Source organism: Ruegeria sp. H6, assembly GCF_056532975.1.
In genome coordinates this window covers 457,558-912,608 of record NZ_JBQFOA010000001.1, presented here as the reverse complement: position 1 = coordinate 912,608, position 455,051 = coordinate 457,558, and the positions used below count along the sequence as shown (strand labels likewise).

Here is a 455,051-nt window from a genome sequence, read left to right as displayed (position 1 = left end):
GCGTTTCCGCCCGCGCATTGATCAGCAGCGGACCAGCTGTTTCCGTCTTGTACCAATGGGGCAGAAACCCCCAGCGCAGCGCGTCCAACCTGCGCTGCCCCGCATCCGATCGCACCACATGCACCGGATTGGTCGGGCAGACGTTATAGTTGGGAACAGGCGGCAGCGCATTCGCCGGTCGCGCAGCAAACAGCCGCGCCATTGCATCGTCAGGAAGAGTTATTGCAAACCGTCCGCACATGAGTAATGAACTCTCAACCACCGTTTCCACGAGGCACAAGGCCCCACGCAGTCATATGGCACAACAAACAGCGAATTCCCTCAAGAGCAAAGCGTTGAATGACCTCGATGCCGGCAAACTGCAACAGGCGCTGAAAAAGGCGCAGTTGGGGGCGAAAAAGTTCCCCAAGGATGTCGACTACCACGCCATCGCCGGATTTGTTCTGACCGAGATGAAGCGGTACAAGCAATCCATTCCGTTTTTTGTCGAAGCCTCGCGTCTGAAACCCGATGACCCGCAATTTGCCGAGAACCTCGCCAATGCGCTGATGCAGACCCAGCAGATCCCGCGCGCGCTGGCTTATGCGGAACAAAAACTCGAACAGTTCCCGAACAACAAGGAACTGGTGCGCGTCATCGATGAGATCGGGCTAAAGGGCAATAACTGGCGCAGTATTATCGAGCACGCGACGATGCGCCTTGAATCGGACCCCGACAATGCGGCCCTACTGTCGAGCCGCGCCCGCGCCTATGGTCAGATCGCCTATGTCGACAAAAGCGCAGCGGATATCCGGCGCGCCTATGAGCTTGAGCCGGAAGACGAAAAGATCGCCTTTCGAATGGCCGTTCACCTGCATCAGTCCGGCAACAAAGAGGGGTGCACCGAGATTCTGTGGCGCGTTCACGCAAAAAACGATGTCCATGCACCAACGCTTTTGCAACTGGCCACTTTGGCCAGCAAGGATCAGGTTTCCGATCTGCTGGCCAAGGTCGAGGCTGCGATGGCTGAAAGCGAACACAAGGTCATCGATCTGGAGTTCGCGCGCGCGCATCTGGTCTCCAAACGCGACGGGTTGGATGCGGCCCTGCCCTATTTCGCCATCGCCAACGAGGCGCAGCATGGCACCAACCCCTATAACGTTGAACACGAAGAGGAAAAACTGCGCCGCATCTGCGACATGTTCCCAGTGGACACGCCAACGCCCACGGCCGATATCACCGAAGGCCCACTGCCGATCTTTGTGATCGGGCAGCCCCGGTCCGGCACGACGCTGATGGAAATGATGCTGAGCTCGGCCCCCGACATTGCCGGGTGCGGAGAGCTGACACTGGCCGCGGATCTGTCTCAGCCCCTGGTCGAGGACGAAAAACCGTTCGACACCAAGGCTGCACAGAAATTTGCGCAGGATTTCCGCGACTTGATGCCACCGCTGCCCGAGGGATCGACCGCGTTTGTGGACAAGATGCCCCACAATTTTCAGCGCGCGGGTTTTCTGCTGACCGCGTTTCCCAATGCGCGGGTGATCAACATGCTGCGCGACCCGCGCGACGTCGGTCTGTCAAAATGGATCAGACGCTTTCCGGCCCCGGGCATGCGCTATGCTTCGAACCTGGGGTCCATCGCGCATTCCGCCAACCTGTACCGCCGCTACATGACCCATTGGCACACCGTTTTCGGCGAGCGCATCCTGACCGTGCCGTATGAGGCCCTGGTGGCGGACCCCGAAACCTATAGCCGGCAGGTGGCCGAGTTCTGCGGCATCGACTGGCACGAACGGATGATGCATCCCGAAGAGAACACCAAGCAGGTTCGAACCGCCAGCATCGATCAAGTCCGCAGCAAGATCTCGACCAAATCCATAGGCGGGTGGAGCAAGGTATCCGGCCACATCCAACCCATGCTGAAGGGCTTCGACCCGGCGCTCTGGCCGGAATATGACTTTGGCTAACGTATCAGGGCCATTGCGGGTCCCTGCCCGATCAGCAGCCCGCGGGTGAAAGCACACTTCCGACTATTGCGGTTCAGCACCGGTTTTTCTTTTCTTACCCCAATGACTTGAGTCATTCGGTTTCCGGTACTAAGTACGCGCTACGCCCGCGATCATCGAAGGGCGATGGAGAATTTATGTCGACGATTGCGGCCCGCCGCTAAGGTCCACTTGATTGGACCGCTTTGAACCAAAAGACTTCCGCGCGCGATGCCGGAAGCCTTTTCAGCTGGCATAATCTCACGAGACACTCCATTGAATATCTCAAAACGCGAACAGCGTGTTTTGCACGTTCTTGCACAGGGCGGAGAGATCCGCTTTGAGCGCATGACAAACGGCAAAGTGCGCGAAGTATCCTGTTTCACACGCGACGGCCATGTCCTGGCCGATTGCACGCTGCAGCTTTTTCAGCGGCTGAAGAAACGGCGATTTATCAAATCGGTGAACGGACGGCCCTACCGCGCGACACGGCTCGGTATCCGTTCGGTCAATCCACAATATGACAATCGATAAGGCCTTCAGAATGACCAATGCAACGATCAAACCCACCACTCAGGACGATGTCCGGGACCTTCAAATAGTGTTGGATGAAACCGGTCTTTTCCCCAGCGAATTGCTGCCAGATATGTTGGCGCCTTCGATTGCCGCAGAAACAGAAGCCTTCTGGCTTACATGTCACCGCAACGGCAAGGCAATTGGCCTGTGCTACACGGTTCCGGAGGAGCTTGCCGATGGCACATGGAACATGCTCGCGCTGGCTGTCCTTCCGGAATTGCAAGGCAAAAGGATGGGAGCGGCACTGGTCGCGGCGGCTGAACAGCACTTGTCGGACAGAAACCAACGCATGCTGATCGTCGAGACATCGGGCACTGATGAATTTGCTCTGACCCGGAAATTTTATGCTCGCAACGGGTATGAGGAAGAAGCGCGTATCCGTGATTTCTGGGCGGATGGCGATGATAAGGTGATCTTCAGGAAAGCACTTTGACTGAGGAGTCACAAAAAAAGGCCGCGCCCCACAAGGCGCGGCCCATTTCCATTTCTTACAAGCTTATTTCTGCTTGATGCGCCCATCCAGATACGGCTGGTATGGCGCGTTCTCGGCCAGATATTCCGCCGTGACATCCGCCAGATCGGGGCCGAAATCATAGGCGTTTTTGTCGTCGCCTTCGAACATGTTGTACCCATCACCGCCATTGCGGACATAGTTGTTGGTCACAACCAGATATGTGGCCGCCGGGTCAATCGGCGCGTACCCGCCATCCTTGGCGACCATGACTTCGACGATGCGGCCTTCGTTCGGGGCAACTGAGGGGTCCCAGGTGAAGGTCATGCCAGCCACCTGCGGGAAACGACCTTTGACCTCTTCGACCTGGCTGACACCGTTTTCCAGCGCATCGATGACGCCCTGGCCGCTGATCTCAAACGTGGACAGCGTGTTCTGGAACGGCAGAACCGTCAGCACTTCGCCCATTGTAACCTCGCCCGGATCGATCGAGGCGCGCAGACCGCCCGAGTTGGCAATGGCCAGTTGTGCGCCCTGATCGGCCACGCGGGCCAGCATGGCGTCAGCTACAAGGTTGCCCATCTCGCATTCCTGAACCCGGCAAACCGCGCGATCCCCTTGGATCACTGCCGCACTTTCTGCCACGACGCGCTTTTTCATCTCTTCGATGGGCGCGCCCATCTCGGCCACACGGGCGGCGATATCGGGATCGGGTGTGACGGAGGCGTCCAGCAGGATCGGTTCGCCTTCGGCGGAAACCAGATTGCCGTCATCGTCAAAGGTCAGCGTGACCTCGCCCAAGTATTTCGAATAGGCATAGGCTTGTACCACAGGCACGTCGCCCACCATCATGGGATACGACCCGGCGGCGCCCTCTTGGGTGTTGGACAGCAAGGTGTGCGAATGTCCGCCAATCACCAGGTCAAGGCCGGGCACCTGTTCGGCAATCTCGATATCCTTGGCCAGACCCACATGGTTCAGGGCAATGATGATATCAACGCCCTCACCTTGCAGCGTGGCAACATCGGCTTTCAGGCTTTCGATCTCATCCTTGAAGATCACGTCCTTGCCGGGGCTTGAGGTATCAACCGTGTCAGTCGCCAGCGCGGAAATGATCCCGACCTTCTGGCCACCCACATCCAGCACAACGTGGTTCTGCACCCGGTCTTTCAGCTCGGCAGAGGAAGACAGATCAAGGTTGCCCGAGATTACCGGAAAACTGACCGCGTCGATGAACGTGGCCAGCCCTTCGGGGCCGTCGTCAAATTCGTGGTTACCGACTGCCATGACGTCATAGCCGATGGCTTCCATGAACTCGGCCTCGGCTGCACCTTTGTAGGTGGTATAGAACAGCGATCCCTGAAACGGGTCGCCTGCGTCCAGCACCAGCACATTTTCATCCGCCAGGTCGCCGCGCCGGGTATCGACCATGGTTTTCAGACGCGCGACACCGCCAAAGCACTTGCCTTCGGCTTCATCCTCGGCGTTACAGGTGGAATCGTATTTGTTGATCGATTCAACTCGGCTGTGCAGATCGTTGGTGTGCAAAATGGTCAGCTTGTACTCGGCCGCAGCCATGCCAGCGGTCAACCCAAGTACGGCTGTGCAGGCCAGAAAACGGGTATACATTGAAAGACTCCCTGTTTGTGATTGCACAAATCGTGCGATGCGGAAGGCAAAGAGTCAAAGGGGAATTCCGACTTGATTCCCCACCCCTTGCAAGGCATCAGTGGGCCATGCTGATTTACAAGATTTTTCGGGCCGAAGAATGGGCTGCGCTGCAGACGCGAGGCGCAACAGATGGCGCCCCGATTGATGTGGCGGATGGCTATGTGCACTTCTCAACTGCCCGGCAAGCGGCGGAAACGGCCGCGAAACATTTTGCGGGTGTCGAAGGCCTGACGCTGCTGGCCTGTGACGCGGACGCGATGGGCGACGATCTGAAATGGGAGGTCTCGCGCGGCGATGCATTGTTCCCGCATCTCTACCGTCAGATTCGCCTGACAGACGTAGTCTGGTCAGAACCCCTTCCGTTTGACGGTCAGGCCCATGTTTTCCCGGAGGCGATGGAGTGAGCGGCCAATCTCGCAGCCCCGGCATCTGCGACAATGAGGGTGACAAATGAACATCACCGAACGGCTTGGTCTGGCAGCGCTGCACCGACTGGATCCTGAAACTGCGCATGGGCTTTCGATCAAGGCATTGAAAGCCGGCTTGGCACCCAGCCCAGGTTCGGTGACTTCTTCTCGTCTGAAAACACAAGTGGCGGGGTTGAGCCTGCCCAACCCTGTCGGATTGGCCGCGGGCTTCGACAAGAACGGAGAGGTCCTGACCCCTCTGTCCCGCTGCGGATTTGGGTTCATCGAAGTGGGCGCCGTCACCCCGCGCCCGCAACCGGGCAACCCAAAACCACGTCTGTTTCGCCTGACCGAAGATGCCGCCGCCATCAACCGCTTTGGTTTCAACAACGAAGGGATGGAGGTGATGGCCAAACGCCTCGCCCACCGTCCCAAGGACGCAGTGATCGGCCTGAACCTTGGGGCCAACAAGGACAGCACCGACCGGGCGGGCGACTTTGCCAAAGTGCTGGCCCATTGCGCCGCGCATCTGGATTTTGCCACTGTCAACGTCTCATCCCCGAACACCGAGAAACTGCGCGATTTGCAAGGCAAAGCCGCGCTGACTGCGTTGTTGACCGGGGTGATTGATACGCGCGATGCGTTGCCGCGTCGCTTGCCCGTGTTCCTCAAGATCGCCCCGGATTTGAGCGATACCGAGTTGCAGGACATCGCCGAGGTCGCGCTTGAAACGGGCGTGGATGCGGTGATTGCAACCAACACAACCTTGTCGCGGGACGGTTTGCAGAGCGCGCATAGGGAAGAGACAGGCGGGCTGTCCGGTGCGCCGCTGTTCGAAAAATCCACTCGCGTGCTGGCGCGACTCAGCCAGTTGACCGACGGGAACATTCCGCTGATCGGTGTGGGTGGCATCAGTTCCGCCAAACAGGCCTATGCCAAGATACAGGCCGGGGCGTCGGCGGTGCAGTTTTATACTGCCATGGTCTATGGCGGCATCTCACTGGCGGCGGAGATCGCCAAAGGTTTGGATGACTTGCTGCAACGCGACGGGTTCGAAACCGTGGCACAGGCCGTCGGCAGCAAACGAAAGGACTGGCTGTGATCGAATATTGGCACAACCCGCGCTGTTCAAAGTCGCGTCAGGGTTTGGCCCTGTTTCAGGACAAAAGCGCCGACCTGCGCGTGCGCAAATACCTTGAGGACGCTCCGTCCGTGGAAGAGTTGCAAAATGTGCTGGGGCTATTGGGCATTTCCGCAATCCAGATGATGCGGACCGGTGAGAAACGGTTCAAGGAACTGGGGCTGTCCAAAACCGCGCCGGATCAAGACCTGATCCGTGCTATGGCCGAAAACCCGATCCTAATTGAACGCCCGCTGGCGATTGCAGGCGACAAAGCCACTATTGGTCGACCGCCCGAGACCTTGCTAGGCCTGCTCTAGACGACTTGCGCTTCAAGCCGGGGATAGCGCCACCCCAAAGTGACGCCCCGCGCGATGTTCAGTACCATCAGCGCAGCCCACAGACCGTGATTTCCAAAGGTCGGGACCAGCAGAAACAATGCCACCACATAGATGGCAACGGATTGAAGCATGGCGTTGCGCATGGCCCGGGTCCATGTCGCGCCAATGTAGATACCGTCGAACATCCAACTGGCAACGCCAATGATCGGGGCCAGGGCCGCCCAGATCAGGAACTCACGCGCCGCGATGCGCACCTCCCAGGATGTAGACATCAGATCAATCAGAGCAGGGCCTGCCCAAAAGAAGACGCCACCCAGCACCAGCGCGCCGCCCACGCCCCATTGCGAGGCCATGATCGAGGCACGGCGCACCTGCGTCCGGTGGCCCGCCCCAACCGCGCTGCCCACCAGCGCCTCGGCTGAAAAGGCAAAACCGTCCAGCGCAAAGGCGGTGATCTCAAGGAATTGCAAAAGCACCTGATTTGCAGCCAGATTTACGTCGCCCAGATCGGAACCGATGAACAAAAAGGTGGTGAACGACCCGGTCAATAGCACGGATCGGATCATGATATCCGCGTTCACCTGCATCATCCGCCGCAACCGCGCCGCGTCGAAAATCCGCGGCCAGTCCCTCCATTGATTACCGGTAAAGGCCTGTCGGCACAGCCACAGGCCCAGCGCCAGGCCGGTCCACTCGGCAATGAGCGTGGCAACGGCCACGCCTTCGACACCCCAGCCCAGACCAAGGACGAACCACAAATCCAGTGCAATATTCAGGCCATTCATCCAGATCTGCAGCAGGAAAACGCCACGCGTGCGTTCGATGGCGATCAGCCAGCCGGTCACGGCATAAAGCGCAATCGTGGCCGGGGCACCCCAGATGCGGATCTCAAGATAACTTCGCGTCAGGGCTTCGACCTCGGGGCTGGCGGGCGAGAGGGCAAATGCGCCCCAAAAGACGCCGACCTGCGCCAGAATGAACACCAGCCCTGCGGTGCCCCCCAACAACAGACCGCGCATCAGCAGCGCCCCGGTTTCCGCCGTATCCCCTGCCCCGCGCGCCTGCGCCGCCAAGCCGGTGGTGCCCATCCGCAAAAAGCCGAAGATCCAGTAGATCGCCGACAGGATGACTGCGCCCATGCCAACCGCTCCGATCGGCGCCGCCTGCCCCATCTGCCCGACAACGCCCGTATCCACCGCACCCAGGATGGGCACCGTGGCGTTGGACAGCACGATAGGCACGGCAATCTTCAGCACCCGACGGTGCGTTATGGGCTCAGCCGCGACGGACATGATCAGGCGTCAGGGGATGGCGGCTGCGGCATCAGGAAATGCCCCGTGCCCTGCGCAAACAGTTTGGCATGGTTGTCCTGCCACGCCTCAACCCGTACAGAGGCATAGCGCCGCCCGGACCGGTTGACAAAAGCCCGCGCATAGGCATCGCGCGGCAGGCCTGACCGCAGATAATCGACCGTGAAGTCGATTGTCTTGGGGAACCTGATGTTCTCGTCGGTCAAAATCTCGGCTGCATTGATCTCGCCGCTTTCGATCCTTGGGAACAGGTTTTCCCAGCTCAGCGTGATCACCGCCGTGACTTCGAGGAATGCAGCCGTGACACCGCCGTGAATGGCAGGCAGAAACGGGTTGCCGATCAGCTTTTCGTCGAAATTGAGAACCCCAGTCAGCTCATCGCCGCGACGGTCGAACGTTATGTTGAGGAACTGGATATAGGGCACACCTTCGACCAGCGCCTTCAGGGCGGCATCGCGCCGGTGTTTGACCACTTGCATCGGTTCGGGACGTGGACGGGCCATTCAGCGCACCTCGACCGTGAAGGCGCCCGAAGCGGTGGCCACAGGGCGCTCGGCATCATCATCGGTCGCCGTTGCCTGAACAAAAGCCACGTTGCGCGTGATGTGATAGCAGGTCGCGTGCGTGCGAATGCTCTGCCCCGGTGTTGCCGCCCGCATATAGTCAATGCGCAAATCAATGGTCGCCGTGGCCCCCGGCGCTGACGGATGGCTCATTACAGCGGCCCCGCAGCACGTATCCAGTATGGCCGAGACGGCACCGCCATGGATCACCCCTGTTCTGGGATCGCCCACAAGCTGTTCGCTATAGGGCATGGTGATCTCGGCCTCGCCCTCGCCGATGCGGGTCAGGTTAAGCCCCAACGCCTTGGCATGCGGGATCGCCTCGATAAACTGGCGCGCTAAAACTGTTTTATCGACCATCGGGTTGGGTCCTGTCATTTCACTGGCCCTTTATGGGCCGCGCCTTTCGCAAAGGGCAAGCCCACCTGTTGCGCTTATTGGAATGACGGCCTAATTTGCTGCCGAGGAGACCAGGAATGCCCGGCAACCGTTTGTCACTGGACGAAATGTGCGCGACTTTTGACGTTACCAAGCGCACCGTACGTTACTACGAATATATCGAACTGCTGCAGTCCGAACGCGAAGGTCGGTCCCGGTTTTACGGCCCCCGCGAAGTCGCCCGGATGAAATTGATCCTGCGCGGGCGCAAAGTGGGCTTTGCCCTGGAAGAGATACGCCAGTGGCTGCTGATCTACGAAGATCAGGGCAACGAGGCGCAGATGAACACATTCATCGAAATGGCCGACCGCCAGATGCAAGAGCTGACCCAGCAACGCGAACAGCTGGACGAAGCGATGGAGATTTTGCTCAAGCTCCGCGAGCAGGCTGAGGGAATGCTGAAATAAGCTGGCCCGCCGCCCCTTCCCTTTGGCTTGTGTCTTCATCGACCGTTTACCCAAAGTAAGAATATTACCCTTGGTAACGATTTACGTGTTCGGAAGTTACGTCAACTTGGTTGTGACGCAGCGTCCGCATTACGTAAACGTCAATTGTGTGTTGTAAAACGTTCATCGACTGCGCAACTCCTTAAGCATGACGCCAGTGATGAGAGTTTGAGACATGACCGAAGATCTGATGACCATCCGCGAGATGTGCGGAACATACGATGTAACGCCACGCACGTTGCGCTTTTACGAAGCCAAAGAGCTGCTGTTCCCGATCCGGGAAGGCCAGAAACGCCTGTTCACCAAACGTGACCGGGCCCGCCTGAAACTGATCCTGCGCGGGAAACGCTTTGGGTTCAGCCTGGAAGAAATCCGCCAGCTTCTGGATCTGTACCATGTGGGCGACCAGCAACTGACCCAGATGACCCGCACCTATGAAATCGCGTGCGAACGTCTGGCCGACATGGAATCGCGCCGCGAAGAACTGACCCAGGCCATCGACGAATTGAAAGAGCAGTTGCGCTGGGGCGAGAAAGTCATCGCCTCGATGAAACAGGAAAAGAAGGCGGCCGAGTAACCCTCGCCCTGCCCTCCGGACATTTGAATAAAGGGAGCTTCACATGCCCGTCTACAACGCGCCAACCAAAGACACGCAATTCATCCTGCATGACGTTCTGAAAGTCTCGCAGTCGGATATTCCCGGCTATGATGAGCTGGAAGCCGAATTTACCGGCGCGGTTCTGGAAGAGGCCGGCAAAGTTGCCACAAACGTGCTGCATCCGCTGAATGTTGTCGGCGACACCGAAGGCTGCCGGTTGGAAAACGGCATCGTGTACACGCCAACCGGGTTCAAGGACGCGTTCGAGCAGATGAAAGAAGGCGGTTGGCCGGGTCTCGACATGCCCGAGGAATATGGTGGCCAGAACATGCCCTATGTCATGGGCACTGCGGTGGGCGAGATGTTCTCGGGCGCGAACCAGGCATTTGTGATGTATCAGGGCCTGACCCACGGCGCGGCCTCGGCCATTCTGGCGCATGGCTCGGACGAGCAGAAGAACAAATACCTTCCCAACATGGTCAGCTGCGAATGGACCGGTACTATGAACCTGACCGAACCGCATTGCGGCACCGATCTGGGCCTGATGCGCACCAAGGCGGAACCGCAGGGTGACGGCAGCTACAAGATTTCCGGCCAAAAGATCTTTATCTCGGCTGGCGATCACGACATGGCCAATAACATCATCCATCTGGTGCTGGCCAAAATCCCGGGCGGCCCCGAGGGGATCAAGGGCGTGTCGCTGTTCATCGTGCCCAAGTTCATTGTGAACGAGGATGGTACACCGGGTGAGCGTAACGGCGTTTCGGTCGGCAAGATCGAAGAGAAAATGGGCATCCACGGCAACTCGACCTGCGTCATGAACTATGACGAGGCCACAGGCTGGCTGCTGGGCGAGGAACACAAAGGCATGCGCGCCATGTTCACCATGATGAACGAAGCGCGCCTGGGTGTGGGCATGCAAGGCCTGTCTCAGGCCGAGGCCGCGTATCAGAATGCTTTGGAATACGCCAAGGACCGTCTGCAAGGTCGCGACGTCACCGGTGTGAAGAACCCGGATGGCCCCGCCGATCCGCTGATCGTGCACCCCGACATTCGCCGCAGCCTGATGGATCAGAAGAGCTTCACCGAAGGCGCGCGCGCGTTCATCCTGTGGGGCGCAACCATGATCGACAAGGCGCACCGTTCAGGCGACAAGGATGCGGATGGGCTGATCTCGCTGCTGACGCCGGTGATCAAGGGCTTTTTGACCGACGAAGGCTATGACATGACCGTTCAGGCGCAGCAGGTCTATGGCGGCCATGGCTACATCGAAGAATGGGGCATGTCGCAATACACCCGCGACGCCCGCATCGCCATGATCTACGAAGGGGCCAACGGCGTTCAGGCGCTAGACCTTGTTGGCCGCAAGCTGGCGCAGGATGGCGGCAAGCACGTCATGGCCTTCTTCGAGATGGTCAAATCCTTCTGCAAAGAGAATGGCGGCAAGGACGAAGCCTATGACAACTCGTTCATCGAACCGCTGAAAGCCGCCTCCAAAGACTTGCAGGCCGCTGGTATGTATTTCATGCAGGAAGGTATGAAGAACCCAAACAACGCGCTGTCCGGGTCTTATGACTTCATGCACATGTTTGGCCATGTGTGCCTGGGTCTGATGTGGGCGCAGATGGCCAAAGCCGCTCAGGACGCGCTTGACGGCGGTGCCTCGGATACAGAGTTCTATGAGACCAAGATCAACACAGGGCGCTATTACATGGCCCGCCGGCTGCCTGCGACGGCCATGCATCTGGCACGCATCCAATCCGGCGCAGACACGGTTATGGCCTTGGACGCTGCCAATTTCTAAGCAAGTGTTGGGCTCGGATAACGCCATCCGGGCCCGCACTTTCGAAAAGGAGCAAGAATGCCAAAACGCTTTCGCCTGACCCGCCGCTTCCCTGCCGCCATGACCGAAGATGGCTATCGGAAGCTGCGATCGTTTGCCCGAGAGGCCGGTTTGGACGAAGGCGAAGCCCTGTCGTTTCTGTTCGAGAACTTCAACAGCATTATCAATGAGGAGAACCTGGCCAGCCGATTGCGCCTCTTCAATTCGGAACTTGAGGCCCGCAAACGGTGAGCACTGAATGCAGAACAACCGCCACTACAAGCTTTAAGTACGGATGCCTCCGGCGGGAGTATTTTTGAAAAGATGAAGAGACGACGCGTCCCTGCCACCGGGCGCACTCGCCATCAGGACAGGGACGACTTCACCTTTTGCGGCCATCGGCTCTCCAGCCTGTACCGTAGAACCAAGAAGACAGAAGATCGTTAATTGAACATTACGAAAGCAACTTCATCTTTTAATAAATACTCAATTCCGACTTAACCACACGCGCCTTGGGAGGGGCGAAGACATGACCATCAAACTTCATTGTTTCGGAGAAAGCGGGAACAGCTACAAAGCCGCGCTGGCACTGGAGATGTCCGGGCTGAACTGGGAACCGGTTTTTGTCGATTTCTTCAACGGTCAGACCCGCACGCCCGAATACCGCGCCGAAGTCAATGAAATGGGCGAAGCGCCCGTGCTGATCGACGGAGAATTCCGCACCAGCCAATCGGGCGCCATTCAGGCTTATGTGACCGAGAAATCGGGAAAGTTCGGTGGCAAGGATCGGGATGAAAACTATGACATTTTTCGCTGGGTGCTGTGGGACAATCACAAGCTGAGTTCAAACGCCGGCATGACGCGTTTTCTGTGCAACTTCCTTCCCGAAGAACATCGCAATGCGGATGTGATTGCGTTCAACCAAGGCCGTTTGAAAGCCGCCTATCAGGTTCTCAACGCTCATCTTGAAGGCCGCGACTGGATTGTTGGGGATGGCGTGACAAATGCCGACCTCAGCTGCAGCGGCTATTTGTATTACCCAGAACCCTTCGGTTTTGATCGGGCCGATTGGCCCCATATCGATACCTGGCTGACGCGCCTTAGCGAGCAGCCCGGTTGGAAACCGCCCTATGACCTGATGCCCGGCAATCCGTCGGATCGAAGTTAAGGAGAAGACCCTATGACCGAAGCCTATATCTATGACGCCCTGCGCACCCCGCGCGGCAAGGGTCGCAAGGATGGCAGCCTGCACGAGGTGACCTCGGTGCGCCTGTCCGCCCTGACCCTGAACGCGATGAAAGAGCGTAACAATCTGGAAGGTCACGCCGTTGAGGACGTGATCTGGGGCAACGTCACGCAGGTGATGGAGCAAGGCGGCTGTCTGGCGCGCTCGGCCGTGTTGGCATCCGACCTTGATCAGTCGATCCCCGGTCTGGCGATCAACCGCTTTTGCGCAAGCGGAATGGAAGCCGTGAACCTTGCGGCCAATCAGGTCAAAGGCGGCGCAGGCGAAGCCTATATCGCGGGTGGTGTCGAGATGATGGGCCGCGTGGCCATGGGCAGCGATGGGGCAGCGATTGCGGTTGACCCGACGTTGGCGATGGAGACCTATTTTGTGCCGCAGGGTATCTCGGCCGATATCATCGCGACGGAATATGGGTTCAGCCGCGATGATGCGGATGCGCTGGCCGTTGAATCGCAAAAACGCGCGGCGGCGGCTTGGGAAGACAACCGGTTCGAAAAGTCGGTGATCTCGATCAAGGATCAGAACGGTCTGACCATTCTGGATCGGGACGAATACATGCGCCCCGGCACCGACATGCAGAGCCTCGGCGCGCTGAACCCGTCTTTCGCGATGATGGGCGAGCAGATGCCGGGTTTCGACAAGGTTGCAATGCTGAAATACCCGCATCTGGAGCGGATCAACCATATCCACCACGCGGGCAACAGCTCGGGCATCGTGGATGGGGCTGCGGCTGTGCTGATCGGCAACAAAGAGTTCGGCGAGAAATACGGTCTGAAACCCCGCGCGCGCATCAAGGCGACCGCCAAGATCGGCACCGATCCCACGATCATGCTGACCGGCCCTGTTCCAGTGACCGAGAAGATCCTCGCCGACAACGGTATGAAGATCAGCGATCTGGACCTGTTTGAGGTGAACGAAGCCTTCGCCTCAGTCGTGCTGCGGTTCCAGCAGGCGTTTGATGTCGACCCGGCGCTGGTCAACGTGAATGGCGGTTCGATTGCCATGGGCCACCCACTGGGTGCAACCGGCGCGATGATCATCGGCACCCTGCTGGATGAGCTGGAGCGTCAGGACAAGGAAATCGGTCTGGCCACGCTCTGCATTGCATCTGGCATGGGTGCTGCAACGATTATCGAGCGTGTCTGATGCCCAAGATTGATCTGTCCAAAATCCCGTTTCGCAACGGGTCCGGCTATCCCGGCAAACTGGCGCGCGCTGGCGATGACCGTTACGTGCAACCCTTGGGTGACGCCAACGGCCTTACCCAATTTGGGGTCAACATCGTGCGGTTGGAGCCCAACGGCCTGTCCTCACTGCGGCATTATCACATGGAGCAGGACGAGTTCGCGATCATGCTCAGCGGCGAATGCACGCTGATCGACGACGATGGCGAGCACCGGATGCTGCCCGGCGATTGTGCCGCCTGGCCTGCGGGTGAGGCCAATGGCCATCACCTTGTGAACAAGACCGATGCGCCCGCGACGTTCCTTGTGGTGGGCACGCGGACACCGACCGAGACCGGCTATTACAGCGATTTAGACATGATGGTGAAGTTCGATGCCGATGGTTTCGCCTTTACCCGCAAGGATGGCAGCCCGCTGACGGCTGACCAGATTGGAGAGGACAATGACTGATTTCACTCTGACCAAGGACGCAGACGGCGTCGCCGTAATCACCTGGGACGCGCAGGGCAAATCCATGAACGTCCTGACCCGCGAAGCCTTTGAACTGGTCAGCACCCTGATTGATCAGGCGCTGGAGGATGATGAGGTCAAAGGCATCGTCATCGCAAGCGGCAAGGAAGGCTCGTTTGCCGGTGGCATGGATCTGAACACGCTGGCGACGATCCGTCAGGAAGCGGGGGATGAACCGGCGCAGGCTCTGTTCGATTTTGTGATGAACGGCCACCACATTCTGCGCAAGCTGGAACTGGCAGGGATGGACCCCAAGACCAAGAAAGACGGCAAGCCTGTGGCCTGCGCCATCAACGGCACCTGCGCGGGCATCGGGACCGAGATCGCACTGGCCTGCCATCACCGCGTCATGACCCCCAACCCGAAATCCAAGATCGGGCTGCCGGAGATCATGGTCGGCATCTTCCCCGGCGGTGGCGGCACCATGCGCTACAGCCGAATGGTGGGTGCGATGGCGGCGGCCCCTGTCCTGCTGGAAGGCAAGATGATGGACCCGAAAAAGGCCAAGGGCGCGCAGTTGGTCGACGCTTTGGCGGATGATCCGGTCGCGGCGGCGAAAGAGTGGGTTCTGAACGCCACCGACGCCGATCTCGTCAAACCATGGGATGCGAAGGGCTACAAAATGCCCGGCGGTGCGCCGTATCATCCGGCTGGTTTCATGACCTTTGTGGGCGCCAGCGCCATGGTGACCGGCAAGACCCAAGGGGCATTCCCGGCCGCCAAGGCTCTGCTGAGCGCGATCTACGAAGGCGCGCTGGTCGATTTCGACACCGCCCTGCGGATCGAGGCGCGGTGGTTCACCAATGTGCTGATGAATCCGTCCTCGTCTGCGATGATCCGCTCGCTGTTCCTGAACAAGGAAGCGCTGGAAAAAGGCGCGGTGCGGCCCAAGGATGTGCCCGATCAGCGGGTCAAAAAGATCGGCGTTCTGGGCGCGGGCATGATGGGGGCCGGGATCGCTCTGGTCTCGGCGCAGGCCGGGATGGAGGTTGTTCTGATCGACCGTGATCAGGCCGCCGCCGACAAGGGCAAGGCCTATTCCGAGACCTACATGGACAAGGGCATCAAGCGCGGCAAAGCCACGGCTGAGAAGAAAGAGGCCCTGTTGGCGCAGATCACCGCCACCCCGGATCTGGAGCATCTGAAAGGCTGCGATCTGATCATCGAGGCGGTGTTCGAAGACCCCGGCGTCAAGGCCGAGATGACCAAAAAGGTCGAGGCAATCATCCCAGAGGATTGCATCTTTGCCTCGAACACCTCGACCCTGCCGATCACCGATCTGGCCAAGGCCAGCGTGCGGCCCGAGCAGTTCATCGGTATCCACTTCTTCTCACCCGTTGAGAAGATGTTCCTGGTCGAGATCATCAAGGGCAAGGAAACCGGAGATCGTGCGGTGGCCAAGGCGCTGGACTATGTGCGCCAGATCCGCAAGACGCCGATTGTGGTTAACGACGCGCGGTTCTTCTATGCCAACCGCTGCATCATCCCCTATATCAACGAAGGTCTGCGGATGATTACCGAGGGCGTCAGCCCCATGCTGATCGACAATGCCGCGCGTCAGTTGGGCTTCCCTGTCGGGCCGATCCAGTTGAATGACGAAACCTCGATTGATCTGGGGGCCAAGATCGCGCGGGCGACCAAGGCCGCGATGGGCAATGCCTATCCTGCAAGCCCCGCCGATGATCTGATCTTCTGGATGGAGAGCGAAGGCCGTTTGGGCCGCAAGGCCAATGCGGGCTTCTTTGACTATGACGACAAGGGCAAGCGTGTCGAATACTGGAAAGGTCTGGCCGACAAATACCCTCATGCCGAAGATCAGCCTGACCTGATCGAAGTGCAGGAACGCCTGATGTTCTCGCAGGTTCTGGAAGCGGTACGCGCGCTGGAGGAAGGTGTTCTGGAAGATATCCGCGAAGGCGATGTGGGCGCCATTCTGGGTTGGGGCTTTGCGCCGTGGTCCGGTGGCCCGCTGTCCTGGCTGGACATCATCGGCACGCCCTACGCGGCGGAACGGTGCGATCAACTGACCGCGCAATATGGCGAACGGTTCACATGCCCGCCTTTGCTGCGTGAGATGGCTGAAAAAGGTCAGAGCTTTTATGGCCGCTTCAGCCCCAAGGCCCAGGCGGCCTGACAACAGGCGTCGCTGGCGTTTGCCCCCAAACGCCAGCGACTTTCGCTCAGTGCTTGTTTAGGTCTGCCATTCTGGCCGCAGAAACAAGGCCGGAAGGCCGGGGCGACCCGGACGACCCGGACGCCGCGAAGATTTGGGCGGTCGGATCGGAAAGATCGGTTCCTGCGGAATGGGCGCCGGCAGAGCGCCCAATGAATCTGCGAATGCGGAAATATCCGCCTTTCGCGAAATGATATCGATCCAGCCCGAAGCGGTATCGTCGTTCAGGATCTCGTATGTCTTGCGACCTCCGACCGGCGTATTGAAACGACCGGCCGAGCAATAGGCCTGAAAACCACCTTCGATGAAAATCACTTCGTCTTCGTCAAAAAACAGACTGCTGACCTCGAACGAAGAGCCCGGAGAACGCGAGCGCAAGCGGCACGTGCCGCTGAGCATCCGGGCCGGCAGAACAGAAACACCGTCCGAGTTTTTGTCGATCTTGTTGTGATCCAGCGCCATCCCCTGTTCCGGCATCAGCCATACAGGACGGCCATTATAGGCCGCTTGCGCCGGAACCTGCACGGGCAGATTGTCGACGCGGGTTTCGCCTTTGGGAATGCTGACCAGATCCGTGGAAATCCGGCGCACCTTGCGGAACCCGTTATCCAGGGTCCGGACGCTGTCGCCAAGGCGCAGACGTTCCACCCGGGTCCAGCCACGGTCGGTCGCGATCTTTGTGCCATGCACAAACCCGCCACGCCGGGACGTTACCGCGGTCAGTCCAAAATTTGGTTTGATATCTTCGTCAAGATCAGACGTTTCTGAAAAACTAACTACCTGCAACACGTGCCAGTTCCCCCTTTGGGCACAACTCACTAAAACCGATAGATCAGTCCTATCAGAAATTTGGCACCGCGGCTTACTTTTGACACATTTGGGCCCAAATCGGGCCAATATTACGCATTTTCAGCCATAAGTTGTGAACAATTGACTGCTTTAAACCGTATCTTTCCCCGAATCAGAAACTTTTGACCACTTTTTCCACATATCTTCCTCGAATCTCTTTCGACCTTGGGAACGGCGGGAAACCGGCAGGCTTTTCAACGTGATTGCATCCGGTAACGGGTTTGCGCCAGCGGATTTCCGCGTGCTAAGGTAAAGAAAAATTGTTCCGAGCAGCATTACCTGATGACCGCACTCAAACAGTATCAGCGGATCGAAGCGACCGGTTTGTGGCGCGCTTCCCCTGACGAGCAACGGCGCGAAGTTGTTGTCTCGATTGGTGAAGCGACGCTGACCGTTTCCGATTTCAACGACCGGGCCCTGACCCATTGGTCACTCGCGGCTTTGGTGCGTCAAAACCCAGGGGCTTATCCGGCGATCTTCAACCCGGATGGCGACCCGGATGAAACCCTTGAGCTGGCGCAAACCGAAGAAACGATGATCGAAGCGATCGATCGGTTGCAGCGCGCGATCGACTGGTCGCGGCCGCACCCGGGCCGTTTGCGGTGGCTCAGTGTGGCCGGGGTGGCGCTGGCCGTGATTGCGGTGCTCATGCTGTGGCTGCCTCGTGCGCTGCAAAATCATGTCGTGTCAGTGGTGCCCGAGGTGAAGCGGCAAGAGATCGGTGCCACGATCCTGCAACGGATCGAGAGGGTCTCGGGCAAGGCCTGCGCGTCCCCGGATGCACAGGCTTCGCTGGATCGGTTGGCACGGCGCACCGGGGTACGGCAAGTGGTGATCCTGCCTGCGGGGCTGTCCGACAGCCTCAGCCTGCCCGGCGGAACGGTTTTGCTGAGCCGGTCCATGGTCGAAGATCACGAGGATCCGGCCATTGCCGCAGGCTATGTCATTGCCGCCCGTGCGCGCGCCGAAAATCAGGACCCGTTGGACGATCTGCTGGATCGTACCGGCCCGTCGGCTGCCTTTCGGTTGCTGACCACCGGGCAACTGACCGAATCCATTGTGGACACCTATACCGAGCAGGTTCTTTCGGACCCGCGCTCTGGCCTGACCGACGAACAGCTTTTGTCCAGTTTTGCGCAGGCCGCCCTGCCCTCAACCCCTTATGCGTATGCGGTGGATGTGACAGGGGAAAGCACCCTGGGACTGATCGAGGCCGATCCCATGGCCGGGCGAACGCTGGAACAGGTCTTGCCGGACCACGACTGGGTCCGGCTGCAGAATATTTGTGGCGAATGACCCGTTACTTGGTGCCGAACATCCTGTCCCCAGCATCGCCGAGCCCCGGCATGATGTAACCTTTCGAGTTCAGCTCTCGATCCAGCGACGCGGTCACGATCTTCACATCCGGATGCGCCTCTTTCATGCGGGCGACGCCTTCGGGCGCGGCCAGAAGGCACAAGAACCGGATATCGGTGGCCCCCGCCTCTTTCAGCAGGTCAATCGCCGCGGCCGAGCTGTTGCCGGTGGCCAGCATCGGATCAACCGCAATGACCAGACGATCTTTCAACCCTTCGGGAGCCTTGAAGTAATATTGCACCGGCTTGAGCGTTTCTTCGTCGCGATAGAGCCCGACAAAGCCGACGCGGGCCGAGGGGATCAGTTCCAGCACACCGTCCAGCATCCCGTTGCCCGCGCGCAGGATCGAAACCAGCGCCAGTTTTTTGCCCGCAAGAATGGGCGCGTCCATCTCCTCCATCGGGGTTTCGATGTGACGGGTGGTGAGCTTCAACTCGCGTGTGACCTCATAAGCCAGCAACAGCGTAATCTCGCGCAGCAGTTGCCGGAACACAGCAGTCGAGGTCCCCTTGTCCCGCATGAGCGTCAGTTTGTGCTGCACCAGCGGGTGATCGACGACGGTCAGGTGTTCGCTCATGTTCTCTCCAGTCTTTTCTTGACCCGCGTGCGGGTGTCTTCATCACAGAAAGCCGCGTTCAGCGCGGTTTCATTCAGTGCAGCAAAATCCTCTGCCGTCCAGCCGAAGGCTTGACCCAGCATCTCATATTCACGCCGCATCGTGGTATGGAAAAACGGCGGATCGTCGGTGGAAACGGTGACCTTCATGCCGGCATCGCGCAAGTCGCGGATCGGATGGGACCCGAAATCCGGAAACAGCCCAAGAACAACGTTCGAGCCCGGGCAAACTTCAAGCGTGACATCCCGGTCTTTCAACTCGTGCAGCAGGTCCGGGTCCTCAACAGCGCGCACGCCATGGCCGATGCGTTCGACGTCCAGATGACGGATGGCATCGCGCACACTGTCGGGGCCACCGAATTCACCCGCATGTGTGGTCAGGCGCAACCCGGCCTCGCGCGCGCAGTCAAAGGCCCATTTGAAATCACCTTGTGTGTGCATGGCTTCGTTGCCGCCCATACCAAAGCCGGTGATCCAGTCGCCCGCGGTTTCCGCGGCGCAAAAGGCGCTGCGCTTGGCTTGTTCGGGTCCGAAATGGCGCACGCATGTCACAACGCCGCGCATCGTGATGTCGAATTTCCGTTCAGCCTCGTCAGCCGCATCCTGAACCGCGCTCAGGTAATCGCGCCAGGCAGGCAGATCGCCACCTCCGCAGAAATCCGGGCTCAGGAAGGTTTCGGTGTAGACCACTCCGTTTGCGGCGCTTTCTTCAAGGATGGCCAGGGTCAAGCGGCGGAAATCCTCGGGCGATTTCAACACCTCGCAAGCGGCCTCATACACGCTGAGGAAATGCGCGAAATCGCGGAAATCATAAGACCCGTCGGGCTTGAAGATACCGCTGAGGTCGATCTTTTTCTCATGCGCCAGCTGCCGGATAAAGGCCGGCGGGGCCGCGCCCTCGTGGTGCAGGTGCAGCTCAATCTTTGGCAGGTCTGCGACGTTCATAGAAATGTCCTTCCCGGCCCGTGTGCCGGAACGTTGAGGTGATGTGCAACGCTGGCCGCGATGTCAGCGAAATCCACGCGCCCAATCTGCCCCTTCCCTTGCCCGGCGATCAGGACGGGCACTTGTTCCCGCGTGTGATCTGTTCCGGTCCAGCTTGGGTCATTGCCATGGTCTGCGGTCAGCAACAACAGGTCATCCGGGCGGAGTTTACCAAGGATCGCGCCAATTTCCCGGTCGAACCACTCCAGCGCGCGTGCGTATCCGCTGATATCGCGCCGGTGGCCATAGAGGCTGTCAAACTCGACAAAATTGGCGAATGTCAGACTGCCGGGTTCGGCCTGATCAACCAGAGCCGACAGATGGCCCATCAGCTCGGCATCCGAGCCTTTGCAAACGGTGTCGATCCCCTGCATCGAAAAGATGTCACCGATCTTGCCCACGGCATGAACCTTACGGCCTGCATCCTGCACCCAGTTGGTCAGAACCGGTCCGGGTGGCTGAATGGCATAGTCCTTACGGTTGGTGGTGCGCGTGAAACCCTGCTCGGGCGAGCCAATGAACGGGCGTGCGATCACCCGCCCGACCTTCATCGCGTGCAGTTGCGGGGCCAGAGCCTTGCACATCGCCAACAAGCGATCCAGGCCAAAGCTTTCCTCATGCGCGGCGATCTGAAACACGCTGTCGGCAGAGGTATAGCAGATGGGCCAACCGGTGCGCATATGCTGGGCCCCTAGCTGGGCAATGATGGTGGTGCCAGAGGCGTGACAATTCCCGAGAATGCCGTCTGTACCCGCGGCACGGGCAGCAGCCTGGGCCAGATCCGCGGGAAAGGCCGGCTGCGTGTCGGGGAAATAATGCCAATCCCACGGCACCGGCAATCCCGCCAATTCCCAATGCCCTGATGGCGTGTCCTTGCCCGGTGAATGCTCGCGCGTACAGCCCCATAGCCCAACTGGTTCTGCATCTAGTCCCGGCGTCTCTTGCCCAGAGGCCAAACGAACCGCAGCGCCCAGCCCCAAACGGTCAAGCGTCGGCAGGCGCAACGCCCCTGTGCGGCCATCCTCGGCCCGGCCCTCGGCGCAAGCCTGTGCGATATGGGCAAGGGTGTTGGCGCCCGTGTCGGGCACGTCGCCGTTGAAGAACTGATCCGCATCCGGCGCGCCGCCGATCCCGACCGAGTCCATCACGACAAGAAAGGCCCGGCTCACGGTGAAATCCTTTCATGGATCAGATCGGGCGCGGCTACCGGGTCTGCGCCAATGGTGATCGCGTTCAAAACGGTTTCCGTGACGCGATGGGCCGTATCCTCGCGAGAGGCATGGATCACCGTCAAAGGCTGACCCTTGGTGACTTCTGCCCCCAAACGCACCAGATCGGACAGGCCCACCGACGGATCGATCACATCGCTTTCCACCTGTCGACCGCCGCCCAGCGCGACCACGGCAAGGCCCAGCGCCTCACCGTCGATTGCAGTCACATAGCCGGTTTCGGGTGACGAGACCTCTTGAATGACATTGGCTTCGGGCAGAAAACGCGCCCAGTTGTCGACCAGCTGAACAGGCCCGCCCACAGCGGCCATCATGCGGCCAAACCGCTCGGCGGCGCGTCCGTCGCGCAGGGCAGCATCGACAAGCTGCCGCCCCTCTTCCACCGTGTCCGCCAACCCGGCATCGACCAGCAAAACCCCGCCCAGCTCTGTCGAGATTTCAGCCAGAGGCGTGTCATAATCGCCCGTCAGGGTCTTCATCACCTCGGCAATCTCCAAGGCATTGCCCAAAGACGCCGCCAAGGGCTGGTCCATATCGGTGATAACGGCCGAGGTCTTGCACCCGGCGGTATTTGCGGTCTCTGACAGGGCGACCGCCAGTTGTCGTGCCTCATCCAGTGTTTTCATGAACGCGCCACTGCCGACCTTGACGTCCAGAACCAGCGCATCGGGACTGGCTGCCAGTTTCTTGGACAGGATCGACGCGGTGATCAGGTCCAGGCTTTCAACGGTCGAGGTCACATCGCGTATTGCATAAAGCCGCTTGTCCGCCGGTGCGATCTGCGCTGTGGCCCCTACAATGGCGGCACCAACATCCTGCATGATCTGGACCAGCCGATCTTGTCCGATCTGCGTACTGACGCCGGGGATCGCCTCAAGCTTGTCCAGCGTGCCGCCGGTATGACCCAAGCCACGCCCCGAGATCATCGGCACATAAGCCCCGCATTCAGCCAGCGCAGGCGCCAGCACAAGGCTGACGCAATCGCCCACGCCACCGGTTGAGTGTTTGTCGACCACCGGCCCGTCCAGATCCCAATGCAGGACATCGCCGCTGTCGCGTTTAGCCAATGTCAGGGCCGCGCGTCCCTCAGCCCCCAGACCGACCATACATACGGCCATGGCAAAGGCACCGGCCTGCGCGTCGCTGACGCTGCCATCGGCCAGGCCCTGGGCGAACCAGGCCAGCTCAGCATGTGTCGGAACCTCTTTGCGGCGCAGTTTGGCGATGATCGAGCGTGCATCCATCAGGTCACGCGTCCTTCATGTGCGAGGCATCAAACGCACCCGGCAAAAGATCGGCAATAGTAGTGCGCAGCTCGGTTCCGTCGACCGTTGCCAAAGTGACCACAACATCGCCCTTACCGAACTCGGCCAGTTTCTGGCGGCAACCGCCGCAAGGGGGAACAGGTTGCGGGCTGCTGGCAACGACATAGACCTCGGTCAGGGTCTTTTCACCTGCGGCGACCATCGCAGCGATTGCGCCCGCTTCGGCACAGGTGCCCTCGGGGTAGGCGACGTTTTCGACATTACACCCTGAAAAGACGGTACCATTGGCGGACCGGATCGCCGCGCCGACCTTGAAATTCGAATATGGGGCGTGCGCGTTTTCACGAACTTTCAGTGCAGCGTCTTTCAGCGACATGTCGAATCCCCTGTTTTTTTGATCAATCGGTCAGAATTGCGCAATTTATACTGAAAACCGTGGCGACTTAAAGCCCCCGGCAGCCCTCATTCCGTATCCAGGGTGGTGCTGAACGTGCCAGGCAATGTGACCTCAAGCAGTTCAATATCATCGGACGGATCAGACAGGCAGGTGCGCATCCCCGGCGGGATCACAAACGCGTCCCCCTGTTCAAGGCGATAGGGCTCTCTCCCTTCGCCCTCCAGCGTCACTGTGCCATTCATGACGAATGTAAAGTGGATATCGGTGTCATGGCTGGACCAGACCGGATCGCCCTGCCCCCTGCGCACCACCTGAACGCCGGCAACACCTTTGGTGTTTTCGGCAATCGTCGTGTCGCGGCAGACATAGCCCGGAATACGGAACGGCACCCAACTGGCCTCGCTGGCTTTGTTGTACACAAACCGCTGACCCTGCCATTCGCGATCCGGCCGCAGATGCGGCGTCGGCAATGTCATCTCGTGGTCGATTTCGGTGACATGTTCAGCGGGCACGCCGATTTCAATGACCTGAACATTGTCCGATGCTTCAAGCACGCGGTGACGGATTTCGGGCGGTTGGATAAAGCAATCACCGGCCGTCAGGCGCATTTTCTCGCCCTGATCCTCGTACACAACGTCGACCCAGCCATGGATGCAAAAGATCAGTTGAAAGCCGACTTTGTGAAAATGCACCATGTCCGGCACCGGCCCGCCATCGGGGATGCGGATGTGGCTGGCAATGATCGACCCGCCCAGCCTGTCAGGCACAAGATCGCGGTAATGCATTCCGGCCCGCCCGATAATCCAGGGCGCCTGATCCTTGAGGCGCCGGACCACAAAGGAATGGACTGTCTCGGGCATCACCAACGGCGGATCACGATCCTCAATTTCGATCCGCGTTCCATTTGGGGCAACCAATACACGCTGACCTTCGGCAAACCCATCGGGATCTTCGGTCAGAATGCGCAGCGTTCCTGCCTTCTCGGGCGCGTCCTTTTCGATACGCAGCCGGAGCCCGTGCCCCGAAAATACGGCGGTCCGTGGATCGTCTGCGGGATAGATCATATCCATCCGCATCCCCAAGACCTTGGTGTAAAACGGGATGTCGTCCCTTAGCTCATTTGTTGGTAAGCGGAACTCGGCTATCGTCTGATTTGAAGGCGAAGGACGTGTCATGCAGTCTCTCTTGCAAACTGGATTTGCGCCATCCGATCAGAACCGAAGCGAAAATGCCAATCGAAAACAACATCTCAAGCGTTTCTTCCACCACGTAAAGCCGCATCAACGTCACTTTTGAAAAATCTGTATGCTTGGGCCTTGCGATCTCATCCACGAATTGCGCCACGACGACGGCCAGTACCGCCAGGGCAAATACCGAAAGAAATGGCGCGCGGGCTTTCCACGCTTTCCAAAGCGTGGGGATTCCGTGCCAGACAGTCCCGAATATCAGTATTCCGCCCAGCAGAAGCCGAACCCATGTTGGTTCAAGCATGCTGTCCAGGCTATCAAAAACCGCCACCAGCGGGTTATCTGCGGCAAAGATCCCCGTATCGATCTCTCTCTCCGCCAAAAGAAAACAGCCCAGCGCGATATAAATCCGCGGCAGGCCCCTAAGCGTGAGCAACGCCGCAAGCGCCGCCAAAAACAGCATCACGGCCGAGGTCACCTCGACAAATCCGCCCTCATCGACGTGCGAGATTGCCCAGGATGGCCATAAAACTCCGGCGGCGCAGAAAAGCAACGTTGCCAGCAAGACACAATGCGTTGCCGCAACGCGGGTTGCGGGCCCAAATCGTACAGGCAGATCCCAACGCTCTGCTTTGGTTTCGGTGTTGAATGCCATGCCTGTCTTTTTTCTGCCCGCTGTAAGGCCGGTAATGTAAAAAAAATATGAACCTAATCAAGTTAAAGATTAGTGAACTCAAAAAACCTCGCGTCACACAAGCGACATGGCCAAGGGCGGAGAAATGGATTAACCCTAAGACACTTTCTGGAAGGGAGCAGAATAGAAGATGTCCGACACACCCAGTTTGCGGCAAGCCGCGCTTGACTATCACGCTCATCCCAAACCCGGAAAACTTGAGATCAGGGCCACCAAGCCAATGGCCAATGGGCGCGATCTGGCGCGGGCCTATTCGCCGGGCGTGGCCGAAGCCAGCCTGGAAATCAAATCCGACGCCGCCAACGCGGAAAAATATACAGCGCGCGGCAACCTCGTGGCTGTTGTCTCGAACGGTACGGCCGTTCTGGGGCTTGGCAATATCGGTGCGCTCGCCTCAAAGCCGGTGATGGAGGGCAAGGCCGTCCTGTTCAAGAAATTTGCCGGTATCGACTGTTTTGACATCGAGGTCGACCAACCCGACCCCGAGAAACTGGCAGATATCGTTTGTGCGCTTGAACCGACCTTTGGCGCGATCAACCTAGAAGACATCAAAGCCCCGGATTGCTTTACGGTCGAAAAGATCTGCCGCGAGCGGATGAATATCCCGGTCTTTCATGACGACCAGCACGGCACCGCAATCGTCGTAGGCGCGGCAGCCAAGAACGCCCTGCATGTGGCCGGCAAAAAGTTCGAGGATATCAAGATCGTTTCGACCGGCGGGGGCGCGGCGGGCATCGCCTGCCTGAGCATGTTGGTTAAACTGGGGGTGAAACGCGAAAATATCTGGCTCTGCGATATTCATGGTTTGGTCTACGAAGGCCGGGCCGAGGATATGAACCCGCACAAGGATCAGTTCGCCCAGAAATCCGACCTGCGCACCCTGGATGATGTCATCGACGGGGCCGATTTGTTTCTGGGGCTCAGCGGGCCGAATGTGCTAAAACCGGAAATGGTCAAGCGCATGTCCAAAAGCCCTATCATATTCGCGCTGGCCAACCCGACGCCTGAAATCCTGCCGCAATTCGCGCGCGAGGTTGCGCCCGACGCGATCATCGCAACCGGCCGCAGCGATTTCCCCAACCAGGTCAACAACGTCCTGTGTTTTCCCTTCATCTTCCGCGGTGCGCTGGATGTGGGCGCGACCGAGATCAACGACGCCATGCAGATCGCCTGCGTCGATGGTATCGCGGAAATGGCCCGCGCCACCACCAGCGCCGAGGCGGCGGCCGCCTACAAGGGCGAGCAACTGACCTTTGGCCCCGACTATCTGATCCCGAAACCCTTTGATCCGCGCCTTGTGGGCGTGGTGTCTTCGGCTGTGGCCAAGGCCGCCATGGAAAGCGGGGTCGCCAAGCGTCCCATCGATGATATGGAAGCCTATAAAGAGCGCCTCAATCAGACCGTCTTCAAATCGGCCCTCATCATGCGACCGGTATTCGAGGCCGCCGCTGTAGCCTCTCGCCGCATCGTGTTTGCCGAAGGGGAAGACGAACGCGTGTTGCGCGCCGCGCAAGCCATTCTGGAAGAGACCACCGAAACGCCGATTTTGATCGGGCGGCCTGAGGTGATCGAAACCAGGTGCGAACGTCTGGGCCTAACAGTGCGTCCCGGTCAGGATTTCCAAATCGTGAACCCGGAAAACGATCCGCGATATTATGAGTACTGGAACTCCTACCACCAGGTCATGCAACGTCGCGGTGTCACCCCGGATTTGGCCAAGGCGATCATGCGCACCAACTCGACCGCTATTGCCGCCATCATGGTGCATCGCGGCGAGGCCGAAAGCATGATTTGCGGCACCTTCGGCGAATATCGCTGGCATCTGAACTACGTCGAACAAGTTCTCGACGACGGTGATCTGCGCCCACATGGGGCCTTGTCGCTGATGATCCTTGAAGACGGCCCTCTGTTCATCGCAGACACCCATGTCAGGCAATTGCCCACACCCGAGGAACTTGCCGAGACCACCATCGGCGCGGCCCGCCATGTGGGTCGCTTTGGGCTTGAACCCAAGATCGCCTTCTGTTCGCAATCTCAGTTTGGCAACCAATCCGAAGGGTCCGGCAAACGTTTGCGCGCGGCGTTGGAGATCCTGGATTCCGAGCCCCGCGATTTCACCTATGAAGGGGAAATGAACCTGGATGTGGCCTTGGATCCCGATCTGCGTGACAGAATTTTCCCCAATTCGCGGCTTCAGGGTCCGGCAAATGTGCTGATCTTTGCCCATGCGGACGCGGCCAGCGGTGTGCGCAATATCCTGAAAATGAAGGCGGGCGGGCTAGAGGTTGGGCCGATTTTGATGGGCATGGGCAACAAAGCCCATATCGTGACACCATCAATTACGGCACGCGGTTTGCTGAATATGGCCGCCATCGCCGGTACACCGGTTGCGCATTACGGTTAAATCGCAGGCCCAAGGCGTATGAGACGGCAGGCACCGGCTTTGGTGCCTGTTTTTCTATCTGTGCGCGCTAACGTTTTGCACCGAAAAATTTGCACATTTGCAAAACGAACTAAAAAGTCCGAGAAAAGCGCCTTTTGATGGTGAATTTGCAAAAATTTGCAGGAAAATTTGAGGATTTCTGCAAATTTTTTTGCGATAAACTGACGCGCCGTCATTTGACCGGCTTGTTCCATAGCACGCACGTCCTTAACAGAATACCAAGAGATTTCAGGGAGGAGGACCCCATGGCCTATAAGGATGTGTACGACAGCTGGAAATCCGATCCCGAGGCGTTTTGGATGGAGGCCGCAAAAGGCATCGACTGGGTCAGCCCCCCAAGCAAAGCATTGTTCGACGATAACGCACCCCTATACGAATGGTTCAATGACGCGCGTGTGAACACCTGCTGGAACGCGGTGGACCGCCACGTTGAAAACGGGCGCGGTGAACAGACGGCGATCATCTATGACAGTCCGATCACCCATACCAAGCGCGAGATTTCATATGTCGAACTGCGCAACCGGGTGGCCACGCTGGCCGGTGCTTTGCGCAAAAAGGGCGTCGAAAAAGGGGACCGGGTTATCATCTACATGCCAATGATCCCCGAAGCGCTTGAAGCGATGTTGGCCTGCGCGCGCCTGGGTGCCGTGCACAGCGTGGTCTTTGGCGGGTTTGCCAGCAACGAATTGGCGGTTCGCATCGATGACGCCAAACCCAAGGCGATCATCGCCGCCTCTTGCGGGATGGAACCGGGCCGCGTCGTCCACTACAAACCTCTGCTCGACGGCGCCATTGATCTTGCCAGTCACAAACCCGAGTTCTGCGTTATTTTCCAGCGCGAACAGGAAGTCGCCCAACTGGTCGAAGGCCGCGACTATAACTGGCACGGTTTCCAATACGGTGTTGAGCCAGCGGAATGTGTGCCCGTCGATGGAAATGACCCGGCCTATATCCTCTATACATCCGGCACCACCGGTTCGCCGAAAGGGGTCGTTCGTCCGACGGCGGGCCATCTGGTTGCGCTGAACTGGACCATGAAGAACATCTACAACGTCGATCCCGGCGATGTGTTCTGGGCCGCATCAGACGTGGGTTGGGTCGTTGGGCATTCCTATATCTGCTATGCGCCCTTGATCCACGGAAACACCACCATTGTGTTCGAGGGCAAACCCGTCGGCACACCCGACGCGGGCACCTTCTGGCGCGTCATTTCGGAACATAAGGTCAAAAGCTTTTTCACGGCCCCAACCGCCATTCGCGCCGTCAAACGCGAAGACCCCAAGGGCGAGTTGCTGGCCAATTACGACCTGTCCTGCCTGAACGCGCTGTATCTGGCCGGTGAGCGCGCAGACCCCGACACGATCCTCTGGGCCCAAGACGCTCTGGGCGTGCCGGTGATCGACCATTGGTGGCAGACCGAAACCGGTTGGACCATCGCGGGCAATCCGCTGGGGATCGAGGAATTGCCCATCAAGCTGGGCTCACCTGCCAAACCCATGCCTGGCTACGACGTGCAGATACTGGACGAAGGCGGCCATCCTATGAAAACCGGTGAGTTGGGCGCAATTGCGGTCAAGCTGCCCCTGCCCCCGGGCACGCTGCCGACACTGTGGAATGCCGAAGAACGGTTCAGGTCTTCCTACCTCAACCAATTCCCCGGCTACTACGAAACCGGGGATGCGGGCATGATTGATGAGGACGGTTACCTCTATATCATGGCGCGCACGGATGACGTGATCAACGTCGCCGGACACCGCCTGTCGACCGGCGGGATGGAGGAGGTTCTGGCCGCGCATCCTGACGTTGCCGAATGCGCCGTGATCGGCGTGTCCGATCAGCTCAAAGGTCAGATGCCGGTCGGCTTTCTATGCCTGAACGCAGGGTCCGACCGCAACCACGATGATGTCGTCGCGGATGTGGTCAAGCTGGTCCGTGACAAGATCGGCCCGGTTGCCGCTTTCAAAAAGGCCGTGGTGGTGGATCGATTGCCCAAGACCCGATCCGGCAAAATTCTGCGCGGCACTATGGTGTCGATTGCCGATGGCAAGGACTACAAAATGCCCGCCACCATCGATGACCCGACCATTCTGGACGAAATCACAGAGGCGCTGAAAACAATCGGTTACGCGCAGTAACCCTTAGCCGGGCGGCCTCTGCTCTGCCCGGTCGTCTTTCCCTTGCAACCCGTGATGGGGCGCCTACTGTCATCTTCAGACAGCGAGGGCCCCATGACACAAACCGACATCTGGCGACTGAGCGCCACCGAACTGACCGACTTGACGCGAAGCGGAGATCTGGCCGCCGAAGAGGTCGTTCAGGACGCGATCAAAAGGATGCATCAGGTCAACCCGGATCTGAACGCAGTCGTCGAGGACCTGGGCACCGAAGCTCTGGAACGTGCCCGCGAGTTGGACAAAGCGCGCGTCGGCGGCGCAGCAACAGGTCCGTTGCATGGTGTTCCGGTCACCATCAAGATCAACGTCGATCAAAAGGGGCATGCCACCTCAAACGGTGTTGTTGCGTTGAAGGATGTGATCGCGCCCGACGACGCGCCAGTGGTTTCCAATCTGCAAAATGCCGGGGCAATTGTGATCGGGCGCACAAACACGCCCGAATTTTCCTTTCGCGCAGATACAGACAACGTGCTGCACGGGCGCACGCATAATCCCTGGGGCCGACACATTTCGCCCGGCGGCTCTTCGGGTGGTGCCGGGGCTGCCGTGATGGCAGGTGTCGGAGCATTGGGCCATGGCAACGACATCGGTGGCAGCCTGCGATTTCCCGCGGCGGCCAATGGGGCCGTCACCGTCAAGCCCGGGCTTGGGCGAGTACCGGCGTGGAACCCTAGCCAGTCGGTGGAACGCGGTATTCTTGCACAGTCAATGTCGGTTCAGGGCCTGATCACCCGCTCTGCTGCGGACCTGCATCTGTCGATGCCCAGTCTGATCGCACCTGATCCGCGCGATCCGTTTCATGTGCCGTTGCCCTGGCGCGGCGAGGAACCCGAAGGTCCCATCCGCGTCGCATTTACCAAAAACACCTTTGGCTATGCCCTGCACCCCGAGGTCGAAAAGGCGCTGGATACCGCGCGCGAGGCGCTTGTCGACGCGGGCTATCGCGTGGAGGATGTCGAACCCCCGAACGTCTTTGAATGCGGCCGGATCGGGTATCGGACCCTGATGGGAGAAGTTCTGACGCTGATGAAAAGCGATATCGAGGCGGCTGGCTCACAGACGATCCGCAATATCTTTGACGTCTATTTTCAGGAATTCCCGCCCATCGTCGAAACCGAGATGGTGCGAATGCTGGCCAAACGCTCGGCATATGCGCGTGACTGGTCAGTGTTTTTGCAGGAGTATCCGCTGGTCTTGTCGCCGTTCCTGCCGCAGCCCTTCTTTAAGCCCGACCGCGACACCGAAGGTGCGGAAGGTGTGCACGAGGTTCTGGGCTGTGCGGTGTATTCCTATGCGATGAATTATTTGGGTCTGCCTGCCGCCTGTGTTCCCGCGCGACTGGCGCAGCTGCCAAACGGGCCGCAGCCCATCAACGTTCAGATTGCCGCCCGGCGCTGGCGCGAGGATTTGGCTGTGGATGCCGCTGCCGCAATCGAATCGCGGGTCGGCCAAATGGCACCGATTCTGTGGGAACAGATGGCCACCGCAGGATAAAAGCCGCGCACAGCACCCGAAAACAAAATAGACCCCGGGGTTTTGTGCCCGGGGTCCGCATACTAAAATATGCCCGGATTTCAGATAACAGGCGTGGCACCACCCACCCCTGCTAGCGCGAATAAAGCGCGGTAGTTCGAAAACACCTTGGGATGGCCACTCACTTCCACCCCGGCGTGTTCTCCGGGCACGGACAAGTTAACAAAGGGTTATTTCCGTGCCTGTGAACTGGTTCACACAAGCGAAAATTTTTTCCGACCCCGAACTCAGGTGAATTGTTCCGAGATCAACCTTTCCTCAAGACCGTGACCGGGATCGAAAAGGATCCGGTGGCGCACAGCCGGTTCGGATCGGATTTCGACCCAATCGATATCCGGGATGGAAATCGAATCCGCATCCGCCATCACCGGTCGTTTATCGGCGTCAATCACATCAAATCGCACCTGAGCGGTTTTGGGCAACAGCGCCCCCCGCCACCGCCGCGGACGAAACGCAGCGATCGCCGTCAGCGCCAGAACGTCGGAACCGATGGGCAAAATGGGGCCGTGCGCCGAATAGTTGTAGGCCGTCGAGCCGGCCGGTGTGGACAACAGCGCCCCGTCACAAACCAGTTCTTCCAGACGCTCGCGCCCGTCCACACTGATTTTCAAACGTGCAGCCTGCGGCCCTGCGCGCAGCAAGGACACTTCGTTGATCGCCAGTGCCTCATGCACCTGACCGGACTGGTCCATGGCTTTCATGACCAGCGGATTGATCACCTCTTCCTCGGCCTCGGTCAGACGATCCAGAAGATCAGCCTCGCTGTATTCGTTCATCAGAAACCCGATGGTGCCGCGGTTCATGCCATAGACCGGTGTGTTGAGGTGCTGCGTCCCGTGCAGCGTGCGCAACATAAAGCCATCGCCGCCCAGCGCCACCACGACATCCGCATCCCGCGGGGCGGCCTGTCCATATCGCTTGACCAACACGTCGCGGGCGCTTTGCGCCACATCCACGTCGCTGGCAAGAAAAGCGATTCTCTTTGTCATCGTTTCCGGTTTCCGGTGTTACTCATTTGGCTCCGAAACAAACATACCTTTCCCCAATAGGCCAGAGTTGACGCCTCTGCCGACCAATTCGTCGTTTTATAGCCTTTCTGGCATTCATGGTTTCCGATAGGAAATTCGCCAGATACACCCAGCCATGCGGAGCGCACATGAACGCCAACCTTCGTGATACCGGTTTTTTCACCCAGTCCCTGTCGGACCGTGACCCCGAACTTTTTGGTTCGATCACCTCTGAACTGGGCCGTCAGCGCGATGAGATCGAGCTGATCGCGTCCGAAAACATAGTCTCTGCCGCCGTGATGCAGGCGCAGGGATCGGTTCTGACCAACAAGTACGCCGAGGGCTATCCCGGTCGCCGTTACTATGGTGGCTGCCAGTTCGTCGACATCGCCGAAAACCTGGCCATCGACCGCGCCAAGGAATTGTTCGGCTGCGAATTCGCCAATGTTCAGCCGAACTCGGGCTCTCAGGCCAACCAGGGCGTGTTTCAGGCGCTGATCCAGCCTGGCGACACCATTCTGGGCATGAGCCTGGATGCCGGTGGCCACCTGACCCACGGTGCCCGCCCGAACCAGTCGGGCAAGTGGTTCAACGCCGTGCAATACGGTGTGCGCCAGCAGGACAACATGCTGGACTATGATCAGGTCGAGGCGCTGGCGAAAGAGCACCAGCCCAAGCTGATCATCGCAGGCGGTTCGGCCATCCCGCGCCAGATCGACTTTGCCCGGATGCGTCAGATCGCCGACATGGTAGGTGCCTATCTGCACGTGGACATGGCGCATTTCGCCGGTCTGGTGGCAGCAGGCGAACACCCCAGCCCCTTCCCGCATGCACATGTTGCGACCACCACCACGCACAAGACACTGCGCGGACCGCGTGGCGGCATGATCCTGACCAATGACGAGGCGATTGCCAAGAAAGTGAACTCGGCCATCTTCCCCGGCATTCAGGGCGGCCCGCTGATGCACGTGATCGCAGGCAAGGCGGCGGCCTTTGGCGAGGCACTTCAGCCCGCATTCAAGGACTACATCAAGCAGGTCATCACCAACGCGCAGGCGTTGAGCGATCAGCTGATCAAAGGCGGGCTTGATACCGTGACCCACGGCACCGACACCCATGTGGTGCTGGTCGACCTGCGCCCCAAGGGCGTCAAGGGCAACGCGACCGAAAAGGCACTGGGCCGCGCGCATATCACCTGCAACAAGAACGGCGTGCCGTTTGACCCCGAAAAACCGACGATCACCAGCGGTATCCGCCTGGGCTCTCCCGCCGGGACCACGCGCGGCTTTGGCGAGGCTGAGTTCCGCCAGATCGCAGACTGGATCATCGAGGTGGTCGACGGTCTGGCTGCCAATGGCGAAGACGGCAATGCCGAGGTCGAAGCCAAGGTCAAAGCCGAGGTTGCAGAGCTCTGCGCCCGCTTCCCGATCTACCCAAACCTCTGACCCGGGTCAGATGAGCAACGAAAACGGCGCCTCTTGCAGGCGCCGTTTTTGTGCGGTGACACGGGTGTCAGATGTATCCGCGCCAGCGTAGGATGAGTATTGCCAAGGCAAACAGGGCCAGCACCCCGAAGGCAAATGACCCCAACATACTCAGGAACAGGGCCATGCGACGGTCGGACAGATTGATCGCCTTCAGATGTGCCTGAACATTGTCCGAAGCCTGTTCAAGAACCGGAGTATCAAGGATCAATCGCAGTTTCGGGTGATCTGCCATGGTTTCGGCCTTTGCCAGAAACAGCGCCTGTTTATAGATCGGGCGCGGCAGCCTGCGCTTTGCCCGCTTGACCGACTCTGTCAAAGTCTTGTCCCGCACGCCCAGCTTGTCCCGCATTAGCGCGAGCGTTTCGGCTATTCGGGTCTGAATATCGGCATCTTGCGACATCGGCGCCTCCTGAGCGGGCAATGTAACCACCTGACCGGGCGGGGACAATGGGGGTGGTCGTTCTGGCGCACGGGCTGTATCACGTCGATATGCTGAACACGATCATCCATGGCGACCCGACCGAGCAACCTCCGTTATTGATTGCGCATGGGCTCTACGGCTCGGCCCGCAATTGGGGCGTGATCGCGCGCAGGCTGAGTGATGAACGTCAGGTGATTGCGGTCGATATGCGCAACCACGCCTACAGCTTTTGGGACCCGCATCACAATTACCCCGATCTGGCGCAAGATCTTGCCGAGGTCGTCGACAGTGTCGGCGGGCGCGCGGATGTCGTGGGGCATTCCATGGGCGGCAAAGCCGCGATGGTCCTTGCGTTGCAGCACAGTGATCTGGTGCGCAAACTGGTCGTGGCGGATATCGCCCCGGTCGCATACGGCCACAGTCAGATCCAGTATATCGAGGCCATGCGCGCCGTTGATCTGTCCCGTGTCTCTCGCCGGTCCGAGGCAGAAACGCAGCTGGCCGAACAGGGCGTGGAACAAGCATTGCAGAGCTTCTTTACCCAATCGCTGGACGTGGAGGGGCAGCGTTGGCGCCTGAATCTCGACGTTCTGGCAGATCAGATGCCGCAGATCATGGGGTTTCCCAACGTGGCCACGACATGGGGTGGACCCGCGCTGTTTTTGTCCGGCGCGGCGTCCGACTATGTACTGCCCGAGCATCGAGACACGATCCGAGCGCTGTTCCCCGGCGCGCGGTTTGCAAAGATACCCGGCGCGGGACACTGGCTGCACGCCGAAAAACCACGTGAGTTCGAAGCGGCGGTCAGAGCCTTCCTGAATGCCTGACACTCATTCATTGCCGCTTGGCGGTTACATTCGGACATTCAGCGTTGGTCAGCCCAATGCCACCCGGTTTGAATTCCCGCGCTAGTGCTCGCGGAACGCGCGGGACATGCTGTCGGTGACAGGCTTGGCGATATAGGCCGCAAAAGTGCGTTCTTCGGTCTGGATCATGATCTCGGCGGGCATGCCCGGGGTCGGGACAAAGCCCCGCACGCGCTCCATCTCATCCGGCGTCAGGGACACACGCGCCAGATACACCTCTTGCGGGATGCCAGCCGAATCCTCGACCAGCGAGTCGGCAGAGACATAAAAGACCTCTCCGCTCAGCACCGGAGTGGTGCGCTGGTTCAAGGCAACAAGGCGGACGGTCGCCGACTGGCCGGTCACCACGCTGTCGATCTCGGTTCTGGGAATCTGCGCCTCGATGATCAGCGGGGCATCGGCGGGCAGGATCTCGGCAATTGCCTCGCCTGTTTCGATAACGCCCCCTGGCGTGTGGTGATGCAGACGCACAACCGTGCCTGTGACCGGGGCACGCACAACAGCGCGGTCCAGAACGCTGCGGGCCTGACGGGCCTTTTCGCGGACACTTTCCAGATCGGCCTCGATCACGCCCAGCTCATCCAATGCCGCTTCGCGATAGGCCGACCGCGTGCGCGAAATCTGTTCTTCATATTTCAGAAGCATCTGATTCACTTCCGCCGTTTCCGCCTGAAGCCGGGCCAACTGACCCTCGGCCTCGGCCTGAACGCGGCGGATCGTGTTCAACTCTCCCTTGCGGACAAGGCCTTTTTCGAACAAAGAATTTTTGGTCTCATACTCTTCCTGCAATATGTCCGAGCGCCGCTCCATACTGGCCAGTTGCGCTTCAAAGCCAGCGGCGCGAATGCGCAGCGCTTCCATGTTGCGTTCCAATAGGGCGATGTCATTCATCAGGGTTTTGCGTGAGACATCAAAACTCAGCTTTTGGCTGTCCAAAATGGTCATCACTTCGACATCGTCCGAAGCCTTGATCAAAGCAGCCGAGAACGCCAGCTTCTCTTGCTCGCTGTGTTCAGCCAGCAGTCGTTCGGTCATAGCTTGCAGGCGGATTTTTCGGATGAACAACTCTCGCTCATTGGCTTCGGCCGAGGTTTGATCCAACGTCATCAAAACCTGCCCGGCCTGAACGGATTCGCCTTCGGTCACAAGAATCTCTTCGATGATCCCGCCCTCAAGGTGCTGCACGATCTTGTTGCGACCGGTGGCGACAAAGCTGCCTTGCGCGATCACCGCAGCCGCAAGGGGCGCGCGGAACGACCACAGACCAAAGCCGCCGAAACAAACCACAAGCAGGATCAAACCCAGCACTATCTGCTTGTGTATCGAACGGGGAACTTCCGAGTACCAGACCTGCGGCTCTTCTACTTTTACCAAGTCATTCATGATTTACCCCCCTGCCCCTGCAGCTCGGGGTTCGGGCGTGGCCCATTGAGCTGTTGAAGCACTTGCTCGCGCTGACCGAACAGCGCAACGCGCCCGTCGGTCAGCAGCATGATCTTGTCCACGACATTCAAAAGCGTGGGTTTCTGCGTGATCACCACAACGGTGATCTTGCTTTCCTTGGCCTGCGCGATCGCACGTGCCAGAGCCTTGTCGCCCGCAACGTCGAGGTTCGAGTTCGGCTCATCCAGAACCACCATTCTGGGGTTGCCAAAGAACGCGCGCGCCAGGGCGATACGTTGTTTCTGCCCACCCGACAGCGGCGCACCATCTGCGGCGACAACCGTCTCATACCCCTGCGGCAGGGTCGCGATCATGTTATGAACATCCGCCAGAACAGCAGCGTCGTGGATTTGTTCATCAGTCGCATCCGAACGCATCCGGCCAATATTGTCCTTGATGGTGCCAGGGAACAGCTGCACATCCTGCGGCAGGTATCCGATGCTTTCGCCAAACTGGCGCGGGTCCCAGTTGCGAATGTCCATCAGGTCAAGCCGCACGCTGCCGGATGTCGGCAGGATCGAGCCGACAAGCGTTTTGCCCAGCGTGGTCTTGCCCGCGCCAGAATTGCCGATGATGGCCAGCGTCTCGCCCGGGTTCAGGGAAAACGAGATGCCGTTCAGAACCACGCGCTTGGTTCCGCCGGGCACATAGAGCAGCCTTTCCACATCCACGCGACCTTCGGGGCGCGGCAGGCGCAGTTTTTCATATTGCAGCGCCGAACTGGACAGCAGCGCCTTGATCCGGCCAAAGGCGCCGCGCGTCAGAAGGAAGGTGTTCCATCCCTCGATGGACCCTTCGATCGGCGCAAACGCGCGGCCTGCGATGATCGAGGCTGCAATCACCATGCCGCCCGTGATCTCACCCTGCAGGGCCAGAAACGCACCCCAGCCCAAGATCGCGATCTGCGTCAGCAATCGCACGGCGCGGGAAATGGCGGCAAAGATCACGTTGCGGTCCTGCGCGCGCACCTGCCATGTCAGCGATTGCGCCGTATCGCGACCCCAAATGCGCACCGCCTCGGGGATCATGGCCAGCGCATTGATGATCTGGCTGTTGCGCGACATGGAGTCGAGGTGCTGGTTCGCCATCGACTGAGCCTGATTGGCCTTGGCAAATGGCTTGGCCGTCATCTTTTGGTTGATCAGCGCGATGGTCATCAACAGCAGGGCCGTGACAACCACGATCATGCCAAGCTGCGGATGCACGAGGAAAATCATCAGGATGAACAAAGGCGCGAAGGGCACATCCAGGAATGAGATCAGAGTGCTGGACACCAGAAATCCGCGCACCTGCTGCAAATCACCCAGCGTCTGGTACTCACGCCCGGTGCCATGCAACGACGCATGAGCCGCTGCGCTGAGGATCGGCGCGCCAAGCCGGGCTGCGACTTCGACCGCGGTCCGCATCAGCATGAACCGCCGCACCGCGTCGAAGGTCGATTGGAAAATCACCGCACCGGCGACAATGGCCGTCAACATGATCAACGTGTCCAGTGACCGGCTGGTCAGCACACGGTCGCTGATCTGGAACAGATAGATCGGAATGGCCAGGATCAGGATGTTGGTTGCGCATGTCAGCAGCAGCACGAAGGCCAGGTTCCGCCAGATCGCCCGCAACGAGGTGCGCAGTGTTTTCTGGAAGTCTTCAGGCGGGGTACGCTTGTGAAAGGTTTGGGGTGGCCCTTTGCCATTCCCTCCGCCCGAGGTGGAGCGGATAAGCGGCTCATTTGCCTTGGCTTCGATCGTGGTACCAACACTTTTCCCACCGCCCGTCGGCGCAGAGGGGGTCATGCGCGCAGTTGTTCGTTCAGCAGGTTCACGATCGGGGTTACTGGCATCGGCCACCCCAGCGTCGCGGCCCTTGGCATTTTGGTTCTGCCCGGGTTGCGACGGAGCGCGCCGAAGGGGAGAGCCGACGCGCGATGGTTCTGTCTGCTCTGCCGTGTTTTGTTTTTCTTGGCTGGTTTTTGCGGGACCTGACGTCCTCGCGGCGGGCGCGGTCTGCTGCCCCGCCTTGGTGTCCCGAGCGCCTGTGATCTCAGAGTCCTGCGAATTTCGCTGGGTGACTGGCACGCGCAACTCCTTGCTCAGACGAAACGGGCCGGGAACTTTGCCCGCTTTGCCGCAATCCGGCCCCACAACCCGATCACTGAGTTTCAGGGTGAGGACGCCCCCGCCCCCATGACGGTCCAACGGACTGGCGTATCGGGTGCGGCGCGACGAAAAAACGATCGACATGTAAAAAAACCCTTGGGTCACTCGTAACGGAAGGAAAGGTTAGGCCAGCATGCTCTGCAGGCCGTCAGAGGCATTGGTCATCTCGGCTGGCGTCAGATCGGCAGCGTTTGGTCCGAACGCGTCCTTGTCGCCCACTGCGCCGTTTTCCTCCAACATCAGAGCGATCGCCTCGTTCGCGATCTCTTCGATCTCTTCGTTTTCGGGAACGTCGATCAGACTGGCCTGATGGATCAGCAGTTCCGAATAAGACCCGTCTGCCGCCATGACGGTGGAATCGATCCCCGCCTTGGTGATCGTAGCTGCGTTCAGCAATGCGTTGCTGCCAGCTACGACTTCGGTCGCATCCGCAGCGCCGCCCTCAAGGTGGACATCGTCCTGATCAGCAAGGATGGTGACCTGTTCGACCACATTCACCTGCAAAAGCGAGCCGTCGATTTTCAGAACACGCAACTGCTCCATCCCCGCAAAGGTTGGATCGTTCAGCAGCGCATCCTCCAGCGCGTCCATGTCGGATTGCGTCAGGTCCAGCGCACCCGCGAGGTTGTCGCCCAGCGCTTCGTGTGTGTCCTGACCTTGGGTTTTGACCGTAGCCTGGTTCATCAACAGGTTCTCGTCGGATTGGTCATCCATGGCAGGCAATCCACCGGTCACCACGTCATCGTCCATCAGAACCAACGTCTGGTGCAAAAGATCAACCGAGATCATGTTGCCGCCGATCAGAATGACGTCATAGTAGGTGCCCAGCTGCACCAGATCCGAGACGTTCATCAACTGGTTGTCGCCCAGTGCGTAAAGCGAGGATGAGGCCGAGATTTCGGTTTGAATATGGTCGATATCCGTGGCGTCGATGATCTGCTGGACAAAGTTGGTGACCAGCAGGTCGCCATGGATCCAGTCGACCGTCACGAACACGGGTTGTTCACCCTCACCGGCGCCTTCGGGCAGCCAATGCGCCGATTTGGACTCAAACGCAATCTCGGTGCTTTGCACGACATTCGTACCAGATTCGTGCCCAACCGCACCCTTGTCCATGTCCGAAACCAGCGCCACCTGGCTGATCGCGGTCAGGCTGACAGCTTTACCACCCACAACGATGAACGGAGCGTCAATCCAGGCAATCGTGGCCGAAACCTGATTGATCGCCAGATTACCGCCGGTGATGACGCTGTGCCCATCCTCGGCTCCGGTGTCGTCGTCCTGGTCCCACTCAGCCGGGAGCGGGCTTGGCTCGGCGTCTTCATCCTCTTCGTCCGGCTGATGATAGGCGGGCAAGAGATCGGTCCAGACCGGTGCCTCGTCCACATATTCGCCGTTGACGATGATGCCCAACGCGGCGTCGCCCTGGAATTGATGGACGGTGACGCTCTCGATCTCGGGCATCTCGACCGATTGGAACTCTTGCGCCAGCGCTTCGACATATTCGACCGACAGATAGTCGGACACATCATAGGACACCGTGTTGATCGCGTGCAGCGAAGCGGCGGTTTCCGCGGCCTCGTCGGCCAGTGCCATCAGTGCCTCGGCATCCCGGAAATCCCCTACGCCGACGGTATCATTGTCGTTCAGATAGAGTTTCTGGAACGTGTAGGTCACGGCTGATCCGATCAACTCGGTCTCAACGGTGAACTCAAATTCAATCGGGGTCTCAATGTAAATGATCTTGGTTTCGATCCGCGTCCCGAACACGTCGGGCGCGGCAACATAGGGGCTGCCATCAAATGTCGGATCGAGTGCGATGAAGGTTTCCTGAATTGGAAAGCCCTTGATAAATGGCAATTCCGGTTGTTGTTCAGGGGGGTTAAAGCGATAGGATAAGGGGCCGTATTTGTCGGGGTCCAGTTCCAGATCAGCCTTGATCTTGATCTGCTGCGGTTCTTCCAGCTCTTCAAGTTCAGCCTTGCGGCGCTGCGCGGTGAACTCTTCGTATTGATCCCTCAGGCGGGCTTGCTCAATCGTCAGATCAAAAGTTCCAATAAAGTGTGCAATCTTTTCGGTAACGCTGTCGAACGACATCACTTCTTTCCTTTACCCCCTTACCGGCCAGAAATTTCCGGTTCGGGTTTGGTTGAGCCGAGGCCGCAACGCGCGGCCCCGGCGATTTCGCAAAACCGGGGGCCGAAAATGCGGCCCCCGAGAGGTCAGACTTAAACGTCGTTGTCGTCGCTGGAATAGGACGAGGTCATCGAACCACCAACCATGGTTGTGTCGACCGCGTTGCCAAGGACGTTGGCACCCATGACGATTGTCTGGTTGAACGCTTCGGTATCCACAACTGCTGCGGCCGAGGCATAGGATTCACCGTTGACGATACCGTCGCCACCGTTGTTCGAACCCCATGTGCCCGAATTACCGCCGGCTCCGCCGTCACCCGAGTTTGCACCCGATGCTTCGCCGCCGGTGTTCCACGCGCCATGGGTTTCCCCACCCGTCGCGGTTCCGTTGGCCGCACCGCTGGTGCCACCCAATGCGGAACCCGCACCGCCTGCACCGCCTGCGCCCGAGTAAGCTGTACCAGTTGCACTGCCTGATCCGGTCGAGGTTGCGTCATTGTCCGAGCTGGACGATCCGCCGTAACCGGCAATCGCATGCGCCAGACTGTCGGCAGAGCCATTTGTGTCGGCATCCGAGAAGACGCCAGCATGGCCACCGCCACCTGCGGTATTGGTTGCATCCGCCGATCCCGCACCGCTTGCGGCCGAGTTCGAGGTTGGCGTGGTTGTGCCACCGGCACCGCCTGCGCCATCGGCAGAGGACGTGCCCGAGCCTTGACCATTGGACAGGCCATAGGTCGCGTTCAGGCCACCATCACCACCGGATCCGTCAGGCATCTGCACGTTCGAGTTCGCGCCGTTGATGTCGCCGGGGCTTTGATCAACGTCCGGTCCACCGGTTGTCTGATCGCCCATGCCCTGCGCGCCAGAGATCGCGCCCGAATGGCCGCCTCCGTCTCCGCCAGCACCCGCGCCACCATTGCCAGCACCGCCGGTTCCGGTTCCGCCCGTACCAGTGCCACCCGTACCGGTTCCGCCGGTTCCCGGGTTATTTCCACTGGTATCGCTGCCGTTCTGAGCGTTCGAAGACCCGTGATTCAGGCCCAGACCCAGGTTCTGCTGACCCAGCGCGGACAGCGCTCCTTCGGCCTGACCCGAGTTTCCGCCCAGACCCGTGCCACCAAGACCGGTGCCACCAGGACCGTTACCGCCAGGACCATTGCCGCCGGGGCCATTACCACCGGGACCGTTGCCGCCATCCGCGTCATTCGCAGCGACTGCACCACTTCCTGCGATACCGGCACCATAGTTGTCACCAGCGGTCGCACCGTTCGCCTGGTTGCTACCAGAGGCGGTGTTGTTGGCGTTGCCATTTGAGCCGGACTGACCACTTGCACCATTTGCGCCCTGCGCGGATGCGTCGGTACCAGCCAGACCCAGACCTGCGCCCAGCGAACCAGAGGCGTTGTCGCCGCCGTTGGCGTTGCCATCCGCGTTCGAGCCGGACAGACCAACACCCAGGCCCAGACCGATCGAACCGGCGTTTCCGCCGCCACCGGCAGTTGCACTGCCGTTCGAGCTTGACGAGCCCGTGTTCGCAGCTGTCGATGTCGTGGTGGCAGCACCGCCTGCGCCACCAGCGCTTGTGCCGTTGGCATGCGCGCCGGACAGTCCCAGGCCCGCGCTTACATTATGCGCAGCACCCGAAGATGCGCCCTGGCCACCTTGCGCCGATGCACCCGCGTTGCCGGAATGTCCGCCAAACGCCAGAGCGCCGCCGCCATGGGTATCACCATAGGCCAAACCACCGTGGCTGGTTCCGCCCTGACCGGAATTGCCGCCATCCGAATTGGAGTCGATCCCCTCTTCGGCATAGGCATGACCACCATGGGCGCTGCCGTTTTGCGTAAATCCACCCGAGTTATCCAGCGATACACCGCTCAAGTGATCCGCATCATCCAGCTGCGCCAGCTGGTTGTTGATTGATGAGAAGTCGTTTCCGGCGCCATCAAGTGAGATATCAAGGTTCAGGTCATCGCCCGGATCATAGTCCAGATTGTTCCCGGCCGTGACCACATTGCCAACACTGCCAACATGCTGAACGTCGACGTCGACATTGTCGTCATCGCGAGGAATCCACTCGCCTTCGCCGAAGTCGATATGGATGTTGTTGCCATTATTGTTGGTGTTGTTGTCTTCACCACCATTGTGGTTGGCCTGCTGCTGACCCTGAGCCTGACCTTGCGCCTGACCTTGACCCTGGGCTTGGCCCTGATCCTGGTCATTGTTGTTTTCGTCGGTCTGTGACTGGGTCTGGTGATCAAACTGGACGTTCGAATTGTCTACGTCCTGGCCCTGTTGCTGCTGCTGTTGCTGCGCATCCAGTTCCAGTTCGATTTCGGTTTCTTCTTCGTGTTCGACGACGATCTGATCAATGTCGTCACGACCCTGGTTGCCATGACCCCAATCATAAAACGGTCTGCGGTTACTCATGATTTTCTCCAATATACCGATGCACCGGACCGCCATTCATCTACAAAGCGGCATGCAGTGCGCTTGAAACAGAATTCCGCACAGCAATCGCATTTGCAGACGCTTGTGCGGCAGTCACTCGTTCTGGTTTTTGATACCCCCTTTCTCGGCCAAGCCGATCAGGTACCCGCAGTTCCGCCGTAGAAATGCACGGCAATTGGGTACGTCAGGAACAGTCGCGCTTTTGGAATAAAAGCAGGGCTATCGTTGCAGCGGCCCGGGGGTCTGAATAGCTGGCCGAAAGCATTAAATTAGGCAAGATTATGTCCTAAAAAGGTTTTTTCTTGGGACCGCGCCTTAAAGTCTAAATTTCAGGCAATTTCGCTGACGCCATAGTAGATCACATTTTAATCTTATATTTTACAGAGGTTTAACGGGTAATTTTCAGAAATCACTTAATCGATAGTTCTATAACTCAATGACAAGAAAGAACATTCTATTGCCGCATTTCGCACTTTCCGCTAACATTAAGCCGTTAATTTTAGATTCCGTTATCGTTTCGTGTCGCTGCAAATACACCATTTCAAAATCATTTAGCGACGCAGGTATCAGTGGGGGGAAGTCAATGAGTGATTCATTGAATGACCGCGCGTGTGGTGAAATGGATTATTCCGAAGAGTTGGCGATTGTCTTCGTCGGAAAAGAATTATTCTATTCAAATCAAACTCTCAGAAGTGTTCAAAGTGAATTCGGGGTTGTCGCATTGCGGTTTGACAGCCTGGACGATCTGTTGGCGCAACATAGGGCAACTCCGGCAACCGCGCGGATCGTTGTTGTCGACCAGATGATGATCGAAGATCTTCTGGCCCGACCGAAAGACTATATGGCAGTTGCCAATTCGGGGTGCCTTGCCCTTGCCTATCGCAAGGAAAGCTCGGCGCGGATACTGTTCGAACACTGGGACCGGGCGCGGCATGGAGACATCGGATATCTTCCGATGAATGTGGCGCCTGATGTCTGGCGCGCGATCCTGCGACTTTTGATGCATGAGGAACTGCACCTGCCCAGCTTCCTTGCCGATTGTCTGCCCTCGGCCCCAATGCAAGGTCAGTCTGATCCGATAGCTGCCCGCCCGCGCGCACCAGCCGCGTCCGAGAAACTGCCGTTATTTTCCAAGCTGACGCGTCGGGAAAAGCAGGTTCTGCGGCTTGTTTCCCAGGGCAAAAGCAACAAAACCATCGCCTCGAACCTTGGTATCACCGAGCACACCGTGAAACTGCATATGCATAACGTGTCCGGCAAAATCGGCGTCAGCAATCGCACGGCCGCTGCCCATTTCTATTTCGAAGTCGCCCCGGATCAGGTTCGAAAGACCGCGCCTTGAGCGAAGATTTCGAAACCAAATTCGACCGTCTCATCCTGTTGGTTGGGCGGCTCAACTATATGTGGACCAATACCGAAAGCCTGCTGATCCACCTGATCGCCGGGCTTTCGGGTACCAACAAAGATGTGGCGGTGATCATCTTTCTGACCCTCAACACAACGCGCGCGCGCATCGACCTTGTCGAGCGTCTGGCCAAGATGGAGGGGCAAACGCCCGAAATTCGCGATCCAATCCTGGATCATACTCAGCGCTTGTCGCGCCTGTCGGCCATTCGCAACAAATACAACCATTGCATCTATTCCTTTGACCCCGAAAGCGGGAATCCAAAAACCATTTTGATGCGCATCGCGGACCGGAAGACGGATATTAAGCTGGGCCGCGAAGACACCGTTGACGAAGATGCGCTGAAAGAGATCGAAGATGTTGTCAAAAGACTGTCAGACGCCAATCGCGACATCTGGAACCTGATCCGGCGACTTGGATTTCCGACGTAGCGGGTGCATCGCCGGGCACAATTCTCAGGTTTAAAGGTTGGTACGGATGACGGGACTCGAACCCGTAAGCCAGTAACGGCGAGGGATTTTAAGTCCCTTGTGTATACCAATTCCACCACATCCGCGTGCAGGCTGTTTGTCTTCTGTGCCTACTTCTACCACCGGCATCCAAGAACGCGGCGACCTGGGCAAGTCTTATCGCCTACCCCGCCGATTGGAAAGAGCTCAAATGCCTCGCTGCGACGTCTCGGCGTGGCGGGTTTTTTCTGCCTCTGCCAAAAGCCAGTCTCGAAACGCCTGATTGCCAGGGTCCAGCTTTGCACCGCTGGCACAAGTCAGGTGATATTCCTCAACCCCGCCCAGCTCGAAGCCAGGTAGGCAGGGCACCAATCCGTATCTTCCGATCAAAATGTCCGTCGCCGGCGGCCGCGCCAGCGCAACCCCGCCTTGGGTCGACGCAATGGCAAAGGCCGAGAGCGTCGTGTCAACATATACAACGCGGCTGTCTGCGGGCAGGAAGTCGACGCCCAACACCTGTGCCCAGTTTCGCCTGTGGTCTGCGACCTCGATCAGGGTATGCGCAAACAGATCGTCCGCCGTTTCGATCCTGTCTGACAAAGCCGGATGCGCCACAGGAATAAGACGTTCCCCAAACAAGGGGATCGCCTCGGTCCCGGGCAGCGAGGGACCGAATGCGATCCACTGCAGCGCCTCGCGCGGCGGCAGTTCTGGCCGGCCGACCATTGAATTCATCTGCACGGTGATCTCGGGATAGGCTGTTAGAAACGCCGAAAGCCTTGGGGCCAACCAGCCGATTGAAAACATCAGCGATGCGCCGATCACGATCGGAGGGCGCGCAGGCCCGGACAAGGCCTCAGCCGCCATTTCCATCCGACCGAGCGCATCACCCACAACGGCCAACAGGCTGCGCCCGGCATCCGTCAGCGTGACACCCGCCGGCGCCCTGTCGAACAGAGCCCGGCCCAAATGCGTCTCAAGCGCGCGGATCTGTTGACTGACGGCAGGCGGCGACATGGCCAGACGCTCAGCGGCGCGCGCAAAGCTGCCCGTGCGCGCGGCGGCCTCGAATACGCGCAGCCAGTTCAGGGAGGGAATACGTCTTGCCATGAGGCAGGATAAGCTCAGCTTATCCTAGCGGGCAAGAGAGATATCTTTCCATCCCCACCCCGCAGTGTAGCGTTTCCATACGATCAGGAGCGTGCCATGGAAAATCTCACTCAGCCCTACGTCACCCGATATCGCGAAAATGGGTTTGTCGCCGGACTTCCTGTGTTTTCGGCGACGGAAATTGCCGATCTGCGGCAACAAATCGAACATTTAGAGCAGAATCATGCCGAAGGCGCCGGATCGCATGATCTGGGGCAGTTCTTTCGCGTCAACGGGCATGTCGTTATTCCCTTGCTGGCCGATCTCGCCCGGACACCGGCAATTCTGGATCTGGTCGAACCAATATTGGGCCCGAACCTGCTGGCCTGGTCTGTTGAACTTTTCATAAAGGAACCCGGCAGTGCCAAAACCGTGTCGTGGCATCAGGACCTGACCTATTGGGGCATGGGGGAAACCGATGATGAGGTCACCGCCTGGGTTGCCCTGTCTGACGTATCCGAACGCGCGGGCTGCATGCGGTTCATTCCCGGCAGCCATCACGGCAGTATCGCCGAACATGACGACACGTTTGATGCCGACAACCTGTTGTCGCGCGGCCAAGCCATTCCGGGCGTGGACGAGGCCAAGGCCGTGCACGGCCCGCTGCTCCCCGGTGAGATGTCGCTGCACCATGGGCGGTGTTTCCATGCGTCCGGCGCAAACCAGAGTGACGACCGAAGGATCGGGCTGGCCATCCGCTATGTCACACCCGAAGTGCGCGATCATGCCCCGGGTCGTGATTGGGCCATGTTGGTGCGTGGCGAGGCTCCTGCAGGTGGCTGGGACTGTATCGCAGGACCGCGCGCCTTGTTTCACCCGTCAGATGTTGCTCTATATGATCGAATATTGTCCGGTCAGGCCGGTACCCTGGCGGCAGGTGCAACCGAATCCGTAGGCCTATACGCAGCACAAGGAGCGACCCAATGAGCCAAACAGTCAGCTTCACCGCCATGAAGGACGGGACCAAAGAAGATTACGAGCTGCTGGAAAAGCTGGAAAAGCCATTCCTTGCCCTGACCGCCGACCGCGTGATCGACGAGCTGCGCCGGGCCGGTGACGCGACACTTGAGGGCTATAAGATCACCCGGCTGGATCATGGCCTGCAATCCGGCACCCGCGCCCTCCGGGACGGTGTCGATATCGACTGGGTCGTCGGCGCGCTGCTGCATGACATCGGCGACGGGTTGGCCCCACAGAACCATGACCGTATGTCCGCCGAAGTAATCCGCCCCTTTGTGCGCTGGGAAGTATCCTGGACGATCGAACATCACGGCATTTTCCAAACGCTTTATTATGGTCACCACTACGGCTGGGACCGCAATGCCCGTGATCGGTATCGCGACCACCCTTTGTTCGAAACCTGCGCGGCCTTCTGTGAACATTGGGACCAGTCCAGTTTCGATCCCGAATACACCAGCGAACCGCTGACGTTCTTTGAGCCCATGGTGCGCGAGGTGTTTTCACGCCAAGCCTATGATCCTGATGTGATCTGCGAAGGGAAAATAACCGATCTGCCGACCCAGCTCGGGGCCGCGCAAACCCTGACGCAGCAGGCAGTACCCAAATAAACTGCTCCACTACGGGAATGCCCCAATATCCGCCGAATTGTTCATGTGGTAGACCATAACTACGGGGCCGCCTCGCGGTCCTTTCCCCCTTGAGCGAGAGGCTGGACTCGACCCCCTCATCCAGCCTCTCAGTCCACCAATCACTTTCAATCATTCGTGAGACGATGGAGGTCTCCCCTCGCTGCATCCTTAGTCGCAGCCCTTCGATCCTACCACAAAACAGCGCCGAAGTCTGCATGCCGCACTCAAATGGGCGGGGTTAGGTCAATCAGTGTTTTTGGGCATTGTCTCGCGCTTCTCGTTTCCAAGCGCGTTTAGGTTTGGATCACGACGATACCCGCCAACCTAAAAATGGATTATCTTCGCTCCCCGGCGTTTGAGATCCGCGAGCGCGTTCTTCGTCAGACAATTCTCAGGTTGAACCGGTCCACGCCATGTTCCGCAGCGGGCACAATTTCGTTCCTTTTACAGTCGCCCTACCCGGCTGTGTGATCTACCTCAAAAATCGAATTTGCTTTTAAGCCGTTTCCAATGCGCGTCCACGCTCTTGTCGCGGGCGGTTCTTGATTTTAGCGCAATGACGTCCAGACAAAAGCTCGGCAGCAATTCGTCCATAACCTGCAATTCACCCGATGCGATTTCTGCGGTGATCATGGAACGCGGCAACCAGCCCACGCCAAATCCAGCGCGTACAAATTCAAACACGGCTGGCCCCAGACCCGCCTCGGCAACGGTTGTCAGGTTCAGCTCTTGCCTGAACGGCCGTGAGATAACCTTTTCCAGCATCTCTCCGAGGAAAAGAGAGCGGGGATAAATCACCAGCGGGATGTTCTTGGCCTTGATGGCAGCTTGCAGGTCTTCATTCTCTTTCAGCGCTGCAACGGGAACGAATTCTTCCGCGCCAAGCTGGAAACGATCAAACAGCTTGAAGCTTTCGTCAATCGGCTCGTTTGGATCATCATAGACAAGTGCGAGATCGGAATCGTTTTTCAGGACACTGAACCCACATTCGTCCCTTGATCCGGACCGAATGCGCAATCGCGGGCCGTCCTCTGCAAGCACGCGCGCGACGCTGGGGGCCCATGACACGGACAGAGTATGCTGACACACAAGCCGCATCACCCGCGCGCGGGTCGCCGAACCGCTCAGCTCGGCATGGATTTCGCGCATCTCTGCTGCGGTTTCGCGCAATCGGGGGATCAATTCAATGACATGGGGGCGTAGAACGACGGGCTTCTTGCTGCGGTCGAAAATATCGCCTCCTACCGCCTCTTCCAGGGTCTTGATCCGGCGGGTGAACGCGGACGCGGTCAGCAATCTCTTGGCCGCCGCTTCGCGCAACGACCCCGTGTCATATACGGCCAGTATATCTTCGATCCACTCAAGCCTCATATACGCCACTGCTCCTGCATGTTTCAGATGTGATCTAAGGGCGTCTCGACAATAAGCCCATCCGGCGATTCAGCGCACTCAGGTCGGTGATGGACATGCTTTGGTTCATTTACCCATAATCCTTTTCCGACGCTCTTGCATTTTTTCATTCGCCTCGACGGTGCCGTCGTGAAACGAGCCGAACCACTTGTCCCAGGGGATCTCCAGGCTGCCATAGTTACACTCGAAATACCGGTGGTGCATCTGGTGGTGGAAGGTTCCAAGCGCAAGCCGGTTCTTGTCACCGATCAGCAGCCCTTGAAAACCGGTATGCGTCGTCATCGCGGTCAGAAAATAGTATTGAAGGTGGAACAGGATATGGACCGGATGTGCACCGATGATCAGGTGCACAAAGACCGAGCCAAGAAAGATCATCTGCTCGATCGGGTGCTGCGACATGCCTGACCACGGACCGACATTGATATTGCGGTGATGCAAGTAGTGCACATGCTTGTACAGGAACGGGATATGGATCGCGCGGTGAATGATGTAGAAGTAAAAGCTCTCCCAGATCGGGATCAGAAAGAAGATTGCTATAAACCAGACGGGATGAGCCTCGAAGGTGATCAGGGGCATGTAGCCATTCGCCAACGCCCAAAGCAAAATCACCTCATAGGCGGTCCAGATGATGACGCCTGTGCCAAGCGTCCAGAACATGTTGTCCCGCACCTGCCCGCCCAGCGTGAACTGCTTGCCGTTCACCATCAACGGGCGTGGATCGTATTTCAGGGTCTTGCCCTGTGCAGAGTAGGTATAGAACCACGCGTGCAACGCCCCGCCAACCAAAAGCGCCAGCACCATGTTGCGCACATATGCCTGTGCCACCCAGCCGAACTCAAAGGTCTTCATCTGTTCCAATGGCGGCTGGAACCACAGATAGCAGGCAAAAGCTATGCCGACGATGATCAGCTTTTCACTGATCAGGAACCACGAGTTCCAGAACCATTTCGCTATTTCTTTCGGGTTGGGAGGCCATTGAAAAACCGGAGAAATCTTGATCGGAATTTCCGGCAGGTGGTTCCATCCCTTTAGCTTTTCATCAGACACTTGGGCCCCTCGTGCAGAATTTGCACGAGATTGACATTTTCCGGTTGGATTGAAAAACAGAAGATATCGATGAACTTCACCTGAAAAACAGAACTTGTATGACCATCTCGATCCGAGCCATGCGCTATTTCAACACTGCACTGTCTCACGGCAGCATTGCGCGTGCGGCTGACGAGTTGAATGTTGCCGCATCGGCTGTCTGGGCAGCCGTGGAACAGATCGAAACGGAATTTCAGCTCAAACTGGTTAATCGGTTTCGCTCAAAAGGTATTGTGGCCACGGCCAGTGGACGGGTCATGCAACGCAAGTTTGCCCGGATTCTGGACGAATACGACGCCCTGATGCTTGAGGGGTCAGAGCTGAAACAGGCGCTGAAAGGAACGTTGAAAATAGGGTATTATGCCCCGATTGCACCAGCGTTTCTGCCCAACATCCTAAAGCCGCTGGCGGGCGCGGACTTTCAGCCCGAATTTCATCTGGAGGAGTGTGACAACACCCGGGCGCAGGAAGGGTTCCTTGCAGGTGAGTTCGATGCCATCCTGTTCGTTTCCGACGATGCGGTTCCTCAAATCGAATTTGACGTTCTGGTCGAGGCGCCCGCATATTGCCTGGTGCCTGCCAAAGACCCCTTCGCCCGCAGGCGTGCAGTTGATCTGAATGAACTGGCAGAACGACAGTTGATCGTCCTGAACCGCCCCTTCGCGAATGACTACTATCACCGCATCCTGAGGCAAGCCGAGGCAGCTTTTCGCCCGCTGGTCTACGCCAACTCTACCGAGATGGTGCGCAGCATGGTTGGTGCGGGTCATGGCGTTACGGTGCTCAACATGTTGCCGCTGACAGCCACCAGCTATGCCGGAGATACGCTTGTGGCTGTGCCGATCTCAACCCCGTTGCCGCCGCTGACGCTTTCGCTGGGCTATGACAAGACGCGGCCAAGACGTATCGTCAGCCACCTTGCTGACCAGTGCAGGCGCTATTTCAACACGCTTCAACCGGGCGCCCATGTTGTGCGGCCGAAACACGAAACCTAGTTTCGGAACGCGCGCTGAGGATCAGGCGATTTCCTTGTATTAAAGGAACATCCCGAACGCTGCGGCCAAAGGCCATTGCAACGAGGGCGGTAAATCCACGCAACAGGTCAGGCGCAATTGCTATACCTCATCAAGCTTCAACTTTGCATGGCGTGGAATGCCGGAAGACCCGCTTTTCAGGCGAAGCTCAGCGGCTCGTGCGTGACCTTCCATACCCTCCATCCGGCTGATCCGCGCCGTGCGCTGCGCCAGTTCGTTGGACGCTTCGGCATTGCTGCGCTGCCAAGTGACGGTTTTCGTGAACTTGTGCACCGACAGACCACCCGTATAGCGCGCGGCACCACTTGTCGGCAGCACATGGTTCGGGCCCGAGGTTTTGTCCCCGAAGGAAACAGTGGTTTCCTTGCCCAGAAACAGCGACCCATAGGCGGATAACCGGTCCAGCCACCAATCCAGGTCTTCGGCCTGCACCTGCAGATGCTCGGGCGCGTATTGGTCGCTGGTCTGTGCCGCCTCTTCCCGGCTGTCGCACAAAACAATCTCGGCCCGGTCGACCCATGCCTGACGTGCTGCGGTCTGATTGGGTTCGGGCAATTCGCTGATCAGCGCATCCGCCCGCGCCATCACCCCCTGCGCCAGGTCCTGGCTGGTTGTCACCAGCCAGACCGGGCTGTCTGCGCCGTGTTCTGCCTGACTGACCAGATCCCAGGCGACGGTTTCCACCTCGGCTGTGTGGTCTGCGATGACCAGCGAATCCGTGGGGCCAGCGAACATGTCGATCCCCACTTCGCCAAACAGCATCCGCTTGGCTTCGGCGACGTAGGAATTGCCTGGCCCCACCAGGATATCAGCGGGCTTGCCCCCGAACAGGCCCTGCGCCATGGCGGCAATTCCCTGCACCCCGCCCAGGTTCAGGATCAGATCAGCACCGCACAGATCCATGGCATAGACAATTGCATCCGGGATACCGACATCGGGCCGGGTGGGCGAAACGGCGGTGATATGTTTGACACCGGCCACTTTGGCGGTGGTGATGGTCATCAGGGCACTGGCAATGTGGCTGTAACGGCCCCCTGGCACATAGCACCCGGCACTGGAGACCGGGATCTGTTTCTGACCCGCAATGAGGCCGGGGATGATTTCGACCTCGCATTCGCCCATTGTCGCCTTTTGCGCCTCGGCGAAACGACGGATATTTTTATAGGCGAACTGAATGTCGTCTTTCAGATCCTGCGGAACGCGCGCGCAGGCGGCGGCGCGGGCCTCGTCAGACAGCGCGATATCACCGGTCCAGCCATCCAGCTTTTTCGCATAATTGCGCACGGCTTCTTCGCCGTCGCGCTTGATATTGGCCAGCATGACCGAGACGATATCGCGGATGTCGTTGCTCTCTGTCGCAGGCCGGGGGGCGGCTTTCTTCAGGTAGGTTATTGCCATCGGGTCAGCTCGTGTTGTGTGTCATGTGGTCCCGGATCGCGGCCGCCAGCACATCCACTGTGTCGATGATCGGTACATCCGCAGCCAGGTCCCGTGTCATCAGGGAAAATTCGGAACAGGCGACAAACAGCAATTCAGCGCCATTCCGGGTCAGCTCATCCGCGGCATCCCGCAGAATGTCCAGCGCCTCTGGGGTTTGGTCGTTTGCCTTGATCATTCGGATCGACCTCAGCAGTTTGTCCGTGTCCTGAGGCCACAGTGCCGTCAGTCCAGCGGTCTGCAACGGGGCGTCGAACACCCCTGCCAGCTTCACCGCAGGTGAGGCGAGAAGACCCACGGTCGCGTTTTCGCGCAGCCTGTCCTGCGCCGTCGCAACCGAGAGCGTCACCATATCCAGAAACGGGACCGAGGCCGCTTGGGTGATGTAGGGCGCATAGTGGTGGGCGGTGTTGCAGGGCATGGCCAGAGCGGTGGCACCGGCCTTTTGCAACCCGCGCGCCATGTCGGCCAGAACCGGGCCGGGGTCTTCGCCCTGCCCTTCGATCAGATGCGCAATGCGGGACGGAACCTGTGGGTTCATATCGATCAGCAGCGGCAGGTGATCCGCGTCATCGCGCGCATCGACCTGTTGCAGAACACGCTGCTGAAGCAAAATCGTAGCCTCAGGGCCCATACCGCCCAAAACGCCCACAACACGACGGGTCATGGGGCGATCTCGCTTGCGGCGTCATCGGGCAACCGGTCACAGCGATGCGCGCGCCCACTTTGCAACGCCCACTGCGAGAATGCTCCGATAGTCATACGCGCCACGGCGCCCTCCTTGCCTACAGATTGACCCAGCGGTCGCTGTTGTCGAAGGCAAAGTCATACCCGCCAAGCGCCGCAGCACCGCCTGTGTGCAGGAACACGACCCGCTCACCTTCAAACTGGCCCATTCGCGCAAGGTCGATCAGACCGGCCGCACCTTTGGCGGAATAGCATGGGTCCAGCAGAATACCTTCGAGTTCAGCAAACATGCGGATCGCCTCGATACCGCTTTCGGTTGGCAGGCCATAGCCTTCGCCCACGTAATCGGTGTTGGCCATGACGTCTTCGCGCTTGACCACCCCCGGGCAGCCCAGCTTTTCTGCCGTCCTGCAGGCAAGATCATAGACCATCTGTTCCTGTTTCGGCTGCGGCGCGCGGGTGCCGATGCCCAGCACCGGAATCTGCGAATTCATGGCGCACATGCCTGTCACCAAACCGGCCTGCGTTCCTGAGGATCCGGTCGCATGCACGACGCGGTCGATCTTTAACCCGGTCCGGTTGGCCTGTTCCAACAGCTCAAACGCGCAGTTGACATATCCAAGCGCACCGGTCGGGTTCGACCCGCCCCCGGGAATGACATAGACCTTGTGGCCCTTTGCGCGCATCTTTTCGGCCGCCCGTTCCATTTCGCCGGGCATGTCGTGGCCACCGGGAAATTTCTCGGTGGTGGCGCCGTGCAGATGATCCAGCAAAACGTTGCCGTTGGTGTTGTAGTTGCCATCCTGATAACCGGTGCGGTCTTCCAGAAGGATATGGCATTTCAGGCCCAGCTTCGCGGCAAACGCAGCGGTCTGGCGGCCATGGTTTGTCTGGGTCGCGCCCTGTGTCATCACCATGTCGGCGCCCTGCTCCAGCGCCTCGGCCATCAGAAATTCCAGCTTGCGCGTCTTGTTGCCCCCGGTCGACATGCCAGTGCAATCATCGCGCTTGATCCAGAGATCAACGCCCAGCTCTTTGGACAAGCGCGCCATGGGTTCTAAGGGTGTCGACAAATGTGCGAGGTGCACCCGGGGGAAACGAGAAAGATGCATAGTTGGTCTTCCTATGATTAAGCCTACGCAAAGTCGATATCACTCTGTCGACCATCGACCTAGGTCGAAATCCACCGCGTAAGTTGCAGAACCTGCAACACCGGACGCTTGAACAGCAAATCTGACCGTTCAAGGGAATGCCATCTCTTTGGCTGAGCCCTGCCCCCCTGTCGGTTTCGCGCGCCCATCTTGGTCAGGGCCAAAATGCCCCGCCGGGGCGTACCACCTCGGTTTGGGTTCGTCACATTGGCGAGATAAACCGGCCCGCAGATGCCGCAATCTTTCCAAATGTCAGCATCAATGAAAATCGCGACTGGGAAAGAGGCGCTTTGCCTGGTCGCGGGGATGCATGGCGCGCGCGGGATAGCGCGATTGCTTGGGTGTGTCATCGGCACGGGGACCTTCGGTGGTCAGGGCTTCTGGTTCCGGGTGGCCCAGTTCGAAAAGCATGTGCGACATGTCCTGAATGTCCTGTGCAATCAGGTGCACAACGATCCCTTCGCGTTGCAGATAGCCTGTCACACGCAAGAGCCGCGCGCCCATCACAATGCGCCGAAAACGTTCATAGACATTCTGCCAGACCACAACATTGCTGACGCCCGTTTCATCCTCAAGCGTCAGGAAAATCACGCCAGATGCCGTTCCGGGCCGCTGCCGGGTGATGACAAGGCCGCAAACACTGTAGCGCCCCAAAGCAACATCTTTCAAAGACGCATGCGTGATGAGACCGGGAAGCGCAGGACGCAAAAGCTCCATCGGGTGAGCGCGCAGAGACAGACGAGTGGAAACGTAATCTTCCACCACTTCCTCACCCAGCTGCATGACCGGCAGGGCCACTTGTGGTTCCTGGATGTTTTCGCCGTCAATCGGATCATTGAACAAAGGCAAAGGCTTAGGGCTTTGGATGGCTTTGACCTTCCACAATGCGTCGCGCCGTTTGAGCCCCATATCCGAGAACGCATCCGCTTCGGCCAGACGCGTCAGAACATCCGGGCGCAGGCCCGCACGCAGCCACAGCGACTCGGGGTCAGGATAGCTATTGCCCCGGGCTGCGACGATCCAGCCTGCGTCCTCCTCTTTCAACCCTTTGATTTGGCGAAAGCCCAAGCGTAATGCCAGCGCGCCATCGGGGCGGCGTTCCAGCGTGTTATCCCAGTCCGAGTGGTTTACACAGATCGGGCGGATTTCAACCCCGTGTTCACGGACATCACGCACGATCTGTGCGGGGGCATAAAACCCCATGGGTTGAGAGTTCAGCAAGGCGCAGGCAAAAACCGCCGGGTGATGGCATTTCAACCAGGCCGAAACATAAGCCAGCATGGCAAAGGCTGCTGCGTGGCTTTCGGGAAAGCCATAATCTGCAAAGCCCTCGATCTGGCCAAAACACCGTTCGGCCACCTCGGGGGAATAGCCATTGTCCAGCATGCCCGCGATGAACTTATCTCGGTATTTGCCGATGGTCCCCATCCGGCGGAACGAGGCAAGAGACCGCCGCAGGTGGTCGGCCTCTTCGGCCGAGAACCCGGCGCCAACCACAGCAATTTGCAGGGCCTGTTCCTGAAATAACGGCACACCCAGCGTGCGCGCGGTGACTTTTTCCAGCGCAGGACCGAAAGGTTCCGCGATTTCCTGACCGTTTCGCCGCCGGATATAAGGCTGCACCATGTCGCCCTGGATAGGACCGGGGCGGACAATGGCAACCTCGATCACCAGGTCATAGAATTCACGCGGTCTCATACGGGGCAGAAAGTTCATCTGCGCCCGACTTTCCACCTGAAAGACACCAATCGCATCGGCCCGGCACAGCATGTCATAGGTGGCGGTGTCACCCTGGGGCACCGAGGCAATGTTGTGGCTGATATTTTCGTGTGCCTGCATCAACGCAAAGGACTTGCGAATACAGCTCAGCATACCCAGCCCCAGCACATCGACCTTGAGGATGCCCAGAGCGTCGATGTCGTCTTTGTCCCAGCAAATCACGGTGCGATCTTCCATCGCGGCATTCTCGATCGGGGCAAGCTCATCAAGCCGTCCACGGGTGATGACAAAGCCCCCTACATGCTGCGAGAGATGACGCGGAAAACCGATGATCTCACCAATCAGGTTGATGGTTTGCATCAGGCGCCTGTCGCTTGGGTCAAGGCCAAGTTCGCGGATGCGGTCCAGATCGACACCGCCATTGGTCATGCCCCATATCTGGCCGGACAGACCTGCGGTCACGTCCTGACTAAGCCCCATGACCTTACCCACCTCGCGGATGGCAGCGCGGGTGCGAAAGTGGATCACGGTGGCGCAAAGCCCGGCGCGGTGGCGCCCGTATTTCCTATAAATCCACTGGATCACCTCTTCGCGCCGTTCATGCTCGAAATCGACATCAATGTCCGGCGGCTCGCCCCGGTGCTTTGAGACAAAGCGCTCAAAGACCATTGCGATCATATCGGGGCTGACATCCGTGATGCCCAAGAGATAACAGAGGATGGAATTGGCCGCAGAGCCCCGCCCCTGACATAAAATGCCTTTGGATTTGGCGAATTGCACAATGTCATGCACGGTCAGAAAATAGGCGGGGAAATTCAGCTCTTTCACGACGGCCAGTTCTTTTTGCAAAAGCTCAAGTGCCCGTTGCGGTGGGCCATCCGGGTAGCGATGTTTCAGCCCCTCCTGGGCCAGCCGTTCCAGACGTGCCTGCGGGGTTTCCCCTGCCGTTTCCTCATGCGGGTATTCATAAGAGAGCTCACCCAGATCAAAACTGCACCTATCGGCGATTTCCAATGTGCGGCGCAGCGCCGCCGGGTGGTTGTAAAAAAGACGCGCCATGTCGACCCCGGCTTTCAGGCGACGTTCGCCATTGGGCAGCGCACGGGTGCCAATCTGATCAATGGTGATATGGTCGCGCATACAAGTCAGCACATCCGCCAACTGGCGGCGGCTGGCCCGGTGCATGAGTACATCGCCAACAGCGACCATCGGGGCCGAGACCCTTTGCGCCGTCTGCGCGCAGGCGTGCAGATAGGCCTGATCGCTGCCGTCGTAACGGGGTGCGGCCCCCAGGAAGACATGGTTGGGGAAATGCCGCACCAAACTGTGGATATCTGCTGCGGCTTCTGCCAAATCACCCTGCGGCAGAGCAATCAGGATCATGCCCTTGCAGGCTGGGAACAGATCTTTTCTGTAAAGAAGGCACTCCCCTTTTTCAGCCCGACGTTTTCCCAGGGTTAAAAGGCGGGTCAAACGTTGATAGGCGGCCCGGTCACGCGGCAGCGCGATCCAATCCACTGAACTGTCCTGCAAGACCAACCGGCACCCCACGATAAGCTTGGGCAACATGATCGTGTCAGGCTTGGTGAGGGGGCTACCCTGATCCCTGACCTGCCGGGACGAGCTGTCCATGCGCTGCTGAGATCGTATTTGCACAGTGTCCTGCGCTTCGCGTTTCAGCTCCTCAAGCGCAGACCAGGCCCGCACCACGCCAGCCAGGGAATTGCAGTCTGTAATGGCAATGGCAGACAGGCCAAGTTCGGCCGCACGCACCACCAATTCTTCGGGATGCGAGGCCCCGGTCAGAAAGGTGAAATTTGTGGTGACGCACAGCTCGGCGTAATCTTGTGCTGCCATGCGATTGTCCAGCATGTCCTGCCGGAAAGCCTTGACGGGGCGATGGGTGCGATTGACCTCGATCATGCGAACTCTCCTTGCACAAACCAGCCGGGGTTTTGCGGTGTATAGAACAACCACAACCTGCGCCCCTCACGCGTTTCCACCCGCCAGTAATCGCGCAGGCCCGAGCGCCAGTTATCGTCTTCCAGCCACCATTCCGGGGCAATGCGCTCGGGCCCGGTGGCCCAACCTGTGGTGAATGACATCCGCCGCCAGCGGAACCGCGCAGGGGGGCGCACGCCTGTTCCGGCAACCGGCTCTGGGGGAAACAGAACGAGCGGACGCAGATGTGCGGTGATCCAGCTGCCTGCCGGATCCGAATACGCCACGGGTGCAACGATAAAGCTGCGTTCGGGGATGTGGCTGTCAGCGGGCAGAAACCGCTGGATGTTCTCTAATCCGATCCGCGTGCCAAGCCGCGAGACCAGATCATCCAGCTTGCCCTTTCCACCACCTGCAACATGGCTGATCTGCTGCACCGGCAGGGTCTCTACCTGCGTCGCCTCCAGCCGCAGCTGATCAATGCCGAACCCCGCATCGATCTCGCTCAGCCCTCGCTCAAACAGCGGCAGGATACGCAGAGGGTCACGCAGGGCGCGCGCCAAGCGCAGTTCGACCTGCTGCTGGCCCTGATCCACCCGGCGCAGCGTCATGCACAAGTTCCGCGCGCCCACCTCCTGTGTTTTTAGTTTTGCACAAAGCTGAACCAAAAGCCGCTCGGTCCCGGCCATCACATCTGCAAGCAGGCCGATCGGCTCTGGCAGGGTCATTCGGACCGCGTAATGCACCGGATCGGCATAAGGAGAAATCTCTTCGGACTGTGCGCCCAGGGCCTGATCCAAACGCAGCAAAAGACCGGGGCCAAACCGGCGGGTCAGCGGTGCACGCGCGGTCTTTGCCAAATCGCCAATGCTGGGCAATCCCAGGCGCTGCAACGTGACTGACATACTGTCTTCGATCCGCAGGGCCGCAACCGGCAGGGCCGCCAGGGTGGCCAGTGTCTCGCCTCTGGGGGCAATCCCCTCACCATAATGCGCCAAAGCCCAAGCCGCCCCACGTGTATCTGCCAGACCGATCTGCGCCGAAATCCCGGCGCGCATCAGGCGCATGCGCATGTCAGCCAGCATGGCCGCCTCTCCGCCAAACAGATGCGCTGAACCGGTGACATCCAGCACCAACCCATCCCCACCCTCAATTCCAACCCACGGGCAGTATCGCGTCGCCCAGCGGCGGAGTGTCTGCAAGAACCGTTGGTCCTGCTCAGGCTGCGCCAACTGGCTTTGCAGGTCCGGGCAAAAGGCACGAGCATCTGCATACGGCATCCCCTGATGCAAGCCCTGTTGTGCCGCGGCAGAGTTCAGGCAGTAAATCCGGTTGGCGTTTTGCTGTTTCAGCGTCAGGGCAAAAGGCCCCTCAATCTGGCACTGGCGTAAAACCCGGTCACTCGCGAGCCGGGGAAACCACAATGAGACGACGCGCCGCTGTATCCCATCGAACATGCCAGATACCTAATGTTCACTATTTGTTCTTAATAAACTTCCACCTCAGCCGAGTCGAGTCTTTGGGGTCGCACACGAGGCTAAAACACCAACGCCTTTTCACCCCATTTCGACCCATGTCGTCCGAAACAATGGCCAACCCCGTTTCAGACGATTTTTCGACTTTCTCAAAGTAAAAGCGTTGGCGCTTTAAAATTACCACGCCCTATTCCCTCGGAGGTAAAAGCCCTACAGATGTTCCTACAAACAGGCTTGGAAACCCGTTATTTTCAACACTGCAAAGCTCTGAAAGGAAAATAGTGGTGCCCCCACACGGACTCGAACCGCGGACCTACTGATTACAAATCAGTTGCTCTACCAGCTGAGCTATAGGGGCCTGAGGGGTCGAGTACTTATTTTGGGGGCGGACTGCAAGCCCGAAATGTGTGCTTTGTTGAAACCGATGGCGATTTGTAATCGTCCTTGCGGGACAGCGTCGATTTGACTGTGCCAAAACCAACAGGTAACCCGGCTTGTAGGTCGCAAAGTGCAGGGTCACGGACAGTATGAAGATCGCCATTCACGCCGGTGCAGCGTTTACCGATGAAGGTCGGTTGATGAAACTGTTCAGAGCGAACGCGCCGACCATTGACAGTTACAACGGCGGGATCTGGGGCTTTCGGGCTTACAAGAGGGTCTTTCGCCCGGTTCTGAACGCCCCTCAGGATCAAGCCGCGATATCTACTGCGCGCTCAGAGTTTGACGAATTGACCGCAAACAAAATCGGGCTGGAACGCGCCATTTTGAGCGCAGTGGAGTATCTGGGCGAAACCCAGACCACGATCATGGACGGGCAATTCTATCCGATGGCGGGACAGCGCCTTGCAGCCCTTGATCGGTTTTTCGAAACAGACACGGTCGAGCTGTTTGTCGGCCTGTGCAATCCGGGCAGCTTTATCTCGCGTGTTCTGATGGCGATGCCCGAGGGGGATCGGCAGGAACTGCTGGAAACAACGGATCTGAGCGGTCTGACCTGGATGCACCTGATCGATGACATTCGCGATCTGGCACCGGATGTGAAACTTACTGTCTGGTGCAATGAGGATACGCCGCTGATCTGGGGCGACATCGCTCGGCTGATTGCGGGTCTTCCCGAGGACGCACCGCTGATCGAGGAATATGCGTTTCTGTCTTCGCTGGTCTCGGATCTCGGTAAACATGAGATCCAGCTATTGGCCAAAGAGTCTGCCCAGAACGGTGGCCCTGCTCAACGTGCGGCGCTGGCGGAGGTGTTCCGCAAGCACGCGCTTGCCAATGAAATCGAGCAAGAGCTGGACATGCCCGGTTGGAGTGCGGATGTCGCAGACGCCTTCACCGAACTCTATGAACAGGATGTTGCCCATTTGCGCGACATGCCGGGCATCCGCTTTCTCAGGCCGTAAGCTGGGGTGGCTTACATCCCCAACGCTTCTTTGTACATTTCCAGCACCGCCTCTTCTTCGGCGATGTCATCCTTGTCGCGCTTGCGCAATGCGACGACCTTGCGCATGACTTTGGTGTCATAACCGCGGGCTTTGGCCTCGGCCATGACCTCTTTCTGCTGATCCGCGATGTCTTTCTTTTCGGCTTCAAGACGCTCGAACCGTTCGATGAACTGACGCAGCTCGCCTGCGGTCACTCGGTAATTTGCGGCGGACTGATCTTCGGTGATGTCTTCCATCTGCGTCTCTCCGTAGGGCTGAAAAGTCAAAAGATGCCATCGGGCAATGTGGCGGATACATCGCCACCGCACGGGGCGCAAGCGAACAATCGGGCGACAAGGCTTGTCGGAACCCACCCGATCCGCTAAGCGCGCAGAAGGTTCAATTTTCAGGCTTGGAAAACAATGTTCGACATCATGGTTTGGAGCGGCGCCGCACTGTCATTTGCCGGGCTTCTTGGCCTGGTGTGGTGCATCCTGAAAGTGATGAAGGCGCGCAAGGCCGGGCTGTCGGATGACGAATTGCGCGCGCAGGTTCAAAGCGTTTTGCCCTGGAACCTGGCATCGCTGTTTTTGTCTGTCATCGGATTGATGCTGGTCATCCTCGGGATATCCTTTGGATGACCAACCCGGTCATACCGGCATATTGTCAAAACGGGCTTCAATAGCGTCTTCGCACAACGCCATGTCCAGCCGCCGCAGCCGCGACGGCACATGCATACCTTTTATCCGCATCGTATCGACAACCTTGCTGAAAGAGGGCTGCAAAGCCAAACGTGTGTCCAGACATGCACCCTGCAACTTTTGTTCAAGCATTTCCGCCTGAGAATAAAGGTCCTGAGCAGTCATAATACGTCCTCCCACGTTGCGGTATTGTGCCTGATATAGGTAACGAAATTAAGATCAGCCTGAGACTAAATGAACACCGCGCAGAAATTCGCCTTTTGCTGTAACATTTCGTCAGATCGGTATGGCACGGGTAAATCTTATGCACCTTTTCGGACGCTGCGCTTTGATATTCATCAATTCGTGAATTGGAAACCCTATCACATTCCGCTATCAATATGTGAGATCACTCAGACGGAGGATTCTATGACACCCAACGTGAAGGCTTTTTTTGATCAGGATACATTCACGGTTTCTTATGTCGTTCAGGAGCCTGAAGGCAGCGCCTGCGCGATTGTCGACAGCGTGCTGGATTTCGATCATGCCTCGGGCCGCACCAAGACCACCTCGGCCGATGAGATCATCGACTATGTGACCACGAATGGCCTCAAGGTCGAATGGATTTTGGAAAGCCACGTGCATGCGGATCATCTGTCGGCGGCCCCTTATCTGCAGGAAAAGCTGGGTGGCAAGATCGGCATCGGTGCCAATATCACCGTCATCCAGGACACGTTTGGAAAGGTCTTTAACGAAGGCACCGAGTTTCAACGCGATGGCAGTCAGTTCGATGCGCTGTTCAAAGAAGGTGACAGCTTTCACATCGGTCAGCTGCGCGGCGATGTTCTGCATACGCCTGGCCATACGCCCGCCTGCATGACCTATGTGATCGGCAACGCGGCCTTCGTGGGGGACACATTGTTCATGCCGGATTTCGGCACCGCGCGCTGCGACTTTCCCGGCGGATCATCATCGATGCTGTACAACTCGATTCAAAAAATATTGTCCCTGCCGGACGACACCCGCATTTTTGTCGGCCATGACTACAAGGCGCCGGGCCGGGACGAATACGCCTGGGAAACAACTGTTGGTGAACAGAAAGAGCTGAACATCCATATTGGCCAGGGCCGCAGCATCGAAGAGTTCGTCGAGATGCGCGACACCCGTGACGCAACCCTTGGGATGCCACGTCTGATCCTGCCATCGATTCAGGTGAACATGCGCGCAGGGCAGATGCCACCTGCGGACGAAAACGGCGACGTGTACCTTAAAGTCCCCGTCAACAAGCTTTGAACCAGGAAAGGCGCACGACATGCAGGGCGAATGGATTTTGGGCTTTGCCGGCGGTTTTCTGATCGGCCTCGGGGCGGCGTTGTATTTGCTGGGCAATGGCCGGATCATGGGGGCCAGCGGCATTCTGGGCGGGTTGTTTCAAAGCAGCACGCGCGACGCCAGGATCGAGCGGCTGGCCTTCCTCGCCGGGGTCGTGGGCATGCCTTTTTTGCTGCGCCCGCTGATTGCGCCTCAGGCGCAAACGCATCTGACCGGTGATATCTGGATCGTGATCGTGGCCGGGCTTTTGGTTGGTGTGGGCACACGGATCGCCAACGGATGCACATCGGGGCATGGGGTATGCGGGATCTCGCGTCTGTCTGTGCGCGGGATCGGGGCGACCCTCTGCTATATCCTTGCCGGCGCGGTCAGCCTGACTCTGTTCCGCCATGTCTGGGGGATCGTCTGATGCGCGGCGTGCTGGCTTTTGTCGCCGGGTCACTGTTTGGCACCGGCCTGTTGATCTCGGGTATGACCGACACAACCAAAGTGCAAGGATGGCTGGATATTTTTGGCAATTGGGACCCGACGCTGGCCTTTGTCATGGGCGGAGCGATCCTGCCAATGATTGTGGCCTGGCGCCTGACGCACGGACGCAGCCCCATGGTTGGCGGCACATTTCCGACACCCGCCAGGACCGAGCTGGACCGCAGGCTCATCGTTGGCTCTGTCCTGTTCGGGATGGGCTGGGGGCTGGCCGGTTTGTGCCCCGGTCCGGCCATGGCATCGCTGAGCTACGGTGGAGTTGGCGGAATTGTGTTCCTGATCGCGATGATCGCGGGCATGATCGCCGCACCCAAGCTGGGGGCGCAACTGGACAGAACCGCAAACGCGGCCTAAGCAATTGCCATGGAGATTCGCCCGATTACCCCCCGCTACGCCGTTTCGCCGCAAATCACGGTCGAGGACGTGCCCGCTATCGCCGAGGCCGGATTTGTCAAAGTGATCTGCAACCGCCCGAATTCCGAAGTCCCCATGGATATGCAATCCGATCCGATCGGACAAGCGGTGCGCGCGGCCGGCATGGAGTTCGAGGTTCTGGAACTGACCCATCAGACCATGACGCCCGAGAACGTGGCGCTGCAGAAAACACTGGCCAGCAATTGCGACGGCCCGGTGCTTGCTTATTGCGCCTCTGGCACCCGCTGCTCGGTTGTTTGGGCGTTGGGACAGTGCGACCAGATGGACGCGGATGCGATTTTGGATGCCACCGGTAAGGCCGGATACACATTGGAACAGCTACGCCCGACTTTGGAGCAACTGGCCGGGTCCAAGTCTTAATCCGGTTCCATCAGGTCATCCGGGCCAGTCAGCCCTGCCAGCTGTGAAATTTCATCCACAATCCGATCCGAAGGCAAGTCATCGGGATCGCGGTCAATCGTGTCGGGCAGATGATCCCTAGGAGGCGACAGCGTGTTGTCCAATTGCCCGGTGAGAGTCAGGTCCGCATCCGGGATCTGAAGATCGGGATCTGCGCCCGACGAAGTGGCCGCAGTGAATTCCGGTTGAACATTTGCGGTGATCGCCGGTGTCAGGCCTTGCTCATTGATCCGCACTGCCCGCATGCCACCACACTGGCCCAGACGGCCTATTCCGGCCCGCGTTCGATCAACAGCAGTCACTTCGGTCTGGTCCAACCGCGCGCCGGGCAGAGCAATGACGCCGCCCGGGTCCCAGTTCGACAAGTCGGACAGTGGCACATCCATCCTGCAAATGATCGCGTACAGATCCGCACGTATCACCCCCGCTGCGGCGCCCAATGTGGGGCCATTGGGCAGGCTGGGTTCGGCCTGCACCTGATCGGGAACAGCGGCCTCGGGCAAGGCCAGAAGAACCTGCCCCTGCCGCACGCCACCCGCAAGCTCAACCTTCAGGTCGAACACCCGATAGGTGTCTTCCGTCAGACCAAGGGCAAGCGCCCGCGCATCCTCGGCGCGAAAGGAAAACTCGACACCTGACAAAAGGTCGATGTCAGTTGGGGTTTCGACAAGCCCCTGCGCCCGGGCAAAGACGTTTTCGAACAAAGGGGCCGCCATGGCGGCGTCAGTGTCGGTAAACCCGCGTGGCTGCGGCGCGTCGGGCAACACCTGTGACAGGGTCTGCATCTGCACCAAAGCAGACACGCAGCCCGGATCCAGACACACTGCAGATGTACCGCTTTGGCCCGAAAACTGCAGCAGTAACCAATCCCTCGAAAGGATATCGGCCAACTCTTCAACGCTGCGCGTTGCCTGTTTCGCTCCGATGACGGTCAGGGGCAGCTTCATCTTTTCATCAGCCGAGCGTGCAAGCGACAGGCGCAAGGCGCGCATCACAGATCGGGGCGCACTGTTATGGGTCGTCGAACCCGAAGAGAGCTTGCGCATCAAGGCGGAGCGGTTGGTATCGGTCATAAAGCGGTTCTGCCACTTCCATTCTGATCGGACCTCCGGTTTAACCGCCCTACCCTTACCAATCCCTTTACGGGGCCATCACTGTGCGGCTTGCTGCGCGATCACCGGCAGGCTGACCCGGAACGCGGCGCCGCCCTGACCTGGCAGATATGAGACATCTCCGCCCAGCCGCTGCATGATCTCGCGGCAGATCGCCAGACCCAACCCAGCACCACCGGCTTTGTCGGATCCGACACGGGCAAATTTTTCGAACACGACGGAACGGGCGTCCTTTGGAATGCCAGAGCCGTTGTCGATAAAATCAATCACCGCCTGTCCGCCGACATCATGGACCGAGATGGTCAGCAGCGGATCAACCGCGTCGCAATATTTCTGCGCATTCGAGATAAGGTTGATGAAAACCTGCCCCAACCGATCAAGATCCGTTTGAATTTCAATACGTTCCGCTGCGCGAACACGGCGCACCTTTAGCTTGCGATCACTGCCCGCAAGGGCGCTGGAAACGGCACGGTCCAGAACCGACCCCAGCGTGCCCTCGCCCAGATTCAGACTGACCTGGCCGTTCTCAAGGACGCTCAGATCCAACAGGTCATCCAGCAAACGGGTCAACCGCAATGCTTCGTCATAGATAATCGCCGCATAGCGCGTGCGCTCCTCGGCGCTGAGGCCTTCGGTGTCGCGCATGATCTCGGAAAATGCACGGATCGACGTCATCGGCGTGCGTAGTTCGTGGCTCACCTGGCTCAGAAACGCGTCTTTTTGCATCGAGACCTGGGTCAGCTTGGTATTGGCTTCGCGCAATTGCCGCGCGGTGCGGCTCAGCTCGGCTGACTGAAGCTCTAGTTGACCGGAATACTCCAGCATCTGCGCGGATTCGTCCGCCACCGCCAACAGATCCTCGACCGAGATCGTCGACCCGCCGACAATCTGCGCGATCATCGCATGAGCGGTGGCCGCGCCGACGGATCCGCTGAGTTCACGTTCCAGCCGCTGCAGAAACCCCGGCGTCGGTTCCGGCAACCGCCCGGACCTGCCGTTTTGCCGCTGTGCCTCGGCCTGAAAGAATTCCTGCGCTGGCCCGGCGCCCAAAATGCGCTGCGTCATGATCATCAGGTCTTCGCTTTGCGCGATAGAGCCTGTCCAGCCACGCGGCGCGACGGTATGGTCAAAGACATTGACGAATTGCGCGCCCTGAAGCCGTTCCAGCGGGCTGGGAAAACTCATCAGCGAGACGACGCAAAATGCGATTGTGTTCAGCGAAAACGACCACATGACGCTGTGCACCAAAGGATCGATCCCATCGATACCAAACAGGGCCTGCGGTCGCAGCCAAGCGATGCCGAAAGGTCCGTTTTCGATTACCGACATTGGCAGAATCCCTCCGCCGATGCTGGGCAAAAGCAGCGTATAGATCCACAGGAAGAACCCCATGCTCAGCCCCGCCAAAGCCCCCGCCCGGGTTGCGCCACGCCAGAACAGCCCCCCAACCAAAGCGGGCAGAATCTGCGAAATCCCGGCAAAAGCCACAAGCCCGATCGAGGCCAGAGCTGCACCTCCGCCCGAGATGCGATAGTAGAAATAGCCCAGCGCCATGATCCCGGCGATCGACAGGCGTCGCGCCATCAGAACGATGGTCCGAACATCCCCTGAAACCGACACTGTACCTTCCTGCGTGTTCAACCAGATCGGCATCACCACATGGTTTGACACCATGGTCGACAAGGCCATCGCCGCGACAATGACCATGGACGTGGCCGAAGAGAACCCTCCAATAAAGGACAGCATCGCCAGCCAGTCGTTGCCTTGCGACAGCGGCACGGTCAGAACGAACAGGTCGGGATTGGCGCCTTCGGGCATCAGATCAAGGCCGATGACGGCGATGGGCACCACGAACAGGCTCATCAGCAACAGATACAAGGGAAAGGCCCAGGCGGCGGTCCTCAGATGGCTTTCGTCATCATTTTCGACCACCATGACCTGAAACATCCGGGGCAGGCATACAAAGGCCGCCGCGGACAGGAAGATAAACGTGGTCCAGCGGCTGGCATCGACATTCCACTGTCCGATCTCAGAGGCATCGATCCGCGCCATCATCGGCCCGACGCCCCCCGCTACCCCCCAGACGACAAAGATACCCACCGCCAAAAGGGCAACCAGTTTGACCACCGATTCCAAGGCGATGGCCGTGACAACGCCGTGGTGACGCTCGTTTGCGTCCAGGTTGCGGGTCCCGAACAGGATGGCAAAAACAGCAAGCCCGGCTGCGACCCAAAAAACACTCGACCCCTCGCGATAGGGTCCGCCGGGATCAAACTCTGCAAAGATCGAGAAGGACAGCGTGATCGACTGCAGTTGCAGCGCGATATAGGGCGTTCCACCCAGAACAGCCAGAATGGTCACACAAACGGCGAGCGTATTCGACTTGCCATAACGCGACGATACGAGGTCGGCGATCGAGGTCACGCGCTGACTGCGCCCGACGCGCACCAGTTTGCGCAGCCCCCACCACCAGCTGACCATGACCAGCGTGGGCCCCAGGTAAATCGTGACAAACTCCAACCCCGAACGCGCAGCGTTCCCGACCGCACCGTAAAAGGTCCAGGCGGTGCAATAGATAGACAGCGACAGGGTATAGATCAGCGGAGAGCGCAACCATTTGCCCTTGCCAGCCGCCGCCAAACGGTCAGCGGCAAATGCAACGCCAAACAGCAAAACGACATAGCCCAGACAAACGAGGATCAGAACGTTTAGCGTTGCCATTGTTTGGGCTCCGCCTCGGTCTGTTCGCCTGCGGACAATCGTCTGGCGGCAAATCCGAACACGACGCTTATTCCAATCAGGGCGAACCAGCAGGCAAAGACATATAAAATCGCTGCAGAAAGCGGGACCGCTTCGACTCCACTGCTTTCATCCGGCCAAAGCAACGGCAATGCGATCATCGCGGCCCCAAGAAACGGCAGCAGCCGAGCCGCATCCATCAGCCGGCGCCGGCGATAGCTTTGACGCTCGAGAAACAGCGATGGCCGCGCCGGAGGCAGCGCCTGATCGGTATCATCAGACTGTGTCATGCCTTTGACGCCTGCGCGTGCAGATCACGCACCGCGGTCAGAACCTCGACATTTGAAAAAGGTTTGGTCATGAAACGGCTTACGCCCGCTTGTTCAGCCATCTCGCGGTCGCGCGATTGGCCCCGTGCGGTCAGCATCAGAACGGGTAGCGCCTGAAACTCCTGACGCTCTCGCAGCTCTCGCAGAATGTCCATGCCGCTTTTGCCCGGCAACATGACATCCAGGATCACAAGGTCCGGCTGCGCCGCCGTAATCACGTCGATCGCATCTGTCCCTTCGGCATGGGTATCAACCTGCCACCCTTCACGGGTCAGCAGAAACCGGATGGCCTCGGTGATGTTAGGCTCATCCTCGATCAGCAGAACCTTTCGGCTCATATTTTCACGTCCTCCCAATGACGGGCCGCGCATTGGGGCAACCTGTCATGTGCAGGTTAATCCGTCTGTCAGGAAACTGTCAAAAACCTTCGCTCAAAATCGACGGTTCCCGGCGCGCGTTGCAATTCGGGTTGGGACAGATGCGGCAACTGGTTCCCGCCTGCGTCGAGATCTCCGCCGGATCTGTCGCGTCCGTCGGAAGAACGAGCATGACCGAGCGGTATGCAGGCTCTGCCCCGAAACTGGCGGAAGGTTGCGGCCAGGCAATGGCATAACATTCAAATTCGGCCGCAGATCGGCCCAACTGTACCACCCGTTTTCGGATCGGAACCAGCGGACGATTGAGCGCTGTGAACACCGGCCACAACGGGCACGCATCGCCGTGCCGCGGCAGCGCAAACCCGACGACAGGTTTGAAGAACAGAACACGGCCCGAGCCGTCGCAGATTACCAAACCCGCCGGTCGTCCCAGCACCTCCTCGGGCAGCGCCGCCAACCGGCGCAAGACTGTTGTCAAGTCCACCGAGAATGCGGCGGCCAGCGCCAGCGGATCAAGCATCGACCCCCCAAGCGCATCACCCAGCCGATCCAACGGCATCGCTTGCGCGTCCGCTGCGTAGGTCTCAAGAATTTCTGTCGCAACGGCCCGTGCGGCACTCGACCCCAAATCGTCCATATTGACTTGGCCCGCCGCCGCGCCCGCCTCGATCTGTGGAAAATGGTAGGATTGCGCCGTAAAGAACGCCTCGACCGCATCCAGCGGCACACCGGCCAGCTCGCCTTGCGCCGCGTTGTTGTCAAGAAAGGTCACCAACGCCTTGGAGCTTTCGGCCAACCGTTCCGCATCCTGGTGAAGGTTTCTATGAAACCGGTCGCGCCATTCGGCATCAATCTCTTCGGGCTCGGCCAGAATCGCTGCGGTGGACCGGATCGCCGCGGCGGTTGAAAGAACTTCGTGCATCGATTCAGCAAGATGCGGGTCATGGGTCAGGCGATCCGAAAGTGTCTCGACCGTCCGCTCAAGCGACACAACGCGGCGATGCATCTGCGCCAGGACGCCGGACCATCCTGGAAACCGGCCCGCGAATTCCTCAAGTGCTGCGACCTCGGCCTCTTGCCCCACCGCGTCTTCGGCGGCTTCGCGTAGTGCGGAAATCAGCGTCTCTTCAATACCTTGGGTCAGCACAGATGGCTCAACCGCCAAGGCCCCTGCGATGTCCACCAGCAGCTTGCCACCGATCCGGCGGCGATTGTGTTCGATCAGGTTCAGATATGAAGCCGAGATACCGACCTTCTGCGCCAACTCTGTCTGACGCATGCCTGAAATCTGCCGTCTCTCGCGTATCCGGCTGCCGGTCAGCGTGTCGCGCATCGGTATCCGCCTTTTCATTCACAGGTCCGACTGACGACCTGTCGAGTTTGGTTTTTTCAGAATAACCAATGTAAATCTATCAGTTACAGAAGTGTTTTCCTAGGCATTTTACATTGTTTACAGTTCGCACCCAGCGTTCCGAAACCGCTGAGCCCAAGCTTCCCCTTCTCTTTCGCCAAAATACCCGTCACCATACGTATATGAGCGATCCTGCCTTTGAATACGCGCCGATTGGACTGGTAGAATTGGAAAACCGGATCATCCGGCGCTGCAATCTGCAGTTTGCCCGCACCTTTGGTGGGGATGAGGCCGAGTATCGCAATATGCCCTTGCTGCATCTTTACCCGTCCGTGGCGGACTGGGAACGTATCGGCGCACGCAGTTTGCAAGTGATGCGCGACACCGGGTACTATACCGATGAGCGTGTCATGCGGCGGCGCGACGGGGATCTGTTCTGGTGCCGCGCTCGTGGGCGATCGCTGACACCCGACGACCCGTTTCGCCATGGAGTCTGGAGCTTTTCCGATATCTCGGAAGAACGCCCCCTGGTCCAACTGACCGCCCGCGAACGAGAAGTCGCAATCATGTCCTGCCGGGGTCTTTCAGCAAAAGAGATCGGCGCGGAACTGGGTCTGAGCTATCGCACGATCGAAGCCTATCGCGCCCGCCTTCTTGAGAAATTCGGTGCGCGCAAATTGCCGGAATTGGTAGCCAAATTGTCTGGAATGCCCCTTTGACTTGAAACACGGGCCAGAAATGGCATATCCACCCTGTTTATCGTGCTCAAACGGCGCTTTTCATGACCGTTTGCATAGCTTATAACGCTGCGTAATCAGATCAAAAGCCCGCGGGAAACAGACGGGCCCAAGGGGAACCTTCGAGGACACTCATGACAGATACCAAACACGAAGCGGATGTCGCGTTCATCAAGGCACTGGCCGAATTGCTGCGCGAAAACGACCTGACCGAGTTGCAGGTCAAGCGTGAATACGGCGAAGAAGACAGCTTGAACGTGCGCGTCAGCCGTGCCGCGCCGGTTGCGTCCGCTCCGGTTCAGGTGGCCGTTCCAGCCGCAGCACCGGTTGCCGCACCGGTCGCAGCCCCTGCCGCCGCTCCAGCCGCAGCCGAGGCACCTGCTGCCGTCGACGACCCGGCCAGCCATCCTGGCGCTGTAACCTCGCCCATGGTCGGCACGGTTTACATGCAGGCGGAACCCGGCGCGCCTGCCTTCATCTCGGTCGGCGCATCGGTGTCAGAAGGCGATACGCTTTTGATCGTCGAGGCGATGAAGACCATGAACCACATCCATGCACCCAAATCGGGCACCATCAAGCGCGTCCTCGTTGGCGATGGCGACGCCGTGGAATTCGGCACCCCTCTGGTCATCATCGAGTAAGGCGGGCCCATGTTCGACAAGATCCTGATTGCCAACCGAGGCGAGATTGCCCTTCGCGTGATCCGCGCCGCGCGTGAGATGGGGATTAAGACGGTTGCCGTGCATTCCACCGCCGACAGCGACGCCATGCATGTGCGCATGGCAGACGAGTCGGTCTGCATCGGCCCTCCGCCCAGCCCGCAAAGCTATCTGTCCGTGCCCGCGATCATCTCGGCCTGTGAAATCACCGGTGCGCAGGCGATCCATCCTGGCTATGGCTTTTTGTCCGAAAATGCCGAGTTTGTGCAGATCGTCGAAGACCACGGCATCACCTTTATCGGCCCCACCGCTGAACATATCCGCGTGATGGGCGACAAGATCACCGCCAAAGACACGATGAAGGCCTTGGGCGTGCCCTGCGTTCCCGGTTCGGACGGTGGTGTTCCGACACTGGCAGACGCCAAGCGCATCGGTGAGGAATTTGGCTATCCCGTGATCATCAAGGCCACAGCCGGCGGCGGCGGGCGTGGCATGAAGGTTGCCAACAGCGCCGACGAGATGGAAAGCGCGTTTATGACCGCGCGGGCCGAGGGTAAGGCCGCATTCGGCAATGATGAGGTCTATATCGAGAAATACCTGACCACGCCCCGCCATATCGAGATTCAGGTCTTTGGCGACGGTAAGGGCAAGGCGGTGCATCTGGGCGAACGCGATTGCTCGCTGCAGCGGCGCCACCAGAAGGTTTTCGAAGAGGCCCCCGGCCCCTCGATCACGCCGGAAGAACGCGCCAAGATCGGCAAGATCTGCGCCGACGCGGTCGCCAAGATCAACTATATCGGCGCGGGCACGATCGAGTTCCTCTATGAGAAGGGCGAGTTCTATTTCATTGAAATGAACACCCGCCTTCAGGTGGAACACCCGGTGACCGAGGGTATTTTTGGCGTCGATCTGGTGCGCGAACAAATCCGTGTTGCCGCAGGCGAAGACATGTCGTTCGGTCAGGGCGATCTGGAAATCAACGGCCACGCCATCGAGGTTCGGATCAACGCGGAAAAGCTGCCCAATTTCTCTCCTTGCCCCGGCAAGATTACGGCGTATCACGCGCCGGGCGGTCTGGGCGTGCGGATGGATTCTGCGCTTTATGACGGGTACTCGATTCCACCCTACTACGACTCGCTGATCGCCAAGCTGATCGTGCAAGGGCGCGACAGGGCCGAGGCACTGGCCCGTCTGGAGCGCGCATTGGGTGAGTTGATCGTGGACGGCATCGACACCACCGTGCCGTTGTTCCATGCCCTTCTGCAGGAACCTGATTTGCACAGTGGCGAGTATAATATCCACTGGCTGGAGCACTGGCTTGCGGAGAACATGGCACAATAACACAATGAGACCGGCAGGTGCGCACCTGCCGGTCTCAGCGCTGTCGGCATGAGCCTATCTTCCGAACTGCTGTTGCATGGGTATTCCATCGGTATTTTTCCGATGGCCGAACACCGCGACGACCCCGAGCTGTTTTGGGTAGACCCAAAGTTTCGCGGGGTCTTTCCGCTCGATGGATTTCACATCTCGCGCAGCCTGGCGCGACGTATCCGCAAATCCGGGTACGAGGTCACCATAAATCGGGATTTCGAAGGTGTCGTGGACGGTTGCGCAGATCGGCCCGATACCTGGATCAACCCCGAGCTTCGGCGTCTATACAGCGACCTTCACAGAACCGGACAGGCGCACTCGCTTGAGGTTCGCGACGGGCCGGTTCTGATCGGCGGGGTTTACGGCATTGTTCTGGGCGCGGCCTTCTTTGGCGAAAGCATGTTCTCGCGCCGCACGGATGCCTCGAAAATCGCGTTGGCCTATCTGGTGGATCGGCTGCGGCGCACAGGGTTTCATCTGTTCGATACCCAGTTTCTGACGGCACATCTGGCCTCGCTGGGTGCAATCGAGATACCGCGCGCGGAGTATCATGCCGAGTTAGAACAGGCCCTGGAACAGAGTGCCGATTTCACTGCCGAATTGACGCAGACGCCTCAGGGCGTGATACAGCGGATCACCCAAACATCGTAACGCGCATGATCCAGCGCGTTTAGGGCCGGAGAGGTTGCAATCATCCAACCGTCAAATAGCTGTTCGGCCTTGCCCTGTTCCCAGATGGTTAGATAGGCAAAAGCGTCACCTGTGGGGTTGTCTGCCGGATACCGGCAATCGCCCAGCGCGACGTCCAGACCAAAAACTGCAGCCGATTGACCATTGCGCATTTCAACATCAACCGTCTGGCCGCTGACCTTGTCGAGCCCGCGCAACATCGCTCCGGGGCCGGATTCGGTCTTTTGCTGCGCCGACACTGATGTGGCAAACAGCAACGGAAGCATCAGCGCCAGCTGTCTCATTCGTCGCCGTTCCCGGCCACAAACTTGACCAGCAGCGAGATCAGGCTGACCGCGCCTTGCGTGTCTTCGATCTCGTCACCTGCTTCGAAATAAAAGGGCGAACCACCGGGCATAACCTCGACAAAGTTACCGCCCAGCAGACCTTCGGAAGAAATGACAATGGCGCTGTCATCCGGGATCAGGATACCGTCCGCAACCGAGAACCTGGTGTCCGCGCGGTACGTGTCCGGGTTCAGCGAAACGCCGGTGACCGTGCCGATTTTCACCCCCGCAAGACGCACGTCAGTGCCGACGCTGACCCCTTCGAGGGATCGGAAGGACGCACCCAGCTCGTACCCGGCCTGTGATTGCGACAGACCCGTCGATTGGCTGGCGTAGACACCAAACGCAACGGCGCAGGCAAGAACGGCCCCGCCGACCAGAACCTCAGTCGTGTTGTAACCTGACATGATCGGCGCCTATTCCGGGGTCCACGCTTCGTAGTCTTTGCGCTCAACCGGGTCGGTCCGGCGCAGCGATCCGGCGGGCGCATAGGCCAAGGCCGTGCCCGTCAGGTTTTCCTGATGCGGCTTTTCCCAGTTTTTATGCGCCAATGGCCGGTCCGTCGGAGGCTCATCCCAGGTTCTGTGCAACCATCCATGCCAATCGGGATCAACGCGGCTGGCCTCGGCCTCACCGTTAAAGATCACCCATCGCTTGCTGTCATCGGCGTTGCGGTAGAACACGTTGCCTTCGTCATCCTCACCAACCTTGACGCCCTTGCGCGCGGTGTAAATCTGGGTGTTCAGGGTCGCCCCATTCCACCAGGTTACGGCCCGCAACAGAGTATTCAGGATTCCCATGGATGACCTCCGGTTCTTTGTACCTGCAGATATGGACCAATCCCTGCCCGAGGTCCAGTGCCGCAAGGGCCGCACCCGTTACTCTGGCAGGGCTGCGGTGACCTCGATCTCGATACGGTCTTCAGGGGTGATCAAATTGCACTCGATAACCGTTGCAGCGGGCGGATTGTCGCCAAAGGTGTCGGCCAGCATTGGCCAACACAATTCGAACTCGGACATGTCCGGCAGGTAGTAGTTCACGCGAACCACGTGTTCAAATCCGACCTCGGCCTCGGCCAAGGCCTTGCCGATGGCTTCCAGGGCTGACCGACACTGGCCAACAATATCCGAGGGTCTGTTGTCGCCTTGCGCGCATGTGCCCGCGACAAAGACGAAACCGTTCGCAACCACGGTTCGGCAATAGCCGACCTTGGCCTCGTATTCGCCACCTGATGAGATCCGTTTGATCTTCATGCTACCCCCTGAAATGAAAATGGCGCGACCAACGCCGCGCCATGGTGAGAAATAAGGTCTGGCTTTATCCTGCCGAGGCTGACTCGGCCGCGTCGGCATAGATGATCAAAGGCTGCGAGTCGGATGTGATCGCCTCTTCATTGACCACAACCTCGGTCACGTTTTTCATACCCGGCAATTCGAACATCGTATCCAGCAAGATATCTTCAAGGATCGACCGAAGACCCCGCGCACCGGTTTTGCGTTCAATCGCCTTTTTGGCAATGGCTTTCAGCGCGTCATCGGTAAAGTCCAGCTCGGCATCTTCCAACTCGAACAGGCGCTGGTACTGCTTGACCAAGGCGTTCTTGGGCTTGGTAAGGATCGTGACCAGCGCATCCTCGTCCAGATCTTCCAGCGTTGCCAGAACGGGCAGACGACCGACAAATTCCGGGATCAGGCCGAATTTCAGCAGATCCTCAGGCTCCAGATCCTTGAAGATCTCGCCCACGCCGCGGTCATCATTGTCGCGCACATCTGCGCCAAAGCCCATGGCCGAGCCCTTGCCCCGCTGCGCAATGATCTTGTCGAGACCCGCAAACGCGCCACCACAGATAAACAGGATGTTGGTGGTATCGACCTGCAGGAACTCTTGCTGAGGATGCTTGCGTCCGCCCTGCGGCGGCACGGATGCGACCGTACCTTCCATCAGCTTCAACAGCGCCTGCTGCACACCCTCACCCGACACGTCGCGCGTGATCGAGGGATTTTCGGACTTGCGCGTGATCTTGTCGACTTCGTCGATATAGACGATGCCACGCTGCGCACGCTCAACGTTGTATTCGCTGGCCTGCAGCAGTTTGAGGATAATGTTCTCGACATCCTCACCCACGTAACCTGCTTCGGTCAGCGTGGTCGCGTCCGCCATCGTGAACGGCACATCCAGAATCCGCGCCAGTGTCTGCGCCAGCAACGTCTTGCCGCAACCGGTCGGGCCGATCAGCAGGATGTTGGATTTGGCCAGCTCGATATCGCTGCCCGCCTTCTGGGCATGGTTCAGACGCTTGTAGTGGTTGTGCACCGCAACCGACAACACCCGCTTGGCGGTGGCCTGACCGATCACATAATCGTCCAGAACCTCACAAATATCCTTGGGTGTCGGCACACCATCCGAAGCTTTCAGGCCGCTGGCCTTGGTCTCTTCGCGGATGATATCCATACACAGTTCGACGCACTCATCACAGATGAACACAGTCGGGCCCGCAATCAGCTTTCGCACCTCATGCTGGCTTTTGCCACAGAAACTGCAATAGAGCGTGTTTTTACCGTCACCGCCTGAATTCGTCGCCATGTTTTACCTTTCAGACTTCGTCCAAGCGGCCCCAAGCCGGGCCGCCGATGCAGGAGTTGGGTGCAGCTTAGGCCAGCGTTCTGGCGGCTACAATGTCAAAATCGAACTTCACGGCGCAAGCGCGCCAATTTGAACTCAGGCCTCATCCCCGTCCATCTTTGCACGGTTTTCGACGATCTCGTCGATATGGCCCCATTCCTTGGCCTCTTCCGGGCTCATGAAATTGTCACGATCCAGCGCCTTTTCAACCGCCTTTTTGGTCTGACCCGTATGGCGCACATAGATGTCATAGAGGCGATCTTTCAGCTTTTGCGTCTCGGCAGCATGGATCATGATATCGCTGGCCTGGCCCTGATATCCGCCCGAGGGCTGGTGCACCATGATCCGGCTGTTGGGCAGAGAAAAGCGCATACCATTCTCACCCCCGGCCAGCAGAACCGACCCCATCGAGGCTGCCTGACCGATCACCAAAGTGGAACATTTCGGCTTGATATACTGCATTGTGTCGTAAATCGACAAACCGCTGGTCACCACGCCACCGGGCGAGTTGATGTAGATCGAGATCTCTTTGTTGGGATTTTCCGCCTCAAGATGCAGCAACTGAGCGACCACAAGGTGGCTCATCCCGTCATGGATCGGGCCATTGATGAAAATGATCCGCTCTTTCAGCAAGCGCGAGAAAATGTCGTAGGCGCGTTCCCCCCGGCTGGTCTGTTCGACGACCATCGGGACGAGCGTATTCATATATGTATCAACTGGATCGAACATGTGTGACCTGCCTGATTTGCTTTGGATCGGGACTTTACCCCAAGAGATATTACCCGAGTCTTAGTGCCGCCTTCGGGGGGCTGCAAGGGGTGCAGGTCATAGATATTCAGTCAGCGCCCCAGAACCTTTGTCTTCCCGGCAGAGGTTCCCTGAGCCGCGCGGCTGCCGCCCACGGGTCTGCTAAAGATATTAACTCATCACATCATTTTGATCTGTGCATGTAGCGAATGATGATTAAACCATGTAACAAAGCGCATTAACTTTTTGCGCGTACACTCACCACTCACCCGTACACCGGACAGGCAGAGGAAAATAGAAATGGGGCTTCCCAAAATCTCGACGGACATGTCGTCAGACAGTCTTGGTGAAATCGTTGAAAACGCAACCAAAGCATCGAACTTTTTGAAGGCAATCAGCCACGAGGGGCGACTGACCATCCTGTGTCACCTCGTTTCCGGCGAAAAATCGGTAACTGAGCTCGAAGAGCTCTTGTCAGCACGTCAGGCCGCAGTTTCCCAGCAGCTGTCCCGCCTGCGGCTGGAAGGCCTCGTCATCCCGCGGCGCGAAGGCAAAGCCATCTACTACCGGCTTGCCGATGATCGCCCGCGACGCATGTTGGAAGTTGTGCACGAGCTCTTCTGCGACAACTAAACCTCACACAGGCTTCGACCCACAAAAAACCGTGCGAAAACCGGTGGCTCCGTTCCAGGAAAGCTGCTAGTCAATCAGAAACACGCACTTATGGAGTACCCTATGACACGCGCTCTTCTGGTTGGTCTTGCCCTCTTTGCTCTGTCCGCCTGTGAAACGGCAAAAGGGGCCGGAAAAGACATCGAAAAAGCCGGCGATGCCATTCAGAACGCCGCAACGGACGTTCAGGAAAACATCTGATATCGCAAAGACGCCCTTCCGGCCCGCGAAAATCAGGGCCGGACGGCGCAAACGTGCCGCAGGTGACGTCGCGCTGAAGGACCGCGTGGATTTTCTGAACATCCTGCGGGCGGGGAACGCCGCGTTCCACCCCAAGATCGTCCGACCCAGTGTCACCCGCCGGCGCTCCGTCCGGCCCGTCCCCTCCCTGCGGGGACTGTCTTGATTATTTTGAGAAGCGCTCCGGCCCGGCCAGAGTAACCTATTAAATCCCGCCGATATCAACACGAACGGCGGTTTTTACCCCCTACAGCCCGACCGGGCCAGAGACGCTTCAGTTCACCTGTCGTTGCAGAACGGTGCTGTAGGTCGTTCCGCGACGCAGGCTACGAAAATCCGCATAGATTTTGCCGTCCTGATACCGGGCATCGATCAGGGAATTCACCCCGATCTCGGGATTGGTCGAGCTTTCAACGATGCTGATCCGGTTCGGATCATCCAGACTGATGGTTCCCGTGGCATCCAGCATCCGCCAGTCACCGTTCGGGGTGGAGCGCCACTTGCTGGGCCCCCAGATCAGGTTGTCCTGCTGTTTCTGGATATCCAGAACCCACTCGGCAGTGTTGAACCGCGGCGCATCTCCGGTCGTGGTCCGGTTCGGACCGACGGCCGTATAGCTGCCCGTCCACGTCCCACGCAGGTCCGGCACGGTGTCGGCCATCGAGGCCGTCGCAAGGGTGAGGCTCGTGGCCAGAGCGGCTGCTCCGGCAGTCATATATCTGGTCATGGTCTCTCCTCCCTGAGGGTGCGGCCGTCAGAGGCCGTGCTCAACAGATTGGGAGGGCGAGAACGGGTTACAACTTACCTAAAGGAAGCTTCATGAAGCGTTAACGTTGCGTCAGGCCCAGGCCAACGCGGTGCCGATCAGCACCAGCCCGATCCCAGCAACCTCGCGATACGAGAAATTCTCGCCAAACAGAAAGAACGAGGCCGTGGCGATCAGAATGACCTCGGCGCCCAGAATACCGGTATAGATGATGCCCAGCCGTTCCTCGCGCAGCGCGGCGAGTTCCAGCGTTGCCCCGGCCAGCAGGGTCGCGACGATCAGCAGGCCAAGCCCCACGCCGGGGAGTTTCCACCAGAACTTCATCGCGATCATGGCCACGGAATAGAGCCCCGCCGACCCGAGGGCGATGAGGGGGATCATGGATGTGGACATCTTCACCTCCTGCAGAGGGTTCCGTTGGGTCAAGTGTAGCAGGAGGGTGCGGTTGGAACTGTGAGGTGGGTCACAATACACGTGATGGGTTAAATACCCATCCTGCGTAGGGTGGGTTTTAACCCATCAATTCACCCTTAGGGCGGGCTTCAGCCCGCCATCCCCCTCCGCCCCATGCGCGTAGGATTTGGGCCAGGTGAATGGCGGGCTTAAGCCCGCCCTACGGATTATGAATACCGGTCGATCAAAAGAACCGCGGGCAGCACCGACCCGAAGGGAGGCGCAAACGCGCCGCCCGTTTTGCCGAAGGCAAACCTACGGTTTGACGGGGGCGGGTCGGCGCGGCCCGGCCGTGCCGCCGGGCACACCAAAAATACTCAGAATGGGTCGTCGTTGAGATCCGATTGGCGAAAACGTAGCCTTAGCCCCAAACGTTCTGAAATGTTCTTTAGGTTCTCAAACCGCCAAGAAGGCATTTCTGGTGAAACAATTACCTCTTCGATTAGGTCTTCTAAACTCACTTCAACTTTCATGAAAGGCCCAGCATCATCGTGATTGCGGATAAAATATCTGACCTCCTGCTCAGAAGAGAACGCCAACCTCTTATAAATAAAACTGAAATTCACGACTGCTGTGCTCCTGCGGAAGTCTATGTACTTTACTTGCGCAACACCCGATGATCGTTCGCGTGTACGGCCAGTAGAACTCCTCAGACGCCTCATAGTGGATTTGATACTAACACCATTGTCCAAACCACCAGTATAAACATTCCACATCAAAACAGACTCGTGAGCGGCGCGATGCCAGCAGTTGACGTATATCTCGCTTCGGTTTCTATCGAACATTTCCTTGTGGCTTTGAGCGTGTTGGGAAGACAGTTCTGTAAGTTCTTTCTCTGAAAAAGATGGAACTGTTCCATCAGGACGCGGCATAGTTAGGATTTCTGCATAAACGGCAGACATTCCTTCATCCCATACGTTCTCTTGTTCTTTGCTACCGATCCTACCTTCGAACTTATCGGCAAAGAAGCCAAGCTGAGTAAAATGAAGTTGTTTGCGCAGCAATAGATCAAAAAAGTGATCAACAGACATGTAACGCCAGAGGTGCTCGTCTGCATCTGGTTCGGTGTAACCGCCAAGCACCATTTCTTTTCTCTTTACGTCTACCTGTTCACTACATCTCGTGCAGGCAAAGTATGTTTGATCACTATCCATGAATTCATACTTGTAGGAATCAAACCGAAGTACCTTACCGCAAAGATTGCATCTTGTGTGATAGCAACCAAATTTGGCGATGGTGCTTTCGTTAGAATTCGGCATGTCTGCTCCTAGTTTCGAACGCAGATAAAAGATAGAGCGCAATCAAATAGTTCTTCAATGCCGATTTCTTAGTCACGCCGGAATACCCAAAACCCAACCCCGTAAGCACGCCGTTGGCTGTGCCAACCGCGTGCCCACCCGCCGTAAAAATGGCCAGCTACTAGCTGTCCATTTTTAAGGCGCTAATAAACGCCTCCTGCGGGATATCCACCTTCCCGAACTGGCGCATCTTCTTTTTCCCCGCCTTCTGCTTGTCCAGCAGTTTGCGTTTCCGCGTGGCGTCGCCTCCGTAGCACTTCGCGGTCACGTCCTTGCGCAGGGCCGAGAGGGTTTCGCGGGCGATGACCTTGCCTCCGATGGCGGCCTGGATCGGGATTTTGAACATGTGGCGCGGGATCAGGTCCTTGAGCTTTTCGCACATCGCCCGGCCCCGCATCTCGGCCCGGTCGCGGTGAACCATGGTCGACAGCGCATCGACCGGTTCGTCATTCACCAGCACCGACATCTTGACCAGATTATCCTCGGTATAACCGGTCATCTGATAGTCGAACGAGGCATAGCCCTTGGTCACCGATTTCAGGCGGTCGTAGAAGTCAAAGACAACCTCGTTCAGCGGCAGGTCATAGACGACCATCGCGCGGGTGCCCGCATAGGTCAGGTCCAGTTGGATGCCGCGGCGGTCCTGACAGAGCTTCAGCACGTCGCCGAGGTATTCGTCGGGCACCAGAATGGTCGCCTTGATGCGCGGTTCCTCGATATGATCGACCTTGGACGGGTCGGGCATGTCGGCGGGGTTGTGCAGCTCGATCATCTCGCCGTCTTTCATGTAGACGTGATAGATCACCGACGGCGCGGTGGTGATGAGCTCGATATCATATTCGCGTTCGATCCGGTCGCGGATGACTTCTAGGTGCAGCAGCCCGAGGAAGCCGCAGCGGAAGCCAAAGCCCAGCGCGGCCGAGGTTTCCATTTCGAACGAGAACGAGGCGTCGTTCAGGGCCAGTTTGTCGATCGCATCGCGCAGGTCTTCGAATTCGGAACTGTCCACGGGGAAGAGGCCACAGAACACCACCGGCTGCGCGGGTTTGAACCCGTCCAGCGCGTCTTCGGTGCCGTTGCGATCATTGGTTATGGTGTCACCAACGCGGGTGTCGCGGACCTGTTTGATCGAGGCGGTGAGAAAGCCGATTTCACCGGGGCCAAGCGAGTCCACCATCTCCATCTCGGGGCGGAAGACGCCGACGCGGTCCACATGGTGCAAGGTGTTGTTCGACATGAACTTGACCCGCATCCCCTTTTTCAGCGTGCCGTCCATGATGCGGACCAGAACGATCACGCCCAGATAGGCGTCGTACCACGAATCCACCAGCATCGCCTTGAGCGGTGCGTCCAGAGTGCCCTGCGGTGCGGGCAGCTGCTGTACGATGGCTTCCAGAGTTTCGTGGATGCCCTGCCCCGTCTTGGCGCTGACCTGAATGGCGTCGGTCGCGTCGATGCCGATCACATCCTCGATCTGTTCAGCCACACGATCACAGTCAGACGCAGGCAGGTCGATCTTGTTTAGCACCGGCACAATCTCATGATCGGCGTCGATGGCCTGATAGACGTTGGCCAGCGTCTGCGCCTCGACCCCTTGGGTCGAGTCCACGACCAGCAGCGAGCCCTCGACCGCACGCATGGACCGGCTGACCTCATAGGCAAAGTCCACGTGACCGGGCGTGTCGATCAGGTTCAGCACATATGCCTCGCCATTGTCGGCGGTATAGTCGATGCGAACCGTGTTGGCCTTGATGGTGATGCCACGCTCGCGCTCGATATCCATGCTGTCGAGCAACTGTTCCTTCATGTCGCGATCCTTGACCGTTCCGGTCTCTTGAATGAGCCGGTCAGCAAGGGTGGATTTGCCATGGTCGATATGCGCGACGATGGAGAAATTGCGGATATGAGCGAGGTCTGTCATGGGTTGGGGATATGTAGAGGAATCGTGGGTTGGTCAAGGTGGCACGTTTAGTGTGTTGGAACACCGATTTTTCATAATGGGGCAACCATGAATGAAAACGATATTTTTGAACGTCTCAATTCAGAATTCGAGCATCAAGCCGAAGAAAAATGCACGTCTGTAGCGTTACGTGCTGCTATTCGAGGATTTCCCCCACCAAACTTTAGTGGCAACGCAGACGCGAGTGAGAGCCATTTGATTCCTCGCGGGAAGCTACTTCTGCAGGCTCTTGTACATTTTAAGTTCGGGTGTGCGGCTTCGCGAGAAGCTTTAGTGAGGTCGCTTTCCAATCCAATGTGGAGAGACCCTTTCATAAATGAGTCCTCAGTTCATCTATCTGCTATTGCCACACTCGAAAGAAGTCGCAACAAGGCAATGGCAACAATTGAGAACGTGGCGGCTTCATTCGGAACCGCCGCTGACGAAGAGCAGTTCCTGTATGCAAAGTCTCGCGAAGATTGGTCAACAAGGCACGCATATGACTCGGCCTTCATAACTTTGACAAAAGCAAGCCTGACTGATTTTGCTTTTTCCAGTGCGGAAGTTTTCAACCAAGAACTTTGGGTAAAAAACGTAACATTCAAAGATCCACTAGATCAAAGAATCAATTTCAAAGATTTCTTCCAGAGCAATAGCTTCTCTTTTTGGCGAGAGTGGCACCAAGGCTTTTTAGAAGGAAATCCGCTAGACTGGGAGCTTCAACGTAAGATTGCGCTGATCGATGAGAGCATATGGAATTCTGGCGCTGACGCAATTGCCCGTAAGATCGAACACACCCGGGCCCGCTGGGAAGTTGAGAAAGCTCTATCGGACATACGTAATAGCTTAAATGAAAAGACCTCTGCGCGCCATGGCATCGGGGGAAACAACCCTCCTGAGACCATTCAAGACGAGCGGTTATCCGTCCCAATCACTCTAATCTGGGAGGCTACCGAAAAACTCTCGGCCGCTCTAGAACAAGAAAGTCCCGCTCACGAGTGGATAGAAGCGATACTGGGAAAATTGAAATCCGGGTTGGCGGGCCTTCTCAAATGGAGTGTGGGGAAAGTCAATTTGGCTGTTGGTACAGCGGTCGTGGTTGGCACCACCAAAGGCGCAACGGTTGTTGCGGATGCTTACATTGCGAAACATCCAGAGAAGATAGAAGCGTTGATTGAAGCCTTGGAGCGGTGGCTGCCGTTTTTGTCCTGACGGGTGCCGGGCTGAAGCCCGGCCTACGAGCTGTTGCCTTGAACCCATTCAATCACTTTTTCGAACCAACCGATTGATCCCGATTCCACTTTGATTCATACTCCGCCGCAGACTGAGAGGGGCGTAGATCCTTCCGGGCAGGCAAAAACGAGGCATGAGCATGAAAAAGTTCCTCCTAATCGCATTATGTGCGGCATCGCTGATGTCGGTGGCGAACGTTGCGGGTGCGGCCAAGATCAAGCAGGCGTGTCTGGCGTCGGATCGCTCAGCAGCGACGCGGGATCGGTGCAGTTGCATTCAGCGGGTGGCCAATCAGGCACTGACCCGCAGCGATCAGAACACAGTGGCCAAATGGTTCACTGATCCCCATCAGGCGCAGCAGTTGAAGATGTCGCAGACCGCGCGCGATGATGCGTTGTGGGATCGGTATCAGAACTTTGGCCAGATGGCGCAGGCGATCTGCAGCTAATCCTTGTCAATCCTTGACCTGATGTCCGCTGCGCCTCAGAAATGGCGCAGCGAAAGGTATGTTGCATGGTGATGAAAGGGCTGACATTGCGTGGCCTTGAGGTGTTCGAGGCGTTGGCGCGCACCGGATCGGTGGCGCAGGCAGCCGAGATCACGGGGCTCAGCCAGCCTTCGGTCAGCCAACAATTGCGTAATCTGGAAAATGCCTTGGGCACGGATCTGGTAGATCATGGGCGGCGCCCCATGCGCCTGACCCAGGCCGGGCGCAGTTTTCTGGCCCGGACCGAGGCGATCCTGACCGAATTGCAGATGGCGCAAAGCGAGCTTACGGTCATGGATCTGGGGCATCTGGCGACGCTTGCCATCGGATTGATCGACGATTTCGACAATGACCTGACCCCGCGTCTGGCGACATTGCTGGCCGACAGTCTGACCCGGTCGAATTTCAAGCTGATCACGCTGCCCAGTCTGGACCTGTTTGCCGAACTTGAGGCGCAGCGCCTGCATCTGGCCGTATCGGCCCATTCCGGCGAGGTTCTGGAAGGCGTTGTCGAATTTCCTCTGGTTCGCGATCCGTTCATACTGGTTGCACCCAAGAACGCGCAGCAGCCGACGCAGGACCTGCCGTTTCTGCGCTATGCGCGCGAGCAGTTGATCAGCCGCCAGATCGAAGGGCACCTGGCCCGGCAACAGCTGGAATTCGAGGAACGGTTCGAGATCGGTTCGCACCAGGCCCTGATGGCGATGGTCGCGCGCGGGCTGGGATGGACCATCACGACGCCGTTCGGCTTTATGCGCGCGGCGCGGTTCCATGATGCGATTGAGGCGCACCCTGCCCCGTTCGGCGATTTTTCCCGCACAATTTCATTGTTCACACGTACCGACTGGTCCGATCAGGTACCGCAAGAGGTCGCCGACATGATCAGGCGTTTGATGAAGAACCAGATTGTGGACCCGGCCATCGCACAATTGCCCTGGCTCAAGGACCGGCTCACCATCCTCGGCTAGCCATCGAGATGCGCGACCAGCCCGTCGACGGCTACTTCGATCAGATCAAGCGCCGCGTCGAAATCGCGGGTGTAATACGGATCGGGCACATGGTCTGCCCCGGTTTGTGGCGCGAAATCGGTCAGCAATCGGACCGGAGTTTCATCTCCCAAAGGTCGCAACGCCTCGATCTGCGCGATATTGTCGGCATCCATGCCGATGATCAGGTCGAACCGATCAAAATCATCCGCCATAAACTGCCGTGCGCGCAGGTCGTTCAGGCGAATGCCCCGCGCCTCGGCAGCGGATATCATCGGGCCGTAGGGCGGATCGCCAATATGCCAACCCGACGTACCGGCACTGTCCGCTTTATGATGCGGCGCACGGGCGCGAAAAACGCCCTCGGCCGAAGGGGACCTGCAGATGTTGCCCAAACAGACAAAGAGGATACGGTGTGTCATCGACGCAACCTATCGCCCGGGGGTCAAATGGGAAAGATCGTAATTCTGACAGGAGCCGGAATATCAGCAGAGAGCGGTCTTGGTACCTTCCGGGATGAGGGAGGTTTGTGGGCACAGCATCGGATCGAGGATGTGGCGACCCCGGAAGGGTTCGCCAAAAATCCGGCGTTGGTTCACGGATTCTACAATGCCCGCCGCGCCCAGGCCGCGCAGGCCCGCCCCAACGCCGCGCATAAGGCTCTGGCCCGGTTGCAACGCGATTGGGCCGGAGAGGTCGTCATCGTCACGCAAAACGTAGACAGCCTGCACGAAAACGCCGGGGTGCATGATGTCATCCATATGCACGGCACACTCGCGAGGGCGCTTTGCGGGTCTTGCGGGCATCGTTGGATGTCGCCGCTTGAGATGTCCGTTGCCGTGCAATGCCCAGCCTGCGCCCAGCCCACCGCGCGCCCGGACGTCGTCTGGTTTGGCGAAATGCCTTACTTCATGGAGGAGATTTATGATCACCTCGCCAGCGCCACGGTGTTTGCCGCAATAGGCACATCCGGTCAGGTCTACCCGGCAGCCGCCTTTGTACATGAGGCCCTGGCCGTCGGGGCCAAAACGGTCGAGCTTAGCCTTGAGCCTTCAGCCGGGGCCTCTCATTTCCATGAAACGCATCGCGGCCCTGCGACCGAGAGTGTTCCGGCCTGGGTGGATGGTCTGCTTGCAGGGCGTTGAAGCTTAAAGACAACAGCGCATCCTTTCGGCTATCATTGGCCTGGACGCAACTCGGAGAGATCAATGGCAGATCAAACCCCTAAAACCGGCGAAATCGTCGATGATGGCAGCATCGAAACGCGCGAAGCGGTAGATGCGCGCCTGGCCGAGCTGTGGTGGACCTTCCTGATCCGGGGCCTGTTGGCAGCGGCTGTTGGCATTGCAGCCCTGTTCTGGCCTTCGGGCAGTATTTCGCTACTCATGCGCCTTGTCGGCCTGCTGCTGATCCTCGACGGTGGCGTCACACTTTTGGGGTTCGGCAGGCGGGGGCTTGTGGGCGGCTTTGGGCTGGGTGCGATCATCATCGGCTTTGTTCTGATGGCCTGGCCCGAAGGGTTCGCGCGCCTTACATTCTTCCTGCTGGGTGCCTGGGCACTGATCGTTGGCATCGGCTCTCTGGCCACGTGGCGTCAGGTCGATGAACGCTCACCCGAGAAAAACACGCTGCGAAACTCTGGCTTTGCGGCGGTCGCGATTGGGCTGATCCTGATCTTCTGGCCCGGAACCGGCATTGTCGCATTGGGGTGGGCAATCGCATTTTCAGCGCTTGCCTTCGCAGGCGTGATGTTCTGGCTGGCCAAACGATTTAAGGCGGCCAGTGCCAAACTGGCCATGCGCACGATCAATCAATGACCTCGCCAAGCGTGCAGCAGACCGGGCCTGCCCGGGCTGCCGCATGGATGAGGGCCGCAACGCGGCCCGAAGACAGGCGCGTCAGTGCGAATGACCACTGTCCTTGCGGTCCAGATCGACCGGGATTTCCAATTCGACAGGACCTGCCTTTTCGAAAATCAGCGTTACAGGGACCGTGGCACCATTCTCGAAAGGCTGCGTCAGACCCATGAACATCACATGGTCGCCACCACGGGCCAGCATGTGCGTTTCACCAGCGGGAATGACAAAGCCCTCTTCCAGATGCACCATCTTGGCAACGCCATTCGCGTCCACTTCATGCGTATGCAACTCGATTCTGGCTGCGGCATCCGAATCCACTCCGATCAGACGATCATCCGTGTCACCGTTGTTGACGATCATCATGAAGGCCGCTCCGGCCTTGGCATGCTGACCGCTTGAGCGCGCATAAGCGTCGTCAATCTGGATTGTGCCCTCTGCCAGAGCGGATGTTGCGAAAGCGGCGGCAACCAAAGCGGTCGCCATTTTCAGTTTGAGGGACATCTTGCCTCTCCAAATTTGCAATGAGTTGTCAGGTTGCGTTGAGCTTCACGCAACAGAGGGCGGAGAACGCGCCGGACGGTTTGGAACCTCAGCCGCAATCAAATTGGTCTCAGCGCGCGGGGGGTGAAGCATCCGGGCGCTGGGCTCTCGCGGTAGTTCCGATGGGTTCAGAATAACCGCGCCCAGCAGTGACACAGCAAATTCGGGGCAATAATGCGGGGCCTGCGTCGGTTGGCCATCCTTGTCCATGTAGACAACCACCGGGCCCGAACCGGTGCACAGCACCATCTGACCCGCCACATGGTCGATCCCTCGCGACGACGCGACGCCCAGACCGGTCAGGACAACCATGACCGAAAGAACGATGGACAGGATTATTTGGCGGGCAGGTCTCATACTGAAGCCCGGTATAACCACCGGAAAAACCGGGCTTCAAGTGATAACGACACCCTGCGGCGTTGCGTCAGTGATCGGCCTCGGGACGTTTGACGACGTCTACCTTCAGGCTGTTGTGCTGCCGATTCACCCGGCGCTGCATCCGAAAGCAGGCGCCGAAGGTTTTGCCGATGACCGCAGGCAAAAGCGACATGATGTTAAAGGTTCTGATGCGCATTGGATCGCCTCCGCAGCTGAATATGCGCAAACATAACCTGCGCTGGCCGAGGCATCTGTGAACAACGTCACGCAATATTTGAATTTATCTTCATTTCGGGGACAATCCCTCAATTCTGCAAAACAAAAAACCCTGCACCGCCAGGTGCAGGGTCTTTGAAATCTGTCCGAAAGAAAGACTTAGGCCGAAGCTTGCGCTTTGGCGATTTCTTTCTTTACCTTCAGGGCGTTTGCCGACAGCTCATCGTCCTTGGCTTTGGCCAGGAACGCGTCCAGACCACCACGGTGGTCGACCGAGCGCAGCGCAGCAGCCGAAATGCGCAGCTTCACGCCACGGCCCAGAGTTTCGGACTGCAGGGTGACGTCGTTCAGGTTCGGCAAAAAACGACGACGAGTTCTGTTTTTGGCGTGGCTGACATTGTTGCCAGTCATCGGGCCTTTTCCGGTCAGTTCGCAACGGCGCGACATGGTTTCTTCCTTTGTTTCTGGTGGCCGGGTTTCAAACCCTGGGCCAAATCACAAGGGGCGCAACCCGAAGTCGCGCCCGAAAACTGGTTGGATGCGTGTAGTGGGAATCGCGGTAAGGGTCAAGACAGGCATCGCGAATTCTTTGACATTGGTCTGACGTGCCAAACGGCCCGGTCGGGCCGTGCCTTCGGCGAGAGTATTTTCGAAAAGATGAAGCATGCGGATCGCCGTTCAGGTCAGCAAAGACAACATCTGGTTGGCCGCCATCGACGGGTTCAGACGGCCCTGAGCAACTTCGTCATTCAAACGCTCCATTTCCGCACGCGCCTGGGGTGTGTCGAGCCGGGCAAGCAAGGCCTGGCGGACCTCGTGATCGAACCAATATCGTGCTTGCGCGGAACGGGTCTTTTGCCAAAACCCGTTTTCCCGGCGCCAGCCGATCAGGGATTGGATCTCTTCCCAGCTTTCCTGCAGCCCATGCTCTTCCACCGCGGAAACGGTCATGGCCTTGGGAAAGCCTGCCGGATCCTGTGGCCGTTTGCGCAGCAGACGCAAGGCACCGGCATAATCGGCGCATGTTCGGGTCGCCGTCGCCTTAAGGTCTCCATCCGCCTTGTTGACCAGGATCATATCGGCCATTTCCATGATGCCGCGCTTTACGCCCTGCAATTCGTCACCGCCTGCCGGGGCAAGCAGCAGCAAGAACAGGTCCGACAGCTCGGCCACCACGGTTTCGGATTGCCCGACACCCACTGTTTCGATCAGAACAACGTCAAATCCGGCCGCCTCGCACAGGGCAATGGCCTCTCGGGTCCGACGGGCGACACCGCCCAAATGGCTTTGGCTGGGCGATGGCCGGATAAATGCATTTTTCTCGCGACTCAGCCGCTCCATCCTAGTCTTGTCCCCCAGAATCGAGCCGCCCGACCGGGCTGAACTTGGATCGACGGCCAGAACCGCAACGCGCAGGCCCTGTCCTGTCAGCATCATACCGAAGCTTTCGATGAACGTGGATTTGCCCACACCCGGTGTACCCGAAAGCCCAATTCGCAACGCCTGCCGTTCCGCCTGCGCGAGATAGGTCAAAAGCGCGCTGGCTTGCAGGCGATGGTCCTCGCGCCCGCTTTCCACAAGCGTGATAGCGCGCGCCAATCCGCGGCGATCCCCGTTCAGAATGCTGTCACCCAGGCTTTCTATGTCCATACCGATCCCACTGTGTTGCGGCACGACTAATTGCCGCCGACGATGGGTGTTTGTCCAGACCAGAGTGTCATCCGGCGGGTTGGATGTATCCCACTGGTCCAGGTGAAATTCGATCAGACAGCGCAACTGGACCTTGGGCCCGTGTTGACGGATAAGGGCGCAATGATCACGCGCCTGTCCATAGATGACGCCATTCCCGAGTTGCTAAGCGCGCTGCGTGCGAACCGACGGGCCGTTCTGCAGGCACCACCGGGGGCGGGTAAAACAACCCGTATTCCGCTGGAGATGCGGCAGGCCAATCTGTGTGACGGTAAGATCCTCATGCTTGAACCTCGCCGTCTGGCTGCGCGTGCGGCGGCCGAGCGGATGGCTCAAACCTTGGGCCAAAAAGCCGGAGAAACCGTCGGATATCGCGTGCGCGGCGACACGAAGGTGTCAAACAGAACCCGGATCGAAGTCGTGACCGAGGGCATTCTGACCCGGATGCTTCAATCCGATCCCGACCTGCCCGGCGTGGGAGCTGTCATTTTTGATGAGTTTCACGAACGATCCCTGAACGCGGATCTGGGTCTTGCGCTGTGCCTTGAGGTTGCCGAGGCCTTGCGTGACGATCTGATCCTTGTGGCCATGTCTGCGACGCTTGACGCAGCCCCGGTTTCAGAGTTGATGGCAGCCCCTTTGGTGACATCAGAAGGGCGCAGTTTTCCAGTAGAAACCCGTTGGTTGAATCGACCTTTCGGCGCCAGTGCGCGCAGGTTGGACGCTTTGATCGACCTTGTCGTGGCTGCTGAGCGGGAAACGCGCGAAACCGGCGGCGGAATTCTGGTTTTCCTGCCCGGTGAGGGTGAGATACGGCGCGCCGAAGCGGCCCTGTCAGGTCGGCTGCCCAAACATTGTGAGGTCAGGCCACTGTTTGGCGCCCTGCCCTTTGCCGCTCAGCAGGCCGCGTTGGCGACCGCCAAATCCGGTCGCAAGGTTGTGCTGGCCACGTCGATTGCCGAGACGTCGCTGACCATACCCGACATTCGCGTGGTCGTTGATATGGGCCAGGCCCGGCGGGCGCGATTCGACCCGGGATCGGGCATGTCGAGACTGCTAACCGAAAGGGTCACGCGCGCCGAAGCAACGCAGCGCGCGGGCCGCGCCGGGCGTGTCGCCGAAGGCGTTTGCTATCGGCTTTGGACCAAAGGCGAAGAAGGCGCACTGCGGGCCTTCCCCCCCGCCGAGATCGAGGCGGCTGACCTGACTGGCCTGGCGCTGGAACTGGCCCTTTGGGGCGCTGAGCCTGCGGACCTTTCTTTCCTGACGGCCCCGCCCGAGGGGGCCTTGGCTGAGGCGCGCGCTTTGTTGACTCTGTTGGGCGCATTGGATGCGAAGGGGCGGATCACGACCCATGGGCGCGATCTGGCCTCGCTTCCCCTGCATCCAAGACTTGGGCACATGCTGGCAGTTGCGGGTCCACAGGCTGTACTGTCGGCGGCCTTGATGGCAGAACGTGACCCGCTAAAGGGCGCACCCAGCGACCTGACCTTCAGGCTTGAGGCCCTGAAAGACCGACGGACATACGCGCAAAACAGGCCATGGCCCGCCAATTCGGGCATTCTGGACCGCGTCCGGTCCGAGGCGAAAAGACTGCGCCCGCAAGCGCGGGACAATGCGCCGGACCTGTCTGCTGCGGCGATGGCGGCATTGGCCTACCCGGACCGGATCGGGCAACGCAGGAAAGGCGACACCCCGCGATACATTCTGTCGGGAGGCAAAGGCGTCGTGCTGCAAAGCGAAGACACGCTTGCGGCTGCGCCTTATATCGTTGCCATCGACACAGACGGGAACCCAAGAGAGGCCCGTGTTCGGATGGCCGCGCAGATTTCCGAGCGTGAGATTCGCGATCTTTTTCAGGATCAGATTGCGTGGACCGATACTTGCGAATGGTCAAAACGTGAGCGCCGCGTCGTGGCACGACGGCAGGAGCAATTGGGCGCAATTACCCTGGACGACCGCATCTGGAAGGACGTGCCCGATGACCGGATCGCCATTGCCATGCTGGACGGTGTCCGCGATCTTGGCATCCGACTGAAAGGCCCATCAGCGCGCCTCGCTGCGCGGGTCGAACTGGTGCGCAACGAGGGCGCGGATCTGCCCGATTTCTCGGCCACCGGCTTGGTGGACGCGGTCGAAGACTGGCTGCTTCCCATGCTGTCAGGGGTACGCAGCGCTGAAGATTGGAAGCGGTTCGACCTGCTTCCGGCCCTGATGGCGCGTCTGACATGGCAACAGACCCAGGAATTGGATCAAAGGGCACCGGGCGCATTTCGGACCCCGCTGGGACGCAAAGTACCCATAGACTACAGCGGTGCGGCGCCGGAGATCGCAGTGCGATTGCAAGAGGTATTCGGCGTCACCGAACATCCTGTCGTAGGGGGCGAGCCCCTGAAGATCACATTGCTTTCCCCGGCGCAGCGCCCGATACAGATCACCCGTGATTTGCCCGGCTTTTGGGCAGGCTCTTATGCCGATGTTCGCAAAGACATGCGCGCGCAGTACCCCAAGCACCCCTGGCCTGAAGACCCGACCCAGGCGGACCCGACCTTACGGGCGAAACGACGGCGCGACTGAAACCACGAATTAACTCGGCAAAAAAGCAACCAAAGCCACAAAATCGGTCAAAAATTAAAGATATCTCCATAATTTCTTCGTATTTAGGCGCAATATTCAGCAGTAACGTTGAGATACCGCTAACAAAGCGCTATCTTTGGGATCAACGAAGCAGAACAAAAACAACGTCAGGTCGAAATGGGAAAATGGCTGCGTGATATCTGGGAAGAGGTCGCAAGACCTCTGGTACTGCGCCCTAGGCGGGTGCAATGCGCAGCCCTGTGCACGCGCGAAACCAACGGCCAGGCCGAGGTTCTGTTGATCACCAGCCGTGACACTGGGCGTTGGATCATCCCCAAAGGCTGGCCCATTGATGGGTTGGACGGTGCCGGCACCGCCAAACAAGAGGCCTGGGAAGAGGCTGGTGTACATGCAGCATCGGTCGATCCGGAACCCGTTGGCCAATATCACTATGACAAAATCCTGAAGGATGGGTCAGCGCAGCCTGTGCGCACAAGCGTTTACCGTATCCATGTGGCAGATCTGGCCCAGGATTTTCCCGAAGCGCATCAACGGAAACGGTCCTGGGTTGCACCAGATGAGGCCGCCGATCGCGTCCGGGAACCCGAGTTGCGCGACATACTGCGAAAGATCACAACTCGGCGATCACCTCGGGCTCAACCCTTGTAGATGATTTGAATTCCGCGTAGCGAGCAGGGCCAACCACAAAGGTAGCGCCAAAAGCTATGTCCGACGCATTCCCCAAAAACCGCTGGCAAGGTCTTGATCGCGATCTTCAGCGCATCAGCAGCTTTGAACGCGCGACAGCTTTTGTCTCGCGCCCGCTGGTCGCCCCGGGTATTGCTTTGGCGTTCATTGTTGTCGCGGGATTGATAGCTGCGTTGTTTTTTGGCGTCGCCGATGGCGGTTTGATCGTCGTCGCAGCGGCGGTATTTGGTGCCTATATGGCGATCAACATCGGCGCAAATGATGTGGCCAACAACATGGGACCGGCGGTCGGCGCGAATGCGTTGCGCATGTCGGTCGCGATTGTCATTGCGGCGATCGCAGAAAGCGCCGGAGCGCTGCTTGCGGGCGGAGACGTCGTTTCGACCATTTCCAAGGGGATCATCGATCCCGCGTCGGTTCAGGACAGTTCTGTCTTTATCTGGGCCATGATGGCGGCGCTGATCTCATCTGCGGTCTGGGTCAATCTTGCCACCTGGGTGGGCGCGCCCGTCTCGACCACACATGCGGTTGTCGGGGGCGTGCTGGGGGCCGGAATAGTTGCCGGTGGCTTCACCGCGGTCAATTGGGCCACGATGGGCGCAATCTCGGCCAGCTGGGTGATATCCCCGGTTCTGGGGGGATCCATCGCGGCGCTGTTTCTGGCGCTTATCAAGTCCAAGATTCAATATCAGGACGACAAGATCGCAGCCGCGCGTCGTTGGGTTCCGATCCTTGTTGGCGTTATGGCCGGGGCATTCACCAGTTATCTGGCGCTCAAGGGCTTGAAGAAGATCATCGTCATCTCTCCGTCAGTTGCGTTGCTGATCGGTGTTGGCGTGGGTGTAGCCATTTGGGCTGCGACCGTGCCGTGGGTTCGCCGAAAGTCTGAGGGAATGGAAAACCGGACACGGTCTCTGAAAGCTTTGTTCAGCTTGCCCCTTGTTATCTCGGCGACCTTTCTCAGCTTTGCCCATGGCGCCAACGATGTGGCAAATGCGATCGGCCCGCTGGCAGGAATTGTCCATGCCGCACAGTTCGGAGATGTGGCGTCGAAGGTCACGATCCCGATCTGGATCATCGTTATCGGCGCTTTCGGCATCTCGTTCGGTTTGTTTCTGTTTGGGCCAAAGCTCATCCGCATGGTGGGCAATCAGATCACCAAACTGAATCCGATGCGCGCTTTTTGCGTGACCCTGTCCACAGCCATCACCGTCATTTTCGCCAGTTGGCTGGGACTGCCCGTCAGTTCAACCCATATTGCCGTCGGGGCCGTTTTCGGCGTGGGGTTCTATCGTGAGTGGAATTCGAACCGCAGATGGGCCCGCCAGACCGTGCCACACCCAACGGAAATGCGCATCGCTACCGAAGAACGCCAGCGACGGAAACTGGTGCGCCGGTCTCATTTCATGACAATTGTCGCGGCCTGGCTGGTGACTGTCCCCGCTGCGGCTACGCTTTCGGCACTGGTTTTCCTGTTGCTGACCAGCTTTGCGTGATCGGCGAAATCCGACACTCCAAACGCTCTTAGATTTGGTCCGGCTCCATCGGAACCTTCGGCTGATTGCAAATCAACGCCGCGACGCGTGTGTTGATCGGGGTGGGTACACTCAGCCGATCACCCATTCGAATGATCTGCCCCTGCAGGCTATCGATTTCAGTAACCCGCCCCGCCGCCAGGTCATAAGACATTGAGGTCCGCGCCTCGGGATCGATCGTCAGCATGCGCGCTGCAATTCTGGAAAACAAAGGCGTCGGCAGACGTAAAACGCTTGGGATCAACCAGGCTGGTAGAGGTGTCATGGAGGCTACCGGGATCCGGGCCGCTTTGAGCACGGCCAAGGCCTCATCCATCTGATCCGCCATTATCCGACGCCACCGACGATCCCTGAGTTGCTGCTGCAAGGGCAGGCCTGACAACGCGTTCAGCGCGTTGATCAGATTGACGACAAGTTTGCCCCATTGCACAGCCTCGATGCGGTCACTTTCCTGCACTGGCAGCGGTTTGGACGTCAGGATTTGCGCCAGATTTCCGGGACCGGCCTCGATCACGATGTCGCCGGAGGTGGCACGGTGAAAATGGGCCGGTGCCTTGGGCACAACGTTGAACGGCACCATGCCCGCGCGGACATCCCGGCCTGGCAAGACCGCGCGCAATTGCTGAATGTTGTCCATGCCGTTCTGCCAGGAAATGACCGGAACCTGGGGCTTTGCGTGATTGGCGATCAGTTGCCCCATCTCGGTGGTGGCACTGGATTTCACGGCCAAGATGACAAGATCGGCGGATGACAGGCAGGACGGTTGCTCGCTCAGCACCAATCGTTCTGCGGATACCGTCTGATCCAAACCCGAGAAATCAGTGAGCCGCAGGCCGCTACCGGCGATTGGATCAAGAACCTTGGGCCGTCCAAGCAGGGTAACCTCATGGCCCGCCAACGCCAGCAAACCACCGCAGAAACACCCGATACTTCCTGCGCCTGCGATGACAATTCTCATGCGTACCCCCCTGCCCTAAAGGCAGGATCACCTGTCCGTGCGGTGTTGGCAAGCGCGCTCAACGCGCCAGCCGCGGTTTGGTGCGCGCCAACTCATCGGGGATTTCAATGAACTCCTGTTCGTCGCCCGGGGGCAAGCGGAACGGCCCATTCGCCCAATCCGCAGACCGCCAATCCCGGGCTGCGGTTTCAATCTTGTCTTTCGACGAAGATACGAAATTCCACCAGATATACCGGTCTTCGTTCAGCGTGGCCCCGCCCAGCAACATCAGCCGCGCGCCCAAAGGCCCCGCTTTGGCAGACAGTTTATCACCGGGGCGGAACACCATCATGCGTCCGGCCTCGAAACTGTCGCCAGCAATCTCAATTGATCCTTCGGTGACATAGACACCGCGATCCTCGTGATCGTCAGGCAAAGGAAACGCGGCCCCCGGTGCCAGTTGGACATCCAGATAAAAGGTCTCGGACAGCATGTTGACGGGGCTGTTTTCTCCGTAAGCTGATCCTAAAATCAACCGCGCGCTGACACCCGTATCTTCGATATGAGGCAAAGCGCCCTGCTTGTGATGTTCAAAATCCGGCGCCATGTCCTCATGCGCTTCGGGCAGCGCGATCCAGGTCTGGATTCCGAACAGGCTGTGTTTCTTGCCGCGCGTGCTGTCGCTTGTGCGTTCAGAATGCGTCACGCCGCGCCCGGCCACCATCCAGTTCACCTCGCCCGGGTAAATCATCTGATGCGTGCCGAGACTGTCGCGATGTTCGAACTCGCCCTGATACAGGTAAGTCACAGTCCCCAACCCGATATGAGGGTGCGGCCGCACATCGATCCCGCCTTCGGTGATGAACTCGGCCGGTCCCATCTGGTCAAAGAAGATGAACGGGCCAACAAGCTGGCGTTCGACAGAGGGCAACGCGCGGCGTACTTCGAACCCGCCCAGATCCCGGGCCCGAGGGATGATCAGAGTTTCCAGCGCCGATGGCCCCGAAAGGCATTCGGGATTTTGGGTCGGGTTCCAGCTCATTCCTGTTCTCCCTAATTGGGTTGACGATCAACTTGTTCGTATTTGCAGGATATATTGCGTCCTCCCCCAAAGTAACGCGCAAGCGCGCACAGAACTCGTGCGGCAGCGATCACGCGGCTGTGAGCAGGTTTTGGCTATCTTGCCTGCGTGAACACTCGGCATCCTGAAGGATCGTGCTATCATCCTGCAACGGGCATAGGTCCGTTTCCAAACGGCGCCTCGCCCCCATGATCAACAGGAGAACCGGAATGACCCGCATTTTGATGAGCCGTCGATCCTTTGTCGCCACTGGGGCCGCAGGCGCCATTGCAGCCTCAGGTCTGTTCACCCCCGCCCGGTCAAGCGGACTGGCCGCGACGAAATCCATGCGGGGCGGGTCAAACAACTACCTCGCCGGGGCGCCAATCGTCGACCGCATCGGCGGCGGCGGGTTTTGGATGACCGGCACTGTACGCCGTGCGGGCGATGGCGCGCCACTGGCCAATCAGCGCATCCAGATCTGGGCCCATACGACAGAAGGCCACGAAAGAGACCCGCACAGCCATGGTGCGACCCTGACCGACGCAAATGGAGAGTTCCGGCTGGAGATGCCGCAGATCGTGCCAGCATTCGGTCAACCCCATGGCCATCTGGCCTATGACAGTGGGGATTTTCAGACCGTCTTTTTGCGTCCGGTCATGTCCAGCGCGCGTGACAAAACGCTCAGTGCGGATTTCGTTCTTCAACCGGTCTGAAGCGGGGGAAACGGCACGGATGAGGGCGGCCCGCGCCATTCTGATCTGGACGGCGCTGGTAATCGCCGTTTTTGTACCGCTTGCGGCAGCAGCAGCCAGCCCCCTGCTGGCGTGGCGCAGCCCGGTCTACATTGCGGCCGGGTTTGCTGGTGTAACAGCAATGGCGCTGCTGCTGATACAACCGTTGCTGGCGGGGCGAGATCTGCCGGGCCTGTCCCCCAAAACAAGTCGGTATCTACATCACCTGTCTGGCGCGGCCCTGGTTCTGGCAGTGATTGCGCATGTTGCGGGTCTGTGGATCACCAGTCCGCCGGATGTCATCGACGCGCTGCTCTTTGCCTCCCCGACCCCGTTTTCGGCCTGGGGCGTGGTCGCGATGTGGGCGGTGTTTGCAACCGCGATGTTGGCGGTGCTGCGCCGAAAAATTGGGCTTGGCTACGCGACCTGGCGTCTATGGCACACAGGATTGGCAGGCGTTACGGTCATCGGCAGCGTCGTTCATGCCATGCTGATCGAAGGAACCATGGAGATCATGACCAAAAGCGCCTTATGCATCCTTGTGGTGCTGGCGAGCGTTCGAACGCTCGCCCGGCTGCGGGTCTGGTCGATCCAGACACGCAGCCGACCCTGATCACAGGCCGAGACACCACCGCATGATCGCTTTTTGGGCGTGCAGCCGGTTTTCGGCCTCATCAAAAATGACCGAATTTGGCCCGTCCATGACCTCGGAGGTCGCCTCTTCTTCTCGGTGGGCCGGTAGGCAATGCATGAACAACGCGTCCGGTTTGGCGTGGGACATGAGGTCAGTGTTTACCTGATATGGGCGCAGCATGTTGTGACGGCGCTCCTTGGCGGATTGACTGTCATGCATAGAGACCCAGGTGTCGGCAACCACCAGATCGGCGCCCTCGACGGCTTTGAACGGGTCGCGTTCGATTGTGATGGTCGAGCCCTTTTTGCGGGCGAACCCCATGAACTCTTCCTCGGGGTCCAGCTGTGCCGGGCCGGTAAAGGTCAGATCGAACCCGAACTGGCCGGCGGCGTGCAGGAACGAAGCGCAGACATTGTTGCCGTCACCAGTCCAGACCACCCTTTTGCCCGCGATGGGGCCACGGTGTTCCTCGAACGTCTGGACGTCGGCCATGATCTGACAGGGATGGGTGCGGTCGGTCAGGCCATTGATCACAGGCACGTCCGAATATTCGGCCATCTCGGTCAGGATGGTTTCGTCAAAGGTGCGGATCATGATCATGTCGACATAACGCGACAGCACGCGGGCCGTGTCAGCAATCGTCTCGCCATGGCCCAGTTGCATGTCCTTGCCGGACAGCACCATGGTTTCTCCACCCATCTGTCGCACACCGACATCGAAGGAAACACGCGTCCGGGTAGAGGGTTTTTCGAATATCAGGGCAACCATGCGACCTGCCAGCGGCTGGTCGTCATCCGGCGCGGCCTTGGGACGGCCCAGACGCGCCTGTTTCATCGCGCCTGCCTGATCGATCATGGACCGCAAGGCGGTGGCGTCAGTTTTGTGAATGTCGAGAAAGTGGTTCATATCGTTTCGCTTTTGGCTGTCGATGGCCGGGGGCGCTGCCCCCGGACCCCCGGAGTACTTCTAAAAAGATGAAGGGTCAGGCGGTTTCGTGTTTGGATTCGATCTGCTTTGCTGCTTTGTCGAGGCGGATCAAGGCTTGGGCGATGTCATCCTCAGTCAGGGTCAGCGGAGGCAGCAGGCGGATCACGTTGTCGGCGGCGGGAACCGTAATAACTTCGTTATCGTAGCCTGCGTTGACCACGTCGATATTTGTGGGTTTGCATTTCAGGCCGAGCATCAGGCCCGCGCCGCGCACCTCTTCGAAGACGTCGGGGTGGTCGGCGATCAGGCCTTCCAGCTTTTGGCGCAAAAGGCCCGCCTTGCAGTTCACACCGTCGAGGAAAGCGGGTGTGGCGACCTGGTCGATGACGGCGCAACCAACGGCGCAGCCGAGCGGGTTGCCGCCATAGGTCGAGCCATGAGTGCCTGCGGTCATACCGCTTGCGGCCTCTTCGGTGGTCAGCACTGCGCCCAAGGGAAAGCCGCCGCCGATGCCCTTGGCGACCATCATGATATCGGGAATGATACCTGCCCATTCATGGGCAAAGAGCTTGCCGGTACGACCGACGCCGCATTGCACCTCATCAAGGATCAGCAGCAGGCCATTTTCATCGCAGATCTGGCGCAGAGCTTTGAGTTCAGCGTCGGGGACAGGGCGGATGCCGCCCTCGCCTTGCACCGGTTCGATCATTATCGCAGCCGTTTGATCGGTGATGGCGTTGGTGACGCCGTCGAGATCTCCGAATGTCAGGTGCACAAAACCGGGCAGCAAGGGACCAAAGCCTTTGGTCATCTTCTCGGACCCGGCGGCAGCGATGCCTGCGGAGGACCGGCCATGGAACGAGCCGTCGAAGGTGATGATCTCGACCCGCTCAGGCTGGCCTTTGTCATAGAAATACTTGCGGGCCATTTTTACGGCGAGTTCACATGACTCGGTGCCGGAATTGGTGAAGAACACGGTATCGGCAAAGGTATGTTCGACCAGCTTGTCTGCCAGTGCTTGCTGCTGGGGGATGTTGTAGAGGTTCGACACGTGCCACAGCGCGTGCGCCTGGTCGGTCAGCGCAGCAACCAGTGCAGGATGCGCGTGGCCCAGCGCATTCACAGCGATCCCTGCACCAAGGTCCAGAAAACGTCGGCCATCCGCCTCGGTCAGCCAGGCACCTTCGCCCTTTACGAATGTAAGGGGTGCACGATTATAGGTCGGCAGAACGGACGGGATCATCGGATCATCCTTTTTGGTATCTGGAACCTCGTGAGTGATACACTCGGCCCATGTTCGTCAACTGATTTGGTGGAGAACACGCCGATAAAGACGGCGCAAAGATCAAAGAAGCCGGTTACGCGGTCAGGCGTCGGCGTCGGAGGCGCAGGATATGTGCGTGTTTGATCATGCCGGGCCGTATAGCGGCATGCGTGGGTTCTGAAAACCCTGTTTTTGCAGATCCGCAAAAAATCACTCTGAGACAGGGATTTGCCGCTTGCCATTTGCCGGGCGGTGGCTCAGGGGTGAGCCATGACCCCGATCCGCCAGAACCCGGCCCTTGCGGCTTTGTTGATCTTCGGTGCCAGCGCCTTGATGGCAAGCACCACGTTGCTTGCCAAGGCATTGGGAACGGATGTTCTGGGCCCGGCGCTGCATCCGATGCAGATCAGCCATGGGCGGTTTCTGTTTGCGTTCCTGGTGATCGTCAGTGCCGTTGGCGTACTGCGTCCGCGCCTGCGCCGCCCGCATTGGGGGCTGCATATCGGGCGGACAAGCTTTGGCTGGCTGGGGATCACGTTGCTGTTTTCTTCGGTCGCGTTCATCCCGATTGCGGATGCCACGGCGATCTCATTCCTGAACCCGGTCTTTGCCATGGTTCTGGCGATCCCGCTGCTGAAAGAGGGCGTGGGTCCGTGGCGTTGGATGGCCGCCATCGTCGCACTGATAGGAGCGTTGGTGCTGCTGCGCCCGACACCCGCCAGTTTTCAACCCGCAGCCCTTCTGGCGTTGACCGCAGCGGCGGTAATCGGGATGGAGCTGATTTTCATCAAAAAGCTCTCGGGCCGGGAAATTCCGATCCAGATCCTGCTGATCAACAATGCGATGGGGCTGACGATCGCCTCGGTCGCGGTCAGCTTTGTGTTCCAGTCGCCTACGCCCCAGCAATGGGCCGCTCTGGCCGGGATCGGCGTGCTGATGGCCTGTGCCCAGGCCTGTTTCGTCAACGGCATGGCGCGCGCGGATGCGTCGTTTGTGGCGCCGATCAGCTATGCAACGCTGATTTTTGCCGGCTTCTATGATTTTGTCGTGTTTCGCGTCATCCCCGATGGAGTCAGCCTGATCGGATCGGCCATCATCCTGACGGGTGGGTTGATCCTGGTTTGGCGCGAAACCCGTCAGCGTCAGGCCTTGAGTCGGTAGCCGGTGCGCAACATCTGCCAGGTCAATGCGCCCACCACCAGCGTCGCACCGGAACAGATCACCATCCCGAGCCACGGAGAGCTGTCCGAAACGCCGATCATGCCAAAGCGCAGCCCGTCGATCAGATAGAAGACCGGGTTCACATGGCTGATCGCGTTCAGCACCGGGGGCAAGGCCTCGACCGAGTAGAAAGTGCCGGACAGAAACGCCAAGGGTGTCACGATGAAATTGGTGATCGCCGCCATCTGGTCGAACTTGTTGGCATAGATCGCAGCCAGAAGTCCCAGCGCGCCCATGAACGCGCCGCCCAACACAACAAAGATCAGCGCGATCAGCGGATGCTGCGGTGCAATGCTCAGAACAAACGCCAGCGCAGCAACCAGAACCAGCGCGATCATAACGCTGCGGGTTATGCCCCCGGCAAGATAGCCCAACAGAATTTCCAGTGGGGAAAGCGGTGGCATCAGCGTATCGACGATGTTGCCCTGCACCTTGGCCACCACCATCGAAGAGGACGTGTTGGCAAAGGCGTTTTGGATCACTGTCATCATCATGATGCCTGGGGCCAGAAAGATCAGGAACGGCACGCCCATCACGTCAGGACGGCTGGGGCCGATGGCAATGCTGAAGATCAGAAGAAACAGGCCCGCCGTGACCAGCGGGGCCAGCAGGGTTTGCGTCCAGACCGCCATGAAGCGCCGCGTTTCGCGCTGCGCCAGCGTATAAAGCCCAATCCAGTTGACCGCCCCAAAGCGGCGCGCGTCTTGATCCATGAGATTCTGCATGATCTGCCCCATACCTGATTCGAAGCCGCTTGTAACTCGGGCGGCAGTGTTTAGAATAGGGCGCTGAGACGAATTCCCAAGGCGGCCCGAATCCGGGGCCGCTTTCCGCTTTTGAAAGGCAAATCATGTCCTGGACAGACGAGCGTGTAGAGCTGCTGAAGAAAATGTGGGGCGAGGGCCAGTCGGCCAGCCAGATCGCCAAGGAACTGGGCGGCGTAACCCGCAATGCGGTGATCGGTAAGGTCCACCGTCTGGGCCTTTCCAACCGTGCCACCGGTGCCGGAACTACCAAAGCTGAGCCCAATGCAAAGCCGGCCCCCGCACCCAAGGCCGAGGCCAAGCCGAAACCCGCGCCAAAGACAGAACCGGCCCGCCCGGCCCCCGCGCCCGAGGCGAAACCGGCCACCCCGGCCCGCCGTCAGATCATCCCCGCCGGTCAGCCGCTGCCGCCGCAGCCTTCGGCGAATGAGATCAGCCCCGAGGCGCTGGCCAAGGTCAATGAGGTCGAGAAGAAAGCTAAGAAGCTGACGCTGATGGAACTGACCGAGAAAACCTGCAAATGGCCCGTCGGTGACCCTGCGACCGAAGATTTCTGGTTCTGCGGCCTACCGGTTGAGGCCGGAAAGCCCTATTGCGAGGCGCATGTAGGCGTGGCGTTCCAGCCCATGAGCTCACGCCGGGACCGTCGGCGGTAATAGCGCATACCATAACCTAAATCATTACAATTCAACCTGAAAGGGGCGAAGGCGTTTCGCCACGCCTCCTGCCGGAAGCGTCGCATAGTCAAGAGCGACGCAAGGCGTAATGAACTCCTACAGAGAACACTCCCTCGTTGAATGCTACGAGGGGGTTTTAGATTGGAGCCTCGGCTGTGCGGACAAAGTTGCCGTTGAAGGCACTGCCTGGCCACGACATAATACAACTTCCAAGCCCCGCTCAAATAAGATGAGTCGAACATGACAAAGAGGCCGTCGCGTGCAATTCAAATCGTTTCAGGTGTCGCATTTTGGGCTGTAGCCATAGCTCCAAATCTGTCTACGTCTGAAACATCAAGCGATACGAAGCTTCTTAGTTCGCTACAAAGTATGGGCTACTCCGATATTTATATCGATGGTTGTACAGTTTCCTTTTCAAGAGAGACCGTTCCTACGGAAGGCAACAATTACCTATTGAAATATAATCGGCACGTTAACCTACGAACACTGGACCTCAGCGAAGCTGATGAAGTACAGCAAAGGCCATCAGATCACGGGTATCTTTACATTGCCGAAGTGCCTCTAAATCACAGGTATTACCAATATAAGCCTCAAATAAACAACTTCAGGTACTGGGTTCTACGCAACTATCCAGAATCAAATTGGCCAGATACTTTTTCAAGCATTGAAGGTCATGAGGCTGCGAAAATTGAAGCTGAGTTATGGAACAGATTGCCGCAGATCAAATATTTGAACCGTTGGACCATTCACAGGAAGGCCGGCTCTTTGACATTGCTACCCCCTGTGTTTCGGATGACTTATAATGAGCGCAGCAACTTAGTTCGGTTTGAAGAGGCTCTTATAGACCATTCAGCAAACTATCATTGCTCAAACCCAAACGAAGCGAGAGACACATAGAAGCGTTACCTATTTGGATTTCTTTTTAACCCAAGCAGCAAGCGTTCCGCTAATTGACCGGACGTTTTGGACTCGAACCTGACATAGAGGTTTCAGTGATTGTGGAGCCGCTGGCACATGATCGCCCCTTACTGCGCCGGATGCGACGGCAAATCCGGCATCGGCACCCAGCCGGGCAGATCATCAGGCGCCACCGAGACGTGCAATCTTTCAGATGGGTCGCGTCCGACTTTTCGATGGCGGCGCAGCAGGAAGATCTTGCCCCAACCACGCCATGTACCGACAGAGGGCGCAGAGGCATCGGTTGGAAAGCGGTCACGCCAATCCGGGGGCAGCGGCAGCCCGTGCAATTCGGCCTTGTCCAGCATCCAGACCAACGAGATGTTGCTCAGCGGGCGCGCGTCGTCGAACCCGTTCAACTGACCGCCGACATCCCCGTGCGATCCGCGGAACCAGACCTGCTCGACATGGCCTGCGTGATCCGAGGTGCTGTTCCACAGAACGGGTTCATACACCTCGCGCGTTTCATCCAGCGCCATGGCGTGATAGCCGTGGCGCGTGGCGGGGCCAAGCTGGTGGTTGTGGAAGGCGTGGCGTTCCTCGGCCCAGCGCCACAGCAGCGGCAGGCGCAGGCCCAGCGCTTTGACCGTATCCCAGACGCCCACCATCTCGATCGCGATCTCATCGTGACAAAATTGCCGGCGAAACTCGGCAGCGGCGTCGCCATGGGCGTTACATTCGTAGTGACGATACGCCTGTTTGATATTGCGCTCGGTCGCGTGCTCGGCCTTGAGCAGACCGATCATGTCAATCACGCCAGCCAGGCTGCGCACCCCATAGGCACCCCGTGAATAGCCGATAAAGAATATCCGGTCGCCGGGTTTGTAGCGCGACGCCAGATAGCCATAGGCGCGCCTGATCTGTCGGTTGATGCCCCGGCCCATCATCACATCCAGCGAAGATTTCCAGCCGTCCCACTGAACGCCTGCCTCGTAGAACACGGACACCTTGCTGCCCATCTCGCAGCACAGGCGCAGGGTCTGGCCGGCATGCGTCTCAAACCCCGTCTCAAGGGTCGACATTGTGCCGTCCAGAATAATGACATGGCTGACAGGTTCGCGATGGCGCGCTTCGGCCGAGTGCTCGGACCGCAAAGGCCGTCCGAGCCATCCCAGTACCTTTTTACTCAGCCGCGACAGAACCATGTGTCAGCAATTCCCAAACCTTGTGGGGTGTGAACGGCATATCCGCCTGCCGCACCCCGTGATCCCAGAGCGCATCCTGAACCGCGTTTGCCACCGCGGCCAGCGCGCCCACGGTGCCTGCCTCGCCACAGCCTTTCATCCCCATCGGGTTGGCGGTTGACGGAACCGGCGCCGAGGTAAACTTAATCATGGGTACGTCCGCCGCGCGGGGCAAGGCGTAATCCATCAACGAAGCCGTGAGCAGTTGCCCGTATTCATCATGCACAACATGCTCGTTCAGGGCCTGTCCGATCCCCTGAACAACCCCACCATGCACTTGACCTTCAGCCAACATCGGATTGATAAGGTTACCAAAATCATCAACAACGGTGTAGCGGTCCACCCAAGTTTCGCCGGTGTAAGAATCGATCACGACCTCGGCAACATGTGCCCCGTTGGGAAAGCTACGCGCCTCAAGCTTGGCGCGTGCTTCGTGCTGCAACAGATCTGTACGCCCATCGGCCCGCGCCATGTTGGCCGCCTCAATCAACGTCGGCGTCATGTTGGACCCAGGCGCGCGGAAGGTTTCATGGTCAAAGTTCACGTCTGTTTCCTCGACCCCCATCTTATCCGCCAGATAGGGCGTGAATGCGGCAATCATCGTGTCGACCGTGACCAGTGTTGCGTTGCTTTGCACAGTAACGGACCGAGAGCCCCCGGTGCCGCCGCCCTGCGCCAGTTGATCGGTATCCCCCTGCACAACGTTAATTTGATCCGCCGGAATCCCCGTCTGATCCGCCAGAAACTGAGCATAAACCGTTTCATGGCCCTGCCCGTTCGACTGCGTTCCGACATAGAGGTTCACTGACCCATCCTCGCAAAACTCGACCTTTGCGCCTTCGGAAGGATCACCCAGAATACTTTCGATATAGTAACACAGGCCCTGCCCGCGGATCAGACCACGCGCAGAATCCGCTGCTTTGCGCACCTGAAACCCTTCGGTTTGTTGCCCGGCGCGGGTCAGAACCATGCCGAAATCGCCCACGTCATAGGTCTCACCCGTTGCGGACTTGTAAGGAAAGGCGTCGGGCCGAATGAAATTTCTGCGCCGCAGCTCCCAGGGGTCGATGCCCAACTCGCGCGCCGCCCGGTCCATGACGCGTTCCAGAACATAGATCGCCTCGGGGCGGCCCGCACCGCGATAGGCATCCACCTGCGTAGTGTTGGTATAAAAGCCCTCAACCCGCAGATAGGTGGTTTGCACGTCATAGACACCCATCAGAACGCGGCTGAACAATTGGGTCTGAATAGCCTGTGCGAAATGGCTGTTATACGCACCCATATTCATCCTGCTGTGCACCCGGTAGGCGGTGATCTTGTGATCGGCATCAAAGGCCAGCTCGGCCAGCGAGGTCAGGTCTCGGCCATGATGATCCGACAGCATCGCCTCGGACCGGTCGGACATCCAGTGCACCGGCTGACCCAGTTTCATTGTGGCAACCGCCACACAGAAGTATTCGGGGTAAGGCATTGCCTTCATGCCGAAACCGCCCCCCACATCAGGGGTCGTGACGCGAATGGCCTCGGGCTCAAGCTTCAGCTTTTGCGCCAATTGCGCCTTCATGCCCCAGACACCCTGACCGCCATAAGACAGGTGCAGCCTGCCCTCAGACCAGCCCGCCTGACACCCGCGCGGCTCAATCGAGTTCACGATGACCCGATTGTCATGCACATCCAGCGACACGGTGTGAACCGCTGCGTCAAATGCCGCCTGAGTGGCTGCCTCATCCCCAAGCCCCCAATCAAAGGCGCGGTTGTCCGGGGCCTCTGGGTGAAGCGTTTCACCACCGGCGGTTACATCGATCTTGGCAGGCAAATCGTCCATTTCAAACGCGATCATCTCAACCGCGTCGCGCGCTTGGGCAATACTGTCGGCGATAACGACCGCCACAGGCTCTCCCACATAGCGCACCCGGTCTTTGGCCAGCATATGCCGATCCGGGGCCGCCCCTTTCGATCCGTCACGATTGACCACCGTTGTTGCGCTCATAACCGTGTCGATACCGGCATCGGCCAGATCACTCAGCGACATGACCAGGCGCACCCCATCGGCGGCACGCGCGGCCTCAAGATCCAACGCGGTGATCTGGCCATGCGCGACCGTACTGCGCAGAAAGGCCGCAAACAGCGCATTTTCGGGCACCCGATCATCCATATACTGGCCCTGGCCGGTCAAAAACCGTTGATCTTCGGTCCGTTTCACCGGCTGACTTTTGCCGAACTTTTCCATGGGATGCTCCTGTCGCTGCCTTGGGCGCCACATTAGGGCGCGCCTCGGGGTTGTCCAGATCATCGGGCCGGTTTCCCTTGGCTCTTCCCCTTCCCGCACGCATTCGTTATTGCAGGCGCTGACCCAAGATTGATGACGCAGGACGCACCCCATGGCGATGGAAAAGACATTCAACGCGGCCGAGGCCGAGGCCCGCATTTACGAGGCCTGGGAACAGGCCGGAGCCTTCAAGGCAGGCGCGAACCGATCGCGCGATGAAAGCTTTACCATAATGATCCCGCCACCCAACGTGACGGGGGCCCTGCATGTGGGTCACGCGTTCAACAACACGCTACAGGATATCCTGATCCGCTGGCACCGCATGCGCGGGTTCGACACGCTGTGGCAGCCCGGCCAGGATCACGCAGGCATTGCCACACAGATGCAGGTGGAAAAGATGCTGATGCTGACCCAGCAGCCGGGCCGGCGTGAGTTGGGGCGCGAGAAATTCCTTGAGAAAGTCTGGGAGTGGAAGGGCGAATACGGCGGCACTATCATCGAACAGCTGAAGCGTCTGGGATCAAGCTGCGACTGGTCGCGCAATGCCTTTACCATGGCCGGTGCGGCGGGTGATCCGCGCACGGGGCATGAGAACTCGGCCAATTTCCACGACGCGGTGATCAAGGTGTTCGTCGATATGTACGAAAAGGGCCTGATCTATCGCGGCAAGCGGCTGGTCAACTGGGATCCGCATTTCGAGACGGCGATCTCGGATCTTGAGGTCGAGAATATCGAAACGCCGGGCCATATGTGGCACTTCAAGTACCCCTTGGCTGGCGGTGAGACATATGAGTATTTGGAAAAAGATGAAGATGGGAATGTGATATTCCGCGAAGAACGGGATTACATTTCTATTGCTACAACGCGCCCCGAAACCATGCTGGGTGACGGCGCGGTTGCGGTTCATCCATCGGATGAGCGGTATGCTCCAATCGTCGGAAAACTCTGTGAGATTCCGGTTGGGCCTAAAGAGCATCGCCGCCAAATTCCGATCATCACCGATGACTACCCCGATCCCGATTTCGGCTCGGGCGCGGTGAAGATCACCGGCGCGCATGACTTTAACGACAACATGGTCGCCAAGCGCGGCGGCATCCCGATGTACCGCCTGATGGACACCAAAGGCGCGATGCGGTCCGACGGTGCGCCTTACGCCGAGGAGGCCGACAAAGCGCAGGAATACGCACGCGGCAAGGATTTCACCGAGAACGAGATCGACGCGATCAACCTGATCCCCGATCACCTGCGCGGCCTCGACCGGTTCGAGGCCCGCGCGAGGGTGGTCGAGGAAATCACCGCCGATGGTCTAGCCGTCATGACCCGCGCGGATGACCCCCGTCTGGGCACCAAGCTGGGCGAGGATGATGATCCGGCGGCGCTGGTCCCGCTGGTCGAGAGCAAACCGATCATGCAACCCTTCGGCGACCGCTCCAAGGTGGTGATTGAGCCGATGTTCACCGACCAGTGGTTCGTGGACGCCGAAAAGGTCGTCGGCCCCGCGCTGGACGCGGTCAAGGACGGCACGGTCAAGATCATCCCCGAGTCGGGCGAGAAGACCTATTACCACTGGCTGGAAAACATCGAGCCCTGGTGCATCTCGCGCCAGCTGTGGTGGGGGCATCAGATTCCGGTTTGGTATGGGCCGAAGAAATCTGAAGACGGCAAATCAATTGATCTGCCAATATCTGACGATGAAAACCGCAGCAGATTGATAGAGTGGGAGCGCTTCTGCGCACCATCAGAAGAAGAAGCTATCCAATTGGCGCAGGCGTACTATCGTGCCGATGATTGGAACGGTGAAATCGTCATCGTCTCTGATGCAAAGGAAGCGTCATCCATCTACGACAATGCTGATTTTGACCCCTCTGCACCACCGCTTCCGCTATTTCGCGACCCCGACGTCCTCGACACGTGGTTCTCCTCCGGCCTCTGGCCCATTGGCACGCTGGGCTGGCCTGAGCAGACCGAGGAACTGGAGCGCTACTTCCCAACAGACGTCCTGATCACCGGCTTCGACATCCTGTTCTTCTGGGTCGCCCGGATGATGATGATGCAACTGGCCGTGGTCGATCAGATCCCGTTCCACACCGTCTACCTGCACCAACTCGTCCGCGACGAGAAGGGCAAGAAGATGTCCAAAACCACCGGCAACGTCATCGACCCGCTGGAGATCGTGGACGAATTCGGCGCCGACGCACTGCGCTTTACCAACGCCTCGATGGCGGCGATTGGCGGCGTGCTGAAACTGTCCCGCGAACGCATCACCGGCTACCGCAACTTCGGCACCAAACTGTGGAACGCCGTCCGCTTTGCCGAAATGAACGAGGTCTTCACCGACACCGTGCCGCAACTGGACGTGGCCGATCTGAAACCCAAAGCCGCCGTGAACCGCTGGATCATCGGCGAAACCGCCCGCGTTCGGGAAGAGGTCGACGCGGCGCTGGAAAGCTACCGTTTCAACGACGCGGCCAACGGGCTCTATGCCTTTGTCTGGGGCAAGGTCTGCGACTGGTACGTGGAGCTGTCCAAACCCCTGCTGCAAGGCGACGACGCCGAGGCTCAGGCCGAGACCCGCGCCACGATGCGTTGGGTGTTGGATCAGTGCATGGTTCTGCTGCACCCAATCATGCCCTTCATCACAGAAGAACTCTGGGGTCTGACCGGCACGCGGCCCAAGATGGTTGTACACGCCGACTGGCCCACCTATGGGACCGAACTGGTCGACGCTGAGGCCGACCGCGAAATGAACTGGGTGATCTCGGTGATCGAAAACACCCGCTCGGCCCGCGCGCAGATGCGGGTTCCGGCGGGTCTGTATGTACCGATGCTGGTGACAGAAATCGACGCGCATGGTCAAGCCGCCTGGGACCGCAACGAGGCGCTGATCAAACGCCTGGCGCGGATCGACAGCCTGACAAAAGCCGATGAACTGCCAAAAGGCACGATTTCCATCGCTGCCCCCGGCGCGTCCTTCGGCCTGCCGCTGGCCGATATCATCGACATCGGCGCGGAAAAGGAACGGCTGGAGAAAGCCAAAGGCAAACTGGCCAAGGAACTCGGCGGGTTGCGCGGACGTCTGAACAACCCCAAATTCGTGGCCTCGGCCCCGGAAGAGGTGGTTGCAGAAGCCAAAGCCAACCTCGCCGCCCGCGAGGAAGAAGAGGCGAAGCTCAACGAGGCGCTCGCCCGTTTGGCAGAAATCGCCTGATCTTCTTCTCGTCCCAAATACGGAAATCCCAAAACCCGCCGCATGGCCCGGCGGGTTTTCTTTTGTGTTGAAGGTTTCCCCTTGTTCACAGCGGCTTGCGATTGATAGCAAGTCGGAGGAACAAAACCGAGGCTTTGATGACGCGTGCTTTTCCTCCGATGCAAACGGTGTCGACCGGCCTTGTTGTGGCCGTTGTCGGTTTTTTCAGCTCATTCCCGATTGTGCTGCAGGGGTTGAACGCGATGGGGGCCTCGGCGACGGAATCCGCGTCAGGTCTGATGATGGCGGCGGTTGCAATGGGGCTGGCGGCGATTGTGCTCAGCCTTTGGTACAAACAACCGATCAGCGTGGCGTGGTCGACACCGGGCGTCGCCCTACTTGCTGTCTCTGCCGCCCCGCAGGAGGGGTTTTCGGGCGCGGTTGGCGCATTCCTGTGCGCCGGAGCCTTGACCGTTTTCGCGGGGCTTTGGCGCCCACTTGGAAGGTTGGCTGCGGCGATTCCGACCACCCTGGCCCAGGCGATGCTGGGCGGTGTGTTGCTGCCCTTGTGCATCGTGCCATTCAAAGCGGCTGTGGAATTGCCATGGCAAGCGCTTCCGGTGATTTTGACCTGGTTTATCGCGGGCCGGATCAATCGGCTGTTCGCGGTTCCCGCAGCCGTTCTGGCTGCTGCAATCGTGGTCATTTTGAATGCCGGGGAAAGCTCGATCAGACCTGAGCAACTGATCGCGGCTCCGGTCTGGACCATGCCCAGCTTCTCGCTCGCCTCTGCCATCGGGATCGGTTTGCCCCTGTTCATCGTGACCATGGCCACACAGAACATCCCCGGCATCGCCGTCATGCGCAGCTTTGGCTATGCGCCAAATCCGGGCAAGCTGTTCTCGGCTGTTGGCGGCACAAGCATGGTATCGGCGCCGTTTGGCGCTCCGGCGACCTGTCTGGCGGCGATCACGGCTGCGATGTGTTCGAACGAAGATAGCCATCCCAACCCCGCGCTGCGCTATTGGTCAGCGATCATGGGTGGCGTATTCTACTGCATCTTCGGCATCTTTGCCGTCGCCATCACCAGCTTTGCTGCCCATGCCGACCCTCTGTTGATGGGCACATTGGCCGGGGTCGCCTTGATCGGCGTGATGGCCAACGCAACCTTCGCGGCGCTTGAGGTTCCGGCCGAGCGGGAAGCCGCCGTGTTGACCTTTGCCATCACCGCCTCAGGCATCACCGCATTCGGTTTGGGGGCCGCTGTCTGGGGGCTGGCCGTCGGCGGGCTTGTCTATTTCTTGGGCAAGCGGGTGCGCTAAACGCTTTCGCCTGCCGCGTTGATTGCGTAAACTTGGCCCATGCTGGGTTCGTTTGGAAAACTGGTGGAACGCCAGATCAGAAAGGCACAAGCCGAAGGGCAGTTAGAGGGGCTGGAGGGCGAAGGCCAACCCCTGCCTGACCGATCCTCGGAAGCGCAAAGCGATCCCGCACTTGCGGCTGGCCATCGGATTATGGCTCAGGCCGGGGTTCTGCCGGAAGAGTTCGAGATCAAGAAACAGCTCGACGCCGTCCGCAAAGCCTATGCCAACCTGACCGACCCCGAGGACCGTAAGGCGGCAATGGCGGAAATGGCCGAGTTGGAAATGCGCTACAACATGGCCCGCGACGCACGGCGGGCGTTTATGCGTTAGACAATGTCGACGTGAGCCCGGCTGGACACTGAAATCGAGTTCTTTGACGGATCTTTTGCATTGGCAAACTCATAGCCGTCCGCCTTGTGAATCGTACCGAAAATCAGCCCGTTTTCCGCTGCTTGAGCGCAAAACGCCGGCACGTCTTGCACATCAAAAACAAGTTTAACGGCAGCTTGCCCTTCGCGTGCGGATTTTGCGGCTGGATGCAGCAACAGATGTGCCCCACTCGATGGCGGGACAAGCTCAACGATGCGATCCCCGGACGTTTGCCGGGCGACGTAGCCAAAATGTTCCTTGTAGAAACGCACCATATCTTCAATGCGCTTGGTGTATAGAATCACGCGCGTGATGGCCGCGGCGGTCATTTGAACTCGGGCTTGCGGCCCTGCATTTGGGCCATGACGACCTCCATCTGATCCGGTTTGCCGATCAACTCGACTTGCTCGGATGATTCCTCCAACAGCACCTCGGCGCGTGACCGGCTTTCGGCCACGTCGATCAGACGCTTGGCGGCGCGGATCGCCGAGGGGCTTTTGCCCGCAATGTCTTCGGCCAACGCCAGCGCCTCGGTCAAGGGGTCGTCCGAGAGCTTGGTGACCAGCCCCCACTCTGCCGCTTGCGGGGCACCGATGGGACGTGCGGTATAGGTCAGAAGGCGCAGCACGTCCGAGCGCACGAGATGCGGCAGCAGGACCATTCCGCCCATGTCCGGGATGATCCCCCATTTCATCTCCATCACCGCCAGTTTGCTATCGGGATGCGCGATGCGGATATCCGCGCCCAGCGCGATTTGCAGACCGCCGCCATAGGCCACGCCCTGAATCGCACAAATCACCGGCACGGGAACGCGCCGCCATGTCAGCGCAAGTTCCTGCATTTCGTTCGCGTCCTCGTGGCTGCGGGTCATCAGCCATTCGGTCGTGTCTTTCTGCGCCATCGTTGCAAAGCTCGCCATGTCGAGCCCGGCGCAAAAACTTTTGCCCTCGCCCGACAGCACAACGGCACGGGCGTCAGAGGCCGCGACCTCTTGCCCGGCAGACAGGATCGCCTTGATCATGGCGTCATCCAACGCGTTCATCTTGTCACCGCGGGTCAGCGTGACATGGGCAATGTGATCTTTGTATTCGACGGTTACGCGCGCCATTCCGGCCTCCGTGACGGTGTTTTCCCAACCATGCCCTGAAAGCGCGTCGCAATTCCACTGCGACGTCAGGGCAAAACTTGCGTTCGGGCGGGGGGCTTGCTCATCCTGTCGGCATCCGATTATCTGCGGGCATGACAGGTCCCCGGTTCACATCCCTTGCCCAGTCCTTGCCCGCAACGGTTCCCTTTGTGGGCCCCGAAACGCAGGAGCGTCAGCGCGGCGCGGCGTTCTCGGCGCGTTTGGGTGCCAATGAAAACGTGTTTGGCACCTCGCCCAAGGCCATTGCGGCCATGCAATCTGCCGCGTCTGACATCTGGATGTATGGCGATCCCGAAAACCATGATTTGCGCCATGCGCTGGCGGCACATCACCAGATCCGACCGGAAAACATCGTTGTCGGCGAAGGCATTGACGGTCTGCTGGGCTATCTGGTGCGGCTGATGGTCAGCCCCGGTGATGCGGTCGTAACGTCGGACGGGGCGTATCCAACCTTCAATTTCCATGTCGCCGGGTATGGCGGCGTGCTGCACAAGGTGCCCTATGCGGCAGATCACGAAGACCCCAAGGCCCTGTTCGCGAAAGCGGCCGAGTTAGATGCAAAGCTGGTCTATCTGGCCAACCCCGACAATCCGATGGGAACCTGGCATTCCGGGTCGGACATTCTGACATGGATGGAGGCGCTGCCCGAGGGCTGCCTTTTGGTGCTGGATGAGGCCTATGTGGAATGCGCACCGGCGGGAACTGCCGTGCCCGTTGCGGCGGATGACCCGCGTGTTATTCGTATGCGCACGTTTTCAAAGGCTTACGGCATGGCAGGGGCCCGGGTCGGATATGCCATTGGTGCGCCTGATCTTGTGTCTGCCTTCAACAAGGTGCGCAATCACTTTGGCATGAACCGCGCCGCGCAAGTCGGCGCTCTGGCGGCGTTGCAGGATGCGCAATGGCTGGATCACGTGTTGAAACAGATCGCAGATGCGCGTGACCGGATCAGTCAGATCGCACAGGACAATGGGTTGACGCCTCTTCCCTCGGCCACAAACTTTGTGGCCATCGATTGTGGCGCAGGCGGAGATTTTGCGCGATCCTTTCTGGCCGCGCTTACAGATCTGGGCATCTTTGTCCGAATGCCTTTTGTCGCGCCACAGGATCGGTGCATCCGCATCAGTTGCGGAACATCCGCTGATCTGGACAAATTCGCAGCCGCTTTACCCGAGGCGCTGAAAACGGCGCAGAACTGCTAACCGTCCTGACCGGCCAGCACCCGGGCCGCTGCCTCAAGCGCACCAGACCCACGCGGAATGTTCAGGGCGGCAAGCCCGGCCTCGACCCCGCCCAGCATGGCCATGATCATCTGCGCGTTCACATGCCCCATGTGACCCAGGCGGAAACAGCTTTCCTGATCTTCCATGCCCAGACCGATGCCAAGGGTCAGACCAAGATTGTGTTCCGTGAACTGACGCAATGGCGTTCCGCGCCCACCCGTCAAACTCAGCGCTGTGACGGCGTGGCTGCGATAGGCCCGGTCGGCTACGTTCAGATGCAGCGCACCGCCCTCGGCCCATACCTCGCAAGCGGACCAAATGGCGCGGGCCAGCACGGCGTGCCGGGACCAGACATGTTCGATCCCTTCAGCGTGGATCATGTCCAACGCGGCCCGAAGGCCGTAAAGGTGGTGGGTCGGCGCGGTGCCGTTGAAAAACTGATAGAACAGTTCAGGGTTGGCGCGCGGTTGCCAATCCCAATATTGCGAAACGCGCGGCATCTTGGCCCGTTTTGCCTGCGCCTTGTCATTGAAGAAAACAAACCCGGTTCCCGGCGGAGTCATCAATCCCTTCTGGCAAGCTGTGACCATGACATCGACACCCCAGGCGTCCATCTCGAACGGTTCGCATCCCAGCGAGGCGATGCAGTCTGCCATCAACAGCGCGGGATGATCCAAATCGTCCAAGAGCGCACGCAATGCGGGGATGTCATTGCGGATCGAGCTGGACGTGTCCACGTGAACCGCCAACACAGCCTTGATCTTGTTCTCGTTGTCGGCGCGCAGCGCCTCAGCAATGCGATCCATGTCCCAGGGTGCTGAGGTGCCAAAGTCGATCAATTCGACTTCGGCCCCAATGCCCTCGGCCATTTCCGCCCATCCGTGGGTGAAGCGGCCCGACGCAGGTGCAAGCACGGTTTCACCGGGTGCTACGACGTTGGACAGGGCCGCCTCCCACGTGCCGTGCCCATTGGCGATATAGATCGCGACATTGTGCTGGGTGCGAGCCACACGACACAGATCCGCGGTCAGTGCAGGCATCATTTCGATCAACGCGCCATCATAAATATTGGGTGACGGACGATGCATGGCCTGCAAAACCGCATCGGGGATCACGGACGGACCCGGTATCGCAAGATAGCTGCGCCCCTGGGCCAGCGAATGGTGATCGTTCATAAGAGCATCCTGCCTGAATGTGCGCCCACACTAGCGCCACGGCAGGCGGCGTCAATGCGCCAGGGCTGCAGCCTCACGCGCCAGTGTTTCGATCCCGGCCCAATCGCCCTGAACCACCATCTGTTTTGGTGCGACCCAGCTGCCACCTGCGCAAACAACATTCGACAGCGACAGGTAATCCATTGCATTGGCAGGAGAAACTCCGCCCGTTGGACAAAAGGTGATCTGGGGCAGAGGTGCACCGATGGCTTTCAACGCAGGCGCGCCACCGGAGGCTTCGGCGGGGAAAAACTTGAGCATGTCATAGCCCTGTTCCAGCAGGCGCATCGCCTCGGACGCGGTGGCAGCGCCGGGCAGCAGGGGTAGGCCCTCGGCCTCACACGCAGCGATCAGGGCATCGGTCGCGCCCGGTGACACCCCGAACTGGGCCCCTGCCTCTTTCGCGGCGCGCACGTCATCTGGCGTCACCAGAGTACCCGCGCCGACCACACCGCCCGGCACCTGGGCCATTTCGCGGATAACATCCAATGCGGCAGGCGTGCGCAATGTCACCTCAAGCGCGGGCAAGCCGCCTGTAACCAGAGCTTCGGCCAGTGGGCGCGCCTGTGCGGCGTCATCAACAACCAATACGGGCACGATGGGCGCCAAGGCACAGATTTCACGGGTACGTTCGGTTTTGGGGGACATCACTCAAGCTCCGAAAATACTGGCGCCGGTGTCAGCCGCGCCTACGGCATTGCGGAACGCGCCAAACAGGTCGCGTCCGGTTCCAAATTGGTTTGCTGACAAGTCTGCGGTGGCGGGGGCGCGGTCAAACACGCCTTCGGTCAGAATTTCCAACTCCCCGGCAACCGCGTCCACACGCATACGATCGTCGTCCCGAAGATAGGCAATCGGCCCCTGATCCAGCGCCTCGGGGCAGACATGGATGGCTGCGGGCACTTTGCCCGACGCGCCCGACATGCGCCCATCGGTCACCAACGCCACTTTGTGCCCCCGGCCCTGCAGAATCGACAGGATCGGTGTCAGCGAGTGCAATTCGGGCATTCCATTGGCTTTTGGGCCCTGAAATCGCACAACGACAATGACATCACCCGTGAACTCACCCGCCTTGAACGCCGCTTTGACGTCATCCTGATCGTGGAAGACCCGCACGGGGGCCTCCACAACCTGATGTTCAGGTGCAACGGCCGAGACCTTCATAACGCCTGTACCCAGATTTCCCGTCAGGCGCGACAGCCCGCCGGTGGGTTGGAATGGGTCTTTGGCCGAACGGACAATTTTCTCATTTAGGCTGTGCCCCGCGCCGTCCTGCCACACCAACTCACCGTCAATCAGCTTGGGTTCTTTGGTGTAGTTTTGCAGGCCCTGCCCCGCAACGGTCAACGTGTCGGGGTGCAGTAAGCCGTCCTCGAGCAGGGTGCTGATGCAATAACCCAAACCACCAGCTGCATGGAAATGGTTCACATCCGCCAGCCCATTCGGATAAACCCGCGCCACCAGCGGCACAATTCCGGAAATATCGGAAAAGTCCTGCCAGTCGAGCACGATACCACCCGCACGCGCCATCGCGATCAGGTGGATCAACAGGTTTGTTGAACCGCCGGTTGCCATCAGGCCAACGATCCCGTTCACAAAGGCGCGTTCGTCTAGGATCTGGCACACCGGAGTATAGTGATTGCCCAAAGCGCTGAGCGACAAAGCGCGGCGCGCGCCTTCTTCGGTCAATGCGTCACGCAGCGGTGTATTGGGGTTGATAAAGCTGGAACCCGGCAGGTGCAGTCCCATGAATTCCATCAGCATCTGATTGGTGTTGGCGGTGCCGTAAAAGGTACAGGTTCCGGGGCCATGATAAGCGGCCATTTCGGCCGCCATCAGTTCCGCCCGCCCCACTTCTCCGGCGGCGAATTTCTGACGGACCTTGGCCTTTTCATCATTTGGCAATCCGCTGGTCATCGGGCCTGCGGGCAAAAACACAGCGGGCAAATGACCAAAGCTTTGCGCCGCAATGACAAGACCGGGAACGATCTTGTCACAGACGCCCAGAAAAACAGCGGCGTCATAGGTATTATGGCTCAGCGAGACCGCGGCGGCCAGTGCAATGACATCGCGCGAGAACAGGGACAATTCCATCCCGGCCTCACCTTGTGTGACCCCGTCGCACATGGCAGGCACGCCACCCGCGACCTGAGCGGTGCCCCCTGCGGCCCGGATCGCCTGGCGGATCAACTCGGGATAGCGTTCAAACGGCTGATGTGCCGACAGCATGTCGTTATAGGCTGTGACAATGCCAAGGTTTCCGGCCGTGCCGGTTGCCATAGCGGATTGATCTTCCCCCGCGCCTGCATAGGCATGTGCCTGACCACTGCATGACAAATGCCCCCGCGCCGGTCCGGCCTGACGCGCCATATCCATGCGTTCAAGATAGGTTCTGCGCGAGGTTGCGCTGCGGTCGATAATGCGCTGGGTGACATCATTTATGACGGTATGGACCATGATTACCCTCCGATCTGGCGCCAGCGGCGACCGTCGCGATGCATCAGCATCAAGGCGTCTTCAGGGCCGGAACTGCCCTGATCATAAGGAGATGGGCGATCGCCCCGCTCTTCCCATCCGTGGATGATTGGATCGACCCAGGCCCACGCCGCCTCGGCTTCGTCCCCGCGCATGAACAGGGTCTGGTCGCCACGGATTACATCCATGATCAACCGCTCATACGCGTCCTGGGCCCGGGCATCGTTGCCCAAAGCCTCGGCAAAACTCATATCCAGCGAGACGTCAGACAATCGGAACCCGCCAGGCCCGGGATCCTTGATGGTCGTCCGCAGGGTAATGCCCTCGTCCGGTTGCAGGCGGATGACCAGCACATTGCCGCGCAATGGCCCAACATTGGGAAAGATCGTGTGCGGCGGGTCGCGGAAGAACACCGCAATCTCGGATTCCCGCGCCCGAAGACGTTTTCCGGTGCGCAGATAAAACGGGACCCCCGCCCAGCGCCAGTTGCCGATCTGAGCCTTTAGGGCGATGAAGCTCTCCGTCGTGCTGTCCGGGTCGCCGACATGATCCAGATATCCGTCGCCCCCGCTTTCGGCGCGATACTGACCACGCGCAATACCAGACGCATCGACCGGCTCCAGCGCTTCGATCACTTTAACCTTTTCGTCCCGCACGGCGTTTGGAGAGAATTTCGACGGCGGCTCCATCGCGGTCAGGCACAAAAGCTGCACCAGGTGGTTTTGGATCATGTCCCGCATGGCGCCGGATTGATCATAGTAGGCTCCGCGCCCCTCGACGCCCACGGTTTCCGCCACCGTGATCTGAACATGGTCAATATGCGTGGCGTTCCAGAGCGGTTCGAACAGGGAATTGGCAAACCGCAAGGCCATCAGGTTCTGAACGGTTTCTTTGCCCAGATAGTGATCGATGCGATAAATCTGATGCTCTTCGAAACAGGCCCGCAAGCCGGCATTCAGCGCCTTGGCCGAGGCCAGATCGTTTCCAAATGGTTTCTCGACAACGATGCGGCTGTCCGGTGTCGCCAACCCGTGATCGTTCAACCGTTGCGCAATGCCAGAAAACAGTTTCGGCCCGACGGACAGATAAAAGGCCCGCACCGTGTCCGGCCGGATTGCAGCAACCAATTCAGACCAACCGTCGTCGCCCAAAACATCCACCGGGACATACTCGACCCGGTCCAGAAACCGGTCCAGAACATCCTGTTTGAATTCCGGCAAGAACGCTTTCATCGATGCCTGAACCTGCTGACGGAACGCATCCGTCCCGATTTTGGACCTTGCCGTTCCGATGATACGGGCCTCTTCAGGCATCTGGCCAACCTCAAAGCGGTGATACAGCCCCGGCAGGATCTTGCGCTGCGCCAGATCGCCTGTGGCACCAAACAGGACCAGGTCAAACGGGGGAACCGGAATTACGCGTGAAACCATGAACAGGCTCCCTTCTTCGAGTTTGCCGCGAGGTGTCGGTTTTGGCTCACCAAACCGGTCATCACCTCATGTTATCGCTAACATTCACGGCGTAAATAGAAAGACCCAAGCAGGAAATCAAGCATAGAATTGCGAAGACTTCGCTTTTTGAGCCTACCCCTGGCTGCGCAGCCACTCCATAACCGCGGGACGCACCGATTGCTCTCCGCGATGGCGCGAATCCGCAATGATCTTGCGCACGTCCTGCAGATTGGACCGCAACAGCAGGCTTTTGACCGGACCGATTGATGCGGGACGCATCGACAGCGCGCGAATGCCCATCGCTGCAAGGCACAAGGCCTCAACCGGGCGGCCTGCATCCTCGCCACAGAAACTGAGAGGCGTATTCGAAATCGTGCAACGCTCCACGATCCGCTCGATAAAGCTGAGGAAACTGACATTCAACGTATCGTAGCGGCGCCGGACCAGCTCATTCTCCCGGTCGGCGGCGAAAAAGAACTGTTTCAGGTCGTTGCCACCGATTGAGATGAAATCGACCTCGTCAAAGAATTTCTGTGGTGCAAACCCCAGCGACGGCGTCTCAAGCATTGCACCGATTTCAAGCGTTTCCGGCAGCACGTGCCCAAGTCGCTTTTCACGCTCGATGGTTTTGTCGACCTCCCGTTTCGCCTCACGGAATTCATCCGCTTGGGCCACGAATGGGAACATCACCGTCAGGGGGCGGCCATTCGCTGCCCGTATCAGCGCCTGAAGCTGCATCCGCATGACGCCGCGCTTGTCCAGGCCGACCCGAATGGCGCGCCATCCCAGAGCAGGGTTCGGCTCATCCACATGTTTCATATAGGGAAGAACTTTGTCCGACCCGATATCCAGCGTGCGGAACACAACCCGCTTTTCGCCTGCGGCATCCAGAACGCGTTGATATTGCGAGACAAGTTCAGATCGGCGCGGCATCTGGTTGCGCACCAAAAATTGCAACTCGGTCCGAAACAGCCCCACGCCCTCCGCCCCAGAAGTGCTGAGCGAGGGCAGATCAGCCATCAGACCCGCGTTCATCACAAGGCTCAGGCGTTCGCCATCCCGGGTAACAGTGGGAGTTTCGCGGATCGAGGCATAGCGTTCTTGCGCTTCGGCCTGCATCGCGATCTTGTCCCGAAAGGCACCGACGACTGTGTCTTCGGGGCGCAAATGAACAACGCCCTGATCGCCATCGACCAGAATGTGATCCCCATTCAGCGCCTCGGTCGTGATGCGACCCACGTGCACCACAAGCGGGATGGCAAGGGCGCGCGCGACGATGGTGGCATGACTGCCGACCGAACCTTCCTCCAACACAATGCCTTTGAGCGATCGGCCATATTCCAGCAAATCGCCGGGGCCGATGTTGCGGGCAATCAGGATCGGATCGGCGGGCAGATCCGCGCCATTGCCGTTGCCCTGCCCCGTCAGAATGCGCAGCAAACGGTTGCTGAGGTCATCCAGATCGGCCAGACGCTCGCGCAGATAAGGGTCCGAGACTTGGCTCATTCGGGCGCGGGCTTGCGATTGTTCTTTCTCTACCGCCGCTTCGGCGCTGAGGCCCAGCGCGATGTCCTCTTCCATGCGCCGCATCCACCCTTTGGAATTGGCAAACATGCGGTAGGCTTCGAGAACCTGCAGCTGTTCCTTGTCGCCGCCCTGTGAAATCTCAAGCATCTTGTCGACGCCCACGCGCAGCTCTTCTACGGCTTCGTTCAAGCGTTCACGCTCGCGATGGGGATCGTCGGCAATCGGGTTGGTCACGACAACGCGGGGCTCATGCAACCAGACATGCCCTTCGGCTGACCCTTCCTGCGCCGGGCCACCGCGCAGCAGAACAGATTGCTGGTGCAACGGCGACAGGGCGGCCCCTTCGCCCACAAAGGCCCCAAGCTCAGCCATCTCGGCCAGAACCATGGCTACCACTTCCAGTGCATAGATCTCGTCGGCGGTGAATTTGCGTGTTTCACGCGACTGCACCACCAGAACGCCCAGCTTTTCACCCAGGCGCTGAACGGGCACACCAAGGAAGGACGTAAACCGTTCCTCGCCGGTTTCCGGCATATAGCGAAAGCCCTTGGTCGACGGCGCATCGGCGGCGTTGACGACCTTGCCGGATTTAGCCACACGGCCAACCAGCCCTTCGCCCAGCCGAAGGCGCGTTTTGTGCACAGACTCAGGTGACAGGCCTTCTGTCGCACACAGCTCAAGCGTTTCTTCGTCCCGGAACAGGTAGATCGAGCAAACCTCGGCCTGAATGCTGTCCGCAATCAGATGCGTGATCCGATCCAGCCGCTCCTGACCTGCCGATTCGCTGGCCATAGCCTCGCGCAGCCGCACCAGCAGCTTGCGTGATTCTGTTTCCGTGCCGTCTGCCATCGCCCACCCACACTACGGTTTCCGGCGAGACCTGTGGCTCAAAAAGCTTAGGCCGCCTTGTCCAGTTCAAACGCATCATGCAGCGCCTGAACAGCAAGTTCCATGTATTTCCTGTCGACCAGAACGGAAATTTTGATCTCAGAGGTTGTAATGACCTTGATGTTGATCCCCTCATCCGAGAGCACCTTGAACATTTTGGCCGCAACACCGGATTGCGAACGCATCCCGATCCCTACGACGGACACCTTGCAGACATCTTCGTCGGCGACCAGCTCGGCATAGTTCAGCTCACCCTGTTCCTTGATGGCCAGCAGGGCCTGTTCAGCGCGCGCAACCTGATCGGTCGGGCAGGAAAAGGTCATGTCCGTGCGCCCTTCGTCCGAGATGTTCTGAACGATCATGTCGACGTTCACACCTGCATCGCTGAGCGCCGTGAAAATGATCGAGGCGATGCCCGGACGGTCAGCCACGGACACAACGGTCATCTTTGCCTCGTCACGGGAATAGGCCACACCGGCCACAACATTGGATTCCATGATATCCTCCTCATCGCAGACCAGCGTGCCGGCCTCGTCGGATTGTTCCTCAAAACTCGAAAGAACGCGCAGTTTCACCTTGTAACGCATCGCCAGCTCGACCGAGCGGGTCTGAAGCACTTTTGCCCCAAGCGAGGCCAGCTCCAGCATTTCCTCGAACGAAATGCGGTCCAGTTTGCGTGCTTTCTCGCAGATGCGGGGGTCGGTGGTATAGACGCCGTCCACATCCGTATAAATGTCGCACCGCTCGGCACCAAAGGCCGCGGCAAAGGCCACCGCGGTGGTATCCGACCCGCCCCGGCCCAGAGTGGTGATCCGACCCTCGGGGCTGAGGCCCTGAAAGCCTGCGACCACGGCAACCTTCATGCCCTCGCCAAACTTCTGATTCAGGTTTTCTGTCGGGATCTCTTCGATCCGTGCCTGGCTGTGGGCGCTCGTGGTCAACAGAGGCACCTGCCAGCCTTGCCAACTGCGTGCCGGAATGTCCATTTCCTGCAGCGTCAGCGCCATCAAACCGGCGGTGACATTCTCGCCCGAGGACACGACCGCATCATATTCACGTGCATCAAACAGGGGCGAGGTTTCATTCACCCAGCCCACCAATTCGTTGGTTTTGCCCGACATGGCCGAGACGATAACGATCACGTCGTATCCCTTGGCCACTTCAACACCAATGCGCTTTGCCGCGCGGCGGATGCGGTCAAGATTGGCAACGGACGTGCCACCGAATTTCATTACGAGTAAGGGCATTGGGAATGAAGTCTCCGCGCCTTGGAATTCAGGTCCCGAGCCTCTTATGCGAGGGGGGCCACAAGGGCAAGTGGGCAAAGCGACCGTTCAGCGCGGCTTTACATCCCCGCCGCCGGGTGCCAGCCTTGTCGCAACATCTTAGGATATGAGGATTTCATGTATCGATTTGCTTTGGCCCTGACCCTGATCTCATCCGCAGCAAGCGCTCAGGTCGCCACCCAATCCGGCACCGACGGCAAGAATGCGCTGGGGACCATCCCCTGCGCCGCCATCGCAGGCGAGCCGCTGACCAGTTGCAATGCAGAATTGCGGCGTCGCGACGATGGCACCACAACTCTGGCCGTGCTGCTGCCCACCGGGGACACACGCAACATCTACTTTACCGATGGGGTGCCGACCTCAAGCAGTTTGCCAGTCAAGATCAGCTATGAAGTATCAGGCGGAACGATGATCGTATTCCTGGCGCCCGGCGAGGTTTATGAGATCCCAACAGCCGCACTGAACCCTCAGTAAGCGTGGGGTTTGCCCTCCCAGGTCTCGAAACACCCGGTGGTTTCAAGGTTGAGGGTTTCAAATCTGTCGATCAGCCCGCCCGTGGCCTGATCGGCCGTAATGTCGGCAGCGCTGCCGCCCATATCCGTTTGCACCCAGCCTGGATGATAGATGCCCACCGCAACACCGTCAGGTCGCAGATCGGTTGCCAGATTCCGCCCCAGATTCAACACCGCAGCCTTTGAAGCCCGGTAGATATAGCTGCCGCCCTGCGCTCGCGTGTGCGAGGCCATCTGCGACGACAGAATAGCGATCTTGCCTCTGGCCGCCTTTACGTTCGGCAACAGCGCCTGGATGGTCAGAAACACTCCGGTCACGTTGGTGGCAAAGCTTTGTGCCCACATCTCAGCCGGGTATTCGTCAATGCCGTGCCCCTTGTCCAGATACACACCGGCATTGCAGACCAGCAGATCGATCAGGCGACCCTCCAGCGTCTTTGCAATATCCGCGTGATGATCCGGATTGGTGACATCCAGCCGGATCTGCGCGCTGTCATCCCGCGCAGTCCCTGTCACATCGTGACCCATGCCGCGGTAGCGCTCGGCCAGGCCTGCCCCGATGCCGCGGTTCGCTCCGGTGATCAATACATGCATAGGCTCAGTTCGTTTTTCGGGAGGGGATGAATGGCAAAGGCGCGATCGGTACGCCGTCATCCACAAGGGCGCGCGCCTCTTCCGGCTTTGCCTCGCCATAGATGGCGCGTTCCGGCGCATCGCCCACATGCATCTTGCGGGCTTCACTGGCAAAGTTCTTTCCAACATAGTCGGAATTATCTTCGACCTTTTGGCGCAGTTCAGACAGAACTTTTTCGATTTCCGGAGAAGGCGTCGCCACATCCACGCGATCCGGCACCGGCGCATCAGCAACCGGGGCCGCGTTTCTGGCCGGACGGACCCGTGGCGTCATGATCGCCTTTTCAACCTCTGTGCTGCCGCAAACCGCGCAGGTCACCATGCCTGCTGACGCAAGTTTGTCATAGGCTTCAGCCGACTGAAACCAGCTGTCAAAACTATGTCCGTTGCAACATTTGAGCGCGTATTGAATCATGGTGGGTCTACATCCTCGGATGCCGAATAGATACCGGGAGGCCAGGTAAGATCAAGTCCTTCCGGGGATCATTCAATTCGGATTGACCTTAAAGTCACTTAACAAATCTGCCAATTCCCGCGACCGGACGCGGCGGGCTGCCTTTTGCGGGGCCCGCCATCTAAGCCGGCGCTCGCCCGCCTCGGGGAAATGGCTCAGCAGCTTTTGCACCCGCAGCGGATAAACATCCACCACACAGAAAGCCTCCCCCTTGGCGGGTCGATTTTTGATGTAGGAAAACTGGCCAATTGGATGTTTTGAACATAGCCCCAGCACACCGGCTTCTTCCCATGCCTCCTGCGCCGCCGTTTCTGCGGCAGTAAGCCCTTCGCTCACCCAGCCTTTCGGGATAACCCAACTGCGGGACCGCCGCGTGGTGATCAACAAAACCTCAATGCGGCCCCGAACGGTGCGATGACACAGCGCTGCGGACTGCGCCAAAACGGGCAGGCCCCGCGCCTGTGCGCCCCAATTCGTCTGTAGTCGCGCGTTCAACACGAAAATGCACCCCTCAATCAGGCCGAGATTCATCGGCCATTCCGCTTATTTTGCGGCTTTCATGAAGAAAACTACCACATGAAGCGTTGCGCACCAAGCCCGGGATTAGGGCAGGACCCGGCGCGTCAGGCGGTGAATAAGCTCGTCCTGAGGAATATCGGCATCGATAGCCAGACGGCGCAGCCCGAAGTGGACCTGAGCGATCTGCTGATAGTATCGCGTGTAGATATAGTTGGTGCCACCCCCGGCCAACGCGCCCAGAACGGGCACCGATTGGGCAGCCAGCTTTTTGCCCAGCACAACGGACAAACGGGGGGCCACTGCGGCGATCACCCGCTGCATGGTTGGCCCGGTCAAGGCCAGGCGCATCGAGAAAAAGCCCAGATCGGCCCCGTCATCCTCGGACAGAGGACCTGCTGCGGACAGCACGCGGATACAGTCAAACTTCACGTTTTCCGCTGCCGGATCAAAGCCTTCACGGGCCGCGGCCCCTTGAATTGACCGCAGCATCATCGTGGTGGTCGCGGGCAGTTCCAGCAAGGCAGACGACATCCCGCCCAGCCCACCGGCAGCCCCCATTGCGGTGGTCACAGCCGTGTTGACCCATGGCAATTGATCCGGCACTGCGCGGCGTGATCCTTGCGCTGCATGCATTGAAAACCACAGGGCTTGCTCGGTCGCTTCGGTCAGGCCATCGCGAACCGGCTCAGGCAATCGATCCAACAGGGATTCCGCCGAGCCACCCAAGCGGTTCAGCAATTTCACGCCAGCTCCCCCAGCGTTCCTGTAATGGGTTGCAAGCCGATCCAACTCGGCCTCAGGATCGACTTTTTCGATCAGAACAACGTCCTGCATATGTGCCCTCCTTGCTTTGAAAGATCGGCACTTTGCGTTCAGTTTTCAATAGTTCAGCGCATCCAGCGGGTCACTGGCCCTTGTATTGCACCCCAGCTACCGGGTGTCAGTTCCAGGCCCAAAACACGGTCCGGGTTGGTCGGGGGCGGCATGTCCACGCCAGCCAACGGAGCGAACCCGAACCGTTTGTAATAGGGCGCATCCCCCACCAACATGACCCGTTTCCAGCCTTGTTTGCGGCCTGCATCAATTCCGGCGTGGATCAGATATCCACCCAACCCTTCGCCCTGATGCGTGGGGTGTACTGCGACCGGGCCCAGCAATAGCGCATCGTGATCGCCCACGTGAACAGGCCAGAACCGGATTGCGCCAGCCAGAATGCCCTGACCATCCCGCACAACCAGTGACAGCCCCGGAACGGGCGGCACGTCGTCGCGCAGGCGATACGACGACAAAGCCTCGCGCCCCGGCGCAAAGCACAAGTCATAGAGCGCCTCGACCTCCCACCAGTCATCCGGCGTCTCAGGCCTGATATCGAACTGCTGCACCCCTGCCCTCTTTTCCTTGCTGGCAATCGCCCTAGCACTTCGTTACGCCTTGGGCAAACGCTTGGAGATCTTATGTTCTATCGCCCCGAAGACGGCCACGGCCTGCCGCACAATCCTTTCAATGCCATTGTCACACCGCGCCCGATTGGGTGGATATCCTCACGCGATGCGGATGGGATCAACAATCTGGCACCCTATTCGTTCTTTAACGCTGTGGCCTATGTTCCGCCGCAGGTCATGTTCGCCTCGACCGGAGCGAAGCCCGATCAGGACAACACCAAGGACAGCATCGCCAACATCAGGGCAACCGGCGTCTTTTGCGTCAATGTGGTTTCCCACGCGCATCGCGATGCGATGAATGCATCCTCAGCCAGTCTGGCAAAACATGAAGACGAATTCACCCATGCGGGGCTGACCCCAATCGAATGCGAAACGATACCCTGCGCGCGTATCGCCGGGGTTCCCGCGGCTTTGGAATGCAAGTTGACCCAGATCGTGACTTTGCCCGGCGAGTCAAATCTGGTGGTGTTCGGTGAGGTGACCGGTGTGCATCTGGACGACGCGCATATTCGCGACGGCAAGTTTGATGTCACATCCTTCACACCGCTGGCCCGCCTCGGGTATCGGGACTATTCGGTGGTATCCGACGTGTTCTCGCTGTCGCGACCTGACGAATAGCCCTATTTAAGCGCGGGGCGCGGCCTCTGCTGCGCCCCGCGGGGCTTTAGTGACCGCCCAGAATGCCGGTGCGAACAGAATAGTCCACCGCCAGGCCGTAATCCGGGTCATCGTCGCTGTCGACCATCAGGTGACCGGCCTTGTTGAGCAATCTGTGGCAGTCGTGGCTGAGGTGGCGCAGCATCACGCGCTTGCCTGCCGCCTCGTATTTCGCGGCGATGTTTTCAATGGCCTGCAGGGCAGATTGATCCACAACTCGGCTTTCAGCAAAATCGACGATGACGGTTTCAGGATCATTTGCGATGTCAAACAGCTCAACGAACCCATCAGACGAGCCGAAGAACAGCGGGCCCTGGATCTCATAGACCTTCGCACCTTTTTCGGTCTCTGATTCCCGTGTGACGGCGTGAATGCGCTTGGCATTGTTCCACGCATAGGCCAGGGCCGAGACGATCACACCGACCACCACGGCAACGGCAAGGTCCTCCATCACCGTCACAACCGTGACAAGGATGATGACAAACGCGTCCATCGCCGGAACCTTGAGCAGGATCTTGAACGAGTTCCAGGCAAAGGTGCCGATCACCACCATGAACATCACGCCGACAAGCGCAGCCAGCGGAATCTGTTCAATCAGTGGAGATGCAAACAAGATGAAGATCAGCAGAAACAGCGCCGCTGCGATGCCTGCAATCCGCGTGCGCCCACCGGATTTCACATTGATCATCGACTGGCCGATCATGGCGCAGCCGCCCATGCCGCCGAAGAAGCCGGTGACAATATTCGACGCACCCTGCGCAATGCATTCCTGCGAGGCTCCACCGCGTTTGCCCGTGATCTCACCCACAAGGTTCAGGGTCAGCAGCGATTCAATCAGCCCGATTGCAGCAAGGATGACCGCGTAGGGCAGGATGATGTTGAAGGTCTCCCAGTTCAGCGGAACCATCGGGATATGGAACGCCGGCAGGCCTCCCTCGATCGATGCCAGATCACCAACGCGCGGGACGTCGAGGCCCATGCCGATAACGATGGCCGCGACGACCACGATGCCAGCCAGCGGGGCGGGAATGATGCGCGTGATGCGCGGCATCACCCAGATCACCGCCATGGTCAGCGCCACAAGACCCAGCATCGTATAGAGTTGCATGCCCGAAAGCCACTCGCCACCGCCCACGCCATGGCCAGTATTTTCCATGGTTCCGGGAACCTTGAACTGTCCCATCTGCGCCAGAAAGATCACGATCGCCAGCCCGTTCACAAAGCCCAGCATCACCGGATGCGGCACCAGCCTGATAAAGCGGCCCCAGTGCATTGCACCTGCAATGACTTGCAGGATGCCCATCAAAACGACAGTGGCGAACAGGTATTCGACCCCGTGTTCGGCAACCAGAGCCACCATGACAACGGCCAACGCACCGGTCGCACCCGAAATCATGCCGGGTCGTCCGCCGATCAGCGCGGTAATCAGCCCGACCAGGAACGCTGCATAAAGTCCAACCAAAGGATGCACGCCGGCGACAAAGGCAAAGGCCACGGCCTCGGGCACCAATGCAAGGGCAACCGTCAGACCAGACAGCAGTTCGATCCGGACCCGAGAGACCGAGAACCCCTCATCCGGCATCCAACGCAAATCGGGAATGGCGATACGGTTGGCAAAGCTTGCCAGCAAGGCTCGGGGCATGGATCGGTCCTGTCGGTTCGATGGGTTCGCGCGAAAGGGGCGTTCTACATGGCATTGAGGCCGTTAGATACAGCGTCTGGCGGGACCCTGCTATGCGCCAAGCGCATATCTTTGCGGTCTTTACTCACAAACTGCTGAACCCACTTGTCAAATTCTGCCGCGCGCCTCAGAACTCGTTCAACAGGTTTTTCATCGGAGGACAATCGTGACCCAAACTAAGATCGCAGTCATCGGCGGATCGGGTATCTATGACATAGATGGTCTCGAAAACGCGGAATGGGTCACGGTAGAAACCCCATGGGGTACGCCTTCGGATCAGGTGCTGACCGGGCAACTGGATGGCGTCGGCATGGTCTTCCTGCCCCGGCACGGGCGCGGCCATGTGCATTCCCCGACCGAGGTGCCTTATCGCGCCAATATCGACGCGTTGAAGCGGTTGGGTGTGACCGACGTGATCTCGGTTTCCGCCTGCGGGTCGTTCCGCGAACAGATGGCGCCGGGGGATTTCGTGATCGTCGACCAGTTCATCGACCGCACTTTTGCCCGGGAAAAAAGCTTTTTCGGCACCGGCTGTGTCGCGCATGTGAGCGTCGCCCACCCGACCTGCCCGCGCCTTTCGGATGCGTGTGAGACGGCGGGCAAAGCTGCGGGCATCACCGTCCACCGCGGTGGTACCTATCTGGCGATGGAAGGGCCGCAGTTTTCGTCGCTGGCGGAATCCAAGATGTACCGAGAACAGTGGGGCTGTGACGTGATCGGCATGACCAATATGCCCGAAGCCAAGCTCGCCCGCGAGGCCGAGCTGTGTTACGCCTCGGTCGCGATGGTGACGGATTATGACAGCTGGCATCCCGACCATGGCGAGGTTGACGTGACCGCAATCATCGCCACCCTCACCGGTAATGCCGAAAAAGGGCGCGCCCTGGTCAAAGGATTGCCCGCTTTGCTGGGCTCGGACCGTGCCCCCTGCCCGCATGGCTGCGACCGAGCACTGGAATATGCGATCCTGACTGCCCCGGACAAGCGCGACCCGGCCCTGCTGGCCAAGCTCGATGCGGTGGCCGGGCGGGTTCTCTGACGGTCAGTTGGCGGCCAGCGCGCGCTGTACATCCTGCCACAGGCCGTGACCCCAAAGGTCGTTGTGACCACCACCGGGAACGACGAACAGCTGCGTGTTGTCGGGTGACATAGCATGCAGAGACTGAGAATGCTGAACCGGGACGGTTTGGTCATCGGTGCCGTGGAAGATCAGGATCGGCACGTCGATATCCTGAACGATATCGCGCGTCGCGAACTGGTCCTGCATCAGCGCATGAACAGGCAGCCACGGATATCTCTCGGCTGCCACATCAACCGTGGCTGTAAACGGGGCTTCCAGCACCAATAGCGCAGCTTCGGGGCGTTGGGCGGCGACCGCTGCAGCGACACCGGTTCCAAGGCTTTGACCATGCAGAACCACCGCTGTGCCATCAGCATCCAGCTGATCAAACAACGCCACCGCGTCTGAAATCAACGCAGCCTCGCTGGGCTCTCCCCCGCTGCCCGGATAACCGCGATAGCTTGGGGCAAGCAGGCCGAAGCCGCTGTTGAGAATTTCGCGCATCCGTCCCGCGCGGTCAGACAAGCTGCCGCCCTGACCATGCAGAAACAACACCGTTGGAGCACCCGGCTTCGCTGGCGGTGCTGACCATGTCATGATCTGCGTGCCATCGGCCATCGTAACCGCCCGCGCCTCGACATCCGCAAGGCCGATGGTGTTCGGATCAGCAAGCGCATCACCCGGTTTGAACAGGATATCGCGCTGATTGACATACATGTAGCCGACGGCACCCGCATAGAGCAGACCAACGGCGACGAGCAGCGTGACAAGATACACCCGCAAACCGCGCCCACCGGCCCGGCGCTGGTTTGTCATCCGTTCTGGTTCCATCATCTGCGCCATTACACATTCCTATTGATCCGTCCCTTCTTAGATCGGGGTGCCTACATGGCCGTTTCAAGCATCGGCCTCAAAGGTTAACCCAATCTTTAGGTTGTTGCATCGATGCATAAGCTTGCGTCTTTTGTCACCAGCATGCTTGAACTCCGCCCGCCGGTCGCCACCTTTTGCTGGATTAGCGTCTTACATCAAATCGTTAGGCCCGTGCTGAGCCGGTCCAGGTTCGAGCGCGCAGACCGTAAAACGGGGTACAGTATGAAACGTCTCGACGCACTGGACGCGGCCCGCTTTCTGGCCTTTTGCGGTATGGTATTGGTCAATTTCCGGATCGCGGCACAGGTCGCGCCGCAATCGGGTTGGGCGAATGCCTTTATCGATGCGCTGGAGGGGCGCGCCGCCGCGCTCTTTGTGATCCTCGCCGGAATAGGCATCAGCCTGTCCACTATCAAGGGCGGTTTGTTGTTGCGCCGTGCCGCGTTTCTGTTCGTCCTCGGCCTGATCAACATGACCATCTTCGATGCCGATATCCTGCATTTTTATGCACTGTATTTTGTGGTCGGCGCGGCCTTTCTGACCCGAGGGCCCAGCGCCCTTTGGATTGGCGCGGTGGCCATAGTCGCGCTGTCTGTGATTGCCAATCTCACCTTCGACTACGAGACGGGATGGGATTGGGCCACGCTGACTTACGTTGATCTGTGGACGGTGTCGGGGTTCCTGCGCAACGCTGTCTTCAATGGCTGGCATCCGGTTCTTCCCTGGGCCGCTTTCCTGCTGATCGGCATGGCCATTGGACGGTCCGAGCTGCATACCCTCTGCATTCAACATCGTCTGATCATGTGGGGCTTTGGGGCGGCGGTTTTGGCCGTGTTTCCACATAAGTTGGCTACAGATCCCGAACTTGTTGCGTATCTGGGCACCGCATCCATTCCGCCCGGCCCATTCTACATCATGGCTGGGGCGGGGTCCTCCTGCGTGGTGATCGGTCTGCTGCTGAAACTGTGGAAGAAGCTGGAGAGCACGCCACTGGCGCAAGCCATGGCGGTGCCGGGGCGGCAGGCGCTGACCCTCTACATGGCCCATATTCTGATCGGCATGGGCATTCTGGAAGAGGTAGGCTTGCTGGATGGGTCGCTCAGCGCAGATCAGATCCTGCTCTATGCGCTGTTGTTTTGTTTGCTCAGCGCCATTTACGCGCTGGTCTGGTCTCGTTGGTTCAAGCGTGGCCCCTTAGAGGCGCTGATGCGACGGCTAACCGAAGGCAAAAACCCTTGACCCTGCCCTGTCTTGCGGGCTTGCTGTGTCGCAAAAGGATGACCTATGGAACTTGACCTCTGGCTTGCCTTTGTGGCCGCTTCCACAGCTTTGCTTTTGATCCCGGGCCCAACGGTTCTGTTGGTCCTCAGTTACGCGCTGTCCAAAGGGCGCAGCGTTGCTGTCGCGTCCGCCACGGGCGTAGCGGTCGGGGACCTGCTGGCGATGATGGCCTCGTTGCTGGGGCTTGGGGCTTTGGTTCTGGCCTCTGCCACGCTGTTTACGGCGCTGAAATGGGTCGGCGCGGTCTATCTGGTGTGGTTGGGCCTGAAACTGTTGCGCAGCGCGCCGTCGAGCGGTTTGCAGGACCTGAAATCGGATCGAGACGTTTCGGCCCGTAGTGTGTTTGGCCACGCGGCGGCGGTTACGGCCCTGAACCCGAAATCCATTGCCTTTTTCATCGCGTTTGTGCCGCAATTTCTGCGCCCGGCAGAGCCGCTGATGCCCCAGTTTGTGATCCTGATTGCGACATTCGTTGGTCTGGCCTGGCTGAATGCGCTGGCCTATGCATTGCTGGCAGACAGGCTGCGCCGCATGATCGGGCGGCCAAATGTGATCACCTCAATCACGCGATTTGGCGGCCTGACCCTGATCGGGATGGGAATTGCCACGGCTGTCTTGCGCCGACCGACATAAGCGGGCCGCTTATTTCTGCGCGTTTTCCTTCATGAACCCACGAATAAACCGCCGGATTTCACGCGCGGCCGAAGTATCGAGGTCGCGGCAAAGTTCAACAAAAGCGTCGCGTTCATCCTTGTCCAGGCGCAGGACCAGTTGGCTGTTTTTCTTGTTGGACGCTTTTCCGTCTTTCTTGGCCACGCGACTTGCTCCGCTTCGGACTTGATTCACATTGCAATGCATTGTATATACATCGCATAGATATTGTAGGTATCGGGCACCTAACTATAAAAAAAGGAAATTGGCAATGAACCTTCATGCTGCTCAGGCATTTCTTTTGCGAGATCAACGCAATTGGCGCAAACCGCACCTGTCCTGGCTGCCAGCTGCTCTGTACCGCTACTATGGCCTGCCGAATGCGATGAAACAGTCGCGGAAATAGTCCTGAGGCCAAAGTTGTCTTGCATGGATGACCCCGATGGGCCAAACAGCCCGGCGTGTCTTGATGCCAAAGGGGTCGCCAATGTCCAGAAACAAATCGGTCAAGGATTACATCCGTACTATCGTGGATTTTCCGCATGAAGGGATCATGTTCCGCGATGTCACGACCTTGTTTGCCGATCCGCGCGGATTTCGCATGGCCATTGACCAGATGCTGCACCCTTACGCGGGTGAGCAGATCGACAAGGTTGTCGGCCTTGAGGCACGCGGTTTTATCCTGGGCGGCGCCATTGCCCATCAGATGAGCGTCGGTTTTGTGCCGATCCGCAAAAAGGGCAAATTGCCGGGCACCACGATCAGTCAGGACTACAAGCTAGAATATGGCGAGGCGATCGTTGAGATCCACGATGATGCCATTCAGGCCGGTGAAAAGATACTGGTCGTCGACGATCTGCTGGCAACTGGTGGGACGGCTGCGGCGGGGATAAAACTGATCGAACGGCTGGGCGGCGAGATCGTGTCCTGCGCCTTCATCATCGATCTGCCGGAATTGGGCGGTCGCAAAGTGCTGGAGGAGATGGGCATGGATGTCCATGTCCTGTGCGAATTCGAAGGTCTGTGAGCCAAAGCCGGTACAGAATCCCTGACTGGACACTGAAAACAGCGCGGGCTTAGACCGTTTCGTCCGGCTTTCAACCCAATAAAACGTGCGCTTTCGGTGATCCCTCACCCGGATCATGCCGTACCCTTGATGATGCCACATCAGGCATTCTCAACAAGGGAAAACTGATCATGTTTCGTAAAATCGCAGTCGCCAGCGTCGCCACTGTCTTGCTCTCGACCACTGCTTTCGCAGGCAGCAACAAAAAAGACATTGTTGATACCGCTGTCGGTGCGGGCACGTTTGGCACGCTTGTCGCAGCCGTTCAAGCGGCTGAACTGGTGGATACCCTCAAGGGCGAAGGCCCCTTCACCGTATTTGCCCCCACCGACGAGGCGTTCGCCGCCCTGCCCGAAGGCACGGTTGAAAGCCTGCTGAAACCGGAAAACAAGGATCAGCTCGTGGCGATCCTGACCTATCATGTGGTGCCCGGCAAAGTGATGTCCGGCGACCTGTCCGACGACATGACCGCAGCAACAGTTCAGGGTGGTGATGTGACCATCGATCTGGATGACGGCGTAAAGGTCAACGACGCCACAGTTGTTCAGGCCGATATCGAAGCTGAAAACGGCGTGATCCACGTGATCGACAAGGTGATCCTGCCTGCTTCGTGATCGAGTGGTTGTCAAAGACGGCCCGGGTCTGTTCCGGGCCGTTTCTACATAGGGACCACAGCGCCGGGATTCATGATGCCCAGCGGGTCCAAAGCGGCCTTGATCGCGTGCATGGCCTGCAATTTGGTCGGGTCACCATAGCGCTCAAGATCGCCCGTCTTCAACCGCCCCACCCCGTGCTCGGCACTGACCGAGCCGCCATAGGAATGCACCAGATCGTGCACGGACTGCTTAACCTCGGCCCGGATATTGACGAACTCCGCCTTGTCCCGTCCTTTTGGCGGGAAGACGTTATAGTGCAGATTGCCATCACCCAGATGGCCAAAACAGTTGATGCGGAATTCCCCCAGCTTTGCGATCACACCCGGACCGCGCTGGATGAATTCGGGGATCTGCGAAATCGGAACCGAAATATCGTGGCTGGAAACCGAGCCGATCAGCCGGTTCGCTTCGGGGATAAGCTCGCGAACGGCCCACATCTGGTCTCGTTGAGTGCTGTTCTGCGCAATCACCCCATCGGTCACCAGACCTGCCTCGGACGCAGCCATGAACAGGGTTTCCAGTGCAGTCGAAGGATCAAGGCCTTCGGGCAACCCAATCTCGATCAGCACGCTCCAGTCCGGTGGGTCGGCAAAGGGCTGACGCACATCAGGCAAGACCTCATGCAGAAAATCCAGACCTTGCCGGTGGATCAATTCAAAGGCGCTGACGGCTTCTCCAACCTGATCGCGGGCGAGGTTCAGCAGATCAACTGCGGCCTCAGGCGTGGGCACACACAGCATCGCAGTGCCGATCCCCGCCGGGCGCGGAAACAGCTTGAGAGAGGCTGCGGTGATGATCCCCAACGTGCCTTCGGCACCGATCAGAAGGTTACGCAGGTCATACCCGGTGTTGTCCTTCCGCAAACGGCCCAACCCGTGCCAGATCTCTCCGTTGGGCAGAACCGCCTCCAGCCCCAGGCACAGATCGCGGGCATTGCCATAGCGCAGCACGTTGACGCCGCCCGCATTGGTCGCCAGATTTCCCCCGATCCGGCAGGACCCTTGCGCAGCCAGGGACAGGGGAAACAGGCGGTCCGCATCCTCGGCAGCAGCCTGGACGTCTGCCAAAATGGCGCCGGCCTCGGCGATCAGGATGTTTTCGGTCGGATAGATCGCCCGAATGGCCGTCATGCGCTCCAGCGACACCAGCATGGGCGCAGGACCATCGGGCATTACCTGACCCCCAACCAGCCCCGTCCCGCCGCCAAACGGCACAACTGGAACGCGCGCTTGGCCGGCGTGCCGTACCAACACAGAGACCTCTTCGACATTGCGCGGCACCGCCAGCAAACCGGCATGCCCCCTGAAACGACCCCGGGGTTCTTCCAGATAGGCATCTGAGATCGGGCGCAAAATCTCGTCACCCAGATCGTCCTGCAACAGGCGTCCAAAGGTTTCATCTGCCGGGTGTAAACTCATATCCGTTCCTTGCCCCAGCAACAAAGCGGCGGCAAGACCTATTCCTGTTCGATCAGGTATTGCGGCTCAAGCACCACAACCGTTGGCCTGTCGGGCAGCGTGCGAAGCGAGACTGTGATCTCGGACACGCCGTCCCGTTCAACCGGGAAAGTGCCCCGAATATCGGCCAGAAACCGGTTCAGCGAAAAATCCGAGAACCAGTGCATCGGTATGATGACCGAACTTTTCAGGCGCGTCAGGACCGAGATCATTTCGGGCAACGGCATCGTCGTGCCCCCGTCAACGGCGGCCATGACCACGTCCAAGCGCCCTAGGGCGGCAAATTGTTCATCCGTTGGCACGTGGTGAAGATGTCCCAGATGGCCGATGCACAGCCCTTCAACCTCAAACACGAAGATCGAGTTGCCCTTCTCCTCAACCCCGGCAAAGGCTGACCGGATATCGGTCGACACGTTCCGCACGAGCAACTCGCCCAGGTCCAGATGATGCTCAATCCCCTCGCCGAATTCGCCCCAGCCGGGCAGGACGTGTGGGATGGCCGGGTCCGGGTGCGCGGTCCAATGCGTGCTGTGGGCGTGGTTCATCGTCACCACGTCGGGGATCAGATCGGCGGATCCGATGAAACCAGTGAAATCCGTCACCGCGTTCAACCCGCCCTGCGTCTGGATCAAAAAGGACGCATGCGCGATATAGCTGATCCGAACCGAAAACTCCGGCACAGGGTCTTGCCATGCCGCCTTGTGAAGGTACTCAATCCCGGGTGCTGCATCCGCTATGGCGATGCAGTGGCTCGGTCGCCGCTCTTGCGCCACCGCCCCACCCGCAATCAACATCAGCCCAACAACAATCCACCGCATGACCTGAGTGTAGCGCATACGCCCGCCAAGTCATGCCCCTTGTTCTTTTGTTCGAAAATAGCTCGGGGAGCCGCAGCCTGCCGCGGCGAGGGCAGAGCTCCCTACCCCGCGTCGGTCTTGCCACGCCGGTCAGATCGCAAAGACGCATACAGAACATGCGTCCGCCACCGCCCGTTGATCTGCAGATACGACTGGGCCACGCCCTCGTATTTAAAGCCCGAGCTTTCCAGCAACCCACGGGACGCTCTGTTCTCGGGCAAACAGGCCGCTTCAATCCGGCTCAGATCCAGGCGGGTAAAGGCATAGTGCACCACGGCCCCAATCGCCTCGCGCATATAGCCCTGCCGCGCAAAGGCCTGCCCTGTCCAATAACCCAACGTCCCGGCCTGGGCCGGTCCTCGCCGCACATTGTCCAGCGTGATCGCCCCCAGCAGTACGTCATCGGCGCGACGAAACAGAAACAGAGGGATCGCCGTGCCGCTCGCAACAGAGCGCTGTGCCCAATAGACTCGATTGGTGAACGACTTGCGGCTCAGATGGTCACTGGCCCAGATCGGCTCCCACGGAGTCAAATAGCTTTTGGACGTTCGGCGCAGTGCGGTCCATTCGTTGAAATCGGAATGCACGGGCGGGCGCAGGCTGAGGCGCTCGGTTTCGAGTTTCAGCTTGCGTCGACCCAGTAGCATCACGCTGCCCGCCTCTCCTGCAGATCCGCAAGGGTCGGCGCATCCGAGACCGGGCCATAAAGCGCCAAGGCCGCGGGGGCCTGCACGGCCATGGCCTCGGCAAAGGCGCACACATCTTCGGTGCAAACGGCGTCGATCTTGGCAACCGTATCCTCAAGCGACGGCACCCGGCCCCAGATCTGTACCAGCCGCGCCAGACGTTCCGCCCGGTTCGAAGGGCTTTCCAGTCCCATAAGCATCCCGGCCTTCATCTGGGCACGCGCGCGAGCAACCTCTTCCGCGCTCATGTCATCTGCGGCGCGCTTCATCTCATCGATGGTGATGGTCGCCAGCTCGCCCACCTGATCGGCCGAGGTTCCGGCATAGATCGTGGTCGTGCCGGTATCGGCATAGGCACCGGTCTGTGCAAAGATCGTGTAACACAGCCCGCGCGTCTCGCGCACTTCCTGAAACAGACGCGAGGACATGCCGCCGCCCAAAGCGGTCGAATAAATCTGCGCCGTATAGATCGCATCGTCGCGATAGCCGGGACTTTCCAGCGCCAGCGCGAAATGGGCCTGCTCCAGATCCTTCTCCTGCCGCGCCTCGCCGCCGGTAAAGCGCGCGGTCTCAGGGACCAGACCCTTGCGCGGTTGCAGATGTCCGAACATCTCTTCGGCCATCTTCATCAGCGCGTCATGATCCACCGCACCAGCGGCGGACAGGATCATTTGTTCCGGCCCGTAATGCTCGGCCACAAAGCCCGACAGGTCCTCACGCGAGAAGGCGCTGACCCGCTCAGACGGCCCAAGAATGGTGCGGCCCAAAGGCTGGTCGTGATAGCTTTGTTCCTGCAGCCAGTCGAATATCACATCGTCAGGCGTGTCATAGGCCTGACCGATTTCCTGCAGGATCACACCGCGCTCAACCTCGATCTCACGCGGGTCGAAGATCGGGTTCAGAACGATGTCGCCGATCACGTCCATCGCCAGCGCCACGTCATCCTTCAACACGCGTGCGTAATAGGCCGTCACCTCGCGCGAGGTGTAGGCGTTGATATAGCCGCCCACATCCTCGATCGCTTCGGCGATTTGCAGCGCGGAACGACGCTCGGTCCCCTTGAACGCCATGTGTTCAAGGAAATGCGCGATGCCGTTCTGTTCGATCCGCTCATGCCGCCCACCGGCGGTCACCCAGATGCCGATGGCCGCCGATTGCAGCCCCGGCATATGTTCACTGACGATGCGAAAGCCGTTCTTCAGTTGGTCTTGTCTGACAGTCACTCAGCGATATGCCTTCTGATATGATCCTCAAGGGCGCCCAGATCGTTGGCGATGCGGGTCAGCCGTTCTGGTCGTTCATACAGATCAGCCATGCGGGAGGGAAGAGGCGGATGTTCCCCGCTCGCCTTCTCAACCGCCGCCGGGAATTTCGCCGGATGCGCGGTGGCTAAATTGATCATCGGCGTGCCCGAGAGATGCTCTTCCGCCACCTTGATGCCAACAGCGGTATGCGGGCAGACCAGTTCGCCGCTATGCGCCAGCGTGTGCTTGATCGTGGCGAGCGTTTCATCCTCGGACGCGCGGCCCGAGTCGAAGTTTTCACGCAACGCCTCGATTGCGCCCTGGCTGACGTTGAAGCCGCCGGTCTTCAATTCATCCATCAACTGCGCCACAGCGCTGCCATCCTCACCATAAGCATAATACAGCGCCCGTTCAAAGTTCGAGCTGACCTGAATATCCATCGACGGGCTGATCGAGGGGATCGTGTCGCCCTTAAAATACCCCTCACCCGAGAGACACCGGTGGAGGATGTCGTTCTGGTTGGTCGCCACCACCAGGCGGTCGATGGGCAGACCCATGCGCTTGGCCAGATAGCCTGCGAATATGTCGCCGAAATTGCCGGTCGGCACGGTGAAGCTGACTTTGCGATGCGGCGCCCCAAGGCTGACGGCGGCAGAGAAGTAATAAACGATCTGCGCCAGCACCCGTGCGAAGTTGATCGAATTCACGCCGGCCAGTTTGACTCCATCGCGAAAGTCGAAATCATTGAACATGTCTTTTAACGCGGCCTGACAGTCGTCGAAATCCCCATCCACGGCCAGCGCGTGGACGTTGTTGTCGGCGGGCGTCGTCATCTGACGGCGTTGCACCTCGGAGACACGGCCATGGGGGAACAGGATGAACACATCCACCGCGTCCAGCCCACGGAACGCCTCAATCGCGGCTGATCCGGTATCGCCACTAGTCGCGCCCACAATAGTTACGCGGTCATTGCGCCGTTTCAAAGCCACCTGAAACAGCTGACCGATCAACTGCATAGCAAAGTCCTTGAAAGCAAGTGTGGGACCGTGGAAGAGCTCCAGCAGGAAATGGTTCTCGTTAAGTTGTTTCAACGGCGCGCGGGCGTCATGGCCAAAACCTTCGTAAGCACGGGCGATGATCTGCTTGAACTCATCCTCAGCAAACGACCCGCTGACATAGGGCCACATCACGCGGAACGCGATCTCTTCATAGGGCAGACCAGCCAGCGCAGCGATCGCGTCATGGCTCATAACCGGGATCTCGGCGGGCAGGTAAAGGCCACCATCCCGGGCCAGGCCGGTCAGCATCGCCTCTTCAAAGGTCAATTCGGGCGCCTGCCCGCGGGTCGAGATATATTTCATTGCGCGTCACTCTCAGAACTGGCGCGGCTGCGCCACAGAAAATATCCGGTCATCGCGGCCCAGACCAGAGCCAGACCAAACCAGGTGATTGCATATTGCAGGTGATCGTTGGGGATGCCCGCACTGTCCACGGGCAAAGGCGTTACACTAGGGTCCGTCTGGGAACGGGCGATCAACAACACCGGCTCGGCCCCCAAGGACGCAGCCAAGGCGGGCACGTCGCGCGCAAACCAGATATTGCTGCCAATGTCCGGCTCGGGCGTATAACTGTCGATCTCATCCGGCCAGTGCAGGTTGCCCGTTACGTCCATCGCGCCGGTCACGCGGTCGGCCAGTTTGGCTGTGGTCGGGATAAAGCCCCGATCAATCAGAATGGTGCGGCCTTCGGTGTTGAAGGGCTGTATGATCCGATACCCCGCCCCCACCTGTTTGACTGACACCAAAACGTGGATTTCGCCCAGCAGCATCTCTCCGGACACGGTCACCGGCAGATATTTGTCCCGCTCTTCCGATACAACCTCCGGCAACGCAACTGGCGCTGCATCAATGCGGCTGTCGATCTCGGCCAGGATACCTTCCTTCCACGCAAGCCGCTGCATCTGCCATATGCCCAGCCACAGCAGCACGCCTAAGCCGGCGAGGCCGAAGATCAGCGGGAACAGGATGCGGCGCATGGCGGGGCGAACCTCGTGTCGGAAACCGGCGTTTTGTTAAGGGCGGTCGGGCCGGAAATGCAATAGCTCAATTGTACGGGGCGCAATTTTGCGCCCCAGATAGAGAAAAAGCCGCCCCTTAGGGCGGCTTTTGCAATTGGATCATCTGCCAAGGCATCAGAACAACGGTGCTTGTCCCCAGATGTAGACAGCGAAGAAAAGGAACAGCCAGACCACGTCAACAAAGTGCCAGTACCAGGCTGCCGCTTCAAAACCCACATGCTTTTCAGGAGTGAAGTCCCCTTTGAGTGCGCGGATCAGACACACGCTCAGGAAGATGGTTCCGATGATCACGTGGAAACCGTGGAAACCTGTGGCCATGAAGAAGTTCGAATAGAACTGGTCGCCACCAAATTCCCAACCCTCATGCGCCAGCAGCTCATAATATTCGAAAGCCTGCAGCAGGGTGAACAGAATGCCCAGAACGATACCGATGGCCAGACCGTTGATCAGCGCCTTGCGGTCATTGTCGTGCACAAGCGCGTGGTGCGCCCAGGTGATGGCACAGCCCGACAGCAGCAGGACCAAAGTGTTGATCAGCGGCAGGTGAAACGGGTCGACTGCGTGGATATCCGGCTGAATATATTCGGTGCCCGCATAGTCGTACATCGGGTACATGCGATGTTTGAAGAACGACCAGAACCAGGCAAAGAAGAACATCACCTCGGACATCACAAACAGGATGAAGCCATAGCGCAGGCCGATGCGAACAACCGGTGTGTGATCGCCCTGACGGCTTTCCACTACAACCTCTGACCACCAGGCGAACATGGTGTACAGAACGCCGACAAGCCCCATCCAGAAGATGTAGGAAGTTACCCCATGCATCCACAGAACGGCTCCGAACAGCATCACAAATCCGCTGACCGCGCCGATCAATGGCCAGATCGACGGGGCTAGAATGTGATAATCGTGATTTTTAGCGTGTGCCATCAGCGTCCCTCACCTACAGGCGTTAGTTCGTGTTTGTATCAGCCTGCGCATCAAGGGCGGCATAGCCCTCGGGCAGGTCAATTTCGTAAAATGTATACGACAGCGTGATCGTATGCACATATTTTGCTTCCAGATCGTCGACTATTTCAGGGTCGACGAAAAAGCTTACTGGCATCTCAACCCGTTCCCCGGGTTGCAGCACCTGCTCTTCAAAGCAGAAGCAAGCGATTTTCTGGAAATACCCACCGGCGGAATACGGTGCGACATTGTATGACGCCTGCCCGGCAATCGGGCGATCCGTCGGATTATAGGCTTCATAAAACGCAAGGCCTGTTTCGCCGATGCGAACCTCCATCTCACGCTCGACGGGCTTGAACTCCCAGGCCATGTCCTTAGCCTTGGAAGCATCGAAACGGATGGTAACCTTGCGATCCAGGATATCTTCGGGCGCGGCCTCGGCCACGCCGGTTGTGCCGCCAAAGCCTGTGACCCGGCAGAACCAGTCGTAAAAAGGCACCGCTGCCCAGGCGAGGCTGCCCATCAAGACAACGACACCAACCGTTTGCACAACCGTTTTCTGAGGTCCGGATAAGGCCATCAGTTCTGCACCTCCTGCGCGGGCACGCCCAAGCTGGGGCCCGACACCTTTACGATGGTCAGGCCAAAGATGATCACGATAAACGCCGCCAGCGTCAGGCCGACGCCCACATTGCGGCTAAAGCGGCGCGTGTGCAGTTCATGCGTCTTGCGCAGGCTCATGACCATCCTCCCAGCCCATAGGGTTTCAGCAGCGCCTCAGCCAAAATGGCACCGAAATGCAGGAACAGGTAGAGCAGCGACAGCTTGAAGAAGTTGCGTTCAACCTTGAAATTGTCCACCTCGGCCTGGTCTTCGGTTCGGCGCACGATCTGCCACGCACCGTGCAGAAACAACGCGTTCATGACGACAGCCACCGTCAGGTAGATCGGGCCTCCGATGCCTGAAAAGGCGGTACCCACCGCCAGCAGAGCGAGAAGCACGGTGTAGACCAGGATATGCCAGCGTGTCGCGCGGCGCCCGTGGGTCACGGTCAGCATCGGCACGCCTGCGTCGTCATAGTCCGACCGCATGAACAGGGCCAGCGCCCAGAAATGCGGCGGGGTCCACATGAAAGTCAAGGCAAACATCAGCCAGGGCTCGATCGACATCGTGCCTGTCGCGGCCACCCAGCCGATCACCGGTGGGAACGCCCCTGCCGCGCCACCGATCACAATGTTCTGCGGTGTCGAGCGTTTCAGCCACATTGTGTAGATGACAACGTAGAAAAAGATCGTGAAAGCCAGGAACGCGCCTGCAAACCAATTGGTCGCAAGGCCCAGCATTATGACCGAGAGGCCGGACAACGCCAGACCCAGCGACAATGCTTCGCCCTCTTCCACTTTGCCAGACGGGATCGGGCGCCCCTTGGTGCGTTTCATCACCCGGTCGATATCCGCGTCCCACCACATGTTCAGCGCACCGGATGCGCCACCGCCAATGGCGATGAACAGTATGGCGCAGAAACCGATGATGGGATGTACCGGAACCGGGGCCGCCAGCAATCCGACCAAAGCGGTAAAGACCACAAGCGACATCACACGCGGCTTCAGCAGGGCGAAGTAATCGCCAAAGCTGGCCTCGTCCGCGCGGGTCTGCGCGGTGACGGTGCTGGCATTGATGCTTGCGTCGCTCATCCTGGGTCCTTTTGGGGCGAAAGCTGCGCGGTGGCCGCGCAGCTTGCAGTGTATCAGAACTAGGTCAAATGCACCTTAGTTCGAGGCAACCTGAAAGTTCGCAGGCTGACCGGCATATTCCTCAAGCGCGCCTTGCAGCCACTGCTCATAGGCTTCTTCGCTGACAACCTTGACGGTGATCGGCATATAAGCGTGGTCCTTGCCGCAGAGCTCAGAACATTGGCCGAAATAGATGCCTTCTTTCTCGGCTTCGAACCACAACTCGGCCAGACGACCGGGCACACCGTCCTGCTTCACGCCAAAAGACGGGATGGTCCACGAGTGGATCACGTCAGACGCAGTCACCTGCATCACGATGATCTTATTCACGGGAACAACAACGGCGGTGTCGGTGGCCAGCAGCCATTCATCTTCGCTGTACCCTGCATCGGTCAGCTTTGCCCGCATCGCATCATCCAGAACAAACGGCGTCACATCGGCATCCGCAGGGCGCGCACCTTCGTCCAGTGTGGCCGGGTGGCCCAGCAGATAGCTGTCAAAGGCGAAATCGTGATCAACATATTCGTAGGTCCAGTACCACTGGTTGCCGACAACCTTGATCACCACGTCACCTTCCGGGATTTCCTGCTGTTTGAACAGCACCGGCAGCGAAAACGCCCCGATGAAGACCAGAATCAGGATCGGACCAAGTGTCCATGCAACCTCGACGGGGGTGTAGTGCGAAAAGCGCGCCGGGGTCGGGTTAACGCGCTGATTGTAGCGCACGATGCAGTAGACCAGCAGCCCGGCAACAAACAGGCAGATCACCGTGATGATGACCAAAATCATATTGTCCAGACGCTGAATTCCATCGGCCAGGCTGGTGGCCGCAGGCTGAAAGCCGACACCGCCGGGAACCGGTTTGCCAATAATCTCAAGCTCCTGAGCCATGGCGGGAAGGCTGGAGAGGGCTGTCATCAAGCCCGAAAGCATCAAAGCATTCTTCATTTTCTGTCCTGATCGTTTGATCTTTGCGTCTCTCGCGAAAAGGTGTGAATCGGTCGCACCTCTCCCGTTGTCTTTGGCCGCGTTAAAAACCATATTCTTGCGGGTAGATAAAGCAAAATGCTTGCGTCAAACAGACGCTATTTTTGATCTGGATCAAACTCGAAAGGCTCCAGCCCATGCCCAACGACCCGTTTCGCCCCTTCGAAAGCGCCTTGCCGCAGGACGAAGCCCTTGCCGTTCTGCAATCGGCCACAGCCGGGGCCGAGGATGGAGAGCTGTTTGTCGAGCGCCGAAAATCCGAGTCGCTGGTCTTTGATGACGGGCGTCTGCGCACCGCGTCTTATGACGCATCCGAAGGGTTTGGCCTGCGTGCGGTTCAAGGCGACGTGGCCGGGTATGCCCATTCCACGGATGTGTCCGTTCCCGCATTGAAACGCGCCGCTGAAACCGCGCGACTGGCTGTCGGGGATGGGGGCGGCACGCTGGCCGATGCTCCGCGGGCAACCAACACGCGCCTGTATACCGACGAGGACCCAATCGAATCCGCTGGTTTTCCGGTCAAGATCGAGACGTTGCGCGCCATCGACGCTTTTGCCCGCGACCTCGACCCGCGTGTGGTCCAGGTCAGCGCCACGATCATGGCTGCGGTGCAAGAGGTCGAGATTCTGCGCCCCGATGGTGTTATGGTCCGCGACGTGCGCCCGATGACGCGCCTGAATGTCTCGGTCATCGTGGAACAGAACGGGCGCCGCGAAAGCGGGTCCGCCGGTGGCGGCGGGCGCGTCGGTCTGGACGGGCTGATTGATCCGGCGGATTGGCAGGACAAAGCACGCGAGGCGCTGCGAATCGCGCTGGTCAATCTTGAGGCTGTCCCTGCCCCAGCGGGTGTCATGGAAGTGGCGCTTGGTCCCGGCTGGCCCGGTATCCTGCTGCACGAAGCCATCGGACATGGGCTTGAAGGGGATTTCAATCGCAAGGGCAGTTCCGCCTTTGCCGGGCTGTTGGGTCAGCAAATCGCCTCGAAAGGTGTGACCGTCGTGGATGACGGTACCATCGCGGACCGGCGCGGATCGATCACCGTGGATGATGAGGGCACGCCCAGTTCGCGTACCGTCCTGATCGATGACGGCGTTCTGACCGGATACATGCAAGACCGCCAGAACGCGCGCCTGATGGGTGTTGCACCCACTGGGAACGGGCGGCGTCAAAGCTATGCGCACAAGCCCATGCCACGCATGACCAATACGATCATGCTGGGTGGTGACGCGGATCCGGCCGCTCTGGTTGCGGACATCAAAGATGGCATCTGGGCGGTTGGGTTCGGCGGGGGTCAGGTCGATATCACGAACGGCAAGTTCGTGTTCTCGTGCACCGAAGCCTACCGTGTCGAGAACGGCAAGATCGGTGCGCCGGTCAAAGGGGCAACATTGATCGGCGATGGCCCCTCGGCGTTGAAACGCATCCGCGGGCTTGGCAACGACATGGCGTTGGACCCCGGCATGGGAACCTGCGGCAAGGACGGACAATGGGTGCCCGTCGGCGTAGGCCAGCCAACGGTTCTGATGGATGGCCTGACGGTTGGTGGATCCGCCGCCTAGATCGGACCGAGTGTTAACTCGATTGACAGTTCGTGACCCCGCAATTGCTCAGCGGCTTGGGCGGGGTCGCAAAAAAATCCAGGTATTTTTCATTATATTTCAAATATATAGGCGCAATCTTAAGGTATTCTTTGCAAAAAATCGCGTCTAATTTTCGATGATTCACAGGCTGTTAACTCTGAGTCCCGTAAACCAGTTCTGCAATCAGGCGGAGCAACGGATGACCGAAGAGCATCTATCTTCCTATCACCCCACACTCCCACCCACCACGGAAGATGACCGGTTTTCGTGGCTCCGTCTGTTGCGCTCGCGCAAGGTAGGTCCGGCAACGTTTCGTCGGCTGTTGCGCGAACATGGTTCAGCGCAGAACGCGCTGGCCGCGCTGCCGGAAATGGCACGGGCTGCAGGAATAGACGGGTATGAAATATGCCCGCCCGGCGTGATCGAGGCAGAATTTAAGGCCGCAAAAGCCGCCAACGCGCGGCTTTTGTGCCTTGGCGCCCCCGATTTTCCAGACATGTTACGCGACCTGAACGATGCGCCGCCCTTGCTGTGGGCCATCGGCGACGTTTCATTGTTGCAGCGTCCAGCGATCGCTTTGGTCGGGGCGCGCAACTGCTCATCCCTGGGCGCGCGCATGGCCCGCAACTTAGCGAAAGAGCTGGGAGGCCAGGAATTTGTCGTGGTTTCCGGTCTCGCTCGCGGGATTGATACCGCTGCCCATCTGGCCAGCCTGGACTCTGGCACGATTGCCGTGATGGCGGGTGGCGTGGATGCGATTTATCCCGCCGAGAATACCGAACTTGCCGAGCAGATCGCACAAACCGGCCTGCGCCTTTCGGAGCAACCGATGGGAGTGACACCGCAAGCCCGGCACTTTCCGCGCCGCAACCGCATTATCTCGGGCCTTGCCCAGGCCGTTGTCGTTGTCGAGGCTGCCGCCAAGTCCGGCAGCCTGATTACGGCGCGCGACGCCCTGGATCAGGGGCGAGAGGTGCTTGCAGTTCCCGGGCATCCGTTCGATGCACGGGCCGCCGGGTGCAATCTGTTGATCCGGGACGGCGCCACACTTGTAAGATCCGCCGAAGACGTGATCGAAGCGCTGCCCAAACCGGACGCAATCCCTGTACCCCCGCCGCAGCCGATCGCGAGGCCGATACCCGCCGCTTCCGGCGATCTGCACACGCAAATCCTCGAACGCCTCGGCCCATCGCCCATCGCCGAAGATCAACTGCTGCGCGATATTGCCGCCTCGGCCGGAGAGCTTGGTCCCGCTTTGGTCGATCTGGAACTGGATGGCCGAATCCAGCGTCAGCCGGGCGGGCTTTTGTCGCTGGCCGGTTGAATGTCTAAGACCCTGCCCCCTTTGAATCGAAGCCGTCAGAACTGGCAAACCCGAATGTAGCCGACTGAAAACGCGCAACTTTTTCACATGCGAAAGGAACGCATTGACAATTCCCGCTTGCCCCACACATTTTGCACCACGATAAAAGGCGCCCATTTCGTCGAGCGAGGTTTCCCCTTAAATGCCTGTAGTTGTTGTAGAATCTCCGGCCAAAGCAAAAACAATCAACAAGTATCTTGGCCCCGACTACACTGTTCTGGCCTCTTACGGCCATGTGCGGGACCTGCCGCCCAAGGATGGATCGGTTGATCCCGAGCATGAATTCGAGATGAAGTGGGAGGTTGGCAATGACAGCCGCAAGCACGTCAAAGCCATCGCCGACGCGCTGAAAGACGATAACGCGCTGATCCTCGCCACCGACCCCGATCGTGAGGGCGAGGCGATCAGCTGGCACCTGCAAGAGGCGCTGACCAAGCGCCGTTCGATCAAGAAGGACACGCCGGTCAGCCGCGTGACCTTCAACGCGATCACCAAGGACGCCGTGACCGAGGCGATGCAGAACCCGCGTGACGTCGACATGCCGCTGGTCGAGGCGTATCTGGCCCGCCGCGCGCTGGATTATCTGGTGGGGTTCAACCTGTCGCCCGTGCTGTGGCGCAAGCTGCCCGGCGCTAAATCCGCGGGGCGCGTGCAATCCGTCTGCCTGCGCCTGATCGTCGAGCGCGAGATGGAGATTGAGGCCTTCAAGCCGGTTGAATACTGGTCGGTCCGGGCGCTGTTCGAAACGCCGCGCGGCCAGACGTATGAGGCGCGATTGGTCACGCTGGCTGGCAAAAAGCTGGACAAGCACGATCTGGCCAACTCAACACAGGCGGAACTGGCGGTACAGGCGATCACCAGCCGCGCGCTGCGCGTCACCTCGGTCGAGGCCAAACCTGCCGCGCGTAATCCCAGCGCGCCTTTCATGACCTCGACCCTGCAACAAGAGGCCAGCCGCAAATTCGGCATGGGCGCACGGCACGCGATGCAGGTGGCGCAGCGCCTCTACGAGGCCGGATACATTACCTATATGCGGACTGATGGCATCGACATGGCGCCTGAGGCTGTGGCCGCCGCCCGCGACGCAATTGCCGAACGCTATGGCGACGAATACGTGCCCGACAGCCCGCGGATCTATAAGAACAAGGCCAAGAATGCGCAGGAAGCGCATGAATGTATCCGCCCAACGGATATGAACCGCGATGCCAAGGCGCTGAAGGTTACCGATGAAGATCAGCGCAAGCTCTATGATCTGATCTGGAAACGCACCATCGCCTGTCAGATGGCCGCCGCGCGGCTGGAGCGGACAACGGTCGAGATTGGCAGCGATGACGGTCAGGTCGGCCTGCGCGCCACCGGTCAGGTGGTGATGTTTGACGGTTTCATGCGCGTTTATGAGGAAGGCCGCGACGATGTGGTCGATGACGACGACAAGCGCCTGCCGCAGATCATGCAGGGCGATCCGGCGCGCTTTGCCAAGACCTCGCTGAAGGATCAGTTCGCGAAGGCCGAAGACAAAGCCGCGATCCTGTCTGACAACGAGGCTGTTCTGGCCCTGCAACACCACACCCAGCCGCCGCCGCGCTATACCGAGGCCACGCTGGTCAAGCGGATGGAAGAGTTGGGGATCGGGCGTCCCTCGACCTATGCCTCGATCGTGACCACGATTCAGGACCGGGAATATGTGCGCAAAGACAAGAACCGGCTGATCCCCGAGGAAAAGGGCCGGATCGTCACGATCTTTCTGCTGAATTTCTTCCGCCAATATGTGGGCTATGAGTTCACCGCCAATCTGGAAGAAGAGCTGGATGATGTCAGTGCGGGCGACCGCGACTACAAGGACTTGCTGGGCAAGTTCTGGCGCGATTTCTCGGCAGCGATTGGCGAAACGTCGGAATTGCGTATCTCGGAAGTGCTGGACAAGCTGGATGAGGCGCTGGCCCCTCAGCTTTATCCGCCACGCGAAGATGGGTCCGATCCACGCATCTGTCCGAAATGCGGCGTGGGCCAGCTGCACCTTAAAACATCGCGCACGGGTGGCTTTGTCGGCTGTGGCAACTATCCCGAATGCACCTATACCCGCCCCATCGCAGGCGAAGGAGCCGAAGGCGACGAGCGCCTGCTGGGTGAAGATGCAGGCGATGAGATCTGGCTGAAATCCGGGCGCTTTGGCCCGTATGTTCAGCGCGGCGAACCAACGCCCGAGAACAAAAAACCCCCACGCGCCTCCTTGCCCCGTGGGTGGAGCAAGGATGACATGGATCTGGAGAAGGCGCTGACGCTGTTGTCCCTGCCCCGCCAGATCGGTGAACATCCCGAGGGCGGCATGATCAGCTCGAACTTTGGGCGGTTCGGGCCGTATATCATGCATCAGATGCCGGAAGAGGCCAAACCGGTTTATGCCAACCTCAAGGATCCCAACGATGTGTTCGAGATCGGCATGAACCGCGCGGTCGAGATGCTGGCCGAAAAGCGCGCCAACCCCGGACGCGGGCGGCGGGCGGCTGCCAAGCCGCTCAAGGAATTGGGCGATCATCCCGATGGCGGCGCGATGCAGGTATTGGATGGGCGTTATGGGCCCTATGTGAAATGGGAAAAGGTCAACGCGACCATCCCCAAAGACATCAAGCCCGAAGATGTGACTGTCGAAATGGCCATCGAGCTGGTCAACGAACGCGCGGCCAAGAAAGGCACGAAAAAGAAGGCCGCCCCGAAAAAGAAAAAGGCGACGGCCAAGAAAGGCTGACCCATGGTGCCGATGCAGGGGTGGCGTTCCGACGCACCCTGCCCCGAACCTGAATAAATCTGTCAGGTTGTGTGTTTTCCCTGTGACGCGACGATGGAATGCGTTGGCAAGGAAAGGAACAGACAGATGTTGAAAGCAGTGACTTTGGGTGCCGCAATGGTTCTGGCCTGCGTGGTAAAAGGCGAAGCCGGTCATCACGCCAAAACCGCAAGCGCCGAAATTATCAATGCCCAAGGCAAAGTGATCGGCGAGGCAATCGCCAAGCAGGGCCCGAACGGCGTTTTGCTGCATGTGAAGGTCTCGGACCTGCCTCCGGGCAAACACGGCCTGCATCTGCACAGCCATGGCGTTTGCGAACCGGGCGAAGGGTTCAAAACCGCCAAGGGTCATGTGGGCAAGGTTGAAGGGGCGCATGGACTGATGAACCCTGAAGGGCCCGAGCCCGGTGATCTGCCGAACCTCTATGTCGGCGCGGATGGCATCGGCGAGATGGAGGCATTCACCACACTCGTCACTCTGGAAGGCGGCGATCATGCGTTGCTGGATGCCGATGGGTCGACCTTTATTATTCACGAGAAAGGCGATGACCATATCAGCCAGCCGATCGGCGGCGCAGGCGGGCGCATCGCCTGTGGCATTCTGACGGCCAACTGAACTCTATGACGGCGGGTTAGGTAGAAATACCACCTACCCCGCGGTTTCATTGACTTCCCGGTGACGCGGCGGCACAACCTGCCCAACACCATGTCATTGGGGAGTTTTCCATGAAGAAAATCTATGACACTGCGGCCGAAGCTCTGGACGGGGTCATTTCGGACGGCATGATGATCGCGGCGGGCGGATTCGGCCTGTGCGGCATCCCGGAATTGCTGCTCGACGCTATCAAAGAGTCCGGCGCGCAAGATCTGACCTTTGCCTCGAACAACGCGGGCGTTGACGATTTCGGCATCGGCATCCTGCTGCAGACCAAGCAGGTCAAAAAGATGATCAGCTCTTACGTCGGTGAAAACGCCGAATTCATGCGCCAATATCTGGCCGGTGAGCTAGAGTTGGAATTCAATCCGCAAGGCACGCTGGCCGAGCGGATGCGCGCAGGCGGCGCAGGCATTCCCGGGTTCTATACCAAAACCGGCGTAGGCACCGTGATCGCCGAAGGCAAAGAGCACAAGGACTTCAATGGCGAGACTTATATCATGGAGGAAGGCATCTTTGCCGACCTCGCCATCGTGAAAGCGTGGAAAGCCGACGACACCGGCAACCTGATTTTCCGCAAAACCGCGCGGAACTTTAACGTGCCCGCTGCGACCTGTGGCAAGATCTGCATTGCCGAGGTGGAAGAGATCGTGCCGCGCGGCTCGCTTGACCCCGACGCGATCCACCTGCCGGGCATCTATGTGCATCGCATCATTCAGGGCGATCACGAAAAACGCATCGAACAACGCACCACCCGCAAGAAGGAGGACGCATAATGCCCTGGGACCGCAATCAGATGGCGGCGCGCGCCGCGCAAGAGCTGGAAGACGGCATGTATGTGAACCTGGGCATCGGTATCCCGACGCTGGTGGCGAACTATGTGGGTGACAAGGACATTACCCTGCAATCCGAGAACGGAATGCTGGGCATGGGCCCCTTTCCTTTCGAAGGCGAAGAAGACCCCGATTTGATCAACGCAGGCAAGCAGACAATCACCGAACTGTCCCGCACCGCTTACTTCGACAGTGCGACCTCCTTTGGCATGATCCGAGGCGGCAAGATCGCCGCTGCGGTTCTCGGCGCCATGGAAGTTGACGAACAGGGCGACCTGGCGAACTGGATGATCCCCGGCGTTCTGGTCAAGGGCATGGGCGGCGCGATGGATCTGGTTGCTGGTGTTGGCCGCGTGATCGTTGTGATGGATCACACCAACAAGCACGGCAAATCCAAGCTGTTGAAAAAGTGCACCTTGCCGCTGACCGGTAAGAAAGTGGTTAACCGCATCATTACCAACCTCGGCGTCATGGATGTGGTTGAAGGTGGCCTCAAGATCGTTGAACTGGCCGAAGGTGTGACCGAAGATGAAATTCGTGGGGCGACCGAGGCGACGATCGTCAACTGACCATCACCCTTAGAATGTGAAAAGGCCCGCCAAGTTGCGGGCCTTTCTTAGTTCTGCGTGTTGAACACACATCCGTCCGAGAAAAACTGCGGTGGCGATGTACACAAAGCCCGCGCCACCTGGAACGCGGCCAAAACCTTGGGCACATAGTCCCGGGTTTCCGCATAAGGCGGCACGCCCGAGTGCTTGCGCACAGCGCCTTCACCGGCATTGTACCCGGCCAGCACCAGAATCGGGTCATCCCCAAATTCGTTCATCAACCAGTCCAGATATTTTACCCCGCCGGAAATGTTCTGCGCCGGCACGAAACTGTCCTTAACGCCAAAACGAGCCGCCGTTGCAGGCATCAACTGCATCAAACCCTGCGCCCCGGCCGAACTGACAGCCTTTTCACGACCTGCAGATTCGACCGATATAACAGCAAGCACCAAAGCCGGTGAGACATCCGTTCCGACAGTAGACCTGAGGATGTCAACGCCACGCTCTTGCGCGATGTCGTGCAATGTTTGCAGCCTGGGTGACGCGACACCGATACTGGACAGGGCCTGAATAGCCTCGCTCAGCCTGCCTGCATTCGCACCGGCAATCTCGGGCGACACACGGTTCCAGAATTCCTTGTAGGACCCAACAGGCTTTCCATTAGTGCCTGTGTTGGGTGCAGCCGAAGGCGGAACCTTGGCACGCGAGATAACCTCGGGTTCAGAGAAATCCGCACCGGTACTGGGGGCTGACGGCGCCAGCGCATGCTGTTGCGGCGTTATTTGGATCGTAACGCGCGGGCGCGACCCCGGTTTGGGGGCGGAGATACGTTTGTAAACACCGCGCGGTTCCCGCTCGGTCGCAGCGGTTTGCATTGTACTTGTAAAAAACAGCGCCAAAACGCTGGCACAAAAAAGCGTACCCCGGATAAACATTTTGCCTGCCTCAATTTTCTTTTGCCCAACTGAACCTGAATCGGGGCGGTATGGCCAGAAAAACAAAGCGAAATGGGGCAATTTCGCCTCATTTGCCGCAAAAATGCATCGCCCGCCCACCGGTTTGGAAAAAAGATTTCATATTTTTTTGATTTATTTCAATGTGTTATAGTTTTTTTGAATAAAAATTTACGTTCAAGCTGAAAAAAATGCTGTTTGGCCCAATTCCTGCCACTGACGAAGGGCAAAACTATTCCCATGCCGAGACGATCGGGAGCGGACTGAGAGAGAAAGCTCTGAAAGACGCCGAGGTTAGATTACTTTTTGATCCTTTAGGAGGGACGTAACATGATCAAGTTCTTCAAGAACTTCCGCAAAGACGAAGACGGCGCCGTAACTGTAGACTGGGTCGTTCTGACCGCAGCCGTTGTTGCACTGGCAGCCATCGCATACAACCAGATCAGCAACGGTGCCAGCGACCTGGCAAGCGACGTTGAAAGCGCACTGCTGGGCGCAAGCGTCGGCAGCATCAACTTGGGCAACACCAGCAACTAAGTCCCAGGCTGACAAAAGTTTTGATGGGGGCCATGTCTTGCTGTAAGACATGGCCTTCATTGTTAAAAGTCCACCCAATCAAGGCGGTGCACCATGTTGAACAAGTTGCTAGAGTTCTATCTCGATGAAAGTGGCGCGGTCACCGTAGATTGGGTTGTGCTGACTGCGGGCGTCGTGGGGCTCGGAGGATTGGTTTACTTTTATATGAATGAGCCAATTGAAAAATTCGACGAAGAGATTGGATCTGCACTCGCCAGCGTCGAAGTGCCTGACATCACGTTTGACTAAGACAAGTCACGCAAAGCCAGTCGGCTTTGTCCCCAATTCCCGTGTCGACAATTTACGAGAAATAGTTCTTTCCTGAATTAGATCCGAGATTGTCCCCTTTTTCGACACAATTCGGAAATATCGTGCAGACTGAATCATGGTGGCGTTTTTCGCCCGGAAAATTTTAGAGACAACGTAACGAGGGACACATGCGGGCTGTTTTTGGACTTGTTCTGATAATCGGGATCGCACTGGCTGGTGGAGCCGTCTATATGGCGCGCGAATATATCTCCGACAACAGAGCTGAATTGGAACGCGAACGCAAACTGCGCGAAGAAGCGTTGGCCAATGCTCAGGTTGAACGAATTCCCACTGTCGGTGTCATCGTTTTGAATCGCGCGCTGAAGTACGGCGAGAAAGTTGCCGAAGAAGATGTGCGTGTGGTCCAGTGGCCAGAAGACGCGATTCCTGAAGGGACTTTTGTGGATATGACCGTGCTCTTCCCCGAAACCGGTGATCGGGATCGCTATGCTTTGCGGGCGATGGAAAAAGACGAAGCGGTTTTGGAGGTGAAGATTACCCGGCCCGGCGAATCGGCCGGCCTAACGTCGCGGCTTGAAAAAGGCATGCGCGCTTTTGCCATTAGCGTTGACGTGGCAAGCGGCGTGTCAGGTTTTCTTCGCCCAGGTGATCGGGTGGATGTTTACTGGACCGGTAACGTGAACGGTACCGGCAGTGCGGCACGAGGCGAGATCACACGCTTGATTCAATCGAATATTGAACTTGTGGCGGTAGACCAGTCCGCAGGATCTGATATCACGGGCACAACAATTGCCCGCACGGTGACTGTCGCCGCTACACCCGAAGAGGTTGCAGCGTTGGCGCAGGCTCAAAACACCGGGCGACTTTCCCTGGCGCTTGTCGGTGTGCAGGATGAAACAATTGCAAGTGCCATCGAGGTGGACCAGCGCAAATTGCTGGATATCCAGGAAGCGGCGCCGGAAATTGAAGTTGTTGAAGAAAAGATCTGCACCGTCAAAACCCGCAAAGGCGGCGAAGTGATCGAAACGCCTATTCCCTGTACAAACTGACGTTAATTCAGGTTGTTACCGACTGAAGACCGCGCTGTTTGCGCGGTCTTTTTCGTTCCATTGTTGCGAATTGTCCACATAAGGAAAAGAACGGAAACCATTGATTATTGCAATAAATCCGGATTTGGCGCAGGTTTTCCTTACACAGGGCATTAGACCCATACAATAGAGTGGTGATCGGAGAGGCAGGTCACATGACAATACGTTCCTGGATTGGCGCAACCCTTATGGGGTTGACGCTTGTTGTGGGCCCGATCGGCGATGCCGCTTGGGCTGAAAATCTTCGCGTGGTTAAGAAAGGCACGGCGGAAACGCTGGATGTGCCCGTCAACCGCGCCATTGTGGTAGAAAGCGAGCAACCCTTCTCAGAAGTCAGTATCGCGAACGCAGGCATCGCCGATGTCTCGACGCTTTCGGACCGGACATTGTACATTTTGGGTCGAGCTCCTGGCTTGACGACACTTACAATGTTCGATGGCGCCGGCAATCTGATGTCGAACGTGCGTGTACGCGTTGCACCCGACGTCACCGAGTTCAAAGAACGGCTTCGCCAGATTTTGCCGAACGAACAAATCGAAGTTCGCACTGCAAATGACGGTATTGTGTTGTCCGGCACTATTTCAAGCAGCGCCCGGTTGGCGCGCGCGCTTGAACTTGCCGAGCGTTATGCACCCGAACGGGTTTCCAACCTTATGAATGTCGGTGGCGTTCAGCAGGTCATGTTGAAAGTACGCTTTGCAGAGATGAACAGGTCAGTGGCGAAAAGCCTCACCGCCTCTCTCGGCTTTGGCGGTGGCGACACCACCGGCGGCTTCAACGCGTTGAACAACCAGTTTTCTCTGACCAACGCGATCAACAACAACATTCCCTTGTTGCAAACCAATACCGGCGCTCTCCTCTTTGGCTTCGGTGCAGGGTCGACACAAGTACGCCTGCTTTTGGAAGCACTTGAAAGCAAAGGTCTTGCGCGGAGCCTGGCCGAGCCAAACCTTTCAGCTTTGTCAGGTCAGGAAGCTGAATTCCTTGCCGGTGGTGAAGTTCCCATCCCTGTCCCGCAGGAAGATGGCGTCATCGCCATCGACTATAAGACATTTGGTGTGCAACTCCTGTTTACACCACGCGTCACCGACTCGGACATCATAAACCTGGAAATGGGTGCGTCTGTATCGAGTATCGACAACACGTCGAACTTTACCATCCAAGGCGACACTGTGCCCAGCTTCATCACACGTCAGACGAAGACAACTGTGGAGTTGAGAGACGGTGAGAGCTTTGCGATTGCAGGTCTGATTCAAGATGACTTCACGGATCTGAGCAACCAGGTTCCGTGGCTTGGAGATGTGCCGGTCCTCGGGGCTTTGTTCCGCAGCGCACAGTATCAGCGAGAACAAAGTGAGCTGATTATCATCGTCACCGCGCATCTGGTTTCTCCGACACGGGGCGAAGCACTGGCATTGCCAACGGATCGCGTGAAACCGCCAAGCGAGTTCGACTTGTTCATCAACGGGCGCACCGCTCGGACCGAGCGGGTCGGCAATGGAGCAGCCTCGGAAGTGGCCAAGCAAGGCTTTGGTAGTTCCTACGGCTACGTCCTGGAATGATTGGGAGGATCGACCAATGAATAAGTGGATACTCACACTGGGCTTGTCCGCTGCTGTCGCCGGGTGTACCCGCGAAGCCGGATACGAGATTGATCAGGGCACGTTTGGCAATGCGACGCTGAACAATATTCAGGTCATGAACGGTGAACTGACCTACGGGCAGATCCTGGCACAGCGATTCGCAGCCGAAGTCCCGACGCAGATCAACTTTGCCTTCGATAGTGCCCAACTGGACGCTTCTGCACAGCGCATTCTGCTGCAGCAGGCCGCGTGGATCAAACAGTTCCCTGAGGCTCGATTCCGTGTCTTTGGCCACACGGACCTGGTTGGCTCGGAAGCTTACAACAGGCAGCTTGGTCTACGCCGGGCAAATGCAGCCGTGGCTTTCTTGACCCGTCAAGGAATTTCAAGATCACGCCTGGAAGCTGTTGTTTCCTTTGGAAAAACCCAGCCTCTGATTGCGACACCGAACCGGGATCGCCGCAATCGTCGTACGGTAACCGAGGTTTCCGGATTTGTGGATCGTCACCCGCTTGTTCTCGACGGGAAGTACGCTGAAATTATCTACCGCGAATACGTAGCGAGTGCGACGAGAGCGAGCTACATCCAACGTACCGATACAGCCGGCGGCGCCGGCGAATAAAACAATACCAAAGAATTGGGCGGCATCGTCGCCCAATTCCCTACAATTGGTTCTTTTGCGCCCAATTCTCGCCCCACTTTCCAGACACATTGCGAACAATTGGGTGACCTGCGGTCTGACTTGACCGCACCGGGCAACAGCAAATCAGAACACTTTTCATCAAAGTTCATCGGTTTGCTCAGCCCTCACGACGAGGATTGTGTTAATGACGAGCGCGACGCCGCAAGACGAAAACTCTGCCATTCTGGCCTGCACCATCAGCAGGGATGTCCAGAATTTCGACTTGCTTATTGAAGACATGGAAGCTGCTCTGGGTGAGCGCTGGGGTGATTTGGGATTTGCCGAGGCGCTGGCCTTTTTCAGCCAACCCGAAGCCGAAGCCCTGCAATTTGTGGCGTTGGCCCTGGATGGAGAAGATGAAGACAACCTGACGCTGATGGGTGAAATCATCACCCAGGCCAAGGAAAAAGGCATCAAAGTTGTCCTGATCGCCGAAGATGTCACCCCCGCGTCGCTGCACCAACTGCTGCGCAAGGGCGCAGACGAGTTTGTCCCCTACCCTCTTCCCGAAAATGAGCTTCAGGAAGCCATTGATCGGATGAATCAGCCGGATCCGGTGCAAGAAGTTCAGGCTTCTGTGGCATTGGAGGGCGGAAAGCCCAAAGAAGGCGCCCTGTTTGTTGTCCACGGCCTGGCTGGTGGTGTCGGTTCCACAACCATGGCTGTCAACTTGGCTTGGGAACTGGCAACGGTTTCGGCCAAAGAGGCGCCCAAGGTTTGTCTGATCGACCTGGACATGCAGTTTGGCACAGTTTCGACCTATTTGGACCTGCCGCGACACGAGGCGGTTTTTGAGATGCTTTCCGACACGGCATCCATGGACGAAGAATCGTTCGCGCAGGCGCTGCAGACCTTCGATGAAAAGCTGGAGGTTCTCACCGCCCCGTCTGACATGGTGCCTTTGGATATCATCACACCGGAAGATGTGCAGCGTGTGATCGACACGGCGCGCAAGCACTTTGACTATGTCGTCGTCGATATGCCGTCGACGCTGGTTCATTGGTCTGAGACGGTTTTGCAGGCTGCACATGTGTATTTTGCCCTGATCGAACTGGATATGCGGTCCGCTCAGAACGCTCTGCGTTTGAAACGCGCGTTGCAGGCAGAAGAGCTGCCGTTCAACAAGCTGCGTTTTGCGTTGAACCGGGCACCAAAATTCACCGATCTCAGCGGCAAGAGCCGTGTCAAACGCATGGGTGACAGCCTTGGGATCTCGATTGATTTGCACCTGCCCGAGGGCGGCAAGCCCGTCATGCAAGCAGGTGATCATGGTCAGCCACTGGCCAGTTCTGCGGCGAAAAACCCGCTACGCAAAGAAATCGCAAAGCTCGCGCAATCGCTCCATAGCCTTGGAAGCAACAGCGCCGAAGCCGCATAGCACGAGGGGGAGCCGCCGTGTTTTCAAGATACAAGAAAGAACCAGCCGCTCAGCCGGTCAAAACGCCCGCTACGACCGCTGCGCCCACGAGCACAGCCCCGAGTGCGCCCGCGGCGACGTCCGTCACACGCAAACCTTCGCCGAAAAAAGCCGGAGAGGTCGTTGGAAACGATCGGGAGCGCAAGCGGAAAGAGCGCCTGGGTGAGATAAAGCAAGAGCTCCACCGCGAGCTTCTGGAAAATCTCAACCTCGCGGCCCTGGAATCCGCGGCCGAGAACGAATTGCGTGCGGAAATCAGCGCAATCTCCAGCGAGATCCTGGAAACGCGCAACATCGTTCTCAACCGAGAAGACCGCACCCAGCTGAACAAAGAACTCTATGACGAAGTCACCGGGCTTGGTCCTCTGGAAACATTGCTGCAGGACGACACAGTCAACGATATTCTGGTCAACGGCCCTCAGCAGATTTTTGTGGAACGCGCCGGTAAGCTGGAACTCAGCGACATCACGTTCAAAGATGAAAAGCACCTGATGCGGATCATCGACAAGATCGTTTCTGCGGTCGGACGTCGTGTGGACGAATCCAACCCCTATGTTGACGCCCGTTTGGCGGATGGCTCGCGTTTCAACGCCATGGTGCCGCCGATTGCGGTGGATGGATCGCTGGTTTCGATTCGTAAGTTCAAAAAGGACAAGCTGGGGATCGACGATCTGGTCAATTTCGGTGCCTTTACCGAAGAAATGGCCGCATATTTGCAAGCTGCCGTCTCGACTCGCCTGAACATCATTGTCTCGGGCGGAACGGGTTCTGGTAAAACCACGACGCTTAACGCCCTTTCCAGCTTCATTGACGATGCCGAACGCATCCTGACGATCGAGGATACGGCGGAACTTCAGTTGCAGCAGACCCATGTGGGCCGGATGGAAAGCCGCCCACCCAACGTGGAAGGCAAAGGCGAGGTCAGCCCGCGCGACTGTCTGAAGAACGCCCTGCGTATGCGTCCTGACCGCATCATCGTGGGTGAGACGCGTGGCTCGGAGGTGATCGACATGTTGCAGGCCATGAACACTGGCCACGACGGTTCGATGACCACAATCCACGCCAACTCGGCCCGGGACGGTATCTCGCGTATGGAAAACATGATCGCGATGGCCGGTATCGAAATGCCGATCAAGGCGGTGCGCAGCCAGATCTCAAGCGCTGTGAACCTGATCGTACAGGCCAGCCGTCTGCAGGATGGTTCGCGCCGCATGACCTCAATCACCGAGATCACCGGCATGGAAGGTGACGTCATCTCGATGCAGGAAATCTTTAAGTTTCAACGTGTTGGATTGACGCCGGACAACAAGATCATCGGTCACTTCACCGCAACCGGGGTGCGCAGCCACTATTCCGAGCGCTTCCGCTTGTGGGGCTTTGATCTGCCCTCGTCGATTTACGATCCCACTACGATGTAGGAGACAGAAACAATGGAACTTCGGTTCGAAGCGCTTATCTACGTCGTCATTTTCGTCGGGGTTATCCTCCTCGTCGAAGGGATTTACCTTGTTGCCTTTGGCAAATCCATCAGCCTGAACAGCCGGGTCAATCGGCGCCTCGACATGATCGACAAAGGCGTCGGTCGGGAAGAGGTCCTGGAACAGCTGCGCAAGGAAATGCAGCAGCATATGAAAACGCAGAGCATCCCGCTCTATTCGTTGCTGGCCGACAAGGCCCAAAAAGCTGCGATCGCGTTTACTCCGCGTCAATTGATCATGGTCATGGCTCTGGTTTCTGCGGTGGCCTTTGCAGCGCTGACCGTTCTGACCGGTTCTGACCCGATCCTGCGGGGCGCCATTTCCGTGGCGATCGGCGTCGGCGGTGTCTACGCCTGGGTCAACAACAAAGCCAAAAAGCGCATGGGCATGATCGAAGAGCAGCTGCCTGATGCGGTTGAACTTATGGTTCGATCCTTGCGTGTTGGTAACCCTTTCGTTTCGTCTGTGCAGATCGTTGCGCAGGAGGTTGAAGATCCGCTTGCGACCGAATTTGGCGTCATTTCAGATGAAGTTGCCTATGGTCGTGACGTTGGCGAAGCACTCAAGGACATGGCACAGCGCCTGGACATGCAGGATTTGCGGTTCCTCGCTGTTGCGGTTTCAATTCAGCAGCAATCGGGTGGTAACCTTGCTGAAATTCTGGCCGGTCTGGCGAAAGTTATCCGTGCCCGGTTCCGTCTGTTCCGCAGGGTGAAAGCAATCACCGCCGAGGCGCAATGGTCCGGCAAGTTTCTGTCGGGGTTCCCGGTGGCCTGCCTGGGCATCATTCTGGTCAAGTCGCCGAACTACTATGACGACGTTCTCGATCACCCGCTCTTTATTCCCATGTGTTTCTTTGTGGGCATCATGCTGACGCTGAACCTGATCGTCATGCGCATTCTCACCAACATCAAGGTCTGAGGGAAGTTCAATGGAATTTCTAAACAGTATCAACACCCTGCTGACAGAGCATCTTGGTGAATTCGGCCCGCTGATCGTGGTCGGCGTACTGGGGCTCTTTATGATCCTGGTCACAGTTCCTTTGATGCTCAATCAAAAGGAAGACCCGCTGAAAAAGCTTCAGCGCTCGACGACGCCACCCAAACAGTCCAAGAAAGACAAGAAAGAACGGCTAAGGCAGGCCAGTCACAATGAGCAGCTGGAAAAGTTTGCAACTTTCCTGGAGCCCAAAAACCAAGAAGAATATTCGGCCGTTCAGCTGAAACTGCGGCAAGCCGGATACCAGTCAAAAGACGCGGTACGGTTCTTTCATTTCGCCCAGTTTGCATTGGGGATCATCGGCCTGTTGATCGGCGTATCGCTGGTCACCGTGTTTGCAGGCGATCAGGAATTCGACACCAACCAGATCCTGCTGCGTGTTCTGGTGCCTGGCGCGATTGGCTATCTCATCCCGAAATACTGGATCACGCGCCGTGTGGAAGAACGAAAAGAGGCGATCACCGCCGGTTTCCCGGACACGCTGGACCTGATGCTGGTATGCGTCGAAGCGGGCCAGTCTTTGGATCAGGCGATTGTTCGCGTCGCTGCTGAAATGAAGGCCTCCTACCCCGAAATATCTATGGAATTCGAAGTTGTCGCCCATGAATTGAAAGCGGGTAAGGAAAAAGACACCGTTTTGCGCGATTTCGCCACCAGATGCGGCGTGCAGGATGTCAGCGCTTTTGTGACGGTGATGATCCAGTCTGCCACATTCGGTACTTCGATCGCCGAAGCCTTGCGGGTCTATGCCGACGAGATGCGTGACAAGCGCGTGATGCGTGCCGAAGAGGCGGCGAACAAGTTGCCAACAAAGATGACACTTGCCACTATGACACTGACGGTTCCACCGCTTCTGGTGATCCTGGTTGGCCCTTCGGCAAAAGGCATCATGGATTTCTCAAACGGCAACGGACCCGGCGTCGGCGGGTAGTAAATGAGATCATCAATGGGCGTTGCGCCTTTCGGATTTCGAAAATTCCTTGCGGCCACCATGATCCTGTTCATGGTGGCTTCTTGCACTGAAACCGGGGCAAATAACCCCTTTGCACCCGGCGTTGACCCCGACGGCCCTGCCCCGGACGAAATCGCGGTTGGAAACCGATTGATGGCGGCTGGCGAATACGAACTGGCGCTTGAGGCCTTTACCCGGGCTGCGCTGGCGGAGGGAATGACACCAGAGGTTCTGACATCGCTGGGCACCGCAAATCTGGGGCTGCGCCGCGTTGGACAGGCAGAGCCATTGTTGCGGCGCGCGGTCGAAGACGATCCCGATTGGCCGGTTGCCTGGAACAACCTAGGCGTCTTTCTGGTTGAAACGGGCCAATATCCCGAAGCCGCGCAGGTCTTTCGCCGGGCATTTGCATTGGACAATGGCGAAAGTGACGCAATTCGAGACAATCTGCGCTTAGCACTCGCAAAAATGGAAAATCCTGTTAATACTACGCAGCAAGAAGAAGAAGAATACGAGCTGGAACGCAGAGGCGACGGAGAATTTGTCCTGCGGAAAACCCAGTAACAGAGGTTAAGAGCAGTAAAGGACGCAAAAATGCGCCAACCCTTCTTGATTCCGACGATGTTTGCGTGCGGCGTTATTCTGTCTGCATGCGCGAAAGAAAGCGAAGAAGAAAAGGTCGAACGTACCTTTCAGGAAGTCAACGTCATCGACGAAACCAACCTGAACGACGTTCTTCTAAGCGCCGCAGACCCGAACGAAGCCGTCACCTATTTTGCGGGCGCAGCCAGCAAAAACCCCGACAGGATAGACTTGCAGCGGGGTCTCGCCATCAGCCTGACCCGGGCCAAACGCAGCACCGAAGCGGCAGCGGCCTGGAAACGCGTGACCAACATGAGCGGCGCAAACAACGCAGACCGTGTCGAATATGCGGACGCGCTGGTGCGCAGCGGTGATTGGCAGGGGGCAAAGGCCACGCTGGATAAAATCCCGCCGACCTTTGAAACCTTTAAGCGCTACCGGCTTGAGGCTGTGGTAGCCGACTCGCGCAAAGACTGGAAACGTGCAGACCATTTCTATGAAACCGCTGTTGGCCTGACCACCCGCCCCGCAGGTGTGATGAACAATTGGGGCTATTCCAAGCTGACTCGCGGTCAGTATTCCGAAGCCGAGCGTCTGTTCACCGAAGCCATTCGCCAGGACAACTCTTTGTTCACGGCCAAGAATAACCTGGTTCTGGCGCGTAGCGCGCAGGGCAACTACGGCATGCCCGTGATCCCCATGAGTCAGACTGAGCGGGCCATGTTGCTGAACACGATGGGCATCTCTGCGGTGAAACAAGGGGATGTGAACACGGCCAAAAACCTGTTCCGCGAGGCAATTGCCACGCATCCGCAGCATTTTGACGAGGCTGTCCGCTCACTCCGAGCGCTTGAGGAAGCCTGACCCATGGCTATCCCGTCTGTTGCGGCGGCGTGGTTTCTTGCGTTTGTTTTGCCGATCTGCATCTATGTCGCCTTCACCGATTTGCGCGAGATGCGGATCAAGAACCGCGCCGTTGACAGCTTGCTGGCGGTGTTTGTTGTGGTTGGGCTTTTTGTCCTGCCACCGTGGTCCGGCGATTGGGTTCCCGGAAATGTCGGTCCTTTGTCTTTCTCGCTGCCCGTCTACCTTTGGCAACTTTCGCATTTTCTGGTGGTTCTGATCGCCGTCATTCTTTTGAATTCAATCGGCGCGATGGGTGGGGGGGACGCAAAGTTCATTGCCGCCGCTTCTCCTTTTATTTGGGTGCCGGACCTGATTATCCTGATGGCCATTCTGGCCTCGACAACACTGGGCGCCTTCGCAGCCCACCGGTTGGCGAAATATACCCGCTTGCGCGAAATGGCACCGCATTGGGAAAGCTGGAACAGGGGCAAGAAGTTCCCCATGGGGCTGGTTCTGTCGGGAACCCTAACCCTGTATCTGATTCTTGGTATAATCCACGGTTCGTAAACAATCATCAGTGCGCCTTGCCTCTGCCTTGGTAAAGCCACAAAGCGAGGCCAAATTTCCACGATGAAACCCGTTGCAGGGTGAGTTACGTGTTAATTTGGATAGACGAGCCACGCTCATGAATATGCAGAACTCCTCCGTTATTGCGCCTCCCGCTCCGAAGGGTTTGGCCGAAATGCGCCTCCCGCTGGTCATGATGCGGGATATTCTGCTGAAAACGATCTTTCGTAAGAACGTTGATACAGTTTCCGAAGTTGCCGAAGCGATTTGTCTTCCCGGGTCCGTTACCCAGGAATTGATCGATATCGCGCGGGAGCAGAAATTGCTGGAAGCCACCGGTACGCTGAACGCAAACTCGGGCAACGAAATGGGCTACCAGTTGACCGATGCCGGCAAAGCGCGTGCTCTGGATGCGCTCAGCCAGTCTGAATATTTTGGCGCGATGCCCGTACCGCTGGAAGTGTACAGCGAGCAGGTCAAACGCCAGTCAATTCGAAACATCCAGGTCACGCGGGACCAGCTGATCGGCGCGATGGGCCATCTGGTTCTGCCCGACAGCCTGCTGGATCACCTTGGCCCTGCGGTCAGCGCAGGACGATCGATCCTGATGTATGGCCCTCCGGGCAATGGTAAATCCTCAATCTCGAATGGTATTCGCGATGCGTTGGGCGACAATGTCTATGTGCCCCGCGCTATCGAGTATGCCGGTCAGGTGATTACGGTCTATGACCCGATTGTGCACACGGCCATCGAACAGGAAGCCGACGACCCGAACAGCCTGCGCCGCCGCAAGCGGTTCGACACGCGTTACGTGCAATGCGAACGCCCGACCGTGGTGACCGGGGGTGAATTGTCGCTGAGCATGCTGGATCTGGTCTACAACCCAACCGCGCGGACCTATCAGGCACCGCTGCAGTTGAAATCGACCGGTGGCATCTTCATCGTGGACGACCTTGGCCGTCAGCAGGAACCACCGCAGGCGCTGATCAACCGTTGGATTGTTCCGCTGGAAGAAAGCAAGGACATCCTTGGCCTGCAATCGGGTGAAAAGTTCGAGGTGCCTTTCGATACGCTGGTCATCTTCTCGACCAACTTCCACCCGAATGAAATCTTTGACCAAGCGGCCCTGCGCCGGATCTTCTTCAAGATCAAGATCGACGGCCCGAACCAAGAGAACTTCCTGAAAATCTTTGCCATGGTGGCTCGCAAACGCGGCATGCCGCTGGATGAGGCCGCGCTGGTCCATCTGCTCAAGGTCAAATACCCGACGATCCAGAATGTCTACGCGAACTATCAGCCGATCTTCCTGATCGACCAGATGATCTCGATCTGCGAGTTCGAGGGTATCCCCTATCAGATGAGCCCCGACCTGATCGACCGCGCTTGGGCGAACATGTTCGTCAAAGAGGAAAAGATCGTCCACTGACCCCCTGCCAATCCTGATCGGGGCGGTTAATCTGCGCGTATGACGCAGATTCCCGCCCCTATAGCCGATTGGTTTTCCAACAAAGGCTGGTCAATCCATCCGCATCAGCAAGACATGTTCAACCGGTCTCGTGATCCGGCGACCTTGCTGATTGCGCCGACCGGTGGCGGCAAGACGATGGCCGGGTTTCTGCCGACGCTTGCGGAACTGTCCGAGAACACTCAGCCGGGGTTGCACACCATCTATGTCTCGCCTCTCAAGGCGCTGGCGGCGGATATAGGGCGCAACCTGCGCGCACCGGTCGATCAGATCGGGCTGCCCATCCGGATCGAAGACCGCACCGGCGACACCTCGGCCACTCAGAAAAAACGCCAGCGTGTTGATCCTCCGCATATCCTTTTGACGACGCCCGAGAGCCTTGCGCTGTTGACATCATATGAAGATGCCTCGCGCATGTTCGCAGGCGTTCAAAGGGTGATCGTCGACGAAATTCACACGCTGGCCGAAAGCAAACGCGGTGATCAGCTGATGTTGGCTCTGGCGCGGCTTCAGACCCTGTGCCCGGCCTTGCGACGGGTGGGTCTGTCTGCCACGGTCGAAGACCCGGACGCCATTGCACGCTTTCTGGCGCGCAACCCCGACCCTTGCCAGATCATTCAGGCCGATCCCGGCCCGGACCCCGATATTTGGATGTTGGAAACAACAGAAATGCCACCCTGGTCGGGCGGAGGCGCGGCCTATTCGATCCCGGCGGTTCTGGAACAGATCAAACAGCACAAGACCACGTTGATCTTTCACAACACCCGCGCGCAGGCCGAGATCTTCTTTCACAACCTGTGGCTTGAGAATGATGACGCTTTGCCGATCGGCATCCATCACGGCAGTTTGGATCGACAGCAACGCGAGCGAGTTGAGGCCGCCATGGTGCGCGGTGATCTGCGCGCCATCGTCTGCACAGGCAGTCTCGATCTGGGTATCGACTGGGGGGATGTCGATCTGGTCATTCAGATCGGCGCCCCCAAAAACGTCAAACGGCTGGTCCAGCGCATCGGGCGCGCCAATCACCGGTACAATGCGCCCTCCAAGGCCATTCTGGTGCCTGCCAACCGATTTGAAGTTGTCGAATGCGTTGCAGCACTGGAAGCCGCGAAAGCGCATGATCTGGATGGCGATCCCCGGGGCCACGGACCGCGGGACGTGCTGTGCCAACACATCCTGATTGCGGCGGCTGCGGGGCCATTTGATGCCGCATGTCTTTACCGGGAAATGACATCTGCCGGGCCATTCGCAGCACTGGACCGCTCTGAGTTTGATGATTGTCTGGAATTTTGTGCCACCGGCGGTTATGCCCTGCGCGCATATGATCGCTGGCAGCGCCTGCAGCAACGCCCTGACGGTAAATGGCAACTGCGTGACCCGCGCGCAGCACAGCGCATTCGCATGAATCTGGGCACCATCCAGGACACTGACACGCTGAAGGTTCGCATGCGGCGCAACCGGGGTGGCAAGCCTTTGGGCGAAGTTGAAGAGACCTTTGCAGCCTCGCTGACACCCGGCGATACTTTCCTGATTGGTGGTCAGATCGTGCGGTACGAGGGCCTGCGCGAAATGGTGGTCGAAGTAAGCCGTCAGGCCGGAAAGAAACCGAAAATCGCCACTTTTTCAGGTACGAAATTTGCCACCTCCACCCAGCTGAGCGACCGGATTTTGCGGATGTTCACACAACCCGACTGGCCGCAACTGCCGCGCCACACCTCGGATTGGCTGGCACTGCAGCGTGGCGTCTCGCGCCTGCCTCAGCGCGACCGCCTGCTGATCGAAAGCTTCCCCAATGATGGCCGAGAGAACCTGTGCGTCTACGGTTTTGCCGGACGCAATGCACAGCAAACCTTGGGCCTGCTTTTGACAAAACGGATGGAAGAAACCGGGCTAGCCCCGCTTGGATTTGTCGCCACTGACTACGCCACTCTGATCTGGGGGCTGGATGCGGTGACCGATCCCCGGCCCCTGTTTCAGGTCGAGGCCTTGCGCGAAGGTTTGGATACGTGGCTGGCCGGAAATGCGGTGATGAAACGCACCTTTCGCGCCTCAGCCACAATCGCGGGTCTGATCGAACGCAATACGGGCGGGCAAAAGAAAAGCGGGCGTCAGGCAACATTTTCGTCGGATATCCTGTATGATACGTTGCTGAAATACGATCCTGATCATCTTTTGATGCAGATCACCCGCGAAGAGGCCATGCGCGGGCTGGTCGATTTCGGCCGAATCGAAGCGATGATCGAACGGATCGGCGACAGAATCGACCTGCTCCGACTAAAGCGCGTGTCCCCCTTGGCAGCCCCCCTGTTTCTTGAAGTCGGCAAGGTCCCGGTTAAAGGCGAGGCCGAGGAACGGTTGCTTGCGGCCGAAAGCGAACGTCTTTTGCAGACCGCCGGGCTTGCGAGCGGCTGATTGAGCTTGCAAAACCCTACAGATCAAGTGAAGAACACAACATGAACACTCTTGAGTTTACCTTTGCCGGTCAACGCCTCGTGGCGCTGGGGTCCGGGGCGTTGTGGTGGCCCGAGCAGGATTTGCTATGCGTTTCAGATCTGCATCTGGGCAAGTCCGAACGCACCGCGCGCCGGGGCGGTCCGACTCTGCCGCCCTATGACAGCCGGGAAACGCTGGCGCGTCTTTCAGACGACATTGGCCAAAGTGGGGCTTCAACCGTCATTTGCCTTGGCGACAGTTTCGATGATCTCGATTCCGCCACATCACTGGGCGCAATGGATCGCCTGCACATCTCGACACTACAAGCGGGCCGTCGATGGATCTGGATCGAAGGCAATCATGACCCCGGCCCGGTTGAGCTCGGCGGGGCTCATCTGTCCGACTGGAACCAGAGCCCGTTGACCTTTCGCCATATTGCGCAACCGCGTGCCTCGGGCGAAGTGTCCGGTCACTATCATCCCAAAGCGCTGCTGCGCGTCAAAGGCCGGTCGATCAGCCGCGCGGCCTTTTTGTTTGATCACGACCGGCTGATACTGCCTGCCTATGGCACCTATACCGGTGGCTTACGCAGTTCGGACCCGGTATTGGCACAGCTCATGGCGCCCGATGCCTGCGCCATTCTGATCGGTGCGCAGCCTCGGCTGATACCAATGCCGCGGTAACGGCCCTAGAACACCCCGGCCTGTTCCAGGTTCGGGCGGTATTTTCGGCTGACGGGGATCAGATCTCCGTTACAAAGTCTGAGCATGGTGCGACCGCCTTGCTTCTCGACCCCGGAAATCGCCGCTTCCGCGACCCAATGCGATCGGTGTGTACAATGCCCAACAATGGGTTCCATTTCCGAAATCGCATCGGTGAACCGCGAGCGGATTGTAAATGTGCCTTCCGAGGTGACCACGTCCACATGGTGATCCCGAACGGACAAGCGAAATATCTGGCCCGAAAATCCCTCACGCAATCGTTTGTAAAGCCTGGGCTGGGAAGGCTCTTCCGCTTCTGGCGCTGGCTCATGCTGGCGCACCAGCACCAGGCCGGTTGCAAACACAACGCCATAAGGAACAACGGTCCATAAGCCCGGCGCATTCAAACCGCTGGCGGTAAACAGCAGAAAAGACAGAAGCCACAGCGATGGGGCAAACATTGTCAGGATCAACAGCGCAAAAGCAATATCCCGGATCAAAGCCGCATGCTGGTACAGGTGATCGCGAACAAGTTTGCCAGCAAACCAGCTGGCACCGATGGCCAGCCCCATGACCCCTGTCCAAAATATCAGGCGAAGTGGAAAAGACGTGTCAGCATCGTGAAAGGGGGCGAACAGGTAAGCCAACATTGGAATGAAGACCACAGCGGCAATCACACGCTGGGGTGTGCAAACTGCGCCCATTGAATTCAGCCTTGCTTTCATCCCCAGCAACACACCCTTCTGCGAACACTGTACCAATTGCTCAGCAGAACCGTTACGAAACACTTAACCTGCTGGAACCACAGGATTAACATCAACGGGGCATCTTTCAATCCCCTTAAGGTGTGAATTAATATTTCAGATAAAACGAAAATCGAGCTGAAAAGCGTGCATGCTCTTCAGCCCGATCAATCGACTTAATTCTGCTAAGAAGGCGATGACCCGATTAGGCCCTCACGCCGTAAGCCCCTCAGGTTCTGGCAATCCATTTGCGCGGCATGCTGCGGTTAGGGTGTTGGCCAGCAGGCAGGCGATGGTCATGGGGCCGACGCCGCCGGGGACCGGGGTGATGGCGCCGGCGCGGGCGGAGGCGCTGGCGTAGTCGACGTCGCCGACCAGTTTGTTTTTGCCGTCACGCTCGATCCGGTTGATGCCCACGTCGATCACGGTGGCGCCTTCCTTGATCCAGTCGCCGGGCACCATTTCCGGACGGCCCACGGCGGCGACCACGATGTCGGCGCGGCGCACCACGTCGGGCAGGTCCTTGGTGCGGCTATGCGCGATGGTCACGGTGCAGCTGTCGCCCAGCAGTAGCTGCGCCATCGGCTTGCCCACGATGTTCGAGCGGCCAATCACAACCGCATCCATCCCCGACAATGATCCATGGTGGTCGCGCAGCATCATCAGGCAGCCCAGCGGCGTGCAGGGCACCATCGATTTCTGACCTGTCCCCAGCAGGCCCACATTCGAGATATGGAACCCGTCCACATCCTTGGCCGGGTCGATCGAATTGATCACCAGATCCTCGTTCAGATGCCCCGGCAACGGCAGCTGCACCAGAATGCCATGCACCGCCGGGTCGCTGTTCAGCTGGTCGATCAGCGCCAGCAGGTCCGCCTCGGAGGTATCGGCGTCCAGCTTGTGCTCATACGAGTTCATGCCGACCTCGACCGTCATCTTGCCCTTCGAGCGCACATAGACCTGGCTGGCCGGGTCTTCGCCCACCAAAACCACGGCCAGGCCGGGGGTGATGCCGTTTTCCTCTTTCAGCTTTGCAACCTGATCGGCCACTTGCGCACGCACCTTGGCGGCAAAGGCCTTACCGTCGATAACCTGGGCTACCATTCTGTCGTCCCTTCTTTCAAAAAGCGGAGCGGGCGCATATGCGCCCGGCCTGTCAGTCAGCGCCGATCACACGTTCCTCGCGCGCAATCGACTTATTTCTTTAGGGTAAATAAATATTCTTTCTGGTCAACATTGGAGTTGCTCATGCTTTGGCCGAAAGGAAATTCCTCAGCGATTGCACCAGCAGATCACGCGTACCGTTTGCGACCCGCGCTCAGCCCCAACAACCAGTCTTCGACGATGCGGCGTTCCGGGAATGTTTTGTGGGTTGAGCTTTTCAGAAGATAGTACCCCGACTGCGTTCGCACCGATATGTCTTGGATCGGTCTGACCAACGCACCGCTTTCGAGCAGCGGATCGACAAGATGGGCCCACCCCAAAGCGACGCCCAAACCATCAACCGCGGCCTGGATGGAAAGAGGATAGGTGTTAAAGGCCACGGCGCGTTCCATTGAGGTGGTGGAAATTCCATTACCGCTGAGCCAGGTATGCCATGTCATCCATTCCGCATGACTGCTGGTCACCTCAATCAGATCCAGTTCCGGCAAAGCCGACAGAGTGTCCGCGCTTGGGTTACTTTTGAGGTATTCCGGACTACAGACCGGAAAAACGGTTTCCCCGAACAACAGTTGCGCTTCATATCCGGGCCAATCGCCATCCCCGCGCAATATCGTCAGGTCCATCGCATCAGACAGGCATTCAGCATCGCTGTCTGACGACATAAGCGAAATACGGATGCGCCCGTTGGATTTGTTGAACTTGCGCATCCGCGGCATCAGCCAGAGGGATGCCACCGAGTTAGTCGCAGAGATCGACACCGTATTGGCCTGATGTTTGGCCAGCATATCGCGGCTGACATCGCGCATCAGGTCCAGCGACTTTTCCACGGTTGCCAGCAAAATAGCCCCTTGCTGTGTCAGCGAGACCGAGCGATGACCTCTGACAAACAAGGGGACGTCATAGTGCTGCTCCAGCAGGCGTACTTTGCGGCTGATGGCCGTTTCCGAGATGTTCAGCACCTTGCTGGCCTGCGCAAAACTTTGCGCCTTAGCCGCCGCTTCAAAAGCCAATAGGTAATCCAGCGGAGGCAGAACTTTCCCGGTTATTGGCGCTTTCTTTGGCATTTGACGGTGGATTCCCAATCTTAAGAGGGGCGCAATCGAAAACACAAGCCTGCGTCGGCTGGAGGTCGACCGGGCAACTGGCTGTTAAGTTAGTAAAAAATCAGATTAGCCTCAAGATTTTATGGGCAACGCCTCTCAAATTTCTGTTCTGCGTCTCGCGCGAAATTAGGCAGAATGACCGAATTCGGGGCCGCAAGAGTCCTCAAACCAAAAATGAACGTCACTCAGGGAGCAAACATGAAACTTTCAAACCTACTTTCTGCTGCAACCTTGGCAGCAGTAGCGGGCACCGGTGCGATTGCAGAAGACAGCAGCGATCCGATCGTCATCCCGATTCACAATTGGTCCAGCCAGATCGTGATGTCCTATGTTGTCGGTCAGTTGTTCGAAGAGATCGGTGATAACGTTGAATACGTTACAACCGACAGTCAGGCGGTCTACGAGTCGGTGCGACTGGGCGATGTCACGCTTGAGATGGAAGTCTGGGAAGGCGCATTTGGCGCGTCCTTCCGCACCGCGCTGGAAAAAGGCGGCCTACATGATGCAGGCGATCACGATGCAGTCACCCGCGAGGACTGGTGGTATCCGATGTGGACCAAGGAATCCTGCCCCGGCCTGCCCGATTGGAAGGCGCTGAATGATTGTGCGCATCTTTTTGCGACGGCTGAAACTGGCGATAAGGGCCGGTATCTGGATGGCCCGGTTGACTGGCTGAAGCATGGTAAGGAACGGGCCGAAGCCCTTGATCTGAACTTCACAGTTATCAATGCGGGTTCGGCGGCAGCCCTTTGGGCCGAGATTGGCGCGGCAGAGGCCGACAAAAAGCCGGTTCTGGTCTTCAATTGGACCCCCAACTTTGCCGAAGCGGTTTGGCCCGGTGAGTTTGTCGAGTTCCCGGCTTGGGAAGATGGCTGCGACAAAGACCCCTCCAAGGGTCCGAACCCCGATGCGCTGTATGATTGTGGCAACCCGGCAACCGGCTACCTGAAAAAGGCCGCGTGGGACGGAATGAAGGACAAATGGCCCACCGCCTACTGTGTGTTGACCGAAATTTCCTTCACCAATCCGCAGATCGCGGAAATGGCCAAGTTGGTCGACACTGACGAGCTGGAACCGGAAGAGGCAGCGGTCGAATGGCTGGATGCCAACCGTGCTATTGTTGATCCCTGGATCAGCGCCTGCAGCTAAAGTTCAGCCACACGCAACAAAACTGGCGCGGCCTTACGGATCCTGGTGAAGTAAGGCCGCACTTAACAAGAAAGAAAGACAGCCATGTCCGCCACAGCGCCTGTCATCTCAGCCAAAAACGTCTGGAAACTGTTCGGCGCCTCTCCGGAGGCCTATCTAAAGTCCATGCCGGCCGGTCGAAGCTTTGATGAGATGCGTGCCGACGGGTACATCGCCGGGGTCAAGGATGTCTCGATCGAAGTCGACCGGGGCGAAATGCTTGTCATCATGGGGCTGTCGGGATCCGGCAAGTCGACGCTGGTGCGGTGCTTTTCGCGACTGCACGACATAACCGGCGGCACGATTGAAGTTGACGGTCAGGACATCATGAGCCTGAGCGAGCGTGACCTGATCGAGTTGCGGCGCAACAAGATGGGTATGGTGTTCCAGTCCTTTGGCCTACTGCCGCATCGCACGGTTCTGGACAACGTGGCCTTCCCGTTGGAAATGCGCGGTCAGGATCGCCATGACCGGCGCGAGCGGGCACTGGAAGTTATCAAGCTGGTCGGTCTTGAGGGGCGCGAGGAATATTTCCCGCGCGAACTGAGTGGTGGTCAACAGCAAAGGGTAGGCATCGCTCGCTCCTTGGCGATTGAGCCGGATATCTGGTTTCTGGACGAACCGTTCTCGGCCCTTGACCCTTTGATCCGGCGTGAGATGCAGGATGAATTTCTGCGTCTGCAAGAGATGCTGGGAAAAACCATCGTCTTTATCACGCATGATTTTGATGAGGCGCTGCGCCTGGCTGACCGGATTGCGATCATGCGCAACGGTGCGGTCGAACAATGTGATACGCCTGATCAGATCGTCATGAACCCGGCCACAGAATACGTTGCTAAATTCACCGAAGACATCGACAAAGCCCGCGTCGTACATGCGAAAGGGTTGGCAAAGCCCGTGAACGGCCACGTGTTGGAAGGGGCACCGATCAATGGCGGCGCGACCATCCACGAACTGGCGCGGGTTCTGGTCAATGACAAACGCATCCTGTTGCCGGTCGCGGACGAAAAAGGCGTTGTCACCGGGGTTCTGGAGCGCGACGCCGCTTTGAACGTTCTGCTTGGGGCCGACTGATGGCGACGCTGTCCACAGATCTGACAGAGGCACCGAACAAGCCGTGGGGGCGGACCCGGATCCTTACCGCGCTGCTGATCGTGGCCTTTGCGCTGATCGTGGCCAAAATGGTCGGTATTCTGCCAGACTGGCTGAACCGCATTCCCGAAGCGGCGATTCCGCCAACAGCACAGGTTCTGGACGCGATTTTCAGCTTTATCCAGAATGATCTGGGTTTGATCTATGTGACCCGCTTTATCGCGGAAGGCCCGCTTGAGTTTCTGTTGGATACATCGGCCAACCTGTTGGAGGGCAAGCGGCGCTGGCCCTATCTGGGACCGATCCCATGGTCTGCAATTGCCGCCGTAGCCGCAGTTGTGGGCTACGCTGTCGGTGGCTGGCGCTTGGCTGCCCTGGGCGCAGGCACCTTTATCTGGACCGCAGCCATCGGACAGTGGAAGATCGCCATGCAAACCATGTCCGTGATCGTGGTCGCGGCCCCGTTGGCGTTTCTGCTGGGGCTGGGTCTGGGCATTGCCGCATGGAAGTACCGCTGGTTTGAACGGATGTTGAAGCCGGTTTTGTCCATTTTGCAGACCCTGCCCTTTTTCACTTACCTTCTGCCAGCAGTGATCTTCTTCAAGGTCGGCCCCACGGCGGGGGCGGTTGCGACCATTACTTTCGCCATTCCCCCGATGATCCTGATGACCACCCTGGGTTTGAAAAAGGTCAGCCCCGAAGTGATCGAGGCGGGCCAGATGTCGGGCTGCACACGATGGCAGATGCTACGCCACGTTTATGTGCCCGCAGCGCGCACCGAGATTCTGGTCGGTGTCAATCAGGTGATCATGTTGTGTCTGGCCATGGTGGTTCTGACCGCCTTTATCGGCATGCCGGGCCTTGGTGCCAAATTGCTGGCGATGATGGGCAGCTTCAAACTGGGTCGGTCTTTCGAGATCGGCGTGACCATCGTGCTGCTGGCCGTGACGCTGGACCGGATGTCGAAAGCATGGGTCGTCAAACAGCCGGTTCACTTTGAACGCGGCACGCCATGGTGGAAGCGGCATCAGATCTCGCTGGTCGGACTGGGCCTGTTTGTCGGGTTTATCCTGTTGTCACAGGCGTTCCCGATCCTGGCAGAGATTGGCCGCAAACAGCATCTGAGCCAGGGCAAGGAAATCGACGTGGTGATCAAGTCGGTGCTGGCGATAGACGCAATCAAGGGAACAACCGAATGGCTGCGCTGGTTCCTGAATGTCAAGGTTCTGATCCCGTTCCGAAACACGCTGCTTGCCATTCCGACGCCTGCATTCATCCTGCTGGTGGTTGCCTTTGCCTATTGGGTCGGCGGGCGCAAACCCGGTATCTATGCCGCTGTTTTCTTTACGATTGTTGCTTTCTCGGGCTGGTGGGACCGGTCGGTGATCACGCTTTATACCGTGATCTCGGCTGTTGCGCTGGCCACTCTGATCGGCATACCGCTTGGCGTGATCGCGGCCCGGTCGGCACGATGGTCGAAAAGCATCCTGCTGGCCTGCGATACTGCGCAGACTTTCCCCAGCTTCATCTACCTGATCCCGGCGATCATGCTGTTTGGGGTCAATGATGTGGCTGTGGTGTTCTCGATCCTGATTTTCGCGGCGGTTCCCCTGATCCGGTACACAATTATTGGCCTCAGCAGCGTGCCGCCGGAAATGACCGAGGCCGCCGACATGTCCGGCTCGACCCGTCGGCAGAAACTGATGTCGGTGCAATTCCCGCTGGCGCTGCCGACCATGGCCGTCGGTTTCAATCAGGCGATCATGTTTGCCTTTTTTATGGTCATCATCGCGGCCTTCATCGGCACGCAGGATCTGGGGCAAGAGTTGCAGCGCACATTGGCGGGCACCGAACTGGGCAAGAATTTTGTCCTTGGCCTGAATGTCTCGCTGATGGCGCTGACCTTCGACATGGCCATCAGCAGTTGGGCGGAACAGCGCAAGCGCGCGCTGGGTCTTGATTAACCGGAGTATCCAGGATGAACGTAAAACCTGTATTCGAGGTGCCGTTCGAACGCAGCGGAGTGCTGGCCCCCGGTCTGCCGATTCTGCCGCATGGAACCGAACGCCATCCCGTCCCCGGCGCGGGATCACGCGCCGTTCCGGTGTTCAGGGGCGATGCGATCACGCTGCTGGATCGCGACGGGATGCAACCGGCGGAGATGGTTTTCTTTGCCCCCGACCGAAGCTCGGACGCAGGTATGCTTGGCGCGCAGGGGCACGGTCGGCCCGAGGGGGTGATTGCTACATTGGCAAATGGCTCGACCTCGGGAAAAAAAGTGCTGCGCGCCTTAGCGGTCGCAGGCTTCGACATCGGGTCTGGCGATGCCATCCGGGTTTTTACGGGCGGATCGCGGCCCGGTGACATGGCGCATTTTGTGGCGGAAAGTGACGGGCTATTGATCGTCGCCGCCCCCGGCGATGCGATGCGGCCGGAAAACAGCAACCCTCCGACGGACATCATTCTGTACATTCAGCGGGCCGCGCCCGGGCTGGAAAAACCTGACATAGGCCCGCCCGATCCATTGGCCGACCCCTTGAAGGACATCAACATTCAGCCCGGAAATGCTAAGTCTTACGAGGTCAAAGCCGGAGAATTCATCCAGATCGTGGATGTCAAAGGCCGCGAATGCTCGGACTTTCAAGCCTTCAGTCGCCGTGCGCTGGATCAGGGAATTGAGCGCGAGATTGATCCCACCACCACACGCAGTCTGATGGGCAATCTGTATCCGCAGCCGGGCATCTTCTCGAAATACTGGTCGGTGGATCAGGAGCCGTTGGTTGAAATCGTGCAGGATACCTGTGGGCGCCACGACACGTTCGGGCTGGCCTGTACGGCACGGTATTACGAAGATCTGGGTTATCCCGGCCATTTGAATTGTTCCGACAATATCAACAAGGATCTGGGCCAATATGGCATTCGCCCGCGCGGTGGCTGGCCTGCGATCAATTTCTTTTTCAACACGATGCTGGATGAGGCCAACACCATCGGCATGGACGATCCATGGTCGCGGCCCGGCGATTTCGTGCTGCTGCGTGCCCTGACCGATCTGGTCTGCGTCAGCACCGGCTGTCCTTGCGACATTGACCCGGCCAATGGCTGGAACCCGACCGACATTCAGGTGCGAACCTACAAGGCGACCGAAGATTTCAAACGGTCCTATGGCTATAGAAAATCTGCGGAGGCGGATGTGGAAGACACCAAGAAAACAGCATTTCACGACTGTTTTGCGCGACATACGCGCGATTTTGTCGAATATAACGGCTATTGGCTGCCCAACACGATGACAAATCACGGCACGATTGCCGAATACTGGGCCTGTCGCGACAAGGTGGCCGTGATGGATCTGAGCCCCTTGCGCAAATACGAAGTTGTCGGCCCTGATGCCGAAGACCTGATGCAGCTTTGCGTGACCCGCAACATGAGAAAACTCAGCGTGGGTCAGGTGGTGTATACGGCCATGTGCTATGAACACGGCGGCATGATCGACGATGGCACCGTCTATCGGTTGGCAGAGACCAATTTCCGCTGGATCGGCGGCAATGACACCAGCGGGTTGTGGCTGCAGGAACAGGCGCGCAAGCGCAACATGAACGTCTGGGTGCGCAACTCGACCGATCAGTTGCACAATATTGCGGTTCAGGGGCGGCACAGCCGCGACATCCTCTCGCGGATTTTTTGGACCCCGCCCCAGCAACCGACCATCGCGGAACTGCCCTGGTTCCGACTTACCGTGGCCCGGGTCGGGGATGTGCGCGGAACCTCGGTGGTGATTTCCCGAACCGGCTATTCGGGCGAGTTGGGGTATGAAATCTTCTGCCACCCCAAAGATGCTGTCGAGATTTTCGACCGTGTCTGGGACGTTGGTCAGGACTATGGAATCACGCCGCTTGGGCTTGCCGCGCTCGATATGTTGCGGATCGAAGGGGGTTTGATCTTCGCCGGGTCCGAATTCGATGACCAGACCGATCCGTTTGAGGCTGGCATCGGCTTTACCGTCCCATTGAAATCAAAAATGGATGATTTCATCGGTCGCACTGCAATCGAGGAACGCAAAGCGCACCCTCACCGCAAGCTGGTCGGGTTCGAAGTAGAGGGTGGAACCATCCCGGCTCCGGGCGATTGTGTGCGCATCGGAAAGGCGCAGGTCGGCGAAATCACCAGCGCGATGAAGTCACCCATCCTGGGCAAGGTTATCGCCTTGGGCCGAGTCGCAACGCCCCACGCGACCGTTGGGCACGACATTGAAATCGGCCAATTGGATGGGCAGCAAAAGCGCCTGAAGGCCAAAATCGTTCCGTTCCCGCATTTTGATCCTTCGAAAGAGCGTGTGAAAGGTGTCTACCTCGAAAACAACGTCCCGGATGCGGCCGAATGATACGGTGATTGCGAGATCAAAAGCCAAAGCGCTTGCTGTTTGTTTTCTGGGCCTTACGGTCGCATCATTCCCCAGAGCTGGCTTTACCGAGAGCTGCGACCGGGTTTCCGCGCTTGAACGCTATGCCGACGACGGTGTGCCCCCGCAGGGTGCGATCTGCGAAACCTATGTTGGCGCCGCCGGTGCCAAAGGCGTTTCATGTCGTTGGGAATTCCAATACCGCGACATACAAGCCGTGCGTACATTTGACGACTTCTGGACCGAAATCACTGGGTGCAGAGACGGAACCCGGTTAGAGCGCGTTGAACCGGTCAACCATCCCGACACCTACCTGCAGAGGGAATTTCTGACATCAAACGGTCTTTATCGCGTGTCCCAAAAGGACAAGGGCGAGATCAAAAGAACACTGGTGTTTCTAAGCTTCGAACACGACAGTTGAAGGTTTCTGGCCCCCATGACAAGCGAGTAAGTTGACGAGCGATATGTTAAGGTAGATTTCGACCCGAACGGACGCGGCTCTGGGTATGATTTTCCTGCGATAGGGCGAGGCCCATCCGCCAAACAAAAGCCATATTTTAAGCAGACACCATCAGCATTTAGATGAAGTACGAGGATAATATGAAACTCGGATTTGCGATCGCTGGCCTTGCCCTGCTTGCTGCCTGCGATGTCCCGCCCCAGACGCCGGAAGAAATACGCCAGAATGAGAGGCAACAGCAGGAGCTGCAAAGTGACCTGTATCGTCAGAACCTGGATCTGGATTGTTTCTCGGGTGATCAGAAGGCCTGCGAGAACCAGCAGAAACTGCAAGAGATTGATGCCATCGGCAACGCATTGGAAGATGTCGCAACTGCCGCGAACGCCTCGGGCTGATCCGCCTGCGCCCCGTCAAAGGGCCGAACGCGATGTCATTTAGGTTCCTTGCAAAGGAAAGATCATGAACCTTAAATCCTTCACCCTGATCGATCTGGGCGTCATGTGTGTCGCCGGGCTTTGCGCCACGATGGCGTTTGATTTCTGGGGACAGGTCGTCAGCCCGTCCCTGGGGTGGGCCAACCTGTCCCCCGAGGGTCTGGCCATCAGCCTGCTGTCAAGCCTGGGCCTGCCAAGCAGCAACTTCCTGGGATTCTTCGTGCATTTCTATGTGGTCGGTCTGATTGCATATCCCATGGGCTGGGTCTTTATATTCAAACCGGCTTGGGTGTCGTTCATCTCGGGCACGCATCTGAGCGTAGCATCAGCGCTTTATGGGTTTGCGCTCTGGCTGTTCGCCATCGGTGGGGTCACAAGCTTTGCGGGTCTGCCGCCGTTTCTGAACTTTACCGGCATCACCTGGGTCGCGCTTGTTGGGCACGTCCTCTACGGCATCGTGCTGGTTGCGGTCCTGAGGTTCATTGAGGGGCGTGATCAACGCCGAACCACAGGATGACTGGCAAGGCGCTGTTCGCAGCGGCACTGGGTTTTGCCTTGTGGGGCGCCGCGTCGGACGTGTCGGCACAGTCATTCGATTGCACCAAGGCGGAAACACCGGCGGAAACCATGATCTGTTCCGCGCCGCTTTTGGCGTCGTTGGACGAAGAGCTTGCACTGGTCTACCAAGCTGCCCGACAGGTTGATGAGACAGGCAAACTTGCCCAACAGCAGCGCAATTGGTTGCAGACCCGCACGCTGTGTGAGGACGAGTTTGAGTGTCTCAAGCAAAGCTACCTGACCCGGATCCAGGAGTTGGATGACGATACTGCGCCGTTGTTGCAGGCCGGGCGTTATGTCGGGCAAAATTCAGAGTTGGAGATCGAGGTTTCGGGAACGCCGGCAGACGGGTATAGCGTTGTTTTTACCGGGATAAGTGCAAACTATATCTGCGAAACTGATCCGGCGATGCTCAGATCAGCGGGAAGCGTTCTCTTTGCCTCAACGGATGAAGCGCCGTTGCTGGAACTGATACGCGTCGGGTCGGGCCTGCTTTTGCCTGACACTGGCGTGAACCGGGATCTGAAGCGAACTTGGTGCGGTGCCCGCGCGCCACAGGTTGTTGGATCTTTTTTCAGGCGTGCCTCAAGATGAGCATGGGCCGATACATTCTTTTCCGCGGGCATCGCGCACGCCTTGTATCGCCAATAGCGTTAAGCGTTTGCGGCGCTATTGCAGCCAGTGCTGGTACCGGTCCGGTGCCGGGCTTACCCAAAGATGTAGTGGAAAACACCAATCCGTTGCTAACAGCGGCATATGCCTGTTCGATCGGGGCCCCAGCCCTGATTGCGGACAATCCGCTGGTGGGCGATCAGTCTCTGGTGCTGGGTGTGCCTGCGCAGCGGGACAGGCAGCAAATGCTGCCTGTGATCGCGCTGGCCGGGCAAACCCTATCCGGAACCGGGTTGTCCGTGGATGCAGAGGGAACACCAAACTCCTTTCAGTTTTCCTGCGATCTAAGTGCGGATCTTTCCCATGCGACGGCGTTGAACCTGACAGCCATCGGCCATCCCCTGCACTGGGCCAAGGACGCGAGCAAAGCGGTTGCACCTCAAACCACCTCGGACGGGGCGATCTGGTTTGTTCAGGACGGGGAAGAGATGGCGCAGCTGGTGCATGGCATCCCCGAAACCGACAATCGGGATTTTCTGGCCCGGTGCCGGAAAGGCAGCGGATCGTTCATGTGGACAACGCCCTTTGCAGCCGAAGATTTTGGCCCGGGCAATCAGGTGCCGGTCTCAGTTTTCGCGCCGCCCACCGAGGGTGAAGGACTTTACGTGGCAAGGCGGTGTTTGATGATGCGACCGGTGCCTATGTCGCGGTTGCCACGGTTAAGGCCTCGGACCCGCTGATCGGCTGGATCGCCAAGGCGCGGCAGTTGAATTACATGATTGACCGGCAAAACTACCAGATCAGCCTGCAAGGCTCGGCCAGTGCGGCGCAGGAATTTGCAAAATTGTGTTCCAAGGACGAATAAACTTAGCATGAAAGGCAACAAAATGGGTGTTTTTGACAAAAAACAACGAGTTTCAATGAAAGTTCTGGCCGGTTTGTTTGTCGCCATGCAGGCATCGTCTGTCTGGGCGGGACCACAGTATATCGACGGAACGGGGTATGCGGTTTCGGGTTACGATGTGGTTACCTATCGCACGCTTACTGCATCGCCGGTCGGGACCCCTCAGCCCCAGGGGGTCGAAGGTCACATGTCGATCACCGCCGACTATAACGGTGCCACCTGGGCCTTTTCCACCGAAGAGAACCGCGACAAGTTCCTGGAAAACCCGGCCTATTACGCGCCCCAATTTGACGGGCACTGTGCCTATGGGGTCGCGCAGGGCGGCAAGGTTCCGGGCAATCCAAACCTGTGGCGCATCGTGGATGACAAACTGTATCTGAATATCACCAAGGTTGTGGTCGGATTTTGGGAAAAGGATATCCCCGGCAACATCAAAAAGGCAGATGACAACTGGCCGGGTATCAAGGATGATCCGGCCTCGACCAATGTCATTCCCAATTTTACTTCCACCGCGCCGGTGAAGGAGTAATAGGGAATTGGGGGAGGCATGGTAGGTTCCCCAATCGTGAGGTTCAGGTTCGGGTACCCGGACCGACCCCATCTTGCCGCGTGATCGCGCAGCCTCTAAACACCGCTTTCGACCAAGCTCCAACCCAATATGTGAAGACGATCATGACACTCAACTGGGCAATTATCGGCACCGGATTCATTTCGGACAAGGCGATTGACGGGATCAAGAAAAGCGACGGCTCGCAGCTTTATAGCATCTTTGGGCGCAACCCCGATCTTGTCGCCGAATTCCAGGCCCGCCATAGCATCCCCCATGGGGGTACAGATCTGGATGCGGTGCTGTCCGATCCGTCGCTGGATGCGGTTTATATCGGCCTGCCAAATCACCTACATCACGAGGTGACGATCAAGGCCGCCGCAAAGGGTCTGGCTGTTCTGTCAGAGAAATCGCTGACCACCACGATGGCACAGGCGGGTGCTCTTATGGGTGCGGTTGCCAGGTCCGGGACATTCTTTGTCGAGGGTCTGATGTATCTTGCGCATCCGTTGATCGCCCGGTTTGTCGAGTTTCTGGACAGTGATCGATTGGGAAAACTGCGTTCGGTTCACGGCCAGTATTGCGCTGATATCTGGCAGGTGGTGAACCCCAAGGGGATGGGAACGCTGTATAATCTGGGCTGCTACCCGGCGTCATTGTTGCATCTGACCGTTCAGAGGATGTGCGGGCAACAGGCGTTTGCGCAGCGTCAGATGCACGGGGTCGGCAATCTGAGCAGCGATGGAACGATCTGCGATGCAGCCTGCACCGTGCGCTTTGAAAATGGCGTTCTGGCGACCCTTCAGTCGACGGATTCGTTTGGGATGCACAACAGGTTTGACGTGATGGGCGACAACGGCGTGCTGAGTTTTGTCACCAATCCCTGGCTGCCAGAGGTCGGACGCGGCACACTGCAATGGTCCCCTTACGAGGGCGCGCCAGAGCTGATCCATGTCGATGACCCGTTTGATGCGTTCTACCATCAAACCAAACTGGTTGAGCGTCATGTCGCGCGCGGTGATCGCGAAGTGGCGCGCCCATCCCCTCGGCACGGTGACAGTCTGGAGATCATGGACTTTCTGACGAGCTGGGAAGCGGCGTGCCGTGCATCCTATCCGAATTGACGTAGGCCGCGCCGGGCACGTTCTGGATGTGCTTAGGGTTAAACACCGCTAAGCGGCAAGAACTGGCGCGCAATCCATTGGCCGGCCTCGTCGGTCCGAGAATCAGGTGATGCCGTAAAATCCTGCTGCGACCCCGCCCCACAGCTGAGCCTGTTCGGCCTCGGTCAGGTCTGCGGTAAGCGTCCGGGCCATCGCGACCCAAGCGCCATAATCGCTGGCCAGATTTAACACGGGCCAGTCGCTGCCGAACATCAGGCGATCAGGGCCGAACACGTCAAGGATATGATCGGTGGCCGGGCGCAGCGTGTCGATGGTGAAATCGGCACCGGCCTCGGTCACAAGGCCCGAGAATTTGCAGCAGCATTGGGTATCCGCCGCCAGACGTGCCATGTCGCTGCGCCAGTCCCCCAACTCTCCGGTCGCCAGATGCGGCTTTGCGGCGTGATTGATCACACAGCGCAGATCCGGGTGTTGTTCCAACCGTGTCAGCAGGCGAGGCAAGTGGCGCGGCAGCACCAGCGCATCAAAGCTGAGGTCCATCTGAACCAGAGCCTCAAACACCGGGTCCAGATCGGCGCGCAGAATCCAGTCATCATCGGCGATTTCCTGGATCATCGGGCGAATGCCCTTGAATTTGGGATGTTGGGCCAGCCGCTCCAGTGTCTCAACCGCATCGGGCTGTTCCATATCCACCCAGCCGACAACGCCAGCGACCCAATCGGTGTCCTGCGCGGCCTGCAACATGAACTCGGTTTCGGCAACGGTGTCGGCGGCCTGCACGATGATGGTCTTGTCGATGCCCGCCGCAGTCAGATGCGGCGCAAGATCGGCGGGGGTGAAATCGCGGTAGATCGGGCCAAGCTCGGGCGACATCCAGCCATAGTCGCCACGCGCAAGGGTCCAGATATGGTGGTGGCTGTCGATCTTCATCTCAGGCTCCGGCTGTTGGGATGGGGGCGTCGGGGTGCAACAGATCGGCCACCTTCAGGTCGGACCAGAAACTGTCGGGGATAGGCTGGTTGCACCAGGTCAGGATCTGGTGCAACTCATCCGGGGTGCGCGGCCCCGGTATGACGCTTTTGACCACGGGATGTGCCAGCGGGAATTGCAGCGCGGCGGCGGGCAGGTCAATGGAATGGCTGCGGCAGATTTCAGTCAACCGCCGCACTCGGTCCGCGATCTCGGGCGGGATACCCCCATAGTCAAAGGTTTCACCGCCGACCAGAACGCCCGAATTGAACGGGCCGCCGATCACGATATCGGTTCCGGCATGGGCGCAGGCGGGCAGCAAGTCACCCAGCGGGGCCTGTTCCAGCAGTGTATAGCGGCCTGCCAGCAGGAACACATCCCAATCGCCGCGTTGCAGGGCATCGCTGCACACCTGTGCCTCGTTCACGCCCAGCCCGATGGCCGAAATAGCACCCGAGGCGCGCAGCTCATCCAGCGCGCGGTATCCGCCGGTCATGGCAGTGTCGAACAAGTCTGGCCCGGCCTCGGTTCCATGGGTCAGATCACCGATATCGTGGATGTACAGGATGTCGATCCGGTCCAGCCCCAAACGATGCAGCGAGTGTTCAAAGGATCGCATAACCCCGTCATAGGAATAGTCATAGACAGGACGGAACGGCAGCGGCGTGGCCCACGCGCCGGGGTCGGGATCATGACCGGGGTGTAGGACGCGCCCGACTTTGGTGGACAGGACGACATCTTTACGTCCGCGCAGCCCGTCTCCGATCAATCGTTCAGACAGGCCGTGGCCATAGAAGGGCGCGGTGTCCACATATCGGATGCCGCTGTCCAGCGCGTTCGCAATCGTCGCGCGTGCGTCGTGCTCGGCAACCGGTTGGAAAATACCCGCAAGGCTGGCCGCGCCAAGGCCGAGACTGCTGAGCGGTGTGCCTGATGAGGTCAGGCTGGTGCGTTCAATTCCCACTGATCTGTCGCCCCATTTCCTGCGCAGCTTCGGCAAACATCTGAGTCACGGTTTCCATCGGTGGGGCGTCGTAATCGTCGATGCGTTCAATATACGGGCAGGTCAGCGCGGCCAGCGCGGTACCAGACGGGTCCAGCACCGGGAAGGACAGGTTGATGACCCCGGTCAATGTCTGGCTGGCCCCGCTGGTATGCCCGGCCCTGCGGACCTCATCGAGTATGGCAATGAAATCGGAACTGGCGATTTCCTCTTCGCCTTTGACCAGCTGGTGTTCCTGCATCATCCGCTGCCGCATCTCGGGCGATTGAAACGCAGCCAGAACAATGCCCGACCCGGTATTGTACAATCCGACAACCGCGCCAGTGCGCAGCGCCAGCCGCCAATTGCCCGGGGCCGAGGTAGTGGCCGAGATGACGATATCGCCATCCTCCCACAAGGCCAGATGGCCCGATTGTTCGCTTTCCGCAGACAACTGACGCATCAGAGGTTCGGCAATATCCAGAATACGCCGCCGTGGCGGATGCGCATTGGCCAACGTCAGCAGCTTGAGGCTGAGCATGAACTTATCCCCGCCCGGTGACGAGGTGACATAGTTGCGGCGCACCAAAGTGCTGAGCATCCGGTAGGTTTCATTCGGAGACCGCCCAAGCCCCTTGGCAATCTCGGCCCGTGTCATGCCCTCGGGCGAGGCGGCCAGAAACTCCAGAATGTCCAGACCCTTGTCCAGCGCCGGGGCGCGATACTTGTCATTTTCGGCATCCAGCACGACGGCCTCCTTGTCGGTTCGATACGAATCTAGCGGCAATTTTTGATTGACACAACACTCCACTTCATAAATGAATTGATCATTCATGTACGCATGAATCAACGGGAGGACGCCATGATCCGGCAAATAAGCAGAATACTCACGACAACAGCGGTCGCGACAATCGCGTGCGCCGCATCCGCTCAGGACTACGGGAATTTCGACGGCTATACGCTGCGGGTGAAACTGATCGGCGGCGCGCAATACGAGCCGCTTTATACCCTGATCCCCGAATGGGAGGCCGCGACCGGTGCCAAGGTCGAAATCCTGTCCCGCAAAAGCCATTTCGAGCTGGATCGCGAGATGAAACAGGACATCGCCGCGGGCAATATCGACTATTGCGCCTTTGCCAATCATACCAATTTCGCGCCGCAATACGTCTCGATGACCGAGCCGCTGGACGCGCTGGTCGGGGCCGACACGGTTGACGGGTTCTCGCCGCTCGTGATCAGTCACGCCACGGTGGATGGCAAGCTGCTGTCCCTGCCGCGCCATTCGGACGTGTCGAACCTGTACTACCAGAAGTCGCTCTACGAGGATGAGGCCAACAAGGCCGCGTTCAAGGAAAAGTTCGGCTATGATCTGGCCGTGCCCGAAACATGGGCGCAGGCGGCTGATCAGGCCAAGTTCTTTACCAACGCGCCGGACCGCTACGGCACCCATTTCGCCGGCAAGGACGAAGGTCTGACCGGGCGCTTCTATGAGATGCTGGTGGCCGAAGGTGGCGCGCTGTTTGACGAAAACTGGAACCCGACCTTCAACAGCGAAGCCGGTGTGCGGGCGTTGAACTGGTTCGTCGACCTCTATTCCAATGACGCTGTGCCTGCGGGCACAACCAACTATGTCTGGGACGATTTGGGGCTTGGCTTTGCGGCAGGTGCCGTGGCCTGGAACCTCGACTGGGCGGGGTGGGCCGCGTATTTCAATGGCGATGACAGCAAGATCGGCGGCGATGTCGGCGTGGCACTGGCCCCGACCGGATCGGGCGGCAAGCGCACCGGGTGGTCCGGCTCGCACAGCTTCTCGGTCACGCAGGCCTGCGACAACAAAGAGGCTGCGGCCAGCTTTGTTACCTTCCTGACCAGCCATGACGCGCAGATGGTCGAGGCCCGCCGTGGCCTGTTGCCAACACGCACACAAGTCTGGGACGACGTGATCGCCGAATTCACTGCCGACGGCAATGAATTCATGGTCGAGGTGTTCGACATCTGGGGCGACTCGATGGCTGAGCATGCCTTTACACCACCGCTGATCGCGGAATGGGGCGAGGTGTCGAACATCCTGTGGCCCAACCTGCAATCCGCCATCCTTGGTGACAAATCGGTCGAAGATGCCCTGAACGACTCGGCCGAAGAAGTCCGCGAGGTTATGGAAGACGCCGGTTACCTGTAAACCGGCAATCTGAGATGCCGCGCTGTTCTCCCCCGCGGCATCTCACCCTACTCACGCACAATTCTGACCCTTTTGGGAATACGCCACCATGTCCGGTTTCCGCCGCGCACTGAGAGAGCACGCCGTGCCCCTGGCCCTGATATCGCCGGCAATCCTGGTGATCCTGCTGGTGGTTTTGCTGCCGCTGCTGTTCTCGTTCTATACCAGCTTTTCCAACTATCGCCTGATCAAACCCGAAAGCCTGTGGCAATGGGTCGGCCTGCGCAATTATGAGCGCATTCTGGGTGACTGGGATTTCTGGGTTGCCTTCGGGCGCACCGTTCTGTTCCTGACCGTTGTGCTGAACCTTGAAATGCTGTTCGGGCTGGGTATCGCGCTGCTGGTCAACAAGATCACATGGGGTCAGCGCACCCTGCGCACGATCATGATGTTCCCGATGATGTTTTCGCCCATTCTGGTGGGCTTTCAGTTCAAATACCTGTTCAATGACACCATCGGCGTGGTCAACAACGCGCTGCAATCGTTGGGCCTGACAACACATGCGATCCCGTTTCTGGTCGATCGCTGGCTGGCATTTTTCTCAATCGCCATTGCCGAGATCTGGATGAGCACCTCGGTCTTTGCCATCCTCATCCTTGCGGGGCTGTTTGCCATGCCCAAAGACCCGGTCGAGGCCGCCCGCGTCGATGGCTGCTCAAACTGGCAGGTGTTCCGCCATATCACCCTGCCCTTTCTGATGCCTTTCATCTATATCGCCATGACCATCCGGTCGCTGGACGTGGCACGCGCCTATGACATCGTGGACGTGATGACCGGCGGCGGCCCCGGTGGCCGGACCGAGCTGCTCTGGACCCTGATCGCCCGCACCGCCTATGACGATGCCCGCATGGGGCGCGCCAATGCGATGGCCTATGTCTCGATCCTGCTGTCGATCTTCTTCACCTGGTTCTTCTTCCGCAAGCTGATGGAAGCCCGCAAACATCTGGGGGCGTTCTGATGCCGACAAAAACCAAAACCGCGCTGGTCTGGGTGTCGACCTTCATCGTCATGCTGATCATCTGTATGCCGGGTCTGTGGATCGTGCTGTCGGCCTTTCGCCCCAATGGCGAGATTCTGACCAAACCGGCGATCTGGATCCCGCAAGATCTGAGCCTGGACAATTTCCGCGCCATCTTTGGCTATGGCGAGGATGTGGTGGCGATTCCCGTGGCCAGCTATTTCCGCAACTCGCTGGTAATCTCGCTGACCTCGACCTTTATTGCGGTGCTGATCGGCATGACCGGCGGGTACGCCTTTGCCCGCTTTCGCTTTCCCGCCAAGGGGCCGATCTTTTTGTGGCTGATGCTGTCGCGCACCGTGCCGGGCATTGCGCTGTCATTGCCCATCTTCATCATCTGGTCGCGTCTGGGCATCATCGACACCAAATTCGGCGTGATCCTGGTGTTCACTGCAATCAACGTGCCCTTTACCATCTGGCTGACCGAAGGCTTTTTCCGTCAGGTTCCCAAAGACCTGAACGAAGCCGCCCAGATCGACGGTTGCACCCCGTGGCAGGCGTTCTGGAAGATCGAGTTTCCGCTGGCTAAATCGGGCATCGCATCGGCGGGCATCTTCGCCTTTCTGACCTCGTGGAACGAATATGCGCTGGCCAGCCAGCTGACCCGTTCGACCGACAGCAAAACCCTGCCGGTGGGGCTGATGGATTTCACCGCACAGTTCACAATCGACTGGGCCGGGATGTGTGCGATGGCCGTCATCATCATCATCCCCGCCCTTGTTCTGACCTTCCTCGTACAAAAACACCTGATCGCCGGCCTGACTTTCGGCGGGGTCAAAGGATAATTCATGGCTGAAGTCTCGCTTATGAACATCGTCAAACGCTATGGTTCGACCGAAGTCGTGCACGGCATCGACCTGGATATCGCGCATAATGAATTTGTCGTGCTGGTCGGCCCCTCAGGCTGCGGTAAATCCACCACATTGCGCATGATTGCCGGACTGGAGGAGATCTCGGACGGCGAAATCCAGATCGGCGGTACGCGGGTCAATGAACTGCCGCCGCGCAGGCGCAATATCTCGATGGTGTTTCAGAATTATGCTTTGTATCCGCACATGTCTGTGCGTGACAATCTGGGGTTCAGCCTGAAGATCGCCGGACAATCACAAAGCCAGATCGACGCTGCGGTGGATGAGGCCGCGGGTATTCTGGGTCTTGCCGAGTTGCTGGAGCGCACCCCGGCGGAACTGTCGGGCGGTCAGCGTCAGCGCGTTGCCATGGGCCGCGCGATTGTGCGCCATCCCGATGCCTTTTTGTTTGACGAGCCGCTGTCGAACCTCGACGCCAAGCTGCGCACCCAGATGCGGACCGAGATCAAGCGCCTGCATCAGAAGGTGCAGACCACGATCATCTACGTCACCCATGATCAGGTCGAGGCGATGACACTGGCCGACCGGATCGTGATCATGAAAGACGGGCATATCGTGCAGGTCGGCACGCCGCTGGATGTGTTCGAACGGCCGGTGAATACCTTTGTGGCGACCTTTATCGGCTCACCACCGATGAACCTGGTCGATGGTACCATTCAGGACGGCGTGATTGTGTTTTCCGATGGCAATTCCGTGCCCGTCCCGCCCGAGTTTCAGGACAAGGTGCAGCCCGGCGCCAGGGTGCAGTTCGGCTTTCGCGCCGATGTGCTGATGCCCCGGGGCCATGCCCTGTCCGACAGCGGCCAGATTGCGCAAATTGACCTGACGGTTGCGCTGGCCGAACCGTTGGGATCGGAAACCATGTTGTTCACCGAGCTGGGCGGCGTTGAGATACAGGCCAAGATGCACAACCCGCGCCCCGTCGCGGGCGGTGAGGTTTTGCCCTTTGAGCTGCATATCGAAAAATGCCACCTGTTTGACGCTGAAACCGGCCAAAGCCTGAGGGATCTGTGATGCAACGCATGGGTATGGTGATCGGGATCAAACCCGACAAGATCGACGAGTATAAACGGCTGCACGCGCAGGCCTGGCCCGGGATTCTGGCCGGGATCACCGCCTGCAACATCCGCAATTACTCGATTTTTCTGAAACAGCCCGAAAACCTGCTGTTTGGCTATTGGGAATATCACGGCAGCGATTTTGCAGCGGATGCGGCGAAAATGGCGGCAGACCCCAAGACGCAGGAATGGTGGGCGCTGACAGACCCGTGTCAGACCCCCCTGCCCGACAATGCCGAAGGCGAATGGTGGGCGATGATGGAGGAGGTGTTTCACCATGACTGATGCGATCACAAAACAACTTGAGACCTGCTATTCCGGCGTTGTGCATGATGTTATGCGCGGCATGGGGTTGCGCAATTTTACATTGCCGCTCGAAATCACGCCGCTGATGCCGGAAAAAACCCTGTGCGGTCCTGCCTTTACCATCGAAGGCCGCCCGGATGATACGGCGGACGGGCATCAGACCCTACTGGAATGGACCGGGCTGCTCTCCAAGGCGAAATCCGGCCATATCTGGGTGTGCCAGCCCCACACGCTGGATTTGGCGCAGATGGGAGAGTTGACGGCGGAAACCCTGCAAAAGAAGGGCGTTCTGGGCTGTGTTTTGGACGGGCACGCGCGCGATACCAATTTTCTGATTGATATCGGGTTTCAGACCTGGAGGCGGGGACATACCCCCAATGACATCGTGGGGCGCTGGCTGCCGACGGCCACGGAAATCCCCATTCAGATCGGCGATGTGCGGATTGAACCGGGCGACTACCTGCTGGGCGACCGCGACGGTATGGTGCGTATTCCCCGCGCGATTGTCGAAGATGTGACCGCCAAAAGCCTCACCGCGATGCAGACCGAAAACAAGGTGCGCACCGCGATCATGAACGGCACCGATCCGCAGGACGCCTATCTTGAGTTTGGTAAGTTCTGATGCGCATCACATCGCTTGATATCCGCGCTTGCCGCATCGAAAGCGACGCCGCTGTCGGCGACCTGCTGCGCGGGGCCAAACGCGCGGCGGGGATGGAGTTTCTGGTCTACACGATGGAAACCGAGTGCGGGCACAGCGCCTCAATGTTCGGGTTCGCGGGGGCCAGTGCCGCTGGCTCGGCACATCTTGCAGCCTCGCTGAAACCGTTTTTTGAGGGCCGCGACGCCCGCGACCGCGAGGCGCTGTGGCGCGCCTTCCGCACGCAAGACCGGTTTTGGAGTCACCTGCCTATCTATATCTACGGCCCGCTGGACACCTGCCTGTGGCTGCTGACCGCGCAGGCCGCCGGGCAGCCGCTGTATAAATACATCGGGGCCGCGCGCGACGAAATCCCGGTCTATCTCAGTTCGATGTTCCACAACGATGCCGCGCCTTACGTGGCCGAGGCCAAGGCCGCGCAGGAGCAGGGGTTTGCTGCCTATAAACTGCACCCGCCGGGCAATTCGGTTGATGAAGACCTTGAGATTCACGCGCAGGTGCGCGATGTGGTCGGGCCAGAGTTCACGCTGGCCTCGGACCCGGTGGCCTTCATGACCTTGCCGCAGGCGATCCGCTATGGCCGCAGGCTGGAAGAGCTGGGCTTTGCCTGGTTTGAAGAGCCAATGCCTGATGAAAGCATCCCTGCCCTGCGCGAACTGACCCGCACGCTGGATATTCCCATATGGGGCACCGAGGTGATCGCCAAACATCCCTACAGCGTTGCCGAGTGTATCTCGACCCGCGTGGTGGACACGGTGCGCGCCGATGTCAGCTGGTCCGGCGGGGTGACGGCGGTGCTGAAAACCGCGCATCTGGCCGAGGCCTTCAATGTGAATTGCGAGGTGCATACCGCCATTTTCCACCCGCTTGAGATGGTCAATCTGCACCTGTGTGCGGCGATCACCAATTGCACCTATCTCGAACTGCTCTGTCCGGTTGCGGATTTCAGCTTTGGCCTGACCGAACCACTGCCCATTGAAAACGGCATCGCCCGCTTGCCTGACACGCCCGGCCTTGGGCGCGATCTGGATTGGGCGCTGATCGACGCCGCCACCGTTCTTCACCTGTAACGAAAGGCCCGCCCATGCCAGCCACCACATCGCAGAACTTGCTGCTTCTGTCTGACGCCGACAATGTGCTGATCGCGCTTGGGCCGACCGAGGCAGGCCCGCACCCGGTCTCGGACGGGTCGGTGGCGCAGGTGAAACAGGCAGTGACGCTGGGCCACAAGATCGCCCGTCACGCCATAGCGCGGGGCGAGAAGGTATTGAAATACGGTGTCCCGATCGGTTCGGCCTCGGCCGATATTGCGGCGGGTGAGCATGTGCATGTCCACAATATGCAAAGCGACTATACCCCCACCCATTCGTTGAAGGAAACGGCAGGAGGATCAGATGTTTGAAGGGTATCTGCGGCAGGACGGGCGCAAGGGCATCCGCAATGTTGTGACCGTGGTCTATCTGGTCGAATGCGCCCGCCATGTGGCCAATGAAATCGTTCTGCCTTATCGCGATCAAGGCGCGCAGGTGATCGGGTTTCCGGGCTGTTTTCCCAACGAATACGCCCAGACGATGATGGAGCGGCTGTGTACCCATCCCAATGTGGGCGCGGTGCTGCTGGTGTCGCTGGGCTGCGAAAGCTTCAACCGGTTTCGGCTGGAACAGGCGGTGGCCGACAGTGGCCGCCCGGTGACATCCATCGTGATCCAGCGCACGGGCGGCACCCGGTCCTCGGTCGCGGAGGGGCGCGAATGGGTCGAAGGGCAGCTTGAGGCGCTGAAAACCACGCCGCGCGTTCCGATGCAGATGTCGGACCTGATCATCGGCACCATCTGCGGCGGATCGGACGCCACCAGCGGGATCACCGGCAACCCCGCTGTGGGCCGGGCCTTTGACCGGATGGGCGCGGCCGGGGCGGCCTGCATCTTTGAAGAAACCGGTGAGCTGATCGGCTGCGAACAGATCATGGCCGACCGGGCCGCGACGCCTGAACTGGCTAATGAACTGGTCCAATCGGTCGACAAGGCCGCCGCCTATTACGCGACGCTGGGCTATGGCAGCTTTGCCGCCGGCAATGCCGAGGGCGGGTTGTCGACCATCGAGGAGAAATCCATGGGCGCTTATGCCAAATCTGGCGCGGCCCCCATTGTGGGTCTGATCAAGCCGGGGGATATCCCGCCCACAGGGGGCCTCTATCTGCTGGATGTCGTTCCCGATGGCGAGGTGCGCTATGGCTTTCCCAACATCAACGACAATGCCGAGATTGCCGAGATGATCGCCTGCGGCGCGCATGTGATCCTGTTTGTCACCGGGCGCGGCTCGGTTGTTGGATCGGCGATCTCGCCCGTGATCAAGGTTTGTGCAAATCCCGACACCTATGAGCGTTTGTCCGAAGATATGGACGTTAATGCCGGGCGTATTCTGAACGGCGTCAGTCTGGATACGGTTGCCGATGAAATCCACGATCTGGTCTGCACCGTCGCAGGCGGCGCGCCCACCAAATCCGAAGATCTGGGTCATACCGAATTCATCCTGACCTACAAAAGCTTTGAACCCATCGGACCGGCCTGCCTGCCGGTTTAAGACCGGGGCAGGACATCCCTTTGACTTTCGGATCGCCCCCTTACGATCCGTCCGAATACTGGAGAACGCAATGACCGACCTTTCAGGCAAGACCTGCCTTATCACCGCCTCCGGGCAAGGCATTGGCCGCGCTACTGCCGAAGCCTTTGTGCAGGCCGGTGCGACTGTCTGGGCCACCGACCTCAACCCCGAGGCGGTCGGCTCGATCACCGGCGCGACTGCACGCGCGCTGGATGTGACCGACCCCGCCGCGATCGCCGCTCTGGCCGAGGAGACCGGCCCGATTGACGTGCTGTTCAACTGCGCGGGCTTTGTCCATGCGGGCAGCATTCTGGACTGTGACGAGGGCGAGTGGGATTTCGCCTTTGATCTGAACGCCAAGGCGCAATACCGCATGATTTCGGCCTATCTGCCGGGGATGCTGGCCAAGGGCGGCGGGTCGATCATCAACATGTCTTCAGTTGCATCCAGCATCAAAGGGGTGCCCAACCGCTTTGTCTATTGCGCCTCAAAGGCGGCGGTGATCGGCTTGACCAAATCGGTCGCAGCCGATTTCGTCACCCAAGGCATCCGCTGCAACGCGATCTGCCCGGGCACGGTCGACAGCCCATCTTTGCATGACCGGCTGCGTGCAACAGGGGATTATGAACAGGCGATGACCGACTTCATCGCGCGGCAACCCATGGGGCGGATCGGCACAGCGACGGAAATCGCGGCGCTGGCGGTTTACCTTGCCAGCGATGCCAGTGCATTCACAACCGGCCAGTGCCACATCATTGACGGCGGCTGGGCAATCTAGGGAACACGACATGAAATTCTTACGATATGGCGAGCCGGGTGCCGAAAAACCCGGTGTTTTGGATGCGGACGGCAATATCCGTGATCTGTCCGGCCTGATTACAGACCTGTCTGGCCCGGTGTTGGAGAACCTCGGCGCGCTGGCCGGAATGGACGTGACCGCCCTGCCAATTGTTTCTGGTGATCCCCGGCTGGGCCCACCCATTGCGGGCACGGGCAAGTTCATCTGCATCGGTCTGAACTATGCCGATCACGCCGCCGAAAGCGGTATGGATGTCCCGCCCGAACCGGTGATATTCATGAAGGCAACCTCGGCCATTTGCGGACCCAACGATCCGATCGTGATCCCGCGCGGATCGACCAAAACCGATTGGGAGGTGGAACTGGCCGTCATCATCGGCAAAACCGCCAAATATGTCTCGGAGGCCGATGCGATGGACCATGTGGCCGGATATTCCGTGACCAACGATGTGTCAGAGCGTGATTTCCAACTACAACGCGCTGGTCAGTGGACCAAGGGGAAATCCTGCGACAAATACGGCCAGATCGGCCCATGGCTGGTCACGCGGGACGAGGTGCCCGATCCGCAGAACCTGAAAATGTGGTTGTCGGTCAATGGCCAGCAGATGCAGGACGGGTCGACCACGACCATGGTCTACGGTGTGGCCCATCTGGTCTCATACCTGAGCCAGTTCATGACCCTGCACCCCGGCGATGTGATTTCCACCGGGACGCCCCCGGGTGTGGGGATGGGACAGACCCCGCCACAATATCTGAACGCGGGCGATGTGGTGAAACTGGGGATCGAGGGTCTGGGCGAACAGCAGCAAAGCGTGATCGCCGACTGACGCAGCATCCGGCAGGCGCCTAGTGCGGCCGAATATGCGCCTGCCCGTCCCGCCCGATTGCGGCGCGATTCTGTCGCCAGATGGTTGGTTTTGCGTCAGTGTCCGATCTTCACCAGCTGCGTCTGTATTTTGACGGGGACCGGCCGTATTTCTTTTTGAACTGCGTGGTAAAATACGCCACGTTGCCGAACCCGGTTGCCACGGCTATGTCGATCAGTCGCATGTTGGACAGCGTCAGGAGTTCGCTTGCGCGGGCCAATCGGATATCGGAATAGACCTTGCCGGGCGGTTTGCCGACGTAATGTTTGAACAACCGCTCCAACTGCCGGATCGACACACCCACACACTGGGCGATTTCCTTTGTCGAAAGCGGGTTTTCAACCTTGCTTTCCATGATGCTGACCGCTTGCGAAATGTGGATATTGCGGACATCGGACAAGCTGGCAAACGCGGTGCGTTGTTCCGCATCATCGCTGTGCACACGCAGATGCAGGCACATGTCCGCCACGATGCTGGCCAGTCGGGTGCCGTGGTCCCGTTCGATCATGTTCAGGATCATGTCGGTCGCGGCCACCCCGCCACCACAGGTCATCAGCGTGTCGTCGATCTCATACAGGTTTGAGGTCGGGCGCAGATCGTGGAACATCTCGCAGAAAATGTTTTGGTATTCCCAATGCAGCGTAAACCGTTTGCCTTCCAGCAAACCAGCCCGGGCCAGGGCGAACGCGCCCGTGCAAATACCGCCAATTCTGCAACCCAGCGTCACCTGTCGGCTGATCCAGGCAATGGCTTCGGTGCTGATATGGTTCTGCGGCTCGTTCCCGGAGCAAACGAAAATCTGGCTGCCAGGGCGTGCGTCCTTGCGGCCGAAATTGGGGGTGATCAGAACCCCGTTTGAACATCGGACAGGTTCTTCCTCCTGCGCCAAGGCCACCCAGTTGTACAGGTTTTTTCCGGTGATCTGATTGGCGATCCGCAGTGGCTCGATCGCAGAGCTGAAGGCAAGCATGGTCAGGTTGGGCAGCAGGAAGAAATACACGTCTTTCGGGTCACCTTCGTAAGCGATGGGAAAGACTGCGGGGGTTTCCACGTGTTTTGCGTTCTTTTGCATTTGCCAACCGTCCTTGTTTGCGCTCCTCCAGAGCTGTCTGAGAATGGGGTCATTTGGTGGTGCGTTCCACGCACCCGGCGACTTTGCCGCCTGAAACTGAAGCGCGGCGCGCAATTCCCTGGGAGGGAAGTGGAACTGCGTGCCGCCTGAGGTCAGATCTGACCTTTGTTTTTGCTGATCAGCGCCCCAGCAGCAGTTCCGGCAGGAACAGCGAAACCTGAGGGATATAGGTTGTGATCAGCAGAGTCGGGATCCATGCAAAGGCGATCATGAACAGGGTGGGCCCGATCATCTCGGTCACCGGAGCCTTGCCCACACGCGCGCCCAGATACAGCAGCGGTGCGGTCGGCGGGGTGATGTTGCCCATCCCCAGGTTCACGCCGATGATGGCGGCAAACTGGATTGGATCCACGCCCAGGTCCACGATGATCGGGAACAGCAGCGGCGAGGCCAGCAGAATGCCCGACACGTCGTCCATCAGCATACCGATCAGAACCAGAACCACGTTGATCATCAGCATGATCACGATCGGGTTCTCTGAGACCGAGAACACGATGTCCTGCGCGATGCCGGGGATATCTTCAAAGATCAGCATACGGCTGACGATCATCACCATGAAGAACATCACCATCACAACACCGGTGGTGGTTGCCGTTTCCAGCAGAGCCGAGCCGAAGTTGCCGCGGTTCAGGCCCTTGTAAACAAAGAAGCCAACAGGGATCGCGTAGATCACAGCAATACCAGCAGCCTCGGTCGGGGTCATGATGCCGCCATAGATACCGCCCAGAATCATCACAGGCATCAGCAGCGCCGGAACAGCTTTCCAGCTGGTTTTGACAACCTCTTTGGGGAAGTTATCCGACGGCGGCAGGGTCTTGATGTCCTTGTATTTGCGCAGCAGGAAGAAGTTGCACAGGATCAGCAGAACGATCAGGATCAGGCCCGGCACGATGGTTGCAAGAAAGCATTTGAGCACCGACTGACGTGTCACCCAGGCATAGATGATCTGAATCGCGCTTGGCGGGATCAGCAGGCCCAGAGGTGCGGCGTTTGCGATGATCGCAGCCGAAATACCGCGTGGATAGTTCGCCTCGCGCAGCTGCGGCAGCATGATCGAGCCGATGCAGGTCAGCGTCGCCGAGGCCGAACCCGAGATCGCGCCAAAGATGCCGCTGGCCACAACCGCAGCCGCCGACAGGCCGCCTTTGATCCGGCCCACGAACAGCTCCGCCAGTTCCACCAGCGGTGCCGCGATGCGGCCCTTCTCCATCAGGCCACCGGCCATGATGAACAGCGGAATCGCCAGCAGGACCAGCGCGTTCATACGGAAATGCCCTGACGTGAGCAGCGCAGTAAAGTCATGCCCATCGCCCGCGAAAGCGATGAAGATCATCGCCAATCCGAAAGCAAGGGGAACCGATACGCCGATGATCAATGTCACGGTCAGTATCAGAAGGGTGATCGTCAGAATCATTGAGTCGCTCCTGAGTCGTCGAGGGGCTTCAGAAAGTCAGGGTCCGTCAGGGCCACATGAAGGCGAAGACCGGTGAAGAAGGTCATCAGCAAAAAGCCCAGCATGATGCCGGTGTGCGGAACCAGGAACGGAATCCGCCATGCCACAGTGGCCGGCCATTTCGGGTACTGGGCGATGTTTTCCCAGACCATGTAGATGGCAAGACCGCTCAGCACGAGCAGAACCACAAATTCGATCGCGATGACGAGCAGCGCAAAGAACCGGCTGACCGCAGGCGATTTGATGAATGCCGACAGAAAGTCGGCCTTGATGTGGTTGCCTTCCCAACTGCCCTGCGCGCCGCCAATGAAATACAGCCAGAACGCGATGGCCATGACCCATTCCTCATAGGCGAACAGGTCCGCCTGGAACAAATAGCGCAGGATCACGACGAAGAAGAAGGTTACAGCAAGTATCAGGCTGGCTGAGACCAGCAGTATCTTCTGAAACGCCAACAATCTGCGAAGAGCGGGGGATTTAGGTGTCAACGTACCTTCCATCCGTACCTCCCGTAAAATGGTTGAGCGGCGCGCCCTTCTCAGGACGCGCCGCTTTGATTTTTTGGCTTAGTTGCTGACGTCAGCTTTCAGAGCGTCCATCAGCTCTTTGCCGAAGGCCTGCTCCAGCTTGGGCCAGGTGGTTTCGCGCACATGAGCAGCAATCGCGGCGCGGTCTTCGTCCGAGATTTCGATCACTTCGATACCGTCATCCGACAGTTTCTGGGTGAATTCGGCGTCTTTGGCTTCCGAAACTTCGAAGGACGACAGAGCCGCCTTGCTGAACGCGGCTTCGACAGCGGCTTGCTGCTCGGCGTTCATTTCGTTCCAGACGTCGTTGCTCATGTAGTAGGCTGTGTTTTCAACGAACGCGTTGTAGGGGATGTAGTACTTCAGCGCGTCACGCCATGCGGTGTAGTTCGCCTCGGGCGTACCGCCGATCACACCGTCAACAACACCCTGCTGCAGCGCCGGGAAAACGTCACCCCAGTCGATGGTGGTGGTGTTGAAGCCCAGATCCGACGAAGTTTCTTTTGCAACATTTGCCGACCAAACACGGATGGTCATGCCCTTGTCGCCAACGCCGGTTGCGTTTTCAGGCAGTTTCGACGCGCCAACGCCGATGAAGCCTTCGCCCACGATGCCCAGCAGCTTGATGTTCTGTTCCGCCAGCAGTTCCGAGAACTTGGTGTAGTAGTTCGAACCGGGGGTGAACACTTTGCGCATCTGGTCATAGTCTTCAACCAGGTACGGGATGGTGCTGATTTCCAGGCGGGGGTCGTTGGTCGAGTAGATGAAGGTATGCGCAATGTCGATCACGCCTTTCTTCACGTCACCAAAAACCTGCTCGCCCGAGCCCAGCTGGTTGGCAGGGAACAGCGACACTTTGATGTCGACATCTGCGCCTTCCAGTTCTTCTTCGATCTGCTTCAGCAGAACGGTGTTCGAGTGGTCGGGGGCGTGAGTCCCGGCGATTTTCAGGCGCACGGTATCAGCAGTTGCGATCGCCGGGATGGACGTCGCGGCAGCAAAACCCAGACCAGCGACCAGCAGGCCACGGCGAGCGAGTTTCAGGGTGTCAAATTTCATATTTCTCCTCCTTGAGCATTTTGAATTTGATGTCGTTTTTCTTTCCCACAGGTCGTCTAGAGCGAAAGAATGGTCCTAAATATTATAAATGCGCAGAATGCATGTATATTTACGCACCCACGCACCTGTCTGATCAACATTCCGGGAGGTTGACGGCCAACCCACCCAGCGATGTCTCTTTGTAGCGGTTACTCATATCCAGCCCGGTTTGCCGCATCGTTTCGATGCAATTGTCCAGCGGCATGAAATGGCTGCCATCGCCGCGCAGCGCCAGCGAGGCGGCAGAAACCGCCTTGATTGCACCCATGGCATTGCGTTCGATGCAGGGGACCTGCACCAGCCCGGCGACCGGGTCACAGGTCATACCCAGATGATGTTCCAGGGCGATCTCAGCAGCGTTTTCGATCTGCTCATTGCTGCCACCCAAGGCGGCACACAGCCCTGCCGCCGCCATGGATGAGGCTGACCCAACCTCACCCTGACAACCCACTTCGGCGCCGCTGATCGAGGCGTTCAGCTTGATCAGCGCGCCGATGGCGGATGCGGTCAGCAGGAACTCACGCTCTCCTTCAGAGGTCGCGCCCATGCAATGTTCGCGGTAATACCGCAAGACCGCAGGCACAACGCCCGCAGCCCCGTTGGTGGGCGACGTCACCACGCGGCCCCCGGCGGCGTTTTCTTCATTCACGGCCAGGGCGTAGACAGACATCCACTCGTTTGCGGTGTGCGGTTGTTTCAGGTTGCTGTCGCGCTCGGCGATCAGCTTTTCATGCAGATCAGCGGCGCGGCGTTTGACCTCAAGCCCGCCGGGCAGGATACCGCGCTGCGACAGGCCGCGGTCAATGCAACCGTCCATGGCGGCAATCACGTCATCGACCTGCTGATCGACGGCCTTTTTGCTCAGATGGGCAACCTCGTTTTCGTATTTCATCTGGGCAATCGACTTGCCGGACCGCCGACCCATCTCCAGCATTTCTGCAGCATGAATGAAGGGGTGCGGATAGTTCCATTCCTTGGGGATCTGCGGCGCTTCATCCGTTTCTTCGGCGCGTTGCGCGTCCAGTTCGGCCTCGGTCATCACAAAGCCGCCGCCGATGGAATAGTAGACCTCGGCAAACACGACCGCACCTGCCGCATCCTCGGCCCATAGACGCATGCCATTGGCATGGCCCGGAAGGGTCTCGTCATAGTCGAATATGACGTCCTTTTCCGGGTCGAATTGGACAGAACCAAGCGCCTCGGTATGCAGGATCGCTTCTTTGCCCAGCCTTTGCAGTTCCTGTTCGGCCAGATCCGGGTTCAGCGTGGCCGGCAGGAACCCTGCAAGCCCCAGAATGACCGCGCGGTCGCTGGCATGCCCCTTGCCGGTAAACGCCAAAGAACCATGAAGCGATGCGCGCAAACGGTGCACCGCGCCACGGTCTGTGTGCTTTGGCAGCTTTTGCAAAAAAGCTGCTGCAGCCGTCATGGGACCCATTGTATGCGAACTGGAAGGACCGATTCCGATCTTGAAGATGTCGAAAATGCTCAGAAACATGTCAGACTCCTTGCTCTGCGGTCAGTTCGCATAGGCTGGGGCGCGGATCAGGCGTAGATCGGGAACCGCTTGCACAGGTCGAGGACTTCGGCACGCACGGCGGCCTCAACCTCGGCATCGCCTTCGCCATCTGTTGCGGCCAGGCCGTCGATCACGCTGAGAACCATCGCACCGATCTGGCGGAACTCGGCCTCACCAAATCCACGGGTGGTGCCCGCGGACGACCCCAGGCGGACGCCCGAAGTGACAAAGGGTTTTTCCGGGTCAAACGGGATCGAGTTCTTGTTGCAGGTCAGGCCCGCGCGTTCCAATGCCGCCTCGGCTGCTTTGCCGGTGACGCCTTTGGGGCGCAGGTCAACAAGTACCATATGAGTATCGGTGCCGCCCGACACGATGCCCAATTGACCCTCGACCAGCACATCGCTCAGCGCGCGCGCATTGGCGATGACATTGGCGCAGTATTGCTTGAATTCCGGCTGCAACGCCTCGCCAAAGGCCACGGCCTTGGCCGCGATCACGTGCATCAGGGGGCCACCCTGATTGCCCGGGAAAACGGCAGAGTTGAACTTTTTCGCCAGCGCCTCGTCATTGGTCAGAATGATACCGCCACGTGGGCCGCGCAGGGTCTTGTGCGTGGTCGAGGTGACAACATGCGCATGCGGCACCGGGTTGGGGTATTCGCCCGTCGCGACCAGACCAGCGTAATGCGCCATGTCGACCATCAGATAGGCGCCAACTTCGTCCGCGATTTCGCGGAAGGCCTTGAAGTCGATGGGGCGCGGATAGGCCGAAGCACCCGCCAGAATAAGCTTGGGTTTGGTTTCCAGCGCCTTGGCGCGTACCTGCTCCATGTCGATCAGATGGGTTTCGGGATCAACCTCATAGCTGACCGGGTTGAACCACTTGCCCGACATGGTGACAGGCGAACCGTGAGTCAGGTGCCCACCATGGGCCAGCGACATGCCTAGGAATGTGTCGCCGGGTTGCAGCAGCGCCAGAAACACGGCCTGGTTTGCCTGCGCGCCCGAATGCGGCTGCACATTGGCATAGCCTGCGCCAAACAGTTGCTTCAGGCGCGACACGGCCAGATCTTCGACCGTATCCACATGCTCACATCCACCATAATAGCGGCGACCGGAATACCCTTCGGCGTATTTGTTGGTCAGAACCGAACCCTGCGCTTTCAGCACCGCCTCAGAGACGATGTTCTCGGACGCGATCAGTTCGATCTGGTCCATTTGGCGGGTCAGCTCGGCATTGATCGCCGCTTCGATTTCGGCATCCGACGAAATTTTGACAACAGTAGACATATCGGGAGACTCCCAATTGAAAGTTTCAGTCAAACTTTGGGTGTGTGGGCGGGTTACAGACCGACAGCCAGTTCGGTTTCACCCACGCTCAGCAGATGGCGCACATGGGGGTAGAACGAACGCCACACATACATGCGGAACGCGGTTTCCCCTTCGCGCAACAACACGACCTGCGCACTGTCGAACACCGTCCGTGTGCCGCGACCCACGGCAATGGCACTCAGGTCGCGCGGGCAGGACGTGTTGATCAGCGTCGCGGCATCCGCGCCTTCGATCAGCAGGCCGATCTCGCGGAAAGACACGTCCACAAGGCTGTGGATCGCGCTTTCATAGATGTCGGCCCCGGCCTGGGTGATCGGCGCCCGATCTGCTTCGGGGCACAGGATAGTCCATTCATCCGGGCCAAGGCAGATTGCCTTGCGCTCGCCCGAAACGGCCACGTCCCCGATTTTGGTCGGCAGATCGACCCCAAGCGCCTTGGACACCGCTGGCAGGTTTGCCGCACGGCAGCGCAGGCTGAATTTACCTTCGAACGGCAGATCCTGCACCCGGAGGTCCGATGTTTGATTGAGCTGTGCCATATCTCTCGCTCCCTCAGAGGTTGATCCGCGATCCGTCGGGATCGTAGAAATTAGTTCCGGTGACTTTCGCCGTCAGCGTCTTGCCCGGCATCGGGATATCGACCGTCTTGCCGTCGCGCCCAAAACCGCCTTCGATCACGGCCATCGCAATCGAACGGTTCAGCGCCGCGCTCCAGTAAGATGAGGTCACGTGACCGATCATCTTGGCTGGGATTGACGTATCGCCCGCCTCGACAATCTGCGCGCCCTCTTCCAGCACGGTTTTCGGGTCGTCGGTCAGCAGGCCAACCAGCTGCTTGCGGTTTTCCACCAGCATGTCGGGTCGATCCAGCGAGCGTTTGCCCACAAAGTCCGGCTTTTTCTTGCCAATCGCCCAGGTCAGGCCCGCATCCGCAGGTGTCACAGTGCCGTCCGTATCCTGGCCGACAATGATGTAGCCCTTTTCGGCACGCAGCACGTGCATGGTTTCGGTGCCATAGACGCAGACATCGTATTTCTGACCTTCTGCGTGCAGCTTCTCCCACAGGGCGCGGCCATCTTTGGCCGGTACGTTAACCTCAAAGCCCAACTCGCCGGTAAAGCTGATGCGGAACAGGCGGGATTCGAAACCGGCCACGGTGCATTCGGCAACCGACATATGCGGGAAGGCTTCGCCCGAGATGTCCAGACCTTCGACAAACGGTTCCAGCACCTTGCGGGCGTTGGGGCCGTTCAGTGCGATGGTTGCCCATTGCTCGGTGGTCGAGGTCAGCCAGACATCCAGATCGGGCCATTCGGTTTGCAGGTAATGCTCCATCATGGTCAGAACCCGCGCCGCGCCACCGGTGGTGGTGGTGACGTGGAACCGGTCCTGGCTCATGCGGCCAATGACACCATCGTCGCGGATGAACCCGTCTTCGCCCAGCAGCAGGCCGTAACGGCAGCGGTCGTTGCCCAGCTTGGTCCAGGGGTTGGTGTACATGCGGTTCATGAACTCGGCCGCATCGGGGCCAACAACCTCGATCTTGCCCAGGGTCGACGCATCGAACATACCCAGCGAGTTGCGGGTCGCGGCGCATTCACGGGCCACAGCCGCGTGCATGTCCTCACCGCCCTGCGGGAAGTACCAGGCACGGCGCCACAGCGACACCGGCTCGTACACTGCGCCGTTTTCTTCGGCCCAGCTGTCGATGGGGGTCTTGCGGGTCAGTTCGAACAGGTCTTCCTTGTGATAGCCCGCAAAGGTGCCGAACGTGGTCGGCGTATAGGGCGGACGGAAGGTGGTCAAACCAACCTTGGGCGCGGGACGATCCAGCTGATCGGCGGCCACGTTCAGCCCGTTCATGTTGGCCATCTTGCCCTGATCGGTCGCCATACCATTGGTGGTGAAGCGTTTGATATGCTCGATCGAGCGCATCCCGTGTTTCACCGCCAGACGGATGTCTTTCGCGGTCACATCGTTCTGGAAGTCGGTGAAGGCACGGGCCAGCGATGCATTTCCATCGGTCGGCAGTTCCTTGACCACAATGCCCTGACCGGGGCGGTCATTGCCCACGGCAAACGCCGCGTCCTGCGCACCCAGCCCCATCGACGCCAGCGCGGCATTGGCCGCAGCGACACCATCATTGGCGGCATTCTGCTGACCCCAGTGGCCACGACCGGCCCCTGCGATGTGGCAGTTTTCGGTCATCTCGCCAGGCAGGAACACGCCCTGTTCCTCGTCCCAGACAAGGCTGCCCTTGGTGTGCGAGAACAGGTGCAGCGAGGGGGTCCAGCCGCCGCTCATCAGCACAGCATCACAGTCGATGACCATCGCGCCGGTGGGTTTGCCCGCACCGTTCTGCTTGGCAATCCGCAGGCCCTTGACGCGCAGGCGCCCTTTGGCGTGGGTGACGGTGTGGTCCAGATAGATGTCGATTTTGCGCTGCTTGGCCGCATCGACCAGCGCCGCATCCACATCGGCGCGCACATCCACGATGGCCGAGACATTTGCACCGGCATCGGCCATGTCAAACGCCGCATACCAGGCGGAATCGTGGCTGGTGGCGATGGCGACATTGCGGCCCACCAGAACACCATAGCGGTTCAGGTAGGTCTGCGCCGAACCGGCCAGCAGAACGCCGGGGCGGTCATTGCCGTCGAACATCAGCGGACGTTCCAGCGCACCCTGCGCCAGCACAACCTCTTTCGCGCGCACCCGCCACATCCGCTCGCGCGGGGCGTCTTTGGGCACGTCGGCCATGTGGTCGGTCAGCTTTTGCGCCAGCGCGACCATGTTTTCATGGTAGTAACCGATTGCGGTGGTGCGGGTCAGGATCTGCACATTGGCCTTGTCTGCCAGTTCCGCACGGGCCTGTTCGACCCAATCCGCGGCCACGGTGCCGTCGATCTCGATCGCGTCTTCGGACAGCAGCGATCCACCCAGTTCGGGGTTTTCGTCAACCAGCACAACCTGCGCGCCGCTGCGGGCGGCGGTCAGCGCAGCCGCCAGACCGGACGCACCTGCGCCGACGATCAGCACATCGCAATGGGTATAGCGCGAGGCATAGGTGTCGGGGTCGATCTCGGTCGGGGACACACCCAGACCGGCCGCGCCGCGAATGAACGGCTCATACACCTTGTCCCAGAAGCTTTTGGGCCACATGAAGGTCTTGTAATAGAAACCCGCCGAGAAGAAGCGATACAGCTTGTCGTTCACCTCACCCACGTCAAAGGCCAGCGAGGGCCATTTGTTCTGGCTGGTGGTGGTCAGACCGTCATAGATTTCCTGCACGGTGGCGCGGGTGTTCGGCTCGAACCGGCCCTTGGTGCCGCGCGAGGTGCCGATCAGCGCGTTGGGTTCCTCGGAACCCGCTGTGACCGGACCACGGGGACGGTGGTATTTGAACGACCGGCCCATCAGGTGAACGCCGTGCGCCAACAGGGCCGAGGCTACGGTGTCGCCTTCGAAACCTGTATAGGTCTGGCCGTCAAAGGTGAATTTGACGGTTTTCTGGCGGTTGATCCGCCCTTTGTTTGCAACGCGCCATTCAGTCATTGGACTCACCTTTCGCGGCAGATGCGTCAGGGCGGTCTTCGCCCATGGGATAGGTTGTGACAAACTTGTCCGAAACGGTGTTGCGGACCGCGTTGAAGTAACGCCCACAGCCCTGCGCATGACGCCACTGTTCCGCGTGATCGCCGCGCACGTTGCGACGGGTGAACAGGAAGTCCTTCCAGTCACCGTCGTTCAGGGCCGACGGGTCAAGGGGGCGGTCGATATGCGCTTCGCCGGCGTATTCAAACTCCAGCTCGGGCAGGGTTTCATTGCAATAGGGGCAGTGAATCAAAAGCATGTCACACCTCTTAATGGGCAACAGCCGCAGCGGCGGCTTCGTCAATCAGGCGACCGGTTTCAAACCGGCTGAGCGAGAACGGGGCGTTGATCGGGTGCGGCTCATCGCGGGCCACGGTGTGGGCAAAGGTATGCGCCGCGCCGGGCGTCGCCTTGAAGCCACCGGTGCCCCAACCTGCGTTCAGGTACAGGCCGCCGACGGGCGTCTTGCTGACGATGGCCGAACGGTCGGGCGTCACGTCAACAACACCGCCCCATTTGCGCAGCATCCGCATCCGGCGGAAGATCGGGAAGACCTCGCAGATCGCGGCCAGCGTATGTTCGATCAGCGGCAGACCGCCCCGCTGGGAATACGATACATACTGGTCGGTGCCCGAACCGATCACCAGCTCGCCCTTGTCGGACTGGCTGAGATAGGCGTGTACGGCGTTCGACATTACAACGCCGGGGAAGATCGGCTTGATCGGTTCGCTGACCAGCGCCTGAAGCGGATAGCTTTCCAGCGGCAGGCGAACGCCAGCGGTTTCCATGATCGCGGTGGTGTTGCCCGCAACCGATACGGCCACTTTCTTGGCGCGCACGAACCCGCGGGCGGTTTCCACACCCATGACATTGCCATTGTCGTCACGGCGGATCTCAGTCACCGGGCAGTTCTGCACGATGTCCACGCCCCGCGATGCGGCGGCACGGGCATAGCCCCACGCCACGGCGTCATGACGGGCGGTACCTGCGCGCTGCTGGAACGCCGCGCCCATAACCGGGTAGCGCGCGTTTCGCGAAATGTTCAGCGGCTCGCACTTGGCTTTCGCCTCTTGCGGGGTCAGCCATACGTTGTCGACGCCGTTCAGACGGTTGGCGTGGACGTGACGCTTGAAGCTTTGGACGTCATGCACGTTATGCGCCAGCATCATCACGCCGCGCTGCGAGAACATCAGGTTATAGTTCAGCTCCTGGCTGAGCCCGTCCCAAAGGTCCAGCGCGTGATCGAACATCCGCGCACTTTCGTCATACAGATAGTTCGAACGGATGATGGTCGTGTTCCGGCCCGTGTTGCCGCCACCCAGCCAGCCCTTTTCGATCACCGCAACATTGGTGATGCCATGTTCCTTGGCCAGATAATACGCGGTGCCCAGACCGTGGCCACCGGCACCGATGATGACAACGTCATAGCTGTCCTTCAATTCGGAATCGGGCCATTGCGGCTGAACGTTTCGATACCCCGTGAGCGCATCACGAACGATTGATAGAGCGGAATACTTTTGCACGGCTGCCTCCTAGATCAGACGGTTGCCTATTCGAAAACGGCCCCGTAAAATTGTATGGTTGCGCAACACCAAAGGTAATATTGCGCATCCAAGTGGTGAGGACCCCATGGCAGATGGCCAAAACCCAACAAACCGGCAGCTTACCATCGGCTTCATCCTGGCCGATCGCTTCACGCTGACTGCGTTTTCCAGTTTTGTGGACGTGTTGCGACTCGCCGCGGACGCGGGCGACAGCAGCCGCCCGATCCGGTGCAAATGGCGCATCTTGTCGCCGGATCTTGAGCCGGTCTACGCCAGCTGCGGCCTGCGCATTCAGCCGGATGACCGCTTTGGCGACCCCAAGGATTACGACTATATCGTCGTCGTCGGCGGGCTGGTTGAACATATCGAAACCAAGAACACCGAATATACCAAATTCCTGCAAAAGGTGGTGGCCGCTCGGGTGCCCCTGGTCGGGCTGTGTACCGGCAGTTTCATCCTGCACGATGCGGGGCTGATGGATGGCTATAAATGCTGCGTCAGCTGGTTTCACCGCGTAGATTTTCTGGAACGTTTTGAAGGGCTTGAGCCTGTATCAGATCGAATCTATGTCGTCGACCGTGACAGGCTGACCTGTTCCGGCGGCAGCAGCGCCGCGCATCTGGCCGCCTACATTGTCGAGAAACATATCGGACGCAAATATGCCCGCAAAAGCCTGAGCATCCTGATCGTGGATGAGGTGTATGACAGCGGCAAGGCGCAGCCCAACCTGCCGCTTCAATTGTCGACCAATGACAACCTGTTGCAGCGTGCCCTGGTCATCATGCAGCAGAACCTGGAAAACGGCATCAAGATCTCGGAACTCGCCAACGTCCTGAGCATGAGCCGCCGCACGCTGGAGGGGCGGTTCAAGAAGGAATTCGGGGTGACGCCGCTTGAGGTGATGAACCTGATCCGCATCGACAAGGCCAAGCACCTGCTGGGCAATACGCACGCGTCGATTTCCGAAATCTCGCTCAGCACCGGATTCTGCGATTCGTCGCATATGTATAAGGTGTTCATGCAGCGCGAAGGTCGCCCGCCGTCAGATTTCCGCAAACAGGCCTCCTGACCGGGCTTGCCCCAGCGCGGGGACAAGCTGTATTCACGATGTGCCTCACTCTTTCTCGGAGAGGCGCTGGGTGACGCCATGCGCATAAATCAAGGATCGCGCTTCCAGCATCGGGTCATTTGACGGGGCAAAGCCTTCGCTCAGAATCAGCGGGTCAAAGTTGATCTCATCGCACTGGCCATCGGCCTCGGACATCGCAGCCTGCGCGGTGAACCGGGCGGCGACGATTTCCTTGTGTTCGCCCACCCACTGGACCGACGGGTCATCGACCACGTCATCCGGATTGGCCAGCGTGATCACCATATCCCAGGACACGCCGCCATTGGCGATATTCGCCTGCATGTTCTCAAGGAAGAAATCGGGATGGGTGTCGACAACGATCCCCTCCTCGCCCGAGGGGCGCAGTTCGAACCGCATGGCGGTTTCCTCACCTGCCGCGTTCACCAGATGAAAGGCGTTTCCGCTGAAATACGTCGTGCCCTCATAGGGGCGCAGCGTCTTGTCCAGCGCGCCGTGGTATTCGTTGTATTTTTTGAGCGAAGGATGCGCCGCTGCAAAAGCTTTCACCGCATCGCCCCCTGCAATCTTGGCTTGTAGCAATTCGATAAACGCCTCGCTGGTCGAGACCGGAAAGAAATGTTCCGTGTTCATCGCGATGATATGCAGGTCGTCATCGGCGGTTGTGATCTCAAGCGCGATTCCCAGCAGGTTGTATTTGTCATCCGCCGGATTTGCCTTGCCGCCTTTGTGCGAAACGCGGGCGATGACAGATGACGACCCGGTGAACAGTGGGCTGTTGGAATAGGCCCGGATGGCCGCATCCACCGGGGCCAGCGTGCCTTCGACGCAGAACCCTTTGGTGTGGTTTCTGCGCTTGCCTTCGGTGACGCCAAAAAGCTGTTCGAAGGCGGCAAAGCCACCCTCGGCATCAAAGCTGTCTTCGGCGGCGACGGGCAAGGCGGCAAGCGACAGGCTTGCGGCCAAAATGCTGGGTCTGATCATGAGGTTTCCTCGCTGACTGAATTTATATCGCTATCTAATATTTAGCACCCTAAATATTTACAATAAAAATTTTTGTGTGTTATAAACGAAGCGCGAACCTCACAATCAAGGCGACCTATCTTGCCGAAAACAGACGAAACGCTCGCCGATACCGATGTTCGGCTGGACAACCAGCTGTGTTTTGCCGTCTATGCGGCCTCACACAAGATTGAGCATTTTTATCAAACACTTCTGAAAGCGCAGGGCCTGACCTATACGCAATATCTGGTGCTGATGGCACTGTCCGAAGAGGACGGCGTATCCATTTCAAACCTCGCCAACCGTCTGGACGTATCCGGCGCGACCATGACACCCCTGTTGCGGCGACTTGAGGAAAAAGGCCTGTTGCGGCGCGAAACGCGCGAAGGGAATGAGCGGCAGAAAGTCGTCACGCTGACGGATGCCGGGCGCAATATCTGGATCAAGAGCTGCGGAATTTCTTCGGATGTCTTTGGGCAGATCGGTCTGACCCAGGCCGAAGCGGATGAGGCTATCCGCCTGTGCAGAAAGATCGCTGGCCTGTAACCTCTTGCACGGTGAGGCCCGCTTCTGCCCTCAACTGATCCTGCAGCCACTGCATGAATGCGTCAGACGGGGCATGATGCCGATCTGTCCCGGGCCGGACGAGATAATAGCCATAGTTCGACAGTTCCTGCCGCGAAAGGCGAAACAACAGCCCGTCCTCCAACTCCCGCTGTGCCAGCGTATCCAGAAGGGCAATCCCCTGCCCGTCAATCACCGATTGAACCCGCACATTCGGATCCGGAATGATCAGCGTATCCCGGCGCGTCTGGCTGGGCAGACCGGCCACCCGCAGCCAATCGGTCCAGGCATTGCTGTCGTCGTGATCGCGCAGCAAAGTGAAACGTTGCATGGCCCGCGCGAGTCCCTCCTGTTTGACGCGGCGCAGCATATCCGCGTTGCCAACCGGAAAGGCGGGCAGTGCCATGAACGGATAGACCTCGGCATCTGACCAGCGCCCGTCGCCCCAACGGATCGCCAGATCCACCCCCTGCGCATCCAGATCGAACAGTTTCAGCATCGGCTGAATGCGCAATTGGATACTGCTGTTACTTTGCATGAAAGACATCAACCGCTGTGACAGCCAGCGGGCGGCGAAATAGGTTGAGACACCAACGGTCAAACTGGCCGTATCCGTTGCTTTTATGGCTTGAACGGCGGTTTCGACAGTCTCGTATTGGCGTTGACAAGAGGCCACCAGCGACCGCCCCGCTTCGGTCAGGGTCACACCGCGTGCGCCACGCAGAAACAAAGTGGCGCCCAGGTCCGCCTCAAGCGTCTTGATCTGATAGCTGACCGCCCCCTTGGTCATATTCAACGCATGGGCGGCGTCCGAAAAACTGGGATAGCGCGAAATCTCGACAAACAGACGCAGGATATCGTGGTGGCGAAACAAGCTGGGCATGAACCACAGCGTATAATTTTTTTGAACGGTTTGTCCAAAAAAACTCGCTTGATGAAAATCACCAAAACCAAAACATACACCGACACAGCATTCAGGGAGGGGTGTGGATGAGAGGCGTAGACACAAGCGAACATATCTCTCAGCGCGGCAAGAAACGCCGGGGGCGGCTGTCGCGCCACAATGCCCCAGCTGAAACGCCGCGGCTTCAAAGCCGCAAGATCCCGGCCTATCGGGTGTTGGACGATGCCGCACTGACCCGGATCGAGGAACAGGCCGACTGGATACTGGACACGATCGGCGTTGAATTCCGCACTGACCCCATCGCGTTGGAACTATTTGCCAATGCAGGTGCGCGTGTCGAAGGGGAACGCGTTCAGTTTGATCCCGGGCTTGTGCGACAGCTCTGCGCCACCGCCCCGGCCGAGTTTCAGCTCCATGGCCGCAGCACCGACCACACGGTCACGGTGGGCGGCGATAATGTGGTGCTGACGCCGGGATATGGCTCACCCTTTGTGACCGATCTGGAAGGCGGACGGCGCTATGCGACGCTGGAGGATTTCCAGAACTTTGTAAAACTGGCCTATATGTCGCCCTGGCTGCATCACTCCGGCGGCACGATTGTCGAACCGACAGATGTGCCGGTGAACAAGCGCCATCTGGACATGATGCTGGCCCATCTGACCCTGTCGACCAAACCTTTCATGGGCGGCGTAACCGCGCCTGATCGTGCGCAAGATTGCATTGCCATGGCACGACTTGTGTTCGGCGATACTTTCATGGCCGAAAACGCGGTTATTCAGGCCAATATCAATGTGAACTCGCCGTTGATCTATGACGACACCATGTCCACGGCGCTGCGCGTCTACGCCAAGGCAAACCAATGTGTCTGCGTCTCTCCCGCCATCTTTGCCGGTGCGATGGGACCGCTGTCGCCCGCCGCCGTCGCCGCGCAAACCCTGGCCGAGGCGATGGTCGGCATCGCGCTGACACAGCTTGTGAACCCCGGATGCCCGGTGGTTATGGGCAGTTTCCATTCTACGATGAACCTGCGGACCGGGGGGCTGACCTTTGGCTCGCCCGAGGCCAACATCACCACCATGGCCCTGTCTCAGCTCGGCCACAGGCTAGGCGTGCCGGTGCGGTCAGGCGGCGGGCAGATCACCAGTTCGAACGCACCCGACGGGCAGGCGATGCAGGACAGCACCGGCGCGATGTGGTCCACGCTCTTGTCCGGCGGGCATCAGGTCTGGCACGCGGCGGGCTGGCTCGAAGGCGGGCTGGTGATGTCCTATGAGAAATTCATCATGGATCTGGATCACTGCGGCGCGATGATGAAGATGTTGCAGGGCTTTGACACGGATGACGAAGCCTTTGGCCGCGACGCCTATCAAGAGGTCGGACCGGGCGAAAACTTCCTGTCCACCAGCCACACGCTGCGCCACTATACCAACGCCAATTACCAGCCCCAGATCGCTGATGCAGGCCCATATGAGACATGGGCCGAAGCCGGACAGCAAACGGCGGATCAGCGCGCCGCCGCGCAGTGGCGGCAGATGTTGCACGACTATGAACAGCCCCAGATGCAGGACAGCGTGCGCGACGCGCTGACCGAATTTGTGGCCGTACGCAAAGCTTCAATGCCTGACGAATGGCACTAAGAAAGGTAGAAGAATGACCGCAGAACTCAGCCGGACCTCTGCCCTCGCCTCACGGCACACTGCTCTGGGATCGGGGCTGGAAGACTGGAACGGGATGGGCACGGCCTGGACGTATAACACCGACCCCAACGATGAACATGACGCGGTGCGCGAACGGGCAGGCATGTTCGACATGTCGCCCTTGAAAAAGGTTTTTGTGCGGGGCGCGGACGCGCAGACGGTGCTGGATCACCTGACCACCCGCGATCTGTCCAAGGTGACGCCGGGCAAGGCGGCCTATCTGTGCGTGCTGACCGACAATGGCGGTATCGCGGATGATGCAATCGTGTCGAACAATGGTGGCGACGAATGGATGATCGTACACGGCTCGGGCGACACGATGGCCCTGCTGGAAGCCTCGGCTGAGGGTAAGGATGTGCAGGTCGAATTCACCGATGCACTGCATGATCTGTCGGTTCAGGGTCCGGCCTCGTTGGAGATTCTGGACGCAAACTGTGATATTGATCTGGCCGCGATGAGGTATTTCCATCACGCCCCGGCCACCCTGTTCGGCCATCCCTGCCGCATCTCGCGCACTGGCTATTCCGGCGAGCGCGGGTATGAGGTCTTTGCCGACGGCACCGTGATCACCGACATCTGGGACAAGCTGGTTGAAGCCGGCGTAATGCCCTGTTCCTTCACCGCGCTGGACAAGGTGCGGATCGAAGCCGGGCTGCTGTTCTATGGTTATGACATGACCGAAGACAACACTCCCTGGGAGGTTGGCCTTGGCTTTACCGTCAGCAAGAACAAGGGCGATTTCCGCGGGAAAGAGGCCGTTCTGGCCGCTGGCGGCAATGAGAAAACCCAGAATGTTTGCCTTGAGATCAACCACCCCGACATGGTCGAAGGCGGTGAAACGCTGACGCTGGACGGGCAGGAGATCGGTGTGGTCAACAGCCCCTGCTATTCGCACCGGATGCAGAAATCTCTGGCGCTGGCGCATATCAAACCCGGTGTTCCGGTCGGAGCCGAAATTCAGGTAAACAGCGATAGCGTGACGACCGACGCCGTTGTGGTTGCCAGCCCGATCTACGACCCCGAGAAAACGCGCACCCACGCGTAAGAGCCGCGCTTTTGTTCCGCGATCAGAACCGGGCCAACACTGGCCCGGTTTTCTCTATTCAGCGTCCTGAATTGTCTGGATCACGGCGGCGCTGATCGCCTGCAACGCCATGTTGCGTGTTTCAAAATCGTGGTCCGCATCCGACAGGAACAGGACGGCAATCCACGGGTCATCGCCCTTGGGCGCAATCACCGCAATCAGGTTGCGCGTTTGATCGCCGCCACCGGATTTGTCGAAGATTTCCCACGTGTCGGGCGCGGTCTGCCGCAGCAGTGCCTGCGTTACCCCTCCGGGACGCATCCAATCGGCCAGTTGGCGGCGCGAGACATCTGGCAGCGCATCGCCCAGCAGCAGGCGCTCCATCATCTCAGCCATCGCGCGCGGGGTTGAGGTGTCGCGCGGATCACCTGGGTTGAAGCTGTTCAAATCCGGCTCGGGTCGGTCCAGACGGCTGGTGGTATCCCCGATACTGCGAAAGAACTGCGTCACCGCCTGCGGCCCGCCCAGCCGGTCGATCAGCAGGTTTGTGGCGGGATTGTCGCTCAGGTCAACGGCGGCCAGACACAGTTCGGAAAGCGTCATGCTTGACCCGACTTTCGTCTCGGTCACAGGCGCCCAGGGGATCAGATCGCTATCACGCACCGGCACCTCTTCGGTCAGGTCCAAAGCCCTGGCATCGCGCTGCGCAAGAACGGCGGCGCAGATCGGCACCTTGACGGTGCTGTTCATCAAAAACCGCTCATCGGCGCGGTGGCTCCATCCCTGACCCGTGGCGGTATCAACCAGTACAACGCCAACGCGGGCCTCAAGTTGGTCTTCGATGCCCGCAACCGTGTCGGACAGCTCCTGATAAGGCGCGGCGAACACGCCTGAGGCCAGTGACAAAACCAACGCAACCGTGATCGGAATCGGCGCAAAACGCATAAGATCATCCTTTGATAAAGTGCGACCCCTGTCAGAGGTGCCGCATCAGTTGATGTAATGAAGACCTTCTAAATCAGCTTGGAAACTCACCTCAAACCAGAAATACTAAGACACACCATTAGATGAGGTTATGTCATGGACCGTCCCGATCTACCCCTGAACGGTCTGCGCGCCTTTGAGGTCGCCATGCGGCAGGGCAGTTTTACCGCCGCAGCCATCGAACTGCGCGTAACGCAAGCCGCCGTCAGCCAACAGATCGCCCGGCTGGAGGATCTGCTGGGTGCAACCCTGTTTCTGCGCAGCTCTCAAGGGTTGGTGCCCACCGACGAGGGGCGGGCACTGTTTCCGATCCTTGAACAGGGGTTCGACACGATGTCCCGCGCGCTGGACCGTGTGACCGGGCGGCGCGATGCCGAGGCGTTGAATCTGGGCGTTAATACCACCTTTGCACTGGGGTGGCTGCTGCCGCGTTTGGAGGCCTTTCGCATCGCCTGCCCCGAGGTCGACCTGCGGGTTTCGACCCACAACAACCGTGTCGACATTCTGCGCGAAGGTTTGGATATGGCCATCCGCTTTGGCAGCGCCCATTGGACGGGGCATGACACGTTGCCGCTGATTGAAACACCCCTGTCCCCGCTATGTGCCCCGTCACTGGCACCCGCGTTGCAGACCCCTGCCGATCTGGTGCAGATCGGGCTGTTGCGCAGCTATCGCAGTGCGGAATGGCCCGCGTGGTTTCAACATGCTGGTACGCCCTGCCCGAAGGTTTCCGGCCCGGTCTTCGACAGCTCTCTGGCATTGGCCGAGGCTGCATGCGCGCAGGCAGGGGCCGCATTGTTGCCGGTTGCCATGTTCACGCGGTATCTAACCCAGGGCCGTCTGGTGCAGCCGTTCACGACCACTGTTTCGGTTGGCCATTATTATCTGGCATGGCCGTCCGAACGGCCCCGGACGCAGGCCATGGCGGTGTTTTCAGATTGGATAACTGCCCAATTCGCGGGTGGGAACGGGCCGATGGACAACCTGCCCTGGCACGGCCATACTGCGCCGGTTGAGTAATAGGGGCAGTCTCATAATGTGGTCAGGAACGGTTGTTGCGTGTCACCTTGCCCCGCGATCCTTTTTGCCGATGCGCGCCGTGCCGACGCTGGATCTGGTGGCAGGCGTTGGCATCACGGGCGACCGCTATGCCTCGGAAAACGGGTTCTATTCGGACCGTCCGGAAGAAGGCCGTCAGATCACGCTGTTTGAGGCTGAGGCGCTGGAGGCCATCAAGCGGGACTATGGCATCGACCTGGCCCCGCATGAACACCGGCGCAATGTGACAACCCGCAATGTGCCGCTGAACCATCTGGTTGGACAGCAATTCCGTATCGGCCCCTGTCTGCTGGAGGCGACGCGCCTGTCGACCCCCTGCCGCCATATCGAACAGATCACGGGCAAACAGATTTTCGACCCGATGATCCACCGCTCGGGCCTGCATGCGCGCATCCTGCAAGGCGGTGCCTTGTCGGTCGGCGACCCGATTTCCCCCGCGTGAAAGACAGACAGATGGCCAAGGCAATTCACCGCGTCAGCACCGTCATCCGCGCCGCAGACCAGATCGCAACCGGCATCCGGCACCTGCACCTGCAAGACCCCGACGGGTGGGAGCTGCCGCCTTTCACCCCCGGCGCGCATATTGACCTGCATCTGCCCAGCGGCGCGATCCGGCAGTATTCCCTGTGCGGCGACCCTGCCGCCAATACCGCCTATGACATCGCGGTGCTGCGCGACCCGGATGGCCGGGGCGGATCGTGTGAGGTGCATGACCTGCCGGTTGGCACGCCGCTGTTGGTCTCGCTTCCGCGCAACCTGTTGCCGCTGGTCGACTGCGACCACACGGTTCTGATCGCGGGCGGGATCGGCATCACACCGTTCATCCCGATGATCCACCACCTGCTGCGCACGGGCCAGAGCTTTGCGCTGCATTATTCGTTCCGCCATCGCAGCTCGGCGGCGTTTGTGGACTGGCTTGAGGAACGCTGCCCCAATCAGGTGGTCTGTCATGACACCAGCCAGACGGGCCGGATGGATATTCAGGGGGTTCTGTCCACCCTCTCGCCGCATTCCCATGTCTATTGTTGCGGGCCGCAGCCGATGATCGAGGATGTCCTGCGCCTTGGCGCAGCGATGAGTGACCGTATCCATGTGGAATCCTTTGGCGGGCAAAGCGATCCGGCGCAAAAGGCTTATGATATCCACCTGCACCGGTCAGGGCGTGTGATCCCGGTGGTCGAAGGCCAAACCATGCTTGAGGCACTGCGCGCTGCTGACGTCGAAGTTCCCGCCTCGTGCGAGGGCGGGATCTGTCTGGACTGCAAGACGCGGTATTTTGCCGGAACGCCGGATCATCGCGACATCACTATGGCCAAGACGGACCGGGATGCGTTTCTGACGCCCTGCGTGTCGGGCTGTGTTGGGGATCGGATCGTTCTGGACCTCTAGCACCGCAGTCCTGCAAATGATCCGACGGACGGGCCGTTACCCCTCCAGCCGTTTGCTTTGATCCTCGGACAGATCACCGCCTGCCATTTTCGCAAAGGCACCGCGCCAGCCGTCGGCCAGTTCGGGCAGCACCGCCAGGGCTTCGGCCTCTGCCACCGTGACCTTGCGGGTCAGCCGGGCCAGTGTGACACGCCGGACGCTCCACTCCGGCTGCGGGCGTTCCAGCAAGGTGATCTGATCGCCCGCCCCGGCCTCTCCCCGGTCCAGCACGCGGTAATACCAGCCGGTGCGCCCGGTCGCCTGAAACTTGTAGGCCATACGTTTGTTGCCGGTGTGTTCGGACACTTTCCGACAAGGCTGCCGCCCTTGGCTGATCTGCACACGGGCGGTGCCCAGTTGCAGAATGTCGCCCACGCACAAGCTGTCTTCGGTCATCCCGTGGGTTGCGATGTTTTCGCCAAATGCCGCCGGAACGCTGCCTTGCGGAATGTCCCCTTCGGCCATCCACGCCGGGTAGTGATCGGTTGCATAATGGTGGATCGCCTTGTCCGCCCCGCCATGGTTTTCAAGGTCGGCCTGCTGATCCGCAACAAAGCCGCCTTCGTCAATTGCATGTCGCCCCTGTACGGCGGTTTTGCCGATGGCCGAGGGCGGGCGCCCCTCCCACCGATGCTGTATCGTGCCCAGAAACAGCCCTTCGATCGGGGCTGACAGTTCAATCGTGGTCATTTATTCACCTGTTCAAAACAAATCTGATCGGCTTCCTGTTCGGTCAGGGGAACCGATAGCAGGCCGCATGTGCGCCCATCCGGCCCTGCCTTGTGATGGCGGCAGGTTTTGCACACGCCAAAGCCGGGCGCATCCCTTTCCTGCAACACGGTGCCCAGCACCTGCATCAGCAGATCGCGCAGGGCCTCGGACCCCACCTCCGGCATCCCGGCAATCGCGGTTTCCAGCAGCGACGCAGTCTGCACCACGTCTTCGCCCTTTGCGGTCAGGTCATAGCTGATGACACGTTTATCAAGGGCCGAGCGTTTTTCGCTGACATAGCCCTTTTGCAAGAGCGACTTGAGCGATTGCGACACCGTTCCACGCGTGCTGCCCAAATAATCGGACAGGTGCGAGGGGCTGCGCGAAAATCGGTTGGCCTGCGCCAGATAGCTGAGCGCGGCCCGTTGGGTCGGGTTCAGATCGCCATCCCATCCTGACGCCGCATCCAGGCGGGCAAGGCGGGTGATCAGCTCTCGGACATGAAGCGGTGTCTGCATGGGCAATATGTAGCGAGTCGAAATTACTATTGCAATAGTTTCGACTCGCTACTATTAGTGAGTCGACATCATGTCTCACACGAAAGGAAACGCCATGAGATTTGCTTGCCTGACAGCCGCCGCCCTGCTGGCCACCACCGCCGCCTATGCCGGTGAGGGGCATCATCACAAAGTGACATCGCCTACCGATACCAATATCGTCGCCGATTTCGACATCGTCGCCGCCGAGGTTGAGATCAACGGCCGCTTTGCCACCTTCCGCATGTCTTCGGCAGGCACTGCCGGGGCCACCACGCTGGAAGGAAACGGAAATGGCGCACCCGGCGCGGATATCTGGGCCTATGTCTGGCCCACCACGCTGGACCCTTCGGCTGTTGGATTCGGCAAGGAAACCGGCATTCTGGCGCTGGCCGCAACCAACCACCCCGATTTCGACGACACGCCGCTGTTTGATGAAAATGTCGATGGCGATACGGGCAATGATGGCGGCCACTGGCACAGCCACTGGGTGGTTCTGACCCCCAACGAAGAATGCGGCCCCGGCGCGCTGGCCGTGCGTGACGTTCCCGAAGGGGAAACCCCCGTCATGCCCGCGACATGGCCCGGTGTGCCCTTCTATCTGGACAGCCCCGGCTTTACCCCGGTTTTCAACGGCCCCGAGATCACCATCAATGTGGTTCTGGCCAATTCCGACATCAGCGCTTTGCAGGGGGTCAATTTCGACGGTGTGACCACCGCGCTGCGGGTGGATTCCGATTTTCACGCGCCGCATGTCTGCGTGGTCGACGTGTTTGACATCGCCTCGGGCGATCTGAGCCTGCCGGGTGAGATCGAATAAGATCCCCACAAAAAACTGGCGCCCCAGATCGGGGCGCCAGAGTAAGCTTTAGACGGTTGCGACCTCTTCGCCGCTGTCTTTCCAGCCCTGTTTTTCCTCTTCCGTCGCCTTGGGCGAGAACCACCCGACCGACGCGTAGAAGATACCGATCACCGGCGACAACCAACAGGCAAAGGCCAGCGGGATATACAGGAGGTTCTCAAAGTTCCCGTCTGCAATGCCCAGACCCAATGCGGTGATGACAAAGGCACCGCCCGCGTTCCAGGGGATCAGAGGCGACACAAGCGTTCCGCCCTCTTCCACCGCACGCGCCAGGTTCAGCGTTGAATAGCCCATGCCGCGATAGACCGGCGCATACATGCGGCCCGGCAATGCAATCGACAGATAGGGATCACCCGCCACCGTGTTGGTTGCGACCGAGGTCAGGATGGCCGAGGTCTGGATGCCCGCAAAGGTTTTCACCTTCGAGATGATCACCGCAATGATCGCCTGCAAACAGCCCACACGCTCCAACGCGCCACCAAAGCCAAGCGCCAGCAGCACCAGCGAGATGGTCCACATCATCGACTGGATACCACCACGGTTCAGCAGCGGGTCGATCTCGGGCACGCCGGTATCAATGGTGTAGCCGCTGTTGGCGAAGGTAAAGGTTTCATGCAGACCATGCCCTTGCAGGAAGATCGCCATCAGGCCACCCACCACGGCACCGGCAAACAGGCTGGGGATCGGGGGCTGCTTCATCACCGCCAGGATGATGACCAACGCCGCAGGCAGCAGCATGATCGGAGAAATCCAGAACGCATCCTGCAAGGCATTTGTGATGGTATCAATCCGCTCGAACGAGACCTGCGTGGTGTCGATGACCGTGAATCCCACGACAAAATAGATCACAAGCGCGATCAGCATCGACGGCACCGTGGTCGGCAGCATGTTGCGGATATGGTCGAACAGGTTGGTCCCCGTCACCGCCGGGGCAAGGTTGGTGGTGTCGGACAGGGGCGAGATCTTGTCGCCAAAGAACGCTCCCGATACAACCGCGCCTGCGGTCCAGTACATCGGAATGCCAAAGCCCGCGCCAATACCCATCAGCGCCAGACCGACCGTACCCGTGGTTCCCCACGACGTCCCCAGCGATACCGAGACGATGGCACAGAGCAACATGCCAGCGGCCAGGAATAGCTCGGGCGACAGGATCTTCAGGCCATAATAGATCAGCGTCGGCACCGTGCCGCTGGCGATCCAGACCCCGATGATCATGCCTACCGTGATCAGAATCGAAACGGACGGCAACGAGATGTTGATGACGTGGAACACGCCTTCTTCGATGCTTGGCCATTTGTGACCCAGGGTCAGGCCAACGATACCGGTGATGGCGATACCAAAGGCCAACGGGATATGAGGTGTGAAATCCCCAAAGTAAAATAGCTGAACCCCCAGAACGATGAGTGTCAGCACGATCGGAACCAGGGCCAACCCGAGGCTGGGCTGCCGTATTGTCTGATCAGTCGTCATATATGAACCTCCCTATTCAGATCGGCCAAAAGACGTCGACAAAAGCCCGTTCCAGGCCCGGCCGCACTATGCAAACCGGACTGACGGGAATTTGAGTCTTTTCTACCGATCCCACAGCGTCGCAACTTTTGTCTCAAACAGATTGTAAAAATGCGCAGATTCGCGCTTAAAATTGCGCAATACACCTGATGTGACAGATCCTTCGGATTGATTTCAAAGCCCTTTCTCACAGCAGTTTCCGTTTCCAATTTCCAAAACTCTCGTCTGTTGGCATCCATCAAACCGGCCCGAGAAAGTTGGAAGATTGGATTCGGGAGTGTTTTTAAATATTACTTTATTTATTAATACGTATTACTTAATGTGACTACAACAAAAACGAATCGAACGAGACTCGGGTATGCAATCCCAAAAGATCAGAATTCTTGGCGATTGGGGGACAACACACCTTCGGATGTGGCTAGTCCGCCCGAATGGCGAGGTTCTGGACAGCCTGATTTCCGATCAGGGCGCCGGGTCGGTATCCGGGCAGGAGGCCCGAGAGGCATTTCTGCAGCTCACCGCAGCGTGGCGGGGCTCATACGCCATCGAACAGGCCTTGCTTTGCGGAATGGTCGGCAAAAAAGGCGGCTGGATCGAAGCGCCCTATCTGCCTGCAGACTACACAGGCGCGCTTTCTGCGCATCTGACGCGTATTTCGGTCGGGGATCTGGATGTCTTTGTCATTCCCGGCCTGAAATCCCCGTCTCAGGACGATGTGATGCGGGGGGAAGAGACCCAGATTATCGGCATGATGCAGGCCGTCCCCGGCTATACCGGCAGGGTCTGCATGCCCGGCACGCACAGCAAATGGTGCCAGATTTCCGATGGCCGGATCACAGGGTTTCACACCGAAATGACCGGCGAGCTGTTTGCTTTGCTGTGCCGGAATTCCTTGCTGCGCGACGCACTTGGAAGCGGATATGTGCAGGCCGATTTCGACCATGGTGTTGCCGAAGGGCTGGATGGGGTTCGGGCGATGAGCCACCTGTTCAGCATTCGCGCCAATTGGTTGCTGAAGGGCACAGCCCCGGAACAGGGCGTTTCGCGCCTGTCGGGGTTGCTGATCGGGTCCGAGATCGCGCGCGCGCAGCAATTTGCGCCGCTGGACCGGGTTCATCTGATTGGATCCTCCGAACTGAACCAGCGATATCACCGCGCCCTGAATCTGGCCGGCGTCGAAGCCACCTGCCATTCGGGCGAGGATCTCGTGTTTCGGGGTCTGACCGGAATAGCCCGCGACCTGGGGGCATTCGTAGATGGCTGACCCCACAACTCTCCCCCTGATTTGCGAGGGCTGCCAACCGTCTGGCCCATCTAGTGTATTTTTGAAAGCAATGGCATGAAGATCACCAGGATTACCCCCCATATCTGCAACGCCGGGATGCGGAACTGGATTTTCGTCAAGGTCGAAACCGACGAACCGGGCCTGTTTGGCTGGGGCGAGGCGACGCTGGAATGGAAAACCCGGGCGGTCAGCGGCGCGCTGGAAGATCTGGAGCCGCTGCTGGCAGGCACCGATCCGCGCGACATCGAGCAGGCCATGCAGCGGATGCTGCGCCACGGATTCTGGCGGCTGGGCGTTGTCGGCATGAGTGCGGTCAGCGGTATCGAAATCGCACTGTGGGATATTCTGGGCAAATCCCTGAACACGCCGGTCTGGCGACTTTTGGGTGGCAAGACTCGCGACTATCTGCGCAGCTACACTCATCTGGGGATGGGCAATCAGCAGGCGGTCTACAACACCGACACGGTGTCGGAACTGAAAGATCGCGCGCAAGAGGTGATCGGGCTGGGCTATGACGCGCTCAAGGTCGTTTGCATTCCCTATACGCATTACCTCAGCAATCATGCGGCGGTGCGCGAAACCGACGAGATGTTTTCGGCCCTGCGGCAGGCGGTCGGCAGCAAGGTCGATATCATGGTCGATTTCCATGGTCGCCCCGCCTCGGCCGCTGCGGCGCGCCCTTATATCGACGTTCTGTCGCAATACGGCATCATGTTCGCGGAAGAGCCTGTGCCGCCCGAGGATATCGAAGGCCACGCAGCCCTGACCGCCGAGGGCAAGGTGCCGATTGCCAGCGGTGAACGTTTGATTGGCCGTCGTGAATTTGATCCGGCGATCAGCGCCCGGGCCTTTGACATCGCGCAGCCCGACATCGTGCATGCAGGCGGCCTTTGGGAGGCGCGCAAAATCGCGGCCCGTGCAGAAACCGCCGGGATCGGGCTTGCGCCGCATAACCCGCTGGGGCCGATTGCCGGGGTTGCGGCACTGCACTTCGGCATAGCCACCCCCAATGTGGTCATTCAGGAAGAGATGGTCGGCGCTGTGCCCTGGTATGATGATGTGGTGTCCTGGCCGATCAAACGGAAACCCGGTCGTTGGGACATCCCTGATGCGCCCGGGCTGGGGGTTGAGGTCAACGAAGAGGCCATCGCCGCACATCCTTTCAAACAAGAGCCCTTTGCCACCGCTCAGGCGGTTGGTCCTGACGGGCTTATTCTGGATTGGTAAGATGGCGCACAGGCTGACCGGAAAAACCGCAATCGTCACCGGAGCCGGGCGTGGCATCGGCGCGTCAATCGCCCACCGGTTCGCCGAGGAAGGGGCGGCTGTAGCGCTGCTTGATATCGACGCGGACACCGGAAAGGCGCAGGTGGCGCAGATTACCCAAAACGGCGGGCGCAGCCTTTTTGTTCAGTGTGACGTGACCGACCCCGAAAGTGTTAAAAGCGCGGTGCAGGATGTCGAGGCCACGTTTGGTGCGGCACAGATCCTTGTCAACAATGCCGGGGCAAATGTGTTTCACGCTCCGCATGAAATGCCCGCTGAGGAATGGGACAGATGCCTGCGTCTGGACCTGGACGCGGCCTGGATCTGCGCCCGGGCCGTGCTGCCTGCTATGCGCGCGCAGCAGGCGGGCAGCATCATCAACATCGCCTCGACCCATTCGTTTCAGATCATCCCGCATACGTTCCCCTACCCCGTGGCCAAACATGGGCTGATCGGTCTGACTCGCGCCCTTGGGATCGAATATGCCCGCGACGGGATCCGGGTGAACGCGATTGCGCCGGGATATATCGAAACGCAGCTGGCGCTGGATTATTGGGCCGGATTTCCCGACCCCGCAGCCGCACGGCAGAAGGCCTGCGATCTGCACCCGCCCGGGCGCATCGGGCAACCGGTCGAAGTTGCCAATACAGCGGTCTTTCTCGCCTCGGACGAGGCCCCGTTCATCAATGCGGAAACCATCACGATAGATGGGGGCCGATCCAAGCTTTACCACGAGTGAATGTCTAAGGAGGAATACATGAAACTCTGTCAAATCATCGCTTTAGGCCTGTCCGCCGCCACGGCGGGTGCGGGGGCTGCAACCGCCGAGGATATCCGCATCGGCTATATCAACAAGATGGGCGATCACCCCTGGTTCGTGGCCGAGGTTGCCGGGGCCAGCGCCGCAGCCGAAGCGGCAGGCGCGCGTTTCACGGCGCAGGATGTGCAGTTCAACGCAGATCTGGCGATCACCGCTCTGGACACGATGATCGGTGACGGGGTGGACGGGATCGCCATTGTGGTCCCTGACCGGGGCATCGGCCCCGTGGTGGCCGCCCGCGCGGCTGAGGCCGGGATCAAGCTGGTGGCCGTGGATGACGACATCTATCACGAGGATGGAACCAAGGTGCCTTTCGTGGGGCTAGATTCCTATAATATCGGTCAGGCGGTCGGGGCCGAGCTTGCCCGTCAGTTCGAAGCTTCGGGCTGGTCCGCCGACAGTGTGATGCTGGCTTCAATCGAAGACCGCAAAGCCGACACCTGCATGCAGCGCAACAAAGGGGCCGAAGATGCCTTTCTGGCCGCCGTTTCCGATATCTCGGCGGATCAGGTGGTGCGCGTGGCCTATGACAACACGATGGTCAACGCCATTGATGTCATGACCACAACATTGACCGCCAATCCGCAGGTCGAACACTGGGTGTTCTATTCCTGCAATGATGACGGCGTTCTGGGCGCGGCCCGGGCAATGGAAAACTCGGGCTACACCGCCGAACAGGGTATCGGGATCGGGATCGACGGCAGCCGCGCTTGCGATGCGTTTGGCAATGGCCGCGCCTCGGCCTTTCGCGGCACGATGTGGTTCAACGCCGCCAATCACGGCAAGGATGCGGTCAACCTGCTGATCGACGCCATCCGCAACGGCTCGGAGATGCCCGAGAACACCTATTCCCAGCCGGAACTGGTGAATATGGAAAACTTTGCCGATTACAAAGACGGCCTGTGTGGCTGAACGTTCCGGTGCAGCTGGCGCAAGCTGGCTGCACCCCTTTGGTTCGGCAGGGAAACCGAAATGAACAAGAACATCGAAATGACCGGCATTTCCAAGCGGTTTGGCGTGGTCCAGGCGCTTGAGGATGTGGACCTGACGTTCCGCCCTTCGGAAGTACTGGCGCTTGTCGGGGAAAACGGGGCCGGGAAATCGACCCTCATGCGCATCCTCGAAGGGGTGTTCCCGCCCGACACCGGCGCGGTGATCGTGGATGGCGACACAAGACGCTTTGCCGAGACCCGCGACGCCCATGACGCCGGCATTCGCGTGATCCATCAAGAACCCGAGATTGTTCCCGACATGAGTGTCGCGGAAAACATCTTTGTCGGCATGATGCCGCGAAAGTCGCGGTTCTTTCTGGATCGCAAGGCCATGAACCGCCAGACCCTTGACCTGCTGGTCGAGTTCGGGATGGAAAACGAGCTGCGCCCTGAACAGAAATGCGACCGGCTGGGCCCGGCGCAACGCCAGATGATCGAGATCATCCGCGCCATTCGCGCAGGCGGGCGGTTGATCGCGTTTGATGAGCCGACCTCTTCGCTGACCGATGATGAGGCACGGCGGCTGTTTCGCATCGTCAACCGTCTGCGTGCGGATGGCACCGCGGTCATCTATATCTCGCACCGCCTGAACGAGGTGATCGACCTGGCCGACCGGGTTGCAGTGCTGCGCGATGGCCGGATCGTTTCGACCACGCCGATTGCCGAGGAAACCACAGATAGCATCGCGCAAAAGATGGTCGGGCGCGAATTGAACACCCTGTTCCACCGAAGCTCGAAAGCGCGCGATGAGGTTATTCTGAAGGTCGAAAACCTGAGTTCCGACAAGGTCAGTAACGTGACGCTGACCATCCGCGCCGGTGAGGTCGTGGGTCTGGGCGGCCTGATGGGTGCCGGGCGGTCGGAACTGGCCAAGGCGATCTTTGGGTTCGACCGCGTTTTGTCGGGTACGGTCTGGATGGGGGGACGGAAACTGCCGTCCGGCAACACCGCAGCGGCGATTCAGGCAGGCATCGGGTTTGCCCCCGAGGATCGCAAGCACGAGGCGTTGCTGCTGATGCGGTCGATCCTGGAAAATGCCTCGATCGTCATTCCCGATCTGGTGTCCTCTGCGGGGCTCTTCAACCGCAGAAAGGCGACCACCGTCGTTGGCGACGCCGCCCGCACGATGCAGATCAAGGCACCCAGCCTTGATACGCTCACGTCGGATCTGTCGGGGGGTAATCAGCAGAAAGTGGTGCTGGCCCGTTGGCTGGCCCGCTCGCCCAAACTGCTGATTCTGGACGAACCCACCCGCGGCATCGACGTGGGCGCGAAATCCGAGATCTACAAGTTGATCGACAACCTGGCCGCACGTGGGATCGCGATCCTGCTGATCTCGTCCGAAATGCCGGAACTGATCGGGCTTGCGGACCGGGCGCTGGTGATGGCCGAAGGGCGCGTTCAGGCCGAATTGTCCGGCGATCAGATCACCGAAGAAGAAATCCTTAAATACGCAATGCAGGACGCGACGCAGCGTCCCGAACGGGAACACGAACATGTCTGACGAAACTCTGAACAGCAGCAGCGCCAAGGCGCGCCAGTCCTTTGCCGAGGTCATTGTCGAGCGGATCGGGATACACAATCTCAGCCTGATGCTGGCCCTGTTTGTGCTGGTGCTGGTCTTTGGCGGGTTGCGGGGGGATGTGTTCTTTTCAACGCGCAACCTGCTGAACATGGGTATGGGCATTGCCATTCTGGGGGTGCTTGCGATCTCGCAAACGGCGGTGATCGTGTCGGGGGGGCTGGATATCTCGGTTGGGTCAATCGTGGGGCTGACGACGGTTGCGGTGGCCACCACGATCCAGTCCACCGAAATGGCCGGGATGGGCATCGCCGCCGGGATCGTGGTTGGCGCGACCGCCGGGCTGGTCAACGGGGTGATCATCACCTATGGCCGCGTGAATGCGGTGATCGTGACCCTGGGCACCATGGCTATTTTCCGGGGCGTTGCCTTTATCATCTCGAACGGGCAGTCGATCTCGATCTTCAACGACGCGTTCCGCCTGATTGGAACGGGCCGGATTCTGGGCATCCCGTTTCCGATCTGGCTGCTGGTGGCCACGGCGGTTCTGTTCCAGCTGTTTCTGGCCAAATCCATCGTCGGGCGCAATTTCTACGCCATCGGTGGCAACCCGATCGTGGCCCGGTTCGCGGGCATCAACCTCAACCGGTATCGCGTTGGCACTTACGTCATGAGCGGCGCTGTCGCAGGCATCGGGGGCATTCTGCTGGCGGCGCGCACCGGCTCGGGTCAGCCGATTTCGGGCTCGCAGGGGCTGGAGCTTGAGGCAATCACAGCCGCTTTTCTGGGCGGTTGCGCGATGCAGGGCGGCAAGGGCACGGTGGCCGGGGCGCTGCTGGGTGTTGCCGTGATCGGCATCCTGAACAACGGGATGATATTGACCTCGGTCCCGACATTTTACCAGTTGCTGGCCAAAGGGTCGCTGCTGATCCTGGCGGTGATCTTTGCGGAATACCAACAGAACAGAAACTGATGTAGTCTTGTGTCCCGGGCGTGTTGCTACACTGGCAGGCCCCACAACACCAAGGAAAGGTGCAGGAGTTTGAACGATCACAGCGGCCAGCCCAAACATGCCCGCCTGACCCGCGATCTTGCGGAAAAAATCCTCAGCGGTGAATATGCCGCCGGGCACAGGCTGCCGGTCGAGGCCGATCTGATCGACACGTTCCAGGTCTCGCGCACCGCGCTGCGCGAGGGGCTGAGGACGCTGGCTGCCAAGGGCCTGGTGGTGTCGCGCAAAAAGCTGGGCACTTTGGTGACCGCACCCGATCAATGGAACCTGCTGGATGCGGATGTCCTGTCGTGGATGGGCAAGTCCAGTTTCAACACCAATTTCCTGCGCCAGCTTGGCGAAGCGAGGTTGATCTTTGAGCCCGAGGCCGCCCGCCTGGCCGCGCGCCGCGCCACCGCCAGCCACGTTGCCCGAACCGAAGCCGCCTTTCGTGCCATGGAAACGGCAGAAACGGACGAAGACCGCATCAATGCCGATCTGGCCTTTCACGTCAGCATTCTTGAGGCTTCGCAGAACTATGTTCTGGAAAACCTGGGCGCCACCATCGGGGCCGCATTGCGGGCATCGTTCGAGATTTCCGATCAGGCGGCGAGCAACTATGAAAATACGCTGGCGCTGCACGGGGCGGTCCTGCGCGCGATCCGGCGTCAGGACGAAGCTGATGCCCGTGAACGGATGTTCGAGCTGCTGAACAAATCGCACAGTGATCTTGGGCTGACAGACGACGCCGAAGAGACCCGCCAGCCAGCCGTGTCGCGATAGTTCGGGGAAAGACAAGATGAGGGACAGGGTTGTGTTCACCTCGGGCCCGGCCCGCCTGGAGCTTGTGCCTGACTTCGGTGGAGGGATCGCTGCGCTGACGGTCGACGGGCGGCCTGTGCTGCGGCCTTGGAGCGGCGATATCTCGGACCCATTCACGCTGGCAAGCAACATATTGGTGCCGTTTTCCAACCGGATTTCAGGCGGCGGGCTTTACTGGAACGATCAGTTCTTTGATGTCGCACCGAATTCGCAGGCCGAGCCCTTCCCGATCCATGGCGATGGGTTTCAAAGGAAATGGAGGCTGACGCACAGCGATGCGACAGCATGCCTGACGTTGGAGAACGGCGACATCGGCCCGTGGCGATTCCATGCGCAGCAGAGTTTTGCGCTGACCCCTGACAGCCTGACGATCACCCTGACCGTGACCAGCAAAAGCAAAACGCCCCTGCCCTTTGGGGCTGGCTTTCATCCCTGGTTTCCACGCGATGCAGACACGCGCCTGTCCTTTGCCGCAGACACGGTCTGGCGGGAGGGCCCCGATCATTTGCCAACCGGACAAGTACAGCTTGGTGACCACTCGGACCGGAGCTTTGCCCGCGTGCGCGCCTTGCCAGCGGGCTAGATCAACAATTGCTATGGTGGTTGGCGCGGTGCGGCCCGGGTCCATCAGGGTCGCTCCGCAATGTCCTGTGTCGTCACAAGTTCAGACACTTTGAGCTATGCAATGGTGTATTCCCCGCACGACAATGCGGGGTTTTTCTGCTTTGAACCCGTCTCACACCCGGTCGATGCCTTCCACCTTACAGGGCAACCCGGCCTGCAAGAGTTGGCGTTCGGGGAAAGCCTGTCAGTTTCGATGGGTCTGCGATGGGCCTGAGGTCGATAGCTGAATAGCTGCGCTAGTCCAGCGGTTTATAGACCACCGCATCAATTTCTACCTTGGCGTCAACCATGATCTGCGAGCGTACAGTGGACCGGGCCGGGCCGCCATTGGGGAAGTAGCTGGCATAGACCCGGTTGAACGTCCAGAAATCCCGCGGATCGTCGAGCCAGACCCCTACTTTGGCGATATCGTCCAGCGTGCAATCGGCAAGCGCCAATGCGGCAATCAGATTTTCCATTGTCTTGCGGGTTTGCGCCTCGATCCCGCCGGGTTCGATTTCACCGTTTTCCTTCATCGCAACCTGGCCGGAGATAAATACGAAATCCCCCGCGCGCACCGCAGGGGCAAAGGGCAGCGCCTGACCGCCCGCTCCGGTTTTGTCATCACCCAGACGTTGGATTTTCTTGTCAGACATTTAGTGGCTTCCTTCTGCTAGATAATTCTTTGAACGGGATGGGCTCCACGGCGCAAAAACCCGGCTGGAACCCTTTGCCCGAGTGTGCATTGAGCTTGGTCAAAGGCGCGTTCGGACATATCAGATCAGTCACGAAACGGATCGCCCTCGATCACCGCACTTTTCCTCTTGCCGCGACCGGGACGGCGCCCAACGCGCGATCTCCTCGAACGGTTTCGACCTGATCCACCATGTTGGTGACCACACAGGCGTGGTTGGGGATGATGCGAAGACGGTCGCCGACCTTCAGATTGATGGTCTCAGCCCTCAGAACGCCATGTTCTTCGGACAGGCTCTGTATCCGAATGTCCGGCCGCCCCAGAACATGCCCGTGCCCCTCAAGCCCCTGTAGGTCCGAGGTCAGCACCTTGGACCCGGCATCTATCACCGCCCGATCGCCGGTTGGAACCGAAACGACGGTGGCCAGAACGCTCAGGGCGCAGTCATCCCAGGTGCAAACGCCCCGCGTCTGTAAGGCGCGGTCGTTGTAAACATATGTGCCCACCCGGTATTCCGTGGCGACCGGCACATCCTGCATTTGCCACATGCCGGGCGAGCCGCCGCTGGACACGACATCAACACACAACCCGTCCTGTTCGATGATGGATTTGGCCGCGCTCAGCCAGTCCTGAACCTTCTGATCTTGACCGATTGGTGGATAGGTCATGAGACCGCGAAACGACAGGCCCGGACGGGCCGCGATGTAGCGGGCAAGATCAAGTGCCTGCTCGGCAGAGGTCACACCGCATCGACCCGCGCCAGTATCACATTCCACCAGCACGCCCAAGGGTTCGGGCGCATCCGCAAAAAATCGCGACAGGCCATCCACTGTTTGGGTGCTGTCGGCGACAACAGACACCCTCGTCTTTTCGGACAAGGCACGCAGACGGGACAGTTTGGTATCGCCTAGGATGTTGTAGGTGATCAGGACATCGTCAATTCCGCCTTCGGCGATCATTGCCTCGGCTTCGCTGACCTTCTGACAGGTGATACCAATGGCTCCGGTCTGCAATTGCAGTTTGGCCAGCATCGGTAACTTGTGCGTTTTGATATGAGGCCGCGCGGCAATGCCGTGTTTTTGGCAATGCGCCTGAAAACGGTCGATATTGGCTTCGGCCACGTCCAGGTCAATCAGAACCGCAGGGCTGTCGATTTCGGGAAACATTATTCTGCGGCCTCCGTGTGTGGATTCTCGACGATGGGCCAGATCGCGCGTGACAGATTTCTGTACGGTGTTTTGGTCGGATCGTTCGGATAAGGGCCTTCGACGGCGGCATAGATGATCTCGGACGCGACATCGGAAAACGCGCCGTGGAAGTGGTTTGTCGATTTCACAACCAGAACCTTCTTTTGCGTGATGTCGATACCCAGATTGGTGAACAGATCGGGTGAGAACGCCTGACTGCGGTTCGAATTCAGCACCACCTCGATCCCGCCCAACTGAATGACCGAGCAATCGCCCATCGGCACGACAGACGCGCCGAAGCTTTGAACGGCATTGCGCTGATTGCGCAGAACCGTAACCCGCGCGTCAATGGGATTGCCAGCCAATGCGGATGTCTTGCCACCGAAACGCAGGTCGAACTCGGCACCTTCTCCGGCGGCGTGACACAGGCGCACGGCCATCGGATCCCAGATGGTACCAAAGGCGATCGAGGACATGTTCCGCGCGATGGCCTCGGCCAGGATCAGGGTCGAATCCCCGGCGACGCCGCCCCCAGGGTTGTCCCAGACATCTGCGACGACGACGGGCCCGCGATGAGCCTGGTCCGCTTTGGACAACGCCTCGGCGGGGGTAAGATAATCCGGCTTGGTCTGGCCGCGAAATGAAAACAGCTCGGCCCCCAATTGCCGGGCCACTCGATCCGCCTGCGCCGGGTCATTGTCCGTCAAAACGATGATCTTGGCACCCAAATCCGGCGAATCCCCAGCCATGAATCCGTGAATGACCGAGGCTGACAGGACCTTGTTCTCGGCCTCCAGCCGCTTGATCCGGTCCACGTACCCACGCATCGGTTCCTGGCTGGTGGGCAACACATCCACCATGCGCACATCAAACACCGCAGCGACGGGTCGGATTTCGCCCCGAATCGTGCGCAATGTCAGATCAACACAAGCCTCACCCGCCTCGACAAAATCGGTGTGGGGAAACTCTTTGAACACGGTAATGACGTCCGCGTTGTGGACTCGTTTCCCGCTCAGATGGCTGTGCGGATCGAAACTGACGCCAATTACCGCCTGGGTCCCGACGATGTCGCGGATCGCTTCGATCAGGACACCCTCGCAATCGACGCAGCCTTCGGCAATCATCGCCCCGTGCAGCCCCAGAACCACCCCGTCCAAGGGCAAAGCGGCCCGGACCTGATCCAACACCTCTTGCTTAAGGCGCTGCCAGGTTTCCCGGTTCAACAGACCACCAGGTTCAGCCCAGGTGGCCGTGCCTTCAATCAGTTCCAGATCTTCGCTGGCTGCCCTGCGCCGCAGCGCAGGAAACACGGCGCTGCATAGGGTCGGCGTTTCTGGATGTTCCCCCGGAGGGGCATAAAAGCTCTGCTCAAAATCAGAGAAATCCGTGCGCAGGGGGGAAAACGTGTTTGTTTCAGTCGCAAGAGAGGCACAGAAGACCCGCATGTTTTTTCCAATTCGCTGAAAAGGTCGAAGGCCGGTTGACGGCCTCCGACGGGGATGCTGCCGGTTTGTCCCGGCAGCCTGAAAGGATCAGTCGAGATACGATGCGTTATTGGCCGCATCGACTGCGGCTTTGAAGCTGGCCAGCAGCTCAGCCGCCTTGGCGTCCAGATTGTCCTGTACATGCGATTCAAAGGCGGGTTGCGTCGCAGCCGCCATCGCAGCGCGCTGATCATCGCTAAGCGCGGTGACCTGAATCTGATCCATCAGCCCGGCAAGCCCGCGATCCGATGCCTCGATGATCCGCGACAGTCCTCGGCTGGCGGTGACACAGTTTTCCGCCGCCGTGCGAATAGTGGCCTGTTCAGCCTCGGACAGGCTTTCAAAGAAGGCGCGGTTGATCATGAAAGTGTAGGGCGAGAACAGGTGGTTGGTCAGCGTCAGGTATTGCTGAACCTCGGCGAAATTGGCAAACGAGATGATCGGAACCGGGTTCATCTGTCCGTCGATTACACCAGTCTGCAGGCCCGAATAGACCTCACCCCAGGACAGAGGATAAGCTTCGGCGCCCAATGCCTGGACAATCTTCTGATGCGACGGCAGGGTCATGGTGCGGATACGGATGCCGTCGAAATCCTTCAGATCGGCGATGGGGCGTTGCGAGTTGGTCACCGCAAAGAATCCGCCGGTATCCGGGAAGCCCAGCACCACGACATCGCCCAGTTCGGCCTCGATATCGGCAGCCAGTGCTTCGCCAAACGCGCCGTCGAAGACCTCATAGGTCGCGGCGTTGCCATTGAAGGCAAAGGGCAGGTTCAGCACGTCGATACGCGGGTAGTAGCTGGCCAGTGCACCGGTCGATGTCAGGGTCGCCTGCAGAATGCCGTCGCGCACCTGTTGCACATGCTCAGAGGCCGAACCCAGTTGGTTCGAACCGAACACCTCAACTGATACGCTGCCGTTTGTCCCTGAATTCACGAGGTTCGAAAACACCGCCGTGCAGGCATGTGCGGGGTTCTCAAACGGATCTGTCTTGTTGTCATGACCAAATTTGATCACACCGCCTTCGGCCAGTGCCGTACCCGCCATCAGGGTCGCGGTCAGGGCAACGCTTGTTAGAATGTGTTTCATGATACTTCTCCTGTTGGTTTGGTTTTTGTGGACAGTTATTGGGCAAAGCCCAGCATTCGGGGCAGCCACAAGGCGGCGCTTTCCCAGAAGGCAAAGACAAAGAGGATGGCAATTTCCGCGATCAGAAACGGGAACAGCTTGATGGATATCCGTTCCAACCGCTCACCGGTGACCGAGGACAGCACGAACAGACAGGCCCCCACAGGTGGCGTCATAAGCGAGATGTTCAGGGCCAGCACAAAGATGATCCCGGCGTGGATCGGCTCTAACCCGACCTGTTGCGTCAGCGGCACCAGAACCGGGGCAAGAATGATCAGGATCGCAGTGATATCCATCACCATTCCGACGATCAGCAGCAATCCGATGATGATCGCAATTACCGCATAACGGTTGTCGGACAAGCCCAAAACCGTTTCGGCGATCAGCTGTGGAATGCGCTCAAAACTCATCCACCAGCCCAGAATGCCTGCAAAGGCGATGATGACAAAGATAACTCCGGTGATGCGCGCCGTGCGCACCAACATCCTGTAGAACCCCTTCAGGCTGAGCGAGCGATACACGAAAATGCCGATAAACAGGGCATAGGCAACGGCAATTGAGGCCGCTTCGGTTGGCGTGACAACGCCACCGAGGATACCGCCCAGGATAATGACCGGCATTGCCAGCGCGGTCAGCGAGGATACAAACGTGTCCCACACCTCACGTGGGGTTGCGCCGCGCAGGGCTTTTGGCAGGTTTTCCCGTTTGCCACCAATGGCGATGACACCCATGCACACAAGGCAGATGACCAGACCCGGCAGAACTCCGGCGGCGAACAGACCGGCAATGGAAACACCCATCAATGAGCCATAGACCACCATCAGCCCCGAAGGCGGAATGGTCGGCCCGATGATTGACCCTGCGGCTGTTACCGCGCAGGCATAGTCGCGTTTGTAGCCTTCGTTCACCATGGCAGGTACCAGCGTGCGGCCAAAGGCGGCAGCGTCGGCTGTGGCTGACCCCGTCAGGCCCGCAAAGAACACCGAGGCCAGCATGTTTGTATGGGCCAGCCCGCCGCGAAACCGACCCACCAGAACCTGTGCCAGTTTCACAAGGCGGTTGGTGATGCCGATATCATTCATGATCTCGCCAGCCAGAATAAAGAACGGCATGGCCAGAAACGGAAAAATATTGAGCCCGTTGAACACCTTGCTTGGGCCGATGGCCAGAAACTGCGTGCCGCCCATGTCGATCAGGCCCACAACGCCCGCAAGACCGATGGCAAACCCGATCGGCATTCCGAACAGAATGAGGCCCACAAAGACAATGGCAACAATCACGACGCGTCCTCCGCTTCGGTTGCGAAAGGCGGGTGGTCGACCTGCGTGCCCAGATCACGAAACAGGACCAGCACAAGCTGCAGCGCTGACAGTGCCGCCGCCACGGGTATGGCCGCATAGAAAGGTGCCAGACTTGCGCCAAAGATCATTGCCTGCCGGGGGGCGCCGCTCTGGGCAAAGCTGATCCCGAACCAGGCGACATAGAGAAACAGCGCCAAAGCCAGCACATCCATCACGATCAACGAAACGCGCCGGAGCCCAACGGGCAAGATCAGCACAAATGCCGTCAGCCCGATGTGATCGCGCCGCGCAATCCCTGACGATACCGCCAAAAGGGCAGACCAGATCATCAGATACCGTGCCAGAACCTCTGGCCAGGGCAGTTGCCAGTGAAAATAGTAGCGGTCAATTACACCCAGCCAGACATCCAGCACCAACGCCAGCATCAGGGCGGCGACGATCCCCTCGGTCACAGAATTGATCCATGCGCTTGCCCTGGCAAACCCGTTGGACATTCGCATCCCTCCCAAGATTGCGAGTCTGTAATGAAATTTCATTTAGAGTGTTATTCAGGACAAAATCAACATATTTTGTTACTTAGGTACATATCAGGAGGTAAGATTTGCTAATTATTGCCCCAAATTCGCTTTAGTTCCGTACTTATTTTTCATCCCTGGTGAATGTCACGCCCTGCCCTGCGGCTTCATTCCTCCAGCACAAATTCCTGAACCATGACATTCATGCCTGCGGTCAACCCGCCATCCACTGTCAGTCCGATGCCGGTGATGTAATCGGCATCGTCCGAGCCCAAATAGGCCACCGCCTTGGCCACATCCTCGGGCACGGCCACGCGCCCCAACGGATACCATTTTGCCAGCTTTTCAAAGACTTTAGGATCTTTCTCAAGGCGCATCCGCCAGCTGACAGCATCGGTGCGCACCGACCCTGGCAAAACCGCGTTGCAGCGGATGCCAAAGGCGCCGTATTCGCTTGCGACGGCCTGGGTCAGGTTCAGAACCGCCGCCTTGGCAGCGCTGTAGGCAGGGCTGCCGAAGTACCGAATGCCATTAACCGACGCGATGTTGACGATGGCCCCGGCCTGCCTGGCTTTCATCGCAGGCAGAACAGCCCGGATACAGTGATACGGCCCGTTCAGGTTCACGTCGATTTCACGGGTCCAGATATCCGCGGCAATGTCTTCGAGGTTGCCGGCAAAGCTGTAGGCGGCGTTGTTGACCAGCACATCCACCTCGCCCAAGGCTTTCGCCGCCTCTGCGACCGCCGCTTCGACCTGCGCCAGATCCGTGATGTCGGCTTCGATGAAATGCGCCCGGCCACCTGCAGCCTCGATCTCTTTGGCCTTGGCTGCCCCGGTTTCTGCATTGATCTCAAGCACCGCAATTGCAGCCCCCTCGGCGGCAAGCTTGTCAGCAATGGCCGATCCAATTCCGTGCCCGGCCCCGGTGACCATTGCGGTTTTGTTCGAATACCTCATGTGACCCTCGTGTTTCAGGTCAAGGCAGAGCGAATCCAGTCGAGGGATTGCAGCCTTATGTGACCGTAGTTGTAGAATGAAATCGACGCCGCGCCGTGTTGCCTGAGCATTTGAACAGCGGCGCTCAGCTGAGTGGAATCCGTCAGATCGGGATAGGATGGCCGCAGGATATAGCCCAGGTTTTCAGCCTGTTGGGCCAGGTCGCGAACTTGGGCGATATCCTGCGTCATCGCCGGGGCACCGCTTTGATAACTTGGAACTTCCAGCGCATCCGCAGCCTGTGACAGCGCGGCAAGATCCGACCCCTCGGTCAGGCACCGCGCGTTGGGCGATTGTGTCGTCGGAATGATCGACAACCGAACCCCAGGCGGCATTTCGGACCGGATGCGCTGAACCAGAGAGGTAACCTGCCCCGCCCGCCAGTCGTGAAACGCGCGCCAATCCGGATCGGTCAACGGATCGAGCGAAAGCTGGGTGCCATCTGCAAAGAACCGTTCCAGCGTTTGCACGGCCGTTGTTTTCAATGCATCAAAATCGATCCCTGATGAACTTGCTCCCCGCTTGCAAGCATCGCAAAAACACAGACCCAGCAGGGTTTGCACCTGATCGGGCAGCGCGATCAACTCGAATTCATGATGGTGGCCATGGCGGAATGCCTGCCACCCAGGGGTTTCAATCGACACCTCTGCCACGGGCTGATTGCGCGCGATATCGCAACACAGCGCAGTCAGAAAGTTTCGGACATCAGGTTGCGAAGGGCAAAGCGAGTTGTACAACGGATCGCCAAACGCAGTTCGCGCAGTCAGATCCGGGTGCTGCTGCCCCAGCGGCGTATTGTGCAGCCCCACGGTCCACGCGATGCGCTCAAGATCAGACGCAGCTTTTGCAAGGGCGGATAGGGGATCAAAGTCACGGACCATATCCGACACCCGGGGCCTGATCCGGCCATATAACCCCGGATCCGGGTGGAAATAGACCGTTCCATCCTGCGGGAAATACACTTTGCCCGAGGGTCCATGCGGACGCAGAAACTTGCCAGCGTGATAGGCAGTTGCCAGATGAACAGCCGTGAGGCCAGACGCTTGCAAGCGAGCCGCGACTTCCCCTGCGCCTTCGTCCTTCAGGTCCCACGGATAGACATACATTCCGGTACGCATAGTCATTCACCTTGCGGCCAGACGTTGCCGCCCACAACCATCCTGGAACAGGATAGATACCGCTCTGACGTACGCCGCATGCCCGCAGCATCCACGAACTCGGCGGGCTCTTCGCAAAGGTCGAGCAGCGCGACATCCGCGCGTGATCCCGGCGCGAGGGTGCCCAGATCGGGTCGCCGCAACACCGATGCAGGGGTCGCCGTCGCCGCCCGGACCACATCGGCCAATTCCATCCCCATGGACCAGAACTTGTTCATCACCGACAACACGTCATAGGCCGGGCCGTTTTCGCACAGCACATGGACATCGCTGCTGATGATGTCGGGTAGAAAGCCTTGGCTCAATGCAGCCTCGCCCGGTTCGAACCCGAAACCGCCATAGCCGTGGCCCACGTCAAACAGCACGCCCCGTTCCCGCGCCTCCCGGTATTCGGCCTTGACCGTTCCCTGCCCGTCAACGGCGGAATTGGGGAATGGCCGCAGGAAATGCGTCAGGATATCGCCGGGCCGCAGCAGATCGAGGATCTGTTTCCCGCCCGGAGGGGGAAAGTCGATATGCGACATCAGCGGCAGGCTAAGCTGGTCGGCGATGTCCACGGCGACCTCCAAAGGCGCGATGCCCTGATCTCCGCCCGCTTTCTGGCCGATCCGCACTTTGACGCCGCGCACAAAATCGGGGAATTCTTTGGCGACGCGGACGCATTCGCGCGCGTCCAACAGCCTGATATCACTGCATTCCCCGATCATGACGCTTTCGGAAAACCCGAAAATCCCGGCGAATGAGACATTGATATAGGCCAGAATAGTCAGATCAGAGCGGTCAGCCACATGGGTCTTGAACCCCGCCATCGTGCCTGCGCCCGCGCTGCCGGTATCCAGAAAGGTGGTCGTGCCGCTGCGACGAGCAATCGGCTCGGGCCGCACGCTCAGCGACGTACCGCCCCACCAGACATGGCTGTGAAAATCGATCAGCCCTGGGACGACTATTTTCCCTGCAGCATCCAGAACCGTCACGTCGCTGCCAACAGCCAGGGTCTGCCCAAAACCGGCAACCGTGCCATCCCGCAGCAATATCTCAGCTGGCCCGTCCCAGTCTTGGGCGGGGTCGATGACGCGGGATGCGCGGATCAGCAGCTCTTTCGTCAAATTCCTGTCTTTCCTGCAAAAATTGTCTGAACCAAGCTTACTTTGACGTGCCCTCGCCCTCCAATGCCACGCGCTCATGTCCCTATCGGCATGCTGCATGGTGGATTGGCATTGATCGGGGATGTCCGCCAGAATGCGCGGCAAGCGAATGGGAAATTCAAAGCAAAAAGGCGATCTGATGAAGAACATTCTCGTCACAGGAGGAAGCGGCAAGGCTGGCCGGGCCGTGTGCCGCCATCTGGTGGATCATGGCTACAACGTGCTGAACGTAGATCTGACCCCCTCACCCGATCCGGTATGTCCTTTCCTGAAAGTCGATCTGTGCGATTTCGGGCAAACCATGGCGATGATGACGCGCGGTGGTGGGGCGGATTCGCCGTTCCGCCCCTTTGCGACGCCTGGCGCGATTGTCCATTTCGCGGCCATTCCCGCCCCTGAGCTGGCGACAGACGACAAGATTTTCCACACCAATATCCTGAGCACATACAACGTGTTCGAAGCCGCCGTGCGCAGCGGTATTCGCCGCGTTGTCTGGGCCTCCAGCGAAACGACGCTGGGCTTGCCGTTTTCGCCGGACAACCCGCCTGCTTATGCCCCGGCAGACGAAGACCACCCGATGCGCCCCGAAAGTGCCTATTCCCTGTCGAAAGATCTGGGTGAGGAAATGGCGCGGCAATACTGTCGATGGAATCCCGATCTGACCATGATCGGCCTGCGCCTTTCCAACGTGATGGAGCCCGACGACTATGCGCGGTTCGACGACTGGCAGGATGACCCTGCCCTGCGGCAGTGGAACATGTGGGGCTATATCGATGCCCGCGACGCCGCGCAGGCCACGCGCAAGGCGCTGCATGTCGACCTTGTGGGCGCTGACTGTTTCGTCATCGCCAATGGTGACACGGTGATGAAACGCGACAGCGCCGGACTGATGGCTGAGGTTTTTCCCAATGTCACACTAAGCAAACCGGTCGAAGGCCGCGAAACGCTGCTGTCGATTGACAAGGCGCGGCGTGTTCTTGGGTTCTCACCAGAACACAACTGGCTGGAATAGCGCCTAATTTACTGGAAAAACCCGCTCGTATCTTGTAAAAGTACAAATCAGGGCGAATATGAACTTTTAGTACAAGGAAGCATGATTTGGCCAGAATAGAACTGGACGGGATTTCCAAATCCTACGGGTCCTTTCAGGTCATGAGCGACCTGTCGCTGGACATTGAAGAAGGCGAATTCGTTGTCATCGTCGGCCCCTCGGGCTGCGGAAAATCAACGCTGTTGCGCATGGTTGCCGGGCTTGAGGATATCACCTCGGGCGAGCTGCGCATCGGTGGCACCCGCGCCAATGAATTGCCTGCGCAGAAACGCAACATCGCGCTGGTGTTCCAGTCCTATGCGCTGTTTCCCCATCTGAATGTGGCCGACAATATCCGGTTCGGCCCGCAGGTACGCGGTGAAGATCGTGCGATGTCCGAAGAAAAGGTGCTTCGCGCGGCGGATATTCTGAACCTGACGCCTTATCTTGATCGGATGCCCGCGGAGCTGTCCGGTGGGCAACGTCAGCGCGTCGCGATGGGGCGCGCGATAGTGCGCGATCCGAACATGTTCCTGTTCGATGAGCCGCTTTCGAACCTCGACGCGCATCTGCGTGTCGAAATGCGCACCGAGATCAAGGCATTGCAGCGCCAGCTGAAAACCACAACGCTCTATGTAACGCATGATCAGATCGAAGCGATGACCATGTCCGACCGCATCGTGATTATGAACCAGGGCAAGATTGAACAGGTGGGCGCACCGCTCGACCTGTATGACCGCCCGACAAACAAGTTCGTGGCCGGTTTTCTTGGCTCGCCCTCGATGAATTTCATGGAGGCGCGCTACGAAACCGACGCGGATACTGCGCAGGCCATTCTGTCAGACGGGCAGAGTATCGCCGTTCCGCGCGCCGATCTGAATTCAGGCGAGAAGATCACCGTAGGTATTCGGCCCGATGCGTGGCTGTTGCAGCAGACCCCATCCCGGCTGACTTTGCGGGTAGATCAGTTCGAACCGACCGGGTCCGAGACACTTGTCTATGGATCTCTGGCCGAGGCTGATATCAAATGTGCTTTCCGGGAACGCATCGACGTTGGTGAAGGCCAACCGCTTGAGGTCGGGGTCGATCCGTCCAAGGTGCATATGTTCCATCACGACACCGGGCACCGGGTATAAAAAAGGGGGCTGGCAGCGCCAGCCCCTTAAAGACGGATTTCACAGCAGCAAAATCCGGGGGAGGACTTCCTTACCAGAGCGTGTACCCGCCATCGAATACGATGCCGGCGCCTGTCATGTAGCTGGACGCATCGCTGGCCATGAAGACCGCAAGCGCTCCGATCTCGTCAGGTTCGCCCGCGCGGCCCATCGGGATGCCGGTTACCAGCTTTTCGATCACTTCGGGTTTGGTTTCATTCCATGCCCGATTGGCGTCTGTCATGAACAGGCCCGGGCAGATGGCGTTGACCGTCACACCGTGCGGGGCCCAGTCCGCCGCGGCAGCCTTGGTAAATTGCAAAACAGCGGCCTTTGAGGTCTCATAGGCCCGGTCACCAATGCCACGGTTCGACACAAAGGCATTCATCGAGGAAATCGAGATGATCCGCCCGCCCTTGCCCCGTTCAATCATGGCCTGACCCAGGATCTTGGATCCCAGAAAACAGCTGGTCAGGTTGGTATCGATCGTTCTTTGCCAGCTTTCCAGTGACTGTTCGATGATCGAATCCGAGTTCAGCCGGTTGCCGACATTGTTCACCAGAATATCGATGGGTCCGAAACTGTCGCGGATGTGTTCAAACCCGGCCTCACAGGCCGCGGGCTCGCCCATGTCCAACGCAACCGTGTCGACCTTGCGTCCGGTTGCTTCGCGAATCTCCTCAGCGGTCTTTTGCAGCGACTCTTCGGTCCGGCCGGTGATGACCACATCGGCTCCGGCTTCGGCCATTGCATGGGCCATCACGCGTCCAAGCCCTCGGCTGGCGCCAGTCAGAACGGCGGTTTTGCCATCCAGCCGGAATTTTTCCATATAGCTCATTTAAGTATCTCAATCCGAATTGAAGGATATGCCGGCCGGCCAAATACCCCGGCCGGCCCGCGTTTCACGAGGTCTTCAAAATCCGCGCAGCTGGTCGATTTTTGCCGCCGCATTTGACAGCGCATCCTCGGGTGTCGCTTCACCCAGATAGATTGTCTGCAAAGCGCTGCGGGTGATGTCGATGATCTCATCCCAGCGCTCGACCGTTGGCTGGAACTTGGCATAGGCCAGACCATCGGCAAACGCCTTGATGTCCAGATCTTCCTGATACACCGGATCGTTCACGACGCTGGTCATCACCGGCAACAGACCATCGGCCAGGTTGAAAGCCAACCGGAAGTCATGCTGATAGATGAAATCCAGGAACTTCTTGATCTCGGGCTTCGCATCCGACGACCGGAACACCGCGACACTGTCGGTGATGCCCATCGTGACCTTCTGCGCCTCAACCGGGAAGGGCAGAACCGAGTAGTTCAGGTCAGGCGCTTCGGCCTTGATCTGTGGCACCAGCATCGGGAAGGTAAAGATCGTCCCGATCTTGCCGTTCTTGAACAGGTTGAACACGTCCTCGCGGCTGTTGGCCGTTGGTGCGGGCTGCGTATGACCGGCGGCAACCAGATCGGCATAGACCTGAGCGGCGGCAACGCCCTGAGGCGACGCGATGGCGCTGCGGCCTTCTTCGTCGAAGATCTCACCGCCAAACGACCAAAGGGCGTAATAGAAATAGACGTCAACCTCGTCTTCCTTGCCCGGCAGGCCAAAGCCAAAGATGTCCGACTGTTCCGAGATTTTGGCCGAGGTGGCGCGCAGTTCTTCCCAGGTGGTCGGCGCGGTCATGCCCGCAGCTTCATACAGGTCGTTGTTGACCATCATTGCTCGCGCCGAGGCGGCAATCGGCAGGCCCATCAGCTCACCATCGATGATCGACGGCCCCAGCAGCGCCGGGATGAACTTGTCCTTCAGTTCAGGCGTGATCAGATCGTCCATCGGCTCGATCAGACCCTGGGTTGCAAATTCCTTCAGCCAGATCGACGCCAGAACCGACATGTCCGGCGCGTTGTTGCCCGAGATATCGGTCGTCAGGGTCTGCAGATAGTTACTCCAGGGGATGACCTCGATGATGACATCGATATCGGGGTTTTCCGCCTCGAACGCTTCGGCAACCTGTTCAAAGGATTTGCGTGTCTCGGCTGAGTATTCCCCCAGCGTGAAACGGATTTCCGCAGCCTGCGCCGCGAATGCGAGCGTGGACGCCACGACCCCTGAGACAACCGCGCTTCCAAATCTTCTTATCATGACTTCTTCCTCCATGCTGACGCGCTTGAACCTGAGGCTGGTGGATCAGTGCCAACGGCGCGCTCTCTAATATAAGTACACCATTTGCGTGAAATGATATAATTTAAGTACAGATGTAGATATTGAATCTTTTATTACTTCAAAACATATAGTTATCGCTAAAACGCCTTCCAAATTCATTCCATTATGCGACTCTCGCACGGAACAATTCCGGATTCGCATGGTCGTTGGCCTAATTATTCGAAAAAATCCCACCATTCGTAACAAAATTTCTTTTTCCTTGTAATTCTAACGCAAGGACGCCAGCATTCTTGGTGACACGACAGGAAGAACCGGTACATGCAAACGCGACGAAACAAGGCAATTCCCTATGGTCTGGTGCTTCCGGGTTTTTTGTTTTCGGCAACCATTATCCTCTGGCCGCTGTTTCAATTGGGATCGCTGTCTTTCGGCGATGTGAACCGCTTTGGCCAGGTCATCGGGTTCGGGGGCCTCAAGAACTATGCCGCCGTTTTTGCCGACCCCGAGCTTTATGCCTCGCTCTGGCGCACGGTAATCTGGACCGTTTCGATTGTGGCGGGCACTTTTGTCATCGCGATGCCGACATCCATTATCCTGCAGCGAGAGTTTTACGGGCGTAACATCGCCCGCGTCATCATTATGCTGCCCTGGGCGATCTCGCTGGCGATGCTGGCCATCACCGCGCGTCTGGCGCTGAACGGCGAAAGCGGCATGCTGAACTCGGCCCTGATCTTTGCGGGCATCATTGATGAGAACGTGGCATGGCTGGCCTCGTACCGTACCGCGTTTCCGATGCAGATCATCGTGGGCATTCTCGCCACGATCCCCTTTACGACCACCATTTTTCTGGGCGGCCTGTCATCGATCCCGCAGGATTTATACGAGGCAGCAAAGATGGAGGGCGCAAACGGCTGGCAGAGGTTCCGGCGCGTGACCCTGCCAATGATGCGCCCCTTTGTGAACATCGCCGTGGTGCTGAACACGATCTATGTGTTCAATTCGTTCCCGATCATCTGGGTTACGACACAAGGCGGGCCGGTCAATACCACCGATATTCTTGTCACCTACCTGTACAAAAGCGCGTTTCGGTTTGGCAAGGTCGGTGAGGCGGCGGTGCTGTCGCTGATCATGTTCGCCATCCTGCTGATCTTCAGCCTAATCTATGTCCGTCTGGCAATGAAAAACGAAAGGGCGGCGCAGTGATGAGCAATAAGCTGAAAACCACGATCGTCTCATGGCTGATTCTGGCCCCGCTGCTGGCCTTTTGCCTGTTTCCCTTTGCCGTCATGTTCCTGAGCGCGCTGAAACCTCAGACCGAACTTTATGATCCCAGATGGATTCCCAGCCGTCTGGCATGGGGCAATTTCATCGAGATGTGGCAGGCCACCAATTTCGGCGTCGCTTTGGGCAATTCGCTATATATCTCGGTGGTTTCTACCGCGCTGACGATCCTGTGCGCCATTCCGGCGGCCTATGCGCTCAGCCGGATGCGGTTTCATGGCAAGCAGGCGTTTCGCGGCTTTCTACTGGTGTCGCAGATGCTGTCGCCTATTGTGCTGATTTTGGGGCTGTTCAAGCTACTGGTTCTGGTCGGCGTTCTGGACAGCAAGTTGGCCGTCGCCATGGTCAACACCGGGTTCAATATGGCGTTTGCCGTCTGGATGTTGGAAAGCTATTTCTCGACAATTCCGCGCGATCTTGAAGAGGCGGCGTGGATGGAAGGCGCGTCCTCCACCCTGTCGCTGCGGCGCGTGTTCCTGCCGCTGGCCATTCCGGCGCTTGTAGTGACAGCGCTGTTTACCTTTGTGAACACCTGGAACGAGTTTGTCATCGCCCTGACCAGCCTGCGCAGTGCCGAAAACTACACGCTGCCAATCCAGATCCTATCGCTGGTTTCGGGGCGGTATTCGATTGAATGGCATTATGTGATGGCCGCGACCTTTGTGGCAACCTTGCCGGTTGCCATCGTCTTCGCGTGGCTGCAACGCTATTTGGTAACAGGTTTGACGTCAGGCGCAGTAAAATAGGGATGACCTTCGGCATTGTGCTGATACAAAGGCGCGATGCGCCGTGACGGCAAAACAAAAGGACACGTGGATGGAGCCGCAGATCGACCAAAGCGATGAAGAGCAGCCGGACCTTCAATCCGCGCAGCGTGCCCCTGCCGTACTGGACCTGATATCGGTGCTGCGGCGGACAAGCGGTGAGTTCGCCCCGCGCGAACAACGCGTGGCCGACTATGTCATGGACAACCTCGAAGCGGTCAGTCAGATGGTGATCGCCGATCTGGCCGAGGCATGCAATGTCAGCACGCCCACTGTGATCCGCTTCTGCCGCACGCTGGGTTGTGACGGCTATCGCGATTTCAAGATCAAACTGGCCCGCAATGTGGCCGTCAGCATGCAATATCTGGCACCCGGTCCGGAATCCATCGCGCCCCATGACAATTCACCGGTTGATGTGGTGCTGACAGCGCTGAAATCATCGCTCGATATGATGCGGGCGCAGCTTGACCCCGGAGTTTTCGATGCCGCTGTTCTGCGCCTTTGCGACTCCAACCAAATTCTGTTCGTCGGTATCGGCGGTGGCTCCTCGATCGTTGCCAATGACGCGGCAAACCGGTTTTTCCGGCTTGGGATTCCCGCGACATTTGTCAGCGACAGCTATCTGGCCCAGATGCGTGCGGCGACTTTGAAGCGCAGCGATACCCTGTTCCTGATCTCAGCCAGCGGTGAAGCGCTGGAAGTTGTCAAAGCGGCAGAGATTGCCAATGGCTACGGCGCATCTACGATCTGTATTACCCGACCCGATTCTACACTGGCGCGCATTGCGACGTTGCCCATCACCGTCGATCTGCCCGAGGATCTGGATATCCATAAACCGACGGCCTCGCGCTATGCGCATCTGGTTCTGATCGACGCACTGGCCACAGCGGTTGCGCAGGCACAGCCAGCCCTCACCAACGAGGCACTGCGGCGGGTCCGCGCCTCGCTGACTGCGTTTCACGGGCGTATCGGCCCGCAGCCGCTGGGGGACTGAGGCGGCTCAGGGCGAGAGCTGCCCGCCATTTACCTCGATGATCTGACCGGTGATGTATCCGGCCAAAGCATCACTGGCCAGAAACAGAAACGCACCGACGCAATCCTCGGACGTGCCAAGCCGCTCCATCGGGATGGTCATGCGCACGGCCTCCAACGCTTCGGGCGTGGAAAACGCGTCATGGAACGGGGTCAGGATGACCCCGGGAGAGACCGCATTGACCCGCACGCCATGGGGTGCCTCTTCCTTTGCCAGCGACCGGGTAAGGCTGCTGACTGCAGCCTTGGACGCGGCATAGACGCCAGACCCGATGGCGCCGCCATTGCGCGCGGCAATCGAGGTCAGGTTGATGATCGAGCCCTTTGTCTTGCGCAGATGCGGCACCGCAGCCTTGCTGACCGCATAGACAGATGTAGCGTTCACATCCATGACCTGGTGAAACAATTCGGGATCCTGTTCCGTCACCGGCATGCGGCGCACCATTGATCCTGCATTGTTGATCAGAATGTCCAGACCACCCGCCTGTTCCACAAAGTCGCCAACCAACCGGGCGCAGGCCTCAAAATCGGCAACATCCGCTTGCAGAACATGGGCCGTGCCCCCAGCGGCGCGCACCTCTGCGGCCACCGCCTCGGCTTGCTCACGCTGTGCGTTGTAGTGCACGCCAACAGTTGCGCCCAGTTCGCCGAATTTGCGGGCCACCGCCGCGCCGATGCCCGAGCTGGCACCCGTGACAAGAACCGATTTCCCCTTGAACGCATCAAACATCTGCAAGCCTCTCAATTGTCAAATCAGGATCGGTCCGGGTGATACCGGCCTTGCCCACCGCTGGCGAATGCGGTGTGCGGATGCAAGAATGACGATTGTTCATAACGGCTTGTGCGCGTAAGCTTTGCCCACGACCTTTCGGAACAGGATTCATGGAAAAACGCTGGCTCGAAGACTTTCTGGCGGTGGCCGCCCTTGGGAATTTCACCCAATCCGCTCAGGTTCGGGGTGGAACCCAATCGGCCCTTAGCCGTCGCATTCAGGCGCTTGAGGATTGGTTGGGGGCCGAGCTTTTTGATCGCAACACCAAGCCTGTCAGCCTGTCCGAGGCGGGAAAGCAATTTATGCCGGTGGCCGAAGATGTCTGCCGCCAATTGCAGAGCATTCAGGAACAGTTGTCCTCGCAAGGCGACAGCACCCGACCCAAGGTGCATTTCGCCATCCCCCATGGATTGTCATTGGGCTTTTTTCCGCATTGGCTGTCCAGCGAGATCCCGGGTGGGCGCGATCTGGATGTCCGTCTGGAATCGATGAATTTTTTGGATTGTATGCGGCATCTGCGCGAATCCCGCTGTCATTTTGCCATGTCGCACGCCCATTCCGCGATTGCCGTTCCGCTGGCCGACCAGCTGTTTGACAGCGCAGTTATCGGGCGCGACGCGCTGATCCCGGTGACAATGGCGGATGCAAACGGATCCCCTGTGGATCGTCTGCCCGGAGAGCCGGATGATCCGATCCCTTTGCTGGCCTATTCCGAGGAATCCGCGATCGGTCAGGCCGTCAACAGCTTGCTGGCCGACCCGCCTGTACCGGTCTTTGTCAACCCGGTTTTCACATCGCATCTGGCCGGGGTGCTGCGATCGCTGACGCGCGAAGGGCGTGGTTTGGCCTGGGTCCCCGAAAGCATGGTGCAGGAAGATATCAAGCTGAGGCGGCTGGCCTATGCCGGTGACGATCAGTGGCGTATCCCGACCGAGATTCGCCTGTACAGGGCCGTTGACCCCCTGCCCGACCCCGCCGAAGAACTATGGGAGGTTCTGCGCGATGCATAACCCGCATCGCCAAACGCTTGCTTAGAATTGGCATCCTGGCCCGCCGCGCCTTAGGTCTGATTGTATGCAGACCGGACATTTCGACACTCCGCGCATTGCCGTTCTGGGGCTGATGCTGGAAAGCAACCGCTTCGCCCCCGTCATCTACCGTTCCGATTTCGAGGCCCGCGTGCTGGTTTGGGACGATGACATGGAGCAGGAATTGCACGCACCCCGCTCACGCCTGCCGGCCGAATTGCGGTCATTCTGTGCTACATCCCTTGCCGCGGGGGCCGAGGTCACCCCCATTGGTTTTGGTCTGGTCGAGGCGGGCGGACCCGCAGATCATGCGTTTTTTTCCGAGACTTTGGCGCGGATCTGTGACCGGTTGGCCGATGTCAAACCCGATGCGGTGTATATCTGCAATCACGGCGCGATGCGGACGACTCGCAGCGCCGATCCTGATGGTGAGATGTTTGCCGCGATCCGCTCTCAGGTCGGCGCGGATATTCCAATTGTGGCCACCCTGGATCTTCACGCCAATATCTCGGATCTGATGGTGTCGTCCGTCGACCTGATCGTGGGGTATCGGACAAATCCCCATGTGGATATGACCCAGCGCGGGCAAGAAGCCGCCGAAGCACTGCAGCGGATTCTGTCCGGCACGCTCTGCCCGACCCCAGCGCTGGTGCGCCTGCCGATCATTCCCCCAACGGTTACACTTCTGACCGATACGGGGCCTTTTGCCGATTTGACGCGCAAGGCCGAGACGGTCCGGTCGCAATCGGTTGTGAACATTTCCCTGTTTGGCGGGTTTGCTTATGCCGACACATCCAAGAACGGGTTAAGTGTGCTGGTGAGTACCCATGACGCGCCGACTGAGGCGGCGCGCCTGGCGAAAAACCTGGCCCAATCCGCGTGGAATGACCGTCAGCGGTATCGCCCGGCGAACCTTGCAAGTCTGGATGACGCCATTGCCCGGGCATTTGAGGTCGGCAATGATCCGTCGCTACCCGCAGTGGCTCTGGCGGATGTCGCAGACAATCCCGGCGGCGGGGGAACAGGTGCAACAACCTGGATCCTGTCGCAGCTTGTCGCGTCGCGGGCCAAGGGTGCCTGTATTGGCACGATCAACGCACCTGATGTTGCGCGTGCTGCTCATCTGGCGGGTGAAGGGCAGTCGTTTCTGGCCCATTTCGTCGATCATGACGCGCCGGATCACTCCCGTCCTTTTTCTCATCAGGCGACGGTCGAAAGACTAAGCGACGGCATTTGCACCGGGCGGCGCGGATTTTATGCCGATCGGCAGATGTCTCTGGGGCCAACCGCCCTGCTTGACATCGCAGGCGTGAAGGTGGTCGTGATTTCGGTGCGCACGCAATGCGCGGACCCCGTGTTTTTTGAGATGATGGGCATCGACCTGCGACAGGTCAGATCGCTGGCGGTAAAGTCACGCGGGCATTTTCGCGCCGGGTTCGACGAGTTCTTCGGGCCGGACCAGATTATCGAGGTTGATGCCCCGGGCCTGAGTTCGCCGGTTTTGACCCGGTTCGATTTTCAAGATCTTCCACGCCCCTGCATCCCACTGGATCCGGACGCGGAATGGCATCCCGTTGACCCAAGTGAGGTCGTCACGACACCCTGAAGGTGATGGTCTTGATCTCGGTCACCTCGTGCAGGGTATGTTTGCCGCCCAGCCGTCCGAGCCCGCTGGATTTACCCGGTGCCCCGCCAAAAGGCAGGTGCAGTTCCCAGTAGGTGCTGGGACCGTTGATATTGACGATCCCGGCTTCGATCTCTTCGCCGAAGCGGAAAGCCCGTGACAGGTCGCGGGTGAAGACCCCGGCGGACAGACCGTGGCCTGCAGCATTGGCAACGCGGATCAGATCATCCTCATCCTCGCAGACGATGATCGGGGCCACCGGGCCAAAGGTCTCGGCACGGTTCAAAAGCGCATCGCTCGGGACATTGTCGATCACGGTGGGCGCATAAAACAGGTCCGAGCCCAGACTGTCGACGGTGCGACCCCCGGTCAAAAGCTCACCGCCCTGACGTAGACCATCAGCGACATGTTCCTGAATTTTGGCAACCACCGCAGGGTTGTTCAGCGGCCCCATTGTGGTGCCGTCATGCAGCGGATTGCCCAGCTTCACCGCTTGTGCCCGCTCGGTCAGTTTCTCTGCCAATGCCTGATGCACTGACCGGGTGGTCAGAATGCGCCCGGTTGCGGCACAAACCTGACCAGCATTGTAAAAGCTGCCCGATGCGGCCGCGTCCGCTGCTTTGTCCAGATCGGCGTCTTCCAGAACGATCACCGGCCCGTTGCCGCCAAGCTCCAGCAACATGGGCTTGCCCGCCCCTCGTTTCGCGATCACCCCGCCGGTCAGCGGACTACCGGTAAAACCAATGCCATCCGTGCCGGGATTTGCCACAATTTCATCTCCTACGACATCGCCGGGGCCATGCACCAGATTGATCGCCCCATCGGGCAGACCGGCCTCGGCGATACACTCCATCAACACCGCCGCACAGGCTGACGTTGTGGGGGCCGGAACCCAGACCACGCCGTTGCCCGCCGCCAGACAGGGGGCGAGGTATTCGACCGGTATATTGATCGGAAAGTTCCATGGGGTCACCACGGCATAGACGCCCCGCGCCTTGCGATAGCTCATGGCCCGCACGCCAGGGGTTTCAACCGGGGTATAGGCCCCTTCCAACCACTTGATCAGCTCGGATGCCTCGCGAAAGCCTTTGATGGCCGTATCAACCTCGCCAAAGGCTTCGGTGTGCAGTGGCTTTCCCTGCTCGCGGGCCAGAATATTGGCCAGATCGTCCCGGCGCCGGATCATCTGGTCGGCCACCGCAGAACACAAGGCCGAGCGCTCCCAGGCCGTCAGGCGCATCAATGCCTCGTGCCCGCGTCGCGCGGCCGCGATGGCATCCTGCGCATCAATCCGATCACTTTTGGCCACCGTTCCCACCAGCGAATTGTCCGCAGGGCTGATGGTTTCAAACTCTTCCTGCGAGCGTGCGTCGCTCCATGTGTTGCCAATGAAGTTCTGATAGCGTCGAGTTGTCATCCTGGCCCACCATTTTATCTCTGCGACGTTACCATAGGCCGCTTGCGCCAGGCTTGAAACGACGGGCTGACCGAGGATGCATTTTCAACCTTGCCGCATTCGTCATGAGCATTGGCCAGCAAAAAGTGGTTTTGATAGGACGCTCACAAGGTTGCCAGAACACGGGCCACAAACCTCAAAGGACACCACCCCATGACCAATGCTTCTTATGTGCCCCATGCGGGCCGGTATGACGATATGATCTATAACCGCTGCGGCAACAGCGGGTTGAAACTGCCGGCGATTTCGCTGGGGCTGTGGCACAATTTTGGTGGCGACCGGCCTCATGATCTGAAACGCGATCTGTGCCGCACGGCCTTTGATCTGGGGATCACGCATTTTGATCTGGCCAACAATTACGGCCCGCCTCCGGGCAGTGCTGAAATAGCGTTTGGCGAAATTCTCAAGAACGATTTCGCAGGGTATCGGGATGAATTGGTGATCTCATCCAAGGCCGGGTATGAGATGTGGTCCGGGCCCTATGGAGAATGGGGCAGCCGGAAAAACGTTATCGCATCGTGCGATCAAAGCCTGAAACGCATGGGGCTGGACTATGTGGATATCTTCTATTCGCACCGGTTCGACCCTGATACACCGCTGGAAGAGACGATGGGCGCATTGGATCACATCGTGCGGTCCGGCAAGGCGCTCTATGTCGGGATTTCGTCGTATAACTCGCAACGCACGCAAGAGGCGGCAGCGATCCTGAAGGAACTGGGCACGCCCTGCCTCATTCACCAGCCGAGCTATAATATGATCAACCGATGGGTTGAAACGGACGGTCTGAAAGACACGCTTGGGCAGCTTGGCATCGGCTCAATCGCGTTCACACCGCTGGCGCAGGGAATGCTGACGGACAAATACCTCAAAGGGGTGCCCACGGACAGCCGCGCAGCCGAAGATAAATCGCTGAACCCAGATTTGTTAACGCAACAGACCTTGGACAACCTGCGACAGCTGGATGCCGTCGCCAAAGACCGCGGGCAGACATTAGCCCAGATGGCATTGGCCTGGGTCTTGCGCGACGGGGGCATTACCACGGCGTTGATCGGAGCCTCCAGGACGGAACAGATCGTAGACTGCGTTGGAGCACTGAAGAACCTGACTTTCACCCCCGAAGAACTGGCCGAGATAGACCGGTATTCCGTCAGCAACGATATCAACCTGTGGTCGCAATCATCGGACGCTTAGAACGTGCACCAGGCGGGCACGGCAAATCGCTTAAGATAAAGAGAATTCCGTTTCCTGGGCTTTGTACCGCCTGTCAGTGGCCGCCGAAATACGCCTCAAGCAGGCGCGAGTCGTTTTGCAGTTCCTGCGCCGTCCCCGAGGTCTGCATCCGTCCGGATTCAAGGATATAAATACGGCTGGCCAGAGACAGGGCGAAATTGGCGTTCTGCTCGGTGATCACCACGGTCAGCCCGTATTCCTTGTTCAACTGACGCACCACATCGGCGATCTCAAGGCAGATCTTTGGGGCCAGCCCAATGGTTGGCTCGTCGATCAGCAGCAGTTCCGGGCTGGTCATCAGCGCTCGGCCCAGAGACACCATCTGCCGTTCACCCCCTGATTGGGTCGAGGTTTCCTGGCCTTCGCGTTCTTCTAGCCGGGGGAACAGTTTGTGCACCATGTCCAGATTGCTCTGGATATCGTCGCGGGCGGTATAAGCGCCGACCATCAGATTATCGCGCACAGACATATAGGGGAACAAGTTGAACCGTTCGGGCGCATAACCGACGCCACTGCGCACAATTTCCGCCGGCGGGCGGCCTGTCAGGCTGTGGCCCCGCAGCCGGATATCGCCTTTGGTCGTCACCAGCCCCATGATGCTGTCCAGCAAAGTGGATTTGCCGGCGCCGTTGGGGCCGACCACGGCGACAATCTCGCCGGGTTGCACCGTGATCGAGATATCGGTGAGCGCCTGCGCCTTGCCATAAAAAGCCGACAGGTTGTCAATTTCCAGATAAGACATCACGCCGCCCCCAGATATGAGGCTTGAACCGCCTTGTCATTCATCACTTCGCTGAACGTGCCTTCTGCAATCATGGTGCCGCGTTCGATGGCGATGGCGCGGTCGACCAACGGCTCCAGCGCGGGCAGATCGTGGCTGACGATCAGAAAGGTCATGCCGTCGCGGCGCATGGATTGGATCAAGTCCGAGATTTGCGCAATCTCACCCACGGTCAGCCCGGCGAACACCTCGTCCAGCAGCATCACGCGCGGGGCGGTGGCCATGGTGCGGGCCATTTCCAGCTTGCGCAGATCGCCCATGGCCAATTCCGATGGGGTTCTGCGCAGGTCGTCCTCGGTGAAACCAACACTCAGCGCCAGTTCCCGTTCCCGGTCGGTATCGGGGCCGGTCGTGATCATCTGCCAGATATTGTCGGGCATCAGACCGACCCGGATGTTTTCGCCCACATTCATATCCGCAAAGGGGCGCGGGATCTGATAGGTGCGGCTCACCCCGGCCCGGATGCGCCGCGATGTGGGCAGGGCCGAAATCTCATCACCGAACAGCTCGATCGTGCCGCTGTTCTGACGCAGCTCACCCATTATCTGGCTGAACACAGTGGTCTTGCCCGCGCCATTGGGGCCGATCAGGCCCAGCGACTCACCCGGTTGCAAGGTAAAGGACAGGTCATTGGTGGCCACCAGACCGCCAAAGCGTTTGACCAGGCCCGAGACCTTCAGCGCCGCGCTCATGTCGTGCGCCCCCTGCCAAGGGATCGCACCCCGCGTTGCACCAGTTCGACCAGACCCTTGGGCTGATACATGTACAGCAGCAGCGCGATGGCCCCGTAGACGAAATAACGCTCGGCCCCCGGAAGCACCGGGCGCAGATATTCCAGCAGGAATGTCATGAAGAAGGCTCCGATCATGGGGCCGATGATGGTCGAGGTGCCGCCCAGCAGCGCCGCAACGATGATCGTGAACAGAAAGTTGATGTCAAACAGGGCGCGGGGCGCAAGCGATCCAAGGTAATGGACATAGAATGCACCCCCCAGCCCGGCAATGCAGGCGCTGGTCAGAAAGGCAAACGCCTTGAGGCGCGTTGTGCTTAGGCCCGAGCCACGCACGCTTTCCTCATTCATGCCGATGGCGGACAAGGCCGTTCCCAGTCGGGTTTTCATCAACAACCACATGCTGACCGCGATGGTCAGCATCAGCGCCGTGGACAGGTAATAGCCGTTGGCCGCCCCGCGCGTCAGGGTCTGAACCCCCGACATGCCGCGCGTGCCGCCGGTCAGATCGGGCCGGATCACCTGCACCAGTTGATAGAGCAGCTCCATGAAGGCCAGCGTGACCAGTGCGAAATAGCTGCCCCGGATGCGCAGCGCGGGCAGCAGCACCAGCAGACCGGCGGCCATTGTGACCAGCACGGCGGCGGGGATCGACACCTCGACCGGGATGTCAAAGCGTTTGGTCAGGATGGCGGTGGTATAGGCCCCGATCCCGATCAGGAACGGATGGCCGAAACTGATATACCCGGTGCGGCCCGACAGAACATCCCAGCTGATGGCAAAGATCGCCAGATAATTGGCAAAGATCATCGTCCGCAGCGTGCCGTTCGACACAACCTGCGGCAGCAGCAACATCCCGGCGATCAGACCGCCCCAAAGGGCAAAGTGAAACCAGCGCAGCCCCATCGTCAAAGCTCCTCGCGGCCAAACAGGCCCTGTGGGCGCGTCACAAGCACGCCGATGATCAGCAGCATCGTGAAGACACCGCGCAGTTCCGGGGCCAGTGTGGCGACCACGATAACTTCAAGGAAACCGACGATATGGGCGACCACCAGCGTGCCGATGATCGACCCGATACCGCCCACGATGACCACCGCGACCGAGATGATCAGCGGCGCAACCCACATCGACGGCGAAAGCTGCGTGTAGCTGGCAAAGAACACGCCGCCCAAAGCACCAAGCGCGCCGGAAATGCCCCATGTGATCAGGTTGATGCGGTCCGGGTCGATCCCGGAAATCGCAGCCCCTTTCATATCCATCGAAACCGCCTGCATCGCCCGCCCTGTATGGGTCAGCCGGACAAAGGCATAAAGCCCCATCAGGATGGCCCAGCTGATCAGCGTCGCGATCAGGATATTATACGTCACCGAGGCACCGGCCACGTTGATCACGCCGGGCACGATCGGCAATAGGATCTTGCTGCTGTCGCCAAAGACCAGAACGATCCCGGCCTGAATGACCACCGCCAGGATCAGGGTCGATATCTCGACCGCCACATGATCGCCCTTCAGCGTCTTGACGATCAGCCGGTATTTCAAAACCCCCATCAGAACGCCCAGTGCGGCGGCCACGGCCACGCCAGCCAGCTTGGGCATCCCCAGCGATTGAGAGACCCAGAAATAGACATAGCCGCCCACCATCAGATAGGCCCCATAGGCCAGATTCAGAACACGCCCGATGCTGAAGATCAGCGTGAAACCCATGGCGATAAGCGCATAGAGACCACTGAGCAAAAGCCCCTGGATCAGTATCTGCAACATGTGAGGATCCTTGGCTGCGGATGCGCGCGGACGCGCACCCGGTTCCGGCTATGTACGTGCGCGGTTACTGTTTGACCCAGCTGGGCAGCGTAAACTCACCCGTTGCGTATTTGTCGGGATAGACCACAGCCGCTGTGCCGTCTTCATACCACTGCACCACAACCATCGACGGCTGCGCATCGTCAAAGGGCTCGGACAGATCAAAGCGCGCGTTATGCGGATAGGTCCGGTTGGTGACAGGCTCAACCTCGTCATCGCCCCAGAACGCATAGCGCAGCCACAGCTGGCCATCCAGATCGAGCACCAGATCCTGCTTCTTCATCGCTTCGGCCCAGGCTTCGACCTTATCGAAACCACCGGCCTCTTCGGCGGCTGCCATTGCCTGTTTCAACCCATGATAGGCGTTGAACCCGTTGAAATGGGGCAGCAGCGGGCGGCTGTCATATTTGGCCTGATAGGTATCGACAAATTCCTGACTGGCCGGGTCCAGTTTGAACCCCACCGAAGGCACCGGCGACAGGGTTGAGATACCACCTCCGGCTCCGCCTGTATCCTCCCAATACTCCATCCCAAGGGCAGAGACGTTCACGCCCGTCATTGCCATTGGCACCTGAAGCTTCACATATTGCGATGACACCACCTGCGAGTTCACTGACGACACCTGATAGATGAAATCCGCGCCCGTATCCTGCGCCCGGCTGAAGATCGGGGCGAAATCGACGGTGGCGACGTCATAGGTGATGATGTCCTTGACTTCGATCCCGGCCACGGGGGCCAATGCCTCGGTCACAAGGCCGGTGATGGCTTCGCCAAAGGCGGTATCCTCGGCCAGAATGACCACGGAATCCCAGCCCATCTTACCCTTCAGCACATCCGCGCCAAAGTTGATATACAGCGTCGCCAGCGCCTCGTCCGAAGCGATGTTCATGAAGTAAGGCGCCATGCCTTCGGGGTCTTCGGCCACCATGTCGATGATCCCGATATACGAGGTCCAGGTGTCCAGCGTCGGAATGCGGTATTCCTGCATCCTTGGCAACCAGCCCAGCGACACATCGTCGATCGAGCCCGAGATGATAAAATCAACCTCTTCGGTTTCAGCCAGATATTCATAGGCCCGCACGCCTTCGGTCGGATCCTGCCCGGTATCGGCAGAGACCAGCGTGATCTGTTCGCCCATCACACCGCCATTGGCATTCAGTTCCTCAATGGCAATTTCGGCCCCGCGCAGGGTCGACAAGCCCGTGTCCGAGGACAGCGATCCGATAAATCCCACCTTGATTTCCGCAGCGGCCGCCGAGGCCATGAGCGCGATACATGTCCCGCTGAGTAGCGCTGTTTTGATCATCACATTAGCTCCCTGTGTCTTTTATTTTGCCATTCTTGTATTCTGTATACAGTACACAAGACGATGGTTCGATCAAATCCTTTCTTGGGGACTCATGTTCAGAATCCGCCGATTTCGCCGTTTTTGTCGTGAATCACCGCGTCCACATCAATCTCGACCACCAGCCCGGGCTGGGTCAGACCGGCCTGAACGGCGGTCAGAACCGGATCAATGTCGCGGAACACCTCTCCGTGGACGCGGGCAAACTCTCCGGCCTGAGACAGATCAGTCAGGTAGGCGCGGACGCGGGCCACATGGTGCAGGCCCGCGCCGACCTCTTTCAGCGCCTCTTCGATGCGCGACAGGACATAGCGTGTTTGCGCCCCCATATCGCCCGGGGCATGAATCCGGCCGCTGGGTTCGATGGCGGTGGTGCCCGCGACCCAGACCAGCGGCCCGATCCGTTTTGCGCGGGAATAAGAGGCGACCTCTTCAAACCGCCCGCCGGATTTCCAAATGCGCAGTGTCACAGACCCAGCCTCGTGCGGATGGCATCCGCCGCCTTGTGCAGCGCTGCCTGTTCGTCGGCGGTCAGGCGCAGGTCTTCGACCTCGACCAGCCCGCCCGCGCCCAGATGGGCGGGTACGCCCAGCACGACCCCATCAATCCCGTATTCGCCCTGCAACATCACCGAGACCGGAACCGGCCCGGTGCGCGCGCCCCGGATATGGTCGATCAATTCGATCGAGGCATGGGCCGGCGCTATCGTGGCCGAGCCCGACTTTTTCAATGCCACAACCTGCCCGCCGCCGTTGATCGCATCCTGCACGCAGGCGTCGATCTGATCCGGTGACAGGAAGGCGTCCAGCGCGCGGCCCTTGATGCGTGCCCGGCTGGGGATCGGGGCCATTTCGTCCCCGTGGCTGCCCAGCGTGAACGCCTGCACATCGGCGGGCGTGACCCCGGCGGCCTGCGCCAGCGCATTGCGGAACCGGCTGCTGTCCAGCGTTCCGGCCATGCCCAGCACCTGTTCGCGTCGGAACCCCGTGGCGCGCAGCATTTCGACGGTCATCTCGTCCAGCGGGTTGGTCACGACGATCACGATGGCATCGGGGGCGGCAGAACGGATCGCCTCGGCCGTTTGGCGGATCACGCGGGCGTTCACGTCGATCAGGTCGGCGCGGGTCATGCCGGGTCGACGGGCGCGGCCTGCGGTCACGACGACCACCTCGGCCCCGGCCACCAGATCCAGCGTCTCGCCACCGATACAGCGCGTGCGCGCGCCGGTGATGCCGGATGCGTGGTTCAGATCCAGCGCCGTGGCCGCCGCCATGCCCGGCGCGATGTCGATCAGGGCGATTTCATCCGCGATGTCGGCCATGGCTGCCAGATGGGCCACATTGCCGCCAACGCCCCCGGCCCCGACCAGTGCCAGCTTGCCCAACCGGCGTGCCTTGCGCGGCGCGCGCGATGGGGCCACCCATTTGGGCGAGCGCCGGTACAGAACCCGCTGCATCGACACCACGCCATCGGTACGCGGCGCCTGCGGGCGCTCCAGCGGGCCATCGACTAGGGTGATGCCGACCCGTTCCGCCGTTTCCCGCGCCAGCGCGGTTACGATATCACCGGGCAGAACCTCGAACACGATCCGGCCCCGGCGGCGCGCGCCCTCGACCGCATCCGAGCCTATGACGCGCGAGGCAGACATCAGCCCTGCTGCCCGTCAACGGCCTCGATGGCGCGGGTGGCAGCCTCAACCGCGGTCGTGACCGAGTTTTCCGACCCCGAGATGAACAACCGCCCGAACCGGCCCACGGCGCGCACCTCGACTATGTCGATCTCGGCGGCTTTTTCGGCTTCATTGGCAGCGATCGAGATATAGGCGGCGGGCGCGCATTCCACGATGCCCAGCGTCTGGCCCGGCACGATCAGCGACCCCTTGCGCCATTTGTTCAACAACTGCGCCTGATAGGGTTCGACACTGGTAATGATCTGCGTCGAACTGATCGCGGGTTTCAGCCGGTCCGACATCGACGCGCCCAGTTCCGCCAGCATCGCATCGCGCGCGGCGGACACCTCGGCATTTGAAGGCGAGCGGAGGATGAAGAACCCGAACTCGCGCTCGACCAACTGCGTCGTTGCCTCGACCGAAGACGCCTTGAGCGCCCGGTCGATCAGCGAAAACACCCCATTGCCGGGGGCAAACTCTCCGATCAGAACGGTATCGCCGGACAGTGGCACCGAACCCTGCACGGTTGCGCCGTTATAAGCGGCAAATTTGGGTTGCAGGTTGTCGATCTGCATCAGCGCCCGGATGGTGATCTCGCTCATGCGCCATACTCCTCGTAAATGTCGCGCCAGGGCCGACTTTCATAGGCGACCCGTTTGATGTTGATCAGATGCAAAGCCGTCACATTGTCCGAGGTAATCGACCCCGACCAAGTGCCCGTGCCCAGCATGAAAGACGGCTCCAGATCCGTGGAATAGCCCGTGCCACCCATGATCCCCGGCGTGTTGACCAGAACCCGGCCCGTGGGCACCGATGCAAAGCGGGCCACCACGTCTGGGTCGTCCGAATGGATGACCGAGGAATGCCCCCAGCCTTCGAACCGGGCGATGGATTGCGCCAGTTCGATGCCGTGATCGGTGGATTTTGCCGCATAAAACGCCAGCACCGGATTCAGCTTTTCCGCCGAAAGCGGACGTTGCCAGCCCACTTCGGTCTCTTCCGAGACTAGGCAACGGGTGCGCGGCGGGATCGCAAACCCTGCCGCATCCGCCAGCGCCTGCGGGCTTTGGCCAACCCGGTCGGGGTCCATCGCCTGCTTGCCCTTGAAGATGACCTTGGCCAGACGGTCAGCCTCGGGCCCGGTGCAGAAATACGCGCCTTTCAGCTTGAGCTCATGGCGCAGGTCGCGGGCGATTTCGGGATCAGCGACAACCGCCTGTTCGCTGACGCAGGCCGTGCCATAGTCAAAACTTTTCGAGGTCACGATCATCTCGGCCACTTCGGCCAGATCGCGGGCCTTGGATTTATGCACGTAACACGGCACGTTGCCCGCACCCACGGCCAGCGTCGGCTTGCCGCTGGAATAGGCCGCCTTGACCATCGCCGGGCCGCCGGTGGCCATCACCACGGATGTGCGGCGGTGTTTCATCAACTCGGCGGTGCCCTGAATGGTCACGGCATCTAGGCACTGAATCAGGCCTTTTGGTGCGCCCATCTGTTCGGCCACGCGGGCCATGATGCGGATGGTTTCCGCACCGCAGGTCACGCCGCGCGGATGCGGGGCACAGACGATGGCATTGCCCGCTTTCACCGCTGACAGCACCTTGTAGATGATCGTCGACGTCGGGTTTGTCACCGGGATCAGAGCGGCCACAACGCCCATTGGTTCGCCAAAGGCGGCAACCTTGGTGGCGTCGTCCCGCCACAGCATCCCCAGCGTTGTCACATCGCGCAGATAGTCGGCAACCGACAGCGCATTGAACAGGTTCTTGACCCGCTTGTCCGGCACATTGCCATAACCGGTTTCCTCGACCGCCAACTGGCCCAACCGCTCGGCCTCGGGTTCGATGGCGCGGGCCATCGCGTCGACAATCGCATCCACCTGCGCCGGGTCGGTGCCCAGAAAGGCGCGATACGCCTCGAACGCGCTGTCAGCGGCACGCCGCGCGGCGGCAATAGATTTCAGATCTGCATCCATCACGAAACTCCGGTGGCGATGGTGTCAAAGATGCGGCGCGCCTGATCCACGTCACCGGCCGAGATGCCGATGGTTTCCAGACGCCGACCCGCTGCGGCCACATCCGCCCCCAATATCCGGTCGGACATCGCGATCAGGGATGTGGTCAGCGGCGTGGCAATGCCAGCCAGTTCGCCTGCGGACACCAGCGGCACCAGCGATCCCAGCACCCCATCACGCATCAGGCTGCGCGCGGCCTGCGGATCGGGAACCGGGCGTGCGCCTGCGCCCCGCTGCGCCCCGGCAAAGGTGGCCACCCAAGGGTCGGTTTCAGGCAGGGTGCGGACGCCAAAGGCCGCCGCGACACTACGCCGTTCGGCGGCCAACCCATGGATCACCCCGGCCTGATCGGGGCCGATCAGCGCGGCAAAGCTCTGGTTTTGTTCCAACGGGACACCGCCCATTGGCACATCCGGGCCACCCGCGCCCATGGCTGCACCGCCCAGAATAAGCGCGGGGATTTCCACCGCAGCCGACAGATCGTTGAAGCCCGAGGCCAGAACGGAATCGACCGGGTGAATGTTGGTCAGATAGACCCGCAGAGCCTCAAGCACGTCCGTACGGCCACGCGGCAGGGTCGCCGCCGCCATGGGACCGGCTAAGGAGAGGGTCAGGCCCGCGCCCTCGGCATGGTACCAATAGGGCAGACCCTGCACCTCGACCAGCGTGACATCGGCGGTACAACCCCCGATGCGCAGCAACCATGCGGTTTCCACCGCGCCCAGCGACCGGCCCGGCGCCAGCACCAGAATCTGCCCGTCTTGCAGGTGGTCGGCCAGTACCATGGCATAGGTGCGCTGTTTGTGGGTCGGACCGGTCAGAAAGATCGCCTGTGCGCCCCGCACCGCTGCGTCCAGTTCCGCCGTGGTGCGGACCGATGGCCCGTCACGGTCGACCTGATAGCTGCCCACCGGCCCATCGCCCCGCAGGGAAATGCCCGAGGATTGCGCCAGCAGCGACAGCTCGGTCCCATAGGCCGAGAACAATGTGACCTCGGCCCCTTCGGCAAGACACAGGGCGGCCAGCAGGCGCGCATCCGGCCCGCCGCCCAGAACCGCGATCCGGTTCAACACGGACGGGTCCGGTGCATCGCGACCGGAACCTTGTGTCACGGCGCGGGTAAATTCCTCGAATCCGGCAGACATGCTGTCTCCTCTGGGCTGCCGGATCAGGCGCCGGAACCGGCGCCAAGGCCGTCGATGATTGCCTCAAGCTCATCATGCGGGCGGGCGATGACGTGGACGCTGACCACCTCTCCCACTTTGTTGGCCGCCGTGGCCCCGGCATCCGCGGCTGCCTTGACCGCGCCGACCTCACCGCGCACCAGCGTGGTCACAAGACCGCCGCCTGCCTTGGTCTGGCCGACAATGGTAACGCTGGCCGCCTTGACCATCGCATCCGCTGCCTCGATCGCGCCGACAAGCCCGCGCGTTTCAATCATGCCAAGGGCCATCTGCCCTGCCACTGGTTTCGCCATTTTTCATTCCTCCAAGAAAGTAGATATTTGCCGTGCGTCCGGTTAGGCCATGGCCACGGTGTCGACCACCGCAACGATGGCCAGATCGACCGGAGACGTGGATAACCCTGCCGCCATCCGGGCCGCTGATCCGCCGACCACCAGAACCCGGTCGCCAACCCCGGCCCCGCAGGTATCGACCGCGACGCGCGCCGGGGCGATCACCTTGCCCTTGCCATCGACCAGATCCGTCACCAGCAGCTTGGACCCGACCAGTTTCGCATCCTTGGCCGTTGCCGTGACCGTGCCTGTGACCGTGCCCAGATGCATCAGAATGTCCTCAGATAGCGGTCCAGCTCGACCTGAGTGACCTGTTGGTTAAAGAAATCCAGCTCGCGCTCGGCCTGTTGCAGCACCAGTTCCCACAGCATGTCGCCCATGACGTCTTTGAGCCATTCCGACCCGCGCGCCAGTTCGATGGCGGCTGGCAGATCGGTCGGGATCGCATCGCCAATGCCGTCCTCATAAGCGTTGCCCCTGGTCGGTTCACTGGGTGACAACCCCTGTTCGATGCCGTCCAGACCTGCCGCAATCTCGGCCGCCAGCAGTAGATACGGGTTGGCATCGGCCCCGGCGTCGCGCTTTTCGACACGCACGGCACTGTCCGCGCCTTCGATGACCCGGATGCCGACGGTGCGGTTGTCATAACCCCAGCTCGCGTTGATCGGACAGAACGTATAGGGCTGGCGGCGGCGATAGCCGTTTACCGTGCCGCTGCCGCAGATCGCGGTTTCGCACATGCGCTTTTGCAGACCGGCAATAAAGGATTTGCCCACATCGTTGATCTTGCCATTGTCGGCAAACACGTTGCGGCCCTCTTTCCACAGCGAATAGTGCGTGTGGAACCCGCTGCCCGACTGATCAAAGAACGGTTTCGGCATAAAGGTGGCCAGATATCCATTGGCGATGCCCAACTGCCGGATCAGCGATTTGAACAGCACCACGCGGTCCGCCGACTCCAGCGCCTTACCATAGCGGATATTCACCTCGACCTGACCGGCGGCATATTCGGGGTTCGACTGTTCGATAGGGATGCCGCATTCGTTGATTTGCTGGCGGATCGGCCCGACGATATGTTCCATCCGGGCAGCACGGCCCAGACCATAGACCTGAATGCCGCTGTCGCGCGGCTGGCCGGTTTCCGGATCCAGCAGGTAGAACTCAAGCTCGGTGCCGACATTGACTTCGAACCCCATGTCGCGGGCGCGTTCGACCTGACGAATCAGGGCCTGACGCGGGTTGATGGGGACCGGTTTGTGATCCATCCCTTCGGCACGGCCAAAGCAGACGGCCACGCCCGGCTCCCACGGGACGGCGACGGGCTGCGTCATCGGAAAGATGTGCATGTCGGGATAGCCGTTGTCGAAATTGACATAAGGCGTGTCCCAGACATCGCATGTCATGTCGATGGCCATCAGCGCAATCGACAGCGCATTGCCGCTTTTGCAGACGTGATCCCAGTGGCTGGCCGGAATGCGCTTGCCGCGCATGATGCCGTTCAGATCACCCACACCCAGAATGACGGTATGCGTGCCCTCGGGCAGTTCGAACCCCGAACTCATTGCTGCGCTCTCCCTGTAGTTTTGGCTTTATAATTGCTGTATTCTGTATACAGTATTCACAAAGACAATCGTTAAACAAGGAAAATCTGCACCATGTCCAAAAGTTCGGTCATCGTTGTCGGAGGCGGAATCGCCGGCGTCATGACGGCGCTTACATTGCAGCGGCGCGGTCAGACAGTTACCCTGATCGACCGGTGGGAGCCGGGACATTCCCGTGCATCTTCAACGGATTACAACCGTGTCATCCGGGCCATTTCCGGCCGGGACGAGTTCTATACGCGGTGGGCGCGCGAAAGCCGCGTGCGCTGGTTGGAGTTGCAGGCCGAAAGCGGGCAAAACCTGATGTATGAATGCGGCGCGCTGATTCTGGCCACTGGCGGACATTGCGACTGGGAAGACGCCACCGCCGTGACTTTCGACAAGGTTGGGGTGCCTTATTACAAATTCGACCAGCAGGATATCGAATCGCGGTTTCCCCAGTTCCGGGTGCCCGATATCGACTATGCGCTGTTCGAGCCCGAGGCCGGGATGCTGATGGCGCATCGCTGCGTTCTGACCGCGCTGGACCTCTTTCGCCGCGCGGGTGGCACCGTCCGCCGGGGTCGCGTGACCACCGATAGCGCAGAGCGCCCGATGCTGGACGGCAAACCGCTTGAGGCCGATCTGATCGTCATCGCCACCGGCCCGTGGATGGCCGACATGTTCCCGCGCACGATCAAACCGATCTCGACCGTGGTGGGGGTGAATGTGCTGTATACCTCGACCCCGGACGGGTCCGAGGATTTCGACATGAGCCGGATGCCCTGCTGGATCGACCACGGTCAGGGCTCATTTGGCCTGCCCTCATCGGAAGGCTCGGGGGTGAAGGCGGCGGTTGTGATCCCCGACAAGATCGACCTGGACAATGACGAACGCCTGATCCGTCAGGAAACGCTGGGCCGGACGCGCAGCTATATCCGCCACCGTCTGCCGGGGCTGGAGGGACAGCGCGTCGTCGATTCCAAGTTCAACCAGATCATTCTGACACCGGACACGCATTTCATCGTCGACTGGCACCCGGAACATGAAAACGTCCTGTTCGCTGGGGGCTGTTCAGGGCATCTGTTCAAACACGCGCCCGTTTTCGCCGAGTTTGCCGCCGGGGTCGGGCTGAGGGATTTCGGCACCGCCGAACGGTTCACCATCACCAACCGCCGCAAGCTGAGCCCGAAGGAAAGCCCCAGCGGGCGCTAGATGTCGGACAGCGCCTGATACAGCCCTGCATTGGGGCATTTGTCCTGCGGCAGAGGGCTGCCCGACCGGATCGCATCGCGACAGGTCTTGGCCTGTTGGCAATGGCCACAGGTTTCGGCCAGATCCAGTCCAAGTTCGGGGCGGGCATTCAGGTCCGCTTCGGTCAGCCCGAACTGAGCAGCCATGGCCAGAATACGTTTGCGCGCGCCGGGCAAGCCGGATCGCAGCAGGGTCAGATCGGCGCGGTTGAGACCCAGATCCGCAAGCTCTCGATCGCTGAGTTTTGCATCCTTCGGCGCATTCACGATCCGCGTGATCCTGTGAAAGAACTCTGTATAGGCTGTCATTTCCGGTGCCTCCCTGATATATGTATTCAGTATACAGCGTTCGGAGAAACGGCACTTGATCAGGATCAATTGCCCCGGATCAACCCGGCAGGTACTGCCCGCGAAACAGCTGGGCTGCTTGCGCGGCGGCCAGATCATCGGGAACATGCGCGGATTGCAGCGTATCCAGCCCTGCATCGGCCAGATCGGCGGGCAGGAAAATGTCGCGTCCACGGGTGAACAGCGTGGTCAGGTGGTCGGCCCTGTATTCGGGGTGAAACTGAACTGACCGCGCGGCAAAATCATAATCCAGCGCCCCGACCGGGCAGTGACTGGCCGAGGCGGTGATCCGCGCGCCACCGGGCACCTGCGTCACCTGATCCTGATGCCAGACATAGGCTTCCACCGGGTCGCCGTGATACCGAAAGGGCCGCGCGCCGACGATATTGCCGACACTCGCCTTTTCGGCCCGCCCACCAAACACGTCGGCCATGATCTGATGGCCAAAACAGATACCGAAGACCGGTTTTTTGTGGTCCCGGCACCCGGTCAGAAACTGGCGCAAAGGCTGCATCCACGGGGTGTCGTCATAGATACCGAACTCGGACCCGCCAACAATCACCCCATCGAAATCCCGGTACTCGGGCAGCGGCGCGCCGTCGACGACATTGGTGGTGGTAAAGGTGGCCTCGTGCAAATGCGGCTCAAGCCAGGCCTTGATCTGCTGCGCCGTGCGCGGCAACCCGTCCAACAAGGGTGACGGGTGGCCGGTCAGTTCAAGCTGCGCAATCCTCACCAGTCATAGGCCCGGTCGATCCCGGCCATTTTCACACCGGTGAAGGCCGAGGCCTGGAAGCTGAGCGCGCGCAGGTCTTCGGTTTCCAGATTGTGCACCGAGGATTTGCCGCAGGCCTTAGCCAGCGCCGTGATCTCCATCGTCATGGCGGTCAGATAGCGGGCAACGCGTTCGGCCCCGGCATGAGGGTTCATGCGCGCCTCAAGATCCTTGTCCTGTGTTGCGATCCCCACCGGGCAGCGGCCCGTGTGGCAATGGTGGCACGCTCCGGGTGAAGTTCCAAGCGCCTGATAATCCTCAAGATATCTTGGGCTGTTGCACCCCAGCGCAACCATCGCCGCATTGCCGATCATCACCGCATCGGCCCCCAGCGCCAGACATTTGGCCGCGTCCACGCCCGAGCGGATGCCGCCCGCAGCCACCAACGAAACCTTGCCCGTCATGCCGCAATCGTCCAGCGCCTCGCGCGCGGCGCGAATGGCGCTCATGGTGGGGATGCCGGTGTGGTTCAGCAGCAATTCGGGTGACGCCCCGGTGCCACCTTCGGCCCCGTCGACCACCACCACATCCGCGCCTGCCTTGGCCGCAACCGCCACGTCGAACCGTGGCCGTGTCGCGCCCATCTTGATAAAGATCGGAACCTGATAATTGGTGGCGATCCGCAATTCCTCGATCTTGACAGCCAGATCGTCGGCCCCCAGAAAATCAGGGTGGCGGATGGTCGAGCGTTGGTCGACCCCTTCGGGCAGCGTACGCATCTCACTGACGCGCGGGCTGACCTTCATGCCCAGCAGCAACCCGCCGGTGCCCGGTTTGGCCCCCTGCCCCACCACCAGCTCCAACGCATCGGCGCGGCGCAAATGGTCCAGATCGACGCCATACCGGGCCGGAGACATCTGGTACAGCAACCGCTGCGAAGCTTCGCGCTCTTCTTCCAGCATACCGCCTTCGCCGGTGCAGGTCATGGTGCCCGCTTTTGACGCGCCATAGCCCAGCGATGCCTTGGCCGAGGCCGACAGCGCGCCAAAGGACATCGACGCGATATAGATCGGGATTTTCAGCTCCAGCGGTTTTTCCACCAGACCACGCCCGCCGCCCAGAACCGTCGTGGTATCGCAACTTTCGCGATAGCCTTCCAATGGCAGCCGGGTCATGGTGGCCGGAACAAATGTCAGGTCGTCAAAGGTGGGCAGCTGCTTGTTGAACGTGTTGTAACCGCGCACCTGATAGCGGCCCAGCTGCGCCAGCGCGTGCACCTCGGAAATCGCCTCGGGTGTCCAGCGGGTCGACCCGCCTTCGTCGTAGGATGAGGGCACACCGGCGGGCCGCCCGTCAATCGCGCCCGCATCGCGGAACCTGATTTCCTCTTCGGATGCGACGTCGAACGGATATTCATAAGGTTTACTCAGATCATGAGCCATGCGGTTGCATCCCTGCTTTCAAAATACCAAAGGCGCTGGCCCGAGACCATCTTGCGCCAGTTGCGAGAGCTGTCGGCCAGCCCCAGCGGATCGAGGATGGCGTCCACCTCGGCCACTTCTTCGGCGGTGGGTTCGATCACGTCGACATCGACGCCAAGGCTGTCGATCTCACCGGCAACCCAGACCTCGCCTTCCCACAGCGCATCGGCGCAGGATTCGCCCGCACCACCCAGGGCGATGATCCGCCCGGAATGGGCCATGAAGCCGGATTGATAGCCGATCTTGCCTTCGACCACGATATTGCCACCCTTCATCGCCACGCCGACCCTTGGGCCAGCGTCGCCTTTGACATGGATGGTGCCGCCGATCATTGCCGCCCCGCAGGACATGCCCGCATAGCCGCCAACAGTGATATGGCCCTTGGCCATCCCCTCGCCCACGGCCCAGCCGCAATTCCGTTCGATCGAGATGTTGGCGCCGGTGTTCAGGCCGCCGCAGTAATAGCCGACCGAACCTTCAAAGGTGATGTCCACATTGTCCGGCAGGCCCACGCCCAGATTGTGCCGCGACAAGGTGTTGACCACCCGGATCGGCCGCCCCGTCGCGCAGGCGGCCATGATGTCCTGATTGACCTCGCGGATATGGCGGTCGCCGACCTCGATGACGATTTCGTCCAGCTTTGGTGCCACCTTGTTCATGCTGCCAAACTCCGGTTGCCGACGCCCCAGATGCCGGTCAGCGAGGGGCCGTCATAGTTGATGACATCGCATTCCTCGGTCATCACGCGCCGCACCGCCTGTTCCTCGGTCGCGGCGGCCAAATCACCGTTGCGGTTGACCACCACCAGCGGCTTCATCGCAAAGCGGTCCTTGGCAAAGCCGATCCCGTCCGGGGTGGCGATCATGTAGGTAAAGACCCCGTCAATCGAGGTGATGGATTTCTTCAGCGCCTGCTCCATCGTCAGCCCGGCCTTCATCTGGTCGCTGACCCAAACCGCAATCAGCTCGCTGTCGTTTTCGGTCAAAAAGCGATAGCCCATGCGGGTCAGACGGTCACGCCAGGTGAAATAGTCGGTGATCTGCCCGTTATGCACAATCGCCACATCCGAGAACGGCCGTGCCCAGAACGGGTGCGAGGCATTGGGCAGGACCGAGCTTTCGGTGGCCAGCCGCGCATGGCCCAGCCCGTGCGTGCCGATCATGTCGCGCACCCCGTGCTTGTCGGCCACATCCCCGGCCCCACCGATATCCTTGATGATCTCAAGGCTGCGACCGCAGGACTGCACCTCGATCCGGTCCGTCAGCTCATCCGCATCCGCCACCCAGGCCTGCAGGTTCGACGGGTCCGAGATTTCCATCCGAAAGCAGTAATGGCGGTTCTGGTCTGTCACGATCACCGGATCGGACAGGAAATCGCTTTGATGGGCGCGCAGGATGGATTTGAATGTCTCAAGATCCGAATCCATCCGGGTCTTGTCAAATCCCATCCCCCGCAGCACATAACCGGTCTCGCGCGGTGGGCCATAGACGGCAAACCCGGTGCTGTCCGCGCCCCGGTGTTCCTGCGCATCCATCAGGTCAACCAGGTCCGCGCCGACCTTACCGGGGGCCGCCAGTATCCTGCCAGCAATTCCACACATGAAGAGCTCCCTGTTCATTCGCGTCTGTATACTGTATACAGTACACGAGCAATAGCAACCCTATTCACCTTGGCAGCCGCTGCTTTTTTGAATACAGAATTCAAAAGAACTGAAAAAAGAGAGGCCGAGCGTGGCACTGAAACAGATCAAGACACAGCGCAGACGGCTTGCCGATGATGTCTATGACCAATTGGTCGAGGCCATCATGAGTCGTGATATCACCGCCGAGGACCGGTTGGTACAGGAAAAGCTGGCTGCTGAGTTGAACATCAGCCGCACTCCCGTGCGCGAAGCCCTGATGCGTCTTGAGACCGAAGGCGTGCTGGAGGTGGCCGCAAGCGGCGGATTTCGCCTGGCCCATATGGATCAAAACGAAGTGCGCCAGCTATACCAGGCACGCGCCGCGATTGAGGGCCAGGCCGCGCGCATATTGGCTGTTCACGCGGACGAGGCCGTGCTTGACCGGTTGCGCGAATTGATCCGCCGCGAAGAGAATTTGGCCAACCCCACGACCCGCGACTATTTCGTCGCCAACCGCCGCATCCACCGCGCCTTCATGGTCGAAGCCGGAAACAAGTTCCTGATCGACATGTTCGACATGATCTGGGGAAAAGCGATGGCGTTTCATTTGTTTTCAGCAATCGAGAATGTCGGTATCTCCAAGTCTCTTGGCAGCCACCTGACATTGGTTGATGCGATCGCGTCCCGCGATGTGACCGAGGCATTGGAATCGTTCACGCGCCACATACAAGAAGGGTTCGATTTGCAAATCGAAGGGCTGAACAAGATTTCCGACTGACACGAACACACCGGAAGGTTCTCATCCACGGGCGCTCGCGTTCGTTCACCGCCCGTGTTGCGCTGTCTTACACATTGGCAGATTGACCCGGATCTCTAGGCCTTAAGCCCGCCGATTGTTTCGCACATCTATGCAAGCAATCTTACGGTTTGTTGCTGCTGCCCAAGCCCATCAATTGACAGCGTCATCACATCCCCATCGCTGAGAAACACCTGGGGCTTCATGCCAAGCCCGACGCCCGGAGGCGTGCCTGTCGTCACGATATCACCGGGATTGAGCGTCATGAATTGGCTCAGGTAGTGTATCAGGTACTCAACGTCAAAGATCATTTCCCGGGTCGTTCCGGATTGCCGCCGAACGCCATTTACGTCGAGCGTCATGTTCAGGCACCCTACATCCGGCACTTCGTCCCGGGTCACCAGCCAGGGGCCCAGCGGACCAAACGTGTCGTGACTTTTACCTTTTGTCCATTGACCCTCACGCTCGACCTGCCAGTGGCGTTCCGAAACGTCGTTGCAGATGCAATACCCGGCCACATGGGTCAGGGCATCCCCTTTTGAGACACGTTTCGCACGCGTGCCGATCACAAAGGCAAGCTCTACTTCCCAGTCCAGCTTTCCTGCACCAGCGGGCATCTCAACATCGTCGTTGGGCCCCGAGATGGCACTTGTGGCTTTCATAAAGACAATCGGTTCTCGGGGAACGGGATGTCCGCTTTCTTTAGCGTGATCATAATAGTTCAAACCTATCGCGATCAGTTTGCCGACGTTTCCGACGCAGGGCCCGATACGCGGCGCACCATCCACAACAGGCAATGCGGACACATCCAGACCGGCAAGCTTTTCAAGCGCCTCGGGCGTCAAAGCCCTGCCATCGACATCCTCGACAACCTCTGACAGATCCCGGATCGCACCATCTTCGTCAAGAAGACCAGGTTTTTCTGCGCCTTTCGCACCATTTCGCAATAGTTTCATTCTTTTCCTCTCCCGGGGCAAACTGGCCAGAGCCCGTCCGGGACCCTGGCACTGTCCGTGATCTTTTCCATCGCTTGCACTATTGCGTCGTACCGCGTGCCGCGACGGGGTGTTCACAAACCCAATGGTCCCCTCGGACAAACTGAACGCTGTCGACAAGATTTGATACGACACAGGCATGGTTGGGGATGATCGACAGACGCGCGCCCACTTTTGGCGGGGCGTCCGAGAATTCGATATGGCCATGTTCTTCGCTGAGCGCAAAGATATCTGCATCCGGTCGGGCGGCGATCATGCCAAATCCCTCTAGCCCAAAAAGGTCCGAGGACAGTGACTTGCTGCCGGCATCAACAATCGCCCGCGTGCTTGTTGGCCTACTGACAACAGTCGTAAACACAGAAAGAGCACAGTCCGACATCTGAACGCGACCGGCCGCGACAAGCGAACGGTCATTGTAGATATAGCTGCCCGCGCGATATTCGGTAACGTTTGCGTCGATCACAAGCCTGACCATGTCTGGCGAACCACCCGAGGAAAGAACCTGTGGTTTCAGGCCGTGAGCCGCGGCCAGCGTTTTGCAATCTGCTAGAAAGGACTGCGCGGCCTGCCATTGGTTTGGTGCCGGGTAGACCATGAATCCAAGAAACCTCAGCCCCGGCGCTGCGTCGATTTGCTGGGCGAGTGCAAGGGCCTGCTCGGCGGATTGCACACCGCAACGCCTTAGCATCCCATCGATTTCAACGAGGACGGGCAAAGGTGCTTCGGCCCCCGCAAACGCATCGGCGAGCCCCTGTACCACCGTAGCGTTGTCAGCCACTGTTTGAAGGCGAACCCGCTTTGACAGATTTCTGAGGCGTTCGAGCTTTTTCTCACCCAGAATGTTGTAGGATATCAGTATATTGTCGATCCCGGCATCGGCCATGACTTCGGCTTCTGATATTTTCTGGGCGGTAATGCCCTTTGCGCCTGCCTCAAGTTGAGCATGCGCGAGGGCCGGGATCTTATGGGTCTTGATGTGAGGTCGAAAATCGACCCCTGCGCCTGCCGAAAACTCTGCCCCGCGCAGGATGTTGCGCTCGACAATATCAAGATCGACGACCACAGCGGGCGTATCGACGTGATCTTTCCAGCGAATCTGAGTAGCGGGGAATTGGGAAAGCAGCATCTCTACCCCATCTACGCGCTGCTGTTTTTCAGATACCCCAGAATCACATCTTTGATGTGCTCTCTGCGAGACGCGATAGAATCCAGATCGCCAAGCGAGGTATCGAAAACAATACTGAGTGTGTGCAAGTTCGACAGGTAAAAATACCCCAGCCCGACAATGGAAATATAGAGCTCGGTCGAATCCACATCTGACCGGAACAACCCGGATTGCGCCCCTTTCTTCAGCAGCCCATCCAGGCTTTCCCGCAAAGGTTCAAACGACTTTCGAACATTTTCTGATTTCTTCAGATGCTGTGCCTTCATCAGGTTTTCGGCATTGACCAAGGTGATGAATTCAGGGTTCTTGCTGAAGTAATCAAAAGTATGTTCGATAAGGCGCACGACGCCTGCTTCCGGCTCAAAATCTTCCAGATAGAGTTCTTTGTTCTCTTCGCTCAGTTCCTGGTAGAGCTGCTCAAGAACCGATCTGAACAACATGTCTTTCGATTGAAAGTGGTGGTAGATCAGCCCTTTCGAGTATTTTGATTTTGCTGCGATCTTGTCGACGCGGGCACCGTCAAACCCGGCCGTGGCGAATTCTTTGCGAGCGGCCTTCAGAATGAGCTTTGACTTTCTTTCCGGATCCCGCGTTTTCTGTCGCGCAGTTTGTTTTGACATTTCTTACTCGCTCTAGTTCAGTCTTTTGCCGCCGTCAGGGGTAAAAACATGCATGTTTTCGGTATCGATGCTGAGTGTCAACGAGTCTCCGGTTTGGACAAGCAGCCTGTCTTTAGTTTGCAATGTGATGCTCTGTCCGGCCACCGCCAATATCAAGTTTGTCTCGGTTCCCGTTTGCTCTACCAGTTCGACGGTCGCCTTCATTCCGCCAGAGGGCTGTGCGCTTTTTTCAGCGCGCAGGTGTTGGGGGCGAACGCCGACCACAATTGCATCACCACGTTTGATGCCGTCACTTTCCGGAACCGGAACAGCGCACCCCCCCACCCGGATCACTGGCCCCTCGCCTGCAATCTCCACGATACTCTCGAAGAAATTCATCGTAGGTGAACCAATGAAGCCTGCCACAAATTTGGTTTGTGGTCGGTCGAACAGCTCTAGCGGCGTTCCAACCTGCTCGATATGGCCTGCATTCAATACAACAATGCGATCAGCAAGCGTCATCGCCTCGATCTGATCATGCGTGACATAGATTGACGTCGCTCTGAGCGTCTGATGCAGTTGTTTGATTTCCGCCCTCATATGCGTGCGCAATTTGGCATCCAGGTTGGACAGCGGTTCGTCGAACAAAAAGGCTTTTGGATGCCGTACAATCGCACGTCCCATTGCAACACGTTGGCGCTGTCCGCCGGACAAATTCTTCGGCAGGCGATCAAGATAGTCTTCGAGATGCAGTATCCGCGCCGCTTCGTTGACCTCTTTTTCAATTGCGGATTTGGGCTCACCCTTGAGAGAAAGCGAGAAGCCCATATTCTCGGCCACCGACATATGGGGGTAAAGCGCATAGGACTGGAACACCATGGCCAGATCGCGCTTTTGCGGGCTGATCGCGTTCACCCGGGTTCCATCGATATGCAGATCCCCACCGGTGATGTCTTCAAGACCCGCGATCATTCGCAGAAGCGTCGATTTCCCGCACCCCGACGGGCCAACAAGCACCACGAATTCTTCGCTTTCGATCTCCAGGTCGATGCCATGAAGTACCTGCACATTCCCGTAGGATTTGGTGAGGTTTTTGACTGAGATTGATGACATTACTTAACTCCTCCGAGGGACAGACCCCGGATCAGGTAGCTCTGGATTGATGCAAAGACGATGGCGACGGGAACCGTCGCAATCAGTGTCGCTGCCATGATAATGTTCCACTCGGTTTCATAGAGCGTGCCGGTCAGGAAAGCGATCCGGACCGGTGCGGTTTGCAGCGCGCCTTCCCTTAGAATGGTCAAGGACATCGCATATTCGTTCCAGCTGTTTACGAAGGTGAACAACGAAGTCACCGCGATACCCGGCAAACACAGCGGCAGGAACACGCGGCGAAACGAAGCAAAGCGGCTGGCGCCATCCATCCAGGCCGCTTCCTCGATGTCTTTGGGGATCGTGTCGAAATAGCTTTGCAGCATCCAGACCGCAAAGGCCATGTAGAAGGCGCTGTGCGCAAGCACCAAAGCATTGAGGTTGTTAATCATTCCGAGGAAGGCAAACAGGCGGAACAGGCCGACGATCAGAACAATCGGCGAAATCATCTGAGTAAGTAACAGATAGGTGCGAAACGCGCCCTGCCCCGGTATTTTCAAACGCGACAGTGCATAGGCGGCTGGCATGGCTACGATCAGCGAGACCAGCGTGGCTCCGACGCTGATATAGAGAGAGTTCAGGATCGCTCGGCCAAAGCCGCGGTTCACGAAAAGGTCTATGAAATTGCCAAGATAGAGGCTGTCAGGCAACCACGTGACCTCGAATTGAAAGATTTCATCCTTCCGCTTGAGCGCCGTCGACAGCATGGTGGCATAGGGAAAGAGGATGACGATCATCAGCGGCGACAAGCACCCCCAACACACCAAAGTACGTTTGAGTTCGCGCGACATCAGGCAGCACCTTTCTGTCGGGTCATGAAGAGATACAGGATCGAGAACGCAAGCAGCATCAGGAACATCAGCACGGACCCGGCAGCAGCGGTATCCAGTTTTCCAAAGGCAAATGCCTGTTTGTAAACATAGGTCACAAGGATATCGGTGCCATTCGCGGGGCCACCATTTGTCATGATCCAGATGATCGGGAACGAGTTGAAGACATAGATGACATTCAGAACGACGGCGATCTGTAGAAACGGCCGCAGCAGGGGCAAGGTGATCCGCCGCAGGCTTTGCCATTTCGTTGCACCGTCCATGGCCGCCGCTTCATAGAGTGTGACCGGAATCGAAGTCAGGCCCCCCAACAGGATTGTCACGGTAAAGGGTATGGACACCAGAATACCGATCAGGATCTCGATGGTGAACGCACTGCGTGCGCTTGCCAGCCACGGGTGATTGTTGAAGGGCAGCCCCAGCCGCGTCAAAGCCAGATTGAGCGTTCCAAAATCACCATTTACCACAAAGCGCCACACAAGTGCGGTCATCGCAAGGGACACGGCCCAAGGCAGCAGAATGATTGTTCTTGCCACTGCACGGCCCCGGAATTCTTCGTTCAAAATGATCGCGACGGGAATGGAAATCAGAACCGTTCCACCCACAACACAGCATGTCCAAATAAGCGTTTGCCAGCTGATCTGAATGAAGATGGGATCGTTAAACACTTTGATAAAGTTACCGAATCCTTCAAATCCCTTGATCTTTCCGAACCTGTTTACATCCATCACAGACATCCGAATGACTTCGAAAATTGGATAGCCGATGATGGTCAGCGACAGCGCAATGCTCGGAATGATGAACAAAAGCCCGGAGTAGTTTCGATCGGACTTCTTCCTTGGCTTCGCAACCATAGAATTGCCTCTGTTCACAGTGTGAATTCTGGTTTCGCCGTTTCGTCCCCTTCGCACGCCCAGCACCTTGCCAAAGCGAAAATGCCGGGCGCTCTGGGAGGGAGACAGTTATTCGTTCAGCAACTGGTTCATCTTGTCAGCCGCCGAAGCCAGGGCCGTCGCAGGATCCTGCTCTCCCGAATAGGCCTTCGCCAAAGATGCCTTCAGGCTTTCCGCCATTTCTTCCCAGTTGGGAACGAGAGGCGCGAATTTGGCAACAGGCGACATATCCAGGAACACAGCCATGTTCGGATCGTCAGTAAAGTACGGCTCATTCGCCATCGAATTCAGGACCGGTACGAACCCTTCGTTCTTGCCAAAGGCCAGACGGTTTTCATCATTGAAGAAAAACTCCAGAACCTTCATCGCAGAACCTTTTACCTCGGAATCCGCCAGGATCGAGATCGTATCGGTCACCCCATATGTGGCGCGATCCGTGGTCACCGGGATCTCGGCAATGCCGTAGTTCAGGTCAGGCGCCTCGTCTGCCAACTGACCGTTCAGCCAGGGGCCGGACAGCACGATACCCAGCTTGCCCGCGGTAAACAGGTTCTGCAGATCTTCACGGTTCGATCCCAGAACACCTGGCTGGGTTACACCGGCATCTATCAGGTCGATATAGGTTTGAGTCGCTGCAACCGCCGCGTCAGATGCGAACCCGCTGGTGCCGTCTTCGTTCAGAATGTCACCGCCATGGGTCCAGAGCGAGTAGAACCAATACCCCTCGGTATCAAGACCCGAGCCCTGCACGCCAATGCCGTAGACTTCATCGTTCAGCGCCGCGATCTTCTCGGCGGCAGCCAGGGTTTCTTCCCAGGTGGTCGGAACCTCGACGCCCGCTTGCTCCAGAAGGTCCTTGTTGTAAAACATTCCCCTGGCCGAGGCAGCAATCGGCAGGCCCCAGGTTTGGCCGTCCACTTTCTGAAGATCAAGGAAGGTGGGCACAAAGGTTTCGGCAAACCCATCGCTCATCAGATCATCGATTGGGGCCAGCGCGCCATCTTCGGCAAAACCGGCCATCCAGCGCGTTGCCATATGCGATATATCCGGGGCAGTGCCCGCCGAGATATCGGTGATCAGTTGTTGCTGCATTTCCGGCCATGGAAGATGCTCGACCACGACTTCAATCTCATCCTGGCTGGCATTGAATTCTGCGGCCAGCTCTTTGAAGAACGGGCCGGTTTTCGTGCTGTATTCCGCGAAACGGACGCGAACAGTCTCTTGCGCAAATGCGGCAGGAACAGCGGCGAGCGTTGTCGCCATCGCAGCAAGAGCCGCAAGCGCGACACCTGATCTTTTCTTCGCTTTCAAAAGCATAAATGACCTCCTGTTTTTTGCAAAATGCCGACCGAGTTGTCGATTTGCGAGACCAGGGGTAGTGGCAGATAATCATTCTGTCAATACTGACTGACTGGTCAGTACGTATATGTTGACTGACCAGTCGGAACAGTATATTCGTCACTGCGATGGCTTGAAAGGGCACCGTTTTTATCTTCTATCGGCCCTTCGAAACAGCAGGAAGCACAGCAGTTTCATGAATGATATCTTGGTGAAGAACGGCACCGTTTACGCCAATCCCGGCCAGGCACCCCTGCAGGCAGACATCCTGATTCGCGATGGTGCGATCGAGCAGACCGGCGAAAATTTAACCGTCAGGGATATACAAACATTGGATGCCACCGGCCAGATCGTCACCCCTGCGCTGACCGATATTCACACGCATATCTACTGGGGGGCGACGGCGCTGAGCGTCAAACCAGAACAGGTCGCCTTGCGATCAGGGACTGGCACGTTCGTGGATGCGGGCTCTTCCGGCGCGGGGAATATTCTGGGGTTCCAAGAGTTCATCCACCGGCCATCCCCGTTTAATACGTTTGCCTTCCTGAACATCTCTTTCCCCGGGATCTACGGCTTTTCGCCAAAGGTCATGGTCGGAGAAGCAGAGAACCCATCATTGCTGGATGTCGGGGCCTGTGTCGAAGCCGCCCGGGAATTCGCCGGCCTTGTCGTCGGGATCAAAGTACGCGCGGGCCGCCTGGCAGCCGGTGACAACGGCGCACTTGCCCTGGATCTTGGGCTGAAGGCGGCAGAGGCTGCGGGGCTTCCACTGATGTGCCATGTTGATTTTGAACCACCCCATATTATCGACATTCTCAACCGCCTGAGGCCTGGCGATATCCTGACCCATTGCAGCCGCCCCGAGCCCAACGCCCCGGTTCACGAGGGCGCCGTGCGGCAGGCGGCTTGGGCAGCGCGAGAACGCGGCGTTTTGTTCGATATCGGCCACGGCATGGGCGGTTTCAGCTTTGAGACATGCCGACAGATGCTAGCCGAGGACTTTGTCCCGGAACTTATCAGCTCTGATATCCATTGCATGTGCGTGAATGGCCCTGCCTTTGACGTGCTGACCACGATGAACAAACTGTTGGCGCTTGGCGTGTGTTTCGATCAGGCGCTTATGGCGACAACGTCAACGCCCGCCGCCGTCATCGGACACCCCGAATTGGGTCGGATCGCAGTGGGCGATCTGGCCAATATCGCGATCTTCGAACGGGATGGCACGCCCAAATCGCTCAGCGATGCCTCGGGTAAGAGCATCTCTTACTCCGATGGTCTGTCCTGCACGCATCTCATCACACGGGGCGCGGTGATAAGGCAGGAAAGTGTGGATGGCATCGCAAATTAACCGAAAGGACGCATGGCAGTGACACAGCGCAAATTCCAGAATTTCATTGATGGCGCATGGTGCGATGCGCAAAGCGGGGCGGAATTCGACACGACTAACCCCGCCACCGGCGCTGTGATCGGACAGGTCGCCCAGAGCGATCGCGTCGATGCACAAAGCGCAGTCGCCGCCGCGCGCAAGGGACATGAAGCACTGGTTACGATGACAGCATGGGAACGGTCGGCCTTGTGTTTCAAGGTGGCGGAGATCATCACCGGCAGGCGCGACGCCCTCGCCCGCATTCTGGCCGAAGAGCAGGGCAAACCCATGCACGCAGAAGCCTATGGCGAAGTAGACGCCGCTGCGACCGGATTCCGCGAAGCGGGCGAACTGATCAAGTGGATGGAAGGGTCTTACATTCCGGTGGAAACGCCGGGTGTGCGCGCCATCAGCTATCGTCAGGCGCGGGGTGTCTATGCCGTTGTCACCCCCTGGAATTTTCCGATCAACATTCCGGTTGAGTATCTTGCACCCTGCCTGGCCGCAGGCAACGGCGTGGTGTGGGTGCCTGCGCCCACAACTTCGGCCTGCGCGGCAAAGCTCATGGCCTGCCTGGCCGAGGCTGGATTGCCCGATGGTGCGGTCAATCTGGTGCACGGCCCCGGAGACATCGTAGGGGACGAGATCGTGTCCAACCCCGGCACCGACGGGATCGGCTTTACCGGCAGTCCGGTCACCGGAAAAACAATCGCTCAGCGTGGCGCGGGCAAACCGATGTTGCTGGAACTGGGCGGCAACGGCCCGATCATCGTTCTGGATGATGCCGACCTTGATGCCGCTGCTGACGCCGCCGCATTCGGCAGTTTCTTCAATGCGGGTCAGGTCTGCGCTGCAACCGGGCGTATCCTCACAACACGCGTTATCCACGCGGAACTTGCACAGAAGCTGAAGGACCGGGCGCAAAAGATCATTCATGGCGATCCAATGGACCCCTCAACGACAATGGGCCCCCTAAACAACGCAAGCGTTTTGGCAAAGATCAAAGAACATGTCACCGATGCCACCGCCTTGGGTGGCGAAGTGTTGACCGGGGGGCACGTTGGCACATCAGAACAAACGGATCTGTATTACCCCCCGACCGTCATAGATAACATCCCGCCCCAAGCGCTCTTGAACAGAGAAGAAACCTTTGGCCCTGTCGCGCCCATTATCGTCTGCGAAGACGATGACGATCTGATCCGAACGGCAAACGCTGCCAGTCACGGTTTGGCGGCGGCGGTCTATACCAAGGACCTGTCCCGGGCATTCAAATTCGGCGAACGGCTTCAGGCCGGGCTGGTGAATGTCAACAATCCCACCGCCTATTGGGAGCTTCACCTGCCCTTCGGCGGAGCGCCGGGAAAGCAAAGCGGGATAGGACGTCTTGGCGGCAAACATACGCTCCAAGCGGTGACTGAGGCCAAAACGATAACGTTCAACATCCAATAGGCACACGCGCGTTCAAGGAAGCTGCGCGCGCAAGAAGACCAAACGAGAAGGGACAAAGCATGTCTGAGGTTATTGAATTGAGCGGCGCGGGCTATTCCTATCTGAACGGTGTGTTTCAATATTCAGGCGGAGTATCCGCGTTGCCGGGTTATGAAATTGTCCGGATCAGATTTCCCGATCTCGTGCCTTTGACAGAAGGTTTCGCCGCAATCGAAAAGCACCTGACAGATGCGGGGCGCCCGCTGACCGCCTTTTGCGCCTGTGAACTGCGTTCTCCCGCCCCCTTTACCGATGCCGGTTTTGAAGACTTCAACCGCGTTTACTTTGGCACTTTGGATCGCTGGGGCATCACAAGTGGCGATAGCAATCCCATTGCGCGGTCCTGTGTTTGCCCCGAACTGGGCGGACCTGATGAACCCTGTTTTTATGCGTTTTGCTATACTCGGCCTGCCAAACATGGCCAACCAACATTTGTAATCTCTGGCAGCGCGGAATGTCCTGAAGACAACGGAAACTACATCGATCGCGCCATACGACTTGGGGATCAATCCCAAGAGGCAATGCTGGAAAAGGCGAGTTGGGTCCTGGCAGAGATGAAACGCCGTATGGCTGCGTTATCGTTTGATTGGGGACAGGCAACAAACGCGCATCTCTATACTGTTTTTGGCATTCACGCGGAACTGCGCGCAGAGATTGCCGCGCAAGGCGCATCTCCCAACGTGTTCTCATGGCACTATGCCCGCCCACCGCTGGTGTCGCTGGACTACGAAATGGACGTGCGGCGAATTCTGGTCGAAAAGATGCTCGTCTGAGGGTGGTGTGTCCCGAAACTCGGATCGAATTGCCTGCATATTCACGCTCAGCAACCCTATGGTCCCGGCTGACACATGGTCAGAATTCACAGGCCCGACAAATTACGCTGCAAGACCCATGCCCAAGGCGCAAACAATTGACTGTGCGCCGGAAATAGAGACTACTGTGTCGACGTTTGAAAGCACGTAGAATGATGCAGGTGACGAAGTCTGTGGCGAAACAAAGAGATATTGAACGCGATGTCGGGCAGACTCTGCAACGGCTCCGGCAAGAGCGTAATCTGACCCTGTCGGAACTGGCCGCCACCGCGCAGATCTCGGCCTCGATGATCAGCCGTATCGAAAACGGCAGCGTTTCGCCCTCGCTGGGGACACTTCAGGCTTTGGCGGATGCGATGGATGTGCCCTTGATGGCCTTGTTCGCGCATACCGAGGTTTCGGCGGACGTGCACCATGTCAAAGCGCATCAGGGGTTGGCCTCGCGGCGGATCACGCAGGGGCATGCGCATGATTACTTGCTTCTTGGCAAGCATGGCGGGCCGGGGGGCCTGTTTCAATCCGCGCGCATCAGCATCCCGAAGGAACAGTCGGGAACGCTGCCCAACTATCAGCACGAAGGATATGTGTTTATTTACATGCTCAGCGGCGACGCCGTCTATCGCTGCGGCACCGAGGATTTTGTGATGACGGCCGGAGATACGCTCAGTTTTGACGCCAAACTGCCCCACGGCTTTTGCGAGATTGTGTCGGACAGCATCGAATTCATCACCGTTTCAACCCGCCCGCAATAATCCACATAACCTTGTGCAGTTGGCATTGGCGGCTTCATACTATTTTACTATGAATGTCTTGCCCGCCAACAAGGACGCTCACGCCGCTCATGAAGATCACATTCAAACAGGTTGACGCTTTTCGCACCGTGGTCTCGACCGGCACCGTCACCGAGGCCGCAGCCATGCTGGGGATATCTCAACCCGCGGTCAGTCGTCTGATCTCGGATTTCGAGGCCGAGGTCGGCTTTCAACTGTTTCAACGCTCGGGCCGGGTGCTGGTGCCCACCGACGAAGCGCGGCTGTTGGTGGAAGAGGTGCGCCAGGCCGTCAGCGGTATGGAACATATCAAGGACTCGGCTGCGGCAATCGGAAAATTCGGTCACGCCCGATTGAATCTGGTGATCACGCCCGGCGTTTCGTCTCAGCTTGCCCCCGATCTGATCCGCGATTTTTCCGCTACCTGGCCGCAAGCCATGGCGCGCATGGAGATCGCGCCCAGCGACGATACCGTCGAGTGGATGGTATCTCAGAACTATGATTTCGGGATCACCACGACCGAGCCGGCCAACCCGTCCTTCGAAAGCCTTGTGATCCGCGACAGCGATGTCTGCTGTGTTCTGCCAAAAGGGCACCGCTTGGCTGAAAACACCATCATTCAGGCGCGGGATCTGGAGGGTGAGAATTTCATATCCTACATGCCCTCCTCCCGGTTCCGGTTCGAGATTGACCAGTTCTTCGACGCCAAGGGCATTGCCCGGCATATGCAATATGAAACCCGAACCACGGATGCGGTGTGCCGTCTGGTGGCACGGGGCCTGGGTGTTTCTGTCGTCGGGGCCAGCCTGGATTACCTTAGAACATTGCCCGATTGCGTCGCCCTGCCCTTTGCTGCACCCCTGACATTTCGGGCGGTGTTATTCTGGTCCAGGAACAAACCGTTTTCGGCTGTGGGGCAGTCTTTTCTGGATATCGTCAAGGCGCAGATCACCCGCGATTGAGCGCCTCGCGGAACGTGGTGCGCGCCTGCGCGCTGTGGATATAGGCATAGTCGCGGGGGTACGGCTCACCCGCCTGTACCTCCATCGAAATGAATTGCGGGCCGCTGGACGACAGGACATGCGGCAAGGCTTCGGTGAACTGATCCAGCGCCGCAAAGCGATGCACCCCGGCATAGCCCGCAGCCCAGGCCATGGCCGCAAAATCGACACGCTCCGCACCGGGGAGGGGATGGGATCCGTTCACCTCATACACCCTGTTGGCGGACAGGAAGTGATACAGGTTGCTGACCCCTGCATTGGCGATCGTCACAAGCGTGCCAAGGTTCATCAGCAGGCTGCCATCCCCATCCAGCACAATCACCCGCCGGTCGGGATTTGCCAGCGCCAGCCCCAACCCGTGCGAGGATGCCTGACCCATCGCACCCACGGCGACATAGTTCAGATCGCGCGGGTTCAGGGCCAGCCAGTCGAAACAGCTTTGATAGACCGCTACCACGATATCTGCGTCATTTACATGCGGGATCAGGGCCGTCAGGGCGGCATCTCGGTACATGGTCATGAGGCCTCCGGCGCGCGGCCGATCAGGAAAATATGCGGTCTGGAGGCTGCATAGGCGGCCTCGACCATGGGCGGGATTTGCGCCTCATCTCCCGGAGCCTCGATCAGGGAATGCGACAGGTTCATCGCGTCCAGAACCGGTTGGATGATCCGAACACCGTAAGCGGCGGACTGTTCGGGCGGCAGATGCGGTTCTTTCCCTTGCAGGCCCACCATCATGACGATGGGCAATTCATAATCGACCCCGATCGCGCGGATCGCATTCAGGGAATCCATCAGGCCGGTCTGTTGCATCATCAGGATCGCACGCGTGCCGTTATAGGACATCGCGCCACAAATGCTGACGCCTTCGTCTTCTTTACAGATCCGAGTCAGGCGAAAATCGGGATCGCGCGAGATTGGCCACAGCAAGCCATCGCTGGTCACGATATCCGGCAGCGCCACCACCTCGGCGATGCCCGAGGCTTTGATCGCCGCGATGATTGCGGCCCCAGAAGGATGCGCCACGGCGGGCGCATCACCGCGGGTTTGCTGAGAAGCGACCATTACCACTCCCCGCTCAGAAACGCCGCAATCCCATCGCGCGCCGCCCGCATCTCATGCGGGTATCCGATGGTGATGCGGATATAGTCGCGATAGGCGGGCGAGGCGAACCGGCGTACCGCCACGCCACGTTGCCGCAGAAAGCGGTCCACAGCCTCGGCTGATTTCTGTTGATCCGGGAAGTGAACCAGGACGAAATTGGCCTGACTTGGAATGACATCCAGCCCCAGCGCCTGTAGTTCCGCCTCGATCCAGCGCCGCCCCTGTGCGTTGGCCTGAAACACCGCCTGCGTATGGGCCTTGTCCTCCAAGGCTGCCACCGCTGCCGCCACCGAAGGTGAGGCGACCGGAAAGGTCAGCCCGATCCGGCGCACGCTGTCCACCACATCGGCAGGCCCGTACATCCACCCCACACGCGCGCCCGCCAGCCCGTAGATTTTGGAGAACGTCCGGCACATGACCACATTATCGGAGGCCTCGACCAACCTGTGCGCAGGTTCATAATCCGCGGCGTCCACATATTCCTCATAGGCCGCGTCAATGATCAGCAAGACATGCGGGGGCAAGGCCGCATGCAGACGCCGCAGTTCGGTCCCGGTCAGATAGGTGCCCGCCGGGTTTTCGGGATTGGCAAGATAGACCACGCGGGTGCGGTCGCTCAGCGCGTCAATCATCCGGTCCACCGAAGGTTTGAAACGATCATCGCGAACCGACACGACCTCGGCATCATTGGCATAGGCGTAGTTGGGCACCTTCAGATAGCCATTGGCGCTGCGGATCAATTCGGTGCCGGGCCCCAGATAGGCACGGGCCAGCCGGGCCAACAAGTCGTCCGACCCCTGCCCCGTGGTAATCCGCGCCACGTCCAGCCCGAAATGCGCCGCAATCGCCGGGGCCAGAATTCGGTCGGGGTTTTCCATATACCGCTCAACCGTGCTGAGCGCGGCACCCGCGGCGGCCCGCGCATTGGGGCTGGGCCCGAACGTGTTTTCGTTTGAATTGAGCAGGGTTGCCGCCGGGGGCACGTCCTCGGACATCCCGGCCACCATATGGGGTTTGATCCTGTCGATTCCCGCTTTCGCGCGACTAAGAGCCATCGAATTCCTCCGGCAAAGCCAGGGGTGGCTCTGCGTGCTTAAATTTCATATCACATAAGAAACACTTTTTTGCAATTCACTTTCAAAAAAATTATGATATGAAATGACAGCACCAACGCGCGAGACCGCATGACCCAGACAAAGCCCCCCCAACCCAGCAGACTGCACCTGACCATCGATCTTGATGCGCCGGGCCGGCAGGTGGGTGATCTGATGCTGAAATGGTCCGACAATTCGGTGCCTCTGGGCTATCATCCGGTTCCGGTGATCAGCCTGAATGGGCGTCCCGGGCCAAGCGTTCTGATCCTGGGTGGCACTCATGGGGATGAATTCGAAGGTCCGGCGGCGATCATGCGGCTGGCTGCGCGGCTGAACCCTGACGTGATGACCGGGCAGGTGATCCTGATCCCCGGCTTGAACGCTCCGGCGATGGCGGCGTCAGCGCGCGTATCGCCGCTAGACGGTCAGAACCTGAACCGGGCGTTTCCTGGTGAAGCCGATGGCGGGCCCACCGCCATGCTGGCGCATTTTGTGGAAACGGTGCTGTTGCCGCGCGTGGACGCCGCGATTGATCTGCATTCGGGGGGCAAAGCCTCGGTCTTTGCGCCCTGCGCTCTGGCGACGCGCACGCATGATGATACGTTGACGGCGGCGAATATGGATCTTGCCCGCGCCTTTGGTTTGCCCCTGATCTGGGTACTGGGCGCGCATAACGACAACCGGTCGGTCAACGGCGCAGCGGCACGGACCAATACACCTATGATCGCCACGGAACTGGGCGGCGGGGGCGGTGTTGACCCCGAAATCACCGATCTGGCGGAAGCCGGCCTGATGCGCTGTCTGGGGCATCTGGGCATTTTGCCAGATGACCACCCCCCGCCGGCAGACCCGGACTATGTGGAAATTACAGACCCCTTGCACTCGATCTACGCACCGGCGGACGGTCTGTTCGACCGGCGCTGTCGGGCGGGTCAGCACGTCGAACAGGGCGCGCTTGCCGGGCGACTGCATTTCCCGGCCGAGCCGGAGCGGCCTTCGGTAGACCTGACCTTTCCGGCAGCAGGCTATGTTCTGGCCCATGGCAACCGGGGCGTGGTGCGCCGGGGCGACCTGCTGGCGCTGGTGGCCCAACCCGTGGCCGGAGACGGTGCATGAGGGCCTACACCCCCTTCATTTCAGGCGCGTTTGTAGACTGGGATGGTGAGACCCTGACCAGCAACGACCCCACAACCGGCGAAGATTGGAGCACAATTGCTCGTGGCACCGCCCAGACTGCCGATCAGGCCATCCGCGCAGCTGATCACGCCTTTCGTGCTGGACCATGGGCCGAGATGGGGCCGAACGACCGCGCCGATATGCTCGACCGGCTGGCGGATGTGCTTGAGGCCCGTTGGGAGGAGCTGGTCGAGCCGGAAATCCGCGACAACGGCAAGCGGATCACCGAAGTGCGCGGGCAGTTTGCCGGGCTTCACAGCTGGTTCCGCCATTTCGCAACCGAGGCCCGCAAGCTAAAGCCCGAGGCGCAGGCGAACGCGATCCCCGGCGTGCGCAGCGTGGGCCATCATATTCCCTATGGCGTAGTTGTCGCCATTACACCCTGGAATTCACCCCTGATGATCCTGGCCTGGAAACTGGCCCCGGCTTTGGCAGCGGGCAACACGCTGGTGGTCAAACCCTCGGAAATGGCGTCCGCCTCGACCCTCGAATTCGCGCAGATGGCCCATGATGTGGGCCTGCCACCCGGTGTTCTGAATGTTGTCACCGGGCTGGGGCATGAGGTCGGCGAGGCGCTGGTGCGGCACCCGCTGACGCGCAAAGTGACTTTCACCGGGTCTGATTTGGGCGGGCGCAAGGTGGCCGAAGCGGCCTCAGCCGGGGTGATCCCGGCCGTGCTGGAGCTGGGTGGTAAATCCCCGCAGGTGGTGTTTGCCGATTGCGATCTGGACAATGCGGTCAACGGCATCCTGTCCGGCATCTTCCTGTCCAATGGCCAGACCTGCGTCGCCGGTTCGCGCCTGATTGTCGAGGACAGTCTGAAAGACGCGTTTGTCTCGCGCCTGATCCAGCGCGCGCAGGAGCTAAAGATGGGCGATCCGATGGACCCTGAAACCCAGGTGGCGCCGCTGGCAAATGAACCACATCTGCGCAAAGTCACCGCGATGATCGAACAAGCCAAATCCGAAGGGGCCATATGTCTGCTGGACGGGCTGGAAACTGCCTCCGGTCGCCGTGGATTCTATGTCGGCCCGACCATCTTTGACGGTGTCACCCCGCAGATGCAGCTGTGGCGGCAAGAGGTATTTGGCCCGGTGCTGGCCGTCACCAGTTTTGACACCGAAGATCAGGCCATCGCGCTGGCCAATGACAGTGATTACGGTCTGGCCGCCGGGGTCTGGACCACCGACGCCGAAAAAGGCGCACGGGTGGCCCAGGCCATCGCGGCGGGTACGGTCTATATCAACCACTATCGCAGCGTCGATCCCGCCAGCCCCATCGGCGGTATCAAAATGTCGGGCTATGGGCGCGAGCTTGGCCCGGACGCAATCAAGGATTTCTGCCAAACCAAATCCATCTGGACCGGCACCGCGCCGGTGCCCGATCCCTTTCCCTGACGCGGATACGCACGGAGAACGCCATGAACGACCATTTCTCAGCCCCCCAAGGCAATTTCCGCGGCCATGACCAGCAGAAGGTCTGGAGCGAGCAGCCTGATCCCGAACTGACCCAGGTTGGCCCCGGCACCCCCTGCGGTGAATATCTGCGCCGGTTCTGGATGCCGGTTGCGATGACCGATCAGATCGGCGACCTGCCCTATCGCCTCCGCATTCTGGGCGAAGATCTGGTTCTGTTCCGCGAAAAGAAAGAGGGCAAGCTGGGCCTGACCCACCTGCATTGTTGTCACCGCAACATGAGCCTTGAGTTCGGCATCGTCGAGGAAGGCGGCATTCGCTGTTCCTATCACGGATGGAAATATGGGCTGGACGGCACCATTCTGGAAACGCCCTGCGAACCGCCCGCCTCTCAGGTCAGGAAAAAGGCCTGTCTAGGGGCCTATCCGGTGATCGAATATAAGGGGTTGGCCTTTGCCTATATGGGCCCCGCCGAAGACCAGCCGCCCTTTCCGGTGATGGACACGTTTGACGAAAAGGGCGACGAGCTGGTGCCCTATCTGATCAAATCCCCTTGCAACTGGCTGCAAGTGATGGAGAACGCTTGGGATCCGTTTCATGTGGTCTATCTGCACACTCTGGCCGTGCGCAGCCAGTTCATCGACGCTTTTGCCGAGATGCCGATGATCGAGTTTCACGACAGCCAGACCGGTGATTTCTATACCAATGTGCGGCGGGTGGACGATATTGTCTGGGTCCGCATTCATGACCATATGCTTCCCTCTTTCACGCAGAACGGAGGGCATTTTCCGGTGCCCGACGGCTCGCGCTATTTTGGGCGGTGCGGGTTGTCACGCTGGATCACGCCAATAGACGACACAAACACGATGGTCATCGCCTGGCGGCATTTCCGCGACGCGGCGGCCAACGATGATCCCAAGGGGCTGACCGACAAAACCAAGGTCGGTTACGGGATGACCGATTTCTACGGTCAGGACCCCGACCGCCCCTATGAGATGCGCCAGCGCGACCCCGGTGACTATGATGCCTGGGTCAGTCAGGGGCCGAAAAACATCCACGCCCGCGAAAACTTCAGCTTTACGGATCGGGGAGTGGCCAAGGCCCGCCGCCTGCTGCGCAATGCCATTCGCGCATTGAAGAACGGGGAACGCCCGCCGCAACCTTCGGACAATTTTGCCGGCAAGGTGATCCCGACCTATGCGGGCGACACGATGCTGCGCATTCCGCTGCAGGAGGGGCGCGATGATGGCGCGGTGCTGAAAGAGATCTCGCATCAGGTGGCCGAGATCTACAAATCCGGCGATCATTTGCAGGGGGACGCGCGTAAAGCATTCATCATTGGGGCACTGAAAGAATATGAGGCAAGCTGGTCATGACAACACGCATCCCTCACAACCCCGGCCGGGTTGATTGGTCTGGCGAGAACCCTGGCATCTATCTGAAACAGGACCCCGGGCAGGATCACTATGACACGCTGGCGCTGTTTTTTCGGGTGGTCCTGTCGCCCTATGGGCGCGGCCATGCGGCCCTGATCCTGGGCGCGCCGGATCAGGCGCAGGGCTGGCCGCAGGTGCCGAACCTGATCATGACCGACAATCAGCGGATGATGCGCTGGATCGTAGACGGCTGGGTGGAAAAGATGCCAACCTTTGTAGGCAAGCCCGGGCTGGACGCGATGAAGTGGCTGGATTGCGACAGTATCGAAAAGCGCCCCGGCGATCTGAAATCGCGGTACTCCGAGACATTGCGCGGCTCGGGCGTAACGGTTGAGATGATCTGGCAGGATATGGGCCCGCCCCTGCCTGTAGAAGTGACCAAGGAGAACTCGGCCACCAAGGCGCATGAGATGTATTCGGTTTTCCTTGAGGCCAAGTCGGCGCAGGTTGTCATCAATGGCACCCCACTGCCTGGCAAGGTCGCCAGCCGTCCGTTCTTTGGCCGCACCATGTCGACCGCCTTTCTGGCCTTTTCCGAGACCTGGGTGACCCCGCAGGAGGATCTGTGATGCCTTTGAACGAACCGATCACCCCCGGCACCGTCGACTGGACCGGCGAGAATCCGGGCATTCTGTTGAAGGACGAGAATGACAATTTCTCAGCCATGGCGCTGTTCTTTCGCGTGGCCTGGTCGCCTCTGGGGCAGGGTCAGGTTTTGCTGCTTTATGGCACTCCGGATCAGGTTACAGGGCCAGCTGATGCACCGAATGTGATCCTGAGCGACAATCCTGATCTGACGGCGTTTCTGAAAACCAATTTCATCGGCAAGCTGGCAGCCTTTGCCAATGCGCCTGCCTTTGCCACATTGCCCGAGATCGGCGCGCAGGTCGTGCGGTCATCGGGCGATCCGATGAGCCATCGGTACACGGAAACCATCGTGGGTGAGAACCTGACCGTTGAACTGGTCTGGGAAGGGTTCGAGCCGCCCCGCGCGCTGGAATTGTCGCCGCATGAGGTCGCCTCGGGCGAGCAGAACATGTTCTCATTGCTGGTGCCTGCGCGTGCGGCGCAGATCATCGTCAATGGGCACGCCTTGCCGGGAAAACTGGGCACACGGGTGCAGGCCGGGTATGAGACGACGACCGCGTTCCTGTATTTCTCGGAAACATGGATCATCCCGCCGGAGGAGGCGTGATGGTGCATCCAGCCGATCAGCTGGCCTTTGACCGGGCCATGGTGACGCAGCCGGTCTGGAACCGGTTCAACACCGCGTCCGAGGCGCTGGGACTGGATGAAAACGTGCTGTTGCACGCCGGCCCGGCCTTTGCCAGCCCGGACCAGATCACGGTGCCGATCCTGAATTCCGCCTGTGTGGCCGCTGTCTGGCAGGATCTGGCAAAGGATTTCGATCAAGCCGAGGCGATGATCCACGCCGGGGAAATCCTTTTGAAACCGGCCCAGGACCATGACGTCGTGACGCCTCTGGCCGCTGTCGTGTCGGCCGATATGCCCCTGCACACGGTCTATGATGCGTGGCGGGGACAACAGCGGGTTTATGCGCCGATCAACGCGGGCAGTCGCCCCGCGATGCGGTTGGGGCTGCGGTCCATGGCGGTGTTGGAGCATATCCGCTGGCTCAACACCCGGTTTCTGGATGTGTTGGAACAGGGCATCGCCGAGGGGGTCGCTCTGGTCCCGCTGGCTGTGATCGGGCTGATGGGCGGGGATGATTGCCACGGGCGCACGCCTGTGGCCGCGCAGGCACTGATTGCCGAGCTTAAGGATCGCACGCCGGGCGGCATCACCGATGACGATGCGCTGGTGTTCATGGACAGCTCACCCTCTCTGTTTCTGAACCTGTGGATGGCGGCCACCAAATGCATGATGAAACTGGCCGAAGGGATTGACGGCTCCAGCTTTGTGACGGCGGCAGGCGGCAATGGGCACGAGGTCGGGATTCAGATTTCCGGCCTTCCGGGGCGGTGGTTCACGATCCCGGCCAGCCCACCCAAAGGCGCGTTCGATGTGGATGTGCCGCAGGACCGGGCATTGGGCGCAATCGGCGACAGCGCCGTGGTCGAGGCGTTTGGGCTGGGCGCCATGGCCATCGACCTAAGCCCGGAACAGAAAAAGGGGCTCGGCGCCTATCTGCCTGGCGATGCACAGGCGCGTATGTCGGGTTTGTCGGTGGGTGCGCATCCTTATTTCCGGGCGCTGGATGTCCGGTTGGGCAGCTCCGCGCGCGGGGCCGTTGCGCAAGGATCGGGGCCGGTGATTGGGTTGGGCATCCTTGATCGTCTGGGTCAGGCCGGACGGTTGGGCGGGGGCATCTATGACATGCCCGTTGCACCTTTCGCCGCCGCGCTGAAAGCGTTGGAGGGGTGACCGCGCTCAACCACCGCACGGCCCACGAACTTGCCGCCATGATCCGGCAAGGCGAGGTGAAACCCTCCGAAGTGATGGCCGCCCATCTGGACCGGATTAAGGACCGTGAGCCCGTCATCGGGGCGTTTCAGACCCTCGATGCCACGCGCGCCATGGAGCGGGCCGTGGCCGCCGACACTCGCCCCGTTGGTGGGCCGCTTCATGGGGTGCCGTTTGTGATCAAGGATATCATCGACACCGATGACATGCCGACCGGATGGGGCAGCGATCTGTATGCGGGGCGGCAACCGGACCGCAACGCAGCTTGCGTTCAGGCGTTTCTGGATGCCGGGGCCATTCCGATCGGCAAGACCGTCACCACCGAGTTTGCCTATTTCAAACCCGGCAAAACCGCCAACCCGGCCAATCCGGCGCATACGCCGGGCGGGTCGTCTTCGGGGTCCGCTGCGGCGGTGGCAGATTTCATGACCCCGCTGGGGTTTGGGTCACAAACCGCCGCCTCGCTGATCCGTCCTGCCGCCTTTTGCGGGGTCTGCGGGTTTAAGCCATCCACCGGGCGCTATGATCTGACGGGCGTCATGGGTCTGTCGCAAAGCCTGGATACGCTGGGCGTTCTGGCGCGCGACCCCCGTGATCTTGCGCTGTCTGATGCCGTTCTACGCGGGACCGATCTACCGCCACCGCCCAATTTCGATGAGGCCTTGCCCCGGATCAGCCTGATGCGCGGACCCCATTGGCAGGATGGCTCGGTCGAGATGCGGGACACCTGTACCCGCGCGCTGGCTGCCCTGACTGCCACGGGCGCCGAGGTCGGAGAGATCGCCCATCCGCCGGTTTTTGCCGAACTCACGCAGGCGCAGATCACTGTCATGGGATATGAGGCCGCACGGCTGAGGGCGTGGGAAGGCGCTCTTGGCGTTCCTACGATCAGCCCGCAGTTTCATGCACTTGTGACCGAAGGGCGGGCGGTCAGCGACGCCGAATACCACGTCGCGCTGAACCTGCGCGACCGGGCGGGTGCGATGCTGGATCAGATGTTCCGCGATGTGGATGCGCTGTTGATTCCTTCCGCTCCCGGACCGGCCCCGGCGAGGTTGGAGGCAACTGGCGATCCGCTGTATTCGCGTATGTGGACCCTGTTGCAGGTGCCATCGGTAGCGCTGCCGTTTGGGGCCGACCAGAATGGCCTGCCACTGGGCATTCAGCTGATCGGACGCAGGGGGGACGACGCCCGCCTTTTGGACATCGCCGACTGGGTGCATCACAGCCTTTCGGGCTAGGCACTTACGGGATCAATGGCAGCAGCAGAGCCAGCGAGACGGGAATGCTGACCGCTGCGATCAGCGTCTGCAACGTGACGATGGCCGCCATCAAGGGTGCGTCTCCGCCCAGTTGCTTGGCCAGCGTGTAAGACGATGCTCCGGTTGGCACGACGGAATAAACAACCGCGATCTGCAGAACGTCGCGCGGCAACCCGACGATCAAACCGATCACCAGCACAGCAACCGGGAAAACGACCATCTTGCCCGCAAAGGCGAGGATCAGGGGCAGAGTGCTGGCGGCCATGGCGCGCACGCGCAGGTTGGCTCCAACCGCCAGCAAGGTGATCGGCAAGGCCCCTGCCCCCAGCACATCCGTCACGTCATGCACCACAGCGATCCTGTCTCCGATCATCTGGTTGGCGCAGACCGCCAGAAAAATGGAAATCACATACGGATTGCGCGTCAGTTCCCGCAGAATAGCAACCGGCAGGCTGTTGGCACGGTCGCTTTTCAGCGCGCCGACCATCAGGACAACCATCACGATATTGGTCGTGGGTACCAGAATAGCTGTGGCCAGAATCGCGATATCCAGCGCCGCTGGTCCATAGAGATTGGCCGCCAGCGCCAGACCGATAAAGGAATTATGCCGCGCACTGCCTTGCAGGATCGAGGTCGCCTGCGGCGGTGCAAACCCTACCAGCCGGGCCGCAACAAGTGCAAACACCAACGCCGCTGCAAACCCGCCCAGAATGGCCAGCGAATAAAGACCCAGCGCGGATTTGTCCAAAGGCGACAGGGAAATCTTGCTGAACAACAGGCACGGCATCAGAACCCAGTAGACCAGCTTGTCATTCAGGTTCCAGAAATCGGTGCTGGGAATGCCACCTTTGCGCAAAGCCAGACCCAGCGCGATGATCAGAAAGATCGGCAGGATCGAAGTGAGTGTCGAAAGCATTGAAATTCGCAGACAGGACCGGACATGTGCGACCAGACAGTGTCATGACACGAGACCAGGCACAACACGACACCAGAGATCGCAGATGTGCTCAGCCGGAAGTGCCCGTATTTTCATTATCATCGATGACAGCCATCGCGTCGATCTCGACCAGCAGCGACGGATCGGCCAGCCCCTGCACAACCACGCCGGTTGAACAGTGATGCACGCCTTCGAACCAACGGTTGATCGCTTCGTAAACAGCGGGTCGGTAAGAAATGTCGGTGACATAGACCGTCAGCTTGCAGACATCGGCAAGGCTGCCTCCGGCCTCTTCCATCCATTGCTGGATATTGCGGCAAGCCTGATCTGCCTGCGCGCCGGGGTCCCCTTCGCCAATCAACGTACCATCCAGTAGCGTACCCACCTGCCCTTGCATAAAAACAAAATCACCGCGGGCCCGAATGGCCTTCGAATACGTTGCATGAGCATGATAGCGGGTCTGGTATTTGTGAATATGTGTACGTGCCATGGCGGTTTCTCCTTAGGCAGTTGCGCGGGATAGATAATCGTCGATCATATCCGCAAAACTCTGCTCGACCGCGAATTCAAATCCATCCTGGCACCGCATCACCAAAGCCTTCAGCCCAAAAACCTCAGTATAAGTGACGGCCTCGGCATCGAACACGCTGTCATGCAGGTCCAGCGGACAGGCAATGGCCATTATCTGAGCGGCGTCGGGGCCGGTGACGCGGAAAAACGTCAGCGTGTCCGAGACCCGCACGATGCTGATATCCGCCGGGCAATCGGTGGGCTTCAACCGGGCCCCCAACACCTCTTCCTGATCCAGTGGCGCGCGGGCAATCCAGTGATCGCGGCCGATAAAGAACAGGTCCATCCCGTCTTTTTCGGTGCGGTGATTGGGACGGTCGGGAAAAGGCGGCAACGCATCGCCAACCCATGCCCGGACCGCATCGGCGGCCCCTTTGAGGTCGAACAGAGCGGTCAGCCCGCAGCGTTGGATCGTGACATCATAGCTCATCTCAGGACCTCAGCAGCTTGCCGTCGGGATCGTGGAACACCGGTTTCGTCACCGTGACCGGGATCACATCATCCTTCAGCCGGACATGGACCGTTTCACCCCGACGCGCATGGCCGTTCTCCAACAGCGCCAGCCCGACCCAACGGGTGTTGACCACGCTCCAGACGCAGGCTGTGACCAGCCCATCGGTGGCCTCTTTCCGACCTCCGGGTGTCAGAGGGGCGCCTTCGGGGATTTGCCGGTTTGGATCGTCGGGCAGGATCCCCACCAGCTCGCGCCTCGGCGCACCGCGCGACCGACGCAGGGCAATCGAACGTTTGCCCAGATAATCGGGCTTTTTCTTCGACATCGCCCAACCCATGCCCAGGTCATAGGCGTCAACGGTGCCGTCGACCTCATGCCCCAATGACAAAAACCCCTTTTCAACCCGCAGCACATGGCTGGATTCCGAACCCACAGGCAGGATGCCAAAGGGCGCACCGGCCTGCATCACCTTGCCCCACAGTGCGGCCATGTGGCGGGGGGCGACGTTGACTTCAAAGGACAGCTCGCCGGTAAAGCTGACGCGCACCACGCGGGCGGGCAGTCCGGCGACGGTGCCATCGCGGAAGGACATGAACGGGAATGCCTCGGGCGCCAGGTCGATATCGGTACCAAGCGCCTGCATCACCTCGCGCGCCTTGGGGCCGCAGATGGTAGCGTTGTTCCACTGGCTGGTGACAGTTGTGATCATCACCTGCCAGTCGGGAAACTCGGTTTGCAGCAGCTTTTCCATATGCTGGTTCACTGCATCCGCATGGCCCGTCGAGGTCGAGATCAGCCAGCGGTGTTCATCCAGCCGCAGGGCCACGCCATCGTCCAGGATCAACCCGTCTTCGGACAGCATCAGACCATAGCGCCCCTCACCCGGTTTCAGGCTGGACATGATGTTGGAATAGATGAAATCGAGGAATTTCGGAACGTCGCGCCCTTTCAGCTCGAATGTCCCCAGCGGTGAGCCGTCATAGACCCCAACCCCTTCGCGCACCGCGCTGCATTCGCGGTTGACCGCCTCTTGCAGACCCTCGCCCGGTTTCGGGAAATACCCCGGCCTGCGCCAACGCGCCCCGGCCTCGTACATCACCGCGCCATTGTCCTTGTTCCACTGGGTCACGGGCGTATGGCGATAGGGGAACAGGCCCCAGCCTTCGCGCAGGCCTCCGATCGCACCGAAGGACACGGGCGTATAGGGCGAGCGGAAGGTGGTTGTGCCAACCTCTTGCAGCGGCAGGCCCTTTTGCATCGCAACCGTGCCGATGATGTTGATATTGCCGGTCTTGCCCTGATCGATGCCCATGCCGCCTGTGGTATAGCGTTTGACATGTTCCACATTGTCATAGCCTTCGCGCAAGGCCAGATGCACGTCGCTGACCGAGACATCGTTCTGCACGTCCAGAAACGCCTTGCCGCGCTGCCCCGGAACATCCACCCGCCAGAGCGGTTCAATCGCGTACGGCAAATCCGCGCCGCCTTCGACAATCCGGTCAAGCGTCAGATCACCCGCCGCCGCTCCCACGGCCCGGCAAGCCTGCACGGCCTGATCGGGACAGAAGGCCGCCAGATCCTCATCAAACCGCAGCGTGCTGCGGGACTGATACCAAAGATGCACGGTCGGGCTCCATCCCCCGGAACAGGCCAGCAGGTCGCAGTCGATCCACGCCCCCGCCCCGCCGGTTTTCGGCTCGGCCTTTACGGCGCGGACGCCTTTGTGCCCCCGAACCGCGCTGACCACAGTGCCAGCCTGCACCGAGATACCGGGCACCAGATCCAGGGCCGCCTGCGGCACCGTGCTTCGGCTGTCGAGAATGGCCGCGACGCTCACGCCCGCCGCGGTCAGGTCAGCGGCCACCGCATAGGCGCTGTTGTTGTTGGTAAACAGCGCAACGCGCTGACCGGGCACCACACCCCAGCGGTTGACATAGGCTTGCACCGCTGAGGCCAGCATCACGCCGGGGCGGTCGTTGTCGCCAAACACCATGGCGCGTTCCGTCGCGCCGGTGGCGATCACAACCTCGCCCGCGCGGACCCGCCAGCTGCGTTCAAGGATCGCGCCCTGTTCGGGTTCCCGCTGGTTCACGATCATCAGGTTATGTTCGCGATAGGCCCAGACGGTTGCGTTTTGCAGATGGATCACGTTCTCCATCCCGGCCAACTCGGCCACCGCATCGGCCACCCAATCCATCGCCGGTCGCCCGCCAATGGTCAGGGTGCGATTGAGCAGACTGCCCCCCGCCTCGGTCCCTTCATCGGCAAGAAACACCCGCTTGCCCGCCCGCGCGGCCTCAAGCGCCGCTTGCAACCCGGCGGGACCAGCCCCTGCGATCAGCACATCCGCATGGGCATGGCGGGCCTCGAAATGCCCATGCGCCGGGGGTTTGGTCGGAGCCCCCGCCAGACCGGCAGCCTTGCGGATCGACGGTTCAAACAAGTGCCAATTGGGCCATTTGAACGTCTTGTAATAGAACCCCGCAGGGATAAAGCGCGCAAACAGCTGGTTGATCCCGCCAAGATCGAACTCGGGCGAGGGCCAGCAATTGACTGACCGCGCCCGCAGACCGTCACGCAAAGGGACCGTGGTCACAGGGCGATTGCCCGAGGCATCCTCGCCCTCCAGCTCCACCAAAGTCGCTGGTTCCTCGGGGCCGTGGCCCATGATCCCACGGGGGCGGTGGTATTTGAAACTGCGGGCCGTGACGCGCACACCGTTGGCCAGCAGGGCCGAGGCCAGCGTGTCACCTTCGAACCCCTCATAGGGTTTGCCGTTGAAGGTAAATCGTACTGTGCGGTTCCGGTCGATACGCCCACCCGAGGCGCGGCGCTTACTTTGTGCCATCGGGTGCCTCCACAATGTCATGGGTCCGGGTGTCGCGCCAGATCGTGAACCATTCACCACATCCGCGCGCATGCCACCATTTCTCCTGCACCGGGCCTAAAGGGTTCGGTGTCACGGTCAGGTATTCGACCCATTCCGCATCGCTGACGGCATTGGGATCGGGTCGGTCTGAGCCGACCGGCCCGCCATGGATAAATTCGCTTTCATTGCGCTTGCCACAGAACGGGCAGGGTATAAGCAACATGTTCCTGTCCTTTTTCTATCGCGCAGTCGTTGTGCCGGCTTCCATCACGAAATCCAGATGCCGGAACCGGTCGAGCGTGAAGGGTGCCATCAGCGGATGCGGCGTGCCTTTGGCCACCAGATGCGCCAGCGTCAGGCCACCCGCAGGGATCGCCTTGTACCCGCCCCACCATCCGGCAGTGACGAACAGGCCCGGAACCTCGGTCTGGTCCATGATGGGCGAGGCGTCATGGGCAATATCCAGATGCCCGCCCCATTGCCGCATCAGCTTGAGTTTCTTGAAGCTGGGAAACAGCGACAGCATCGCCGTCACCGTGTCTTCGAACACATGCTGCTTGATATCGCGGCGAAAGCTCTGGCCCATATCGGGCGCGCCGCCTATCACCATCTCGCCCTTGTCGGACTGGCTGAAATAAAACCCGCTGTCGGGGCAGTTCACGATCACATCGACCAGAGGTTTCACCGGCTCGGACACAAAAGCGGTCAGGTTCATCGTGCGCAGCGGCAATTTCAGCCCGGCGGTCTCGGTCAGCGTTGTGGTATGGCCCGACACGGCCACTACCACCTTGTTGGCCTTCACGGTGCCCCGGTTGGTCTCAACCCCTTTGATCGCGCCATCCGCGCCCCGGATCAGCGATTGCACGGCAGTCTGCTGATGAATCTCGACCCCGCGCGCATCCGCCCCGCGGGCATAGCCCCAGGCCACCGCATCGTGCCGGTTCACCCCCGCATCCGTATGCACCATGCCGCAGATCACCGGCAGGCGTGCATCCGGCCCGCCCCCAGTCAGCGCCGGGATGCGCCGTCGCAATTCCTCGGCCGTGATCTGTTCATAGGTCGAGCCGTAGATGTCCATCGTCAATTGCCGCCTGCGCAACTCGCGCAGTTTGGGCCATGTCTGCACCACATCCACCATGGTGCGTTTGGAATGCATCATGTTGAAGTTCAGCTCATCCGTCAGCCCTTCGTACATGGCGACGGATTTGACGTAAAATGGGATCGACTCGTCCCGCATATAGTTTGAGCGGATGGTGATCGTATTGCGGGCGATATTGCCGCCCCCCAACCAGCCACGTTCCAGCACGGCCACATTGGTGATGCCGAATTCCTTGGCCAGATAATAGGCGGTTGCCAGCCCGTGCCCGCCTGCTCCGATCACGACCACATCGTAGTGTTCCTTGAGCGGCGGGCTGCGCCATGCCCGGGGCCAGTTTCGATGGCCGGACAGCGCATTTCGGGCAAGTGAGAAAATAGAGTACTTTTGCATGATGGTAATAATCTTTATCATAGCGCACTTTTCGTCAATGATTTTTTGCGCCCCTTTCTGGCGCGGAGCTATGCGATTTCGGAAAATTCGGGTATCCTGCCCGCATGAGCGTTCGCGTGGCACAGTTCCATCACCGCCTTGCCGGCAAATGGTCGGCGCGCTCGCTATGGCCCTGCTTCATCATCAATTGCCGAAGCTCACCGAGCTTGTGACGTCAGAATAACCGGGCGCAATGTGCCATCTGTTTACAACCGCCTTGTGACGCAAGGCGATGGATTTGGACGTGACATGACACAGAATATTGACCAGAAAACCCTTCAGCAGACCTATGCCCGCGACGGCGTTGTACTGTTGAAACAGGTATTGTCGCAGGACTGGCTGAACAGGCTGCAACAGGCTGTTGACGACGAAACCGCCAAGGGCGAGCGTTACTTTGCTTATAAAAATATGCGAGAGCATCCGGGTGTATTTCAGGATTTTTGCCTGAATTCGGATATCGGGCAGCGCGTGGCCGAGGTGGCGGACAGCCCATGGACCTCGCTCATCTATGACCAGATATTTGCCAAGGAACCCGGGACGAAAACCCAGACCGGCTGGCATACTGATCAGCCCTATTGGCCGGTCGTTGGGCCCATCATGACCATGTGGATTGCCCTGGACCCCGTGGACCCCGACAACGGCGCGCTTGAGTTTGTGCGCGGTTCTCATGCTTGGGGTGCCAACTATCGGCCTTTCAAGACCGACCAGTTGGGCGGCTTCCTGCACTATCTGGAAGAGGACAACCCCGACTATATCGACATGCCGGATTTTGAGGCCAACCGCGCCAACTATGACATCTTTCATTATCCAAAGATGGAACCGGGCGACGCGCTGGCCTTTGATGGCATGATCGTGCATTCGGCGATGGGAAACCGGACCTCGACCCGGCGCAGACGCGGTTATGCGATCCGCTTTGCCGTGGACGGAGCCACCTATCAGCCGCGCGATGCCGTGACCGAATGGCTCCATGACGAAACGCTTACTGCAGGTACTGCATTTCGTGGAGGACGTTTTCCGGTGATTTACGAAACCTGAGACACAATGAGAAAATTCCGCCCTCCGCAACGACGTAAAAGCAATTGCGGAGTGGCGTTTCAACTATCCAGTTGCGCCGTCAGATCAGTAACTAGCGTGAACATGGGCGAATGGTCAAACGCGGCCTTTTCCAGACGCAGCTTTGGATGACGTGCCGCCAGAACCGCGATGACCTCTTCCACTTCGGCGGTGATGACAAACCGGCCGATGCAAGAGAATACGCCGCCTCCGAAATTCAGATGCGGAGGCTCTCCTTTGCGATCAATGTCGAAAAAATCGGGGTCAGAGTAATAGCCTGCGTTCCAGTGCGTCGCGCCGATGTTTGCAAAAATCGGTGTGCCCTTGGGCAGAAAAACTCCTTCGATTTCTGTATCTTCCAGAACTTCACGCGAGGTCGAGATGGTCCGCGGGTGGAAGCGCATCACTTCCTGCACGGCTTGCGGCACAAGCGACGGGTCAGACCCAAGCCGTGCCCAAATATCCGGGCGAGAGGCCAATTCGACAATCGCAATCGCTATTTGATGTGACGAATTATCCGTGTTGGCCTCGGCCAGTTTGATCACCCAATTGCGCAGATCGTCCGCGCTCAACTCACCTGCTTGTTCGGCCCGAATGAGGTTTGACAGCATATCGTCGCCCAACGCCTCGCGCCGTTCGGCAATCCGCGCATCGACATAGTCGATTAGGCTTTCGAACGCATCGAGGATGGCAGGCGTATGATCCGGGTTACGGGTATGGACCTGCTGCACGGTATGAGAGGTGCGTGACACGTAGTCGGCATCCTCAAACGGTGCCCCCACCCAATGACAGTAGAGCGCCGAAGGTACCGGGTCGCACAATCCCCGGATAAGATCGATTGGTTGATCCGTTGGCAGAGCGTCAACCACGCGATGGACCACCATTTTGATATCCGAACGAAAATCGTCCACAGATTGCTCGTTGAACAACCGATTCAACGGTATGCGCAAGTCTCGGCGACGATCTCCGCGATTGTGATAGGAAATCGACTGCTCTTTGTAAGTCAGGGGACGCCCATCAGGCAGACCAAGCAGCTTCATCAGTTTCGGATGCCCCGTGCCAAGCCTTCGGTCGATGATCGCTTTGCGGCACAGAGTGTAGTCCAGCAATTCCACCCCGCGATCACTGCGCGCGATATTCCAGCGTCCGGCCCAATCCGACAAGGTGCGGAAAGGCGCTTCCCGGTATTCTTCGGATTGAAAATCCAGTTCCGGCAAGGCCTCGATTGAGATGACTTGGGTGTCTGCCATGGCTTTACTGAGCTGCGACCTGATCCACCTGCTCGCCCTCGATTGCGCGGTCCAGCGTCTTGCGAAACAGCTTGGCCCCCGCATCAAGCCCAAGGTCGATATGAGGTGTCTTGGCGTGTTTCATGCCCTTGTGCACCTCTTCCAGCACCTCTTTGTCCTCAAGAAACGCCATGCGCGCGCCGTCATTCATGAATTCGGACACTTCGGCATTGTCAGGATCGGAATTGCGGTGTTGGAACCAGAAATAGCGGGTGCGGTCTTCGTCAATCGGAGTCATGAAGTTGTATGAGATATTGATGAACGTCTCAGCCACGGGCTGCTTGTCATACCCTCCGGTTCCGACCGGGGTGTAGATGGATTTGTTCAGCCCGATCGCGGGCATGCACATCTCGTAGTGCTGCAACCGGTCACAATCCCCCTCAAAGGCCACCAGTTTGGCATAATAGGGCGACGGCGGCTTGTTCTCGATCCAGCGCGAGACGATCACGCCCCGGTCGGTGCGCTCGACGTTCAGAGGCTCTTCATCCGTGCCTGCCCCTGCGAAGGATGAGACATGCACCCAGGCCACATGGCTGGGATCCAGCAGGTTGTCGCAGACCCACAGATAGTGACAGTCGATATCCATCACGCCCCCATCGGTCTTGCCCCAAGTGGGATCGTCGAAGTTATCAATCGGAAAGATCTTGTCCGGGTCGGCCAGCTCCGGGTCGCCCATCCAGATCCACAGGAACCGATAGCGATCCACCACGGGATAGGATTTCACAACCGCCCGGCGCGGTGTCATGCCGCGTTGGGTCGGGCTGTCGGTGCATTTGCCCGAGCAATCGAATTTCAGCCCGTGATAGCCGCATTCGACCACATCTCCGATCAGGTTGCCCTTGGACAGCGGCAGCTTGCGGTGCGGGCAGGCATCCTCCAGCGCCACGGGGGTGCCGTCTTGCTGGCGATAGAGAACCACGTTCTCGCCCAGAAACGTCTCGGCCTTCAGGCTGCGGTCAATATCCTTGCTCCAGGCGGCGACGTACCAGCAGTTTCTCAGAAACATCGGGCTCTCCATTTGGTAAGATGGCTTGCGGCAGTATGAGCAGCAAAACCCCGCTGCGCCATGCCGGAGATATAATATCTTGTATAAGTCAGGCTAATTTAAACCCAAGGCGGGCTCGGGCAGGTCCGGCTGTGCCGCAACCTCGGCGTGAATCCAGTTCAGGAACTCGACCACTTTCTCGCTATCCTTTGCCTCTTGCGACCGCACCAGCCAATAGGACAACGGCGATTGCGTCATTTCGGCAAAAGGGCGGACCAGACGCCCGTCCGCCAGCATGTCGATGACCAGCGGCTCTCGACCCAGGGCGACGCCCAACCCTTCGATGGCGGCCTGCACCACCATGTTCGACTGGCCCAGCCGCCGGGTGCGCATCGCGTTGGGCAAGGTCAGCCCGCATTGGCGCGCCCAGAATTCCCATGTTGGGCTGGCCGCCCCGTGGTGAAGGTTCTCGTCCACCAGCATGGTGTGCCGCGCCAGATCCCCGATCCCACGCAGGTCGCCGCGCAGCGCGGGCGCGCAGACCGGGAACAGCCGTTCGCTCATCAGCAGATCGACCTCCAGGCCGGGAAAATCGCCTAAACCATACCGAATACCGATATCCGCATCCGCGCCGGAAAACGGGTATTGTCCGGTATCGGTCGCGATTGAGATCGACAGGTCAGGATGCGCCATGTCAAAGCGCAACAAGCGCGGAAACAACCAGTTGAAGGCAAACCCAGGCAGGCAAGAGATCACAATTGTCCGGTCTGTCCGCGTCTTGTCGCGAAGCTGCGCGCAGACGTCCGAGATACGCCCCAGCCCCTCGGATATCGCAAGCGCCAACTGCTCACCCTCACGCGTTGGGCGCGACTGACGCGCGCCGCGCACCAGCAAATCGCGGCCCAGCCATTCCTCAAGCGAGCGCACATGCTGACTGACGGCGCTTTGGCTGACGCCCAGTTCCGCCGCAGCTGCAGAAAAGCCGGACTGGCGGACCACCGCCTCAAAGGCGCGCAGAGCGGAATAGGGCAAGTTCAGGATCATATTAGCCACCCTAATGCCAACCATTATCACATTCAAATGGTTCAAACATAAATCTCTGGCATACGCTATGCGCACCCACCCCTGCGGGAGAAGGCAATGTCGGACATCACACCCGAGCGCGGCGCGCGCAATCTTCTGTCAAACTGTGCCTGTGCCGCAGCAGGGGATCGGTTGCTGATCGCATATGAACCGCCCGAGTTTGGGTATTTCGATGCCGATAGCGTCGATATCGTCTCGGGCGTTGCGCGGTCCATGGGTCTGTCTGTCGATGCCGTGGATGTGGGGTTCAACCCCGGCAATCCGCACCTGTCGGCCGATCTGATGGCACGGTTTGAAAAGGCCGACATTATCCTGTTTCTTGCTCGGCTGGGGGATCAGCTACGGTTTTCCGATATGCCACCGGGCAAAAAGATCATTGTCAGCTTTGCGCTCAGCCGGGAGCTTTTCGGATCGGGTTTCTCAAATGGCCACCACGATGCGTTTATGGAGATAAAGGCCGGGATCAACGCCGTGCTGAATGCGGCGCAGGATGTGCATATCACCTGCCCTCTGGGCACCGATGTTCGGGGCCGGCCCGAGATGAATCTCGATCCGTCCGGCGACACCTCGATCCTGCGGTTCCCGATGTCTGTCTTTACGCCGGTTCCCGCCCACAGCTTTTCGGGCCGTGTGGCGCTGACCTTTCTGACCGGGACAGGTTCGAAGTATTACGATGACTATACGATCGAATTCGACAATCCGGTTTTTGCCAATCTCACCGATGGACGTCTGACCGGGTTTGATGGCCCCGCCGCCGACGCCGCCCGGGCCGAGGCGCATTATGACCGGGTTGCCGGTCAGTTCGGGATTGACCGCAATTTTGTCCATTCCTGGCATGCAGGGATGCATCCGGGCTGCGGCTACCCCTGGGCCATGCGCGACAATTACGAGCGTTGGGGCGGCAGCGCCTTTGGCAATCCGCGGATTCTGCATTTCCACACCTGCGGCGCTTATGCCCCGGGTGAGATCAGTTGGAACGTGTTCGACCCGACCATCGTGGTCGACGGCGTGACCTATTGGGATCATGGCGCATTCCATGCCCACCGATTGCCCGGCGGGGCGCAGATTCTGGATCGCTACCCCTGTGCTGCGGGTCTGTTTGTCAGCCCAGAAACGGATATCGGTTTGCGCGAAGCGGGCTGATTTTCCGGCTTGATCGACGACCCACCACCACGCTACGTTGATGCCAATAGCGCCCATCAACAAGGGCGCTATGGTGCGGAGCACTCCCGTCTCCGGTGCCGGTATATGCGACGAGGGCTGCGGCCCCCGCTCCGGCAAATATTGTGGAACTCACATGTCACAAGCAATCGTAACGCCCCTGTCTCAGGCTTTGGCCGAGGGTAAGCTGACGCGGGATGAACTGAAAGGCTTCATGCAACGCTCAAACGGTCCCGGTCTGCGCCATCTGGCGCTTTGGGTGCTGGTGTTGGCCTGTACGACAACCCTTATCACACTTGCATGGAACAGCTGGCTGATCTGGCCCGCGATGTTTCTGCAAGGCATCGTTCTGGTGCATCATTTCTCGCTGCAACATGAATGCGTGCATTATACGGTGTTTCGCACCCGATGGCTGAACGATCTGGTCGGCCAGATCTGCGGGCTGATCATCATTCTGCCGCACCGGTTCTTTCGGTATGAACATTGCGATCACCACACCTATACACAACTGACCGGCGAAGACCCCGAGCTTATTCCGCTGCCGCAAACCCTTGGCCAGTACCTGTGGTATCTGTCCGCCCTGCCCTATTGGCGCGGTAAAATAACCGAGCTGTTTCGCCACGCCTTTGGCCACCTTTCGGAAACAGAGTTGAGGTTCATCCCGAAGGTGGAACATCAGGCCGTCTACCGCGATGCCCGGCGCATGCTGGTGATCTATGCGGCGCTTTTCCTGGGTATGGCGATCACCGGGTGGTGGGGCTTGATCTGGTACTGGATCATCCCGCTGTTTCTGGGGGAACCGGTGATGCGGTTTATCAGGATGACCGAACATGTCGGGCGGCCCACCGTGGCGCAGATGTCCGAGAACACGCGCACCAATCTGGTCTCGGCGCCGTGGTCCTTTTTGTGCTGGAACATGAACTATCATGCGGAACATCACTATGTGGCCTCGGTTCCGTTTCACGCCCTGCCGCGCTTGCATGAAAAGCTGAAGGATCACATCCATGTGGAACCCGGCGGCTATCTGGCGGCGCATCGCGACATTCTGCGACAGATCCGGCAACAGGCGGGGGCGTGAGGCATGGCTGGTGAACAACCCTGGAAAGATGTGATCGCCGCCGCGCAGCTTGAAAAGAACTGGGTGACGCGTGTCGAACTCGGCTCGCGTTTGATTGCGGTTTATGACACGCCCAGCGGGGTCTATGCCTCGCTGGCGCTGTGCAATCACGGCGGGGCCGATCTGTGTGACGGGTATTTTGACGGGCATGTCATCGAATGTCCCCTGCATCAGGGCGCGTTTGACGTGCGCAACGGGCAACCGGTTTCGGCCCCGGCGACGCGCCCGATGAAAGTGTTCGAAACCCGGATTGAAAACGGCATGGTCCAGATCAGGGCATAGCCTCAACCGGCTCTAGCCCGGTGCCGGTAGTCCCGGCATCGGCACATATCCCGGCATCGCTTCGATCCGAGCGATCCATGCGCGTATCGCGGGATAGTCACTCAGCGGCAAACCACCCTGATAAGACAGCGCCGTATAGGGATAGCAGGCCAAGTCCGCCAGCGTCACCCGCCCGCAGGCCAGCCAATCCTGGCCAGCTAGGGCACGCTCCATAACTTGCAAAGATTTTCGCCCAAGAGCCTGCGGCCCGGTCACGTCCATATCACGTTGAAACAGCAGGATTGCGCGGGCAGAGGCGAGGCCATGAAAGATCTCGTTCGCTGAGAAAGACAGCCATTGCTGAATCTCTCCGTTCTCCTGCGCAGATGCGGGCATCCAGTCGCCAGCACCATGTCGTTGCGCCAGATAGACCATGATGGCGGCGCTGTCGCGCAGGACAAACCCGTCATCCTCCAGAACCGGCACCTTGTTCAGCGGGTTGATCCGCAGGAATTCCGCCTGCCGCTGATCGCCTTTCAGCAGATCAATATTGACGATCTGAAAATCCAGCCCGAGCATGGACAAAAGCAGGCGGACCCGATGGCAACTGCCCGACAGGCGGAAATCATAAAGCGTTATCATGCAAGGCCCGGCGCGTTAGCGCTTGTCCGAGCGTTTTTCGAGCCGTGCGAACAAGCGGCTGAGGCCAAAACAGACGACGAAATAGAACCCCGCCGTGGTGATCCATGCCTCGAATATCATGCGGGACGAGGCAACCAGTTCGACCGTTTTATAGGTCAGTTCCTGCACCGAAATCAGCGACAGGATCGAGCTGTCCTTGATCAGTGAGATAAACTGATTGGCCAGCGGCGGCACCACTTTCTTCATCGCCTGCGGCAGGACCACGTAGCGCAGTTCCTGAAACCGGCTCATGCCAATGGATCGTGCTGCCTCGCGCTGGCCTTTGGGAATCGACTGGATCCCGGCGCGGACGATCTCGCCGACAAAGGCGCTTTCGAACAGGGCCAGTACGATGACACCCGAGACCAGAGAGGGAAAGCGGCGCATGTCGCCAAAGAAGAATTCCCAAACTTGATTGTCCTCTTGCCGCGCAATGCTGCGGGCCCAGCGATCCAGGTTCAGCGCGTCGATCAGCTGTTGGGACAGGAAGAAGAAGAAGATAAAGACCACAACGACCGGCGGTACGTTGCGCAGAAATTCAAGATAGGTGCGGGCCAGCATGCGGATCGTCAGATTACCCGAACAGCGCGCCACGCCCAGAATAGTGCCCAGGATCAGGGCCAGAATGCCCGAATAGATGCTGATGCGGATCGTTGCCACAAGGCCCTGTAACAGCAGGTTGGCAAAGTATTCCTCGCGCCCCGAATGCCAGCCGACGATGTAGCCGGGGATCAGTTCCCATCGCCATTTGTAGTTCAGCGTGCCTTCGATCGACAGCCAGATATACCCGAAAAACGCGATCAGAACCGCCACGATCAAGTAATCGGGCCATTTCAGTTTTTTCAGGAAGTCTTGCACCGGTTCCGCTCCGCGTCTGGGTTGGGGACGGCGTTGCCGCCGCGCCCCCTGTCAGTTCAGTTATTGCGCAACCTGATCGGCCCACTCTTCGGTGGCGAACCAGTAATTGTGACGTTCTTCCAGCCAGCCGGAACGCCATTGCTGGGCAATCCAGTTGTTGAAGAAGTTCAGCGCATCCGGGTCGCCCTTGCGCAGCGCGAAGCCTTCGCCGCGCGGATCAAACAGATCGCCTTCGATCACACGCAAAGTCTCGGGGTTGCGACCGGCCTCGCGGTTGGGGGTTGGCTGTGCCGCCATCGTGGCGTGGGCATTGCCATTCAGAACTTCCTGTGCCGATGCGCCGTCTTCATCAAACAGCAGCAGGTTCGCTTCGGGGAAGTTTTCGGCAATCACCACAGCAGGCGTCGCGCCCCGGCGCGCAGTGAAGGTCACGTCAGGCGAGTTCAGATCGGCCATCGTCATGCCTTCGGTCAGTTCTTTGTTGGCCATGATGGCCAGGCCCGAATAGGCATAAGGGTTAGTGAAGTTGATGGTCAGGTTCCGCTGCGCCGTCACCGACATGCCCGAGATGATCACGTCGAAGTTGCCCGATACCAGCGCTGGGATGATACCGTCCCAGGCTGTGGGGACAAATTCAACTTCGACCCCCATATCTTCAGCAAGTTTGCGGCCCACATCCAGTTCAAACCCGATCAGGTCGCCGTTCTTGTCGCGCATCGACCACGGCACAAACAGCGACAGTCCGATACGGATCACACCGTCCTGTTTGATGGTTTCAACCACACTTTCGCTGGACAGGCCCTGGGTCGCGCTTTGCGCCCACCCCGATGTGGCGACACTTGTTGCCACGACCGCGCCGAGGGCAGCCCCCAACATTCTGCGAGAAAGCTTCATCTTGGTTCTCCTTGTTGTCCGACATAGTTTTCAGATTTATTGGTCGACGGCATATTTCTTCTCCAGATGGCTTACGCCAATCGACAGGATCAGGGTCACCACCAGATAGACCAAGGCGATGGTGAACCAGATTTCGAAACTCATGTAGGTATCGGAAATGATGTTGCGGCCAAAGGTGGTCAGCTCAGCCACCGCAATCACGCTGACAATCGCCGAGGATTTGATCAGGTGAACCACCTCGCCCGTCATCGGCGGCAGCATGAAGCGCACCGATTGCGGCAGGATGATATAGCGATAGGTCTGAAGCGGGCTCATCCCGATGGATTTCGCAGCTTCCCACTGGCCGGTCGGGATCGCGTTGATCCCCGCCCGGAAGATTTCCGAGATCAGGGCCGAATGGAAAACGGCCAGCGTCAGAATGCTGGCAGTATAGCGGTCGAACCCGAAGATCGGGCCAAGCACGTAGTAAAAGAGATAGAGCAGAACCAGCAGCGGAATGTTGCGGATCAGTTCCAGAAATCCAACCGCCACGGCGGATCCAATTACAAGGCCCGACAGCCGCAGCAATGCGATCAGCAATCCGATCACCGTGGCCAGCACAAACGAGATCACCGACAGTTTTATCGTGGCCACCAGCCCGATTGGGATCTCACCCCATTCAAACCCGACCTCGGTGTTACGATAGAGGAATTGCGGCACGCGATACCATTGCCAGTTGTACCCCATGCTCTGCGCGCCGGTATACGCGCCATAAGCGATCAGCCCGACAATGACCGCGTAGATCACGACGGAAATCAGAACCGAATCGAAGAACCGCTTGAAGAACGGCGGCTTGGGCAAGGGCTGGCCCTTCGCGCCGGATATGCCCAGATCGCTCATGCTCAGTGGGCCAGAATCTGATCCAGGAACAAGCGGCACCGTTCACTGGAAGGATTGGTAAAGAACTGTTCGGGGGGTGAGATTTCGACGATCCGCCCCGCCTCCATGAACACCATCGTGTCCGCGACCTTGCGGGCAAATCCCATTTCATGGGTGACGACGACCATGGTCATGCCGGTATCGGCCAGCTCGACCATCACATCCAGCACCTCGTTGATCATCTCGGGGTCCAGCGCGGATGTCGGCTCATCAAACAGCATGATCCGGGTTTCCATGCACAGGGATCGCGCAATGGCCACGCGCTGTTGCTGCCCGCCCGACAGCTGCGCGGGGTATTTGTCGGCCTGTTCCGGGATATGCACACGCTCCAGATATTTGCGCGCGGTTTCCTCGGCTTGCGCTTTCGATATCTTGCGCACTTTCATCGGGCCGATTGTCAGGTTTTCCAAAACGGTCAGATGCGGGAACAGGTTGAACTGCTGGAACACCATGCCGACTTCCTGACGCAGCTCGCGGATCTCTTTGGCCCCGTCATAGACCTCAATCCCATCGATCACGAGGCGGCCGGAATTGTGCCATTCCAGCCCGTTGAAACAGCGGATCAGAGTCGATTTGCCGGAACCGGAGGGGCCGCAGATCACGACTTTTTCGCCCTGATGCACCGTCAGATCAATGTCCTTCAGCGCATGGAACGTGCCATAATACTTGTCCAGATTGGTCACTTCGATCATCGGAGCGGCTTGGGTCATGTCGTGCCTGTCTGGGTTCGGGACATCGGTATCGGTTGCCTTTTGTCGTCAGGGGCGCTTTTCGCCCCGCTTCGCGACCTGACCGACCATTCCAAAGCGGCGATACGATCTGCGTCACGCAGCTGTGATCGCTCAAAGCGGTCGTTCAGGGATGGAGATTCCTTAATTTTGTTGCACCGTAATTAATATGGTTGCTTAATATGCAATACTCGTCAATAAAAAACTCATGACTGCCGACGGCACTGCCTGAAATTTGTGCCGATGATCAAAGGAGGAACCGTGAATGTCCGCATGGATCAGGATGATATCTGACGAAGATGCCGACGCACAGTTACAGGCCACTCTGGATCTGGCGCGCACGCCGCATGGCACGGTGGACAATGTGATGCGTGTCCATTCCCTGCGCCCCAACACCATGAAAGGGCATGTGGTTTTGTACCGGGCCTGCCTGCACGATCAGGTCAACACCGTTCCGATGTGGTTTCAGGAGGTTATCAGCTCTTATGTCTCGACACTGAACACCTGCCCCTATTCCTATGCCAATCACTGGGCGAATGCGCGGCACCTGATCGGGGACGAGGACCGCGCCGACAAGATCGAGGCCGCGCTTAAGGCCCATCGCCCGCAAGACGCGTTCGACGGGGCACATCTTGAGGCGCTCAGATATGCCGAAAAGCTGACCGTTTCCCCCGGGGCGATGGTCGAATCTGATGTGTCCACCTTGCGAGAGGCCGGATGGGCGGACGGAGAGATCCTCGAAATCAACCAGATCGTCGGCTATTTCAACTATGCCAACCGGTTGCTGAATGGCCTTGGCGTCACCACCGAGGGCGATGTCGTGGGGTATTACAGCAGCGAGTGAAAGGACGGATCATGCAAGCGGACACTCCGGGCAGACAGATCGACCGCGCAATCGGCGCTTCGCTGAAAGAACTGCGCCAGAGCCGCAAGCAATCCGCACGTCAGTTGGCTGAACACTCGGGCATTTCGGCCGCCATGGTCAGCCGCATTGAAAACGGGTTGGTGTCGCCCTCGATCGACACGCTGGCCGCGCTGGCCGAAGCGCTTGAGGTTCCAATTGTTTCCCTGTTCCGCGAGGCGCGCACCGATCATACGGACTATACCCTTGTGCGCCATGGCGAGGGGCTGAAATCGACCCGCATCGCGGTTGGCCACAGCCACGAATATGTCAATCTGGCGCTGCATTCGCGCAAAGACCTGCGCTTTCAGGCGCGCCAGGTCACGCTGCTGCGCGAAGGTGGTCCACCCCCCACCTATGTCGGTCATGGCGTGGTTTTCGTGCAGGTGATCGAAGGCCAGGCCGTCTATCGCTATGGCGAGGCGCGCTTTACCCTGTCGGCGGGCGATTCCATCAGCGTGGACGCAGAACTGAACCACGGGTTCGAGGAAGTGCTGACGCCCGAGTTCGTGTTCCTGACCGTTCAGGCCGAGCGCCCGTGAAGCGCCGGTGACATGGCACAGGCAATTGACCTTGATCTGACCAAAGGGTCAATCCCTGGTCACTTTCGGGCGCTGGCCGTTCCCGGCGCCGTCGGCATGCTGTTCAGCACGCTGTACAACATCGTCGACATCTTCTTTGCCGGGCTTTTGTCGACCAGCGCGCAAGCCGGGCTTGCCCTTGGATTTCAGGCCTTTTTCATCTCAATCTCGGTCGGCGTCGGCTTGGGCGCGGCCATGAGCGCACTGGTCGGCAACGCCCTGGGTGCGGGCGACACCCGAACGGCGCGACGGCTGGCGGCGCAGGGGATGACATACGGGTTTGTCGCGTCCTGCGTGCTGGCGCTGGCGGGGTTGTGGTTCGGGCCCTTGTTGATCCAACTTGTCTCGGAGCCCGGCGCGTATCGTGATGCCGGGTTGCGCTATTTCTACTGGCTGCTTCTGGCGATGCCGGGGTTCCTGCTGGCCCATGGCTGCAACGGCATTCTTCAGGCCCATGGCGATGCAGTTTCGATGCAACGAGCGCTTATCGTGGCATTTCTGGCCAATATCGTGCTGAACCCGCTTTTGATCTATGGGATACCGGGCGTGATCCCGGGGATCGGCTTTGACGGTCTGGCCCTGTCCACCGTGATCAGCCAGACGGGCGTGATGATCTTTTTGATCCGGCAAGTTCTGCGACGGCGGCGGATGAAACGATTGCGCCCCGCCTATTTCCCGCCGCGCCTGAAACGTTTTGCCGAAATCTCTGTGCAGGTTCTGCCCACGGCTGTCTCTTTTTCGGTCATGCTTTTGTCGGCTTTTGTCATTCAATTTGCCCTGAAACTGTTCGGGGAACATGCCATTGCCGGCTATGCCATCGCCATCCGCCTTGAGCAGGTTCTGTTACTGCCCATTTTGGGCGTCACGGGCGCCTTGCTGCCAATCGCGTCGCAGAATTTCGGCGCGCGCGACACGCACCGGGTCCGCGCCGCGCTGTTTTATTGCTGGCGCGTCGGGTTCATCATGTCACTGATCGCAATCCCCATCCTCTGGCTTGGTGGCCCCCTGCTTTTGCGCCTGTTCACCACCGACCCGCAGGTAATCCGGGTCGGCGTCAGCTATCTGCGCGTCGACAGCCTGATCCTGCCTTTTTACATGATGCTGTTTTCGATCAACTCATTGCTGCAAGCCTTCAAAAAACCGATCTGGACGGTCTGGATCAGCCTGTATCGACAGGGGTTCGGCGTTGCCTTCTTTGTCTGGGTATTTATCGGAATTCTGGGGTTCAGCGAAATCGGGGTGTGGCTGGGCACGGCGGCGGCCGTGGTGACCGGTTGGATCATTGCGCTGGTACTGACCACACGCATCGCACAGGTAGAGATCGGTGGATTGTGGCGGGCCGCCCCGAAGTGATAAACGGGCAGGATTGCGACCCTCGCAAAGTTGCTTTGTCTGGATCATACCGAGATGATTTAGGAGTTTGAAATGATTAGATACTATGTCCTTTTGACTGCTTCCATTTCTTCTTTTGCATTGGGCATCACCGCAGCCGGCGCCCATCCGTCGAGTATCTACAACGACATGTGTCGAAACGAAATCGAGGCGTTTCAGGGCGCCTCGAATGCTCAGGACATCACAAACTTCAGGCACGCGTTGCTGCTGTGCCTGGCCGACCAGGCGTATTTTGACAAAAACTGGGAGCCTTCGGGTCACACGGATTGGTCGGACAGTATGCATTTTCAAGTGTTCGCAAAGGAAACCGAGGTCAAAATCGGCGGAACACATGAAGTGTTGCCAGTTGCAGCGGGCGCTGCCGGTTCGGCAGGGAGCCGGATTAAATGCCCCACACTTGTAACATCACGGTCGCCGGGCGACCCAACCGATCCGCTCAAGTCCGAAGGCTTTGATGTTTTCATGTCCGTTGATCTTGGTGACATGCTGGCCGGCGGGTCAGGCAGCTTTGATCAGGTTCAGGCTGCACTTGATCATATGCGCACGCAGTCTGGCATGCCATTCCTGATCGAACAGCAAGCTGCAAATGTTGTCGCGCAGATGAGCGAATTCAATGCCGACGATTTGGGCAGAATTTATGCGCCCAATGCTATCGAGATAGCCGATCCAGCTCCTTTGTTCAAAGACGTCGGGCTGGCTTCTTCGGCAACCCTCAAGGCTGCACACGCAGCCGAAGCGAACCTTGCGGATTGCGGATATTCACAGCTGGCGATACCGATAACCAGGACGTCTGGTAACGGCGTACCTTCGCAGAAATACGAAGGCCCGGAAATTTACTTTCATACCAACAATATCCAGGCATTGACCCGGTACATGGCAATCGGGGCAATCGAGGAGTGACACCGATGTTTCACACAATCATCGAAAGCCTTAAGTTCGACGTACCGATCATTGCGATCTCCGTTGCACTTTCTGTCATCTTGGTCGGCGCTGTGGCGTATTGCGTTACAGAACCTCATGAGCGGAAAAGCCTCATTATTCTTGTCTTCGGCCTGGCAACGCTCGGCGCGGTTGCAGGCGTGGCCGGTGGAACCAGCCGCGTCGGCGTTGTCGGGGACGTCATTCCGGCCGCGCTGGCACTGGTAGGAGGTGTTGCGGCCTACCTTTTCGGGGTAGATCGGTCTCAGGGCTTGATCGCGTCCTTTTGCGCTGCCGCGTTCGCTCTGGCCCTGGGTTTCGGGTATGCGACAGGCGCTGGCAACAGGGGTATTTCTGACAACAAAGCGGAAAATCTGGAGTTCTGTCGTTCGCTCTTTTCTCAGCCCGATATCTGGAAGGATGAACGGGCTTTCTGCAGGGTCGCGACCATCTATGGGCAGCAATGCAACTGGATGATCGCCGACAGCCTGTCTCAGATCCCCGAGACTGATGCATTTCCGACGACGGCAGCCAAGTTCGATCACATCTTTAATCAGCTTAACGTCGAAATGAACGCCCGTTTGGCGCAGACACCCAAATGTCTGTAAAAAGCGTTGTGTATCGCGACGAACAAATCGCGGCGGCTTATTGCCAGAGCCTTTCGATCCCCATCCGCCGCATCATCGCAAAAATGGCTGAGAAATTTAGGCCAGGTCTTGTGAATAACCACCAGGCGTCTATGCGTAGGAGGAAACTAGTTTAGATTTTCTTCGAAGTGGTCTGTTCATTTCACCCGATGGGTAGTGAAAATTTTCTTGTGCCCTGAGCGAAACATGCGCACAGATCGTCTTGAAACAACAAAAACAACTGCGCACCGACCATGTTCCTGACTGACGATGAAAAGGCCATTCTGACCGGTGCGGTCGGCACCAAAGGCGATCAGATGGCAATCGAGGTCGTGGTCGAAACCGCCCGGATGCTGGGTGCGGACCGGCTGGTGGAAATCCATTCCAGCCATATTGACGGATGTCTGTATCACGGCGATTCCGGCGCGCTTTATTGCGAGAAACTGGCTGAAAGCGGCGCGCGGGTCAAAGTGCCCGCGACCACCAATGTCGGGGCGCTAAACCTGCTCAACCCCGATCAGTGTCGTTTGCCACCCGACCAGCGCAAGATGGCCTATCGGCTGATGGTGGCGCATGAACGCATGGGATGTACGCCCAGTTGGACATGTGCGCCCTATCAGGCGGGCGCGCGCCCCGCATTTGGGCAACAGGTTGCTTGGGGTGAATCGAACGCCGTTGCCTTCACCAATACCGTCTTGGGTGCACGCACCAACCGCTATGGGGATTTCCTGGATATTGCCTGCGCCATCTCTGCCCGCGCGCCCTATTACGGGTTACACAAACCCGAGAACCGATATGCAAAGCTGGTTCTGGACGTTTCGGCCCTTTCGCCTCAGCTGTTGGCTCAATCCGCGTTCTACCCGGTGTTGGGGTCGATCATCGGACGGCTGGCGGGGGAAACCGTTTGCGCTGTGACCGGAATGCCGGGCGCGGCCAGCGATGACGAGCTGAAAGCGCTGTGCGCCGGCGCGGCGTCCACCGGAGCGGTCGCTTTGACTCATATCGTGGGTATGACCCCCGAAGCGCCTGATCTGGACACGGCTTTGGGCGGGCACCCCCCGGAACAGACTGTTGCTGTGACGCAAGAGATGGTCAATGACGCCCGCGACCGTCTGAGCCTTGCCAAGGCTGGGCCGATTGACAGCGTCGCACTTGGAAGCCCGCATTTCAGCACCGCAGAATGTCTGGAGCTTCTTCGCCTTGCGGATGGCAAAGCGTTCAGGGTGCCGGTTTTCATCTGCATGGGCCGCCACACAGTGTCCGAGCTTCAGGCAACCGGCGCTGACAGGATGCTGACCGAGCTTGGCGTCGAGTTTGTCGTCGATACCTGTGTGGTCGTCACCCCGATCCTGCCCGCTGAGCCAGGAGTGATGATGACCAATTCGGCAAAATTCGCCCATTACGCCACCGGCAATACCGGGCATCTTCCCGTTTTCGGAACCCTGGCGGATTGCGTCGCCAGCGCGCAATCGGGCCACGTGGTTTGGGATCGGAAATTATGGGCATGAGCTGGCAGTCCGAGATTCTGTTCGAAGGTCAAGCACAGGGCAAGGTCCTGCGCTTTGACGCTCCGATCAGCTTTTGGGGCGGCGTCGACCCGGTCACGTCAGAGGTAACCCTGGCCGGTCACCCGCAACGCGGTGAGACGATAAAGGACAAGATGTTGGTGATCCCGCAACTGATCGGCTCCAGCAGCTCGTCGGCGGTGATCCTTGAGCTGTTTTACAAGCAGATGGCGCCCAAGGCCCTGATTTTGGGTGAGCGCGATGCCATCTTGCCTGTGGGGGTGATTGTTGCCAGACAGATGGACTGGCACACAATCCCGGTTGTTGTTCTGCCAGACCCCCCTTTTCAAACTCATGACGCCATTTCCATTGCCCGCAACGGGCAGATTGAAAGAGCCTGACATGTCCAAAGACCCTTTGCTGCAGCCCTTCCAGCTTAAACATCTGGTGTTGAAAAACCGGATCATGAGCACCAGCCACGAGCCCGCCTATGGCGAAGATGGCATGCCAAAGGATCGATACCGGGCCTATCATGTCGAACGCGCCAAAGGTGGGTTGGCGATGACAATGACGGCCGGGTCTGCGGTGGTGTCGCGGGACAGTCCGCCCACCTTTGGCAACCTTCTGGCCTATAAGGACGAAATCGTCCCGTGGATGAAGGCGCTGACAGACGAATGTCATGACCACGGCTGCGCGGTAATGATCCAGCTTACGCATCTGGGCCGTCGGTCGCATTGGAATACCGGTGACTGGCTGCCCCTGATCAGCTCATCCGATGTGCGCGAACCGGCTCATCGCGGCTTTCCCAAACCTGCCGAGCCCTGGGACATCGACCGGATCGTGAATGACTATGCAGATGCGGCTGAACGCATGCAGGCCGCGGGGCTCGATGGGGTCGAACTGCACTCTTATTGCCACCTGATCAATCAGTTCATGACCGACCAGATCAATCGTCGCGACGATGATTACGGCGGCAGCCTGCCCGAGCGGATGCATTTCTTTGACCGGGTAATTCGTGCGGTGCGTGACCGCGTAGGGTCCGCGTTTATCGTGGGCATCCGGCAAACTGTTGCCGAGGACTACAAATCCGGTGGCATTGATGAAAACGAGGGGCTGCGGATCGTTCGCCAATTGGAAGATGACGGGATGATCGACTTTATCAACGTCATACGAGGGCGCTGCAATACGGATCCGGCCATGGTCGATGTGATTCCGGTGACGGGCATGAAATCCGCCCCGCATCTGGATTTTGTCGGTGAGGTCAAGAAAATGACCAACCTGCCGATTTTCCACGCCGCACGCATTCCCGATGTGGCCACGGCGCGCCACGCAGTGTCCAGCGGCAAACTGGACATGGTTGGTATGACCCGCGCCCATATGGCCGATCCCTATATCGTACAAAAAATTCTGGATGGGCAAGAAGACCGCATTCGCCCTTGCGTTGGGGCGACCTATTGCCTCGACCGGATTTACCTGGGCGAGGCAGCCTTGTGCACCCACAACCCGTCCACAGGGCGCGAGCTTGATGTGCCGCATCAGACCACCCGGGCGGAGACATCGAAAAACGTTGTGGTGGTCGGCGCTGGACCGGCGGGGCTTGAGGCCGCGCGGGTTGCCGCGGATCGTGGGCACACGGTGACCGTGTTCGAGGCGGCGGATCAGCCCGGAGGTCAGATCCTTTTGGCCGGGCAAAATCCGCGCCGCCGCGAGCTGTTGTCGATTATCGACTGGCGCATGCAGCAATGTATTGATCGGGACGTGGCCTTCCGTTTCAATAGCTGGGCCGAGGCTGCGGACGTCACCGCCTTGGCCCCGGACGCCGTGATCATCGCCACAGGCGGTATGCCCCAGACCGATCTGTTTGACAGCGGCAACGAAGCGCTTGTCAGCACTTGGGACATCATCTCGGGCGACGTGAAACCGGGGACAAATGTATTGTTGTTCGACGATGGCGGCGACCATGTGGCCCTTCAGGCGGCCGAGGTGATCGCCAATTCCGGCGCCAAGCTGGAGTTCATGGGCCCTGATCGCAACATTTCGCCGGATGTGATGGGGATGAACCTGACACCATACATGCGCGCGCTTCAACCAAAGGACGTGACCTTTACCATGGCGCGCCGACTGATCGGTGTGACGAGAGATGGCAACCAACTGAGCGCGCAAATCAGCAGCGACTATTGCGAAGATCTGGTTGAAACCCGCAGCTTCGATCAGATTGTCGTGAATCACGGTACGACACCGCTGGCGGATATCTATTTCGATCTGGTGCCGCTATCGCGCAACGGTGGTGCGGTGGATTACGACGCCCTGGCAACCGGAGCGCCCCAAACGATCAGCGCCAACCCCGACGGGCAGTTCCAGCTGTTTCGCATCGGAGACGCCGTGTCCGCGCGGAACATCCACGCAGCCGTTTTTGACGGACTGCGCTATGCACGAGGGTTGTGATCGTCACAACAACCGGCACGTACTACACTGAGGTCGGGCTGATCCAATATGCGGCCCGGTAATTGCAACATCGGAAACAGCAGGCTGAATCTGGTGCCCAAGCACCTGATTGTTAGGGTTTGAGCCTGAATGATTGCAGTGTTTCCCATTCTTCAAGCGGTACGTTCTGGCTGGATTTGACCAAATGCATGTACCGGAACCTGAACGTAGCACCAATCAGACTGTTCAGACTTTGGGTTTCTAACGCTTTGACCTCGGGTTCGATCGGACCATAAGCCATGCTGACATGAGGCTGAAACGCGCGGGGGCGCTGAGAGGCCGGCAAACCCTGCGCCAGCGACGCTTGATTGCATAGCAGATCGGGCGTTGGCGACAGGTCCAGATACAAAGACTTAAAGAAAAGATCTTCGGCCTTCACGCCAGTTACGGTCAAATTGTGACATGAGAACCCGGTCGACATTCGACCAAGAAGTGCGCCCAGTTCTTCTTCTTCCCCCGCAAGATCACCCATAAGTGTCACATGCGGCACAAAGGACGGGGTGCCGTGCGCATCGGCGAAATTTCTGATCCGCGTGCGCAAGTCGGTCAGATCCGGATCCTCGGGGATCATCCAGACGGAATAGGTTGCGACATCGGCCTTCATGGTCAGTGCGTCCCCCGAGAAATAAATTCCGGAGCGATGAATACGGTCTCGCTGGGTTTTTCCGGTTGATCCAATCTTTCGGACAGCAGTCGCAAAATCTCTGAAACTGTCTGATCCATGTCGTTGCGCACAGTGGACAGCTGAAAGCTGGGCCATTGGGCAATCGCGATGTCATCAAAGCCCACCACAGCAAGCTCGGCTGGGATAGACAGGCCAAAGTCTTGCCGCGCCGCCGCCAATGCGCCCAAGGCCATCGCATCATTGGCGCAAAAAAGCCCATCCAGATCGCATTTGCCGTTCAGTATCTGGGTGATGGCGCGATACCCGCCCTCATAGCTAAAGTCGGAATGCGTGATGATGGCAGGTTTCAGACCGGCTTTGGCCAAGGCGGTTTCAAAGCCCGCCTTGCGTTCCTGATCCGAAGAAAGATGCTCCAGCCCCCCCAGATAACCCAACCGGGTTTTCCCTTGCACGATGAGATGGGATACGGCCAGTTCAGCCCCGTGCGTGTTGTCGCAACAGACACAATCCACCCTTTCGGCCTGCATCACGCGCCCGGATACGATCAGCGGGATGTTCAGTTTGGCGCAGTGAATCGCAACTGATTCTTCAACGCTCCCGCCACGCAGAATCAGGGCATCCAGCGGGTAAGCCAGGACTTCCAGCACTTCTGCCTCAGATGTTTCGACGGACCCGCCAAGCACGACAGGCCACTTGCCCATCCCGTGCAAACCCTGCATCAGTTTGCCCAGTATCTCGCTGTCGTAATGGTTCACCAGATCGCCCGTGACGATGGCCACAAGGTTGGATCGGCCGGTGCTTTGCAGACCTGCCGCCAATGCATTGGGCCGGTATCCAAGTTGCTCTGAAACCTGAAGAATTTTCTTTTTCTTGTCTTCATCCAATGGTGAGCCCGGCGTGAACGCACGGGACACCGCCGAGCGCGAAACACCGGCCGCCTGCGCAACCTGCTTCGCTGTAACGCGTCGAGGTTTGGAAGTTTTGCTTGTATTCATGTTTCAGTCGGGTCTCGTTTCGCTGGGCTGGTGTTTCTTTTGTGAATATCTGAAAATTTAGCTTGCGTCATAAAGGTGTCATTTCTTACCGTTAGATGAACACGTGTTCACTACATTTGTAGCAGAATTATGAAAGATGCAAAATGAACCTTGCGCCGGTCGACTACGAAAACACCTCTTCCACCCTCGGAGCCGAGATTCAGCTGCGCGGCTTGCGGGTGGGGTATGCCGAGCAGGATGTGCTGTCGGACATCGATCTTGATGTAGGGGCCGGAGAGTTCATTGCCCTTTTAGGCGCATCCGGCTGTGGCAAGACCACGTTATTGCGCGCGCTTGCAGGGTTCGTGCCGGTACGCGGCGGTACGATTTCCGTCGACGGACAGGACATGAGCCACACAACGCCCGAGAAGCGTGGAATGGCGATGATGTTCCAATCCTATGCGCTCTGGCCGCATATGAACGTCGCGCAGAATATTGGATACGGGCTGAGGCTGCGCAAGAAAAGCAAGGCTCAGATCGCAGCGCGGGTCCAGGAAATGGCCGCTCTGGTTGGGTTGAGCGACTTTATCCACCGCAAGATCGGGGCCTTGTCCGGCGGCCAACGGCAGCGGGTTGCCTTGGCGCGGGCGTTGGCGATTGACCCTCCGGTGCTGTTGCTGGATGAACCGCTGTCCAACCTCGACGCCGGGATCCGCGCCAATATGCGGCACGAGATCCGCAGCCTGCAACAACGGCTGGGTCTGACCACCGTTCTTGTCACCCATGACCGGGAAGAGGCGATGTCGATGGCCGATCGGGTGGTTATCCTGAATCAGGGCCGCGTTGCACAGGTCGGCACACCCGAGGATGTGTTTCATACGCCCGCAAACCCCTATGTCGCCCGGTTCATGGGGGCCGGAAACAGCTTGACCGGTGACGCGATCCTTGGCGCGCAGTTTGTCGACCTCAAGATCGATGGCCATCTGCACCGACTGCCGATCCCGGACCAAAATGTTCCCGGCGTCCATTTTCCCGAAGCCCGAAATGGTCCGGTCGACATCCTGTTTCACAGCGATGCAGCACAGCTGGGTCGGGCGGCAGGTCACGCTCTGACATTGCCCGGAACAGTGGTTCAGCATTCGTATCTGGGATCGGTCTACCGTCATGAAATTCAGGTCGGCGAGACCCGTATCATGGCGGACAATACCCACAAGATGCCCATCGGCTCGGCGGTCGATGTAAGCGTACCGGCCACGGCTATTAGTCTGTTTCCTGCAAAGTCCCAGACAGCCGTGGCCGGACCCGAGGCGGCGAGCCAGGCCGCGCAACACCTCTGAGAGTCTGGAGAAACATCATGACTTCCAAAATTGCAAATCTTTTTGCATCAGCAGCCATAGCTCTGATCGCAACCAGTGCGGCGCAAGCCGAAAACGTATTGAACGTGGCTTCTGGTGGCAGCCAGAACATGGTCGACTACGTGACCGACTATCTGGGCCCCTTGTTCGAGGAACAAAACCCGGGTTGGACGGTAAACGTTGTCGGCACCGGACCCGGAAACGCGGGCAGTCAGGCGATCCTGGAAAAGATCAAGGCGCAGGCGGGAAATGATGCCTGGGACACGGATGTTGTCGTCATGACCCAGCTGAAAACCGGCGAGATGGTGACCGAGGGCCTGTTGCAGCAATATGTGGATGATATCGACACCGGCAAACTGGCCACGCGCGACACGTCCAGAACGGCTCTGGGCACCGATGTGACGGGTTATGTCATGCCGATGTTCCACAGCCAGACGGCGATCGCCTACAATCCCGATCTGGTTCAGAATCCGCCCAAGAGTTTTGACGAATTGAAAACCTGGACCGCGGAAAACAAGGGTGCGTTTGGTTACAATGGGATCAAGAACGGCATGTCCGGTGTCGCCTTTACGGCGGCCTGGATGTATGCCTATGCGGGCAACACCGATCAGCTGATGAATGGCCCCTACGACCCTGAGCTGAAGAACAGCTGGGATCAGGCACTAGGCGACCTGAAGGCGTTCAATGAAAACGTCACCTTTACCCCGGGCAACGCTGGCACGCTGGACATGATGAACCGGGGTGAGATCGTGATGGGGCCGGTCTGGGTCGATATGTTCTATACGTGGCAGGCCGATGGGCGCTTGAACCCGAACCTCAAAGTGCTGCTGCCCGAGCCGGGGATGCCGGGTCAGCCCTACTATTACGCCGTTCCCGCCAAGGCCGAAAATGCCGAAGCCGCACGCAAGTTCATCGCCCTTGCCACCAGCCCCGAAGTGCAGGCCGAGGGCATCGTCAAACGGTTCAACTGGTATCCGGGCATCGACGCCCAGCATGTTGAAACTTCGCTTGACAAAGAGGTCTGGGACAAACTGTTCACCGACGTGACACCGGAAGATCTGGCCGCCAAAGGCAAGCCCTTCCCGCTGGGTCCGTATTTTGACGACATCCGCGAGGCGTATGAACAGAAGGTTTCCAACTAAGCTCCCAATACCGGAAACCTTGGTGCGGGCCGGACCCCTATGGTCCGCACCTGAACTCTCTGGACCGAAAAAAGATGATCACACGCAAAACCTCTTTGGTTCTGGTCGCTCCGGCCATCGTACTGCTTGGGCTGCTGTTTCTCTATCCCTTGGGCTATTCGCTGCTTTGGGCGTTCCGGGATGAGGAACTGGGCGGCTGGGGCCTTCAGAATTTCATCAAGGCGTTTGCACTTTATTCGAACGACATTCTGTTCACGCTGATCATCGTCACCCTGTCCACGATTATCATCGGGGGCTTCTCTGTCGCCATTGGCGGTTACCTGACGCTGGGTGAAAACCGGGTTGCCCTTGTGGTCTTGCGCTGGCTCTACCGCTGGCCCCTGTTCATTCCTTTTGTGGTCGCTGCGCAGTTGATGCGCACATTTCTGGCCAAGAACGGCATGATGAACAACATCATCGTCTCGACCGGATTGATGGAGCCGTTGCAGGCCGCCAGCTATCTGGACTGGCGCGGCATTGTTATCACCTTCGTCTGGAAACAAACGCCTTTCGTGGCCCTGCTGGTCGCGGGTGCCATGGCGGCGCTGGATCGTTCGACATTCGAAGCCGCTCGTAATCTGGGCGCGTCCCGTTTCCGCATCCTGTTCGAAATTGTCGTGCCACAAGTCGCCACGACACTGATGGTCGGGCTGATCCTGTCTTATGTGGTGATGATGTCGGTGCTGTCCGTTCCGCTTATGATCAACGCGCAGACGCCAACAATGATCACTGTCGACATGGCATGGCGCATCAACGCCTATTCCGATTACGGCGTCGCCAACGCGCTTGGCTTCATCTCATATGCCATGACAGCCGTCATCGCATGGATCTACCTGCGCCAGGGTGTGCGGGAAGGGGGAAAACCGGCATGACCGTACTGCGCACCACCGCGACCGCCATCCTTTTGGCTCTGCTGGCCTTCGCCATTTTCGGCCCGATCACCAACATGCTGATCTGGTCCGTGGCCGAAACATGGTACTTTCCCGCCAAACTTCCCCAAAGCTATGGCTTTTCGTTTTGGGAGCGTGTGTTCCGCCCGCAAGGCAATGCCATGGAGTCGCTTTGGAGTTCGGTTCTGATCGCGCTGTTCACCGTGCTGGCATCGCTGGCCGTGGCTATCCCTGCGGGGCTGGCGCTGGGTCGCGGCAGCCTGCCCTGGCGCACGTTCTTTCTGCTTCTGTTCCTGTTGCCGCAGGCCTTTCCGTCGATTGCCGTGCATATGAATATCGCGCGCATTTTCTATGGCCTCGGCCTGAACGGCACTTACCTGGGCGTGGTTCTGGTGCACACGATTCAAGGATTGGTGTTTTCGGTCTGGATTGCCACTGCCGCTTTTGCTGCGGTGGATCGAGAGCTGGAGGAAGCCGCCGCCAACATAGGCGCATCGCCCTTGACCGTGTTTCTTACCGTAACTCTGCCACTTGCCTTGCCCGGCCTGATGGCCAGCGCCATCTTCGTATTTCTGATCTCGCTGGACGAGTTCACCGGGACTTACTTTGTCGGCGTACCGGACGTGACCACAATGCCCCTGTTGCTGTTTACCGCTTCGATGGAAGGGAACTACCAGATCGCCTCGATCACCGCGTTGATTCTGCTGGTGCCGTCTGTAGGCTTCATGTTGTTCATCGAGCGGTTCCTGAAATCAGACGTGCTGGCAAAAGTAGGAAGCTGACATGACCGACATCGAAGCCCGGCTGGCTTTCGCCAAATCCCTGGCGCAGGAAGCAGGCGAGCTCGCTCAACACCTTCGCAATACACGCGATGCTGCGTTTATTGCGGAAAAAGGTCCGCAGGATTTTGTGACATTTGCAGACCGTGCCGTCGAAGACCTGATCCGCAAGCGGATTGCCGAAAAATGGCCATCAGACGCGATGCTGGGTGAAGAAGGCGGCGCAACCGGCAGCGGGAAGGCCTTATGGGTTGTGGACCCCATCGACGGCACAGCGAACTTCATGCGCGGTCATCGGGATTGGGGCGTTTGCATTGCGTACTATGAAGCCGGCCAGATACCTTTGGGCGTGATCTGCGCACCGGATCTGAATATGCTCGCCTGGGCCGCGACGGGATCAGGCGCCTGGATGAACGGAGCGCGGCTGAGCGTTTCAGGCTGTGCTGACCCTGATCGTGCGGTGTTGATGCTGGGCTGGTCGAACCGGCGCCCGATTGCCGAGCATACGGCTTTGATCCAGACACTGCTGGATGCGGGCATGGAATACCGCCGCAATGGATCGGCGGCGATCAGTTTGCTGGCCGTCGCTTCGGGGCAATCCGAAGGATATTACGAGGCGCATCTGAACGCCTGGGACGCTTTCGCCGCGATGCCCATGATCGTCGAAGCGGGTGGGCAGTTCGACTGTGATCCGCTGGAAGATTTCCTGACAGGTGGCAGCCGAATTCTTGCCTGCAACAAGCAACTACGCACTATGATCAGCAAATGCGTGCGATGGCATTGATACAGTCGCGAACCTTGGCCGATTTCAGACAGCCAATACCATCGCCGCATCAGCATGTGAGACCCCGATAGCAAATCATTCGGCCGCTTGGGCATTCACCTTGCATATGCCTTTTTGTTCCTCTCCCATCAATAAATAGGTATTTCATAATCCTATTTTTTATGGGAATGTGGGAATATGCAGATAACCAAGTTTTCAGATTACGCGCTGCGCATCCTGATCCACCTTGCGACCCACGAAGACGGGTTGATGTCGACGCGTGAGATTGCGGCCATGCAGAAGCTACCCTTCAATCATCTGGCCAAGATTTCCCAATGGCTCACCCACGAAAACTACGTGGTCTCGGTGCGTGGGCGAAACGGAGGAATGCGCCTGGCCCTTCCCCCCGAGGACGTTTCCATCGGTGGGCTGCTGCGTAAATCCGAACAGGGCACACCGCTGGTGGAGTGCATGAAAGAAGATGGGGGCTGTTGTGTGATGACCCCGGCATGCGGCCTGCTGCCGATACTGAACGAAGCTCAGGAAAGCTTCTTTGTTGCATTGGACGGTAAGACCCTACGCGACGTGCTTGAAGGCAATCGCGGAATGAAAAACCTGATCCGGGCCCTTGAGGCAAGCCATCTTTCCGCCTGAAACGGCGAACATGCTTGACGAGAAATCAGTCTTGGCCCCGGTCACCTCTTGGCCGCGCCAGGGGCGGAGCCCACGATCTCCTGATCATCCCAAGCCTCGAACGCGACGGACAAGTGCCAGGCCTTGAACCCGATATAGCCCGCCAGCAACGCCAGGATCAGAAGATACATCGCCCTGCGAAAGCCCGGATTTTCTTCAACTTGGGACATCGTCCGCGTTCCATAACAAATACAGGGTCAGCATCCGGATCTGCTCATCCGTGAGCCGCCCCTCCCATGCAGGCATGACACCCTGACGGCCATAATAGATGCTGTGAAAAATATCCTCGCGGTCACCACCATAAATCCAGGCCTGATCCCCCAGATCGGGTGCGCCGATCTCGTACCCTCCGCGCCCATCATCGCCATGGCATGAGGCGCAGTTTTCCTCGAAGACCGCAGCACCCGGCCCGGCAAGGGCCGCATCGTGATCCTGCCCGGACAAGGACAGAACAAACTCTGTCACCTCGGCCACCTGAGTTTCCTCAAGAAGACCATCAGCGCCAAAGGCCAGCATCTGCGCGATACGCGTATCGTCGTGCTGCGCATTGATCCCATAACGAATGGTGGCTTCGATCTCTTCCGGGGTTCCAGACCACAACCAATGGCCGTCTACGAAGTTGGGAAACCCTGTCTGACCTTTCAGATCATTGCGGTGACACGCGGCACAATTGTCTGCGTAGAGTTTGGAAATCGATCCGCTATAGCGCGCCTCCAGCAAGGGATCTGCCGCGAGGTCTTCGATGTTTTCTGATGCAAATGGGGCAAAGGCCGCATCGCGCGCTTGATCGGCCTGTTGAAGCTCTTTGCCAACCTCGGAGCGCGAGGAATAACCCAACAGCCCTTTTGCATACCCACGGGCGCCCGGAAAGGATGGGTAGAACACCCAATACAAAACAGCAACGATGATGCTGATCCACAATGCCCACCGTGCCGCCCGGGGAACCGGCGTATCCAGTTCCTTGATTCCATCCCATTCATGACCCGTGAGATCGGTGCCCGAAATCGGATCTTTTTCTCTTAGCGCCATGGTTGATCCTCCTGCTCGTCGAGCGGGGATTGTGCAGCCGCATCATAGACTTTGCGGCGTGAGGGCCAGTAGGTCCAGACGGCGGCGGCCAGGAAAACCACCAGCAGATAGACCGCACCCCAGGTCTTGGAGAACACCAGGATCGCGTCATGTGTCATCGGTTGACCTCCTCAAGGTTCAGCGACTCCAGATCGGCCAGAGTGCCCAACACCTGAAGGTAGGCGACCAGCGCGTCCATCTCGGTCAGCCTGTCCGGTTGGCCGTCAAAATCGCGGACCTGTACGTTTTCCCCATAGCTTTCTTGCAGCTCACCCTCGAAATACTGTTCGGCATCCGCCTGTCGGCCAGCATCCGCGGCGGCGTCTTTGATCTGCGCATCCGTATAGGGCACCCCGGCGCGGCTGAGTGCCCGGAGCGCTGCGGGCAAAGGCCCGGTGTCCAACCGGGTGTCGGACAGGAACGCATAGCCGGGCATGATCGAACCTTCGACCAGTTCTCTGGGGGCCTCCAGATGGGCCACATGCCACGCGTCGGAATACTTGCCGCCCACGCGCGCCAGATCCGGCCCGGTGCGTTTCGACCCCCATTGAAACGGGTGGTCATACATCGATTCAGCCGCCAGCGAATAATGCCCATAGCGTTCGATATCCGACCGCAGAGTGCGGATCATCTGGCTATGACAGGCATAGCAGCCCTCCCGCACATAAATGTCGCGCCCGGCCAGTTCCAGCGGCGTATAGGGGCGCATCCCCTCAACCTCTTCCACCGTGTTTTCGATGGTAAAGAGCGGCGCGATTTCGACGATCCCGCCGATTGACGCCACCAGCAGGATGGCCATGGCAAACCCCAGCGAGTGGCGTTCCAGCTTTTGGTGTAGTGTACTCATCACAGGTTACTCCGCCGGTTGGACCAGAGGTCCGGTTTGCCGGGTCTCAGACCGGCGCGGCCCGCTGACTGTCATGTATATATTGTAGGCCCCGATACAGGCGCCGATCAGATACAGCAGCCCGCCCACCGCGCGCGCGACGTAATAGGGGTGCATCGCCTCGACACTATCCAGAAAGGAATAGAGGAACGCGCCATCCGCATCATAGGTCTGCCACATCAGCGATTGGGTGATGCCGCTGTTCCACATCGCGCCGACATAGATCAGCGTGCCCGACAGCGCGAGCCAGAAATGCCAGGCCTCAAGCCGCAGGGAGTAGACGCCCTCGCGCTTCCAGATCCATGGCACCAGCTTGTACATCGCACCAAAGGTGATGAAGGCCACCCACCCCAGCGCGCCTGCATGTACATGCCCCACCGTCCAGTCGGTATAATGGCTGAGAGAATTGACCGGGCGGATCGCCATGAACGAGCCTTCGAAGGTGGACAGCCCATAAAACAGGATGGCCACCATCATGAAGCGCACCGCCGGGTCGGTGCGCACCTTGTCCCATGCGCCGTTGATGGTGAGGATACCGTTGAAGACCGAGGCCCAGCTGGGCACCAGCAGGATGATCGACATGGTCATGCCCAGATACTGCACCCAATCGGGCAGCGCGGTGTAATGCAGGTGGTGCGATCCGGCCCACAGATACAGGAAGGTGATGCCCCAGAACCCGACAATCGACATCCGGTAGGAATAGATCGGCCGGTTCACCGCCTTGGGCAGAAAATAGTAGAGCATCCCCAGAAATCCGGCGGTCAGCAGGAACCCGACCGCGTTATGCCCGTACCACCACTGCGTCATCGCATCCTGCGTACCGGAAAACAGCGAATAGCTTTTGGGATAGGCGATCGAGACCGGCACCGACAGGTTGTTCACCGTATGCAGCATCGCGATCACCACGATGAAGGCCAGGTAATACCAGTTGGCCACATAGATATGCGGCTCTGCCCGTCGCGAGAGGGTTTTGAGGTACAGGCCCAGATAGCCAACCCAGACGATCAGCAAGACCAGATCCATATACCATTCCGGCTCGGCATATTCCTTGGATTGGGTGATGCCCAGCGGATAGCCCGTGGCAGCCAGAACCATGAACAGGTTATAGCCCCAGAACACCAGCCATGGCAGCGTTTCGCTGGCGAGCCGCGCGCGCGAGGTCCGCTGCACCACATAGAAGGACGTGGCAATCAGGGCGTTGCCGCCGAACCCGAAGATCACGGCAGAGGTGTGCACAGGCCGCAAACGGCCGAAATTCGACCAGAACATATCGCCGTTCACCGCTGGGTACGCCAGTTGCCAGGCAAGGATGTCTCCGACGGTGAAGCCGATCAGAGCCCAAATCAGCGCTGCAATCACACCGAACCGAATGACCTTGTCATTATATTCCAGCGGGATGTCTTCCGCGGCCTCGCTCAGCCGGTTGATCATCCACATCAACCCCCAGCCGGCGGCAATCGCGATCAGCCAGCCATGCAGCACATAGGCAATCGGAACGCCCCAGCCAAGGATGGCCACACCACCGACAAAGACCAATGCGAGGGCGCATAGGATGGCGGTATCCTCAAAAAAGCTCTCACGCTTCATATCACCCCTCCTGCCGGTGGAAACGCACTTCAAACGCAACGTCGCCAACCGGGTTCACCGAATGGGTTTCCTGCGGTGCGAACACAGCGGTCTCCCCTGCCCCCAAAACCAGATCTTCCTTGTCAGCCCGGCGCAGCACCAACTGGCCCTGCTGCACGGCGAGCTGACCCCAAACACCCGCTTTGGTGCTGTGATCCGCGCGCAGCTTTTCCGGCAGCGTTTCATGCGTGAATTGCGAGGTCGCATAGTGTACCACGCCTTTTGGAAGCGTTTCGGTCATTTATGCATCTCCATGAAACAGCTCGTCATAGGCGTGCCAGGTTGCGTATCCAAGCAACGGGAACACCACAATCAGCCCCAAAAGCCCGGTCAGAACTCCAAACAGTGTCAGAAGGGCGACGATCGCTCCCCAGCAGAGGCAGAGTTGAAAGTTGTGAGTAGTGGCGTTGAAGCTGAGCCCCATTGCAGAGAAACCGTCGATCTTGCGGTCAATCAGCATTGGCAACGAAAAGGCCGAAACGGCAAAGCCAAGAGCGGCGAACAACCCCCCGATCAAAGAGCCCGAGATCAGCAAAGCCCAGCCCGATGGCGTGCTCACCATCACAAGCATCGTATCTGCAAAACCTGAGAAGGGGCGCAGACCATAGACGATTGCAAACATCACCGTGGCCGCGCGGATCCATGTCAGCGCAAAGACCATCAAAATTGCACCCACAAGCGCGATCTGGCCTGTAGCCGCTTTCCGTCCGGCTTTGCCGCTGGCAACCGAGTAGAGCCCGACAGTTGCCAAAGGCCCGATCAAGACGCCACCCGCCAACATGGGCAGCAGAACCCAGCCAAGATCATTGAGCATTAGCGCGGCGATGCAAACCCAACCCACCAAAACAAGCGCACCGCCATAAAAGAGCGAGAAACCCGGATTGCGTCTCAGGTCACCCCACCCCGCCGCAAGCCATCGACTGACGACCCTGAGGGGCGGTTCAGAAATAACCTGCGCTTTGCCGTAGACAGCCCCCGTCATGACAGCACCGGTGGCGCGTCAGCCTCTCGGCGGAAGTTTTCGATCCCGAATGACAAACCCTTGCCTATTCTGTTGGCCAGATGGGAAAAAGCCTCGGCGGTTTGGGGGTTGAGAACTTGTTTTGCGGTGTCCTCAAACAGCTCAAGCCATATCGGGAAATGCTCTACCAGGATGTTTGAATTTGCCAGGTGCACCTGCATGGGGTTTCCAAAATACCCGTTGTCGCGAAGGATCGCGCCACGCCAGAAAGAAGTGATCTTTTCCTCGTGCTCCGGCCAGTCTTGGATCGCGTCATTGAACACGGGCCCCAACACGGGGTGAAGCCTGACCCGCGCGTAAAACCGGGCGACCAGCGTTGCGATTTCGCGGGCCGTGATTTCAAACATCTGGGGCTTGGCTGATTGGGTTTGTGTCATAGGAATCGCCATTTTCGGGTGTCCGCTATCTGCGTCATTAAATAGGTATTGTCAATACCTATTTAATGATTGGATAGTGACCAGCTTCTGCAAAGCTCGAAGACCCGATGCTCAACCGGATCTTCTGGCAAAGGATTCTGCATAGGCCGCGCTGCGAAGAGGAAACACTTGATCCTGCGGGGCGACGACCCCGTCCGGCATATGCGCCGGGTCAAACACCTTGTTTACAATGCCTGCCCGTTCGTCCGGCAGCTCGATCTGTACTGTACCAAGCTCAACCTCAGTATGTGCCCCGTCCCAGGGAACGGTCGGGTCCGCGACGTTGTCGGCCTCGTTTGCCAAAACCAGATACATTGTCCAACGTGCGGGCTTGTCACCGAGCTTGCCCAGAAACCGGTCGAACAAAAACGAATCCGGCAGTTCGGCCATCTCTTGGTCGGTCAGTCCGACGCGGCCCGCTTCGGGCTTCAGCATAACGCGCGCTTCGACCAAGCTATCGTTGATGCGGACACGATATGCATGACCTGAATGATATTCTTCGTTTGAATAGCAGCGGCACGGAGAAACTGATTTGAGATAGGCCTGATGTGGGATCGTGTTTGGATTTGCCTCATTGAAGGTTTGAACACGATTTGGGTCGGGCGCACCTGTTGATGGGTCCGGCACGCGCGCCGCCAGAAAGGCGTGAAACTGATCTGCGGAATTTGCAAAAAAGACCGGGTTCGAGATCAATGCCATGATCCAGTTGGAACCATCCTGGCCGATCTCCAGCCCGATGCCGCGCACGGTCGGGCTTTTGTCGCTGATCCCCGGCTTTCCGCCACCCACAGAAAACCGCGCAAGGACAGGTTGTTCCTGCGCCAATAGCGGGACCTGAACCCCAGATTGTTGCGACGACGGGATGAACCGCCCCCTGGCCGTAAACCCTTTTGCGTGGGACGCGCGATACCCTGCGTGACGTCCGAACGTACCGTTCAAAGCGTCAATCAGTTTTGCCGACTGTGTCATTTACTGTCTCCTTCTCACGTTGATGGCTGGATTGTGACCCCGCCCGGGCGTGGTTTTTTGCTGCGCCTGGGTACATCAAGGTCCTATTTCAGGTTCGGTTGTTATTTGCCTAATAATTAGCTTCCTTATTATTTGCAAGTAAATCTTTTAATGCAATGGGCCGGCGCCACTGTCGGATTCGCCTCAGGCAGCAACGGGTTTGGACTTCCTGAAGATGCAAGCGGGCACTCAAGCCATGCTGACAGAAGCCCACACAATCATTGAAACAGGCCGCGTGATCGGCGAACTTGTGATCGCAAATTAAGCAGAAAGATCAAACATCCATGACAGACGCCCGGAAACTCGATGGAGAGTATGACTATGTCATTGTCGGTGCAGGCACAGCGGGCTGCGTTCTGGCCAATCGCCTGACCGAGGACCCCAAGACCCGCGTGCTGCTGCTGGAGGCGGGCGGTTCGGACAACTACCATTGGGTGCACATACCGGTGGGTTATCTCTATTGCATCGGCAATCCGCGCACCGACTGGATGATGAAAACCGCGCCCGAGCCGGGGCTGAACGGGCGCTCTCTGGTCTATCCGCGCGGGAAGGTTCTGGGGGGATGCACCTCGGTCAACGGCATGATCTATATGCGCGGACAGGCGGCGGACTATGATCATTGGCGACAATTGGGCAATACAGGTTGGGGCTGGGATGATGTGCTGCCCTATTTCCTGAAATCCGAAGATCACCATGCCGGTGACAGCCCCATGCATGGCAGCGGGGGCGAGTGGAAGGTTTCAAAGCAGCGTCTGGAATGGGACATCCTGAAGGCCGTACAGGAAGGCGCGAAAGAATTCGGCATCCTGCCACGCGCCGATTTCAACGATGGCAGCAACGAAGGCACCGGGTTTTTTGAGGTCAACCAGCGAAAGGGCGTGCGCTGGAACACGGCCAAAGGCTTTCTGCGCCCGGCAATGAAGCGACCGAATCTGCGGGTGCTGACCCATGCGGAAACCCAGACGCTGCTGTTTGAGGGAAAGCAGGTGACGGGGGTGCGGTATCTGCACAAAGGTGTGCAATACGACGCATTTGCCGGGGCCGAAGTTCTGCTGGCAGCAGGCGCGATCAACTCGCCCAAGATATTGGAACTGTCCGGCGTCGGTCGGGGCGACGTGCTGGCGCAGCATGGCATCGCGCTGCACCATGAAAGCCCGGGCGTTGGAGAAAACCTGCAGGATCATCTGCAAATCCGTACGGTCTTCAAGGTTCAGAACGCGAAAACTCTGAACACGATGGCAAACTCATTCCTTGGCAAGGCGAGGATCGCACTACAATACGGTCTAACGCAATCGGGTCCGATGTCGATGGCCCCAAGTCAGTTCGGCATGTTCACCAAATCAAACCCCGATCTGGCCACACCGGACCTGGAATACCACGTGCAGCCCCTGTCGACCGACAAGTTGGGCGACCCGCTGCATCCCTTCCCCGCGATCACGGTCTCGGTCTGCAATCTGCGCCCTGAAAGTGTCGGCACCTGTCACATTCAGGGAACGGATACCCGCGCTCAGCCCGATATTCGCCTGAATTACCTTTCGACGGCGAATGACAAACAGGTCGCGGCGAAATCGGTGCGGCAGGCGCGGATGATCATGACGGCGAACGCGCTGAAACCGTATCAGCCCGAAGAAATCCTGCCCGGTCCGGCAATGGAGTCCGAAGACGACCTTGTGAAGGGCGTGGGTGACATCGCCACTACGATCTTCCACCCCGTCGGCACCTGCAAGATGGGCTCGGATCCTTCTGCCGTTGTGGGCACGGACCTTCGGGTACATGGGCTTGACGGGTTACGAGTGATTGACGCGTCGATCATGCCCAGGATTGTTTCGGGGAACACCGCCTCACCCGTCGTGATGATCGCCGAAAAAGCGGCCGATATGATCCGCAAAGGGGCCTGAGACAAGTCCGCGCTTGTCATCATCGCGTGTATCTTGTCGGGGTCAGAGTTTTCGGATCCCGTGCACCGTCATGGTACAGACCAGATCGGCATAGTCTTCTCGCGCCTGGGTCCCGGCTCCTGTGTTCCACATATAGTACCAGTTCAGCATGCCAAAGACCGACATCGTGGCCCCGCGCAGCTTGTCTTTGTGATCGCCCAAAGTGTCCGGGGAAAGCTCTTTCAGGATGTCGCGGACAAAACCAACCATGTCGAGTTGATACGCGCGCAGCTTTTGTTTCTGGCCCTTCGTCAGCGCGTTCATACCGCTGATCTGAACCCGGTGTTCGTCATCAGCGCCCTGATAGGCAAACAGGATTTCGCGCACGGTTTTTCGCAACTTTTCTTCGGCACTCAATCCGCTCAAGTCGACCCCACAGATCCGGTCGCGCAATTCGCGCAAATAGGTTTCAAGAATGTCATACAGAATGGCATCCTTGCTGTCATAGTAGTGATAGATATTGGCTTTCGAAATCCCGCACTCTTTGGCCAACACAGTCATCGATGCACGGTCAAAGCCTTGATCAGCAAACACTTTTGCAGCTTTTTTCAGGATCTGTTCGCGCTTTTGATCGTGATCTTTGGCGATTGTCCGGGCCACGGGTTATTCCTTATCCCGATTGTCGATGACACGCTTCGCCTTACCCTGAGAACGTTCGACGTCGCCGGGGTCACCTACAACAATTTCCGTTGAAACACCAACGACGTCCTTAATGCGCTTGGTCAGCATCCGGGCCGCAGCCGTGCGGGACATCTCATCTGTTGCGCTGTCCGAGGCTTCGACGAACACCCGCATGGCATCCATCCGACCGGACTTGTACAGCTCGATCTGATAGTAAGGCGCCAGCCCCCCGGTCGCGAGAACCTGTTCCTCGATCTGGCTGGGGAAAACGTTGACGCCGCGCAGGATCATCATGTCATCACTGCGGCCGGTGATCTTGGCCATACGACGCATGGAACGCGCGGTTCCGGGCAGCAAACATGTCAGATCGCGCGTGCGATAGCGGACCATCGGCAGCCCTTCCTTGGTCAGGGTGGTAAACACCAGCTCACCTGTCTCGCCGTCCGGCAGAACCTCACCTGTTGCGGGGTCAATGATCTCGGGCAGGAAGTGGTCCTCCCAGATCACAGGGCCATCTTTGGTTTCCACGCATTCGCTTGCAACGCCCGGACCCATGATTTCGGACAGCCCGTAGATATCGACCGCATGCATGTCGAAGGCGGCTTCGACCTCGGCGCGCATCGCATCCGTCCAGGGTTCTGCGCCAAAGATTCCAACCTTCAGCGAGCTTTTGCGCGGATCGAGCCCTGATCTGTTAAACTGCTCAAGGATATTGAGCATATAGGACGGGGTCACCATGATCCCATCGGGCTGGAAATCGGTTATCAGGCCGACCTGCTTTTCGGTTTGCCCACCGCCCATTGGCACGACGGTCGCGCCCAACCGTTCGATCCCGTAATGGGCGCCAAGCCCGCCGGTAAACAGACCGTACCCATAAGCATTGTGGACCAGATCGCCCTTGCGCAGGCCCGCCGCCCGCAGCGACCGTGCACCCAGATCCGCCCAATTGTCGATGTCACCCTTGGTATAGCCCACAACGGTCGGTTTTCCGGTTGTGCCCGATGAGGCATGCAGCCGGATCAACTCGCTCCGGGGCACCGCAAAAAGGCCAAACGGATAGTTGTCGCGCAGATCGTTTTTGTACGTGAACGGAAACTTCGAAAGGTCCGAAAGCTGTTGCAGGTCATCCGGGTGGACACCAGTCTCATCAAACCGCTGTTTGTACATCGCCACATTGTCATAGGCGTGCCGAAGCGACCATTTCAGGCGTTCCAATTGCGTCGCCCGGATTTCGTCGACCGAGGCGATCTCGATCGGGTCCAGATCCGCTTTGTTCGGGGACATATCATCCATTGCGCTGCTCCTTTGGCCTAGCTATATTCGTCGAAATTCTGGCCGCCGATGGCCCGCGACATACCACGGAATTCGGCGATGACGACGTCATCCTGATTGCTGACCCGCACGTCATAGACGCCGCTGCGCCCTGCAACGGTGGTTTCTGTGGCTGTGGCGGTCAGACGGTCGCCCTGTTTTGCGGGCGCGAGATAGCTCATCATCGTGTGCTGACCCACGGCTGCCTGATTGCGGCTGTTGCAGGCAAAGGCAAAGGCGCTGTCCGCCAGCGCATGGGTTACGCCGCCATGGCAGATGCCATGCCCGTTGCAGTGATGCGCGGCCACAGTCAGGCCCAGTTCTGCGCGGCCTTCATCGACCTCCAGCAACTCCATGCCGAACCACTTGCTGGCCGCGTCATTGGCCCACATGGCAGCGGCGGATCTAGCGGCGCGTTCCTTGGGCGTCATCATCACTTACCCTTGAAATCGGGCGCGCGCTTTTCAAGAAAACTGGACACACCTTCAGCATAATCAGCGCTTTCGCCACAGATTTTCATCGCATCAGCCTCGATTTCAAGGTGATCCGACAAGGTGGTTGTCGCGGCGGCCTGGATACATTCCTTGGTCTTGCCCAGACCAAGCGTTGGCCCATCCGCAAGTCGTCCTGCCAAAGACCGGGCTTCCGCCATCAACTCATCATCTGGCAAGGCTTTCCAGATCAAACCCCAGTCTTCAGCCTGCTTCGCCGGTAAAGGCAGGCCGGTAAACGCCAGGCCTTTGGCTCTGGCCTCGCCGACAAGGTGAGGCAAATGCCAGCTGCCGCCCGTGTCGGGGATCAGTCCGACCTTTGCAAAACTCTGGATGAATTTAGCACTTTCGCCAGCCAGAACCATGTCACAGGCCAGTGCCAGATTGGCCCCCGCGCCCGCGGCCACACCATTCACCGCGCAAATGACAGGGAAATTGAGCGACCTAATCAGGCGCACCAAAGGCGCATAATAGGTCCGCACGGTTTTGCTGAGGTCAGGGGGGCCGTCCATTTTCGTTGGATCACGGTCGCCCAGATCCTGACCGGCACAGAAACCACGCCCGGAGCCCGTCAACAGAACGGCCCTCGCGCCACCGTCCCGCGCGGCGTGCAGGGCCTGCCGAAGGGCCACATGCATCTCATCATTGAACGCGTTCAGCTTGTCTGGGCGGTTCAGAGTGATTTCTACCCAGTTCCCGTGATCTTCTACAAGAATCGTGTCGCTCATAACCGCCCTGCTTGATGTCGTTTCAACTTTAGCATTGCATTAACCGAACGGTTGGTCAATAATTTTAGAACGGTTTGATAGGACGCAATTCAAGAGAACGCCATGTTGCGCAACATGTCACAAATGAACGCTGAGTTGAAAGGCGCAGGCGGCAATGTTCTGCCCGGAAACAGGCATGGCGCCGAGGTCCGGGAAGTTCGCATGGCGACGATCTTACCCGCGTTGTGGCGGACCAAGGGTCACTGATGTTTTCACTGACAGCCCTTCCCGACGGATTTCACAAAGACCCCTATCCGACCTATGCGACACTGCGTGAGGATACGCCTGTCTGTGTCCAACCCGACGGCTCTGTCATCCTGTCGCGCTACGAGGATCTGGATCTGGTCTATCGCGACACGACGCGGTTCATCTCGGACAAAAAGGCGGTCTTTGGCCCCAAATACGGGGTGGACAGCCCGCTCTATGAACACCACACCACCAGCCTGGTGTTCAACGACCCGCCGCTGCACACACGGGTTCGCAAGGTCATGGTCGGCGCAATGAACCCGCGCGCCCTGGCCCAGATGGAGCCGGGCCTGATCACACTTGTCGACGGTCTGCTGGATGACATGCAGTCCAAAGGCGCGGTCGAGTTGATCGAGGATTTCGCCGGAGCGATCCCGGTTGAGGTGATCGGCAATCTTTTGGGCATCCCCCGGGCCGAGCGTGGACCCTTGCGGGATTGGTCGCTGGCCATTCTTGGCGCGTTGGAACCACAATTGACACCAGAGCAAGAAGCCTGGGGCAACCGCGCGGTTTTGGATTTCAAGGCGTTCCTGCGATACATCGTCGAGGATCGCAGAACCAATCCGGGAAACCCGGATACGGACGTTCTGACCCGGTTGATGCAGGATGACACGGAGGGCGGCCTGACCGAAATCGAGCTCTACCAGAATTGCATATTCATCCTGAATGCCGGTCACGAGACCACGACCAACTTGATCGGCAATGCTCTGGACCTACTGGATCGGCATCGTGACAAAAGGGCCGAGCTTTTGGCAAACCCCGATCTGATCGCAACGGCCGTGGATGAGTTTCTGCGCCTGGAAAGCCCAAACCAGTTTGGCAATCGCCTGACGACCGAAGAGGTGTCGTTTCACGGACACTTCATTGCCCGGGGTACGGACATTCACCTGTGTATCGGCGCTGCCAACCGCGACCCAAGGCAGTTTGATCAACCCGACGACATGCTGCTGGACCGTCGCCCGAACAAACACCACGCCTTTGCCGGTGGCCCGCATACCTGCGTGGGCCTTTCGCTGGCGCGCATGGAGGGTCGGATTGCCGTCAGCCGGTTCCTGAACCGCTTTCCCGACTATCAAATTGCAGAAGGCGCAAAGCGAGGTGGACGCATCCGCTTTCGCGGCTTCGCCCGACTTCCCGCGCAGGTTTGACGTGGCCCGAGAGGGGCCTAGGCATCCATTGGTCGATGAAACCGCGCATAACATGTTGAAAGCCATTGCGAGAATGAGGAGAAACCCGTGACGATCCAACAGATTTCAAGCTTTGCGGCCGGTGAATGGATTGCGCCGGGCAAAGGCGCACGCAACATCGCCAGCGCCGTGACCGGAGAGGTGATCGCAACCGCCGGGAACACCGGGTTGGACGTACAGGCCATGCTGGATCATGCGCGCGATGTGGGCGGACCGGCATTGCGTGAGATGACGTTCCACGAAAGGGCCAAGATGCTTAAAGCTCTGTCTGTCCATTTGGGTCAGCACAAGCAGGCTTTGTATGATTTGTCCTTCAATACCGGCGCGACGCAATCGGATCACCAAATCGATATCGATGGCGGTATCGGAACGATGTTCGTCTTTGCGTCGAAGGGTCGGCGCGAAATGCCGGACGGTCACGTGTATCTGGATGGCGATGTCGAGCAATTGTCACGCAACGGCACGTTCCTCGGGCAGCATATCTGCACGCCGCTGCGGGGCGTGGCGGTGCATATCAACGCGTTCAACTTTCCGGTCTGGGGCATGCTGGAAAAGCTGGCCCCGACCTTGCTGGCCGGTGTACCGGCCATCGTCAAACCGGCCACAAACTCGTGCTATGTAACCGAGCTTTGCGTGCGGCTGATGCTCGAATCCGGCCTGCTGCCTGCCGGTGCGCTGCAACTCGTTTCCGGCGGTCTGGGCGATATGCTCGACCGTCTGGGCCTGCAGGATGTGGTCAGCTTCACCGGTTCGGCAGACACGGCGCTAAAGCTGCGCTCCAACCCGACCCTTCTGGAAAACGCGGTTCGTTTCGTGGCGGAACAGGACAGTCTGAATTGTTCGGTACTCGGCCTTGATGCCGTGCCAGGCACGCCGGAATTCGACCTGTTCGTCAAGGAAGTGCAGCGCGAGATGACCACAAAAGCAGGTCAGAAGTGCACTGCAATCCGCCGGATCATCGCGCCGGAACCCCAGGTAGAGGCAGTGATCGAGGCATTGACCGCCCGGTTGTCCAAAACCATCATCGGCGACCCCAAGCTGGAAACCACGCGCATGGGCGCCCTGATTTCCAATGGTCAGAAACAGGACGTTCTGGAAAAGGCCGCGATCATCAGCCAGGAAGCTGAGCGTGTTTTTGGCGACCCGACCGACTTTGCCGTGGATGGCGCGGACGCTGAAAAGGGCGCATTCCTGCCACCAATGCTGTTTCATTGCGCCAACCCGGATGCAGCCCACCGCGTTCATGACACCGAGGCTTTTGGACCGGTCAGCACGATCATGGGGTATCGCGATACGGACCATGCGATTGAACTGGCCAACAAAGGTCAGGGTTCTTTGGTCGCTTCGGTCATTACCCATGACGCCGACGTGGCACGCAAATTAGCCATGGGCGCAGGGGCCTATCACGGGCGGCTTTACTTCAACAACCGCGACTCGATGAAAGGGTCCACCGGTCACGGCTCACCCTTGCCACATCTGGTTCACGGCGGGCCGGGCCGTGCCGGTGGTGGTGAAGAGATGGGCGGCGTGCGTGGTGTCAAACATTATATGCAACGCACGGCCATTCAGGGCTCACCCGACATTCTGACGGCTATAGGTTCGAAATGGGTGCCCGGCGCGACTGAGGTCGAAGGTCCGGCACATCCATTTGCCCGCCGTTTCAGCGAACTTGAGATCGGCGAAACGCTTCACACCGCCCCCCGGGTTGTGACGCTGGAAGATGTTGAACACTTTGCCGAATTTACCGGCGATACGTTCTATGCCCATATGGATCAGGAAGCTGCTGAACGGAACCCGTTCTTCCCTGGGCGGGTCGCACATGGATATTTGCTGCTGTCTTTTGCCGCCGGGTTATTCGTCGAACCCAATGAGGGGCCGGTTCTGGCCAATACCGGACTGGATGGCCTGCGCTTTATGAAACCGGTTGTGCCGGGTGATACCATCAAAGTGCGATTGACCGTCAAAGCGAAAACCAAACGCAATGACGAATATGGCGAGGTGCACTGGCACGTAACCCTTACCCAACAGGATGACGAACCGGTCGCGGAATACGAGTTGCTGACCATGGTGGCCTATTAGCAAAAAGCCCATCGAACAGGTATGTCACCAGCTTTTGATATGTTACGCCATATGAGAAAGAGGCAGATTTTGGTAACATTAACCTTGTTTCGAATCGTCACAAACCCTATAAACCGACCAAGCGGTCTATGAATTAACCGGAACGCACAGGAGAATTCACTGATGGATGCATTCATTTGCGACGCAACGCGTACCCCGATCGGTCGGTACGGCGGCGCGTTGTCATCCGTCCGGACAGACGATCTGGCCGCCATCCCGCTGGCCGCGCTGAAAGCGCGCAACCCGCAGGTGGAGTGGGCCAACGTGGATGATGTGATCTTTGGCGACGCCAATCAGGCAGGTGAAAGCAACCGGAACGTTGCGCGGATGGCGGCATTGCTGGCCGGATTGCCAATCGAAGTGCCGGGAACAACGGTGAACCGCCTGTGCGCCAGTGGCATGGACGCCGTCGGTATGGTGTCGCGTGGGATCAAGGCAGGCGACTATGATCTGGCCATTGCAGGCGGTGTCGAAAGCATGTCGCGCGCGCCGTTTGTCATGCCCAAGGCGACCTCGGCCTTTACCCGGGACAACACGATTTACGACACGACCATTGGCTGGCGCTTCGTGAATCCGAAGCTGAAACAGGAATACGGCACCGACTCGATGCCGCAAACCGCAGACAACGTGGCCGAAGACTATGGCATCAGCCGCGCAGATCAGGACGCGTTCGCAGCGCGCAGTCAAGCCCGTTGGGCTGCCGCGCATGAAGCAGGCGTATTTGTCGATGAGATCACACCGGTCTCGGTCCCACAGCGCAAGGGCGAGCCCATTGTTGTTGACACCGACGAGCACCCCCGCCCGGGCACCACGGCCGAGAAACTGTCCGGCCTCAAAGGTGTGAACGGGCCGGACAAGACCGTCACGGCGGGCAACGCATCGGGTGTGAATGACGGGGCGGCGGCCATACTGATGGCAAATGAAGCCGCAGCAGCAACGAACGGCCTGACCCCCATTGCACGCGTTGTGGGCATGTCCGTTGCCGGTGTTGCCCCACGTGTGATGGGCATTGGCCCCGTCCCAGCCAGCCGCAAGGTCCTGGCCCGCGCCGGTCTCAGCATCGAGCAGATGGATGTGATCGAGTTGAATGAGGCCTTTGCCTCTCAGGGGTTGGCGACCCTTCGCGAACTGGGCCTACCCGACGACGCGCCGCATGTGAATTCCAACGGCGGTGCGATTGCGTTGGGCCACCCGCTTGGCATGTCGGGCACACGGCTGGTGATGACCGCGGCCTACCAACTGCGCCGGACGGGTGGACGATACGCACTTTGCACAATGTGCGTCGGCGTCGGGCAAGGTGCAGCACTTATTCTTGAACGTGTGTAAGAGAGGAGACATCACATGTATGCTCAGATGGTTAAGTCCGAGGCGACAAACGATGACCCCGAAAGGCTTGCCGCGTTTCAGGCGCGGATCGACGCGGACATCAAGATCGAGCCCAAGGATTGGATGCCGCAAGGCTATCGCAAGACCCTGATCCGCCAGATCGGCCAGCACGCGCATTCCGAGATTGTGGGCCAGCTGCCCGAAGGCAACTGGATCACGCGTGCTCCGACGCTGGAACGCAAGGCGATCCTGCTGGCCAAGGTGCAGGACGAGGCCGGGCATGGGCTGTACCTGTATTGCGCCGCCGAAACCTTGGGCGTCAGTCGGGATGAACTGACCGAGATGCTGTTGGACGAGCGCATGAAATATTCGTCCATCTTCAACTATCCAACTTTGAATTGGGCCGATATCGGCGCGGTCGGCTGGCTGGTCGATGGCGCCGCGATCATGAACCAGGTGCCCTTGCAACGGACCTCTTACGGGCCCTATTCGCGTGCCATGATCCGGATCTGCAAGGAAGAGAGCTTTCACCAGCGGCAGGGATATGACGCCATCCGCAAGATGGCCGAAGGCACGCCGGAACAGAAGAAGATGGCGCAGGATGCCCTGAACCGGTTCTGGTACCCGTCGCTGATGATGTTCGGGCCGTCCGACAAGGACTCGGTGCATTCGACCCAGTCCATGGCCTGGAAGATCAAGATGAACACCAATGACGAGCTGCGTCAGAAATTTGTCGACCAGACCGTGCCGCAGGCTGAATTCCTTGGGCTGACTGTCCCGGATCCGGACCTGAAATGGAACGAAGACCGTGGCCACTATGACTTTTCCGAACCCGACTGGTCCGAGTTCTATGACGTGATCAAGGGCAATGGCCCCTGCAATACGGATCGTTTGGCAGCGCGAAACAAGGCCTGGGACGACGGGCAATGGGTGCGCGACGGGCTGCTGGCCCATGCAAAGAAGAAACGCGCCGGACGCGTCGCTGCCGAATAAGCCTGACCTGAGGAGGAACCCCAATGAAAAACGAATGGCCCCTGTGGGAAGTTTTTATCCGCGGTCAGCATGGCATGAGCCACCGCCACGTCGGTTCGTTGCACGCCGCCGATGCGGAAATGGCCATCAAGAACGCCCGCGACGTCTATACTCGCCGCAACGAGGGCGTGTCGATCTGGGTGGTTGAGGCCAACAACATTACCGCGTCTTCACCCGGCGAAAAGGGCCCGCTCTATGAGCCCAGCGAAAGCAAGGTATACCGCCACCCGACCTTTTTCGACATCCCCGATGAAGTGGGGGCGATGTGATGACCCGCGACGAGGCTTTTCTGCAGTTTCTACTGCGGATGGGGGACAATACGCTGATCCTGGGCCATCGCGTCAGCGAATGGTGCGGCCATGCGCCGGTGCTGGAAGAAGACATTGCGCTGGCCAATACCGCGCTGGATCTGATCGGTCAGACCCAGATGTGGCTGGGTCTTGCGGGCGAGGTCGACGGCGGCAAAAGCGCCGATGATCTGGCCTTTTTGCGCGACGTTTGGGATTTCCGCAATGTTCTGATGGTCGAAGTGCCAAACGATGATTTTGGCCGCACCATGATGCGTCAATTTCTGTTTGATGCTTGGCATTCGGTCATGCTGGGGCGTTTGATCACATCGTCCGACGACCGGGTCGCGGCGATTGCCGCCAAGGCCAGCAAAGAGGTCACCTATCACCTCGAACGCTCGGGCGACACGGTTGTCGGGTTGGGCGACGGAACCGCTGAAAGCCATGAACGGATGCAGGCGGCACTGGATTATCTGTGGCCCTATGTGGGCGAGATGTTCGCCAGCGATGAAGTTGACGCCGAAATGGCAAAAGCGGGCATCGCGCCCAACCCTGCCGACCTGCGCGCCGAGTATGACGTTCTGGTTCACCGCGTGCTGACGGATGCGACGCTGACGATCCCCGACAGCGAGTTTGCACATAAGGGCGGGCGCACCGGGCGGATGCATACCGAACATTTGGGCCATCTGCTGACGCAGATGCAGTGGCTGCAACGCGCCTATCCCGGCGCCCGCTGGTAGGCCAGATGACCCGGGTGCCAACAGATCAGATCTGGGACTGGCTGGACGCGGTTCCCGACCCTGAAATCCCTGTCATTTCAGTGGTCGATCTGGGCATCGTGCGCGATGTGCGCTGGGATGCGGATACGCTGACCGTAACCGTCACGCCCACCTATTCCGGCTGCCCGGCCACATCGGTGATCCGCATGGATATCGAAACAGCGCTGCGGGACCGCGGGATCAAGGACGTTCGGATCGAAACCAGTATTTCACCGGCCTGGACCACCGATTGGCTCAGCGACAAGGGCCGGGCCCGGCTTGAGGAATACGGGATCGCCCCGCCCCAACCCGCTGGTGGTCCGGAACGTTGCCCGCTTTGCGGCAGCCAGGCGGTCGAAAAGGTCAGTCAGTTTGGCTCGACCCCCTGCAAGGCGCATTGGCGCTGCACCGACTGCCTGGAACCTTTTGACTATTTCAAGTGCATCTGAAAGAGGAGCACCGGATGGCACGTTTCCACGACCTGAAGGTCACCAACATCCACAAAACGATCCGCGATGCGGTCGTTCTGACACTGGAGCCCGTCAATGGTGCCGCGGACGAATTCGACTTTACCGCCGGGCAATATCTGACCTTCCGCCGTGACTTTGACGGCGAGGAACTGCGCCGCTCTTACTCGATCTGTGCCGGCAAGGATGACGGCGTCTTGCAGGTCGGCATCAAACGCGTCGAGGGCGGGGCGTTTTCGGGTTGGGCAAATTCGGAACTCAACGTCGGCGACATCGTGCAAGCCATGCCGCCAATGGGTAGCTTCCATGCGCCGATCGATGCAGGTGCCGAAAAGCAGTACCTTGGGTTCGCAGGAGGGTCAGGCGTTACCCCCGTTCTGTCGATCCTGAAAACCACCCTGGCGCGTGAACCCCAATCACGGTTCACGCTGATCTACGCCAACAAGGGCGTGAATACGATCATGTTCCGCGAGGAACTCGAGGACCTCAAGAACATCTACATGGGCCGCCTCAACGTGATCCATATCCTCGAAACTGACGCGCAGGAGATCGACCTGTTCGCCGGTCTGGTCACCCAGGAAAAATGCGCCGAGCTGTTCAAGCACTGGGTTGATATCGAAAACGTCGACACAGCATTTATCTGCGGCCCTGAACCGATGATGCTGGGTATTGCAGCCGCCTTGCGCGAGCACGGGCTGGATGACGCTCAGATCAAGTTCGAGCTTTTTGCCAGCGCGCAGCCGGGCCGCGCCAAACGCAAGGCACAGGCCCAGGACGCCGACAGGACCGGCAACCAGACCCGCGCGTCTATCACCCTGGATGGGTCTACCCAGACGCTGACCATTCCAAAGGATCTGTCCATTCTTGATGCGGCGTTAGAGAACGCAATGGACGCGCCTTATGCGTGCAAGGCGGGTGTGTGCTCGACTTGCCGCTGCAGGGTTTTGGAAGGCGAGGTCGAGATGCTCGCCAACCATGCGCTCGAAGATTACGAAGTCGAGAAAGGCTATGTGCTCAGCTGCCAGTCCTACCCCGTAACCGACCGCGTGGTCGTGGATTATGACCAATAGAGCGGAGGGCAACATGAACGATTCAATGAGCCTCGACAGCTATCTTGCCGCGGGTGGCGTCTTGACCAACCCATCAAACGTTCCACCCCGCTATCGGGCTGAACTGCTGAAACTGATGGCAACCTTTGTGGATAGTGAACTGGCTGGGGCGGCGGGTTTTGCCGATATCATAAACCTCGGGCCCGGCATCAAGGAACGGATCGCAGCCGCAAAAATCGTGCTTGAGAAAACGGATCATGCCTACCGGGTGTTGAATATCATGGGCGAGTTCGGCGTTGACACCGATCGCTATGCCAACCACCACCCCTGGACCGCGCGGCTGGACCGTAACGCGGATATCGGCGCCACACGGTCCGAACATGACATGCGGCTTGCGGTGTTCAACTATCCGTTTTCGGGCTGGACGGATGCGGTGATCATGAACCTGTTGATGAGCCACGCCGTGGCCGAACAACTGGCCGAATACGCAACGATCTCGTACCAACCGCTGGCCGACGCCTTCCGCACGATCGCCCCGATCGAAGCCCATCACGGCGAACTGGCGCTGGAGGGTGCCGTCAAGTTGCTTGAGCGGGGCGAAGCTGCGCAAATGCAAGCCTCAGTCGACTATTGGTGGCCCCGCGTCGCCGTGTCTTTTGGTGGGGATGATCAAAAACGTTTCGACTATCTGCATTCCCTCGGCCTGCGGCGCACCAAAAACAGTTCTCTGCAGGCACGCTGGGGACAATCACTGGCACAAACTCTGAAATCACTGGGAATGAACGCGCCGGTCTGACGCGGCTGGCATCTCATTGAATTCAATTCTGTGGCCCTTTCCGCACCAACGTCGCCTGATGATATGCGTCGTCCGTGGCGCGTAAATTGCCCGACTCTGCCTCTGGACGGTTCCTCTTGATTGCCAAATCCGGTACATTCGTGATTGAGGCAAAAAAGCAGGCAACATAATGCGCATTTCTATTCAAATAGCCCTAGCGGCCCTTTTCCTTGGTGCGATTCTTGACGCAAAACCCTCCGCCGCAGCGCCACTTGGCAAATACGAAGTATTCGGAGTCGAAGACGGCGACATGCTGAAATTGCGTTCCGGACCTGGCGTGGGTTTCAACGTGATCGTGGGGCTTCCAAATGGCACTGCTTTGCGCGTTCACAGTTGCGAACAAACCGGTGGCACCCGCTGGTGCCGTGTGTCCCTGCAACGCGCGCGCGGGCTGAAGGGATATGTCTCCTGGGCCTATTTGAAAAAGATCTGAACCATTGGTTGTCACCGGGTGGCTTCGGAAGGCGTCGATCATATCTGCCACGATGACGTTTGGGGACTGATGGAAGAGGCACTTGGTTTTACCCACATCGAATGGCAAATCCGCAAGGCATCAAGGATTGCGGCATGCATGTTGCGGCCTGTGACCGCGTCGCCAATGCGCGCCAGGTAAAACTCACCAGCCTGATCACTGTTTTTGAACGGGAACGCACCACGGATCAAGGCGGCGTGATCAAGCTGCCCAAGGTTTCGCGAACTCGATTTGAGCTCATGATAGAGCGCATCCATCGGCGTCAAGCCGTGTTCGACAACCACATGGTCGACAAGACGGGTCTTGACCTCATCCGTCAGAACATGGCGCAATCGGGCGCGCAGTCGGTTGCCCTCGGCCGCAAGCGACTGGAGGTCCTGAAGGCAGGTGAACCTGACCCCACCCTCGGCCAGATCCCGCAGAGCAACGGCTGATGTGGTCGGGCCAAGATCCTGCAACAGTGTTCGGTCTGGCGTTACAAGTTCGACGGTATGACCGGCACAAACCAGCATGTCGGCCGTGACCGCTGCGGGATGATCGCCAACCTCGTCGAACAACAGTACATCGCCGGAAACACGCGCCTGCCCGGACAACACGTCCCAACTGCAAAGCGCCAGATCGCCACCGGGAACAGCCGGTGGCTCTGGCCAGCCGCCGGTGGCAATTATGACAACATCCGGGCTAAGAGCGCGCACATCCTCGGCTTCGGCATAGGTGTTCATCCGAAGGTCGACCCCAAGGGTGGTGACTTCGGAAATCAACCAATCGGCCACGCCCCGGACCTGTCTGCGTGTCTTGCCTTGGGCGGCCAGAACCAGTTGCCCGCCCAAACGGTCTGCGGCCTCGAACAAGACGACATCATGACCTCGCAGAGCACTGGCCCGCGCGGCTTCGAGCCCGCCAGGCCCACCGCCAACGATAACCACTTTCTTACGGGTGCCGCTGGCGCGAATGACATGGGGTAAAGCCTGTTCCCGGCCGGTGGCGGCATTGTGCCCGCACACGGCAGGCTTGCCCTGATTGACCCGGTCCACGCAATAGCCAAGGCCAACGCAGGGACGGATGCGTTCCTCTTGTCCGGTAGCCAGTTTTGTCACCAGATAAGGGTCGGCCATCTGGGCACGGGTCATGCCAACAAGATCGACAAAACCACCGGACACGGCGTGGCGCGCCGTTGCCAGATCGGCGATACCGCCCGCATGAAGGATCGGCAGGCTGACCGCCTCGCGGATTTGTCCGGCCACAGTGATATGCGGGGCAGCAGGCAGGCCCATGGGCCGCACCCATTCGGCAAGACCAAGATCGTCATAGGGCGCCCCTGCCAGAATGTTCAGCAGATCGACGTGGCCACTGTCATCCAGCATCCGGGCCGCAGCGACACAGTCTTCGGCGCTCAGCCCGCCCTCGGTCAATTCATCGCCGGTGATGCGCATGGACAAGATGAAATCGGGGCCAACCTCTGCACGCACAGCCTCCAGAACCTGCAGCGTCAGGCGAATCCGGTTCTGCAATGACCCGCCATATTCATCGTCGCGCCCGTTGGTCAGAGGGGAAAGGAACTGACCCAGCAAATGCGAGTGGGACAACAGCTCGATCCCATCGAATCCGCCTTGCTGACAGCGCCGGGCCGCAGCGGCGAAATCGCCGATCACCCGCTTGATATCCTCGGACTCCATCACCTTGGGGAAGGCGCGATGCGCACGCTCGCGGATGCCCGACGGAGCCAGAACCGGCAGCCAATGACCGTCATCCCAGGCAGTGCGGCGACCCATATGGGTGATCTGGCACATCACAGCGGCCCCGTGGGCATGAACGCCATCTGTCAGTTTCCGGAACCACGGAATGATACTGTCATCGCCGGCATAAAGCTGGCCGAACACCGAAGGACTATCGGGAGCAATGTTTGTGGATCCGCCAATCATGGTCAGGGCAACACCGCCCTTGGCCTTTTCTTCGTGATACAGCCTGTAGCGGTCTTTGGGGTGACCCTCTTCGACATAGTTGGGCGCATGCGCGGTGCTGACGATACGGTTGCGCAGCGTTAGATGCCCAAGCTGAAAGGGATCAAGTAATGTTGCCACGATCACATCCTTTTTGATCACACCGACCATTTCAAAGCTGAGCTGAGGCAGATTGTACAGCCGATTTAGCAATTTACCTGAATAGACTTGAGCAGACCTTCTCCGATCAATCGAAGGACCTCAAACCCGCCGATTGTATCGATAGGGCACCCCCCTACCCTTCAAAGCAATTAGGGCCGCTCTGTTATCGCCGCGACTATGCAGCCTGCATCGAATGCAGCTTGGCTTGTATCAAGTCACTTAAACTGCCCGACAGCTCGACAAGGTCTTTTCCCATCGTTGATCGGGCGTCTGCGGGCAACTGCCCAACTGACCCGACAACGCCCACAGAGAATGGTATCTGCGCATTTGCAAGAAACACCGGTGCGGCCAGGCTGACCACACCTGTTTCGATTTCTTCCACGCATTCCGCAAACCCACGGCTTCGGATTTGCTGATAGTCTTCCAACAGCTGCGCATCACTCATCTTGGTGTTGGCGGTAAATTGTTGTCGGGCTGCTTTAAGCAAAGGCTTTCGTATCTCGTCGCCGGAAAACGCCGCAATGACCTTGGCGCAGGAACAGGCATGAACGGGTCGAACGCTGTAGCCCGGATGAAAATACGAAACCTTCGGATCCTCCGGGGGCTGCACCTGAATAATCTCGACACCGGTACGCCTGTAGCGCGCCAGAAAGAATGTGCTGCCATGGCGTGATGCCGCGACCTGAAGAAGCGGGGCCACCACTGAACCGACATTCGCATCGCTCAGCGACATCACGGTCATGCGTGACATGAGATTACCAAGAGACCACCGGCCCGTATCAGCATCCGATTGCAGGAACGCGTGTTTCTCAAGTTCTTTCAGAATACGATAACATGTCGGCCGCGGAAGGCCGGTGACATGCTGGACTTCCACCGATGTCAGGGGCCGCCCGGCATCCGCGACCGCCTCAAGAACAGATTTCATCCGATCAAGATTCATTGAACTGTCTCAATAGTAAACACCCCTGACTCAAATTTTGAGATTTTTCAGAGTGTCGTGAAAATTGCAAGTGGCCTTGTACGCAAAGTGTCTAGCCAAGGTGAGTTGCAGCCGGAAGAGAGTGGCGAAGCCCTGATGACACCTGACAGTGAGCTCGCGTCATGAACACGACCGCAGCAGTAGAGTTTAGCAGTAAGGAGACGGAAAAATGGCAGCGCTGACGAAGTATATGATTGAACGGGACATCCCCGCTGTTGGCACATTTGAACGCGAACAGCTTCGCGAAGCGGCGGCGGCCTCCAACAAGGTGCTGGCCGAATTGGGCGAAGGTATTCAATGGGTTGAAAGCTATGTCACAGAGAACAAGACGTTCTGTGTGCATATTGCCGAAAGCGAAGACATCATCCATGAACATGCCCGCCTCAGCGGATTTCCGGCGACGGTTGTGACGCCCATTCGCAAGATGATCGATCCCACGACCGAGAAACCGGAATAGGTTTCATTGCCGATCCGTAAAATCTGTTGAAAGAGATTTTGCGCATTTTACCTCTAGCGTCTGGCCGTTGAATTGAAACTTCAAAAGACGGCCCGACGCGCCATCACAGATCTTTGCACAAAGCACGTCAAAGCCTTTTTTGGCGGCGAGTATCAGTCTGTTTCCAGCGGCCCACCGCCCTTTTTCCAGGCTGCGACACCGCCCGACAGGTTCACGACAGGCGCAAGGCCCATATCCATCGCCACTTGCGCTGCGATGGCCGAACGCCCCCCCGATGCACAATAGAAGACATAGGTCTTGTCCTGATTGAACTCGGGTTTGTGGGCAGGGCTTTCAGGGTCGATGTGGAATTCCATCATGCCACGGGACGAGGCGACGGCCCCCGGAATACGCCCCGTCTTGGCCTGTTCAGTCCCGTCGCGCAAATCAACAAAAACATGGTCGTTGCTGTCTACCAGCGACAGCGCCTCTTCAACATTGATCGATGGAACAGAGGCAAGCGCTGCCTTCACGATGTCCTTTGCGCTTTTGGTGATGGTTTGAGCCATGGGTCTATCCTTTGATTTCAATTTCCGCCGCAAAGTTGCCAGCAGCATGTCCAGAGGCCAGTTTAACGGTTCGGCCCCCGGGCAGCAGCAGGCGTGCAGCGGCCTGCGGGTCATATTTCCAGATCAAGACGTGGTTTCCAGAACGGACGAAAAAGCTCGATCTTGGGGCAGCGGTTCATCACGACCTTCAGGCCTGCATCTTCGGCTAATTTAGCGGCCGCGTCGTCATAGACACCGATCTGGCCCCAAAGCACCTTGGCCCCGATGGCGATGGCCTTTTCCGCCACTCCGTACAGCTCTTCCTTCGGTCGGAACACGTCGACCATATCGACAGGCTTATCAATCTCTTCCAGTGAATGATACACTTTCAGACCGCGGATTTCGGTGACGTTAGGGTTGGGATTGACGGGCAGGATGTCATAGCCAATTTCGCTGAGCTGACGCAGCACGCCATAGCTGAACTTGGTCCTATCCGCGCTGGCACCGACCATGGCGATGGTTTTGACCGATTTCAGGATGTCCGAGATATATTTCGGATCGTAGCTGTAGATATGGTCGATATCTGCTTCGGGCATGGTTTAACCTTCCTTGGGCGTTGCAATATCCGCCTTGAGCTCATGGGGCTTGAGCGGGTCCAGGAACGGATTCCGATAGAGCTTGTCGTGGCTTTCCACCCCGATCTCCAGCGTGATGTCAGAGGTCGCGCGCGCAACGCACAGGATCACATAGCCGTTGTCGATCTGGCGGTTGTTCAGCGCGACCTGACGGCGCTGATCAACCGTGCCTGCGGTCAGCTTGGCCGCGCAGGTGATGCAGCCGCCATACTTGCAACCATAAGGCAGATCCACGCCCTGATCGCGCAAGGCGTCCAGCAGCGGACGCCGCGCATCCACCTCATAGGTTGCGCCGTCGCGATTGGCGATCGTGACCGTGTGCGTGGTCATAGCCAGATATCGCTTGTGCAATCGCCGCCCGGATAGCGCATTTCGTGACACCGCGCCGGGCCACCGGGTTCCTTGCCGAAATCGACGATGAAGTCTTCGTTGATCTTCATGCCGCCGTTTTCGGGATCGCAATCAATCATCACCATGACACCGCCCTTTTCGCGGATCTCAGGATAGAATTGATTGTCCCAGGTGCTGAACAGGCTGGTCGTCACATACAATCTGCGCCCATCAAGGCTCAGCTGGAACATCTGCGGTCCGCCAGCCATCTCAACCCCGTTTACCACCGGCGCCTTGCCCAAAAGCCCGCCCATAAAGACCTGCCCCGTCAGTTTGGGATTATGCGGGTCCGTGATGTCATACTGGCGCATGTCGCCGTGCAACCAGTTGTTGAGATAGAGATATTTGTCATCCATCGAGACCAATATCGCAGACATCACCCCGGGCAGCGGGATTGGCCATTCCGGGTGCAGCTCATTCTCGACATCAATGGTCTTTTCCCACTGCCATTTACCCGCGTCATCCTTCCACCAATGGATGACATTGGTCGATAGCGCCGCGCCGCAAAAGCCGTGGGTGCTGTCCGGGTTATGATGGAACTTGACCTCCAGCGGGATCAGCCCGTCCTCGCCCAGATAAAAGCTCTCAATGGGTTCGCGTTTCTCAAAATCCCAAAAATGCAGCTCGCGCCCGTATTTCAGGTGGCCGACCTCTTCCAAATCAAAGCCAGGCATGAACGTGTTGGGGGCGGCCCATTCCGAGCTAACCATGATGTTGTGGCGCGGTTGATACCAGAAATCATAACCGAACTTGATGTTGCCCATCGAGTTTTCCCAGCGGCCAACAATCTCAAAATCCTTGTTCAGATGCAGATAGCCGCCCGGCGCTTCACCCTTGGCATCTCCTAGGAAAGAGATGATGATCTCGCTGCCCAGACAATGCACCGTATGGGGGCCGGACAGGTCGGCCTTGGCCTTGATCTCGGCCCCGTCGATGATCTTGTGCAACCGGGGCGCGCGCGGGTCGGTGGCGGTGTCGACAATATGCAGGTTGTTCGAACGCACACCCGGCAGGATCAGATATTTGCGCGCCATCGAACTGTCGTCATGGCAGGATGAACAGGCATTCCACCCCATATGGTGCAGCTCATCCCCGATCCCCGGCATTTCGAGCCGATGAATGACCTGGCTGTATGTCGGGCTTTCAGGGTCCACATCCACGGTCGCCAGATAGTCGGGCCTCTGTATGCCCGTGCCGGTATAGATCGCGATTGTATAAAGCAGCTTTTCGCGCGGTGCCTTGATCGCCTCTTGTGGGCTGGCATAGCCCGGTCCGCAACACGTTCCGTCCATCACCCCTCACCCTCCTCCAGATGATTCGTCATGTCTCAAATTATAGTACATACTGATCGATAATTGAGAAAAATATGTACTGAGAACACCCTGTTTGATGGGCACGAACGTTCCGTCAGCCCGGTGATCCGGACAAAGAACGATCCCGGGTGTTTCAACTTCGCCTAAATCGACCTTTCGAACATTTGCGGGCAGCCCCTGACCAAAGTGACCAGCCTTAGGTTTCGATCTGCGGCGGGTTAAAAGCAGTCACCTCCGGCACGGGGCCTTGCCACTTTTCGACCTCGACCAGACAGGAATGTGCAGCACAGGCCTGCGAAAGCTGCGAGGCACCCCGATCCGATGTCAGCACATTGGGATTACCGTGCTTGTCCAGGCTGCCCTCTTTTCCAGGCTCAACGGGATCGTACCAAGCCCCTGTCTGCAACTCCAACACACCGCTCATGATCGTCTTGCTGAGTTTTGCAACGGCCAAACAGGCGCCCCTGGTGTTGAAAAGCCGAACGATGTCGCCATCTTCAATCCCGCGCCTTTCAGCATCCTTGGGATGTATCCGCACCACTTCCCGGTCATCCACCTTGCGCGCCCGCGAGACTCTCCCGTTGTCATACTGGCTGTGCAGTTTGGTCTGGGGCTGGTTGGAGATCAGATGCAACTGATGCGGCTTCGCCGTGGCCGCGCCCAGCCATTCAGTCGCTGGCAACCAGGTAGGATGGCCGGGACAATCCGAATACCCGAACGAGGCGATTTTTTCACTGAATATCTCGATCTTGCCGGAAGGGGTGTTCAATGGGTTTGCAATGGGGTCATCCCGAAAGGCTTTGAGAAAGATGTTCGGAACTTCCGGCTGCGGGAAATCTATGGGCTCTCCAACCCAGAAATCATCGAAATCGGGCGCGGTATGCCCTGCGGCGCTCAGTCTTTCGCTGGCATCGGTGTAAAGCGCGCGCAACCAGTCTTCCTCGGCACGGTTCTGGGTAAAGCGCGCGCCAGCATCCAACCGATCAGACAGGCGGCTGAATATCTCATAATCCGTCAGAGACTCGCCAAAAGGCTCCATGATTTTATGCGATGGTGCAATCATCCGCTCGCGCGCGGCAGAGACGATATCATTGCGCTCCAGCTGCGTAGCGACCGGCAGAACGATATCGGCATGGCGTGCGGTGGCATTCCACCAACTGTCATGGACAACAATTGTCTGAGGTTTCGACCAGGCACGCAACAACCTGTTGATGTCTTGATGATGATGAAACGGGTTGCCCCCGGCCCAATAGACCAGCTTGATATCGGGGTATGTCAATTCCTGTCCGTCAAATGGATAGCTTTGGCCCGGGCACAGCAGCATGTCCGAAATGCGGGCGACGGGAATAAAGCTTTTGACCGGATTCTGAAACTGATCCAGCGCGGGCCATTTCATGCCCAGCAGTGGATTTCCAACGCTGCTGACGGCACCATATCCAAACCCGAAACCACCACCGGGCAGACCGATTTGGCCCAACATCGCCGCCAGCGTGATCGCACACCAATAGGGTTGCTCGCCATGTTCGGCGCGCTGAAGGCTCCACGCCATGGAGATCAAGCAGCGCGATTTGGCCATGTCATGGGCAAGCTGGCGGATGTCTTGCGCAGAGATGCCGCAGATATCGGCGGCCCACTGGGCGGATTTGGCGACGCCATCAGATTGACCCAGCACATAGCTTTCAAAGATATCGTAGCCGGTTGTGTATTTTGTCAAAAACGCCGTGTCGTGCAGATTGTGTGTCACCAGCGTATGGGCAAGCCCAAGGATGAGCGCCACATCCGTGCCCGGACGGATCGGCCACCAGTCGGCCTGGGCGTTTCCATCTTCCGCAATCGGGCTGATGTTTATCAGTCGCACGCCTTTTCGGGACAGGGCTTCAAAATTGTCGGAAAGCTCGTGTTTATACAGCCCCCCCGCATTCACTTGCGCGTTCTTTGCGGGCATGCCGCCAAACATGACGACAATTTTGCTGTTGTCGATGATGTTGGGCCAATCCGTGTGACCGATGCCCAGCCCCTCATCCGTACCGATCACATGGGGCAAAATGGTGCTGGCTGCTCCATAGCTATAGCTGTGAACCGATCGGGTATAGCCGCCCGTTGCATTCAGGAAACGGTGCAACTGGCTTTGGGCGTGATGAAACCGGCCTGCGCTGGCCCAGCCATAGGATCCGCCGAACACAGACTCGTTGCCAAAGGTCTCGCGCACTCTGGTCAATTCGGTGGCGACAAGATCCAACGCCCGATCCCAAGACACCGCCACAAAAGGCTCTGCCCCCCGAGGCGTACCGTCGGCAAGGGGGCCTTTTTCCAGATAGGATTTGCGAACCATGGGCCGGGCGATCCGCACCGGATCGCTATGCGCCTCGATCATCTGTTGACCGATGGGGGATGGGTCGGGATCCTGCGCGTAAGGGGTCAGCCCTTGGTCGGTTGCCGAATAGATACCCCAATGGGTCGAGACATAGGGGGTCTTTGGTGTCGGAAGCATAGCGGATCCTCAAGCTCTGGCCCGCGCCCCTTGTAGCGCAGGCTCTGTCAAGAAAGAATGCGATTTGTGGCGTGCTGTCCGGTTTGACGCTGTCAGCTTAAGAAGACCAACGGAGGCCGTGATGCGTCGCCATCCATAGGCCAGATCATGCTATTCTAAGATCTTCACCACCCCCTGATGAACGGGCCGGAATGACGCGCGTAAATCTAGCCTTCCGCCGTATTTACAAAAACCGAATAGACCGACGTCGTCGCGGTGATGAACAGAACATTGCCGCGTTCGCCGCCGAAGGTCAGGTTGGCGACCCGCTCGGGCACCAGAATCTTGCCCAGCAAATCTCCGGACGGGGAAAACACATGCACTCCGTCGCCGGCTGAGCACCAGATATTGTCATCCCGATCCACCCTCAGCCCGTCAGGCAGGCCATTGTCGATCTCGGCAAAGCGGTGCCCGTTGACCAGGCTACCGTCTGGCAAAACATCATAGGCTTTCAAGATCGACGGGACCGAGGCATCATGGCTGCTGCCGGACTCGGCCACGTATAGCCGCATTTCGTCCTTGGAAAAGGCCAGCCCGTTGGGTTGCACAAATCCATCCGCAACAGGTGTCACGGTCAGATCATCGGGGTTTACCCTGTACACATAGTTTCCATCCTGTTCGGGATCGGCCTTGTGCCCTTCCAGATCGGACAGAATCCCGTAAGTGGGATCGGAAAACCAGATTGACGCGTCCGAATGGACCACCACGTCATTCGGGGAATTCAGTCGTTTTCCAGCATGTGTATCGGCCAAAACCGTCCGGCTACCGTCATGCTCGGTGCGCACGACCGACCGGGTGCCGTGCTGACACGTCACCAGACGACCCTGTGGATCGCGGGTATTGCCGTTGGCATAATGGGATCCGGCGCGAAACACACTTGTGCCCCCGTCCGGTGTCCAACGGCAGATGCGCTCGTTTGGAATATCCGAAAACAGCAACGTGTTGTGGGCAGGAAACCAGACCGGACCTTCGGTCCAGGCGTGCCCGGTCGATATCCGGGACAGTGCCAGGTTGGCATGGATCAGATCTTTGAATTCGGGTCGGACAACATCGTAGAGCGCCGCTTGGGTCATGCGTCGTATCCTTTGCGATTGGCCAATGTGACAACGCCAACGATCACCAGACCGGTCAAAATAAGCCTGATACCTGCGCCCAGCCCGTAAGAGTTCAGCATCGACACAATCAGGAACATGAACAGCGCCGCACCCCAGATGCCCGGCACATTCGAATTGCCTCCGCCGATCGAAGAACCACCGATGACAACCACGGCGATGGACATCAGCATGTACTCGGTCCCCATGTTCAGGTTTGCCCCACCGGAAAAGCTGGCCAGCAGGAACCCGGCCAACGCGGCACAGACGGCAGAGTTCACATAGACGGCAAAGCGGACCGCGTTGACCGGAACGCCGCTCAGCCGGGCGGCGCGCAGGTTCTGACCGATGGCGGAAATCCAGCGCCCGGCGATGGCGCGTTCCAGCAAAAGCCACGCCAACACCGCCAGCACAATCCCGACCAGCGCCACATTGGGCACACCCAGCGTCCCGCCGGTGGCGAAATCGGCCAAAGGCTCGGGCGGTTTGATCCGCAGGCCCCGGTTCGACCAGATCGCTAGCGATTGGTACAGGAATGAGGCCGACAGGGTTGCGATGATCGGCGGGATGCGCAGCAGCAGGATCAGCGCAAAGTTCAGCACTCCGCAGCCTACCCCTACTCCGATGGCGACCAGCAAACCGGGCAGGATCAACCCCGTCTGCGTGTCCATGAATTTCAGCGCCAGCGTCGCAGCCAAGGTCATCGAGGCCGGGATCGACAGGTCGACATTCCCGGGGCCAAGCGTGATCACCAGCATCTGACCGATACCAACGATGGCCGAGAAAGACGCAAATGTCAGCGCCGCGTACATGAGCGACCCCGCCCCCGATCCTGCCAACATGGAGGTCGCGCCAAATGTCAGCGCCGCAGCCACATAGGCCCAGAGCCAGGGCCTGCGCAGGATCTCCAGAACAGGGTTTCGGCGCGACTCGATTGTGGTTGTCTCATCACTCATGCGCTGGCCCCCTTGCGTACAAACAGCAGCCGGACGGCCAGCACCAGGATCAGGATCGCGCCTTGCGCCCCGATCTGCCAATCCGGAGACAGGCGCAGAAAGGACAGGAAGCTTGCGGCCAGCGTCAGCGTCAACGCCCCGATCACGGCCCCGAAGGGTGAGATGCGGCCGCCGACAAATTCTCCGCCCCCAAGAATGACACCGGCAATCGACAAGAGCGTATAACGCAGCGCGATATTGGCATCAGCTGCTGTCGTCAGTCCCACCAGACACATCCCGGCCAGAACGCCGAAGAGCCCGGCCAGCCCGTAAGCCCCGGCGCGCAGTTTGACCACGGACCACCCGGCCCGCTCCATCGCGCGTTCGTTGCCGCCGACACCTTGCAGGATCACACCCACCCAGGATCGCTTGATCAGCAAATGGACCACAAAGGCAATAACCAGCGGTGCAATGACGGCAATGGGCACCAAAGGTGTCTTGAGGCTCATCAGCGTTTTCAGCCACTGGGGCGACGCGCCGCCGGGCGAGGGCAGGATCAGCACCGCCAACCCGCCCCAGACAAAGGACATGCCCAGCGTCACGACAATGGCCGGTAGACCGCGCAGTTGGATCAGCGCCCCAAGGGCTGCATAAGCCAGAATGGCGGCGGCCAGAATGGCATAGCCGATCAGAGGAGCGTCATGCACAAATGTGGCAGTAACGCAGGCACAGAAGCTGACGAAAGTGCCGATGGACAGGTCGATATCGTTGACCATGATGATCATCATCTGCGCAATCGTCGCCAGCGCCACCGGAATGGCCAGATTGAACAGCAGGTTCAGCCCGAAATAACTCATCGCCCGGGGCTGAAGATAAAACACCGCGCTCAGCAAGACCGCCAGGGACAGAACCGGCAACAAAAGGCGCATACGATCGGCGATCATTCCGCGGCCTCCTGCATTTCGAACGAGGCGCGCAGGATGTTTTCCTCGGAAATCTCTTCTCCGCTCAGCTCGGCGGCGATCTCACCGGCGCGGAACACAAAAACACGGTCGCATTCAAGGATCTCGTCCGTCTCGGTTGAGTACCAAAGAAAGCTGCGGCCTTTGGCGGCCTCATCCTGAATCATCTGATAGACTTCTTTCTTGGTGCCCACATCCACGCCGCGCATCGGGTCATCCATCACCACAATCGGGGCGGAGGACGCCAGCGCCCGAGCGAACAAAACCTTCTGCTGGTTGCCACCGGACAGCGACAGGATCGGGTTCAGCAGATTGTCGGTGCGAATGCCAATCCGGTCTTTCCAGTATTGCACCAGCCCGCCTTCGTTGCTGCGATCCACCATGATCTTGCGGCTGAATTCGGGCAGTGTGGTCAGCGACAGGTTCCGCAAAATCGACCACAGCGGCATCACCCCATCGCGGGCGCGGTCCCCGGCGACAAACACGACTTCGGGCTCATTGGGGGTTTTCCAGACCGAGGAATGATCGAAGAATATCTGCGCCAAAGCTTCGGCCTGCCCGTGTCCGGCCAAGCCGGCCAGCCCCACAATCTCGCCCTTGCGAGCGTTCAGACCGTTCTGGGCCCGGATCACCTGATCCCCCAACGGACGGTTTGCACGCGCTTGTTCTGCCTCATCGTGGTCAGGCGCGACATGGCCCATCGCGTCGACGATAGAACTGCGGGTAAAGGACTGGGCCGGTTGGTCATCCACGATCTGGCCGTCTTTCATGATGACGATCCGTGTCGCGACCTCGAAAATCTCACCCATCATGTGTGAGATGAACAGAACCGCCCCACCGGAGGCGCAAAACCGTTTGATGTGATCCAGCAATTGCTGGGCAATGGCCGCATCCAACGACGATGTCGGCTCATCAAGGATAACAAGGCTGGGCTCGCGGTCGCGATCGGCAAATGCGATTGCAATCTCGACCATCTGGCGTTCGGCGATCGTCAGATCGCCTACGGTCGCTTGGGCGCGAATGCCATGGCCCGGAAAGACCAGATCCAGCGCCGCGACAATTCTTTGCTGTGCCGCGCGCCGCCACCCTTTGCGCGGCATGTTGCGATAGGGGATGCGGAGGTTTTCCAATACGGTCAGGTTGGGGCACAACGACAGCTCCTGAAACACACTGCGAACCCCGGCGTTCTGCGCATTTTGGCTGTTTTTCAGACCCTTGTCCCCACCGCGATAGGCCACTGCCCCGCCGGTCTGGGTCAGCCGACCGTTGATCACATTCGCCAGCGTCGACTTGCCGGCACCATTGTGACCCACCAGCCCGACGCATTCGCCCGCACCAACCGAGATTGATGCGGCGCGCAGCGCATGGACGGGGCCAAAGGACATATCGGCCCCGTCCAGCGTGACAACCGGCGCCTCTGGTGCGCCGGGTATCGTTTGGGTTTCGGTCATCGGTTAGTTGGCGTCGGCAATGACGGCCTGCGCCTCTTCCAACGTATATTCAACATTGGCGACCGAGCCCTTTGGCGTGGTTTTCAGCGACTCTTCCAGATCGGCTTGCGTCACCGTCAGGAATGGAACCGTCAGGTCTTTGGGCACATCGGCCCCATCCAGAACCTGCTGCGCAACCCAGAAGGCCAGCGTGCTGACACCGGGCGCAATCGACAGCGAGGTCGTCTCGTACCCGTTTGCAGCCTTTTCATCGGCCCACCATTGCAGCTCATCCTGACGGTTGCCCATCACGATGGTCGGCATCGCGCGATCCGTGGCCCCAATGGCCTGCGCGGCACCATAGCCATCGCCACCCTGGGTCACGACGCCCACAATCTCGGGCAGGCTGGGCAGGATACCGGCAACAGCTTTTTGCGCCACGTCCTGCGCCCAGTCGCCATGAACCGAACCGACAATCTCGAAATTGGTGTTCTTGACCTCGTCATGGATGCCGGCGCTGATTTCGTCATCAACGAACACGCCTGCCAAACCGCGGATTTCCAGCAGATTGCCGCCATCGGGGTACCGCTCGGCGAGGTATTTCACCTGCTCGCGGCCCATTTGCTGAAAGTCCACCGCAATGCGCCACGCGCAGGGTTCCTGCACGATGCCGTCAAAGGATACGACCGTGATACCCGCATCACAGGCTGCCTTGACCGCGCCGTTGATCGCCGTGGGGGATGCTGCGTTGATGACGATGGCGTCATAGCCCTGCAGGATCATATTCTGAATCTGCGCCGCCTGTTCGGTGGCCTGATTTTCCGACGTGGTGAACGCATCCGCTGCGGCAACAACGCCATCTGCAACCGCCGCGTCACCGTTCTTTTGCCAGCTTTCCAGCATGGCCTGACGCCACGAATTGCCCGCATAGTTGTTCGACAGAGCAATGCGCTTGTCCGATGTGTCCGCACCAGCACCGGTTGCAGCGGTTAGGGTAAGCCCGGCAGCGGCGCCGAGCAATATGGCCTTCAGTGTCATCTTTTCCTCCCTGAGCGGCCCAACCGCCGCACAAATTGCGCCCGCCTCCTCAAGCCGGCTGCGCAAGAATTCACCGTGCGGGGCGGTTGGGTAAGAGTACGACACGCGCAAAGCTTGCGGGTTCCCGCAAATACGCTGCGGAAACCCGCATGACACATCCCTGCCCCAACGATATAGTCAGCTCTGCCGGACGCGTGACGCCGGTTTCGAAAGGGCGCGCCTATGGCAGATCTTGCTTACTACCTGCGGATTTCCAATCACCTGGCCGGTAATCTGGACATCAAATCCGCCTTGCGCTCGGTCAAGTCCGAGATCGACAAGATATTGGAGGTTGATCACCTGGATGTCTGCCTGATCGACGAGGAAGGCACGCTGAACACCAGTTACGAGGTGGGTTTGCACACCAGTTGGAGCCGCACGCGTGCGCCTGCTGCGGTTTCTCCGGTGCGGGATATTTTGCTGGGTCGCTGCGACAGTCTGCTGACCGGCAATGCGCTGGAGGACCCCAGATATGTGTTCGAAGGGGCCGATGCCGGGCCCATCATACGTCACAAGATGCGCAGCCGGGTCAATGTCGCGATGAAGGTTCTGGGGCGCACCATTGGGGCGCTGAACTGTTCGTCCAAAAAGCCGGATTTCTATGACGAACAAGCCGTTGAGCAAGTGCGCAATATCGCCGATGTTCTTGCCCCCTATTTCTATGCCCTGCGCGCCACCGAGCAGGCAAAACGCGAAGCCATCATGCGCGCCGAGGTTCAGGCCCGTGAGGAAGGGTTGCGCCAAGGCGCCTCAAGCCTGACCGACGCGCTTGAGCTTGAGCGTCAGCGTATCGGAATGGACCTGCATGATCAGACATTGGCCGATCTGACCCGGATCAGCCGCGATCTTGAGCGCTGCAAATCACGGCGAGACATAGAAAACGTGCAGGGCAGCATGCAAAGCTGCATTCAGGACCTGCGCGGTATCATCGATATGTCGATCCCATCACTGCTGGAACTTTTTGGATTTCAGCACGCGGTCAGAACGCATCTGGAACGCGCAATCGGCGCCGATCAACAGATTGACATAGACGTGCGCGATCTTTCTGACGGTCTGGTCGATCAACTGCCGCAAACCAAACGGATTGCGCTGTTCCGCATCGCACAAGAGGCCATCAATAATGCCGTCCGCCATGCGCAGGCCAGCCGGATTTTGGTGGAAATCAAATGTGATGATGGCCTGCACCTGCGCGTCACAGATGACGGAATAGGCGCAAGCCCGCAGGGGCAGCTCAGGACATCCGGCGGCCTGACCCATATGGACACGCGGGCCCAATTGATCGGGGCGCAGTTTGCAATCTCGCACTCCAACGGCACCGAGATCGCGGTCACGCTGCCGGTCTCACACTGCTCAGAACCCGAGGTGGCGGTATGAAAGTTCTGTTGGTTGAAGATGACGCCATGCACGCAAACTACCTCAAAGAGATGGTAACCGAAGCGCTGCCCGAAGCCACGGATATCAGCCTTGCGACCAACGGGCGCGAAGGCGAGTTGCAGGCGCGTCAAAACGCGGTCGAAGCCATTGTCATGGACCTGCGCATGAAAGAGCGCAACGGCATCGAAGCCGCCCGAACGATCTGGGCGGAACGGCCCGCAACACGCATTCTGTTCTGGTCCAACTACTCGGACGAGGCATATTTGCGCGGCATCACCCGGATCGTGCCGAAAGAGGCCGCATATGGCTATGTCCTGAAAACCGCCAGCCCTTCGCGCATGCATCTGGCCCTTCGTGCGGTTCTGGTTGAGGCCCAGATCGTCGTCGACCGCGAAATCCATCAGATCCAGCGCGATCAGAACCGGGCGGGCGAAGCGCTAACCGAAATGGAACTGGCTATTCTGTCAGATCTGGCTTTGGGATTGTCAGACAAAACAATCGCCCGGCGGCGGAAACTGGCACTGCGAACCGTTCAAAACAGGCTGCTGTTCATCTATGAAAAACTGGACGTCAACGACCTGCCGGTCGGCGGCACCGACATCACAATCAACAAACGCGTCAGGGCTGTATCCAAAGCGATACGGGCACAAATCCTGAACACCGAAGCAATCGCTGTGGCCGAAAAAGAACTTGCCCTGTGGCTGCCCAAAATTCAGTCGCAAAGTGTGTAGGCAACTAGGATGCGTCGCACACCATAGCGCCTTGTCCGCGAACAGGGTGAGCACAGACCGCAATAGATCGATTTCATTTTGAAGATGCTGACCGCCTGCGTTCAGGTAGGGCTGGAAGGGGAAAGTTTGGTCGGGTTTGACCGCCGATTTACCACCTTCACCCCCGACATCGGGGGACTTACGACCTTGGTCGAAATGCGCGCCTGGTGTTCCGGTGTTTCGAAATCGGTCCGGATCAGGCGAAGGGAGCGGCGGTCTCCGTAAAGTAAGCCCAACAGGACCAGAGGCAGTTCTTTGACAGAATGCCATACCCGTCGCAGCTTGGCGTTCAGCCACGAGCTGTTGCGAAAGGCCCGGTTCTTTTGAAGCCGCGTATCCTTCTGACCAAACCGCGCCTTTCGATCAAAAACGTCAAGCTGCACGGCCTGGCAAGGTTCTATCTGCATCTGTCGCATCCAGGGTCTGGTCCACAGAAAGGCCTCCATCATCCGGTATTGGCCTGCCTCTTTCAGCAACCGCTGGGCAGCTTTTGGGCCAAGAACATAGGCCGCCGCGCCGCGTTTGTTTTTGAACAACCGATATGCGGAAACGTTCAGCGTCGCATTTCGCCAGACCGGAGCTTTGCCAAGCCTGTGCTCCTTGTGCGCGTATTCAAGATCATAAACGCAGTTCCAACGGTCCCGGCGCTGTTCGAGATGGTCCAGAACGGCCGCGAATTGCGATGAAAGCAGAACATCGTCTTCCAAGACACAGACTCTGTCCTTTTGCGCAGCAATCACTTCCCAGACCCGCCAATGCGAAAAGGTGCATGCAATGTCTTGCGCTCTGATTTCTCTGGTCCATTCGTTCGCAGCGTTTTGCAACACGCGCTCGGGCAGATCATCGACTGAAACGGCGGGAATAAACACCAATTCCAAACCCAGCCGGTTTGCTTGCTTTTGTTGGAACTCACGCCGCGACGCTTTGTTGGGTGTGTTGATCACCAGAATTTGCATATCGGGATTTCCGTTTTGAAACTTGCAGAGATGGGGCGCGTTTTGCCTCGTGAATTCGCTCGGTGCGTGTGGGTCAGCCCACAGTAAACTGGCCCATCATCCCGCAGTCTTCGTGCTCTAGAATGTGGCAGTGATACATGTATGGTGCGTCGTCCGTGGCCGGGTACGCGAACCGCACCAGAACTTCGGACCAGCCGTTTTCGACATGGACCATGTCTTTCCAACCTTGTGCATAGGCAGGCGGATCGGACCCGTTTTGCGTCAGAATGCGAAAGGAACAACCGTGGACGTGAAACGGATGCAGCTGATCATCCGAAGCGATGCGCCAGATCTCGGTGTCGCCTTTTTGCACGCGCTCATCGATGCGCTGCATGTTCATGGGCTGGCCATTGATGCCCATGCCGCCACCGCCACAGACATTGCCCCACAGCGCCGCGAGGGTGGCGAGTTCTTCGCTGCCGCCCATGTTCAGCTGAAAAGACCGCGTAACGGTTGCTTCGGACCGGTCCGCCGCGGGCAGATTGGCCAGCCGATCGGGCAGCGATCCCGTGAACCCTGTGTCCGACCGCCGGTTCAAGACCAGGGCGGGCATTGCGGTTTCGCCACCAAAGACACTGCCCAACAGCCCGAGCAGACCTTCGGGTTCACCAAAGCTCACCATCAATGTGTTGGTCTGCAGGTCTTTTAAGTCGATCAGAACTTCGTATCGTTCACCCGGCGACATCGTAATTCTGTCGGTCTGGACCGCCGAGGCCAGAAATCCACCGTCAGAGGCGATCACGGTCAGCGGCCCTGATTGCAGTGACAAGGTCAGGAACCTTGCATTGCAGGCGTTCAGAATGCGCAATCGAACCAGGCCTTGGGGGACCGTCTGCGTCACTGGCGAGATTGCGCCGTTTACAACAAGCGTATCCCCGGCGAAGCCTTCTTCGAAGACGTCCCCCGTCAGCACGTAGTCCATTTGCCCCAAGGCGTTGAACATCTTGTCCTGCAGGACCAAAATAAAGTCATCCACGCCATAGGTGGCGGGCAGATCGGCGGACAGGCTGGCGTCATCTTCGATCAGAAGAACACCCGCCAGACCTTTGTAAGTCTGCTGCGCCGTACTGCCATGCGTATGCGAATGAAACCAGTTCATCGAAGCGTGCTGTTGGATCGGCACGTCCGGTGACCAGCGCTGTTCCGGTTCGATTTCCTGATGCGGGCCACCATCCACATCACCGGGGATATGCAGCCCGTGCCAGTGCAGGGTCGTGACAACTCCGATCCCGTTTGTGACATCGAAGGGCAGTGTTTGCCCCTGTTTGGCCCGCAATACGGGGCCAAGATAGGATTGATTGATCCCGAATGTGGAACTGGGCGTGCCGGTTCCAAAGTCATGCGAGGCGGTTTGCAGGTTCAGCGAAATACGGCTGTCTATGCCGCCTGTCAGGTCCGTGATCGGTATGATCGGCAAAGGGCGCACCGCTGACTGCGCCAGTGCCACTCCTGAACAGGGCAAGAGAGCAGTTGATCCCGCTGCCGCCAAAAAGTCGCGCCTGTTCACCTAACGTCTCCGTCTTTTGCAAAATGCTGCCGGTCTTTTGGCAAGGGTCTGGCACCAGCGTTCGGAAAAAGAAGTACACCTCGCTGATGTCGGTGAAATGACACAAACAGGATTTCGGCTTCCGCCAAGATGTCCGAAAGATTACAGATCGGTAATGTTGGCGCGGGTTTGCTGCCCGGACGGACGTGTTAGCTTATCGTCAGCCTGCGAAAAGTGACGCTTACCAACAGGCCCGGCCTATTGTCGCCAAGCGAAACCTCGGCCCCGTGCAGAGTTGCAATGGCTTCCACTGTGGCCAGCCCCAATCCGTGGCCCGGGCTGCTTCGGCTTTTATCGCCCCTGAAAAAACGCCTGAAAACCCGTGCGTGATCTTCTGCGGGTATGCCTGGGCCGTTGTCCGAAACGGTCAGGTTGGCCCGATCGTCTTTAGTACCCACAAGGACATGGATATTTGTACCCGCCGGGCAGTGGCGCAGGGCGTTTTCAATCAGGTTCGATGCCAACTGCAGCAACAGCGCCCGATCACCAAACACAAAAGCACCCGCAGGCGGGGATGTCAGCCGAAGGGTCTGGTTCTGATTTTCCGCCGTGGGTTCGAACACTTCGAACACCGTCTCAGCGACAGCGCCCAGATCGACCTTTTCAAACCTTGCGCGCTGATCGCCGGCTTCGACCTGGGCAATCCGCAGCAACGCGTTGAAGGTCGCGATGATATCCTCGACCTCGGTCAAAGCGGCACCTGCCTCTTGCGATGTGCTTTGCAACCGTTCCAATCGTTGGCGCAGCCGCTGCAAAGGCGTACGCAAATCATGCGCAATATCGTTTGAAATCTGCTGTTGGGTTTCCAGCAACGTCTCTAACCGTCCAAGCGTCGCATTTATGCGCTCAGAGACACGGCTCAGATCATCGCGGGCATCGCTAGCGATCGGGATACGGGCCTTCAGGTTGCCGTTTGACACCGCATCGAGTGTACTTGAGATGCCGACAATCCGTTTTTCGGTGATCTTCCCCACCCGGACGCCCGCCAACAAACCGGCACTGATTGTCAAAACAGACCCAATCAAAAGCGCGAGACCCAACGCCTCGATAACCTCGCTGCCAACGTGGTCACCGGTGCCCTGAATGAACTCAAACGGACCTATCCGGGTCTGCGTGACCCAATAGCCGTTGGCCTCTTCTTCATGCTCTCCGTCGATGTCGACCTGATCTACCGAAACAAACTGCGCGCCACCGTTTGCCGATGCAACGGCTGACATGTCCAAGTCCAGAATGTTGCCGGACACAGGCTGGCCGCCATCACCCAGCAGCAGAAAGATCCGCGCATTCTCGAAATTCACCGTTTGCAGGGCTTCGACATGCTCGATCAGCCTGTTGCTTCCGTGATCGGCATAAACTCTGGCCAATGTGGCCGCATCCGCGCGCATCTGATCAACGGTGCGATCCCGGATTTCGTAGATCGAGAGGCGATAGGCCCCAAAGAACATCAAGACCACCAGAACCGAATACAGCAGCGCAAACTGCAAGGACAATTTTGTCGAAGTGCTGCGAAGACCGGACCAGGGAAATTTCATGTCAGGCGTGAAGGCTGTAGCCAAAACCCCGGACCGTATGGATCAGGTCTTTGACAAAGGGTTTGTCGATCTTCTGCCGCAACCGGCTGATATGCGTCTCAACCACATTGGTTTTTGGATCAAAGTGAAAATCCCACACCGCCTCCAACAGCATCGTGCGGGTCACGACCCGGCCTTCGTTGCGCATCAGATGGACCAGCAGGCGGTATTCCCTGGGCTGAATGGCAATGTCTTGCCCGGCCCGCGAAACTGTATGAGCGATGAGGTTCACCTCAAGATCGGCAACCCGCAGCGTCGTTGGCTCTGCCTGCATCGGCGGGCGCCGCGTCAGCGCCATCAGCCGGGCCGAGAGTTCCGAGAATGCAAAGGGCTTCACCAGATAATCATCGGCGCCCGCCTCAAGACCATCGATGCGGTCATGCAACCCGTTCATGGCGCTCAGGAAGATGATGGGGGTTTTCACATCAGCACCGCGAATGGATTTGACCAGTGTCAAACCATCCAGCTTTGGCAGCATCCGGTCGATGATCATAACGTCAAAATCACTGTCCAGCGCCTGCAGGAACGCCTGCTTGCCATCCGATGCCACCTCATACACATGCCCCAATGCACTGAGGCTGGAGCTTATGTATTCCGCCGTTTCGGCGTCGTCTTCCACAATAAGTACACGCATCGTTCGGGCCCGCAGAATGGTTTTCACCACCCTATTGGATTCCGAACCCCACCCGCCAGCACATTACCAAATTGTATAGTTTCGATCAGGGCCTGAAAATATCGGCGCTTCTTACCCATCGACCCGGTTGGGTTTGTGGTTACAAGCTCAGCAGGCACTCAATCTCTGCGTGCAGGGTTTCACCGGCAAAGCGTTTCTCACCAGCGATAAAGAACTCATTTGCGACCTGCAATTTAGCTAAGAGATTATTCTCTGAACCTTCGCCATCGCGTTTGCGGCGTCATATCAGTGCAGGGGCAACCAATTGCCGCTGTTCCCAATTCGCGCACTCACCTTGGTCAGTGGATTGAGCAAGGCCAATCCCGATCAGAGTACTAATTTCCGGTTGTTCGATGTTGCTCAGACGTATGTCAGCCCCGACGACCTGGACCAGAATACCGGTTCCGTTATGGCCTTTGAGATGGCCTTTTACACGGAATAGCGCCTTCGGGCGTGATGACAGTGCGCGGGCCAGTTGTTCAGCGTCGAAGCTCAGATCGCTTTGGTGGGACCATTTGGTATAGGTCGTGTGCGGCAGGCTTTTGACGTCCTCCAAAACCGCATCCGGCAGCAAGATGGAAGAGAAATCCAGCGCATCGGCGGTCGTCACTTGCGCGTTTGGATTCAGGTCAAACAAGGTCTGACGCAAGGCAGGGGTCAAGGCTGATTTACTGACGGCCAGTAAGTCGGCGCAGGAAATCTGACCTTCGATCTGCGGCGCGATCCTGTCGTCCCCAAGCAAACCGGAAATCTGTTTGCCATCCACAATGGTGACGATACCCGCATAGATCAGATCAGGCTCCGCCCGGGCCACCTGCGCAATCCGGGCCGGGTCGGCGATTCCGCTGGCTTCGATAAGCAGATGATCAGGTCTGGGATTGCGGTTCAGGACATCACCCACGGCCATGAAAAGATCTGCCCCCATGGTGCAGCAGACACATCCGTTGGCCAGTTCAATTGTGTCTTCATCGGCAGAAATCAGCAGGGAAGCGTCAATGTTGATCGCACCGAAATCATTCACAAGAACAAGTATGCGCAATCCGTGATCTTCCGACAAAAGGCGGTTGATCAACGTGGTTTTGCCAGCGCCAAGATAGCCTCCGACAACGGAAAGGGGCAACGGGTTCATGTTCTGTGCACCTCTCCTCCCAGGACGGTGCCCAACACCTTGATGTCTTTTAGCGTCATGGGATCGACTTGAGAGGGGTCGTCTTCCAACCAGACAAAATCCGCCCGTTTGCCAACTTGAATCGAACCGATTTCATCATCCATCTTGAGGGTTTGCGCGGCACCCAAGGTGATTGCATAGAGCGCCTCGTCAACCGAAACCTTCTGCGCCGCGCCGAGCGTCTGGCCGCTCATCGTCTGACGGTTGACCGCACACCAGGCGGTGAACAATGGCGCCATTGGGGTAACCGGTGCGTCAGAATGGATGGCCGTTATCACACCGGCATCCAGGCAGTCTCGTACCGCATCCATGGCATGCGCCCGATCTGGACCGATCGTAAGGGCCGCGTGCTGATCGCCAAAATACCACAAGTGATTGGCAAAGATATTGCACGCCACACCCAATTCGGCAGCGCGTCGGAAAAGCGCGGCGTCCATCATCTGGCAATGCTGTAAAACATGGCGTGCGCCCGGCCATGGGTGCTTTCGCGCCGCTGCTTCTAGCGCATCCAGCGAAACTTCGGCAGCCTCGTCGCCATTGACATGAATGTGCATTTGCACGCCGTTTTTCTGCATTTCTGCGCAGAGTTGGAAAATCTGCTCCGGTGCGGTGTTCCAAATCCCGTTCGGTTGGCCGCCGACATAGCCCGGCGCGCGCACGCGGGCGGTCCAGCCCTGGATCGAGCCATCCGTCATCAGTTTCACCGCCCCCAAACGCAACTTGTCGGTTGAGGCCTTGCGCAATGCCAGAGCGTTGGCAGCGACATCCGCGGGGGTTGCCCCCATGGCACCAACCGCCGGGACAAGCCGAATGGGAAAAGCGGTACCGCCGGTGACGCTGGTCAGACGTTGCACATCTTCTTCATCCAAGGTTGCAAAAAGGTCCGTTGCGGTCGTAACCCCGGCGCGAATGCAAACCTGCCCGTAGGTGTTCAGCGCCTCTTCTGTCTGCGTCAGAGCACGAAAATCGATCTTCATGCGCCGCATCACCGGAAACATCGCAGCCATTTCCTGCAGTTCGCCGGTTGGCTCCCCAGCCCCGTCCCTGACGACGCCTTCAAGGTTCGTCGTTGCATCGTATCCGGCCAGGGCAAGCGCGGGGGTGTTTGCGCAAAGCAGATGAAAGTTCGAAAAGATTATCGCAATCGGACGGTCACGGCTGACCTGATCCAGATGTTTGCGTCCCAGTCTTTCACTGGTCAGAAAAATAGGATCGAAACCCCACCCAACAAGCGGTTCACCCGGCGCCAGCGTCGCTTCGAATTCCCTAAGGCGTGCGATGACCTGATCAATGTCGGTCATCCCCTTATGCAATTGGCCCGCCGGGTCGATCCGGTCGTGAAATCCACAATAGGCATAGGACCACATCGCGCCTGCCATCAGATGCGCGTGGCCTTCGACGAAACCGGGCATCAACACACCATCCGTCAGATCCATGACCTTTTCGGCCCCACCCCAGATATCGGCGCAATCCGGGCCGCCAACCGCCAAAATCCGACCCTCGCGCACGGCGACATGCGTGGCGCGGGGCTGGGTTCTGTCCATGGTCAGGATCGATTTTGCCGCAAATAAGGTTGTTCTTGCCATTCGGAACCTGTCGCTTTTCTTCACATCTAACCAAGCTTGGAAGCTGGGAAAAATAGAATTAGTGTTGGACTATCAGGCAAAAAATGGTGGTTTGGCCATGCGTTTCTCAATCAAACAGCTGACCTATTTCGACGCGGCGCTTCGAACCGGCTCAATTGCAAGGGCGTCGGCAGAGATGAACATCTCTCAGTCTTCGATCACCGCCGCCATCGACATTATCGAGGAAACGACCGGTGCCGAGTTGCTACGACGGATGCCGGCAAAAGGGATCGTGCCAACTGACAAAGGCCTCGAAGTCGGAGCCCGCGTTCGCGATTTTCTGGAACAGGCCCGCATATTCGAAGCGGATTTGCTGACGTTGACGGGTGATCCCGCCGGAACCTTACGGCTTGGATGTTATGCGCCCACAGCCCCATACGTGCTGCCCCCAATCCTCAAACGGATTTCGCAGGACTACCCGCAGATCCGCGTCGAGATCAAAGAAGGGGATATGGTCTCGATCGTGGAATTTCTGAACACCGGGGTTGTTGATCTTGCGCTGACCTATCGGCGCGCCGCCCCAAAAGCACAACCCTTCCTTCCCCTGTTCGAAGCAAAGCCAATAGCGATGATACCAGACGTCTCGCCTTTGGTGCGACAGAAAGAGATCGCTCTATCCGACCTGGCCGACTTGCCCATGATCCTGCTCGACCTGCCGGGCGCGCCGAACTATTTTGAAAGTCTATTCGCAGCGGAAGGTCTGTCCATCAACGTGGCGCACACAACCAAAAGCTCGTCCGTTCTGCGCGGATTGGTTGGAGCGAACCTTGGGTATACCCTGCTGAACATCTGCGGTCCCTTGGATCGGACAGGGCAGAATGGATATGTGGCCAAGCCCATCAAAGGAGAACACGATTCTCCGCATTACGGAGTTGCCTATACAAGCGCGGGCAAACGCTCGTCCCTTGTCCAAAGCGTATTGAACACCTGCCGCGAGATTGCCGAGCAGGATGGGTTTGAACATCTTTTGACACCGGGCGCGGTGGATTGACCTCTATCCACTAAAAAATGGAACAATAGTCCAGCAAAAGACTGTTTTGTGGGGAATAGGCGAGGGGCTAATCTTCCTAAGTACAATCGCCGCGGTCTGACACCAGCCCGCGAGACGACAAAAAAATACCGCACGGAGGATTATATGTTATTCAAAAACTTGCAGAAAATGTCGATTTCCGCAGTGGTGGTCACGCTGACTGCGGCGTCCGGCTGGGCGGCAGACATCACAATGAATGTCGGATTCGGCGCGCCCGAAGAATCTCTCTACGGCCGCTTTGGCGCGATATTCCAAGAGAAAGTCGCTGAACACACCAACGGCGACATCGAAGTCAAGCTGCGGTGCTGTAACCAGATTTCCAGCGAAGACGAAGCGTTCAAGGCCATGCAACTGGGCACCGTTGACGGGTTTTTCATTACTGCCAACAATGTCTCGCCGCATTGGCCAATGATGGATGTGACGGTTCTGCCTTATATCTTCCAGAACAAGGAACATCTTGATCGTGTGCTGAACGGTGACGTCGGTCAGATGATGAAGGATCAGCTGCAGGCCGATACCAGCGTGCACCTGCTTGCCTTTGGCCCGGCCCTGTATCGCGATTTCTACAACTCGGTTCGGCCTGTGAACACAATGGCCGACATGAAAGGGCTGAAGGTCCGGGTTCCCAAGAACGAGGTGATGATCGCCACGTTTGAAGCCTTTGGCGCAAACCCCGTGCCATTGGCGTGGTCAGAAACCCCGACGGCGCTGCAAACAGGCACAGTTGACGGAGGCGATAACGGAACATCTTTCATCCGCGACATGAAGTTCTTCGAGTTTGAGCCGCATCTGGTCATTCTGGAACATTTCGTGGCCTTCGCACCGCTCTTTGCCTCTGACACGTTCATGAACAAGCTGAACGACGAGCAGCGCGCGCAGATACTGGCAGCAGCCGAAGATGCGGGCGCAACCTTTGCCGCCGAAGTGGCAAGCGAGACAGAAGAAATTCGCAATTGGTTGGCAACCGAAGGCGGCATGGCGCGGACCGATCCCGATCGGGCGGATTTCATCACCGCAGCACAAGGCGTTCAGCAGGAGTTTGCGGAAAAGCGTGGGCCAGAGTTTGTCGCTTTGGTCGAGGCCATCCAGGCTGCGGCCCAATAAGCCGCAAGACAAACGAAAAGGGCGCCGCGAAGGGCGCCCTTTTTGACAAGAAGACCGGAGGGGAACATGTCGGGCATCAGATGGCTTGAGCGGCATTTCGAAGAACTGATCTGCTGCACCTGCCTGGCGATCATAGCGATCGCTGTCTTTGCGCAGGTCGTCGCCCGATATGTGTTTGAAGTAGCCCTACACTGGACCGAGGAAACAGCAGCAATTTGCATGGTCTGGGCCGTTTACATGGGCGCATCGCTTTGTGTTCGTGAACGTTTCCACATCCGCATCATGGTTGCCGTACAAGCACTGCCAGAACGCGTAGGAAAATACGTCATCTTCCTTGCGGATATTCTCTGGGCTTTCTTCTGCATCTTCATGATACGGATCAGCTGGGACTACCTCTATGTTTTCTGGCGCTTCCCGGAAACCAGCCCCAGCCTGGGCATCAACCAGTTTTATCCGCAAACCATCCTTGTGATCGGCTATGGCCTGATGCTGCTGCGGCTGTTTCAGACATATCTGCTTTGGTGGCAGGAAGGCAGGAACGGATTGCCCGGGATGCTTGAAGAAGAGTGGGAAAGCACCACGCAGGATCAGGAGCGCCCACTATGAGCCCATTGATGATCCTTGCGATTGCCTTTGTCGTCCTGACGATCATGGGCGTTCCGCTGTTCGTGTCGGTTGGACTGACAACCGCGCTGGCGCTTTTCCTGATCGACATACCGTACACATTGATCGCGCAAACGGGTTACGGCAGCCTGACGCCATTTCCATTGCTGACCATCCCCCTTTTTGTCTTGGCCGGCCGACTGATGGAGGTCGGCGGAATGGCAACCCGGATGATCGCTATCGCGACCAACCTTGTCGGGGCGTATCGCGGCTCGATGGGGCTGGTCACCGTTTTCGCCTGCATGCTGTTTGCGGCGCTTTCTGGGTCTGGGCCAGCGACGACAGCCGCCATTGGCTCGGTGACCGTGCCCGCGATGAAGCGCGAGGGGTATGACGTGCCTTTCGCAGCCTCAATCACAGCAAGCGCGGGCGCTTTGGGCAGTCTTATTCCGCCGTCCAACCTGTTGATTATCTATGGCCTAGTGTCCGAGACCTCGATCCCGCGCCTGTTTCTGGCCGGGCTGATCCCGGGCGTGATGGTCACGTTTCTGCTGATGGTAACCACCTACATTATCGCCCGCAAACGCGGCTATGGCGGCGACGGAGATCCCTTCTCGTGGCAACCTTTCCTGAAGGCTGCATGGGATGGCAAATGGTCCATCGGTGCCCCCGTTCTGATCCTTGGCGGGATCTATGGCGGCGCCTTTACACCGACCGAAGCGGCGGGCGTTGCGGTGTTTTACGCGTTGTTTGTCGGGCTGTTCGTCTATCGTGAACTGACCGTCAAAAAAGTCATCGACGCCCTGCGGTTCACCGCGCTTTTGACAGGCATTCTGATCCTGCTGACCCCCACCTTGGCCTTTGGCCAGCTCACCGCATTCTATGATGTGCCCACGGCAGTGCAGGAGGGGATAACCTCGCTGACAACCAATGTCGTTCTGGTGCTGTTGCTGATCGGGATTTTTTACATCTTTATCGGCACATTCATGGAAAGCCTGGCTCAGATCGTTCTGTTCACCGCCGTCTTCCTGCCGTTGGTCTCCTCCTTGGGCGTTGATCCGGTGATGTTCGGTATCTTCACTGTCATCACCTGTGAAATCGGATTTCTGACACCACCACTGGGGGCGAACCTGACGGTTGCAGCCCGTATCTCAGGCATATCTATCGAGCGGATCTCGGTCGCTGTGCTGCCGTTCATTCTGGCCTATGTGATTGGCATGGTGATCCTGATATTCTTCCCGGACCTGACAACCTTCTTGCCAAACTGGTTGTACGGGGAGGCAAAATGACCGGCCATGACCTTATCCTGAAAGGCGGCACGATCCTCGACGGTTCCGGGGATGACGGGTTTGTGGGTGATCTGGCGATCAAAGGTGAAACCATCAGTGCGATTGAGGACACTGGCACGCTAAGTCTGTCAGACGCCGCCCAGGTGATCGACGTCTCGGGGCTTGTAGTCGCCCCGGGGTTTATCGACATGCATACGCATTCCGACTTTACCCTCATCGCTGATGGACGCGCCGAAAGCCAGGTTCATCAGGGCGTGACGACCGAAGTGATCGGCCAATGCGGCATCAGCTGCGCGCCGGTCAATTCGCCCGATGACATTCGGCGTGTGGCCCCCTGGTACACAGCACAAGCCAAACACGATCAATGGCTCGGGTTCGGCGATTATCTTGACGTACTGGACAAGACCGAGCTGGGCGTGAACGTAATGGCCTTTGTTGGCCACGGTACCGTACATCGCGCCGTGCTGGGCGATGAGCTTCATCCAGGCGAAGCCGCAGACATCGCGAAAATGGCGCGGCTTGTTGACAAATGCATGGATGAAGGCGCGGGCGGCTTTTCGTCTGGTCTTGAGTATTTTCCCGGCTCGCTTGCGTCATCTGAACATTTGGTACCCCTGTGCGAAGTCGCGGCCAAATACAAACGTCTGTATGCAACCCATGTGCGCAATCGTGACACCCAATATGATCAGGGCTTTGCCGAAGCCATCACGACCGCACAAAAATCCGGCAGCAAGCTGCAGATCAGCCATATCCAGCCAAAGTTCGGCGCGCCGGATCACGCCATGAACCATACGCTTGAGATTATCGAATTGGCCCGGCAGCATGACGTGGATATTGCCTTCGACGTCATCCCCCACGACTGGAACCATACGCTAATGGTTGCGATCCTGCCCAAATGGGCACAGGCGGGTACTTTAGATGACGTTCTGGCGCGTCTTGCCGACCCCGAATGCCGCGAAAAGATCAAAACCAACCCGCAGCCGATGTGGCTGATCGTCAAAGCCCGGAAATGGTCTGACATCGTGTTGCTGAATGCGACCTTCAACAAGGACATCGTTGGTGCCGATTTTGCCGAGATTGGTCGAATGCGCGGCTGCGATCCCTATGATGCGGTTCTGGATATTCTGCTGGAAGAGGGCGAGAACCTCATGGCCTGCATGTGGTCCTCGAAATCCTTCCGCGATTCAGACGTGGAACTGTGTCTGGAACAACCTGAATGCGCCGTGATCTCGGACACCGTGGCAATCGCCAACGAGGGTATTTTGAAAGACCACGTCGGCTCGCTGTCGGGATACGGATGGGCGGCACGTTTCCTGCAATACTACGTCCGCGACCGCAAGGTTCTTACCTTGGCAGAAGGTATCGCCAAACTGACATCGATCCCGGCCAAACGCCTGGGCCTCAAGAACCGCGGCCACCTGAAACCGGGTCACAGGGCGGATATCTGCGTCTTCGACAAGGTCAATATCGCCAGCAACGCCACAGCCAAAAACCCGCGCCGATATGCATCCGGTATCGCCCATGTGCTGGTCAACGGGCAACTGTCCATGCGCGAAGGCAAACGAACCCCGGTAAACGCCGGTCAGGTGATCCGAGAGTTTGCCGAGGCGGGCTGATTGACATGATTGAATCCAGTACCTACCGGGTGTTTAACCATTGAAGCATCCTGGCATCGTTCATTTGACATCAGAAAACTGAGCCCACTCAGAGACGCAGCGCGGTTGGGTACCACAACCATGTATGACAACACCTCTCAGGTTCGACCCGTGGTTAGACTGGAAAGGCCTGCGAGTAGGCGTGGCGCAACAAGGGACTGCGCCGCCCGAAAAGCGAGGTGGAAATCGCCGAGCCCGGTAGTTCCCAAACACTATAATCCGGTTCAAGCCGATAGTCACCCAGGCGGTTCATCCCAAGGTCCTGAGACAACTGTGCGCCGCCATAAGAGCAGCTGATTGAGCCCAGCCCATGCAGAACAATATCACGCCGCGCCAATTGCTCTAAGAATGAAACAAAGGATGACAACAACAATGGCGCAGCACCTTCGTGACCACGACCTACGATCAAAGCTGGGCAATAGCCAAAATAAGTACCCGGTAGAATAGGCTGTCGTACGCGCTCGACGGATAGATTGGATTCACACAGCCTGCATGCCCGAAACTTGGACTCGTCTTCAGGAAAAAGCAATAACAGAGCCCATTTGGCAACCATCTGTCCGTCTTTGATAACCATTTGCCAATGGTCGCTGTAGACTTCATAGATCGGCTGAAAGACTGTCTGATTGACGGTCAACTCATCTGGCAATCGACCCAATTCCTTGTCTGCAGTCGAGATCATATGGCAGATCGCCTCTTGGTAAGACCCGTCAAAGTACCTGTCGACCAGTGCGTCATCCAACAACTGGTATTTTGAAACATCGGCACGACCCTGCCGCGCCTGCCAATCCAGTCGACAAGCTAAAATTTCGTCGTGGGCCCATCCCAGCCTTTCCGACAATCGGCTCTCAAGATCACCACGAATGAACGAGAGTGAGCGTTCGTATTTGCCAATTGCATCCACACTAACGCCTAAAACCGTTGCCAACGCCTCTTGCGTGATGCGTCCATGGATACCGTTGCTGGAGCGCCAGAGACGCAGTTTTTGGGCAAACAATGAAGGTTGAACCGCCATGCGAACCCTGCGCAGTTAGAAGGCATCGGGCATTAGCATGCCTTTTGAAGACCGTTTTGCCAAGAGACTTACGGATGACTTACGGGAAGTCCGGTTCATGTCGGTGGTAGGGTATGGGTTGGATGAGCAGGTTTGATCCTTAACGATCACAAAGGGAACGATCCCAATGCCCCGACGCATCTCTTGCTTTCCCGGTACAATAGAACTGTTGTTTCCATGGTTCTGGGCCAAAAATGATCCGCGCGAATTCGGCCAAAGACTCGATCGTGACAATCGAAACCGACAAAGCTGTAAACAAGCGTCTGCGCGCAGATTCTACCGCTGATTCTCGTTTCTTAGTTCAAACCAAAACTAAATCTCTAGCGAACCAATAATATTTCGCGCTAACCATGAGGTTGGTGCGCCTTGGACTTTACCCCGCTGCGGCTGTCCGATAGGCCACACTCCCTCAGACGATGAAGAGGCCAAAGTAACCTTCGCGTCTTTCTATTTTAAGCTGCCGTGCCATCGGTCATTCGAAAAACCTCGACCGGTTCGCGGATGCCTTTCAGCGTGACCTCTCCTGCCGAGACCGATGGAAACTCGCCCTCCACTGCGATTGCTGCGCGTGTGCTGAGCAATATCTCTCCGTCCTTGGCCATATCGCATAGGCGAGCCGCGACGTTAATCGCGGTACCTGAGGCTGTGTAGTCTGAACGATCCTCATATCCGACCAAGCCCACGGTCGCATATCCGAGCGAAACCCCCACTCCGAAACCCAGTCGATGACCGAGACGCTTCCACCGCTTTGAGAGCTCAATCATCTTCGCCCGCATCGCAACCGCAAGCCGTACTGCATCACCTGCCGGATTTTCGCAGGGCAACGGGTCATTGAACAACACCATGATCCCATCGCCCATCCGATGATCGACCCCCGCACCATGCGCATTGATCAACTTGCCCATTTCCTCGTGGTAAGTCTGCAGCACTTCGATTGTCTCTTCTGGCTCGGCGGTTTCACAGAATGCCGTGAAACCTCGAATATCGCAGAATAGAACGCCCAGAAGGGCGCGGTGGCTCTGAAGCATCGCATCCGAGCCAGTGGAAATGATCGTATCTGCAACCGCGGTTGGTAGGAAACGCTTGAGTCTACTCATACGCTCAATCTCAACTACTTGTTTTTCAACCTGGTCTCCCAGTTCGGAGTTGAGCGTTTCGAGATCCCTTAACTGCCTGGTGTTTTCGATTGCGATGACGGCCTGGGCCGCAAATGTCTCGACGAGGGCGATCTGGTCTTCCGTGAAAGGTGCAATTTCCAACTTGTAGAGGGCGATAACACCGATGGCCCTATCTCCCTGCAAAAGCGGAACTTGCAACACCGTGTGCATGCCTTCAAGTTCAAGCGCGTCCTTGATTTGAGGAACCTTTGCCGCCAGTTCTGCCTCCTCAAAGAGGTCTTTCAAGTGGATGACACGTTTTTCATGAACAGCGCGCACCGCGTAGCTATCGGTGTTGTCGAGCCGGTGGGGGCGGTCCCGAATGCGGTCGATGAAGGCGGACTCGGCGGCATTATTGGCCGCAAGGCGCAAGTATTCGTCCGCTGGGTCGCACAATAGCAGCATGGCGTGCGGCGCGCTGCAAAGACGCGCTGCGTTTTCGATAATAACATCAAATACAGGCTGCGTATCTGATCGGCTCTGGCTGATAGCATTCAGGACGACGGTTGTTGCGGCTTCGTGCCTCATTCTTTCTTGCAGTTCGCGGAACTGACGGACAATTTCGATGGCGACAACGGCCTGACCAGCGAATGTATCGACCAGCCGGATTTCATCGTCTTTGAACGGATCGACCTCTCGGCGGCTAAGTACAATGACACCGATGCACTTGTCGTCGCGGACGAGTGGCGCGGAAATCCGCGAGCGAATGCCTTCTTCATCAACCAGTTGGACCATTCCTGTTTCGCCCGCCAGATATCCGGGTGACAGGCTAATGTCTTCGTCGGGGAAGGTCCTGGCATGCAAAATCGCCCGTCCGAGCCCGGACAGCCCGTCAACAAGGTCCAATGGCCAAGTCTGACCGATGACCAGCGCGCGCCTTGTCAGCCCATGATACGCCGCGAGCGACAGTTTGTTTGAGCTGTCATTGACAAGCAACAACCAGGCCATAGGAGCGTGGCAAAGTTCGGCCGCTTTGGACAGGATTGCATCGAAGACCGGAGTTTCATCCCCACGGCTCTTGCTGATGAGCTGAAGGATCTCCTGAGTTGCCGCAAGTTGTTTTCGCGCGCCGTATTGTCCTTTGCCGGTGCGCACCCGTTCATCGCTATCCTTCTCAATCATGCAAGACAAATCCTGAACGCTTCGATCTCTCACGCCATGGTATAGGCACCATCCTTTGCTGACCAGCCGCTCGCCGGTGGGCAAGCACGTCTCCTTTCGCTTCGTGTACCGCCCGGGCATCTGCCCCGAATGAGGCGCGCGGTGAGCACGAACTTGTATTCCTGCCGCTATGCTGCAGTGGGCATACTCGAATCTGGGAGTGATCGGAATCATAGCCTTGGGTCAAACCCTGGGCTATTCTTAGGGTTATGAAAAACAGCAAACCGAAGCGGCGACTTGCCGCCATTCTGGCCGCTGACGTCGTTGGCTATTCGAACATGATGGGCGAAGACGAAGCAGGCACGCTTGCTCATTTGAAGGATTGCGAACGAAAACTGATCCAACCCACCGTCGCAAACTACCTCGGAAGCATCGTCAAGAAGATGGGAGATGGATATCTGATTGAGTTTTCAAGCGTCGTTTCAGCTGTGCAATGCGCGATTGACTGGCAGGACAAAAACGAAGGACCGCTGATATTTCGCATAGGCATCAACCTGGGTGATGTCATTGTCGAGGGAAATGATCTGTTTGGTGAAGGGATCAATGTCGCTGCCCGTTTGGAGGCCCTCGCACAACCGGGTGGAGTTTGTCTTTCCGAGGCTGCATGGCGTCAATCAAAAGGAAAAGTTGAGGCACAGTTTGTGGATCTTGGGATCAAGCATCTAAAAAACATAGCTGAACCTGTGCGCCTTTTTCATTTGCAATCCAGTGCGCGCATGTTCCCCGACGAAATGCAGACCACAACTCGATCCAACGATGCGTTGTCGACCTGGAAGCCTCCGACTGTTCTCTTTTCACCGTTTCGTCACCAAGGCTCCAGCGTTGACGCAGAAAGACTGGCTTCTGGGCTGACCGAAACCCTAGCCTCGGCACTTGCACATTTTGAAGAGTTCGAACTCATAGATCCCAGCAGTGCAAAGCAGGCCATCACAAACTCCGGAACGCTGGAAGCCGGGCAACGGCTCGGAGCCGAGTTTGCGCTGCAAGGCATGGTACAGGTTGCGGGTCAAAAAGCGCGTATTAGTTTTCAGCTTGTGAAAGTCTCCAATGGTCGCCGGGTTTGGTCCGACACACTTGACCGCAACCTCGATGACGTCTTTGAGATCCAAGACGATATAACGGCGCTGGTTGCATCCACAATGAGCGATGCGGTCGGCGAAGAGCAGGCAAAGGCGATCGCCGAGAAGCCAGATTCCGCGCTTTCACTCCAAGAGCAGGTTGTGCGCGGTCTTCAACTCCTTCACCGGGTCAATCCCAAAGACAATGCAGCCGCCAGAATTCACTTTGAAAACGTTTTGCGATCAGATCCCGCTGCGCTGTGGCCCAAGCTCTGCCTTTGCTGGACATATGCAATTGAACTTGCCAGCGGCTGGCCATCGACGCGCGCGAATGCGCTGGAGATCAACATCAATGAGATGCTCGATCTCATGCGCCGATTTCCGCGTTCCGCTCACATTCATCGGCTTATGAGCCGCCTGCGCTTTTTTGAAGGCGACTACGCAAAGGGCGTGGCACATGCTGAACGAGCCTACGAGTTAAATCCATATCACAGCGACATGATGATAACACTGGGCCTTGCGCGGTTGTGGAACGGTGAACTGGACCAGGCCGTGGTTCAGCTTGAACGGGCATTCGCTACAAATCAGTATGCGCCTGATGTCTTCAAAAACTACCTTTCTCTTGCCTATTTCCTTGACGATCGATGCGAAGACGCGCTGGAGATTCTGGCAAGCAGCGAAGGTGGAAAAACCGTCACGAGACTTTATAGGATACTCAACCTGGTAGGGTCCGGGCAGGTTGAGGAAGCCAGAACAGAGTCACTGTCGTTGCTTGGCGAATTTCCAGATTTTCGTCTCAACCAAACACAATTTGTAAGATCCTTCAGGCGCACCGAAGACCGCTCACGTGTTGTGGGAGCCCTACAGAAGGCGGGTCTGCCAGGATAAACGATTGGATCAGCGTTTCTTGTTTGAGGGTCTTTGGTGTTTACCGGCTGACCTGCAAATCGTCGAGTTCCATCTCTGTTCACAACTAGCCGATTTCTGAGACCTTCATCGATTTTTCACAAAGCATCCGTTGGCTGTGACACAAACAGCGCTTGTTCTGCTCGCAGCGGGTATGACGACCGAGCCTTAGGCTTTCAAATAGAGTCCGTGTTCTCATTCAAAAAGTTCAAAGTCGCATCCAGAAACGCGTCCCAGTCTGAGCTTTGTGGCATAGGAACGTGATTTGCGGAATCCAGAACCAACAATTCAGATCCTGCGATCCCCGCCGCCAGTTTTCGTGCTTGAGGTAGCGGGTGGATTGAATCGTTGCGTGCATGAACGATCAGCGTCGGGCACCGCACCTTTGGCAGCAGATCGACTATGGAAGCATCACTATGCGCCTTCCGCATACGCAGCACGTTCTCTGCCGGGCAGGATTTGTGCAGGATCTCAACGATGTCTTTGGCCAAGTCCAGCGGGCCTTCCGGGAAATACAGCAATGAATATGCCAGCAAGAAACTGCTGTCGGGTTTGTCCCAGCCTTCGGAGATCATACCCAGCATTTCTTGGGTGCCGGTGGTATCCTGCCGCACATTCCGGCCCTCGGCATAGCCACCATTCAAAACCATGGATTGCACTCGGTCTGGGTAGTTTGCAGCCAGAAAAACGGCCGAAAGTGCAGACCCTGATTGGCTAAACAAGCTGAACCGTTCAAGTCCAACGGCATCCGCAACGCTCAACAGGTCATAGGCGACGGCTTCGACCCCTGCCGAGTCCATATCGAGATCAGAATGGCCACTGCCAATTTCATCAAAGCGCACCAACGTGTTCTTCGCACATACTGCGTCAAACAACGGTCGAAAAAACGGGGAACTCCAATCAGCCTCGATACTGGTCCCGCCAAATGTTGTGTATATGATCGGAGGTCCTTCGCCAGCCACGGAATAAGCAATGGTCTTACCTTCACGGTTTTTGGTGAACTGGAGCCTTGGCGAAAGCTCTCTTGGTGACGCATGATTCGAGACTTTGACAATCTCTACCTCTGCACAACACAAAAAGCCGCGCCGTGCGACAGTTCGTATAATCGCCTGAGACTGACCGTTGTCGCCCACTGCGCGTCGGGCAGCCGCAACACACGCACTGATCGCAGACTCTGAGACGATGCGCCCTTGTCATACAAACTCTATCAATGTGTCGCGTCCGATCAATTCGCCTGCGTTTTGCACCAAAAGCAGCAAGAGGTCGAACACCTTTGGCTCAATCGATACCAGAGTGCCCAGCTGCCTCAGGCTGTGTTGGCTCGGGTCAAGAACGAAGTCGCCAAACTTGTACTTTCGCGCAACGCTTTCCGGGTCTTTTTTGCAAATGGATCAATCACAAGAAAATCCTAAGAGGTTCCTCATGCCTTCCTCAAGCGCAAACGAATTCATGCAGCGACATTCCTGAGACAACCGAAGGCAATGAGGGTAGTAAAATGGACACCGTGAAAATCACGCAATTGGCGCAATTCTATACAAAGGCCTGGAACACGAAGTCGGCCGAGGCCGTTGCTTCATTTTACGCACCGGATGGTGAGATCGTGATCAATCAGGAGGAGCCATGGTCTGGCCGAGAAAGAGTGCAGGAAATGGCTGACGGATTTTTCAGAGATGTGCCAGACCTGACGCTTACATGCGATGATGTGCGCATTTCTGGAAAACATGTGCTCTTTTTGTGGACCCTCACCGGCCATGATGCGGCCACTGGCAATCCTCTCAAAATCTATGGTTGGGAAGAATGGGACTTGAACCACCAGATGGAAGTTCAGTCTTCACGCGGGTGGTTTGACGCCGAGGCCTATGCCCGTCAGGCAAAATGATCTCCTGACCTAGCAAAAATGGACCGGATAGGCCGAGAAGGGTCCACTTGAATAATGCATCATCGCTCCCAAAAACCTGCATATCTCTACCCAGTCTGACCCCGCTCAACGCGGGGCCAGATACGCAGGGGCTGTCACAGGCTCGACAGGCCGGTATCGAGGGCGGACAGAATTTTGGCCACGTCATCCGCCGTGACAACCAGCGGCGGCGACAGGATGATGTTGTTGCCCGACACACGGATCATTACTCCATCTTCATAGGCCGCCTGCTGCACCTGCAATGGCAGGTGTTTGGCGATCGGCGCCTTGGTGGCGCGGTCTGATACGAGTTCAATCGCACACATCAACCCCTCGCCGCCGCGTACATCGCCGATCACGTCGTGTTTCTCGGCCAGGTATTGCAGACCGGTGTACAGCTCATCCCCGCGAATGGCGGCGTTTTCCCAGACCTTCAGACGCTTGATTTCAGACAGCGCTGCCAGGGCTGCCGCCGCGCCCACCGGATGGCCGGAATAGGTATAGCCCTGATCGACCGATGCCTTGCCCGTGGTGTCGTTTTCGAACACCTCGGCCACCGCGCCCGAGATCATGGCCGCGCCAAAGGGGAAGTACCCGTTGGTGATGGCCTTGGCCGTGGCCATGATCTCGGGCTGCACGCCCCAATGCCGCGAACCGCTTTCGCTGCCGGTGCGGCCGAAGGCGGTGATGATCTCGTCCGCGATCAGCAGGACGCCGTGTTTCGAACAGACCTCACGCACCATCGGCATGAAAGACTTGTGCGGCGGGATCACACCGCCCGCACCCAGAACCGGCTCCATGATAAAGGCCGCGACCGTATTGGCACCCTGAAAAGCGATCTCAGCCTCCAGCGCCTTGACGCAAAGCTGCGCCAGACGCTCGGGATCGGTTTCATCGAACGGGTTGCGATAGGTCCAGGGGGCCGGGATATGGAAACAGCCCGGCAGCATCGGCTCATAGGCTGCGCGGAACTTCTGGTTGCCGTTGACCGAGGCGGCGGCGAAATGGGTGCCATGATAGCCCTGTTTCAAACTGATGAATTTGGTCCGGCCCGTCTCACCGCGTATCTTATGGTACTGGCGCGCCATTTTCAGGGCGATTTCCACAGAATCCGAACCACCCGAAGTGAAAAACGCGCGGGTCAGCCCGTCGGGGGCAAAGAACTGCGCCAGCTCATAAGACAGCTCGATGGCCTTGTCGTTGCTGGTGCCGCGGAAGGTGGAATAATAGGGCAGCGCATTGAGTTGGTCAGAAATGGCCTGTTTCACCGGATCGCAGGAATAGCCAAGGTTCACGTTCCACAAACCGCCCACGGCATCGATGGCCTTGTGACCGTCGACATCAATGATGCTGACCCCTTCACCGCCGTTCAGAATAATCGGCGGGTTCTTCTGGCTGTCGGCCGGATGCGCCATCGGGTGCCAGAAGTGGCGGGCATTGTTTTCCTTCAGAAAGTTCGAGTCTTTCATGTCTCGGGTCTCCGGTATTTGTGCCCATCCGCTCACGGATGGAATTCGGTTGGAAAAGTGTCGGGGAGCTGTCCGCCAAAGCTTGCGGTCAGATCAGTCGAGAGGGCATGCAGGGCGGTCAGAATTCCAGGAAGCCGTTCGCCGCTGGCGCGGCTTTCAGGAACGGCAATGGCGATGGTTCCCAGCGCCACCTGATCAATGCCGAAAATGGGTGCCGCATAGCCAAAGACGCCGTTTTCATAGCTGCCATTGCTGTTGGCCCACCCGGCTTGGCTGATGGTCGCGACCCGCTCTTTGATCTGCGCCGGGTCGGTCAGCGTGGTGTCCGTGTATTGCGCTTGTTTTTCTTGTCCGAGGCGGTCGCGCAGGAAAGACGGACCAAAGCTAAGCATACACAGGCCCGAGGCAGTGGCATTGATCGGAAGGACCTCGCTTGGATCAAGACTGACACGCACGCTGTGCCGCGTTGTTTCGACCACCAGAGCCGTTTGCAACGCATCCTTTTCGAGCAGGGAAAGATGCAGGCTTTCCCCCACATCCTGCATGGCGATCTGCATTCTCTGGCGGGCGCTTTCGATGCCGGGGCGGGCGATCTGGCGCAACGCGGCCAGACGCAGCGCGGCGGGCCCGACCGCATAGGATTTGGTGATGGGGTTCTGTTCGATCAGCCCATATTCCTCAAGCTCGCGCAGGTGGCGCAGCGCGGTGGCTTTGTTCAATCCGGACAGCCGCGCGATTTGACTCAGCCCAACTTCGGGCCGGGCTTTCGAAAAGTAGTTGAGCATTTTCAGGGCGTTCAGGGCCGTACCCATGCGATTCACATCCTCCGATTAAGGTAATACTTGACAGAACAAACTTAACAAAGCAACATAAACTTGTTAACGCGGATCATATAATGAACCATCTACGGGAGGTGTCAATGAAGAAAGTCCTAACAGCCGCCGCTTTTGTTGTGAGTGCAACCGCAGCGCTGGCGGAGTATCCAGACAAACCGGTCTCTTTTGTCGTTCCGTGGCCTCCGGGTGATCTGGAAGACGTCCTGACGCGGATCATCGCGGATGAGTTTCAGGCGATGTACGGTGTTCCGGCCGCAGTTGTGAACAAGCCCGGCGGTGGCGGCGGACCCTTCCCCGGTGCTGTCGAAGTGGCAACCGCGCCGGCAGATGGCTATACCATCGGGTCCTTCGTGACAGACGTGCCAATTGGTGGCCCCGAAATCGGCATCCCCGAACTGTCCCCGAACCCGTTCGAGCCGATTGGCATCTTCATGACCTATCCGTTCGTGATCGCGTCCAGCAAGGATGCGCCGTTCCAGAATTGGGAAGAACTGGTCGCCCACGGCAAGGAAAACGACGTGGCGCTGGGTCACTTCGGGTCGTTCCTGCCCCCCACGCAGGTGACCTTTGCCGCGGCGATCAGCTCGGGCTTTGATTTTGCCAGCGAGGCCGCCTTTGATGCGCTCGACTGCAACACACTGGCCTCGGGTGATGTGGACGTGATCAATACCACGTTGCAACTGATCCTGCCCTGCATGGACAGCGTCAACGTTCTGGCCAGCATCGGCAACGAACGTATCAGCCTGACACCGGACACACCGACCGTCAGTGAACTGCATCCCGAACTGAACCTGGCGCTGTGGAACGGCCTGTTCGTCCACAAGGACACGCCTGCCGAAGCACGCGAGAAAATCGCGGCGGCGGCACAGAAGGCACTGCAGACCGAGAAAGCCCAGAACCTGATCGGTGAGACAGGCGTACTGATCTACTGGCTGGATGCGGACGCATCGAACGCCCAGATCGCAAAGGATGGCGAAACGATCGGAGCGATCCAGGCCCTTGTAGGCGAATAAACACATCGCAGGGTCGCGCGGGTCCTTTCCGCGCGACCTTTCCATCGGTCAGGGAGGGGCCAATGATCGCAAAAACGCTTCAGGACATGTTCAAAAGATATCGCCGACCCGGTGACGTCGTGTTTGCCGTTTTGTTCCTGGCCTTCTCCGTCTTCCTCTTGTCTCAGCTGGGTGAGCAGACAAAGGTCGTCAAACGCACCAAATGGTTTGCGCAGCCGGGCCTGTGGCCGACGATTGCGGTCTGGTGCATGGTTGCGTTCAGCTTTCTGCACTGGCTCAGCTCGGCTATATCCGACCGGATCAGCGGTCGCTGGGCCGAGGTTGGGTTCTGGCTCCGGTCGTTCGAATATGTTGCCTATTTCCTGATCTACGTCCTGCTGGTGCCACAGCTTGGATATCTGCCGTCCACGATGTTGTTTGCGGTTTTCCTGACCCTGCGCGCCGGGTTTCGGGGGTCGGGGGCCATCGGTGTCGCCGCATTGTTCGGCTTTGTCGTCACCATCGTGTTCCGGGCTTTGCTGCAGGTCAAAATCCCCGCCGGTGCGGTCTATGAGTACCTGCCCGAATCCATACGCGCCTTTGCGCTGACCTATCTGTAGGGGGCATCATGGAAACGCTTCTGTCCGGAGTTTCAATTCTGCTGCAATGGCAGGTGATCATCGCCCTTCTGGTTGGATCGATCGGCGGTGTCATCATTGGGGCCCTGCCCGGGGTCGGCGCGGCGGTGGCCATCGCCATCCTGCTGCCCGCAACGTTTGCCTTTGAACCCATCGTGGGCCTGACCCTGCTGCTGGGCATTTATGGCTCGTCCATGTATGGCGGGGCCATCCCCGCCATTCTGATCAACACGCCCGGCACAGCCGTCAACGCGCTGACCACCTATGACGGCTATCCCATGACCAAACGCGGGCAAGGGCACCGCGCACTGGCGCTGGCCTATTCGGCCTCGTTCTTTGGTGGCGTCTTCGCGATCATCTGCCTGATGATTTTGTCGCCGGTGCTGGCGCTGGTTGCCCCGCATTTCGGCAGCCGAGAGATTTTTCTGGCCGCCCTGCTGGGCATCGTTTTGGTCGTGCTTGCGCATCGGGGGCAGATCTTTGCCGCCGGGATGCTGGCCGCTTTTGGTATCTTCCTGAACACCGTCGGGCTTGAGCCGGTCAAATACACCCGCCGCTTTACCTTTGAGCAAAGCTGGCTTGCCTCGGGCGTCGACCTGATCGTGGTCGTGCTGGGCCTGTTTGCGATCAGTCAGGCGCTGCTGTTGCTTTTGGAAAAGAACCACGCCCCCGGCGACACCCATGTCAGCGGCAATATGTTTGCCGGTCTCAAGGAATTGCTGGGCCTCAAACGCATTGCCACCGTGTCCTCCAGCATCGGCGTGTTCATGGGGATGGTGCCGGGCACGGGGGAATTCACCTCGCAATTCCTGTCCTACACTTATGCGCAGAAAACCTCGAAAGAGCCCGAGAAATTCGGCGATGGCTCACCCGAGGGTCTGGTGGCGTCCGAGGCGGCCAATAATGCCGTGCCGGGTGCGGCTATGATCCCGTTGCTGGCGCTAGGTATCCCGGGCGAGGCGCTGACGGCGATGATGCTGTCGGTGTTCTATGTCCACAACGTGATCCCCGGCCCGCAGCTGTTCGAAAACCAGATGGATTTCGTCATGGCGCTCTATATGGCGCTGATCCTGCTGAACGTGATCGTTCTGGTGTTCTTGCTGTTCTCGACCAACCTGCTGCTGAAGATTATCCAGATCCCGACGCGGTTTCTGGGCATCATGATCCTGATCCTGGCCTTTGTCGGGGTCTATTCCTTGCGCAACTCGATCACCGACTGCGCCATCGCGGCGGGGTTCGGCGTGTTCGGCCTGATCCTCAAACGGCTGGACCTGCCGATTGTGCCGATCATTCTGGGCATGGTTCTGGGCGGCATCATGGAGACCAAACTGCGCAGCGCCATGGCCCGCGTGAAAACGCCGCTGGATTTTGTCGACCGCCCAATTGCGGCCATTCTATTCGGTCTGATCGTGCTGATCCTGATCCTGCACTGCCGCACGCTGTATTACGAATTCAAAAACAAGCTGAAACCGGAACCGACCGCGCAACCGGTCGATTCCGATCACCCAAATCAGCAAGGGTAAGCCTGCCATGAACCAATCCGATATTGACGCCCTGCGATCTGTGGCCCTGTCCCCGCGGTCGCATTTTATCGACGGGCGCTGGGTCGCGGCCTCGGAAGGCGGCCACAGGGATGTGCTGTCGCCGATTGATGGCGCGGTACTGACGCAGATTGCCGAAGGCACTCCGACGGATATGGAGGCCGCGATTGCCGCTGCGCACGCTGCGTTCGAAGATGGCCGCTGGTCGCGCCGCGCCCCGGCTGAACGCAAGAAAGTGCTGTTGAAACTGGCCGATCTGATCGAAAAGCACGCCCTTGAACTGGCGGTTCTGGGCGTGCGCGACAACGGCACCGAGATCACCATGGCCATGAAGGCCGAACCAATGTCGGCCGCCGGAACCTTCCGCTATTACGCCGAAGCGATTGACAAGGTTTATGGCCAGATCGCACCCACGGCAGACAGCGTGCTGGGCCTGATCCATCACGCGCCCGTGGGCGTAGTGGGCGCGATTGTGCCCTGGAACATGCCGCTGATGATCGGGTCGTGGAAGCTGGCCCCGGCGCTGGCCACCGGCAACTCGGTCGTTCTGAAACCAGCCGAAAGCGCGTCTCTGTCGCTGTTGAAACTGGCCGAGCTGGCGGCTGAGGCCGGATTGCCCGACGGGGTGCTGAACGTCGTCACCGGTTCGGGCCGGGTGGTGGGTGAGACGCTGGCGCTGTCGATGGATGTGGACATCATGGTCTTTACCGGCTCGGGAGCCACGGGGCGACGGTTGCTGGAGTATTCGGCTCGCTCGAACCTGAAACGCTGTTATCTGGAATTGGGCGGCAAATCCCCCAATATCGTCTTCAACGACGCTTCGGACCTGAGCGAGGCCGCCAAGGTGTCTGCCGGTGGCATCTTCCGCAACGCGGGCCAGATTTGCGTCGCCGGGTCGCGCCTGCTTGTGCAACAGGATATCCACGACGATTTCGTGGCCGAATTGGTCGACCAGGCCCAAGCGATGCGCGTCGGCAACCCGCTGGATCTGGACACGCAAATCGGCGCGGTTCATTCGCTGCCCGAGTTGGAAAGCAATCTGGACTTCGTCACCAAGGCCGAGGCCGAAGGTGCCGAGCGTCGAACAGGTGGCGACCGAATTCTGACCGAGACCGGCGGCTATTACATGGCCCCAACCGTGATGACTGGCGTGAAACCCACTGACACCCTGTTCCAGAACGAGGTGTTTGGCCCGGTTCTGGCGGTGACGCCCTTCAAGGACGAGGAGGAGGCGATCCGGCTGGCCAATGACTCGGTTTATGGTCTGGCTTCGGGCGTGTGGACGTCGAACCTTGGCCGTGCGCACCGGATGATCGCAGGTATCCGCGCGGGCGTTGTACATGTGAACACCTATGGTGGGTCTGATCTGACCGTGCCGCTGGGCGGGGTGCGCCAGTCGGGCAACGGGCATGACAAATCCCTGCACGCGCTTGAAAAATATACCGACCTGAAAACCGCCTGGATAAAACTCTGACCAAAGGCCGACTGTATGACGCTTCCCTCAAAATCCGCTGAGCTTGTTGAACGTCGCGCCAGGCTGCTGGGCCCGAATGTTTCAACCTTCTATGATGAGCCGCTTCATATCGTTAAGGGTGAAGGCGTCTGGCTGTGGGATGCTGACGGGCGCAAATATCTGGATTGTTATAACAATGTGCCCCATGTAGGCCATTGCAACCCGCGCGTCGTCGACGCGATCTGCCGTCAGGCCTCGACACTGAATACCCATACCCGTTATCTGCATGACGGCATTCTGGACTATGTCGAAAAGCTGACAGGCACGATGGATGCCACGCTGGACACCGCCATCCTGACCTGCACCGGGTCCGAGGCGAACGATATCGCCCTGCGCATGGCCGAAGGCATGACCGGAAAACGTGGGATAGTCGCCACGGACGCGACCTATCACGGCAACACCTCGCTGGTCAGCCAACTGAGCAAGTCGAACGTGCCGACGGTAGGCTTTGGTCTGAACCAGTATCTCCGGTTTGTGGAAGCACCCGACAGCTATCGCAACCCTGACCCTGACGGTACTAAATTCGCCGACGCAGTTGCCGAACAGATCGCCGAGCATAAGAAATCCGGCATCGGCTTTGCCGCTTTGGTTGTCTGCCCCTATTTCCTGAACGAAGGCTTCCCGGACCACCCCGATGGATGGCTGAAACCTGTGGCCGAAGTGGTGCGCAAGGCCGGTGGCCTGCTGATCTGTGACGAAGTGCAATCAGGCTTTGGTCGCACCGGCACCCATATGTGGGCGCATCAGAAAATGGGCGTGGTGCCGGATATCATGACACTTGGCAAACCGATGGCCAACGGCCATCCGGTGGGGGGCGTGGTGACGCGCAGCGAAATCCTGGCCACGTTCCGCAAGGGCTATCGCTATTTCAACACGTTCGGCGGCAACCCGGTCTCCTGCGCCGCGGCCATGGCCGTTCTGCAAGAGATCGATGACAAGAACCTTGTCGCCAACGCCAAAACGGTCGGTGATCACGCCCGCGCACGCATGACCGCATTGCAGCAGAAATACGAGTTCATCGGCGACGTGCGCGGCTCGGGCCTGATCTTCGGGGCCGAGATGGTGCTGGATCGCCAAAGCAAGCAACCTGCCAGCGAATTCACCGATCGGGTGATCAACGCGATGCGGCACCGGGGGATCATCCATTCGAAATTGGGTAGTCACAAGAACACGCTGAAAATCCGGCCGCCGATGCCGTTCTCGAAAGAAAACGCCGATCTGTTGTTTGATACCTTGGACGCGGTTTTGGCCGAAACCCCGCTGACCCTATGACCCCCACAGTCGAAAAGGCCCTGACCCTTTGGGGCATGGAAGATGCCGAATGGTCTCTGGTCGCGGCCCGCGAAAACCATGTCTATCGGGTTCAGACCGGCGGCAATAGCTTTGCCCTGCGCCTGCATCGGCAAGGGTTGCACACTGATGCCGCCCTGCGGTCCGAACTGCAATGGATCGCCGAGCTTGGAGCTAAGGGCGTCGGTGTGCCTACACCCGTCCCTGCAAAAGATGGAACTTATCTGCATCTGTTGGATGGTATCCAGGTCGATATGCTGAACTGGCTGCCCGGTCGTCCGCTGGGATCGACCGAGGCCGGGATAGATCACGCCGACCGAATTGGGATTTTCAGGACCATCGGGCGCGAAATGGCCCGCCTGCACAAGGTCAGCGATGGCTGGGCCCGACCCGATGGGTTTACCCGTTGGTCCTGGGACCGCGTCGGTTTGGTGGGCGAAACCCCCCTGTGGGATCAGTTTTGGGAGAACCCCACCCTTTCGGACGAAGATCGGACCCTGTTCACAGCATTCCGCGAAACAGCAACCCGTGACCTGCAACAGGTCGAAGCCCAGCTGGATTACGGCCTGATCCATGCCGATCTGGTGCGCGAAAACGTCATGGTTCAAGGCGACAAGGTCTGGTTGATTGATTTCGATGATGCTGGTTTTGGCTTCCGCCTGTTTGACATCGCCACAACGCTGCTGAAAAACCTGAACGAACCGGATTATGACGCCCTGCAAGCGGCGCTGCTGGAAGGATACCGTTCAGAACGCGCGCTCAACATTGAACATCTCAACCTGTTTTTGGCTCTGCGTGCAGCCACTTATGTCGGCTGGATATCGTCCCGGATGGGCGAAGACGGATCAGAGGCACGCAATACACGGTTCAAGGATACCGCCCGGGAATTGCTTTGGCGCTACCTGGGATAAAACGCACAGGAGGAAACCATGACCACCAAAACGATCCTGCTGATCGGGACATACGACACCAAAGACCCCGAGATGCGTTACATCGAACAGGCCGTGCGGGCACAAGGTGCCGATGTTCTGACCATGGATGTCTCGGTTCTGGGTGATCCCAAAGTGCCCACAGACATCTCGAAACACGATGTCGCCGCCGCCGAAGGCATGACCATCGATCAGGTGATCGCGCTGGGGGATGAAAACAAGGCGTTCCGCGTCATGTCCGCCGGAGCCGCCAAAGTGGTGGCAAAAGCCTATGCCGAGGGGCGCTTTGACGGAATGCTGGCCACTGGCGGTACCATGGGCACCGATCTTGCGCTGGACTGTGCACAGGCTCTGCCGATGGGTGTGCCGAAATACATTGTCTCGACGGTCAGCTTTTCGCCACTGATCCCGCCACACCGGCTGGCGCCTGATGTGCAGATGATCCTGTGGGCCGGCGGTCTGTACGGTATGAACTCCATCTGCCGTTCCTCGCTGGCGCAGGCCGCAGGCGCCGTCGTCGGTGCCGCCAAGGCGGCCATCGCACCGGATCGCGACAAATCCCTGATCGGTATGACCAGCCTTGGCTCGTCCTGTCTGCGCTATATGAAAACACTGAAACCTGCGCTGGAAGAACGCGGTTTTGAGGTCGCCGTGTTCCATTCAACCGGAATGGGCGGCATGGCGTTCGAGAAACTAGCCGCCGAAGGTGCCTTTGTCTGCGTGATGGATTTCTGCATGCAAGAGTTCGGCAACATGCTGGCAGGTTCCGTTGTCTCAAGCGGCGTCGACCGTCTGACCAATGCCGGGCGTGTCGGCACGCCCCAGATGGTGGCCCCCGGCGCGCTGGACCTGCTGGATTTTGCCGGCTGGCAAGAGATCCCTGACCAATACGCGGATCGCCCCTTTCACGAACACAACCGCCTGATCAAAAGCTCGGTTTTCAGCGGAGATGAGCGCCGCGCCTGGATCCGGGAACTGGCTAACCGTCTTGAGGCCGCCACCGGACCCGTCCAATTCTTCCTGCCGGTGCAGGGGGTGGAGGCCTGGGACAAGGAAGGCGAAGAAGCCCACGATCCGGCGGCCCTTGCAGACATGGTCGACGAAGCCCGCAAGGTCATGGACGGTCGGGTGCCAATGACCGAACTAGACGCCCACATCAACGACACGGCCTTTTGCGACGCCGTTCTAGCTCAATTCGACGAATGGGTGAAAACCGGGGTTGTTCAATCACACCGGCGAGGATAATCGAGCGAGCTAGTTTTCAGCATGTGTCTCAAGTTTAGGGAACGACCATTACTGGACGACAATTTGGCAATCGAAATTTGCAGTAAGGATTTTCAGAAACAGAGCCCAGATCCTATGTTGCCGCCAAACGCATAATCGTCTGAGTTTCTGCCTAATCCGTTTAGCCAGTGATTTCACCAAAGAGCGTCGTTCTCGCCGCCAAAGCCACGTTGTTGCCAAGGCTAATACCCGCTGTGTTCTTCCCGAAAGCCACGGCGGTTTCACGTCGAAAGCGTGGTATTCGTCAACCCGACAATCCGAATTACGTCTCGACAAATCTGGATTTTGAAAGGCTTTCAACAAGGCTCTTCGCTCCGATGCGACAAAGCTCTTGACTTCAACTTTTCTATACATGTCCTCGCGCAAACTCGGCCAACAAGTCAGTATCATTAGTGGGCCTCGATCCGAAAACTCAGTATAAAATCAGTTAGCTATTCGGCCAATATTGCGGACAATGCATTGTAGTGTCCCGCGATGCATGTGCAGCGCCTTACAAACTGTTCCGGAGTTTGGCACTCTTCTCACCACCTCCGTTGTTTATCCATATTCAAAGCAAATGCTAACAGGCATCGTCGTTTTTCATACGTCTAATCCGAAAAAACGCTGCTCAGTTTTGCTCGCCCGTCATTTCTCCTGTGCTATCACGCATTTGCCGAGAGAACTGCGGCTCAATTACACAGATTCTATTCCAAGCTCCGAGTGCTCGCTCGCAACGGCACCGTCAGATGAGACTGCTCAAGGAGATAGCTTCTTCGCACAGAACCCGGTATCTCGGCCTATTCCAGGGTAATTTGGAATTAAGTTTAGATCTGCATCTGACAACCACCGACGCATCGCCCTTCGGGTTGGGTAAATCGGTCGTGTTGTGGAGGCTTCAGTGCGCGCTGGCAGAACACGCTTTTGAAATGCCATGTAGCTTAGGCTGTTCAAAACCGCCATAATCATTGGCTTTAACGAACTACGGGAAATCGAACTACTAAATACAGCCTTTTTCAGATAACTTCTAAAGTTTCTTCCAATGATAATTAGCTCTCCCTTTGGGCGCAAAATGCGGGAAATCTCTTTGAGTGCGGGCGCAATGTCAAAATATTGAAGTGCCGTTACACAAAGCACCACGTCACACGCATTCGATTCTAAAGGGATTTTTTCAACTTCTCCGATACGGATATCCAACTGTTGCAGTTTTTCTTTTTCACGCAGCATCACCCCCATCTGAACATATAATTCTATAGGTTCAATCCCAATGACATTATCGGCGAAACCTTGGAGCGACATCAAGTTAGCCCCCATACCACACCCTACTTCAACAACGGTCTTCCCAGAGAAATATTGCCGATTTATTAATCCTTCATTTTCTTCAAATGGTAGATGGCGATCGCGATCATTCCAGAATTTGAACTCTCGACAGGAATCAGCTACGAACCAACCCAATGTCGTAAGCGACCTCTTATCATCCGAAACCCATCCTAGGGTTCGAGCTGCAAATCTAGCATTTTCAGGTATATCACTACAATCGAGCTCCTTGCTTTTGCGATACATATATTCAACAAGTTGGTCGCCCTCATTACTTAGTAGGTGCTTTTCAATGAGAGAACGATTTGCTTCGTCTAACCTGATAACCATGTGTCAATCTTCAAACATTTCGTGTATAAGTGTTGCTGGTGCATGGCGTTGGCCAAAAACCATGGTGCCAGAGCGCCAAGAACCTCACAATACTCCTATTTTTTGCTACTTTAGCATAAAACTCCCCATTTCATAGTAACTTACAATTGGCATGGATTAACCCATTACGCTGCTTGGGTTTGTCGCGTGACTGCGAGTTCAAACTGAGCGCTGTTTCGCCAAACCTCTGACCCATTCCGCAGGACGCAAAAGCACTTAACTTTTTGGGATAACTTTTCGTTTCTTTTTTCCTATCGGCGCCTTCATAGACACCGAGCCATCATTCATGTGGCGCACCAAGCACTCGAACTTGTAAAGAGGATACCAAAAACCACTGCTGTGGCGCGCCTATTCGTGATTAGCAGCGCAGAACGGCCCGCATCAGCCGCGAACATGTGGGATCGTGGAATTCTACACCTGGAACGTCATCATTTTTGACCCAACTCGCCATTCCTCTATCGTCACGACACGGCATGAGCAAATGAATTGGAAAAAACTGTACTGCCGCCCAGACCGTGTCATGACGTATTTCCCGTCCTGACCCTCAATTAACTTGTCTTTGGTCGGTTTTGTGAATTGCTTGTGTATGACGCTGTATGAGAACCTGGTGCGCTCCGTCGTATGCCGGTGCGTTGCGCCCTAGGAGGTCAGCCCCCCATTCGACGCCCACACAAGCGGCAATGTCGAAAAACTCCATCTTCGCAATCCACGCTGTTCTGTCCAACGAAAGGATGAACATCAGGTAGTCGCGCTAGGATCGCGACCCGCAGGCGGCTTTGAAAAACTGAACAGGAACTTGCGGATATCCGAGCCTGTGTGACGCTGCCACAGCCGCATCCAGCGCATGAACATGAACTGACCGTGTGTGGGCAGGGAACATCCAGCCCCTGAACGCTCATATTCTCTGCAGTCCAGCCCGCGATCGCGTATAATCACCCTGTCCATCCGCGAACCCTAAGCCAAGCCCGAAATCGTCCAGGGCGTCAGAAAACACCCTCAGGCAGATATTGATGACACATTTGTTTCGTTAAAACCCAGCCCGGCACAGCACAGCAATAAGTTCAAGGCCAATCATCTCCAGCCGATGCCTGCGTGAGGTCTGCGAAAAAATCCAATGACAATGTCGACTCGACGAGCACGGCTGAGAGTTTTCGAAAGTGGTGATGGCTTTAGCAGAGAAATACGGCAACTGCGGGACATGACTATTAGCGGACAATACGCAAATGATCACGAGTGGTTGGACCAAATCTTCTGCGACCCTGAAATCACCGCCCTACGGGGCAGAACTCGCGAACGTCGAAGAATACAGTAGTCTCTTGTTTACATGGTATGCGGCGCCCGGACCCTCCAATCCAGCCCCTATCTGGGGCAAGGCGACAAGGCTTCAAAAAATAAGATTGAACGTCTTTTGACCGTCAGAGAAATTGCAGGATGGAATTCGATATGAGCGTACAGCAATATTGCGCCTGTCATGAAGCAACTTTTTTTGACGGGTGTTTTGGGCTTCTATTGGAGCGGCTCCGTTTCCTCGATGTGTTGTTTGACCATGAAAAACTGCCGCTTGCTTACGCCAAGACGCATTCTGTTGTCTCAGCCTCTGCGATAAAATAATCTGCTACATCTCGAACCGACATTTTATCGGTTGTCTCCCGGCTGTCAAAAAATACCGAGACTTCTGACATCAGCTCGACATCAGCCTCTCTCAAGTCGGGCGAATAGGCACCAACAAAGCCAACATGCAATCCGGGATTGTCCTACGCTCAAGTAGAACCAGTTGGTTGGCCAGGTTGGGGGATTTCAACCCGATCCTCAGCCTCAATCCATGCGGCCGGGTTGAGAAACGTGTCACCTGGTCGGCAACCTCTTTGGATCGATGAGCCCATCCCAGCGGGCCAGCACGGATTGTTCGATAGCAAGCCTTCGAATAGATCGATTGGAGATTACGAAATTCAACTGACTTATCTTCGAATTTCAAAACTAGAACCGCATTTCTTTTGAATTTGTACGAATTTCGTATTCTAATGAGCCAAAGTGTTCGATTCGGAGTATCTCATGCCGGTAGCGCAGATTGATCGTATTGCAGATAAATCGGGCATTCGCTCGCCCTCAGACGAACTTAACAGCCAGATCATCGCGATCCTTGAAGTGGACGGGCGCACCCCGTTTTCCGAGATCGCTCAAACGCTGGGCGTCTCCGAAGGCACAATCCGAAACCGCGTCAGCGCTTTGCGCGATGCCAACATGCTGCGGATCGTTGCCATCACGGATCCCGTGGCCCGCGAATACAAGACGGATGCGATCCTTGGGATAAAAGTCGCGCCTGGTGTGGCACCTGCCCAGGTTGCCAGCCGGTTTCAGGATGACCCGCGCGTGGTCTTCGCGCTTTGGGTGGCGGGCGGCTTTGATCTGATCCTCGAAATAGTCAGCGACGACGACGATGCGCTGCAACGCTTTCTTGAGGAAGAAATCCATGCGGCCACCGACATCGCCCACACCGAAGTGATGTTGGGGATGAAGAACTTCAAAAACCAATTCTTGCTCAAACGGGACTGGAGGCGTGAGAATGGGAAAACTGAATGAGCGTCTGACAGAGTTTCACGCGGCGACGAAACCTGCCCATGGCCTGCCCCCGCAGGCTTACTTGGATGAAGATTTCTGGCAGGTCGAATGCCAGACGGTTCTACGCAACAACTGGGTCTGTGCAGGTATCGCACATGAGTTGAAAGAACCCGGCGATGTTGTTCCTGTCACGGTAGCCGGTCAGCCCATCCTTCTGGTGCGCAACACCGCCGGCGAGATTGCAGCCTTTCACAATGTCTGCCGGCATCGCTGCATGACACTGGTCGAGGAACCGGCCAATGTCGGCAAGCTGATCCGCTGTCCCTATCACGCGTGGGCTTATGACCTTCAGGGCCATCTGAAAGCCTCGCCCCATTTCGGAGGAACCGGACAGCAGGAAACCGAAGGTTTCGACCGAACAGAAAAAGGGCTCGTGCCGGTGCGCTGCCATGTCTGGCAGGACTGGATTTTCGTGAATATCAGCGGTGACGCGGCAGAGTTCGAAGATTATGCCGCCCCGCTGATTGAACGGCTTCAAGGCATTGATTTTTCAAAACTGCATCCGATTGGCGTGTTGGATTTCGGCGTGATCGAAACCAATTGGAAACTGATCATGGAGAACTTCATCGAACCTTACCATGTGCAGTTTGTACATGCCTCTACCACTGATCAACCGCTCCGGGATCACTACACCATCATCGACGGCAACTGCATGGGTAGTGCGGTAGATTTGAACGAGGAAATCGGCACGTCCGGGTCGCTTGGGGTCAGTTCACGTTACCTGACGCTCTACCCCAACTTTATCCTTGGCCGGTACTTCCCGGATCAACTGGGCGTGTATCTGAACATTCCCGTGGGCCCCCGCCAAATGGCGCAGAAACGGGTGCTTTACACGACCGAAGGTCAAAGCCTGACCGATGAACAGATCGAGGGCCTGAAAAGCCTGTGGTGGGATGTTCACAAGGAAGACCATGAAATGGTGGAACGGATGATGAAGGGCCGCGCGTCACAAGTGGCAGCCGATGGCGGACTGCTTTCTCCAACCTGGGAAGACAGCGTCCGCGCCTTTCAGGAAAAAATCGTAGCAGATCTGACAAAGGAAAGCTGAAGAGATGAGCGAATTGGCAAATGGCTTTCGCCTGGCCCACACAATGTTGCGGGTCATGGACACCGACAAATCCCTGAACTTCTACTGCGGTATTCTGGGGATGACAGTCCAGCGGCGCACCGACTACCCCGAGGGGAAATTCACCAATACCTTCATCGGCTACGGCCCAGAGGCCGAGTTTCCCTGCTTGGAACTGACCTGCAACTGGGATCAGCAGGACCCCTACGACAAAGGCAATGGCTGGGGTCACATCTGCATCGAAACGCCGGATGTCTACAAAGCCTGCGAAGACCTTGCCGCCGCCGGTGTGAACATCACGCGACCGGCCGGGCCGATGAAGAACGGCACGCGGGTCATTGCGTTTTGCGAAGACCCCGATGGCTACAAGGTCGAACTCAACGAAAGCATTCTGAAACACTTGGCCGGGAAGGCGAATTGAATGGGCAATAAACCACAGCTGATGAAATGGGAAATGGTCGAGGACCGCTATAACGCGATCGGCGAAAAGGACAGTGACACCTATATCAAACCGATGGTGACGAGCGCGATCTCCGACACCATGTGCGGCGGCATCAACGTGCTGAAAAACATCGTGGTGCCCTGGGACCTGACCTGTGATGAAATCATCTATGTTCTGGAAGGCACGTTCCGCCTGACCTGCGACGGCGAAACCTATATCTGCAACCGCGGCGACGTCCTTTATATCCCCAAGGACAATCATATCACCTATGAGGCCGATGATCGCTGCGTGATTTTTTATGCCGCCTATCCGCACAATTGGAAACAACTGGCGGGTCTGACGCACGTTCCGGGCATCGACCCTGACGACTTCGTTCCGGGCTGAACCCGGTCAACCAATTTTCACGGAGGCAGAAATGGTCGACAAGATCTACTATGACAGTTTTGCAGACGCGGTGGACCGCAACCGCCCTCGCATACCGGAGGTGCGTAAACGGCTTGAAGACGCAGGCGTCAAATACGTCATGGCCGCCTGGATCGACCTGCACGGTATTCCAAAAACCAAACCCGTCCCGATGAGTGACTTTGAACCGTTATGTCTGGGCAAAGGTCCGCAATTCGCGGTGCATTCGATTTCCTATGTGCCAGAGCTGTCTCCGGCAGACAGCGATCAGGTCGTCGTGCCCGATCTGGACGCGGTCTATATCTGCCCCTGGGATACCACCATGGCCATGATCTTCTCGGATCTCTACTGGGAAGACGGGCCTTACAATGTCTGCCCCAGACAAGCGCTGAAACGCGCAATGCAGGCCGCTGCCGACGCGGGCTATACCGGAATGGCCGGGGTCGAACCCGAGGTCATCGTGATGACCTATGACGACGATGGCAAGCCGGTCAAAGCCTTTGATGACGATCCCACCGACGGCCTGAGACCCCGACGTCAGGCCTTTGGGTACGATGTGGAATACTCGATCGATTCAATGCCTTTTCTCAAGGACATGATCGACATTATCGAAGGTCTGGGCTGGAACCTTCACGACGTGGTCGCCGAAGGGGCCTATTCCCAGTTCGAGTTCGATTTTCACTATACCAACATGCTTGAAATGTCGGATCGGCTGGCTTTCCTTCGGATTATCCTGAAAGAGGTCGCCAAAAACCACGGCATGTTCGTGACCTTCATGCCAAAACCGACGATCGGCGACTGGCGGTCGGGCGCGCATATCAACATGTCGCTGCAGCATGAAAGCCGGCCGGGCGAAAACATCTTTGAAACGCCCGAAGGCGATTGGGCGGATGAAAGTCGCTGGGCGGTTGGCGGGTTGATGGCCCATGCCGAAGCTCTGACCGCGCTCACCTGTCCGACGGTCAATTCCTACAATGGTCTTGTGCCGCGCGTCGGTGGTTTTGAGGGCGGGACCGTAACCTGGGCGCCGACCAACATCACATATGGGCACAATAACCGGTCCGCCCAGTTTCGCCTGCCCCAAAGCCGACACTGCATCGAAAACCGTGCCGCCGACATGACCATGAACGTCTATCTGGCAATGGCCATGACTCTGACCTGCGCCATCGACGGGATCAAAAACAAAATCGATCCCGGCCCGCCGACTGATTTTGACCTCTATGAAAAGTCAGAGGCCGAATTGGCCGAGCTTGGCATTCGCCGTCTGCCGCGCACGCTCTTCAACGCGATAGAGGCGCTGAGGGTGGACGATCTGGCTGGCAAAGTCATGGGTGAGGTGATGCGCCGATCCTATCTCGCATACAAAAACGACGAATGGGAAAGGTATCATCAGGCGGTCACCGATTGGGAAGTGCAGGAATACCTGCGCCTGTACTGATATGGACCAAAGAGAGTTTGCCCTTGGCGATCTGCCACTGACCAGCGGCGAGGTGCTGAAAGACGCAAAACTGGTCTATCAGACCTATGGCATGCTTGGACCAAAGGGTGACAATGCCATCGTCATGCCAACCTTCTACACCGGTTCGCACGAACGCAACGAAGGTTACTTTGGCCGCGGTCGCGCCCTTGATCCGGCCCGACACTTCATCATTTCGATCAACTTGCTGGGCGGCGGCAAATCCACTTCGCCCAGCAACTCCACTGTGCAGCCCGGCGCAGCTTTCCCGTCGGTTTCGTTTCAGGACAATATCCGGGCCCAGCACCTGCTTTTGACCAAGGGCCTTGGCGTCAACCGGATTGCACTTGTCCTGGGGTGGTCGATGGCGGGCTGTCAGGCCTATCACTGGGCGGTGCAATACCCTGATATGGTCAGCGCCATCCTGCCATTTTGCGCCTCGGCCAGAACGTCACCGCATAACTTCGTGTTTCTTGAAGGCGTGAAAGCCGCACTTTGTGCCGATCCAGCCTGGAACAAAGGTGATTATGACGCCCAACCGATGGAAGGCCTCAGGGCTTTTGGCCGCGTCTACGCGGGCTGGGCGTTTTCACAGGCTTTCTACCGGAACGGTCTCTATCGCGAACTTGGCTATGCAAGCGTGGCGGATCTGTTGAACGACTGGGCCGAAGACCATGCCACAAATTGGGATGCCAACAACCTTCTTTGTAAACTGGCCACCTGGCAGAACGGCGACGTCAGCGCCAGCTCAACGTTTGAGAAAGATCTCCCCGCCGCGCTCGGTTCAATTCGGGCGCGCACCATATTGATGCCTTGCAATCAGGATCTCTACTTTCCACCGGAAGACAACATCATCGAAGCCAACCTGATCCCCGGTGCACTCTGTCGTCCTGTAACATCCGACTTTGGACATTGCGCCGCCAACCCGGGCAACGACGCAGGTTTCGAACGTCAACTCGATCAGAACATCGCTGAGTTGCTTTCAACTTAGGCCCCGAGAAAAGCTGTTCGCTTTGCGCTTTCCTGAAACCAGCCGCGCAAAGATATCTTCAGTGCGGCTGCTTCGATCGATCACATCGGCGCATCCGACCGTACCCGATTTCGATTTCAGCGGAAACTCGACATTTACGACTGCACGCGTGGAGGCTAATTTCAACCTCGTCTCGTGTTTGAGACGAACTGCGATCTGGATCCTCAATGCCCATCGACCTGTCTGTCGAGCACAAACTGGCCGCGCCTCCGCGGGTCAAACGACGTACCTTGCGTGTTATCGGAACCGACGTCACGCTGTTGGAAAGCGTTCGCAAGATGGCGATAGAGGATTTGCAGTTTGACATAGAATATGAGTCTCTGGATTTTCTGACCTGCCAACGCCGCGCCGCCACACATCCTGAACACTATGACATCTACGAACAGTGTTTTCACAACCTGGACATCGTCTGGTATTGGGGCGCACTTCAGCCGATTGACACCCAGCGGATCGCCGAATGGGGCAATATCGGCGACCTGTCCAAACTGGGTGGTGTCAGCAAATACATGCGGCAGGGGTATGGCGACGCCCCGGTGCGCAAGCTGTACGTTCAACCCGATGGCGTGATCGGGCAGCAGCCCATGCAGTACATTTCGATGTTGCCAACGGCCCATAACGTCGATTCATTCGGGTTTGATCGCCGCGTCTTTGGCGATGAAGGCCCCGAAGGATCAAGTTGGGCCTGGCTGCTGGACAAACGAGCCAAAGGGCGCGTTGCGATCGTGGACGAACCCGCGATCGGTTTTTTTGATGCAGCTCTGGCAGCCGAGGCCAGCGGTGATCTCAGCTTTGTCGACATCTGCAACATGTCGGTGGACGAGATCGACAATCTGATGGCGCTTCTTGAAACGCTCCGGCAACAGGGCTTTTTCTGTGACAGCTGGAAATCTGCCCAGGATGCCGAGGCGCTGCTGCACGCCGGGAAAGTCGCGGCGCAGAGCATGTGGTCGCCCTCGTATGGCAATCTTGGCCCAATGGAGGATCATTTTGTCGAAAGCGTACCGCGCGAAGGCTATCGCGCGTGGCACGGAGGCGCGTCGCTTGCGCGGCACCTCACCGGAACCAAGCTCGGCATGGCTTATGAATATCTGAACTGGTGGCTGACCGGTAAGGCCGGGGCCGTAATGGCGCGGCAGGGATATTACATGACGGTGCCCCAAAACACCCGGCAACACCTGACCGAGGATGAATGGGATTATTGGTATGACGGTCAGATCGCCCGGTCTGACCTTGTCGGCACCAACGGTCAAACCGTCGTCCGCAAGGGACGGCGGCGCGCGGGTGGCGCCTATCATCAAAGGGTCAGCCGCATCGCCCTGTGGAATACGGTCATGGACGAATACAATTACGCCGCCCGGGCCTGGAACCGCTTTATCTCGGCAGTCCGAGGGGGCAGGCAATGAACCGAACATCAGGGATACGCGGTCAGGAACCGCTATATGAGGTCATCAGCCAGATTCTGAAGCGCAATATCGAATCCGGGCGCCTGCCCCGGGGTCTGGTTCTGATCGAAGGACCAATCGCCCGGCTTATGCTAACCAGTCGTGCACCTGTTCAGGCCGCCCTTCGCAAACTGCATGAAGAAGGGTTGATCCACCGGTTTCGCGGACGTGGGTATCTGGTGGGTCAGGCGGATCTGGACCCGATCCGGCGCCCGATCAGCGAGTTTCAACTGGATATACCCGACCGCGCCAGATCAGCCTTGGCAATCCGCGGGACATGGATGCGGGTCTATGATCAGGTCGAAGCCGATGTCGCCGCCTGTCAGGTTTTTGGGGAATTTCGGCTGATCGAAACCGAGCTGGCCGATTACCTCGGCGTCAGCCGTACGGTTGCCCGTGACGTGCTCAGCCGCCTGAACGAGCGCGGCCTAATCCGCAAAGGCGCGTCCTCTCACTGGCTGGCAGGCCCGCTTACCGCACATGTGCTGCGCGAGAAATACCAACTTAGCGCGATTGTCGAACCCGCGGCGCTGATCCTGGCCGCCGATTTCATCGATCCTTTAGAGATTAACAAACTGCGCGATCAGATCCGTCAGGGGCTGACGCGTGAATCCGATGCCTATGAGGCAGCGTTCCAGAAACACTGTCTCGAACGGGCACCCAACACAGCCCTGGTCGAGATGATCCTTAACAACCGGCTGTTGCTGTCCTCCGTCAACGAGGCGCTGAACCGGTTGGGCTTGCCAGCCGATCACGTCGCAGTCGACCAGTATCGCGTGTTGTTTGACCTTATCGGCTCTCGCCAGATCAACGCGGCAGCCGAGTACCTCAAAGAGCATTTGCGCTTGCTGGCAGACAAGAATGTGGCTCGGCTGAAGATCGTCGCGCTGGTGCCTGAAGCCGAAGCGATTCCGGGATACCTTTCTCCGATATAATTGTATCTGGTATCCGATATTCATTTTTAAAAACGACAATATCGAGATTTTTAGGATATTTTGCTCATTTTTCGGTCGTTTTTTCCTTCAAGATGAATGTTGACGCATAAATAAATGCAAACTTTCATACGACATACGTTTTAAACAGGCGTGCCCTTCAGTGCGGTCCCTACGGTCCGGCCGCTGTTTGGAAAAGACATCAAACTGTCTGCGGCCTGAAGACCAAGTGGGGAAATGAATGGGTCATAAGGATTCCATCTTCAGGCTGGAACATGTCACGCGGCAGTTTGGCGATCTGGTCGCACTCAACGACATTTCGTTTGAAGCGACACAGAACGAATACATCTCTCTGCTGGGGCCATCGGGGTCAGGCAAAACGACTTTGCTGCGCGTGATGGCCGGATTCGAGAAACCCGACAAAGGCCGTATTCATTTTCTGGGTCAGGACATCACTGATCTGCCCGCCCATAAACGCGGGATCGGATTCGTGTTCCAGAACTTCGCGCTGTTTCCGCATCTGACGGTATTTGAGAACGTCGCCTTCGGGCTGCGCAATGGCGTCGAGGATGTGGCGGACGCCAATATCGACACCCGCGTCCTGGACATGATCGGCCTAGTGGGACTGGAGGGGTTGGAAGATCGCGTTCCAGACCAGATCTCTGGCGGCCAGAAGCAACGTGTGGCGCTGGCACGCACATTGGTGATGCAGCCCAAACTGGTGCTGCTGGATGAACCCTTGGGCGCGCTCGACGCCAACCTGCGTGGCCGTATGCAGACTGAACTGCGGCAGATCCGCGAACGTCTGGATGTCACCTTTCTGCATGTGACCGGCAGCGAGACCGAGGCGCTGGCCATGGGCGACACAGTTGCGGTTCTGGACCAGGGGCGCATCATCCAGACAGGCTCACCCGAACAGGTTCACGATACTCCGGCCAGCTCGGATGTGGCGCTGTTCCTGAATCGGTTCAACCTATTTGACGGTACCCTTTCGGACAACACGTTTAACGGCCCTTTCGGTGCCGTGCCGGTACAGCACGCGCAGTCCAACGCCACGGATGTCTATGCTGTGCGATATGACCGCACCAAGGCCTTCAGAAAAGGCGACGTCCTGCCCGGCCCCGCCCTTCCCGCGCGCTATCTTGCCAGCGAATATCTCGGGTCATCGGTGATTTCCTTCTTTGAAACCGCCGACCGCAAGCAGGTCGAGGTGGATCATCACCTCAGCTTTGGTGAGCCTGACACATACGAGGTCGGCCAGGATTATGTTCTGTCGTGGAATCCCGAACACGCCATCGTCTTTGGCAAGGAGGCCGCGGCATGAGCACCAGCGCCCCTTCGAGCGAACGCAACGGATACACCAATTGGCTGCTGGCCCCCGGCGTGTTTTGGATGATCCTGTTCCTGGTCGCGCCGATCATGATGATCGTCTATGTCTCGTTCTGGACCCAGACCACCTTTGCCATCAATTCGACCCTGACACTGGACAGCTGGAAGAACTTCTTCAGCTCCGAGGCCTATGTCGGCGCGCTCTGGACCACGCTGCGGCTGTGGCTGATCGTTCTGGCGCTGACCTTCATCATCGGCTATCCGGCGGCGCTGTTCGTGGGATTGCTGGTCAAAAGCAAGACCGTTTCGACCGTGCTGCTGGTGCTGTGCGTGATCCCGTTCTGGACCTCATTCCTGATCCGTGTGCTGGCCTGGCGGCCGATGCTGGGCAAGGAAGGCGCGATCAATATCATCCTGCAAAGGCTGGGTCTGATCGACAGCCCGATCGAGGTTCTGCTGTTCTCGGAACTGTCGGTGATCATCGGCATGACACAGATCTATGTGGTGTTCATGGTCGGCCCGATTGCCTTCATGCTGGGCCGCATCGACCGCAACATCATCGAAGCCGCGCGCGATCTGGGCGCCGGTTTCGGGCGCATCTTCTGGAAGATCATCTTCCCGCTCAGCCTGCCCGGTGTCGTCGTCGGCGCAATCTTCGTCAGCGTCATGGTGTTGGGTGAGTTCGCCACATCCGGCGCGCTGTCAGGGCGCAAGGTGAACTTGCTGGGCAATATCATCGTGACGCAGGTGGGCTCATTGAAATGGGCGATGGCCTCGGTCGTAGGGGTGATCCTGACCATCCTGCTGGGCATCGTCGTGGCCGGTTTCCTGCGCATCGTCGATCTGAAAAGTGAGTTGTGAGCATGGAGTCCAAACTTCTCAAACCCATCCTCGCCGTTTACGTCGCAGCGTTCATCCTGTTCCTTTATGGGCCGTTCATCGTGCTGGGCATCCTGTCTTTCCAGCAGGGGCCTGAGGGCGGGCCGCAATTTCCGATCATCGAATGGTCGACCTATTGGTATCGGCACCTGTTCGGTCTGACACCGCCCTCGCGCATTGCGCCCTTGCCAGTGGGTGAGGCGCTGCTGCGATCGCTGACGCTGGCCTTTATGACGATGGTGACATCCACGGTTCTGGGCGTCATGGCCGCGCAGGCCTTTCGCCGCCGGTTCCGGGGTGCGGGCATTGTCTTTTACCTGATCGTGCTGGGCATGATGGTGCCCGGCGTTCTGACCGGACTTGGCACATCGCTGCTGGCCAACAATGTCGTCGGAGTCGAGCGTCACTGGTGGACTACCGCCTTTGTCGCCCATGTGGTCTACACTTTCCCCTTTGCCTTCCTGGTGATGCTGGCGATCCTGAACCGGTTTGACGGCTCGGTCGAAGAGGCCGCGTGGTCACTGGGCGTGCCCCCGGCGCGCACCTTCCGCAAAGTGACCTTTCCGCTGATCTTCCCGGGCGTTCTGTCGGCCATGCTGTTTGCCTTCACGCTCAGCTTTGATGAGTTTCCCCGCACTCTGTTTGCATCGGGCCGGGATCAGACACTGCCGCTGGCGATCTACGGGACATTCTCGGTCGAGATCCATCCTAACATCTTTGCCTTTGGGGTGATGACGACGCTGTTTTCTTTCTCGCTGCTGGCGGTCTACGGCATCCTGATGGGCCTCAGCGTGCGCCGTGCCAAGAAGATCGCGATGCAGGAGGAGATCTCGTGAGCGTCGCGATTGTCACTGGCGCAGGATCCGGTATCGGGCAGGCCATTGCCGAAAAGCTGGCAACCGATGGCTATAAGGTGCTGGCCAACGACTTTGATGCCAGCGCCGCGCAGACAACAGTGGCGCGGATCGGCGCTGCGGCGGTCGCCCATCATGGCGATGTCTCTGACCCTGCGGATGTGGCGAATATGATCGCGCATTGCAAACAGGCCTTCGGCGCGCCGACCCATCTGATCAACAATGCGGGTCACGTGCATCAATCATCGTTTGCAGATCTGTCGATTGAAGAGTTCGACCGCATGATTGCCGTGCATCTGCGCGGCACCTTCCTGTGCACAAAGGCCGTTCTTCACGAAATGTTAAGCGCGGGAAAAGGCTGCGTGGTCAATGTCGCCTCGCAACTGGGACAAATCGGCGGGGTTGAGCTGGTGCATTATTCCGCAGCCAAGGCGGGCATCATCGGCATGACCAAGGCACTGGCCCGCGAAGTGTCGACAAATGGCATACGCGTCAACGCCGTCGCGCCCGGCCCGATCAACACACCGTTGGTGCGGGCGCTGTCGCCTGACTGGCAGGCAGCCAAGGCGGCGGAGCTGCCGCTGGGCCATTTTGGCGAGCCGGAAGATGTCGCCGATACCGTTGCGTTTCTGTGTTCCGACGCGGCGCGGCTCTATGTCGGCCAGACCCTTTGCCCCAATTCAGGAGACGTGATGCTATGAGCAATGTTGTCGTCATAACCGGTGGTGGCATCGGCATAGGTCGCGCCTGCGCGCTGGCTTTTGCGGCACAGGGTGACACCGTAATCGTCACCGATGTGATTGAAACAGAAGGCAAAGCCGTTGCAGTCGAGATCGAGACCGCAGGCGGCACCGCCGAGTTCCACGCGCTGGACGTGCGCGACACCGCCCGCGCAGACGCGGTGATCGCTGATATTCAAGCCCGCCACGGGGCCATCGACACGATTGTCGCCAATGCGGGCATCGCGCACCGGGTGCCACTGGACCAGCTGAGCGACGAGAAATGGGATCACACATTCGACATCGACCTCAAGGGCATGTTCCGGGTGATCCGCCCTGCACTTGCGGGCATGAAGGCGCGCGGCTCAGGCAGTATCATCTGCCTGTCCTCGATCATGGGTGTCGCCTATGGCTGGGATGAACATGTCCACTATTCCTCGGCCAAGGCTGGGGCGGTGGGCCTTGTGCGCGGGCTGGCCGTGGAACTGGCCCGCGACGGCATCCGTGTGAACGGCGTCGCACCTGGATACATCCGCACCGCACAACTTCTGTCCGAGGAACACTCGCTGGGCCCGGCAGGGGCAGAAACGGCGGGTGAGAACATTCCCATGGGACGGATCGGGGAACCGGACGACATCGCGGATGTCGTTGTTTTCCTTGCCTCAAACGGGGCGCGTTACCTGACGGGACAAGTGATTGCTGTAGATGGTGGCCTGTTGGTCGGACGGTACTGAATGCAGCCGGGGCCCGAGGCCCCAAACCGAAGAAAAAGACACTCGACCGCAACACGGAGTAAACTGAAATGAGTACATATTCACGTCGGAAATTCCTTCAGACAACCGCGGGCAGCGCGGCGCTGGCTGCAAGCGGGATGCCCTTTCTGGGCGCGCAACAGGCCTTTGCCGCCAACCTGGGCAATCAGGAACTGCGCACTGTCGGCCTGTCGGTGACGGTTCAGGAACGCATCCTGAACGATTTCCAGCAGAAATCCGGTGTGGGCTCGGTCAACGGCAAGGCTGATATTTTCCCCAACACCCAGACCGAGATCCTGTCGGGCACCGATGCCTATGACTGCTGGGAAATCATCGGCGAGCGTCTGGCGGCGATGGTAGCCACCGACAAACTGGCCCCGGTGGCGGCATCCGACCTGCAAAACTGGTCGGGCATCCGCGACACGTTCACCACCGCCTCGGACCGCTGGGATCGCAATCGTCAGATTGTCGGCCAGATCTGGGAGGATGACAGCCAGACGCGCCTGAACATGGTGCCAACGGTCTATAATTATGACTCTATCGGATACCGCCCCGATCTGGTGGACGCCGAAGAGGCCTCGACCTGGGCGGCGTTGTTCGATCCCAAGTTCAAGGGCAAGACCGGGTTGAACGTTGACCCACTGATCGCATTTGGTCAGGCCATTCTGGCGATGAACGCGCTGGGTTTGCTTGAGGTCGAAAACCCCGGCAACCCGGATGCGGCGTCGATTGAGGAAGCCTCGAAATTCTTGATCGCCAAGAAGAAAGACGGCCAGTTCCGCGCCCTGTGGGGCGACTTTGGTGAGCTTGTGAACCTGTTGGCCTCGGGCGAGATGGTGATCGCCGATGCGTGGCAGCCTGCGGTGATGGCGGTCAAGGCGCAGGGGGTCGAGTGTTCCTATGCGACGATGAAAGAAGGCTATCGCGGCTGGTCGATCGGTGTATCCCCGCTCAAGACCTCGCCCAACCTCGAAGCGGTTACGGCCTATGCCGATTACTGGCTGTCCGGCCCGCCGGCGATTGCTGTGTCGGAACAGGGATACTACTCGCCCACCACCAACGTCAAAGAGGTCATGGACCCCGACAAATATGCCTTCTGGTACGAAGGCAAGCCCTGGGTCGGTGCCACCGAACGCGGCATCAAGGAAGGCGACCTGCGCGATGGCGGCTCGCTGGAAACCCGCGCGGCCAACGTCGCCTACTGGCACCAGTGGCCGGATGAGTATGACCTGCTGATCCAGAAATGGGACGAGTTCCTGTCCGCCTAAAACACCACAGGTTCAGCCGGTTCGCGCTGGCTGAACCCTTCCCCCGATTTTCAAGAATTCTCATCAAAAGGGCGCGACATCCTTGGCTTACGATCTGCAGCTCAAAAATGTTGGCAAAGTCTATGACAACGGCACGCCCGCCGTGATCGACTTTAACCTCGACGTTGAAAAGGGTGAGTTCATCGCCTTTCTCGGCCCGTCGGGCTGTGGCAAGTCGACGACATTGCGCATGATCTCGGGGTTTGAAAGCGTCACCTCGGGCGATCTGCTGATCCGGGGGCAACGGGTCAATGACCAGCCGCCGGAAAAGCGGCCCACCTCGATGATCTTTCAGAACTATGCGCTGTTTCCCCATATGAACGTGCGCCAGAACGTGCGCTTCGGGCTTGAGGTCAAGGGCCTGCCCCGCGCCGAAGCCGACCGTAAAGTGGATGGTATTCTGGACAAGCTGGGCCTGCTGGACATCTCGGAAATGGCAACCAGCCGCTTGTCAGGCGGGCAACGCCAAAGGATTGCGCTGGCGCGGTCGCTGGTGGTTGAACCCGATATTCTACTTCTGGATGAACCGCTTGGCGCGTTGGATGCCAACCTGCGCAAGAGCATCCAGAACGAGCTGAAGCTGCTGCAACGCGATCTGGGGATCACCTTCGTCTTCGTGACGCATGCCCAGTCCGAGGCGTTGGCGCTGTCCGACCGTATCATCGTAATGAACGCCGGTCGTGTTGAACAGGTCAGCCCTCCGCACGAGCTCTATACCCGTCCCACCAGCGAATTTGTTGCCCGCTTTATCGGATCAAACACTATCATACCCGGCAGCGTCATCGACACGCGCGACGACACAATCACCCTGGACACGCCGTTTGGTGCCATCTCTGGCACAAACCGGATCAATGTTGCGCATTCCAAGGGCGAACAGATGAGCATCGTTCTGCCCGCCGAAGCGGTCGAGTTGATCCCCGGCGAAACCGACGAATCCGAGCTGCGCGGCACGTTCGGATCCAACATCATCCCCTGCACCATCGAGCGATTGCAGGTCATCGGCCATATCATGCAGATGCTGGTGCGCCTGGAAAACGGCGAGACCCTGAATACCGAAGGCCATGTGGATAAGTACCGAGGCCGTCTGGCGGTTGGCGCACCGGCCTATGTTGCCTGGCAGCCCAGCGGCGCAACGATGATTGCGTGAGACGGGGACGGATGCGATGACACAGACCCTCACCCAAATGGCCGCGGATTTGCACGCAGGCCGCACCGACCCGGTAACACTGGTCGAAGGGGTCTTTGACCGGATCGCCGCCCATGACGACCCGGCGCTGTTCATCGACCTGCTGAAAGACCGCGCCATGGCCGAGGCCGAGGCCTCTCGCCTGCGTTGGCGCGCGGGCATCCCGGCCAGCCCGGTCGACGGGGTGCCCACCGCATGGAAAGATCTGTTTGACCTCAGGGGCCGCGTGACCACGGCCGGATCGGTTGTGCTGAAATCGGACCCACCCGCCGAAACCGATGCCCCCATCGTTGCACGGGCGGCACGGGCCGGGATGACCTCGGTCGGGACAGTCAACATGACCGAGTTCGCCTATTCCGGCATCGGCCTGAACCCCCATTACGGCACACCGCGCAACATCCACGCCGCGAAGGATGCACCGCGCAGCCCCGGGGGATCGTCCTCTGGCTCGGGCGCGGTGGTGGCTGCGGGGATCGTGCCCATGTCGATGGGATCGGATACCGGCGGATCGGTGCGCATTCCGGCCTCGTTCAACGGGGTGGTCGGCTACAAACCTTCGATGGGAAGTTATCCGATGCAGGGTGTGTTTCCGCTGGCGCAATCGCTGGACACAATCGGCCCGCTGGCGCAGTCGGTTGCCGATTGCGTGCTGGTCGACGCCGTGCTGCGCGGGAGGTCCGCACCGGACATCGAAACCTCAGATCTGTCCGACCTGTCCTTTGTGATCCCTGATCAGGTCATGTTCGACGATGCGGCCCCTGATGTCATTGCGAATTTCGACGCAACCGTCACACGGCTGGAGCAAGCCGGAGCGCGGGTCTCGCGCATCGCCCTGCCCCAGTTGCAAGAGATACTGGACCTGATGGCGCGCCACGGCTTTCTGGCCGGGGCCGAAGCGCTGGCCATTCACCGTGACCGTGTGAACGGCCCCGACGCCGCGCAGATGGATGCGCGTGTGGTCCGGCGGGTCTTGCAGGCCAGCCCGATGAAAGCCGTGGATCTTGTGGTGCTGCAACAGGCGCGAAAACGGCTGATGGCGGAAACGGCCGCCCTTATCGGGAACCGCATTCTGATCTGCCCGACCACTGCGACCACCGCGATGGAAATCGCCCCGCTTGAGGCCGATCAGGAGGTGTTCTTTCAACACAATGGCCTGACCCTGCGCAACACATCGTTGGGCAATTTCCTGGACTGGCCCGGTGTGTCGATCCCCAACGGCACGGACCGCAACAACATGCCAACCGGCTTCCTTTTGTCGGCACCGCATGGCTGCGACCGCACCGTACTGGCCGCGGCGCTGGCGACCGAAGACATCATACGCAGCTGATTTACTTGAATTAATCGGAAACTTTGAATGCACAGAGGAGAACAACCATGACTAAGAAAATTCTATGCGCCTTCGGGACGGATATCGACTCCGTCGCGGGCCAGATCGGCTCGTATGGCGGTGGAGATTCTCCCAACGATATTCAGCGCGGGGTTTTCGCGACCGAGGTCGGCATCCCCCGCCTTTTGCGCCTGTTCAAAAAATACGAGATGCGCACGTCGTTCTTCATCCCCGGGCACTCGCTTGAATCCTTCCCCAAGGAAATGGACATGATCGTAGAGGCCGGGCACGAGGTTGGTGCCCATGGCTACACCCATGAAAACCCCGTGGCGATGACGCCGACACAGGAAGAGGACGTGCTGGTCAAGTCCATCGAACTGATCAAGGGCCTGACCGGTGAGGCGCCCAAAGGCTACGTCGCACCCTGGTGGGAGATGTCGAATGTCACCGCCGCGCTGCTGGGCAAATATGGCTTTTCCTATGACCACAGCCAAAGCTATCGCGATTTCCAGCCGTTCTATGCCCGCGTAGGCGACGAATGGACAGTGATCGACTATTCCAAGACCGCTGGCGAATGGATGCATCCGCTGAAACACGGCAAGGAGATTGACCTCGTGGATATCGGGGCCAACTGGTATGTCGACGACCTGCCGCCGATGATGTTCATCAAGAACGCCCCCAACAGCCACGGCTTTGTCAGCCCGCGCGATATCGAACAGCTTTGGAAAGACCAGTTCGACTGGGTGTATCGCGAGATGGAGTATGGCGTCTTCCCGATCACCATCCACCCCGATGTTGCAGGCCGTCCGCAGGTGTTGCTGATGCTGGAACGTCTGATTGAATACATCAACGGTCATTCCGGCGTCGAATGGGTTGATTTCAACACCATCGCCGACGATTTCCGCGCGCGCTTCCCCTTTGACAGCGACAAGCGCCCCGAGGTCATCTGATCTTGTTTGCCAGAGGGTTACCCCCCTCTGGCACATTCCCTAGGAGAACACGCAATGTGCAGTGCCTGTGGTTTCCCCACCAGACCGGGCCATTGGACAGATGCCGGGGCCGATGCCACCGGCGACAGGTTACAACTGAAATTCCGCCGCGCCCGCATTCTGAACAAGATCCTGAATAGTTATGGGCTTGCGGTCCATGATGACGGGCGGACACCTGGCATCCAGCTGCGGTCTTTCACCGGACGCACGGTGATCGTACCCGACCTCGAAGCGGTCTGGTCCGAGACCGAGATCCAGACCGGGGCCGCACTTGATCCGCTGGACCCGCGGTTCCTGGGCGCGGCAGCCTGAATGCCAGATCCGAATGCCTCCACAGAGACCAGATTGCGGCTGACCATTCTGGGCGGCTATCTGGGGTCGGGCAAAACAACCTGGCTGCGTCACCACTTGTTCAATGGACGGTTCGGCCGCGCGCATATTCTGGTCAACGAAGCGGCGGAAACCCCGGTGGATGACACGCTGTTGCAACAACATGCCACTGGGATGACCCTTCTGGCCGGAGGGTGCGCCTGTTGCGAAGGCCAAAGCGATCTTCTGAGCGCTCTACGTCAGATCTGCGATGACCGTAGCCAGACCGTTTCCACCAAAACCCGGCTTGAACACATCGTGCTTGAGACCAGCGGATTGGCCGATCCGGCCGCCATCGCGACGGCAATTCAAAGCGATCCGATGCTGGTGCATCATATCCTGCTGGATGAAATCATCGTGCTGGCGGATGCGGTCAACATCATCCAGCAATTGGGGACCGAGCGTTTGGGGCGGGCTCAGATCGAAGCAGCGGACCGGATCATACTGACCAAGATCGATGCCCAAGTGCCAGACGCGTTCAGCGCCGTGCACGCAACGTTGAAAAGACTGAACCCCGGCGCGGCCATTTCGGCTGCTGTTCTGGGCGAAGAGGTCGAGCCCAAGCTTGACTCCAACGCGGCCCCGATCGACATCCCTGCGCTGGCCGATTTGTCCAGTTTGACCGCGATCGAGCCCACACGGCTGAAGATCGACACATCCGTCGACTGGGCGGCGTTCTCCGTCTGGTTGTCGGCGCTGCTACATGCCCGTGGGCATGACATCGTCCGGGTGAAGGGTGTGTTTGACACTTCGGCAGGATTTCTGCTGTTACAGGGCGTGCGCAATTCGGTTCAGGCCCCGGAAATCCTGCCACCATCCTCGACGCAGCGGGCCAATGAAATTGTCTTCATTGGCCGCAACTTCGCAAAAGACGACCTTGAAAAGTCGCTCAGCTATTTTTCACTCAGCGGCGGGTGACCACGCCGCCACTCTGTTAACCCAAATGCGTTCGAATATCGCGCAGCATGTTTTTTCGGTCAGCGCGGGCGGCCAGCGCCTGCTCCATATCAACCTGTCGGAATTTCACTGGCGTGTGCGGCTGTAACTGACCGATCAGGTCCATATCCGCCGATATGATCGCGCCCAGCGTAAAGTAACCGCCACCCGATACCGCATCGCGATGAAGGACAATCGGCTCCAACCCGCCCGGCACCTGAATCGAGCCGTAGGAATAGCAGCCGTCCACGATATTCGACGGATCTGCCCCGGCCCCAAAAGGCTGTTCGCGGTCGACAAATTCCAACGGTTGCCCCCCTTTGAAGCGATAACCCATCCGGTCCGCCTCGGGCGCGACCGACCAGTCATCGGCAAAGAACCCCTGCTGTGCGGCCTCGGTCAGGCGATGCCAGTAAAGCCCGGGCAGCACACGCAGTTCGGCGGGCGTTCCCGGCCCCCGGCGCAGGTTTTCGGGAATGCTGAAACCCGGTTCGATTGGGTCGGCCTCGCCGACGGGGATCATGTCACCGGCCTGAATGGCGCGCCCTTCAATGCCGCCCAAAGCGCCAATGGGATAGGTCGACCGGCTACCAAGCGCGGGTGGCGTATCAATCCCGCCGCTGATCGCGATATAGGCACGCGCGCCTGATTTGAGGAAATCAAAGCTGAGCGTCTGGCCTTTCTTGACGGCAAAACCCGTCCAGGTGGGCTGCGGCTCGCCATCGACCTTGGGCGGCAATTCGGCCCCTGTCACCGCGACCAGAGCATCTTGCGTGAATTCGATCTCGGGGCCCATGAATACGACTTCAAGCCCTGCCGCGCCTTCGGGATTGCCCACCAGCATATTGGCGCAGCGCAGCGCAAAACGATCCATCGCGCCGCCGACGGGGATACCCAGATGGAAATAACCGGGGCGCCCCAGATCCTGAATCGATGTCGACAGGCCGGGAGAGAGTATCTTAAGCGTCATTGAGGGCCTCCATCAGCTTGGCATTGGTGCCGGTCATGTCGGCGTTGAACGCGTCCAGATCGAAATCGACCTCGGCGATGCGCGGCGCATAGGTGCCTGCTTCGAGCTGCGCCAGGATGCGATCATATTCAGCGCGGTCGATGGGTTTCCACTTCACAATGTCGCCGGGTTTGAAGAACACCATGAAATCGCGCAGATAGCTGACCTGCTGGGTGGGGTCGAAAATGGTCATCGGGGTGATCCCGAACATCTGATAGCCGCCCGCCCCGCGCACCGAATAGATGCACGAAAAGCACCCGCCATAGCCCACCGTCTGTTTGGGCGTATCGGTACGTGGGCGCAGATATTTGGGCACCTGCAACTGCTTGTCCCGCGCGACCAGTTGATACAGGAACGGCAGACCGGCCACGAACCCCACCATCGACACGAACCAGGGCTGCGAATGGTGCGCCTCGATAAACGCCTCGGCGCTGTCATAGCCATTGATGCGCGCAGCATAGTCCAGATCGGTACCATCCGGGTCCTGATGACGCTCGCGGAACCGCATCAGCGTCTCATGGGTCCAAGGGTCCTGATAATAGACGGGGATTTCGATGATCCGCGTCTTCAGCCGTTTGTCGGCATCTTCGGCCTTGTGCTCCAGAGCCTTGATCTGCTCCATCATCTGATCGGGGCTGATCACATCGGGATCGAACTTGACCTGAAACGATGCGTTGGCCGGACAGATTTCGGTCACGCCTTCAATTTCAGCGTCGCGCACCGCGTTGCTCATGGACAGGGATTTGAAAAAAGCGTCCAGCGACATTTCATCATCCATCTCGACATAGATGTGTTCGTCGCCACCATAGGTATAGCGTGTCTTCATGCTGCGTCTCCTTGGTTACGGTGTCGCGCTGAGGTTTCCCGCATCCAGCCATGGCTCCAGCCATTGCGTGTGGACGCCATCGGCCAGAACGCTGGCATCCGCTGCCAGCGCCTGATGCAGGGGGATGGTTGTTTTCAGTCCTTCCAGGGACAGATCGTTTAACGCAGCAGCCAGTTTTGTAATCGCCGCGTCCCGTGTCGGGGCATGGACAATCAGCTTGCCCAGCAACGAGTCGTAAAAGGGCGGGATCTGATAGCCTTCGTACAGGAAGTGATCGAACCGGATACCATCGCCCCCGGGCAGTTGCATCTGACCGACCTGACCGGGGAACGGCATGAATTGCAGCGCCGGGTCTTCGGCATTGATACGCACTTCGATCGCGTGGCCGCTGCGTGTGATCTGATCCTGTGTCACCGACAGCGCCTCGCCACCCGAAACCCGTATCATTTCCTGTACCAGATCCAGACCGGTGATCATTTCGGTCACCGGGTGTTCGACCTGAATGCGCGTGTTCATTTCGATGAAAAAGAACTCATTCGTGGCGCTGTCATAGAGGTATTCCAGAGTGCCTGCGCCCACATAGTTGACCGATTTCGCCAGGGCGACAGCGGACGAACACAAACGTTCGCGTGTGGCGTCATCCAGACAAACCGCTCCGGCCTCTTCCCACACTTTCTGCCGACGGCGTTGCATGGAACATTCACGTTCAAAACAATGGACCGCGTCCGTCCCATCGCCCAGAATCTGCACTTCGATATGGCGCGGCGCGGTAATGGCACGCTCCAGATAGAGGCCCCCATCGCCAAACGCCGCCTGCGCCTCGGCCTGTGCCTGCGGGGCCATCTGCGCCAGATCATCGGCAGACTGGGCGACGCGGATGCCCTTGCCGCCACCCCCGGCTGAGGCCTTGATCATCACCGGGTATCCAATCTCAGCCGCAATCTTCAACGCATCCTCAGGCGTTTCAACACGCCCTTTCGAACCCGGCACCACGGGAACCCCCGCCGCCTGAGCTGCCTGTCGAGCCGAAACCTTGTCACCCATCCGGTCAATCGTGTCGGCAGAGGGACCAACGAAACGCATACCCGCGGCTTGGATCGCGCGGACGAAATCGGCATTCTCGGCCAGAAATCCATATCCGGGATGAACAGCGTCGGCATCGCGGCTGAGCGCCGCTTGAACCATTGCCTCGGTATTCAGATAGGATTGTGCGGCCTGCGCGGGTCCGACGCAGACCGCCTCATCCGCCATCCGCACCGCCAGCATATCAGCGTCAGCTTCGGAGTAAGCCTGGATCGTGTGGATGCCCATCCCCTGCGCCGCTCGGATGATCCGAACGGCAATCTCGCCCCGGTTGGCAATGAACAAACGTTTGATAGGCATGGCATCAACCGTCCAGTTGCGCCAGCGCCTGACCCGCTGTCACAGCAGCTTCGTTTTCCACCGAATACCCGGCAAAGGTTCCGGCAACATCGGATTTGATCTCGATAAAGGTCTTCATGACCTCTACGAGCCCGATCACATCCCCGACGGCCACGGCGTCGCCTTTGACCTTATAGACCGGCGCGTCCGGCGTTGCTTGCGTATAGAACGTTCCCGGCACGGGCGATTTAATCTCTGCCATCCGTTATCTCCTATGGGTGTCGATTACAGCGTTGCCGCGATTTCACCTGCGGTCGCGATCTGAATTCCGTTATCCGTCAGGCCCTTGCGAATGGCGCGGCCCATCTCAAGCGCGCCGGGGGTGTCCGAATGAAAGCAGATCGATTCAAATGCGATCTCAAGCTCATCGCCTTCGACCGTCGTGACGGTGCCGGTCTTGCAGGCTTTGACGCATTTCTCGGCGACCTGCTCGGGATCGGGGCGGCCAACCTGGCGCGCAAATACAATCGAGCCGCTGTTGTCATAGTCCCGGTCGGCAAAAAACTCGCGGATCACCGGCTGCCCGGCGCGTTTTGCGGCGGTATAGGTTTTGGAAATCCCCATGCAATACAACAGCGCATCGGGACTTATTGCCTGCAATGTATCGACCAGCGCTTGCGACAGGTCCTCGTTCACAGCCGCCTCCATATAAAGCGCACCATGCGGTTTCACGTGCTGCAGCGGCACACCGTGGCGACGACCGAATTCACGCACGGCGCCAACCTGATACACGATGTCATTGATCAGTTCGGCTGCATCCATGTTGATATAACGGCGTCCAAACCCCCTGAGGTCCAGATACCCGGGATGCGCCCCCAAACCCACGCCATAGGTCTGCGCCAGCCTGGCCATCCGGTCGATCGAATTCGGATCGCCCGCGTGAAATCCGGCGGCGATATTGGCCGAGCTGATGATCTCCATGATCTGGTCTTCGGGCGCATCACCCAGCACCCAATGGCCAAAGCCCTCGCCCATATCGCAGTTCAGATCGACCATCGTCCGCATGCGTTCAGCCCTCCGTGTCAGACCGCAGGGCCATCATTGGCATTTATGGTAAAATTGATATTTCTTTTTTCTGTTCATGTATTATTAAAAAAACAGATGATACCTGAAGGATGGTCTTGCGATGAATTTCAAGCACTTGAAGTATTTCGTCGCCACGGCTGAAACGGGGCAGGTCAGTCGCGCGGCCAAGCTTTTGTCGATCTCTCAATCCGCCGTCACCAGCGCAATACGCGAACTTGAGGCTATTCTTGGCGCAACCTTGTTCGTCCGTCGCGCACAAGGGATGGAGATGACAGAGGCCGGGCAGCAATTCCTGCAATCAGCACGGGACATACTGGAAAGGTTGGATGCGGCGCATGTTCTTGATCAACGGGATTCGAACATCTCTGGTGTGATCAGAATGGCCGCGACATACACGGTGATCGGGTATTTCCTGCCCTATCATCTGGGTCGCCTGAACCAGCTTTACCCCGGGCTCGACATACAGATTGTCGAGCTGAACCGACAAAGCATCGAACAGCAGTTGCAATCCGGTCAGATCGATATGGCTGTGGCGCTGACCTCGAATATTCAAAACGCGATGGTCGAGACGGTGACACTGCTCAAATCACAACGCAGGCTATGGGTCCCCGCAGGCCACCCGCTGGGCGATCAGGACAGGGTGGCGTTGCAGGATATCGCACGTGAACCCTACATCATGCTGACCGTCGACGAAGCGGCCCATACCAGTATGAAATACTGGAATGCCAATGACTGCACCCCTGATGTGAAACTGCGAACCTCGTCGGTCGAAGCCGCGCGGTCCATGGTTGCCAATGGCCACGGCGTGACAATCCTGTCTGACATGGTTTACCGCCCCTGGTCGCTGGAAGGTCGACGGATCGAAACCGTGCAGACCAGCGTCACCATCCCGACCATGGATGTCGGGATGGCATTTCGCAAACAGGCGCATTTGTCTGATGCGACCCGGGTGTTACGCGACTATTTCACGTCTTCTTTCCTGTCACCCAAGCCCGCCTTCTGACAACGCTTGCAGTCAGCCGGTTTTCTTGTAACCAATGCTGTCAATGATTGTTGGCCTCGGGCTCGTCGCGCCCTTTTTCATCTATATTCTCGCAGGCTTTGTCGCCGAGAAACTGCTCAGGCATTCGGCCGAGGGACAGAAGTGGTTGGATGCCTTTGTGTTCTACATCGCGCTTCCGGCCTTGCTGTTTCAATCAGTCCGTATGCTTCCGTCCGACACGTCCAACATTCTCGGATTCCTGACGCTCACCACAGCAGCGACAGGGCTCATGTTCCTGTTCGGCTGGGGCGTCGCACGATTTACCAAGGCTGGTGAGCACCCCGCCGTTTACGGCCTGTCCGCCAGTTACTCCAACATCGGGTACATGGGCCCGACATTGACCGTTGCTGTTCTTGGTCCAACCGCAGGTGCCCCGGCAGCGTTTATCTTCTGCGCAGACGTTTTACTGATCTTCACCATCTGGCCCGCCGCAATCCGGTCCGAGGGGTTCTCGCTTCGAGAGGTCCTCGTGTCATTGCAGAAGGTGATCCAGCACCCGTTTATTCTGGCAACCCTGGCCGGTCTTGCGTTTGCAGTCAGCGGGTTGACCATGCCTGAATTTATCAATGCGCCACTTGACGGTTTTCGTCACGCAGCCGCCCCCGCAGCGCTGTTTTCGCTGGGTTTGACCCTGTCGCGGCGCAAGGCAAATCATCTTGAGCTTCCGCTGAGCCTTTGTCTCATCGGCAAACTTATCCTGCACCCATTGCTCGTGGCCGGGATGTTCATGATCTTTGGCGGGTTTGATCCCATCTGGATTGCTACAGCGATCATCATGGGCAGCCTGCCCCCCGCAGCCAATGTTTATGTGATGGCCCGGGCCGAAAACATCAGCGTGCAGCTCGCCGCACGGGCCGTGTTTTTTGGCACCGCATTTTCTGCACTCACATTGCCAATCCTGATCGCGATCATTGGATGAGAACCCGTTATTGAACGGGAGAGACACCGTTAACATTCAGATAGATCGCGTAAAGGCTACTGGTTCCCGCAGCAAACAGTCGGTTCAATTTGGCCCCTCCAAAACACACATTTCCGACCATCTCGGGGATATGCACCTTGCCGATCAGCACGCCTTGCGGGTTAAGGCAATGAATACCATCGGCAGCCGAGCTCCAGATACGGCCCTCCAGGTCCGGTCGGAAACCGTCAAACAATCCGGCAGAGCAGGTCGCAAAGACCTCGCCCCTTGTCAGGGTTTTTCCGTCGCTTGACACGGTAAACCTGCGAATATGCGCCGGGCCGTCGGGATCATGGGTGACACCGGTATCAGAGACATAAAGAGTGCTCTCATCGGGGGAAAAGGCCAGACCGTTGGGTTTGACAAAATCGGTTGCAACCGCTGTTACCTCGCCCGATGCAGGGTCCACGCGATATACATGGCAGGCGCCGATCTCGCTTTCGGCACGCTCACCTTCGTAGTCCATCATGATCCCGTAAGCTGGGTCGGTGAACCAGATCGAACCGTCCGATTTGACCACGACGTCATTGGGGGAATTTAGGCGCTTTCCCTGCCATGCGTCGGCCAGAACGGTGATGGATCCATCATGCTCGGTCCGGGTGACACGCCGTGTCAGATGCTCGCACGATACCAAACGCCCCTGCCGGTCCACTGTGTTACCATTGGCATTGTTCGATGGCTGGCGAAACACCGAGACGGAACCGTCAGTGTCATCCCAGCGCATCAGACGGTTGTTGGGAATGTCGGACCAAACCAGATAGCGCCCCGATGCAAACCAGGCGGGGCCCTCAGACCAACGCGCACCAGTCCACAATCGCTCGATCCGCGCGTGGCCGATGAAGCAGGCCTCAAACTCTTTTTCTATGACTTCAAAGCCGGTGCCGTCCAGAACGCCATACATGCATTTGCTCCTTTGTCAGTCTTATAACCACCGCAAAATATCTACGGATTTGCGATGGTTTGGGGTCAGGCCACAGATGGCCTGACATGGTTCGAGGGCAGGACGCCGCAGATGGGCATCAGTCTTTCAATTCGTCCGGCAGCAGCGCTGGGGGTATGTTCTGATAACTGACCGGACGCAGCCAGCGCGCGATGCCCAGAGTGCCGACAGACGTCGCGCGGACATCGGTGCTGGCCGGGTATGGCCCGCCATGCATCATGGCCGAACAGACCTCGACCCCCGTCGGGAAGCCGTTGACCAGCAAACGACCGGCTTTTTCTTCCAAGATCGGCATCAGGCCCTGCGCCAATGGGGTATCGCTGTCATCCATATGCAGGGTCAGGGTCAATTGGCCTTCCAACCCTTCGGCAAGGGCGGCCATCTGATCGGTGTCTTCGCACAGAACGATTATGCCTGCCGCGCCAAAAACCTCATGCTGCAGCTTGGGGGTTTCCATCCACTCGGACGCGCTGACCTTGAACAGTGCGGGCATGGCCGCGCGTTTGCCGGTGGCCGCGCTGCAGGATGTGACCTCGGTCATCAATTCGCGGAAATCGCGCACACCCTGCTCATAAGCCTCGTGGATGCCATCGGTTAGCATCTTCTGCTCGGCGGTTTGGTTCAGTGCGCCGACACAGGCGGCTTCCAGCGCGTCCGCCTCGGGACCTTTCAGCATGACCGCAACGCCGGGATTGGTGCAGAACTGCCCGGCCCCCATGGTCAGCGACGCGGCCCAGCCTGCGCCGATCTCAGATGCGCGTGCAGTCATTGCCTCGGGCAGGCAAAACATTGGATTGACCGAACCCAACTCGCCATAGAACGGGATCGGTTGCGGGCGCGCATGGCACAGATCATAGAGCGCCCTGCCCCCCGCAAGCGATCCGGTAAAACCAACAGCTGAGATTTCCGGGTGCTGCACCAGAGCCGAACCAACCTCACGCCCGGATCCCTGCACCATCTGGAAGGTGCCCATGGGCATGCCACAGATCTCGATGGCCCGGGCGATGGCCTGCGCGACCAGTTCGGCGGTGCCTGCGTGGGCACTATGGCCCTTGACGATCACCGGGCACCCGGCAGCCAAAGCCGACGCGGTATCCCCGCCCGCCGTGGAAAAGGCGAGCGGGAAGTTCGACGCACCAAAGACGGCCACAGGGCCGATGGCTTTGTGCGTCAGGCGCAGATCAGGACGGGGGAGTGGCGTCCTGTCAGGAAGCGCGCCATCTTTGCGGATATCCAGATATCCGGCCTCTTCGATCAGATCGGCGAACATACGCAGCTGCCCGGTGGTGCGTCCACGCTCGCCCACCAGTCTCGCTTCGGGTAGGCCGGACTCGGCCATGCCTGTCGTTGTGATCTCATCACCCAGCACATCGATCTGGTCCGCAATCGTGCGCAGAAACGCGGCGCGATCGGCCCGCGATTTGCCCGAATAGGCGCGAAAGTCGCGGCGCGCGGCGCGGCAGGCTTCATCCACCTGAGCAGCCGTTGCCTGGGCAAAGCTCTGCCCCTCAAGATCGTCTGATGCACGCAGGCTGTCTGATCCGACCCAGCGGCCATCGATCAGGTTTTGTCCAAGGATCATGTTATTTTCCCCAATTCAGGACCATCGGGTCCAGCGGTTTCAAAAGGTCTATCAAACGGTCGCGAATGGCCGGTTGCAGCGGATCAATTGGATGACGGCAGAACTCGGATCCGATCACCCCCCCTTCGACCATCGCAGCCTTGCAGGATTGCCAGCCGCATTGGCGGTTTTCGTGATTGATCACCATCGCAACCCGCCCATAGGCGGCGGTCGCCTCGTCCATGCGCCCGGCATGGTGGTGGGTGATCACCGGCTTGATCTGATCGACAATCATGCCCGAGGTCATTGACCCGGTACAGCCAGCATCCAGATCGGCCAGCAAGGTAATCGCCTCCTCACCATCGAACGGGGCTTCAATGGCATCGCCCCCTTCGGCAATCAGCGTCCGCAGCTTGTTGGCAGCGCGAGGGCATTCGATCTTGAACAGTTTCACCATCTCGATCTCTTGCGCCATGCGCACCAGCAGCGGAACCGGCAGATCGACACCAGACAAGGGCGCGTCCTGCACCATGATGGGGATGCCGACCTTGCCCACGGCGGCGAACTGATCATAGGTCTGCTGCGCGTTCCCCTTCAGCAATGCCCCGTGATAGGGCGGCATCATCATCACGATATCGGCGCCCAGATCCTTAGCGAACTGCGCGCGCTCCACTGCGATTTGGGTGGCGAAATGGCTGATCGTCACGATCATCGGAACACGTCCGGCCACATGCTCCAAACTAAGCCGGGTCAAAATTGCGCGTTCCTCATCCGAGATCAGGAACTGTTCCGAGAAATTGGCGAGCACGCAAATACCGTCCGCGCCCTGATCGATCAGGCAATCCAGAACACGTTTCATCCCCTCCAGATCAAGCGTCCCGTCATCGTGGAACGGCGTCGGTGCAACAGGCCAGATACCGGTATAGCTCATGGGCTACTCCATAATCTCAAAGTGTTTCAGGTATTTGTCTGTGATCTCAATCCCCAGACCGGGCTTATGGTCATCCAGATCAAGGAATCCGTCCACCGCTTCGGGATCACCTTCGAAGATGTAATAGAACAGCTCATTGCCGACCTCGACATCGAAGACCGGGAAGTATTCGCTGATCATGCAGTTCGCGTTGGCCATGGTCAGATGATAATTGTGCATCTGCCCGGCATGCGGGATGACGGGGATCTGATGCGCCTCGGCAATGGCGTTGATCTTTTGCGCCGCAGTGATGCCGCCCACCCGGTTGGTGTCATATTGCAGGACGCTGACGGCCTTTTTCTCAATCAGATCCTTGCAGCCGATGATCGAGAATTCATGCTCACCACCCGAGATCGGGATGATATTCATCGCGTTGAGTTCACAATACCCTTCCACATCGTCGGCGATCACTGGTTCTTCCAGCCATCGGGGTTCGTATTTGACCAGCTTGGGCAGCATCCGCTTGGTGTAGTCCAAATTCCAGCCCATGTAGCATTCGACCATAAGATCAACGTCATAGCCGATGACCTCACGCACCGCCTCGACCCGTTTGAGGTTTTCGCGCATGCCCGCCATGCCGTCCTTTGGCCCCCAACCGAACCGCATCTTATAGGCGGAATAGCCATTCTTTTGCGCCTCAGCCGCCTCGGCCTGCATCATGTCGATGGGGCCGGAATAGAGTTTGGAGTAATAAACCGGTATCTTCTCCTTGGTGCGACCGCCCAGCAGTTTGAACACCGGCTTACCCGCCAGTTTGCCCATCAGATCCCAGATCGCCAGATCAACGGCCGAGATCGCGATCATCCCGATCCCTTTGCGGCCCCACGCATGGCTGCGGCGGTACATCTTTTCCCACAGATAGGCATAGTCGAACGGGTCCTCGCCGATCACCAGCGGGGCAAACCATTCGTCAATGGCGGCTTTGACAACCGACGGTGCAAGGGCCGCGTTGCCGATGCCCACAGTGCCGTCTTCCGTTTCGATCTCGCAGGTCAGCCATTGATGGAACCGAAAGGACGACATGGCGTCGCCTTTCTCATACAGCGCGTCCGACGCGTTGGTACAGAAATTGCCGGTGGGCGGTACGGTCGGCCCGGTCCAGTTCCAGACGCGGGTGCGCACGGATTTAATCTTGGTCATCTTTATCCTCTCAATCCGCGCCGCGATCAGCGCGATGTGTTTTGGCCATGCGCACCAGCAGGTCAAACGCCTGCCGCGTTGCGCCCGGATTGGCCTTGTTCTGTCCGGCAATATCAAAGGCGGTGCCATGGGCAGGGGTTGCGACCGGGATGGGCAGGCCACCTGCAACGGTCACGCCGCGTTCAAACCCCATCAGCTTGATCGCGATCTGGCCCTGATCGTGATACATGGTCACAACCGCATCGACCTCGCCCCGCTGCGCCTTAAGAAACACAGTGTCCGAGGGCCACGGGCCGGTCACATTCATCTGTTTCTGCTGCGCCTTGCGCACGGCGGGTTCCAGAATGTCGATCTCTTCCCGGCCAAACTTGCCATTGTCTCCGGCATGGGGGTTCAGCGCTGCCACCGCGATGTTCGGGCGCGTATTGCCAGCCTTGCGCAAGGTGTCATTCGCCAAATTGACCGCCTTCAATATCCCCTCTTCGGTGATATTGGCCGCCACATCTTTCAGCCCGATATGAGAGGTCACGCGGGTTGTCATCAGCTCATCCAGAACATTCAGTTCCGAGTGATATCCGGTATGCCCCATATACCGCGCCATATAGCGGTGTTCGTCTTCAGCATTCAGGCCCGCGGCGGTCATGGCGGCCTTGTTGAACGGACCAAACAGGATGCCGTCCACCTGCCCCGCCATGGCCAGATCCATCGCCTTGTCCAGACAGCGCAGCGATGTGGTGCCGCCTTCGACCGTGACCTCAGCGATCTGCACATCTTCGGGCGCGATAGTGTCAAGGTTCAGATGGCTTAGGCCGGGTTGGTCCGCCACCTCGGACACAGTGTTTAGCGGTACCTTCAGTTCGGCCTGTTCCGCGCCGCGCTGCCACAGGTGGCTGTCGCCCACCAGCACAATATCGGCTGCGTCCTGCACGCCCTCCTGATTGAGCAGTTTGGCGATCAGTTCCGGCCCGATCCCCGACGGGTCGCCGGAGACGATGGCAATACGGGGTTTGGTCATGCAACATTCTCCCAGTGTTTGGAAAATCCGTCGGGCAGGATGACCATCACGTCCGGTTCCTTGCCTGTATCAAAGGTTTGCACCACCTCGAACGTATCCAGATTGAAGCGCTGCACCTGCTCACAATCGATGGCGATATAGGCGAAAGCAGCCTCATCATCGATACACAGCGCCAGCGGGTTTGCCGGGGTTATCTGTTCGTGCAGCATCTCACCCGTTGCCTCATCGAAGACCGAGAATGAGCCGCCGAGATGGTTCATCGTCACCAGCCGGTTGCGTTTTTCGTCATAATAGATGCGGCAGGGATCGTTCGGCGTTGGAAAGGTGCGCTCAATCTCAAGCGTGTCAGTGTTGATCACCGCCACCGTGTTCGAAATGCGCTGCGAGGTATAAAGAGTGCGAACATCTTCGCGCAGGCACCGCCCCTCGGGCTTTTGCCCGGTCTTGATCGAGATCGGCGCAACCGACGCGTCATATGGGTTGAACACCGTCACATCGCCCGAGGTCAGGTTCATCGAATAGGCCGTGTGCCCGTCTTTGGTCAGCGCAAACAGATGACACTTGGTGCCGCCGGTGGGTGTGATGTGATCCCAGCCCTGATCAAAGGCGCGAGGGTTTTCCTTGACCACCAGATGCCCGGTCCATTCCGACAGCACATATAGGCGCCCCTGCCCGTCCAACCCGATGCCATGCGGGCGCGCATGTTCGCCCAGATCATAGGTATGCACTATCTTCTGCTTGCGGATATCGATCACGATGACCGACCGGCCATCGGTACCGTCGATGCCTGAGTTCTGCACGCCGTAATGGCCGACATAGGCATAGTGAAACTCATCATCGACCACGAATTCATGGGGGAAGTGCGGCAAATCCAGACGCCCCTGCAAGGCGCCTGTCTCGATGTCATACCAGCTTACGCAATGGCTGCACTTTTCTATCAACATCATGGATTGCGCCATGCAATCTCCCTCCTTCTTTGGTCTGTTCGTTCATCTGTGGCCGGTTGCCCACCAACCGGCCACAGATCATTTTCTTAGCGTTCCAATGCGCCAACGCCCGAGAAACGGAAGGCTTCCTGTTCCAGAGCATTCAGTTCATCCGCGCTCATCTGATCATGGGCAACCGTGATCCGGCCCAGGAAGACAAAGGGCAATTCGTCCTGACGGCCCTCAAGATGTGCCTTGATCGCTTCGGCCGTGGCCGCACCCACGTCGTCACCCATGCGCATAGGGGTTGCGTCCAACTCACCCCGGCGAATGGCGTCCAGTTCCAGACCGGTTCCACCCCAACCGGTTGAGAACACGTCTTTTTCCTTGCCGACCGCGACCTGCGCCTCGACCGAGCCCATGGCCATCGCGGTGTTGGCGTTGTGGATGATGGTGGCCTCGGGGTACGCCTGCAGGATCAGGCTGGTGCCTTCAAACCCGCCTTCGCGCTGATACTCACCATAATGCTCGTAAACGGTGGTCCAGTTGCCCTTCTCTTCGACGCAGGCTTTGAAATCGCCCGAGCGTTGATCGTCGGTGATGCCCGGAATGCCGCGGTTCATCGCCATGGTCACATCATTGCCCAGCCGTTCCAGCATGTAGTCGCACATGGTCAGCGCACCGGCGGCCGAGCTGAAATCGAACCACGCATCGGGTTGGTTGGCCAGGTCCTTGGGCGGCGTGTGGAAAGCCCAGACAAAGGTGGCAAAGCCGTCATTGCCTGCCATCTTGTCGATATTGTCGGCCTGAATCGCCAGCTCGGACGGCCCGAAGATCACGAAATCATACAGGTCCGCATCCTGAACCACCTGATTGGCATAGGTCGATTGCAGGCTGTGTTCGATCTGACGGCTGGCGAACTCGGTGGTTTCATATTCGATCCCAAGCTCGTCCAGACGTTTGGTCATCGCCAGATAGTTGCGTGCCCAGAAATCCGAGGTATCTGCCGACGGATAAATCAGCGCGATCTGCAAGGGTCCGTCCTGCGTACCCTCATACTTGACGGCCGCAGCCCCGGTTGTGGCTTGCAGCGCCTCAAGCTTGCCATCGGCATTTACCTCGCCCGGCACCCAATAGTCGCGATCTGCTATGCCCGGCAGTTCTTTCAGCGGCAATTTTCCATGGCCGTCTGCAAAAGCCGCTGCGGCACACAGGCAAAACGCGCTTGTTGTCAGTAGTGCTTTGTTCAATTGTTTCACGGTAAGTCCTCCCTTTCGCGAATAAGTGGGGTCTTGCAGGTGTGCCGGGGCTCCTACCCCCCGGCGCACCATCTTTATTGCCTTAGCCACTCGGCGCAGGCTCGGTTGCCAGTCCCGCCCCAAGGGCCAGCAACAGGATCAGGGCGCCGATCAGCGCGGCTGAAAACCGGATCAGCTTTTGGGCTTCTTTGCTGCGCAGCGCAGACAGCAGGCCATGCGCACCGTCCCGGTCCTTCTTTTGCATCCATGTGTACAAAGCGACCGAACTGACGATCACCACGCCCGAGGCGACGGATTGCCAGAAGAACTCGATCCGCAAGGTCACCAACGCGTTGATCATCATCGACAGCAGCAGCACACCAGCCAGCGACCCCAGCATCGAGGCGCGGCCACCAAACAGCGACGTACCGCCCACAACCACCGCCGCAATGACATGCAGGTTGAAGTAAGGGGCCGAGGTCGCCTGAATGGCGTTCAGCTTGCCAGTCAACATGACACCGGCCATCGCCGCCGCAGCGCCCATCAACACATAGGCATAGATCTTGTGACGGTCGACCGCGACACCGGTCATCTCACTGGCCTCGGGGTTTGAACCTATGGCGATGGTGTAGCGCCCGAAATAAGTGCGGGTCAGCACGACATAGCCTATGGCCATGGTAAGCAGGCCCAGCACAACCGGCACCGGGATGAAGCCGGGAATCTGGCCGCGCCCGATCTCGGTGATCAGATCGGGGAAACGTGCCAGCACCAGACCCTTAGCGATCACCAGCGCAAGACCGCGATAGACAAGGTCCATGGCCAGCGTTCCGATCAGGTCCGGCACCTTGAACCGGGTGATGACCAGACCGTTGATCAGACCCATGATCGCGCCCATCAGAATGGCCAGCGGTACGGCGATCCAGGCCGGAAAACCGTATTGCTTGACCAGAAAGGCCATCAGAATAGCCGACAGCGCCGCGACCGAGCCAATCGACAGGTCAATCCCCCGCTGGGTGATGACAAAGGTCATCGCCATGGCCATCGGCATGTAAAGCGCAGCATCCAGCAGGATCAGGTTCAGGTTGGTCAGGCGGAAATACCGCGTTGGTTCGGCGATGCCCATGAAGATCAGGATCGCAAGGATCATCACCATGGGGCCGATAAAGGCCAGATAAGGCTCCAGCCGGTCCATGATGGTTCTTTCGGGGTGCGCGGTTGTTGCAGACATCTGTTCTCTCCTCACGCAGCCGCATCCTGGGCACCCACGATGAGGCCCAGAACGTCTTGAACGGAACTTTCCGCAGTTTTCACAACACCCACGGCACGACCACGGCGTTGCACATGGATGCGGTCCGACACTTCGAACACATCATCCAGCGAGTGCGAGATCAGGATCACCGCCAACCCCTGTTCGCGCAGCGCCTTGATCAGTTTCAGCGTCCGAGCGGTTTCCTGCGGACCAAGCGCCGCAGTGGGCTCATCCATCACCAGCAGACGCAAATCATCGTGATAAACAGCGCGCGAGATTGCCACCGCCTGCCGCTGACCGCCAGACAGGCTTTCGGTCATCACATCCATCGACCGCAGGCGCACACCAAGACGTTCTTCCAGCACGCGTGCGGCCTCGTTCTTCATGCGTTTGTTGTCCAGAAACGGCATGCCCATAAAGCTTTTGGTCAGCTCATTTCCCAAAAACATATTCGCAGCCGGTGACAGGTGATCGGCCAGCGCCAGCGTCTGATAGACCGCATCAATCCCGTTGGCGATTGCATCCGAATGGCTGGCCATTTCCAACGGTTGCCCGTCCATCAGGATCCGACCTTCGGTGGGCTGATAGACCCCGGTCAGGATCTTGATCAGCGTCGATTTTCCAGCGCCGTTGTCCCCGACAATGGCCAGAACTTCGCCGGCATAGGCGGTCAGATCCACATCCTGCAGCGCGGTCACACCGCCGAAGCGCTTTGTTATTCCTTGCATTTCAACCAATGGCGTGTCGCTCATGGTTTCCTCCTCTGCGCAAAGCTCCGCCATGGCGGTCAAAAGACCGCTTGCTGCATTTGCGCTGTGTCGTCCCGGTTGGTGGCGACCCCGAAACCGGGGCCGCCCGTGGGGTTACTTGCCCCAGATTTTTGAATAAGCCGCGCGATATGGGCTATCGGGGTCGAACTGGTTGCTGTCGCCCAGCTTGGCCAGCCCGGCCTCGGTCACCAGCGCCGGCGAGGTGATATAGCCCGAGCAGGCCTCGCCTTGGATGGCGCGGTTCAGCTCATCCACCAGTTGCCAGCCTTGCAGGTTCAGCGGTTCGGCCACGGTGATGGTCTGATAGTTGCCACTGCGAATACGCTGGAACGCGGCCTCGGACCCGTCCCCAGCCGAACCCGCCTGCGGCCCATCATCGGACGAGATACCAGCGGCGGCCAGTGCAGGGCCCATGAAGTCGAAATAGAGATCGTTGATCGCCAAAGCATGGGTCCACTGATCGCCATATTTCTGCAACAGGCTGGTGGTCAGCGGCCCCATCCGGGCCGAAGTATCGGCGATGGGCGTGTCGACATATTCCAGCACGGTGCCACCCGCGGCCTCGATGGTTTCCTTGATCCGGTCGGCTTTGTCGATGGCGATCTGATAGGTCGAGTCGGTAAAAATGATCGCACCCACGCCATCACCGCCATCCTCCATCGCCCATTCGGCGGCCACCTCGGACACGGTCATCGCATCGGTCGAGACATTGGCGAATATGCCGCCCGGCGCATCGCAGCCGATCTTGGGGCCGGAATGCCACGCAACAATCGGAATACCCGCAGCCACGATGCCCTCCAGCGCGGCCTGCTGTTCCACCGCGTCAAAGCCGTTGATGATGACCCCGTCGGGCTGCAAGGCCAGCGCCTGACCAATCGCCCCGGTCCGACCCTGGATCGAGCCCGCGCCGTCCAGCACGCGCACTTCCCAGCCGATGGTATCCACGGCCTCTTCCACGCCGTTGGTCACACCCAGAATGCCGCCGTTTTTCAGGTCGGCGGCCACGACCACGATGGATTTGCCCTCGGCGGCTTTGGGACCAGTGGTTGGCCCATCAAAGGCGGTCTCGGCCATCACTGGCACACCCAGACCGGTCAGAAGGGCAGCGGCGGATACCGCCATGAACGTCCGTTTCAGCATAATCTCCTCCCTTATGCTTTTACTTGTTGGCGCCTTTGCGCCGCTGCGCGTAACCGGCAATACCGATTGCGATCAGAAGCGTGACACCGTTGAACATCGGCTCGACCCAGAAGGATCCACCGAATTGCTGAATGCCCGAGATACCAACAGCCAGGATCGCGACACCCACGACTGTTCCCCAAACATTCACGCGTCCCGGCTTGATTGTGGTGGACCCCAAAAAGGCCCCGACCAAAGCAGGCAACAGGAATTCAAGACCGACCGACGCCTGGCCGATCCGCAGTTTCGACGCCAGCAGAACCCCGGCAAAGGCGGTGATCAGCCCCGATGACATAAATGCGCCGATGACGAATTTACGCGTTGGAATACCGTTCAGCTGCGCCGCGCGCTGGTTGGCGCCAATCGCATAGAGGTACCGACCAACAGGCGTGTATTCCAGGATCAGCCACATCGCGACCGTGATCCCCAGCACATAAAACCCGGTGATTGGCAGACCAAAGACAAAGGTGCCGTTGATGGCGTAGAAACTGTCGGGCAGTGCCCCAACCATCTGACGGCCACCCGTGTGCCACAACGCCAGCGCATAAAGCACGGTTCCTGTCCCCAACGTGGCAATGAAGCTGTCAATCTTGGCGACCTCAACCAGCAACCCGTTCAGGAACCCGGTCAACAGACCCAGCGAAAGGACAATCGCAACGGCAATCGGCCATGGGATGCCGTAAAGCGTCTGCAAAGAGATCGCCAGAATGTGCCACAGCACGATCCCATAGCCCACCGTCAGGTCGATGCGGCCCGCTGCCATCGGGATCATCGCACCCAGCGACAGCAGGGCAATGATCGCCTTGTCCGAGATGATGGCCCGCAGATTCAGCATCGTCGGAAAGGTATTGGGCAACAGGATCGAAAACAGAATGATCAGAAACGCAGTCAGCAACACCAGCCCATAGACTGGCAGAAACCGCAGGATACGTGTTCTCAGCGGGGCGCCCTTAAGTTCGGCCTTGGTGGGTTCCAGCGCATTGGATTCAAGCGATTGCATGTTCGTATTCCCTAGCTCGCAACGGCGTTCGAGGCCGAAGCGGCCTGTATGAGGTTTTCCGTGGTCAGTTCCGTGCCGGTCAGTTCCCGGACAATCTGACCCTGACTGAAGACAATGGCGCGGTGGCAGATGGCGGCGACCTCTTCGAAATCGGTCGACACAACGATGATCCCGACGCCCTCTTCCATCGCTCGATTCAAAAGCGCGTAGATCTCGGCCTTGGCACCCACATCCACACCCGCGGTTGGGTCTTCGCAGATCAACAGTTTCCGGCTTGTTTCCAGCCAGCGCCCGATGACGACCTTCTGCTGATTGCCGCCCGACAGGCTTTCGATGGCCATGCTTTGATCATTGGGCGACAGCGCGACATCCTCGCCGATCCGGGCGGCTTGCTCGGTCTCGGTGCGGTGGCTCATGAAGGACAACAGCGACCGTCCGATTGCGGCGGGATTCAGAAAGGTGTTTTCCCGAATGCTCAGCGACATCGCCACCGATTCCTCGGTCCGGTCGCGCGCGACCAGGCCAATACCCGAGGTCATCGCCGTCTGCGGCGAGCTCAAATCCGGCTGTTCGCCATGCAGTTTGACCTGACCCGAGAAAGGCTCGGCCCCAAACAGCGCGCGCGAGACATTCTCGTGCCCGGCCCCGCGCAAGCCCACAAGGCCCACGATTTCATTCGCTCGCAGTTGAAAGCTGACGCTATTCGCAGCCTCCATGTTCAGGCCAGACACATCCACGATGATGTCACCCGGTGGCGTTTCCGGCTTGGTGACCTGCCGCGTCTTGCGGCCAACAATCATATAGACCAGTTCCTCGGGCGTTGTGTGATCGATGCTGCGCAGGCCCACCATCTCGCCATCGCGCAGCACCGCGACGCGGTCGGCAATCTGGAAAATCTCATCCAGCCGATGCGAGACGTAAATCATACCCACGCCCTGTTCCTTGAGCGGGCGCAACGCTTCGAACAACCGCTCCACCTCATCGGCAGGCAGAGACGCGGTCGGTTCATCGAGAACCAGAAAATCGCAATCCACGGCCAAAGCCCGCGCGATGGCCACCAGCGATTTCTCGGTACGCGACAAATCCTGAACCCGTGTCGTGGGGTCGAATTCACACCCGACCTTATCCAACGCATCCTGCGCAAAGCTTTCGACCGACTTCCAGTTGATCAGCCCGCTTTTGCGCGAGTACCCAAGGGCCAGAGCGATGTTTTCGGCAACCGTCATCCATTCGATCATGCCAAGGTCCTGGTGGATGAACGCCACCGACTGACGCTCGCCAAACCCGCCGGGGCGATGTTCATAGGGGTGACCGTCGATCAGAACGCGCCCTTCATCCGCTTTGTGGATACCACCCAGAATTTTGATCAGCGTAGATTTGCCTGCCCCGTTTTCGCCCAGCAAGGCAACGATTTCGCCGCGCTCGATGTTCAAAGAAACATCGCGCAAGGCATAGGTGCCTCCAAAATGCTTCTTTATCCCGTCGAAGAACAAATTGTTTTGCGCAGTGCCGGGCACAGCGGCCTCCTCCTATGATTGGATGACTCTGATGCTCCTCAACACCGTATTGAGTTACCCGTAACGTTGCGCTAGCATTCGCACAGGCAACGCGGATGTCAATAAAAAAGAGTTACCCGTAACGTAAATGAGCAGTGACCCTGATAAAATAAGTAAAAACAACAAAGTAAGTCTTGCTGAGGTTGCTAAGGCTGCGGGCGTTTCAAAGATGACGGCCAGCCGAGTCTTGCGGGACGAGGGAGGGTTTTCCGAAAAAACCCGCGCCAAGGTCATGGCCGAAGTCGACCGTCTGGGCTATCTGCCGAATCGTTTGGCGACCGTATTTGCCGGGGATAAGAAATCCACTTTTGTGGGTGTCAGCATCCCTGAACTGGGGAATGAAATCTTTGCCCAGGTGCTGGAAGGGATCGACCGCAAGCTGGGGGCCTTTGGCCACCAAACGGTGCTGGGTCTGACCGAACATGAGATCGACCACGAAGAAAAATGGGTTGAAACCGTTCTGTCCTGGCAACCCGCCGGGCTGATCATCACCGGTCGGTCGCACAGCCCCAAAGCCATCCAGATGCTGCGCGGCGCGGGCATACCGCTTGTCGAGATCTGGGACTTCAACTCAAGCCCGCTGGATATGTGCGTAGGCCTGAACCATTTTGACAGCGGCTATAGCATGGGCCGCTATTTGACCGGGATGGGCTATCGCAAATTTGGCTATGTCGGCACATCACATGATGTGGCCAACGCCGCAACTGCCCGGCTGAACGGGTACGCCAAGGCGATCGAGGACGCGAACGGGCGCCTTGAAAAGCAATTACTGCTCAAGGACACCCCAGGTTTCTATACTGGATTTTATGGCACCGAACAGCTTCTGGCGGCCCACCGAGATGTCGAAGTCATCTTCTATCAAAACGACAATATGGCGATCGGCGGGTTGCAATATGCCCAGAAAATCGGATTGAGCGTGCCAAACGATATCGGAATTGCAGGATGGGGCGACCTGCCGATTGCGGCGATACAACCCTATCGGCTGACCTCTATCGCTGTGCCCCATCTGAAAATCGGCCAGATCGCCGCTGAAATGGTGCTTGCTCAAATCAACGGCGAACCGGCCAAGTCCACCATGGATGTCGGATTCCGGCTCATTCCCGGCAGCACGGTGAGAAAGCCCGCCGCGACGGCGTAATCCAAGTGTTTGAACAGGTTCCATCGCAAGGTTTGGGGATGCATCGACCGAACGGAATCGTCTGCGATTTCCCCAGCCCAAGGTCCGACCGATGCGCAAGCAAGACGCACACTTTCCAAAGAAGATTACACCGCACGCCGTCTACCTTTTGTTACGGTGTTTCTTATCGCGACCTGGAAGAAATCATGGCTGAACGTGATGTTTCGCCATCATCATATGCACGCCTTTTTCGCGGTTTACCGTTTGCGTGATGCGCAAGTCCCCGGCGAGGCTGCACAGCATATATGCGTTCTCTCGGCTGATCCCGGACCGTTTTGAGACAAGCGCAATCATATCGCGCAACGCCATCTCAGCGCAGCGATCAAGGTCGGAATCCATGCCCATTGTGATGTAATGGGTTGGGGTCTCGGCCTGCGGATAGGTCAGATCGCTATTCTTCAATACGGTCAGTCGAAAACGCCCTGTCAATGCCGTCTCAATCGCTGTGACACACACCTCACCGTCCCCTTGCGCGCCGTGACCGTCGCCACAGGAAAACAGCGCTCCTTCGGTGTGAACCGGCAGGTAGAGGGTTGTGCCGGCAACAAGTTCTTTGTTGTCGATATTGCCGCCATGCACCCGCGGTTCGATTGTGGAAATGCGCCCCCATGTCGGTGGTGGTGCAACACCCAGCACGCCAAAGAAAGGCGCAAGGTCCAACTCCAACCCCCAAGGCAGCGCAGCAACTCCGCGCTCTGCATCAAGGGGAATAATTGTGTGATGAGGGTTCGGAAAATCATCCGGTAGCGTGCCCTTCAAAGGGCCCAGGTAATTGAACCCCCAATCCTGCCGCAATGTGATGTCCAGTATGTCGATCTGCAACACATCACCCGGCATCGCGCCCGACACCGCGACCGGACCCGTCAGAATATGCCCGGGCATGGCCGGTACCCCTGCGGCGTGTAAATCCAGCAGCTCGGGCGGAACATGAAACCCGTCTCCGGGCAGGTTTTGAGGACTGCCCGAGATCGTGTCGATCGTGATCTCATCGCCGCTGGAAATCGTAACGACAGGCGGCAGCGCCGCGTCGAAATACCCCCAGTGGCAGGTATCGGGCGAAGCCTTCAGAATTGGATGTGCCATAAATCCCTCTTTGCTAGTTCACGGGCGCGCCCAGGATATGTTCCACAAGCATCTGCACCCGCAATGCCTCGTCAACGGTGGCCAACCGGTTTGGCTTGCCCTGCACGCACAAGACGAGATCATCAAGCTGCGCCTGAAGCGCGGTCGTCCGCGGATCGCTTGATTGCGCGCCAATCGGTACGAACGCCTCACCGGAAGAGGCCGAAAGTTCCGAGAAATTAGAAATCCGACGGCTGGACTTTGCCCCTTTGACCGTCACTTCCTGCCGGTCCGGTTGCGCGCCGCCAACACTGCCCAAAAGTGTCACGACCAAACCGTCGGCATTCACCAATCGTGCAGCTACATGCGTTTCACATAAATCTTCCTGCGCCGGATAATCTGCCTGCGCCCAAACCAGTTCCAACGGGCCAAGGATACGCTCGCTGAAAAACAGGAAATGCGAGATGACTTCGCGTGTCATGCCGCCTTCCTCTCGGAAGCGCAGCCAATCCGCTGCTTTTTGCAATACGCGGGGCCACTGGGAATACGTCACAATGATATCGACCCCCAAAAGCTCGCCCATAGCGCCGGTTTTGGCAGCCTCGCATGTGTCACCCAACGCAGCGCCCGTGGCCTGAACGAAATTCACGGCAGACGGTACTTTGGCTTTGGTCAGGGCTTCGACCAGAGCTCGGCTTTCAGATACGTCGACGCCAAGCGGTTTTTCCAAAAACACGGCTTTACCCAACGCCGCCGCGGTTTGCGCATAGGCTTTGCGCGGTGCCGGAGGACAGGCCAAATAGACCAGATCAGCGGCGTCGATTGCGGCCAGGGCACTGGTGGCGTGTGTGGCAGAGGGCGCCATGCCCAATGCCGTCTCGCAGGCCTTGGGATCAGGGTCCCAGATGGCGCAAACGTTGAAGGCCGGGTGTTTCATCATGTTTTCAAGCATGCGCTGACCCATGATGCCCAAGCCAATGATCGCCGTGTTAATGGTCATGACTGTCTTTCTTCACAGGGTCTTCGCTATCGGCCAATACGACCGGGGCACCATGCGGCGTTGTCGTATACGCACGCACCCAGGCGTCTTTGCGTTTCAACAGACTGCCCGCAGACAGCCCGCCCTTGTCCTGACACAGGTTTTCAAGCGCGGTCAGGGCGCAGTGGTAATAGGTGTCTTCGGTATCCGGATCACCGCGTGCCTCTGCCGCTTTCAACGCCGCCCCCAGATACTGCGCCCAATCTTCTGCTTCAAAGACGCCCGCTTTGGTCAATGTATCAGCCATTGCCAGGACCTGAGCATGCCAGATTTCGGAAAACCCCTTTGGCGGCGGGGTCAGGTTCGCTTCAAACGGCATGAAAGTAGCTTTCCCAAAGGTCCAGACGGACCGTATCGTTTTCCGGGCTCGACGGTCCCCAAAGCTCTTGTGCCGTGAAGACAACGGTATAGAGATGCTCCGGTTGCAGAACGCCCTTCGCGTTCAGGTCAGGCAGCGGCACAGCTCCGTGATGCGCAATGACGCGCCCTTTTCGACCACGCGCATAGGCCGGCAGCCTTGTGTGATCGGCCTGAATATCCATCTTGGTGCATATGTCCTGACCGACATTGAACTTAGGATCGGATGGCGCTGCCCATCCAGCAGCGCGCCCACCGGTTCTTACGGCTTCCATCACGTCAGCAACCGATTGGGCGCTTGGCGGCGACCCCTGTATCTCCGCGTGTCCCGCGATCACCTCTTCCGCGCTAACCACATCCGAAGTGATCAGGCCGGTGCTATATGTCAGCATCCACTTTTCGAAATACGGAATGTTCAAATAGACCGCCGGATCAATGCGTTCCGTAATGTGGCGCCACCAGTCAGTGGTCCAATCGCTGGCCTTGCAGGTTTGCGCAACGGCCCACATGCGCGCTTCCCAGGGTTCAAGCTGCACATGTTCCTCATGATCGACCGCGATCGGACCATATCCCTGCTTGCCTCCAAGATCATGAATGCCATCCATCAAACAGCCTCCAGACTCAGCTTGCGCTGCGTACCAATCATCGAGTTGCGGGTGACGATGGCAGCCAGCGCATCTTCGTCCCAGCCGTCCGTGCCGTCGGGGCGCTCGGGTATCACGATGTAACGCTGAAGCGCGGTGCTGTCCCAGACATGAACCGCGACCTCCGCGGTCAACTCAACACCGAACTCTTGCAGAACCTTGCGCGGCTCACGCACGGTGCGCGCTCTGTATTCCGAGGATTTGTACCACGCGGGCGACATGCCAAGAATTGAAAACGGATAGCACGAGCACAGCGTGCAAACCACGATGTTATGATCCTGCGGGCCATTGGCCACCGCAATCAGGTCACCTGTTGCGTGACCTTCAAAGCCAAATTCCTTGATCGCCTCGGACGCGTTGTCCAACAACCGGGCACGGAACTCGGGATCGATCCAGGAACGTGCCACGACATGGGCGCCGCGTTTGGGTCCAATATGCTCCGAGTATGCCTCGACCCAGGCATCCAGCGTCTCGGGCGCGACCATGCCCCGTTCAACAACAAGACTTTCCAGGGCTTTGACACGCAACGCAGGATCCGAGGGCATATGGCTATGAAGGTGGCGATGCACGCGGGCGGCTTCGTCGCCATCAAACTTGTTCATTTTTGAAGTTCCTCTTCTTGCGTTGGACCCGCGCGGTTACGCGGGCCCGCCTCTGTCGGTGCGATTGTATTTCACCGGTGGATCATACCGCCAGACGAAATCCAATGGGACCCGGCCCCAGACCTAGACAGCGGCCGCGATCCGTTTTCTGGCTCGCCGAATACCAGCAATGACATGGTTCTGACCGCGCACCAATTCCGTTCTGGAAAAGCCTTGCAGTGCCTCGGGCCGTGCCGCGATCTTTGTGGCCTCTTCAAGCGCAGGCAGCGGCGGAATGGTCAGAGCCGGGTCATGACGGAACCGGTCCGAACGATTGAAATTGAGCGGCACCAGAATGCGTGCCAGATCCTGGATGGCTGCATTGGCTGCGGCTTCCGGGATACGTCCGGTTTTGGCGCCTTCATATAGCGTTTCAAGGTCTGTCAGCAGGCCATTCACAGCAGCCACAGAAGCTGACAGGTCAAAACACGCGCCGGCCTGCGTTTGATAGTCGGCGAGTGTCGCCTGAAACTCCCTTGCCGTGGCGCGCCAGTCCATTGGCAGAATGCCCGCGTTAGCATTGCGGAAAACGGCAAGCAGATAGACCTTGATGTCGCGCAAAAGAATATCTTTGTCCGCGATCTCCAGCGTGTCGTTTTCCGTATGCCATGCGATGTTCATGCCGCAGCCGCCGACCGCATAATAGCCAAGCTCTTCTCGGTGGGCGTCTGTCATGGCGGAAGACAGCATCAGATAGCTGGAAATACCGATATCGTTGAAGGAATAATCCCCCGCCCGATGTGGTCGTTCGGAATGTAGCGTTTTGCCCGCCACATCCTGAATGACCTCGGCCAGAAAATCATGCGCCTCGGACATGACCGAGACGTTGATGAATTCGGTCGCCCACCGACATCCCGGGCTGTCGCAATTCACTTGCGCCACACAGTTCTCATCAAGATCCAGCGCGAAACTATCCGAATACCATGTGGATCCCGCATAGCGACCCGTCGAATGCCCTGGCCACCAGCAGATTTTGACCGTGCGCCGCAGCTTGTCGCGATTGGCCCAAAGCACGCGCGCGACCTCCAGCATCGTGGCATCGCCTGTGGCGTTGTCGCCGACGCCGACATCCCAACTGTCCAGATGGCCGTGCAGCAGAACGTATTTCTCGGGCTCTTCGGTCCCCGGAATGGTGACCTCGGGCAGTTTTGAACGGAACCACCCCTCTTCCATCTCGGTAAAGATCGTGGCCTCGCCCCCCGCTTTGGCAATTTCGATCAGCGCATTGCCACTTTCCATGTTCACCGCTGCCGCAGGGATCGTCGGTTTGCGGTGCAAATCGCTGGCACCCGGAATGCCCCAGATCGTCGTACAGATCCCCCAGTGGATGTCGACGCCGGGGTTGATCGCGATGACCCCCACTGCGCCGCATCCCTCCATAAGCGAGATGATGGCGGGGCTGGCAAAGCCTTCGGTCAGAACGATCTTGCCGCGAACGCGGGCATCCATCTCGGGTCCGGCCTCAAGCTGACTTTCAAAGGCGTCTTCCTCGTCCATATTCGTGGTGCCGTGGATATAGACCAGCGGGCCGCTGAACCCGTCTGGCGCATTGGCGCTGAAGGCGGGCGGCTTGGCGCGATAGGTGACGCCCGCAGCCTCAACCCGCGCTTCGCCCGGAAGGCTCAGGAACAGATCCGGTTCATGCACCTTCACTTCGACCCCGTGTTTGGTCAGCCGGTCCACAACCTCATCCATACCGCGATTGACGTCGTCGGGATGCTCGCGCTTGAACGTTGCGAAGCTTTCGACCAAAGCCCAGGGTTCATCGGTTGTGACTTGATCCAGCAATGCGGCTTCTTGGGGGGTCATGGAACTCTCCGGTGTTTTATTCAGTGAAACGCTGTAGCAATGATTAAAACATAAACCGACAAAATGATTCCACGCAAGGCTCGTGCCTCGACCACTGCGACAGCAGAAATCGGCCGTGGCCCGGACATTCTGTCAGGCGTCGGATCAGCCCAAAGTCAGTTTCTCGGAAATCTCATTGGCCGCGGCCAAAGCTTTTTCGATATAGGCTGCGCGGCGGACCTCATCCAGCCGGACAGACGCACCGGCTACGGAAATACCGGCGATGATCTCACCAGCGCTGTTGCGGATCGGGGCGGCAACCGAAAACGCCCCGTCGTCCAGATCATTGATCGCGACGTTGTAGCCATTGGCCCGGATCAGCAGCAAAACCTCACGCAACCGCTCGGGGTCGGTGATCGTGTGCGGGCTGAACCGTTCAAGCTCGCTGGCCAGAACGCTGTCGCGGATGCTGGGTTCGGCATAGGCCAGCAACAGCATCGAGCCGCCCCCGGCATGCAGCGGCCCACGCTGCCCTAATTGCGCAAAAAGCCTTATACTGTGCAATCCCTCGCGCGTTGCAATGGCTACAGAGGAGGTCGCCTCGCGGATCACCAGATTGACATTTTCGCCCGTATCATCCCGCAGCGCGTCCATCACCGGGCGGGCAACCTGCAACAAGGCGCCCTCGCGCCCGACGCGTTCACCCAGCAGTGCCACGCGGTATCCCAACGAGTAAATCGCGCGCTCTTCATCGCGCTGGACATAGCCGTCCTCTTCCAGCGTTTGCAAAAGGCGAAAGACGATCGACTTGGTCAGTCCAAGCTGCTCTGCCAGGGCGGTTGCGCCGATCCCGGGGGTTTCGGCCAACGCCTCCATCACCCGCAAGGCGCGGGCTACCGCGTCAATGCGATACGACTTTCGCTCTGGTCCTGTTTGGGCGGTTTCTTGTGACATCGGCGTTCTCGACACTCTTGCTTTTAAGCGAATCTGTGTTTTACTGACCGAACGATAGCAAACTCGTTTCAGTGAGTAAAACAATAATACCGCGCCCGGGGCAACGACTTTGCCGGGCGACCATGGGAAAGGTTGCTGCGCCTTCGGCGGCAAAGAAACGACCGCCAGGATTGAAACAGCCCGCGTGCCCCGTGGGCCAACCAACGGGAGAATGACCTTGAAGACTCTTGTTACAGCTGCTGCCGGACTTGCTGTCTCAGCATCGCTTTGGGCGGCAAGTGCCAGCGCACAGGATCAAATCCGAACCATCGAACTATTGACCCGCCCGCAGGCGGCACAACCGGCCGAGTTTCAGGCCATCCAGCTGATCGCCCAGGAATGGCGCAAGCTGGGGCTGGACGTGAATGTCAACGTGATGCCCTGGTCACAAATGGCCGATGCCGTCTGGTACAACCGTGACGATTGGGATGTGACCGCATGGCAGATGACCGGACGGCCCGAACGCTCCGACCCCGATGAAATCATCTATAACCTGTTCCATTCCTCCACCGCCGAGAACGGATACAATTTCATCGGCTACAAGAATCCCGAATATGACGCGCTGGTCGAAGAACAGCGGGTGACCGTCGACCCCGAGGCGCGCCAGAAACTGGTGCTGAAGGCGCAGGAAATTCTGGATGCGGACCAACCCAACATGATGCTGGTGCATCCGCAGCAGGCCTTTGCCTTTGACAAGACCGTCTTCGACCCGGCCTCGGTTGTGGATCAGTCGGGCATCGGCATCCGCAGCTATTGGACGTGGCTGGGCCTGACGCCGACCGGCGATCAGAAGGACATCATCGTCAACAGCTCGGACAATGTGATTGCGGTGAACCCGCTTTATATCTCGGGCGTGACCGACAACTGGCTGACGGAACTGATCTATGACCGTCTGTTCCGCGTGGGCCCCGATGGTTTGCCACAGCCCTGGGCGGCGGAAAGCTTTGAATGGCGCGATGACACCACCATCGCGGTCACGCTGCGCGACGGGCTGACTTTCCATGATGGCCAACCGGTCACTGTCGATGATGTGGTCTTTTCTTATGAGGCGACCACAGGCGGCGAGGCCCCGATGTACGCCCCGTTCGGCAGCAATGTCGCCAGTGTCTCTGTCGAAGGCGACAACACGATTGTCTTCTCGCTCAATACGCCGTCAGCCTCTTTCCTGACCTCCAGCTTGGCCAAGATCAACATCATCCCGAAACATGTGTGGGAGCCCATTCTAGCGGATCTGGCCACCAAGGACGAGAACGCGGAAAGCTATCAGGAAGATGTTCCGATCGGGTCCGGGGCCTATAAGTTCGTGCGCTGGCTGCCCAACGAAGAAATCGTGCTCGAGGCCAATGCCGACCACTTCAATGCCCCAAAGGCCGAGCGCTTTATCCTGCGTCTGGTACCAAACGCCGAGGCCGCGCTGGGTATGCTGCGCTCGGGTGAGCTGAACTTCCTGACCGATTTCCAGGGCGATCCGCAGGTCCTGCTGGATGCGGCTGAACAGGATGGCGATCTTGAAGTTGTCTCGACCGTCGATATCGGTTTCCGCTATGTCGCCTTCAACCTGCGCCGCCCACCGTTCAACGATCCGGCCTTCCGGCGCGCGCTGTCTGCGGCTGTTGACCGCCGCCTGATCGTGAACGCGGCCTTCAAAAAGTTTGCCGTGCCGTCGAACTCGGTCGTCTCGCCGGCGCTGGAATACTGGCACGCCGAGGACGTCGTGAACGGGTTCAAGGCAGGCAGTGATGTGGCCAAATCGATCCTGGAAGAGGCCGGTTATGGCGGCGTCGGGGATCGGCTGACCTATCCCGATGGTGTCAAGGAAACACTCGCGGACTAACGCCCGTCGGGCTGGCGCGGCGGGCAATCGCCGCGCCACAATTTCTCACCACCGCAACCAACCCTCCGGGGTCCTTTCAGGACAGAGATGAACACTCTCAAGCCTTTCCTCATACGCACGCTGCAACTGATGCTGGTCCTCTGGGCGGTGGTGACGATCCTGTTCCTGATGTTCCGCCTGATGCCCGGCAACCCGCTGGCGGCCTATATCGACCCGACCTTTACCGCCGAACAGCAAGAAGTGCTGATCCGGCAGTTCGGTTTGGATAAGCCTTTGTGGCAGCAGTATTTCACATATCTGGGTAATCTCTTGCAGGGTGAGCTTGGCTATTCCTTCCGCTATCGCAGCCCCGTCTCAGAGCGGATCATGCTGTTGTTGCCGAACACCCTGATCCTGACCTTTTCCTCGCTGATCGTTGCCTATACCTTCGGCATCCTTGCGGGCGCATGGTTGGCGTGGAAGCGCAATTCGCGGTTCGAGGCGGCGGCCCTGCCCGCCGTTCTCGCCACCCGCGCGATGCCCGAGTTCTGGTTGGGCATGGTGCTGCTGGCGATCTTTTCCTTTTCGCTGGGCTGGTTCCCCGCAGGTGGCACGCGGTCCGCAGGCACCAGCTATGACAGCCTGTGGCAGCTTTATACCTCGGCCAATTTCCTGTCGCACCTGTTCCTGCCGATGATGACGCTGGCGATCTATTCGCAAGGCCTGCCGCTGTTGCTGATGCGGTCGAACATGTTGGACGTGATGAAAGAAGATTTCGTCACCATGGCCAAGATCAAGGGGCTGTCGCCCTCTGCCGTGGTGATCCGGCATGGCGCGCGAAACGCTTTGCTGCCGGTCATGACCTCATTCGCCATCGCGGTGGGTTATCAGTTGCAAGGCAATGTCGTGGTCGAAAGCGTGTTTTCCTGGCCCGGGCTTGGGCGAGAGCTGGTGAATGCGGTTGCGGCCTCGGACTATCCGCTGGCGCAGGGGGCGTTCCTGATGATCGCGATCGTGGTCATCATTATGAACCTGATTGCCGATCTGCTCTATACCTTCCTGGACCCGAGGATTTCTCATGCCTGATGCGACGATCAAGGCGGCCCCCTCGGGCATCGCGCGGATATTCGAGGCGATCAAGCTGCCGGTGGGCGATCCCTTTGCCCTGGCCGGGCTGTTGATCTATGCGCTGTTCATCATCACCGCCTTGGCCGCGCCGGTTATCGCACCCTATGACCCGACCGAGATCCTTTATACCGAAGATTTCGACCTCGCCTCGGACCTTTTGCCGGGGGAAGAGGGGCATATTCTGGGCACCACATCGCTGGGGCGCGATATCTTTTCCCAGATCGTCTGGGGGGCCAGATCGGCACTGCTGGTCGGGTTCACTGCGGCATTCATGGTGGCGTTCATCGGCTCGGTCGTGGGCTTGCTGGCGGGCTATTTCGGCGGCCGCGTCGACGCCTTTCTGATGCGGCTGGCCGATGTGGCCTTCGGCATCCCGTTCCTGCCCTTCGTCATCGTGATCTCGGCCTTTTCCGAGCCCTCGATCTGGAACACGGTCATCGCCATGGCGCTGGTGCTGTGGCGCGACACGGGCCGGGTGATCCGTTCGCAAGTCCTGTCGCTGCGCTCGCGCGGGTATGTTGAGGCGGCACGTGTCGTCGGGTCCTCGGACCTGAAGATCATCCTGCGCCACATCACCCCCAATATCCTGCCGCTCAGCTTCCTTTACGGCTCCATCGCCATCGGTTGGGCCATCCTGACCGAGGCATCGATCAGCTTTCTGGGCTTCGGCGACCCGGATGCGATCAGCTGGGGCTTCATGCTGCAGGACGCCTTCGCCAGTCAGGCGCTGGCGCGGCAGGCCTATCACTGGTTCATCCCGCCGGGGTTGGCGATCATCCTTGTGGTCAGCGCCGGTTTCTTCATCTCGCGCGGGTATGAAAACCTGCTGTTTCCGAAGCTGGGGCGCTGACCATGGCAGACACGCTTCTTTCCATCCAAGACCTGTCGATTGCCTATCAGGTGGGCGCGCTGGATGTGGTCGCAGTCAGTGAGGCGTCTTTCGACGTTCCGCAAGGCGCCATCGTCGGTCTGGTCGGGGAATCCGGTTGCGGCAAGACCACCATGGCCCGTGCCTTGACCCGCGTGATTGCCGACAACGCGCGCATCGCGGGCGGCGCGATGCAGTTCGACGGCCAAGACCTCGCCGCGATTTCCGAGCGTGAGATGAATGCCCTGCGCTGGCGCGATATCTCGTTCATTCCGCAATCGGCGATGAACTCGCTCGATCCGGTCTACCGCGTGGAATATCAGATCATGGAAGTGCTGCGCGACCGGGGCGGCATGAGCAAATCACAGGCCCGCGCGCGGGCCGTTGAGCTGTTCGAGATGGTGGGCATCGACCCGGGCCGCCTGCGCGACTTCCCGCATCAATTCTCGGGCGGGATGCGGCAACGCGCAGCAATTGCGCTGGCACTGGCTCTGAACCCGAAGCTGGTTGTGGCGGATGAACCGGTGACGGCGCTGGACGTCATCAACCAACGCCAGATTCTGGATCAGTTACGCAGCCTGCAGCGCGACCTTGGCCTGTCCGTCATCATGGTAACGCATGATATCTCGGTCGTGGCCTATATCTGCGACCGCACAGTGGTGATGTATGCGGGCAAGGTTGTTGAAAACTGCGATACCGCGACCCTGCTGAATGAACCGCTGCACCCCTACACGATGGGGTTGAAAAACGCGTTTCCCGATCTGCAATCCGCCGGAACCGGTGTTCTGACCCCCATCGCCGGCAGCCCGCCAGACCTGATCGACCCACCCAAAGGCTGCCGCTTTGCCCCGCGCTGTCCCTTTGCCACCGATCTGTGCCGCACGACCGAACCGCCCCTGACCGAGGCCGCGCCTGACCATCACGTCGCCTGCCACCGCGCGGATGAGGCCGCCGCTCTGCGAGAAACGGCCCGCAACCCCGCAACCTGGGGAACCGCCGCATGACCGAGACGATGATCGAAATGGAGAACGCGCAGCTTCACTACAAGATCGGCAACGCGATATCATCGATGATGGGTCTTCCGTCGACCGTGAAGGCGGTGGATGGCGTGACGCTGACCCTGAAGAAAGGCGAAAGCGTCGGGCTGCTGGGTGAATCCGGCTGTGGCAAGACCTCAATGGGTCGCATTCTTGTGCGGTTGGAGGAGGTCACGGGCGGTTCGGCCCGATTTGATGGTCAAGAGATCAAAGACCTGTCGGGTGATGAGCTGCGCGCCTTTCGCAGCCGGTCGCAGATGATATTCCAAAACCCGTTCGACGCGGTGAACCCTCGCTATTCCATCCGAAAGACGTTGGAAGAACCGCTGGCCAACGCCCGCATTCCGCGTGATGAGTGGCCCAGCCGCGTCATCGACGCGCTGGAGCTTGTCGGGCTGGGCGATCCGGAACAGTTCCTCGAACGGTATCCGCACCAACTCTCGGGCGGGCAGCTACAGCGCGTCGTCATGGCACGCGCGTTGATCCTGGAACCGGAATTCGTTGTCGCGGATGAACCCGTCTCGATGCTGGATGTGTCGGTGCGCGCGGGCGTGCTGAATGTCTTTCGCGACGTGCGCGACCGGCTGGGGCTGACGGCGATCTATATCAGTCACGATCTGGCACTGGTGCGCTATGTCTGCGACCGCACCATCGTCATGTATCTGGGCCGGATCATGGAGGATGGCCCGACCGAAGACATCGTGCATGCCCCGCTGCACCCCTACAGTCAGGCGCTGGTCGCGGCGGTACCCACGCCGCATGTAGATCAAAGTCACGATCCCCTGCCAATTGGCGGCGGTGCGCCGGACCCACGCAATCCGCCCTCGGGCTGCGTGTTCCGCGACCGGTGCCCGCGCGCGCAGACCCGATGCGCCGAAGAAGTGCCGATGCCCCGCCCCATAGGATCACGCCGCGTCGCGTGCCATTTCGCCGAAGAATGACGCGGTTCGCCCCATATTCAGGCACGTCCGGTCGGACGGTGCTCACCCTCAGCTTATCAGAAGGGAGACGACCATGAACAAGCCATCACGGCTCAGCCAATCCGCCCTGTGCGATCCGGTCTCGCTCGAAATCATCCGCGGGGCCATTGCAGCTGCGCAATCCGAGATGGAGGCGCTGATCGAGCGCACGGCCATCTCGGCCTTCATCCGCGAAAAGAAAGACTTCTATACGGCGCTGTTCGACGGCAACGGCACGATGGCCGTGGGGTCGATGGTGCCGATCTTTGGCGACATGACCCGTCCCGTGCTGGAAAAGTTTCCGATCGAGACGATGCAGGACGGTGATGTCTATTGGTACAATGACTGCTACGGCTCATACGGCGCGATTTCCCATTCCAACGATCAGGTCCTGCTGGCGCCGGTCTTCCGCGAAGGCCGCGTCTGCGCCTTTGTCATGAGCTGGGCGCATTTCGCCGATATCGGCGGGCTACGTCCCGGGTCGATCAGCCCGGATGCCACCGACATCTTTCAGGAAGGTGTGATGATCCCCGTCACCAAGATGATCGAGGCCGGTCAGGTCAATCAGGCCGTGCTCGACATCTTTCACCGCAATTCGCGCTATCCCGAACAAAGCGAAGGCGACATGCGCGCGCTGATGGCCAGTGTCGAGCTTGGCGTGCGCCGGGTGGGCGAAATCCTCGACCGGTTCGGGCCGGACGTGACCGAGGACGCCTTGGCGCAATTGCTGGAACGCACCCGAAACCTGGTGCGGGACAAGATGGCCGAGACCTTCGATTACGGCACCTATTCCTTCACCGATGCGATTGACACCGATGGGCACGGAAACGGCCCGTTTCATATGCGGTTCTCGCTGACGCGTGCCAAGGGCGCGGACGGTGCAGATCATTTTACTTTCGATGCCCGCGATACAGACGATCAGGCCCCCGGCCCGATCAATTATCTGATGAACAAGGGCGTGCCTGGCATGGCACTGGGCCTGTTCTATCTGGGGGGCGATCCCAGTCAGGTCTGCAATGCGGGCGGGCCCAACGCGCTGGACGAGGTGCTGTTTCGCAAAGGCAGTTTTCTGCAACCGGAATACCCCGCCCCGCTGGGCCTGCGCGGCCTGACCGCGATGCGGATGATCTCGGCCATGTGCGGCCTGCTGAACGCAGGGGGCGGCGAGGCTCCCGCGGCGAATTCGGCCTATGTGGTCAACATCATGCGCGGGAAGTACCGCACCAAGGATGGCACGCTGGAACCCTACTTGTTGGCGGATGGGATCGGCGTTGGCTATGGCGCGCGCTCAACAGCGGACGGGATTGATGCGGTCTATTTCGTGGCGCAGGAAAACTATCCGGTCGAGTTTCTGGAAGCGGGCTATCCCGTGACCATGCGCAGCTATGGGATTGTCGCGGATTCCGGCGGCGCTGGTCGGTATCGCGGCGGGTGCGGCATCGTGCGTGAATACGAAATTCTGGCCGAAGAAACCATGGTCGCGATCCGTATCGACAGCGTTCAGAACCCGCCTTGGGGCATTCACGGCGGCAAGTCCGGCCGTCATGGCATCGCCATCGTGAACCCGGGCACACCGCAGGAGGTGCGGCTTGATCCGCTATCGGACGGCAACATGCTCAAGCGCGGCGACATTTTGCGGATCGAAACCGGCGGCGGCGGGGGCTATGGTCACCCGTTCGACCGACCCGCAGAAACCGTACTGCAGGACGTGCTGAGCGGGTTTGTCACCACGCAAGCCGCCCAAGCGGAATATGGCGTGGTGGTCGCGGGCGACGCGCTCGACGTGCAGGCCACGCAGACCCTGCGCGCCAACCGCCCGGAAACCCGCCGCTTTTACCGACAGGAGTATGTTGATGCCCTCGTCTGATATGTCCTTTGACCCGTCCTTTGCCGTGGCCGTCGATATCGGCGGAACCTTCACGGATATCTCTCTGCTCGACCGCAGTTCGGGCGCGGTGTGGCGGGCCAAGACCGCCTCGGTTCCCAGCGACCCGTCGCAGGCTTTCATGACCGGCGTGAACATGGTGTTGAAGGATGCGGGCATTAGCGCAGCCGACCTGTCGCGCGTTTTGCACGGTACGACGGTTGCGACCAACATGATCCTCGAAGGCAAGGGCGCACGCACCGCCCTTGTGACAACCCGCGGGTTCCGCCACGTGCTTGAGATCGGGCGCCAGGACATTCCGCGCCACGCCAACCTGTTCACCTGGGTCAAACCGGCACGGCCCGTTCCGGCAGACCGTATTCATGAGGTTGATGAGCGGATCGGCACAGGCGGACATGTGATCGAACCGCTGGACGAAGCCAGAGTGACCGCACTGGCGGACCGTTTGCACAGACAGCAGGTCGAGGCCGTCGCCGTCTGCCTGTTGCACGCCTATGCCAATCCCGCCCACGAAAAACGCGTGGCCGAGCTGTTGCGCGCGGCGCTGCCGGATGTTGCCATCACCTGTTCCACGGATGTCCTGCCCGTGGTGCGCGAATTCGAACGCTCGCTGGCGACGGTACTGAATGCAAATGTGATGCCTGGGGTGTCGACCTATATCTCACGTCTGGAAAACCGGCTGACTGAGGCCGAAGCCAGCTCGCCCCTGTTGCTGATGCAATCCAATGGCGGTGTCGCTGGGACCGGCGCGATCCGCACCGCGCCGGCTTTGACAGCACTGTCCGGACCTGCCGCTGGTGTGGTGGGCGCTGTCGATGCGGCGGCAGCGTGTGGGATCAAGGACATCATCACCGTGGATATCGGCGGCACATCCGCTGACATCTGCCTGATCCGGGATGGAGAGATCAACCTGACGCAGCAAGGCAAGGTGGGCGAATGGCCCCTGTCGCTGCCGATGGTGGACATGGTGACAATCGGCGCGGGCGGCGGGTCGATTGCGGCCGTGGCGAACAACACGCTGTCGGTCGGGCCCAATTCGGCGGGCGCGCGACCCGGACCCGCCGCGTATGGGCATGGCGGGACTGAGGCGACCGTGACCGACGCCCATGTCGCCCTGGGCAACCTGCCGCAGGCCCTGCTGGGCGGGGCCATGTCGCTGGATCTCGATGCAGCCCAAGCTGCCGTAACCAACAATGTCGCGCGCCCGCTAGGCCTGACGCCCGAGGCGGCAGCGCAGGGCATTCTGGCCATCATGAACAACAACATGGTCGGAGCGGTGCGCACCGTCTCGGTCGAGCGGGGACACGATCCGCGCGATTTCACTCTGGTCCCATTTGGCGGCGCGGGTCCCCTGCATGGCTGCGCGCTGGCCGAACTGCTCGGCATCCGTCAGGTGATGATCCCCGCAGCACCCGGCCTTCTGTGTGCTGCCGGATTGCTGGCCGCCGATATGAAGGCCGAATTCACCCGCGCCCTGCCAACGCCCGGTGCGATCAACCAGTCCCAAGGCGACGGTATCGTGGCAGACCTGATCCAGGACGCCACTGCCTGGATGGATCATGAGGGCATCGCCCCCGATCAGCGCGCCCTGAACGCCCGCGCGCTGTTGCGGTTCCACGGGCAAGGCGGCGAGATCGCGGTCGATTGGGCCAACAGCCCGGATGAGACTGAAAAACGTTTCCGCGACGCGCACACGTCGTTGTACGGATTTGTTCTGGACGCCCCGATTGAGCTGGTCACATTGCGGATCGAAGCCGTCGGCCGAACCGAACCGATCAACAGCCCCGCGCTTGCCAAAGCCGATCTGCCGGACGCGCTGCAAACGCAAAAAGTGCACTGGCCCGGCGGCATCGCTGAGACGCCGGTCTATGACCGCGCCGCGCTTGGGGCGGAAACCACGATCCACGGTCCGGCCATCCTGACGCAACTGGATACAACCGCCCTGATCGCACCCGGCTGGACGGCTTCGGTCCACGCTTCGGGCGCGTTGCTGCTGACCAAGGATCCTGCCTGATGCAAGCTCTGTTCGATCACATCGACACCCATGCCGACAGCTTTGTCGCGCGGGTCATGGACTATGTACGCCACCCTTCCATTTCGGCCCATGACATCGGCATACGCGAAGTTGCGGACATGCTCGTCGGGCATCTGACCGAACTTGGCTTTGACGCCGGGCTGGTCGAAACACCGGGCCACCCCTTTGTTCTGGGCCATGCCACGGTTGATCCCGAAAAGCCCACCGTGCTGCTCTATGGCCACTATGACGTGCAGCCGCCCGATCCGCTGGACCAATGGATCAGCCCGCCCTTCGAACCGACCCTCAGAGACGGCCGCATCTGGGCCCGCGGGATCGGAGACAACAAAGGCCAGCATTTCGCACAGTTGCTGGCGATTGAAACCCACCTTGCCGTCAACGGCACCCTGCCCTGCAACATCATCTTCCTGCTGGAAGGCGAGGAGGAAATCGGCTCCCCCCAGATCGCCGATTTCGTGCGTGAAAATGCCGATCGCCTGCAGGCCGATCTGGTGGTGACATCAGACGGCCCCCTGCACGAAAGCGGCGCACCGGTGATCACCTTCGGCGTGCGCGGCGTCGCCTCGTTCGATCTGGTTGCCAAAGGGGCCGCCCGCGACGTGCATTCGGGCAATTACGGCGGCGTGGTGCCCAACCCGATCTGGACGCTGGTGCAACTACTGGCCACGATGAAAGACGCCGAGGGCAATATCACCGTCGAAGGTCTGACCGAACCGGTGATCCCGCCCACCAACCTCGAACGCGATGCGGTGGCACGTTTGCCGGATGATGAGCAGGCGGTGATGGAGGACCTGAAGCTCGACCAGATGGACGGCCCCCGCGACCGGCCCTATTGGGACCGACTGATGTTCCACCCGACGTTGACGATCAACGGGCTGCATGGCGGTTATGGC

Annotated in this window: 446 protein-coding genes and 2 tRNA genes (2 of these 448 only partly in view); 220 read left to right on the top strand and 228 right to left on the bottom strand. The window is 58.7% G+C overall.

Features of this window, described 5'->3' with window-relative positions:
- Positions 1–241, bottom strand: partial view of an SOS response-associated peptidase gene (locus ACR0AG_RS04390; RefSeq protein WP_480836751.1) — the 5' portion only. Its footprint begins 428 nt before the window's first position; the window shows 241 of its 669 coding nt (coding positions 1–241); its start codon is at positions 239–241; its stop codon lies off the left edge, out of view.
- On the opposite strand from ACR0AG_RS04390, the gene ACR0AG_RS04385 reads away from it, so the two are divergent.
- The 3 genes from ACR0AG_RS04385 (at position 240) to ACR0AG_RS04375 (ending at position 2,976) form a co-directional block, all read left to right on the top strand.
- Complete coding sequence (locus tag ACR0AG_RS04385) at positions 240–1,949, top strand: tetratricopeptide repeat-containing sulfotransferase family protein (protein ID WP_480836749.1); 1,710 nt, start codon at positions 240–242, stop codon at positions 1,947–1,949. The genes ACR0AG_RS04390 and ACR0AG_RS04385 overlap by 2 nt on opposite strands.
- Positions 1,950–2,243: 294 nt before the next feature.
- The gene (locus ACR0AG_RS04380; protein ID WP_480836747.1) at positions 2,244–2,501 is read left to right on the top strand and encodes a YjhX family toxin; all 258 of its coding nucleotides are present in this window, start codon (positions 2,244–2,246) and stop codon (positions 2,499–2,501) included.
- Between the two features lie 10 nt (positions 2,502–2,511).
- Positions 2,512–2,976 (top strand): GNAT family N-acetyltransferase, encoded by a 465-nt coding sequence (locus tag ACR0AG_RS04375; RefSeq protein WP_480836745.1) that lies wholly within the window; start codon positions 2,512–2,514, stop codon positions 2,974–2,976.
- A gap of 63 nt (positions 2,977–3,039) precedes the next feature.
- Here the strand turns inward: ACR0AG_RS04375 and ACR0AG_RS04370 are convergent, their stop codons facing one another.
- Positions 3,040–4,623, bottom strand: a complete 1,584-nt coding sequence (locus ACR0AG_RS04370; protein ID WP_480836743.1) for a bifunctional metallophosphatase/5'-nucleotidase — start codon at positions 4,621–4,623, stop codon at positions 3,040–3,042.
- Positions 4,624–4,730: 107 nt separating this feature from the next.
- Here ACR0AG_RS04370 and ACR0AG_RS04365 point away from each other — a divergent pair, with 107 nt between their 5' ends.
- Genes ACR0AG_RS04365 through arsC form a run of 3 tightly spaced genes read left to right on the top strand, consistent with a single transcriptional unit; the run spans position 4,731 to position 6,512 of the window.
- Positions 4,731–5,069 (top strand): DUF952 domain-containing protein, encoded by a 339-nt coding sequence (locus ACR0AG_RS04365; protein ID WP_480836741.1) that lies wholly within the window; start codon positions 4,731–4,733, stop codon positions 5,067–5,069.
- 46 nt (positions 5,070–5,115) lie between these two features.
- Entirely contained in the window at positions 5,116–6,174 is a 1,059-nt protein-coding gene (locus ACR0AG_RS04360) for a quinone-dependent dihydroorotate dehydrogenase (RefSeq protein ID WP_480836740.1), read from the top strand.
- Positions 6,171–6,512 carry an arsenate reductase (glutaredoxin) gene (arsC, locus tag ACR0AG_RS04355; RefSeq protein WP_480836738.1) on the top strand — a complete coding sequence of 114 codons (342 nt, stop codon included), beginning with the start codon at positions 6,171–6,173 and terminating at the stop codon, positions 6,510–6,512. Before ACR0AG_RS04360 ends, arsC begins: the two co-directional genes overlap by 4 nt.
- Here arsC and ACR0AG_RS04350 read toward each other — a convergent pair.
- Genes ACR0AG_RS04350 through ACR0AG_RS04340 form a run of 3 tightly spaced genes read right to left on the bottom strand, consistent with a single transcriptional unit; the run spans position 6,509 to position 8,766 of the window.
- The gene (locus ACR0AG_RS04350) at positions 6,509–7,825 is read right to left on the bottom strand and encodes an MATE family efflux transporter (RefSeq protein WP_480836736.1); all 1,317 of its coding nucleotides are present in this window, start codon (positions 7,823–7,825) and stop codon (positions 6,509–6,511) included. The two genes, arsC and ACR0AG_RS04350, sit on opposite strands and share 4 nt — an antisense overlap.
- Positions 7,826–7,827: 2 nt before the next feature.
- The gene (locus tag ACR0AG_RS04345) at positions 7,828–8,346 is read right to left on the bottom strand and encodes a PaaI family thioesterase (protein WP_480836733.1); all 519 of its coding nucleotides are present in this window, start codon (positions 8,344–8,346) and stop codon (positions 7,828–7,830) included.
- Positions 8,347–8,766 carry a PaaI family thioesterase gene (locus tag ACR0AG_RS04340; RefSeq protein WP_480836732.1) on the bottom strand — a complete coding sequence of 140 codons (420 nt, stop codon included), beginning with the start codon at positions 8,764–8,766 and terminating at the stop codon, positions 8,347–8,349.
- A 116-nt stretch (positions 8,767–8,882) separates the two neighbouring features.
- Here ACR0AG_RS04340 and ACR0AG_RS04335 point away from each other — a divergent pair, with 116 nt between their 5' ends.
- From ACR0AG_RS04335 to ACR0AG_RS04300, 8 genes are all read left to right on the top strand, one after another.
- A complete protein-coding gene (locus ACR0AG_RS04335) occupies positions 8,883–9,251 on the top strand; it encodes a MerR family transcriptional regulator (RefSeq protein ID WP_480836730.1) in 369 nt (122 codons plus the stop codon).
- A gap of 214 nt (positions 9,252–9,465) precedes the next feature.
- Positions 9,466–9,867: a MerR family transcriptional regulator gene (locus ACR0AG_RS04330; protein WP_170569444.1), complete on the top strand. Its 402-nt coding sequence runs from the start codon at positions 9,466–9,468 to the stop codon at positions 9,865–9,867.
- Between the two features lie 43 nt (positions 9,868–9,910).
- Complete coding sequence (locus tag ACR0AG_RS04325) at positions 9,911–11,692, top strand: acyl-CoA dehydrogenase C-terminal domain-containing protein (protein ID WP_480836728.1); 1,782 nt, start codon at positions 9,911–9,913, stop codon at positions 11,690–11,692.
- 57 nt (positions 11,693–11,749) lie between these two features.
- A complete protein-coding gene (locus tag ACR0AG_RS04320) occupies positions 11,750–11,962 on the top strand; it encodes a hypothetical protein (RefSeq protein ID WP_480836726.1) in 213 nt (70 codons plus the stop codon).
- Between the two features lie 277 nt (positions 11,963–12,239).
- Positions 12,240–12,878, top strand: a complete 639-nt coding sequence (locus ACR0AG_RS04315) for a glutathione S-transferase family protein (protein WP_480836724.1) — start codon at positions 12,240–12,242, stop codon at positions 12,876–12,878.
- A 12-nt stretch (positions 12,879–12,890) separates the two neighbouring features.
- Positions 12,891–14,102, top strand: a complete 1,212-nt coding sequence (locus tag ACR0AG_RS04310) for an acetyl-CoA C-acetyltransferase (RefSeq protein WP_480836722.1) — start codon at positions 12,891–12,893, stop codon at positions 14,100–14,102.
- Positions 14,102–14,590, top strand: a complete 489-nt coding sequence (locus ACR0AG_RS04305; protein ID WP_480836721.1) for a cupin domain-containing protein — start codon at positions 14,102–14,104, stop codon at positions 14,588–14,590. The genes ACR0AG_RS04310 and ACR0AG_RS04305 overlap by 1 nt, the downstream gene beginning before the upstream one ends.
- Positions 14,583–16,784, top strand: coding sequence for a 3-hydroxyacyl-CoA dehydrogenase NAD-binding domain-containing protein (locus ACR0AG_RS04300; protein ID WP_480836719.1), 2,202 nt, complete (start codon positions 14,583–14,585; stop codon positions 16,782–16,784). Before ACR0AG_RS04305 ends, ACR0AG_RS04300 begins: the two co-directional genes overlap by 8 nt.
- A 57-nt stretch (positions 16,785–16,841) precedes the next feature.
- Here ACR0AG_RS04300 and ACR0AG_RS04295 read toward each other — a convergent pair whose 3' ends face one another.
- Positions 16,842–17,612, bottom strand: coding sequence for a Hint domain-containing protein (locus ACR0AG_RS04295; RefSeq protein ID WP_480836717.1), 771 nt, complete (start codon positions 17,610–17,612; stop codon positions 16,842–16,844).
- Positions 17,613–17,954: 342 nt separating this feature from the next.
- Between ACR0AG_RS04295 and ACR0AG_RS04290 the strand changes: the two genes are divergently transcribed.
- Complete coding sequence (locus ACR0AG_RS04290; protein ID WP_480836715.1) at positions 17,955–18,968, top strand: hypothetical protein; 1,014 nt, start codon at positions 17,955–17,957, stop codon at positions 18,966–18,968.
- 4 nt (positions 18,969–18,972) lie between these two features.
- Here the strand turns inward: ACR0AG_RS04290 and upp are convergent, their stop codons facing one another.
- The 7 genes from upp to ACR0AG_RS04255 all read right to left on the bottom strand — a co-directional run bounded on the left by upp (position 18,973) and on the right by ACR0AG_RS04255 (position 25,360).
- Positions 18,973–19,605, bottom strand: coding sequence for a uracil phosphoribosyltransferase (upp, locus tag ACR0AG_RS04285; RefSeq protein ID WP_480836713.1), 633 nt, complete (start codon positions 19,603–19,605; stop codon positions 18,973–18,975).
- Positions 19,602–20,588 carry an adenosine deaminase gene (locus tag ACR0AG_RS04280; RefSeq protein WP_480836711.1) on the bottom strand — a complete coding sequence of 329 codons (987 nt, stop codon included), beginning with the start codon at positions 20,586–20,588 and terminating at the stop codon, positions 19,602–19,604. The genes upp and ACR0AG_RS04280 overlap by 4 nt, the downstream gene beginning before the upstream one ends.
- Positions 20,585–21,796: a phosphopentomutase gene (locus ACR0AG_RS04275; protein ID WP_480836709.1), complete on the bottom strand. Its 1,212-nt coding sequence runs from the start codon at positions 21,794–21,796 to the stop codon at positions 20,585–20,587. Before ACR0AG_RS04275 ends, ACR0AG_RS04280 begins: the two co-directional genes overlap by 4 nt.
- Positions 21,793–23,100: a thymidine phosphorylase gene (locus ACR0AG_RS04270; RefSeq protein ID WP_480836707.1), complete on the bottom strand. Its 1,308-nt coding sequence runs from the start codon at positions 23,098–23,100 to the stop codon at positions 21,793–21,795. The genes ACR0AG_RS04275 and ACR0AG_RS04270 overlap by 4 nt, the downstream gene beginning before the upstream one ends.
- A 4-nt stretch (positions 23,101–23,104) precedes the next feature.
- The gene (locus ACR0AG_RS04265) at positions 23,105–23,497 is read right to left on the bottom strand and encodes a cytidine deaminase (protein WP_480836705.1); all 393 of its coding nucleotides are present in this window, start codon (positions 23,495–23,497) and stop codon (positions 23,105–23,107) included.
- Positions 23,498–23,583: 86 nt separating this feature from the next.
- On the bottom strand, positions 23,584–24,693 hold the full coding sequence (locus ACR0AG_RS04260; protein ID WP_480836704.1) for a cupin domain-containing protein: 1,110 nt from the start codon (positions 24,691–24,693) through the stop codon (positions 23,584–23,586).
- Positions 24,635–25,360 carry a hypothetical protein gene (locus ACR0AG_RS04255; RefSeq protein WP_480836702.1) on the bottom strand — a complete coding sequence of 242 codons (726 nt, stop codon included), beginning with the start codon at positions 25,358–25,360 and terminating at the stop codon, positions 24,635–24,637. Before ACR0AG_RS04255 ends, ACR0AG_RS04260 begins: the two co-directional genes overlap by 59 nt.
- A gap of 169 nt (positions 25,361–25,529) precedes the next feature.
- Here ACR0AG_RS04255 and ACR0AG_RS04250 point away from each other — a divergent pair, with 169 nt between their 5' ends.
- On the top strand, positions 25,530–27,803 hold the full coding sequence (locus ACR0AG_RS04250; protein WP_480836700.1) for an NADP-dependent malic enzyme: 2,274 nt from the start codon (positions 25,530–25,532) through the stop codon (positions 27,801–27,803).
- On the opposite strand, the gene ACR0AG_RS04245 is transcribed toward ACR0AG_RS04250, so the two are convergent.
- Positions 27,800–28,036 (bottom strand): hypothetical protein, encoded by a 237-nt coding sequence (locus tag ACR0AG_RS04245; protein WP_480836698.1) that lies wholly within the window; start codon positions 28,034–28,036, stop codon positions 27,800–27,802. The genes ACR0AG_RS04250 and ACR0AG_RS04245 overlap by 4 nt on opposite strands.
- A gap of 51 nt (positions 28,037–28,087) precedes the next feature.
- Here ACR0AG_RS04245 and prpE point away from each other — a divergent pair, with 51 nt between their 5' ends.
- Positions 28,088–29,977, top strand: a complete 1,890-nt coding sequence (gene prpE / locus ACR0AG_RS04240) for a propionate-CoA ligase PrpE (protein WP_480836696.1) — start codon at positions 28,088–28,090, stop codon at positions 29,975–29,977.
- A gap of 93 nt (positions 29,978–30,070) precedes the next feature.
- Complete coding sequence (locus ACR0AG_RS04235; protein WP_480836695.1) at positions 30,071–31,510, top strand: amidase family protein; 1,440 nt, start codon at positions 30,071–30,073, stop codon at positions 31,508–31,510.
- A gap of 266 nt (positions 31,511–31,776) precedes the next feature.
- Here ACR0AG_RS04235 and ACR0AG_RS04230 read toward each other — a convergent pair whose 3' ends face one another.
- Positions 31,777–32,538: an NAD kinase gene (locus ACR0AG_RS04230; protein ID WP_480836693.1), complete on the bottom strand. Its 762-nt coding sequence runs from the start codon at positions 32,536–32,538 to the stop codon at positions 31,777–31,779.
- A gap of 167 nt (positions 32,539–32,705) precedes the next feature.
- On the opposite strand from ACR0AG_RS04230, the gene glyA (ACR0AG_RS04225) reads away from it, so the two are divergent.
- Entirely contained in the window at positions 32,706–34,001 is a 1,296-nt protein-coding gene (glyA, locus tag ACR0AG_RS04225) for a serine hydroxymethyltransferase (protein WP_480836692.1), read from the top strand.
- 67 nt (positions 34,002–34,068) lie between these two features.
- Here glyA (ACR0AG_RS04225) and ACR0AG_RS04220 read toward each other — a convergent pair whose 3' ends face one another.
- The gene (locus tag ACR0AG_RS04220; RefSeq protein WP_480836690.1) at positions 34,069–34,443 is read right to left on the bottom strand and encodes a hypothetical protein; all 375 of its coding nucleotides are present in this window, start codon (positions 34,441–34,443) and stop codon (positions 34,069–34,071) included.
- 47 nt (positions 34,444–34,490) lie between these two features.
- Here ACR0AG_RS04220 and ACR0AG_RS04215 point away from each other — a divergent pair, with 47 nt between their 5' ends.
- Positions 34,491–35,291, top strand: coding sequence for an alpha/beta fold hydrolase (locus ACR0AG_RS04215; RefSeq protein WP_480836688.1), 801 nt, complete (start codon positions 34,491–34,493; stop codon positions 35,289–35,291).
- 81 nt (positions 35,292–35,372) lie between these two features.
- On the opposite strand, the gene ACR0AG_RS04210 is transcribed toward ACR0AG_RS04215, so the two are convergent.
- From ACR0AG_RS04210 to ACR0AG_RS04195, 4 genes are all read right to left on the bottom strand, one after another.
- Entirely contained in the window at positions 35,373–36,713 is a 1,341-nt protein-coding gene (locus tag ACR0AG_RS04210) for an HlyD family type I secretion periplasmic adaptor subunit (RefSeq protein WP_480836686.1), read from the bottom strand.
- Complete coding sequence (locus ACR0AG_RS04205; RefSeq protein ID WP_480836684.1) at positions 36,710–39,010, bottom strand: type I secretion system permease/ATPase; 2,301 nt, start codon at positions 39,008–39,010, stop codon at positions 36,710–36,712. Before ACR0AG_RS04205 ends, ACR0AG_RS04210 begins: the two co-directional genes overlap by 4 nt.
- A gap of 39 nt (positions 39,011–39,049) precedes the next feature.
- Positions 39,050–41,023, bottom strand: a complete 1,974-nt coding sequence (locus tag ACR0AG_RS04200) for a type I secretion protein (protein WP_480836683.1) — start codon at positions 41,021–41,023, stop codon at positions 39,050–39,052.
- A gap of 131 nt (positions 41,024–41,154) precedes the next feature.
- The gene (locus tag ACR0AG_RS04195; protein ID WP_480836682.1) at positions 41,155–43,494 is read right to left on the bottom strand and encodes a beta strand repeat-containing protein; all 2,340 of its coding nucleotides are present in this window, start codon (positions 43,492–43,494) and stop codon (positions 41,155–41,157) included.
- A 604-nt stretch (positions 43,495–44,098) separates the two neighbouring features.
- Between ACR0AG_RS04195 and ACR0AG_RS04190 the strand changes: the two genes are divergently transcribed.
- Positions 44,099–44,857, top strand: coding sequence for a helix-turn-helix transcriptional regulator (locus tag ACR0AG_RS04190; RefSeq protein WP_480836681.1), 759 nt, complete (start codon positions 44,099–44,101; stop codon positions 44,855–44,857).
- Entirely contained in the window at positions 44,854–45,351 is a 498-nt protein-coding gene (locus ACR0AG_RS04185; RefSeq protein ID WP_480836679.1) for a hypothetical protein, read from the top strand. Before ACR0AG_RS04190 ends, ACR0AG_RS04185 begins: the two co-directional genes overlap by 4 nt.
- A 38-nt stretch (positions 45,352–45,389) precedes the next feature.
- On the opposite strand, the gene ACR0AG_RS04180 is transcribed toward ACR0AG_RS04185, so the two are convergent.
- Together ACR0AG_RS04180 and ACR0AG_RS04175 are read right to left on the bottom strand one after the other, a co-directional pair.
- Positions 45,390–45,476: transfer RNA gene (locus ACR0AG_RS04180), tRNA-Leu, on the bottom strand.
- Between the two features lie 100 nt (positions 45,477–45,576).
- On the bottom strand, positions 45,577–46,479 hold the full coding sequence (locus ACR0AG_RS04175) for a LysR family transcriptional regulator (RefSeq protein WP_480836677.1): 903 nt from the start codon (positions 46,477–46,479) through the stop codon (positions 45,577–45,579).
- 96 nt (positions 46,480–46,575) lie between these two features.
- On the opposite strand from ACR0AG_RS04175, the gene ACR0AG_RS04170 reads away from it, so the two are divergent.
- Positions 46,576–47,445 (top strand): phytanoyl-CoA dioxygenase family protein, encoded by an 870-nt coding sequence (locus ACR0AG_RS04170; RefSeq protein ID WP_480836676.1) that lies wholly within the window; start codon positions 46,576–46,578, stop codon positions 47,443–47,445.
- Complete coding sequence (locus ACR0AG_RS04165; RefSeq protein ID WP_480836675.1) at positions 47,442–48,086, top strand: HD domain-containing protein; 645 nt, start codon at positions 47,442–47,444, stop codon at positions 48,084–48,086. Before ACR0AG_RS04170 ends, ACR0AG_RS04165 begins: the two co-directional genes overlap by 4 nt.
- A gap of 498 nt (positions 48,087–48,584) precedes the next feature.
- Here the strand turns inward: ACR0AG_RS04165 and ACR0AG_RS04160 are convergent, their stop codons facing one another.
- Both ACR0AG_RS04160 and ACR0AG_RS04155 read right to left on the bottom strand, forming a co-directional pair.
- Positions 48,585–49,478 carry a LysR substrate-binding domain-containing protein gene (locus tag ACR0AG_RS04160; protein WP_480836674.1) on the bottom strand — a complete coding sequence of 298 codons (894 nt, stop codon included), beginning with the start codon at positions 49,476–49,478 and terminating at the stop codon, positions 48,585–48,587.
- A gap of 105 nt (positions 49,479–49,583) precedes the next feature.
- A complete protein-coding gene (locus ACR0AG_RS04155; RefSeq protein ID WP_480836673.1) occupies positions 49,584–50,564 on the bottom strand; it encodes a sterol desaturase family protein in 981 nt (326 codons plus the stop codon).
- 98 nt (positions 50,565–50,662) lie between these two features.
- Between ACR0AG_RS04155 and ACR0AG_RS04150 the strand changes: the two genes are divergently transcribed.
- On the top strand, positions 50,663–51,598 hold the full coding sequence (locus ACR0AG_RS04150) for a LysR family transcriptional regulator (protein WP_480836672.1): 936 nt from the start codon (positions 50,663–50,665) through the stop codon (positions 51,596–51,598).
- Positions 51,599–51,718: 120 nt separating this feature from the next.
- Here the strand turns inward: ACR0AG_RS04150 and hisD are convergent, their stop codons facing one another.
- From hisD to ACR0AG_RS04120, 6 genes are all read right to left on the bottom strand, one after another.
- Positions 51,719–53,035 (bottom strand): histidinol dehydrogenase, encoded by a 1,317-nt coding sequence (gene hisD, locus ACR0AG_RS04145; RefSeq protein WP_480836671.1) that lies wholly within the window; start codon positions 53,033–53,035, stop codon positions 51,719–51,721.
- A 4-nt stretch (positions 53,036–53,039) separates the two neighbouring features.
- Positions 53,040–53,741 (bottom strand): cysteate racemase, encoded by a 702-nt coding sequence (gene cuyB / locus ACR0AG_RS04140; RefSeq protein ID WP_480836670.1) that lies wholly within the window; start codon positions 53,739–53,741, stop codon positions 53,040–53,042.
- Positions 53,742–53,859: 118 nt separating this feature from the next.
- Positions 53,860–54,873: a D-cysteate sulfo-lyase gene (gene cuyA, locus ACR0AG_RS04135; protein ID WP_480836669.1), complete on the bottom strand. Its 1,014-nt coding sequence runs from the start codon at positions 54,871–54,873 to the stop codon at positions 53,860–53,862.
- A gap of 297 nt (positions 54,874–55,170) precedes the next feature.
- Positions 55,171–58,554 (bottom strand): error-prone DNA polymerase, encoded by a 3,384-nt coding sequence (locus tag ACR0AG_RS04130; RefSeq protein ID WP_480836668.1) that lies wholly within the window; start codon positions 58,552–58,554, stop codon positions 55,171–55,173.
- Positions 58,551–60,029, bottom strand: a complete 1,479-nt coding sequence (locus ACR0AG_RS04125; protein WP_480836667.1) for a Y-family DNA polymerase — start codon at positions 60,027–60,029, stop codon at positions 58,551–58,553. Before ACR0AG_RS04125 ends, ACR0AG_RS04130 begins: the two co-directional genes overlap by 4 nt.
- Positions 60,030–60,329: 300 nt before the next feature.
- Positions 60,330–60,405 (bottom strand) — tRNA-Thr (locus tag ACR0AG_RS04120).
- A gap of 169 nt (positions 60,406–60,574) precedes the next feature.
- Between ACR0AG_RS04120 and ACR0AG_RS04115 the strand changes: the two genes are divergently transcribed.
- The gene (locus ACR0AG_RS04115; protein WP_480836666.1) at positions 60,575–61,450 is read left to right on the top strand and encodes a hypothetical protein; all 876 of its coding nucleotides are present in this window, start codon (positions 60,575–60,577) and stop codon (positions 61,448–61,450) included.
- A gap of 11 nt (positions 61,451–61,461) precedes the next feature.
- Here the strand turns inward: ACR0AG_RS04115 and ACR0AG_RS04110 are convergent, their stop codons facing one another.
- A complete protein-coding gene (locus ACR0AG_RS04110) occupies positions 61,462–61,728 on the bottom strand; it encodes a DUF2312 domain-containing protein (RefSeq protein WP_170569320.1) in 267 nt (88 codons plus the stop codon).
- Positions 61,729–61,893: 165 nt separating this feature from the next.
- Here ACR0AG_RS04110 and ACR0AG_RS04105 point away from each other — a divergent pair, with 165 nt between their 5' ends.
- On the top strand, positions 61,894–62,112 hold the full coding sequence (locus ACR0AG_RS04105; RefSeq protein ID WP_170569319.1) for a hypothetical protein: 219 nt from the start codon (positions 61,894–61,896) through the stop codon (positions 62,110–62,112).
- 9 nt (positions 62,113–62,121) lie between these two features.
- On the opposite strand, the gene ACR0AG_RS04100 is transcribed toward ACR0AG_RS04105, so the two are convergent.
- Positions 62,122–62,337, bottom strand: a complete 216-nt coding sequence (locus ACR0AG_RS04100; protein ID WP_480836665.1) for a hypothetical protein — start codon at positions 62,335–62,337, stop codon at positions 62,122–62,124.
- Between the two features lie 243 nt (positions 62,338–62,580).
- Here ACR0AG_RS04100 and ACR0AG_RS04095 point away from each other — a divergent pair, with 243 nt between their 5' ends.
- The 4 genes from ACR0AG_RS04095 to ACR0AG_RS04080 are packed head-to-tail and all read left to right on the top strand — an operon-like array spanning position 62,581 to position 64,764.
- The gene (locus tag ACR0AG_RS04095) at positions 62,581–63,444 is read left to right on the top strand and encodes an MBL fold metallo-hydrolase (protein WP_480836664.1); all 864 of its coding nucleotides are present in this window, start codon (positions 62,581–62,583) and stop codon (positions 63,442–63,444) included.
- Positions 63,445–63,463: 19 nt separating this feature from the next.
- Positions 63,464–63,892 (top strand): YeeE/YedE family protein, encoded by a 429-nt coding sequence (locus ACR0AG_RS04090; protein ID WP_480836663.1) that lies wholly within the window; start codon positions 63,464–63,466, stop codon positions 63,890–63,892.
- On the top strand, positions 63,892–64,323 hold the full coding sequence (locus ACR0AG_RS04085; protein WP_480836662.1) for a DUF6691 family protein: 432 nt from the start codon (positions 63,892–63,894) through the stop codon (positions 64,321–64,323). Before ACR0AG_RS04090 ends, ACR0AG_RS04085 begins: the two co-directional genes overlap by 1 nt.
- A gap of 9 nt (positions 64,324–64,332) precedes the next feature.
- Positions 64,333–64,764, top strand: a complete 432-nt coding sequence (locus ACR0AG_RS04080; protein WP_480836660.1) for a protein tyrosine phosphatase family protein — start codon at positions 64,333–64,335, stop codon at positions 64,762–64,764.
- Here the strand turns inward: ACR0AG_RS04080 and ACR0AG_RS04075 are convergent.
- From ACR0AG_RS04075 to ACR0AG_RS04055, 5 genes are all read right to left on the bottom strand, one after another.
- Complete coding sequence (locus ACR0AG_RS04075; protein ID WP_480836659.1) at positions 64,761–65,876, bottom strand: FliM/FliN family flagellar motor switch protein; 1,116 nt, start codon at positions 65,874–65,876, stop codon at positions 64,761–64,763. The two genes, ACR0AG_RS04080 and ACR0AG_RS04075, sit on opposite strands and share 4 nt — an antisense overlap.
- Before the next feature lie 78 nt (positions 65,877–65,954).
- Complete coding sequence (locus tag ACR0AG_RS04070) at positions 65,955–68,636, bottom strand: ATP-binding protein (RefSeq protein WP_480836658.1); 2,682 nt, start codon at positions 68,634–68,636, stop codon at positions 65,955–65,957.
- Entirely contained in the window at positions 68,624–68,944 is a 321-nt protein-coding gene (locus ACR0AG_RS04065) for a hypothetical protein (protein WP_480836657.1), read from the bottom strand. Before ACR0AG_RS04065 ends, ACR0AG_RS04070 begins: the two co-directional genes overlap by 13 nt.
- The gene (locus ACR0AG_RS04060; protein WP_480836656.1) at positions 68,941–69,321 is read right to left on the bottom strand and encodes a response regulator transcription factor; all 381 of its coding nucleotides are present in this window, start codon (positions 69,319–69,321) and stop codon (positions 68,941–68,943) included. The genes ACR0AG_RS04065 and ACR0AG_RS04060 overlap by 4 nt, the downstream gene beginning before the upstream one ends.
- Positions 69,322–69,400: 79 nt before the next feature.
- The gene (locus ACR0AG_RS04055; RefSeq protein ID WP_480836876.1) at positions 69,401–70,693 is read right to left on the bottom strand and encodes a helix-turn-helix domain-containing protein; all 1,293 of its coding nucleotides are present in this window, start codon (positions 70,691–70,693) and stop codon (positions 69,401–69,403) included.
- 200 nt (positions 70,694–70,893) lie between these two features.
- Between ACR0AG_RS04055 and ACR0AG_RS04050 the strand changes: the two genes are divergently transcribed.
- The 4 genes from ACR0AG_RS04050 to aat all read left to right on the top strand — a co-directional run bounded on the left by ACR0AG_RS04050 (position 70,894) and on the right by aat (position 74,129).
- Positions 70,894–71,430, top strand: coding sequence for a helix-turn-helix transcriptional regulator (locus ACR0AG_RS04050; protein WP_480836655.1), 537 nt, complete (start codon positions 70,894–70,896; stop codon positions 71,428–71,430).
- A gap of 152 nt (positions 71,431–71,582) precedes the next feature.
- Entirely contained in the window at positions 71,583–72,089 is a 507-nt protein-coding gene (gene accB, locus ACR0AG_RS04045; protein ID WP_480836654.1) for an acetyl-CoA carboxylase biotin carboxyl carrier protein, read from the top strand.
- Positions 72,090–72,098: 9 nt separating this feature from the next.
- Positions 72,099–73,448, top strand: a complete 1,350-nt coding sequence (gene accC, locus ACR0AG_RS04040; protein WP_480836653.1) for an acetyl-CoA carboxylase biotin carboxylase subunit — start codon at positions 72,099–72,101, stop codon at positions 73,446–73,448.
- 48 nt (positions 73,449–73,496) lie between these two features.
- Positions 73,497–74,129, top strand: a complete 633-nt coding sequence (gene aat / locus ACR0AG_RS04035) for a leucyl/phenylalanyl-tRNA--protein transferase (RefSeq protein WP_480836652.1) — start codon at positions 73,497–73,499, stop codon at positions 74,127–74,129.
- Here the strand turns inward: aat and ACR0AG_RS04030 are convergent.
- The 6 genes from ACR0AG_RS04030 to ACR0AG_RS04005 all read right to left on the bottom strand — a co-directional run bounded on the left by ACR0AG_RS04030 (position 74,093) and on the right by ACR0AG_RS04005 (position 77,845).
- The gene (locus ACR0AG_RS04030) at positions 74,093–74,452 is read right to left on the bottom strand and encodes a DUF2155 domain-containing protein (RefSeq protein WP_480836651.1); all 360 of its coding nucleotides are present in this window, start codon (positions 74,450–74,452) and stop codon (positions 74,093–74,095) included. The two genes, aat and ACR0AG_RS04030, sit on opposite strands and share 37 nt — an antisense overlap.
- On the bottom strand, positions 74,449–74,901 hold the full coding sequence (mlaD, locus tag ACR0AG_RS04025; protein ID WP_480836650.1) for an outer membrane lipid asymmetry maintenance protein MlaD: 453 nt from the start codon (positions 74,899–74,901) through the stop codon (positions 74,449–74,451). Before mlaD ends, ACR0AG_RS04030 begins: the two co-directional genes overlap by 4 nt.
- A gap of 9 nt (positions 74,902–74,910) precedes the next feature.
- Positions 74,911–75,294: an NADH:ubiquinone oxidoreductase subunit NDUFA12 gene (locus tag ACR0AG_RS04020; protein WP_480836649.1), complete on the bottom strand. Its 384-nt coding sequence runs from the start codon at positions 75,292–75,294 to the stop codon at positions 74,911–74,913.
- Positions 75,295–75,372: 78 nt separating this feature from the next.
- On the bottom strand, positions 75,373–75,747 hold the full coding sequence (locus ACR0AG_RS04015; protein ID WP_480836648.1) for a Rid family hydrolase: 375 nt from the start codon (positions 75,745–75,747) through the stop codon (positions 75,373–75,375).
- 64 nt (positions 75,748–75,811) lie between these two features.
- Positions 75,812–77,077: an ATP-dependent Clp protease ATP-binding subunit ClpX gene (gene clpX / locus ACR0AG_RS04010; protein WP_480836647.1), complete on the bottom strand. Its 1,266-nt coding sequence runs from the start codon at positions 77,075–77,077 to the stop codon at positions 75,812–75,814.
- Positions 77,078–77,212: 135 nt separating this feature from the next.
- Positions 77,213–77,845 (bottom strand): ATP-dependent Clp protease proteolytic subunit, encoded by a 633-nt coding sequence (locus tag ACR0AG_RS04005; RefSeq protein ID WP_480836645.1) that lies wholly within the window; start codon positions 77,843–77,845, stop codon positions 77,213–77,215.
- A gap of 318 nt (positions 77,846–78,163) precedes the next feature.
- On the opposite strand from ACR0AG_RS04005, the gene ACR0AG_RS04000 reads away from it, so the two are divergent.
- Together ACR0AG_RS04000 and ACR0AG_RS03995 are read left to right on the top strand one after the other, a co-directional pair.
- Positions 78,164–78,496 (top strand): ArsR/SmtB family transcription factor, encoded by a 333-nt coding sequence (locus ACR0AG_RS04000; RefSeq protein WP_480836644.1) that lies wholly within the window; start codon positions 78,164–78,166, stop codon positions 78,494–78,496.
- 102 nt (positions 78,497–78,598) lie between these two features.
- Positions 78,599–78,736, top strand: coding sequence for an entericidin A/B family lipoprotein (locus ACR0AG_RS03995; protein WP_480836643.1), 138 nt, complete (start codon positions 78,599–78,601; stop codon positions 78,734–78,736).
- Positions 78,737–79,049: 313 nt separating this feature from the next.
- On the opposite strand, the gene ACR0AG_RS03990 is transcribed toward ACR0AG_RS03995, so the two are convergent.
- The 4 genes from ACR0AG_RS03990 to lepA all read right to left on the bottom strand — a co-directional run bounded on the left by ACR0AG_RS03990 (position 79,050) and on the right by lepA (position 83,213).
- On the bottom strand, positions 79,050–79,502 hold the full coding sequence (locus tag ACR0AG_RS03990) for a hypothetical protein (protein WP_480836642.1): 453 nt from the start codon (positions 79,500–79,502) through the stop codon (positions 79,050–79,052).
- A 111-nt stretch (positions 79,503–79,613) separates the two neighbouring features.
- Entirely contained in the window at positions 79,614–79,934 is a 321-nt protein-coding gene (locus ACR0AG_RS03985) for a hypothetical protein (protein ID WP_170793034.1), read from the bottom strand.
- 377 nt (positions 79,935–80,311) lie between these two features.
- Positions 80,312–81,253, bottom strand: a complete 942-nt coding sequence (locus tag ACR0AG_RS03980; RefSeq protein ID WP_480836640.1) for a hypothetical protein — start codon at positions 81,251–81,253, stop codon at positions 80,312–80,314.
- A gap of 160 nt (positions 81,254–81,413) precedes the next feature.
- Positions 81,414–83,213 (bottom strand): translation elongation factor 4, encoded by a 1,800-nt coding sequence (gene lepA, locus ACR0AG_RS03975; RefSeq protein WP_170426625.1) that lies wholly within the window; start codon positions 83,211–83,213, stop codon positions 81,414–81,416.
- 87 nt (positions 83,214–83,300) lie between these two features.
- On the opposite strand from lepA, the gene ACR0AG_RS03970 reads away from it, so the two are divergent.
- From ACR0AG_RS03970 to ACR0AG_RS03960, 3 genes are all read left to right on the top strand, one after another.
- On the top strand, positions 83,301–84,443 hold the full coding sequence (locus tag ACR0AG_RS03970) for a hypothetical protein (protein ID WP_480836639.1): 1,143 nt from the start codon (positions 83,301–83,303) through the stop codon (positions 84,441–84,443).
- Positions 84,444–84,603: 160 nt separating this feature from the next.
- Positions 84,604–84,912 carry a hypothetical protein gene (locus ACR0AG_RS03965; RefSeq protein WP_480836637.1) on the top strand — a complete coding sequence of 103 codons (309 nt, stop codon included), beginning with the start codon at positions 84,604–84,606 and terminating at the stop codon, positions 84,910–84,912.
- A gap of 65 nt (positions 84,913–84,977) precedes the next feature.
- On the top strand, positions 84,978–85,919 hold the full coding sequence (locus tag ACR0AG_RS03960) for a LysR family transcriptional regulator (RefSeq protein ID WP_480836874.1): 942 nt from the start codon (positions 84,978–84,980) through the stop codon (positions 85,917–85,919).
- On the opposite strand, the gene ACR0AG_RS03955 is transcribed toward ACR0AG_RS03960, so the two are convergent.
- Positions 85,916–86,359 carry a low molecular weight protein-tyrosine-phosphatase gene (locus ACR0AG_RS03955; RefSeq protein ID WP_480836635.1) on the bottom strand — a complete coding sequence of 148 codons (444 nt, stop codon included), beginning with the start codon at positions 86,357–86,359 and terminating at the stop codon, positions 85,916–85,918. The genes ACR0AG_RS03960 and ACR0AG_RS03955 overlap by 4 nt on opposite strands.
- A gap of 27 nt (positions 86,360–86,386) precedes the next feature.
- Here ACR0AG_RS03955 and ACR0AG_RS03950 point away from each other — a divergent pair, with 27 nt between their 5' ends.
- Positions 86,387–87,082, top strand: a complete 696-nt coding sequence (locus ACR0AG_RS03950; protein ID WP_480836634.1) for an NAD-dependent deacylase — start codon at positions 86,387–86,389, stop codon at positions 87,080–87,082.
- A gap of 63 nt (positions 87,083–87,145) precedes the next feature.
- Positions 87,146–87,754: an HdeD family acid-resistance protein gene (locus ACR0AG_RS03945; RefSeq protein ID WP_480836633.1), complete on the top strand. Its 609-nt coding sequence runs from the start codon at positions 87,146–87,148 to the stop codon at positions 87,752–87,754.
- Between the two features lie 81 nt (positions 87,755–87,835).
- Here ACR0AG_RS03945 and ACR0AG_RS03940 read toward each other — a convergent pair whose 3' ends face one another.
- The 5 genes from ACR0AG_RS03940 to meaB all read right to left on the bottom strand — a co-directional run bounded on the left by ACR0AG_RS03940 (position 87,836) and on the right by meaB (position 90,580).
- Positions 87,836–88,297 carry a copper chaperone PCu(A)C gene (locus ACR0AG_RS03940; RefSeq protein WP_480836631.1) on the bottom strand — a complete coding sequence of 154 codons (462 nt, stop codon included), beginning with the start codon at positions 88,295–88,297 and terminating at the stop codon, positions 87,836–87,838.
- Between the two features lie 45 nt (positions 88,298–88,342).
- On the bottom strand, positions 88,343–88,693 hold the full coding sequence (locus ACR0AG_RS03935) for a hypothetical protein (RefSeq protein WP_480836629.1): 351 nt from the start codon (positions 88,691–88,693) through the stop codon (positions 88,343–88,345).
- Between the two features lie 67 nt (positions 88,694–88,760).
- Positions 88,761–88,910 carry a hypothetical protein gene (locus ACR0AG_RS03930; protein WP_480836627.1) on the bottom strand — a complete coding sequence of 50 codons (150 nt, stop codon included), beginning with the start codon at positions 88,908–88,910 and terminating at the stop codon, positions 88,761–88,763.
- 179 nt (positions 88,911–89,089) lie between these two features.
- Positions 89,090–89,377 (bottom strand): 50S ribosomal protein L28, encoded by a 288-nt coding sequence (gene rpmB / locus ACR0AG_RS03925; RefSeq protein WP_008756960.1) that lies wholly within the window; start codon positions 89,375–89,377, stop codon positions 89,090–89,092.
- 231 nt (positions 89,378–89,608) lie between these two features.
- Positions 89,609–90,580: a methylmalonyl Co-A mutase-associated GTPase MeaB gene (gene meaB / locus ACR0AG_RS03920; protein WP_480836873.1), complete on the bottom strand. Its 972-nt coding sequence runs from the start codon at positions 90,578–90,580 to the stop codon at positions 89,609–89,611.
- A 165-nt stretch (positions 90,581–90,745) separates the two neighbouring features.
- Here meaB and hrpB point away from each other — a divergent pair, with 165 nt between their 5' ends.
- The 3 genes from hrpB (at position 90,746) to ACR0AG_RS03905 (ending at position 95,400) form a co-directional block, all read left to right on the top strand.
- Positions 90,746–93,196 carry an ATP-dependent helicase HrpB gene (gene hrpB, locus ACR0AG_RS03915; RefSeq protein ID WP_480836871.1) on the top strand — a complete coding sequence of 817 codons (2,451 nt, stop codon included), beginning with the start codon at positions 90,746–90,748 and terminating at the stop codon, positions 93,194–93,196.
- A gap of 177 nt (positions 93,197–93,373) precedes the next feature.
- A complete protein-coding gene (locus tag ACR0AG_RS03910) occupies positions 93,374–93,865 on the top strand; it encodes an NUDIX hydrolase (protein WP_480836626.1) in 492 nt (163 codons plus the stop codon).
- 56 nt (positions 93,866–93,921) lie between these two features.
- Positions 93,922–95,400: an inorganic phosphate transporter gene (locus ACR0AG_RS03905; RefSeq protein ID WP_480836624.1), complete on the top strand. Its 1,479-nt coding sequence runs from the start codon at positions 93,922–93,924 to the stop codon at positions 95,398–95,400.
- 28 nt (positions 95,401–95,428) lie between these two features.
- Here the strand turns inward: ACR0AG_RS03905 and ACR0AG_RS03900 are convergent, their stop codons facing one another.
- Entirely contained in the window at positions 95,429–96,397 is a 969-nt protein-coding gene (locus tag ACR0AG_RS03900; RefSeq protein WP_480836623.1) for a 2-dehydropantoate 2-reductase, read from the bottom strand.
- A gap of 58 nt (positions 96,398–96,455) precedes the next feature.
- Positions 96,456–97,418: a pirin family protein gene (locus ACR0AG_RS03895; RefSeq protein ID WP_480836620.1), complete on the bottom strand. Its 963-nt coding sequence runs from the start codon at positions 97,416–97,418 to the stop codon at positions 96,456–96,458.
- A gap of 248 nt (positions 97,419–97,666) precedes the next feature.
- On the opposite strand from ACR0AG_RS03895, the gene ACR0AG_RS03890 reads away from it, so the two are divergent.
- Positions 97,667–98,152 (top strand): twin-arginine translocation pathway signal, encoded by a 486-nt coding sequence (locus tag ACR0AG_RS03890; protein ID WP_480836618.1) that lies wholly within the window; start codon positions 97,667–97,669, stop codon positions 98,150–98,152.
- Positions 98,109–98,783 carry a ferric reductase-like transmembrane domain-containing protein gene (locus ACR0AG_RS03885; protein ID WP_480836617.1) on the top strand — a complete coding sequence of 225 codons (675 nt, stop codon included), beginning with the start codon at positions 98,109–98,111 and terminating at the stop codon, positions 98,781–98,783. The genes ACR0AG_RS03890 and ACR0AG_RS03885 overlap by 44 nt, the downstream gene beginning before the upstream one ends.
- Here the strand turns inward: ACR0AG_RS03885 and argF are convergent, their stop codons facing one another.
- Together argF and ACR0AG_RS03875 are read right to left on the bottom strand one after the other, a co-directional pair.
- On the bottom strand, positions 98,784–99,710 hold the full coding sequence (argF, locus tag ACR0AG_RS03880; protein ID WP_480836616.1) for an ornithine carbamoyltransferase: 927 nt from the start codon (positions 99,708–99,710) through the stop codon (positions 98,784–98,786).
- A gap of 76 nt (positions 99,711–99,786) precedes the next feature.
- The gene (locus ACR0AG_RS03875; protein ID WP_480836614.1) at positions 99,787–100,974 is read right to left on the bottom strand and encodes an acetylornithine transaminase; all 1,188 of its coding nucleotides are present in this window, start codon (positions 100,972–100,974) and stop codon (positions 99,787–99,789) included.
- A gap of 291 nt (positions 100,975–101,265) precedes the next feature.
- Here ACR0AG_RS03875 and ACR0AG_RS03870 point away from each other — a divergent pair, with 291 nt between their 5' ends.
- Complete coding sequence (locus ACR0AG_RS03870; protein WP_480836612.1) at positions 101,266–102,156, top strand: DMT family transporter; 891 nt, start codon at positions 101,266–101,268, stop codon at positions 102,154–102,156.
- Here ACR0AG_RS03870 and ACR0AG_RS03865 read toward each other — a convergent pair.
- The gene (locus tag ACR0AG_RS03865) at positions 102,138–102,941 is read right to left on the bottom strand and encodes an ABC transporter permease (RefSeq protein ID WP_480836610.1); all 804 of its coding nucleotides are present in this window, start codon (positions 102,939–102,941) and stop codon (positions 102,138–102,140) included. The genes ACR0AG_RS03870 and ACR0AG_RS03865 overlap by 19 nt on opposite strands.
- 125 nt (positions 102,942–103,066) lie before the next feature.
- Here ACR0AG_RS03865 and ACR0AG_RS03860 point away from each other — a divergent pair, with 125 nt between their 5' ends.
- Positions 103,067–103,636, top strand: coding sequence for a GcrA family cell cycle regulator (locus tag ACR0AG_RS03860; protein ID WP_480836608.1), 570 nt, complete (start codon positions 103,067–103,069; stop codon positions 103,634–103,636).
- Between the two features lie 1,046 nt (positions 103,637–104,682).
- On the opposite strand, the gene ACR0AG_RS03855 is transcribed toward ACR0AG_RS03860, so the two are convergent.
- Both ACR0AG_RS03855 and ACR0AG_RS03850 read right to left on the bottom strand, forming a co-directional pair.
- Complete coding sequence (locus ACR0AG_RS03855; RefSeq protein ID WP_480836606.1) at positions 104,683–105,759, bottom strand: DUF2235 domain-containing protein; 1,077 nt, start codon at positions 105,757–105,759, stop codon at positions 104,683–104,685.
- Positions 105,737–108,028 (bottom strand): xanthine dehydrogenase family protein molybdopterin-binding subunit, encoded by a 2,292-nt coding sequence (locus ACR0AG_RS03850; RefSeq protein ID WP_480836604.1) that lies wholly within the window; start codon positions 108,026–108,028, stop codon positions 105,737–105,739. Before ACR0AG_RS03850 ends, ACR0AG_RS03855 begins: the two co-directional genes overlap by 23 nt.
- A gap of 151 nt (positions 108,029–108,179) precedes the next feature.
- Here ACR0AG_RS03850 and ACR0AG_RS03845 point away from each other — a divergent pair, with 151 nt between their 5' ends.
- The 3 genes from ACR0AG_RS03845 (at position 108,180) to ACR0AG_RS03835 (ending at position 112,948) form a co-directional block, all read left to right on the top strand.
- Positions 108,180–111,275 carry a valine--tRNA ligase gene (locus ACR0AG_RS03845; protein WP_480836602.1) on the top strand — a complete coding sequence of 1,032 codons (3,096 nt, stop codon included), beginning with the start codon at positions 108,180–108,182 and terminating at the stop codon, positions 111,273–111,275.
- 137 nt (positions 111,276–111,412) lie between these two features.
- Positions 111,413–112,576, top strand: a complete 1,164-nt coding sequence (locus tag ACR0AG_RS03840; protein WP_480836600.1) for a benzoate/H(+) symporter BenE family transporter — start codon at positions 111,413–111,415, stop codon at positions 112,574–112,576.
- Positions 112,577–112,615: 39 nt separating this feature from the next.
- Positions 112,616–112,948, top strand: coding sequence for a DnaJ family domain-containing protein (locus tag ACR0AG_RS03835; RefSeq protein ID WP_480836598.1), 333 nt, complete (start codon positions 112,616–112,618; stop codon positions 112,946–112,948).
- On the opposite strand, the gene ACR0AG_RS03830 is transcribed toward ACR0AG_RS03835, so the two are convergent.
- Entirely contained in the window at positions 112,945–113,316 is a 372-nt protein-coding gene (locus ACR0AG_RS03830) for a VOC family protein (RefSeq protein ID WP_480836596.1), read from the bottom strand. The genes ACR0AG_RS03835 and ACR0AG_RS03830 overlap by 4 nt on opposite strands.
- Entirely contained in the window at positions 113,313–114,095 is a 783-nt protein-coding gene (locus ACR0AG_RS03825; RefSeq protein WP_480836594.1) for a crotonase/enoyl-CoA hydratase family protein, read from the bottom strand. The genes ACR0AG_RS03830 and ACR0AG_RS03825 overlap by 4 nt, the downstream gene beginning before the upstream one ends.
- 131 nt (positions 114,096–114,226) lie before the next feature.
- Between ACR0AG_RS03825 and ACR0AG_RS03820 the strand changes: the two genes are divergently transcribed.
- The gene (locus tag ACR0AG_RS03820; protein WP_480836593.1) at positions 114,227–115,336 is read left to right on the top strand and encodes a pyridoxal phosphate-dependent aminotransferase; all 1,110 of its coding nucleotides are present in this window, start codon (positions 114,227–114,229) and stop codon (positions 115,334–115,336) included.
- On the opposite strand, the gene ACR0AG_RS03815 is transcribed toward ACR0AG_RS03820, so the two are convergent.
- The 6 genes from ACR0AG_RS03815 to ACR0AG_RS03790 form a co-directional block, all read right to left on the bottom strand.
- Positions 115,333–116,532: a pyridoxal-phosphate-dependent aminotransferase family protein gene (locus ACR0AG_RS03815; protein ID WP_480836591.1), complete on the bottom strand. Its 1,200-nt coding sequence runs from the start codon at positions 116,530–116,532 to the stop codon at positions 115,333–115,335. The two genes, ACR0AG_RS03820 and ACR0AG_RS03815, sit on opposite strands and share 4 nt — an antisense overlap.
- Positions 116,533–116,583: 51 nt before the next feature.
- On the bottom strand, positions 116,584–117,219 hold the full coding sequence (locus ACR0AG_RS03810; protein ID WP_480836590.1) for a bifunctional 4-hydroxy-2-oxoglutarate aldolase/2-dehydro-3-deoxy-phosphogluconate aldolase: 636 nt from the start codon (positions 117,217–117,219) through the stop codon (positions 116,584–116,586).
- 3 nt (positions 117,220–117,222) lie between these two features.
- On the bottom strand, positions 117,223–119,028 hold the full coding sequence (gene edd / locus ACR0AG_RS03805) for a phosphogluconate dehydratase (RefSeq protein WP_480836588.1): 1,806 nt from the start codon (positions 119,026–119,028) through the stop codon (positions 117,223–117,225).
- A 2-nt stretch (positions 119,029–119,030) separates the two neighbouring features.
- A complete protein-coding gene (zwf, locus tag ACR0AG_RS03800; RefSeq protein WP_480836587.1) occupies positions 119,031–120,476 on the bottom strand; it encodes a glucose-6-phosphate dehydrogenase in 1,446 nt (481 codons plus the stop codon).
- A 153-nt stretch (positions 120,477–120,629) separates the two neighbouring features.
- The gene (ptsP, locus tag ACR0AG_RS03795) at positions 120,630–122,873 is read right to left on the bottom strand and encodes a phosphoenolpyruvate--protein phosphotransferase (RefSeq protein ID WP_480836585.1); all 2,244 of its coding nucleotides are present in this window, start codon (positions 122,871–122,873) and stop codon (positions 120,630–120,632) included.
- A gap of 47 nt (positions 122,874–122,920) precedes the next feature.
- On the bottom strand, positions 122,921–124,159 hold the full coding sequence (locus tag ACR0AG_RS03790) for an aspartate kinase (protein ID WP_480836583.1): 1,239 nt from the start codon (positions 124,157–124,159) through the stop codon (positions 122,921–122,923).
- A 156-nt stretch (positions 124,160–124,315) separates the two neighbouring features.
- Between ACR0AG_RS03790 and ACR0AG_RS03785 the strand changes: the two genes are divergently transcribed.
- The gene (locus tag ACR0AG_RS03785; protein WP_480836581.1) at positions 124,316–124,672 is read left to right on the top strand and encodes a hypothetical protein; all 357 of its coding nucleotides are present in this window, start codon (positions 124,316–124,318) and stop codon (positions 124,670–124,672) included.
- Here the strand turns inward: ACR0AG_RS03785 and ACR0AG_RS03780 are convergent.
- The 5 genes from ACR0AG_RS03780 to ACR0AG_RS03760 form a co-directional block, all read right to left on the bottom strand.
- The gene (locus ACR0AG_RS03780; protein WP_480836579.1) at positions 124,666–125,304 is read right to left on the bottom strand and encodes an SDR family NAD(P)-dependent oxidoreductase; all 639 of its coding nucleotides are present in this window, start codon (positions 125,302–125,304) and stop codon (positions 124,666–124,668) included. The two genes, ACR0AG_RS03785 and ACR0AG_RS03780, sit on opposite strands and share 7 nt — an antisense overlap.
- 4 nt (positions 125,305–125,308) lie before the next feature.
- Complete coding sequence (locus tag ACR0AG_RS03775) at positions 125,309–125,758, bottom strand: DUF1178 family protein (RefSeq protein ID WP_480836578.1); 450 nt, start codon at positions 125,756–125,758, stop codon at positions 125,309–125,311.
- 72 nt (positions 125,759–125,830) lie between these two features.
- Positions 125,831–126,328, bottom strand: coding sequence for an NUDIX hydrolase (locus ACR0AG_RS03770; protein ID WP_480836576.1), 498 nt, complete (start codon positions 126,326–126,328; stop codon positions 125,831–125,833).
- Between the two features lie 72 nt (positions 126,329–126,400).
- The gene (locus ACR0AG_RS03765) at positions 126,401–127,150 is read right to left on the bottom strand and encodes an EcsC family protein (protein ID WP_480836574.1); all 750 of its coding nucleotides are present in this window, start codon (positions 127,148–127,150) and stop codon (positions 126,401–126,403) included.
- Positions 127,151–127,203: 53 nt separating this feature from the next.
- Positions 127,204–127,698: a GNAT family N-acetyltransferase gene (locus ACR0AG_RS03760; protein WP_480836572.1), complete on the bottom strand. Its 495-nt coding sequence runs from the start codon at positions 127,696–127,698 to the stop codon at positions 127,204–127,206.
- A gap of 72 nt (positions 127,699–127,770) precedes the next feature.
- Here ACR0AG_RS03760 and ACR0AG_RS03755 point away from each other — a divergent pair, with 72 nt between their 5' ends.
- Positions 127,771–128,376: a flavin reductase family protein gene (locus ACR0AG_RS03755; protein ID WP_480836570.1), complete on the top strand. Its 606-nt coding sequence runs from the start codon at positions 127,771–127,773 to the stop codon at positions 128,374–128,376.
- A gap of 46 nt (positions 128,377–128,422) precedes the next feature.
- Here ACR0AG_RS03755 and ACR0AG_RS03750 read toward each other — a convergent pair whose 3' ends face one another.
- On the bottom strand, positions 128,423–130,057 hold the full coding sequence (locus ACR0AG_RS03750) for a SulP family inorganic anion transporter (protein ID WP_480836568.1): 1,635 nt from the start codon (positions 130,055–130,057) through the stop codon (positions 128,423–128,425).
- Positions 130,058–130,262: 205 nt separating this feature from the next.
- Here ACR0AG_RS03750 and ACR0AG_RS03745 point away from each other — a divergent pair, with 205 nt between their 5' ends.
- Positions 130,263–131,135: an S-methyl-5'-thioadenosine phosphorylase gene (locus ACR0AG_RS03745; RefSeq protein ID WP_480836566.1), complete on the top strand. Its 873-nt coding sequence runs from the start codon at positions 130,263–130,265 to the stop codon at positions 131,133–131,135.
- 3 nt (positions 131,136–131,138) lie between these two features.
- Here the strand turns inward: ACR0AG_RS03745 and ACR0AG_RS03740 are convergent, their stop codons facing one another.
- The gene (locus ACR0AG_RS03740) at positions 131,139–131,999 is read right to left on the bottom strand and encodes an alpha/beta hydrolase (RefSeq protein WP_480836565.1); all 861 of its coding nucleotides are present in this window, start codon (positions 131,997–131,999) and stop codon (positions 131,139–131,141) included.
- Positions 132,000–132,251: 252 nt separating this feature from the next.
- On the opposite strand from ACR0AG_RS03740, the gene ACR0AG_RS03735 reads away from it, so the two are divergent.
- Positions 132,252–133,268, top strand: coding sequence for a DUF418 domain-containing protein (locus tag ACR0AG_RS03735; protein WP_480836563.1), 1,017 nt, complete (start codon positions 132,252–132,254; stop codon positions 133,266–133,268).
- 45 nt (positions 133,269–133,313) lie between these two features.
- Positions 133,314–133,943 carry a LysE family translocator gene (locus tag ACR0AG_RS03730; RefSeq protein ID WP_480836561.1) on the top strand — a complete coding sequence of 210 codons (630 nt, stop codon included), beginning with the start codon at positions 133,314–133,316 and terminating at the stop codon, positions 133,941–133,943.
- 9 nt (positions 133,944–133,952) lie between these two features.
- On the opposite strand, the gene ACR0AG_RS03725 is transcribed toward ACR0AG_RS03730, so the two are convergent.
- Positions 133,953–134,126, bottom strand: coding sequence for a hypothetical protein (locus ACR0AG_RS03725; protein WP_480836559.1), 174 nt, complete (start codon positions 134,124–134,126; stop codon positions 133,953–133,955).
- Between the two features lie 322 nt (positions 134,127–134,448).
- On the opposite strand from ACR0AG_RS03725, the gene ACR0AG_RS03720 reads away from it, so the two are divergent.
- Together ACR0AG_RS03720 and ACR0AG_RS03715 are read left to right on the top strand one after the other, a co-directional pair.
- Positions 134,449–134,988, top strand: a complete 540-nt coding sequence (locus ACR0AG_RS03720) for an adenine phosphoribosyltransferase (protein ID WP_480836557.1) — start codon at positions 134,449–134,451, stop codon at positions 134,986–134,988.
- A 170-nt stretch (positions 134,989–135,158) separates the two neighbouring features.
- Complete coding sequence (locus tag ACR0AG_RS03715; protein ID WP_480836555.1) at positions 135,159–135,641, top strand: fasciclin domain-containing protein; 483 nt, start codon at positions 135,159–135,161, stop codon at positions 135,639–135,641.
- A 44-nt stretch (positions 135,642–135,685) separates the two neighbouring features.
- Here ACR0AG_RS03715 and ACR0AG_RS03710 read toward each other — a convergent pair whose 3' ends face one another.
- From ACR0AG_RS03710 to coxB, 11 genes are all read right to left on the bottom strand, one after another.
- Complete coding sequence (locus ACR0AG_RS03710; RefSeq protein ID WP_480836553.1) at positions 135,686–137,101, bottom strand: FAD-binding oxidoreductase; 1,416 nt, start codon at positions 137,099–137,101, stop codon at positions 135,686–135,688.
- A gap of 38 nt (positions 137,102–137,139) precedes the next feature.
- A complete protein-coding gene (locus ACR0AG_RS03705; RefSeq protein WP_480836870.1) occupies positions 137,140–137,958 on the bottom strand; it encodes an MBL fold metallo-hydrolase in 819 nt (272 codons plus the stop codon).
- Positions 137,959–138,059: 101 nt separating this feature from the next.
- The gene (locus ACR0AG_RS03700) at positions 138,060–138,644 is read right to left on the bottom strand and encodes a GNAT family N-acetyltransferase (RefSeq protein WP_480836551.1); all 585 of its coding nucleotides are present in this window, start codon (positions 138,642–138,644) and stop codon (positions 138,060–138,062) included.
- Positions 138,644–139,906, bottom strand: a complete 1,263-nt coding sequence (locus ACR0AG_RS03695) for a M16 family metallopeptidase (RefSeq protein ID WP_480836550.1) — start codon at positions 139,904–139,906, stop codon at positions 138,644–138,646. The genes ACR0AG_RS03700 and ACR0AG_RS03695 overlap by 1 nt, the downstream gene beginning before the upstream one ends.
- Positions 139,903–141,288: a threonine synthase gene (thrC, locus tag ACR0AG_RS03690; RefSeq protein ID WP_480836548.1), complete on the bottom strand. Its 1,386-nt coding sequence runs from the start codon at positions 141,286–141,288 to the stop codon at positions 139,903–139,905. Before thrC ends, ACR0AG_RS03695 begins: the two co-directional genes overlap by 4 nt.
- A complete protein-coding gene (locus ACR0AG_RS03685; RefSeq protein WP_480836546.1) occupies positions 141,285–141,962 on the bottom strand; it encodes an SURF1 family protein in 678 nt (225 codons plus the stop codon). Before ACR0AG_RS03685 ends, thrC begins: the two co-directional genes overlap by 4 nt.
- Positions 141,963–142,118: 156 nt before the next feature.
- The gene (locus ACR0AG_RS03680) at positions 142,119–142,934 is read right to left on the bottom strand and encodes a cytochrome c oxidase subunit 3 (RefSeq protein ID WP_480836544.1); all 816 of its coding nucleotides are present in this window, start codon (positions 142,932–142,934) and stop codon (positions 142,119–142,121) included.
- Between the two features lie 22 nt (positions 142,935–142,956).
- Positions 142,957–143,532, bottom strand: a complete 576-nt coding sequence (locus tag ACR0AG_RS03675) for a cytochrome c oxidase assembly protein (RefSeq protein WP_480836543.1) — start codon at positions 143,530–143,532, stop codon at positions 142,957–142,959.
- Complete coding sequence (locus ACR0AG_RS03670) at positions 143,532–143,693, bottom strand: hypothetical protein (RefSeq protein ID WP_480836541.1); 162 nt, start codon at positions 143,691–143,693, stop codon at positions 143,532–143,534. The genes ACR0AG_RS03675 and ACR0AG_RS03670 overlap by 1 nt, the downstream gene beginning before the upstream one ends.
- Positions 143,690–144,646, bottom strand: coding sequence for a heme o synthase (gene cyoE / locus ACR0AG_RS03665; RefSeq protein ID WP_480836539.1), 957 nt, complete (start codon positions 144,644–144,646; stop codon positions 143,690–143,692). The genes ACR0AG_RS03670 and cyoE overlap by 4 nt, the downstream gene beginning before the upstream one ends.
- 75 nt (positions 144,647–144,721) lie before the next feature.
- Positions 144,722–145,633 (bottom strand): cytochrome c oxidase subunit II, encoded by a 912-nt coding sequence (gene coxB, locus ACR0AG_RS03660; RefSeq protein WP_480836537.1) that lies wholly within the window; start codon positions 145,631–145,633, stop codon positions 144,722–144,724.
- A gap of 176 nt (positions 145,634–145,809) precedes the next feature.
- Between coxB and tldD the strand changes: the two genes are divergently transcribed.
- The 6 genes from tldD (at position 145,810) to ACR0AG_RS03630 (ending at position 153,456) form a co-directional block, all read left to right on the top strand.
- Positions 145,810–147,231 (top strand): metalloprotease TldD, encoded by a 1,422-nt coding sequence (gene tldD / locus ACR0AG_RS03655; RefSeq protein WP_480836535.1) that lies wholly within the window; start codon positions 145,810–145,812, stop codon positions 147,229–147,231.
- A 220-nt stretch (positions 147,232–147,451) separates the two neighbouring features.
- Complete coding sequence (dprA, locus tag ACR0AG_RS03650) at positions 147,452–148,576, top strand: DNA-processing protein DprA (protein ID WP_480836534.1); 1,125 nt, start codon at positions 147,452–147,454, stop codon at positions 148,574–148,576.
- A 181-nt stretch (positions 148,577–148,757) separates the two neighbouring features.
- Complete coding sequence (gene topA, locus ACR0AG_RS03645; RefSeq protein ID WP_480836532.1) at positions 148,758–151,361, top strand: type I DNA topoisomerase; 2,604 nt, start codon at positions 148,758–148,760, stop codon at positions 151,359–151,361.
- A gap of 126 nt (positions 151,362–151,487) precedes the next feature.
- A complete protein-coding gene (locus ACR0AG_RS03640) occupies positions 151,488–152,015 on the top strand; it encodes a superoxide dismutase family protein (protein WP_480836530.1) in 528 nt (175 codons plus the stop codon).
- A 110-nt stretch (positions 152,016–152,125) separates the two neighbouring features.
- Positions 152,126–152,830 carry a CoA transferase subunit A gene (locus tag ACR0AG_RS03635; RefSeq protein ID WP_480836528.1) on the top strand — a complete coding sequence of 235 codons (705 nt, stop codon included), beginning with the start codon at positions 152,126–152,128 and terminating at the stop codon, positions 152,828–152,830.
- On the top strand, positions 152,830–153,456 hold the full coding sequence (locus tag ACR0AG_RS03630; RefSeq protein WP_480836527.1) for a 3-oxoacid CoA-transferase subunit B: 627 nt from the start codon (positions 152,830–152,832) through the stop codon (positions 153,454–153,456). Before ACR0AG_RS03635 ends, ACR0AG_RS03630 begins: the two co-directional genes overlap by 1 nt.
- Positions 153,457–153,503: 47 nt before the next feature.
- Here ACR0AG_RS03630 and ACR0AG_RS03625 read toward each other — a convergent pair whose 3' ends face one another.
- Positions 153,504–154,310: a lytic transglycosylase domain-containing protein gene (locus ACR0AG_RS03625; RefSeq protein WP_480836525.1), complete on the bottom strand. Its 807-nt coding sequence runs from the start codon at positions 154,308–154,310 to the stop codon at positions 153,504–153,506.
- 408 nt (positions 154,311–154,718) lie between these two features.
- Between ACR0AG_RS03625 and ACR0AG_RS03620 the strand changes: the two genes are divergently transcribed.
- The 15 genes from ACR0AG_RS03620 to pdeM all read left to right on the top strand — a co-directional run bounded on the left by ACR0AG_RS03620 (position 154,719) and on the right by pdeM (position 170,009).
- Positions 154,719–154,925, top strand: coding sequence for a hypothetical protein (locus ACR0AG_RS03620; RefSeq protein WP_480836523.1), 207 nt, complete (start codon positions 154,719–154,721; stop codon positions 154,923–154,925).
- A gap of 93 nt (positions 154,926–155,018) precedes the next feature.
- Positions 155,019–155,213 (top strand): hypothetical protein, encoded by a 195-nt coding sequence (locus ACR0AG_RS03615; RefSeq protein ID WP_480836522.1) that lies wholly within the window; start codon positions 155,019–155,021, stop codon positions 155,211–155,213.
- 188 nt (positions 155,214–155,401) lie between these two features.
- Complete coding sequence (gene cpaB, locus ACR0AG_RS03610) at positions 155,402–156,283, top strand: Flp pilus assembly protein CpaB (RefSeq protein WP_480836520.1); 882 nt, start codon at positions 155,402–155,404, stop codon at positions 156,281–156,283.
- Between the two features lie 194 nt (positions 156,284–156,477).
- A complete protein-coding gene (locus ACR0AG_RS03605) occupies positions 156,478–157,884 on the top strand; it encodes a type II and III secretion system protein family protein (protein WP_480836868.1) in 1,407 nt (468 codons plus the stop codon).
- 16 nt (positions 157,885–157,900) lie between these two features.
- Positions 157,901–158,527 carry an OmpA family protein gene (locus ACR0AG_RS03600; protein ID WP_480836518.1) on the top strand — a complete coding sequence of 209 codons (627 nt, stop codon included), beginning with the start codon at positions 157,901–157,903 and terminating at the stop codon, positions 158,525–158,527.
- A gap of 205 nt (positions 158,528–158,732) precedes the next feature.
- Positions 158,733–159,965 carry a CpaE/TadZ family protein gene (locus ACR0AG_RS03595; protein WP_480836516.1) on the top strand — a complete coding sequence of 411 codons (1,233 nt, stop codon included), beginning with the start codon at positions 158,733–158,735 and terminating at the stop codon, positions 159,963–159,965.
- Positions 159,966–159,982: 17 nt separating this feature from the next.
- Positions 159,983–161,422 carry a TadA family conjugal transfer-associated ATPase gene (locus ACR0AG_RS03590; RefSeq protein ID WP_480836514.1) on the top strand — a complete coding sequence of 480 codons (1,440 nt, stop codon included), beginning with the start codon at positions 159,983–159,985 and terminating at the stop codon, positions 161,420–161,422.
- A gap of 12 nt (positions 161,423–161,434) precedes the next feature.
- On the top strand, positions 161,435–162,403 hold the full coding sequence (locus ACR0AG_RS03585) for a type II secretion system F family protein (protein WP_480836512.1): 969 nt from the start codon (positions 161,435–161,437) through the stop codon (positions 162,401–162,403).
- A 10-nt stretch (positions 162,404–162,413) separates the two neighbouring features.
- Positions 162,414–163,412 carry a type II secretion system F family protein gene (locus ACR0AG_RS03580; protein WP_480836510.1) on the top strand — a complete coding sequence of 333 codons (999 nt, stop codon included), beginning with the start codon at positions 162,414–162,416 and terminating at the stop codon, positions 163,410–163,412.
- Positions 163,413–163,415: 3 nt separating this feature from the next.
- Entirely contained in the window at positions 163,416–163,997 is a 582-nt protein-coding gene (locus ACR0AG_RS03575) for a tetratricopeptide repeat protein (protein ID WP_480836508.1), read from the top strand.
- 30 nt (positions 163,998–164,027) lie between these two features.
- Entirely contained in the window at positions 164,028–164,879 is an 852-nt protein-coding gene (locus ACR0AG_RS03570) for a tetratricopeptide repeat protein (protein WP_480836506.1), read from the top strand.
- Positions 164,880–164,882: 3 nt separating this feature from the next.
- Complete coding sequence (locus ACR0AG_RS03565) at positions 164,883–165,428, top strand: prepilin peptidase (protein WP_480836504.1); 546 nt, start codon at positions 164,883–164,885, stop codon at positions 165,426–165,428.
- 118 nt (positions 165,429–165,546) lie between these two features.
- Positions 165,547–166,854, top strand: coding sequence for an ATPase (locus tag ACR0AG_RS03560; protein ID WP_480836502.1), 1,308 nt, complete (start codon positions 165,547–165,549; stop codon positions 166,852–166,854).
- 39 nt (positions 166,855–166,893) lie between these two features.
- Positions 166,894–169,305 carry a ligase-associated DNA damage response DEXH box helicase gene (locus ACR0AG_RS03555; protein ID WP_480836500.1) on the top strand — a complete coding sequence of 804 codons (2,412 nt, stop codon included), beginning with the start codon at positions 166,894–166,896 and terminating at the stop codon, positions 169,303–169,305.
- Between the two features lie 41 nt (positions 169,306–169,346).
- Positions 169,347–170,009: a ligase-associated DNA damage response endonuclease PdeM gene (gene pdeM / locus ACR0AG_RS03550; RefSeq protein WP_480836498.1), complete on the top strand. Its 663-nt coding sequence runs from the start codon at positions 169,347–169,349 to the stop codon at positions 170,007–170,009.
- A 5-nt stretch (positions 170,010–170,014) separates the two neighbouring features.
- Here pdeM and ACR0AG_RS03545 read toward each other — a convergent pair whose 3' ends face one another.
- The 3 genes from ACR0AG_RS03545 to ACR0AG_RS03535 all read right to left on the bottom strand — a co-directional run bounded on the left by ACR0AG_RS03545 (position 170,015) and on the right by ACR0AG_RS03535 (position 172,998).
- Entirely contained in the window at positions 170,015–170,731 is a 717-nt protein-coding gene (locus tag ACR0AG_RS03545) for a LytTR family DNA-binding domain-containing protein (protein ID WP_480836496.1), read from the bottom strand.
- Positions 170,732–170,983: 252 nt separating this feature from the next.
- The gene (folD, locus tag ACR0AG_RS03540) at positions 170,984–171,874 is read right to left on the bottom strand and encodes a bifunctional methylenetetrahydrofolate dehydrogenase/methenyltetrahydrofolate cyclohydrolase FolD (RefSeq protein ID WP_480836494.1); all 891 of its coding nucleotides are present in this window, start codon (positions 171,872–171,874) and stop codon (positions 170,984–170,986) included.
- Positions 171,875–172,062: 188 nt separating this feature from the next.
- Positions 172,063–172,998: a LysR substrate-binding domain-containing protein gene (locus ACR0AG_RS03535; RefSeq protein ID WP_480836493.1), complete on the bottom strand. Its 936-nt coding sequence runs from the start codon at positions 172,996–172,998 to the stop codon at positions 172,063–172,065.
- Between the two features lie 237 nt (positions 172,999–173,235).
- On the opposite strand from ACR0AG_RS03535, the gene ACR0AG_RS03530 reads away from it, so the two are divergent.
- The 12 genes from ACR0AG_RS03530 (at position 173,236) to ACR0AG_RS03475 (ending at position 184,352) form a co-directional block, all read left to right on the top strand.
- Positions 173,236–174,186: an ABC transporter substrate-binding protein gene (locus ACR0AG_RS03530; RefSeq protein ID WP_480836491.1), complete on the top strand. Its 951-nt coding sequence runs from the start codon at positions 173,236–173,238 to the stop codon at positions 174,184–174,186.
- An 84-nt stretch (positions 174,187–174,270) separates the two neighbouring features.
- Positions 174,271–175,299, top strand: coding sequence for a quaternary amine ABC transporter ATP-binding protein (locus ACR0AG_RS03525; RefSeq protein ID WP_480836489.1), 1,029 nt, complete (start codon positions 174,271–174,273; stop codon positions 175,297–175,299).
- Positions 175,299–177,281: an ABC transporter permease gene (locus ACR0AG_RS03520; RefSeq protein WP_480836487.1), complete on the top strand. Its 1,983-nt coding sequence runs from the start codon at positions 175,299–175,301 to the stop codon at positions 177,279–177,281. The genes ACR0AG_RS03525 and ACR0AG_RS03520 overlap by 1 nt, the downstream gene beginning before the upstream one ends.
- Positions 177,282–177,295: 14 nt before the next feature.
- The gene (locus ACR0AG_RS03515) at positions 177,296–179,695 is read left to right on the top strand and encodes a trimethylamine N-oxide demethylase (protein WP_480836485.1); all 2,400 of its coding nucleotides are present in this window, start codon (positions 177,296–177,298) and stop codon (positions 179,693–179,695) included.
- Positions 179,696–179,699: 4 nt separating this feature from the next.
- Positions 179,700–180,134 (top strand): hypothetical protein, encoded by a 435-nt coding sequence (locus ACR0AG_RS03510; protein WP_480836483.1) that lies wholly within the window; start codon positions 179,700–179,702, stop codon positions 180,132–180,134.
- A 179-nt stretch (positions 180,135–180,313) separates the two neighbouring features.
- On the top strand, positions 180,314–180,568 hold the full coding sequence (locus ACR0AG_RS03505) for a hypothetical protein (RefSeq protein WP_480836481.1): 255 nt from the start codon (positions 180,314–180,316) through the stop codon (positions 180,566–180,568).
- A gap of 64 nt (positions 180,569–180,632) precedes the next feature.
- Positions 180,633–181,124: a hypothetical protein gene (locus ACR0AG_RS03500; protein ID WP_480836479.1), complete on the top strand. Its 492-nt coding sequence runs from the start codon at positions 180,633–180,635 to the stop codon at positions 181,122–181,124.
- Positions 181,121–181,759 (top strand): lysozyme inhibitor LprI family protein, encoded by a 639-nt coding sequence (locus ACR0AG_RS03495; RefSeq protein WP_480836477.1) that lies wholly within the window; start codon positions 181,121–181,123, stop codon positions 181,757–181,759. The genes ACR0AG_RS03500 and ACR0AG_RS03495 overlap by 4 nt, the downstream gene beginning before the upstream one ends.
- A gap of 104 nt (positions 181,760–181,863) precedes the next feature.
- On the top strand, positions 181,864–182,517 hold the full coding sequence (locus ACR0AG_RS03490) for a hypothetical protein (RefSeq protein ID WP_480836475.1): 654 nt from the start codon (positions 181,864–181,866) through the stop codon (positions 182,515–182,517).
- Positions 182,454–182,642 (top strand): hypothetical protein, encoded by a 189-nt coding sequence (locus ACR0AG_RS03485; protein WP_480836473.1) that lies wholly within the window; start codon positions 182,454–182,456, stop codon positions 182,640–182,642. Before ACR0AG_RS03490 ends, ACR0AG_RS03485 begins: the two co-directional genes overlap by 64 nt.
- 55 nt (positions 182,643–182,697) lie before the next feature.
- Positions 182,698–183,210: a YHS domain-containing (seleno)protein gene (locus tag ACR0AG_RS03480; RefSeq protein WP_480836866.1), complete on the top strand. Its 513-nt coding sequence runs from the start codon at positions 182,698–182,700 to the stop codon at positions 183,208–183,210.
- Between the two features lie 143 nt (positions 183,211–183,353).
- Complete coding sequence (locus tag ACR0AG_RS03475; protein WP_480836471.1) at positions 183,354–184,352, top strand: Gfo/Idh/MocA family protein; 999 nt, start codon at positions 183,354–183,356, stop codon at positions 184,350–184,352.
- A gap of 102 nt (positions 184,353–184,454) precedes the next feature.
- Here ACR0AG_RS03475 and ACR0AG_RS03470 read toward each other — a convergent pair whose 3' ends face one another.
- Genes ACR0AG_RS03470 through ACR0AG_RS03460 form a run of 3 tightly spaced genes read right to left on the bottom strand, consistent with a single transcriptional unit; the run spans position 184,455 to position 187,051 of the window.
- Positions 184,455–185,282, bottom strand: coding sequence for an amidohydrolase family protein (locus tag ACR0AG_RS03470; RefSeq protein ID WP_480836469.1), 828 nt, complete (start codon positions 185,280–185,282; stop codon positions 184,455–184,457).
- Position 185,283: 1 nt separating this feature from the next.
- Positions 185,284–186,285, bottom strand: coding sequence for an aldo/keto reductase (locus ACR0AG_RS03465; protein WP_480836467.1), 1,002 nt, complete (start codon positions 186,283–186,285; stop codon positions 185,284–185,286).
- Entirely contained in the window at positions 186,275–187,051 is a 777-nt protein-coding gene (locus ACR0AG_RS03460) for an IclR family transcriptional regulator (protein ID WP_480836465.1), read from the bottom strand. The genes ACR0AG_RS03465 and ACR0AG_RS03460 overlap by 11 nt, the downstream gene beginning before the upstream one ends.
- A 114-nt stretch (positions 187,052–187,165) precedes the next feature.
- On the opposite strand from ACR0AG_RS03460, the gene ACR0AG_RS03455 reads away from it, so the two are divergent.
- The 11 genes from ACR0AG_RS03455 to ACR0AG_RS03405 all read left to right on the top strand — a co-directional run bounded on the left by ACR0AG_RS03455 (position 187,166) and on the right by ACR0AG_RS03405 (position 196,661).
- Positions 187,166–188,482: an ABC transporter substrate-binding protein gene (locus ACR0AG_RS03455; protein WP_480836463.1), complete on the top strand. Its 1,317-nt coding sequence runs from the start codon at positions 187,166–187,168 to the stop codon at positions 188,480–188,482.
- Positions 188,483–188,570: 88 nt separating this feature from the next.
- The gene (locus ACR0AG_RS03450) at positions 188,571–189,479 is read left to right on the top strand and encodes a carbohydrate ABC transporter permease (RefSeq protein WP_480836461.1); all 909 of its coding nucleotides are present in this window, start codon (positions 188,571–188,573) and stop codon (positions 189,477–189,479) included.
- On the top strand, positions 189,479–190,324 hold the full coding sequence (locus ACR0AG_RS03445; protein WP_480836459.1) for a carbohydrate ABC transporter permease: 846 nt from the start codon (positions 189,479–189,481) through the stop codon (positions 190,322–190,324). The genes ACR0AG_RS03450 and ACR0AG_RS03445 overlap by 1 nt, the downstream gene beginning before the upstream one ends.
- Positions 190,325–190,327: 3 nt before the next feature.
- Positions 190,328–191,422, top strand: a complete 1,095-nt coding sequence (locus tag ACR0AG_RS03440; protein WP_480836458.1) for an ABC transporter ATP-binding protein — start codon at positions 190,328–190,330, stop codon at positions 191,420–191,422.
- Entirely contained in the window at positions 191,422–191,751 is a 330-nt protein-coding gene (locus ACR0AG_RS03435) for an L-rhamnose mutarotase (protein WP_480836456.1), read from the top strand. Before ACR0AG_RS03440 ends, ACR0AG_RS03435 begins: the two co-directional genes overlap by 1 nt.
- Positions 191,744–192,394 carry an RraA family protein gene (locus tag ACR0AG_RS03430; protein ID WP_480836454.1) on the top strand — a complete coding sequence of 217 codons (651 nt, stop codon included), beginning with the start codon at positions 191,744–191,746 and terminating at the stop codon, positions 192,392–192,394. The genes ACR0AG_RS03435 and ACR0AG_RS03430 overlap by 8 nt, the downstream gene beginning before the upstream one ends.
- Complete coding sequence (locus ACR0AG_RS03425) at positions 192,394–193,503, top strand: enolase C-terminal domain-like protein (RefSeq protein WP_480836452.1); 1,110 nt, start codon at positions 192,394–192,396, stop codon at positions 193,501–193,503. Before ACR0AG_RS03430 ends, ACR0AG_RS03425 begins: the two co-directional genes overlap by 1 nt.
- 14 nt (positions 193,504–193,517) lie before the next feature.
- Positions 193,518–193,835: a UxaA family hydrolase gene (locus tag ACR0AG_RS03420; RefSeq protein WP_480836450.1), complete on the top strand. Its 318-nt coding sequence runs from the start codon at positions 193,518–193,520 to the stop codon at positions 193,833–193,835.
- The gene (locus tag ACR0AG_RS03415; protein ID WP_480836448.1) at positions 193,828–195,015 is read left to right on the top strand and encodes a UxaA family hydrolase; all 1,188 of its coding nucleotides are present in this window, start codon (positions 193,828–193,830) and stop codon (positions 195,013–195,015) included. Before ACR0AG_RS03420 ends, ACR0AG_RS03415 begins: the two co-directional genes overlap by 8 nt.
- A gap of 70 nt (positions 195,016–195,085) precedes the next feature.
- Entirely contained in the window at positions 195,086–195,814 is a 729-nt protein-coding gene (locus ACR0AG_RS03410; RefSeq protein ID WP_480836446.1) for an SDR family oxidoreductase, read from the top strand.
- 10 nt (positions 195,815–195,824) lie between these two features.
- Positions 195,825–196,661 (top strand): fumarylacetoacetate hydrolase family protein, encoded by an 837-nt coding sequence (locus ACR0AG_RS03405; protein WP_480836444.1) that lies wholly within the window; start codon positions 195,825–195,827, stop codon positions 196,659–196,661.
- 109 nt (positions 196,662–196,770) lie between these two features.
- Here ACR0AG_RS03405 and ACR0AG_RS03400 read toward each other — a convergent pair whose 3' ends face one another.
- From ACR0AG_RS03400 to ACR0AG_RS03355, 10 genes are all read right to left on the bottom strand, one after another.
- Positions 196,771–197,772: a GlxA family transcriptional regulator gene (locus ACR0AG_RS03400; RefSeq protein ID WP_480836442.1), complete on the bottom strand. Its 1,002-nt coding sequence runs from the start codon at positions 197,770–197,772 to the stop codon at positions 196,771–196,773.
- 178 nt (positions 197,773–197,950) lie between these two features.
- Positions 197,951–199,246 (bottom strand): TRAP transporter large permease, encoded by a 1,296-nt coding sequence (locus ACR0AG_RS03395; RefSeq protein ID WP_480836440.1) that lies wholly within the window; start codon positions 199,244–199,246, stop codon positions 197,951–197,953.
- Positions 199,243–199,785: a TRAP transporter small permease gene (locus ACR0AG_RS03390; protein WP_480836438.1), complete on the bottom strand. Its 543-nt coding sequence runs from the start codon at positions 199,783–199,785 to the stop codon at positions 199,243–199,245. The genes ACR0AG_RS03395 and ACR0AG_RS03390 overlap by 4 nt, the downstream gene beginning before the upstream one ends.
- Before the next feature lie 66 nt (positions 199,786–199,851).
- Positions 199,852–200,871 carry a TRAP transporter substrate-binding protein DctP gene (dctP, locus tag ACR0AG_RS03385; RefSeq protein ID WP_480836437.1) on the bottom strand — a complete coding sequence of 340 codons (1,020 nt, stop codon included), beginning with the start codon at positions 200,869–200,871 and terminating at the stop codon, positions 199,852–199,854.
- Between the two features lie 133 nt (positions 200,872–201,004).
- On the bottom strand, positions 201,005–202,408 hold the full coding sequence (locus ACR0AG_RS03380) for an L-serine ammonia-lyase (protein WP_480836435.1): 1,404 nt from the start codon (positions 202,406–202,408) through the stop codon (positions 201,005–201,007).
- A 47-nt stretch (positions 202,409–202,455) separates the two neighbouring features.
- Positions 202,456–203,718 (bottom strand): serine hydroxymethyltransferase, encoded by a 1,263-nt coding sequence (gene glyA, locus ACR0AG_RS03375; RefSeq protein WP_480836433.1) that lies wholly within the window; start codon positions 203,716–203,718, stop codon positions 202,456–202,458.
- Positions 203,719–203,771: 53 nt separating this feature from the next.
- A complete protein-coding gene (locus tag ACR0AG_RS03370) occupies positions 203,772–204,299 on the bottom strand; it encodes a sarcosine oxidase subunit gamma (protein WP_480836431.1) in 528 nt (175 codons plus the stop codon).
- A 13-nt stretch (positions 204,300–204,312) separates the two neighbouring features.
- Positions 204,313–207,315 (bottom strand): sarcosine oxidase subunit alpha, encoded by a 3,003-nt coding sequence (locus ACR0AG_RS03365; protein ID WP_480836429.1) that lies wholly within the window; start codon positions 207,313–207,315, stop codon positions 204,313–204,315.
- The gene (locus ACR0AG_RS03360) at positions 207,308–207,613 is read right to left on the bottom strand and encodes a sarcosine oxidase subunit delta (protein WP_480836427.1); all 306 of its coding nucleotides are present in this window, start codon (positions 207,611–207,613) and stop codon (positions 207,308–207,310) included. Before ACR0AG_RS03360 ends, ACR0AG_RS03365 begins: the two co-directional genes overlap by 8 nt.
- Positions 207,614–207,623: 10 nt before the next feature.
- The gene (locus ACR0AG_RS03355; protein WP_480836425.1) at positions 207,624–208,877 is read right to left on the bottom strand and encodes a sarcosine oxidase subunit beta family protein; all 1,254 of its coding nucleotides are present in this window, start codon (positions 208,875–208,877) and stop codon (positions 207,624–207,626) included.
- A 106-nt stretch (positions 208,878–208,983) separates the two neighbouring features.
- Here ACR0AG_RS03355 and ACR0AG_RS03350 point away from each other — a divergent pair, with 106 nt between their 5' ends.
- Complete coding sequence (locus tag ACR0AG_RS03350) at positions 208,984–209,967, top strand: GlxA family transcriptional regulator (protein WP_480836424.1); 984 nt, start codon at positions 208,984–208,986, stop codon at positions 209,965–209,967.
- A 45-nt stretch (positions 209,968–210,012) separates the two neighbouring features.
- Here the strand turns inward: ACR0AG_RS03350 and ACR0AG_RS03345 are convergent, their stop codons facing one another.
- The gene (locus tag ACR0AG_RS03345; RefSeq protein WP_480836422.1) at positions 210,013–210,969 is read right to left on the bottom strand and encodes a catalase; all 957 of its coding nucleotides are present in this window, start codon (positions 210,967–210,969) and stop codon (positions 210,013–210,015) included.
- A gap of 120 nt (positions 210,970–211,089) precedes the next feature.
- On the opposite strand from ACR0AG_RS03345, the gene ACR0AG_RS03340 reads away from it, so the two are divergent.
- Positions 211,090–211,533, top strand: a complete 444-nt coding sequence (locus tag ACR0AG_RS03340; RefSeq protein ID WP_480836420.1) for a MarR family winged helix-turn-helix transcriptional regulator — start codon at positions 211,090–211,092, stop codon at positions 211,531–211,533.
- Here the strand turns inward: ACR0AG_RS03340 and ACR0AG_RS03335 are convergent.
- Positions 211,499–212,434 carry a LysR substrate-binding domain-containing protein gene (locus ACR0AG_RS03335; RefSeq protein ID WP_480836418.1) on the bottom strand — a complete coding sequence of 312 codons (936 nt, stop codon included), beginning with the start codon at positions 212,432–212,434 and terminating at the stop codon, positions 211,499–211,501. The genes ACR0AG_RS03340 and ACR0AG_RS03335 overlap by 35 nt on opposite strands.
- Positions 212,435–212,541: 107 nt before the next feature.
- Here ACR0AG_RS03335 and ACR0AG_RS03330 point away from each other — a divergent pair, with 107 nt between their 5' ends.
- Together ACR0AG_RS03330 and ACR0AG_RS03325 are read left to right on the top strand one after the other, a co-directional pair.
- Complete coding sequence (locus tag ACR0AG_RS03330) at positions 212,542–214,092, top strand: trimethylamine methyltransferase family protein (RefSeq protein WP_480836416.1); 1,551 nt, start codon at positions 212,542–212,544, stop codon at positions 214,090–214,092.
- Positions 214,093–214,105: 13 nt separating this feature from the next.
- Positions 214,106–215,197 (top strand): aminomethyl transferase family protein, encoded by a 1,092-nt coding sequence (locus ACR0AG_RS03325; RefSeq protein ID WP_480836414.1) that lies wholly within the window; start codon positions 214,106–214,108, stop codon positions 215,195–215,197.
- A gap of 54 nt (positions 215,198–215,251) precedes the next feature.
- Here the strand turns inward: ACR0AG_RS03325 and bla are convergent, their stop codons facing one another.
- Positions 215,252–216,121, bottom strand: a complete 870-nt coding sequence (bla, locus tag ACR0AG_RS03320) for a class A beta-lactamase (RefSeq protein ID WP_480836413.1) — start codon at positions 216,119–216,121, stop codon at positions 215,252–215,254.
- Positions 216,122–216,256: 135 nt separating this feature from the next.
- On the opposite strand from bla, the gene ACR0AG_RS03315 reads away from it, so the two are divergent.
- From ACR0AG_RS03315 to ACR0AG_RS03305, 3 genes are all read left to right on the top strand, one after another.
- A complete protein-coding gene (locus ACR0AG_RS03315; protein ID WP_480836411.1) occupies positions 216,257–217,180 on the top strand; it encodes a LysR family transcriptional regulator in 924 nt (307 codons plus the stop codon).
- 70 nt (positions 217,181–217,250) lie between these two features.
- Positions 217,251–217,661 (top strand): MOSC domain-containing protein, encoded by a 411-nt coding sequence (locus ACR0AG_RS03310; protein WP_480836410.1) that lies wholly within the window; start codon positions 217,251–217,253, stop codon positions 217,659–217,661.
- Positions 217,658–218,608, top strand: coding sequence for a PDR/VanB family oxidoreductase (locus ACR0AG_RS03305; protein ID WP_480836408.1), 951 nt, complete (start codon positions 217,658–217,660; stop codon positions 218,606–218,608). Before ACR0AG_RS03310 ends, ACR0AG_RS03305 begins: the two co-directional genes overlap by 4 nt.
- Positions 218,609–218,644: 36 nt before the next feature.
- On the opposite strand, the gene ACR0AG_RS03300 is transcribed toward ACR0AG_RS03305, so the two are convergent.
- Together ACR0AG_RS03300 and ACR0AG_RS03295 are read right to left on the bottom strand one after the other, a co-directional pair.
- Entirely contained in the window at positions 218,645–219,337 is a 693-nt protein-coding gene (locus ACR0AG_RS03300) for an MOSC domain-containing protein (protein ID WP_480836407.1), read from the bottom strand.
- Positions 219,334–219,876, bottom strand: coding sequence for a MarR family winged helix-turn-helix transcriptional regulator (locus ACR0AG_RS03295; RefSeq protein ID WP_480836405.1), 543 nt, complete (start codon positions 219,874–219,876; stop codon positions 219,334–219,336). The genes ACR0AG_RS03300 and ACR0AG_RS03295 overlap by 4 nt, the downstream gene beginning before the upstream one ends.
- 94 nt (positions 219,877–219,970) lie before the next feature.
- Between ACR0AG_RS03295 and ACR0AG_RS03290 the strand changes: the two genes are divergently transcribed.
- Entirely contained in the window at positions 219,971–220,714 is a 744-nt protein-coding gene (locus ACR0AG_RS03290) for a hypothetical protein (protein ID WP_480836404.1), read from the top strand.
- A 48-nt stretch (positions 220,715–220,762) separates the two neighbouring features.
- Here the strand turns inward: ACR0AG_RS03290 and nhaC are convergent, their stop codons facing one another.
- Positions 220,763–222,226 carry a Na+/H+ antiporter NhaC gene (gene nhaC / locus ACR0AG_RS03285; RefSeq protein WP_480836402.1) on the bottom strand — a complete coding sequence of 488 codons (1,464 nt, stop codon included), beginning with the start codon at positions 222,224–222,226 and terminating at the stop codon, positions 220,763–220,765.
- Between the two features lie 397 nt (positions 222,227–222,623).
- Here nhaC and ACR0AG_RS03280 point away from each other — a divergent pair, with 397 nt between their 5' ends.
- From ACR0AG_RS03280 to ACR0AG_RS03245, 8 genes are all read left to right on the top strand, one after another.
- Complete coding sequence (locus ACR0AG_RS03280) at positions 222,624–223,529, top strand: 2-dehydro-3-deoxygalactonokinase (protein ID WP_480836400.1); 906 nt, start codon at positions 222,624–222,626, stop codon at positions 223,527–223,529.
- Positions 223,530–223,604: 75 nt separating this feature from the next.
- Positions 223,605–224,777, top strand: a complete 1,173-nt coding sequence (locus ACR0AG_RS03275) for an enolase C-terminal domain-like protein (RefSeq protein WP_480836398.1) — start codon at positions 223,605–223,607, stop codon at positions 224,775–224,777.
- A gap of 1 nt (position 224,778) precedes the next feature.
- Complete coding sequence (locus ACR0AG_RS03270) at positions 224,779–225,555, top strand: SDR family oxidoreductase (RefSeq protein ID WP_480836396.1); 777 nt, start codon at positions 224,779–224,781, stop codon at positions 225,553–225,555.
- Positions 225,556–225,573: 18 nt separating this feature from the next.
- Positions 225,574–226,548: a substrate-binding domain-containing protein gene (locus ACR0AG_RS03265; RefSeq protein WP_480836394.1), complete on the top strand. Its 975-nt coding sequence runs from the start codon at positions 225,574–225,576 to the stop codon at positions 226,546–226,548.
- 60 nt (positions 226,549–226,608) lie between these two features.
- A complete protein-coding gene (locus ACR0AG_RS03260; RefSeq protein WP_480836392.1) occupies positions 226,609–228,132 on the top strand; it encodes a sugar ABC transporter ATP-binding protein in 1,524 nt (507 codons plus the stop codon).
- Entirely contained in the window at positions 228,125–229,123 is a 999-nt protein-coding gene (locus ACR0AG_RS03255; protein WP_480836390.1) for an ABC transporter permease, read from the top strand. Before ACR0AG_RS03260 ends, ACR0AG_RS03255 begins: the two co-directional genes overlap by 8 nt.
- A gap of 69 nt (positions 229,124–229,192) precedes the next feature.
- The gene (locus tag ACR0AG_RS03250; protein WP_480836388.1) at positions 229,193–229,924 is read left to right on the top strand and encodes a FadR/GntR family transcriptional regulator; all 732 of its coding nucleotides are present in this window, start codon (positions 229,193–229,195) and stop codon (positions 229,922–229,924) included.
- Positions 229,925–229,940: 16 nt separating this feature from the next.
- On the top strand, positions 229,941–230,546 hold the full coding sequence (locus tag ACR0AG_RS03245; RefSeq protein ID WP_480836387.1) for an aldose epimerase family protein: 606 nt from the start codon (positions 229,941–229,943) through the stop codon (positions 230,544–230,546).
- 277 nt (positions 230,547–230,823) lie between these two features.
- Here the strand turns inward: ACR0AG_RS03245 and ACR0AG_RS03240 are convergent, their stop codons facing one another.
- From ACR0AG_RS03240 to ACR0AG_RS03200, 9 genes are all read right to left on the bottom strand, one after another.
- Entirely contained in the window at positions 230,824–231,222 is a 399-nt protein-coding gene (locus tag ACR0AG_RS03240; protein ID WP_480836385.1) for a RidA family protein, read from the bottom strand.
- A gap of 151 nt (positions 231,223–231,373) precedes the next feature.
- A complete protein-coding gene (locus tag ACR0AG_RS03235) occupies positions 231,374–232,426 on the bottom strand; it encodes a D-TA family PLP-dependent enzyme (protein WP_480836383.1) in 1,053 nt (350 codons plus the stop codon).
- On the bottom strand, positions 232,426–233,892 hold the full coding sequence (locus ACR0AG_RS03230; protein ID WP_480836381.1) for a M81 family metallopeptidase: 1,467 nt from the start codon (positions 233,890–233,892) through the stop codon (positions 232,426–232,428). The genes ACR0AG_RS03235 and ACR0AG_RS03230 overlap by 1 nt, the downstream gene beginning before the upstream one ends.
- Positions 233,893–233,979: 87 nt before the next feature.
- Positions 233,980–235,020 (bottom strand): TRAP transporter substrate-binding protein, encoded by a 1,041-nt coding sequence (locus ACR0AG_RS03225; RefSeq protein ID WP_480836379.1) that lies wholly within the window; start codon positions 235,018–235,020, stop codon positions 233,980–233,982.
- A 35-nt stretch (positions 235,021–235,055) separates the two neighbouring features.
- On the bottom strand, positions 235,056–236,339 hold the full coding sequence (locus ACR0AG_RS03220; RefSeq protein ID WP_480836377.1) for a TRAP transporter large permease: 1,284 nt from the start codon (positions 236,337–236,339) through the stop codon (positions 235,056–235,058).
- Positions 236,336–236,854 carry a TRAP transporter small permease gene (locus tag ACR0AG_RS03215; RefSeq protein ID WP_480836376.1) on the bottom strand — a complete coding sequence of 173 codons (519 nt, stop codon included), beginning with the start codon at positions 236,852–236,854 and terminating at the stop codon, positions 236,336–236,338. Before ACR0AG_RS03215 ends, ACR0AG_RS03220 begins: the two co-directional genes overlap by 4 nt.
- A gap of 188 nt (positions 236,855–237,042) precedes the next feature.
- On the bottom strand, positions 237,043–237,834 hold the full coding sequence (locus ACR0AG_RS03210) for a glucose 1-dehydrogenase (RefSeq protein ID WP_480836374.1): 792 nt from the start codon (positions 237,832–237,834) through the stop codon (positions 237,043–237,045).
- Positions 237,835–237,848: 14 nt separating this feature from the next.
- Positions 237,849–238,997, bottom strand: a complete 1,149-nt coding sequence (locus tag ACR0AG_RS03205) for a glycoside hydrolase family protein (RefSeq protein WP_480836372.1) — start codon at positions 238,995–238,997, stop codon at positions 237,849–237,851.
- Positions 238,994–240,136 carry an amidohydrolase/deacetylase family metallohydrolase gene (locus ACR0AG_RS03200; RefSeq protein WP_480836370.1) on the bottom strand — a complete coding sequence of 381 codons (1,143 nt, stop codon included), beginning with the start codon at positions 240,134–240,136 and terminating at the stop codon, positions 238,994–238,996. Before ACR0AG_RS03200 ends, ACR0AG_RS03205 begins: the two co-directional genes overlap by 4 nt.
- Before the next feature lie 178 nt (positions 240,137–240,314).
- Here ACR0AG_RS03200 and ACR0AG_RS03195 point away from each other — a divergent pair, with 178 nt between their 5' ends.
- Both ACR0AG_RS03195 and ACR0AG_RS03190 read left to right on the top strand, forming a co-directional pair.
- On the top strand, positions 240,315–241,187 hold the full coding sequence (locus ACR0AG_RS03195; protein WP_480836368.1) for an NAD-dependent epimerase/dehydratase family protein: 873 nt from the start codon (positions 240,315–240,317) through the stop codon (positions 241,185–241,187).
- 86 nt (positions 241,188–241,273) lie between these two features.
- Positions 241,274–242,341 carry an ABC transporter ATP-binding protein gene (locus ACR0AG_RS03190; protein ID WP_480836367.1) on the top strand — a complete coding sequence of 356 codons (1,068 nt, stop codon included), beginning with the start codon at positions 241,274–241,276 and terminating at the stop codon, positions 242,339–242,341.
- Between the two features lie 70 nt (positions 242,342–242,411).
- On the opposite strand, the gene ACR0AG_RS03185 is transcribed toward ACR0AG_RS03190, so the two are convergent.
- On the bottom strand, positions 242,412–243,197 hold the full coding sequence (locus ACR0AG_RS03185) for an SDR family NAD(P)-dependent oxidoreductase (RefSeq protein ID WP_480836365.1): 786 nt from the start codon (positions 243,195–243,197) through the stop codon (positions 242,412–242,414).
- A gap of 75 nt (positions 243,198–243,272) precedes the next feature.
- Positions 243,273–244,493: an ABC transporter substrate-binding protein gene (locus tag ACR0AG_RS03180; RefSeq protein ID WP_480836364.1), complete on the bottom strand. Its 1,221-nt coding sequence runs from the start codon at positions 244,491–244,493 to the stop codon at positions 243,273–243,275.
- Between the two features lie 339 nt (positions 244,494–244,832).
- Between ACR0AG_RS03180 and ACR0AG_RS03175 the strand changes: the two genes are divergently transcribed.
- Genes ACR0AG_RS03175 through ACR0AG_RS03165 form a run of 3 tightly spaced genes read left to right on the top strand, consistent with a single transcriptional unit; the run spans position 244,833 to position 247,553 of the window.
- Entirely contained in the window at positions 244,833–245,717 is an 885-nt protein-coding gene (locus tag ACR0AG_RS03175; RefSeq protein ID WP_480836362.1) for a carbohydrate ABC transporter permease, read from the top strand.
- Positions 245,717–246,541: a carbohydrate ABC transporter permease gene (locus tag ACR0AG_RS03170; RefSeq protein WP_480836360.1), complete on the top strand. Its 825-nt coding sequence runs from the start codon at positions 245,717–245,719 to the stop codon at positions 246,539–246,541. The genes ACR0AG_RS03175 and ACR0AG_RS03170 overlap by 1 nt, the downstream gene beginning before the upstream one ends.
- Before the next feature lie 43 nt (positions 246,542–246,584).
- Positions 246,585–247,553, top strand: a complete 969-nt coding sequence (locus ACR0AG_RS03165) for a MurR/RpiR family transcriptional regulator (RefSeq protein ID WP_480836358.1) — start codon at positions 246,585–246,587, stop codon at positions 247,551–247,553.
- Between the two features lie 6 nt (positions 247,554–247,559).
- Here the strand turns inward: ACR0AG_RS03165 and ACR0AG_RS03160 are convergent, their stop codons facing one another.
- The gene (locus ACR0AG_RS03160) at positions 247,560–248,321 is read right to left on the bottom strand and encodes an SDR family NAD(P)-dependent oxidoreductase (RefSeq protein ID WP_480836356.1); all 762 of its coding nucleotides are present in this window, start codon (positions 248,319–248,321) and stop codon (positions 247,560–247,562) included.
- A 152-nt stretch (positions 248,322–248,473) separates the two neighbouring features.
- Between ACR0AG_RS03160 and ACR0AG_RS03155 the strand changes: the two genes are divergently transcribed.
- The gene (locus tag ACR0AG_RS03155) at positions 248,474–249,373 is read left to right on the top strand and encodes a LysR family transcriptional regulator (RefSeq protein ID WP_480836354.1); all 900 of its coding nucleotides are present in this window, start codon (positions 248,474–248,476) and stop codon (positions 249,371–249,373) included.
- Between the two features lie 64 nt (positions 249,374–249,437).
- A complete protein-coding gene (locus ACR0AG_RS03150; RefSeq protein ID WP_480836352.1) occupies positions 249,438–250,997 on the top strand; it encodes a M81 family metallopeptidase in 1,560 nt (519 codons plus the stop codon).
- Here ACR0AG_RS03150 and ACR0AG_RS03145 read toward each other — a convergent pair.
- On the bottom strand, positions 250,984–252,432 hold the full coding sequence (locus ACR0AG_RS03145) for an aldehyde dehydrogenase family protein (protein WP_480836350.1): 1,449 nt from the start codon (positions 252,430–252,432) through the stop codon (positions 250,984–250,986). The two genes, ACR0AG_RS03150 and ACR0AG_RS03145, sit on opposite strands and share 14 nt — an antisense overlap.
- A 192-nt stretch (positions 252,433–252,624) precedes the next feature.
- Between ACR0AG_RS03145 and mgrA the strand changes: the two genes are divergently transcribed.
- Positions 252,625–253,662: an L-glyceraldehyde 3-phosphate reductase gene (gene mgrA, locus ACR0AG_RS03140; RefSeq protein ID WP_480836349.1), complete on the top strand. Its 1,038-nt coding sequence runs from the start codon at positions 252,625–252,627 to the stop codon at positions 253,660–253,662.
- A gap of 73 nt (positions 253,663–253,735) precedes the next feature.
- Here the strand turns inward: mgrA and ACR0AG_RS03135 are convergent, their stop codons facing one another.
- From ACR0AG_RS03135 to ACR0AG_RS03075, 13 genes are all read right to left on the bottom strand, one after another.
- Positions 253,736–254,443 carry an ABC transporter ATP-binding protein gene (locus ACR0AG_RS03135; RefSeq protein ID WP_480836347.1) on the bottom strand — a complete coding sequence of 236 codons (708 nt, stop codon included), beginning with the start codon at positions 254,441–254,443 and terminating at the stop codon, positions 253,736–253,738.
- Positions 254,443–255,174, bottom strand: coding sequence for an ABC transporter ATP-binding protein (locus ACR0AG_RS03130; protein WP_480836345.1), 732 nt, complete (start codon positions 255,172–255,174; stop codon positions 254,443–254,445). The genes ACR0AG_RS03135 and ACR0AG_RS03130 overlap by 1 nt, the downstream gene beginning before the upstream one ends.
- Positions 255,171–256,118, bottom strand: coding sequence for a branched-chain amino acid ABC transporter permease (locus ACR0AG_RS03125; protein ID WP_480836343.1), 948 nt, complete (start codon positions 256,116–256,118; stop codon positions 255,171–255,173). The genes ACR0AG_RS03130 and ACR0AG_RS03125 overlap by 4 nt, the downstream gene beginning before the upstream one ends.
- A gap of 2 nt (positions 256,119–256,120) precedes the next feature.
- Positions 256,121–256,972 (bottom strand): branched-chain amino acid ABC transporter permease, encoded by an 852-nt coding sequence (locus ACR0AG_RS03120; RefSeq protein ID WP_480836341.1) that lies wholly within the window; start codon positions 256,970–256,972, stop codon positions 256,121–256,123.
- A gap of 64 nt (positions 256,973–257,036) precedes the next feature.
- Positions 257,037–258,317, bottom strand: a complete 1,281-nt coding sequence (locus tag ACR0AG_RS03115) for an ABC transporter substrate-binding protein (protein ID WP_480836339.1) — start codon at positions 258,315–258,317, stop codon at positions 257,037–257,039.
- Between the two features lie 98 nt (positions 258,318–258,415).
- Positions 258,416–258,826 carry a Rid family hydrolase gene (locus tag ACR0AG_RS03110; protein ID WP_480836338.1) on the bottom strand — a complete coding sequence of 137 codons (411 nt, stop codon included), beginning with the start codon at positions 258,824–258,826 and terminating at the stop codon, positions 258,416–258,418.
- The gene (locus ACR0AG_RS03105; protein WP_480836336.1) at positions 258,823–260,004 is read right to left on the bottom strand and encodes a malate dehydrogenase; all 1,182 of its coding nucleotides are present in this window, start codon (positions 260,002–260,004) and stop codon (positions 258,823–258,825) included. The genes ACR0AG_RS03110 and ACR0AG_RS03105 overlap by 4 nt, the downstream gene beginning before the upstream one ends.
- Complete coding sequence (locus tag ACR0AG_RS03100) at positions 260,004–260,627, bottom strand: BMC domain-containing protein (RefSeq protein ID WP_480836334.1); 624 nt, start codon at positions 260,625–260,627, stop codon at positions 260,004–260,006. Before ACR0AG_RS03100 ends, ACR0AG_RS03105 begins: the two co-directional genes overlap by 1 nt.
- The gene (locus ACR0AG_RS03095) at positions 260,624–262,003 is read right to left on the bottom strand and encodes an aldehyde dehydrogenase family protein (protein ID WP_480836332.1); all 1,380 of its coding nucleotides are present in this window, start codon (positions 262,001–262,003) and stop codon (positions 260,624–260,626) included. Before ACR0AG_RS03095 ends, ACR0AG_RS03100 begins: the two co-directional genes overlap by 4 nt.
- Entirely contained in the window at positions 262,003–263,187 is a 1,185-nt protein-coding gene (locus tag ACR0AG_RS03090; protein WP_480836330.1) for a hypothetical protein, read from the bottom strand. The genes ACR0AG_RS03095 and ACR0AG_RS03090 overlap by 1 nt, the downstream gene beginning before the upstream one ends.
- A gap of 23 nt (positions 263,188–263,210) precedes the next feature.
- Positions 263,211–263,519, bottom strand: a complete 309-nt coding sequence (locus ACR0AG_RS03085) for a BMC domain-containing protein (RefSeq protein ID WP_480836328.1) — start codon at positions 263,517–263,519, stop codon at positions 263,211–263,213.
- A 42-nt stretch (positions 263,520–263,561) separates the two neighbouring features.
- Complete coding sequence (locus ACR0AG_RS03080) at positions 263,562–263,828, bottom strand: EutN/CcmL family microcompartment protein (RefSeq protein WP_480836326.1); 267 nt, start codon at positions 263,826–263,828, stop codon at positions 263,562–263,564.
- The gene (locus ACR0AG_RS03075) at positions 263,828–265,120 is read right to left on the bottom strand and encodes a glutamine synthetase family protein (protein WP_480836324.1); all 1,293 of its coding nucleotides are present in this window, start codon (positions 265,118–265,120) and stop codon (positions 263,828–263,830) included. The genes ACR0AG_RS03080 and ACR0AG_RS03075 overlap by 1 nt, the downstream gene beginning before the upstream one ends.
- Positions 265,121–265,213: 93 nt before the next feature.
- On the opposite strand from ACR0AG_RS03075, the gene ACR0AG_RS03070 reads away from it, so the two are divergent.
- The gene (locus ACR0AG_RS03070; RefSeq protein ID WP_480836323.1) at positions 265,214–266,353 is read left to right on the top strand and encodes an FAD-dependent oxidoreductase; all 1,140 of its coding nucleotides are present in this window, start codon (positions 265,214–265,216) and stop codon (positions 266,351–266,353) included.
- Here the strand turns inward: ACR0AG_RS03070 and ACR0AG_RS03065 are convergent.
- The 5 genes from ACR0AG_RS03065 to ACR0AG_RS03045 all read right to left on the bottom strand — a co-directional run bounded on the left by ACR0AG_RS03065 (position 266,350) and on the right by ACR0AG_RS03045 (position 270,535).
- Positions 266,350–266,700 carry a DUF1127 domain-containing protein gene (locus ACR0AG_RS03065; protein ID WP_480836321.1) on the bottom strand — a complete coding sequence of 117 codons (351 nt, stop codon included), beginning with the start codon at positions 266,698–266,700 and terminating at the stop codon, positions 266,350–266,352. The genes ACR0AG_RS03070 and ACR0AG_RS03065 overlap by 4 nt on opposite strands.
- Positions 266,701–266,779: 79 nt before the next feature.
- Positions 266,780–267,475: a type 1 glutamine amidotransferase gene (locus ACR0AG_RS03060; protein ID WP_480836319.1), complete on the bottom strand. Its 696-nt coding sequence runs from the start codon at positions 267,473–267,475 to the stop codon at positions 266,780–266,782.
- Positions 267,472–268,896, bottom strand: a complete 1,425-nt coding sequence (locus ACR0AG_RS03055; protein ID WP_480836317.1) for an FMN-binding glutamate synthase family protein — start codon at positions 268,894–268,896, stop codon at positions 267,472–267,474. The genes ACR0AG_RS03060 and ACR0AG_RS03055 overlap by 4 nt, the downstream gene beginning before the upstream one ends.
- Positions 268,881–269,594, bottom strand: coding sequence for a GltB/FmdC/FwdC-like GXGXG domain-containing protein (locus ACR0AG_RS03050; RefSeq protein ID WP_480836315.1), 714 nt, complete (start codon positions 269,592–269,594; stop codon positions 268,881–268,883). The genes ACR0AG_RS03055 and ACR0AG_RS03050 overlap by 16 nt, the downstream gene beginning before the upstream one ends.
- Positions 269,591–270,535: a class II glutamine amidotransferase domain-containing protein gene (locus tag ACR0AG_RS03045; RefSeq protein ID WP_480836312.1), complete on the bottom strand. Its 945-nt coding sequence runs from the start codon at positions 270,533–270,535 to the stop codon at positions 269,591–269,593. The genes ACR0AG_RS03050 and ACR0AG_RS03045 overlap by 4 nt, the downstream gene beginning before the upstream one ends.
- Before the next feature lie 130 nt (positions 270,536–270,665).
- On the opposite strand from ACR0AG_RS03045, the gene ACR0AG_RS03040 reads away from it, so the two are divergent.
- Positions 270,666–271,334: a GntR family transcriptional regulator gene (locus tag ACR0AG_RS03040; protein ID WP_480836310.1), complete on the top strand. Its 669-nt coding sequence runs from the start codon at positions 270,666–270,668 to the stop codon at positions 271,332–271,334.
- A gap of 128 nt (positions 271,335–271,462) precedes the next feature.
- Here the strand turns inward: ACR0AG_RS03040 and ACR0AG_RS03035 are convergent, their stop codons facing one another.
- The 7 genes from ACR0AG_RS03035 to ACR0AG_RS03005 form a co-directional block, all read right to left on the bottom strand.
- Complete coding sequence (locus tag ACR0AG_RS03035; RefSeq protein ID WP_480836308.1) at positions 271,463–272,308, bottom strand: fumarylacetoacetate hydrolase family protein; 846 nt, start codon at positions 272,306–272,308, stop codon at positions 271,463–271,465.
- A gap of 79 nt (positions 272,309–272,387) precedes the next feature.
- Positions 272,388–273,473: an alanine racemase gene (locus tag ACR0AG_RS03030; RefSeq protein WP_480836306.1), complete on the bottom strand. Its 1,086-nt coding sequence runs from the start codon at positions 273,471–273,473 to the stop codon at positions 272,388–272,390.
- Between the two features lie 11 nt (positions 273,474–273,484).
- The gene (locus tag ACR0AG_RS03025; protein WP_480836304.1) at positions 273,485–274,132 is read right to left on the bottom strand and encodes a TetR/AcrR family transcriptional regulator; all 648 of its coding nucleotides are present in this window, start codon (positions 274,130–274,132) and stop codon (positions 273,485–273,487) included.
- Positions 274,133–274,144: 12 nt separating this feature from the next.
- Complete coding sequence (locus ACR0AG_RS03020; protein ID WP_480836303.1) at positions 274,145–275,224, bottom strand: ABC transporter ATP-binding protein; 1,080 nt, start codon at positions 275,222–275,224, stop codon at positions 274,145–274,147.
- Positions 275,224–276,054: a carbohydrate ABC transporter permease gene (locus ACR0AG_RS03015; protein WP_480836301.1), complete on the bottom strand. Its 831-nt coding sequence runs from the start codon at positions 276,052–276,054 to the stop codon at positions 275,224–275,226. Before ACR0AG_RS03015 ends, ACR0AG_RS03020 begins: the two co-directional genes overlap by 1 nt.
- Positions 276,054–276,947, bottom strand: a complete 894-nt coding sequence (locus tag ACR0AG_RS03010) for a carbohydrate ABC transporter permease (RefSeq protein WP_480836299.1) — start codon at positions 276,945–276,947, stop codon at positions 276,054–276,056. Before ACR0AG_RS03010 ends, ACR0AG_RS03015 begins: the two co-directional genes overlap by 1 nt.
- A gap of 108 nt (positions 276,948–277,055) precedes the next feature.
- Positions 277,056–278,303 carry an ABC transporter substrate-binding protein gene (locus ACR0AG_RS03005; RefSeq protein WP_480836297.1) on the bottom strand — a complete coding sequence of 416 codons (1,248 nt, stop codon included), beginning with the start codon at positions 278,301–278,303 and terminating at the stop codon, positions 277,056–277,058.
- A 217-nt stretch (positions 278,304–278,520) separates the two neighbouring features.
- On the opposite strand from ACR0AG_RS03005, the gene ACR0AG_RS03000 reads away from it, so the two are divergent.
- From ACR0AG_RS03000 to ACR0AG_RS02980, 5 genes are all read left to right on the top strand, one after another.
- Positions 278,521–279,672, top strand: a complete 1,152-nt coding sequence (locus ACR0AG_RS03000) for an amidohydrolase family protein (RefSeq protein WP_480836295.1) — start codon at positions 278,521–278,523, stop codon at positions 279,670–279,672.
- An 18-nt stretch (positions 279,673–279,690) separates the two neighbouring features.
- The gene (locus ACR0AG_RS02995) at positions 279,691–281,139 is read left to right on the top strand and encodes an aldehyde dehydrogenase family protein (RefSeq protein WP_480836294.1); all 1,449 of its coding nucleotides are present in this window, start codon (positions 279,691–279,693) and stop codon (positions 281,137–281,139) included.
- A gap of 59 nt (positions 281,140–281,198) precedes the next feature.
- Positions 281,199–281,951 carry a 2-amino-5-chloromuconate deaminase CnbZ gene (cnbZ, locus tag ACR0AG_RS02990; protein ID WP_480836292.1) on the top strand — a complete coding sequence of 251 codons (753 nt, stop codon included), beginning with the start codon at positions 281,199–281,201 and terminating at the stop codon, positions 281,949–281,951.
- 212 nt (positions 281,952–282,163) lie between these two features.
- Entirely contained in the window at positions 282,164–282,742 is a 579-nt protein-coding gene (locus ACR0AG_RS02985) for a helix-turn-helix domain-containing protein (protein ID WP_480836290.1), read from the top strand.
- Between the two features lie 89 nt (positions 282,743–282,831).
- Positions 282,832–283,722 carry a LysR substrate-binding domain-containing protein gene (locus tag ACR0AG_RS02980; RefSeq protein ID WP_480836288.1) on the top strand — a complete coding sequence of 297 codons (891 nt, stop codon included), beginning with the start codon at positions 282,832–282,834 and terminating at the stop codon, positions 283,720–283,722.
- Here the strand turns inward: ACR0AG_RS02980 and ACR0AG_RS02975 are convergent.
- The 3 genes from ACR0AG_RS02975 to ACR0AG_RS02965 are packed head-to-tail and all read right to left on the bottom strand — an operon-like array spanning position 283,709 to position 285,920.
- Positions 283,709–284,281 (bottom strand): thiamine pyrophosphate-dependent enzyme, encoded by a 573-nt coding sequence (locus tag ACR0AG_RS02975; protein ID WP_480836286.1) that lies wholly within the window; start codon positions 284,279–284,281, stop codon positions 283,709–283,711. The two genes, ACR0AG_RS02980 and ACR0AG_RS02975, sit on opposite strands and share 14 nt — an antisense overlap.
- Positions 284,278–284,826, bottom strand: a complete 549-nt coding sequence (locus tag ACR0AG_RS02970; protein WP_480836284.1) for a decarboxylase — start codon at positions 284,824–284,826, stop codon at positions 284,278–284,280. Before ACR0AG_RS02970 ends, ACR0AG_RS02975 begins: the two co-directional genes overlap by 4 nt.
- Positions 284,826–285,920, bottom strand: coding sequence for a pyridoxal phosphate-dependent aminotransferase (locus tag ACR0AG_RS02965; RefSeq protein ID WP_480836282.1), 1,095 nt, complete (start codon positions 285,918–285,920; stop codon positions 284,826–284,828). The genes ACR0AG_RS02970 and ACR0AG_RS02965 overlap by 1 nt, the downstream gene beginning before the upstream one ends.
- Before the next feature lie 129 nt (positions 285,921–286,049).
- Between ACR0AG_RS02965 and ACR0AG_RS02960 the strand changes: the two genes are divergently transcribed.
- Genes ACR0AG_RS02960 through ACR0AG_RS02930 form a run of 7 tightly spaced genes read left to right on the top strand, consistent with a single transcriptional unit; the run spans position 286,050 to position 293,651 of the window.
- Positions 286,050–287,075 carry a succinylglutamate desuccinylase/aspartoacylase family protein gene (locus ACR0AG_RS02960; RefSeq protein WP_480836280.1) on the top strand — a complete coding sequence of 342 codons (1,026 nt, stop codon included), beginning with the start codon at positions 286,050–286,052 and terminating at the stop codon, positions 287,073–287,075.
- Positions 287,072–288,532: an aldehyde dehydrogenase gene (locus ACR0AG_RS02955; RefSeq protein WP_480836278.1), complete on the top strand. Its 1,461-nt coding sequence runs from the start codon at positions 287,072–287,074 to the stop codon at positions 288,530–288,532. The genes ACR0AG_RS02960 and ACR0AG_RS02955 overlap by 4 nt, the downstream gene beginning before the upstream one ends.
- A 23-nt stretch (positions 288,533–288,555) precedes the next feature.
- Positions 288,556–289,926, top strand: a complete 1,371-nt coding sequence (locus tag ACR0AG_RS02950) for a Rieske 2Fe-2S domain-containing protein (protein WP_480836276.1) — start codon at positions 288,556–288,558, stop codon at positions 289,924–289,926.
- A complete protein-coding gene (locus ACR0AG_RS02945; RefSeq protein ID WP_480836275.1) occupies positions 289,923–290,555 on the top strand; it encodes a hypothetical protein in 633 nt (210 codons plus the stop codon). The genes ACR0AG_RS02950 and ACR0AG_RS02945 overlap by 4 nt, the downstream gene beginning before the upstream one ends.
- The gene (locus tag ACR0AG_RS02940) at positions 290,555–291,181 is read left to right on the top strand and encodes a hypothetical protein (RefSeq protein WP_480836273.1); all 627 of its coding nucleotides are present in this window, start codon (positions 290,555–290,557) and stop codon (positions 291,179–291,181) included. Before ACR0AG_RS02945 ends, ACR0AG_RS02940 begins: the two co-directional genes overlap by 1 nt.
- On the top strand, positions 291,181–292,371 hold the full coding sequence (locus ACR0AG_RS02935; protein ID WP_480836271.1) for a YlbE family protein: 1,191 nt from the start codon (positions 291,181–291,183) through the stop codon (positions 292,369–292,371). Before ACR0AG_RS02940 ends, ACR0AG_RS02935 begins: the two co-directional genes overlap by 1 nt.
- Positions 292,368–293,651, top strand: a complete 1,284-nt coding sequence (locus ACR0AG_RS02930; RefSeq protein WP_480836269.1) for an amidase — start codon at positions 292,368–292,370, stop codon at positions 293,649–293,651. Before ACR0AG_RS02935 ends, ACR0AG_RS02930 begins: the two co-directional genes overlap by 4 nt.
- Positions 293,652–293,655: 4 nt before the next feature.
- Here ACR0AG_RS02930 and ACR0AG_RS02925 read toward each other — a convergent pair whose 3' ends face one another.
- The 6 genes from ACR0AG_RS02925 to ACR0AG_RS02900 form a co-directional block, all read right to left on the bottom strand.
- Positions 293,656–294,588 (bottom strand): AEC family transporter, encoded by a 933-nt coding sequence (locus ACR0AG_RS02925; protein ID WP_480836268.1) that lies wholly within the window; start codon positions 294,586–294,588, stop codon positions 293,656–293,658.
- Positions 294,589–294,679: 91 nt separating this feature from the next.
- Entirely contained in the window at positions 294,680–295,099 is a 420-nt protein-coding gene (locus tag ACR0AG_RS02920) for a RidA family protein (protein ID WP_480836266.1), read from the bottom strand.
- Between the two features lie 12 nt (positions 295,100–295,111).
- Positions 295,112–295,609 (bottom strand): sarcosine oxidase subunit gamma, encoded by a 498-nt coding sequence (locus tag ACR0AG_RS02915; protein ID WP_480836265.1) that lies wholly within the window; start codon positions 295,607–295,609, stop codon positions 295,112–295,114.
- A 1-nt stretch (position 295,610) separates the two neighbouring features.
- On the bottom strand, positions 295,611–298,481 hold the full coding sequence (locus ACR0AG_RS02910) for a 2Fe-2S iron-sulfur cluster-binding protein (RefSeq protein ID WP_480836263.1): 2,871 nt from the start codon (positions 298,479–298,481) through the stop codon (positions 295,611–295,613).
- Positions 298,468–298,725, bottom strand: a complete 258-nt coding sequence (locus tag ACR0AG_RS02905) for a sarcosine oxidase subunit delta (RefSeq protein WP_480836261.1) — start codon at positions 298,723–298,725, stop codon at positions 298,468–298,470. Before ACR0AG_RS02905 ends, ACR0AG_RS02910 begins: the two co-directional genes overlap by 14 nt.
- A gap of 15 nt (positions 298,726–298,740) precedes the next feature.
- A complete protein-coding gene (locus ACR0AG_RS02900) occupies positions 298,741–300,012 on the bottom strand; it encodes an FAD-dependent oxidoreductase (protein WP_480836259.1) in 1,272 nt (423 codons plus the stop codon).
- Between the two features lie 267 nt (positions 300,013–300,279).
- On the opposite strand from ACR0AG_RS02900, the gene ACR0AG_RS02895 reads away from it, so the two are divergent.
- Positions 300,280–301,065, top strand: coding sequence for a phytanoyl-CoA dioxygenase family protein (locus tag ACR0AG_RS02895; RefSeq protein WP_480836257.1), 786 nt, complete (start codon positions 300,280–300,282; stop codon positions 301,063–301,065).
- A gap of 59 nt (positions 301,066–301,124) precedes the next feature.
- Here the strand turns inward: ACR0AG_RS02895 and ACR0AG_RS02890 are convergent, their stop codons facing one another.
- The 3 genes from ACR0AG_RS02890 to ACR0AG_RS02880 all read right to left on the bottom strand — a co-directional run bounded on the left by ACR0AG_RS02890 (position 301,125) and on the right by ACR0AG_RS02880 (position 304,401).
- Positions 301,125–302,333, bottom strand: coding sequence for a cytochrome P450 (locus tag ACR0AG_RS02890; protein WP_480836255.1), 1,209 nt, complete (start codon positions 302,331–302,333; stop codon positions 301,125–301,127).
- Between the two features lie 4 nt (positions 302,334–302,337).
- On the bottom strand, positions 302,338–303,378 hold the full coding sequence (locus ACR0AG_RS02885) for an aromatic ring-hydroxylating dioxygenase subunit alpha (RefSeq protein WP_480836253.1): 1,041 nt from the start codon (positions 303,376–303,378) through the stop codon (positions 302,338–302,340).
- 93 nt (positions 303,379–303,471) lie between these two features.
- Positions 303,472–304,401, bottom strand: coding sequence for a LysR substrate-binding domain-containing protein (locus ACR0AG_RS02880; RefSeq protein WP_480836251.1), 930 nt, complete (start codon positions 304,399–304,401; stop codon positions 303,472–303,474).
- 96 nt (positions 304,402–304,497) lie between these two features.
- On the opposite strand from ACR0AG_RS02880, the gene ACR0AG_RS02875 reads away from it, so the two are divergent.
- The 3 genes from ACR0AG_RS02875 to ACR0AG_RS02865 all read left to right on the top strand — a co-directional run bounded on the left by ACR0AG_RS02875 (position 304,498) and on the right by ACR0AG_RS02865 (position 307,000).
- A complete protein-coding gene (locus ACR0AG_RS02875) occupies positions 304,498–305,583 on the top strand; it encodes a hypothetical protein (protein WP_480836249.1) in 1,086 nt (361 codons plus the stop codon).
- 154 nt (positions 305,584–305,737) lie between these two features.
- On the top strand, positions 305,738–306,679 hold the full coding sequence (locus ACR0AG_RS02870) for a fatty acid desaturase family protein (protein ID WP_480836247.1): 942 nt from the start codon (positions 305,738–305,740) through the stop codon (positions 306,677–306,679).
- Between the two features lie 3 nt (positions 306,680–306,682).
- Entirely contained in the window at positions 306,683–307,000 is a 318-nt protein-coding gene (locus ACR0AG_RS02865; protein ID WP_480836245.1) for a non-heme iron oxygenase ferredoxin subunit, read from the top strand.
- A gap of 12 nt (positions 307,001–307,012) precedes the next feature.
- Here the strand turns inward: ACR0AG_RS02865 and ACR0AG_RS02860 are convergent, their stop codons facing one another.
- The 5 genes from ACR0AG_RS02860 to ACR0AG_RS02840 are packed head-to-tail and all read right to left on the bottom strand — an operon-like array spanning position 307,013 to position 311,040.
- Positions 307,013–307,621, bottom strand: a complete 609-nt coding sequence (locus ACR0AG_RS02860) for a glutathione S-transferase family protein (RefSeq protein ID WP_480836243.1) — start codon at positions 307,619–307,621, stop codon at positions 307,013–307,015.
- A gap of 15 nt (positions 307,622–307,636) precedes the next feature.
- Positions 307,637–308,518 (bottom strand): amino acid ABC transporter permease, encoded by an 882-nt coding sequence (locus ACR0AG_RS02855; protein ID WP_480836242.1) that lies wholly within the window; start codon positions 308,516–308,518, stop codon positions 307,637–307,639.
- Positions 308,519–308,578: 60 nt separating this feature from the next.
- The gene (locus tag ACR0AG_RS02850) at positions 308,579–309,412 is read right to left on the bottom strand and encodes a transporter substrate-binding domain-containing protein (protein ID WP_480836240.1); all 834 of its coding nucleotides are present in this window, start codon (positions 309,410–309,412) and stop codon (positions 308,579–308,581) included.
- A gap of 36 nt (positions 309,413–309,448) precedes the next feature.
- Positions 309,449–310,291, bottom strand: coding sequence for an amino acid ABC transporter permease (locus ACR0AG_RS02845; RefSeq protein WP_480836238.1), 843 nt, complete (start codon positions 310,289–310,291; stop codon positions 309,449–309,451).
- A 2-nt stretch (positions 310,292–310,293) separates the two neighbouring features.
- On the bottom strand, positions 310,294–311,040 hold the full coding sequence (locus tag ACR0AG_RS02840; RefSeq protein WP_480836236.1) for an amino acid ABC transporter ATP-binding protein: 747 nt from the start codon (positions 311,038–311,040) through the stop codon (positions 310,294–310,296).
- A gap of 283 nt (positions 311,041–311,323) precedes the next feature.
- Here ACR0AG_RS02840 and ACR0AG_RS02835 point away from each other — a divergent pair, with 283 nt between their 5' ends.
- From ACR0AG_RS02835 to ACR0AG_RS02800, 8 genes are all read left to right on the top strand, one after another.
- Positions 311,324–311,902 (top strand): carboxymuconolactone decarboxylase family protein, encoded by a 579-nt coding sequence (locus ACR0AG_RS02835; RefSeq protein WP_480836234.1) that lies wholly within the window; start codon positions 311,324–311,326, stop codon positions 311,900–311,902.
- 11 nt (positions 311,903–311,913) lie between these two features.
- Complete coding sequence (locus ACR0AG_RS02830; protein WP_480836232.1) at positions 311,914–312,501, top strand: helix-turn-helix domain-containing protein; 588 nt, start codon at positions 311,914–311,916, stop codon at positions 312,499–312,501.
- A gap of 12 nt (positions 312,502–312,513) precedes the next feature.
- On the top strand, positions 312,514–313,893 hold the full coding sequence (locus ACR0AG_RS02825; RefSeq protein WP_480836231.1) for an MATE family efflux transporter: 1,380 nt from the start codon (positions 312,514–312,516) through the stop codon (positions 313,891–313,893).
- A 72-nt stretch (positions 313,894–313,965) separates the two neighbouring features.
- Complete coding sequence (locus ACR0AG_RS02820; RefSeq protein WP_480836229.1) at positions 313,966–314,832, top strand: hypothetical protein; 867 nt, start codon at positions 313,966–313,968, stop codon at positions 314,830–314,832.
- Between the two features lie 5 nt (positions 314,833–314,837).
- On the top strand, positions 314,838–315,458 hold the full coding sequence (locus ACR0AG_RS02815; RefSeq protein WP_480836227.1) for a hypothetical protein: 621 nt from the start codon (positions 314,838–314,840) through the stop codon (positions 315,456–315,458).
- A 272-nt stretch (positions 315,459–315,730) separates the two neighbouring features.
- Positions 315,731–316,984 (top strand): aconitase X, encoded by a 1,254-nt coding sequence (locus tag ACR0AG_RS02810; RefSeq protein ID WP_480836225.1) that lies wholly within the window; start codon positions 315,731–315,733, stop codon positions 316,982–316,984.
- The gene (locus ACR0AG_RS02805) at positions 316,981–317,382 is read left to right on the top strand and encodes an aconitase X swivel domain-containing protein (RefSeq protein WP_480836223.1); all 402 of its coding nucleotides are present in this window, start codon (positions 316,981–316,983) and stop codon (positions 317,380–317,382) included. The genes ACR0AG_RS02810 and ACR0AG_RS02805 overlap by 4 nt, the downstream gene beginning before the upstream one ends.
- A 1-nt stretch (position 317,383) precedes the next feature.
- Positions 317,384–319,426, top strand: coding sequence for an oxidoreductase (locus ACR0AG_RS02800; protein ID WP_480836221.1), 2,043 nt, complete (start codon positions 317,384–317,386; stop codon positions 319,424–319,426).
- Positions 319,427–319,538: 112 nt separating this feature from the next.
- Here ACR0AG_RS02800 and ACR0AG_RS02795 read toward each other — a convergent pair whose 3' ends face one another.
- Positions 319,539–320,069 (bottom strand): 2'-5' RNA ligase family protein, encoded by a 531-nt coding sequence (locus ACR0AG_RS02795; protein WP_480836219.1) that lies wholly within the window; start codon positions 320,067–320,069, stop codon positions 319,539–319,541.
- 2 nt (positions 320,070–320,071) lie between these two features.
- Positions 320,072–321,085: a LacI family DNA-binding transcriptional regulator gene (locus ACR0AG_RS02790; RefSeq protein ID WP_480836217.1), complete on the bottom strand. Its 1,014-nt coding sequence runs from the start codon at positions 321,083–321,085 to the stop codon at positions 320,072–320,074.
- A gap of 143 nt (positions 321,086–321,228) precedes the next feature.
- Here ACR0AG_RS02790 and ACR0AG_RS02785 point away from each other — a divergent pair, with 143 nt between their 5' ends.
- From ACR0AG_RS02785 to ACR0AG_RS02760, 6 genes are all read left to right on the top strand, one after another.
- A complete protein-coding gene (locus tag ACR0AG_RS02785; protein WP_480836215.1) occupies positions 321,229–322,401 on the top strand; it encodes an ABC transporter ATP-binding protein in 1,173 nt (390 codons plus the stop codon).
- A 17-nt stretch (positions 322,402–322,418) separates the two neighbouring features.
- A complete protein-coding gene (locus tag ACR0AG_RS02780; protein ID WP_480836213.1) occupies positions 322,419–323,561 on the top strand; it encodes an extracellular solute-binding protein in 1,143 nt (380 codons plus the stop codon).
- Positions 323,562–323,635: 74 nt separating this feature from the next.
- The gene (locus ACR0AG_RS02775) at positions 323,636–324,472 is read left to right on the top strand and encodes an ABC transporter permease (RefSeq protein ID WP_480836211.1); all 837 of its coding nucleotides are present in this window, start codon (positions 323,636–323,638) and stop codon (positions 324,470–324,472) included.
- Positions 324,469–325,272, top strand: coding sequence for an ABC transporter permease (locus ACR0AG_RS02770; RefSeq protein WP_480836209.1), 804 nt, complete (start codon positions 324,469–324,471; stop codon positions 325,270–325,272). Before ACR0AG_RS02775 ends, ACR0AG_RS02770 begins: the two co-directional genes overlap by 4 nt.
- A gap of 1 nt (position 325,273) precedes the next feature.
- Positions 325,274–326,053, top strand: a complete 780-nt coding sequence (locus ACR0AG_RS02765) for an inositol monophosphatase family protein (protein ID WP_480836207.1) — start codon at positions 325,274–325,276, stop codon at positions 326,051–326,053.
- Between the two features lie 177 nt (positions 326,054–326,230).
- Entirely contained in the window at positions 326,231–326,686 is a 456-nt protein-coding gene (locus tag ACR0AG_RS02760) for an RrF2 family transcriptional regulator (protein WP_480836205.1), read from the top strand.
- 41 nt (positions 326,687–326,727) lie between these two features.
- On the opposite strand, the gene ACR0AG_RS02755 is transcribed toward ACR0AG_RS02760, so the two are convergent.
- From ACR0AG_RS02755 to ACR0AG_RS02715, 9 genes are all read right to left on the bottom strand, one after another.
- Positions 326,728–326,895: a hypothetical protein gene (locus ACR0AG_RS02755; RefSeq protein ID WP_480836203.1), complete on the bottom strand. Its 168-nt coding sequence runs from the start codon at positions 326,893–326,895 to the stop codon at positions 326,728–326,730.
- Positions 326,882–327,754: a cytochrome-c oxidase, cbb3-type subunit III gene (ccoP, locus tag ACR0AG_RS02750; protein WP_480836201.1), complete on the bottom strand. Its 873-nt coding sequence runs from the start codon at positions 327,752–327,754 to the stop codon at positions 326,882–326,884. Before ccoP ends, ACR0AG_RS02755 begins: the two co-directional genes overlap by 14 nt.
- The gene (locus tag ACR0AG_RS02745) at positions 327,745–327,912 is read right to left on the bottom strand and encodes a cbb3-type cytochrome c oxidase subunit 3 (RefSeq protein WP_480836199.1); all 168 of its coding nucleotides are present in this window, start codon (positions 327,910–327,912) and stop codon (positions 327,745–327,747) included. The genes ccoP and ACR0AG_RS02745 overlap by 10 nt, the downstream gene beginning before the upstream one ends.
- A complete protein-coding gene (ccoO, locus tag ACR0AG_RS02740; RefSeq protein WP_480836197.1) occupies positions 327,909–328,640 on the bottom strand; it encodes a cytochrome-c oxidase, cbb3-type subunit II in 732 nt (243 codons plus the stop codon). Before ccoO ends, ACR0AG_RS02745 begins: the two co-directional genes overlap by 4 nt.
- A gap of 6 nt (positions 328,641–328,646) precedes the next feature.
- Positions 328,647–330,266, bottom strand: a complete 1,620-nt coding sequence (ccoN, locus tag ACR0AG_RS02735; RefSeq protein WP_480836195.1) for a cytochrome-c oxidase, cbb3-type subunit I — start codon at positions 330,264–330,266, stop codon at positions 328,647–328,649.
- Position 330,267: 1 nt separating this feature from the next.
- Positions 330,268–330,546, bottom strand: coding sequence for a TehB-like domain-containing protein (locus tag ACR0AG_RS02730; RefSeq protein ID WP_480836193.1), 279 nt, complete (start codon positions 330,544–330,546; stop codon positions 330,268–330,270).
- Positions 330,547–331,287, bottom strand: a complete 741-nt coding sequence (locus ACR0AG_RS02725) for a DUF2189 domain-containing protein (protein WP_480836191.1) — start codon at positions 331,285–331,287, stop codon at positions 330,547–330,549.
- The gene (locus ACR0AG_RS02720; RefSeq protein ID WP_480836190.1) at positions 331,284–331,703 is read right to left on the bottom strand and encodes a group III truncated hemoglobin; all 420 of its coding nucleotides are present in this window, start codon (positions 331,701–331,703) and stop codon (positions 331,284–331,286) included. The genes ACR0AG_RS02725 and ACR0AG_RS02720 overlap by 4 nt, the downstream gene beginning before the upstream one ends.
- 111 nt (positions 331,704–331,814) lie before the next feature.
- Positions 331,815–332,711: a catalase gene (locus tag ACR0AG_RS02715; RefSeq protein WP_480836188.1), complete on the bottom strand. Its 897-nt coding sequence runs from the start codon at positions 332,709–332,711 to the stop codon at positions 331,815–331,817.
- Positions 332,712–333,034: 323 nt separating this feature from the next.
- Here ACR0AG_RS02715 and ACR0AG_RS02710 point away from each other — a divergent pair, with 323 nt between their 5' ends.
- The gene (locus tag ACR0AG_RS02710) at positions 333,035–334,648 is read left to right on the top strand and encodes a GMC family oxidoreductase (RefSeq protein WP_480836185.1); all 1,614 of its coding nucleotides are present in this window, start codon (positions 333,035–333,037) and stop codon (positions 334,646–334,648) included.
- Between the two features lie 42 nt (positions 334,649–334,690).
- Here ACR0AG_RS02710 and ACR0AG_RS02705 read toward each other — a convergent pair whose 3' ends face one another.
- Genes ACR0AG_RS02705 through paaG form a run of 4 tightly spaced genes read right to left on the bottom strand, consistent with a single transcriptional unit; the run spans position 334,691 to position 337,838 of the window.
- A complete protein-coding gene (locus ACR0AG_RS02705) occupies positions 334,691–335,287 on the bottom strand; it encodes a TetR/AcrR family transcriptional regulator (RefSeq protein ID WP_480836183.1) in 597 nt (198 codons plus the stop codon).
- Positions 335,288–335,290: 3 nt separating this feature from the next.
- Positions 335,291–336,601, bottom strand: a complete 1,311-nt coding sequence (gene paaK, locus ACR0AG_RS02700) for a phenylacetate--CoA ligase PaaK (RefSeq protein ID WP_480836181.1) — start codon at positions 336,599–336,601, stop codon at positions 335,291–335,293.
- Between the two features lie 17 nt (positions 336,602–336,618).
- Positions 336,619–337,050, bottom strand: coding sequence for a hydroxyphenylacetyl-CoA thioesterase PaaI (gene paaI, locus ACR0AG_RS02695; RefSeq protein WP_480836179.1), 432 nt, complete (start codon positions 337,048–337,050; stop codon positions 336,619–336,621).
- A gap of 2 nt (positions 337,051–337,052) precedes the next feature.
- Entirely contained in the window at positions 337,053–337,838 is a 786-nt protein-coding gene (gene paaG / locus ACR0AG_RS02690; RefSeq protein ID WP_480836178.1) for a 2-(1,2-epoxy-1,2-dihydrophenyl)acetyl-CoA isomerase PaaG, read from the bottom strand.
- Positions 337,839–337,952: 114 nt separating this feature from the next.
- Between paaG and ACR0AG_RS02685 the strand changes: the two genes are divergently transcribed.
- The 11 genes from ACR0AG_RS02685 (at position 337,953) to ACR0AG_RS02635 (ending at position 347,615) form a co-directional block, all read left to right on the top strand.
- On the top strand, positions 337,953–338,084 hold the full coding sequence (locus ACR0AG_RS02685) for a hypothetical protein (protein ID WP_480836176.1): 132 nt from the start codon (positions 337,953–337,955) through the stop codon (positions 338,082–338,084).
- Positions 338,084–339,271, top strand: a complete 1,188-nt coding sequence (locus tag ACR0AG_RS02680; protein WP_480836174.1) for a cytochrome P450 — start codon at positions 338,084–338,086, stop codon at positions 339,269–339,271. The genes ACR0AG_RS02685 and ACR0AG_RS02680 overlap by 1 nt, the downstream gene beginning before the upstream one ends.
- Before the next feature lie 87 nt (positions 339,272–339,358).
- Entirely contained in the window at positions 339,359–341,389 is a 2,031-nt protein-coding gene (gene paaZ / locus ACR0AG_RS02675; protein ID WP_480836172.1) for a phenylacetic acid degradation bifunctional protein PaaZ, read from the top strand.
- A gap of 162 nt (positions 341,390–341,551) precedes the next feature.
- Positions 341,552–342,754, top strand: coding sequence for a 3-oxoadipyl-CoA thiolase (gene pcaF / locus ACR0AG_RS02670; RefSeq protein ID WP_480836170.1), 1,203 nt, complete (start codon positions 341,552–341,554; stop codon positions 342,752–342,754).
- 15 nt (positions 342,755–342,769) lie between these two features.
- Complete coding sequence (gene paaA / locus ACR0AG_RS02665; protein WP_480836167.1) at positions 342,770–343,747, top strand: 1,2-phenylacetyl-CoA epoxidase subunit PaaA; 978 nt, start codon at positions 342,770–342,772, stop codon at positions 343,745–343,747.
- A 23-nt stretch (positions 343,748–343,770) separates the two neighbouring features.
- Positions 343,771–344,055 (top strand): 1,2-phenylacetyl-CoA epoxidase subunit PaaB, encoded by a 285-nt coding sequence (paaB, locus tag ACR0AG_RS02660; RefSeq protein ID WP_480836165.1) that lies wholly within the window; start codon positions 343,771–343,773, stop codon positions 344,053–344,055.
- Positions 344,055–344,813 (top strand): 1,2-phenylacetyl-CoA epoxidase subunit PaaC, encoded by a 759-nt coding sequence (gene paaC, locus ACR0AG_RS02655; protein WP_480836163.1) that lies wholly within the window; start codon positions 344,055–344,057, stop codon positions 344,811–344,813. The genes paaB and paaC overlap by 1 nt, the downstream gene beginning before the upstream one ends.
- A 5-nt stretch (positions 344,814–344,818) precedes the next feature.
- Complete coding sequence (gene paaD, locus ACR0AG_RS02650; RefSeq protein ID WP_480836161.1) at positions 344,819–345,280, top strand: 1,2-phenylacetyl-CoA epoxidase subunit PaaD; 462 nt, start codon at positions 344,819–344,821, stop codon at positions 345,278–345,280.
- 14 nt (positions 345,281–345,294) lie between these two features.
- Positions 345,295–346,368, top strand: a complete 1,074-nt coding sequence (locus ACR0AG_RS02645; protein WP_480836159.1) for a 2Fe-2S iron-sulfur cluster-binding protein — start codon at positions 345,295–345,297, stop codon at positions 346,366–346,368.
- Positions 346,369–346,381: 13 nt separating this feature from the next.
- Positions 346,382–347,143, top strand: coding sequence for a Phenylacetic acid catabolic protein (locus ACR0AG_RS02640; RefSeq protein WP_480836157.1), 762 nt, complete (start codon positions 346,382–346,384; stop codon positions 347,141–347,143).
- 289 nt (positions 347,144–347,432) lie between these two features.
- Positions 347,433–347,615 carry an SH3 domain-containing protein gene (locus tag ACR0AG_RS02635; protein ID WP_480836155.1) on the top strand — a complete coding sequence of 61 codons (183 nt, stop codon included), beginning with the start codon at positions 347,433–347,435 and terminating at the stop codon, positions 347,613–347,615.
- Positions 347,616–347,653: 38 nt separating this feature from the next.
- Here the strand turns inward: ACR0AG_RS02635 and ACR0AG_RS02630 are convergent, their stop codons facing one another.
- Both ACR0AG_RS02630 and ACR0AG_RS02625 read right to left on the bottom strand, forming a co-directional pair.
- A complete protein-coding gene (locus ACR0AG_RS02630; protein WP_480836153.1) occupies positions 347,654–349,735 on the bottom strand; it encodes an oxidoreductase in 2,082 nt (693 codons plus the stop codon).
- A 196-nt stretch (positions 349,736–349,931) separates the two neighbouring features.
- A complete protein-coding gene (locus ACR0AG_RS02625) occupies positions 349,932–350,681 on the bottom strand; it encodes an IclR family transcriptional regulator (protein WP_480836151.1) in 750 nt (249 codons plus the stop codon).
- A gap of 223 nt (positions 350,682–350,904) precedes the next feature.
- Here ACR0AG_RS02625 and ACR0AG_RS02620 point away from each other — a divergent pair, with 223 nt between their 5' ends.
- Complete coding sequence (locus ACR0AG_RS02620; RefSeq protein WP_480836149.1) at positions 350,905–351,192, top strand: DUF4242 domain-containing protein; 288 nt, start codon at positions 350,905–350,907, stop codon at positions 351,190–351,192.
- A gap of 152 nt (positions 351,193–351,344) precedes the next feature.
- Here the strand turns inward: ACR0AG_RS02620 and ACR0AG_RS02615 are convergent, their stop codons facing one another.
- The 10 genes from ACR0AG_RS02615 to ACR0AG_RS02570 form a co-directional block, all read right to left on the bottom strand.
- Positions 351,345–351,740 carry a rhodanese-like domain-containing protein gene (locus tag ACR0AG_RS02615; RefSeq protein WP_480836147.1) on the bottom strand — a complete coding sequence of 132 codons (396 nt, stop codon included), beginning with the start codon at positions 351,738–351,740 and terminating at the stop codon, positions 351,345–351,347.
- Positions 351,741–351,850: 110 nt separating this feature from the next.
- Positions 351,851–352,315 carry a CoA-binding protein gene (locus ACR0AG_RS02610; RefSeq protein WP_480836145.1) on the bottom strand — a complete coding sequence of 155 codons (465 nt, stop codon included), beginning with the start codon at positions 352,313–352,315 and terminating at the stop codon, positions 351,851–351,853.
- A gap of 3 nt (positions 352,316–352,318) precedes the next feature.
- Entirely contained in the window at positions 352,319–352,684 is a 366-nt protein-coding gene (locus ACR0AG_RS02605; protein WP_480836144.1) for a 2Fe-2S iron-sulfur cluster-binding protein, read from the bottom strand.
- A complete protein-coding gene (locus tag ACR0AG_RS02600; RefSeq protein ID WP_480836142.1) occupies positions 352,681–354,036 on the bottom strand; it encodes a selenium-binding family protein in 1,356 nt (451 codons plus the stop codon). The genes ACR0AG_RS02605 and ACR0AG_RS02600 overlap by 4 nt, the downstream gene beginning before the upstream one ends.
- Before the next feature lie 217 nt (positions 354,037–354,253).
- Positions 354,254–356,548, bottom strand: coding sequence for a molybdopterin-dependent oxidoreductase (locus ACR0AG_RS02595; protein ID WP_480836140.1), 2,295 nt, complete (start codon positions 356,546–356,548; stop codon positions 354,254–354,256).
- Positions 356,549–356,754: 206 nt separating this feature from the next.
- The gene (locus tag ACR0AG_RS02590) at positions 356,755–357,660 is read right to left on the bottom strand and encodes an SMP-30/gluconolactonase/LRE family protein (RefSeq protein ID WP_480836138.1); all 906 of its coding nucleotides are present in this window, start codon (positions 357,658–357,660) and stop codon (positions 356,755–356,757) included.
- Complete coding sequence (locus tag ACR0AG_RS02585) at positions 357,657–358,634, bottom strand: ABC transporter permease (RefSeq protein ID WP_480836136.1); 978 nt, start codon at positions 358,632–358,634, stop codon at positions 357,657–357,659. Before ACR0AG_RS02585 ends, ACR0AG_RS02590 begins: the two co-directional genes overlap by 4 nt.
- The gene (locus ACR0AG_RS02580) at positions 358,631–359,557 is read right to left on the bottom strand and encodes an ABC transporter permease (protein WP_480836135.1); all 927 of its coding nucleotides are present in this window, start codon (positions 359,555–359,557) and stop codon (positions 358,631–358,633) included. The genes ACR0AG_RS02585 and ACR0AG_RS02580 overlap by 4 nt, the downstream gene beginning before the upstream one ends.
- Positions 359,554–361,026 (bottom strand): sugar ABC transporter ATP-binding protein, encoded by a 1,473-nt coding sequence (locus tag ACR0AG_RS02575; protein ID WP_480836133.1) that lies wholly within the window; start codon positions 361,024–361,026, stop codon positions 359,554–359,556. The genes ACR0AG_RS02580 and ACR0AG_RS02575 overlap by 4 nt, the downstream gene beginning before the upstream one ends.
- Before the next feature lie 3 nt (positions 361,027–361,029).
- A complete protein-coding gene (locus ACR0AG_RS02570) occupies positions 361,030–362,043 on the bottom strand; it encodes a substrate-binding domain-containing protein (protein WP_480836131.1) in 1,014 nt (337 codons plus the stop codon).
- A gap of 222 nt (positions 362,044–362,265) precedes the next feature.
- Between ACR0AG_RS02570 and ACR0AG_RS02565 the strand changes: the two genes are divergently transcribed.
- Together ACR0AG_RS02565 and ACR0AG_RS02560 are read left to right on the top strand one after the other, a co-directional pair.
- The gene (locus ACR0AG_RS02565) at positions 362,266–363,456 is read left to right on the top strand and encodes a GAF domain-containing sensor histidine kinase (protein ID WP_480836129.1); all 1,191 of its coding nucleotides are present in this window, start codon (positions 362,266–362,268) and stop codon (positions 363,454–363,456) included.
- Complete coding sequence (locus tag ACR0AG_RS02560) at positions 363,453–364,187, top strand: response regulator transcription factor (protein WP_480836127.1); 735 nt, start codon at positions 363,453–363,455, stop codon at positions 364,185–364,187. Before ACR0AG_RS02565 ends, ACR0AG_RS02560 begins: the two co-directional genes overlap by 4 nt.
- Before the next feature lie 101 nt (positions 364,188–364,288).
- Here the strand turns inward: ACR0AG_RS02560 and ACR0AG_RS02555 are convergent, their stop codons facing one another.
- From ACR0AG_RS02555 to ACR0AG_RS02530, 6 genes are all read right to left on the bottom strand, one after another.
- A complete protein-coding gene (locus tag ACR0AG_RS02555; RefSeq protein ID WP_480836125.1) occupies positions 364,289–365,182 on the bottom strand; it encodes a glycosyltransferase family 25 protein in 894 nt (297 codons plus the stop codon).
- Positions 365,183–365,255: 73 nt separating this feature from the next.
- On the bottom strand, positions 365,256–366,728 hold the full coding sequence (locus ACR0AG_RS02550; RefSeq protein ID WP_480836123.1) for a multicopper oxidase domain-containing protein: 1,473 nt from the start codon (positions 366,726–366,728) through the stop codon (positions 365,256–365,258).
- Between the two features lie 188 nt (positions 366,729–366,916).
- Positions 366,917–368,299 (bottom strand): sensor histidine kinase, encoded by a 1,383-nt coding sequence (locus tag ACR0AG_RS02545; protein WP_480836121.1) that lies wholly within the window; start codon positions 368,297–368,299, stop codon positions 366,917–366,919.
- 1 nt (position 368,300) lies between these two features.
- Positions 368,301–368,972, bottom strand: a complete 672-nt coding sequence (locus tag ACR0AG_RS02540; protein WP_480836119.1) for a response regulator transcription factor — start codon at positions 368,970–368,972, stop codon at positions 368,301–368,303.
- Between the two features lie 280 nt (positions 368,973–369,252).
- Complete coding sequence (locus ACR0AG_RS02535; RefSeq protein ID WP_480836117.1) at positions 369,253–370,140, bottom strand: CobW family GTP-binding protein; 888 nt, start codon at positions 370,138–370,140, stop codon at positions 369,253–369,255.
- A complete protein-coding gene (locus tag ACR0AG_RS02530) occupies positions 370,137–371,723 on the bottom strand; it encodes an amidohydrolase (RefSeq protein ID WP_480836115.1) in 1,587 nt (528 codons plus the stop codon). The genes ACR0AG_RS02535 and ACR0AG_RS02530 overlap by 4 nt, the downstream gene beginning before the upstream one ends.
- A gap of 139 nt (positions 371,724–371,862) precedes the next feature.
- Here ACR0AG_RS02530 and ACR0AG_RS02525 point away from each other — a divergent pair, with 139 nt between their 5' ends.
- The 5 genes from ACR0AG_RS02525 (at position 371,863) to ACR0AG_RS02505 (ending at position 377,446) form a co-directional block, all read left to right on the top strand.
- Positions 371,863–372,795: a LysR substrate-binding domain-containing protein gene (locus ACR0AG_RS02525; protein WP_480836112.1), complete on the top strand. Its 933-nt coding sequence runs from the start codon at positions 371,863–371,865 to the stop codon at positions 372,793–372,795.
- A gap of 168 nt (positions 372,796–372,963) precedes the next feature.
- Positions 372,964–373,938 carry a TRAP transporter substrate-binding protein gene (locus tag ACR0AG_RS02520; protein ID WP_480836111.1) on the top strand — a complete coding sequence of 325 codons (975 nt, stop codon included), beginning with the start codon at positions 372,964–372,966 and terminating at the stop codon, positions 373,936–373,938.
- 66 nt (positions 373,939–374,004) lie between these two features.
- The gene (locus ACR0AG_RS02515; protein WP_480836110.1) at positions 374,005–374,544 is read left to right on the top strand and encodes a TRAP transporter small permease; all 540 of its coding nucleotides are present in this window, start codon (positions 374,005–374,007) and stop codon (positions 374,542–374,544) included.
- On the top strand, positions 374,541–375,830 hold the full coding sequence (locus ACR0AG_RS02510; RefSeq protein WP_480836108.1) for a TRAP transporter large permease: 1,290 nt from the start codon (positions 374,541–374,543) through the stop codon (positions 375,828–375,830). Before ACR0AG_RS02515 ends, ACR0AG_RS02510 begins: the two co-directional genes overlap by 4 nt.
- On the top strand, positions 375,827–377,446 hold the full coding sequence (locus ACR0AG_RS02505) for an N-acyl-D-amino-acid deacylase family protein (RefSeq protein WP_480836106.1): 1,620 nt from the start codon (positions 375,827–375,829) through the stop codon (positions 377,444–377,446). The genes ACR0AG_RS02510 and ACR0AG_RS02505 overlap by 4 nt, the downstream gene beginning before the upstream one ends.
- 154 nt (positions 377,447–377,600) lie before the next feature.
- On the opposite strand, the gene ACR0AG_RS02500 is transcribed toward ACR0AG_RS02505, so the two are convergent.
- Positions 377,601–378,497 carry a helix-turn-helix domain-containing protein gene (locus ACR0AG_RS02500; protein ID WP_480836104.1) on the bottom strand — a complete coding sequence of 299 codons (897 nt, stop codon included), beginning with the start codon at positions 378,495–378,497 and terminating at the stop codon, positions 377,601–377,603.
- Between the two features lie 491 nt (positions 378,498–378,988).
- A complete protein-coding gene (locus ACR0AG_RS02495; RefSeq protein ID WP_480836103.1) occupies positions 378,989–380,815 on the bottom strand; it encodes a GAF domain-containing protein in 1,827 nt (608 codons plus the stop codon).
- Positions 380,816–381,063: 248 nt separating this feature from the next.
- Here ACR0AG_RS02495 and ACR0AG_RS02490 point away from each other — a divergent pair, with 248 nt between their 5' ends.
- Positions 381,064–382,800: an adenylate/guanylate cyclase domain-containing protein gene (locus tag ACR0AG_RS02490; protein ID WP_480836101.1), complete on the top strand. Its 1,737-nt coding sequence runs from the start codon at positions 381,064–381,066 to the stop codon at positions 382,798–382,800.
- Between the two features lie 194 nt (positions 382,801–382,994).
- On the opposite strand, the gene ACR0AG_RS02485 is transcribed toward ACR0AG_RS02490, so the two are convergent.
- Positions 382,995–383,951: an alpha/beta fold hydrolase gene (locus tag ACR0AG_RS02485; protein WP_480836099.1), complete on the bottom strand. Its 957-nt coding sequence runs from the start codon at positions 383,949–383,951 to the stop codon at positions 382,995–382,997.
- A gap of 362 nt (positions 383,952–384,313) precedes the next feature.
- Between ACR0AG_RS02485 and ACR0AG_RS02480 the strand changes: the two genes are divergently transcribed.
- Positions 384,314–384,697, top strand: a complete 384-nt coding sequence (locus ACR0AG_RS02480) for a nuclear transport factor 2 family protein (RefSeq protein WP_480836097.1) — start codon at positions 384,314–384,316, stop codon at positions 384,695–384,697.
- Positions 384,698–384,831: 134 nt separating this feature from the next.
- On the opposite strand, the gene ACR0AG_RS02475 is transcribed toward ACR0AG_RS02480, so the two are convergent.
- Positions 384,832–386,184, bottom strand: coding sequence for an aminotransferase class III-fold pyridoxal phosphate-dependent enzyme (locus ACR0AG_RS02475; protein WP_480836095.1), 1,353 nt, complete (start codon positions 386,182–386,184; stop codon positions 384,832–384,834).
- A gap of 32 nt (positions 386,185–386,216) precedes the next feature.
- Positions 386,217–386,996: an IclR family transcriptional regulator gene (locus ACR0AG_RS02470; protein WP_480836093.1), complete on the bottom strand. Its 780-nt coding sequence runs from the start codon at positions 386,994–386,996 to the stop codon at positions 386,217–386,219.
- 107 nt (positions 386,997–387,103) lie between these two features.
- Here ACR0AG_RS02470 and ACR0AG_RS02465 point away from each other — a divergent pair, with 107 nt between their 5' ends.
- The 7 genes from ACR0AG_RS02465 to ACR0AG_RS02435 all read left to right on the top strand — a co-directional run bounded on the left by ACR0AG_RS02465 (position 387,104) and on the right by ACR0AG_RS02435 (position 395,168).
- On the top strand, positions 387,104–388,033 hold the full coding sequence (locus tag ACR0AG_RS02465) for a tripartite tricarboxylate transporter substrate-binding protein (protein ID WP_480836091.1): 930 nt from the start codon (positions 387,104–387,106) through the stop codon (positions 388,031–388,033).
- A gap of 62 nt (positions 388,034–388,095) precedes the next feature.
- The gene (locus tag ACR0AG_RS02460) at positions 388,096–388,632 is read left to right on the top strand and encodes a tripartite tricarboxylate transporter TctB family protein (RefSeq protein ID WP_480836089.1); all 537 of its coding nucleotides are present in this window, start codon (positions 388,096–388,098) and stop codon (positions 388,630–388,632) included.
- A gap of 8 nt (positions 388,633–388,640) precedes the next feature.
- Positions 388,641–390,173, top strand: coding sequence for a tripartite tricarboxylate transporter permease (locus ACR0AG_RS02455; RefSeq protein ID WP_480836087.1), 1,533 nt, complete (start codon positions 388,641–388,643; stop codon positions 390,171–390,173).
- A gap of 7 nt (positions 390,174–390,180) precedes the next feature.
- Complete coding sequence (locus ACR0AG_RS02450) at positions 390,181–391,665, top strand: aldehyde dehydrogenase (protein WP_480836085.1); 1,485 nt, start codon at positions 390,181–390,183, stop codon at positions 391,663–391,665.
- A 15-nt stretch (positions 391,666–391,680) separates the two neighbouring features.
- Positions 391,681–392,976, top strand: coding sequence for an aspartate aminotransferase family protein (locus tag ACR0AG_RS02445; protein WP_480836083.1), 1,296 nt, complete (start codon positions 391,681–391,683; stop codon positions 392,974–392,976).
- Entirely contained in the window at positions 392,973–393,905 is a 933-nt protein-coding gene (locus ACR0AG_RS02440; protein WP_480836081.1) for a phosphotransferase enzyme family protein, read from the top strand. Before ACR0AG_RS02445 ends, ACR0AG_RS02440 begins: the two co-directional genes overlap by 4 nt.
- A gap of 18 nt (positions 393,906–393,923) precedes the next feature.
- On the top strand, positions 393,924–395,168 hold the full coding sequence (locus tag ACR0AG_RS02435) for a Tm-1-like ATP-binding domain-containing protein (RefSeq protein ID WP_480836079.1): 1,245 nt from the start codon (positions 393,924–393,926) through the stop codon (positions 395,166–395,168).
- Between the two features lie 774 nt (positions 395,169–395,942).
- Here ACR0AG_RS02435 and ACR0AG_RS02430 read toward each other — a convergent pair.
- The gene (locus ACR0AG_RS02430; RefSeq protein WP_480836077.1) at positions 395,943–396,830 is read right to left on the bottom strand and encodes a class I SAM-dependent methyltransferase; all 888 of its coding nucleotides are present in this window, start codon (positions 396,828–396,830) and stop codon (positions 395,943–395,945) included.
- 1,482 nt (positions 396,831–398,312) lie between these two features.
- Here ACR0AG_RS02430 and ACR0AG_RS02425 point away from each other — a divergent pair.
- From ACR0AG_RS02425 to ACR0AG_RS02330, 20 genes are all read left to right on the top strand, one after another.
- A complete protein-coding gene (locus ACR0AG_RS02425; RefSeq protein ID WP_480836076.1) occupies positions 398,313–398,480 on the top strand; it encodes a hypothetical protein in 168 nt (55 codons plus the stop codon).
- 441 nt (positions 398,481–398,921) lie between these two features.
- A complete protein-coding gene (locus tag ACR0AG_RS02420; protein WP_480836074.1) occupies positions 398,922–399,449 on the top strand; it encodes an Lrp/AsnC family transcriptional regulator in 528 nt (175 codons plus the stop codon).
- A complete protein-coding gene (locus tag ACR0AG_RS02415; protein ID WP_480836072.1) occupies positions 399,433–400,536 on the top strand; it encodes an aromatic ring-hydroxylating oxygenase subunit alpha in 1,104 nt (367 codons plus the stop codon). The genes ACR0AG_RS02420 and ACR0AG_RS02415 overlap by 17 nt, the downstream gene beginning before the upstream one ends.
- Before the next feature lie 4 nt (positions 400,537–400,540).
- Positions 400,541–400,975 carry a lactoylglutathione lyase gene (gene gloA, locus ACR0AG_RS02410; RefSeq protein WP_480836070.1) on the top strand — a complete coding sequence of 145 codons (435 nt, stop codon included), beginning with the start codon at positions 400,541–400,543 and terminating at the stop codon, positions 400,973–400,975.
- Positions 400,976–401,380 carry a cupin domain-containing protein gene (locus ACR0AG_RS02405; RefSeq protein WP_480836068.1) on the top strand — a complete coding sequence of 135 codons (405 nt, stop codon included), beginning with the start codon at positions 400,976–400,978 and terminating at the stop codon, positions 401,378–401,380.
- Between the two features lie 31 nt (positions 401,381–401,411).
- Positions 401,412–402,836 (top strand): glutamine synthetase family protein, encoded by a 1,425-nt coding sequence (locus ACR0AG_RS02400; protein WP_480836066.1) that lies wholly within the window; start codon positions 401,412–401,414, stop codon positions 402,834–402,836.
- A gap of 1 nt (position 402,837) precedes the next feature.
- Positions 402,838–403,845 (top strand): alpha/beta fold hydrolase, encoded by a 1,008-nt coding sequence (locus ACR0AG_RS02395; RefSeq protein ID WP_480836064.1) that lies wholly within the window; start codon positions 402,838–402,840, stop codon positions 403,843–403,845.
- Between the two features lie 206 nt (positions 403,846–404,051).
- A complete protein-coding gene (locus ACR0AG_RS02390) occupies positions 404,052–405,287 on the top strand; it encodes an ABC transporter substrate-binding protein (protein WP_480836062.1) in 1,236 nt (411 codons plus the stop codon).
- The gene (locus ACR0AG_RS02385; RefSeq protein ID WP_480836060.1) at positions 405,284–406,261 is read left to right on the top strand and encodes a GntR family transcriptional regulator; all 978 of its coding nucleotides are present in this window, start codon (positions 405,284–405,286) and stop codon (positions 406,259–406,261) included. The genes ACR0AG_RS02390 and ACR0AG_RS02385 overlap by 4 nt, the downstream gene beginning before the upstream one ends.
- Positions 406,262–406,499: 238 nt before the next feature.
- The gene (locus ACR0AG_RS02380; protein ID WP_480836058.1) at positions 406,500–407,582 is read left to right on the top strand and encodes an ABC transporter ATP-binding protein; all 1,083 of its coding nucleotides are present in this window, start codon (positions 406,500–406,502) and stop codon (positions 407,580–407,582) included.
- Positions 407,579–408,448 (top strand): ABC transporter permease, encoded by an 870-nt coding sequence (locus tag ACR0AG_RS02375; protein ID WP_480836056.1) that lies wholly within the window; start codon positions 407,579–407,581, stop codon positions 408,446–408,448. Before ACR0AG_RS02380 ends, ACR0AG_RS02375 begins: the two co-directional genes overlap by 4 nt.
- 2 nt (positions 408,449–408,450) lie before the next feature.
- A complete protein-coding gene (locus ACR0AG_RS02370; RefSeq protein ID WP_480836054.1) occupies positions 408,451–409,302 on the top strand; it encodes an ABC transporter permease in 852 nt (283 codons plus the stop codon).
- A complete protein-coding gene (locus ACR0AG_RS02365; RefSeq protein ID WP_480836052.1) occupies positions 409,299–410,021 on the top strand; it encodes an SDR family NAD(P)-dependent oxidoreductase in 723 nt (240 codons plus the stop codon). Before ACR0AG_RS02370 ends, ACR0AG_RS02365 begins: the two co-directional genes overlap by 4 nt.
- Positions 410,018–410,773 carry an SDR family NAD(P)-dependent oxidoreductase gene (locus tag ACR0AG_RS02360; protein WP_480836051.1) on the top strand — a complete coding sequence of 252 codons (756 nt, stop codon included), beginning with the start codon at positions 410,018–410,020 and terminating at the stop codon, positions 410,771–410,773. Before ACR0AG_RS02365 ends, ACR0AG_RS02360 begins: the two co-directional genes overlap by 4 nt.
- A 68-nt stretch (positions 410,774–410,841) precedes the next feature.
- Positions 410,842–412,059, top strand: a complete 1,218-nt coding sequence (locus tag ACR0AG_RS02355; RefSeq protein ID WP_480836050.1) for an ABC transporter substrate-binding protein — start codon at positions 410,842–410,844, stop codon at positions 412,057–412,059.
- A gap of 82 nt (positions 412,060–412,141) precedes the next feature.
- Positions 412,142–413,245, top strand: a complete 1,104-nt coding sequence (locus ACR0AG_RS02350) for an ABC transporter ATP-binding protein (protein ID WP_480836048.1) — start codon at positions 412,142–412,144, stop codon at positions 413,243–413,245.
- Positions 413,246–413,261: 16 nt separating this feature from the next.
- Positions 413,262–414,611 carry an amidase gene (locus ACR0AG_RS02345; protein WP_480836047.1) on the top strand — a complete coding sequence of 450 codons (1,350 nt, stop codon included), beginning with the start codon at positions 413,262–413,264 and terminating at the stop codon, positions 414,609–414,611.
- Positions 414,612–414,658: 47 nt separating this feature from the next.
- The gene (locus tag ACR0AG_RS02340) at positions 414,659–415,561 is read left to right on the top strand and encodes a polysaccharide deacetylase family protein (RefSeq protein WP_480836046.1); all 903 of its coding nucleotides are present in this window, start codon (positions 414,659–414,661) and stop codon (positions 415,559–415,561) included.
- 54 nt (positions 415,562–415,615) lie between these two features.
- Entirely contained in the window at positions 415,616–415,912 is a 297-nt protein-coding gene (locus ACR0AG_RS02335; protein ID WP_480836045.1) for a hypothetical protein, read from the top strand.
- Entirely contained in the window at positions 415,913–416,887 is a 975-nt protein-coding gene (locus tag ACR0AG_RS02330; RefSeq protein WP_480836043.1) for a CobW family GTP-binding protein, read from the top strand.
- 16 nt (positions 416,888–416,903) lie between these two features.
- Here the strand turns inward: ACR0AG_RS02330 and ACR0AG_RS02325 are convergent, their stop codons facing one another.
- From ACR0AG_RS02325 to ACR0AG_RS02305, 5 genes are read right to left on the bottom strand one after another with little or no spacing between them, the layout of a single operon-like run.
- The gene (locus ACR0AG_RS02325; RefSeq protein ID WP_480836042.1) at positions 416,904–417,875 is read right to left on the bottom strand and encodes a 5-oxoprolinase subunit C family protein; all 972 of its coding nucleotides are present in this window, start codon (positions 417,873–417,875) and stop codon (positions 416,904–416,906) included.
- The gene (locus ACR0AG_RS02320) at positions 417,865–418,740 is read right to left on the bottom strand and encodes a 5-oxoprolinase subunit B family protein (RefSeq protein ID WP_480836040.1); all 876 of its coding nucleotides are present in this window, start codon (positions 418,738–418,740) and stop codon (positions 417,865–417,867) included. The genes ACR0AG_RS02325 and ACR0AG_RS02320 overlap by 11 nt, the downstream gene beginning before the upstream one ends.
- A gap of 15 nt (positions 418,741–418,755) precedes the next feature.
- On the bottom strand, positions 418,756–420,123 hold the full coding sequence (locus ACR0AG_RS02315) for an acetyl-CoA carboxylase biotin carboxylase subunit (RefSeq protein WP_480836038.1): 1,368 nt from the start codon (positions 420,121–420,123) through the stop codon (positions 418,756–418,758).
- Between the two features lie 4 nt (positions 420,124–420,127).
- Positions 420,128–420,364, bottom strand: a complete 237-nt coding sequence (locus ACR0AG_RS02310; RefSeq protein ID WP_480836036.1) for an acetyl-CoA carboxylase — start codon at positions 420,362–420,364, stop codon at positions 420,128–420,130.
- 23 nt (positions 420,365–420,387) lie between these two features.
- Positions 420,388–421,167, bottom strand: coding sequence for a 5-oxoprolinase subunit PxpA (locus tag ACR0AG_RS02305; protein ID WP_480836034.1), 780 nt, complete (start codon positions 421,165–421,167; stop codon positions 420,388–420,390).
- 121 nt (positions 421,168–421,288) lie between these two features.
- Between ACR0AG_RS02305 and ACR0AG_RS02300 the strand changes: the two genes are divergently transcribed.
- Positions 421,289–422,191 (top strand): LysR substrate-binding domain-containing protein, encoded by a 903-nt coding sequence (locus tag ACR0AG_RS02300; protein ID WP_480836032.1) that lies wholly within the window; start codon positions 421,289–421,291, stop codon positions 422,189–422,191.
- A gap of 34 nt (positions 422,192–422,225) precedes the next feature.
- Positions 422,226–423,149: an AEC family transporter gene (locus ACR0AG_RS02295; protein ID WP_480836030.1), complete on the top strand. Its 924-nt coding sequence runs from the start codon at positions 422,226–422,228 to the stop codon at positions 423,147–423,149.
- A 7-nt stretch (positions 423,150–423,156) separates the two neighbouring features.
- On the opposite strand, the gene ACR0AG_RS02290 is transcribed toward ACR0AG_RS02295, so the two are convergent.
- From ACR0AG_RS02290 to ACR0AG_RS02235, 12 genes are all read right to left on the bottom strand, one after another.
- Positions 423,157–424,089 (bottom strand): SMP-30/gluconolactonase/LRE family protein, encoded by a 933-nt coding sequence (locus ACR0AG_RS02290; RefSeq protein ID WP_480836029.1) that lies wholly within the window; start codon positions 424,087–424,089, stop codon positions 423,157–423,159.
- Positions 424,090–424,207: 118 nt separating this feature from the next.
- Positions 424,208–425,710 (bottom strand): aldehyde dehydrogenase (NADP(+)), encoded by a 1,503-nt coding sequence (locus ACR0AG_RS02285; RefSeq protein ID WP_480836027.1) that lies wholly within the window; start codon positions 425,708–425,710, stop codon positions 424,208–424,210.
- Between the two features lies 1 nt (position 425,711).
- Entirely contained in the window at positions 425,712–426,620 is a 909-nt protein-coding gene (locus tag ACR0AG_RS02280) for a dihydrodipicolinate synthase family protein (RefSeq protein ID WP_480836025.1), read from the bottom strand.
- Between the two features lie 3 nt (positions 426,621–426,623).
- Complete coding sequence (locus ACR0AG_RS02275) at positions 426,624–427,799, bottom strand: L-rhamnonate dehydratase (protein ID WP_480836023.1); 1,176 nt, start codon at positions 427,797–427,799, stop codon at positions 426,624–426,626.
- A 10-nt stretch (positions 427,800–427,809) separates the two neighbouring features.
- The gene (locus ACR0AG_RS02270) at positions 427,810–428,814 is read right to left on the bottom strand and encodes a 4-hydroxythreonine-4-phosphate dehydrogenase PdxA (protein ID WP_480836022.1); all 1,005 of its coding nucleotides are present in this window, start codon (positions 428,812–428,814) and stop codon (positions 427,810–427,812) included.
- Positions 428,811–429,773, bottom strand: coding sequence for a YncE family protein (locus ACR0AG_RS02265; protein ID WP_480836020.1), 963 nt, complete (start codon positions 429,771–429,773; stop codon positions 428,811–428,813). Before ACR0AG_RS02265 ends, ACR0AG_RS02270 begins: the two co-directional genes overlap by 4 nt.
- 74 nt (positions 429,774–429,847) lie before the next feature.
- A complete protein-coding gene (locus ACR0AG_RS02260) occupies positions 429,848–430,999 on the bottom strand; it encodes a substrate-binding domain-containing protein (protein ID WP_480836019.1) in 1,152 nt (383 codons plus the stop codon).
- A gap of 82 nt (positions 431,000–431,081) precedes the next feature.
- Positions 431,082–432,206, bottom strand: a complete 1,125-nt coding sequence (locus ACR0AG_RS02255; RefSeq protein ID WP_480836017.1) for an ABC transporter permease — start codon at positions 432,204–432,206, stop codon at positions 431,082–431,084.
- 11 nt (positions 432,207–432,217) lie between these two features.
- Positions 432,218–432,979: an ATP-binding cassette domain-containing protein gene (locus ACR0AG_RS02250; RefSeq protein ID WP_480836015.1), complete on the bottom strand. Its 762-nt coding sequence runs from the start codon at positions 432,977–432,979 to the stop codon at positions 432,218–432,220.
- Between the two features lie 111 nt (positions 432,980–433,090).
- Positions 433,091–434,137, bottom strand: coding sequence for a substrate-binding domain-containing protein (locus tag ACR0AG_RS02245; protein ID WP_480836013.1), 1,047 nt, complete (start codon positions 434,135–434,137; stop codon positions 433,091–433,093).
- A 19-nt stretch (positions 434,138–434,156) separates the two neighbouring features.
- Positions 434,157–435,176, bottom strand: coding sequence for an ABC transporter permease (locus tag ACR0AG_RS02240; RefSeq protein ID WP_480836011.1), 1,020 nt, complete (start codon positions 435,174–435,176; stop codon positions 434,157–434,159).
- Positions 435,177–435,187: 11 nt separating this feature from the next.
- Positions 435,188–436,693 carry a sugar ABC transporter ATP-binding protein gene (locus ACR0AG_RS02235; RefSeq protein ID WP_480836009.1) on the bottom strand — a complete coding sequence of 502 codons (1,506 nt, stop codon included), beginning with the start codon at positions 436,691–436,693 and terminating at the stop codon, positions 435,188–435,190.
- Positions 436,694–436,820: 127 nt separating this feature from the next.
- On the opposite strand from ACR0AG_RS02235, the gene ACR0AG_RS02230 reads away from it, so the two are divergent.
- A complete protein-coding gene (locus ACR0AG_RS02230; RefSeq protein WP_480836007.1) occupies positions 436,821–437,870 on the top strand; it encodes a LacI family DNA-binding transcriptional regulator in 1,050 nt (349 codons plus the stop codon).
- A gap of 183 nt (positions 437,871–438,053) precedes the next feature.
- Here the strand turns inward: ACR0AG_RS02230 and ACR0AG_RS02225 are convergent, their stop codons facing one another.
- From ACR0AG_RS02225 to ACR0AG_RS02195, 7 genes are all read right to left on the bottom strand, one after another.
- Positions 438,054–438,992 carry an acetamidase/formamidase family protein gene (locus tag ACR0AG_RS02225; RefSeq protein WP_480836005.1) on the bottom strand — a complete coding sequence of 313 codons (939 nt, stop codon included), beginning with the start codon at positions 438,990–438,992 and terminating at the stop codon, positions 438,054–438,056.
- Positions 438,993–439,005: 13 nt separating this feature from the next.
- Positions 439,006–439,971 carry a Gfo/Idh/MocA family protein gene (locus tag ACR0AG_RS02220; RefSeq protein ID WP_480836004.1) on the bottom strand — a complete coding sequence of 322 codons (966 nt, stop codon included), beginning with the start codon at positions 439,969–439,971 and terminating at the stop codon, positions 439,006–439,008.
- Positions 439,961–440,329 (bottom strand): nitrile hydratase accessory protein, encoded by a 369-nt coding sequence (locus ACR0AG_RS02215; RefSeq protein WP_480836002.1) that lies wholly within the window; start codon positions 440,327–440,329, stop codon positions 439,961–439,963. Before ACR0AG_RS02215 ends, ACR0AG_RS02220 begins: the two co-directional genes overlap by 11 nt.
- Entirely contained in the window at positions 440,319–440,972 is a 654-nt protein-coding gene (gene nthB / locus ACR0AG_RS02210; protein ID WP_480836000.1) for a nitrile hydratase subunit beta, read from the bottom strand. The genes ACR0AG_RS02215 and nthB overlap by 11 nt, the downstream gene beginning before the upstream one ends.
- A complete protein-coding gene (nthA, locus tag ACR0AG_RS02205; RefSeq protein WP_480835998.1) occupies positions 440,972–441,613 on the bottom strand; it encodes a nitrile hydratase subunit alpha in 642 nt (213 codons plus the stop codon). Before nthA ends, nthB begins: the two co-directional genes overlap by 1 nt.
- 123 nt (positions 441,614–441,736) lie before the next feature.
- Positions 441,737–443,461 (bottom strand): M28 family metallopeptidase, encoded by a 1,725-nt coding sequence (locus ACR0AG_RS02200; protein WP_480835996.1) that lies wholly within the window; start codon positions 443,459–443,461, stop codon positions 441,737–441,739.
- 144 nt (positions 443,462–443,605) lie between these two features.
- Entirely contained in the window at positions 443,606–444,394 is a 789-nt protein-coding gene (locus ACR0AG_RS02195) for an IclR family transcriptional regulator (RefSeq protein ID WP_480835994.1), read from the bottom strand.
- Between the two features lie 211 nt (positions 444,395–444,605).
- On the opposite strand from ACR0AG_RS02195, the gene ACR0AG_RS02190 reads away from it, so the two are divergent.
- From ACR0AG_RS02190 to ACR0AG_RS02155, 8 genes are all read left to right on the top strand, one after another.
- Entirely contained in the window at positions 444,606–446,267 is a 1,662-nt protein-coding gene (locus ACR0AG_RS02190; protein ID WP_480835992.1) for an ABC transporter substrate-binding protein, read from the top strand.
- Between the two features lie 87 nt (positions 446,268–446,354).
- The gene (locus ACR0AG_RS02185; RefSeq protein ID WP_480835990.1) at positions 446,355–447,332 is read left to right on the top strand and encodes an ABC transporter permease; all 978 of its coding nucleotides are present in this window, start codon (positions 446,355–446,357) and stop codon (positions 447,330–447,332) included.
- Entirely contained in the window at positions 447,325–448,224 is a 900-nt protein-coding gene (locus ACR0AG_RS02180; protein WP_480835988.1) for an ABC transporter permease, read from the top strand. The genes ACR0AG_RS02185 and ACR0AG_RS02180 overlap by 8 nt, the downstream gene beginning before the upstream one ends.
- A 2-nt stretch (positions 448,225–448,226) precedes the next feature.
- A complete protein-coding gene (locus ACR0AG_RS02175) occupies positions 448,227–449,246 on the top strand; it encodes an ABC transporter ATP-binding protein (protein WP_480835986.1) in 1,020 nt (339 codons plus the stop codon).
- A complete protein-coding gene (locus ACR0AG_RS02170; protein WP_480835984.1) occupies positions 449,243–450,220 on the top strand; it encodes an ABC transporter ATP-binding protein in 978 nt (325 codons plus the stop codon). The genes ACR0AG_RS02175 and ACR0AG_RS02170 overlap by 4 nt, the downstream gene beginning before the upstream one ends.
- Before the next feature lie 73 nt (positions 450,221–450,293).
- Positions 450,294–452,105: a hydantoinase B/oxoprolinase family protein gene (locus ACR0AG_RS02165; protein WP_480835983.1), complete on the top strand. Its 1,812-nt coding sequence runs from the start codon at positions 450,294–450,296 to the stop codon at positions 452,103–452,105.
- Positions 452,092–454,137, top strand: a complete 2,046-nt coding sequence (locus ACR0AG_RS02160; protein ID WP_480835981.1) for a hydantoinase/oxoprolinase family protein — start codon at positions 452,092–452,094, stop codon at positions 454,135–454,137. The genes ACR0AG_RS02165 and ACR0AG_RS02160 overlap by 14 nt, the downstream gene beginning before the upstream one ends.
- Positions 454,137–455,051: the 5' portion of a M20/M25/M40 family metallo-hydrolase gene (locus ACR0AG_RS02155; protein ID WP_480835979.1), read on the top strand. The gene runs 456 nt beyond the window's last position; only the first 915 of its 1,371 coding nucleotides appear in the window; it begins with the start codon at positions 454,137–454,139; the stop codon falls past the right edge of the window. Before ACR0AG_RS02160 ends, ACR0AG_RS02155 begins: the two co-directional genes overlap by 1 nt.

Coding starts and splice junctions, on each gene's coding strand:
- ACR0AG_RS04385 (WP_480836749.1), top strand. CDS start 240: ATGAGTAATGAACTCTCAACCACCGTTTCCACGAGGCACAAGGCCCCA.
- ACR0AG_RS04375 (WP_480836745.1), top strand. CDS start 2,512: ATGACCAATGCAACGATCAAACCCACCACTCAGGACGATGTCCGGGAC.
- ACR0AG_RS04370 (WP_480836743.1), bottom strand. CDS start 4,623: ATGTATACCCGTTTTCTGGCCTGCACAGCCGTACTTGGGTTGACCGCT.
- ACR0AG_RS04365 (WP_480836741.1), top strand. CDS start 4,731: ATGCTGATTTACAAGATTTTTCGGGCCGAAGAATGGGCTGCGCTGCAG.
- ACR0AG_RS04360 (WP_480836740.1), top strand. CDS start 5,116: ATGAACATCACCGAACGGCTTGGTCTGGCAGCGCTGCACCGACTGGAT.
- ACR0AG_RS04350 (WP_480836736.1), bottom strand. CDS start 7,825: ATGTCCGTCGCGGCTGAGCCCATAACGCACCGTCGGGTGCTGAAGATT.
- ACR0AG_RS04345 (WP_480836733.1), bottom strand. CDS start 8,346: ATGGCCCGTCCACGTCCCGAACCGATGCAAGTGGTCAAACACCGGCGC.
- ACR0AG_RS04340 (WP_480836732.1), bottom strand. CDS start 8,766: ATGGTCGATAAAACAGTTTTAGCGCGCCAGTTTATCGAGGCGATCCCG.
- ACR0AG_RS04335 (WP_480836730.1), top strand. CDS start 8,883: ATGCCCGGCAACCGTTTGTCACTGGACGAAATGTGCGCGACTTTTGAC.
- ACR0AG_RS04330 (WP_170569444.1), top strand. CDS start 9,466: ATGACCGAAGATCTGATGACCATCCGCGAGATGTGCGGAACATACGAT.
- ACR0AG_RS04325 (WP_480836728.1), top strand. CDS start 9,911: ATGCCCGTCTACAACGCGCCAACCAAAGACACGCAATTCATCCTGCAT.
- ACR0AG_RS04320 (WP_480836726.1), top strand. CDS start 11,750: ATGCCAAAACGCTTTCGCCTGACCCGCCGCTTCCCTGCCGCCATGACC.
- ACR0AG_RS04315 (WP_480836724.1), top strand. CDS start 12,240: ATGACCATCAAACTTCATTGTTTCGGAGAAAGCGGGAACAGCTACAAA.
- ACR0AG_RS04310 (WP_480836722.1), top strand. CDS start 12,891: ATGACCGAAGCCTATATCTATGACGCCCTGCGCACCCCGCGCGGCAAG.
- ACR0AG_RS04305 (WP_480836721.1), top strand. CDS start 14,102: ATGCCCAAGATTGATCTGTCCAAAATCCCGTTTCGCAACGGGTCCGGC.
- ACR0AG_RS04300 (WP_480836719.1), top strand. CDS start 14,583: ATGACTGATTTCACTCTGACCAAGGACGCAGACGGCGTCGCCGTAATC.
- ACR0AG_RS04290 (WP_480836715.1), top strand. CDS start 17,955: ATGACCGCACTCAAACAGTATCAGCGGATCGAAGCGACCGGTTTGTGG.
- upp (WP_480836713.1), bottom strand. CDS start 19,605: ATGAGCGAACACCTGACCGTCGTCGATCACCCGCTGGTGCAGCACAAA.
- ACR0AG_RS04280 (WP_480836711.1), bottom strand. CDS start 20,588: ATGAACGTCGCAGACCTGCCAAAGATTGAGCTGCACCTGCACCACGAG.
- ACR0AG_RS04270 (WP_480836707.1), bottom strand. CDS start 23,100: ATGGATGCACGCTCGATCATCGCCAAACTGCGCCGCAAAGAGGTTCCG.
- ACR0AG_RS04265 (WP_480836705.1), bottom strand. CDS start 23,497: ATGTCGCTGAAAGACGCTGCACTGAAAGTTCGTGAAAACGCGCACGCC.
- ACR0AG_RS04260 (WP_480836704.1), bottom strand. CDS start 24,693: ATGACACGTCCTTCGCCTTCAAATCAGACGATAGCCGAGTTCCGCTTA.
- ACR0AG_RS04255 (WP_480836702.1), bottom strand. CDS start 25,360: ATGGCATTCAACACCGAAACCAAAGCAGAGCGTTGGGATCTGCCTGTA.
- ACR0AG_RS04250 (WP_480836700.1), top strand. CDS start 25,530: ATGTCCGACACACCCAGTTTGCGGCAAGCCGCGCTTGACTATCACGCT.
- ACR0AG_RS04245 (WP_480836698.1), bottom strand. CDS start 28,036: ATGGAACAAGCCGGTCAAATGACGGCGCGTCAGTTTATCGCAAAAAAA.
- prpE (WP_480836696.1), top strand. CDS start 28,088: ATGGCCTATAAGGATGTGTACGACAGCTGGAAATCCGATCCCGAGGCG.
- ACR0AG_RS04235 (WP_480836695.1), top strand. CDS start 30,071: ATGACACAAACCGACATCTGGCGACTGAGCGCCACCGAACTGACCGAC.
- ACR0AG_RS04230 (WP_480836693.1), bottom strand. CDS start 32,538: ATGACAAAGAGAATCGCTTTTCTTGCCAGCGACGTGGATGTGGCGCAA.
- glyA (WP_480836692.1), top strand. CDS start 32,706: ATGAACGCCAACCTTCGTGATACCGGTTTTTTCACCCAGTCCCTGTCG.
- ACR0AG_RS04220 (WP_480836690.1), bottom strand. CDS start 34,443: ATGTCGCAAGATGCCGATATTCAGACCCGAATAGCCGAAACGCTCGCG.
- ACR0AG_RS04215 (WP_480836688.1), top strand. CDS start 34,491: ATGGGGGTGGTCGTTCTGGCGCACGGGCTGTATCACGTCGATATGCTG.
- ACR0AG_RS04210 (WP_480836686.1), bottom strand. CDS start 36,713: ATGAATGACTTGGTAAAAGTAGAAGAGCCGCAGGTCTGGTACTCGGAA.
- ACR0AG_RS04205 (WP_480836684.1), bottom strand. CDS start 39,010: ATGTCGATCGTTTTTTCGTCGCGCCGCACCCGATACGCCAGTCCGTTG.
- ACR0AG_RS04200 (WP_480836683.1), bottom strand. CDS start 41,023: ATGTCGTTCGACAGCGTTACCGAAAAGATTGCACACTTTATTGGAACT.
- ACR0AG_RS04195 (WP_480836682.1), bottom strand. CDS start 43,494: ATGAGTAACCGCAGACCGTTTTATGATTGGGGTCATGGCAACCAGGGT.
- ACR0AG_RS04190 (WP_480836681.1), top strand. CDS start 44,099: ATGAGTGATTCATTGAATGACCGCGCGTGTGGTGAAATGGATTATTCC.
- ACR0AG_RS04175 (WP_480836677.1), bottom strand. CDS start 46,479: ATGGCAAGACGTATTCCCTCCCTGAACTGGCTGCGCGTATTCGAGGCC.
- ACR0AG_RS04170 (WP_480836676.1), top strand. CDS start 46,576: ATGGAAAATCTCACTCAGCCCTACGTCACCCGATATCGCGAAAATGGG.
- ACR0AG_RS04165 (WP_480836675.1), top strand. CDS start 47,442: ATGAGCCAAACAGTCAGCTTCACCGCCATGAAGGACGGGACCAAAGAA.
- ACR0AG_RS04160 (WP_480836674.1), bottom strand. CDS start 49,478: ATGAGGCTTGAGTGGATCGAAGATATACTGGCCGTATATGACACGGGG.
- ACR0AG_RS04150 (WP_480836672.1), top strand. CDS start 50,663: ATGACCATCTCGATCCGAGCCATGCGCTATTTCAACACTGCACTGTCT.
- hisD (WP_480836671.1), bottom strand. CDS start 53,035: ATGGCAATAACCTACCTGAAGAAAGCCGCCCCCCGGCCTGCGACAGAG.
- cuyB (WP_480836670.1), bottom strand. CDS start 53,741: ATGACCCGTCGTGTTGTGGGCGTTTTGGGCGGTATGGGCCCTGAGGCT.
- cuyA (WP_480836669.1), bottom strand. CDS start 54,873: ATGCATCTTTCTCGTTTCCCCCGGGTGCACCTCGCACATTTGTCGACA.
- ACR0AG_RS04130 (WP_480836668.1), bottom strand. CDS start 58,554: ATGATCGAGGTCAATCGCACCCATCGCCCCGTCAAGGCTTTCCGGCAG.
- ACR0AG_RS04125 (WP_480836667.1), bottom strand. CDS start 60,029: ATGTTCGATGGGATACAGCGGCGCGTCGTCTCATTGTGGTTTCCCCGG.
- ACR0AG_RS04115 (WP_480836666.1), top strand. CDS start 60,575: ATGAAGATCGCCATTCACGCCGGTGCAGCGTTTACCGATGAAGGTCGG.
- ACR0AG_RS04110 (WP_170569320.1), bottom strand. CDS start 61,728: ATGGAAGACATCACCGAAGATCAGTCCGCCGCAAATTACCGAGTGACC.
- ACR0AG_RS04105 (WP_170569319.1), top strand. CDS start 61,894: ATGTTCGACATCATGGTTTGGAGCGGCGCCGCACTGTCATTTGCCGGG.
- ACR0AG_RS04100 (WP_480836665.1), bottom strand. CDS start 62,337: ATGACTGCTCAGGACCTTTATTCTCAGGCGGAAATGCTTGAACAAAAG.
- ACR0AG_RS04095 (WP_480836664.1), top strand. CDS start 62,581: ATGACACCCAACGTGAAGGCTTTTTTTGATCAGGATACATTCACGGTT.
- ACR0AG_RS04090 (WP_480836663.1), top strand. CDS start 63,464: ATGCAGGGCGAATGGATTTTGGGCTTTGCCGGCGGTTTTCTGATCGGC.
- ACR0AG_RS04085 (WP_480836662.1), top strand. CDS start 63,892: ATGCGCGGCGTGCTGGCTTTTGTCGCCGGGTCACTGTTTGGCACCGGC.
- ACR0AG_RS04080 (WP_480836660.1), top strand. CDS start 64,333: ATGGAGATTCGCCCGATTACCCCCCGCTACGCCGTTTCGCCGCAAATC.
- ACR0AG_RS04075 (WP_480836659.1), bottom strand. CDS start 65,876: ATGACCGATACCAACCGCTCCGCCTTGATGCGCAAGCTCTCTTCGGGT.
- ACR0AG_RS04070 (WP_480836658.1), bottom strand. CDS start 68,636: ATGGCAACGCTAAACGTTCTGATCCTCGTTTGTCTGGGCTATGTCGTT.
- ACR0AG_RS04065 (WP_480836657.1), bottom strand. CDS start 68,944: ATGACACAGTCTGATGATACCGATCAGGCGCTGCCTCCGGCGCGGCCA.
- ACR0AG_RS04060 (WP_480836656.1), bottom strand. CDS start 69,321: ATGAGCCGAAAGGTTCTGCTGATCGAGGATGAGCCTAACATCACCGAG.
- ACR0AG_RS04055 (WP_480836876.1), bottom strand. CDS start 70,693: ATGCGCGACACGCTGACCGGCAGCCGGATACGCGAGAGACGGCAGATT.
- ACR0AG_RS04050 (WP_480836655.1), top strand. CDS start 70,894: ATGAGCGATCCTGCCTTTGAATACGCGCCGATTGGACTGGTAGAATTG.
- accB (WP_480836654.1), top strand. CDS start 71,583: ATGACAGATACCAAACACGAAGCGGATGTCGCGTTCATCAAGGCACTG.
- accC (WP_480836653.1), top strand. CDS start 72,099: ATGTTCGACAAGATCCTGATTGCCAACCGAGGCGAGATTGCCCTTCGC.
- aat (WP_480836652.1), top strand. CDS start 73,497: ATGAGCCTATCTTCCGAACTGCTGTTGCATGGGTATTCCATCGGTATT.
- ACR0AG_RS04030 (WP_480836651.1), bottom strand. CDS start 74,452: ATGAGACAGCTGGCGCTGATGCTTCCGTTGCTGTTTGCCACATCAGTG.
- mlaD (WP_480836650.1), bottom strand. CDS start 74,901: ATGTCAGGTTACAACACGACTGAGGTTCTGGTCGGCGGGGCCGTTCTT.
- ACR0AG_RS04020 (WP_480836649.1), bottom strand. CDS start 75,294: ATGGGAATCCTGAATACTCTGTTGCGGGCCGTAACCTGGTGGAATGGG.
- ACR0AG_RS04015 (WP_480836648.1), bottom strand. CDS start 75,747: ATGAAGATCAAACGGATCTCATCAGGTGGCGAATACGAGGCCAAGGTC.
- clpX (WP_480836647.1), bottom strand. CDS start 77,077: ATGGCGACGAATTCAGGCGGTGACGGTAAAAACACGCTCTATTGCAGT.
- ACR0AG_RS04005 (WP_480836645.1), bottom strand. CDS start 77,845: ATGTTCGATCCAGTTGATACATATATGAATACGCTCGTCCCGATGGTC.
- ACR0AG_RS04000 (WP_480836644.1), top strand. CDS start 78,164: ATGGGGCTTCCCAAAATCTCGACGGACATGTCGTCAGACAGTCTTGGT.
- ACR0AG_RS03995 (WP_480836643.1), top strand. CDS start 78,599: ATGACACGCGCTCTTCTGGTTGGTCTTGCCCTCTTTGCTCTGTCCGCC.
- ACR0AG_RS03990 (WP_480836642.1), bottom strand. CDS start 79,502: ATGACCAGATATATGACTGCCGGAGCAGCCGCTCTGGCCACGAGCCTC.
- ACR0AG_RS03985 (WP_170793034.1), bottom strand. CDS start 79,934: ATGTCCACATCCATGATCCCCCTCATCGCCCTCGGGTCGGCGGGGCTC.
- ACR0AG_RS03980 (WP_480836640.1), bottom strand. CDS start 81,253: ATGCCGAATTCTAACGAAAGCACCATCGCCAAATTTGGTTGCTATCAC.
- lepA (WP_170426625.1), bottom strand. CDS start 83,213: ATGACAGACCTCGCTCATATCCGCAATTTCTCCATCGTCGCGCATATC.
- ACR0AG_RS03970 (WP_480836639.1), top strand. CDS start 83,301: ATGAATGAAAACGATATTTTTGAACGTCTCAATTCAGAATTCGAGCAT.
- ACR0AG_RS03965 (WP_480836637.1), top strand. CDS start 84,604: ATGAAAAAGTTCCTCCTAATCGCATTATGTGCGGCATCGCTGATGTCG.
- ACR0AG_RS03960 (WP_480836874.1), top strand. CDS start 84,978: ATGGTGATGAAAGGGCTGACATTGCGTGGCCTTGAGGTGTTCGAGGCG.
- ACR0AG_RS03955 (WP_480836635.1), bottom strand. CDS start 86,359: ATGACACACCGTATCCTCTTTGTCTGTTTGGGCAACATCTGCAGGTCC.
- ACR0AG_RS03950 (WP_480836634.1), top strand. CDS start 86,387: ATGGGAAAGATCGTAATTCTGACAGGAGCCGGAATATCAGCAGAGAGC.
- ACR0AG_RS03945 (WP_480836633.1), top strand. CDS start 87,146: ATGGCAGATCAAACCCCTAAAACCGGCGAAATCGTCGATGATGGCAGC.
- ACR0AG_RS03940 (WP_480836631.1), bottom strand. CDS start 88,297: ATGTCCCTCAAACTGAAAATGGCGACCGCTTTGGTTGCCGCCGCTTTC.
- ACR0AG_RS03935 (WP_480836629.1), bottom strand. CDS start 88,693: ATGAGACCTGCCCGCCAAATAATCCTGTCCATCGTTCTTTCGGTCATG.
- ACR0AG_RS03930 (WP_480836627.1), bottom strand. CDS start 88,910: ATGCGCATCAGAACCTTTAACATCATGTCGCTTTTGCCTGCGGTCATC.
- rpmB (WP_008756960.1), bottom strand. CDS start 89,377: ATGTCGCGCCGTTGCGAACTGACCGGAAAAGGCCCGATGACTGGCAAC.
- meaB (WP_480836873.1), bottom strand. CDS start 90,580: ATGGACATAGAAAGCCTGGGTGACAGCATTCTGAACGGGGATCGCCGC.
- ACR0AG_RS03910 (WP_480836626.1), top strand. CDS start 93,374: ATGGGAAAATGGCTGCGTGATATCTGGGAAGAGGTCGCAAGACCTCTG.
- ACR0AG_RS03905 (WP_480836624.1), top strand. CDS start 93,922: ATGTCCGACGCATTCCCCAAAAACCGCTGGCAAGGTCTTGATCGCGAT.
- ACR0AG_RS03900 (WP_480836623.1), bottom strand. CDS start 96,397: ATGAGAATTGTCATCGCAGGCGCAGGAAGTATCGGGTGTTTCTGCGGT.
- ACR0AG_RS03895 (WP_480836620.1), bottom strand. CDS start 97,418: ATGAGCTGGAACCCGACCCAAAATCCCGAATGCCTTTCGGGGCCATCG.
- ACR0AG_RS03890 (WP_480836618.1), top strand. CDS start 97,667: ATGACCCGCATTTTGATGAGCCGTCGATCCTTTGTCGCCACTGGGGCC.
- argF (WP_480836616.1), bottom strand. CDS start 99,710: ATGAACCACTTTCTCGACATTCACAAAACTGACGCCACCGCCTTGCGG.
- ACR0AG_RS03875 (WP_480836614.1), bottom strand. CDS start 100,974: ATGATCCCGTCCGTTCTGCCGACCTATAATCGTGCACCCCTTACATTC.
- ACR0AG_RS03870 (WP_480836612.1), top strand. CDS start 101,266: ATGACCCCGATCCGCCAGAACCCGGCCCTTGCGGCTTTGTTGATCTTC.
- ACR0AG_RS03865 (WP_480836610.1), bottom strand. CDS start 102,941: ATGCAGAATCTCATGGATCAAGACGCGCGCCGCTTTGGGGCGGTCAAC.
- ACR0AG_RS03860 (WP_480836608.1), top strand. CDS start 103,067: ATGTCCTGGACAGACGAGCGTGTAGAGCTGCTGAAGAAAATGTGGGGC.
- ACR0AG_RS03855 (WP_480836606.1), bottom strand. CDS start 105,759: ATGGTTCTGTCGCGGCTGAGTAAAAAGGTACTGGGATGGCTCGGACGG.
- ACR0AG_RS03850 (WP_480836604.1), bottom strand. CDS start 108,028: ATGGAAAAGTTCGGCAAAAGTCAGCCGGTGAAACGGACCGAAGATCAA.
- ACR0AG_RS03845 (WP_480836602.1), top strand. CDS start 108,180: ATGGCGATGGAAAAGACATTCAACGCGGCCGAGGCCGAGGCCCGCATT.
- ACR0AG_RS03840 (WP_480836600.1), top strand. CDS start 111,413: ATGACGCGTGCTTTTCCTCCGATGCAAACGGTGTCGACCGGCCTTGTT.
- ACR0AG_RS03835 (WP_480836598.1), top strand. CDS start 112,616: ATGCTGGGTTCGTTTGGAAAACTGGTGGAACGCCAGATCAGAAAGGCA.
- ACR0AG_RS03830 (WP_480836596.1), bottom strand. CDS start 113,316: ATGACCGCCGCGGCCATCACGCGCGTGATTCTATACACCAAGCGCATT.
- ACR0AG_RS03825 (WP_480836594.1), bottom strand. CDS start 114,095: ATGGCGCGCGTAACCGTCGAATACAAAGATCACATTGCCCATGTCACG.
- ACR0AG_RS03820 (WP_480836593.1), top strand. CDS start 114,227: ATGACAGGTCCCCGGTTCACATCCCTTGCCCAGTCCTTGCCCGCAACG.
- ACR0AG_RS03815 (WP_480836591.1), bottom strand. CDS start 116,532: ATGAACGATCACCATTCGCTGGCCCAGGGGCGCAGCTATCTTGCGATA.
- ACR0AG_RS03810 (WP_480836590.1), bottom strand. CDS start 117,219: ATGTCCCCCAAAACCGAACGTACCCGTGAAATCTGTGCCTTGGCGCCC.
- edd (WP_480836588.1), bottom strand. CDS start 119,028: ATGGTCCATACCGTCATAAATGATGTCACCCAGCGCATTATCGACCGC.
- zwf (WP_480836587.1), bottom strand. CDS start 120,476: ATGGTTTCACGCGTAATTCCGGTTCCCCCGTTTGACCTGGTCCTGTTT.
- ptsP (WP_480836585.1), bottom strand. CDS start 122,873: ATGGCAGACGGCACGGAAACAGAATCACGCAAGCTGCTGGTGCGGCTG.
- ACR0AG_RS03790 (WP_480836583.1), bottom strand. CDS start 124,159: ATGCCCTTACTCGTAATGAAATTCGGTGGCACGTCCGTTGCCAATCTT.
- ACR0AG_RS03785 (WP_480836581.1), top strand. CDS start 124,316: ATGTATCGATTTGCTTTGGCCCTGACCCTGATCTCATCCGCAGCAAGC.
- ACR0AG_RS03780 (WP_480836579.1), bottom strand. CDS start 125,304: ATGCATGTATTGATCACCGGAGCGAACCGCGGCATCGGGGCAGGCCTG.
- ACR0AG_RS03775 (WP_480836578.1), bottom strand. CDS start 125,758: ATGATTCAATACGCGCTCAAATGTTGCAACGGACATAGTTTTGACAGC.
- ACR0AG_RS03770 (WP_480836576.1), bottom strand. CDS start 126,328: ATGAATCTCGGCCTGATTGAGGGGTGCATTTTCGTGTTGAACGCGCGA.
- ACR0AG_RS03765 (WP_480836574.1), bottom strand. CDS start 127,150: ATGCAGGACGTTGTTCTGATCGAAAAAGTCGATCCTGAGGCCGAGTTG.
- ACR0AG_RS03755 (WP_480836570.1), top strand. CDS start 127,771: ATGTTCTATCGCCCCGAAGACGGCCACGGCCTGCCGCACAATCCTTTC.
- ACR0AG_RS03750 (WP_480836568.1), bottom strand. CDS start 130,057: ATGCCCCGAGCCTTGCTGGCAAGCTTTGCCAACCGTATCGCCATTCCC.
- ACR0AG_RS03740 (WP_480836565.1), bottom strand. CDS start 131,999: ATGGCGCAGATGATGGAACCAGAACGGATGACAAACCAGCGCCGGGCC.
- ACR0AG_RS03735 (WP_480836563.1), top strand. CDS start 132,252: ATGAAACGTCTCGACGCACTGGACGCGGCCCGCTTTCTGGCCTTTTGC.
- ACR0AG_RS03730 (WP_480836561.1), top strand. CDS start 133,314: ATGGAACTTGACCTCTGGCTTGCCTTTGTGGCCGCTTCCACAGCTTTG.
- ACR0AG_RS03720 (WP_480836557.1), top strand. CDS start 134,449: ATGTCCAGAAACAAATCGGTCAAGGATTACATCCGTACTATCGTGGAT.
- ACR0AG_RS03715 (WP_480836555.1), top strand. CDS start 135,159: ATGTTTCGTAAAATCGCAGTCGCCAGCGTCGCCACTGTCTTGCTCTCG.
- ACR0AG_RS03710 (WP_480836553.1), bottom strand. CDS start 137,101: ATGAGTTTACACCCGGCAGATGAAACCTTTGGACGCCTGTTGCAGGAC.
- ACR0AG_RS03705 (WP_480836870.1), bottom strand. CDS start 137,958: ATGCGGTGGATTGTTGTTGGGCTGATGTTGATTGCGGGTGGGGCGGTG.
- ACR0AG_RS03700 (WP_480836551.1), bottom strand. CDS start 138,644: ATGCTACTGGGTCGACGCAAGCTGAAACTCGAAACCGAGCGCCTCAGC.
- thrC (WP_480836548.1), bottom strand. CDS start 141,288: ATGAAATATATCTCGACCCGCGGGCAGGCGCCCGAATTGACCTTTGAA.
- ACR0AG_RS03685 (WP_480836546.1), bottom strand. CDS start 141,962: ATGCGCCGCATCCTGTTCCCGCTGATCTTCGGCCTCGCCGGCTTAGGC.
- ACR0AG_RS03680 (WP_480836544.1), bottom strand. CDS start 142,934: ATGGCACACGCTAAAAATCACGATTATCACATTCTAGCCCCGTCGATC.
- ACR0AG_RS03675 (WP_480836543.1), bottom strand. CDS start 143,532: ATGGCCTTATCCGGACCTCAGAAAACGGTTGTGCAAACGGTTGGTGTC.
- ACR0AG_RS03670 (WP_480836541.1), bottom strand. CDS start 143,693: ATGAGCCTGCGCAAGACGCATGAACTGCACACGCGCCGCTTTAGCCGC.
- cyoE (WP_480836539.1), bottom strand. CDS start 144,646: ATGAGCGACGCAAGCATCAATGCCAGCACCGTCACCGCGCAGACCCGC.
- coxB (WP_480836537.1), bottom strand. CDS start 145,633: ATGAAGAATGCTTTGATGCTTTCGGGCTTGATGACAGCCCTCTCCAGC.
- tldD (WP_480836535.1), top strand. CDS start 145,810: ATGCCCAACGACCCGTTTCGCCCCTTCGAAAGCGCCTTGCCGCAGGAC.
- dprA (WP_480836534.1), top strand. CDS start 147,452: ATGACCGAAGAGCATCTATCTTCCTATCACCCCACACTCCCACCCACC.
- topA (WP_480836532.1), top strand. CDS start 148,758: ATGCCTGTAGTTGTTGTAGAATCTCCGGCCAAAGCAAAAACAATCAAC.
- ACR0AG_RS03640 (WP_480836530.1), top strand. CDS start 151,488: ATGTTGAAAGCAGTGACTTTGGGTGCCGCAATGGTTCTGGCCTGCGTG.
- ACR0AG_RS03635 (WP_480836528.1), top strand. CDS start 152,126: ATGAAGAAAATCTATGACACTGCGGCCGAAGCTCTGGACGGGGTCATT.
- ACR0AG_RS03630 (WP_480836527.1), top strand. CDS start 152,830: ATGCCCTGGGACCGCAATCAGATGGCGGCGCGCGCCGCGCAAGAGCTG.
- ACR0AG_RS03625 (WP_480836525.1), bottom strand. CDS start 154,310: ATGCAAACCGCTGCGACCGAGCGGGAACCGCGCGGTGTTTACAAACGT.
- ACR0AG_RS03620 (WP_480836523.1), top strand. CDS start 154,719: ATGATCAAGTTCTTCAAGAACTTCCGCAAAGACGAAGACGGCGCCGTA.
- ACR0AG_RS03615 (WP_480836522.1), top strand. CDS start 155,019: ATGTTGAACAAGTTGCTAGAGTTCTATCTCGATGAAAGTGGCGCGGTC.
- cpaB (WP_480836520.1), top strand. CDS start 155,402: ATGCGGGCTGTTTTTGGACTTGTTCTGATAATCGGGATCGCACTGGCT.
- ACR0AG_RS03605 (WP_480836868.1), top strand. CDS start 156,478: ATGACAATACGTTCCTGGATTGGCGCAACCCTTATGGGGTTGACGCTT.
- ACR0AG_RS03600 (WP_480836518.1), top strand. CDS start 157,901: ATGAATAAGTGGATACTCACACTGGGCTTGTCCGCTGCTGTCGCCGGG.
- ACR0AG_RS03595 (WP_480836516.1), top strand. CDS start 158,733: ATGACGAGCGCGACGCCGCAAGACGAAAACTCTGCCATTCTGGCCTGC.
- ACR0AG_RS03585 (WP_480836512.1), top strand. CDS start 161,435: ATGGAACTTCGGTTCGAAGCGCTTATCTACGTCGTCATTTTCGTCGGG.
- ACR0AG_RS03580 (WP_480836510.1), top strand. CDS start 162,414: ATGGAATTTCTAAACAGTATCAACACCCTGCTGACAGAGCATCTTGGT.
- ACR0AG_RS03575 (WP_480836508.1), top strand. CDS start 163,416: ATGAGATCATCAATGGGCGTTGCGCCTTTCGGATTTCGAAAATTCCTT.
- ACR0AG_RS03570 (WP_480836506.1), top strand. CDS start 164,028: ATGCGCCAACCCTTCTTGATTCCGACGATGTTTGCGTGCGGCGTTATT.
- ACR0AG_RS03565 (WP_480836504.1), top strand. CDS start 164,883: ATGGCTATCCCGTCTGTTGCGGCGGCGTGGTTTCTTGCGTTTGTTTTG.
- ACR0AG_RS03560 (WP_480836502.1), top strand. CDS start 165,547: ATGAATATGCAGAACTCCTCCGTTATTGCGCCTCCCGCTCCGAAGGGT.
- ACR0AG_RS03555 (WP_480836500.1), top strand. CDS start 166,894: ATGACGCAGATTCCCGCCCCTATAGCCGATTGGTTTTCCAACAAAGGC.
- pdeM (WP_480836498.1), top strand. CDS start 169,347: ATGAACACTCTTGAGTTTACCTTTGCCGGTCAACGCCTCGTGGCGCTG.
- ACR0AG_RS03545 (WP_480836496.1), bottom strand. CDS start 170,731: ATGGGCGCAGTTTGCACACCCCAGCGTGTGATTGCCGCTGTGGTCTTC.
- folD (WP_480836494.1), bottom strand. CDS start 171,874: ATGGTAGCCCAGGTTATCGACGGTAAGGCCTTTGCCGCCAAGGTGCGT.
- ACR0AG_RS03535 (WP_480836493.1), bottom strand. CDS start 172,998: ATGCCAAAGAAAGCGCCAATAACCGGGAAAGTTCTGCCTCCGCTGGAT.
- ACR0AG_RS03530 (WP_480836491.1), top strand. CDS start 173,236: ATGAAACTTTCAAACCTACTTTCTGCTGCAACCTTGGCAGCAGTAGCG.
- ACR0AG_RS03525 (WP_480836489.1), top strand. CDS start 174,271: ATGTCCGCCACAGCGCCTGTCATCTCAGCCAAAAACGTCTGGAAACTG.
- ACR0AG_RS03520 (WP_480836487.1), top strand. CDS start 175,299: ATGGCGACGCTGTCCACAGATCTGACAGAGGCACCGAACAAGCCGTGG.
- ACR0AG_RS03515 (WP_480836485.1), top strand. CDS start 177,296: ATGAACGTAAAACCTGTATTCGAGGTGCCGTTCGAACGCAGCGGAGTG.
- ACR0AG_RS03505 (WP_480836481.1), top strand. CDS start 180,314: ATGAAACTCGGATTTGCGATCGCTGGCCTTGCCCTGCTTGCTGCCTGC.
- ACR0AG_RS03500 (WP_480836479.1), top strand. CDS start 180,633: ATGAACCTTAAATCCTTCACCCTGATCGATCTGGGCGTCATGTGTGTC.
- ACR0AG_RS03495 (WP_480836477.1), top strand. CDS start 181,121: ATGACTGGCAAGGCGCTGTTCGCAGCGGCACTGGGTTTTGCCTTGTGG.
- ACR0AG_RS03480 (WP_480836866.1), top strand. CDS start 182,698: ATGAAAGTTCTGGCCGGTTTGTTTGTCGCCATGCAGGCATCGTCTGTC.
- ACR0AG_RS03475 (WP_480836471.1), top strand. CDS start 183,354: ATGACACTCAACTGGGCAATTATCGGCACCGGATTCATTTCGGACAAG.
- ACR0AG_RS03470 (WP_480836469.1), bottom strand. CDS start 185,282: ATGAAGATCGACAGCCACCACCATATCTGGACCCTTGCGCGTGGCGAC.
- ACR0AG_RS03455 (WP_480836463.1), top strand. CDS start 187,166: ATGATCCGGCAAATAAGCAGAATACTCACGACAACAGCGGTCGCGACA.
- ACR0AG_RS03450 (WP_480836461.1), top strand. CDS start 188,571: ATGTCCGGTTTCCGCCGCGCACTGAGAGAGCACGCCGTGCCCCTGGCC.
- ACR0AG_RS03445 (WP_480836459.1), top strand. CDS start 189,479: ATGCCGACAAAAACCAAAACCGCGCTGGTCTGGGTGTCGACCTTCATC.
- ACR0AG_RS03440 (WP_480836458.1), top strand. CDS start 190,328: ATGGCTGAAGTCTCGCTTATGAACATCGTCAAACGCTATGGTTCGACC.
- ACR0AG_RS03435 (WP_480836456.1), top strand. CDS start 191,422: ATGCAACGCATGGGTATGGTGATCGGGATCAAACCCGACAAGATCGAC.
- ACR0AG_RS03430 (WP_480836454.1), top strand. CDS start 191,744: ATGACTGATGCGATCACAAAACAACTTGAGACCTGCTATTCCGGCGTT.
- ACR0AG_RS03425 (WP_480836452.1), top strand. CDS start 192,394: ATGCGCATCACATCGCTTGATATCCGCGCTTGCCGCATCGAAAGCGAC.
- ACR0AG_RS03420 (WP_480836450.1), top strand. CDS start 193,518: ATGCCAGCCACCACATCGCAGAACTTGCTGCTTCTGTCTGACGCCGAC.
- ACR0AG_RS03415 (WP_480836448.1), top strand. CDS start 193,828: ATGTTTGAAGGGTATCTGCGGCAGGACGGGCGCAAGGGCATCCGCAAT.
- ACR0AG_RS03410 (WP_480836446.1), top strand. CDS start 195,086: ATGACCGACCTTTCAGGCAAGACCTGCCTTATCACCGCCTCCGGGCAA.
- ACR0AG_RS03405 (WP_480836444.1), top strand. CDS start 195,825: ATGAAATTCTTACGATATGGCGAGCCGGGTGCCGAAAAACCCGGTGTT.
- ACR0AG_RS03400 (WP_480836442.1), bottom strand. CDS start 197,772: ATGCAAAAGAACGCAAAACACGTGGAAACCCCCGCAGTCTTTCCCATC.
- ACR0AG_RS03395 (WP_480836440.1), bottom strand. CDS start 199,246: ATGATTCTGACGATCACCCTTCTGATACTGACCGTGACATTGATCATC.
- ACR0AG_RS03390 (WP_480836438.1), bottom strand. CDS start 199,785: ATGGAAGGTACGTTGACACCTAAATCCCCCGCTCTTCGCAGATTGTTG.
- dctP (WP_480836437.1), bottom strand. CDS start 200,871: ATGAAATTTGACACCCTGAAACTCGCTCGCCGTGGCCTGCTGGTCGCT.
- ACR0AG_RS03380 (WP_480836435.1), bottom strand. CDS start 202,408: ATGTTTCTGAGCATTTTCGACATCTTCAAGATCGGAATCGGTCCTTCC.
- glyA (WP_480836433.1), bottom strand. CDS start 203,718: ATGTCTACTGTTGTCAAAATTTCGTCGGATGCCGAAATCGAAGCGGCG.
- ACR0AG_RS03370 (WP_480836431.1), bottom strand. CDS start 204,299: ATGGCACAGCTCAATCAAACATCGGACCTCCGGGTGCAGGATCTGCCG.
- ACR0AG_RS03365 (WP_480836429.1), bottom strand. CDS start 207,315: ATGACTGAATGGCGCGTTGCAAACAAAGGGCGGATCAACCGCCAGAAA.
- ACR0AG_RS03360 (WP_480836427.1), bottom strand. CDS start 207,613: ATGCTTTTGATTCACTGCCCCTATTGCAATGAAACCCTGCCCGAGCTG.
- ACR0AG_RS03350 (WP_480836424.1), top strand. CDS start 208,984: ATGGCAGATGGCCAAAACCCAACAAACCGGCAGCTTACCATCGGCTTC.
- ACR0AG_RS03345 (WP_480836422.1), bottom strand. CDS start 210,969: ATGATCAGACCCAGCATTTTGGCCGCAAGCCTGTCGCTTGCCGCCTTG.
- ACR0AG_RS03335 (WP_480836418.1), bottom strand. CDS start 212,434: ATGCCCAGCTTGTTTCGCCACCACGATATCCTGCGTCTGTTTGTCGAG.
- ACR0AG_RS03330 (WP_480836416.1), top strand. CDS start 212,542: ATGAGAGGCGTAGACACAAGCGAACATATCTCTCAGCGCGGCAAGAAA.
- ACR0AG_RS03325 (WP_480836414.1), top strand. CDS start 214,106: ATGACCGCAGAACTCAGCCGGACCTCTGCCCTCGCCTCACGGCACACT.
- bla (WP_480836413.1), bottom strand. CDS start 216,121: ATGCGTTTTGCGCCGATTCCGATCACGGTTGCGTTGGTTTTGTCACTG.
- ACR0AG_RS03315 (WP_480836411.1), top strand. CDS start 216,257: ATGGACCGTCCCGATCTACCCCTGAACGGTCTGCGCGCCTTTGAGGTC.
- ACR0AG_RS03310 (WP_480836410.1), top strand. CDS start 217,251: ATGCGCGCCGTGCCGACGCTGGATCTGGTGGCAGGCGTTGGCATCACG.
- ACR0AG_RS03300 (WP_480836407.1), bottom strand. CDS start 219,337: ATGACCACGATTGAACTGTCAGCCCCGATCGAAGGGCTGTTTCTGGGC.
- ACR0AG_RS03295 (WP_480836405.1), bottom strand. CDS start 219,876: ATGCAGACACCGCTTCATGTCCGAGAGCTGATCACCCGCCTTGCCCGC.
- ACR0AG_RS03290 (WP_480836404.1), top strand. CDS start 219,971: ATGAGATTTGCTTGCCTGACAGCCGCCGCCCTGCTGGCCACCACCGCC.
- nhaC (WP_480836402.1), bottom strand. CDS start 222,226: ATGACGACTGATCAGACAATACGGCAGCCCAGCCTCGGGTTGGCCCTG.
- ACR0AG_RS03280 (WP_480836400.1), top strand. CDS start 222,624: ATGCAATCCCAAAAGATCAGAATTCTTGGCGATTGGGGGACAACACAC.
- ACR0AG_RS03275 (WP_480836398.1), top strand. CDS start 223,605: ATGAAGATCACCAGGATTACCCCCCATATCTGCAACGCCGGGATGCGG.
- ACR0AG_RS03270 (WP_480836396.1), top strand. CDS start 224,779: ATGGCGCACAGGCTGACCGGAAAAACCGCAATCGTCACCGGAGCCGGG.
- ACR0AG_RS03265 (WP_480836394.1), top strand. CDS start 225,574: ATGAAACTCTGTCAAATCATCGCTTTAGGCCTGTCCGCCGCCACGGCG.
- ACR0AG_RS03260 (WP_480836392.1), top strand. CDS start 226,609: ATGAACAAGAACATCGAAATGACCGGCATTTCCAAGCGGTTTGGCGTG.
- ACR0AG_RS03255 (WP_480836390.1), top strand. CDS start 228,125: ATGTCTGACGAAACTCTGAACAGCAGCAGCGCCAAGGCGCGCCAGTCC.
- ACR0AG_RS03245 (WP_480836387.1), top strand. CDS start 229,941: ATGAGGGACAGGGTTGTGTTCACCTCGGGCCCGGCCCGCCTGGAGCTT.
- ACR0AG_RS03240 (WP_480836385.1), bottom strand. CDS start 231,222: ATGTCTGACAAGAAAATCCAACGTCTGGGTGATGACAAAACCGGAGCG.
- ACR0AG_RS03235 (WP_480836383.1), bottom strand. CDS start 232,426: ATGTTTCCCGAAATCGACAGCCCTGCGGTTCTGATTGACCTGGACGTG.
- ACR0AG_RS03230 (WP_480836381.1), bottom strand. CDS start 233,892: ATGCGGGTCTTCTGTGCCTCTCTTGCGACTGAAACAAACACGTTTTCC.
- ACR0AG_RS03225 (WP_480836379.1), bottom strand. CDS start 235,020: ATGAAACACATTCTAACAAGCGTTGCCCTGACCGCGACCCTGATGGCG.
- ACR0AG_RS03215 (WP_480836376.1), bottom strand. CDS start 236,854: ATGTCCAACGGGTTTGCCAGGGCAAGCGCATGGATCAATTCTGTGACC.
- ACR0AG_RS03210 (WP_480836374.1), bottom strand. CDS start 237,834: ATGAGGTATTCGAACAAAACCGCAATGGTCACCGGGGCCGGGCACGGA.
- ACR0AG_RS03205 (WP_480836372.1), bottom strand. CDS start 238,997: ATGACTATGCGTACCGGAATGTATGTCTATCCGTGGGACCTGAAGGAC.
- ACR0AG_RS03195 (WP_480836368.1), top strand. CDS start 240,315: ATGAAGAACATTCTCGTCACAGGAGGAAGCGGCAAGGCTGGCCGGGCC.
- ACR0AG_RS03185 (WP_480836365.1), bottom strand. CDS start 243,197: ATGAGCTATATGGAAAAATTCCGGCTGGATGGCAAAACCGCCGTTCTG.
- ACR0AG_RS03180 (WP_480836364.1), bottom strand. CDS start 244,493: ATGATAAGAAGATTTGGAAGCGCGGTTGTCTCAGGGGTCGTGGCGTCC.
- ACR0AG_RS03175 (WP_480836362.1), top strand. CDS start 244,833: ATGCAAACGCGACGAAACAAGGCAATTCCCTATGGTCTGGTGCTTCCG.
- ACR0AG_RS03170 (WP_480836360.1), top strand. CDS start 245,717: ATGAGCAATAAGCTGAAAACCACGATCGTCTCATGGCTGATTCTGGCC.
- ACR0AG_RS03160 (WP_480836356.1), bottom strand. CDS start 248,321: ATGTTTGATGCGTTCAAGGGGAAATCGGTTCTTGTCACGGGTGCCAGC.
- ACR0AG_RS03155 (WP_480836354.1), top strand. CDS start 248,474: ATGGAAAAACGCTGGCTCGAAGACTTTCTGGCGGTGGCCGCCCTTGGG.
- ACR0AG_RS03150 (WP_480836352.1), top strand. CDS start 249,438: ATGCAGACCGGACATTTCGACACTCCGCGCATTGCCGTTCTGGGGCTG.
- ACR0AG_RS03145 (WP_480836350.1), bottom strand. CDS start 252,432: ATGACAACTCGACGCTATCAGAACTTCATTGGCAACACATGGAGCGAC.
- mgrA (WP_480836349.1), top strand. CDS start 252,625: ATGACCAATGCTTCTTATGTGCCCCATGCGGGCCGGTATGACGATATG.
- ACR0AG_RS03135 (WP_480836347.1), bottom strand. CDS start 254,443: ATGTCTTATCTGGAAATTGACAACCTGTCGGCTTTTTATGGCAAGGCG.
- ACR0AG_RS03130 (WP_480836345.1), bottom strand. CDS start 255,174: ATGAGCGCGGCGCTGAAGGTCTCGGGCCTGGTCAAACGCTTTGGCGGT.
- ACR0AG_RS03125 (WP_480836343.1), bottom strand. CDS start 256,118: ATGGGGCTGCGCTGGTTTCACTTTGCCCTTTGGGGCGGTCTGATCGCC.
- ACR0AG_RS03120 (WP_480836341.1), bottom strand. CDS start 256,972: ATGTTGCAGATACTGATCCAGGGGCTTTTGCTCAGTGGTCTCTATGCG.
- ACR0AG_RS03115 (WP_480836339.1), bottom strand. CDS start 258,317: ATGATCAAAACAGCGCTACTCAGCGGGACATGTATCGCGCTCATGGCC.
- ACR0AG_RS03105 (WP_480836336.1), bottom strand. CDS start 260,004: ATGTCTGCCTCGCGCGTCATAGGCTCGGATGCGGTCGAGGGCGCGCGC.
- ACR0AG_RS03100 (WP_480836334.1), bottom strand. CDS start 260,627: ATGAGCGAGATCACCATCCGGGCGCTGATGCAGATCGACAACCTGCAA.
- ACR0AG_RS03095 (WP_480836332.1), bottom strand. CDS start 262,003: ATGGATGCAGATCTGAAATCTATTGCCGCCGCGCGGCGTGCCGCTGAC.
- ACR0AG_RS03090 (WP_480836330.1), bottom strand. CDS start 263,187: ATGTCTGCCGGATTCGAGGAATTTACCCGCGCCGTGACACAAGGTTCC.
- ACR0AG_RS03085 (WP_480836328.1), bottom strand. CDS start 263,519: ATGGCGAAACCAGTGGCAGGGCAGATGGCCCTTGGCATGATTGAAACG.
- ACR0AG_RS03080 (WP_480836326.1), bottom strand. CDS start 263,828: ATGCATCTGGGCACGGTCACAGGCACGGTCACGGCAACGGCCAAGGAT.
- ACR0AG_RS03075 (WP_480836324.1), bottom strand. CDS start 265,120: ATGAGTTCGGGGTTCGAACTGCCCGAGGGCACGCATACCGTCATTCTG.
- ACR0AG_RS03070 (WP_480836323.1), top strand. CDS start 265,214: ATGTCCAAAAGTTCGGTCATCGTTGTCGGAGGCGGAATCGCCGGCGTC.
- ACR0AG_RS03065 (WP_480836321.1), bottom strand. CDS start 266,700: ATGACAGCCTATACAGAGTTCTTTCACAGGATCACGCGGATCGTGAAT.
- ACR0AG_RS03055 (WP_480836317.1), bottom strand. CDS start 268,896: ATGGCTCATGATCTGAGTAAACCTTATGAATATCCGTTCGACGTCGCA.
- ACR0AG_RS03050 (WP_480836315.1), bottom strand. CDS start 269,594: ATGAACAAGGTGGCACCAAAGCTGGACGAAATCGTCATCGAGGTCGGC.
- ACR0AG_RS03045 (WP_480836312.1), bottom strand. CDS start 270,535: ATGTGTGGAATTGCTGGCAGGATACTGGCGGCCCCCGGTAAGGTCGGC.
- ACR0AG_RS03035 (WP_480836308.1), bottom strand. CDS start 272,308: ATGAAACTATTGCGAAATGGTGCGAAAGGCGCAGAAAAACCTGGTCTT.
- ACR0AG_RS03030 (WP_480836306.1), bottom strand. CDS start 273,473: ATGCTGCTTTCCCAATTCCCCGCTACTCAGATTCGCTGGAAAGATCAC.
- ACR0AG_RS03025 (WP_480836304.1), bottom strand. CDS start 274,132: ATGTCAAAACAAACTGCGCGACAGAAAACGCGGGATCCGGAAAGAAAG.
- ACR0AG_RS03020 (WP_480836303.1), bottom strand. CDS start 275,224: ATGTCATCAATCTCAGTCAAAAACCTCACCAAATCCTACGGGAATGTG.
- ACR0AG_RS03015 (WP_480836301.1), bottom strand. CDS start 276,054: ATGTCGCGCGAACTCAAACGTACTTTGGTGTGTTGGGGGTGCTTGTCG.
- ACR0AG_RS03010 (WP_480836299.1), bottom strand. CDS start 276,947: ATGGTTGCGAAGCCAAGGAAGAAGTCCGATCGAAACTACTCCGGGCTT.
- ACR0AG_RS03005 (WP_480836297.1), bottom strand. CDS start 278,303: ATGCTTTTGAAAGCGAAGAAAAGATCAGGTGTCGCGCTTGCGGCTCTT.
- ACR0AG_RS03000 (WP_480836295.1), top strand. CDS start 278,521: ATGAATGATATCTTGGTGAAGAACGGCACCGTTTACGCCAATCCCGGC.
- cnbZ (WP_480836292.1), top strand. CDS start 281,199: ATGTCTGAGGTTATTGAATTGAGCGGCGCGGGCTATTCCTATCTGAAC.
- ACR0AG_RS02980 (WP_480836288.1), top strand. CDS start 282,832: ATGAAGATCACATTCAAACAGGTTGACGCTTTTCGCACCGTGGTCTCG.
- ACR0AG_RS02975 (WP_480836286.1), bottom strand. CDS start 284,281: ATGACCATGTACCGAGATGCCGCCCTGACGGCCCTGATCCCGCATGTA.
- ACR0AG_RS02970 (WP_480836284.1), bottom strand. CDS start 284,826: ATGGTCGCTTCTCAGCAAACCCGCGGTGATGCGCCCGCCGTGGCGCAT.
- ACR0AG_RS02965 (WP_480836282.1), bottom strand. CDS start 285,920: ATGGCTCTTAGTCGCGCGAAAGCGGGAATCGACAGGATCAAACCCCAT.
- ACR0AG_RS02960 (WP_480836280.1), top strand. CDS start 286,050: ATGACCCAGACAAAGCCCCCCCAACCCAGCAGACTGCACCTGACCATC.
- ACR0AG_RS02955 (WP_480836278.1), top strand. CDS start 287,072: ATGAGGGCCTACACCCCCTTCATTTCAGGCGCGTTTGTAGACTGGGAT.
- ACR0AG_RS02950 (WP_480836276.1), top strand. CDS start 288,556: ATGAACGACCATTTCTCAGCCCCCCAAGGCAATTTCCGCGGCCATGAC.
- ACR0AG_RS02945 (WP_480836275.1), top strand. CDS start 289,923: ATGACAACACGCATCCCTCACAACCCCGGCCGGGTTGATTGGTCTGGC.
- ACR0AG_RS02940 (WP_480836273.1), top strand. CDS start 290,555: ATGCCTTTGAACGAACCGATCACCCCCGGCACCGTCGACTGGACCGGC.
- ACR0AG_RS02935 (WP_480836271.1), top strand. CDS start 291,181: ATGGTGCATCCAGCCGATCAGCTGGCCTTTGACCGGGCCATGGTGACG.
- ACR0AG_RS02925 (WP_480836268.1), bottom strand. CDS start 294,588: ATGCTTTCGACACTCACTTCGATCCTGCCGATCTTTCTGATCATCGCG.
- ACR0AG_RS02920 (WP_480836266.1), bottom strand. CDS start 295,099: ATGGCACGTACACATATTCACAAATACCAGACCCGCTATCATGCTCAT.
- ACR0AG_RS02915 (WP_480836265.1), bottom strand. CDS start 295,609: ATGAGCTATGATGTCACGATCCAACGCTGCGGGCTGACCGCTCTGTTC.
- ACR0AG_RS02910 (WP_480836263.1), bottom strand. CDS start 298,481: ATGGCACAAAGTAAGCGCCGCGCCTCGGGTGGGCGTATCGACCGGAAC.
- ACR0AG_RS02905 (WP_480836261.1), bottom strand. CDS start 298,725: ATGTTGCTTATACCCTGCCCGTTCTGTGGCAAGCGCAATGAAAGCGAA.
- ACR0AG_RS02900 (WP_480836259.1), bottom strand. CDS start 300,012: ATGATAAAGATTATTACCATCATGCAAAAGTACTCTATTTTCTCACTT.
- ACR0AG_RS02895 (WP_480836257.1), top strand. CDS start 300,280: ATGACACAGAATATTGACCAGAAAACCCTTCAGCAGACCTATGCCCGC.
- ACR0AG_RS02890 (WP_480836255.1), bottom strand. CDS start 302,333: ATGGCAGACACCCAAGTCATCTCAATCGAGGCCTTGCCGGAACTGGAT.
- ACR0AG_RS02885 (WP_480836253.1), bottom strand. CDS start 303,378: ATGTTTCTGAGAAACTGCTGGTACGTCGCCGCCTGGAGCAAGGATATT.
- ACR0AG_RS02880 (WP_480836251.1), bottom strand. CDS start 304,401: ATGATCCTGAACTTGCCCTATTCCGCTCTGCGCGCCTTTGAGGCGGTG.
- ACR0AG_RS02875 (WP_480836249.1), top strand. CDS start 304,498: ATGTCGGACATCACACCCGAGCGCGGCGCGCGCAATCTTCTGTCAAAC.
- ACR0AG_RS02870 (WP_480836247.1), top strand. CDS start 305,738: ATGTCACAAGCAATCGTAACGCCCCTGTCTCAGGCTTTGGCCGAGGGT.
- ACR0AG_RS02865 (WP_480836245.1), top strand. CDS start 306,683: ATGGCTGGTGAACAACCCTGGAAAGATGTGATCGCCGCCGCGCAGCTT.
- ACR0AG_RS02860 (WP_480836243.1), bottom strand. CDS start 307,621: ATGATAACGCTTTATGATTTCCGCCTGTCGGGCAGTTGCCATCGGGTC.
- ACR0AG_RS02850 (WP_480836240.1), bottom strand. CDS start 309,412: ATGAAGCTTTCTCGCAGAATGTTGGGGGCTGCCCTCGGCGCGGTCGTG.
- ACR0AG_RS02845 (WP_480836238.1), bottom strand. CDS start 310,291: ATGAGCGATCTGGGCATATCCGGCGCGAAGGGCCAGCCCTTGCCCAAG.
- ACR0AG_RS02840 (WP_480836236.1), bottom strand. CDS start 311,040: ATGACCCAAGCCGCTCCGATGATCGAAGTGACCAATCTGGACAAGTAT.
- ACR0AG_RS02835 (WP_480836234.1), top strand. CDS start 311,324: ATGTCCGCATGGATCAGGATGATATCTGACGAAGATGCCGACGCACAG.
- ACR0AG_RS02830 (WP_480836232.1), top strand. CDS start 311,914: ATGCAAGCGGACACTCCGGGCAGACAGATCGACCGCGCAATCGGCGCT.
- ACR0AG_RS02825 (WP_480836231.1), top strand. CDS start 312,514: ATGGCACAGGCAATTGACCTTGATCTGACCAAAGGGTCAATCCCTGGT.
- ACR0AG_RS02820 (WP_480836229.1), top strand. CDS start 313,966: ATGATTAGATACTATGTCCTTTTGACTGCTTCCATTTCTTCTTTTGCA.
- ACR0AG_RS02815 (WP_480836227.1), top strand. CDS start 314,838: ATGTTTCACACAATCATCGAAAGCCTTAAGTTCGACGTACCGATCATT.
- ACR0AG_RS02810 (WP_480836225.1), top strand. CDS start 315,731: ATGTTCCTGACTGACGATGAAAAGGCCATTCTGACCGGTGCGGTCGGC.
- ACR0AG_RS02805 (WP_480836223.1), top strand. CDS start 316,981: ATGAGCTGGCAGTCCGAGATTCTGTTCGAAGGTCAAGCACAGGGCAAG.
- ACR0AG_RS02800 (WP_480836221.1), top strand. CDS start 317,384: ATGTCCAAAGACCCTTTGCTGCAGCCCTTCCAGCTTAAACATCTGGTG.
- ACR0AG_RS02795 (WP_480836219.1), bottom strand. CDS start 320,069: ATGAAGGCCGATGTCGCAACCTATTCCGTCTGGATGATCCCCGAGGAT.
- ACR0AG_RS02790 (WP_480836217.1), bottom strand. CDS start 321,085: ATGAATACAAGCAAAACTTCCAAACCTCGACGCGTTACAGCGAAGCAG.
- ACR0AG_RS02785 (WP_480836215.1), top strand. CDS start 321,229: ATGAACCTTGCGCCGGTCGACTACGAAAACACCTCTTCCACCCTCGGA.
- ACR0AG_RS02780 (WP_480836213.1), top strand. CDS start 322,419: ATGACTTCCAAAATTGCAAATCTTTTTGCATCAGCAGCCATAGCTCTG.
- ACR0AG_RS02775 (WP_480836211.1), top strand. CDS start 323,636: ATGATCACACGCAAAACCTCTTTGGTTCTGGTCGCTCCGGCCATCGTA.
- ACR0AG_RS02770 (WP_480836209.1), top strand. CDS start 324,469: ATGACCGTACTGCGCACCACCGCGACCGCCATCCTTTTGGCTCTGCTG.
- ACR0AG_RS02765 (WP_480836207.1), top strand. CDS start 325,274: ATGACCGACATCGAAGCCCGGCTGGCTTTCGCCAAATCCCTGGCGCAG.
- ACR0AG_RS02760 (WP_480836205.1), top strand. CDS start 326,231: ATGCAGATAACCAAGTTTTCAGATTACGCGCTGCGCATCCTGATCCAC.
- ACR0AG_RS02755 (WP_480836203.1), bottom strand. CDS start 326,895: ATGTCCCAAGTTGAAGAAAATCCGGGCTTTCGCAGGGCGATGTATCTT.
- ccoP (WP_480836201.1), bottom strand. CDS start 327,754: ATGGCGCTAAGAGAAAAAGATCCGATTTCGGGCACCGATCTCACGGGT.
- ACR0AG_RS02745 (WP_480836199.1), bottom strand. CDS start 327,912: ATGACACATGACGCGATCCTGGTGTTCTCCAAGACCTGGGGTGCGGTC.
- ccoO (WP_480836197.1), bottom strand. CDS start 328,640: ATGAGTACACTACACCAAAAGCTGGAACGCCACTCGCTGGGGTTTGCC.
- ccoN (WP_480836195.1), bottom strand. CDS start 330,266: ATGAAGCGTGAGAGCTTTTTTGAGGATACCGCCATCCTATGCGCCCTC.
- ACR0AG_RS02730 (WP_480836193.1), bottom strand. CDS start 330,546: ATGACCGAAACGCTTCCAAAAGGCGTGGTACACTATGCGACCTCGCAA.
- ACR0AG_RS02725 (WP_480836191.1), bottom strand. CDS start 331,287: ATGACGGGGGCTGTCTACGGCAAAGCGCAGGTTATTTCTGAACCGCCC.
- ACR0AG_RS02720 (WP_480836190.1), bottom strand. CDS start 331,703: ATGACACAAACCCAATCAGCCAAGCCCCAGATGTTTGAAATCACGGCC.
- ACR0AG_RS02715 (WP_480836188.1), bottom strand. CDS start 332,711: ATGACACAGTCGGCAAAACTGATTGACGCTTTGAACGGTACGTTCGGA.
- ACR0AG_RS02710 (WP_480836185.1), top strand. CDS start 333,035: ATGACAGACGCCCGGAAACTCGATGGAGAGTATGACTATGTCATTGTC.
- paaK (WP_480836181.1), bottom strand. CDS start 336,601: ATGGATGATATGTCCCCGAACAAAGCGGATCTGGACCCGATCGAGATC.
- paaI (WP_480836179.1), bottom strand. CDS start 337,050: ATGACGCCCAAGGAACGCGCCGCTAGATCCGCCGCTGCCATGTGGGCC.
- paaG (WP_480836178.1), bottom strand. CDS start 337,838: ATGAGCGACACGATTCTTGTAGAAGATCACGGGAACTGGGTAGAAATC.
- ACR0AG_RS02685 (WP_480836176.1), top strand. CDS start 337,953: ATGTCACAAATGAACGCTGAGTTGAAAGGCGCAGGCGGCAATGTTCTG.
- ACR0AG_RS02680 (WP_480836174.1), top strand. CDS start 338,084: ATGTTTTCACTGACAGCCCTTCCCGACGGATTTCACAAAGACCCCTAT.
- pcaF (WP_480836170.1), top strand. CDS start 341,552: ATGGATGCATTCATTTGCGACGCAACGCGTACCCCGATCGGTCGGTAC.
- paaA (WP_480836167.1), top strand. CDS start 342,770: ATGTATGCTCAGATGGTTAAGTCCGAGGCGACAAACGATGACCCCGAA.
- paaB (WP_480836165.1), top strand. CDS start 343,771: ATGAAAAACGAATGGCCCCTGTGGGAAGTTTTTATCCGCGGTCAGCAT.
- paaC (WP_480836163.1), top strand. CDS start 344,055: ATGACCCGCGACGAGGCTTTTCTGCAGTTTCTACTGCGGATGGGGGAC.
- paaD (WP_480836161.1), top strand. CDS start 344,819: ATGACCCGGGTGCCAACAGATCAGATCTGGGACTGGCTGGACGCGGTT.
- ACR0AG_RS02645 (WP_480836159.1), top strand. CDS start 345,295: ATGGCACGTTTCCACGACCTGAAGGTCACCAACATCCACAAAACGATC.
- ACR0AG_RS02640 (WP_480836157.1), top strand. CDS start 346,382: ATGAACGATTCAATGAGCCTCGACAGCTATCTTGCCGCGGGTGGCGTC.
- ACR0AG_RS02635 (WP_480836155.1), top strand. CDS start 347,433: ATGCTGAAATTGCGTTCCGGACCTGGCGTGGGTTTCAACGTGATCGTG.
- ACR0AG_RS02625 (WP_480836151.1), bottom strand. CDS start 350,681: ATGAAATCTGTTCTTGAGGCGGTCGCGGATGCCGGGCGGCCCCTGACA.
- ACR0AG_RS02620 (WP_480836149.1), top strand. CDS start 350,905: ATGGCAGCGCTGACGAAGTATATGATTGAACGGGACATCCCCGCTGTT.
- ACR0AG_RS02615 (WP_480836147.1), bottom strand. CDS start 351,740: ATGGCTCAAACCATCACCAAAAGCGCAAAGGACATCGTGAAGGCAGCG.
- ACR0AG_RS02610 (WP_480836145.1), bottom strand. CDS start 352,315: ATGCCCGAAGCAGATATCGACCATATCTACAGCTACGATCCGAAATAT.
- ACR0AG_RS02605 (WP_480836144.1), bottom strand. CDS start 352,684: ATGACCACGCACACGGTCACGATCGCCAATCGCGACGGCGCAACCTAT.
- ACR0AG_RS02600 (WP_480836142.1), bottom strand. CDS start 354,036: ATGGACGGAACGTGTTGCGGACCGGGCTATGCCAGCCCACAAGAGGCG.
- ACR0AG_RS02595 (WP_480836140.1), bottom strand. CDS start 356,548: ATGCTTCCGACACCAAAGACCCCCTATGTCTCGACCCATTGGGGTATC.
- ACR0AG_RS02590 (WP_480836138.1), bottom strand. CDS start 357,660: ATGACCCAAGCGGCGCTCTACGATGTTGTCCGACCCGAATTCAAAGAT.
- ACR0AG_RS02585 (WP_480836136.1), bottom strand. CDS start 358,634: ATGAGTGATGAGACAACCACAATCGAGTCGCGCCGAAACCCTGTTCTG.
- ACR0AG_RS02580 (WP_480836135.1), bottom strand. CDS start 359,557: ATGATCGCCGATCGTATGCGCCTTTTGTTGCCGGTTCTGTCCCTGGCG.
- ACR0AG_RS02575 (WP_480836133.1), bottom strand. CDS start 361,026: ATGACCGAAACCCAAACGATACCCGGCGCACCAGAGGCGCCGGTTGTC.
- ACR0AG_RS02570 (WP_480836131.1), bottom strand. CDS start 362,043: ATGACACTGAAGGCCATATTGCTCGGCGCCGCTGCCGGGCTTACCCTA.
- ACR0AG_RS02565 (WP_480836129.1), top strand. CDS start 362,266: ATGGCAGATCTTGCTTACTACCTGCGGATTTCCAATCACCTGGCCGGT.
- ACR0AG_RS02560 (WP_480836127.1), top strand. CDS start 363,453: ATGAAAGTTCTGTTGGTTGAAGATGACGCCATGCACGCAAACTACCTC.
- ACR0AG_RS02555 (WP_480836125.1), bottom strand. CDS start 365,182: ATGCAAATTCTGGTGATCAACACACCCAACAAAGCGTCGCGGCGTGAG.
- ACR0AG_RS02545 (WP_480836121.1), bottom strand. CDS start 368,299: ATGAAATTTCCCTGGTCCGGTCTTCGCAGCACTTCGACAAAATTGTCC.
- ACR0AG_RS02540 (WP_480836119.1), bottom strand. CDS start 368,972: ATGCGTGTACTTATTGTGGAAGACGACGCCGAAACGGCGGAATACATA.
- ACR0AG_RS02535 (WP_480836117.1), bottom strand. CDS start 370,140: ATGAACCCGTTGCCCCTTTCCGTTGTCGGAGGCTATCTTGGCGCTGGC.
- ACR0AG_RS02530 (WP_480836115.1), bottom strand. CDS start 371,723: ATGGACAGAACCCAGCCCCGCGCCACGCATGTCGCCGTGCGCGAGGGT.
- ACR0AG_RS02525 (WP_480836112.1), top strand. CDS start 371,863: ATGCGTTTCTCAATCAAACAGCTGACCTATTTCGACGCGGCGCTTCGA.
- ACR0AG_RS02520 (WP_480836111.1), top strand. CDS start 372,964: ATGTCGATTTCCGCAGTGGTGGTCACGCTGACTGCGGCGTCCGGCTGG.
- ACR0AG_RS02515 (WP_480836110.1), top strand. CDS start 374,005: ATGTCGGGCATCAGATGGCTTGAGCGGCATTTCGAAGAACTGATCTGC.
- ACR0AG_RS02510 (WP_480836108.1), top strand. CDS start 374,541: ATGAGCCCATTGATGATCCTTGCGATTGCCTTTGTCGTCCTGACGATC.
- ACR0AG_RS02505 (WP_480836106.1), top strand. CDS start 375,827: ATGACCGGCCATGACCTTATCCTGAAAGGCGGCACGATCCTCGACGGT.
- ACR0AG_RS02500 (WP_480836104.1), bottom strand. CDS start 378,497: ATGGCGGTTCAACCTTCATTGTTTGCCCAAAAACTGCGTCTCTGGCGC.
- ACR0AG_RS02495 (WP_480836103.1), bottom strand. CDS start 380,815: ATGATTGAGAAGGATAGCGATGAACGGGTGCGCACCGGCAAAGGACAA.
- ACR0AG_RS02490 (WP_480836101.1), top strand. CDS start 381,064: ATGAAAAACAGCAAACCGAAGCGGCGACTTGCCGCCATTCTGGCCGCT.
- ACR0AG_RS02480 (WP_480836097.1), top strand. CDS start 384,314: ATGGACACCGTGAAAATCACGCAATTGGCGCAATTCTATACAAAGGCC.
- ACR0AG_RS02475 (WP_480836095.1), bottom strand. CDS start 386,184: ATGAAAGACTCGAACTTTCTGAAGGAAAACAATGCCCGCCACTTCTGG.
- ACR0AG_RS02470 (WP_480836093.1), bottom strand. CDS start 386,996: ATGGGTACGGCCCTGAACGCCCTGAAAATGCTCAACTACTTTTCGAAA.
- ACR0AG_RS02465 (WP_480836091.1), top strand. CDS start 387,104: ATGAAGAAAGTCCTAACAGCCGCCGCTTTTGTTGTGAGTGCAACCGCA.
- ACR0AG_RS02460 (WP_480836089.1), top strand. CDS start 388,096: ATGATCGCAAAAACGCTTCAGGACATGTTCAAAAGATATCGCCGACCC.
- ACR0AG_RS02455 (WP_480836087.1), top strand. CDS start 388,641: ATGGAAACGCTTCTGTCCGGAGTTTCAATTCTGCTGCAATGGCAGGTG.
- ACR0AG_RS02450 (WP_480836085.1), top strand. CDS start 390,181: ATGAACCAATCCGATATTGACGCCCTGCGATCTGTGGCCCTGTCCCCG.
- ACR0AG_RS02445 (WP_480836083.1), top strand. CDS start 391,681: ATGACGCTTCCCTCAAAATCCGCTGAGCTTGTTGAACGTCGCGCCAGG.
- ACR0AG_RS02440 (WP_480836081.1), top strand. CDS start 392,973: ATGACCCCCACAGTCGAAAAGGCCCTGACCCTTTGGGGCATGGAAGAT.
- ACR0AG_RS02435 (WP_480836079.1), top strand. CDS start 393,924: ATGACCACCAAAACGATCCTGCTGATCGGGACATACGACACCAAAGAC.
- ACR0AG_RS02430 (WP_480836077.1), bottom strand. CDS start 396,830: ATGGTTATCAGGTTAGACGAAGCAAATCGTTCTCTCATTGAAAAGCAC.
- ACR0AG_RS02425 (WP_480836076.1), top strand. CDS start 398,313: ATGAGCGTACAGCAATATTGCGCCTGTCATGAAGCAACTTTTTTTGAC.
- ACR0AG_RS02420 (WP_480836074.1), top strand. CDS start 398,922: ATGCCGGTAGCGCAGATTGATCGTATTGCAGATAAATCGGGCATTCGC.
- ACR0AG_RS02415 (WP_480836072.1), top strand. CDS start 399,433: ATGGGAAAACTGAATGAGCGTCTGACAGAGTTTCACGCGGCGACGAAA.
- gloA (WP_480836070.1), top strand. CDS start 400,541: ATGAGCGAATTGGCAAATGGCTTTCGCCTGGCCCACACAATGTTGCGG.
- ACR0AG_RS02405 (WP_480836068.1), top strand. CDS start 400,976: ATGGGCAATAAACCACAGCTGATGAAATGGGAAATGGTCGAGGACCGC.
- ACR0AG_RS02400 (WP_480836066.1), top strand. CDS start 401,412: ATGGTCGACAAGATCTACTATGACAGTTTTGCAGACGCGGTGGACCGC.
- ACR0AG_RS02395 (WP_480836064.1), top strand. CDS start 402,838: ATGGACCAAAGAGAGTTTGCCCTTGGCGATCTGCCACTGACCAGCGGC.
- ACR0AG_RS02390 (WP_480836062.1), top strand. CDS start 404,052: ATGCCCATCGACCTGTCTGTCGAGCACAAACTGGCCGCGCCTCCGCGG.
- ACR0AG_RS02385 (WP_480836060.1), top strand. CDS start 405,284: ATGAACCGAACATCAGGGATACGCGGTCAGGAACCGCTATATGAGGTC.
- ACR0AG_RS02380 (WP_480836058.1), top strand. CDS start 406,500: ATGGGTCATAAGGATTCCATCTTCAGGCTGGAACATGTCACGCGGCAG.
- ACR0AG_RS02375 (WP_480836056.1), top strand. CDS start 407,579: ATGAGCACCAGCGCCCCTTCGAGCGAACGCAACGGATACACCAATTGG.
- ACR0AG_RS02370 (WP_480836054.1), top strand. CDS start 408,451: ATGGAGTCCAAACTTCTCAAACCCATCCTCGCCGTTTACGTCGCAGCG.
- ACR0AG_RS02360 (WP_480836051.1), top strand. CDS start 410,018: ATGAGCAATGTTGTCGTCATAACCGGTGGTGGCATCGGCATAGGTCGC.
- ACR0AG_RS02355 (WP_480836050.1), top strand. CDS start 410,842: ATGAGTACATATTCACGTCGGAAATTCCTTCAGACAACCGCGGGCAGC.
- ACR0AG_RS02345 (WP_480836047.1), top strand. CDS start 413,262: ATGACACAGACCCTCACCCAAATGGCCGCGGATTTGCACGCAGGCCGC.
- ACR0AG_RS02340 (WP_480836046.1), top strand. CDS start 414,659: ATGACTAAGAAAATTCTATGCGCCTTCGGGACGGATATCGACTCCGTC.
- ACR0AG_RS02335 (WP_480836045.1), top strand. CDS start 415,616: ATGTGCAGTGCCTGTGGTTTCCCCACCAGACCGGGCCATTGGACAGAT.
- ACR0AG_RS02330 (WP_480836043.1), top strand. CDS start 415,913: ATGCCAGATCCGAATGCCTCCACAGAGACCAGATTGCGGCTGACCATT.
- ACR0AG_RS02325 (WP_480836042.1), bottom strand. CDS start 417,875: ATGACGCTTAAGATACTCTCTCCCGGCCTGTCGACATCGATTCAGGAT.
- ACR0AG_RS02320 (WP_480836040.1), bottom strand. CDS start 418,740: ATGAAGACACGCTATACCTATGGTGGCGACGAACACATCTATGTCGAG.
- ACR0AG_RS02315 (WP_480836038.1), bottom strand. CDS start 420,123: ATGCCTATCAAACGTTTGTTCATTGCCAACCGGGGCGAGATTGCCGTT.
- ACR0AG_RS02310 (WP_480836036.1), bottom strand. CDS start 420,364: ATGGCAGAGATTAAATCGCCCGTGCCGGGAACGTTCTATACGCAAGCA.
- ACR0AG_RS02305 (WP_480836034.1), bottom strand. CDS start 421,167: ATGCGGACGATGGTCGATCTGAACTGCGATATGGGCGAGGGCTTTGGC.
- ACR0AG_RS02300 (WP_480836032.1), top strand. CDS start 421,289: ATGAATTTCAAGCACTTGAAGTATTTCGTCGCCACGGCTGAAACGGGG.
- ACR0AG_RS02295 (WP_480836030.1), top strand. CDS start 422,226: ATGCTGTCAATGATTGTTGGCCTCGGGCTCGTCGCGCCCTTTTTCATC.
- ACR0AG_RS02290 (WP_480836029.1), bottom strand. CDS start 424,089: ATGTATGGCGTTCTGGACGGCACCGGCTTTGAAGTCATAGAAAAAGAG.
- ACR0AG_RS02285 (WP_480836027.1), bottom strand. CDS start 425,710: ATGATCCTTGGACAAAACCTGATCGATGGCCGCTGGGTCGGATCAGAC.
- ACR0AG_RS02280 (WP_480836025.1), bottom strand. CDS start 426,620: ATGAGCTATACCGGTATCTGGCCTGTTGCACCGACGCCGTTCCACGAT.
- ACR0AG_RS02275 (WP_480836023.1), bottom strand. CDS start 427,799: ATGACCAAGATTAAATCCGTGCGCACCCGCGTCTGGAACTGGACCGGG.
- ACR0AG_RS02270 (WP_480836022.1), bottom strand. CDS start 428,814: ATGACCAAACCCCGTATTGCCATCGTCTCCGGCGACCCGTCGGGGATC.
- ACR0AG_RS02265 (WP_480836020.1), bottom strand. CDS start 429,773: ATGGCGCAATCCATGATGTTGATAGAAAAGTGCAGCCATTGCGTAAGC.
- ACR0AG_RS02255 (WP_480836017.1), bottom strand. CDS start 432,206: ATGTCTGCAACAACCGCGCACCCCGAAAGAACCATCATGGACCGGCTG.
- ACR0AG_RS02250 (WP_480836015.1), bottom strand. CDS start 432,979: ATGAGCGACACGCCATTGGTTGAAATGCAAGGAATAACAAAGCGCTTC.
- ACR0AG_RS02245 (WP_480836013.1), bottom strand. CDS start 434,137: ATGCTGAAACGGACGTTCATGGCGGTATCCGCCGCTGCCCTTCTGACC.
- ACR0AG_RS02240 (WP_480836011.1), bottom strand. CDS start 435,176: ATGCAATCGCTTGAATCCAATGCGCTGGAACCCACCAAGGCCGAACTT.
- ACR0AG_RS02230 (WP_480836007.1), top strand. CDS start 436,821: ATGAGCAGTGACCCTGATAAAATAAGTAAAAACAACAAAGTAAGTCTT.
- ACR0AG_RS02225 (WP_480836005.1), bottom strand. CDS start 438,992: ATGGCACATCCAATTCTGAAGGCTTCGCCCGATACCTGCCACTGGGGG.
- ACR0AG_RS02220 (WP_480836004.1), bottom strand. CDS start 439,971: ATGACCATTAACACGGCGATCATTGGCTTGGGCATCATGGGTCAGCGC.
- ACR0AG_RS02215 (WP_480836002.1), bottom strand. CDS start 440,329: ATGCCGTTTGAAGCGAACCTGACCCCGCCGCCAAAGGGGTTTTCCGAA.
- nthB (WP_480836000.1), bottom strand. CDS start 440,972: ATGGATGGCATTCATGATCTTGGAGGCAAGCAGGGATATGGTCCGATC.
- nthA (WP_480835998.1), bottom strand. CDS start 441,613: ATGAACAAGTTTGATGGCGACGAAGCCGCCCGCGTGCATCGCCACCTT.
- ACR0AG_RS02200 (WP_480835996.1), bottom strand. CDS start 443,461: ATGACCCCCCAAGAAGCCGCATTGCTGGATCAAGTCACAACCGATGAA.
- ACR0AG_RS02195 (WP_480835994.1), bottom strand. CDS start 444,394: ATGTCACAAGAAACCGCCCAAACAGGACCAGAGCGAAAGTCGTATCGC.
- ACR0AG_RS02190 (WP_480835992.1), top strand. CDS start 444,606: ATGACCTTGAAGACTCTTGTTACAGCTGCTGCCGGACTTGCTGTCTCA.
- ACR0AG_RS02185 (WP_480835990.1), top strand. CDS start 446,355: ATGAACACTCTCAAGCCTTTCCTCATACGCACGCTGCAACTGATGCTG.
- ACR0AG_RS02180 (WP_480835988.1), top strand. CDS start 447,325: ATGCCTGATGCGACGATCAAGGCGGCCCCCTCGGGCATCGCGCGGATA.
- ACR0AG_RS02175 (WP_480835986.1), top strand. CDS start 448,227: ATGGCAGACACGCTTCTTTCCATCCAAGACCTGTCGATTGCCTATCAG.
- ACR0AG_RS02170 (WP_480835984.1), top strand. CDS start 449,243: ATGACCGAGACGATGATCGAAATGGAGAACGCGCAGCTTCACTACAAG.
- ACR0AG_RS02165 (WP_480835983.1), top strand. CDS start 450,294: ATGAACAAGCCATCACGGCTCAGCCAATCCGCCCTGTGCGATCCGGTC.
- ACR0AG_RS02160 (WP_480835981.1), top strand. CDS start 452,092: ATGCCCTCGTCTGATATGTCCTTTGACCCGTCCTTTGCCGTGGCCGTC.